General features: G+C 59.6%; 439 protein-coding genes, 7 tRNA genes, 1 other RNA gene, 2 pseudogenes and 1 riboswitch (2 of these 450 running past the window's edge). Of the genes and pseudogenes, 252 read left to right on the forward strand and 197 right to left on the reverse strand.

The window, feature by feature from the left end:
* From HYPMC_RS02090 to HYPMC_RS02100, 3 genes are all read left to right on the forward strand, one after another.
* A protein-coding gene (locus tag HYPMC_RS02090; protein ID WP_013946110.1) for an L-lactate permease crosses the window boundary here: on the forward strand, positions 1 to 1,533 show its 3' portion. The gene continues 111 nt to the left of window position 1, outside the view; the window shows 1,533 of its 1,644 coding nt (coding positions 112-1,644); its start codon lies beyond the left edge, outside the window; its stop codon occupies positions 1,531 to 1,533.
* 73 nt (positions 1,534 to 1,606) lie between these two features.
* The gene (locus HYPMC_RS02095; protein WP_013946111.1) at positions 1,607 to 2,059 is read left to right on the forward strand and encodes a (2Fe-2S)-binding protein; all 453 of its coding nucleotides are present in this window, start codon (positions 1,607 to 1,609) and stop codon (positions 2,057 to 2,059) included.
* Positions 2,060 to 2,061: 2 nt separating this feature from the next.
* On the forward strand, positions 2,062 to 4,422 hold the full coding sequence (locus tag HYPMC_RS02100) for a molybdopterin cofactor-binding domain-containing protein (RefSeq protein WP_013946112.1): 2,361 nt from the start codon (positions 2,062 to 2,064) through the stop codon (positions 4,420 to 4,422).
* 164 nt (positions 4,423 to 4,586) lie between these two features.
* Here the strand turns inward: HYPMC_RS02100 and HYPMC_RS02105 are convergent, their stop codons facing one another.
* The 7 genes from HYPMC_RS02105 to HYPMC_RS02135 form a co-directional block, all read right to left on the reverse strand.
* Positions 4,587 to 5,219, reverse strand: coding sequence for a CoA transferase subunit B (locus HYPMC_RS02105; RefSeq protein WP_024275302.1), 633 nt, complete (start codon positions 5,217 to 5,219; stop codon positions 4,587 to 4,589).
* A gap of 1 nt (position 5,220) precedes the next feature.
* Positions 5,221 to 5,937, reverse strand: a complete 717-nt coding sequence (locus HYPMC_RS02110; protein WP_013946114.1) for a CoA transferase subunit A — start codon at positions 5,935 to 5,937, stop codon at positions 5,221 to 5,223.
* A gap of 60 nt (positions 5,938 to 5,997) precedes the next feature.
* Positions 5,998 to 7,074 carry an NAD(P)-dependent alcohol dehydrogenase gene (locus tag HYPMC_RS02115; protein WP_013946116.1) on the reverse strand — a complete coding sequence of 359 codons (1,077 nt, stop codon included), beginning with the start codon at positions 7,072 to 7,074 and terminating at the stop codon, positions 5,998 to 6,000.
* A 67-nt stretch (positions 7,075 to 7,141) separates the two neighbouring features.
* Positions 7,142 to 7,651 (reverse strand): acetone carboxylase subunit gamma, encoded by a 510-nt coding sequence (locus HYPMC_RS02120; protein ID WP_013946117.1) that lies wholly within the window; start codon positions 7,649 to 7,651, stop codon positions 7,142 to 7,144.
* A 76-nt stretch (positions 7,652 to 7,727) separates the two neighbouring features.
* Positions 7,728 to 10,055 (reverse strand): hydantoinase B/oxoprolinase family protein, encoded by a 2,328-nt coding sequence (locus HYPMC_RS02125; RefSeq protein ID WP_013946118.1) that lies wholly within the window; start codon positions 10,053 to 10,055, stop codon positions 7,728 to 7,730.
* A gap of 72 nt (positions 10,056 to 10,127) precedes the next feature.
* Positions 10,128 to 12,281: a hydantoinase/oxoprolinase family protein gene (locus HYPMC_RS02130; protein ID WP_013946119.1), complete on the reverse strand. Its 2,154-nt coding sequence runs from the start codon at positions 12,279 to 12,281 to the stop codon at positions 10,128 to 10,130.
* Between the two features lie 199 nt (positions 12,282 to 12,480).
* Entirely contained in the window at positions 12,481 to 14,418 is a 1,938-nt protein-coding gene (locus tag HYPMC_RS02135; protein WP_013946120.1) for a sigma-54-dependent Fis family transcriptional regulator, read from the reverse strand.
* A 554-nt stretch (positions 14,419 to 14,972) separates the two neighbouring features.
* Between HYPMC_RS02135 and HYPMC_RS02140 the strand changes: the two genes are divergently transcribed.
* From HYPMC_RS02140 to HYPMC_RS02150, 3 genes are all read left to right on the forward strand, one after another.
* On the forward strand, positions 14,973 to 16,349 hold the full coding sequence (locus HYPMC_RS02140) for a sensor histidine kinase (protein WP_013946121.1): 1,377 nt from the start codon (positions 14,973 to 14,975) through the stop codon (positions 16,347 to 16,349).
* Positions 16,346 to 16,999, forward strand: coding sequence for a response regulator transcription factor (locus tag HYPMC_RS02145; RefSeq protein ID WP_013946122.1), 654 nt, complete (start codon positions 16,346 to 16,348; stop codon positions 16,997 to 16,999). Before HYPMC_RS02140 ends, HYPMC_RS02145 begins: the two co-directional genes overlap by 4 nt.
* A 153-nt stretch (positions 17,000 to 17,152) precedes the next feature.
* On the forward strand, positions 17,153 to 18,205 hold the full coding sequence (locus HYPMC_RS02150; protein ID WP_013946123.1) for a phenylacetaldoxime dehydratase family protein: 1,053 nt from the start codon (positions 17,153 to 17,155) through the stop codon (positions 18,203 to 18,205).
* 144 nt (positions 18,206 to 18,349) lie between these two features.
* Here HYPMC_RS02150 and HYPMC_RS02155 read toward each other — a convergent pair whose 3' ends face one another.
* The 5 genes from HYPMC_RS02155 to HYPMC_RS02175 form a co-directional block, all read right to left on the reverse strand.
* Positions 18,350 to 18,844, reverse strand: coding sequence for a DUF3617 domain-containing protein (locus HYPMC_RS02155; protein ID WP_371199572.1), 495 nt, complete (start codon positions 18,842 to 18,844; stop codon positions 18,350 to 18,352).
* Between the two features lie 175 nt (positions 18,845 to 19,019).
* Positions 19,020 to 19,664, reverse strand: a complete 645-nt coding sequence (locus HYPMC_RS02160) for a hypothetical protein (protein ID WP_013946125.1) — start codon at positions 19,662 to 19,664, stop codon at positions 19,020 to 19,022.
* 91 nt (positions 19,665 to 19,755) lie between these two features.
* Positions 19,756 to 20,445, reverse strand: a complete 690-nt coding sequence (locus HYPMC_RS02165; RefSeq protein ID WP_013946126.1) for a response regulator transcription factor — start codon at positions 20,443 to 20,445, stop codon at positions 19,756 to 19,758.
* Positions 20,442 to 21,959, reverse strand: coding sequence for an ATP-binding protein (locus HYPMC_RS02170; RefSeq protein WP_013946127.1), 1,518 nt, complete (start codon positions 21,957 to 21,959; stop codon positions 20,442 to 20,444). Before HYPMC_RS02170 ends, HYPMC_RS02165 begins: the two co-directional genes overlap by 4 nt.
* Positions 21,925 to 22,425 (reverse strand): hypothetical protein, encoded by a 501-nt coding sequence (locus HYPMC_RS02175; protein ID WP_013946128.1) that lies wholly within the window; start codon positions 22,423 to 22,425, stop codon positions 21,925 to 21,927. Before HYPMC_RS02175 ends, HYPMC_RS02170 begins: the two co-directional genes overlap by 35 nt.
* 403 nt (positions 22,426 to 22,828) lie before the next feature.
* On the opposite strand from HYPMC_RS02175, the gene HYPMC_RS02180 reads away from it, so the two are divergent.
* From HYPMC_RS02180 to HYPMC_RS02240, 13 genes are all read left to right on the forward strand, one after another.
* The gene (locus tag HYPMC_RS02180; RefSeq protein WP_348623885.1) at positions 22,829 to 24,688 is read left to right on the forward strand and encodes a methanol/ethanol family PQQ-dependent dehydrogenase; all 1,860 of its coding nucleotides are present in this window, start codon (positions 22,829 to 22,831) and stop codon (positions 24,686 to 24,688) included.
* Between the two features lie 227 nt (positions 24,689 to 24,915).
* Positions 24,916 to 25,824, forward strand: coding sequence for a methanol oxidation system protein MoxJ (moxJ, locus tag HYPMC_RS02185; RefSeq protein ID WP_013946130.1), 909 nt, complete (start codon positions 24,916 to 24,918; stop codon positions 25,822 to 25,824).
* A 53-nt stretch (positions 25,825 to 25,877) separates the two neighbouring features.
* Positions 25,878 to 26,459, forward strand: a complete 582-nt coding sequence (gene moxG / locus HYPMC_RS02190; protein WP_013946131.1) for a cytochrome c(L), periplasmic — start codon at positions 25,878 to 25,880, stop codon at positions 26,457 to 26,459.
* A 101-nt stretch (positions 26,460 to 26,560) separates the two neighbouring features.
* Positions 26,561 to 26,860 (forward strand): methanol dehydrogenase [cytochrome c] subunit, encoded by a 300-nt coding sequence (locus HYPMC_RS02195; RefSeq protein WP_013946132.1) that lies wholly within the window; start codon positions 26,561 to 26,563, stop codon positions 26,858 to 26,860.
* Positions 26,861 to 27,030: 170 nt separating this feature from the next.
* Positions 27,031 to 28,089, forward strand: a complete 1,059-nt coding sequence (locus HYPMC_RS02200) for an AAA family ATPase (RefSeq protein WP_371199573.1) — start codon at positions 27,031 to 27,033, stop codon at positions 28,087 to 28,089.
* The gene (locus HYPMC_RS02205; RefSeq protein WP_013946134.1) at positions 28,086 to 28,943 is read left to right on the forward strand and encodes a DUF58 domain-containing protein; all 858 of its coding nucleotides are present in this window, start codon (positions 28,086 to 28,088) and stop codon (positions 28,941 to 28,943) included. The genes HYPMC_RS02200 and HYPMC_RS02205 overlap by 4 nt, the downstream gene beginning before the upstream one ends.
* Complete coding sequence (locus HYPMC_RS02210) at positions 28,943 to 29,917, forward strand: hypothetical protein (RefSeq protein WP_013946135.1); 975 nt, start codon at positions 28,943 to 28,945, stop codon at positions 29,915 to 29,917. The genes HYPMC_RS02205 and HYPMC_RS02210 overlap by 1 nt, the downstream gene beginning before the upstream one ends.
* Complete coding sequence (locus HYPMC_RS02215) at positions 29,914 to 30,918, forward strand: VWA domain-containing protein (protein WP_013946136.1); 1,005 nt, start codon at positions 29,914 to 29,916, stop codon at positions 30,916 to 30,918. The genes HYPMC_RS02210 and HYPMC_RS02215 overlap by 4 nt, the downstream gene beginning before the upstream one ends.
* A complete protein-coding gene (locus tag HYPMC_RS02220; RefSeq protein WP_013946137.1) occupies positions 30,908 to 31,489 on the forward strand; it encodes a hypothetical protein in 582 nt (193 codons plus the stop codon). Before HYPMC_RS02215 ends, HYPMC_RS02220 begins: the two co-directional genes overlap by 11 nt.
* On the forward strand, positions 31,486 to 32,511 hold the full coding sequence (locus HYPMC_RS02225; RefSeq protein ID WP_013946138.1) for a vWA domain-containing protein: 1,026 nt from the start codon (positions 31,486 to 31,488) through the stop codon (positions 32,509 to 32,511). Before HYPMC_RS02220 ends, HYPMC_RS02225 begins: the two co-directional genes overlap by 4 nt.
* Positions 32,501 to 33,037, forward strand: coding sequence for an SRPBCC family protein (locus HYPMC_RS02230; protein ID WP_013946139.1), 537 nt, complete (start codon positions 32,501 to 32,503; stop codon positions 33,035 to 33,037). Before HYPMC_RS02225 ends, HYPMC_RS02230 begins: the two co-directional genes overlap by 11 nt.
* Positions 33,034 to 33,999 carry a YncE family protein gene (locus tag HYPMC_RS02235; protein WP_013946140.1) on the forward strand — a complete coding sequence of 322 codons (966 nt, stop codon included), beginning with the start codon at positions 33,034 to 33,036 and terminating at the stop codon, positions 33,997 to 33,999. Before HYPMC_RS02230 ends, HYPMC_RS02235 begins: the two co-directional genes overlap by 4 nt.
* Positions 33,977 to 34,318 (forward strand): hypothetical protein, encoded by a 342-nt coding sequence (locus tag HYPMC_RS02240; RefSeq protein ID WP_013946141.1) that lies wholly within the window; start codon positions 33,977 to 33,979, stop codon positions 34,316 to 34,318. Before HYPMC_RS02235 ends, HYPMC_RS02240 begins: the two co-directional genes overlap by 23 nt.
* Positions 34,319 to 34,342: 24 nt before the next feature.
* Here the strand turns inward: HYPMC_RS02240 and HYPMC_RS02245 are convergent, their stop codons facing one another.
* The 4 genes from HYPMC_RS02245 to HYPMC_RS02260 form a co-directional block, all read right to left on the reverse strand.
* Positions 34,343 to 34,726, reverse strand: a complete 384-nt coding sequence (locus HYPMC_RS02245; protein WP_013946142.1) for a hypothetical protein — start codon at positions 34,724 to 34,726, stop codon at positions 34,343 to 34,345.
* A gap of 215 nt (positions 34,727 to 34,941) precedes the next feature.
* The gene (locus HYPMC_RS02250) at positions 34,942 to 35,349 is read right to left on the reverse strand and encodes a calcium-binding protein (RefSeq protein WP_013946143.1); all 408 of its coding nucleotides are present in this window, start codon (positions 35,347 to 35,349) and stop codon (positions 34,942 to 34,944) included.
* A gap of 213 nt (positions 35,350 to 35,562) precedes the next feature.
* Positions 35,563 to 36,180, reverse strand: coding sequence for a response regulator transcription factor (locus tag HYPMC_RS02255; protein WP_013946144.1), 618 nt, complete (start codon positions 36,178 to 36,180; stop codon positions 35,563 to 35,565).
* Positions 36,181 to 36,474: 294 nt separating this feature from the next.
* Positions 36,475 to 36,783, reverse strand: coding sequence for a hypothetical protein (locus HYPMC_RS02260; RefSeq protein WP_013946145.1), 309 nt, complete (start codon positions 36,781 to 36,783; stop codon positions 36,475 to 36,477).
* 1,766 nt (positions 36,784 to 38,549) lie between these two features.
* Between HYPMC_RS02260 and HYPMC_RS02270 the strand changes: the two genes are divergently transcribed.
* The 8 genes from HYPMC_RS02270 to HYPMC_RS02305 all read left to right on the forward strand — a co-directional run bounded on the left by HYPMC_RS02270 (position 38,550) and on the right by HYPMC_RS02305 (position 45,792).
* Entirely contained in the window at positions 38,550 to 39,227 is a 678-nt protein-coding gene (locus HYPMC_RS02270) for a response regulator transcription factor (protein ID WP_013946148.1), read from the forward strand.
* Between the two features lie 41 nt (positions 39,228 to 39,268).
* Entirely contained in the window at positions 39,269 to 40,615 is a 1,347-nt protein-coding gene (locus tag HYPMC_RS02275) for a HAMP domain-containing sensor histidine kinase (RefSeq protein ID WP_172636508.1), read from the forward strand.
* Positions 40,616 to 40,806: 191 nt separating this feature from the next.
* A complete protein-coding gene (locus HYPMC_RS02280; RefSeq protein ID WP_157135385.1) occupies positions 40,807 to 41,379 on the forward strand; it encodes a thermostable hemolysin in 573 nt (190 codons plus the stop codon).
* On the forward strand, positions 41,372 to 42,862 hold the full coding sequence (locus HYPMC_RS02285; RefSeq protein ID WP_013946151.1) for an AMP-binding protein: 1,491 nt from the start codon (positions 41,372 to 41,374) through the stop codon (positions 42,860 to 42,862). The genes HYPMC_RS02280 and HYPMC_RS02285 overlap by 8 nt, the downstream gene beginning before the upstream one ends.
* On the forward strand, positions 42,859 to 43,527 hold the full coding sequence (locus HYPMC_RS02290) for a TenA family transcriptional regulator (RefSeq protein ID WP_013946152.1): 669 nt from the start codon (positions 42,859 to 42,861) through the stop codon (positions 43,525 to 43,527). Before HYPMC_RS02285 ends, HYPMC_RS02290 begins: the two co-directional genes overlap by 4 nt.
* Positions 43,484 to 44,368, forward strand: a complete 885-nt coding sequence (locus HYPMC_RS02295; RefSeq protein ID WP_244420962.1) for an SDR family oxidoreductase — start codon at positions 43,484 to 43,486, stop codon at positions 44,366 to 44,368. Before HYPMC_RS02290 ends, HYPMC_RS02295 begins: the two co-directional genes overlap by 44 nt.
* Positions 44,369 to 44,419: 51 nt before the next feature.
* Entirely contained in the window at positions 44,420 to 45,109 is a 690-nt protein-coding gene (locus HYPMC_RS02300; RefSeq protein WP_013946154.1) for a tetratricopeptide repeat protein, read from the forward strand.
* A 38-nt stretch (positions 45,110 to 45,147) separates the two neighbouring features.
* A complete protein-coding gene (locus HYPMC_RS02305; RefSeq protein ID WP_013946155.1) occupies positions 45,148 to 45,792 on the forward strand; it encodes a class I SAM-dependent methyltransferase in 645 nt (214 codons plus the stop codon).
* Between the two features lie 1,467 nt (positions 45,793 to 47,259).
* Here the strand turns inward: HYPMC_RS02305 and HYPMC_RS02310 are convergent.
* The 3 genes from HYPMC_RS02310 to HYPMC_RS02325 form a co-directional block, all read right to left on the reverse strand.
* Complete coding sequence (locus HYPMC_RS02310) at positions 47,260 to 48,657, reverse strand: hypothetical protein (protein WP_013946157.1); 1,398 nt, start codon at positions 48,655 to 48,657, stop codon at positions 47,260 to 47,262.
* Between the two features lie 778 nt (positions 48,658 to 49,435).
* Positions 49,436 to 50,089, reverse strand: a complete 654-nt coding sequence (locus tag HYPMC_RS02320; protein ID WP_013946159.1) for a hypothetical protein — start codon at positions 50,087 to 50,089, stop codon at positions 49,436 to 49,438.
* A 59-nt stretch (positions 50,090 to 50,148) separates the two neighbouring features.
* Positions 50,149 to 50,700, reverse strand: a complete 552-nt coding sequence (locus tag HYPMC_RS02325; RefSeq protein WP_013946161.1) for a recombinase family protein — start codon at positions 50,698 to 50,700, stop codon at positions 50,149 to 50,151.
* 773 nt (positions 50,701 to 51,473) lie between these two features.
* Here HYPMC_RS02325 and HYPMC_RS02335 point away from each other — a divergent pair.
* Together HYPMC_RS02335 and HYPMC_RS02340 are read left to right on the forward strand one after the other, a co-directional pair.
* Positions 51,474 to 54,536 carry a class I SAM-dependent DNA methyltransferase gene (locus HYPMC_RS02335; protein WP_013946163.1) on the forward strand — a complete coding sequence of 1,021 codons (3,063 nt, stop codon included), beginning with the start codon at positions 51,474 to 51,476 and terminating at the stop codon, positions 54,534 to 54,536.
* Positions 54,520 to 55,161, forward strand: a complete 642-nt coding sequence (locus tag HYPMC_RS02340; protein WP_013946164.1) for a hypothetical protein — start codon at positions 54,520 to 54,522, stop codon at positions 55,159 to 55,161. Before HYPMC_RS02335 ends, HYPMC_RS02340 begins: the two co-directional genes overlap by 17 nt.
* Before the next feature lie 198 nt (positions 55,162 to 55,359).
* Here the strand turns inward: HYPMC_RS02340 and HYPMC_RS02345 are convergent, their stop codons facing one another.
* Entirely contained in the window at positions 55,360 to 57,024 is a 1,665-nt protein-coding gene (locus HYPMC_RS02345; protein WP_157135386.1) for a phage integrase N-terminal SAM-like domain-containing protein, read from the reverse strand.
* Positions 57,025 to 57,122: 98 nt separating this feature from the next.
* Positions 57,123 to 57,208 (reverse strand) — tRNA-Leu (locus tag HYPMC_RS02350).
* 198 nt (positions 57,209 to 57,406) lie between these two features.
* Here HYPMC_RS02350 and HYPMC_RS02355 point away from each other — a divergent pair.
* Positions 57,407 to 58,381 (forward strand): complex I NDUFA9 subunit family protein, encoded by a 975-nt coding sequence (locus HYPMC_RS02355; protein ID WP_013946166.1) that lies wholly within the window; start codon positions 57,407 to 57,409, stop codon positions 58,379 to 58,381.
* Positions 58,382 to 58,523: 142 nt separating this feature from the next.
* Here HYPMC_RS02355 and HYPMC_RS02360 read toward each other — a convergent pair whose 3' ends face one another.
* Both HYPMC_RS02360 and HYPMC_RS02365 read right to left on the reverse strand, forming a co-directional pair.
* The gene (locus HYPMC_RS02360) at positions 58,524 to 58,811 is read right to left on the reverse strand and encodes a DUF1150 domain-containing protein (protein ID WP_013946167.1); all 288 of its coding nucleotides are present in this window, start codon (positions 58,809 to 58,811) and stop codon (positions 58,524 to 58,526) included.
* Positions 58,812 to 58,951: 140 nt separating this feature from the next.
* Positions 58,952 to 59,395: an Hsp20 family protein gene (locus HYPMC_RS02365; protein WP_013946168.1), complete on the reverse strand. Its 444-nt coding sequence runs from the start codon at positions 59,393 to 59,395 to the stop codon at positions 58,952 to 58,954.
* A gap of 266 nt (positions 59,396 to 59,661) precedes the next feature.
* On the opposite strand from HYPMC_RS02365, the gene HYPMC_RS02375 reads away from it, so the two are divergent.
* Positions 59,662 to 60,351: a hypothetical protein gene (locus HYPMC_RS02375; protein WP_013946170.1), complete on the forward strand. Its 690-nt coding sequence runs from the start codon at positions 59,662 to 59,664 to the stop codon at positions 60,349 to 60,351.
* Positions 60,352 to 60,503: 152 nt separating this feature from the next.
* A complete protein-coding gene (pqqA, locus tag HYPMC_RS02380; RefSeq protein ID WP_015598624.1) occupies positions 60,504 to 60,593 on the forward strand; it encodes a pyrroloquinoline quinone precursor peptide PqqA in 90 nt (29 codons plus the stop codon).
* A 77-nt stretch (positions 60,594 to 60,670) separates the two neighbouring features.
* On the opposite strand, the gene HYPMC_RS02385 is transcribed toward pqqA, so the two are convergent.
* From HYPMC_RS02385 to HYPMC_RS02405, 5 genes are all read right to left on the reverse strand, one after another.
* Positions 60,671 to 62,491: an ABC-F family ATP-binding cassette domain-containing protein gene (locus HYPMC_RS02385; RefSeq protein WP_013946171.1), complete on the reverse strand. Its 1,821-nt coding sequence runs from the start codon at positions 62,489 to 62,491 to the stop codon at positions 60,671 to 60,673.
* Between the two features lie 61 nt (positions 62,492 to 62,552).
* A complete protein-coding gene (locus HYPMC_RS02390) occupies positions 62,553 to 62,768 on the reverse strand; it encodes a YbdD/YjiX family protein (protein ID WP_013946172.1) in 216 nt (71 codons plus the stop codon).
* A 5-nt stretch (positions 62,769 to 62,773) separates the two neighbouring features.
* Positions 62,774 to 64,825 (reverse strand): carbon starvation CstA family protein, encoded by a 2,052-nt coding sequence (locus HYPMC_RS02395; protein WP_013946173.1) that lies wholly within the window; start codon positions 64,823 to 64,825, stop codon positions 62,774 to 62,776.
* Between the two features lie 264 nt (positions 64,826 to 65,089).
* A tRNA-Ala gene (locus HYPMC_RS02400) sits at positions 65,090 to 65,165 on the reverse strand.
* 90 nt (positions 65,166 to 65,255) lie between these two features.
* Positions 65,256 to 65,630, reverse strand: a complete 375-nt coding sequence (locus HYPMC_RS02405) for a TIGR02300 family protein (protein ID WP_013946176.1) — start codon at positions 65,628 to 65,630, stop codon at positions 65,256 to 65,258.
* 237 nt (positions 65,631 to 65,867) lie between these two features.
* On the opposite strand from HYPMC_RS02405, the gene aroA reads away from it, so the two are divergent.
* Positions 65,868 to 67,208, forward strand: coding sequence for a 3-phosphoshikimate 1-carboxyvinyltransferase (gene aroA / locus HYPMC_RS02410; RefSeq protein WP_013946177.1), 1,341 nt, complete (start codon positions 65,868 to 65,870; stop codon positions 67,206 to 67,208).
* Positions 67,205 to 67,840: a (d)CMP kinase gene (gene cmk / locus HYPMC_RS02415; protein WP_013946178.1), complete on the forward strand. Its 636-nt coding sequence runs from the start codon at positions 67,205 to 67,207 to the stop codon at positions 67,838 to 67,840. Before aroA ends, cmk begins: the two co-directional genes overlap by 4 nt.
* Before the next feature lie 35 nt (positions 67,841 to 67,875).
* Here the strand turns inward: cmk and HYPMC_RS02420 are convergent, their stop codons facing one another.
* Positions 67,876 to 68,148 (reverse strand): PepSY domain-containing protein, encoded by a 273-nt coding sequence (locus HYPMC_RS02420; protein ID WP_013946179.1) that lies wholly within the window; start codon positions 68,146 to 68,148, stop codon positions 67,876 to 67,878.
* 221 nt (positions 68,149 to 68,369) lie between these two features.
* On the opposite strand from HYPMC_RS02420, the gene aceE reads away from it, so the two are divergent.
* The 16 genes from aceE to HYPMC_RS02500 all read left to right on the forward strand — a co-directional run bounded on the left by aceE (position 68,370) and on the right by HYPMC_RS02500 (position 86,949).
* Complete coding sequence (aceE, locus tag HYPMC_RS02425) at positions 68,370 to 71,045, forward strand: pyruvate dehydrogenase (acetyl-transferring), homodimeric type (RefSeq protein WP_013946180.1); 2,676 nt, start codon at positions 68,370 to 68,372, stop codon at positions 71,043 to 71,045.
* 20 nt (positions 71,046 to 71,065) lie between these two features.
* A complete protein-coding gene (locus HYPMC_RS02430) occupies positions 71,066 to 72,337 on the forward strand; it encodes a 2-oxo acid dehydrogenase subunit E2 (RefSeq protein WP_013946181.1) in 1,272 nt (423 codons plus the stop codon).
* Between the two features lie 9 nt (positions 72,338 to 72,346).
* Positions 72,347 to 74,098 carry a dihydrolipoyl dehydrogenase gene (gene lpdA, locus HYPMC_RS02435; RefSeq protein WP_013946182.1) on the forward strand — a complete coding sequence of 584 codons (1,752 nt, stop codon included), beginning with the start codon at positions 72,347 to 72,349 and terminating at the stop codon, positions 74,096 to 74,098.
* Positions 74,099 to 74,382: 284 nt separating this feature from the next.
* Positions 74,383 to 76,104, forward strand: a complete 1,722-nt coding sequence (gene rpsA / locus HYPMC_RS02440) for a 30S ribosomal protein S1 (RefSeq protein WP_013946183.1) — start codon at positions 74,383 to 74,385, stop codon at positions 76,102 to 76,104.
* 201 nt (positions 76,105 to 76,305) lie between these two features.
* On the forward strand, positions 76,306 to 77,271 hold the full coding sequence (gene sppA / locus HYPMC_RS02445) for a signal peptide peptidase SppA (protein WP_013946185.1): 966 nt from the start codon (positions 76,306 to 76,308) through the stop codon (positions 77,269 to 77,271).
* A gap of 32 nt (positions 77,272 to 77,303) precedes the next feature.
* The gene (gene ihfB, locus HYPMC_RS02450) at positions 77,304 to 77,594 is read left to right on the forward strand and encodes an integration host factor subunit beta (protein WP_013946186.1); all 291 of its coding nucleotides are present in this window, start codon (positions 77,304 to 77,306) and stop codon (positions 77,592 to 77,594) included.
* A gap of 44 nt (positions 77,595 to 77,638) precedes the next feature.
* A complete protein-coding gene (locus HYPMC_RS02455) occupies positions 77,639 to 77,989 on the forward strand; it encodes a lipopolysaccharide assembly protein LapA domain-containing protein (RefSeq protein WP_013946187.1) in 351 nt (116 codons plus the stop codon).
* Between the two features lie 177 nt (positions 77,990 to 78,166).
* Positions 78,167 to 78,817: a phosphoribosylanthranilate isomerase gene (locus HYPMC_RS02460; RefSeq protein ID WP_013946188.1), complete on the forward strand. Its 651-nt coding sequence runs from the start codon at positions 78,167 to 78,169 to the stop codon at positions 78,815 to 78,817.
* A 59-nt stretch (positions 78,818 to 78,876) separates the two neighbouring features.
* A complete protein-coding gene (gene trpB / locus HYPMC_RS02465) occupies positions 78,877 to 80,118 on the forward strand; it encodes a tryptophan synthase subunit beta (protein WP_013946189.1) in 1,242 nt (413 codons plus the stop codon).
* A gap of 2 nt (positions 80,119 to 80,120) precedes the next feature.
* On the forward strand, positions 80,121 to 80,951 hold the full coding sequence (gene trpA, locus HYPMC_RS02470; protein ID WP_013946190.1) for a tryptophan synthase subunit alpha: 831 nt from the start codon (positions 80,121 to 80,123) through the stop codon (positions 80,949 to 80,951).
* A gap of 179 nt (positions 80,952 to 81,130) precedes the next feature.
* Positions 81,131 to 82,210, forward strand: coding sequence for an acetyl-CoA carboxylase, carboxyltransferase subunit beta (accD, locus tag HYPMC_RS02475; RefSeq protein WP_013946191.1), 1,080 nt, complete (start codon positions 81,131 to 81,133; stop codon positions 82,208 to 82,210).
* 34 nt (positions 82,211 to 82,244) lie between these two features.
* Positions 82,245 to 83,594 (forward strand): folylpolyglutamate synthase/dihydrofolate synthase family protein, encoded by a 1,350-nt coding sequence (locus tag HYPMC_RS02480; protein ID WP_024275323.1) that lies wholly within the window; start codon positions 82,245 to 82,247, stop codon positions 83,592 to 83,594.
* A gap of 242 nt (positions 83,595 to 83,836) precedes the next feature.
* Positions 83,837 to 85,357 carry an aldehyde dehydrogenase gene (gene adh, locus HYPMC_RS02485; protein ID WP_013946193.1) on the forward strand — a complete coding sequence of 507 codons (1,521 nt, stop codon included), beginning with the start codon at positions 83,837 to 83,839 and terminating at the stop codon, positions 85,355 to 85,357.
* Between the two features lie 111 nt (positions 85,358 to 85,468).
* Positions 85,469 to 85,843 carry a DUF779 domain-containing protein gene (locus tag HYPMC_RS02490; protein WP_013946194.1) on the forward strand — a complete coding sequence of 125 codons (375 nt, stop codon included), beginning with the start codon at positions 85,469 to 85,471 and terminating at the stop codon, positions 85,841 to 85,843.
* A 26-nt stretch (positions 85,844 to 85,869) separates the two neighbouring features.
* A complete protein-coding gene (locus tag HYPMC_RS02495) occupies positions 85,870 to 86,298 on the forward strand; it encodes a DUF779 domain-containing protein (protein ID WP_013946195.1) in 429 nt (142 codons plus the stop codon).
* Positions 86,299 to 86,349: 51 nt separating this feature from the next.
* Positions 86,350 to 86,949: a cysteine hydrolase family protein gene (locus HYPMC_RS02500; protein ID WP_013946196.1), complete on the forward strand. Its 600-nt coding sequence runs from the start codon at positions 86,350 to 86,352 to the stop codon at positions 86,947 to 86,949.
* Between the two features lie 70 nt (positions 86,950 to 87,019).
* Here the strand turns inward: HYPMC_RS02500 and trxA are convergent, their stop codons facing one another.
* The 7 genes from trxA to ahcY all read right to left on the reverse strand — a co-directional run bounded on the left by trxA (position 87,020) and on the right by ahcY (position 100,616).
* Positions 87,020 to 87,352, reverse strand: a complete 333-nt coding sequence (trxA, locus tag HYPMC_RS02505; protein WP_013946197.1) for a thioredoxin — start codon at positions 87,350 to 87,352, stop codon at positions 87,020 to 87,022.
* A gap of 97 nt (positions 87,353 to 87,449) precedes the next feature.
* Positions 87,450 to 91,037, reverse strand: a complete 3,588-nt coding sequence (addA, locus tag HYPMC_RS02510; protein ID WP_013946198.1) for a double-strand break repair helicase AddA — start codon at positions 91,035 to 91,037, stop codon at positions 87,450 to 87,452.
* Positions 91,034 to 94,147, reverse strand: coding sequence for a double-strand break repair protein AddB (gene addB, locus HYPMC_RS02515; protein ID WP_013946199.1), 3,114 nt, complete (start codon positions 94,145 to 94,147; stop codon positions 91,034 to 91,036). Before addB ends, addA begins: the two co-directional genes overlap by 4 nt.
* Positions 94,147 to 94,887, reverse strand: coding sequence for a nucleotidyltransferase family protein (locus HYPMC_RS02520; RefSeq protein WP_013946200.1), 741 nt, complete (start codon positions 94,885 to 94,887; stop codon positions 94,147 to 94,149). The genes addB and HYPMC_RS02520 overlap by 1 nt, the downstream gene beginning before the upstream one ends.
* A 25-nt stretch (positions 94,888 to 94,912) precedes the next feature.
* On the reverse strand, positions 94,913 to 96,460 hold the full coding sequence (locus tag HYPMC_RS02525) for a bifunctional tRNA (adenosine(37)-N6)-threonylcarbamoyltransferase complex ATPase subunit type 1 TsaE/phosphotransferase (RefSeq protein ID WP_013946201.1): 1,548 nt from the start codon (positions 96,458 to 96,460) through the stop codon (positions 94,913 to 94,915).
* A gap of 12 nt (positions 96,461 to 96,472) precedes the next feature.
* Positions 96,473 to 98,977 carry a PAS domain-containing sensor histidine kinase gene (locus tag HYPMC_RS02530; protein ID WP_244420963.1) on the reverse strand — a complete coding sequence of 835 codons (2,505 nt, stop codon included), beginning with the start codon at positions 98,975 to 98,977 and terminating at the stop codon, positions 96,473 to 96,475.
* Positions 98,978 to 99,206: 229 nt separating this feature from the next.
* Positions 99,207 to 100,616 (reverse strand): adenosylhomocysteinase, encoded by a 1,410-nt coding sequence (gene ahcY / locus HYPMC_RS02535; RefSeq protein WP_013946203.1) that lies wholly within the window; start codon positions 100,614 to 100,616, stop codon positions 99,207 to 99,209.
* A 374-nt stretch (positions 100,617 to 100,990) separates the two neighbouring features.
* Between ahcY and HYPMC_RS02540 the strand changes: the two genes are divergently transcribed.
* The gene (locus HYPMC_RS02540; protein ID WP_013946205.1) at positions 100,991 to 102,430 is read left to right on the forward strand and encodes a pilus assembly protein; all 1,440 of its coding nucleotides are present in this window, start codon (positions 100,991 to 100,993) and stop codon (positions 102,428 to 102,430) included.
* A gap of 101 nt (positions 102,431 to 102,531) precedes the next feature.
* On the opposite strand, the gene HYPMC_RS02545 is transcribed toward HYPMC_RS02540, so the two are convergent.
* The 5 genes from HYPMC_RS02545 to HYPMC_RS02565 form a co-directional block, all read right to left on the reverse strand.
* A complete protein-coding gene (locus tag HYPMC_RS02545) occupies positions 102,532 to 102,837 on the reverse strand; it encodes an HPr family phosphocarrier protein (protein ID WP_013946206.1) in 306 nt (101 codons plus the stop codon).
* Positions 102,838 to 102,846: 9 nt separating this feature from the next.
* Positions 102,847 to 103,248: a PTS sugar transporter subunit IIA gene (locus HYPMC_RS02550; RefSeq protein ID WP_013946207.1), complete on the reverse strand. Its 402-nt coding sequence runs from the start codon at positions 103,246 to 103,248 to the stop codon at positions 102,847 to 102,849.
* Between the two features lie 116 nt (positions 103,249 to 103,364).
* Positions 103,365 to 103,835 carry an HPr kinase/phosphorylase gene (locus tag HYPMC_RS02555; protein ID WP_013946208.1) on the reverse strand — a complete coding sequence of 157 codons (471 nt, stop codon included), beginning with the start codon at positions 103,833 to 103,835 and terminating at the stop codon, positions 103,365 to 103,367.
* Positions 103,819 to 105,669: a stimulus-sensing domain-containing protein gene (locus HYPMC_RS02560; protein ID WP_013946209.1), complete on the reverse strand. Its 1,851-nt coding sequence runs from the start codon at positions 105,667 to 105,669 to the stop codon at positions 103,819 to 103,821. The genes HYPMC_RS02555 and HYPMC_RS02560 overlap by 17 nt, the downstream gene beginning before the upstream one ends.
* Before the next feature lie 27 nt (positions 105,670 to 105,696).
* A complete protein-coding gene (locus HYPMC_RS02565) occupies positions 105,697 to 106,401 on the reverse strand; it encodes a response regulator transcription factor (RefSeq protein ID WP_024275335.1) in 705 nt (234 codons plus the stop codon).
* A 498-nt stretch (positions 106,402 to 106,899) separates the two neighbouring features.
* Here HYPMC_RS02565 and HYPMC_RS02570 point away from each other — a divergent pair, with 498 nt between their 5' ends.
* The gene (locus HYPMC_RS02570; RefSeq protein ID WP_013946212.1) at positions 106,900 to 108,489 is read left to right on the forward strand and encodes a phosphoenolpyruvate carboxykinase; all 1,590 of its coding nucleotides are present in this window, start codon (positions 106,900 to 106,902) and stop codon (positions 108,487 to 108,489) included.
* Between the two features lie 104 nt (positions 108,490 to 108,593).
* Complete coding sequence (locus HYPMC_RS02575; protein WP_013946213.1) at positions 108,594 to 109,265, forward strand: dienelactone hydrolase family protein; 672 nt, start codon at positions 108,594 to 108,596, stop codon at positions 109,263 to 109,265.
* A 67-nt stretch (positions 109,266 to 109,332) separates the two neighbouring features.
* Here the strand turns inward: HYPMC_RS02575 and pyrE are convergent, their stop codons facing one another.
* Entirely contained in the window at positions 109,333 to 109,911 is a 579-nt protein-coding gene (pyrE, locus tag HYPMC_RS02580; RefSeq protein WP_013946214.1) for an orotate phosphoribosyltransferase, read from the reverse strand.
* A gap of 58 nt (positions 109,912 to 109,969) precedes the next feature.
* Between pyrE and HYPMC_RS02585 the strand changes: the two genes are divergently transcribed.
* The 4 genes from HYPMC_RS02585 to HYPMC_RS02600 all read left to right on the forward strand — a co-directional run bounded on the left by HYPMC_RS02585 (position 109,970) and on the right by HYPMC_RS02600 (position 114,489).
* Positions 109,970 to 111,742: a glycosyltransferase family 39 protein gene (locus tag HYPMC_RS02585; RefSeq protein ID WP_013946215.1), complete on the forward strand. Its 1,773-nt coding sequence runs from the start codon at positions 109,970 to 109,972 to the stop codon at positions 111,740 to 111,742.
* 88 nt (positions 111,743 to 111,830) lie between these two features.
* Positions 111,831 to 112,532: a TlpA disulfide reductase family protein gene (locus tag HYPMC_RS02590; protein WP_013946216.1), complete on the forward strand. Its 702-nt coding sequence runs from the start codon at positions 111,831 to 111,833 to the stop codon at positions 112,530 to 112,532.
* Positions 112,532 to 113,434 (forward strand): formate/nitrite transporter family protein, encoded by a 903-nt coding sequence (locus HYPMC_RS02595; RefSeq protein ID WP_013946218.1) that lies wholly within the window; start codon positions 112,532 to 112,534, stop codon positions 113,432 to 113,434. The genes HYPMC_RS02590 and HYPMC_RS02595 overlap by 1 nt, the downstream gene beginning before the upstream one ends.
* Before the next feature lie 71 nt (positions 113,435 to 113,505).
* On the forward strand, positions 113,506 to 114,489 hold the full coding sequence (locus tag HYPMC_RS02600) for an HAD family hydrolase (protein ID WP_013946219.1): 984 nt from the start codon (positions 113,506 to 113,508) through the stop codon (positions 114,487 to 114,489).
* Between the two features lie 127 nt (positions 114,490 to 114,616).
* On the opposite strand, the gene HYPMC_RS24845 is transcribed toward HYPMC_RS02600, so the two are convergent.
* The 4 genes from HYPMC_RS24845 to HYPMC_RS02620 form a co-directional block, all read right to left on the reverse strand.
* The gene (locus tag HYPMC_RS24845; protein WP_013946220.1) at positions 114,617 to 114,745 is read right to left on the reverse strand and encodes a hypothetical protein; all 129 of its coding nucleotides are present in this window, start codon (positions 114,743 to 114,745) and stop codon (positions 114,617 to 114,619) included.
* A 190-nt stretch (positions 114,746 to 114,935) separates the two neighbouring features.
* Positions 114,936 to 115,340 carry a hypothetical protein gene (locus HYPMC_RS24050; protein WP_155831157.1) on the reverse strand — a complete coding sequence of 135 codons (405 nt, stop codon included), beginning with the start codon at positions 115,338 to 115,340 and terminating at the stop codon, positions 114,936 to 114,938.
* Positions 115,341 to 115,524: 184 nt separating this feature from the next.
* Positions 115,525 to 115,764 (reverse strand): hypothetical protein, encoded by a 240-nt coding sequence (locus HYPMC_RS02615; RefSeq protein ID WP_041299629.1) that lies wholly within the window; start codon positions 115,762 to 115,764, stop codon positions 115,525 to 115,527.
* Positions 115,765 to 115,789: 25 nt separating this feature from the next.
* Positions 115,790 to 116,161, reverse strand: coding sequence for a hypothetical protein (locus HYPMC_RS02620; RefSeq protein ID WP_155831159.1), 372 nt, complete (start codon positions 116,159 to 116,161; stop codon positions 115,790 to 115,792).
* Positions 116,162 to 116,821: 660 nt separating this feature from the next.
* Between HYPMC_RS02620 and HYPMC_RS02625 the strand changes: the two genes are divergently transcribed.
* Complete coding sequence (locus tag HYPMC_RS02625; RefSeq protein WP_013946224.1) at positions 116,822 to 117,364, forward strand: SgcJ/EcaC family oxidoreductase; 543 nt, start codon at positions 116,822 to 116,824, stop codon at positions 117,362 to 117,364.
* An 83-nt stretch (positions 117,365 to 117,447) separates the two neighbouring features.
* Positions 117,448 to 117,831 (forward strand): hypothetical protein, encoded by a 384-nt coding sequence (locus tag HYPMC_RS02630; RefSeq protein ID WP_013946225.1) that lies wholly within the window; start codon positions 117,448 to 117,450, stop codon positions 117,829 to 117,831.
* Positions 117,832 to 117,833: 2 nt separating this feature from the next.
* Here the strand turns inward: HYPMC_RS02630 and HYPMC_RS02635 are convergent, their stop codons facing one another.
* From HYPMC_RS02635 to HYPMC_RS02650, 4 genes are all read right to left on the reverse strand, one after another.
* Positions 117,834 to 118,922, reverse strand: a complete 1,089-nt coding sequence (locus HYPMC_RS02635; RefSeq protein ID WP_013946226.1) for a 5-(carboxyamino)imidazole ribonucleotide synthase — start codon at positions 118,920 to 118,922, stop codon at positions 117,834 to 117,836.
* A gap of 10 nt (positions 118,923 to 118,932) precedes the next feature.
* A complete protein-coding gene (purE, locus tag HYPMC_RS02640) occupies positions 118,933 to 119,418 on the reverse strand; it encodes a 5-(carboxyamino)imidazole ribonucleotide mutase (protein WP_371199589.1) in 486 nt (161 codons plus the stop codon).
* 160 nt (positions 119,419 to 119,578) lie between these two features.
* Positions 119,579 to 119,968 (reverse strand): thioredoxin fold domain-containing protein, encoded by a 390-nt coding sequence (locus tag HYPMC_RS02645; protein WP_013946228.1) that lies wholly within the window; start codon positions 119,966 to 119,968, stop codon positions 119,579 to 119,581.
* Positions 119,969 to 120,075: 107 nt separating this feature from the next.
* A complete protein-coding gene (locus HYPMC_RS02650) occupies positions 120,076 to 120,690 on the reverse strand; it encodes a DUF1007 family protein (RefSeq protein ID WP_155831161.1) in 615 nt (204 codons plus the stop codon).
* A gap of 282 nt (positions 120,691 to 120,972) precedes the next feature.
* Here HYPMC_RS02650 and HYPMC_RS02655 point away from each other — a divergent pair, with 282 nt between their 5' ends.
* Complete coding sequence (locus HYPMC_RS02655; RefSeq protein ID WP_035575992.1) at positions 120,973 to 121,908, forward strand: zinc ABC transporter substrate-binding protein; 936 nt, start codon at positions 120,973 to 120,975, stop codon at positions 121,906 to 121,908.
* Between the two features lie 118 nt (positions 121,909 to 122,026).
* Here HYPMC_RS02655 and phoB read toward each other — a convergent pair whose 3' ends face one another.
* From phoB to HYPMC_RS02695, 8 genes are all read right to left on the reverse strand, one after another.
* Entirely contained in the window at positions 122,027 to 122,731 is a 705-nt protein-coding gene (gene phoB / locus HYPMC_RS02660; protein ID WP_013946231.1) for a phosphate regulon transcriptional regulator PhoB, read from the reverse strand.
* A 35-nt stretch (positions 122,732 to 122,766) separates the two neighbouring features.
* Positions 122,767 to 123,480, reverse strand: coding sequence for a phosphate signaling complex protein PhoU (phoU, locus tag HYPMC_RS02665; protein ID WP_013946232.1), 714 nt, complete (start codon positions 123,478 to 123,480; stop codon positions 122,767 to 122,769).
* A gap of 40 nt (positions 123,481 to 123,520) precedes the next feature.
* The gene (gene pstB / locus HYPMC_RS02670) at positions 123,521 to 124,306 is read right to left on the reverse strand and encodes a phosphate ABC transporter ATP-binding protein PstB (RefSeq protein WP_013946233.1); all 786 of its coding nucleotides are present in this window, start codon (positions 124,304 to 124,306) and stop codon (positions 123,521 to 123,523) included.
* Positions 124,303 to 125,154, reverse strand: a complete 852-nt coding sequence (gene pstA, locus HYPMC_RS02675) for a phosphate ABC transporter permease PstA (protein WP_013946234.1) — start codon at positions 125,152 to 125,154, stop codon at positions 124,303 to 124,305. The genes pstB and pstA overlap by 4 nt, the downstream gene beginning before the upstream one ends.
* 2 nt (positions 125,155 to 125,156) lie before the next feature.
* Positions 125,157 to 126,140: a phosphate ABC transporter permease subunit PstC gene (gene pstC, locus HYPMC_RS02680; protein ID WP_024275342.1), complete on the reverse strand. Its 984-nt coding sequence runs from the start codon at positions 126,138 to 126,140 to the stop codon at positions 125,157 to 125,159.
* Positions 126,141 to 126,237: 97 nt separating this feature from the next.
* Positions 126,238 to 127,266: a phosphate ABC transporter substrate-binding protein PstS gene (gene pstS, locus HYPMC_RS02685; RefSeq protein WP_029670825.1), complete on the reverse strand. Its 1,029-nt coding sequence runs from the start codon at positions 127,264 to 127,266 to the stop codon at positions 126,238 to 126,240.
* 403 nt (positions 127,267 to 127,669) lie between these two features.
* Positions 127,670 to 128,746 (reverse strand): ATP-binding protein, encoded by a 1,077-nt coding sequence (locus tag HYPMC_RS02690; RefSeq protein WP_244420965.1) that lies wholly within the window; start codon positions 128,744 to 128,746, stop codon positions 127,670 to 127,672.
* 234 nt (positions 128,747 to 128,980) lie between these two features.
* The gene (locus HYPMC_RS02695) at positions 128,981 to 129,475 is read right to left on the reverse strand and encodes an Rrf2 family transcriptional regulator (protein WP_013946239.1); all 495 of its coding nucleotides are present in this window, start codon (positions 129,473 to 129,475) and stop codon (positions 128,981 to 128,983) included.
* Positions 129,476 to 129,689: 214 nt separating this feature from the next.
* Here HYPMC_RS02695 and HYPMC_RS02700 point away from each other — a divergent pair, with 214 nt between their 5' ends.
* From HYPMC_RS02700 to HYPMC_RS02720, 5 genes are read left to right on the forward strand one after another with little or no spacing between them, the layout of a single operon-like run.
* Positions 129,690 to 130,988 carry an imelysin family protein gene (locus HYPMC_RS02700; protein ID WP_013946240.1) on the forward strand — a complete coding sequence of 433 codons (1,299 nt, stop codon included), beginning with the start codon at positions 129,690 to 129,692 and terminating at the stop codon, positions 130,986 to 130,988.
* 48 nt (positions 130,989 to 131,036) lie between these two features.
* Complete coding sequence (locus tag HYPMC_RS02705) at positions 131,037 to 132,488, forward strand: multicopper oxidase family protein (RefSeq protein ID WP_013946241.1); 1,452 nt, start codon at positions 131,037 to 131,039, stop codon at positions 132,486 to 132,488.
* Positions 132,485 to 133,654 (forward strand): di-heme oxidoredictase family protein, encoded by a 1,170-nt coding sequence (locus HYPMC_RS02710; protein WP_013946242.1) that lies wholly within the window; start codon positions 132,485 to 132,487, stop codon positions 133,652 to 133,654. The genes HYPMC_RS02705 and HYPMC_RS02710 overlap by 4 nt, the downstream gene beginning before the upstream one ends.
* Positions 133,651 to 134,724 carry an imelysin family protein gene (locus HYPMC_RS02715; protein ID WP_013946243.1) on the forward strand — a complete coding sequence of 358 codons (1,074 nt, stop codon included), beginning with the start codon at positions 133,651 to 133,653 and terminating at the stop codon, positions 134,722 to 134,724. Before HYPMC_RS02710 ends, HYPMC_RS02715 begins: the two co-directional genes overlap by 4 nt.
* Complete coding sequence (locus HYPMC_RS02720) at positions 134,705 to 135,820, forward strand: DUF1513 domain-containing protein (protein WP_013946244.1); 1,116 nt, start codon at positions 134,705 to 134,707, stop codon at positions 135,818 to 135,820. Before HYPMC_RS02715 ends, HYPMC_RS02720 begins: the two co-directional genes overlap by 20 nt.
* Here the strand turns inward: HYPMC_RS02720 and HYPMC_RS02725 are convergent.
* A complete protein-coding gene (locus tag HYPMC_RS02725) occupies positions 135,799 to 136,410 on the reverse strand; it encodes an NTP transferase domain-containing protein (protein WP_013946245.1) in 612 nt (203 codons plus the stop codon). The genes HYPMC_RS02720 and HYPMC_RS02725 overlap by 22 nt on opposite strands.
* Positions 136,407 to 137,438, reverse strand: a complete 1,032-nt coding sequence (locus HYPMC_RS02730; protein WP_013946246.1) for an XdhC family protein — start codon at positions 137,436 to 137,438, stop codon at positions 136,407 to 136,409. The genes HYPMC_RS02725 and HYPMC_RS02730 overlap by 4 nt, the downstream gene beginning before the upstream one ends.
* A gap of 71 nt (positions 137,439 to 137,509) precedes the next feature.
* On the opposite strand from HYPMC_RS02730, the gene rimO reads away from it, so the two are divergent.
* Positions 137,510 to 138,904: a 30S ribosomal protein S12 methylthiotransferase RimO gene (rimO, locus tag HYPMC_RS02735; RefSeq protein WP_013946247.1), complete on the forward strand. Its 1,395-nt coding sequence runs from the start codon at positions 137,510 to 137,512 to the stop codon at positions 138,902 to 138,904.
* A 52-nt stretch (positions 138,905 to 138,956) separates the two neighbouring features.
* On the opposite strand, the gene HYPMC_RS02740 is transcribed toward rimO, so the two are convergent.
* Complete coding sequence (locus HYPMC_RS02740) at positions 138,957 to 139,874, reverse strand: cation diffusion facilitator family transporter (RefSeq protein WP_013946248.1); 918 nt, start codon at positions 139,872 to 139,874, stop codon at positions 138,957 to 138,959.
* Between the two features lie 238 nt (positions 139,875 to 140,112).
* Here HYPMC_RS02740 and HYPMC_RS02745 point away from each other — a divergent pair, with 238 nt between their 5' ends.
* Complete coding sequence (locus HYPMC_RS02745; protein WP_013946249.1) at positions 140,113 to 141,087, forward strand: metal-dependent hydrolase; 975 nt, start codon at positions 140,113 to 140,115, stop codon at positions 141,085 to 141,087.
* Here the strand turns inward: HYPMC_RS02745 and HYPMC_RS02750 are convergent.
* From HYPMC_RS02750 to HYPMC_RS02765, 4 genes are all read right to left on the reverse strand, one after another.
* On the reverse strand, positions 141,053 to 141,664 hold the full coding sequence (locus HYPMC_RS02750) for a TetR/AcrR family transcriptional regulator (protein ID WP_013946250.1): 612 nt from the start codon (positions 141,662 to 141,664) through the stop codon (positions 141,053 to 141,055). The two genes, HYPMC_RS02745 and HYPMC_RS02750, sit on opposite strands and share 35 nt — an antisense overlap.
* Before the next feature lie 287 nt (positions 141,665 to 141,951).
* Positions 141,952 to 142,617, reverse strand: a complete 666-nt coding sequence (locus HYPMC_RS02755; RefSeq protein ID WP_013946251.1) for a TadE/TadG family type IV pilus assembly protein — start codon at positions 142,615 to 142,617, stop codon at positions 141,952 to 141,954.
* A gap of 1 nt (position 142,618) precedes the next feature.
* A complete protein-coding gene (locus HYPMC_RS02760; protein ID WP_013946252.1) occupies positions 142,619 to 143,248 on the reverse strand; it encodes a TadE/TadG family type IV pilus assembly protein in 630 nt (209 codons plus the stop codon).
* Positions 143,249 to 143,377: 129 nt separating this feature from the next.
* Positions 143,378 to 143,833, reverse strand: a complete 456-nt coding sequence (locus tag HYPMC_RS02765) for a pilus assembly protein N-terminal domain-containing protein (protein WP_024275350.1) — start codon at positions 143,831 to 143,833, stop codon at positions 143,378 to 143,380.
* Between the two features lie 617 nt (positions 143,834 to 144,450).
* Between HYPMC_RS02765 and HYPMC_RS02770 the strand changes: the two genes are divergently transcribed.
* The 10 genes from HYPMC_RS02770 (at position 144,451) to HYPMC_RS02815 (ending at position 153,828) form a co-directional block, all read left to right on the forward strand.
* Positions 144,451 to 144,627 carry a Flp family type IVb pilin gene (locus HYPMC_RS02770; protein ID WP_024275351.1) on the forward strand — a complete coding sequence of 59 codons (177 nt, stop codon included), beginning with the start codon at positions 144,451 to 144,453 and terminating at the stop codon, positions 144,625 to 144,627.
* A 170-nt stretch (positions 144,628 to 144,797) separates the two neighbouring features.
* Positions 144,798 to 144,989: a Flp family type IVb pilin gene (locus tag HYPMC_RS02775; protein ID WP_013946255.1), complete on the forward strand. Its 192-nt coding sequence runs from the start codon at positions 144,798 to 144,800 to the stop codon at positions 144,987 to 144,989.
* Between the two features lie 98 nt (positions 144,990 to 145,087).
* Positions 145,088 to 145,588: a prepilin peptidase gene (locus HYPMC_RS02780; RefSeq protein WP_041299636.1), complete on the forward strand. Its 501-nt coding sequence runs from the start codon at positions 145,088 to 145,090 to the stop codon at positions 145,586 to 145,588.
* Positions 145,589 to 145,764: 176 nt separating this feature from the next.
* Positions 145,765 to 146,565, forward strand: a complete 801-nt coding sequence (cpaB, locus tag HYPMC_RS02785) for a Flp pilus assembly protein CpaB (protein ID WP_013946257.1) — start codon at positions 145,765 to 145,767, stop codon at positions 146,563 to 146,565.
* A 38-nt stretch (positions 146,566 to 146,603) separates the two neighbouring features.
* The gene (locus HYPMC_RS02790) at positions 146,604 to 148,226 is read left to right on the forward strand and encodes a type II and III secretion system protein family protein (protein WP_013946258.1); all 1,623 of its coding nucleotides are present in this window, start codon (positions 146,604 to 146,606) and stop codon (positions 148,224 to 148,226) included.
* Positions 148,227 to 148,243: 17 nt separating this feature from the next.
* Positions 148,244 to 148,987: a CpaD family pilus assembly protein gene (locus HYPMC_RS02795; protein WP_013946259.1), complete on the forward strand. Its 744-nt coding sequence runs from the start codon at positions 148,244 to 148,246 to the stop codon at positions 148,985 to 148,987.
* Between the two features lie 15 nt (positions 148,988 to 149,002).
* Positions 149,003 to 150,301 carry a pilus assembly protein CpaE gene (locus tag HYPMC_RS02800; RefSeq protein WP_013946260.1) on the forward strand — a complete coding sequence of 433 codons (1,299 nt, stop codon included), beginning with the start codon at positions 149,003 to 149,005 and terminating at the stop codon, positions 150,299 to 150,301.
* Positions 150,302 to 150,314: 13 nt separating this feature from the next.
* Positions 150,315 to 151,817, forward strand: a complete 1,503-nt coding sequence (locus tag HYPMC_RS02805) for a CpaF family protein (protein ID WP_013946261.1) — start codon at positions 150,315 to 150,317, stop codon at positions 151,815 to 151,817.
* Positions 151,810 to 152,802, forward strand: coding sequence for a type II secretion system F family protein (locus HYPMC_RS02810; protein WP_013946262.1), 993 nt, complete (start codon positions 151,810 to 151,812; stop codon positions 152,800 to 152,802). Before HYPMC_RS02805 ends, HYPMC_RS02810 begins: the two co-directional genes overlap by 8 nt.
* 33 nt (positions 152,803 to 152,835) lie before the next feature.
* A complete protein-coding gene (locus tag HYPMC_RS02815) occupies positions 152,836 to 153,828 on the forward strand; it encodes a type II secretion system F family protein (RefSeq protein WP_013946263.1) in 993 nt (330 codons plus the stop codon).
* A gap of 141 nt (positions 153,829 to 153,969) precedes the next feature.
* Here the strand turns inward: HYPMC_RS02815 and HYPMC_RS02820 are convergent, their stop codons facing one another.
* The gene (locus HYPMC_RS02820) at positions 153,970 to 154,932 is read right to left on the reverse strand and encodes a tetratricopeptide repeat protein (RefSeq protein WP_013946264.1); all 963 of its coding nucleotides are present in this window, start codon (positions 154,930 to 154,932) and stop codon (positions 153,970 to 153,972) included.
* Between the two features lie 223 nt (positions 154,933 to 155,155).
* Here HYPMC_RS02820 and HYPMC_RS02825 point away from each other — a divergent pair, with 223 nt between their 5' ends.
* Both HYPMC_RS02825 and HYPMC_RS02830 read left to right on the forward strand, forming a co-directional pair.
* Positions 155,156 to 156,574 carry a M17 family metallopeptidase gene (locus tag HYPMC_RS02825; RefSeq protein ID WP_013946265.1) on the forward strand — a complete coding sequence of 473 codons (1,419 nt, stop codon included), beginning with the start codon at positions 155,156 to 155,158 and terminating at the stop codon, positions 156,572 to 156,574.
* Positions 156,571 to 157,473, forward strand: coding sequence for a C40 family peptidase (locus HYPMC_RS02830; protein WP_013946266.1), 903 nt, complete (start codon positions 156,571 to 156,573; stop codon positions 157,471 to 157,473). The genes HYPMC_RS02825 and HYPMC_RS02830 overlap by 4 nt, the downstream gene beginning before the upstream one ends.
* Here HYPMC_RS02830 and HYPMC_RS02835 read toward each other — a convergent pair.
* The 8 genes from HYPMC_RS02835 to HYPMC_RS02875 all read right to left on the reverse strand — a co-directional run bounded on the left by HYPMC_RS02835 (position 157,470) and on the right by HYPMC_RS02875 (position 167,459).
* Positions 157,470 to 157,919: a hypothetical protein gene (locus HYPMC_RS02835; RefSeq protein ID WP_013946267.1), complete on the reverse strand. Its 450-nt coding sequence runs from the start codon at positions 157,917 to 157,919 to the stop codon at positions 157,470 to 157,472. The genes HYPMC_RS02830 and HYPMC_RS02835 overlap by 4 nt on opposite strands.
* Before the next feature lie 78 nt (positions 157,920 to 157,997).
* Positions 157,998 to 158,633 (reverse strand): glutathione S-transferase family protein, encoded by a 636-nt coding sequence (locus HYPMC_RS02840; protein WP_013946268.1) that lies wholly within the window; start codon positions 158,631 to 158,633, stop codon positions 157,998 to 158,000.
* A 30-nt stretch (positions 158,634 to 158,663) separates the two neighbouring features.
* Entirely contained in the window at positions 158,664 to 160,295 is a 1,632-nt protein-coding gene (locus tag HYPMC_RS02845; RefSeq protein ID WP_013946269.1) for an ABC transporter ATP-binding protein, read from the reverse strand.
* Positions 160,295 to 161,500, reverse strand: coding sequence for an ABC transporter permease (locus HYPMC_RS02850; protein ID WP_024275362.1), 1,206 nt, complete (start codon positions 161,498 to 161,500; stop codon positions 160,295 to 160,297). The genes HYPMC_RS02845 and HYPMC_RS02850 overlap by 1 nt, the downstream gene beginning before the upstream one ends.
* Positions 161,501 to 161,502: 2 nt before the next feature.
* Complete coding sequence (locus tag HYPMC_RS02855; RefSeq protein WP_013946271.1) at positions 161,503 to 162,624, reverse strand: microcin C ABC transporter permease YejB; 1,122 nt, start codon at positions 162,622 to 162,624, stop codon at positions 161,503 to 161,505.
* Positions 162,624 to 164,558, reverse strand: coding sequence for an extracellular solute-binding protein (locus HYPMC_RS02860; RefSeq protein WP_013946272.1), 1,935 nt, complete (start codon positions 164,556 to 164,558; stop codon positions 162,624 to 162,626). The genes HYPMC_RS02855 and HYPMC_RS02860 overlap by 1 nt, the downstream gene beginning before the upstream one ends.
* Positions 164,555 to 166,735, reverse strand: coding sequence for an extracellular solute-binding protein (locus HYPMC_RS02865; RefSeq protein WP_013946273.1), 2,181 nt, complete (start codon positions 166,733 to 166,735; stop codon positions 164,555 to 164,557). Before HYPMC_RS02865 ends, HYPMC_RS02860 begins: the two co-directional genes overlap by 4 nt.
* Before the next feature lie 154 nt (positions 166,736 to 166,889).
* Positions 166,890 to 167,459: a cytochrome c family protein gene (locus HYPMC_RS02875; protein WP_013946274.1), complete on the reverse strand. Its 570-nt coding sequence runs from the start codon at positions 167,457 to 167,459 to the stop codon at positions 166,890 to 166,892.
* A 166-nt stretch (positions 167,460 to 167,625) separates the two neighbouring features.
* Between HYPMC_RS02875 and HYPMC_RS02880 the strand changes: the two genes are divergently transcribed.
* From HYPMC_RS02880 to truA, 12 genes are all read left to right on the forward strand, one after another.
* On the forward strand, positions 167,626 to 168,360 hold the full coding sequence (locus tag HYPMC_RS02880) for a 3-deoxy-manno-octulosonate cytidylyltransferase (RefSeq protein ID WP_013946275.1): 735 nt from the start codon (positions 167,626 to 167,628) through the stop codon (positions 168,358 to 168,360).
* A 28-nt stretch (positions 168,361 to 168,388) separates the two neighbouring features.
* Positions 168,389 to 169,300 (forward strand): prephenate dehydratase, encoded by a 912-nt coding sequence (locus tag HYPMC_RS02885; protein ID WP_013946276.1) that lies wholly within the window; start codon positions 168,389 to 168,391, stop codon positions 169,298 to 169,300.
* Positions 169,301 to 169,418: 118 nt separating this feature from the next.
* Positions 169,419 to 169,514: signal recognition particle sRNA small type (gene ffs / locus HYPMC_RS23540), an RNA gene on the forward strand.
* A 118-nt stretch (positions 169,515 to 169,632) separates the two neighbouring features.
* Positions 169,633 to 171,471: a DNA polymerase III subunit gamma/tau gene (locus HYPMC_RS02890; protein ID WP_013946277.1), complete on the forward strand. Its 1,839-nt coding sequence runs from the start codon at positions 169,633 to 169,635 to the stop codon at positions 171,469 to 171,471.
* A 39-nt stretch (positions 171,472 to 171,510) separates the two neighbouring features.
* Entirely contained in the window at positions 171,511 to 171,831 is a 321-nt protein-coding gene (locus HYPMC_RS02895) for a YbaB/EbfC family nucleoid-associated protein (RefSeq protein ID WP_013946278.1), read from the forward strand.
* A gap of 174 nt (positions 171,832 to 172,005) precedes the next feature.
* Positions 172,006 to 172,611 (forward strand): recombination mediator RecR, encoded by a 606-nt coding sequence (recR, locus tag HYPMC_RS02900; protein ID WP_041300640.1) that lies wholly within the window; start codon positions 172,006 to 172,008, stop codon positions 172,609 to 172,611.
* Between the two features lie 44 nt (positions 172,612 to 172,655).
* Positions 172,656 to 174,020, forward strand: coding sequence for an MATE family efflux transporter (locus tag HYPMC_RS02905; RefSeq protein WP_013946280.1), 1,365 nt, complete (start codon positions 172,656 to 172,658; stop codon positions 174,018 to 174,020).
* A gap of 91 nt (positions 174,021 to 174,111) precedes the next feature.
* Positions 174,112 to 175,098: an NAD-dependent epimerase/dehydratase family protein gene (locus HYPMC_RS02910; protein ID WP_013946281.1), complete on the forward strand. Its 987-nt coding sequence runs from the start codon at positions 174,112 to 174,114 to the stop codon at positions 175,096 to 175,098.
* A 32-nt stretch (positions 175,099 to 175,130) separates the two neighbouring features.
* Entirely contained in the window at positions 175,131 to 175,637 is a 507-nt protein-coding gene (def, locus tag HYPMC_RS02915) for a peptide deformylase (protein WP_041300646.1), read from the forward strand.
* An 89-nt stretch (positions 175,638 to 175,726) separates the two neighbouring features.
* Positions 175,727 to 176,662 (forward strand): methionyl-tRNA formyltransferase, encoded by a 936-nt coding sequence (fmt, locus tag HYPMC_RS02920; protein ID WP_041300648.1) that lies wholly within the window; start codon positions 175,727 to 175,729, stop codon positions 176,660 to 176,662.
* Between the two features lie 75 nt (positions 176,663 to 176,737).
* A complete protein-coding gene (locus tag HYPMC_RS02925; protein ID WP_013946284.1) occupies positions 176,738 to 177,052 on the forward strand; it encodes a hypothetical protein in 315 nt (104 codons plus the stop codon).
* A gap of 70 nt (positions 177,053 to 177,122) precedes the next feature.
* The gene (truA, locus tag HYPMC_RS02930) at positions 177,123 to 177,923 is read left to right on the forward strand and encodes a tRNA pseudouridine(38-40) synthase TruA (protein WP_013946285.1); all 801 of its coding nucleotides are present in this window, start codon (positions 177,123 to 177,125) and stop codon (positions 177,921 to 177,923) included.
* Here the strand turns inward: truA and folE are convergent.
* The 5 genes from folE to mgtE all read right to left on the reverse strand — a co-directional run bounded on the left by folE (position 177,871) and on the right by mgtE (position 184,802).
* Positions 177,871 to 178,464 carry a GTP cyclohydrolase I FolE gene (gene folE / locus HYPMC_RS02935; RefSeq protein WP_024275372.1) on the reverse strand — a complete coding sequence of 198 codons (594 nt, stop codon included), beginning with the start codon at positions 178,462 to 178,464 and terminating at the stop codon, positions 177,871 to 177,873. The two genes, truA and folE, sit on opposite strands and share 53 nt — an antisense overlap.
* A gap of 179 nt (positions 178,465 to 178,643) precedes the next feature.
* Positions 178,644 to 181,844 (reverse strand): efflux RND transporter permease subunit, encoded by a 3,201-nt coding sequence (locus tag HYPMC_RS02940; RefSeq protein WP_013946287.1) that lies wholly within the window; start codon positions 181,842 to 181,844, stop codon positions 178,644 to 178,646.
* Between the two features lie 60 nt (positions 181,845 to 181,904).
* Positions 181,905 to 183,095, reverse strand: a complete 1,191-nt coding sequence (locus tag HYPMC_RS02945) for an efflux RND transporter periplasmic adaptor subunit (RefSeq protein ID WP_155831165.1) — start codon at positions 183,093 to 183,095, stop codon at positions 181,905 to 181,907.
* Positions 183,096 to 183,183: 88 nt separating this feature from the next.
* Entirely contained in the window at positions 183,184 to 183,399 is a 216-nt protein-coding gene (locus tag HYPMC_RS24055) for a hypothetical protein (RefSeq protein WP_013946290.1), read from the reverse strand.
* A gap of 32 nt (positions 183,400 to 183,431) precedes the next feature.
* Positions 183,432 to 184,802, reverse strand: a complete 1,371-nt coding sequence (gene mgtE / locus HYPMC_RS02950) for a magnesium transporter (RefSeq protein WP_013946291.1) — start codon at positions 184,800 to 184,802, stop codon at positions 183,432 to 183,434.
* A gap of 340 nt (positions 184,803 to 185,142) precedes the next feature.
* Between mgtE and HYPMC_RS02955 the strand changes: the two genes are divergently transcribed.
* Positions 185,143 to 185,373, forward strand: coding sequence for a hypothetical protein (locus HYPMC_RS02955; protein ID WP_024275374.1), 231 nt, complete (start codon positions 185,143 to 185,145; stop codon positions 185,371 to 185,373).
* Here HYPMC_RS02955 and HYPMC_RS02960 read toward each other — a convergent pair.
* Entirely contained in the window at positions 185,346 to 186,041 is a 696-nt protein-coding gene (locus HYPMC_RS02960; protein WP_013946293.1) for a TetR family transcriptional regulator, read from the reverse strand. The two genes, HYPMC_RS02955 and HYPMC_RS02960, sit on opposite strands and share 28 nt — an antisense overlap.
* Before the next feature lie 94 nt (positions 186,042 to 186,135).
* Here HYPMC_RS02960 and HYPMC_RS02965 point away from each other — a divergent pair, with 94 nt between their 5' ends.
* Entirely contained in the window at positions 186,136 to 186,801 is a 666-nt protein-coding gene (locus HYPMC_RS02965; RefSeq protein WP_013946294.1) for an O-methyltransferase, read from the forward strand.
* A gap of 65 nt (positions 186,802 to 186,866) precedes the next feature.
* Here HYPMC_RS02965 and HYPMC_RS02970 read toward each other — a convergent pair whose 3' ends face one another.
* Both HYPMC_RS02970 and HYPMC_RS02975 read right to left on the reverse strand, forming a co-directional pair.
* Entirely contained in the window at positions 186,867 to 188,258 is a 1,392-nt protein-coding gene (locus HYPMC_RS02970) for an NAD-dependent succinate-semialdehyde dehydrogenase (RefSeq protein WP_013946295.1), read from the reverse strand.
* Between the two features lie 430 nt (positions 188,259 to 188,688).
* Positions 188,689 to 189,429: an SDR family oxidoreductase gene (locus tag HYPMC_RS02975; RefSeq protein ID WP_013946297.1), complete on the reverse strand. Its 741-nt coding sequence runs from the start codon at positions 189,427 to 189,429 to the stop codon at positions 188,689 to 188,691.
* A gap of 127 nt (positions 189,430 to 189,556) precedes the next feature.
* Between HYPMC_RS02975 and HYPMC_RS02980 the strand changes: the two genes are divergently transcribed.
* Positions 189,557 to 190,468 carry a LysR family transcriptional regulator gene (locus HYPMC_RS02980; RefSeq protein WP_013946298.1) on the forward strand — a complete coding sequence of 304 codons (912 nt, stop codon included), beginning with the start codon at positions 189,557 to 189,559 and terminating at the stop codon, positions 190,466 to 190,468.
* Here HYPMC_RS02980 and HYPMC_RS24615 read toward each other — a convergent pair.
* The 3 genes from HYPMC_RS24615 to HYPMC_RS02995 all read right to left on the reverse strand — a co-directional run bounded on the left by HYPMC_RS24615 (position 190,465) and on the right by HYPMC_RS02995 (position 192,908).
* The gene (locus tag HYPMC_RS24615) at positions 190,465 to 191,730 is read right to left on the reverse strand and encodes an energy transducer TonB (protein WP_024275375.1); all 1,266 of its coding nucleotides are present in this window, start codon (positions 191,728 to 191,730) and stop codon (positions 190,465 to 190,467) included. The two genes, HYPMC_RS02980 and HYPMC_RS24615, sit on opposite strands and share 4 nt — an antisense overlap.
* Positions 191,731 to 191,908: 178 nt before the next feature.
* Positions 191,909 to 192,625, reverse strand: coding sequence for a phosphoribosyltransferase (locus HYPMC_RS02990; RefSeq protein WP_013946300.1), 717 nt, complete (start codon positions 192,623 to 192,625; stop codon positions 191,909 to 191,911).
* 208 nt (positions 192,626 to 192,833) lie between these two features.
* Positions 192,834 to 192,908: transfer RNA gene (locus HYPMC_RS02995), tRNA-Thr, on the reverse strand.
* A 206-nt stretch (positions 192,909 to 193,114) separates the two neighbouring features.
* Between HYPMC_RS02995 and HYPMC_RS03000 the strand changes: the two genes are divergently transcribed.
* The 5 genes from HYPMC_RS03000 (at position 193,115) to HYPMC_RS03020 (ending at position 197,124) form a co-directional block, all read left to right on the forward strand.
* Entirely contained in the window at positions 193,115 to 193,306 is a 192-nt protein-coding gene (locus HYPMC_RS03000) for a hypothetical protein (protein WP_013946301.1), read from the forward strand.
* Between the two features lie 115 nt (positions 193,307 to 193,421).
* Positions 193,422 to 194,714 (forward strand): UDP-N-acetylglucosamine 1-carboxyvinyltransferase, encoded by a 1,293-nt coding sequence (gene murA, locus HYPMC_RS03005; protein ID WP_013946302.1) that lies wholly within the window; start codon positions 193,422 to 193,424, stop codon positions 194,712 to 194,714.
* Between the two features lie 96 nt (positions 194,715 to 194,810).
* Positions 194,811 to 195,284, forward strand: coding sequence for a DUF2948 family protein (locus HYPMC_RS03010; RefSeq protein ID WP_013946303.1), 474 nt, complete (start codon positions 194,811 to 194,813; stop codon positions 195,282 to 195,284).
* A 36-nt stretch (positions 195,285 to 195,320) separates the two neighbouring features.
* The gene (gene hisD, locus HYPMC_RS03015; RefSeq protein ID WP_013946304.1) at positions 195,321 to 196,619 is read left to right on the forward strand and encodes a histidinol dehydrogenase; all 1,299 of its coding nucleotides are present in this window, start codon (positions 195,321 to 195,323) and stop codon (positions 196,617 to 196,619) included.
* 7 nt (positions 196,620 to 196,626) lie between these two features.
* Entirely contained in the window at positions 196,627 to 197,124 is a 498-nt protein-coding gene (locus tag HYPMC_RS03020; RefSeq protein WP_013946305.1) for a UPF0262 family protein, read from the forward strand.
* A gap of 10 nt (positions 197,125 to 197,134) precedes the next feature.
* Here HYPMC_RS03020 and HYPMC_RS03025 read toward each other — a convergent pair whose 3' ends face one another.
* Positions 197,135 to 198,415 carry an adenylate/guanylate cyclase domain-containing protein gene (locus tag HYPMC_RS03025; protein WP_013946306.1) on the reverse strand — a complete coding sequence of 427 codons (1,281 nt, stop codon included), beginning with the start codon at positions 198,413 to 198,415 and terminating at the stop codon, positions 197,135 to 197,137.
* A 30-nt stretch (positions 198,416 to 198,445) separates the two neighbouring features.
* On the reverse strand, positions 198,446 to 199,153 hold the full coding sequence (locus HYPMC_RS03030; protein ID WP_024275376.1) for a Crp/Fnr family transcriptional regulator: 708 nt from the start codon (positions 199,151 to 199,153) through the stop codon (positions 198,446 to 198,448).
* Between the two features lie 168 nt (positions 199,154 to 199,321).
* On the opposite strand from HYPMC_RS03030, the gene HYPMC_RS03035 reads away from it, so the two are divergent.
* The 4 genes from HYPMC_RS03035 to HYPMC_RS03050 all read left to right on the forward strand — a co-directional run bounded on the left by HYPMC_RS03035 (position 199,322) and on the right by HYPMC_RS03050 (position 202,154).
* The gene (locus HYPMC_RS03035; RefSeq protein ID WP_244420967.1) at positions 199,322 to 200,056 is read left to right on the forward strand and encodes a Maf family nucleotide pyrophosphatase; all 735 of its coding nucleotides are present in this window, start codon (positions 199,322 to 199,324) and stop codon (positions 200,054 to 200,056) included.
* A gap of 8 nt (positions 200,057 to 200,064) precedes the next feature.
* On the forward strand, positions 200,065 to 200,289 hold the full coding sequence (locus HYPMC_RS03040) for a DNA gyrase inhibitor YacG (RefSeq protein ID WP_013946310.1): 225 nt from the start codon (positions 200,065 to 200,067) through the stop codon (positions 200,287 to 200,289).
* Between the two features lie 89 nt (positions 200,290 to 200,378).
* Positions 200,379 to 200,454, forward strand: a tRNA-Phe gene (locus HYPMC_RS03045).
* 296 nt (positions 200,455 to 200,750) lie between these two features.
* Positions 200,751 to 202,154 (forward strand): molybdopterin-dependent oxidoreductase, encoded by a 1,404-nt coding sequence (locus tag HYPMC_RS03050; RefSeq protein ID WP_013946311.1) that lies wholly within the window; start codon positions 200,751 to 200,753, stop codon positions 202,152 to 202,154.
* A 21-nt stretch (positions 202,155 to 202,175) separates the two neighbouring features.
* Here the strand turns inward: HYPMC_RS03050 and HYPMC_RS03055 are convergent, their stop codons facing one another.
* Positions 202,176 to 203,108 (reverse strand): hypothetical protein, encoded by a 933-nt coding sequence (locus HYPMC_RS03055; protein ID WP_013946312.1) that lies wholly within the window; start codon positions 203,106 to 203,108, stop codon positions 202,176 to 202,178.
* Positions 203,109 to 203,464: 356 nt separating this feature from the next.
* A complete protein-coding gene (locus tag HYPMC_RS03060) occupies positions 203,465 to 203,746 on the reverse strand; it encodes a hypothetical protein (protein ID WP_013946313.1) in 282 nt (93 codons plus the stop codon).
* A gap of 458 nt (positions 203,747 to 204,204) precedes the next feature.
* On the opposite strand from HYPMC_RS03060, the gene HYPMC_RS03065 reads away from it, so the two are divergent.
* The 4 genes from HYPMC_RS03065 (at position 204,205) to HYPMC_RS03080 (ending at position 207,635) form a co-directional block, all read left to right on the forward strand.
* Positions 204,205 to 205,464, forward strand: a complete 1,260-nt coding sequence (locus tag HYPMC_RS03065; RefSeq protein WP_013946314.1) for a cupin domain-containing protein — start codon at positions 204,205 to 204,207, stop codon at positions 205,462 to 205,464.
* A gap of 97 nt (positions 205,465 to 205,561) precedes the next feature.
* Positions 205,562 to 206,053 (forward strand): hypothetical protein, encoded by a 492-nt coding sequence (locus HYPMC_RS03070; protein WP_157135388.1) that lies wholly within the window; start codon positions 205,562 to 205,564, stop codon positions 206,051 to 206,053.
* Positions 206,054 to 206,397: 344 nt separating this feature from the next.
* The gene (locus tag HYPMC_RS03075) at positions 206,398 to 206,802 is read left to right on the forward strand and encodes a tetratricopeptide repeat protein (RefSeq protein WP_157135389.1); all 405 of its coding nucleotides are present in this window, start codon (positions 206,398 to 206,400) and stop codon (positions 206,800 to 206,802) included.
* Positions 206,803 to 206,939: 137 nt separating this feature from the next.
* Positions 206,940 to 207,635 carry a Crp/Fnr family transcriptional regulator gene (locus tag HYPMC_RS03080; protein ID WP_013946317.1) on the forward strand — a complete coding sequence of 232 codons (696 nt, stop codon included), beginning with the start codon at positions 206,940 to 206,942 and terminating at the stop codon, positions 207,633 to 207,635.
* Between the two features lie 4 nt (positions 207,636 to 207,639).
* Here HYPMC_RS03080 and HYPMC_RS03085 read toward each other — a convergent pair whose 3' ends face one another.
* Positions 207,640 to 208,170 carry a hypothetical protein gene (locus HYPMC_RS03085; protein WP_013946318.1) on the reverse strand — a complete coding sequence of 177 codons (531 nt, stop codon included), beginning with the start codon at positions 208,168 to 208,170 and terminating at the stop codon, positions 207,640 to 207,642.
* Positions 208,171 to 208,274: 104 nt separating this feature from the next.
* On the reverse strand, positions 208,275 to 208,481 hold the full coding sequence (locus tag HYPMC_RS03090; RefSeq protein ID WP_013946319.1) for a hypothetical protein: 207 nt from the start codon (positions 208,479 to 208,481) through the stop codon (positions 208,275 to 208,277).
* Positions 208,482 to 208,700: 219 nt separating this feature from the next.
* Between HYPMC_RS03090 and HYPMC_RS03095 the strand changes: the two genes are divergently transcribed.
* The 7 genes from HYPMC_RS03095 to cbiB all read left to right on the forward strand — a co-directional run bounded on the left by HYPMC_RS03095 (position 208,701) and on the right by cbiB (position 217,073).
* Complete coding sequence (locus HYPMC_RS03095; RefSeq protein ID WP_013946320.1) at positions 208,701 to 209,522, forward strand: rhodanese-related sulfurtransferase; 822 nt, start codon at positions 208,701 to 208,703, stop codon at positions 209,520 to 209,522.
* Positions 209,523 to 209,669: 147 nt separating this feature from the next.
* Positions 209,670 to 210,632: an ABC transporter ATP-binding protein gene (locus tag HYPMC_RS03100; protein WP_013946321.1), complete on the forward strand. Its 963-nt coding sequence runs from the start codon at positions 209,670 to 209,672 to the stop codon at positions 210,630 to 210,632.
* Positions 210,625 to 211,371: an ABC transporter permease subunit gene (locus HYPMC_RS03105; protein ID WP_013946322.1), complete on the forward strand. Its 747-nt coding sequence runs from the start codon at positions 210,625 to 210,627 to the stop codon at positions 211,369 to 211,371. The genes HYPMC_RS03100 and HYPMC_RS03105 overlap by 8 nt, the downstream gene beginning before the upstream one ends.
* Positions 211,372 to 211,380: 9 nt before the next feature.
* On the forward strand, positions 211,381 to 213,411 hold the full coding sequence (locus HYPMC_RS03110; RefSeq protein WP_013946323.1) for a GldG family protein: 2,031 nt from the start codon (positions 211,381 to 211,383) through the stop codon (positions 213,409 to 213,411).
* Positions 213,412 to 213,423: 12 nt separating this feature from the next.
* Positions 213,424 to 214,440, forward strand: a complete 1,017-nt coding sequence (locus tag HYPMC_RS03115) for a DUF4340 domain-containing protein (protein WP_013946324.1) — start codon at positions 213,424 to 213,426, stop codon at positions 214,438 to 214,440.
* 117 nt (positions 214,441 to 214,557) lie between these two features.
* Positions 214,558 to 216,057, forward strand: a complete 1,500-nt coding sequence (cobA, locus tag HYPMC_RS23070; protein ID WP_013946325.1) for a uroporphyrinogen-III C-methyltransferase — start codon at positions 214,558 to 214,560, stop codon at positions 216,055 to 216,057.
* A 41-nt stretch (positions 216,058 to 216,098) separates the two neighbouring features.
* Entirely contained in the window at positions 216,099 to 217,073 is a 975-nt protein-coding gene (gene cbiB / locus HYPMC_RS03125) for an adenosylcobinamide-phosphate synthase CbiB (RefSeq protein WP_013946326.1), read from the forward strand.
* On the opposite strand, the gene HYPMC_RS03130 is transcribed toward cbiB, so the two are convergent.
* From HYPMC_RS03130 to cobU, 3 genes are read right to left on the reverse strand one after another with little or no spacing between them, the layout of a single operon-like run.
* Positions 217,057 to 218,529, reverse strand: coding sequence for a cobyric acid synthase (locus tag HYPMC_RS03130; RefSeq protein WP_013946327.1), 1,473 nt, complete (start codon positions 218,527 to 218,529; stop codon positions 217,057 to 217,059). The two genes, cbiB and HYPMC_RS03130, sit on opposite strands and share 17 nt — an antisense overlap.
* The gene (cobO, locus tag HYPMC_RS03135; protein ID WP_013946328.1) at positions 218,529 to 219,149 is read right to left on the reverse strand and encodes a cob(I)yrinic acid a,c-diamide adenosyltransferase; all 621 of its coding nucleotides are present in this window, start codon (positions 219,147 to 219,149) and stop codon (positions 218,529 to 218,531) included. The genes HYPMC_RS03130 and cobO overlap by 1 nt, the downstream gene beginning before the upstream one ends.
* A gap of 3 nt (positions 219,150 to 219,152) precedes the next feature.
* Complete coding sequence (cobU, locus tag HYPMC_RS03140; protein WP_013946329.1) at positions 219,153 to 219,677, reverse strand: bifunctional adenosylcobinamide kinase/adenosylcobinamide-phosphate guanylyltransferase; 525 nt, start codon at positions 219,675 to 219,677, stop codon at positions 219,153 to 219,155.
* Between the two features lie 60 nt (positions 219,678 to 219,737).
* Positions 219,738 to 219,923, forward strand: a riboswitch (cobalamin riboswitch).
* A gap of 97 nt (positions 219,924 to 220,020) precedes the next feature.
* Between cobU and cobW the strand changes: the two genes are divergently transcribed.
* From cobW to cobJ, 6 genes are read left to right on the forward strand one after another with little or no spacing between them, the layout of a single operon-like run.
* Positions 220,021 to 221,058, forward strand: a complete 1,038-nt coding sequence (gene cobW, locus HYPMC_RS03145) for a cobalamin biosynthesis protein CobW (protein WP_013946330.1) — start codon at positions 220,021 to 220,023, stop codon at positions 221,056 to 221,058.
* The gene (cobN, locus tag HYPMC_RS03150) at positions 221,058 to 224,324 is read left to right on the forward strand and encodes a cobaltochelatase subunit CobN (protein WP_013946331.1); all 3,267 of its coding nucleotides are present in this window, start codon (positions 221,058 to 221,060) and stop codon (positions 224,322 to 224,324) included. Before cobW ends, cobN begins: the two co-directional genes overlap by 1 nt.
* Positions 224,321 to 225,589 carry a precorrin-3B synthase gene (gene cobG, locus HYPMC_RS03155; protein ID WP_013946332.1) on the forward strand — a complete coding sequence of 423 codons (1,269 nt, stop codon included), beginning with the start codon at positions 224,321 to 224,323 and terminating at the stop codon, positions 225,587 to 225,589. Before cobN ends, cobG begins: the two co-directional genes overlap by 4 nt.
* The gene (locus HYPMC_RS03160; RefSeq protein WP_013946333.1) at positions 225,586 to 226,215 is read left to right on the forward strand and encodes a precorrin-8X methylmutase; all 630 of its coding nucleotides are present in this window, start codon (positions 225,586 to 225,588) and stop codon (positions 226,213 to 226,215) included. Before cobG ends, HYPMC_RS03160 begins: the two co-directional genes overlap by 4 nt.
* Positions 226,212 to 226,955: a precorrin-2 C(20)-methyltransferase gene (locus HYPMC_RS03165; protein ID WP_013946334.1), complete on the forward strand. Its 744-nt coding sequence runs from the start codon at positions 226,212 to 226,214 to the stop codon at positions 226,953 to 226,955. The genes HYPMC_RS03160 and HYPMC_RS03165 overlap by 4 nt, the downstream gene beginning before the upstream one ends.
* The gene (cobJ, locus tag HYPMC_RS03170; protein WP_013946335.1) at positions 226,952 to 227,710 is read left to right on the forward strand and encodes a precorrin-3B C(17)-methyltransferase; all 759 of its coding nucleotides are present in this window, start codon (positions 226,952 to 226,954) and stop codon (positions 227,708 to 227,710) included. Before HYPMC_RS03165 ends, cobJ begins: the two co-directional genes overlap by 4 nt.
* On the opposite strand, the gene HYPMC_RS03175 is transcribed toward cobJ, so the two are convergent.
* Entirely contained in the window at positions 227,680 to 228,468 is a 789-nt protein-coding gene (locus HYPMC_RS03175; RefSeq protein WP_013946336.1) for a cobalt-precorrin-6A reductase, read from the reverse strand. The genes cobJ and HYPMC_RS03175 overlap by 31 nt on opposite strands.
* 14 nt (positions 228,469 to 228,482) lie before the next feature.
* Here HYPMC_RS03175 and HYPMC_RS03180 point away from each other — a divergent pair, with 14 nt between their 5' ends.
* From HYPMC_RS03180 to HYPMC_RS03210, 7 genes are all read left to right on the forward strand, one after another.
* Positions 228,483 to 229,706: a bifunctional cobalt-precorrin-7 (C(5))-methyltransferase/cobalt-precorrin-6B (C(15))-methyltransferase gene (locus tag HYPMC_RS03180; RefSeq protein ID WP_013946337.1), complete on the forward strand. Its 1,224-nt coding sequence runs from the start codon at positions 228,483 to 228,485 to the stop codon at positions 229,704 to 229,706.
* Entirely contained in the window at positions 229,703 to 230,089 is a 387-nt protein-coding gene (locus tag HYPMC_RS03185) for a cobalamin biosynthesis protein (protein ID WP_013946338.1), read from the forward strand. Before HYPMC_RS03180 ends, HYPMC_RS03185 begins: the two co-directional genes overlap by 4 nt.
* Entirely contained in the window at positions 230,086 to 230,847 is a 762-nt protein-coding gene (gene cobM, locus HYPMC_RS03190) for a precorrin-4 C(11)-methyltransferase (protein ID WP_013946339.1), read from the forward strand. Before HYPMC_RS03185 ends, cobM begins: the two co-directional genes overlap by 4 nt.
* On the forward strand, positions 230,844 to 232,166 hold the full coding sequence (locus HYPMC_RS03195) for a cobyrinate a,c-diamide synthase (RefSeq protein ID WP_013946340.1): 1,323 nt from the start codon (positions 230,844 to 230,846) through the stop codon (positions 232,164 to 232,166). The genes cobM and HYPMC_RS03195 overlap by 4 nt, the downstream gene beginning before the upstream one ends.
* Before the next feature lie 233 nt (positions 232,167 to 232,399).
* On the forward strand, positions 232,400 to 232,558 hold the full coding sequence (locus HYPMC_RS03200) for a NepR family anti-sigma factor (protein WP_244420968.1): 159 nt from the start codon (positions 232,400 to 232,402) through the stop codon (positions 232,556 to 232,558).
* Positions 232,555 to 233,109: a sigma-70 family RNA polymerase sigma factor gene (locus tag HYPMC_RS03205; RefSeq protein WP_013946342.1), complete on the forward strand. Its 555-nt coding sequence runs from the start codon at positions 232,555 to 232,557 to the stop codon at positions 233,107 to 233,109. The genes HYPMC_RS03200 and HYPMC_RS03205 overlap by 4 nt, the downstream gene beginning before the upstream one ends.
* A 90-nt stretch (positions 233,110 to 233,199) precedes the next feature.
* Positions 233,200 to 234,003, forward strand: a complete 804-nt coding sequence (locus HYPMC_RS03210; RefSeq protein WP_013946343.1) for a response regulator — start codon at positions 233,200 to 233,202, stop codon at positions 234,001 to 234,003.
* A gap of 91 nt (positions 234,004 to 234,094) precedes the next feature.
* Here HYPMC_RS03210 and HYPMC_RS23075 read toward each other — a convergent pair whose 3' ends face one another.
* The 3 genes and pseudogenes from HYPMC_RS23075 to HYPMC_RS23545 all read right to left on the reverse strand — a co-directional run bounded on the left by HYPMC_RS23075 (position 234,095) and on the right by HYPMC_RS23545 (position 235,106).
* Positions 234,095 to 234,553 (reverse strand): PRC-barrel domain-containing protein, encoded by a 459-nt coding sequence (locus HYPMC_RS23075; protein ID WP_013946344.1) that lies wholly within the window; start codon positions 234,551 to 234,553, stop codon positions 234,095 to 234,097.
* A gap of 146 nt (positions 234,554 to 234,699) precedes the next feature.
* Positions 234,700 to 234,896: pseudogene (locus HYPMC_RS03220) on the reverse strand (CsbD family protein).
* A gap of 36 nt (positions 234,897 to 234,932) precedes the next feature.
* Positions 234,933 to 235,106, reverse strand: a complete 174-nt coding sequence (locus HYPMC_RS23545; protein ID WP_013946346.1) for a DUF1328 domain-containing protein — start codon at positions 235,104 to 235,106, stop codon at positions 234,933 to 234,935.
* Positions 235,107 to 235,706: 600 nt separating this feature from the next.
* On the opposite strand from HYPMC_RS23545, the gene HYPMC_RS03230 reads away from it, so the two are divergent.
* Positions 235,707 to 237,086, forward strand: a complete 1,380-nt coding sequence (locus HYPMC_RS03230) for a CHASE3 domain-containing protein (RefSeq protein WP_244420969.1) — start codon at positions 235,707 to 235,709, stop codon at positions 237,084 to 237,086.
* A 45-nt stretch (positions 237,087 to 237,131) separates the two neighbouring features.
* On the opposite strand, the gene HYPMC_RS03235 is transcribed toward HYPMC_RS03230, so the two are convergent.
* Positions 237,132 to 237,566, reverse strand: coding sequence for a response regulator (locus HYPMC_RS03235; protein WP_013946349.1), 435 nt, complete (start codon positions 237,564 to 237,566; stop codon positions 237,132 to 237,134).
* Between the two features lie 170 nt (positions 237,567 to 237,736).
* A complete protein-coding gene (locus tag HYPMC_RS03240) occupies positions 237,737 to 239,716 on the reverse strand; it encodes a sensor histidine kinase (RefSeq protein ID WP_155831169.1) in 1,980 nt (659 codons plus the stop codon).
* Positions 239,717 to 239,925: 209 nt separating this feature from the next.
* Between HYPMC_RS03240 and HYPMC_RS03245 the strand changes: the two genes are divergently transcribed.
* From HYPMC_RS03245 to HYPMC_RS03305, 13 genes are all read left to right on the forward strand, one after another.
* Positions 239,926 to 240,297 (forward strand): hypothetical protein, encoded by a 372-nt coding sequence (locus tag HYPMC_RS03245; protein WP_013946352.1) that lies wholly within the window; start codon positions 239,926 to 239,928, stop codon positions 240,295 to 240,297.
* 140 nt (positions 240,298 to 240,437) lie between these two features.
* Positions 240,438 to 241,019 carry a DUF2796 domain-containing protein gene (locus HYPMC_RS03250; RefSeq protein ID WP_013946353.1) on the forward strand — a complete coding sequence of 194 codons (582 nt, stop codon included), beginning with the start codon at positions 240,438 to 240,440 and terminating at the stop codon, positions 241,017 to 241,019.
* Positions 241,020 to 241,022: 3 nt separating this feature from the next.
* On the forward strand, positions 241,023 to 241,781 hold the full coding sequence (locus HYPMC_RS03255; protein ID WP_013946354.1) for an ABC transporter ATP-binding protein: 759 nt from the start codon (positions 241,023 to 241,025) through the stop codon (positions 241,779 to 241,781).
* Complete coding sequence (locus tag HYPMC_RS03260; RefSeq protein ID WP_013946355.1) at positions 241,778 to 243,037, forward strand: ABC transporter permease; 1,260 nt, start codon at positions 241,778 to 241,780, stop codon at positions 243,035 to 243,037. The genes HYPMC_RS03255 and HYPMC_RS03260 overlap by 4 nt, the downstream gene beginning before the upstream one ends.
* Positions 243,038 to 243,062: 25 nt before the next feature.
* Positions 243,063 to 243,638: a DUF3299 domain-containing protein gene (locus tag HYPMC_RS03265; RefSeq protein ID WP_013946356.1), complete on the forward strand. Its 576-nt coding sequence runs from the start codon at positions 243,063 to 243,065 to the stop codon at positions 243,636 to 243,638.
* A gap of 201 nt (positions 243,639 to 243,839) precedes the next feature.
* Positions 243,840 to 244,874 (forward strand): sulfate ABC transporter substrate-binding protein, encoded by a 1,035-nt coding sequence (locus HYPMC_RS03270; protein ID WP_013946357.1) that lies wholly within the window; start codon positions 243,840 to 243,842, stop codon positions 244,872 to 244,874.
* Between the two features lie 252 nt (positions 244,875 to 245,126).
* Positions 245,127 to 245,867 (forward strand): alpha/beta hydrolase, encoded by a 741-nt coding sequence (locus HYPMC_RS03275; protein WP_013946358.1) that lies wholly within the window; start codon positions 245,127 to 245,129, stop codon positions 245,865 to 245,867.
* Between the two features lie 118 nt (positions 245,868 to 245,985).
* On the forward strand, positions 245,986 to 247,329 hold the full coding sequence (locus tag HYPMC_RS03280; protein ID WP_013946359.1) for a porin: 1,344 nt from the start codon (positions 245,986 to 245,988) through the stop codon (positions 247,327 to 247,329).
* 245 nt (positions 247,330 to 247,574) lie between these two features.
* Complete coding sequence (locus tag HYPMC_RS03285) at positions 247,575 to 248,210, forward strand: helix-turn-helix domain-containing protein (protein WP_024275392.1); 636 nt, start codon at positions 247,575 to 247,577, stop codon at positions 248,208 to 248,210.
* Positions 248,211 to 248,432: 222 nt separating this feature from the next.
* Positions 248,433 to 249,269, forward strand: coding sequence for a sulfate ABC transporter permease subunit CysT (gene cysT / locus HYPMC_RS03290; protein WP_013946362.1), 837 nt, complete (start codon positions 248,433 to 248,435; stop codon positions 249,267 to 249,269).
* The gene (cysW, locus tag HYPMC_RS03295; protein ID WP_013946363.1) at positions 249,269 to 250,162 is read left to right on the forward strand and encodes a sulfate ABC transporter permease subunit CysW; all 894 of its coding nucleotides are present in this window, start codon (positions 249,269 to 249,271) and stop codon (positions 250,160 to 250,162) included. Before cysT ends, cysW begins: the two co-directional genes overlap by 1 nt.
* Complete coding sequence (locus HYPMC_RS03300) at positions 250,162 to 251,256, forward strand: sulfate/molybdate ABC transporter ATP-binding protein (RefSeq protein WP_013946364.1); 1,095 nt, start codon at positions 250,162 to 250,164, stop codon at positions 251,254 to 251,256. The genes cysW and HYPMC_RS03300 overlap by 1 nt, the downstream gene beginning before the upstream one ends.
* Positions 251,253 to 252,191, forward strand: a complete 939-nt coding sequence (locus HYPMC_RS03305; RefSeq protein ID WP_013946365.1) for a CysB family HTH-type transcriptional regulator — start codon at positions 251,253 to 251,255, stop codon at positions 252,189 to 252,191. Before HYPMC_RS03300 ends, HYPMC_RS03305 begins: the two co-directional genes overlap by 4 nt.
* Positions 252,192 to 252,212: 21 nt before the next feature.
* Here the strand turns inward: HYPMC_RS03305 and otnI are convergent, their stop codons facing one another.
* The 4 genes from otnI to HYPMC_RS03325 form a co-directional block, all read right to left on the reverse strand.
* A complete protein-coding gene (gene otnI / locus HYPMC_RS03310; protein WP_013946366.1) occupies positions 252,213 to 253,001 on the reverse strand; it encodes a 2-oxo-tetronate isomerase in 789 nt (262 codons plus the stop codon).
* Between the two features lie 17 nt (positions 253,002 to 253,018).
* A complete protein-coding gene (gene lipA, locus HYPMC_RS03315; RefSeq protein ID WP_029670840.1) occupies positions 253,019 to 253,987 on the reverse strand; it encodes a lipoyl synthase in 969 nt (322 codons plus the stop codon).
* A gap of 156 nt (positions 253,988 to 254,143) precedes the next feature.
* The gene (locus HYPMC_RS03320; protein WP_013946368.1) at positions 254,144 to 255,307 is read right to left on the reverse strand and encodes a L,D-transpeptidase; all 1,164 of its coding nucleotides are present in this window, start codon (positions 255,305 to 255,307) and stop codon (positions 254,144 to 254,146) included.
* 456 nt (positions 255,308 to 255,763) lie between these two features.
* A complete protein-coding gene (locus HYPMC_RS03325; RefSeq protein ID WP_013946370.1) occupies positions 255,764 to 256,021 on the reverse strand; it encodes a hypothetical protein in 258 nt (85 codons plus the stop codon).
* 159 nt (positions 256,022 to 256,180) lie between these two features.
* Between HYPMC_RS03325 and HYPMC_RS03330 the strand changes: the two genes are divergently transcribed.
* From HYPMC_RS03330 to HYPMC_RS03340, 3 genes are read left to right on the forward strand one after another with little or no spacing between them, the layout of a single operon-like run.
* Positions 256,181 to 256,606, forward strand: coding sequence for a cupin domain-containing protein (locus tag HYPMC_RS03330; RefSeq protein ID WP_024275394.1), 426 nt, complete (start codon positions 256,181 to 256,183; stop codon positions 256,604 to 256,606).
* Between the two features lie 50 nt (positions 256,607 to 256,656).
* Positions 256,657 to 258,402 carry a gamma-glutamyltransferase gene (ggt, locus tag HYPMC_RS03335; protein ID WP_013946372.1) on the forward strand — a complete coding sequence of 582 codons (1,746 nt, stop codon included), beginning with the start codon at positions 256,657 to 256,659 and terminating at the stop codon, positions 258,400 to 258,402.
* 25 nt (positions 258,403 to 258,427) lie between these two features.
* Positions 258,428 to 259,426, forward strand: a complete 999-nt coding sequence (locus HYPMC_RS03340; RefSeq protein WP_013946373.1) for an FAD-dependent oxidoreductase — start codon at positions 258,428 to 258,430, stop codon at positions 259,424 to 259,426.
* On the opposite strand, the gene HYPMC_RS03345 is transcribed toward HYPMC_RS03340, so the two are convergent.
* A complete protein-coding gene (locus HYPMC_RS03345; RefSeq protein ID WP_013946374.1) occupies positions 259,385 to 262,828 on the reverse strand; it encodes an acyl-[ACP]--phospholipid O-acyltransferase in 3,444 nt (1,147 codons plus the stop codon). The genes HYPMC_RS03340 and HYPMC_RS03345 overlap by 42 nt on opposite strands.
* A gap of 167 nt (positions 262,829 to 262,995) precedes the next feature.
* On the opposite strand from HYPMC_RS03345, the gene thiS reads away from it, so the two are divergent.
* The 7 genes from thiS (at position 262,996) to HYPMC_RS03380 (ending at position 268,616) form a co-directional block, all read left to right on the forward strand.
* Complete coding sequence (gene thiS, locus HYPMC_RS03350) at positions 262,996 to 263,214, forward strand: sulfur carrier protein ThiS (RefSeq protein WP_013946375.1); 219 nt, start codon at positions 262,996 to 262,998, stop codon at positions 263,212 to 263,214.
* Positions 263,215 to 263,247: 33 nt separating this feature from the next.
* Positions 263,248 to 264,063 carry a thiazole synthase gene (locus HYPMC_RS03355; protein ID WP_013946376.1) on the forward strand — a complete coding sequence of 272 codons (816 nt, stop codon included), beginning with the start codon at positions 263,248 to 263,250 and terminating at the stop codon, positions 264,061 to 264,063.
* 28 nt (positions 264,064 to 264,091) lie between these two features.
* Positions 264,092 to 264,694, forward strand: coding sequence for a thiamine phosphate synthase (locus HYPMC_RS03360; RefSeq protein ID WP_013946377.1), 603 nt, complete (start codon positions 264,092 to 264,094; stop codon positions 264,692 to 264,694).
* Between the two features lie 121 nt (positions 264,695 to 264,815).
* Positions 264,816 to 265,868 carry a CHAD domain-containing protein gene (locus HYPMC_RS03365; protein WP_013946378.1) on the forward strand — a complete coding sequence of 351 codons (1,053 nt, stop codon included), beginning with the start codon at positions 264,816 to 264,818 and terminating at the stop codon, positions 265,866 to 265,868.
* Between the two features lie 40 nt (positions 265,869 to 265,908).
* Positions 265,909 to 266,970, forward strand: a complete 1,062-nt coding sequence (gene hemH / locus HYPMC_RS03370; RefSeq protein WP_013946379.1) for a ferrochelatase — start codon at positions 265,909 to 265,911, stop codon at positions 266,968 to 266,970.
* Between the two features lie 176 nt (positions 266,971 to 267,146).
* Positions 267,147 to 268,127, forward strand: coding sequence for an SPFH domain-containing protein (locus HYPMC_RS03375; protein ID WP_013946380.1), 981 nt, complete (start codon positions 267,147 to 267,149; stop codon positions 268,125 to 268,127).
* 36 nt (positions 268,128 to 268,163) lie between these two features.
* Complete coding sequence (locus HYPMC_RS03380; RefSeq protein ID WP_024275399.1) at positions 268,164 to 268,616, forward strand: NfeD family protein; 453 nt, start codon at positions 268,164 to 268,166, stop codon at positions 268,614 to 268,616.
* A gap of 13 nt (positions 268,617 to 268,629) precedes the next feature.
* Here the strand turns inward: HYPMC_RS03380 and HYPMC_RS03385 are convergent, their stop codons facing one another.
* The gene (locus HYPMC_RS03385) at positions 268,630 to 269,661 is read right to left on the reverse strand and encodes an SIS domain-containing protein (RefSeq protein ID WP_013946382.1); all 1,032 of its coding nucleotides are present in this window, start codon (positions 269,659 to 269,661) and stop codon (positions 268,630 to 268,632) included.
* Between the two features lie 301 nt (positions 269,662 to 269,962).
* Positions 269,963 to 270,859 (reverse strand): UTP--glucose-1-phosphate uridylyltransferase GalU, encoded by an 897-nt coding sequence (gene galU, locus HYPMC_RS03390; RefSeq protein WP_013946383.1) that lies wholly within the window; start codon positions 270,857 to 270,859, stop codon positions 269,963 to 269,965.
* A 202-nt stretch (positions 270,860 to 271,061) separates the two neighbouring features.
* On the opposite strand from galU, the gene galE reads away from it, so the two are divergent.
* From galE to HYPMC_RS03405, 3 genes are all read left to right on the forward strand, one after another.
* Positions 271,062 to 272,063, forward strand: a complete 1,002-nt coding sequence (gene galE / locus HYPMC_RS03395) for a UDP-glucose 4-epimerase GalE (protein ID WP_013946384.1) — start codon at positions 271,062 to 271,064, stop codon at positions 272,061 to 272,063.
* Between the two features lie 83 nt (positions 272,064 to 272,146).
* Complete coding sequence (locus HYPMC_RS03400) at positions 272,147 to 273,406, forward strand: lytic murein transglycosylase (protein ID WP_013946385.1); 1,260 nt, start codon at positions 272,147 to 272,149, stop codon at positions 273,404 to 273,406.
* A 107-nt stretch (positions 273,407 to 273,513) separates the two neighbouring features.
* The gene (locus HYPMC_RS03405; RefSeq protein ID WP_013946386.1) at positions 273,514 to 274,863 is read left to right on the forward strand and encodes a DUF459 domain-containing protein; all 1,350 of its coding nucleotides are present in this window, start codon (positions 273,514 to 273,516) and stop codon (positions 274,861 to 274,863) included.
* 47 nt (positions 274,864 to 274,910) lie between these two features.
* On the opposite strand, the gene HYPMC_RS03410 is transcribed toward HYPMC_RS03405, so the two are convergent.
* The 3 genes from HYPMC_RS03410 to HYPMC_RS03420 all read right to left on the reverse strand — a co-directional run bounded on the left by HYPMC_RS03410 (position 274,911) and on the right by HYPMC_RS03420 (position 282,134).
* Positions 274,911 to 276,350, reverse strand: a complete 1,440-nt coding sequence (locus HYPMC_RS03410; RefSeq protein ID WP_013946387.1) for a glutamate synthase subunit beta — start codon at positions 276,348 to 276,350, stop codon at positions 274,911 to 274,913.
* 51 nt (positions 276,351 to 276,401) lie between these two features.
* Positions 276,402 to 281,129, reverse strand: coding sequence for a glutamate synthase large subunit (gltB, locus tag HYPMC_RS03415; RefSeq protein WP_013946388.1), 4,728 nt, complete (start codon positions 281,127 to 281,129; stop codon positions 276,402 to 276,404).
* Positions 281,130 to 281,675: 546 nt separating this feature from the next.
* A complete protein-coding gene (locus HYPMC_RS03420) occupies positions 281,676 to 282,134 on the reverse strand; it encodes an Hsp20 family protein (protein ID WP_013946390.1) in 459 nt (152 codons plus the stop codon).
* A 211-nt stretch (positions 282,135 to 282,345) separates the two neighbouring features.
* Between HYPMC_RS03420 and HYPMC_RS03425 the strand changes: the two genes are divergently transcribed.
* Positions 282,346 to 283,317 (forward strand): alpha/beta fold hydrolase, encoded by a 972-nt coding sequence (locus HYPMC_RS03425; protein WP_013946392.1) that lies wholly within the window; start codon positions 282,346 to 282,348, stop codon positions 283,315 to 283,317.
* A 2-nt stretch (positions 283,318 to 283,319) separates the two neighbouring features.
* Here the strand turns inward: HYPMC_RS03425 and hisN are convergent, their stop codons facing one another.
* The gene (gene hisN / locus HYPMC_RS03430) at positions 283,320 to 284,132 is read right to left on the reverse strand and encodes a histidinol-phosphatase (RefSeq protein WP_013946393.1); all 813 of its coding nucleotides are present in this window, start codon (positions 284,130 to 284,132) and stop codon (positions 283,320 to 283,322) included.
* 554 nt (positions 284,133 to 284,686) lie between these two features.
* Entirely contained in the window at positions 284,687 to 285,586 is a 900-nt protein-coding gene (locus HYPMC_RS03435; RefSeq protein ID WP_013946395.1) for an N-formylglutamate amidohydrolase, read from the reverse strand.
* Positions 285,587 to 285,869: 283 nt separating this feature from the next.
* Here HYPMC_RS03435 and cpdR point away from each other — a divergent pair, with 283 nt between their 5' ends.
* From cpdR to HYPMC_RS03450, 3 genes are all read left to right on the forward strand, one after another.
* Positions 285,870 to 286,256, forward strand: a complete 387-nt coding sequence (gene cpdR / locus HYPMC_RS03440; RefSeq protein ID WP_013946396.1) for a cell cycle two-component system response regulator CpdR — start codon at positions 285,870 to 285,872, stop codon at positions 286,254 to 286,256.
* 86 nt (positions 286,257 to 286,342) lie between these two features.
* Positions 286,343 to 286,417: transfer RNA gene (locus HYPMC_RS03445), tRNA-Val, on the forward strand.
* A 281-nt stretch (positions 286,418 to 286,698) separates the two neighbouring features.
* On the forward strand, positions 286,699 to 287,589 hold the full coding sequence (locus tag HYPMC_RS03450; protein WP_013946397.1) for a class I SAM-dependent methyltransferase: 891 nt from the start codon (positions 286,699 to 286,701) through the stop codon (positions 287,587 to 287,589).
* Positions 287,590 to 287,736: 147 nt separating this feature from the next.
* Here HYPMC_RS03450 and HYPMC_RS03455 read toward each other — a convergent pair whose 3' ends face one another.
* Entirely contained in the window at positions 287,737 to 288,231 is a 495-nt protein-coding gene (locus tag HYPMC_RS03455; protein WP_013946398.1) for a cupin domain-containing protein, read from the reverse strand.
* Between the two features lie 412 nt (positions 288,232 to 288,643).
* On the opposite strand from HYPMC_RS03455, the gene ykgO reads away from it, so the two are divergent.
* Positions 288,644 to 288,769, forward strand: coding sequence for a type B 50S ribosomal protein L36 (gene ykgO, locus HYPMC_RS23550; protein ID WP_013216601.1), 126 nt, complete (start codon positions 288,644 to 288,646; stop codon positions 288,767 to 288,769).
* An 86-nt stretch (positions 288,770 to 288,855) separates the two neighbouring features.
* Positions 288,856 to 289,578, forward strand: a complete 723-nt coding sequence (locus HYPMC_RS03465) for a tetratricopeptide repeat protein (protein ID WP_013946400.1) — start codon at positions 288,856 to 288,858, stop codon at positions 289,576 to 289,578.
* Between the two features lie 17 nt (positions 289,579 to 289,595).
* Here the strand turns inward: HYPMC_RS03465 and HYPMC_RS03470 are convergent, their stop codons facing one another.
* From HYPMC_RS03470 to HYPMC_RS03485, 4 genes are all read right to left on the reverse strand, one after another.
* A complete protein-coding gene (locus tag HYPMC_RS03470; protein ID WP_155831171.1) occupies positions 289,596 to 289,766 on the reverse strand; it encodes a hypothetical protein in 171 nt (56 codons plus the stop codon).
* Positions 289,767 to 289,955: 189 nt separating this feature from the next.
* Positions 289,956 to 291,401: a pyruvate kinase gene (gene pyk / locus HYPMC_RS03475; RefSeq protein ID WP_013946403.1), complete on the reverse strand. Its 1,446-nt coding sequence runs from the start codon at positions 291,399 to 291,401 to the stop codon at positions 289,956 to 289,958.
* Positions 291,398 to 291,817, reverse strand: a complete 420-nt coding sequence (locus HYPMC_RS03480) for a DUF1036 domain-containing protein (RefSeq protein WP_085941688.1) — start codon at positions 291,815 to 291,817, stop codon at positions 291,398 to 291,400. Before HYPMC_RS03480 ends, pyk begins: the two co-directional genes overlap by 4 nt.
* Before the next feature lie 101 nt (positions 291,818 to 291,918).
* The gene (locus tag HYPMC_RS03485; protein ID WP_013946405.1) at positions 291,919 to 293,214 is read right to left on the reverse strand and encodes a glycerate kinase; all 1,296 of its coding nucleotides are present in this window, start codon (positions 293,212 to 293,214) and stop codon (positions 291,919 to 291,921) included.
* A gap of 176 nt (positions 293,215 to 293,390) precedes the next feature.
* Here HYPMC_RS03485 and HYPMC_RS03490 point away from each other — a divergent pair, with 176 nt between their 5' ends.
* From HYPMC_RS03490 to HYPMC_RS03500, 3 genes are all read left to right on the forward strand, one after another.
* A complete protein-coding gene (locus HYPMC_RS03490) occupies positions 293,391 to 293,699 on the forward strand; it encodes a DUF1244 domain-containing protein (protein WP_013946406.1) in 309 nt (102 codons plus the stop codon).
* A 268-nt stretch (positions 293,700 to 293,967) separates the two neighbouring features.
* Positions 293,968 to 294,264, forward strand: coding sequence for a DUF2312 domain-containing protein (locus tag HYPMC_RS03495; RefSeq protein WP_013946407.1), 297 nt, complete (start codon positions 293,968 to 293,970; stop codon positions 294,262 to 294,264).
* Between the two features lie 312 nt (positions 294,265 to 294,576).
* Positions 294,577 to 295,506: a hydrogen peroxide-inducible genes activator gene (locus HYPMC_RS03500; RefSeq protein WP_024275407.1), complete on the forward strand. Its 930-nt coding sequence runs from the start codon at positions 294,577 to 294,579 to the stop codon at positions 295,504 to 295,506.
* A gap of 22 nt (positions 295,507 to 295,528) precedes the next feature.
* Here HYPMC_RS03500 and HYPMC_RS03505 read toward each other — a convergent pair whose 3' ends face one another.
* The 3 genes from HYPMC_RS03505 to HYPMC_RS03515 form a co-directional block, all read right to left on the reverse strand.
* Positions 295,529 to 297,079: a DUF882 domain-containing protein gene (locus HYPMC_RS03505; RefSeq protein WP_013946409.1), complete on the reverse strand. Its 1,551-nt coding sequence runs from the start codon at positions 297,077 to 297,079 to the stop codon at positions 295,529 to 295,531.
* Between the two features lie 222 nt (positions 297,080 to 297,301).
* Entirely contained in the window at positions 297,302 to 299,485 is a 2,184-nt protein-coding gene (locus tag HYPMC_RS03510; protein ID WP_024275408.1) for a murein L,D-transpeptidase, read from the reverse strand.
* 464 nt (positions 299,486 to 299,949) lie between these two features.
* On the reverse strand, positions 299,950 to 301,458 hold the full coding sequence (locus tag HYPMC_RS03515; protein ID WP_024275409.1) for a sigma-54 dependent transcriptional regulator: 1,509 nt from the start codon (positions 301,456 to 301,458) through the stop codon (positions 299,950 to 299,952).
* A gap of 300 nt (positions 301,459 to 301,758) precedes the next feature.
* On the opposite strand from HYPMC_RS03515, the gene HYPMC_RS03520 reads away from it, so the two are divergent.
* The 8 genes from HYPMC_RS03520 (at position 301,759) to HYPMC_RS03555 (ending at position 311,574) form a co-directional block, all read left to right on the forward strand.
* Complete coding sequence (locus HYPMC_RS03520) at positions 301,759 to 303,606, forward strand: M3 family oligoendopeptidase (RefSeq protein WP_013946412.1); 1,848 nt, start codon at positions 301,759 to 301,761, stop codon at positions 303,604 to 303,606.
* A gap of 194 nt (positions 303,607 to 303,800) precedes the next feature.
* On the forward strand, positions 303,801 to 305,714 hold the full coding sequence (locus HYPMC_RS03525) for a potassium transporter Kup (RefSeq protein ID WP_013946413.1): 1,914 nt from the start codon (positions 303,801 to 303,803) through the stop codon (positions 305,712 to 305,714).
* Positions 305,715 to 305,889: 175 nt separating this feature from the next.
* On the forward strand, positions 305,890 to 306,033 hold the full coding sequence (locus tag HYPMC_RS03530; protein WP_013946414.1) for an aa3-type cytochrome c oxidase subunit IV: 144 nt from the start codon (positions 305,890 to 305,892) through the stop codon (positions 306,031 to 306,033).
* A 112-nt stretch (positions 306,034 to 306,145) separates the two neighbouring features.
* On the forward strand, positions 306,146 to 307,285 hold the full coding sequence (locus HYPMC_RS03535) for a Re/Si-specific NAD(P)(+) transhydrogenase subunit alpha (protein WP_024275411.1): 1,140 nt from the start codon (positions 306,146 to 306,148) through the stop codon (positions 307,283 to 307,285).
* An 11-nt stretch (positions 307,286 to 307,296) separates the two neighbouring features.
* On the forward strand, positions 307,297 to 307,698 hold the full coding sequence (locus HYPMC_RS03540; protein ID WP_244420970.1) for a proton-translocating transhydrogenase family protein: 402 nt from the start codon (positions 307,297 to 307,299) through the stop codon (positions 307,696 to 307,698).
* Positions 307,699 to 307,763: 65 nt separating this feature from the next.
* Positions 307,764 to 309,188, forward strand: a complete 1,425-nt coding sequence (locus tag HYPMC_RS03545) for an NAD(P)(+) transhydrogenase (Re/Si-specific) subunit beta (protein ID WP_013946415.1) — start codon at positions 307,764 to 307,766, stop codon at positions 309,186 to 309,188.
* A gap of 157 nt (positions 309,189 to 309,345) precedes the next feature.
* Entirely contained in the window at positions 309,346 to 310,734 is a 1,389-nt protein-coding gene (locus HYPMC_RS03550) for a YiiX/YebB-like N1pC/P60 family cysteine hydrolase (protein WP_013946416.1), read from the forward strand.
* Positions 310,735 to 310,746: 12 nt separating this feature from the next.
* Positions 310,747 to 311,574, forward strand: coding sequence for an alpha/beta hydrolase (locus HYPMC_RS03555; protein WP_013946417.1), 828 nt, complete (start codon positions 310,747 to 310,749; stop codon positions 311,572 to 311,574).
* Between the two features lie 75 nt (positions 311,575 to 311,649).
* Here HYPMC_RS03555 and rpsU read toward each other — a convergent pair whose 3' ends face one another.
* Complete coding sequence (gene rpsU, locus HYPMC_RS24060) at positions 311,650 to 312,003, reverse strand: 30S ribosomal protein S21 (RefSeq protein WP_013946418.1); 354 nt, start codon at positions 312,001 to 312,003, stop codon at positions 311,650 to 311,652.
* A gap of 300 nt (positions 312,004 to 312,303) precedes the next feature.
* Between rpsU and HYPMC_RS24065 the strand changes: the two genes are divergently transcribed.
* Positions 312,304 to 312,864, forward strand: coding sequence for a nuclear transport factor 2 family protein (locus HYPMC_RS24065; protein WP_013946419.1), 561 nt, complete (start codon positions 312,304 to 312,306; stop codon positions 312,862 to 312,864).
* Positions 312,865 to 312,872: 8 nt separating this feature from the next.
* Here the strand turns inward: HYPMC_RS24065 and HYPMC_RS03570 are convergent, their stop codons facing one another.
* The gene (locus HYPMC_RS03570) at positions 312,873 to 314,195 is read right to left on the reverse strand and encodes a glycoside hydrolase family 3 N-terminal domain-containing protein (RefSeq protein ID WP_013946420.1); all 1,323 of its coding nucleotides are present in this window, start codon (positions 314,193 to 314,195) and stop codon (positions 312,873 to 312,875) included.
* Positions 314,196 to 314,289: 94 nt separating this feature from the next.
* Complete coding sequence (locus HYPMC_RS03575; protein ID WP_013946421.1) at positions 314,290 to 315,150, reverse strand: transporter substrate-binding domain-containing protein; 861 nt, start codon at positions 315,148 to 315,150, stop codon at positions 314,290 to 314,292.
* 384 nt (positions 315,151 to 315,534) lie between these two features.
* On the opposite strand from HYPMC_RS03575, the gene HYPMC_RS03580 reads away from it, so the two are divergent.
* Positions 315,535 to 316,821 carry a glycosyltransferase gene (locus HYPMC_RS03580; RefSeq protein ID WP_244420971.1) on the forward strand — a complete coding sequence of 429 codons (1,287 nt, stop codon included), beginning with the start codon at positions 315,535 to 315,537 and terminating at the stop codon, positions 316,819 to 316,821.
* A gap of 12 nt (positions 316,822 to 316,833) precedes the next feature.
* On the opposite strand, the gene HYPMC_RS03585 is transcribed toward HYPMC_RS03580, so the two are convergent.
* Positions 316,834 to 317,196 carry a DUF3175 domain-containing protein gene (locus HYPMC_RS03585; protein ID WP_013946423.1) on the reverse strand — a complete coding sequence of 121 codons (363 nt, stop codon included), beginning with the start codon at positions 317,194 to 317,196 and terminating at the stop codon, positions 316,834 to 316,836.
* Between the two features lie 151 nt (positions 317,197 to 317,347).
* On the opposite strand from HYPMC_RS03585, the gene HYPMC_RS03590 reads away from it, so the two are divergent.
* On the forward strand, positions 317,348 to 318,604 hold the full coding sequence (locus tag HYPMC_RS03590) for a cyclopropane-fatty-acyl-phospholipid synthase family protein (RefSeq protein WP_013946424.1): 1,257 nt from the start codon (positions 317,348 to 317,350) through the stop codon (positions 318,602 to 318,604).
* Positions 318,605 to 318,619: 15 nt separating this feature from the next.
* Here the strand turns inward: HYPMC_RS03590 and HYPMC_RS03595 are convergent, their stop codons facing one another.
* Positions 318,620 to 319,363 (reverse strand): lysophospholipid acyltransferase family protein, encoded by a 744-nt coding sequence (locus tag HYPMC_RS03595; RefSeq protein ID WP_013946425.1) that lies wholly within the window; start codon positions 319,361 to 319,363, stop codon positions 318,620 to 318,622.
* A gap of 160 nt (positions 319,364 to 319,523) precedes the next feature.
* Positions 319,524 to 319,667, reverse strand: coding sequence for a hypothetical protein (locus HYPMC_RS24070; protein WP_013946426.1), 144 nt, complete (start codon positions 319,665 to 319,667; stop codon positions 319,524 to 319,526).
* A gap of 289 nt (positions 319,668 to 319,956) precedes the next feature.
* Here HYPMC_RS24070 and HYPMC_RS24620 point away from each other — a divergent pair, with 289 nt between their 5' ends.
* On the forward strand, positions 319,957 to 320,244 hold the full coding sequence (locus tag HYPMC_RS24620; protein WP_244420972.1) for a hypothetical protein: 288 nt from the start codon (positions 319,957 to 319,959) through the stop codon (positions 320,242 to 320,244).
* Positions 320,245 to 320,280: 36 nt separating this feature from the next.
* Here the strand turns inward: HYPMC_RS24620 and HYPMC_RS03605 are convergent, their stop codons facing one another.
* Positions 320,281 to 320,508 carry a hypothetical protein gene (locus tag HYPMC_RS03605; RefSeq protein ID WP_013946428.1) on the reverse strand — a complete coding sequence of 76 codons (228 nt, stop codon included), beginning with the start codon at positions 320,506 to 320,508 and terminating at the stop codon, positions 320,281 to 320,283.
* A gap of 394 nt (positions 320,509 to 320,902) precedes the next feature.
* Here HYPMC_RS03605 and HYPMC_RS03610 point away from each other — a divergent pair, with 394 nt between their 5' ends.
* Positions 320,903 to 321,154: a hypothetical protein gene (locus HYPMC_RS03610; protein WP_013946429.1), complete on the forward strand. Its 252-nt coding sequence runs from the start codon at positions 320,903 to 320,905 to the stop codon at positions 321,152 to 321,154.
* Between the two features lie 23 nt (positions 321,155 to 321,177).
* On the opposite strand, the gene HYPMC_RS03615 is transcribed toward HYPMC_RS03610, so the two are convergent.
* The 9 genes from HYPMC_RS03615 to HYPMC_RS03655 form a co-directional block, all read right to left on the reverse strand.
* Entirely contained in the window at positions 321,178 to 322,461 is a 1,284-nt protein-coding gene (locus HYPMC_RS03615; protein WP_013946430.1) for a diguanylate cyclase, read from the reverse strand.
* Positions 322,462 to 322,644: 183 nt separating this feature from the next.
* A complete protein-coding gene (locus HYPMC_RS03620; protein ID WP_013946431.1) occupies positions 322,645 to 323,523 on the reverse strand; it encodes a dimethylarginine dimethylaminohydrolase family protein in 879 nt (292 codons plus the stop codon).
* Positions 323,520 to 324,113, reverse strand: a complete 594-nt coding sequence (locus HYPMC_RS03625) for a DUF1989 domain-containing protein (protein ID WP_013946432.1) — start codon at positions 324,111 to 324,113, stop codon at positions 323,520 to 323,522. The genes HYPMC_RS03620 and HYPMC_RS03625 overlap by 4 nt, the downstream gene beginning before the upstream one ends.
* A complete protein-coding gene (locus tag HYPMC_RS03630) occupies positions 324,110 to 324,898 on the reverse strand; it encodes a creatininase (protein ID WP_013946433.1) in 789 nt (262 codons plus the stop codon). The genes HYPMC_RS03625 and HYPMC_RS03630 overlap by 4 nt, the downstream gene beginning before the upstream one ends.
* 14 nt (positions 324,899 to 324,912) lie before the next feature.
* Positions 324,913 to 325,626 carry an SDR family NAD(P)-dependent oxidoreductase gene (locus HYPMC_RS03635; protein ID WP_013946434.1) on the reverse strand — a complete coding sequence of 238 codons (714 nt, stop codon included), beginning with the start codon at positions 325,624 to 325,626 and terminating at the stop codon, positions 324,913 to 324,915.
* Positions 325,623 to 326,396, reverse strand: a complete 774-nt coding sequence (locus tag HYPMC_RS03640; protein ID WP_013946435.1) for an SDR family NAD(P)-dependent oxidoreductase — start codon at positions 326,394 to 326,396, stop codon at positions 325,623 to 325,625. The genes HYPMC_RS03635 and HYPMC_RS03640 overlap by 4 nt, the downstream gene beginning before the upstream one ends.
* Before the next feature lie 25 nt (positions 326,397 to 326,421).
* Positions 326,422 to 327,201: an ABC transporter ATP-binding protein gene (locus HYPMC_RS03645; RefSeq protein WP_013946436.1), complete on the reverse strand. Its 780-nt coding sequence runs from the start codon at positions 327,199 to 327,201 to the stop codon at positions 326,422 to 326,424.
* Positions 327,202 to 327,211: 10 nt separating this feature from the next.
* Positions 327,212 to 328,087, reverse strand: coding sequence for an ABC transporter permease (locus tag HYPMC_RS03650; RefSeq protein WP_013946437.1), 876 nt, complete (start codon positions 328,085 to 328,087; stop codon positions 327,212 to 327,214).
* Positions 328,088 to 328,119: 32 nt separating this feature from the next.
* Positions 328,120 to 329,148, reverse strand: a complete 1,029-nt coding sequence (locus tag HYPMC_RS03655; protein ID WP_013946438.1) for an ABC transporter substrate-binding protein — start codon at positions 329,146 to 329,148, stop codon at positions 328,120 to 328,122.
* A 139-nt stretch (positions 329,149 to 329,287) separates the two neighbouring features.
* Between HYPMC_RS03655 and HYPMC_RS03660 the strand changes: the two genes are divergently transcribed.
* Together HYPMC_RS03660 and HYPMC_RS24075 are read left to right on the forward strand one after the other, a co-directional pair.
* Entirely contained in the window at positions 329,288 to 330,220 is a 933-nt protein-coding gene (locus tag HYPMC_RS03660; RefSeq protein ID WP_013946439.1) for a LysR family transcriptional regulator, read from the forward strand.
* 145 nt (positions 330,221 to 330,365) lie between these two features.
* Entirely contained in the window at positions 330,366 to 330,542 is a 177-nt protein-coding gene (locus HYPMC_RS24075; protein ID WP_013946440.1) for a hypothetical protein, read from the forward strand.
* Between the two features lie 137 nt (positions 330,543 to 330,679).
* On the opposite strand, the gene HYPMC_RS03665 is transcribed toward HYPMC_RS24075, so the two are convergent.
* Positions 330,680 to 332,500 carry a methanol/ethanol family PQQ-dependent dehydrogenase gene (locus tag HYPMC_RS03665; RefSeq protein WP_013946441.1) on the reverse strand — a complete coding sequence of 607 codons (1,821 nt, stop codon included), beginning with the start codon at positions 332,498 to 332,500 and terminating at the stop codon, positions 330,680 to 330,682.
* 486 nt (positions 332,501 to 332,986) lie between these two features.
* A tRNA-Gly gene (locus HYPMC_RS03670) sits at positions 332,987 to 333,060 on the reverse strand.
* A 142-nt stretch (positions 333,061 to 333,202) separates the two neighbouring features.
* Between HYPMC_RS03670 and HYPMC_RS03675 the strand changes: the two genes are divergently transcribed.
* On the forward strand, positions 333,203 to 333,748 hold the full coding sequence (locus tag HYPMC_RS03675) for an FUSC family protein (RefSeq protein ID WP_013946444.1): 546 nt from the start codon (positions 333,203 to 333,205) through the stop codon (positions 333,746 to 333,748).
* A gap of 90 nt (positions 333,749 to 333,838) precedes the next feature.
* Positions 333,839 to 334,138, forward strand: a complete 300-nt coding sequence (locus HYPMC_RS03680) for a hypothetical protein (protein WP_013946445.1) — start codon at positions 333,839 to 333,841, stop codon at positions 334,136 to 334,138.
* A gap of 98 nt (positions 334,139 to 334,236) precedes the next feature.
* Here the strand turns inward: HYPMC_RS03680 and mscL are convergent, their stop codons facing one another.
* Positions 334,237 to 334,626, reverse strand: a complete 390-nt coding sequence (gene mscL, locus HYPMC_RS03685; RefSeq protein WP_013946446.1) for a large-conductance mechanosensitive channel protein MscL — start codon at positions 334,624 to 334,626, stop codon at positions 334,237 to 334,239.
* 239 nt (positions 334,627 to 334,865) lie between these two features.
* Here mscL and HYPMC_RS03690 point away from each other — a divergent pair, with 239 nt between their 5' ends.
* The 3 genes from HYPMC_RS03690 to pip (HYPMC_RS03700) all read left to right on the forward strand — a co-directional run bounded on the left by HYPMC_RS03690 (position 334,866) and on the right by pip (HYPMC_RS03700) (position 338,000).
* Complete coding sequence (locus tag HYPMC_RS03690) at positions 334,866 to 335,126, forward strand: DUF4212 domain-containing protein (protein ID WP_013946447.1); 261 nt, start codon at positions 334,866 to 334,868, stop codon at positions 335,124 to 335,126.
* Positions 335,127 to 335,135: 9 nt separating this feature from the next.
* On the forward strand, positions 335,136 to 336,971 hold the full coding sequence (locus tag HYPMC_RS03695; protein ID WP_013946448.1) for a cation acetate symporter: 1,836 nt from the start codon (positions 335,136 to 335,138) through the stop codon (positions 336,969 to 336,971).
* Positions 336,972 to 337,040: 69 nt separating this feature from the next.
* Positions 337,041 to 338,000, forward strand: a complete 960-nt coding sequence (pip, locus tag HYPMC_RS03700) for a prolyl aminopeptidase (protein ID WP_013946449.1) — start codon at positions 337,041 to 337,043, stop codon at positions 337,998 to 338,000.
* 9 nt (positions 338,001 to 338,009) lie between these two features.
* Here pip (HYPMC_RS03700) and HYPMC_RS03705 read toward each other — a convergent pair whose 3' ends face one another.
* Positions 338,010 to 338,564, reverse strand: coding sequence for a hypothetical protein (locus HYPMC_RS03705; protein WP_013946450.1), 555 nt, complete (start codon positions 338,562 to 338,564; stop codon positions 338,010 to 338,012).
* 352 nt (positions 338,565 to 338,916) lie between these two features.
* Here HYPMC_RS03705 and HYPMC_RS03710 point away from each other — a divergent pair, with 352 nt between their 5' ends.
* The 3 genes from HYPMC_RS03710 to HYPMC_RS03720 all read left to right on the forward strand — a co-directional run bounded on the left by HYPMC_RS03710 (position 338,917) and on the right by HYPMC_RS03720 (position 343,451).
* Positions 338,917 to 341,640: an SEL1-like repeat protein gene (locus HYPMC_RS03710; RefSeq protein WP_013946451.1), complete on the forward strand. Its 2,724-nt coding sequence runs from the start codon at positions 338,917 to 338,919 to the stop codon at positions 341,638 to 341,640.
* 93 nt (positions 341,641 to 341,733) lie between these two features.
* Complete coding sequence (locus HYPMC_RS03715; RefSeq protein WP_013946452.1) at positions 341,734 to 342,660, forward strand: sulfite exporter TauE/SafE family protein; 927 nt, start codon at positions 341,734 to 341,736, stop codon at positions 342,658 to 342,660.
* Entirely contained in the window at positions 342,660 to 343,451 is a 792-nt protein-coding gene (locus HYPMC_RS03720) for a TIGR02186 family protein (RefSeq protein ID WP_013946453.1), read from the forward strand. Before HYPMC_RS03715 ends, HYPMC_RS03720 begins: the two co-directional genes overlap by 1 nt.
* A gap of 11 nt (positions 343,452 to 343,462) precedes the next feature.
* Here the strand turns inward: HYPMC_RS03720 and pdeM are convergent, their stop codons facing one another.
* From pdeM to HYPMC_RS03740, 4 genes are all read right to left on the reverse strand, one after another.
* A complete protein-coding gene (gene pdeM, locus HYPMC_RS03725) occupies positions 343,463 to 344,185 on the reverse strand; it encodes a ligase-associated DNA damage response endonuclease PdeM (RefSeq protein ID WP_013946454.1) in 723 nt (240 codons plus the stop codon).
* Positions 344,182 to 346,734, reverse strand: coding sequence for a ligase-associated DNA damage response DEXH box helicase (locus HYPMC_RS03730; RefSeq protein ID WP_041300658.1), 2,553 nt, complete (start codon positions 346,732 to 346,734; stop codon positions 344,182 to 344,184). Before HYPMC_RS03730 ends, pdeM begins: the two co-directional genes overlap by 4 nt.
* Positions 346,735 to 346,877: 143 nt before the next feature.
* Positions 346,878 to 347,975: a quinone-dependent dihydroorotate dehydrogenase gene (locus tag HYPMC_RS03735; RefSeq protein WP_013946456.1), complete on the reverse strand. Its 1,098-nt coding sequence runs from the start codon at positions 347,973 to 347,975 to the stop codon at positions 346,878 to 346,880.
* On the reverse strand, positions 347,960 to 348,313 hold the full coding sequence (locus tag HYPMC_RS03740) for a DUF952 domain-containing protein (RefSeq protein WP_013946457.1): 354 nt from the start codon (positions 348,311 to 348,313) through the stop codon (positions 347,960 to 347,962). The genes HYPMC_RS03735 and HYPMC_RS03740 overlap by 16 nt, the downstream gene beginning before the upstream one ends.
* 196 nt (positions 348,314 to 348,509) lie before the next feature.
* Between HYPMC_RS03740 and HYPMC_RS03745 the strand changes: the two genes are divergently transcribed.
* Positions 348,510 to 350,291 carry a DUF262 domain-containing protein gene (locus HYPMC_RS03745; protein WP_013946458.1) on the forward strand — a complete coding sequence of 594 codons (1,782 nt, stop codon included), beginning with the start codon at positions 348,510 to 348,512 and terminating at the stop codon, positions 350,289 to 350,291.
* A 23-nt stretch (positions 350,292 to 350,314) separates the two neighbouring features.
* On the opposite strand, the gene HYPMC_RS03750 is transcribed toward HYPMC_RS03745, so the two are convergent.
* The gene (locus HYPMC_RS03750) at positions 350,315 to 351,967 is read right to left on the reverse strand and encodes a lysine--tRNA ligase (protein ID WP_013946459.1); all 1,653 of its coding nucleotides are present in this window, start codon (positions 351,965 to 351,967) and stop codon (positions 350,315 to 350,317) included.
* Positions 351,968 to 352,062: 95 nt separating this feature from the next.
* Entirely contained in the window at positions 352,063 to 352,773 is a 711-nt protein-coding gene (locus HYPMC_RS03755; protein WP_013946460.1) for an alpha/beta family hydrolase, read from the reverse strand.
* Positions 352,774 to 352,948: 175 nt separating this feature from the next.
* Between HYPMC_RS03755 and mepA the strand changes: the two genes are divergently transcribed.
* Positions 352,949 to 354,457: a penicillin-insensitive murein endopeptidase gene (gene mepA / locus HYPMC_RS24625; RefSeq protein ID WP_013946461.1), complete on the forward strand. Its 1,509-nt coding sequence runs from the start codon at positions 352,949 to 352,951 to the stop codon at positions 354,455 to 354,457.
* 222 nt (positions 354,458 to 354,679) lie between these two features.
* Here mepA and msrA read toward each other — a convergent pair whose 3' ends face one another.
* The gene (msrA, locus tag HYPMC_RS03765; RefSeq protein WP_013946462.1) at positions 354,680 to 355,354 is read right to left on the reverse strand and encodes a peptide-methionine (S)-S-oxide reductase MsrA; all 675 of its coding nucleotides are present in this window, start codon (positions 355,352 to 355,354) and stop codon (positions 354,680 to 354,682) included.
* A 118-nt stretch (positions 355,355 to 355,472) separates the two neighbouring features.
* Complete coding sequence (locus HYPMC_RS03770; RefSeq protein WP_013946463.1) at positions 355,473 to 355,964, reverse strand: hypothetical protein; 492 nt, start codon at positions 355,962 to 355,964, stop codon at positions 355,473 to 355,475.
* 135 nt (positions 355,965 to 356,099) lie between these two features.
* On the opposite strand from HYPMC_RS03770, the gene HYPMC_RS03775 reads away from it, so the two are divergent.
* The 21 genes from HYPMC_RS03775 to HYPMC_RS03875 all read left to right on the forward strand — a co-directional run bounded on the left by HYPMC_RS03775 (position 356,100) and on the right by HYPMC_RS03875 (position 368,675).
* Positions 356,100 to 356,189: transfer RNA gene (locus tag HYPMC_RS03775), tRNA-Ser, on the forward strand.
* Positions 356,190 to 356,360: 171 nt separating this feature from the next.
* Positions 356,361 to 357,590 (forward strand): integrase arm-type DNA-binding domain-containing protein, encoded by a 1,230-nt coding sequence (locus tag HYPMC_RS03780; RefSeq protein WP_013946465.1) that lies wholly within the window; start codon positions 356,361 to 356,363, stop codon positions 357,588 to 357,590.
* A complete protein-coding gene (locus HYPMC_RS03785; protein WP_013946466.1) occupies positions 357,587 to 358,246 on the forward strand; it encodes a hypothetical protein in 660 nt (219 codons plus the stop codon). Before HYPMC_RS03780 ends, HYPMC_RS03785 begins: the two co-directional genes overlap by 4 nt.
* A gap of 91 nt (positions 358,247 to 358,337) precedes the next feature.
* Positions 358,338 to 358,556 (forward strand): helix-turn-helix domain-containing protein, encoded by a 219-nt coding sequence (locus tag HYPMC_RS03790; RefSeq protein ID WP_013946467.1) that lies wholly within the window; start codon positions 358,338 to 358,340, stop codon positions 358,554 to 358,556.
* A gap of 2 nt (positions 358,557 to 358,558) precedes the next feature.
* Positions 358,559 to 358,891 carry a hypothetical protein gene (locus HYPMC_RS03795; protein WP_013946468.1) on the forward strand — a complete coding sequence of 111 codons (333 nt, stop codon included), beginning with the start codon at positions 358,559 to 358,561 and terminating at the stop codon, positions 358,889 to 358,891.
* Positions 358,892 to 359,098: 207 nt separating this feature from the next.
* Positions 359,099 to 359,368 carry a hypothetical protein gene (locus HYPMC_RS03800; protein ID WP_013946470.1) on the forward strand — a complete coding sequence of 90 codons (270 nt, stop codon included), beginning with the start codon at positions 359,099 to 359,101 and terminating at the stop codon, positions 359,366 to 359,368.
* Positions 359,361 to 359,492 (forward strand): hypothetical protein, encoded by a 132-nt coding sequence (locus HYPMC_RS24850; protein WP_013946471.1) that lies wholly within the window; start codon positions 359,361 to 359,363, stop codon positions 359,490 to 359,492. Before HYPMC_RS03800 ends, HYPMC_RS24850 begins: the two co-directional genes overlap by 8 nt.
* A complete protein-coding gene (locus HYPMC_RS03805) occupies positions 359,479 to 360,420 on the forward strand; it encodes a hypothetical protein (protein WP_013946472.1) in 942 nt (313 codons plus the stop codon). The genes HYPMC_RS24850 and HYPMC_RS03805 overlap by 14 nt, the downstream gene beginning before the upstream one ends.
* Positions 360,420 to 361,427 (forward strand): hypothetical protein, encoded by a 1,008-nt coding sequence (locus HYPMC_RS03810; RefSeq protein WP_013946473.1) that lies wholly within the window; start codon positions 360,420 to 360,422, stop codon positions 361,425 to 361,427. The genes HYPMC_RS03805 and HYPMC_RS03810 overlap by 1 nt, the downstream gene beginning before the upstream one ends.
* Before the next feature lie 27 nt (positions 361,428 to 361,454).
* Complete coding sequence (locus HYPMC_RS24080; RefSeq protein WP_157135390.1) at positions 361,455 to 361,601, forward strand: hypothetical protein; 147 nt, start codon at positions 361,455 to 361,457, stop codon at positions 361,599 to 361,601.
* Positions 361,602 to 361,603: 2 nt separating this feature from the next.
* A complete protein-coding gene (locus HYPMC_RS03815; RefSeq protein ID WP_041299686.1) occupies positions 361,604 to 361,840 on the forward strand; it encodes a hypothetical protein in 237 nt (78 codons plus the stop codon).
* A 29-nt stretch (positions 361,841 to 361,869) separates the two neighbouring features.
* The gene (locus HYPMC_RS03820; RefSeq protein WP_041299688.1) at positions 361,870 to 362,091 is read left to right on the forward strand and encodes a hypothetical protein; all 222 of its coding nucleotides are present in this window, start codon (positions 361,870 to 361,872) and stop codon (positions 362,089 to 362,091) included.
* 13 nt (positions 362,092 to 362,104) lie between these two features.
* Positions 362,105 to 362,989 carry an AAA family ATPase gene (locus HYPMC_RS24085; protein WP_013946476.1) on the forward strand — a complete coding sequence of 295 codons (885 nt, stop codon included), beginning with the start codon at positions 362,105 to 362,107 and terminating at the stop codon, positions 362,987 to 362,989.
* A gap of 243 nt (positions 362,990 to 363,232) precedes the next feature.
* Positions 363,233 to 363,499, forward strand: a complete 267-nt coding sequence (locus HYPMC_RS03835) for a hypothetical protein (RefSeq protein WP_013946477.1) — start codon at positions 363,233 to 363,235, stop codon at positions 363,497 to 363,499.
* A gap of 65 nt (positions 363,500 to 363,564) precedes the next feature.
* The gene (locus HYPMC_RS03840; RefSeq protein ID WP_013946478.1) at positions 363,565 to 363,768 is read left to right on the forward strand and encodes a hypothetical protein; all 204 of its coding nucleotides are present in this window, start codon (positions 363,565 to 363,567) and stop codon (positions 363,766 to 363,768) included.
* Between the two features lies 1 nt (position 363,769).
* Positions 363,770 to 364,519: an HK97 family phage prohead protease gene (locus tag HYPMC_RS23085; protein ID WP_013946479.1), complete on the forward strand. Its 750-nt coding sequence runs from the start codon at positions 363,770 to 363,772 to the stop codon at positions 364,517 to 364,519.
* A gap of 110 nt (positions 364,520 to 364,629) precedes the next feature.
* The gene (locus HYPMC_RS03850; protein WP_013946480.1) at positions 364,630 to 365,178 is read left to right on the forward strand and encodes a hypothetical protein; all 549 of its coding nucleotides are present in this window, start codon (positions 364,630 to 364,632) and stop codon (positions 365,176 to 365,178) included.
* A 1,894-nt stretch (positions 365,179 to 367,072) separates the two neighbouring features.
* Positions 367,073 to 367,327 (forward strand): hypothetical protein, encoded by a 255-nt coding sequence (locus HYPMC_RS03860; protein ID WP_013946482.1) that lies wholly within the window; start codon positions 367,073 to 367,075, stop codon positions 367,325 to 367,327.
* 89 nt (positions 367,328 to 367,416) lie between these two features.
* Positions 367,417 to 367,629: a hypothetical protein gene (locus tag HYPMC_RS03865; RefSeq protein ID WP_157135391.1), complete on the forward strand. Its 213-nt coding sequence runs from the start codon at positions 367,417 to 367,419 to the stop codon at positions 367,627 to 367,629.
* Positions 367,630 to 367,651: 22 nt separating this feature from the next.
* Complete coding sequence (locus HYPMC_RS03870) at positions 367,652 to 368,323, forward strand: hypothetical protein (RefSeq protein WP_013946484.1); 672 nt, start codon at positions 367,652 to 367,654, stop codon at positions 368,321 to 368,323.
* Positions 368,316 to 368,675, forward strand: a complete 360-nt coding sequence (locus tag HYPMC_RS03875) for a hypothetical protein (RefSeq protein WP_013946485.1) — start codon at positions 368,316 to 368,318, stop codon at positions 368,673 to 368,675. Before HYPMC_RS03870 ends, HYPMC_RS03875 begins: the two co-directional genes overlap by 8 nt.
* Positions 368,676 to 368,746: 71 nt before the next feature.
* On the opposite strand, the gene HYPMC_RS03880 is transcribed toward HYPMC_RS03875, so the two are convergent.
* Positions 368,747 to 369,721 (reverse strand): hypothetical protein, encoded by a 975-nt coding sequence (locus tag HYPMC_RS03880; protein WP_013946486.1) that lies wholly within the window; start codon positions 369,719 to 369,721, stop codon positions 368,747 to 368,749.
* Between the two features lie 462 nt (positions 369,722 to 370,183).
* On the opposite strand from HYPMC_RS03880, the gene HYPMC_RS24970 reads away from it, so the two are divergent.
* Both HYPMC_RS24970 and HYPMC_RS24440 read left to right on the forward strand, forming a co-directional pair.
* The gene (locus HYPMC_RS24970) at positions 370,184 to 370,369 is read left to right on the forward strand and encodes a ribbon-helix-helix protein, CopG family (RefSeq protein WP_013946487.1); all 186 of its coding nucleotides are present in this window, start codon (positions 370,184 to 370,186) and stop codon (positions 370,367 to 370,369) included.
* Positions 370,366 to 370,542 (forward strand): hypothetical protein, encoded by a 177-nt coding sequence (locus HYPMC_RS24440; protein ID WP_013946488.1) that lies wholly within the window; start codon positions 370,366 to 370,368, stop codon positions 370,540 to 370,542. The genes HYPMC_RS24970 and HYPMC_RS24440 overlap by 4 nt, the downstream gene beginning before the upstream one ends.
* 35 nt (positions 370,543 to 370,577) lie before the next feature.
* Here the strand turns inward: HYPMC_RS24440 and HYPMC_RS03890 are convergent, their stop codons facing one another.
* Entirely contained in the window at positions 370,578 to 370,847 is a 270-nt protein-coding gene (locus HYPMC_RS03890) for a hypothetical protein (RefSeq protein WP_013946489.1), read from the reverse strand.
* A gap of 877 nt (positions 370,848 to 371,724) precedes the next feature.
* On the opposite strand from HYPMC_RS03890, the gene HYPMC_RS03900 reads away from it, so the two are divergent.
* Positions 371,725 to 372,186: a hypothetical protein gene (locus HYPMC_RS03900; protein ID WP_013946490.1), complete on the forward strand. Its 462-nt coding sequence runs from the start codon at positions 371,725 to 371,727 to the stop codon at positions 372,184 to 372,186.
* Positions 372,187 to 372,355: 169 nt separating this feature from the next.
* Here the strand turns inward: HYPMC_RS03900 and HYPMC_RS03905 are convergent, their stop codons facing one another.
* The 3 genes and pseudogenes from HYPMC_RS03905 to HYPMC_RS03910 form a co-directional block, all read right to left on the reverse strand.
* On the reverse strand, positions 372,356 to 373,396 hold the full coding sequence (locus tag HYPMC_RS03905; protein ID WP_013946491.1) for a cytochrome-c peroxidase: 1,041 nt from the start codon (positions 373,394 to 373,396) through the stop codon (positions 372,356 to 372,358).
* 174 nt (positions 373,397 to 373,570) lie between these two features.
* Positions 373,571 to 373,678: pseudogene (locus HYPMC_RS24630) on the reverse strand (cytochrome B); the annotation flags it as partial.
* Positions 373,679 to 373,721: 43 nt separating this feature from the next.
* A complete protein-coding gene (locus HYPMC_RS03910; RefSeq protein WP_013946492.1) occupies positions 373,722 to 374,093 on the reverse strand; it encodes a carboxymuconolactone decarboxylase family protein in 372 nt (123 codons plus the stop codon).
* Between the two features lie 183 nt (positions 374,094 to 374,276).
* Here HYPMC_RS03910 and HYPMC_RS03915 point away from each other — a divergent pair, with 183 nt between their 5' ends.
* On the forward strand, positions 374,277 to 374,570 hold the full coding sequence (locus tag HYPMC_RS03915; RefSeq protein ID WP_013946493.1) for an MliC family protein: 294 nt from the start codon (positions 374,277 to 374,279) through the stop codon (positions 374,568 to 374,570).
* 36 nt (positions 374,571 to 374,606) lie between these two features.
* Here the strand turns inward: HYPMC_RS03915 and HYPMC_RS03920 are convergent, their stop codons facing one another.
* Positions 374,607 to 375,101 (reverse strand): hypothetical protein, encoded by a 495-nt coding sequence (locus HYPMC_RS03920; protein WP_013946494.1) that lies wholly within the window; start codon positions 375,099 to 375,101, stop codon positions 374,607 to 374,609.
* A 119-nt stretch (positions 375,102 to 375,220) separates the two neighbouring features.
* Positions 375,221 to 376,903, reverse strand: a complete 1,683-nt coding sequence (locus tag HYPMC_RS03925; protein WP_013946495.1) for an FAD-dependent oxidoreductase — start codon at positions 376,901 to 376,903, stop codon at positions 375,221 to 375,223.
* 170 nt (positions 376,904 to 377,073) lie between these two features.
* Between HYPMC_RS03925 and HYPMC_RS03930 the strand changes: the two genes are divergently transcribed.
* From HYPMC_RS03930 to HYPMC_RS03945, 4 genes are all read left to right on the forward strand, one after another.
* Positions 377,074 to 377,664, forward strand: coding sequence for an NADPH-dependent FMN reductase (locus tag HYPMC_RS03930; RefSeq protein ID WP_013946496.1), 591 nt, complete (start codon positions 377,074 to 377,076; stop codon positions 377,662 to 377,664).
* Between the two features lie 103 nt (positions 377,665 to 377,767).
* Entirely contained in the window at positions 377,768 to 379,255 is a 1,488-nt protein-coding gene (locus HYPMC_RS03935; RefSeq protein ID WP_013946497.1) for a CHASE3 domain-containing protein, read from the forward strand.
* The gene (locus HYPMC_RS03940; RefSeq protein WP_013946498.1) at positions 379,245 to 379,694 is read left to right on the forward strand and encodes a response regulator; all 450 of its coding nucleotides are present in this window, start codon (positions 379,245 to 379,247) and stop codon (positions 379,692 to 379,694) included. The genes HYPMC_RS03935 and HYPMC_RS03940 overlap by 11 nt, the downstream gene beginning before the upstream one ends.
* 2 nt (positions 379,695 to 379,696) lie before the next feature.
* Positions 379,697 to 380,722 carry a response regulator gene (locus HYPMC_RS03945; RefSeq protein ID WP_013946499.1) on the forward strand — a complete coding sequence of 342 codons (1,026 nt, stop codon included), beginning with the start codon at positions 379,697 to 379,699 and terminating at the stop codon, positions 380,720 to 380,722.
* 43 nt (positions 380,723 to 380,765) lie between these two features.
* Here the strand turns inward: HYPMC_RS03945 and HYPMC_RS03950 are convergent, their stop codons facing one another.
* The 6 genes from HYPMC_RS03950 to HYPMC_RS24095 form a co-directional block, all read right to left on the reverse strand.
* A complete protein-coding gene (locus HYPMC_RS03950; RefSeq protein WP_013946500.1) occupies positions 380,766 to 381,104 on the reverse strand; it encodes a hypothetical protein in 339 nt (112 codons plus the stop codon).
* 52 nt (positions 381,105 to 381,156) lie between these two features.
* Positions 381,157 to 381,315 (reverse strand): hypothetical protein, encoded by a 159-nt coding sequence (locus tag HYPMC_RS24090; RefSeq protein ID WP_013946501.1) that lies wholly within the window; start codon positions 381,313 to 381,315, stop codon positions 381,157 to 381,159.
* A 116-nt stretch (positions 381,316 to 381,431) separates the two neighbouring features.
* Positions 381,432 to 381,650 (reverse strand): hypothetical protein, encoded by a 219-nt coding sequence (locus HYPMC_RS03955; RefSeq protein ID WP_041299706.1) that lies wholly within the window; start codon positions 381,648 to 381,650, stop codon positions 381,432 to 381,434.
* Positions 381,651 to 381,833: 183 nt separating this feature from the next.
* Positions 381,834 to 382,667: a ribonuclease HII gene (locus tag HYPMC_RS03960; RefSeq protein WP_041300687.1), complete on the reverse strand. Its 834-nt coding sequence runs from the start codon at positions 382,665 to 382,667 to the stop codon at positions 381,834 to 381,836.
* A gap of 270 nt (positions 382,668 to 382,937) precedes the next feature.
* A complete protein-coding gene (locus tag HYPMC_RS24445; RefSeq protein WP_013946504.1) occupies positions 382,938 to 383,075 on the reverse strand; it encodes a hypothetical protein in 138 nt (45 codons plus the stop codon).
* Between the two features lie 42 nt (positions 383,076 to 383,117).
* Positions 383,118 to 383,288: a hypothetical protein gene (locus HYPMC_RS24095; RefSeq protein ID WP_157135392.1), complete on the reverse strand. Its 171-nt coding sequence runs from the start codon at positions 383,286 to 383,288 to the stop codon at positions 383,118 to 383,120.
* A gap of 97 nt (positions 383,289 to 383,385) precedes the next feature.
* Here HYPMC_RS24095 and HYPMC_RS03965 point away from each other — a divergent pair, with 97 nt between their 5' ends.
* The gene (locus HYPMC_RS03965) at positions 383,386 to 384,453 is read left to right on the forward strand and encodes an ROK family protein (RefSeq protein ID WP_041300688.1); all 1,068 of its coding nucleotides are present in this window, start codon (positions 383,386 to 383,388) and stop codon (positions 384,451 to 384,453) included.
* 202 nt (positions 384,454 to 384,655) lie between these two features.
* Here HYPMC_RS03965 and HYPMC_RS03970 read toward each other — a convergent pair whose 3' ends face one another.
* Complete coding sequence (locus HYPMC_RS03970; protein WP_013946506.1) at positions 384,656 to 387,532, reverse strand: autotransporter domain-containing protein; 2,877 nt, start codon at positions 387,530 to 387,532, stop codon at positions 384,656 to 384,658.
* Positions 387,533 to 387,619: 87 nt separating this feature from the next.
* On the opposite strand from HYPMC_RS03970, the gene HYPMC_RS03975 reads away from it, so the two are divergent.
* From HYPMC_RS03975 to HYPMC_RS03985, 3 genes are all read left to right on the forward strand, one after another.
* On the forward strand, positions 387,620 to 388,120 hold the full coding sequence (locus HYPMC_RS03975) for a hypothetical protein (RefSeq protein ID WP_013946507.1): 501 nt from the start codon (positions 387,620 to 387,622) through the stop codon (positions 388,118 to 388,120).
* A gap of 89 nt (positions 388,121 to 388,209) precedes the next feature.
* Complete coding sequence (locus HYPMC_RS03980) at positions 388,210 to 388,674, forward strand: hypothetical protein (RefSeq protein WP_013946508.1); 465 nt, start codon at positions 388,210 to 388,212, stop codon at positions 388,672 to 388,674.
* Positions 388,675 to 388,873: 199 nt separating this feature from the next.
* Positions 388,874 to 389,563 (forward strand): Spy/CpxP family protein refolding chaperone, encoded by a 690-nt coding sequence (locus HYPMC_RS03985; RefSeq protein WP_013946509.1) that lies wholly within the window; start codon positions 388,874 to 388,876, stop codon positions 389,561 to 389,563.
* Positions 389,564 to 389,695: 132 nt separating this feature from the next.
* Here HYPMC_RS03985 and HYPMC_RS03990 read toward each other — a convergent pair whose 3' ends face one another.
* Positions 389,696 to 391,564 (reverse strand): DEAD/DEAH box helicase, encoded by a 1,869-nt coding sequence (locus HYPMC_RS03990; protein WP_013946510.1) that lies wholly within the window; start codon positions 391,562 to 391,564, stop codon positions 389,696 to 389,698.
* Positions 391,565 to 391,867: 303 nt separating this feature from the next.
* On the opposite strand from HYPMC_RS03990, the gene HYPMC_RS03995 reads away from it, so the two are divergent.
* A complete protein-coding gene (locus HYPMC_RS03995) occupies positions 391,868 to 392,341 on the forward strand; it encodes a cupredoxin domain-containing protein (protein WP_013946512.1) in 474 nt (157 codons plus the stop codon).
* Here the strand turns inward: HYPMC_RS03995 and pip (HYPMC_RS04000) are convergent.
* A complete protein-coding gene (gene pip / locus HYPMC_RS04000) occupies positions 392,338 to 393,300 on the reverse strand; it encodes a prolyl aminopeptidase (RefSeq protein ID WP_013946513.1) in 963 nt (320 codons plus the stop codon). The two genes, HYPMC_RS03995 and pip (HYPMC_RS04000), sit on opposite strands and share 4 nt — an antisense overlap.
* 50 nt (positions 393,301 to 393,350) lie before the next feature.
* Between pip (HYPMC_RS04000) and HYPMC_RS24100 the strand changes: the two genes are divergently transcribed.
* From HYPMC_RS24100 to HYPMC_RS04015, 4 genes are all read left to right on the forward strand, one after another.
* Positions 393,351 to 393,515, forward strand: coding sequence for a hypothetical protein (locus HYPMC_RS24100; RefSeq protein ID WP_157135393.1), 165 nt, complete (start codon positions 393,351 to 393,353; stop codon positions 393,513 to 393,515).
* A 94-nt stretch (positions 393,516 to 393,609) separates the two neighbouring features.
* Positions 393,610 to 394,038 carry a hypothetical protein gene (locus HYPMC_RS04005; RefSeq protein ID WP_024275452.1) on the forward strand — a complete coding sequence of 143 codons (429 nt, stop codon included), beginning with the start codon at positions 393,610 to 393,612 and terminating at the stop codon, positions 394,036 to 394,038.
* 201 nt (positions 394,039 to 394,239) lie between these two features.
* Entirely contained in the window at positions 394,240 to 394,776 is a 537-nt protein-coding gene (locus HYPMC_RS04010; protein ID WP_013946516.1) for a Spy/CpxP family protein refolding chaperone, read from the forward strand.
* 15 nt (positions 394,777 to 394,791) lie between these two features.
* Complete coding sequence (locus tag HYPMC_RS04015) at positions 394,792 to 395,178, forward strand: DUF302 domain-containing protein (protein WP_013946517.1); 387 nt, start codon at positions 394,792 to 394,794, stop codon at positions 395,176 to 395,178.
* A 26-nt stretch (positions 395,179 to 395,204) separates the two neighbouring features.
* Here HYPMC_RS04015 and HYPMC_RS04020 read toward each other — a convergent pair whose 3' ends face one another.
* The 3 genes from HYPMC_RS04020 to HYPMC_RS04030 form a co-directional block, all read right to left on the reverse strand.
* Positions 395,205 to 395,411: a hypothetical protein gene (locus HYPMC_RS04020; RefSeq protein ID WP_013946518.1), complete on the reverse strand. Its 207-nt coding sequence runs from the start codon at positions 395,409 to 395,411 to the stop codon at positions 395,205 to 395,207.
* A gap of 36 nt (positions 395,412 to 395,447) precedes the next feature.
* The gene (gene scpA, locus HYPMC_RS04025) at positions 395,448 to 397,622 is read right to left on the reverse strand and encodes a methylmalonyl-CoA mutase (protein ID WP_013946519.1); all 2,175 of its coding nucleotides are present in this window, start codon (positions 397,620 to 397,622) and stop codon (positions 395,448 to 395,450) included.
* A 73-nt stretch (positions 397,623 to 397,695) separates the two neighbouring features.
* Positions 397,696 to 398,196, reverse strand: a complete 501-nt coding sequence (locus tag HYPMC_RS04030) for a hypothetical protein (protein ID WP_155831182.1) — start codon at positions 398,194 to 398,196, stop codon at positions 397,696 to 397,698.
* A 177-nt stretch (positions 398,197 to 398,373) separates the two neighbouring features.
* Between HYPMC_RS04030 and HYPMC_RS04035 the strand changes: the two genes are divergently transcribed.
* From HYPMC_RS04035 to HYPMC_RS04055, 5 genes are all read left to right on the forward strand, one after another.
* Complete coding sequence (locus HYPMC_RS04035; RefSeq protein ID WP_013946521.1) at positions 398,374 to 399,273, forward strand: DUF817 domain-containing protein; 900 nt, start codon at positions 398,374 to 398,376, stop codon at positions 399,271 to 399,273.
* A gap of 89 nt (positions 399,274 to 399,362) precedes the next feature.
* On the forward strand, positions 399,363 to 399,638 hold the full coding sequence (locus HYPMC_RS04040; protein ID WP_013946522.1) for a hypothetical protein: 276 nt from the start codon (positions 399,363 to 399,365) through the stop codon (positions 399,636 to 399,638).
* A 156-nt stretch (positions 399,639 to 399,794) separates the two neighbouring features.
* Entirely contained in the window at positions 399,795 to 399,998 is a 204-nt protein-coding gene (locus HYPMC_RS04045) for a hypothetical protein (protein WP_013946523.1), read from the forward strand.
* A gap of 207 nt (positions 399,999 to 400,205) precedes the next feature.
* Positions 400,206 to 400,898 carry a hypothetical protein gene (locus HYPMC_RS04050; protein ID WP_155831183.1) on the forward strand — a complete coding sequence of 231 codons (693 nt, stop codon included), beginning with the start codon at positions 400,206 to 400,208 and terminating at the stop codon, positions 400,896 to 400,898.
* Positions 400,899 to 400,900: 2 nt separating this feature from the next.
* Positions 400,901 to 401,089: a hypothetical protein gene (locus HYPMC_RS04055; protein ID WP_013946525.1), complete on the forward strand. Its 189-nt coding sequence runs from the start codon at positions 400,901 to 400,903 to the stop codon at positions 401,087 to 401,089.
* Between the two features lie 26 nt (positions 401,090 to 401,115).
* On the opposite strand, the gene HYPMC_RS04060 is transcribed toward HYPMC_RS04055, so the two are convergent.
* Together HYPMC_RS04060 and HYPMC_RS04065 are read right to left on the reverse strand one after the other, a co-directional pair.
* Positions 401,116 to 402,456: a chloride channel protein gene (locus HYPMC_RS04060; protein ID WP_013946526.1), complete on the reverse strand. Its 1,341-nt coding sequence runs from the start codon at positions 402,454 to 402,456 to the stop codon at positions 401,116 to 401,118.
* Between the two features lie 27 nt (positions 402,457 to 402,483).
* Positions 402,484 to 404,358, reverse strand: a complete 1,875-nt coding sequence (locus tag HYPMC_RS04065; protein WP_013946527.1) for a methylmalonyl-CoA mutase subunit beta — start codon at positions 404,356 to 404,358, stop codon at positions 402,484 to 402,486.
* Between the two features lie 219 nt (positions 404,359 to 404,577).
* Between HYPMC_RS04065 and HYPMC_RS04070 the strand changes: the two genes are divergently transcribed.
* Together HYPMC_RS04070 and HYPMC_RS04075 are read left to right on the forward strand one after the other, a co-directional pair.
* Positions 404,578 to 406,017, forward strand: coding sequence for a helicase HerA-like domain-containing protein (locus HYPMC_RS04070; RefSeq protein WP_013946528.1), 1,440 nt, complete (start codon positions 404,578 to 404,580; stop codon positions 406,015 to 406,017).
* 126 nt (positions 406,018 to 406,143) lie between these two features.
* Complete coding sequence (locus HYPMC_RS04075) at positions 406,144 to 406,440, forward strand: DUF4236 domain-containing protein (protein ID WP_013946529.1); 297 nt, start codon at positions 406,144 to 406,146, stop codon at positions 406,438 to 406,440.
* A 74-nt stretch (positions 406,441 to 406,514) separates the two neighbouring features.
* Here the strand turns inward: HYPMC_RS04075 and HYPMC_RS04080 are convergent, their stop codons facing one another.
* Positions 406,515 to 407,771 (reverse strand): patatin-like phospholipase family protein, encoded by a 1,257-nt coding sequence (locus tag HYPMC_RS04080; RefSeq protein WP_244420973.1) that lies wholly within the window; start codon positions 407,769 to 407,771, stop codon positions 406,515 to 406,517.
* A gap of 237 nt (positions 407,772 to 408,008) precedes the next feature.
* Positions 408,009 to 408,599: a superoxide dismutase gene (locus HYPMC_RS04085; protein ID WP_013946531.1), complete on the reverse strand. Its 591-nt coding sequence runs from the start codon at positions 408,597 to 408,599 to the stop codon at positions 408,009 to 408,011.
* Between the two features lie 699 nt (positions 408,600 to 409,298).
* Here HYPMC_RS04085 and HYPMC_RS04090 point away from each other — a divergent pair.
* From HYPMC_RS04090 to groL, 3 genes are all read left to right on the forward strand, one after another.
* Positions 409,299 to 409,628 carry an H-NS family nucleoid-associated regulatory protein gene (locus HYPMC_RS04090; protein WP_024275455.1) on the forward strand — a complete coding sequence of 110 codons (330 nt, stop codon included), beginning with the start codon at positions 409,299 to 409,301 and terminating at the stop codon, positions 409,626 to 409,628.
* Between the two features lie 452 nt (positions 409,629 to 410,080).
* Positions 410,081 to 410,395: a co-chaperone GroES gene (groES, locus tag HYPMC_RS04095; RefSeq protein ID WP_013946533.1), complete on the forward strand. Its 315-nt coding sequence runs from the start codon at positions 410,081 to 410,083 to the stop codon at positions 410,393 to 410,395.
* Positions 410,396 to 410,434: 39 nt separating this feature from the next.
* Positions 410,435 to 412,081, forward strand: coding sequence for a chaperonin GroEL (gene groL / locus HYPMC_RS04100; protein WP_013946534.1), 1,647 nt, complete (start codon positions 410,435 to 410,437; stop codon positions 412,079 to 412,081).
* A gap of 131 nt (positions 412,082 to 412,212) precedes the next feature.
* On the opposite strand, the gene HYPMC_RS04105 is transcribed toward groL, so the two are convergent.
* Entirely contained in the window at positions 412,213 to 414,384 is a 2,172-nt protein-coding gene (locus HYPMC_RS04105) for a glycosyltransferase (RefSeq protein WP_024275456.1), read from the reverse strand.
* A gap of 26 nt (positions 414,385 to 414,410) precedes the next feature.
* Positions 414,411 to 414,704, reverse strand: a complete 294-nt coding sequence (locus tag HYPMC_RS24105) for a hypothetical protein (RefSeq protein ID WP_024275457.1) — start codon at positions 414,702 to 414,704, stop codon at positions 414,411 to 414,413.
* Positions 414,705 to 414,853: 149 nt separating this feature from the next.
* On the opposite strand from HYPMC_RS24105, the gene HYPMC_RS24110 reads away from it, so the two are divergent.
* The 3 genes from HYPMC_RS24110 (at position 414,854) to HYPMC_RS04125 (ending at position 416,364) form a co-directional block, all read left to right on the forward strand.
* Positions 414,854 to 414,997 (forward strand): hypothetical protein, encoded by a 144-nt coding sequence (locus tag HYPMC_RS24110; RefSeq protein ID WP_155831185.1) that lies wholly within the window; start codon positions 414,854 to 414,856, stop codon positions 414,995 to 414,997.
* Positions 414,998 to 415,246: 249 nt separating this feature from the next.
* Positions 415,247 to 415,993 carry a hypothetical protein gene (locus HYPMC_RS23090; RefSeq protein WP_050976855.1) on the forward strand — a complete coding sequence of 249 codons (747 nt, stop codon included), beginning with the start codon at positions 415,247 to 415,249 and terminating at the stop codon, positions 415,991 to 415,993.
* A gap of 188 nt (positions 415,994 to 416,181) precedes the next feature.
* A complete protein-coding gene (locus HYPMC_RS04125; RefSeq protein ID WP_013946539.1) occupies positions 416,182 to 416,364 on the forward strand; it encodes a hypothetical protein in 183 nt (60 codons plus the stop codon).
* A gap of 14 nt (positions 416,365 to 416,378) precedes the next feature.
* Here the strand turns inward: HYPMC_RS04125 and HYPMC_RS04130 are convergent, their stop codons facing one another.
* From HYPMC_RS04130 to HYPMC_RS04160, 7 genes are all read right to left on the reverse strand, one after another.
* Positions 416,379 to 417,050: a class I SAM-dependent methyltransferase gene (locus HYPMC_RS04130; RefSeq protein WP_013946540.1), complete on the reverse strand. Its 672-nt coding sequence runs from the start codon at positions 417,048 to 417,050 to the stop codon at positions 416,379 to 416,381.
* A gap of 7 nt (positions 417,051 to 417,057) precedes the next feature.
* Positions 417,058 to 418,302, reverse strand: a complete 1,245-nt coding sequence (locus HYPMC_RS04135) for a DUF3419 family protein (protein WP_013946541.1) — start codon at positions 418,300 to 418,302, stop codon at positions 417,058 to 417,060.
* A gap of 48 nt (positions 418,303 to 418,350) precedes the next feature.
* Entirely contained in the window at positions 418,351 to 419,202 is an 852-nt protein-coding gene (locus tag HYPMC_RS04140; RefSeq protein ID WP_013946542.1) for a UDP-2,3-diacylglucosamine diphosphatase, read from the reverse strand.
* Positions 419,203 to 419,429: 227 nt separating this feature from the next.
* Entirely contained in the window at positions 419,430 to 419,663 is a 234-nt protein-coding gene (locus HYPMC_RS04145; RefSeq protein WP_013946543.1) for a hypothetical protein, read from the reverse strand.
* 94 nt (positions 419,664 to 419,757) lie between these two features.
* Positions 419,758 to 421,014 carry a CCA tRNA nucleotidyltransferase gene (locus HYPMC_RS04150; protein WP_013946544.1) on the reverse strand — a complete coding sequence of 419 codons (1,257 nt, stop codon included), beginning with the start codon at positions 421,012 to 421,014 and terminating at the stop codon, positions 419,758 to 419,760.
* A gap of 18 nt (positions 421,015 to 421,032) precedes the next feature.
* Positions 421,033 to 421,335: a DUF6111 family protein gene (locus tag HYPMC_RS04155; protein ID WP_013946545.1), complete on the reverse strand. Its 303-nt coding sequence runs from the start codon at positions 421,333 to 421,335 to the stop codon at positions 421,033 to 421,035.
* On the reverse strand, positions 421,332 to 421,988 hold the full coding sequence (locus HYPMC_RS04160; RefSeq protein WP_013946546.1) for a CoA pyrophosphatase: 657 nt from the start codon (positions 421,986 to 421,988) through the stop codon (positions 421,332 to 421,334). Before HYPMC_RS04160 ends, HYPMC_RS04155 begins: the two co-directional genes overlap by 4 nt.
* Positions 421,989 to 422,107: 119 nt before the next feature.
* On the opposite strand from HYPMC_RS04160, the gene HYPMC_RS04165 reads away from it, so the two are divergent.
* Positions 422,108 to 423,352, forward strand: coding sequence for a hypothetical protein (locus HYPMC_RS04165; protein ID WP_155831186.1), 1,245 nt, complete (start codon positions 422,108 to 422,110; stop codon positions 423,350 to 423,352).
* A 35-nt stretch (positions 423,353 to 423,387) separates the two neighbouring features.
* On the opposite strand, the gene HYPMC_RS04170 is transcribed toward HYPMC_RS04165, so the two are convergent.
* The 3 genes from HYPMC_RS04170 to hemF all read right to left on the reverse strand — a co-directional run bounded on the left by HYPMC_RS04170 (position 423,388) and on the right by hemF (position 426,938).
* Positions 423,388 to 424,452, reverse strand: a complete 1,065-nt coding sequence (locus HYPMC_RS04170) for an alkene reductase (RefSeq protein WP_013946548.1) — start codon at positions 424,450 to 424,452, stop codon at positions 423,388 to 423,390.
* A gap of 169 nt (positions 424,453 to 424,621) precedes the next feature.
* Positions 424,622 to 425,791 carry a DUF2235 domain-containing protein gene (locus HYPMC_RS04175; RefSeq protein WP_013946549.1) on the reverse strand — a complete coding sequence of 390 codons (1,170 nt, stop codon included), beginning with the start codon at positions 425,789 to 425,791 and terminating at the stop codon, positions 424,622 to 424,624.
* A 238-nt stretch (positions 425,792 to 426,029) separates the two neighbouring features.
* Positions 426,030 to 426,938 carry an oxygen-dependent coproporphyrinogen oxidase gene (hemF, locus tag HYPMC_RS04180; RefSeq protein WP_013946550.1) on the reverse strand — a complete coding sequence of 303 codons (909 nt, stop codon included), beginning with the start codon at positions 426,936 to 426,938 and terminating at the stop codon, positions 426,030 to 426,032.
* Between the two features lie 143 nt (positions 426,939 to 427,081).
* Here hemF and HYPMC_RS04185 point away from each other — a divergent pair, with 143 nt between their 5' ends.
* Positions 427,082 to 428,959, forward strand: a complete 1,878-nt coding sequence (locus HYPMC_RS04185; RefSeq protein WP_035575733.1) for an ABC transporter ATP-binding protein — start codon at positions 427,082 to 427,084, stop codon at positions 428,957 to 428,959.
* An 8-nt stretch (positions 428,960 to 428,967) separates the two neighbouring features.
* On the opposite strand, the gene HYPMC_RS04190 is transcribed toward HYPMC_RS04185, so the two are convergent.
* Complete coding sequence (locus tag HYPMC_RS04190; protein ID WP_013946552.1) at positions 428,968 to 429,609, reverse strand: isoprenylcysteine carboxylmethyltransferase family protein; 642 nt, start codon at positions 429,607 to 429,609, stop codon at positions 428,968 to 428,970.
* Positions 429,610 to 429,686: 77 nt separating this feature from the next.
* Positions 429,687 to 430,157, reverse strand: a complete 471-nt coding sequence (locus HYPMC_RS04195; protein ID WP_013946553.1) for a tRNA (cytidine(34)-2'-O)-methyltransferase — start codon at positions 430,155 to 430,157, stop codon at positions 429,687 to 429,689.
* Positions 430,158 to 430,338: 181 nt separating this feature from the next.
* Between HYPMC_RS04195 and petA the strand changes: the two genes are divergently transcribed.
* The 4 genes from petA to HYPMC_RS04215 all read left to right on the forward strand — a co-directional run bounded on the left by petA (position 430,339) and on the right by HYPMC_RS04215 (position 434,135).
* A complete protein-coding gene (petA, locus tag HYPMC_RS04200) occupies positions 430,339 to 430,962 on the forward strand; it encodes a ubiquinol-cytochrome c reductase iron-sulfur subunit (protein ID WP_013946554.1) in 624 nt (207 codons plus the stop codon).
* A 14-nt stretch (positions 430,963 to 430,976) separates the two neighbouring features.
* Complete coding sequence (locus tag HYPMC_RS04205; protein ID WP_013946555.1) at positions 430,977 to 432,293, forward strand: cytochrome b N-terminal domain-containing protein; 1,317 nt, start codon at positions 430,977 to 430,979, stop codon at positions 432,291 to 432,293.
* Positions 432,294 to 432,303: 10 nt separating this feature from the next.
* The gene (locus HYPMC_RS04210; RefSeq protein ID WP_013946556.1) at positions 432,304 to 433,164 is read left to right on the forward strand and encodes a cytochrome c1; all 861 of its coding nucleotides are present in this window, start codon (positions 432,304 to 432,306) and stop codon (positions 433,162 to 433,164) included.
* Positions 433,165 to 433,262: 98 nt separating this feature from the next.
* Positions 433,263 to 434,135, forward strand: a complete 873-nt coding sequence (locus HYPMC_RS04215) for an S-methyl-5'-thioadenosine phosphorylase (protein ID WP_013946557.1) — start codon at positions 433,263 to 433,265, stop codon at positions 434,133 to 434,135.
* A 53-nt stretch (positions 434,136 to 434,188) separates the two neighbouring features.
* Here the strand turns inward: HYPMC_RS04215 and HYPMC_RS04220 are convergent, their stop codons facing one another.
* Positions 434,189 to 434,629, reverse strand: coding sequence for a hypothetical protein (locus tag HYPMC_RS04220; RefSeq protein ID WP_013946558.1), 441 nt, complete (start codon positions 434,627 to 434,629; stop codon positions 434,189 to 434,191).
* A gap of 126 nt (positions 434,630 to 434,755) precedes the next feature.
* On the opposite strand from HYPMC_RS04220, the gene HYPMC_RS04225 reads away from it, so the two are divergent.
* From HYPMC_RS04225 to HYPMC_RS04250, 6 genes are all read left to right on the forward strand, one after another.
* Positions 434,756 to 435,295: an adenine phosphoribosyltransferase gene (locus tag HYPMC_RS04225; RefSeq protein ID WP_013946559.1), complete on the forward strand. Its 540-nt coding sequence runs from the start codon at positions 434,756 to 434,758 to the stop codon at positions 435,293 to 435,295.
* Positions 435,296 to 435,528: 233 nt separating this feature from the next.
* Positions 435,529 to 436,239: an alpha/beta fold hydrolase gene (locus HYPMC_RS04230; RefSeq protein WP_157135394.1), complete on the forward strand. Its 711-nt coding sequence runs from the start codon at positions 435,529 to 435,531 to the stop codon at positions 436,237 to 436,239.
* Complete coding sequence (gene mtnA / locus HYPMC_RS04235) at positions 436,229 to 437,329, forward strand: S-methyl-5-thioribose-1-phosphate isomerase (RefSeq protein ID WP_013946562.1); 1,101 nt, start codon at positions 436,229 to 436,231, stop codon at positions 437,327 to 437,329. Before HYPMC_RS04230 ends, mtnA begins: the two co-directional genes overlap by 11 nt.
* Before the next feature lie 28 nt (positions 437,330 to 437,357).
* The gene (locus tag HYPMC_RS04240) at positions 437,358 to 438,005 is read left to right on the forward strand and encodes a class II aldolase/adducin family protein (protein WP_244420974.1); all 648 of its coding nucleotides are present in this window, start codon (positions 437,358 to 437,360) and stop codon (positions 438,003 to 438,005) included.
* A 132-nt stretch (positions 438,006 to 438,137) separates the two neighbouring features.
* The gene (locus tag HYPMC_RS04245; protein ID WP_013946564.1) at positions 438,138 to 439,646 is read left to right on the forward strand and encodes a catalase; all 1,509 of its coding nucleotides are present in this window, start codon (positions 438,138 to 438,140) and stop codon (positions 439,644 to 439,646) included.
* Positions 439,647 to 439,792: 146 nt separating this feature from the next.
* Complete coding sequence (locus tag HYPMC_RS04250) at positions 439,793 to 440,095, forward strand: hypothetical protein (RefSeq protein WP_013946565.1); 303 nt, start codon at positions 439,793 to 439,795, stop codon at positions 440,093 to 440,095.
* A gap of 23 nt (positions 440,096 to 440,118) precedes the next feature.
* Here HYPMC_RS04250 and HYPMC_RS04255 read toward each other — a convergent pair whose 3' ends face one another.
* From HYPMC_RS04255 to HYPMC_RS04275, 5 genes are all read right to left on the reverse strand, one after another.
* On the reverse strand, positions 440,119 to 440,358 hold the full coding sequence (locus HYPMC_RS04255) for a DUF3297 family protein (RefSeq protein ID WP_013946566.1): 240 nt from the start codon (positions 440,356 to 440,358) through the stop codon (positions 440,119 to 440,121).
* An 11-nt stretch (positions 440,359 to 440,369) separates the two neighbouring features.
* A complete protein-coding gene (gene ychF / locus HYPMC_RS04260; RefSeq protein ID WP_013946567.1) occupies positions 440,370 to 441,467 on the reverse strand; it encodes a redox-regulated ATPase YchF in 1,098 nt (365 codons plus the stop codon).
* Between the two features lie 93 nt (positions 441,468 to 441,560).
* Positions 441,561 to 442,286 (reverse strand): hypothetical protein, encoded by a 726-nt coding sequence (locus tag HYPMC_RS04265; RefSeq protein WP_013946568.1) that lies wholly within the window; start codon positions 442,284 to 442,286, stop codon positions 441,561 to 441,563.
* 38 nt (positions 442,287 to 442,324) lie between these two features.
* On the reverse strand, positions 442,325 to 443,065 hold the full coding sequence (pth, locus tag HYPMC_RS04270; protein WP_024275472.1) for an aminoacyl-tRNA hydrolase: 741 nt from the start codon (positions 443,063 to 443,065) through the stop codon (positions 442,325 to 442,327).
* Positions 443,066 to 443,178: 113 nt separating this feature from the next.
* On the reverse strand, positions 443,179 to 443,892 hold the full coding sequence (locus HYPMC_RS04275) for a 50S ribosomal protein L25/general stress protein Ctc (protein ID WP_013946570.1): 714 nt from the start codon (positions 443,890 to 443,892) through the stop codon (positions 443,179 to 443,181).
* A 285-nt stretch (positions 443,893 to 444,177) separates the two neighbouring features.
* Here HYPMC_RS04275 and HYPMC_RS04280 point away from each other — a divergent pair, with 285 nt between their 5' ends.
* Positions 444,178 to 444,588, forward strand: coding sequence for a Fur family transcriptional regulator (locus HYPMC_RS04280; RefSeq protein WP_041300693.1), 411 nt, complete (start codon positions 444,178 to 444,180; stop codon positions 444,586 to 444,588).
* A gap of 12 nt (positions 444,589 to 444,600) precedes the next feature.
* Here the strand turns inward: HYPMC_RS04280 and HYPMC_RS04285 are convergent, their stop codons facing one another.
* The 6 genes from HYPMC_RS04285 to lgt all read right to left on the reverse strand — a co-directional run.
* Positions 444,601 to 445,470 (reverse strand): hypothetical protein, encoded by an 870-nt coding sequence (locus tag HYPMC_RS04285; protein ID WP_197535966.1) that lies wholly within the window; start codon positions 445,468 to 445,470, stop codon positions 444,601 to 444,603.
* 189 nt (positions 445,471 to 445,659) lie between these two features.
* Positions 445,660 to 446,595, reverse strand: coding sequence for a ribose-phosphate pyrophosphokinase (locus HYPMC_RS04290; protein WP_024275475.1), 936 nt, complete (start codon positions 446,593 to 446,595; stop codon positions 445,660 to 445,662).
* Between the two features lie 178 nt (positions 446,596 to 446,773).
* Entirely contained in the window at positions 446,774 to 447,772 is a 999-nt protein-coding gene (locus HYPMC_RS04295) for a hypothetical protein (protein WP_244420975.1), read from the reverse strand.
* A 275-nt stretch (positions 447,773 to 448,047) separates the two neighbouring features.
* A complete protein-coding gene (gene pgeF / locus HYPMC_RS04300; RefSeq protein ID WP_013946575.1) occupies positions 448,048 to 448,833 on the reverse strand; it encodes a peptidoglycan editing factor PgeF in 786 nt (261 codons plus the stop codon).
* Between the two features lie 28 nt (positions 448,834 to 448,861).
* Positions 448,862 to 449,998 (reverse strand): class I SAM-dependent methyltransferase, encoded by a 1,137-nt coding sequence (locus tag HYPMC_RS04305; protein WP_013946576.1) that lies wholly within the window; start codon positions 449,996 to 449,998, stop codon positions 448,862 to 448,864.
* On the reverse strand, positions 449,995 to 450,223 hold the 3' portion of the coding sequence (lgt, locus tag HYPMC_RS04310; protein WP_013946577.1) for a prolipoprotein diacylglyceryl transferase. 614 nt of this gene lie beyond the right edge of the window; 229 of the gene's 843 nt are visible here — the last part of the coding sequence; its start codon lies beyond the right edge, outside the window; its stop codon occupies positions 449,995 to 449,997. Before lgt ends, HYPMC_RS04305 begins: the two co-directional genes overlap by 4 nt.

Consider the following 450,223-nt stretch of genomic DNA (forward strand, 5'->3'; position numbering starts at 1 on the left):
CATATCGCGGCGATCCTCGGCCTGACGGCTGCCCTGCTCGTCGCGATATTTGCTTACGGCATGCCGACGCAGATGGCCGGAACGGCAGCACTTTATGGCGCTGCGTTCGGTTTTCTGCCGATCGGCTGGATCATTCTCAATGTAATCTTTCTCTACCGGCTTGCGAGCGAGAAAGGCGAGTTCGATGTCCTGCAGAAATCCATCGGCGCCATCAGCAGCGACAAGCGATTGCAGCTTCTCTTCGTTGCCTTTTCATTCGGCGCCTTTTTTGAAGGCGCGGCGGGCTTCGGAACACCGGTCGCCGTGACGTCTGCGATGCTGATCGGTCTAGGCTTTCCGCCGCTGCCCGCTTCCGGGCTGTCGCTGATCGCCAACACGGCACCGGTTGCATTCGGTGCGCTCGGAACGCCTCTCGTGGCGTTGTCCGCCGTCACCGGCCTCGACCTTTATAGTTTAAGTGCCACAGTCGGGAGGCTGCTCGCGCCATTCGCGATCATTGTGCCGTTCTGGGTGGTCTGGGCTTTCGTCGGCTTCCGCAAAATGATCGAAGTTTGGCCGCCTATACTAGTGGCGGGTGTTTGCTTCGCAGTTCCGCAGTATCTTGTCTCGAATTTTCACGGACCTTGGCTAGTCAACATTGTTGCCTCGCTCGCATCCATGGCGGGTCTGACCTTGTTTCTGAAAGTTTGGCGCCCCAAGGTGGTCATGACCGAGGTGTCGGACTCTGGCCCTTCGGAACCGTCGCTGGCGGCACACTCGACGCGGCATTCCTCAGACGCATTATGGCGGGCTTGGACGCCTTGGATCATCCTCGCGGTCTTCGTGTTCCTCTGGGGAACGCCGCAGGTCCGGGCCGGTCTTGATGGGATTTGGATCGAGAAAATTCCGGTCGCGGGGCTGCACGATCTCGTGCAGAAGATGCCGCCCGTTGTTCCCGCGCCGAAGGTCGAAGCCGCTGTTTTCAACGTCAATCTTCTGTCGGCGACCGGGACGGGTATCCTGCTGTCCGCAATCGTTTCCGGCCTTTTTTTGGGCTACGGCGTTCTTGATCTCATGCGAATGTACGCGAAGACCATTTACGTGGTTCGCTATTCGCTGATGACGATCTCGTGCATGATGGCCATCGGATTTGTCACGCGGTATTCCGGCAGCGACGCCACTCTCGGTCTGGCACTCGCGCAAACAGGATGGGCGTATCCGTTCTTTGGCACGCTGATCGGTTGGCTTGGCGTCGCGCTCACGGGATCGGACACGTCATCGAATGTGCTGTTCGGTGGCCTGCAGAAAATTACGGCCCAGCAGCTGGGCATCAATCCAATCCTGATGGCGTCCGCCAATAGCGCTGGCGGCGTCATGGGCAAGATGATCGATGCGCAGTCGATCGTCGTCGCTTCGACCGCAACCAAATGGTACGGCCATGAAGGGTCGATCCTGCGCTTTGTGTTTTTCCATTCGCTTGCGCTGGCGATGCTCGTCGGCCTGCTTGTTATGGCCGAGACTTATCTTTGGCCTTTCAAGCTTCTTGCGCCGTAGGAATGCCAGCCGGCGCCACAGAGCAAAGTTCGCGTCATGAATTTCGAACCGACGACATAAAGGAGAGCTTGATATGTCATCCGTTACAGTAAATGGCGAGCTCCATGAATTCAGCGGCGATCCCAACATGCCGTTGCTCTGGTACGTGCGCGATATCCTGAATCTCACCGGAACGAAATTCGGGTGCGGCGCGGGTGTCTGCGGTGCGTGTACGGTTCACATCGATGGTGTTGCTGCCCGTTCGTGCCAGACAACCCTTGGCGACGCCGCGGGCAAGTCGATCACGACGATTGAGGGGCTGAGCCCCGACGGCAATCACGAAGTGCAAAAGGCTTGGAGGAAGGTCAACGTTCCGCAATGCGGTTTCTGCCAAGCGGGCCAGATCATGCAGGCAGTTTCGCTGCTCGCCAAGAATCGCGCGCCATCCGACGCCGAAATCGTCGAAGCGATGTCGGGAAACATCTGCCGGTGCGGCTGCTATCAGCGTATTCATGAAGCCGTTCGTCTCGCCGCGGGAGGCGTTTGATCATGCTGCATTATCTCAAAACCGAGGCGGATACTGCTACCGAGAAGAAATCTGATGCCGAGATTTCAAACGTCAGTCGCCGCGGAGTGCTCGGCGGAATTCTTGGCGCTTCGACTTTCGTCATGGCCGTGCGCTTTGCCCCGGCAGAGGCGCGCGAGGCCTTGAAGCCCTATCCGACTGGCGGGCTCAACATGCCGAGCGGCGTCGTTTCGGATCCGCATGTCTTCATCGCCATCGCCGCGACCGGCGACGTGACGATCGTCACACACAGAAGCGAGATGGGAACCGGCATCCGGACGAGCTTGCCGATGGTTGTCGCCGATGAAATGTGCGCAGACTGGTCTCTCGTGCATCTCGTGCAGGCACCCGGCGACGAGCCGAGATACGGCAACCAGGATACGGATGGATCGCGCAGCATGCGCCACTTCATCCAGCCGATGCGCCAATGCGGTGCCGCAATGCGTCAGATGCTGGAAGCCGCAGCAGCTGCAAAATGGGGTTCTGACGCCTCTCTTTGTCGGGCGCGCAATCATGAAGTCGCTCTGCTCGACAAGGAAGGCAAGGAGACAGGCAAGGTCCTGGGGTTCGGCGAACTCGCTGAAGCAGCTCTGGCGCTCTCGGTGCCCGCGCCGGAGACGATCCTCTACAAGTCGCCCAACGAATTCACTCTGATGGGTAAGGGCGAAGTCCAAATCGTTGATCTTCACGATATCACGACGGGCAAAGCCGGTTACGGCGCCGATACGCGTCTGCCCGGCATGAAGTTCGCGGTCGTCGCAAGGCCAGCTGTCGTCGGCGGCAAGGTGAAATCCTATGACGCGTCCGCAGCGCTGAAGATCCCGGGCGTCCATTCCGTGCAAGAGATTGACGGCGTCTTCACCGTTCCAAGAAAGTTTGGTCAGCTCGGCGGCATCGCCGTCGTTGCGGACACGACCTACGCAGCGATCCAAGGTCGTGATGCGTTGACGATCGAATGGGAGGACGGCCCGAACACCACATACAATACGGACACGTTTACCGCCGAGATGTCGGCAACGGCTGCAAAGCCGGGCAAAGTTCTGCGCAATCAGGGCGATCCCGATGCCGCCTTCGCAAACGCCAAGGATGTCATAACCGCGGAATACCATGGCCAGCACATGGTGCAGGCGCCGATGGAACCGCTAGTCGCGATTGCGCGCATCGTCGATGGCAAAGCCGAGATCTGGGCATCGGTTCAGAGCCCTTACGGTGCACGCAAGGATATCGCCGCTGCACTGAAAATGCCGGTCGAGAATGTGACCGTCCATGTCTCGTTGCTTGGCGGAGGCTTTGGCCGCAAGTCGAAGTGGGACTTCATGCTGGAAGCCGCTCTCGTCTCGCAGAAGCTCGGCGGAACACCGGTGCTGCTGCAGTGGACGCGCGAGGACGACATCCAACACTCATTTTATCATACGACGTCTGTTGAGCGCATTGAGGCTGCGGTCGATGAGAAGGGCAAAGTCACGGGTTGGCGTCACCGCACCGTCGCGCCCTCGATCGTTTCGACATTCAAGGCGGACGATGGGTACCAGTTTCCCATCGAATACGGCATGGGCTTTGTCGACGTGCCGTTCGACATCCCGAACGTCCGCTGCGAGAACGGTCAGGCGATGGCACATGCGCGTATCGGCTGGTTTCGCTCGGTTTCCAATATCCAGCGTGCGTTTGCGGTGCAGTCGGCCGCATGTGAGATTGCACACAAGCTTGGCCGCGACCCGAAGGATTTCCTACTCGAGCTGATTGGCCCCGACAGGATTATAGATCCGAAGACCTCCGGTTTTCCGGCTGACTTCTGGAACTATGGCGAACCGTACGAGGAATTTCCGATCAATACCGCGCGCTTGAAGAACGTCATTCGTGTCGCTGCCGAAAATGCCGGCTGGGGAAAATCACTGCCCTCACGGGAAGGGTTCGGGATTGCTGCGCATCGCGCCTTTGCAAGCTACGTTGCAAGTGTCGTGCACGTGAAGATCGACGACGATGGTACCATACGCGTTCCGCATGTTACCTCGGCCATCGATTGCGGCTTCCATGTCAATCCCGAGCGCATTCGCTCTCAAATGGAGGGGGCGGCCGTCATGGGCATGTCGAATGCGCTCTACAGCGGCATTACGTTCAAAGAGGGCGCTGTCGAGCAGTCGAACTATTTCGATTATAACGTGACCAGGATGAGTAATTATCCGGAGAAAGTCTCCGTCCATATTATCGAAACGCCAGAGAGCACGCATGCGGGCGGCGTCGGGGAACCGGGCGTGCCGCCATTGGCCCCGGCGCTCGCCAATGCCATCTTTGCCGCAACCGGCAAACGGCTCAGAAAATTGCCGATGGGCGAAAAACTATCGTGAGGGCGGCAAGGTCGTCACGATAGTTTCATCCGGCGGGCGCTGCGTGTGCGGGCAGCGCTGTCCGCATCCGCAATGTCGTCGCCTGGTAAGAAGGAGAAAGAAGTCCTGCTGTAGCTAGATGTCAAACTCCAAGGCAGCAGGACCGGCATTACAAAAATCGCGACTTATAGAAGTATCCGACCGTCGGTTTTATTGAGCACGTCGTCAATAGTCACACCAGAAGCCAATTCAACCAGCCTGAGCGCCCGAGTAGCCTGGTCGACGTCGAGCACGCACAAGTCTGTTATTACCCGATTGACAACCTGTGCTCCCGTCAAAGGCAGCGTGCAGCGTTGAACAATTTTGGGCTCGTCGCGAGCGGTGTGCTCCATCAGCACAACAACCCTCTTCACGCCCGCGACGAGATCCATGGCGCCTCCCATGCCTTTCACCATTTTTCCTGGGACCAACCAGTTCGCGAGATCGCCGCCTTCCGACACCTGGAAGGCGCCAAGAATCGAGAGATCGATGTGACCGCCGCGGATCATCGCAAAGCTATCGGCCGACGAGAAATAGCTGGTCGAAGGCAGTTCTGTAATCGTCTGCTTTCCTGCGTTGATAAGATCAGCATCCTCCTCGCCCTCGTAGGGAAACGGCCCCATACCAAGCATGCCGTTCTCGCTCTGAAGCGTCACGGTCATTCCGGGAGGAATATAGTTGGCAACCAGGGTCGGAATTCCGATGCCGAGATTCACATAAAAGCCGTCTTCGATTTCTCGGGCGGCACGCGCTGCCATCTCTTCGCGTGTCCAGGCCATATCAGGCGGTCTCCTTCTCGGATTTGATCCGTGTCGTGCGTTGCTCAATCCGTTTTTCCGGATTGGGGACGTGAACAATGCGCTGCACGTAAATGCCGGGCGTGTGAACGTGATCGGGATCGATTGCGCCAGATGGCAGGAGGTGTTCCACCTCCGCGACCGTTACTCGGGCAGCGGTCGCCATCATGGGATTGAAGTTACGTGCTGTCTTCCGATAGATGAGGTTTCCTTCAGCATCACCGGCGAATGCATGAACAAGTGCGAGATCGGCGAAGAGGCTGGTCTCCATGACGTAGTCTTCGTCATTGAAACTGCGCACTTCCTTGCCATCGGCCACCAATGTTCCGACTCCCGTTTTCGTATAGAATGCGGGGATTCCTGCGCCGCCGGCTCGGATTCTCTCGGCCAATGTGCCCTGAGGATTGAATTCAAGTTCGAGTTCTCCAGCAAGATATTGCTGAGCAAAGAGACGGTTCTCCCCTACATAGGATGAAATCATCTTTTTGATCTGTCGCGTCTCCAGAAGTATGCCCAACCCGCAGCCGTCAACGCCAGCATTGTTGGAGATGACAGTGATGCCGGAAACTCCCGAACTACGGATTGCCTCGATCAAATTTGCCGGAATGCCGCAAAGCCCGAATCCGCCGGACATGATGGTCATACCATTTCTAAGTAAACCGGCGAGCGCGCTGGCGGCGCCTGAATATGTCTTTCTCATCGATGATTTCCCATCGGATCAAGACCAACGCCGCGAAGCTGCGTTGGTCATATGAGTTGATCAGGGAGTAATTGCAACTTTCAGGACCCCATCGCGCTGGTTAGCAAAGAGGTCGTAAGCTTCTTCGATTTGATCCAGCTTAAAGTGATGCGTGACGAGGCCGGAGAGATCCGCACGTCCTGAAGCCACCACTTCCAGCATGCGGCGCATTCGTTCTTTGCCACCAGGACAGAGCGATGTGCGGATAGATTTGTTACCGAGTCCGGCATCGAAGGCGACAAGAGGAATTTTGAGGTCCGATGAATAGACACCGAGGCTTGAGAGAATGCCGCCCGGACGCAACACCCGTAAAGCCGCTTCAAAGGTTGGCTGCGTTCCAAGCGCCTCTATCGCAACGTCGACGCCACGCCCATCGGTCAACCTCATGATTGCGTCGACTGGGTTTTCCTTCTTGAAATCGACCACAACGTCTGCGCCCATTCGCTTCGCCATCTCCATGCGTGCGGGGACGGTATCGACGGCAATGATGCGTGTTGCGCCCATCAGCTTGGCCCCTGCCGTCGCGCAAAGCCCGATCGGTCCCTGAGCAAAGACGGCGACCGTATCGCCGATCTTGATTTCTCCCGTCTCTGCTCCAGCGAAACCTGTCGACATGATGTCAGGGCACATCAACACTTGCACATCTGTCACTCCGTCATCTATGGGCGCGAGGTTCGCCATAGCATCTGGGACGCGGACAAACTCGGCCTGACAGCCGTCGATCGTATTTCCGAACTTCCAACCGCCGATCGCTTTCCATCCATGCTTGGTGCCCGCGCCGTCTTGAGCTCCGCAGCCACATAGGCAGGCGTTACTCCAGCCCGACGGTGTGATCGCGCCGGCGATGACCCGTTGACCTTCTTTAAAGCCGGTCACGCCGGATCCCAGCTTTTCGATGATCCCGACCGGCTCATGACCGATGGTCAATCCTTTTGCCACCGGGTACTCGCCCTTAAGGATGTGGACGTCTGTACCGCAGATGGTTGTCGTCGTTACGCGCACCAAAGCGTCTTGTGGACCGATGTCCGGGATCGGTTTGTCCTCAAGTACGATGCGGCCTTTCTCTGCGAAGATCGCTGCCTTCATTTTTGCTGCCATTATTGATTTCCCCTTATTGTTTTATTGGTTTTGCGTGGAGGGACGTTTTTTGAGGCTCGGTGCAGAATCAAGCGGCATCGGCGCGTTCTGGGATGGGAAGGCCAAGCCAGTCGCGGTAGAACGTATCGATATCGGGTTCGAAGTCGCGGATGATCGGATACCAGGGCGTAGGTGCCTCGACGTCATGGAGCGAGCCGCATTGAGGGCAGAAATACTCGCGGATGACTTGCCAAGTAGGTGTCGGAGCCATCAAGCGAGGATAGATCTCCTCCATCTTTTCGGGTGTGTCGCGCACGTTAATGAGAGCGTTGAGCTTCCAGTTTTCTCGCCAATCGCAGAAGTCGTGACCGCACTCACAGCGCACCGTCCATTGCTTGGTCCGCTTCTGCTGGACGATATGGAGCTTTGGGCCGAGCGGGAGGACGATCTTTTCCGACCAGGGTACTCTCTCTTGCAGGATTTCGATGTAGGTTTGGAAGCGCTCAGGATCCTTCGGGGTCGAGAGCATCTGGTGGAGGGTGTCGTGATCAATCTTTCCATCGATGAGATCGGCGATCTTACTGCGTGTATATTTCATGTTGTTTCTTCCCAAACGAATTTTCTACGAATGGCGCGACTGCGGACGATTGCATCCGAAGCTGCTCACGTGGCGATCATTCCTCGACAAACTGGACGGTCTTGACGTCGGGCAGCTCGGAAAGATCCATCGAGTAGCGCGAGCCATAGGAAGGAATTCCGAGTTCTTCCTCGCTAATCGTCCAACTCTCGGGCAGATCCCAGAACGCGCGAAATTCCTTTTCGAAGCGCGGTCCGAGCTTGAACGATGCAGCGAACATCTGCTGCACCTGGGTGGCCGCGGTCTTGGCTAGGATGTTTTCTCGTTCCTTCATCCTCCATTCCTGGGCGGGAATAGCTGTAGCGATACGCGATTTGAGGATGGTTTTGCGTTCCGCCTCTGTGGCTTCTCTGTCGACAGTGAGGCCATCTCCGCCCTGTTTCAACACGACGCCATAAACTTGCTTGGCAAAGCGCTCGAGAACGTAGCCGCCGTTCACGTCGTCGGCCACGGACTGGGGATCGCGATCTAGCGGGTCACCAAAACCGGGCCCACCCCGCATGTAATTGAGATAGAGGTCATAGTCGGAGAACATCTCCTCCGTGGTGATGGCTTGCTTGTCGCGCTTGATCACAGCGCCATGCAAAAGATCATCCCATGTTGGATTTTGCGGATCGGTATCGCCGCCCAGCGGGATATCCTGTCCGTTTTCTATGAGGGATTTGAGACCTGTCTGGTGCGCGGCGAACCTGTAACCCGACGCCGCGGGATAGCCGCCCATCAGTCCCCAGTCCGAAGAGACATGGCCATTGCCCATGAAGAACATGGTCCAATCCTTGGCATTCCAGACCATGCGGAGGCTCTCGAAACCGCAGCCGCCGCGATACTTGCCAGATCCACCCGAGGAAGCCTTGATCTGGCGACCGAGATAGATAAGTGGCTCGGCAAGTTCCCAGATTTCCATGTCGCCCATGTCGCCTTCCGGGTTCCAAATGGCCGCTGCATGTGAAAGTCCGTCGCCGACAGCTGTTGCCCCAGTGCCGTTTGCTGCGCATTCAAATGAGTTTACGGCGTGGATCTCGTCGTATTGATTGAAACCTCCGCCTTGCAGCCAGTTCGAGGTGTTGGCGTTTCCCGCATTCACCTCTTCCAGGTAGCCTCGGCCAAAATAGGAACGTGATAGTCCCCGCCATAACGCCGTCCAGGCCGAGACGAGGAAGTGCCACGAATACGAGAAAGCCACGCGGCGATCGTCAGGGTTCATCCAGGTGCCTTTAGGCAAACGAAACTCGGTGCCATAGGCCGCCCCATCATTAATCATCTCAGAGGGGATGAGCGTCTGAGTCATCATCACCCATATGCCGGACGTGAAGCTCACCTGATGGGCATTGTATGTGTGCCAACCCCAGCGACTTGCGCCTTCGAAATCGAGACGCCAAGTGCCGTCGCCGCGAATGGTGATCTCGGAGGGCGCATGCATAATGGTGTCGACTTTGGCGAAGTCCGAAGGAACACGCACGTCTTCGTGATTATATGGCACGTCGACGAAACCGACTTGGCGGTACTTGCCGGGAATGGTCATGGCCTTGATGCGATTCTGCAGACCGAGCCGCCCGTGCTCCACTGCCTCGTAGGCAAATTTCCAATATGCTTCGATGCCCTCGTCTGCGATCACCTCCTCAACCAGCTTACGGATCATATGGCAGCCGGCGATGCGCGTACGCTCGTCAAGCATCCAGTAACGCGTCGTCCGCACCATGCGCTGGCTTTCATGCAGCCAATCTCGAAAGAGCGTGTCGTTCTCGCCGATCTTACGGCACGTTATCGAATAGCCGTCGCCGAAGCGCTGTACTTGGCCCGTCGCCATTGAGCCCGGTCCAACCGCGCCAGTGTCGATCACATGGGTGACACCGCCGACCCAACCGATCAGTTCTCGCTCCCAGAAGATCGGCACGATGGTATGGATGTCGCAAGGGTGCACGTTTCCGATGAGCGAGTCGTTGTTACAGAAGATATCCTTGTCGTTGACGCCGGGATTGCTCTCCCAATCGTTCTCGATCATGTATTTGATCGCCGCGCCCATCGTGCCGACATGAATGATGATGCCGGTGGAGGTCAGAATGGAATCTCCAGCGGCATTATAGAGAGTGAAGCAAAGCTCACCTTCCTGCTCGACGATCGGAGACGCTGCGATTTTCTTTGCAGTCTCGCGAGCATCGACGACACCAGCACGCAGGCGTGAAAAAAGCTTGTTGTAGAGAATGGGCTCTCTATCGCGTAGCTCCATCGTCTTCAGACCCGCATAATGCTTGCTTGAATGGGTCGCAGACATTATGCGGTCGCGGTGCTGTTTCAGTGTCTCGCCGCCGCGAACAATGCCCCGTGCGGCTCCTTCCAGAGTCGTTTTTTTCAGGTTGATGTTCATCGCTGTTTCCTTTGAATTTTTGAATATTTAAGTCCCGACGGGCGGAGGATCCCGTCGAGACCAAGCGGCCAATCAGACTTCTTTCAGGTGGAACAGACGATGGCCGTCGAGCCATGTTTCAAAACCGTCTGGGACAACAAACGTCGTTGCGTCCGATTCAATGATAGCGGGGCCTCTCACGCGGTTGCCCGGGCGAAGTGCCTCCATCCTGTAGAGCTGCGCATTGACCCAACGCTTTTTGCGATAGAACTTTCGCGTGCCGAGTTTTGCTACTTCGGGCGGCGTCTCGGTCTGAAGATCTTCCTTGGGGATCTTAGGCTTCTTGATCGGCACCGTGCCGCGCATTAGGGCGCCGGTAACCGAATAGCCGAGTTCAGGTGAGCGCGCGCTTTCGGCATAAACTCTGCCGTAGGTGATGTTGTAGGCATCGACCATCCTGTCCCAGTCATCGGTCGTGGCGGCCGATTTGATCGGACTTTCGATTTCAAGGTCGTTGAGCTGACCTCGATATTGCATGCGATAACCGGGCTGGAGAACGACTTTATCTGCCTCGTAGCCGTTCAGTTTGAACTCCTCCAGGACGTTGCGTGTAAGTTCCTCCCAAGCCGACTGCAGAACGTTAGCAGCCGCAGCTTTTTTCTCATCGGAAGCGTCCGGGGCGATGTTGATGTCGAGCGATTTGTCGTAGCGATATTCGAAGTCAGCCGCGGCGCAGCCAAAGGCTGAAAATCCGGCCGCCCAAGCCGGTACGATGACATCCTCGAAGCCCAGTCCTTCCGTGTATCCGTAAGTGTGGACCGGACCTGCACCGCCATAGGAAAAGCAGACGAAGCTCGTTGGCGAATAACCCTTGCCGGAGATCATTGAGCGCAGATAATCGCGCAGATCAGAATCCAACAGTTCAATCACGCCCGCAGCGGCATCCTCCACCGAAAGACCAAGTGGATCGGCGATCTGCTTTTTGATGGCCTCCACCGAGCGCTGACGGTCGAGTTTTATCGCGCCGCCGAGGAAGTTGTCTGGGTTGAGATAGCCGAGCACCATATGACAGTCAGAAACGGTGACGGTGTCTATGCCGCTATCGGCCCAACAAACGCCAACGCGATAACCTGCGGAGTCCGGTCCGAGCTTGATCGCTTTCGTGTAGGGGTCGAGGCGAACGAATGAGCCTGCGCCGGCACCGATCGAATCCATGGCAACGAGCGGCAGTGAAAGGACGAGCCGTGCCATGTCCGGATCATTTTTTATCGTCAATTCGCCTTGCGTAATGAGCGCGACGTCGAATGAGGTGCCTCCGATGTCGGAACAGGCGATGTTGTGATAGCCGAGAACTTCGCCCAGGTATTTGGCGCCGATGACACCGCCGATGGGTCCCGAAACGATTGTCCGCGCGAGTTCCTTGGCCTTCCACGATATTGTCCCGCCATGGGTGGCCATGACGCGGAAATCAAATTTTGTGCCCCGCTCTTTAAAGGCATCTGAGATTTTCTTGAGTGTCTGGCGGGAGGGTTCGGCCGCATAGCCTTCGAGGATCGTCGTGTTGGTTCGGTGTGTCTCCTTGCGTACGGGATAGTAATCCGCCGATGCAAAGACCGGGATCTTCTTGCCGCTCCTCTCAATCTCCTCAAGGACGATGTCGCGTACGCGTCGCTCATTCGATGAATTTTTGTAGGAGTGCATCAGGCTGATGACGATGCCTTCGACATCAAGATCAATCAAATCACGAGCCGCATGACGTGCAGTCTCCTCGCGCAGAGGAATGACCACATTTCCTGACATGTCGACGCGTTCGACCACGCCGCGTGTGAGACGGCGTGGCACGAGCGGTGGATCATAGCGATGTGTGTTGAGGTGGATGCGGTCTTCGTAAGCATAACCGAGATAGCACTGGATGGCTCGGCCCATACGGTGGAAGTCTTCCAAGCCGCGATTAACGATCAGCCCACATTTTAGGCCCTTACGCTGTACGACGCGGTTGAGCATCGCCGTGCCGGAATAGACACCGGTCTGAAGCTGCTTCAGCGCTGAATCGAGCGGCATTCCCCACGCGCCTAATCCATCCTCGCTCGAAGCGATAAGGCCGAGTGATTCATTTTGAGGTGTACTCTGCGCTTTTCCGACGACGAACTCGCCATCCGAATCAACGAAGAAGGTGTCGGTCATCGTGCCGCCGGCGTCGATTCCGAGCACTTGAACATTTCTGGTTTCTCTGGCTTGGCCGTCCACGTTTATCCTCCTGCTGCACGGTCAGCGTCTTTCGCGCCGAACACTTCAGATCTCGCAGGAGATGTGCCAACATGGACCGTTGAGAGCGCCATTCAAGCGCTTCAATCGCTTACCGCTTTTGCTCAGTGGATTTTTGCGTTTGCTAACGCTTGCGACTCGGACAGTCGATCAACAAGGACCGTCCGAACGGCATACAGCCTTACGCTTTTGACGGACGATTTGCGCCGTATTGCTGAAGGCGGACATAGAGTGTCGAACGTGCGATGCCGAGGCGGCGTGCGGCTTCCGTAAGATTGCCGTTGCAGGCCTCCACCTGGGCGATAATTGCGGAGCGTTCCTGCGCCTTGAGATCGCCGGAGTGACGTTCGACCGGAGCGATGGCGGGAGCGATCTTGGCGCTATCACCCCCCAGCGGCTGCGTTGACACGAGGAGCTCCGGCGGAATATTTCCGACGTCAATAACGTCGCCATCGCTCAATGCGACCATGCTCTCTATCACATTGCGCAATTCGCGAACGTTTCCTGGCCAAAGGTACTTGGCCAGAATTTCAAGTGCGTCGTTTGAGATGGAAATTGGTCCGCATTTCTGGCGTTTAGCCGTCACCGCAACGAAATGCATGGCGAGTTGCGCTACATCTTCTTGGCGTTCGCGCAATGGTGGGACGCGGATGCGTGTTGCTGCTATGCGGTAGTACAGGTCGCGCCGAAATCGACCTGCTTCCACCTCGCTGACCAGATCGCGGTTTGTCATGGATACGAGCCGGAAATTGACTCGTCGGCCTTCGTGGTCGCCGACACGATAGACGACGCCATCCTCGAGAACGCGCAAAAGATAGGATTGCAGGTCGAGCGGCATCTCGCCAATTTCGTCGAGACAGAGCACGCCGCCGTCTGCCATCTCGATCTTGCCCGGCCGGCCGCGATCGTCCGCGCCGGTGAATGCGCCTTTGGCGTAGCCGAACAGTTCGCTGGCGATGAGATCGCGGGCCATCCCGCCACAGTTGACGGGTACGAGCGGCCCATCCATGGCGAAACTCGCGCTTTTGATTGCGCGCGCGAAGAGCTCCTTGCCGACACCGGTCTCGCCCTCGATAAGAATAGGGAGCGGACTCGCGGCAAGCTTTCGTGCTCGCGCGCACACAGTCCGCATGACTTCGCTGCTGCCAACAATCTCGTCGAAGGCCACCGTAGTCTCGACGGCCGCTCGAACAGACGATGACGCCTTATGCGCTCGCGGCTGGGGTATGACGACCAGACAACCGATCGCTTCGCCCTCCGAATGTACGATCTCGATACGTGCATTGGGAAAACGCCGACGGCAATTCTCCTCCCAAGCCGCAGGAGTGGCACCGCCAATTATCTTGCCAAACTCTTGAGCCGCGGCTTTATCGTCGAGCTTTTGTATGGCTTTCTCGGTTGCGTGCACGACAGCCCCGCGGCGGTCGACCAACAGGATATCGTCCGACAGCCAAATCGATCGTTTGGCGACAAAGCGTCTAAGCAACGCTTCATGTTCCAACTTGGCGGCACGTCCAAGTGAAGCCTCGATCTCCTGGCCTATACTCACGGCGAGCGCAAGACTTTGCGGATTGTAGGACGCCGCGGGACCGGAAATGTCCACGATCCCCAGCAACTCCCCATCGACGGGATGACAGATTGGTTTGGCGGCGCATGTCCAACGTTGAACATCCGCGCAGAAATGCTCGGCTCCGCAAATCTGTATCGGACGTCGTTCCGCAAGCGCTGTGCCAATGGCGTTGGTACCGATAACACCTTCGGCCCATCGCCCGCCGATTTGCAGATGATTGCGCCGGCCTTCGTCAACGACGCGAGGATCGCCTGCTGTTTCGACGATGAAGCCGCTTGCGTCCGTCAGGACCATCATCGACCTTGCATCGCTGAGAAATTCCGACGATCGTTCCAGTGCCGGGCGCGCAACTCTCAGCAGCTCGGCAATCTTTGATCTGCGCAAAAAGATCTCAGGTTCCCCCGCGAGCGGTGCTTCCTTCCAACCCGCTCCCACGCCGAAATTTCGAGATCGTTCCCAGGATGTCGCCACGGCCAGCGGAAACGCATGCGGAGTCCGCCCATTCTTCAGGAATGCTTCCCACGCCAAGCGAATGTCGCGCTGATGCATGACCTCACGCCTCCCAAGCCATGACAATCGCCCCTTAGCGAGCTAGTCACGAACCACCGAGGACGCGGAAGCGTCGCGCACGCGGCGCAGCAACTTACCGACGCCGTCGCGTTTCGGTGCATTTCCTCCCGCGGATTTCTCCGATCCGCATCGCTAAAACTTAAAGCGCTTGCATACGAGTTGACAAGCGTAGGGTGCGGTGTCCGAACGCGGCAACCTCCCGGCGGAAACCTAAGCTTCAAGAGGGGCTTAGGAATTTGACCAAACAGGAGGAGCTGAGGATGTGCTCGGCAGAATAATGACCTAGGCGGCAAATGACGCTTGGAATGGCTAACAAGAAATTGGCCGCATCAGGACTATCCGTGTGCCATTAGACAAGCACCGCAAACAAGATCGCCCTCTTTCCTATATCTCGCCCACAAGTTCCAAGGGCGCCGGCCTTCCGGTCCTTACTGCTTTCTCTTGCGTCAAACCGGGCAATATGCCCGCCGAGCGGCTGCTCCCTTCATTTTTACATGCAGATGGTGCACGTTGCCAAAAAACGGGAAGAGACTATGCGTCTTCTTACGCTCCTCATCATCCGGCTCATGGCGGCTGTGTTGCTTTGTCTTTCGGTCGCGATTGCGTGCCTCGTGTGGGACGCGCATCGTTCGATCGAAGGGGACGTGACCGCAACGGCAACGCGTGTCAATCAGCGTCTGCAGGCCCTCTATTGGCAGCATATGGTCTGGCACAACGGCATTTCGCGAGGATCTCTCGTTCCTCTTCCGGATTGGGATACAGTCGAGACCCAGAGCATTATCTCGCCGGGCGTATGCGTAACGTTTGCTTTGCCCGGTGGCGACCCCCGCAAACTATGTAGTCAGGTTGAAGCCTTGGGGCCGCCCGCTCCAGCGTGGTTCGCACGCCTCTACCTTGCGACCCTGGGCGTGTATCCGCCCGTTGTACGACCGCTTTCAATCCACAATGAAAGTGCGGGGCCTATCGTGACCGCCGCCGATCAGGAAGCTGCGCTTCGCCGTGCCTGGAAAGAAATTTCAACGGTCGTCGACATCGCCATCATGCTGGCCGGCGGCATCGCAATCCTCGCAGCAGCTATGATCGGTCATGCCCTGCTTCCCGCGCGGTCGATCATCGGTGCGTTGCAAGAGATCGAAGAAGGGCATCTCGGGCAACGTCTCGGAAAATTCAAAAGCACTGAATTCAATCATATTGCGAATGCCGTCAACCGTCTTGCTGCAACACTGAAGCAAACAAACCAAGAGCGCATGGCGCTCACAGCGCGGTTGTTCCAAGTTCAAGAAGAGGAACGGAGGTCGCTCGCGCGCGATCTCCATGACGAATTTGGCCAAGCGCTGGCTGCCACGAGGGCACTCGCAACTGTCATCGAGGCCAGTGCGCCTGATCGGCCAAATATCGCACGTGACGCAAGGGCCATTGCAGCCACGCAAGAACGGCTGATGGGAACGCTTCGCACGACACTCATCCGATTGCGTTCGCAAAGCATCGAGGAGCTTGGGTTGGAAGCAAGTCTTCGCCAGCTGATCACCGACTTCAACGCGCAATCGAAGACGGGCACGATTTTTCGCCTGCAGATGACGGGGCGGTTGGCCGGCCTTCAGAAACGTGTCGCGGTAGATCTCTATCGCATCGTTCAGGAATGCCTGACAAATGCCAGCAAACACGGCCGACCAACGGAAGTAAGGGTTCGTCTCGATCATCACGGCTTTGGCGAGCCGCATGTCACGTTGAGCGTCGAGGATGACGGCGGCGGCGACAGCCGGCATCTATCCACGACCGCCGGTCACGGGATTCTTGGCATTCGTGAGAGATTGGCAGGGCTCGGCGGTTCGCTGCAGATCGCGGATGCGCCAAAAGGCATCCTGATATCGGCTCGCGTGCCATTGGACAGTGAAGGCGCGGCTACATGAAACCGATTTCGATACTGCTCGTCGATGACCATCCGATCGTGAGGGAAGGATATCGTCGCCTTCTCGAATTGCGACCTCGGTTTATCGTGTGTGCGGAGGCCGAAGATGCCAACCAGGCCTATATTGCCTACAAAGCTCATAGGCCTTCCGTCGTCATCATGGATCTGTCGCTGGTAGGGGTCAGCGGTGTGGAGGCATTGCGCCGGATCCGAGAGTTGGACAAGGATGCCAAAATCCTAATTTTCAGCATGCACGCAGGAAGTGCTTTTGCGCTCAAAGCGTTTGAGGCGGGTGCTCGCGGCTATATCACCAAAAGCAGCGCGCCTGCTGAACTCATCAAAGCAGTCGAAGTCATTGCGGAAGGCGGCCGCGCCATGAGCGAAGACATTTCGCGCGCGATTGCTGCCGATCGCCTGAGCGGTGACAGGGCAATCGATGCCCTTTCTCCGCGCGAAACAGAGGTGCTGCGCCTCGTTGCTACGGGCCTCAGCAGTGAGTCGATTTCATCGCTGCTTAATCTTAGTTTGAAGACGGTGCGCAACATTCACTACGCCGTGAAATCCAAGATTGGCGCGGAAAACGATGCGCATCTCGTGTGGCTGGCGCTCGCCGCGGGACTTATTCCTGCAGACAGCGTGATCACGCACTAAGCGGGTATATTGCCCGGAAGCCCGAGGGCACCGTGCTCTAGTTCGCCCGAAAACTTCGAGCTACCTCCTTTCCCGTCGATCGCAAAAGCCCTCATAGGAGGTGCAACGATTGATGCTGCTCTGCAGCCAAGAGAAAGTCGGGAGGAAGCTGCTATGACTTTGGATTCGTCGATACCCAGCCATCTGCGCTGTCCGCGAACCCGCACGCGCCAAGTGAGCGATAAATGGGTTCCGCCGGTGCCGGCGTTTTCCTCGCGCCCGGATCCGTCGATAGAAAATATCGTGATGTCGTATTTCGGCGTGCAGGTCGAGGGGGAGGAGAAGAAAGATCAGGCACTCGCAGCGCTACAGAACATCGTCGCCTCGTTTAAAGAGCAGAACGGACCGGCACGATACGACTTGGTCCGATTCATCGACGCCCAAGGGTATTTCAATGCCATCGCCGTCGGCTACTGGCTCGATACGGATACCTTTCATAAATGGAATGAAAGTCCCGCTATCGCCAATTGGTGGGCGTCAGATAAGCGCCTCACTGAAGGCGTTGGCTACTTCCGTGAAATCCTGCGTCCACGCATGGAGCAATTTGAAACCATCTTCACGCATAAGCACGGTCCGTTCGAGGGCGTTAGCGTACTTTTCGGCGAGATGAGCGAACCTATCATCGAGCACGGCTATTGGGGCTCGATGCGCGATAGGCTGCCGTTGTCACAGACCAGCACGATGGACCCGGAGGGCGAACTCTCGCTTAGCTCCGGATCTCCGGCGTTGGGTGGACGAGTGATTATCAATGGGCATGATAATCTTACGCTCATTCGTTCCGGCGAAGACTGGAGCACGACCGAGGGCGAAGAACGTCGTACATGGTATGAGGAAATAGAACCGGTCCTGCACGAAGGCATGAACTATCTGCGTGACGACGGACTCGAGGTCGGCTGCTATTGCAACCGCTATCTCCATCACATGGATGAGAATGGGAACAAAACCGAGAGAGGATTTGGATACAGCCTCTGGCGATCGGTTTCGGTACTCGAAACATGGGGCGCAACGCACCAAACGCACCTTCAGATCTTCGTCACGTTCAACCGGCTGGCGAAGAAATTCAAAAATTTGACGCTCTATCACGAAGTGTCGGTATTCGATGGTGCGAACCAATACTACGAGTATATCAACTGCCATCCGCAGACCGGTCTTATGCGCGCGATCTGACGGCAGAATTTCGTGGAATGAAAATGGAGATACACCTCAGCGGACAAATTCGCCACGTCTGTGGCAGTTAGTTGTTTGCTGAGGTTTCTTGCAAAGATCTGTTCGAAGTAGACGGCGACATTGCGGCAAGCCAAATAATTGAGTCTATCTCACGTTCCCAGTGGACATATTCGACGGACAATCCGGTCCGAGATATTTCCCGTCGATCGTCACGCCCATGTGAGCAACGCCGTCTTGCGGCGGATCGAACGTGATCTTGGACATGGCGCGGTACCACGTTGAAAAATTGCCAGTCAGTACTGTGCTGGTCGTTTCTTTGCCCGCGCCAGTCGTACAAACCACGTCAACGTATCGCTCATCGCCAAGAGCCCTAACGTCGGACGTCGTGCAATTCTTTTTATCTATCCCGGTCACAATCGGATCATTTCTTGTGATGCACGCGTCGAACGTTTTCATACCGACCGTCGCCGCAACCGTCGTCAGCTGCCAGTGCCCGGCCTTTCGAACGGGTAGTTGAGTGGCTACCGCCGCGGAGCTTGCAGCCATCAGGCATGAGAAAAAAACAGAAATTCGAAGACGAGAAAAACACATTTCTGTCGCTTCCGATTTGCGTAGGCGGGTCTCCGGCTGTCGCTGCATGAGAACCGATTTCAGCTGAGCGTCATACCGATTGCGCGAACGGCACGTCCACGGTCGGTCTATGATCTGACCCTAGACAGGCGCCGAACCACGTCGCGCATCGCGATCTTGCCGTCGGCCACCTATTACTGGCGACCGCATCAGCGGCCACTCGGTGACCGAGGTGTGTCATGCTTCAGTTGGCGGTTACTGCCGGCGGCTCGATCGTCAGATTGGGCATGACTGTGAACGTTCCGTCGAATAGCCGCTTGGTTGGATCGGTCACCGGCGTAACGATATTGCGTGCCGGTAAGCCTGTGGTCTTATCGATGTAAACGCTTTGCTGGTTCGGCACCGACATGGCCGAGACGCGTGGTCCCTTGTCCTTGGCGTCGGCTGCAAGCGGCATTGCAAGAGTGCCTTGGTAGACTGCGTAGGTTTTGCCTTCGAAATCCTTGTCGCCCGCGCACTTATAGTCGGTGCCGATTTTCGGCGGTTGCGCGACCGTTTCCTTGATCTGATTGGCGACGGTATCCGCGAACGATTGAGGCAACTCCGCCCAGACGCCTTGCTGGTTGGACCAGGCGCGCTTGCCGATCACGATCATCTCCATCGGCATCGGCTGGTTCGAGACTTCGACGATTTGGTGCATCCGATCGGGAAGAACGTAGTCGGCTTTCATCTTCAACGAACCGTCAGCATTCGTAATCGTGGTTTCAAGACGAAATGCTTTCGCGTCTCGTAGCTTTGCGAACGCCGCATCGACTTGGTCCTTGCACGACTGATCGGCGAAAGCCGGACCGGCGATGAAGGCCAATAATCCGATAACAAAAAATCTCATGAGAATCCTACCCGAGCCGTTTCCGAAGTTTTTGTATTTTTGCAGTTGAACGGATGGCCCAGGAACACATGCCAAGTCACTGCAATTCCGGCTACCAAACCTTCCCGAGGCGCATTGGCGGCACAGAACGATCGTTTATTCTCTGTCCCGACATTTCAGGCAGGTGATCGATGGCAATGCGCATCAGCTCGGGGAGCGATTTTACGCCAAGCTTCGTTTTGATTTGGGAGCATGTGTTTGCAATTGTTTTATAGCTGACGTGCAATTCGTCGGCGATAGCTGCATATTGCTTGCCTTGGGCAATCAGCTCCAACGTTTGCAATTCGCGCAACGTCATGCCGTTGAGGGGGTTGGTCCGACCTTTTGTTTCCATAACGGCAATCGCGGACGCAATGGCATGACTCAGAAACGCCTTGCCCTGACGCACAGCCTGCAGCGCCTTCACGATATCTACGGACGATGTATCTTTTAGGATGTAGCCATTAGCACCGAGTCGCAACGATTGACTGGCGATCATGGGGTCTTCGTGCATCGTCAACACGAGGATCGGCGTGTGCTTGTCGTGGATGCGAAGGCGCCGGATAAACGATAGCCCTCCGAGCACACCTTTCTTGATTGCAAGGTCGATGATGATGAGATCGGGTTTATCGTGGCGATAGGCGCGAAATCCCTCAATGAGATTTGACGCGAGCATGATATCGTCGATGCCGGCATCTTCAAGCACACGGCGGCAGCCTTGCAGCACGATGGGATGGTCGTCGATCACGAGAATTTTGGTCATGCGGTCGCCTGAGAAAATGCGTTGATGGAACCACCGTGAAGATCTCGGGGCCACAACGGGATTTTGATTGAAATCGTGGTGCCGTGGGGTTCGTGACCGGCGATGACGAGACTGCCCCCCGATGCCAGAACGCGCTCTCTCATCGCAGATAATCCAAAGCCTGCTTGCACGTCGGGCTTCAGGCCGACGCCATCGTCGCTGATGCGTAGGGCGATTGCGTCTTGATCGCTGCCAGCGCCTTGACTGGCCTCTTCGCGAAGCTGGACGACAATGTGCGTCGCCTGACCGTGCCGAATGGCATTCGTCAGGGCCTCTTGTGTTGAGCGATAGACGGTGAGGTCGATGCGCTCACCGTAGGGCCTGATGAGCGGGGTGACCGAAAGGCCGATGCGAACGTTGGGATGGCGCCGTTCGAAATCATAGACGAGGTCTTGAATGAGCGCAGAGAGAGGTACTTTGCCGACGGAAACAGGATGAAGGCGCTTCAAAAGCGCGCGATTCATCGCCTTGAGGCGCGAGGAAATCGACAGGATTTCATCCGTTCTTTTGCGGATGGCTTCAGCACTGTCTTCGCGGAGCGCATCGGTGAGACGGCTGATTGATTCCGCGTTCGCGGTAATTCCAAAAAGGCAGGGACCAGCCTCATCATGGAGTTCGCGCGCAATCTCGCGCCGCTCATCTTCTTGCACGGATTGAATCTGCCGATAGAGCTCGCCGTTTTCTTCTCGCGCCTGATCGAGCGATGCAGCAAGCGAATTGAACTTCACTGCAATGTCGGCAACTTCGCTCACTTTTGGAATTTTGAGGCGCTGCGACCGCTCACCCGCTTCAAGCGCCACCAGTCCCTTGGCAAGGTCCGTCAGCGGATTGAGGATACGGCCGAGAACAATATAGAAAGCCAAGACGATGAAGACGATGGCGACGACCGCGACCGTCGCAAAGGCTGAGAGCTGCTCCCACTTCTCCGCGATCTCGTCGTCCGGGTCTCCCTTCAGAATGAGCGAGCGGCCGTTCGGCTCAATGCTGATGACGCGGGTATGATCGTTACCGCCCTTCGGCATCATCAGTGCCTCGAACCAGTCGGGCGTGCGATCGTTGGCGTCATCGATATCGGACACAGTTTCGGGTGATCGCAGGACGCGCATCGGCTTGCCCGGATCTTCGACGTAAACGCGGGCATGACGCAGGTGCTGAATTTCGTGGGCAACGAGATTATCGAGTTCGGAGAGATGATTTTCGGCGTTGATCCGCCGAACAAGCTCGCGCAGATAGCCTTCCGCAGTATCCATCGACGCTTCGATTTCGACGTTCACGGATTGGCGGCCGTTGAGGACGGCTGTTGCTCCCATCAGTACGGTGGCAAGAAAAAGCATCGCGGAAATCGCGAGCAGAACCTGCTGCCGAATGGAGCGGCCAAACCATGCCCCCTTTCGCACGCGGGCACCTAAACCGGAAAAACGCGATGTCATTTGCATTACGTCAACTGCGCGAACCATAACGTTTTGAAAGCGCATCGAGCGCCTCCTCGCCGGTGAATCCGGCTTTGCGCAAATTGTAATACTGCTGTCCTGCCGCTCCGAAACTCTCGATCCGATTGGCGGCGATTGCGTTGTTCAACATAGTAATCAGGCTGATGGCGGTTTCATCGCCGCCCGCACCTTTCAGCATATCTTCGAGCTGGACGGCGCGGTTGGCGACCATGCGTGGCGAGTCGTTAAACTTTTCGGACGCCTCGATCAGAGCACGGCGAACTTCTCCCGATTTTGGGGCGGCAACTTTCCCGTCGCTCTTCGCCTCATGCTCAATCAACCAGATCTCCGGCTTCACGTCGTCCTGTTCCGTCAACCAGCTCTTCGTGCCGACCTTCGTCAGCCCAGAACGCTGTTCTGCTTGGCGCTGTGTCGGTTGTTCCTCACTGCATCCGTTTAAGCCGGCGGCAATCACGAGGGCCAGTGCAAAGATGGAAAGGCGATGGGTCATCACGATTATTTGCGCTTTTACAGGTGGTTTTCATTCTCTCATCGCCAGCTATGACAGACGCGCGCAGAGACTACCAGGACAACGTCTGCAGTCTTCTTTGCCAAAACTTCCCGGCCCAATTTGCCGATCAATCTGAAGACCTCGCAAGGCTACATCGTTACGGTCCGCCCCGTGCTGATCGCGCAACCATCGGACGACCAGCGATCCGAACGCGCAGCACGCATCTAAGAGTGGCCTCGGGTGAGACTTTTGCCCGTATTCCGCTCGTGCCTCAGAGGGTCGAGACGGCGAAAGGACCCCTTCGTTTCACAAGGGAAGCCGCCTCGGCTGAATAAGAAAAAGCTGGGTTTAGGAAACGCGAGGTTAAATGGGCATGAAAAAAGTCGTTGGCACCTCAATGCTGATGTCGGCGTCCTGCATGGCGATAGCCGCCGCTATGCAGCTCGGCGTCGCAACCAGCGCTTACGCGAATGACAAGCTAGTTGAACTGTCGAAGAGCAAAGACAACTGGGTGATGCCGGGTCGGAATTACGACTCGAATAACTACAGCGAAGACGATCAAATCAACGTCGGCAACGTCAAGCAGTTGAAGCATGCTTGGTCGTTCTCGACCGGTGAGTTGCACGGCCACGAAGGCGCTCCGCTCGTCGTCGATGGTGTGATGTACGTTCATACGTCATTCCCCAACAAGACCTTTGCTCTTGATCTCAACGATCCGGGCCACATCCTTTGGCAGCACAGCCCGAAGCAGAACCCAGCCGCTCGTTCCGTGGCGTGCTGCGATCTCGTGAACCGCGGTCTGGCTTATTGGCCGGGCGACGGGAAGGTTCCGGCGTTGATCATCAAGACCCAGCTCGACGGTCACCTCGTCGCGCTTAACGCCAAGACGGGCGAAGAATACTGGAAAGTCGAAAACGCCGATATCAAAGTCGGCCAGACCGAAACCCAGGCTCCGTACGTCGTGAAGGATCTGGCAATCGTCGGTTCTTCGGGCGCCGAACTTGGCGTTCGCGGCTACACAACCGCCTATAACGTCAAAACCGGCGAACAAGTCTGGCGCAAGTACGCGACCGGACCGGACGCCGATATCGGTATCGGCGACGACTTCAACAAGGCGAACCCGCACTACGGTCAAAAGGGCCTCGGCCTTGCCACTTGGGAAGGGGACGCCTGGAAAATCGGCGGCGGCACCAACTGGGGTTGGTATGCCTACGATCCATCGCTCAACCTGATTTACTACGGCTCGGGCAACCCCGCTCCGTGGAACGAAACGATGCGTCCGGGCGACAACAAGTGGACCATGACGATCATGGCCCGCGATGCCGACACCGGCGAGCTGAAGTTCGGCTACCAGAAGACGCCTCACGACGAGTGGGACTTCGCTGGCGTCAACGTCATGATGCTTTCTGAGCAGAAAGACAAAGACGGCAAGGAGCGTAAGCTTCTGACGCATCCCGACCGTAACGGCATCGTCTACACGCTTGATCGTTCGAACGGCGACCTCATCTCGGCGAACAAGCTCGACGACACGGTCAACGTCTTCAAGACGGTCGACCTGAAGACCGGCCTTCCGGTTCGCGATCCTGAATACGGTACCTACATGAACCACAAGGGCACGGACATCTGCCCTTCGGCCATGGGTTACCACAACCAGGGTCACGACTCTTATGATCCCAAGAAGCAGCTGTTCTTCATGGGTATCAACCACATCTGCATGGACTGGGAGCCCTTCATGCTTCCCTACCGCGCAGGTCAGTTCTTCGTTGGTGCAACGTTGTGGATGTACCCGGGTCCGAAGGGTGACCGCCAGAACTTCCTGGGCCTCGGTCAGATCAAGGCCTACAACGCCATCACCGGCAAGTACAAGTGGGAGCACATGGAGCGCTTCTCGGTTTGGGGCGGCACGCTCGCAACCGCCGGCAACCTAGTGTTCTACGGTACGCTTGATGGCTTCATCAAAGCACGTAACTCGGACACGGGTGAGCTGCTCTGGAAGCACAAGCTGCCGTCGGGCGTGATCGGCTACCCGATGACGTACGAGCACAATGGCATCCAATACGTTGCGATCATGTCGGGCGTTGGTGGTTGGCCGGGTGTCGGTCTGGTGTTCGACCTTCAGGATCCGACTGCTGGTCTCGGTGCGGTTGGCGCTTTCAAGCAACTCCAGAACTACACGCAGATGGGCGGCAGCGTCGAAGTGTTCTCGCTTGACGGCAAGAACCCCTACGACGACGTCAACGTCGGCGAATACGAGAAGGGCTGATAATCAGCCTCGGGCTATGGCATCGGCGATCTTCACCGACGCCATAGCCCACTGGATATCTCTCGTGTCCGAAAAGGACCCGAGCCGCGCGGCGATAGTCGATTATTCGCTTCACAACGACGGCTATCTGCCTCGCGAGCAATGCATTCGAATTTCCGGCAACAGCGCTTGATCCCGCGCGAGGCGCGAGCAACCGCCAGACCGATTTGAAAGGCCTTGTTCAAATCATGGCTCCCGAATTAGAAACCGCTCATTCGCGGACATTTGTTTCGCGTCTTTGGCAAGTCGCGGCTGCCATCAGTGTTTCGCTATTCGCGCTCGCAGCTTTCAATCCGTCGATGTCGGATGATGCAAATCCTGCTGCGGCGGAGGACAAAAATGTCCTGCGTGTCTGCGCGGCCGCGAAAGAACTGCCGTATTCGGCGGACGACGAGTCCGGCTTCGAAAACAAGATCGCCAAAATTCTTGCTGATAGCTTGGGGCGAAAAGCTGAATTCGTCTGGTTCCAAAAAGACGCCATCTACGCGGTGCGCGATCAGCTCGATAAAAATCTTTGCGATGTCATTATCGGAACGGATACCAACGATCCCCGCGTTCTGACGTCGAAGCCCTATTATCGAGCGGCCTATGTTTTCATTCAGCGCAAGGACTCGCCGCTGAAGATCGATAGCTTTGATAGTCCCGATATCGTCAAGGCAAATCCGATTGGCTTCGTGCAAGGCACGCCCGCCGAAACGATGATTACCAAGCTCGATCTCTATAACGACAATATCAACTACGTGTCATCGCTGACCAACTTCAAGGATAAGCGCAATTCCTACACGCGCGTTCCGCCAGATCGGATGGTCGGCGAAGTGGCTTCGGGAAAATCCGAGCTCGCTATTGGTTTCGCGCCGGAAGTCGCGCGTTACGTCAAGGCGAATGACGCGCTCAAGTTGACTGTCATTCCCGATAATAATGTTCGCGACGATGGCCAGCGCGTTCCGTTTCATTTCGACCAGTCATTCGCCGTCCGCAAGGACGAAAAGGATCTGATGGCCGCGATAAACACCGCCCTTCCGGGCATACAGAAGAAAATCGACGTGGTTCTGAAAGACGAAGGAATTCCCTTCGAAGCGCCTCAACCGCCGACCTGAAGACAGATGTCCCGCAGATCGGCAATCGAAGAAGAGTGGAAGAGAAATTGCAGATGAGATTTGGAATTCTGGCAGCCGGCGCTGTCGTATGGTCGTTGATCGCGGGTGCGCAGATGGCCAATGCCCAACAGGTTTTTCAGAATACCATTACCGGTGAAACCCTGGACGTCGATGGCACGGCACCGAAGGAAGGCCGTAATACCCCTGCGGTCAAGAAGTTCCTGGAAACCGGTGTGGATGCCTATGTCGAAGTTACGGGCTGCCTACCCAAAGGCGAGGAGGTTTTTCTCGAGTCCTGCTCGGGCTGCCACGGGCATATCGGCGAAGGCAAGGTCGGTCCGGGTCTGAACGATTCCTACTGGACCTATCCGAAGAACGAGACCGACAAGGGTCTGTTTGAAACCATCTTCGGCGGTGCCAACGGCATGATGGGTCCGCACGGCCAAGACATCGAGCTCGACGACATGTTGAAGCTCATCGCTTGGATCCGCCACATTCAGAAGGACGACGTCAAAGACGCTCAGTGGCTGACGGACGAGCAGAAGAAGAACTTCAAAGCCTTCAATATCGACGAATGGGAAAAAACGGGACGCACTGCCGCTGCGAAGCAGCAATGCAAGATTTCCGGCAACTAGCTCATGTCCTGGTTAGGGCTGCCTCACAGGGCTTGGCTGGTACGGAACAACAAGGACGGATCAGACCGTCCGAAGACGAGTAGAAAAATGGAGGAATGCCTATGAAGAACCTTTCACTCACGCTCGTTGCCGGAATTGCATTTGCCGGCCTCGCTGGCGCGATGGCACCCGCGGCCATGGCCTACGATGGCACGCACTGCCGCGCTCCGGGCAACTGCTGGGAGCCGAAGCCCGGCTTCCCTGAAAAGATCAAGGGCACGAAGTTCGATCCGAAGCACGACCCGAAGCAGCTCGCGAAGCAGAGCGAATCCATGGCTGCCATGGAAGAGCGGAATGCGAAGCGCGCTGAGAACTTCAAGAAGACCGGCAAGTGGGTCTACGACGTCTCGAAAATCCAATAGTCGAGACGGACACATAATCCTCGGATCTTGCGACGCTTGCAGGACGAAAAAATTTCCTCTCCGAGGTATCTGGGGTGCTGCCCAAAACAGCACCCCCCTTTTCGTCCGAACTGAAATCTGACGTCCAGCCGTTCGGCCGGCTGAGCACGCCACGCTTGGGAACAAGAATAATGAATCGCCCAACGCTTGATCGGCAGCCTGCTGCCGATATGTCCGAACCAATTAACCTCGAAAGCTGGCGCCGCGATGCTCGCGACTTCGAGCAGGAAATCGCGAAAGCTGTCGTCGGCCAGGAGCGGGCAATCCGTCTTTTGACAATTGCCGTATTCGCGCGCGGGCATGTTCTTCTGGAAGGCGACGTCGGCGTCGGTAAGACGACGCTCTTGCGCGCGATGGCTCGAGCGCTCGGCGGTGCTTACGAACGCATCGAAGGCACGATCGATCTAATGCCTTCGGACATGATCTATCACACGTTTCTCAACGAAGAGGGTAAGCCACGCGTCGATCCGGGCCCCGTTCTTCGCCATGGCAGCGATCTCTCGGTTTTCTTTTTCAACGAAATCAACCGCGCGCGCCCTCAGGTGCATTCGCTGCTGCTGCGATTGATGGCCGAGCGCAGTATCACGGCCTTCAACAAGGAACACTATTTTCCCAATCTGCTCGTCTTTGCTGATCGCAATCGCATCGAGCGTGAGGAAACCTTTGAGCTGCCTGCCGCTGCCCGCGATCGCTTTCTGATGGAAGTTGGCATTGCTACCCCGACAGGCAATACAGCGCGCCGAGACTTGCTCTTTGAGACGAAGTTCCATGATGTCGATGCGCTGATTTCATCACTCAGGGAAGGTGTGATCGACTACCGGCGTCTGAATGCGCTTTCCAAGGTCATTCAGAACAGCATCATCGTAAGCCCGGCGCTGGAGACGTACGTTCTCGATCTCTGGACCGCCGTGCGCGAACCCGCGAAGGCCGGCATTGATATTCCAAACGTCGACATCACGCGTCTCGTGGCGGGCGGAGCCAGCCCGCGCGGCATGAGTTATCTGATCCGAGCGGCGCGCGTGCAGGCGTGGCTCGCCGGCAGAGACATGGTCGTGCCGGAGGATATTCGTGAGATTTTCTCCGAGTGCATGGCGCACCGCATCTTCCTTGCGCCGGTCTACGAACTTAGACGCGATGACATCATTCGGGCGCTCATCAGCGACGTGTTCGCCAAGGTGCCGGCGCCATGAACGACGCCGCGCGCGATCTCGCTTATGCCATACCCTGGCGTACGAGCGGCGTCCGCGTCGGCGCGCACAAGAGCTATCTGTCGGGAAGCAGCGGCCTGTTCCGCGATATCGTTCCGCTGACGGCGTTTCCTGATCCGAGGCGCATCGCCGTTCGCGCCTCGTTGAGCGACCCTTTCGAACGTCTTCTTGTCCGTCGCGCCGAACAACCGAGCGCGATTGATGTCGTCGTTCTCGTCGATGTTTCAGCTTCGATGGCCTTCGAAGGCCACTGCAACAAGATGGCGCTTGCGGCAGATATTGCCGAAGCGCTTGCGATTTGCACCGAACGTACCGGCGATACCTTTGCATTGCTGCCGTTTGACAGCGTGTTGCGCCAGGACCTCTTGCTCTGGAAGACACTGTCACGCGCGGCGCACCTGGACGCCATTGACCGGCTTCGCCACGCAAAAGCCGAGCACAAAGGAACTAAAGGTATCGCCGAAGCCGGTGCGGTAATTGCCGGATCGCGCAAGCTCGTCTTCATTGTTTCCGATTTTTTGTGGCCCGAAGAGGGAACACGGGCTGCAGCCGAGGTGCTCGCCTTCCACGACGTCGTGCCAATCGAGTTGCGCGACAGTCTTGAGATTGAAGACTTGCCGCGTTGGGGTCTGCTCAATCTGCGTGACCTTGAAACCGGACGGCATCGTCTTGTCGCCATGCGTCCATCATTGAAAGCGAAATGGCTGACATTGCGAAACGAGCGGCGCGATCGCATCACGCGCGTCATCGATGCGAACGCTCGCGAGATGTTCACCATTCGCGATTCAATCGATTGGATGCGCCTTACCGCCTATCTTCTCTACGGGTCCGCCTGATGCGCATCTTTTGGATGATCGTCTTCGTTCTGATCGGCATTCGCCCGGCGCTAGCTGCCATAGACGCCGTCAACATCTATGAGCCGCGGACGTTCGGTTATTTTATCGGAGATATGCTCGAACGCGACGTTCAAGTCGTCACCAGCGGCAACACCGAACTCTTTACGGCGGCACTTCCACGGCCCGGCCCCCTGACATACTGGCTCGACTTGGTTTCCATCGACCACACAGAGCGCGAAGCTGATGGGCGGCGGATCTATGATATCAAGCTGAAGTATCAGATTTTCTATTCCGCGATCGAGGCAACTGAACTCGACATTCCGGCCTTCCCTCTGAAGTTCAAAAATCCGACGAGTGTTGCGCCGGATGAAACTGCGCCGAATGACCCGGAAGAAGCTGCAAGGAAATATTCCGCGTCGGTTCCTGCTCTGCGCCTGACCCTCTCGCCGCTTCGCAATCTCGTTTTGAACGATCTCATGCCCGAAAAGACGAAAGAACTTTCGGACGTGCTGCGTCCCAACGTGCGGGCACACGAGATTCCAGTCGCCTCCAAAGAAAAAATGCTCGCGCTTTCCAGCCTCGCGCTTCTCGGCTGTGGGCTACTGCTGCTTTGGCATTATGCCATCTGGCCGTTCAAGAAACGCGCCGGCCGTCCGTTTACGCAAGCCGACCGCCAGATCCGGGACCTCCTGCCCTATGGAGTGGGCGACGCTTCCTATCGCGAGGCACTTCTCATTCTGCATCGCGCTTTCGACGAAGCGGCCGGTCATCGGTTATTTGCCGAAGACGCTTCAGCATTCACGCGAGAACATCCGCGCTTTGAAGGGTTGGCACCGCGGCTCAAAGCTTTTTTTGAAAGTTCGCGCCTTTATTTCTTCTCCGACGATCGACGCACCGCCGAGGATCGCTTCCCATTTGAAAGCGTGAAGAGGCTGGCCGGCGATCTAGCACGCGAAGAAAGAGCCGCGGCATGATTTTTACGAACCCTCTCGGCTTATATTTGCTGCCGCTGATGCTTATCCCGCTCTTTCTCGGGACACAGAAGCAGGAGGGTTATCCTTCGCTTGCGGACCTTCCGACCGACCGGCTTTCGCAAGTGCTGACTTGGGCACTGCGATTTGCGGGAGTGCTCGCCATTGGCGGGATCGTTCTCGGACTATCGGGAATTGCGCTGCGTGAACGCAAGATCGAGCGCTTTGGACAGGGCGCGCACATCGTGCTGTTGATCGACCGTTCCGCCAGCATGAACGATACCTTCGCAGGTCGTCAGCCCAGCGGAGCAGAAGAATCGAAATCGGCGGCGGCCAAGCGGCTGCTCAAGGATTTCGTCGTGGAACGCAAACATGACCGGTTCGGTATCGCCGAATTTTCAACTGCGCCGCTACATGTCGTGCCGATTACCGATCACAAAGGCGTCGTGCTCAATGCAATCAATGCGATCGACCGGCCGGGTCTCGCGTTCACGGATGTCGGCCGCGGCCTCGGCATGGCGCTCAGCATGATCGACGAAGATGTTCTGCCTGGTTCGCGCGCTATCGTTCTGGTCTCGGATGGCGTCGCGGTCGTGGGGCGGCGCGTGCAGGAAGCGTTGCGGACGGATTTCGCCCGGCGTCCTGTCCATCTCTATTTCCTCTATCTGCGCACCGAAGGTTCGAACAGCATGTTCGCCACTCCTCCGTCCGATGCAGAGGATACGCCGCAGGCGCTCCCCGAACGCCACCTCAACAAGTTCTTTCAGAGTTTGCGCATTCCCTACCGTGCTTATGAGGCGGAGAACGCCGATGCGGTCAAAGCCGCCATAAAAGATATCGGCAAGCTTGAGCAGACGCCAATCGTCTACACCGAGCGTATCCCGCAATACGACCTGTCGCGATGGGCATACGCGTTTGCGGCACTGGCTTTAGCTCTTCTTCTTGCCGCGAAGCTCTGCGCCCGCTCGCTCCACGCCATGCCCGGAGGCGCGCATGCTCGTTGACCGCTTTATCACTCTTTTATCGGATCAGCGCAGAAAAATCCTTTGGCTGCTCACGCTCCTGTGCGCGGTTTGGTTTGGATACGCCGCCGATGAATTCTTCCGAGCCGAACGCGCTAACAGCACGATCCGCCAACTCCTGGCGCGGGGTGATGCTGCGATCAACATTCGAACCGCGACGCCGCAGGAGATTCTGGCGCGCATAAATGAATCTCTGCGACGCGACCAAATCGATGATGCGCAAGCAACCTTGAGTTCGTCGGTCGAGAGAGTTCCCCCCGCCATTCACGCAGCTGCGCTTTACAATATGGCCAATTTAAGAACGCTGCTCGCAGCCGAGGCTGTTCGTAAGGGCGATCTCGACGGAGCGGCTGCGCTCGTCAATTTGGCGAAATCCGAATATCGCCTCGCGCTCAAACTTGATCCTGCAAACTGGGATGCGCGCTACAATATCGACGTTGCCATGCGGATCGTGCGTGACCTGCCGCAAGCGGATAATCCCGATAAAGAATCGCCCGACGCACCAAAGAAATTATGGACGGATCTGCCCGGCATTCCGAAGGGGTTGCCATGACTTTCTTCGGGATTGAATTCGATCGCCGAACAGCTTTGCTCGCCGGCGCGCTGGCACTGACCATTGCCGCGATGATCGGCTTCCATCTCGTGCGCAACCAGCGCATCGCCGACGTTTTGGCAATCATAGATATCACCGGTAGCATGAACACGCGCGACATGGGAGACCCGCGCGGATCGCAGGATCGGCTCGAATCCGCCAAGACTGCGCTCGTCAATCTGATGCAGGATCTTCCCTGCGACTCACGTCTCGGTCTCGGCGTCTTTACGGAGCGCATTTCGTATCTCCTCTTCGATCCGGCCGAGATCTGCGCCAACTACGATGCACTCGAAGGAGCAATCTCAGATCTCGATTGGCGCATGGCGTGGGCAGGCGACAGCTATATCGCCCTGGGTCTCTATTCGGGCATCGACATCGCTCAGAGTTTGAAATCTGATCTTCTATTTCTGACTGACGGACATGAAGCGCCGCCTCTGCCCTTCACGGGCGTTCCGGAATTCGATGGCAAGCCGGGTGCTGTAAAAGGCTTGATTGTCGGCGTCGGAGGAACGGAAAAAACACCGATCCCGAAATTCGATGACGAGGGACGGCAAGCCGGCGTTTACAGCGAAACTGACGTTCCGCAGGACAATCGAATCGGCGCGCCGCCGCCAGATGCCGAGACGCGCGAAGGATACAATCCGCGCAACGCTCCTTTTGGCGCCATGCCCGCGACCGGCGACGAACAATTGTCGTCGGTAAGAACCGCACATCTGGAAGACCTCGCGCGACGTACCGGCCTGCAATACGCCGAGCTTCAGCACGTCAATTCGCTGGCGCCGCGTCTTCTCTCGGCGACGGAACCTCGGCTCGTGCCGGTGGATACGAATATGTCTTACGTTCCCGCGCTCGCGGCGCTGCTGCTGCTGCTCGCACTCTACGCATTTTCATTGTTCGAGACGGTGCGTTTTCCCAGTCCCCGCCACCTCTTGAAGTTCGGTTTTACGTCCCATCCCAAAGGAGCTTTGGTTTATGGCAATTAAGTTACGTCCACTTCTCGTTATCGCTGCTGTTCTTTCGTTCTCGAGTGCTGCGTGGGCGCATGGTCCGACGCCACAAAAAGTGGATGAGAAAATTACGATTTCCGCCCCACCTGCTGACGTCTGGAAAATCGTGAAAGACTTTGCGTCCATCGGGACGTGGCACCCATGGGTCACGAATATCAAGGTCGAAGGGAGCGGCGACGACACGACCCGAACGTTGACGCTCAAGTCTGGCGGAACGCTCATCGACAGCCTTGATGCCATCGACGACAAGGCGATGGAGATCGACTACCGCCTGCAAAACGAAGACCTCAAGGCGCTCGCGGTCAGTTCGTATTCCGATGCGATTACCGTGCAGCCTGCTGCCGGGGGCGGTAGCGAGGTCGAGTGGATATCGCGTCTCTATCGCTTCGATACCGGCAACGAACCGGCGGACGATCAGAATGACGAAGCGGCCGTAAAGGGATCAACCGCATACATCAAAGCCGGGCTCGCAGGCCTGAAGGCGAAAGTTGAAGGTAAATGAGGGCACGTCTTCCCGTCGCTGCCCTTTTGAGCACCATCGTCATTGCGCTGAAAGGCGCAGTGGCGATGGCCTCACCGCAAAGCGTTTACGTTCTCAGTCAAGACGACGGCATTCTTTCTGTCATCGATACGACCTCTGATGAAATCGCGGCGAAGGTCGCCATTACCGGCAAGCCGGCAGCCTTCACGATCGATGCGAGATCACACAAAGCCTTCGCAACGCTTCCCGACAGCGGCGAGATTGCCGTCATCGATCTCGGCCGGCGCGCACTCTTGGCTACCCTGAAGGTCGGCGGCCAGCCATTCGGCATTGCGTCCGACAATGCGGGTCGCCTTTTTGTAGGCGACTGGAGCGCCAATCGCATTTCCATCGTCGATGAGACGACCGGCGCGGCTGAAGCGACGTTTGCCGTTGGGCGCTCGCCGGCTCATCTCGTTGCGACGGGAGACGGCAGACGGCTTTTCGTTGCCGACCGTGAATCGAACAATGTCGCAGTCATCGACACAAAGAATCTCAAAATTCTGGCGAAAATTCCCGTCGGCCGCGCGCCGTTCGCATTGGCAATAAGTCCGGATAAAAAACGACTGGCGGTCGCCAACGTCCAAGCCGCGACGCTGTCGATCATCGATACGAACACTCTGAAGATCGTCTCGACGCCTGCGACACGTTCGATGCCCTATGGCGTGACCATCACCGACGACAATTCAGAAATCCTCGTTTCCAACCAACACGGCGGAACCGTCTCGATCTTCAATGCGCAAACGTATGCACCGCGCGCCGAGATCAAGGTCGGGCGCTATCCGGAAGGCGTGGCCGTGCTGCACAATGGGAGAAAAGCCTATGTGGCGAACTGGTTTTCAAACACCATTTCAGTTCTCGATCTTGCCAGCAATGTCGAGATCAAGAAGATCAAATGTCCTAGCGGACCGCGGATGGTTCTTGCCGGCGCTGTGGAACATTAGCGCCATCGCGCTTACCATCGTGGTTGCAGCTGGAGCAGCACCCAGCACCGGCCATGCTGAATTGCTCTGTGGCGCGATGGTCAAAAGCGGCGTTGCATCGGGCAAGACCGAAGCCGAAGCCAAATCCGCCGCGACGACATGGTGGACATCCCGCGCCGGTGCGCTCGGCGAGGGGTATCAAGAGTGGGACCACGCGAAGAACAAATCCGTCTCGTGCCACGTGGGACCTTTCAACACGTTCAAATGCCGTGCGTCTGCAGAGCCACGCCGACCCGACAACAGCAAGCCGGCCGCCTCCCCGAGCAGTAAGCATCTTTAGCTGTACGGCTTCGTCCAAGAGGGATCAGAGCTCGCTGAAGGTCCTGGTCGATTGCATCGAGCCGAAGTAGGTGCCGGTCCAACGTTCGACCTTCTCTGGTAAGAAAATAAAGCTCTGCATCTTATAGACGAGGCCGTTGCTCATCACGGTTTCGTCTTTCACTGGAATGGCGTTAGCGGGAAGAAAGTAGGCGCAGGTCTGTTTGCCAACGACCTTGTTCACCTCATTGGCTGCGATCTCTTCCGAGTCGCCCGCAGCTTCCCGCTGAAGAAAAGCGACCTGCTCGTGCTTTTGACCGCAGAAATAGCCTGAGACCCGGACCGGGTCATCGGCGCGAGCGGGGCCTGTGGCGCAAAGGGTGATGGTTGAAAGAAGGAGAGCAATCCGCGAAATGCTTACGAGGGGCATGGGCTTCTCCAAAAGGCTAAGCGTTCACAACCTGGGTGAACCCAAACCTCGAGCGCGCCTCCGAGACCCTTCTTCTCAATTTCCTGAAAGCGTGAGGGAAGAATCGGTAGATCTCAACTGCAGCGGAGTCACATGCGTCTCGAAATCTCAGTGCACACACAGGAAAAGAGGCTGCCTGGCCGCGACTTGCATGCGATCCAGACAGCCGAGGAAATTTACTCAACAAGAAGCAGGAATGATTTCCCGGCATCCGAGGCTAGTTCTTTGTCGTCGAGCGTGCCGTCACTATCGGGATCAGCCGCCTTGAAGCGCTCTACGACGATCGCGTCGTATTCGTTCTGATCGAGCGTGCCGTCGTTGTCGGGGTCAGCAGCTTTCAGACCGGCTTCGTCAACGCGGCCGGACAGCTCTTTGCCATCAAGGGTTCCGTCCTTGTCGGGGTCGAGCTTGGTAAAGAGTTTTGCCGCGGCAGTTTTGGCTTCTGGCACATCGACCGTGCCGTCGTTGTCGGGATCAAGCGCGGTCAGAGATGCTGAAGCGGCGATGGCCGGGTGTGCATAGTGAACGGATGCCAATGCGGCGCCGGCCACCAGTGCTGCGACACCCAATAATCCAAATTTCATTTCGAAAAACTCCTCCATGGGCGATACGAAACGGCCCCCGTTTCGAAAGTCGTTCCTTAAGCTCAGAGGATTACTTCCCTCCGAGATGCGATACTGACAGCACGCTAACAGAGGACAATTTCCCGAATTAAGGTGATAAATAGGAAGAAATTTCAGGAATTATTTCCCAAATCGCCGTCCGGCTCGGCGAATATCGCAAACGCTCGGCAGCTTTCAGATCAGCTTCATTTCAAGGGCAATACGGACCATTTCGGTCGATGTGCGGGCGCCGAGCTTTTTCCTCAGGATCGCGCAATCCGATGCGACGGTCTTATAGGACACGGAAATATCGTTGGCGATTTCGGCCATGCTCCGGCCGCGGGCCAGCATTCGCAGGACGAGCTGCTCGCGCTCGCTGAGAAGCGTTTCTGTTTGATGGTTTTGTGCCCGGAGCAGCGCCATCTCCTGCACGAGATCATCCGAGATCCACGTATCGCCGCGCGCGACCGCCAGCACGGCCTCGCGCAGATCGGTCGAGCCACCGGTCTTGCTGACGTAGCCTCTTGCGCCGGCCTGGATCGCCTGAATCGCAAGGATCGGCGTATCGCTCATCGAGAAGACGACGATGCGGGCTTCGTGGTCGTGGCCGACGAATTCACGTGTCAGCTCAAGGCCCGAGCCGTCCGGAAGATTGATGTCGATGATCGTCACATCAGGATCTTCGCGTGGCATTGCGAGCCGCGCTTCTGCTGCCGTTCGCGCTTCGACGATCGCCATCCCATCGATTTGAGAAAAGAGCGCTCGGCAGCCGGATATGACGATCGGATGATCCTCGACGATGAGAAGCTTCACGGTTGGTCGCGCTCACCTCAAGCACCCGAGCCCAAGCCGTTCTAGCGAGCGAGAACCGATTATCAATGCCGATTTTGAAGGGATTTTTTCCCACGATATGTCGAATTTTATCCCATGCCGCCTGATCGGCAATGATTGCCGACGTCATATGATGAGAGGTTTCTGTTGCCGGCGAAATCACCCGGATATGTGCAAACGGCGGAGCAGGAAAATGACTCCCAGAAATCCTGGGAAATCGTACGCCGGGCGTTCCGATGAATTCGGTCGCCCGGCGCGAAATAAAAGTACAGGCTGTTAGTACTGCTTCGGGCACCAAGATTCCGAAGACGATTTGCACCCTTCAGGGAATGCCTTCACCATCTTCTGGGCGGTCACCCATTCGTCCGTATCGACGCTGTTGTTCGAGTCTGCGTCCATTGCCGTGAAGGTAGGGGCTGGATCAATCTTGAGCTTCGTCCAGTTTGCTTCCCACTCCGTGCGGCTGATGGAGCCGTTGCCATCGGTGTCGATCATCTTGAACTTCTCGCCCCATTCGTCCGCCGACGCATAAACGGTGGAGGCGAGGACAAATGTGGCCGCTACGGCCGCCAGTCTCTTGAGCATGGTGTTTACTCCCAATCTTATTGCTTTTTCTGCTTGTCGCACGGTGGCGTAGCCGAGTGCCACGGCGCGTACCAAGCAACACGCGGCGAGAGCGCACAGGCAATGGCATGCGTGGCAATTCTGGATGGGAGAGTTGGTAAGTGCGGACGGGACGCGTGTTCAGCGAGGACGCGTAAAGCGATTATTGGTGCTGAAACCTGTGGCCGCTGACGTTCCATCCACAATCAAAGGATGCGAATTTGGCGAACGCAGATCACCCGAACGGGTTCTTTTGCTCGGTTCAATAACGACGCCGACGTCATCTAGCGCTGCTTCGGAATATACCTTCGAAGTCTGCTTCTGGCCCTTTTAGCCGACAAAGCCATGACGTCTGCATTTAGGTAAGCAGCAGACGTCCGCGGATAACTGGCAAACGACCAAGTCGGACGTTCTGCCGATATCCGCTATCTCGGCAAAGCCGCTCTCTTGCCCGAAGTCACGCCCAAAACGGTTCGTGTGAAATTTGTACGAAACCTGGATCCCACCTCATAAATCTGCATTGCAGAGCAGGCGGGCATCGAGCAGCAATTCGCCGAATGGCATCGGACGGCGCATGCGCACGTCTGCTTCTCACTAAAGAACAGACCGATGTCCCGCTTTCAGATTCAGAACGAGCGATGCGGATCGTGAAGCGAAGTCTCTTCGTGTCTAGAAAGAGATTTCGCTGCCCCATAACGCGAGAAGTTCGCTATCGCTCATAAGTCCCGCTGGTCGCAATGCCACCGCCAGTTACGAACAAGGAGACAAGCGCTGTACTTGAGCCGAAAGGATCGGCAATTCCGATTCACCAAGGGGCGTCGTCGGACACTTTCCTATGACGGGTTTGATATCGAGCCCTGATTACACGCGTGTCACGTGATGCGAGAACCGGGCTGCTATGTCCGCTTCACTGCATCAGTACCGGCGCATGTCGGAAAAGATCGGGATGAGAGCGGCGTCGCCGACGGATGCGACAGCACATTGTGAGCTGCGAACATTACGACTTGCTTACGTCGCGCAATCAAAATTGGTGACGACATGCGCCACCATCTTCGTACGACAAGAGCCACAAGTGACTGGACTTGGCGCTGTGGTCGCTCCGCTACAGCGCGCGAAGCAGATTGTGTTAAGCACTTACTAGCTTCACTCGTCATCGTTTGCCGTCAAACCTTCATGTCTTGTTCGCGCACAATATGAACTTCGTGAAAAATCGTCGGCACTTCATCCGAGCGAGTTTTTATTCGCTTCTGTTGTCCACTCCGGTTCACGGTACTGAAATTGGTGACAGCGTCAGTGCCGTTAGCAGATACGGCAATGGAACGATCACTGCTCCGATCAGACAGGATAAACTGGGATGGCAAGTGCAGCTGCCCGGAGGACAATGGGTATTTTGCCGGCGCAGTTGTTCGGAAACGCTCCGTGTCGAAACGATAGATTTCTTTGAATCGAACCAAGCCGGCAACGGACAGCTCACAAACGAGTGCGGAATTTTTGGATGCCTGGATCTGAAATATCGCCAATGAGACAAAGTTGGAGAGGCTCCGCCTAAGATCATTTTTTTACAATTGTGACTTGTGTCAGACGCGTGCTGGAAAGCGCCCAAGAATAACAATTCTGTATTTTAAGGGCCGCATTTGCATCCCGTCCACGGGTTCATCAGGCACTGACGTCATCGCACTTCTGTTGGGCCGGAAAGGGGGCCGACCGCGGTCGCGGACGTGAATGCATTCGGGGATTCGGGGAAATGCATGCGCTTGTTGATCGTAGAAGATAATGTGCGAATTGCTGAATACATAGGGACAGCACTTCGCGCTCAAGGATTTGCCGTCGATGCCGTAGGAACGGGCGCGGATGGTGATGCCGCGATCGCGACGACATCCTACGACGCAGTTATTCTCGATCTTGGATTACCTGATATCGACGGCCTTACTTGGCTTGGCGCCGTTAGAAAGCAAGTCAATCAAGTTCCCATTCTCGTTCTAACTGCCCGAGACGCTTTACGCGATTTGGTGCAGGGGCTCGATTCTGGCGCAGACGACTATATGCGCAAGCCGTTCGAGGTCGATGAACTCGTTGCGCGCGTGCGCGCATTGCTGAGGCGGCCGAACCATACCATCGGGACGCATCTCGCTCACGGCAATCTCTCGCTCAATACGAGCACGCGAGAAGTGCTCGTCGATGGCGTCGGGGTCGAAGTTGGAAAACGCGAATGCAGTGCACTTGAGCTTTTGCTCCGACGCGCGGGGCGGGTCGTTCCCAAGACGGCAATCGAGGAAGCGCTCTACAGCTTCGACGAGGAGCTTTCATCTAACGCAATCGAAGTTCTCATCCATCGTTTACGCAAACGCATGAGCGATGCCAACGCCAATGTCCATATCCACACATTGCGCGGAGTTGGGTATATTTTATCAAATTCCACGAACTAGGCATGCAGAGTCCGAAAGCAGCACCGTCGATCTGGCTGCGATTGATCGTTGGCCTTGTTACAGTTTCGCTACTTGCCGCAACGGCCACGAGCTGGCTGATTTACGAGAGATTTGTCTCGACAAATTCTGAGTTTAGGGATCGCACGCTTCAGAACGACGCACGTGCTATAAAAAATCTTCTTCAGCGTGCGGCCGAAGGGAGGCCGCTTCAGCTTTCGGATTTCCTGACAGACGACTTCCGAAACGGGAACGGCAAGTTTGCCATCGTTAGCGAAAACGGAGTTCTTCTGGCTGCCTCAACTGGTGTCAACGCGCCGCTGGCTCCGATCGACGGCCAAAATACCCGCGATTTCTTCGTTTCGGCGGCCGATAGGCGAAAAGGACGACTGTATGGTTTTACCCTCAAAGGGATGTTTGGATCAAAGCCAGTTTGGATTCAAATCGCATTACCACAAGGTGAGGCGGCCTTTGACTCCTTGCTACAAAACTTTGTCGTCGATATCGGATGGATCTGGCTGCCCTTCGTCATCTTCGTCCTGCTAACAAATCTTCTTGTTGCCCGGATCGGTTTGCGGCCGTTACGGATCGCCGCTTTGCAGGCCGAATCCATTGGCCCGAGTGCTGTTTCGACTAGGTTGTCAAATGAAGGACTTCCACGTGAGGTGGACGCGCTGGTGAGTTCTGTAAACAGGGCTCTCGACCGGCTCGAAATCGCATTCCATTCTCAGCAGCATTTCATCGCTGATGCTGCGCATGAACTGAGAACGCCCATTGCGGTGATCAAAGCCCACGTCGGCATTCTCCCCAATTCGCCTGAAATTGAGTCTCTCAAGGAGGAGATCAGGGCTGCCGAACGCCTCGTCAATCAGCTGCTCGATTCGGCTCGGCTGGATGTCGTCGTGTTGGACGCAACTGATGTGACGGATCTCAACTCGATTGTCGAAGAAGTCGTTCTGCAACTTGGGCCGATGGCCATCAAATGCGGCAAGTCCCTGGAGGTTTTACCTTGTCCGAAGAAGGTCGAGGTGAATGGTTGCCACGATATGCTGACGTCCGCCGTGCGCAATCTGGTCGAGAACGCAATTCGCTTCACCGCCCCTGGCACGTCTGTCGTGATGGTCGTTTCTTACCCTCCCGCGCTTGAGGTAATAGATCACGGGCCTGGTGTTAAGGTGGAAGAGCGCGAGCGCATATTTAAGCGCTTCTGGCAAGGTACGCGGGACCGAGGCGGCGGCGCCGGATTGGGCCTCGATATCGTTGCACGCACTGTTGCTGCTCTTGGCGGATCCGTGTCCGTAGGCGATGCCCCAGAAGGAGGCGCGGTGTTTACATTGCGCTTTCCACCGCCAAAAGACGGGACGCGGACGACAGACGTTCGCTCTTCGTAATTTGCAAAATTACGAGCCCATCTTACTTCACTGCTATTGCCACATATCGCCTTCATCGAGAGGCTGCCCCCTCGCCTTCGAACTAAACATCGGACCCAACTTTTCATTGTGATTTCTTGAAGGCTGTAAGCACGCCGTAAGCGCTTACCTCGATGGTCATGACCGGTCGCAACAACGAGGGGAGCGATTCGGTGCAGATCATTGTCGTGACGCAGAGCCATGCTCGTCGGTCCGAGGTTGAGCACTTCATTGCTGATGTTTATCGTAGTCATTACGGGGCGTCCGTTCCAGAATTTCCACCTACACTCCTTGCTTTGCTCGGGCGCGATGGTAATTGGCTGTGCGCTTCGGGACTGCGCTTTGCCGAGTGCGATTTTTTTTCCGAGTGCTATCTTGATGAACCGATCGAGATACTTCTCGCACGAGCTTCTGGGGCAGCTGTAGATCGCGAAAGCATCTTCGAGGTTTCTGGCCTCGCCAGCCGTGCACCGGCGCGGGCCGCACAATTTCTTCACTACATCGTTTCGTATGGTGACACCGCTGGCTTCGACTGGGCCTTCTTCACCGCCACCAAGCGCCTACGCAGTCTCCTCAGCGCTCTCGGCCTACCGCACATCGTCTTGGGAGATGCTTACAAGCAGCGCGCCCAAAATCCCCAAGTGTGGGGATCCTATTACGACGGCGCGCCGCTCGTTTGTGCTGTCAGCCGCTCTGCGGCGCAAATCTATCTCAACAAGCAGACGAGCACGGTGGTCCATGCTTGATATCATCTCCGCACTGCGCCGCAACGCTATCGACCAAGATGCCTCTCCGGCTTTTTCCGATGACTCTGGCTCGCTAACGCACGCTGATCTTTCAGCCCGTGTCGCTGAATGCGCGGCCAATCTGGAGTCGTTGCCCCAACACCTGGGACTTTTGGGAGAAAACTCAAACGACGCGGTCGTCGCGCAACTCGCAGGTTGGGTCGCAGGCAAAATAATCGTCCCAATTCCTGCATTCTTCAGCTCTGAACAGCAGAAGCACATTCTTGCCGACTGCAGAATTTCGCACGTCATCGCGACTCCGACCGCGGTCGATGCGGCGCGCCAGCTCGGTGTCGAGGTTGTGCCGGTGACGAACGGGCGCCGGGGCTCTCCGCCCGAGCTTCGCCATGGTGGCGGACAAATCATCTACACATCAGGAAGCACTGGGCGCCCAAAGGGCGTGCGGCTTGCCTTGTCCCAGATCGAGCGCTCGGCAGCCATGTTGGCGCAGGCGACATGCGCCACGCAAGACGACTTGTATCTTTCTGTGCTGCCGCTTCCCCTGCTGCTCGAGACGATATGCGCGATCTGCGTGCCGTTGTTCGCCAAGGCACGCACGCGCTTCGATCGGGCCATGACCGCCTCGGTGGCACGAGGCCAGCCGCAAGGACTGAGCGCAACCTTTGCCAAGCATGATCCGACAACTTCCGTCCTCGTACCCGAGCTTCTCGCCACATGGGTGGCGGAGCTCGATGCAAGCGGCAAAAGGGCACCGACTAGTCTGCGTTTTGTTGCTATCGGCGGTGCCCCTGTTGCGACAGCCATGGCCGATAAGGCCTGGAGCAAAGGCATCCCCGCGCATGAAGGCTACGGTCTTTCCGAATGCTGTTCCGTCGTCGCAGTCAACCGCCCCGGCATGCGCAGACCCGGAACGGTGGGACAGCCGCTGCCAGGTTTGAACATCGGCATCGAAGACGGCGAGATCGTCGTCGACGGGCCGACGATCATGCAGGGTTATCAGAATGGCTGCGATGCGGCCCATCCTTGGCGGACCGGTGATCTGGGTATGCTCGACGCCGATGGCTATCTCCGGATCCTCGGCCGCAAGGATAACCTTATCGTCAATTCGTTCGGCCGCAATGTGAGCCCCGAATGGATCGAGGCACTGATAACGACGGACGAGCGAATTGCCGCGTGCGCCGTGCTGGGTCACGGCGAGCCATATTTGAGCGCACTCATAGTTCCGAGTTCTCGAGGTGCAGATTGGTTCGCCACTGCCAGCAAAGAAGAAGTGCTGTTGGCGCTCTCCAATATCTGCCGCGACGCCCCTGTGTACGCGATACCGCGCGATTTGGTCCTGCTCGCTCGCAACGATGCAGTTCGGCGCAACCTTCTCACGCCCAACGGCCGATTCCGTCGCGCGTTACTGCCTGACGCCTACGCCGAGATCAAAGCCGCCGCCGAGCGGCATCCTGTTACGCAAGAAGAGGAGATGAGCGCATGAGCTTTTACGACGCGTTGCAAGCCGAGACAGCAACTGACCGTCAGGCCTTCCTGTCCATACCGCTCATTCAGACGGCCATGCAGAAAGGAGCGTCCCGCGAACTTTACGTCGACTTTCTCACGCAGGCCTATCACCACGTGAAGCACACCTTTCCACTGTTGGCGTTCGCTTCTGCACGCACGCACGATGAGACCTACCAGGATGCACTCGTCGAATACATGGAGGAAGAGCGCGGGCATGAGAAGTGGATACTCGATGATATTCGCGCATTCGGTAGCGATATCGAAGCGGTGAGATGTGGCGTGCCGGGACAGGCATGCCAGATCATGGTCGGCTATACCTACTATGCGATCGAGTGGATCAGCCCCTATGCAATGCTCGGCAGCGTGCATGTGCTGGAGGGAATGTCGACGATGCTGGCCGACAAAGCCGCTGACGCCATTCAGCGCTCACTTGCTCCTCCGGACAAGTCAGGCTTCTCCTACCTTCGCTCGCACGGTGCGCTTGATATTCAGCACGTCGCCTTTTTCAAAAGCCTTGTCGACGGGATTTCAGCTGAGGCGCGTCCCGTCATCATCTCGACATCGAAGATTATTTATAGGCTCTACGGCGACATCTTCCGTGAGCTATCTCTGCGCCATCCGGGCCTCCGCGATGCAGCTTAAGGGTAAGCTAGCCGTCATAACTGGCGCGGGTTCGGGCATCGGCCGCCAGCTTGCTGTCGAAGCGGCTCGGCGAGGTCTGACGGTGGCATTAATCGGCCGCCGCGCCGACGCATTGCATGGAACGCTCGAGATGATGGACCAGCAACGCAATCACGTGGCGCTTCCCGGCGACATCACGGATCCGGAAATTCGCATCGCCTTGAAAAACTACATCGCGCACTGGTGGGGGCGGCTCGACGTTCTTGTCAACAACGCTGGTGTGCTAGCCGTCGGGCCGCTCGCGAGTACCAGCGACGCCGAACTGGAGCGTCTGATGAAGACAAATGTAATCGCGCCAGCAGCTCTAATTCGTGAGCTGCTGCCGTTGCTTCATCGTGGAGCTCCCTCGCGAGTTGTCAACATCGGGTCCATGTTCGGTGACATTGCCTACCCACTGTTTGGAGCCTACTCGGCGTCTAAATTCGGCCTTCGCGGGCTTTCGATTGCACTGCGGCGCGAGTTCAAGGAGTTCGGCGTCGGCATTACTTATGCGGCGCCGCGCGCAACAAAAACGGATGCATCTAGCAACTTCGCACGTCTCATCGATCCGCTGCGGATGCGCGTCGATGATCCTGCGAAGGTCGCGCGCGATATCTGGGCGGCCGTCGCACGTGATGCGGACAGCGTCTATGCGAAAGGCCCCGAGCGTCTGTTCGTACTCGTGCAGAGACTGTTCCCGCAGCTCGTTGATCGCTCGCTCGAGGCACAGATGGCGGACACGCGCGTGCGTGCATTCTTAATGAGCCAGAACGCATCCCCTACGACGCTTGAAGTCGGATTGCGGAGCAGTGGCAGCACATGAAAATCGCAAGTCAGCCGCAGACTCAAAAACAAGCAACCAATGAGGAAACTCATGAAACTGGCTAACAATCGCCTCACAATCGCTGCCGCTGCCATCACCGCAGTGATCGCCAGCGGATTCGTATCGCATGCCAAGGCCGCTCCAGCTGCAAAAAGTCACTTCGACGAGGACGTTCTAAGCGTTGCCAATGACTGGGCACGCGTCAAATATTTGAGCAAATCGAATGACGAGCGCCAGCGGAATATGGATGCGGTTGGAGCTAAGGCCGATGAGCTCGCGCAGCGGTATCCCGATCAGCCAGAGGCCTTGATTTGGGACGGCATCGTTACCAGCGAACGCGCTTCGCTCACGTGGGGGATCGGCGCTCTCAACCTCGCCTCGAAGGCGCGCGACGTGCTTCTTAAAGCTGAAAGCTTGAATCCCAAGGCCGCCGACGCCGGTGCACCCACCAGCCTCGGCGTCCTCTATTATCGCGTGCCCGGTTTTCCCTTCGGTTGGGGCGACAAAGACAAGGCCCGCGCTTATCTGGAGGAAGCGGTCAAGAACGCCCCAAACGGGAGAGACGCCCACTATTTCTATGCTGACTTCCTGTACGAGCAGGGAGAATACAAGGCAGCTGAGTATGAGCTGAAACAAGGGCTGTCATCTCCGGCGCATCCGGAGCGGCCCATCTGGAACACGTATTTCCCGAAGGTAATGCAAGGCCTCCTCGCCAAAGTGCAGGAAAAAGAACGCTCGTGATGGGCGGACTTTGCATGCATTGAAGAAAAAGGACCGCCATGCACATGGTCTCGATCTGGGCCGGCCTCGGCAAGCAACTGCGCACGCCTAGCGGGCGCTACGGCCGGTTTGCTGGTCGGCTAATGGCACTCATTAATGGCGCACCATACAGGTGCGCCATTGCTGCGCTCGACGTTCAGCCCCACGATACGGTGTTGGAACTTGGTTTTGGCCCGGGCCGAGGCATCGTCAGCCTGGCACGACAAGCCATGCGGGGAAAAGTGCTCGGAATCGATCATTCGCCCGAGATGCTCGACATCGCCAAGCGCGCCAACCGTCAAGAAATTTCCCACGGCCGAGTGCATCTACGTCTCGGTCATTTTGACGATCTTCCTTATGCTGATGACAGCATCAGTAAGGTGATCGCGATCAACGTCGCCTATTTCTTCGGCATTGAGGGCAAGGAGATTGCCGAGATCTATCGGGTGTTGCAGCCCAAAGGACGCGTCGTGATCTACGTCACTGACCGCGCAACTATGCGCAAGTGGAAGTTCTCGGGCTCTGACACCCACAGGCTCTATGACGCCGCCGACCTAAACCGCACCCTTCGCCAGGGCGGCTTCGACGACCAGGACATCTTCATCGAAATGATCAGGCTGCCCTTTGGCATGCGGGGCTTGGTAGCGGCGGCGGTCAAGAACTGAAGGACGGATTGCGCACGACGGGATCGTCAAAGACAACAACGCGGAGAATGCAAAGGCGAAAATATGATACGAATTGCGCTTCTTTTTTTATTGGTCTCGCCGCTTGCTCTCACGGCTTGCTCGACCATGCAGAACCATGACATGCCGCCCCCCGACATTCGCGATAGTCAGGTCACGCCACCATAAGAGGATCCGCCGACGTGCTGACGACGTGCTGATCCAGCTTATGACTGAATGAAGGGCCGCGTTCGCCACTTTTGTTCCCCCCTATGTTTCGGTAGCCCGAGCAGAACATAAACGACCGATTTCTCGGACCGGCTCGCACCGCTTTCCGCTAAATGGCCATTAGCAGAATAAGTCATGCGGTGGACTGTCTGAATAGGAATAGACCTGCACAAACGAACCTCAATCTCTCCGAGAGCAATCGAGGCGATAACCGCTTTCTCGTACTACCGCTCGATCCCCAGAACTTGAGGGCTTTCATGACTGCTTTCGATCGCTTTCGACAATTCAGAAAATCTATAGAGGCTTGCTCTTCCTCCCATTGCAGACATTTACGGTGAGCTGTCTGAGTGCCTTCCCACGACTCCGCCGATGACCGCTTGTGTGATGAAGCAACGTTTCAATTCTTCGTATGTGACGAGATTTGACGCTTGGCGGTCTGATGCGCGCAACGTCGTTCGTGCTGGTTTGGATTTTGATTGCAGGCCGGGAGGGTCCGTCTCCGCTCTATCGTCGATGGACGGTATAACGAGCCAGCGAAGTTCCAGGTTTGCCGCTGCCTACTAAGCAAAACCGAAAAGACGCTAGTCCGTGCCAGAACACAATTTTCAACTAGCGGAAACGTTTCTTCTCGATGCGGAAGAACCTATTGCTGTTAAAAATGGTACCCATTTGCGGGGGTATACACAAAACAAACTAAGTTATTGATTCCATTTGTAAATTTAGCTTGTGGTGCCCAGAAGAGGACTACGGATTTGCGCCCGTATCGCATTGAAACATCAAGGAAAAATCGGACTACTCTGACCGCTTGTGTAGCAGTTATGTGGGGCAGTTTCAAGCCTTGACAGAACCGTCGTCAGCGCCGGGTGAAGATCGCGCAGTGATCGCCTGCCGTCGCGTACCGGGGATGCCTCAAAGAGGGCACCGAGGGGCCGATGCGCGGTGCTTTGGTGATGAGAGCGGCGATCCTAGTCCGTGAGCCGTTGCCCCTGTAGCCGCCTTAGCGGGGATTTGCGCGATGGGATCGCCGCTGGCTGGCGATGCAACACGATCCGCCGATGAATGAGCGTCTCAGAGTGCGATGATCTCCTTTGCACATGCCCATTGCCGTTATCGGTCCTATGAGTGGAGGGAAGGAGGGGGAGAACGACGACAATGAGACCTCTCGAAGCTGCCCAGGTGACGACCATCCCCTCCCTCCCGTGTGTTGAGGTGCACTTTGTCCGTTGCTCTCTCAGCGATACTCTACGGCTTCTCGCACACCGGAAAGTCGTAGCCAGTGTGCTCCCGAGCGATGGATGACATGACCTCTGATGAAATCTGCGCAGCCGGTGCCGCAACGATTAGGCCATCGTGAAGGCAGAGCGCTGGGATATTGCGAGCAGCCAGTCTAGACAGCACCTCCATCATTATCTCGCTCTCCTGAAACATAAGCTTATAACCGAGGCGACGGTCCCATGCCGACTTCAAGGCGGGATGGACGGAAAGGATCGCCTGCTTGACCAGCGCGACGGTAGAGCCGAACGGCAGGTGAGCTTGCAAGGCGTTTCCGGTTCGGCCGTCGTCGCCGTCATTTGCATCGTTGCCGACGCCAACTCTTAACTCGGTCGGCCAAGACTTGCGGGCACCGCCGTCGAAAAGAAAACAGTTCATCGCGAACTTGATGCCGCTTCGGTAGTCCTCGAAACCGGGTATGGAATAGAGGTCGCCTGCCGGGGGCTTTTCTCCCAAATGGGCGTATGCAAGCCGGGTAAACATAGAGCTGAAGTCGAGAACGACGGTTGCCTCCCCGTCAATCCTGATATTCTTCCGCCTGTCAGACTTGAGGTTCTGCCAGAAGCCTCCGAACAGTCTGCCCCCTTGATCGAAACGCTGCGCCTGATTTGAGAAGATCAAGAAGCGACGGCGCATAGTCCTCTCGAAGGGGTCTACATTCGGTTCCAATCCGTCGTCTAAGAAGTCAATCGCCGCAGCCGCTAGATATGCATTCAACTGCCTCAGGTTGGTTCGGTGCCGTTGGGTATCTTTAGTTTCCGCGTAATCAATCCGATCCTTTCGGACGCTTCCGTCTTTCCCCCGCAAGCTGCGATTGCTGCGGCTGAGGATGACGATCTCTTCGTCCTGTCGGCGATCAAAGTCGGCTAGGCTCACATGAGCCTCGGCAACCTTGCTCGCAAACCAGCTCGAAACAGCAATTGAGGAAACCTCGCCACGCACAACGCTTGGGCTCTGAACGTCCAGGAAATCAAGCGACCAAAGAAGGTCGAGTGTCGAACTGAAGAGCTTGCCCATGACCGGGCAATCATACCGAGTTCGCCCGCAATTGCCGTGCCCTAGCGACACTGCAATACGGCCTCCAAGCGGCGGCGACAGAACCGCATAGGCAAGATTGCAGATGATTGCCTCGAGCCGCTGGAGGTGCTGCTCGTGATCCTTTCTTCGCCTTGCCCGTTTGCGCTTGCCAGTGTGCTCCTCGTGATGCTGCACGAAGTCTACGGTGGTATCCACCAATGCACGTAGCGGACCTGGTCTCGCCGCTAGCCATTGATCAAACCATCTGTAGCGCTGGGGTTGCTTCCTAGTTTTAGCGAGTGTTTCAAGTTCCGATCCGCGAGGACCGGGAACTTGTTCAAAAACATCCATGAGGTGCTCAGCTCAGGTTTGATAGCGCGTCGTGGAGACTTCGGCGTTCCGAAATCGCCTTCTCGCTGTCCGCTCGTTCAAGGCGAGCTATGTGCAGTCCGCCGATGCCGAGCGTTTCTGCGAGCCACCTCCCGAGCACTATCGCAGCCCGCGGTGACAACTCCCGATAACAGCGCTTCACCTTCCCCGTCGAATGTATGTACCGCTCTCCGTAGTTCAGATCCGTCAATCCTCTGACGCGCCGCGCCATCTGCACCCAGAACGCTCGGTCAGAAACAAAGCTTCGCGGGTCAAGCTCTCGCATCAAAACCATCGCAATGGTCATTTCGACGACTGCTCTGGCCGGAACATCGCCACCCAGCTTCAGGACCTCATAGGCAGCGATCTTCTCGAAGCGCGAGCAAGGAACACCTCGCTCAAACTTGGAAACGAGTTCCTTTGCATGTTCGACGAGGGCCCTCCAACGGTCATCCAGAGTGACCCATGCGGGACTGTGTGCGTTCTTTGCTATACGGGCTCTCACAGTGGCAATGTATGGTCCAGTATGGGCCTTGCTGACAGCGCGTTGGTGAACGTGTCCATGGCGTCGCTGATTGGCTTGGTGCCGACGGCAGTATCCGGCAAAACGCGATGATGTGGGCAAGCCGCAGTTGAGAACTCCGCAAAGTCGGGTCATCGAACCTCAAGATTTGTAGCCGTGGGGAGAAAGGCAGAGACGCTTTGAGATTTGAGCGTCTCTGAAGCGGTGCAGGCAGAGCAGTGCTGAACAAGCGCTTGGCTATTCCGACGCAAAATCGCTTTTGTATGCCGGGATAGGTAAGCGGTGCTCAGTCCTTCTCCGACGATCTTCTTCTTGGCAATGCTGCTCCACGGCTGCGTAAATCGCGTCGTCCATTTCGCGCGTTAGGACGCCATCCTCGAAAAGGAGTTCGCCGCTGTACCAAACGGGCGCAGATCGAGTTGTGATCATTTTTCCGTCCGCCGTCTTCTCTACCGTTCCCTCCGGTAGCCCTTGGACTGACAGCTTCAAAACGCTGCTTTCCCATCCAACGTAAAGGCTGCCCTTGTGCAGGTCGAAATACTCCCAGCTCGGCGTGAATGAGTACTCGACCTTCATTTTTCTGGTGACGGATTTGCCAACTAGAGAGATCGTGAGATCAAGTTCCAACTCACCTTTGAAGGCGGGGTGATCATTCGTGTGGAGCATTCGCTCCTTTTTCTTTCCGGTGTAATGCTCGTTCGCGAAGTCCACATTGACGGACTTCACAAGGATCGCGTTCACGTCGAGCCCACACTTCTCAGCCAATGCGATTAGCTCATCCTTCTTGAGGGAATTGATTTTAGACAGGCTGCCGACAATGCTTTTAATGTCGGGAAGAGCACGGATCTCTTTGCGCAGTCGTTCACGAGCTTCTGCGGAGAGCTTGGTCATTGACGGTCCTCATGTCCAGTTTTGTCCTGGACACATAATTGGACAGTCTTGGACAGATTTCAAGCCTGTCCATGTCTCAAGATGCGATAAACACTCGCTCGGCCGATTTTCAGCTGCTTGGCAATTTTTGTGGCCCCGGCGCCTTCTTCGGCAAGTCGCCTAACCTCTGCGGTGTCGATGGACGCCTTCCGGCCCTCATACACCCCCTTAGCTTTAGCTTTGGCGATGCCTTCCATCTGCCTTTCACGTCGGAGATTGGTCTCAAATTCCGCGAATACGCCAAGCATGTCCAAAAAGCATTTTCCCGCCGCCGTGCCCGTATCAATAGGCTGGTCCGTGGCGCGGAGGGCGGCTCCTTTGGCTTTGATTATCTTGACAATTTCCTGGAGGTCTGCCACGGAGCGAGCCAATCGGTCCACCTTCGTGACCATCAGAACATCGCCGGACCGCAGGAACTGCAGCAGGGTTTCCAGCTCGGCTCTGCCTTCGCGGGTGGTGCCGCTCATCTTCTCCTCGCGGACAATACCGCACCCCGCACTGACCAGCTTCTCGACCTGGGTTTCCAGGTCCTGGTCTGTCGTGCTCACTCGCGCGTAGCCATAAATCGCCATGGTTGAAGCCCATCAAAACGTCTCGTTAGGGTCTAGACCATAACCGATGCTGTCTCATTTGTCCATGAGTTGACCCTAATGATACGCTCTGGGTGTCTCATCGCGATGTCTCGCTCGGGTATACCCTCATGATACCGGCCCCATGGGGGGGTTAGCAGACGACGACTTCTTTAAACGCCTTCTCAGACGCCCGAGCCAAAACATCGGAACTTTACGGAAAGGGGCGATGAGTGGTACGCAATCCAGGTTCGGGTATTCTACCCAATCGGGGTCTACATGAGGACGACACACGGGGCAAAGGCAGCGGGCCTGGCTGGTCTTTCAGAACATCAGCTTCGAGAGTGGACAGTGCGCCGCGCACTGATCCCACCAGATGTGAAGCCAAGCGGCCGGGGTGACGCCTCAAAGTTTTGCTGGCAGACCATACTCGTCCTGCGCATCGCCGCTACGCTCCGGGGCGAGCTCCGTCTTGAGCTATCCCACTATGTCGAAATGTTTGCGGCACTTCGGCAAGCGCTGGCTGGTACATCCTTTCTTGAACTCTGGGGAAAGGTGCTCGTCATCCAAGGGCCGTTAAGATGGAATTTGCTCGATGCCGATGACCGAGCCAGCCAATTGGACGGCATTAGGCTCGCTTTGGACCCTCACCTTAAAGTTCTAGCTACAGGTTTTGAACTTGCGTCGCCGGGTGGGCGAGGGCAGCTCGAAATGTTTCCTGCGCAGGTGGTGCACTCGCCGATTGGGCCCAGTGTTTCGCGCGGCAGGAGGAGAGCTTGACGCAACACTTCAATAAAGTGCTCCGCTCAACTGGCTACCTGAACTCGCGGGGAAAGCCAGTAAAGGGATTGGTGCGGCCGCAAGACAGATTTGCATATCAGCTGCGTCCAATTTTCCAGAACGATCGGCTTGGACTAAACGCAGACGCGGTGTTCACATCCCATCGATCGCCCACCGCGATCTTCAAGGACGCCGGAAAGTGCGAGCCAACCTCTGAGGAGGTGGTGGCTTGGCATGAAGCTGCATGGAATGTCGGCGTAGCGCCGTTGCTTTGGCTTATCACTCCGACGGAAGTGCGTCTCTACAATTGCTACGAGCCCCATCGAGGGGAGGGGCCGGTTGAAAGTGAGCCTCTGGCGAAGTTCGATCATAGGTCAGAGAGCGAACTGATGCGGCTCGATGAGATATGCGGGCGGCTTGCGACCGAAACGGGAGCGTTTTGGAAGAGCGATATAGGGCAGAGGATAGATAGGCGTTTCCGCGTTGATCGCGTGCTCCTCGACGAACTCGTGGCCCTAGAGGATTGTCTCACCCGGCTTCCATCTCGCTTACGATCGCCCTTCAATGGCGCGGACGAAGCAAGGATCTCGCGCGACTTCGCTCAAAGGTTAATCGGTCGATGCATCTTCACGTGGTATCTCTTCGATCGAGGCTATTTGGGTCCCACTAGTCGGGGCGCTATTCGCGGTAACCTGGAAGATCAGTTTTCGTCCCGTGAAAGGGCGTTTGAACTATTTGCCTGGCTTCGAGAGACATTCAATGGTGACCTCTTTCCCATGGATCAGCCAACGGCGGAGAGGTCGCGTCTCAGCGACGCGCACCTGGAATTGATCCGAGACTTTATTCGAGGGACGAGCTTAGTCCCGGGTGCAGGAGGTCAGAGACGGCTGTTTCGTTTTAAGTTCTCTGCGATCCCCGTGGACCTAGTTAGCTCAATCTACCAGCAGTTTTCACGATCAAGCTCTTCGGCGGCGCCATCACAAGGATTGCACTACACGCCGGTCGAACTCGTTCATTTGGTCTTAGACCCCGTTTTTGAGGGGCTGCCTCCGAGTGCGAAAGTGATTGATCCCACATGCGGCTCAGGAGCGTTTCTGGTAGAGGCGTTCCGCCGACTAGTTTGGAAGAGCTCGGGAAAGCAACCACCGTCTCGGTCCCAAATTCGGAAGGTCCTCTATGGCCAGCTATACGGGATAGACATAAATCCAGCAGCTATCGGCGTGGCCGCGTTTAGCTTGTATCTGGCGGCGCTTGAGCTCGACGAAGAGCCAATCAAGAAACTGAGCGATCTGCGCTTTGAGCGGTTGATAGATCGCACTCTATTTGTTGGCGATGCCCTCTCTCGGCCCCTCCCTGACCCTGTCGAAGACGTAGAGTTCGACGCAGTCGTCGGAAACCCACCATGGACGTTTGCGAAGGGCTACGTAACGAAGGACGATGTATCGGGTAGTCTCCCTCGGAGAAGTCCTGACCAACGCTTCCTAGCGGTGTCGATGCGCCTAGCTGGGGCGAATGGAAAAATCGGCATGGTCCTCAAGGCAACGCCTTTTTTCTCTCGCGATGCGGCTTGGGCTAAATCGAGGGCGGCATTGCTCGCCAAGCTGGCTCCGGTTGCCTTAGTGAACCTATCGATGTTGAGGAAGGAGGGTCTTTTTCCTGATGCGGTATCTCCTGCGATCTTACTATTCTCTAGATGCGTATTGATGCCCACGAAAGACCAGATGTTGATTGGCTCCGTAGCGTGGACGCCGGACTTCCATCGGACAGGTGTCTTTGCGCTGGGACCTGCTGAACTGAAAGGGGCGTCCACAGCCCGCATCTTAAAGCATCCACCGTTGTTGAAAGCGGCTGCTTTCGGGACGCCACGAGACGCTTGGCTTATCGAGCGATTGGAGAATGAATGTCCTACACTTGAGGACCTGTTGAAGGCCGTTGGGGTAGATGCGGAGCAGGGACGAGGACAGGGCTTCCAGGTGCAGGGAGGCGACATTAACGTCCCACCCGAGGAGTATTATCAGCTCAAAATAGTCGGAGCGGACGCATTCCAGGCATTTCGTGCCGATGCCCGCCTATTTGAAAAATTTGAATACGATAACCTGCATCGTCCTCGATCTCTTTCCAAGTTCGTTGGGCCGCTTCTACTGTGTGCCAAGGCGGCATCTACAAATGCGGCGGAGCGCGGCAGATACACGGCGGCCGTCGTCGAAAAGAGCGTTCTATACTCGAAGATCTTGTACGGAATTTCTTTTGCCGGTCTCGATAGACGATACATGTATGCGTTGAGCGCCGTCCTCAACTCAAGCGCCACAGCTTTTCAACTTGCATTCGGAGGGGCAGCATGGGGGCTTGAGCGGCCTACGGTCGAGCCCCACGAGCTGCTAAACCTCAGAGTGCCGGACCTTTGTAAGGCATCGTCGTCCAAGCTCAATGCTGTTTTGACTGCTGAGAAGGCCGCTGCCGCCGGTGTGAAAGGTGCGCTCCACAAGATGGATGAAGCAGTCTGTGAACTTTTTGATCTCGACGAAGATGAGCGGTCGCTTCTTCGGGAGAGCGTCTCACGTGCGAAGCATCTGATATTTGAAGGCCATCGCGAGCGGTATGAGCTGGTTTGGCCGCCTAGTGTCGCCGATATTGTTGAATATGCCCGCCTCGTTACGTCTGGGGTAGATCGGTATTTGAGAGCCCGCGGTCGACGCCACATGGTCAGCTATGTCAATACGAGTGAGCTCGACCGTGCACGTGTTTTCGGTTGCGGAGCGAGGCTAATAGCGGTCGGGTTTTCGATGAAACCGGGCGCTCCGACTGATGCGCCGGACTTCCATGTCCAGGACGAACCGTTGTTGTCGCGCATCGAGCATTTGGTTGAGGAGCAACTTCCTGGTGATGCACCCCCCTACCTCAGCGAGCGACGGCAATTGCGCGTCTACGATGGCGAAAATCTTTTCATTTTGAAGCCTGCCGAGAAAAGGTACTGGAGCAGAACCGCGGCATTGAACGACACTGACGCGATTATGGCCGACCATTGGCTTTCGAGATCTGCCGATGCGTTCGCCTCTTGATGCTCCTCTAGGGGTCCCGTCGCTTGGCCTAGCGGAGGAGGTCGTTGCAACAGCCAAGCACCTAATCTGCAGGGGCTTTCTTCTTGCTCGCGACGACGTCATCATCTGTGCAGGTGAAGTGCAGATGACGGTCTGCGTTCGCAAGGCGATGAAGCGAGTTAAGAGAGAAGAAGCAATTCCCGGCTGGGAGATCTATGGAGAGATAGAGCTCGATGATGAAACTGAAGGACCGGGATTGGCCGGACGGATCGATTTGTTCCTAAAAACGCTTGAGCAGTTTGGCGACGAGAACAACTATCTCGCAGTCGAATGCAAACGTGTCGGCGCTGGGCAGACTACCCTAAATCGCAAATACGTAGACGAAGGAGTTAAGCGCTTCGCCACGGGGCAGTATGCGAACGGTCATTCAGACGCATTTATGCTCGGCTACACCATCAGGCTTCCAGTAGAGGAAGCCGTGAAGGTCATTGATGGTCGCCTCGCGGAGGTGTTCGGAGAAGAGGCGAAATTGGCTCCGGGTGAAACCCATCCAGATGCTCTTCTAACGTTCGATAGCAAGCTGAAGCAAGAGGGCAACCATCTCATCTTGATCCACCACATCTTTGTAGACGCGGAAAGCCCGTAGCATTCTGGGCGATCGTGATCTTGGGCGACGTAGAGTGAACTCCCGCTTATCCGCGATTGCGGGTGGAACACGAGGTGGTATCAACCGATCCCAATCGGCTCTGAAGTCATTGATCTTGCAATTGCTCGTTTAGCGTTCCAGCCTTTCCGGTGGGGACCGCCATTGGCCCATCGCGTGGCGCGTCTAGAGATACTGCCTTCATTCCACCTCGTAGCGAGGGACTTTGCTCAGGGCAGTGACCATCGCTGCATAAAGTTCGTCTTTGCCGTATTCGCCTGCGACGCTGACTGCTGCGTGATCGGCAAAGGCGTTGCGAACCTCCAGGTCAATGCCGCACTTGCGAGCAACGGCTTTGAAGCGGTGTCGCCAGCCGTGGTTGGGCGCTGGGCCACTTGGATCAGGCAACACCTCCCGCGCGAATGCGGCGAGCTTGTTCTTGACGCTTTGCAGAGGTCCCAGGATGCCGCGAGGGTCTTTCGTTCGACTTGCTTTTGCTTCAGGCCGATAGAGGTCTGGTCTGGGCGTCAAGAAAAGGTGTCCGTCCCTCGCTTCTTCCACAAACTCAATAAAGCCTTGGTCAATTAGGTGCGGATGAAGCGGCACATGCCACGCGCTCTTGGTCTTGACCGTTCCCGCCTCCGCGGAGATGGCAATGGCCCAATGTCCGTCGAATTTCAAAACGTCTGATTTTCTGATCTGCGCAACCTCGCCGACGCGAGTTCCGGTGTAGGCCATAAGCCAGGGAACCCAACGCTTGGCTGCAATGAGCTTTTGATGCTCTCGGCGGCTAGCCTTCTTGGGATAGTCCAAGGCGTGTTTAAGGATTGCTCTCGCTTCCGCATCGTTGAGTGATTTGCGCTTGCGGTTTCCTCCTTCGGCTGTTTTGCGGACTTTTCGTTTCACGCGGATTGCAGGATTGGCAGTTAGTTTGTCCTGATCAACGGCCCAGTTGAACACGGAGTTGATCGCGGCGAGATCGACGCCGTTTATAGTCTTAGCTGAGACCCCTTCCTCCTCAGAACGCATGTCGATGAAGGCACGGAAGTCGTCTCGCTGTAAGCTCGCCGCTGCGGGTTCGGCTCCGTACCGCTTCACGAGGAAGACTTTGAGTTTGCCGAAGACTGCTGTGTAGGACGCCAAAGTGCTCGGCGTGACGGTCTTCTGGTCGGGATGCTGCCGCCAACTTTCTAATAGCTTGGTCGGTGTCAGAGCTTTCGACGACCGATTAGCCCTTGGGGCTTTGCCTCCATCGGGTTTCCACTCTGGGAAGCGCTCAGCCACAGGGTCAGGACGGAAATCACCTTCTGCATTTCGTTTGAGCTTCGCAGCAGCGTCGTTGAAAGCGGCGGCCACGTCCCGCAGCAGTGCAGTACGGCTCTCACGATCCGCCACGATCCCCAATTTGGAAAGAAGCTGATCGGCGCTTGGGCCAAACCATCGCTCCATTTGCTGTGGTGATGAGGATGCCCGGTCATTGGCCTCGCGAACGAGCTTCCAAATTTCAGGTTCGCCAGGTTCGTCCTCGAAGCTCTGGGCCAGGTCGCGATAGAGGATGCCCGCGATTGCTACGCGCTCTTTCTGGTCAAGGCGTCGAGGGCCTTCCCGGTAAGCCGCGATGGTGCGCTCGAAATGCTCCGACGCCCTGCTAAGACGCAGCTTCACGAGAGCCGGGTCCGACGTGCGCAGGGAAAACTCAACATGTGTTCCGATCTGCGCGGACACTTCGATGCATTCATCTCCGGCGAGCGCTTTCGGTAGCGAGAACACAATCGTCTCGCCGTGAGCGACGCGCTGAACGTCAGCGGGTACGCGCTTTCTGAACTGCTTATTGGACGAGCCGGAACGCTTCGCGGGTCGGGTCATAAAAAGCACCATGGTGGGGCACCCCTGTGTGGCAGTCGGGTGTCCGATTATTCAATGATGCTCGATGCTTACGCCGCCTCAAGGGCTTAGCAAAGCCCTGGTGCCCAGAAGAGGACTCGAACCTCCACGCCTTGTGAGCGCTAGTACCTGAAACTAGTGCGTCTACCAATTCCGCCATCTGGGCTTGCGGGTGTCAGGTAAATTGGTCCGCAGCGGAAGTCAATTGCGTGACGTATGCATCTTGCAGGCTTTTGGGGCCACATCGCCTGAGCCAGGCCAGATTGCGGGTAAAGTCGTCCTTCGTGTGCTTCACACGGTCGCTCAGGCTCGCTAGATGTGAGGCTGGCCGGGAGGCCGGCCGACGGCTGCAGCGAGGTTTCGAATGGCAGGAAACGGTAAACTAGCGACGGTTTTCGGCGGGTCCGGATTCGTCGGGCGTCATATCGTGTGGTCGCTCGCGCGAAAGGGATACCGGGTGCGTGCTGCGGTCCGCAGACCGGATCTCGCGGGCTATCTGCAACCCATGGGCGTCGTCGGGCAGATCTTTCCGGTCCAGGCCAATCTGAGATTTGCCGATTCGGTGGCGCGGGCAGTTGAGGGGGCTGACGTCGTCATCAACGCTGTCGGGATTTTGGCGCCGACAGGGGCACAGTCCTTCGACGCGATCCACGTCGAAGGCGCCGCCAGGATCGCGAAAGCCGCGAAGGCCGCGGGCGCCGAACGCCTTGTTCACATCTCGGCTATCGGCGCGGATAAGACCTCGCCGGCCAAGTACGCCCAGACGAAGGCGCTGGGCGAGGAGGCGATGTTCGCAGGCTTCCCCGGCGCCTTGGTGCTGAGGCCGTCGATCGTTTTCGGTCAGGAGGACGAGTTCTTCAATCGCTTCGCCGCTATGGCGCGGGTTAGTCCGTTTCTGCCTCTGATTGGCGGCGGCGTTACGAAGTTCCAGCCGGTGTTCGTCGGCGACGTCGGTCATGCTGCTGCAGCGGCGGCAACCGGCGCGGGTACGCCCGGCACGACCTACGAACTTGGCGGGCCGCAGGTTTCGACCTTCAAGGAGCTTTTGAAGCTGACGCTCGACTATTCGGATCGCAAGCGGCTTTTGCTGCCCCTTCCGTTCTGGATGGCCAAGCTCATGGCTGCGCTGACCTGGCCGCTGCCGAATACGCTTCGGCCGATGACGGTCGATCAGGTCCGGTTGCTGCAGTCAGATAATGTGGTGTCTGAGGGTGCCAAAAAGGACGGTCGGACAATCATGGCGCTCGACGTTCCGCGGCCAGCCGCCGTCGATGGCGTGGTTCCGGCGTATCTTGAGCGTTTCAAGGCACGGGGCCAGTACGCCCATTACCATCCGTGAGCTTTGCTTAAGCTGCGCTGCTTGTAAGCGCGAAAGCCTTCGGCACGCCGGCCGCCCATGCCTTTGGGCGGCCCCCTGCCGGTTCATAGCACCCCCCCTGTGGGCCGGCGGACGATTTATACGTCGCCCGTTCAGCCGCGGGTCAGTGTAGCGGTGCGATCGACAACTCGTCTTCCTGAGCATGCCCGATTGCGGCCTGCAGCGTATCGGTCAACGCGATGGGCGTGCCGTCAGCCGCATGCAGCGAGAACAGAGGGATGCCCTTTGGCAAGCCTTCGATCTGCGGAAACATTTCCAGAGCTTCGTCCGAGGTCAATGTCTTGATGTAAGCGACCTCGCCGCCGCCAAGCCGTGCAAGCTCCAGTTCGCTCATGACCGGCGCGACGGCATCGTGGATGTCGGCAGATTTCGCGGTGGACTTAGTATTCATGACGCTCTTCCTCCTTGTGTCGAGGCCGGGCTCTCATCGCAAACCGGGAACCGCGGCCCACACAGGGGCCTCTCGATCTGCTCGTCTGCTCCGATCCTCCGACGATTCGGTCGCTTGCGCTGTGACGCGAAAGACTCAGCTCAGGTGCGGCTTTTGGTTGACTGGGCCGCTCCGATCTCAATCCGGCGTACGAGGCGCTCAGGCTCAAGCCGCTGCAAGTCGACGGCCAGGAGGCCATTCGCAAGCTCTGCGCTTTTGACCTCGATGCCATCTGCAAGGACGAACGTTCGCGAAAACTGCCGGGATGCGATGCCCCGGTAGAGATAATCGCGAGCCTTATCGTCCTGCTGCTTGCCACGAACCGTCAATTGTTTGTCTTCGAGCGTTATCTCGAGGTCGTCACGCGTGAACCCAGCCACAGCCAGGGTGATCCGCAAAAGCTCACCGGAATCGCCGTCCTTGGCGACCCTTTCTATATTGTACGGTGGGTAACCATCCCCGCCTTTGGTCGCGCGGTCAACCAACCGCTCGATCTCTTCAAAACCCAGAAGCAGGGGGTTCGAAAGTGCCGTTACACGCGTCATATGAAGGTCCTTAAGCAAGCGACCAACGTCCTATTCCCAGATGCCTTGCGGCCATCTGCCTCGCCGTCACAACTGCCCGGCGATTTAGTCAAGATATGGGAACCGGTGACCGGTCTTCAAGCGGCAGGGGACGTCGCGCGGACCGGGCGTGTCGCTGGCACCTCGGGAAGCCGGAAATCAGGGATTATTCGGAATTCCGCCTTAGTGCTGCCTGCCTTGGCCGCGAAGACGCAGGGCTTTTTAGCTCAGGTTCGCATGGGGAATTCATGACGCCGGCTTCCGCGCTCTTTGTCTCGGTCTTTGCCTTTTTCTCTCTTTCAGCCGGTTCGGCCGCCATCGCTGAGGATGCGGCCAAGCCGGCCGCCGCCGGAGACTCCGGGACCGTTCTCGGCGACCCGGACGGTCCGCTGACGCCGGAGGAGAAAGCCGAGAAGGAAGCGCGGAAGGCGTGCAAGGTCGACCTCTGCCGTGCTTTTCACTCAAAAGATGCATCGGGTCCTGACATCGCCTGCCACGTCATCAAGAGTTGGCGGAAGGAGCAGTTGGCGAAGCTTGTCAGCAAGGTGAAGATTACTTGGCCGTACGAGGGTGCGCATTGCTCGATGGATCTCAACCTGAAGAGAGCCGACCTCGTTAAGGCGATGGCTGAGCCGAAAGCGGAAATCCAGTTCGCCAAGCATACCGTGACGTGTTCGATCGCGAGCGAGAAGAAGGGTTCGACGGACTTTTCATTCGAGCTGACGCCGAAGGTGACGTTCGAGAACGGCAAAGCTGTCAAAGCCAAGGCCGAGTGGGGCAAGATTGGAGCGCCAACTCTGATCAAAAGCGCGCTTTGGACTGCGACCGCCGCTGACAATACCGTGAACATTCTATCGGGTTCTATTGTCGAAGAAGTGAACACGTTCATCGGCAAGCGATGCGATGAGGTGAAAGATCAATGGGCTGCCAAGCAATAGGCAGCTCGCATATCAATTCGCAAAAGCGAAGTGTTATAATGTTATTAGACGCGCTTATGAGCGATTATTGCAAATACGATTGGCCCCCGTGGGTTCGACGATATAGGTAGCTTCCGTTGTGAAGCGTGGACTAACCACTCTTGGAGGAACCCATGAAGACGTGGTCGAAGCCCGAAGTTCGTGAGCAGGAAGTTGGTCTCGAAGTGACCAGCTACCTCCCGGCTGAGATCGACGTCATCTAACTCAGGTGATGTCGGCTTAGGTCGAACTTTGAGCGGCGGTCGAGGGTACTCGGCCGTCGCTTTTATATGTGCGAACGTCAGCCGGAATTTTCGATGGCTTCGCGCTTTTCTTCCAGTTCCAGCCAAAGCGTTTCAGCGGTTTCGAGCTGCTGCTGAGCCTGTTGCAGGCGTTCGCTTGTCTTATCGAATGCGGCGCGATCGCGGGTGAAAAGCTCGGCGTCGGCGAGTTTGGCGCCGAGGGTTTTAATTTCCGTCTCAAGCTTTGCAATCTCGCCGGGAAGTGTCGATAGCGCGTGCTTGTCCTTGAAGGACAGCTTCTGTCTTGCGGGCGAGGCGGCGGAAGATGCAGCGTTGCCTTCCGACGGTTTTGCTGATGACGCGGCTTTTTTTTGATCTTTCTCTAAAGCATCGCCTTTGCGCTGGGCGAGCATATCGGAATATCCGCCGGCATATTCGGTCCAATTCCCGTTTCCGGTCGGGGCCAATACGCTCGTTACAATTCGGTCGAGAAAATCGCGATCGTGGCTGACGAGGAGAATCGTGCCGCCATAATCCGACAGCAATTCCTGCAGCAGATCGAGCGTTTCAAGATCGAGATCGTTCGTCGGCTCATCGAGCACGAGGACATTCGAGGGCTTTGCGAGCGCGCGAGCCAACATCAGACGGGCGCGCTCTCCGCCTGAGAGCACACGGACGGGTGACAGCCGCTGCTCGGGAAGGAACAGAAAGTCCTTCATGTAGCTCGCGACGTGACGTGCCTTGCCGTTGATGACGACCTGGTCGCCGCGGCCGCCGGTCAAGGCATCCGCGACGGTCCAATTCGGATTGAGTTCGTCGCGGCGCTGGTCGAGCGCGACAACTTCGAGATTGGCGCCGTGGCGGATCGTGCCGCTGTCCGGTGCGATCTGGCCGGTCAAAAGCTTGATGAGCGTCGTTTTGCCTGCACCGTTCGGACCAACGATACCGAGCCGATCGCCGCGCATGATCCGCAGGTCGAGATTCTTGATGATATCGACGCCTTCGTAGCTCTTCGAAATGCCGGTCGCCTCGGCGACAAGCTTGCCGGAGATGCTGCCTTCCGCAGCGTCGAGGCGGACGCTGCCGACGACATGGCGCTGTTCTCGGACCTCCTGGCGCATGGCGCGAAGCTCACGCACGCGGCGGACGTTGCGCTTGCGCCGTCCGGTGACACCACCGTGCATCCACTGGTCTTCGCGAACGATCTTGCGGTCGAGCTTGTGGCGCTCGATCTCCTCTTCTTCGAGAACCTTATCGCGCCAGTCTTCGAAGGCTGCGAAACCCTGTTCAAGCCGCCGGGTCTTGCCGCGGTCGAGCCAGACCGTGGCGCGCGACAGGTTTTCGAGAAAGCGCCGGTCGTGGCTAATGAGAAGCAGCGCCGAGCGCATGCCGAGGAGTGTTGTTTCAAGCCATTCGATGGCAGTCAGATCGAGGTGGTTCGTCGGCTCATCGAGCAGCAGAACGTCGGGCTTGGCGGCAATGACACGCGCCAGAGCCGCACGGCGGGATTCGCCGCCCGAAAGATGCTGCGGCTCGCTGTCTCCTGAAAGGCCAAGTTCGGCCAAAAGATACTCTGCCTGATAAGGATCGTCGGTTGGTCCGAGGCCGGCGACGACATAATCTCGGACGGTCGAGAAGCCATTGAAGTCGGCTTCTTGCGGCAGATAACGAACACTGGCGCTGGGATGGGCAAAGCGCTCGCCGCTATCGGGTTCGACCAGTCCTGCAGCGATTTTCAGCAACGTCGATTTGCCGGAGCCGTTGCGGCCGACGAGGCAGATGCGGTCACCGGGCGCAACCGTCAGTTCCGCGCCTTCGAGCAGCGGCGTGCCGCCGAACGTCAGGTTGATGTCTTTGAGGGTAATCAGGGGAGGTGCCATGCGCCCCTCGTAGCGGGGGATGCGTGCGGGATCAATCGCAACCTCGCGCTCCGTGCGTCCGTCAGCAGCAGCGGTTGATTTTGCCGCTGCCCTCGCCGTAGCGGCTCGCCTGTCGTTCGCGGAAAAAGGCCTCGTAGCTCAAGACCGGCTCGTCGGGATGCGCGTGGCGGCGATGGGCGACGTAAGCGTCATAATCGGGAATGCCGACCATGAGGCGGGCAGTGCGGATGATGCGCTGGGCGAGCCTGAAAATCGGAGCCGTGACGGTTTCGCGCATGGGGCTTACTCCGCTGGAACGGCGGCAGCTTCGCGCGCCGTTACGTGAGGGTTGTCGAGCGCCCGGACGATGGCCCGTATGCTGAAGCCTGCCATCGCGATGACCACTGCGCCCAGCAGGGCCGTCAACGTGGCGTTGACGTAGTCATTGAAGACAATGCGGTGCATGTCGGCAATGGATTTGGCGGGCGCCAGGATTTGGTCCGCAGTGAGCGCGCTTGCGAATTTATCCGCATGGGCGAGAAAGCCGATGGCTGGATTATCGCTGAAGATTTTCTGCCAGCCTGCGGTCAATGTGCAGACGCCGAGCCATGTCGCGGGCGCGAGCGTGACCCAGGCATAGCGTTCGCGTTTCAGCTTGAAGAGAACGACCGCCCCTAAAAGCAGCGCGATGCAGGCGAGCATCTGGTTCGAAATGCCAAACAGCGGCCACAGCGTGTTGATGCCGCCCAACGGATCGACGACCCCTTGATAAAGGAAATAACCCCAGCCGAAAACCGCGATGCCGGTCGCGACGATGTTGGCGCTCCAGGATTTGGTCGCTCTGAACGAGGGGATGGCGGTGCCGATGAGATCCTGGATCATGAAGCGTGCGACGCGTGTTCCCGCGTCGATCGTTGTCAGGATGAAAAGCGCCTCGAACAGGATGGCGAAGTGATACCAGAACGCCATCAGCGCTTTGCCGCCAATGGCGTTTGAAAGGATTTCGGCCATGCCGACAGCAAGCGTCGGGGCGCCGCCCGTGCGCGACAGAATCGTCGTCTCGCCGACGTCAGTCGCCGCTTGTTTCAACACATCCGGTGTAATCGCGAAACCCCATCCGGAAATTGCCGATGCGGCGGTTTCGGGCGTTGTGCCGATCCGCGCGGGCGGGCTGTTCAATGCGAAGTAGATGCCAGGTTCGAGCGTCGTCGCCGCGACCATGGCCATGATCGCCACGAAGCTTTCCATCAGCATCGCACCGTAGCCGATGACACGGGCGTTCACTTCATTGTCGAGCATCTTCGGCGTCGTGCCCGATGAAATCAGCGCATGAAAGCCGGATATCGCACCGCAGGCGATCGTGATGAAGAGGAACGGAAAGAGGCTCCCGGAGAAGACCGGGCCCGAGCCGTCGACGAATTTCGTCACGGCGGGCATTTTGAGGTCGGGCAGGACGACGAAGATGCCGAGCGCGAGGCCGACGATGGTGCCGATTTTCAGAAACGTCGAAAGGTAGTCGCGCGGCGCCAGCAAGGCCCAGACCGGAAGAACGGATGCAACGAAGCCATAGGCGATCAGCATCATCGAAAGCGTTTCGCCGGAATAATCGAACAAGGGAGCAAGTGTTGCGTCGGCGGCGACGTGGCGGCCGAAGATGAGTGACAGCATCAGCAACACGAAGCCGATCAGCGACATTTCTCCGATCCGGCCGGGTCGCATGAAGCGCCCGTAGATCCCCATCAGGACCGCGATCGGGATAGTCATAGCGACAGTAAATGTCGCCCAGGGACTGTGTGTCAGGGCTTTGACGACAACGAGGGCCAGCACGGCAAGCAAAATCACCATAATAATCAGGACGCCGATCATGGCGATGGTGCCGGCGATGTCGCCTAGCTCGCTGCGGATCATTTCGCCGAGCGAGCGGCCGTCGCGGCGCACGGATGCCCAGAACATGATGAAATCCTGCACCGCACCCGCGAACACGGCGCCTGCGATCAGCCACAGCGTGCCGGGCAGATAGCCCATCTGTGCCGCTAGAACCGGCCCGACGAGGGGACCGGCGCCCGCGATTGCCGCGAAGTGGTGGCCGAACAGCACCGTTTTGTCGGTCGGGCAGTAGTCCAGGCCGTCATTGAAGCGCTGGGCGGGCGTGAGACGATCTGCGTCGAGCCGTAAAACCCTGTCGGCGATGAACCGCGCATAGAAGCGGTCGGCCAGTAGATAGGAGCAGATGGCGGCCATGACGAGCCAGATGGCATTGATCGTCTCGCCGCGCGAAAGTGCAACGATGCCGAGCGCGACAGCGCCGAGCACCGCGACGCCGGTCCACATGAGTTTTGCTGGGATGTTCGTCATCGTCTCCGTCCCTTGACGCCCGCGATTATGCTTCGCAAGTCGCCGTTTGGCCGGAGACTACATAAAATGTGTGGTGAAGAGCCAGCAGGGCCCGTTACGTGGATGGCCGTCTGCGCGGCCATGACGGGATTATTGATTGCAGTGGCTCCGTCGCTGCGCGACTTTGCTGTGACCGCCTTCGGCCTATGGGCTCGTCGAGCCGGAACCCATGGGGCGCCAAATTGCGCGCAAGGTTGGCGTGGCGGCCGTGCACGCGTGAAAAATTGGTGGAGCTAACCGGGATCGAACCGGTGACCTCTTGCATGCCATGCAAGCGCTCTCCCAGCTGAGCTATAGCCCCGAACCACTTCAACCGGCGGGGCTGGTTCCCGCCGAAGACCCGCCTGATAAGTCGTCTTTGCAAAAACTGCAAGGACGTTCGACAGGAATATTAGGGCTCTTCGTCGCCCTCGCCTGCCGGGCCGCCGATGATGTTAGACACATCGCCGCCCTCTTCTTCCTCTTCCTCGAGGAAGGTCTCGTCATCGTCAGCGCCGCCGGCGTCATCCGTCTCGACGTCCGCCAAAGCCTCTTCGCCCTCGACTGCCGGCAAATCACCGTCGTCGTCGCTGACGGGTTTCTTGGCCTTCTTGGCGGCAAGATCACGCTGTTCGGCCTGCAGAGCCGCCAGCGCTGCCGGGGACGATGCGATCACGTATTTCGTGCCGCAAAACGGGCAAATGATCGGGTCGTGTCCCAGATCATAAAAGCGCTCGTCGCAATTCTGACAGGTGCGCTTCGTCCCGCGCTCTTGCTTGGTCGCCATTCGTCGTGCCTCAGTTCTCGGAAATTCAAGGGAGCCCGTCTGCCATAGGCGTCGCCCCCTGTCAAAACGAAAAGGTGGTGCGGAGTGGGGATGCGTCAAGGGTCTTCCCCAATCGAGCGCTTGACCGGACGGCCCCGGTGCCGTTGACAGAGCGTCGCGGCGCGGTGTCTATCCGGAGCGAAATTTTCCGGAAAATTGCCCGCCGGCCCTGGATTCTAACGCTTTGGAACGTCTCAGTTGAACGCGCAATCTCCAGCAACACCGCTCTCAGCGCTCAAGGCCGGCCCACTCGTAGGGCGGGTCAGGGTTCCGGGCGACAAATCGATCTCGCACCGGGCGCTCATTTTTGGGGCATTGGCGACAGGTACAACGCGGATCAAGGGACTTTTGGAGGCCGAGGACGTCATCAACACGGCTCGGGCTGTCGCGGCGCTAGGGGCTTCGGCTGAGAAGCAGGGCGATCTTTGGGTCGTGAAGGGGCGAGGCGTGGGTGGCCTGCGGACGCCGGACGGGCCGCTTGATTTCGGCAATTCGGGTACCGGGACGCGGCTGATGATGGGGGTCGTCGCAGGGCACCCGATCACCGTAACGATGACGGGCGATGCCTCGCTTTCGCGGCGGCCGATGCGGCGGGTCTTAGGGCCGCTGGTCGAGATGGGCTTGGAGATTATGGAGCCCGGCAAGGAGACGCTGCCGCTGACGCTTCGCGGCACGAGCGAGCTTATGCCGATCGTGTATCGGCTGCCGGTGCCGTCGGCGCAGGTGAAAAGCGCGGTTTTGATCGCGGGTCTGCACGCAGCCGGGAAAACGACCGTCATCGAGCGCGAGCCGACGCGCGATCATACCGAGCGCATGCTCCGGCATTTCGGCGCGACCGTTACGAACGAAACGAAGGGCGAAGAGACGCATATCACCGTCGATGGTGACGCTGAGCTGGCCGGCAAAGACATCATCGTTCCCGGCGATCCGTCATCGGCCGCGTTTCTCGTGGCGGCAGCGCTGATCGTGCCGGGGTCCGATATCATCGTCGAAGGCGTGCTCGTCAATCCGACGCGGACGGGTCTTTATCTGACGCTGCAGGAGATGGGCGGCGACCTCACGTTCGAGAATGCGCGCGAAGAAGGGGGCGAGCCGGTCGCTGATATTCGCGTCAGATATTCGCGGCTGAAGGGTGTGCATGTCCCGGCCGAACGGGCGCCGTCGATGATCGACGAATACCCGGTTCTGGCGGCGATCTCGGCGTTTGCCGAAGGACAGACGCGGATGGACGGCTTGGCGGAACTGAAGGTCAAGGAAAGCGATCGCCTGCAGGCGACGGCTGCCGCCCTCATCGCGAACGGTGCGCGCGCGGACGTCGAGGGCGATACGCTGATAGTTGAAGGTGGAAGCGGGCTCAACGGCGGCGGCACCGTCGCGACGCATCTGGATCATCGCATCGCGATGGCGTTTTTGACGGCCAGCCTCGCCAGCGAGACGCCCATTGTTGTCGATGACGCGACGATGATTGCGACAAGCTTTCCGGAATTCCGGCCGATCATGGAAACGCTAGGTGCGCGTTACGCCGAGGTGGCGGGATGACCCTGATCATCGCCATCGACGGACCAGCCGCATCGGGCAAAGGTACGCTTGCGAGGCGTGTTGCGGCGCATTTCAGTCTTCCGTGGCTTGATACGGGATTGCTTTATCGGGCAGTGGCGCGCGACGTGCTAGCAAATGGCGCAGCGCTCGATGACGTTGCTGCAGCGGAGGCTGCGGCGCGTGCGATCTTAGCGGAAACGCTCGACGATCCGGCGTTACGTGGGCCGAAGGCCGGCGACGCGGCGTCCATCGTGGCGAAAATTCCGGAAGTTCGCGCCGCGCTTCTCGATTATCAGCGCGCCTTCGCTGGGCAGGACGGGGGCGCCGTGCTGGACGGCCGGGATATTGGCACGGTCGTTTGTCCTGGAGCGCATGTAAAGGTTTTCGTCACGGCGTCCGACGAGGCGCGGGCGCAGCGGCGCTTTTTGGAGCACCAGGGGCGCGGCGAAAACATTTCGTATGATGATCTGCTAACGGATATTCGGCAACGCGATGCGCGCGATCGTGGGCGCTCCACGGCGCCTATGCTCGCCGCGCGAGACGCGATGCACCTCGATACGACCGTGCTTGATGCCAATCAGGCTTTCGACGCCATGATGACGTTGATCAGGACCAGGCTCGGCAGTCTCTAAGCGTCCGAGGCGCACATTTCGCGATCCGGAAATCCTCAGTCGTGGTCAATCTCTTCCTTTAAGAGCGCCCCGGAATGAGGATCAACGTGGAACTCCGTGATCTTACCGTTTTTGACGCCCTTGCCTTCCCAATAGCCATCGTCAGCGTGAAGGCCGGTGATATTTGAATATCCCGCGGCTTCCAGCTTCTTCGTCACGTGTTCCTCGGGCATCCAGTCGGCGCCGGGGACGTCGTTATCGGCAAAGGCGGCTGCGCTTCCGGCCACTCCGAGAACCATTGCGAGTGCTATTGTTTTTATAGCGTTCATTTTCGCGGCTCCTATGCAGATTTATCGAAGATCAAAGCACAACGCAGTTCCTTAAGGTGAGGTTGCGACGCGCCGTGCAATGCCGGACATTTTCGCGGAGCGAGGTCGCAAACGAGGTTCTGCATAACCAATTCACTTTAGTGGCATAAACGGCGGTCAGGCGTTTGTGTTAAACAGTCGGGCAAGGTCGCCAACGAAAGCGTTTTCGAGCGAAGGACGGTATGGGCAAAGAGGAACAAAAGTCTTCGAAGGCCGAGGACGCCGAAATCCAGGATTGGCGCGAGTCGATCTCGTCCGTCATCGCCTACGAAGGCACCGAGCGGGCCGACGATATTCTGGGTGAGGTGGTTGAGCGGGCGCGTGCAAGCGGTGCAGCGATCCCGTTTGCATCGAGCACGGCGTACATCAACACTATCCCCGTTCGCGATGAGGCACCGCTTCCGGGCGATCGCGATCTTGAGCATCGGATTGCCGCGGCAATCCGATGGAACGCCGCCGCGATGGTGCTTCGCTCCAACAAGGAGTCGAGCGAGCTTGGCGGGCACATCGCCAGTTATCAGTCGGCGGCGACGCTTTATGAAACCGGCTTCAATCATTTCTGGCACGCGCCGTCAGAGGAACATGGCGGCGATCTCGTGTTGATCCAAGGCCACTCTTCCCCCGGCATTTATGCGCGAGCGTTTCTGGAAGGGCGTCTTACCGAAGATCAGCTTTTGAATTTCCGGCAGGAAGTCGGCGGGCACGGGCTGTCATCTTACCCGCATCCATGGCTGATGCCGGATTTCTGGCAATTCCCGACGGTCTCCATGGGCCTCGGGCCGCTTATGGCAATCTATCAGGCACGCTTTCTCAAATATCTGCACGCACGCGGGCTTGCGGACACCGAGGGCCGGAAGGTTTGGGTATTTTGCGGCGACGGCGAGATGGACGAGCCGGAAAGTCTCGGCGCGATTTCGCTGGCGGGCCGAGAGAAGCTCGACAACCTAATTTTCGTCATCAATTGCAACCTGCAGCGCCTGGACGGGCCGGTGCGCGGCAACGGCAAGATCATCCAGGAACTCGAACGGAATTTCCGCGGTGCCGGATGGAACGTCATCAAGGTTATTTGGGGTTCGCAGTGGGACGAGCTTCTGGCGAAGGACACGACGGGCAAGCTTCGCCAATTGATGGAAGAGTGCGTCGATGGCGAATACCAAGTCTTCAAGTCGCGCGACGGGGCTTTCATTCGTAAGCACTTCTTCGGACGCTATCCGGAGACGGCGGCGCTCGTCGAAGATTGGTCGGACGACAAGATCTGGCGGCTGACGCGCGGCGGTCACGATCCCTCGAAAGTCTATGCGGCTTATGCCGAAGCGGTTGCGCACAAGAACCAGCCGACGTGCATCCTGGCGAAAACCGTCAAAGGCTACGGCATGGGCGCGGCGGGCGAGGGCACGATGCTCGCGCACTCGTCCAAGAAGATGGACATCGATACGCTGCGTCAGTTCCGCGATCGCTTCAAGATACCGGTGAGCGACGCGGAGATGGAAAAGCTACCGTTCGTCCGCCTGCCGAAAGGGTCGCCGGAAGACGACTATCTGCACGCGATGCGCGACAAGCTCGGTGGTTATCTTCCGCAACGGCGGCGGAAGTCGATCTCGCTCGAAGCACCGCCGTTGTCGCTGTTCGAATCGCAACTCAAAGGCTCGGACGGACGCGAGATTTCGACGACAATGGCGTTCGTCCGCATTCTGACGGCGCTGATGCGCGACAAGGCGCTGGGTCGCCGCATCGTGCCGATCGTGCCGGATGAAAGCCGCACGTTCGGCATGGAAGGTATGTTCCGGCAGTTCGGCATTTTCAGTCAGGTCGGGCAGCTCTACGTGCCGCAAGATGCCGATCAACTGATGTTCTATAAGGAAGACAAGCACGGTCAGATGCTGCAGGAAGGCATCAACGAGGCTGGTGCGATGGCGTCGTGGATCGCGGCCGCAACGAGCTACGCGACGTCGAACGTGCCGATGGTGCCGTTCTATATCTTCTATTCGATGTTCGGATTCCAGCGCGTCGGCGATCTTGCCTGGGCGGCCGGTGACGAGCGTTCGCGCGGCTTTCTGATCGGCGGCACGTCGGGGCGGACGACACTCAACGGCGAAGGTTTGCAGCATGAAGATGGGCATAGCCATCTCATGTCGGCGACGGTGCCGAACTGCGTGTCCTACGATCCGACATTCAACTACGAGGTCGCCGTCATCATTCAAAGCGGTCTCAAGCGCATGCTGCAGGATCAGGAGGACGTGTTCTTCTATCTGACGCTGCTGAACGAGAACTACGAGCATCCGCCGATGCCGGAGGGTGCTGAGGCCGGCATCATCAAGGGGATGTATCTTTTTCGCGAGGCGGCGAAGAATGCCAAAGGCCACAAGGTGCAGTTGATGGGCTCGGGCGCTATTCTGCGCGAGGTCATCGCGGCCGCCGATTTGTTGCGCGACGATTGGGGTGTGGAAGCCGATATCTGGAGCGTGACGAGCTTCACCGAGCTTGCGCGCGAAGCGCACGACGTTGAGCGCTGGAACCTGCTGCACCCGACAGAGACGCCGCGCGTGCCCTATGTCACGCAGATGGTTTCGGGCCGCGGCGAAGGGCCGGTGATTGCATCGACCGACTACATCAAGATGTTTGCGGAGCAAATCCGTCCGTCCGTGCCGAACAAATATTCGGTGCTTGGAACGGACGGCTTTGGCCGCTCGGACTATCGCCGCACGCTGCGGTATTTCTTCGAGGTCGATCGTCATTTCGTGACGATTGCGGCGCTGAAGGCGCTGGCTGATGAAAATAAGATTCCGTCGATCAAGGTGGCGGAAGCCATCTCGAAATACGGGATTGATCCCGAAAAGCCCAATCCCGCGCATAGCTGATAACGTACAGGTTCGCTCTCATGCCGCTCGTCGATGTCAAAGTTCCGAATATCGGTGACTTCGAAAATGTGCCGATCATCGAGATTCAGGTAAAGCCCGGTGATGAGGTCAACGCCGACGATCCGCTGATTACGCTTGAAAGCGATAAGGCGTCGATGGATGTGCCGTCGCCTGTGAAAGGCAAGGTCGCAGAAATTCTCGTAACGATCGGCGATAAGGTCAGCGAGGGGAGTGCCATTTTACGGCTCGACACGGCGGGCGAGAGCAAGAGAGAACCGGACGCAAACGGCAAAAGCCGCGAAGCGGACGCCGCTCCGAAATCCAAGGCAGCGGAAAATTCTTCCCCCGCTGAGCCCCCCGAAGAAAGCGAACTGCCGCCGCCTGCCGATTTCGATGCCGTCTTTGCGAGTCCGTCTGTCCGACGTATCGCGCGCGAACTTGATGTCGATCTGACGAAAGTGAAAGGCACGGGCAACAAGGGGCGGATCACCAAGGAGGATGTAAAGGCTTTCATTGCGCGGAGCGGAACGCCAGCGGGATCGGGCGCGGCAATGTCCGGCATTCCGGAAATCCCGCCGCAGGATTTTGCGAAGTATGGGCCTGTCGAGACGAAGCCGATGTCGCGTTTGAAGCGGCTGACCGGTCCCAATCTGCATCGCGCGTGGCTCAACGTCCCGCACGTCACCAACTCGGACGATGCCGATATCACCGATCTCGAAGCCTATCGCAAAGAACTCGACGCGACGGCAAAGACGAAGGGCTATCGAGTGACGCTTGTCGCGTTTCTGCTGAAGGCTTCCGTCTCGGCATTGAAGGAGTATCCCGAGGTCAACGCGTCGCTCGCGCCGGGCAAGGATGCGCTGATCCTGAAGCGCTATTACAACATCGGCGTCGCGGTCGACACGCCGGATGGACTAGTCGTGCCCGTGATCAAGGATGTCGACCGCAAGGGCATCCTGGAACTCAGTCAAGAGTTGACGGCGGTATCGGCGCGGATGCGCGACGGCAAGATTACGCCAGCGGATATTCAGGGCGCGACGTTCTCGATTTCGAGCCTCGGCGGCATCGGCGGCACGAACTTCACGCCGATCGTCAATGCACCGGAAGTCGCTATTCTCGGCGCAGTGCGCGCGCAGATGAAGCCGGTTTGGGATGGCTCGACATTTCAGCCTCGGCTGATGCTCCCGCTGTGCCTGTCCTACGATCACCGCGTGGTCGACGGCGCGCTTGCAGCGCGCTTCCTGCGCAAGATCTGCGATGCGCTGGCAGATGTGCGGCAGCTGGTGCTATAGGCCGCCGACATGAGCAAAAAAGAAATCCGCGTTCCCGATCTCGGTGACTTCAAGGACGTGCCCATCATCGAGGTGCACGTGAAGGTGGGTGCGAGCGTTGCGCCGGAAGATCCGCTGATTACGCTCGAGAGCGATAAGGCGTCGTTCGACGTTCCGGCGCCGGAAGCCGGGAAGATCGTCGATCTGCTTGTCAAGGTTGGCGACAAAGTGAGCGAAGGCAGCGTGATCCTGACGCTCGAGTCGGGCGCGGCGACGGCTCCATCGCAGCCGGAAGCTCCGAAGAAGACAGAGGTCGCACCTGTCGCGTCTGCTGCGAAAGATTATTCCGGCGATGCGGATCATAACTGCGAGGTGCTCGTGCTCGGCGCTGGGCCGGGTGGCTATTCTGCGGCGTTCCGCGCGGCTGACCTCGGAGCGAAGACCATCCTTGTCGATCGCTGGCCGACGCTCGGGGGTGTCTGCCTGAATGTCGGCTGCATTCCGTCGAAGGCGCTGTTGCACACGGCTTTCGTTGTCGACGAAGCTGCGGCGCTCGCGAAACACGGCATCTCGTTCGGGGCGCCGAAAGTCGATTTGCAAAAGCTCGCAGCCTTCAAGGATGGTGTCGTCGGCAAGTTGACGGGCGGCCTCGCTTCGATGGCGAAGGCGCGTAAGGTGACGACGTTGCGCGGCACGGGCACATTCGCGGGCGCGCACCATCTGAAGGTGCGGTTCGACGATGGGCATGAAGAGGCCGTGCGCTTTGAGAAGGCGATCATCGCTGCAGGATCGGAGGCGGTCGCGTTGCCGTTCATGCCATCGGATCCGCGTATCGTCGATTCAACAGGCGCGTTGGAACTTCGACAGGTTCCGGACAAGATGCTCGTCATCGGTGGCGGCATCATCGGGCTCGAAATGGCGACGGTCTATTCGACGCTCGGCGCGCGGCTCGACGTGGTCGAGTTGCTCGACGGCTTGATGCCGGGGGCGGATCGCGATCTCGTCAGCACCTGGCAGAAGGTCAATGCGCGTCGCTTCGACAAGGTGATGCTGAAGACGAAAGTCGTCGCGGCGGAAGCGAAGCGCGACGGTATCTACGTGACGTTTGAGGGCGAGAATGCGCCGCCTGAACCGCGGCGATACGGTCTCGTGCTCGTGGCCGTCGGACGCAAGCCGAACGGGAAAATGATAGCGGCGGATAACGCGGGCGTAGCAGTTTCCGAGCGTGGCTTCATTCCGGTCGACAAGGACATGCGCACGAATGTCCCGCATATCTTTGCCATCGGCGATATCGCAGACGAGCCGATGTTGGCGCATAAGGCCGTTCATCAGGGGCATGTTGCGGCTGAGAATGCCGCCGGTAAAAAAAGTTTCTTCGATGTGCGGCAGGTCCCGTCGGTCGCCTATACCGACCCGGAGATTACCTGGGCCGGTCTGACTGAGACCGAGGCCAAGGCGCGGGGAATTGCTTACAAAAAAGCGGTGTTTCCGTGGGCGGCTTCAGGCCGGGCCATCGCCAATGGCCGCGATGAAGGCTTCACCAAGCTGCTTTTTGACGAGAAAACAGAGCGGATTATGGGCGGCGCCATCGTCGGAACAGAGGCCGGAAACCTGATTTCCGAGATTTGCCTGGCAATCGAGATGGGGGCCGACGCGGTCGATATCGGCAAGACAATCCATCCGCATCCGACGCTGTCGGAATCGGTCGGCATGGCCGCCGAGGTGGCGGAAGGCGTCTGCACGGACCTGATGCCAGCGAAGTCGCCGCGGCCGAAAAGTTAAGGCCCTGCAACCCTTGCGTTTGCGGGGCCGGTTCGTTATATCCACCCTCATTCGACGTCGCCGTCGGATGGTCATGAGGAAGATCAGCCGGTTGGGCGCCCTATAGGGGCCCCGAATTCTGACCGGTAGGGCTGCGGCCCATCACGGTGACATCATTCCAGAGATATCAGCGCCAATAAACCGGGCATCGCGTTCGCGCGGCTCGGATCAATGGCGTTTTCAACCATTCAACGCAACACGCCCGGCCACAGCGCCGAGCTTACGCCATCAATCTAGGAGACCTAATGTCCGCCGAACTCGCTACCAAAGAACTTAACCCCTCGCGCGAGGATTTTGCCGCCCTCCTCGCTGAAAGCCTTGCCAAGGACGACCTGTTCGAAGGTTCCGTCGTTAAGGGCAAGATCGTCGGCATCGAAAAAGACATGGCGATCATCGACGTCGGCCTGAAGATGGAAGGCCGCGTTGCGCTTAAGGAATTCGGCGTCGGTGGAAAGCCCGGCGACCTCAAAGTCGGCGACACCGTTGAAGTCTACCTGGAGCGCGTCGAGAATGCGCTCGGTGAAGCGGTGCTGTCGCGCGACAAGGCTCGCCGCGAAGAAAGCTGGACGCGCCTTGAACGCCTCTATGAAAAGGGCGAAAAGGTCACGGGCGTCATCTTCAATAAGGTCAAGGGCGGTTTCACCGTCGATCTCGACGGCGCCGTCGCGTTCCTTCCGGGCAGCCAAGTCGATATTCGTCCGGTTCGCGATATCGGACCTCTGATGCATCAGCAGCAGCCCTTCCAGATCCTGAAGATGGATCGCCGTCGCGGCAACATCGTCGTTTCGCGTCGTTCGGTTCTCGAAGAGAGCCGTGCAGAGCAGCGCACCGAGATCGTCGCGCGTCTGGCCGAAGGCCAGATCATCGACGGCCTCGTCAAGAACATCACCGACTACGGCGCCTTCATCGACTTGGGGGGCATCGACGGCCTGCTGCACGTCACCGATATGGCATGGCGCCGCGTCAATCATCCGTCCGAGATCCTCAACGTCGGCGATACGGTGAAGGTGCAGATCATCCGCATCAATCCGGAAACGCAGCGTATTTCGCTCGGCATGAAGCAGCTGCAGTCGGATCCGTGGTCTTCGATCGAGAGCAAGTATCCGATCGGCGCCAAGGTGAAGGGCACCGTCACGAACATCGCTGATTACGGCGCGTTCGTTGAGCTGGAGCCGGGCGTTGAAGGCCTGATCCACGTCTCGGAAATGAGCTGGACGAAGAAGAACACGCACCCGGGCAAGATCGTTTCGACGAGCCAGCAGGTCGAAGTGCAGGTTCTCGAAGTCGATCCGCAGAAGCGCCGTATCTCGCTTGGCTTGAAGCAGACGCAGGAAAATCCGTGGGATTCGTTCCTGACGCAGCACCCGAAGGGTTCTGTCGTCGAAGGCCCGATCCGCAACATCACGGAATTCGGTCTGTTCATCGGCCTCGACAACGGCATCGACGGCATGGTCCACCTGTCCGACCTCGACTGGCAGAAGCCGGGCGACGAAGTCATCAAGGACTACAAGAAGGGCGACAACGTCAAAGCCGTCGTTCTCGACGTCGATGGCTCGAAGGAGCGCATCTCTCTCGGTATCAAGCAGCTCGCCGGCGATCCGGCCGACGCGATGGCGAAGTACAAGAAGGGCGATGCCGTGACCGGTACGGTCACGTCGGTCAGCGATGCCGGCATTGAGGTTCGCATTGCGGACAGCGAGCTGACGTCGTTCATCAAGCGCGGCGATCTTTCGCGTGACCGCTCTGAGCAGCGTCCTGAGCGCTTCAACGTCGGCGACAAGGTCGATGCGGCGGTTCTATCCGTCGACAAGGCTGCACGCCGCATCGCGGTTTCGATCAAGGCTCTCGAGTTGGCTGAAGAGAAGCAGGCGGTTGCTCAGTACGGCTCGTCCGACTCGGGCGCTTCGCTGGGCGACATCTTCAAGGCCGCGATCAAGAAGCGCGAAGGCGCCGAAGAGAACGAATAAGGCCAAGGCCGGCAACGGTCTTGAAAGGAATATTAATAGGCGCGCGGCAAACCCTTGCCGCGCGCTTAACTTTTGTACGAGACGCCGCAGCGTGCCCCGTTGCCCGCGAGGCAAACCTTGCCTACGTTCGCGCGCAGAATGCATCCCGTGCTGGTGGCCCCCCGGTTCTCCCAGCTCGAATGCCGAGGGAGAGGCTACCCTATGCTTGAAACGGAAACTGTTCTCGACCGCCGCCGGCTTCGCCGTTCGGTCTCGATTTGGCGCGGTCTGGGACTTGCCGCGATCGCCGTAGCGCTTGGCGCTTTGGCGCTGGGGGGCAACAAACTCGCTACGTTGGCGGGCGAGAAACAGATTGCGCGGGTGACCATTACCGGCACGATCACCGAAGATCGCGATCAGCTTCAAATGCTGAAGGACATCGCCGACAACGACAGCGTTTCCGGCGTGCTGATCTTCATCAACAGCCCCGGCGGCACGACAACGGGTGGTGAGGCGCTTTACGAGGCGATCAGGGCGCTCGCCAAGAAGAAGCCGGTTGTGGCCGAATTCGGCACCATGGCGGCCTCGGCCGCCTATATCGCCGGCATTGCCACCGACCATATCGTGGCGCGTGGCAACTCGATCACCGGCTCTGTCGGCGTCATCGTGCAGTGGCCGGAATTCGTACAGCTGCTCGATAAGATCGGGGTTAAAGTCAATGAAGTGAAAAGCGGTCCGCTGAAGGCGTCGCCGTCGCCGTTCGAGCCATTGGATGATGGTAGCAAGAAGGTCATCCAGGACATGATCGCGGATGGCTTCAAGTGGTTCGTGGGCTTGGTCGAGACCCGCCGCGGCGTGAAGGCGGCCGATATTCCGGGCCTACTCGATGGTCGAATCTTCTCCGGCCGGGAGGCCCTGCAGGCCAAGCTCGTCGACCAGATCGGCGGCGAGGATGAGGCCGTGAAGTGGCTGAAGGACGTGAAAAACGTTCCCCAGAACGCCAAGGTTACCGACTGGAAGCCTGAAAAATCAGGGAGTTACGGGATTCTGGGCATGTCCGCGGGCATCGCCGGGTGGCTGTTCGGGCCATCGGCGGCCGATGCAACAAATTTTTTGCTTCGTGATCGGACGATTTCAACACTCGGGCTTGACGGTCTTCTCTCAGTTTGGCACCCTTCTGAAAAATAACGATAAATGGCCGTCGAGCTGGGGAGCGAAACGTGATCAAATCGGAGCTGGTGCAGAGGATCGCAACTGCCAATCCTCACCTTTATCATCGTGACGTCGAGCGCATCGTGAATGTCATTTTCGATGAGATCGTTGACGCTTTGTCGCGAGGAGATCGCGTCGAGCTTCGTGGTTTCGGCGCATTCACCGTGAAACATCGGGCGTCTCGGCAGGGAAGAAATCCGCGGACTGGGTCAACAGTCGCAGTTGCCGAGAAGTTCGTCCCGTTCTTTAAGACCGGCAAAGAGCTTCGGGATCGGCTCAATAAGCTCAACGGTCACTGAGCGAAAAGTTCAGTCGCCGATCGAAAGCCGAAATGAGGTCCGTCATGTTCAGGCGCATTCTGTCGCTTCTTATCGGCTTTCCGCTCGGCATCATTCTGGTGGCGATTGCGGTTTCCAATCGTCAACCGGTCGATCTGATCCTTGATCCGTTCCGGCCGGAAACACCTGCGCTTTCGATTGAACTGCCTTTCTATATTTATCTGCTGGCGGCGCTTGTCTTGGGTGTCGTTCTCGGCGGTATCGCCACGTGGATGGGGCAGAGCCGATGGCGTCAGACCGCCCGCTCTCAAGGCCGCCGTGCGGCGCGATGGCAGGCTGAAGCCGACCGTCTCACGCGCGAGCGTGAAACCGAGGCGCCTGCTGCAAGCGGTCAGTTGGCTATCTCCGGCCGCTGATTTTTCGCGCTGCTTTCGAGCGTCCTCGACGTTTTATCACGCAACGGCTGCGACTTACGGATTGCACCAGAGTGCATATCCGATCGGACCGGTCGAAGGTGCGGACTTTCATTGCATTGAAGCGCTGGCAAAAGCAGCGTCTCATGAGTAACCCGACGGCCTAACTCGCGAAACTTTATGAGCATTAGCGCAAAAATTTGCGGGATCTCGACTTCTGAAGCATTGGACGCGGCCATTGCCGGCGGCGCCGATTACGTCGGATTTGTTTTTTTCGAAAAAAGCCCGCGTCATCTCGAAATCAGCCGGGCCAAGGAGCTTGCGGCGTTGGCGCGCGGACGCGTGAAAAGCGTCGTGCTGACGGTCAACGCCACCGACGAAGCACTGCGCGAGATCGTCGATGAAGTTTCGCCCGACGCGCTGCAGCTTCATGGCAGCGAAACACCGGAACGGGTTGCTGAAATCAAAAAGCTGTTCGGACGTCCGGTGATCAAGGCTATCTCCGTCGCGACGGCTGAGGATGCACGGAAGGCAGGCGCTTATGTGGGCATCGCTGACCTTATCCTTTTCGATGCGAAGGCCGTTCCCGGTGCGGACTTGCCGGGCGGCAACGGGCGTACGTTCGATTGGGCGGCGCTTGATGGCATGTCGGACAATCTGCCGTTCATGTTGTCGGGTGGTCTGAGCCCTGACAACGTCGCGGCGGCGATCGCCCGGACACACCCCGTTGCGGTCGATGTTTCGTCGGGCGTCGAGATAGCGCCCGGCGTCAAAGACCCCGAGCGAATCCGCCGCTTTCTTCAGGCAGCGAAGACCGCTAAGCACACCTAGACATTCTCTCTCCCAATGCGGGAGCAAGGCGACACAGCGAGGCCTTTACGGCGACCGACATGGCAACCACATCGACGAAGGCGGCGGAAGCCGCGCTCAACAGTTTCGCAACAGGACCGGACGAGAGGGGCTTTTTCGGCATCTTCGGCGGCCGCTTCGTCGCCGAAACGCTGATGCCGCTGATCCTTGATCTCGAACGCGCCTACGAGGCGGCGAAGGTGGATGCGGAATTTCAGCGCGAGCTGAACAATCTCAGCTTGACGTATGCGGGGCGCCCGAGCCCGCTCTATTACGCGGAGCGCATGACAGCGGAGCTTGGCGGCGCCAAGATCTATTTCAAGCGTGAAGAGCTCAATCACACCGGCTCGCACAAGATCAACAATTGCCTTGGCCAGATCCTGCTGGCGCGGCGCATGGGCAAGACGCGCATCATCGCGGAAACCGGTGCAGGTCAGCACGGCGTTGCGACGGCGACGGTCTGTGCGAAGTACGGCATGCCGTGCGAGATCTACATGGGTGCAACCGACGTCGAGCGGCAGGCGCCGAACGTTGCGCGCATGGCTCTCCTCGGCGCCAAGATCAATCCCGTCACCTCTGGTGCAGGCACGCTGAAAGATGCGATGAACGAAGCGCTGCGCGACTGGGTAACGAACGTTCGCGACACATATTATCTCATCGGTACGGCGGCAGGTCCGCATCCCTATCCGGCGATGGTGCGCGATTTCCAAGCGATCATCGGCCGGGAAGTGCGCGAGCAGATGATGGAGGCGGAAGGCCGTCTTCCGGATACGCTGGTCGCGTGCATCGGTGGTGGCTCGAATGCCATCGGACTGTTTCATCCGTTCCTCGATGATAAGGACGTCGCGATCTATGGCGTCGAAGCGGGCGGTCACGGGGTCGATGTCGAGAACGGCCATGCGGCGTCGATGACGGGTGGCTCGCCGGGCGTTCTGCACGGCAATCGCACGTATCTCTTGCAGGATAGCGACGGACAGATCCTCGAAGGGCATTCGATTTCGGCGGGCCTCGATTATCCAGGCGTCGGGCCGGAACATTCGTGGCTGAAGGATATCGGCCGCGTGACCTACGTTCCGGCGACCGACACGGAGGCGCTTGATGCGCTGACGTTCTGCACGCGGCTTGAGGGCATCATTCCGGCTCTCGAGTCGAGCCACGCGCTGGCGCATGTGAAGAAGCTCGCGCCGACGTTGCCGAAGGACCACCTTCTCGTCGTCAATATTTCTGGCCGCGGCGACAAGGATCTGGCCACAGTCGCGAAGCATCTAGGCATGAAGATCTGACGATGACCAAGCACGAGACACGCATCGACGCGCGCTTTGCGGCGCTGAAGAAACAGAAGCGCAAGGCGTTGATCACGTTTGTGACGGCGGGCGATCCCGACCTCGAAACGAGCGCGGCGATTTTGGACGATCTGGTCAAAGCAGGGGCCGACATCATCGAGCTCGGCATGCCGTTTTCCGATCCGATGGCGGACGGTCCGGCGATCCAGGCGTCCTCGCAGCGGGCTCTCAAGGCCGGCCAAAACATGATCAAGACGCTCGAAATGGTGCGGGCATTTCGCACCAAGGATGATGCGACGCCAATCGTACTGATGGGCTACTACAACCCGATCTACGTCTACGGCAACGAGCGCTTCATCAAGGATGCGAAGGCGGCGGGCGTCGATGGTCTGATCGTCGTCGATGTGCCACCCGAGGCCGACGACGAGCTGTGTCTGCCGGCGCTTAAGGCCGGGCTGAACTTCATCCGGCTCGCAACGCCAACAACGGACGCGAAACGTCTTCCAGCGGTACTGCAGAACACGTCAGGTTTTGTTTACTACGTGTCGATCACCGGCATCACCGGGGCCGCCGCGCCCGTAGTGAACGATGTTCACAATGAGGTGAAGCGGATCAAAAGCGCGACACCGCTGCCGGTTGTGGTGGGCTTTGGCGTCCGGACCGGCGAGCAGGCGCGGGCAATTGCCCGGGGAGCAGACGGCGTCGTGGTCGGCTCGGCTATTGTGTCGGCCATCGAAAAGTCTTTAGGATCAAAGGGTGAGCCAAGCGGGACGACCTGCGAGAGCGTTTCTCGACTGGTCCGTGAATTAAGCTCGGCACTAAGCGCCGACTAGCGCTTTTCCTTGATTAGCTCTATTGGATACGGCCTTCTGCACCCCATGTCCGGTCCATGTCCGAGCGCCGGTTCGCCATGGAGCGCCAAAGATGGGCGGACTGAGAGAGGGGTGCCATTGTGCCCGCACGCTGATGCGGTAAGCACACCTTATAGCGGCTTTTGAGGAGCCAACGGGACGTGAATTGGATCAATAACGTCGTTCGCCCGAAAATCAGCGGGCTTTTGTCGACGGCGAAGCGTGAGGTACCGGACAATCTCTGGGTGAAGTGCCCGGAGTCGGGCCAGATGGTTTTTTACAAAGACCTCGAGGCGAACCAGTTCGTTGTACCCGGCTCGAACTATCATATGCGCATGGGTTCGCAGCAGCGGCTGCAACATCTGTTCGATGCTGGCGAGTATCGGACGGTCGCCGTTCCGACCGTGCAGCAGGACCCGCTGAAGTTTCGCGACGGCCGCAAATACACGGATCGTCTGAAAGACGCCAAGGCCGAGACCAAGCTCGAAGACGCTGTTCTCGTCGGTGAAGGCCAGCTCGAAGGCATGCCGATCGTCGCCGCGGCTCAGGATTTCCGCTTCATGGCGGGCTCGCTCGGCATGGCTGCGGGCGAAGCGATTATCGCGGGCATGCTGCGCGCCTTGGAACTCAAGACGCCGTTCATTCTGTTTGCGGCCTCGGGCGGCGCGCGCATGCAGGAAGGCATCCTGTCGCTCATGCAGATGCCGCGCACGACGATTGCGGTGCAGAAGCTGCGCGATGCGCACCTTCCCTATATCGTTGTTCTCACCGATCCGACGACCGGCGGCGTTACGGCATCATACGCCATGCTGGGCGACGTCCATATTGCAGAACCCGGAGCGCTCATTTGCTTTGCCGGTCCGCGCGTCATTCAGCAGACGATCCGCGAGCAGTTGCCGGACGGCTTCCAGCGCGCGGAATACCTGCTGTCGCATGGCATGATCGACATGGTCGTGCATCGTCATCAGATGCGCGAGACTTTGGCGCGCGTCTGCCGGCTGCTCATGGGCGGGGCCACGGTTAAGGCTTCGAAGAGCACAGGCAAGGTCAACGGCAAGCCATACGTCAACGGTTCATCTGTCGACAGCAACGTCATCGAGACGGCGGCTCGTGAGTCCGGCGTGGTCGAGCCTGAGGCCGTGCCGAACAGCCAGCGGTTCGAACCGGCCAAGGCGGACAAGCCGAAGCGTGACGAGACTGCAGCTTCGGCGGCACAGAAAGATGCGCCGCGGAGCGCCTAACGAACCCTTCAAAAAAAATGCGGGGCGCACGGATATGACCTCGTCGACGAAACGGCGGACCAGCGACGCGATTCTGGCCGACATGATGCTCCTGCATCCGAAGCTGATCGACCTGTCGCTCGGCCGGGTGGAGCGTCTACTTGCGAAGCTCGGTCATCCGGAAAAGAAGCTGCCGCCCGTCGTCCATGTCGCCGGGACCAATGGCAAGGGTTCGGTGACGGCATATCTTCGCGCGTTCGCCGAGGCGGCGGGGAAGCGCGTCCACATCTACACGTCACCGCATCTCGTGCACTTTCACGAACGCATCGCGCTCGCCGGCGAAGGCGGGAAGGCGCAAGCGATCGACGAGGATGCGCTCGTCGATGTGTTGACGCGCGTGCATGCGGTGAATGACGGCGACGACATCACCCAATTCGAGATTACAACGGCGGCAGCCTTCCTGGCGTTTTCGGAGCGCCCCGCCGATGTGCTGCTGCTTGAGGTCGGCCTTGGCGGCAGGCTCGATGCAACGAACGTGATCGCCAGGCCCGCGCTGACGGTCATCACGCCGATTTCAATGGATCATGCCGAGAAGCTCGGCCCGACCCTCGGCAAGATCGCGTTCGAGAAAGCCGGCATTTTGAAATCCGGTGTTCCCGGCATCATTTCGCAACAGACGGATGATGTGCTGACTGTGCTTGAAGGTCGAGCCCGGACGATCGGTGCGCCGCTGACCGTTTGGGGCCGGGACTACGACGCTTACGAACAGGCCGGGCGCTTGGTCGTGCAGCGAGAAGATAGGCTACTCGATCTGCCGCTTCCGGCGCTGATCGGCCGGCATCAGATCGTCAATGCTGGAACGGCTGTAGCGGCGGCGCTCGTTCTTGGCGAGACGGTTCCGGAGCTTGCTGTCGACGAACGCGCCATCGAGGAGGGGCTGCGGACGGTCGAATGGCCGGCGCGCATGCAGCAGCTCACATCAGGTCCGCTGCCGGCCATCCTCGGTGAGGAAGCCGAGCTGTGGCTCGACGGCGGTCATAACCCGGCCGCGGGCGATATGCTCGCCGATACGCTTGCAACGCTCGATGAGAAATCTCCCAAGCCCGTCTATCTGATCGTCGGGATGATGGGTGGCAAGGACTCACTCGGTTTTCTGGCGCCGTTCCGCGGGCTCGTTCGTGCGATCTACACCGTACCGATCCCCGGTGCGCATGAGGCGCCGCACAGCGAAGAGGATCTTGCGGAGGTCGCCAGAAACGCCGGTATGCAGTCGCTTGATCGCAAAAACGTGATCGACGCGCTGCAGACGATTGCGGGGCTGCCTGAAGGTCCGAAGCGAGTTTTAATCTGCGGTTCGCTTTATTTGGCGGGCCATGTGCTTTCCCTTCAGCAAGGCCTCGAATAAGCTGCAACGGCGGTGTTTGCCGGCTTGCGCCAAGTCAAGGCGGGGCATCCGACGTCCGGCGTTTTTTCGGTTCAGCGGTCCGCGAAATGCGCTAGGTTAGAGCGACTATATCGGTCTGCAGCTCCTACTGCAGGCCTGTTGCGGCACCCCAAGAACGGAGCCATAGAAACCAAGCTTCCAGCACGACCAACACCAAAGCAAATAAGATCGCCGAACAGGCGTCATTCCGGAGGAGATGAAGCATGCAGCACGTAGCTATGGATAAGCTCAAAGGCCGGCAAATCATCAAGCCGCGCTATGACAATTTCATTGGTGGAAAGTGGGTTGCGCCGGTGCGCGGCCAATACTTTTCCAACGTGACGCCGATTACCGGCCAGCAGGTTTGCGAGATCGCGCGTTCAACGGCGGAAGATATTGAACTGGCGCTCGACGCTGCGCACAAGGCGCGCGAATCCTGGGGCAATGCCTCGCCTGCCGAGCGCGCCCGCGTACTGGCGAAAATCGCCAATCGGATGGAAGAAAATCTCGACGTCCTGGCGCTTGTCGAGACCATCGACAACGGCAAGCCGATCCGCGAGACGACGCACGCCGACCTGCCGCTCGCGATCGATCACTTCCGCTATTTTGCGGGCTGTATCCGCGCGCAGGAAGGTTCGATTGCCGAGATCGACCACGATACCGTCGCCTATCATTTCCATGAGCCGCTCGGCGTCGTCGGGCAGATCATTCCATGGAACTTCCCGCTTCTGATGGCAGTCTGGAAGCTGGCACCTGCGCTTGCCGCCGGTAACTGCGTCGTGCTGAAGCCCGCCGAGCAGACGCCGATGTCGATCATGGTTCTGATGGACATCATCGGCGATATCCTGCCGGAAGGCGTCGTCAACGTCGTCAACGGTTTCGGTGTCGAAGCGGGTAAGCCGCTGGCGCAGAACAAGCGCATCGCCAAGATTGCCTTCACGGGCGAGACGACGACGGGTCGCCTCATCATGCAGTACGCGTCGGAAAACATCATTCCGTGCACGCTGGAGCTGGGTGGCAAGTCGCCGAACATCTTCTTCGCCGACGTGATGGATGCGGACGACGAGTACTTCGACAAGTGCCTCGAAGGCTTCACGATGTTCGCGCTGAATCAGGGCGAAGTTTGCACCTGTCCGAGCCGTGCGCTGATCCAGCGCTCGATCTATGAGAAGTTCATGGAGCGGGCTCTTGAGCGTGTCGTGAAGGTGAAGCAAGGTCATCCGATGGACGCTTCGACGATGATCGGTGCGCAAGCGTCCAACGATCAGCTCGAAAAGATCCTGAGCTACATCGAGATCGGCAAGGGCGAAGGCGCTCGCGTCCTGACGGGCGGCCGTCGTGCCAACCTCGGCGGTGAACTCGCGGGCGGCTACTATGTCGAGCCGACCGTGCTCGAAGGCCACAACAAGATGCGCGTCTTCCAGGAGGAAATCTTCGGACCGGTCGTTTCCGTTACGACCTTCGAAGACGATGCGGAAGCGCTGGCGATCGCCAACGACACGCTCTATGGCCTCGGCTCGGGCGTGTGGACCCGCAACGGTACGCGCGCGTATCGCATGGGCCGCGGTATCCAGGCTGGCCGCGTCTGGACGAACTGCTATCACGCCTATCCGGCGCACGCTGCGTTCGGTGGCTACAAGCAGTCGGGCATCGGCCGCGAGACGCACAAGATGATGCTCGATCATTATCAGCAGACGAAGAACATGCTCGTCAGCTATAGCCCGAAGGCGCTCGGCTTCTTCTGAGCCTTCGCGCTTTAAGAGTTCCGCGGGGCGCGTTCCGGCAACGGATGCGCCCCGTTTGCGTTTGCCTCTTATCGATATGTTTCGCCCCGACCAAAGAGACGGGATGCTCGGATGACGTCGGTCAAGATTTCAGCAACGCCAGAAGCTCGGGCTGCGCTTGCGCAGGCCCGTGACGATCACGGGCCGCTCATGCTTCATACAAGCGGTGGTCGTGTGGGAGGGCGGCAGTATCCGATTTGTCTACCGGCTCAGGCGTTGCGGATCGGGGCGCGCGATCATCTTCTTGGCGAAGTCGACGGTGTGCCGGTCTACGAAATGGAGGATCGCGACGGAGGTGTCGCCTGTCGTGCGCGTGCCTATGTTCTGGATATCGCGCCTGGACCAGCTATCGGCTTTTCGCTGCCTGCGGGGGCTGGGCAGCGTTTTACATTGATGCCCGTTGCGGGAGAGACTTGCTCTCAGGAGAGCGTTGATAAGAAGAATTAGAATTGCGAGCCCTCGCGGAGGAAAAAATGACAACCGAAACGGCGGAAAAATTTGAATCTCAAGTGTCGCGGGTTTCCTGCACGCAGGCGGCGCTCGATCTCATCAACAAACTCATCGGCATTCACGGCCCCTTGTTGTTTCATCAGTCCGGCGGATGTTGCGATGGCAGTGCGCCGATGTGCTATCCGCGCGGCGAATTCAAAGTCGGCGCGCAAGACGTCTACATGGGCGAGATCGGCGGCCAGCCGTTTTATATGGGCCGCTCCCAGTTCGAATATTGGCAGCACACGCATCTGATCATCGACGTTGTGCCGGGGCGTGGATCGGGCTTTTCTGTCGAGAGTCCGGAAGGCGTTCGCTTCCTGACGCGGTCACGCATTTATACGGATGCCGAGAACGACGAGCTGGATGCGCTCGGTCCTCCGCCGACTGGTGCAGAGCATCCGCCGATGTAAGCTTTTTTCCATTCGATGCGATAAACGCGACTTAGAGCAGGATTCCTGAAGATGCCGGTTTCACGCACGCTGCGCGATATCACGGGTATGGGCTACACGCCCGCGAGTGTCGCGCATTCGGCGCTCATCTTGATCGACTGTCAGAACACGTACCGGGAAGGCGTGATGCAGCTCGAAGGTGTCGAGCCGGCGCTTATCGAATGCCAGTCCCTTTTGAGCCGCTATCGCAACGCGGGGCGGCCTGTCATTCACATCCAGCACGATGCCGGTCCTGGCACGCCCTACGATGTGCGCGACAGCATCGGCGCGATCGCCGACATCGTTGCCCCGCGTGATGGCGAGCCGGTCGTCGTGAAGAACTATCCAAGCTCTTTCGAGAAGACCAATCTCGATGATCTGCTCAAAGGCTATGGTGTCGAGGAGGTCGCGCTTGTCGGCTTCATGACGCACGTCTGCGTGAATTCGACCGCGCGCGCTGCGTTCAATCACGGCTATCGCGCGACGGTGATCGGACACGCAACGGCGACGCGGTCGCTTCCCAATCCGTCCGGCGGTGCGGTTTCGGCCAAGGATCTGCACGAGGCAAGCCTGGCGGCTCTCAACGATATTTTCGCTGTTGTCGTGCCGACGATCGATAAAATTGCCGACTGAAGCGCTCTGTTTCGCGCAAACAAAAAGCCCCGCGCGAAGCGGGGCTTTCGTTATCCGAGTGCGGCAGGGCTTAAACCGAAGCTGCGACGCTGGAGTTGATCCAGTCTTCGAGCTTCTTCTTCTGCACGATGGCGCCGGTGTGCTGAGCCGCAACCTTGCCGCCCTTGAAGATCAGCAGCGTCGGCATAGCACGAATGCCGTAATGGCCGGTCACCTGCGGGTTCTCATCGACGTCGACTTTGACGACCTTGACCTTGCCGGCCATTTCCTTGGCGACCTGGTCGAGGGCGGGTGCCATTGCCTTACAGGGGCCGCACCACTGGGCATGGAAGTCAACAACGACAGGTTCGCTGGACTTCAGGACTTCAGCTTCGAAGCTTGCATCGGTCACTGCGTTAGACATTGATTCTTCTCCATTTCCGGGCCGGTTTCTGTCGTCCGGGCCCGTTTGCCGCGGTCGCGGGCAATGCAAAAAACCGACACCACAAGTAGGGATTAGCTCAAACAGCGTCAAGGCTGCCCAGGTCCAGGTCCCAAAGGCGGCCCGTATAGGCATCGAGGACGTCTGCCGGAATTTCCATGAGTCGTGGGCCGTCCGTCCAGAGGAGTGCCGCCCGGACGGTCTTGCCGGGATAGATTTCATGGAGGGCGAGGCGGTAGGCCGCGAGCTGGTAAAGATAAGCGTCTGCAACCAGATGGACCTCGGCGGGCGGCGGCCGGTTGGTCTTGTAATCGATGATCAAGACTTCCTGCTCGGTGATCGCGATGCGGTCGATCTGGCCCGACAAATCGAGCGCCGGGCCTGTGCCTGCCGGACGTGGAATGACGGCCGCGAGAGGCGCTTCAGCGACGCTCTGCGGCCCGAAGATCGCAGCGAAGGCTGGATCGTTCAGAACGGCAAGCGTTTCGCGGACTACGCTCGCGCGGACCTTGGCTGGAAGAGCCGCGCCGCGCCATTCAACGAAGGTCTCTGCGATTTCTGCGCGACGATCTTCATTAACGGATGGCAGATGCTGCAAAAGCGCATGAGTGAGGGTGCCCCGCAGGAACCGGTTGGGGCCGCCGACTGAGAGCGGCGATGGGCTGTCGTACGTCGCGGCGGCATCGCGCTTTGCCGGTGCAGCAGGTTCGCCTTCGGCGTCAGGCGCGTAAGGCTCCAGGCGCGATGGCGCGAGCGGCACGGAGAGTTTGGGCTCGGCCGCTGCGCGCTGGGTGGCGAAATCGGGGCGAGCAAGAATTTCACTCTCAACACCTTTTTCATGTTTTGGTTTTTCAGGCGCTGCGATCTGTGGCGTTTCCTTGCGCCAGATCTTCTGGCCGTCGTCACGCACGATTTCGGTCATGTCCGGCGTGAGCGCTTCGGAGACGACCTCATACCAGCATCCCGGCGCCTTGCCGCGCTTGCCTTCGAAGCCTGCGATATAGAGCCGGTCTCGTGCGCGCGTCATTGCAACGTAGAGCAGCCGATTTCTCTCTTGTGTATCGAGCGCCTCTTTCTTAGCGCGGGCATTGCTGACGGCGGGCACTTTCGACGTGCCTTTAACGGCCCAGACGATGGGTTCGGCAACCCCATCCGGTCTGGCAATGTCGCCGAGTTTCACGAGCCGCGATGTGGCGTCTTCGCCTGACGCGGTCGTGCAGGTATCCGGCAGGAACACAATCGGGGCTTCAAGTCCCTTGGCGCCATGCACCGTCATGACGCGGACCTCGTCGCGGCCGTGGTCCATGTCGCGTTTCACTTCGGGGTTCGCGGCGCGCAGCTTCGATAGAAATTGTGTCAGCGACGGCGGATTGCTTTCATCGTACGACAGCGCGAGATCGAGAAATTCGTCGATGATGTCGGCGGCTTCGGGGCCGAGGCGGTTCAGCATGCGCGCGCGCATGCCGTCGCGTTCGAGAACGGCCGAGTAGAATTCGAATGGCGGCGTGAAGTCGGCTTTGGCGCGCCAACGCTTTAGCGTTTCGGCCGCGAAGACGTATTGGTTTTTGACGGCTGCCTTGTCGATCAGGGCTTTCCAGAGCGTCTTCTGCTTGCGGTCGTAGGCGATGTCGAGCAGGTCGTGATCGTCGAAATCGAAAAGCGGACTCTTGAGAACGGTTGCAAGCGCCAGATCGTCCTCGGGCAGCGTCAGGAAATCGCCGAGCACCATGAGATCCTGCACGGCGATCTGTTCGATCAGCTTGATCCGGTCGGAACCGGCGACAGCAATGCCACGGCGCTTCAAAGCAGCGACCATCGGCACGGCGAAGGGATGGCGTTTGCGCACGAGGATAAGAATGTCGCCGGGTGTGATGGGCCGGTTCTCAGAGAGCAGCCGTTCGCCGCTTTTGAGCCAAGCTTGGATCGTGTCAGAAATGCGATCGGCAAGGCGGTTGGCGGGCGATTGCTCCTTGCCGTCGGAAAGCGGCTGCCATGGATCGGCGCCGGTGGTGTCGTCCGATTTTTCCGTGTCCCAGATTTCGACAACGCCCGCGTGTCCGACACGGTTTGCGACGTGCGTGATGACGCCCTCATTCGCCATCAAGCCCGGTGTTCGTTTGGCGTCGCTGAAGACCTGATCGACGGCGTCGAGCACCGGTTTGACGGTGCGGAACGAAAGGGTAAGCGGCACACGTTTCCACGTGCGTTGGGCCTGCATCGCGAGATCGGCGAAGCGTTGCCCCATCTCGGCGAATTTCTCGGGAGCAGCGCCTTGGAACGAATAGATGGATTGTTTCTCGTCGCCGACAGCAAAGAGTGTGCGCGTCGCGCTGCCGGCACCTGCATCGGAGAAGAACTCGCGCGCCAGTCCGGAAACGATTTCCCATTGCTCCGGGCTCGTATCCTGGGCTTCATCGACGAGGATATGATCGAGGCCACCGTCGAGCTTGAAGAGCACCCATTGCGCTTGGCCGTTGTCGCCGGTCAGCAGGTCGCGCGTTTTCAGTATGAGGTCGTCGAAATCGAGGGCGCCGGCGGCGCTTCGGGCGGCGGCATAGCGACGGAGCACGTCGCCCGCGATGCAATAGAGCGCGAGGGATGCTTCGACGAGCGTCAGCGCACGCAGTTCTTGCGTGAGGCCGAAAAAGTTCTTCTGAGCTTGTTGGCAGCGATCGTGCAGCCCCGGCTTTTCATCGCTCAATGCCTTGGTCATGAGGCTTTTGCGAAGAGCTTCACCTTTTTCGATCAGGAAGTAGTCGGAGAGAATATCGGCGCGGCGGCGATGGTTGTTTTCACCAAGCGCGGCAGTGAGCTTCTCCCCATTGCCGGTGTCCGTCTTTTTTCCCTTCAGCAGATGTTCGGTGAGTTCGCGAAGGTCGTCTGGCGAAAGCACGTCTGCGCATTCGCGATGGAGATCGGCGACAGCAACGGCCGCGCGGATGCCAAGGTGTTGACGAAGCAGCGTGTCCATCAAGGACAGCTCTTCGACGACGTCGCCAGGGCTGATATGCGCGGTAGCTTCGAGCCACTTGCGCTCTTCGACCGCCTTCGAGATGAGCTGGTCGAATTGCGAATCTGCGGCGTAGCGAATGATAACGTCGAGCGCCTTGCCAAGCGGAGAATTCGGATTGCTGGTCGCGAGCGTCAGCGTCGCTTCGATGGCGTCGGCCTTGAGATCTCCAGCGGCGACGTCGTCGAGGATTTTGAAATCCGGCGGAACGCCCGCTTCGAGGGGAAAGCGCTGTAGCAGCCGTTCGGCGAAGGCGTGGATGGTCTGGACCTTCAGGCCACCTGGCGTTTCGATGGCGTGGGCAAACAGCGTGCGGGCGTGCGCCATCAGGCTGTCAGGAACGGTTTCGCCTGTCACGTCAGTCAGGTCTTCGCGCAGCGCTTTGTTTTCGGCGGTCACCCAGCCGGCGAGACGGTCGAAGACGCGCTTCGACATTTCGGCGGCGGCAGCCTTCGTGAAGGTGAGGCACAGAATGCGTTCGGGACGCGTTCCGGCGAGCAGCAGGCGCAGCACGCGCAATGTCAAAACGTGGGTCTTGCCGGTTCCTGCGTTGGCGTTCACCCAGGCGGAATTCAGCGGATGCGATGCCGCGCTCTGGTTGGCGTCGGTCTCGCGCTGAATGTCTTCGACGGAGATTTTTTTGACTTCGAGGTTCATGACGAGGCCTCGTCTTCGACGTGAGCGGACCATTCGGCAACGCGCGCGAGATGGGCGTAGGCGTCGTAATCGTAGCGATAACCGGGGCGGCGGATGGCGCGATATGGCGTTTGCGGATTATCGAAGGTCGTGATCAGTTGCTCGAGGCCCGTGCGTGCTTCGGCGGCAAGGGCAGCAACGTCGTCGGTTTTGACGATGCGTTCCTCTCCAGGCGGCTCGCTGCCGGAAGCGCGAATATAGCGCAAAGCCTGAACCGAACGCCGTGACAGGTTGGGAAAGCCCGTTTCGCTCGCTGCGATGGCGGCTTCGAGCGGAAGCTGCGGCGAGCGTCCGGATTTGACTGCGGTATCGTTTGGCGCAGCCCCCGTCTTGTAGTCCGTTATGACGATAGCTGTTCCCAGATCGTCTATGCGGTCGGCGCGGGCTGAGAGCGTGAAGGGTTCGGCCAATCCCGTAAGCACCAGGCGGCCGGAGGTTTCAGCGATGACGCTATCGACGCCGGTGCGGCGAGCCGCTTCGGTCATCGCAAACCATTCAAGAAAGCGTTCGAGACGCGGCAACCAGAATGCTGCGATCCGCGGATGGCCCGTAAAACTTTCGAGCACGCTGGTCGCGATGCGCTTGAGTTCGCTCTGCGGATCGGCGGGGAGGGCAGCAGGGAATGTCCTGGTGAAATCCGCAACGACCTTATGAATGATGCCGCCGCGAAGACTTGCGTCCGGCTCGGCGCCAAGCTCCGGTAATGGCTCAACCGCAAGGATGCGGCGGGCAAAGATCGCATAAGGGTTGCTCGTCCAGCGTTCCACTTCCGTCACGCTCATTCTACGTGGACGCATTTCGAATGGAGGCCTGGGTTCCGGAGCCTGAATAGTGCGGCGGTTTTGCGGATCAATGTGATCGCGCGCGCGCGCCCATCCGAGCCAGGGCTTTTTGGCTTCGAGAACTGGAAGCAGATTCATGCCCTTCAGTAGCGCCGTCACGCGCATCAGCCAGCGCGATGGGACAGTCGGCACGCCATCGACTTTTTCGGCGCGCGTGAGATAGACGGTTTCGGCGCCAAGCAGCGAGATGAAATCGTGCGCGGCACGGCCGATTTCTTCTTCCGGTGACGGCAGACCGAGTTCGGTGCGCATCGGCCGGTTGAGCCACGCGCCGGGTTCGGCTGCTTCGGGCCACGTGCCTTCGTTGAGCGAACCGACGATCAGGACGTCGGGTTGCTGTAAGCGGGCTTCGAACGGGCCCCAGATCGAGATACGCGGATGCACGGCCGTTCGTTCGCGGACGTTCGCGCGCGATAGAAGCGTCGCGTAGAGATCGGCGTAATCGGCGGCGCGGATTTCGACCTTGGGTGTGTCGGGATTCAGCAGATCGGCGAAGAAACGCGAAGCCATCTCGCCGGCCTCGCCTTGCCAGAGCTGGTTTTGCTCGGACACGCCGCGCTCGTCTTCTGGCCATGCTGCAAGTGCTTCTGCTGCCGCTGCGTGCGCGCGTGCGAGGTCTGCAAGCGTGTGTTGATCGTCGGAGGCATAGAGTTCGCTGAGGGAGCCGAATGCGTCGGCCATTTTGAGGACAAGTGCTCGCGCGCCTTCGGTGTCTTCCGGCCAAAGCCGTTCGGCGGCGCGGTGCTTGCGCTGGTCTTCATCCAGGTCGGCATGGTCGAGCGCGGCGATGATGCCTTCGACGCCGCGGCCGAGATACGGCCTGCGAAAGGCGCTGATTTCAAGCGCGCGGGCAAAGCGGCGGATGTCGAACGCCTTGAAGCCGATGCGACAGAGCGGGTGGTGGAGAAGGGCCATCGTTTCGGCCGGCGCGAACCTGCTGACGACTGCATTGATGACGAGAGCGAGGAAAGCGCCGGGAACGGTTTTGGCGAAGGGACGTCCGGCGCTATCGTCGACGCGAATACCCCAGGCTTCGAGGCGGATAGCGACGCGGCGCGCCAGCAGGCGATCCGGGGAGACGAGGGCGGCTTTGCGGCCGGGCGTTTCGATCGCTTCTCGCAGAATCAGCGCGATCGTTTCGGCTTCGTCTTGCGCCGACGGCGCTTCGACTAGCGAAACGCCGGCGAGGCCCTTGGCGAGGTCGGCGCGGTTGGCGTGCGTTGCGAAATCATGCCAGAGGTTGGTTGTCGCCGAAGGGCGCATCGCTTCGCTGAAAAATGCGGAGCGTGTGCGGCGGGCGGCGTCGATTTCCAATCCCGGCAATTCGTGCACATCGGCGCGTGAGACGCTGAGATTGTCGAGCAGTTTTTTCAAGCCGAACTGCGGATGCTCGGGATGTTCCGGCGTAATCCTATTCCAACTGGTTTCGTCCAGCGACGTGTCGAGAGCGGGCAGGACAACGGCGCCGGACGCGTGCGTCGCGACGGCACGCATGAGGGAAACCGTCGCGGGAATAGACCCGGTAACGCCGGCGACGATCACGACCTCGTCAGGCTTCAGACGAGCAATGCGTTCCGTTTCGGCAAGGATCAGCGCGTTGCGGCGCGCTTCGGGCGAGGCGAGGGCGTTGGCCGCGAGATACGCGGGCCAGAACTCGGTGACGATCTTGAGAAATTCGACGGTTTTCTTCCAGTGCTCGGCATAGTTTTCCGGCACAAGGCTTTGGATACCAGCTAGCGAGACGTTCTCACGCTCGATGTCGTCCATCAGCTTGGCGAGTTCGGTGGCGAGCTGGGCGGCTTGTGCGGGCGTCGAGCCAAGAGCCGTCTTGTCGGTCGATGCTTCGGCCATCGTCTGCCGCCAATGGCCGACGAGCTGCATCAAGACCAGCATACGATTGAGCGGATTGATCGCGGGCGTCTGCTCCAGTGCGTCGATGCCGGACCGGCCGAGTTCAAGCAGATTGGAAATCAGTGAGACGTCGTCGTCGCCCTCGGAAATCGGCTGGATGCGCGGCATGATCAGCGCGCGTGTGCCGGCCACGGACAGGAAAGCTTCGCGAGCGGCGCGTGCGGCACGTCGGGTCGGCAGCAGCAGCGTGATTTTCGGAAGAGAGAGAATGTCAGGCGCGTTGCCGCCCGGCCGCGGCAGATCTCCCTTCAAAATCGCACGAGCGAGCGCTTCCAGAAACGGCACGCCGAGCGGCAGAGTGAAGACGTTCGGCGCCATCAGTCGGAACTCGTCGTCAGCGGTTCCATAAGGGCGGTTTCAGCTTGGGCCAAAGCCTCGGGCGTGCCGACATGCATCCAGATGCCTTCGAGGCGCAGGCCAAAGAGGCGTTCTCGTTCTATGGCTCGGTTCCAAAGCTTGTTCAGCGAGAACGGGCCTTCGGGAGCACCATCAAATAACCGCGGGTGCGCAATCGAGACCCCTGCAAAAACGAACGGCGCCATCTTCGGGCCGGACTGACGCGTGAGCCGGCCGATCGGGTCCATCTGAAAATCGCCACGGCCGTCATAGCCGATGCTTACTGCGAGTGGGGCGACGAGCATCAAGCTGTCCATCGTCCCCTCGTCCCAGGCGTCCAGCAGCCGATCGAGGTTCGAGCCTAATCCCTCGATCCAGACGGAATCGGAATTATGGATGACGAAGGGATCATTTCCGAGCTTCGGCAGCGCGTGAAGCGCGCCGCCGCCGGTATCGAGCAAATGCTTGCGCTCGTCGGCGATCATGATCTGCGGCTTGGCGCGGTGGGCGAGGTGCCGTTCGATCTTGTCGGCAAGGTAATGGACATTGACGACGGCTTTTTTGATCCCTGCGGTGGCGAGGCGGTCAAGCACGTGGTCGATCAAGGGTTTGCCGCCGAGCGGCACGAGCGGTTTTGGGATCGTGGCGGTCAGGGGGCGCATGCGCTCGCCTTTGCCGGCAGCCAGGACGAATGCGCTAGTTGGGCGCTTGGCGGACGTCATATCGAATGCGTCTCCGGAATTCGGGTTAAATATTCAAGGCTTCTGCGCGCAGGCTGCGAGGCAGGTTGTCGTCATACCATGCCCTCAGCGGCGCGAGCACCTCATGCTGCAGATCTCGTTCGAGATACCCCCAGATGCGTGGCACATGGGCCAAATATTGCCGTTTTCCGTCCCGCGCTGCGAGACGGGCAAAGATACCAAGAATTTTTGTATTTCGTTGGGCGCCGAGAGCAGCATAGCTGAATGCAAATTCGGCGGGGTCGAACGCGGGATCGCGGGCGCTAATGGCGTCGACGTAACGCGCGAACATCCGCTTTTCCAGGTCTTCCGGAACGTCGAGGCGCGCGTCCTGGAGCAGCGAGACGAGATCGTAGGCCGCCGGCCCGAGCATGGCGTCCTGGAAATCGATGATGCCGACGTCGCGGGGCGGCGTGCGATTGTCGAGTGCGATCAGGTTCGGAGAATGAAAATCGCGCAGCAGCCACGTTTTGGGTTGCTTGAGAACGCGATCGAAAACGGTTTGCCAGAGTCCTGTGAAGGTGTCGCGCGCGGCCTGGGGCGCGGGACCTCCACGGAGCGCGGGCCAATACCAATCGAGAAGCAGTTCAGTTTCGATTTCGAGAACGCCGCGATCGGCAACAGGCAACTCGAACATGGTCCCGTCGGAGAGCGAGATCCTTTCAGGCGGCGCGGTCGCTTGAACGGCGATGAGCGCATCGACGCCACGCTGCCAGAGAGCACCCTGATCGCGGCCTTTTTTGACTTCGGCGCCAAATACGGCGTCGCCGAAATCTTCGATCAGCAGCAGACCAGCGGATAAGTCTTCCGCGAGAATGTGCGGCACCGAAAGACCGGCGGCTTCAAGCGTTCGGTCGATGGCGACGAAGGCTTTGACGTTTTCTGCAAGGTGCGCGATGGCGCTGTAGGATTTGCCATCGCGGATCGGGGGACCGTCAGGCTTTTGCGGGGCATCCATCAGGATGGCGCGCGAGCCGTTAGCCTTCACGAGGCGAGCGTAGCGGCGGGGCGAGGCATCGCCTTGGAGATAGCTGAATGCCGTTGTGGCATCGCCCCAGCCGCTGCGATCGAGGAATTTGCGGATTGCAGTAAAGCGTTCGAGCCGGGCGGTGAGATCGACGGCGGCTTCGAGGCGCACGTCGCGGCGGTCGAAAGCCGTCGTCTCATCGAAGCGGATCGTCAGCCGGTCTGCGGCGATGCGGCCGTCACCGCGCGAGGGCCATTCGACGATGGCAATGCCGCGGGCGAGTGCCGCGTCGAGGCCAAGCTCGTCGATTTCGCTCGGATCAGACAGGCGATAGAGGTCGAAATGCGCGATCTCGAAGCGCGGCGTCTCGTAGGACTGCACGAGCGTAAATGTCGGGCTCGGGATTTCGAGTTCGGCGTCACCTGCTACAGCGCGGATGAAGGCGCGCGCGAATGTCGATTTTCCGGCCCCCAAATCGCCTTCAAGGGCCAGCGTGTCGCCGGGTTGGACGAGAAATGCGATTTCCTGCGCTAAGCGCGAAACGTCGCCTTCGGTGAGATCGGGAAATGAAAAGACCGTATGTGTCATGGCGCCCGCTTTTTACGCTGCGCGCGTGCCGCCCGCCAGTCTCTCCGTGCTGCCGCCGGAGCCGCCTGCGGCGCCGTCCGTCGTCTGAGCGATCGGTTCTTCCGGGATGCGAACCATGACGCGCGTACCACGGCCTTCTTCCGATGTGATTTCGATGGTGCCGCCGTGAAGTTCTACGAGGCTTTTGGCGATTGAAAGGCCGAGACCGGCGCCCCGGTGCTCGGAACCGCGGCTGCGGCTTTCGAAGCGCTGGAAGACCCGGCCGATCTGGTCCTTCGGGATGCCGATGCCGTCATCCTCGACGCGGAAATTGATCATGCCGTTTTCACGCCAGCAGGCGAGGCGGACCGTGCCGTTGACTTTCGAGAAGCCGACGGCGTTTGACAGAAGATTGTAGAGGACCTGACGCATGCGGGCTTCGTCCACCATGATTTCGGTGACGTCGTCGGCGACCGCAATGTCAATGGTGAGGCGAGAGCGGACGGCGCGTTCGCGAATGCCGAGGATCGCTGCGTCGATGATGGCGCGGACGCCGGCCGGCGCGAGCTTCAGTTCCAAGCCGCCCGCTTCGATCGTGGTCAGGTCGAGAATGTCGTCGATGATCGCGAGCAGCGTTTTTGACGACGACATGATGTCGGCGAGGTATTCGCGCTGCTTGGCGTTGAGGGCGCCGAAGATCGGGCTCGCGAGCATATCTGAGAAGCCGATGATCGTGTTGAGCGGAGTTCTTAGCTCATACGAGATGTGACCGATGAAATTCGTTTTGAGGCGGTCGGCGGCGATGAGCGCTTCGTTGCGTTCGACGAGAGCACGTTCGGCGCGCTTGGCATCGGTGACGTCGGCGAATGTCAGAAGCGTGGCGCCATCCGGCAGAGGCATGAGCGCGTAGTCAATGACGAAGTGATCGGTGCGATCCATCTGGCCTGAGAACGTCTCGCGCTCGTCCTGGAAGGCGGTGACGGCGCGCCCGATACGCAGCCACGTGCCGGCATCGGGAAAGAGCGATTGGACGGCGGCGATGATCTCGCCGATGTGCGGCAATTCATTCAGTTTGCGCGGCGGGATCTGCCAGATGTCGCAGAACGCGCGATTGAAGAGCTTCAGGCGTCCGTCGGTGCCGAACACAGCGACGCCTTCTTTCAACGCATCAAGCGTTTCGCGCTGGACGTCGATGAAGGCGTTATATCGGCTTTCGAGTGCGATGCGGTCGGTTTCGTCGGAGAAAAGGTAGGTCACTCCGCCGTCTGCGCGCTGTTCGGCGATGACCTTCACAATGCGGCCGTCGGTCAGGTGCCAGACATCTTCGAGCGGCGTGCCGGTGCGCGAGGTAGCAAGCACCTGCACTTTCCAATCGCGGTGGCTGACGACGGGCGGCAGAGCGCCGATTTCGCGCAGGCGATCGAGAATGTCGCTATCGGTCGGGCGGGTGGCCAGCCAGTCCGGGTCGAGCGACCAAAGATTTGCGAAAGCCGTATTGTGGAAGACGAGCTTCTGATCGCGGTCGAAGATTGCGACCGCCGTCTCGACGCGGTCGAGAGTGCGATCGTAGGCGGCAACCTGGCGGTCGAGTTCACCTTGCGCGGTTTCGATGTCGGTTACGTCGACGGCGGCGCCAGCGGTCATGCCATCGACCGGCAGGATGACGATATCGTGCGGCTTGCGCTGGCCGCCCGCGATCAAGTGCACGCGGGACTTATAGCTGTCGCCGGATGCAACAGTCTTTGCGATCTGGCGGCGTTGGCGCGTTTCGAGCAACTCGATCTGACGTTCGAGAACTTCAAGCTCGCTATCGGCTTCGACGGCCTTGACGTAGGCAGAGTTGACCCACACCAGACGGCCTGCCGTATCGCGAAGCCAAACCGGCATCGGCAGCGTTTCGAGCAGAGCGCGGCTTGAGCGGATGTCGCGCGCCAGCGCGTCGTGCTGTTCGTCGATGCGGGCGATCTGGGCTTTGTAGGTCGATACGTCTTTGAAGCGGAGCACTGCGCGGCCGCCGGCGGCGCGGCCTTCGGCTTCGAGCGTGCCGCCTGCGATCGTCTTTAAGATGATGTTGAACGACCGGCCGTTGGTGAACAGCTTGTCGAGCGCGGCCTTGAGCGTGTCGGCGGATGGTGCTTCCAGCCATTGGCCAAAACGCAGGATCTCGGCGTGCTGATCAGGAAGGCCGGGGATGCCGGTGAGCGTGTGCGAGACGATGCGGACGGCCTGTCCCTGCTCCCAGAAGATCAAGACCTGGGGCTCGGCGCGAATGATGGCGTCGGCAGCAGCAAGGTTGCGGCGGAGGTGCTGGCTTTCGGTTTTGGCCTTTCGTGCCTCTTTCCGCGCCACGCTCGCCATGTGCCAGACGATGAGGGCGGCGATGAACACCGCGCCGGCGACAAGGCCGCCAACAGCGAGTTGGCGAAAATCAAACGACGCTACAGTGGCGCTGCGAGCGCCCACGAGTACGGTCAACAGGGTGGCAACCAAACCCATCGCCGCCGCCAGCAGCAGCGCGAGCTGGAGCTTGGTTCTCAATCGTCGGCCGGATGGTGGAGTCGTCGGCATCATATTCCATTGCGCATAAAAGCTGGCGATCCGTCAGGTGCAGACGCGCCTATGCAATCCGAGTCTCGCGACGCGAATCACTTTCAGTATGGGGCTCTAGGGGAACGGCCGCCACCGCGGGAGCGTGCACAAATTGAAACGGCGCCAGAGTGTTTCCCTGGCGCCGCGTTTCTCGTCTTTTTGTCGGTCTGAAACGATCTCAGTACCGATAATGGTCGGGCTTGAACGGGCCTTCCGGCTTGACCCCGATGTAAGCTGCCTGATCCGGGCGAAGCTTCGTCAGGTTGGCGCCAATCTTGGCGAGATGCAGCATCGCGACCTTCTCGTCGAGGTGCTTCGGCAACGTATAGACTTCCTTCTTATACTTGCCTTCGTTCGTGAATAGCTCGATCTGCGCCAGCGTCTGGTTCGTGAACGACGCCGACATGACGAACGAGGGGTGACCCATGGCGTTGCCAAGGTTCACAAGGCGGCCTTCCGACAACAGGATGATGCGACGGCCGGTCGGGAACTCGATCTCGTCGACCTGTGGCTTGATGTTGGTCCACTTGAGGTTCTTGAGACCGGCGACCTGAATTTCGTTATCGAAGTGGCCGATGTTGCAGACGATCGCCCGGTCCTTCATGGCACGCATGTGCTCGACCGTGATGATGTCCTTGTTGCCGGTGGCGGTGACGAAGATGTCCGCGCGCGGGGCGGCGTCTTCCATCGTCACGACTTCGTAGCCTTCCATCGAGGCCTGAAGCGCGCAGATCGGATCGACTTCTGAGACCATCACGCGACAACCGGCGTTGCGCAGCGAAGCCGCCGAACCTTTGCCGACGTCGCCGAAGCCAGCAACCATCGCGACCTTGCCGGCCATCATGACGTCCGTGCCACGGCGGATACCGTCGACGAGGCTTTCACGGCAGCCGTAGAGGTTGTCGAACTTCGACTTGGTGACCGAGTCGTTGACGTTGATCGCGGGCCACAGCAATTTGCCTGCCTTCTGCATGTCGTAGAGACGATGCACGCCGGTGGTCGTTTCTTCCGACACGCCCTTGATGCTTTTTGCGATCTCGGCGAAGTAACCCTTGGGCTTTTCCTTCAACTGCTTCTTGAGCAGTGCGAAGAAGACTTCCTCTTCCTCGGAGCCGGGCTTGTCGAGAAACGCGGTGTCGCCGTTCTCGGCGCGCAGACCGAGGTGGACGTACATCGTGGCGTCGCCACCATCATCGAGGATCATGTTCGGATGGCCGCCGCCGTGCCAATCGAACAGTTTTGCGGTGTAGTCCCAGTAATCCTTCAACGTCTCGCCCTTGATGGCAAAGACGGGGATGCCGGCTGCTGCGATGGCTGCGGCGGCGTGGTCCTGGGTCGAATAGATGTTGCAGGACACCCAGCGGATGTCGGCGCCGAGGGCGGCAAGGGTCTCGATCAGCACGGCTGTCTGGATCGTCATATGCAACGATCCGGCAATGCGCGCGCCCTTCAGCGGCTTTGCAGCGCCATATTCCTCACGGGTCGCCATGAGGCCCGGCATCTCGGTCTCGGCGATGGCGATTTCCTTGCGCCCCCACTCGGCGAGGCCGAGATCCTTGACGATGTAATCGGAAAATTTCGTGCTCATGCGGCTCAGTTCCTCATAGATGCACCGTGACCTGCACCGCGTCGGCGCAGACAGCGCGCGTTCCATGCTCCCGTACCGGGTTGCATGCCGTCTTGGACTTTCCCGGGTTGCTATAGCGAACTCACCCTCGCCGCGCAATAACATATAAACAAGTCTTTATGTCTTTTCCGCGCCGCGCGCCCCGGGGGTGACGGACCCACCAAGATTTTCTGGTAAATGAAGTCTTGTATTTCTAAATACAATTGGTTTTTTATTTAAACTTCTTAAGTAATTTCGTGTTAATCTCATAAATAATTAAAAATTAGCGCATTAATTTCCTATAAATCTATCCGCCCGCAATGTGACGCCCAAGTATATTTCCGTGGAGGCGGATAATGAAGTGCGCGTTGGTATGGCGTAGTGCACTGAACTCGGGGCGCAGCGTCTGGGCGGTCTTGGCAAGCAGGAAGCGGTGGGCCGCACTCGGTTCCGATGAGCGCGGAAGCGTCGCGATCATCTTCGGACTTACGATTTTCGTTCTTTTTGCAATGATCGGCTTGGCTGTCGATTACGCGCGTTTCGTCAACGCACGTTCGCAGACGATTGCCGCGACGGACGCAGCCGTGCTCGCCGGAGCGCGGGCTTTGCAATCAAATGGGGGCGATCAGGCGGCTGCTGTTCAGGTCGCGGAGACGTATTATCAGCAGGGTGTCAAAAGCCGCATCAAGGTGGTTCCACTGTCCGACAATATCAATTTCTTCGTGTCCGACAACGGCACGGCGATGTCGACGACGGGCAATGCGCGGATCTCGACACCATTCATGCACTTGGCATTTGGGTTGGGTGGAACCGAGTCGTCGACTTTGCCCCTACTTCGCGCGGACGGATCGGACTATTCGAAAGCTGTGTTGGCTGTGGGCGGCAATGGCGAGCAGAGTCTCGAAGTCAGCTTGATGCTGGACATCACGGGCTCTATGGCCGGTCAAAAGCTGACGGATATGAAGGCAGCCGCAAGCGATCTTGTGAACATTGTCGTTTGGCAGGATCAGAGCCAATACACGTCGAAGATCGCGATCGTGCCGTTCGCTTACGACGTTCGTCCGCCGAGTTCGATATTGAAGAATATCAGAGGAGTTGGCAGCAGCACCAACACCACCCAGAAAATTAGCGGGACGACCTACAATTTGTCGGACTGCGTCGTCGAGCGTGCAGGAAGCGAGGCCTATACCGACACAGCTCCCGGAGCAGGCAAATACCTCATGGGACATTACGTTAAAAAGACTAACAACAAGGTCAATTGCGACGTGCCTGCGGCAGCCGAATTGTTGCCGTTGACCAGCGATAAGTCGGCGTTGTTGACAAAGATCAGCAACCTTTCGACAGCGGGCAGCACGGCAGGCCATCTTGGCACGGCGTGGGCGTGGTATTTGCTTTCTCCGAACTGGGGAAGCCTATGGTCGTCTACAAGCCGGCCAGCCGCGTATGGAACCGAAAAGCTCAAAAAAATCGCTGTGCTCATGACAGATGGTGAGTACAACACTCAATACACGTCGCAAGGCATTCCCGACGGTTCGTCATCTCTTACGAAGTGCCCTAACGCAGCGAACGGCGTTTGTTCGAGTGCTCAGGCAGTGTCACTTTGCAAAGGTATGAAGGCGAAGGGTATCGAAGTTTACACGGTCGGTTTTCAATTGGACAATCAAACGGCGGTCGACACGCTTTCAACGTGCGCCACCGACGCCAATCACTTCTACAACTCATCGACGGGCGATGCGCTCAAGGCTGCGTTCCGCGATATCGCGCTGAAAATTTCGACCCTTTACCTCTCGCAATAACGGGCGAGACATCGGGCACTGCAAAAAAAGGGAACGCCCAGGCGTTCCCTTTTTTGTTTGTGCTTGGTTAGTCCGCTTCGCGAAACCAGCCGCCATGTGGATCAAGCGTCGCCGATGCATTCTTCGTCGAAACCGGCTTCGACGAGGTGGACCAAGGCCTGAAGCGCTTCCGGTCCTTGCGGGCCTTCGGCGACGATGTGCAACTCAGATCCGGGTCCAGCGGCAAGCATCATCAGGCCCATGATGGACGTGCCTCCGACTGAATTGCCGTGATGGGTAACCGTGACAGCGGCGTCGAAGCTTTCCGCCAGCTTCACGAATTTTGCCGACGCGCGGGCGTGCAAGCCTTTGACGTTGCGGATGATGACTATGGCTTCCGGTTTCAGGCTATTGGCCAGTTCGGGCATCGCTCGCTCTTAACCGCCAGAGAGTTCTTGGCTCGCAACTTTGATGTATTTCTTGCCGGCGTCGCGGGCCATAATGACAGCTTGGTCAAGAGGTGTCTCGGCGCGAATGCTCGCAAGCTTCACAAGGATCGGCAGGCTTATGCCGGCGATCACTTCGGCCTTCGTCTCATCCATCACCGAGATGGCAAGATTAGAAGGCGTTCCGCCAAACATATCCGTCAGGATGATGACGCCTTTGCCGTTATCGACGCTCTGCACGGCATTCAGAATTTCGAGACGACGCGCTTCCATGTCGTCGTCCGGTCCGATCGCGATCGTTTCGAGCGCTTCTTGTTTTCCGACGACGTGCTCAAGCGCATTGCGAAATTCTTGCGCAAGCCCGCCATGCGTGACGATGACAAGTCCGATCATGTGCGACGGGCCATTTCAGTACCATTCAGCGGAGCCGATTGTAGCTTCGCCGTTTGGCGCGGAAAGTGGCAAGTGTTTGCCGTCGGTGCAAGAGGTTTCTGGATCGACATCGAACCTTACGGCGCAAAACGTGACCGGGGCGCCATCGTGATTGCTGTCACAAGCTTAAGGGCGCTCGAACTCTCAAATGGATATAGGTGGAGGAGCGGAATTTCGAGCCCTAAAATGCGGATTTCGGGCCAAGGATCAGGATATCTCTCGATGCTGCCGTCGCTGACGAGGTCTGCGACGAGGACGAGATTTGCTTGCGCGATGGCGTCAACCTCCAGGATGCCGAGGCCGCGCACTTCAAGTTTACCGCGTAGGGGCGCGGGCGCACTGGCGACGATGTCAGGGCCTTGCTGCTTTAGTAGGACCTGGTCGTCGGCGACGAGCTTTACGGTGTCGCGAATGAGGCCGGAGATGCCGAGCCCGAGGCAGCGGAACGCGAGGTCGGACTTTCCGGCCCTGGATGCTCCGCGAATGAGCGCGGCGCGGCTGCCGAGGGCGATCGCTGTGCCGTGAACGCGCTCAACTTCGCCAGACAAGCCCGACTCCAACAATGGGAGATAGCGGGAGGCGAACGGTAAAGCGCGCGCCCTTACGCAACTGAGGGTCGTCCTTGCTGCGGTTCTCGGCGAAGATTTCGCCGTTATGGCTGGCGATGATCTCGCGCGAAATCGAAAGCCCAAGTCCGGAATTTTTTCCGCGCTTGGCGTCGGTCAGGGGCCGGTCGCTGTAGAAGCGATCGAAGATTTGTCCGAGCTTGTTGGAGGGAATGCCGGGTCCCTCGTCTTCGACGGTGATTTCGACATTGGCGCTGTTGGGCCGGGCACGCACCGTCACCATCGTGCCTTCCGGCGAGAAGGATAGGGCGTTGTCGATCAGGTTCGTGAAAACCTGGCCGAGGCGGCTGTCGTTGCCGCGGACCGTATAGGACGCCGGGCCGCCGGGTTCGATGAACAGCCGCAATTTTCGGCTGTCGTCGGCGAGCATGTCGGTGAAAAGCGCGTTGATGTTTTCGAGCACGACCCGAATGTCGATCGGCTGCATTTCCTGGCGAGCCAACTCGGCATCGAGACGCGAGGTGCTGGAAATGTCGTTGATGAGGCGGTTCAGGCGTTTCAGCTCGGCCTGGATCTCTTGGACCAGCTCGGTGCGATCAGTATCGGACTTCGCGTAAGCCAAGGCTTCGGCCGTCGAGCGGGCGGCAGCCAGCGGGTTTTTCAGTTCATGCGCGACGTCGGCCGCGAACTTCTCGCTGGCTTCGATGCGCCGGTAGAGCGCGTTCGTCATGGAGACGAAGGCGCGACCGGTCTGCCCGACTTCGTCGCGGCGGCCCGTCATGTCAGGCAACTGCTCGCGGGCGGAGATGTTCTGCGTCACGCGGTTGGCGGCATCGGAAAGCCTGCGCATGGGGCCAGCGACCGTTCGTTCGAGTACGAGCGAGCTTCCGACGGAAACCACGAGCGCCATCGCGGCGATCTGCAAGATCAGCCAGCGCTCGTCCCAGAGGATGTCGTCAATATCGCCGGGGTTCGTCGAAATTAGCAAAACGCCGAGGATTTTGTTTCCGCGCTTGATCGGCTCGGCCATCGAGACGATTTGCTGTCCGTGGCGATTGAGCAGCAGAATGGGCGTTTCGATACCATTGATCGCAGCATTGCGGACTTCCGGATAGAGGAAGCCGTTGGCGGTGCCGAGTTCGCGGTAGACCTTCAATTCCTTGTTGATCACCCAATAATGCAGACGCGTCCAGAAATTCTTCAGGCGCGGTGTCGGGTCGTTGGCGTCAGGTGGCGGGTCCGGCTTGTCGTTGCTGTTGGAGAACAGCGCGTCGCCGTTGAGGATCAGTGTGCCCTTGGCCGAATAGATACGTGCTTTGAGATCGGCGGGGCCGACAAGCTTTCTCAGAATGATCGCCGCCTGATGCGGGTCGATCGGCAGTTCAAGGGCTGCGAACGCATCATCGCGCTGGGCGCGCAACGGCGCCTTGTCCGGAATGCGGTTGGGATCAAAAATCGCGCGCTCGTTGACGGCGCGGTAGGCGATGGCTTCGGCGGTGATGCGCGAAACAGTTTTGACGACGTCAACCTTGGCGTCGAGCAGCCAGCCGTGATGGAGACTCAAGTAGAGCATCGCGAACAAAAGCCCGGCGAGGCCGAGCAGGTTCGCAAGAAGAATGCGGCGTCGCAGGTTTTTCCCGATGACGCGCGCAATCCAACCTTTCGCCAGCCAGCTACCCGTAGCCGTCGCAGCACGCGCCGCGAAGGCGCGTGCATCAAACTTAGGCCGCGATTTAGCCGTTTCAGGCGCAGCGATCTCGCCCGCGGGGCTTTCAAGCGCTGCCGCTGTCGAGATGTCGTTGCTGTCTAGTGCCATCCCGTCCCCGGTGGCTTATCGGGTCGCTTACTCCTTGAAGCGATAGCCGACGCCATAAAGTGTTTCGATCACGTCAAAGTCGTCATCGACCTGCTTGAACTTCTTGCGAAGCCGCTTGATGTGACTGTCGATCGTCCGGTCGTCCACATACACCTGATCGTCGTAGGCAGCATCCATCAATGCGTCGCGCGTCTTGACGACGCCGGGGCGCGTTGCCAGCGCCTGCAGGATCAGAAATTCCGTGACCGTCAGTGTGACGGCCTTGCTATCCCAGTGGCAAGTATGACGCTCGGGATCGAGTTTCAGTTTGCCGCGCTCCAGCACGCGCTTGGCTTCATCTTCGGTGGTCGTGCCGTCCTTGGGCGAAACACGACGGAGCACGGCCTTCACGCGTTCGACGATGAGGCGCTGCGAAAATGGCTTCGCGATGTAATCGTCGGCGCCCATCTTGAGGCCAAACAGCTCGTCGATTTCCTCGTCCTTGGAGGTCAGGAAAATGACGGGCATCGCGGATTGCTGGCGCACCCGGCGCAGCAATTCCATGCCGTCCATGCGCGGCATCTTGATGTCGAAAATGCCAAGGTCGGCGGGCTCTTCCGTCAGGGCTTCGAGTGCTGAAACACCGTCACCGTAAGTGCGAACCTTGTATCCCTCGGCCTCCAACGCCATCCGCAACGAGGTCAGGATGTTCCGCTCGTCGTCGACGAGTGCGATGGTGCTCTTTTCCTTCATCTTTTCCTCTTCTGCCCCCTCGGTCGCGACGGGAATGCTCGCCATGCCCCTTAGGCGCATATGGCGGCATGGTGTAGCAATTGTGGCGCTCCGATCAAATGGGCTCCGGAGGCTGAATAGTACCTGAATAGGCGACGGGGCCGCTGTCGGCAAGCAATGTGGCGAAATTCGCAGCTTACAAATGCAGAAAAGCGCTTGTTTACGGCCTTTATTCGCCGCATGGTCCGCGTAATGACGACTCTTAGGAATTCTGAGCGGTAACACAGTGTTACCGGTTTTTTCGCGTTCTTATCCCTTTTATCGTCCCAAGTAGGACCTAAGAACGGCTTGAGTTTGCAGCTATCCTCCGCCAACAGCGGGACGATCCCGCCGGAGCGACTTTATTGTGCGGCACAAATGGGCGAGTGGTGCGTTTTTCGCCCATCGATGGTTCGCCGCGCTGGCGTGATTATATGTGCGCTGCGCCGAGAGGCGCTTACCCCAAAGGGCTAAAATCTTATGACCGAGCTGTTTCCCACACTGCCCTCTCAGAAGGTTCGTCGCAATCTCCGCGAGGCCGAGTTGATGGAATTCATCATTCGGCGCGGCGAGGGCCGGCTTGCCGCGAGCGGCGCCGTCGGCGTCGAGACTGGGCAGCACACGGGCCGCTCGGCAGAAGATAAATATATCGTTCGCGACGATCAGACCGATGACGCGATCTGGTGGGACAACGCGAAGGAAATGTCGGAAGAGCAATTCGACCGCCTGCTTGCCGATTTCGTCGGCTTTGCGCGTCACAAGGAACTCTTCGTCCAGGATCTTTATGCCGGCGCCGACGCCGAGCACCGGCTCAACACGCGCGTCGTGACCGAGCACGCCTGGCAATCGCTGTTTATTCGCCATCTGCTTCGGCGGCCTGAAGCGAGCGAGCTTGAGAACTTCCTGCCTGAGTTCACGGTCGTCGATCTGCCGAGCTTTCGCGCCGCGCCGCTCTATCACGGTACGCGGAGCGAAACGGTCATCGCCTGTAACTTCACGAAGCGCATTGTTTTGATTGGCGGCACAAGCTACGCGGGCGAGATCAAGAAGAGCGTGTTCTCGTATCTGAATTATTTGCTGCCGCAGAAGAACGTCATGCCGATGCACTGCTCGGCGAATGTGGGCAAGGACGGCAATTCAGCGGTGTTCTTCGGTTTGTCGGGAACGGGTAAGACGACATTGTCGGCCGATCCGTCGCGGGAGCTTCTCGGTGACGACGAGCATGGTTGGTCGGAAAAGGGCATCTTCAATTTCGAGGGCGGATGCTACGCGAAGACGATCCGGTTGTCGCAGGCCGCCGAGCCGCAGATCTGGGCGGCGTCCAACCGCTTCGCCACGGTTCTTGAAAACGTCGTGATTGATCCGGAGACGCGCATTCCGGATTTTGACGACAATCGCTTGGCTGAGAATTCTCGCTCGGCCTATCCCTTGGATGCCATCGCCAACGCAAGCCCGACAGGGACGGCCGGACATCCAAAGAACATCGTGATGCTGACGGCCGATGCGTTCGGCGTGCTGCCGCCGATTGCGAAGCTGACGCCGAGTCAGGCGATGTATCATTTCCTTTCAGGCTTCACGGCGAAGGTTGCGGGCACGGAGAAGGGCATGGGCTCGGAGCCGAAGCCGACCTTCTCAACGTGCTTTGGTGCGCCATTCATGCCGCGCCATCCGAGTGTCTACGGCAACCTGCTGCGTCAGCTCATTGCTGAACATGGCGTCGATTGCTGGCTCGTCAACACGGGCTGGACCGGCGGCAAGTACGGAGAGGGTTCACGCATGCCGATCAAGGTGACGCGCGGCCTGCTCAATGCGGCGCTTTCCGGCACGTTGAAAGAACAGCCGATGCGGGTCGATCCGGTGTTCGGTTTCGCTGTCCCGGTGGCGATGGACGGGATCGATCAGAAGCTCCTCAATCCGCGCCAGACGTGGGCCGATCCGAAAGCCTACGATGCCATGGCGTCTAAGCTCGCACAGATGTTCCACGATAACTTCGCGAAGTTTGCGGCTTACGTCGACGCCGAGGTCATGAAGGCAAGCCCCGTCGTGCAGCCGGGTATCGCGGCGGAATAACGCGCGTTACGCTCGAGGCGGGGCACGTGCGTCGCCTCGGGCGTTGATCATCCGCGTTGCGATGCCTAAGAAAGGCGCGCCGGCAGAAACTGGAGCGTCAGAGCATGGGCACCCGTATTCCTTTCACACGTCCCGACGGCAAGACGGCCGAGGGTTACCTTTCGCTCGCAGGCACCGCGAATGCGCCGGGCGTTGTCGTCATCCAGGAATGGTGGGGACTGCAGGAACAGATCAAGGGTCTGTGCGATCGCTTTGCGCTTCTCGGTTACGATGCGTTAGCGCCGGACCTTTATGCCGGAACCGTTATTCCCTATCACGATAGCGAAGGCGCTTTGCGCGAGATGCAGTCGCTGAACTTCCTCGACGCATGCGATCAGGTTGTGCGCGGCGCAGCGCAGTTTCTGTTGAAGTCGAGCCCACAGGTTGCGGTGGCGGGGTTCTGCATGGGCGGTGCCGTTACGGTGCTGGCGGCGTGCCGCGTTCCGGAGTTTGCCGCGGCGGTTTCGTTCTATGGCCTGCCGCCGGATGCGGTCGCGAAGCCAGCGGATGTGAAAATTCCGCTGCAGGGGCATTTTGCAAACAGCGATGATTTCGTGACGCCTGAGAACGTCAATGCGTTCGAGGCGGGGTTGAAGGCGGCTGGCAAGGCGTTCGAGTTCTACCGCTATGATGCAAGCCACGCGTTCATGAACGAGCAGCGCTCCGTTCATGATCGTCACTGTGCCGAGCTTGCGTGGGAGCGCACGAGCGCATTTCTGAAGCAGAAGCTCGGGTAGGCTGGAGCTTCTGTGGCTTTAATGGCTGAGAGTTCCCTCATCCTCGGGTCGGCCCCGAGGATGACGATTACTTCTTGAAATCAGCCAGCGTTAGCAGCGGTTCGAAATTCAGGCCGGCGGTGGCGAAGGTTTCGGCTGCGCCGTCCAAGCGGTCGACGATGGTGATGACGCGCACGATGTCGGCGCCGGCCGCTTTCAAGGCGTCAGCCGCTTTCAAGGCCGAGCCGCCGGTCGTCGTGACGTCTTCGACGACGACGATTTTCTTGCCGGCCATGCTTTCGCCCTTCGCCAGTCCCTCGACCAGAGCTTGCGTGCCGTGTTCCTTGACCTGCTTGCGCACGAAGAATGCGGGCAGCTTTCGCCCTTCGGTAAAAGCAACGGCCGCCACGCTCGATGCAATCGGCACAGCACCCATTTCCAGGCCGCCAATGAGGTCGACGTCAGTACCTTCGAGCTGATCGAGGATCAGCGATGCGACCAGATAGGCCCCTTCGCTATCGAGCATCGTCGGTTTCATATTAAAGTAAAAAGTCGATGTTTTACCTGACGCGAGCTTGAATTCCGGCCCCTCCTGGAAGGACCGCGACTTAATGAGCTCGATAAGTCGCGCCCGGCGGGTGGCGCGGTCGGCCGATTTTCCTGGCATTCGGACAGAAGCCTTGCGTTTTGTCGTTCGGATGCGCAAACACCCGAGTTCCGAAGGCATGTCAAGTTTCGAGGGGGCAGAGGCAGTGGATCGCCAGCGCACGATGTGGACCTGGTGGGCGACTTTGACGGAGCGACCGTGGTTGCCGTCACTGGCGCTTCTGGCGCTGTGTGCCGTCGTCTATTTGCCGGGTCTCGTGCGCCTGCCGCCCGTCGATCGCACGGAAATCATTTGGTCGGAGACGACCCGGGCAATGGTCGACCGCGGCGACTGGACGAGCCCGCGGTTTGGCGACGTCGTGCACCAATATCGCCCGATCGGCACGTTCTGGGCACAAGGTGCGGCGCGATGGCTGGCGGGACCAGCGCATGATCGCGACATTACCGTCTATCGCATTCCGTCGTTTCTGGCGGTGACGTTGGCAGTCCTCGCGCTGTTTTGGCTGGCGCGCGGATTGGTTGGAGCGGAGACCGCGCTGATTGCGTCGGCGCTGTTTGCGGTTGCGCCGTTGACGGTGCTCGTCTCGCAACTTGCCATTGCCGAGGGGCTGTCGCTGTTACCTGCGACGGTGGCGATGCTGGCGCTCGCGCGCATTTATACCAATGAGGAAGAGCCGATCGGAACGGCGCTGCTGTTCTGGGTCGCGGTCGGTATCGGTATTCTCATTAATGCGCTTCTGGTTCCGATCCTTGTTCTGGCGACGCTGATCGCGCTTTACGTTTTTGATCGCGAACTATCTTGGCTGAAGCGGTTACGCCCGGTCCTTGGCGTGCCGATAGCGCTGGTGCTCGGCGCGCCCTGGTTGTTGGTGCGTGCGCATCAGGACGGCGTGGCGTTTTCGGGTCTGAGCTGGAGGGAGTTTCTTGCCGCGCTCGGCGGTGCGCAGGACATGAAGCTTCGCGCTTTTCCCGGCACGTTTGTTCTGGCGCTGTTGCTTGGTTTCATCCCTGGAACGATGCTGCTCGGTACCGCCGTCAAACGGTTCTGGGCCGAACGCGAGCAACAGCGATTGCCGCGTTTCCTGCTCGCCTGGGTCATCGGATACCTGATTTATCTCGAAGCGCTGTCATCGAAGCCCGGCACCTACATGGTGCAGACGATGTTTCCGGCACTGGCGCTCGCTGTGGCGATGGTCGTGACGAGTGAGCGGGGCGACGGCAAGCAGCCCGAATGGAGCGGCTTCTGGATCTGGCCGACCGCGCTCGCGGCGCTGCCGTTGGCGATTTTCGCAGCTATCTATGCCTTCGTCGGCGAGCTGCCGGGCCTTGTCGCCATGGTCCTTATCGCCATCATCGCGTCGCTCTTCATCTGGACCGGCCAGCTTGGCCGTGAGGGGCATTTGCGGCGCTGGGCCGCGGTGGGCGTTTCCGCGCTCGGACTGTTCGGAGTGACGCTGCTGGGCGTCGTGCTGCCCAGCATCGACAGGATCTGGCCGGCGCAGATGATCGCGACGGCCATTGCCGCCTGTCCGAAGCAGGATGCGGTCATGATCGGGTATCGCGAACCGTCGGGCCGGTTTCTTCTCGACATTCCGCCCGACCGGCAAACGCCGGATGCATTGGCTGAGCGTTTTGCAGCCAATACACCGACGTTGTCGATTGTCGAAGACCGGTGGGCGAAACGGACGAACTGGGCGCTTCAGTCAAAATCGCAAGAACGCCTGGCGCAGCCCACGGGATGTGTTTCGGCTTACAACGTGATGCGCGGCTGCCCGCTCTATTTTCGCATTTATTCGCCTAACCCCGCGGAACCCTGCACCATGCCGGCGGCGTTTTCCTGTTCCGAGAAGACGGCGCCTATCGGCTTCGAGAAATCAGGCGACTGCGACTGAAGTACCGAATATCCGGGCCGGAAGCCCCTGCGCAGAGGGCGGCTGCGGTGTTATATAACCGACAGATCAACCGAGGATTGTTTCAAAAATGTTCAACCCGGAACGCCCACCCGAGATTGTCGCCCAGCGTTGGCTGAACTCGGATTCAAAGCGCACGTTGAAAGCCGAGAAGGGCAAAGTCATCGTCGTTGCCGTTTGGCAGCTCGTCTGTCCGGGCTCGCAGAAATTCGGCCTGCCGCAGGCGATGCGCCTGCGCGGAGCGTTCGAAGAGAACGAAGTGGCGGTCTTTGGACTTCACATGCCGTTCGAGCGGCTCGACGAGCAGACGCCGGAGAAGGTCGAAGCCTATCTGAACGAGAACGGCATCACCATTCCGGTTGCGCTCGACAAGCCGAACGGCGACGGTTTGCCGGAGACGATGAAGGCCTATGAACTGCAAGGCACGCCTGCGCTGCTGCTGTTCGATCGGCAGGGGCGCCTGCGCCGGCACTATCTCGGTGCGGTCGATGATTTTCGCCTTGGCGCCGAAGTGATGGCGCTGTTGATCGAGGATAAGGACAGCCCGCGCGAGATGTCGATTGCACTCGAGCGCAAGCTTGCGGCGGCGCTCGTCGATCCGGAAGCGCATCACCATCATGAGCATGGCGACGAATGTGGCTGCGGACACGATCATAGCCACGACCATGGACATGACCATGATCACCATCATCACGGGCATGATCACGACCACGATCATGGCGTTGCGCACGGGCTTCCTGGCCATGTGCATGGCCCGGATTGCAAGCACTGATGGCAGCTAAACCTCCGAAAGACGAGGTGGAGACCGCGCAGGAGGAAAAACCCTCCAAATCGAACGATCCGTCGCCGGGCTCCGGACTTAGCCGCAAGGAGAAGCAGCAGGTCCGCGAAGGCGTGCGCCATCGCCCGGCGGTCGTCTATGAGATCATCCGCGTGCAGGGCGAGATCGAGCTTCGGCGGCCGGTTTCGGCGCTGTGGTGGTCGGGCGTGGCCGCGGGCATTTCGATCGGCTTTTCGTTTCTGACGGAAGCGGCGATTGCCGCGCATCTGCCCGCAGGTGGATCGAGCGAGGTTATTGCCAAGCTCGGATATGCCGTCGGCTTCCTGATTGTCATTCTCGGGCATCAACAGCTTTTTACCGAAAACGTGCTGACGGCCGTTCTGCCGATCATGGCGCGCAAGCAGCTGCACTGGGTTTTGCGGATGGTGCGCCTGTGGGGCATCGTGCTCGCGGCGAACATCGTCGGCTGTTTGATCTTCGCGATGGCGATGGCCTTCCTGCCGATCGTGCCGGCCGCCGTCGCGACGGCGATGAGCGAGATCGTCGGCAGGGTCATGGCCAATACACCTGGCGAGATGTTCGCCAAGGGCATCGGCGCGGGGTGGATCATCGCGGCGCTCGTCTGGATCTTGTCATCGACGGAGCACGTCGAGTTTCTGATCATCACTCTGCTGACGTATCTAATCGCGCTGTTCGGCTTTACGCACATTGTCGCCGGAAGCGCGGAAGCGATCTACGGCGTGCTGACGGGCACCACGACGCTTGAGAATGCGGTGTTCCGTTTCTTCATGCCGACGCTGGCAGGCAATGTTTTTGGCGGTACCGTTCTGTTTTCGGTGCTGAGCTACGCGCAGGTTCGCGAGGAAATCTACGCCGATCCGGACGGGAAATAGCCGTCCGACTTTCTTGTGCCACCCGAATCACGTTTCTCTCCGCTCTACAAGTCGAGAGCGGAGAGAGGCTCATGGTCGAGCGGGTTGGTGGAAGGCAGGGGAACGGCGTAGCCGGGCGGCTTGCGGAACGCGAGACGAATGCGTCCGGGAAAAGCCCTCCACGCGCGCGAGCCAAGGCCGCCGCGACCGGTCGGCTCCGCGAAGCAGAGTCGGCCACGGCAAACAAGAAAGTCATCGCGCTGGTCTATGACTTCGACGGCACGCTGTCGCCGAAGCCGATGCAGGAATATGCGTTCCTACCGAAGCTCGGCATCGAGCCGAAAGAGTTCTGGTCCGAGTGCACGCGCATCGCCAAGGCGGAGCGCGCCGACGCCCTGATCACTTACATGCACCTGATGTACAAGAAGGCGAAGGAGAAGAACGTCCGCATCGATCGCGCCGATCTCGTCGCCCAGGGCAAGACGGTCGAACTGTATCCCGGCGTCGAGGCATGGTTCGACGCGATGCACGCCTATGTGAAGAAGCGCGCGGGCGACGCGGAAATCTCGGTGAAGCATTATCTCGTGTCGTCAGGGCTGACGGAGATCATCGAGGGCACGAAGATTTATCGGCACTTCGCCAACGTGTTCGCGAGCGAATATTGGTTCGACGCTTACGACCTGCCGTTTCCGAAGCGCGTGATTTCCGATACCGGCAAGACGCAGTTTCTGTTTCGCATCAACAAGGGCATCGAGGATCTCGGCCGCAGCATCAACATGCACATGCCCGAGGAGGAGCGGCCCATTCCGTTTTCGAACTTCATCTATTTCGGCGACGGCGACACGGACGTGCCGTCGATGGCGCTTCTGAAAAAGAACGGCGGCCACGCGATTGCGGTGCACGGGGCGGACGAGAGCGAGACGAAGTGCATCGAGCTTTTCAAGGCCGGGCGCTGCGATTTCTACGCCAGCGCCGATTACCGCAAAGGCTCCGACTTATGGAAGCGGACGTGCCTGCTTCTTGATCGCATCATCGCGGATGTGAAAGTGCAGGAAGAGGCGCGGGGGTTGGGTTAGGAAACCTCTCTTCGTCATCCCGGCGAAGGCCGGGATCCAGCCAAATATTGAAAAAATTAGAAATCGATTGGCTTGCCTGGACCCCGACCTGCGTCGGGGTGACGGTGTTGAGTTTTGACTACTTCAATTAACGCCCCTCGATCTTGATGCCCGGCAGATCGACTTTCACTTTCGTCTGGTTCGCGTCCCAGAGGAGATAGCCGAGGACGACGACAGCGACGGCAAGTATTCCGATCATGACTGATTTGGTGTCCACAGGCTGCGTCTCCTGAAGCTTTCTGATTTCAACCGTTGACGCATCAATCGCCTTGGCGGCGGTGTGGTGTCAAGTGCGCGGCGTGACGATCGTTTTTCTCGACGGCTTCTGTTGCGCGCAAACAAAAACGGCCCCGTGCAAGGGCGGGGCCGTCGAAACTTTCGTGTGTGCTTCGCACGTTCAGATTACATCAGTAGCAGACCCACACGAAGCGGCCATAGTACGGCGACCAGCGCCAGCAGGTGCCAACACCGTAGGCCCACCAGCGGCCACCCCAATAACGGCCGCGACCACCGTACCAGCGACCACCGCGCCAGTAACGGCCACCACGCCAGGCACGGCCACCGCGCCAGTATCGTCCGCCGCGCCAGGCACGCCCGCCGTTCCAGTGGCGCCCGCCGCCGCGGAAATGCCGTCCGCCGCGGAACCCGCCACCACGAAATCCGCCACCGCCTCGTCTCACTTGGTCGATGCCGTTGTGCTCAGCCGCTTGCGTGCGGAGAGCCGAGTTTGCGAAATTTGGTTGAGCTTCGGCAATGAGCGGCATCGACAACGCCGTCATCATCGCCATCACATATACAATTATGCGTCTCATTGTGGCTCCTTGGTTTTATTTGGGGCGCAATCGAAGTGACCAAGGCTGATAAGACCGGTGATCGCTCAACGGCGTTTATCCGCCGTAGTTCTTTAAATTTAATAGCACGATTACCTCGGGCTGAATGCGCGAGTGTGTAAATCGAGCGGCCGATTTCGACGTGAATTTCGTTAAGAAAATATCGTCATTGCAGCGCGATATGATGTTGTGATGCATCAAATTCCGAATAAGCGGCGAAGGAAGCCACGACTGGCGCGGGCTGCCGCTTCTTTCCGGCGCCGCTCAACAAAGTCACGGCGATGATCTCGCAGTTCGAGAAAGACCTTGATCTCGATATGTGGTGAATGGCCGGTACAGGTCGCTCATCATAGTGGCGCGAAAAAAAAAAACGGCCCTGCGTGAGCAGGGCCGTCGAAACGTTCATGCGTGCTTCGCACGTTCAGGTGACGTCAGTAGCAGACCCACACGAAGCGGTCATAGTACGGCGACCAGCGCCAGCACGAACCGACGCCATAGGCCCACCAGCGTCCACGCCACCAGCGACGGTGACCATGCCAGTGGCCGCGACGCCAATGACGTCCCGCCCAGTGACGACCGCCACGCCAATGGTGACCACGCCAATGACCACGATGGCCCCAGTGGCGTCCGCCGCGGAAGTGATGGCCGCGAAAACCGCGATGGCCGCGGAAGTGATGACCGCCGCCATGATGTCTGCCGAAGTGGTGACCGCCGCCGTGATGGCCTCCGTGTCTCGCTTCGGCGATGACCGGCACTGCCATGGCCGTCATCAACGCCATCACGAATATGATTATGCGTTTCATTGTGGCTCCTTGGGTATTTTTCAGGGGTGCGACTGAAGCGTCGTATACCGACATGATCGGTATCCGCTCAACGGCGTTCATCCGCTGCAGTTCCACAAAACGGATGCACGATTAACTGGGGATGAACCGCAGTGGGAAAATGCACGTGATGCGACGGATTCCGGCTGCGGGTCCGTTATGCAAAATCCCGGAATTTTATGTGCATCGCGAAGCTGTGTGCTGCATCAGATACCAAAGAGCCGACGGAAGGAACCGCGATTTGCGCCGCCGCTAAAGGTGCATTCAGAGCCTCTCGTCGGGAGTGAAATTTCGTCATGGCTCGTCGGTCTGCGCTTGGATGGGAGCGCCCGTCAAAGGCATGCAACGGCTGTGCAGCTGCGTCTTATGGTGCGCATGTCGACCGAGTTCGACCGAAGCTGGAGAAAATCGCAATCATGGCCGTCCGAAAGTGCAATTGAAACGATAGGGCTCGCGCCGTCGAAACATACTTGCGAACTGACGTCATCGGCATCTGCGTTTAAAAATAAACTCAAATGCAGGAAATTGATTTAGCGCAGTGTAGTAAGGGTTTGTGCAGCGTACCTAAGGCATGAATAGCCGATTACGGTCAGGAAATCGCGACGGGGATAGCCTTCGAGGGAAGGATAGGGACGTATCGCCATGATCTCTTCGCTGCCCATAGATACCATCACAAGGTCCATTGTTTTTCGCTTTGCCATGACGGCTTTCGTCGCGGCCGCGCTTCTTATTCCGCGCGCGGTTCACGCCGACGAATTGGATTGCACCACGCCGACGCCGCAGGTGATTTCGCAATTGTTCGATAGCTGGAATTCGGCTGTCGCGTCCGGATCAGCGGACAAGCTTGCAAATTTCTATGCGGATGATGCGACGTTGATCCCCGCGAAAGCGTCGGCCCCGCTGGTCGGAAAAGACGCCATTCGGAATTTTTACGCCGGACTGCTCGCCCGGCATCCGCAGCCGGTCGTTGTCAAGATGACTGTGACGCCGGGATGCAATTCGGCTGTCGCGAGTGGCTTCATTCTCTATCGCGTGACCGGTGCTCGTAAGGGCACGCGCGATTTGTTGGGTGGGCCGTTTGCCGCCGAGTTCGCGCTGCAGAACGGGAACTGGCGGATCGTGAAGCATACGCTCGGCGGCGACGAGAGAAAGCTCGATCAGCCGCTTGAAAGCTCAATGCTTTAACGGCCGCATCGCCCCGCTTGCTGTGCGTGTAACGCACTCGTTGCTCCATGCGAATGCCTTTCAAGGCTTTGCATGGAGCGGACATGAACGTCACGACGCGCTTTCTTTCACAATCCGCTGCGCTCCTTTATGCCGCGTGGGGCGCGTTTCACATTTATGTCTCGTGGCAGATCATGATGCTGGCGCTCGATGAGCATGGCATCGCGCAAGGGCGGTTGTTGCAGCTCGCGGCCTATATGCTGTCAATCTCACTGTTTGCAATCGTCGTTGCGTTGTGGCGCGTGGCGAAGAACGATCGATTAGGATTTTGGCTCAATCTTGCGGTCGTCGGCTGGGCAGATGTGGTCTGGGTGCTGGTCGTGGTGCTACCCGGTTACGTCCCGCTCGGTCGCGGATTGGCGCCGCCGGCGGTGTTCGTGCTTGCCGCTATTCTATCGACGATTGCGTATCGGCGCCGCGAAGGCTGAGTCTACTTCTTCGGGAGCAGACGATTGACGTGGCCCATCTTGCGGCCGGGGCGCGCTTCCTTCTTGCCGTAGTGATGAAAGAACGCGCCGGGTTCGGCTGCGATCTTTTCCCAGGCAAGAATATCGTCGCCGATGAGGTTGATCATTTCGGCGGCGGGCGCTTTCAGGCTCGTTGAGCCGAGCGGCCAGCCGGCGACGGCGCGGATGTGCTGCTCGAATTGCGAAGTCAGTGCGCCATCCATCGTCCAGTGGCCGGAATTGTGCACGCGCGGCGCCATCTCATTGACGTAGAGGTGGTCGCGGCCGTTTTGAGCGACGAGGAAAAACTCGATCGCGAACACGCCGACGTAATCGAGCCTTTCAGCGATCTTCTGCGCGATGGTGACGGCCTCAGAGGCGACGTCGGGCGCAAGCGCTGCAGGCGCGAGCGACCGGTGCAGAATGTGATTTCGGTGCTCGTTCTCGGTGACGTCGAAGGCCTTGAAGCTGCCATCGATGGCGCGGGCAGCGACGACCGAAACCTCGGCCCGGAAATTGACGAAGCTCTCCAGAATCGACGGCTGATCGCGCATGGCGGCCCACGCACTTTTGGCGTCCGCGCGCGTCAAGATTTTCGCTTGGCCTTTGCCATCATAGCCGAAGCGGCGTGTCTTCAGAACGGACGGAATGGTGAAGCCGTTGTCGAGCGTTTTTGCGAGATCGGCGAAGCTGTCGATGGCCGCGAACTCTGCCGTCATCGCGCCAAGCTCACGCGCGAGCGATTTCTCGTTCATGCGGTCCTGGGCGCAGGCGAGGGCCTTGGCGCCGGGCCGAACGGGAATGCGCGTCGACAGGAATTCGACCGTGTGTACGGGAATGTTCTCGAATTCGTAGGTCGCAACGTCGATCGCGCTTGCAAATTTGGCGAGCTGCGTTTCGTCTTCGTACGCCGCGACCGTGTGTGCGGCGGCGACGTCGAACGCTGGGCTATCGGCTTCGGGCGCGTAGATGTGCGACTTGAGGCCGAGGCGAGCGGCTGCGAGGGCAAGCATGCGGCCCAATTGTCCGCCGCCGAGAATGCCGATGGTCGAGCCGGGAGGGAATGCAGTCATTGCGTGGTCTTCAACCCTGAACGGGTGTCTCGGCGACATCGGCCGAATGCTGTTTGCGCCAGTCTTCGAGGCGCTCTGCCAGGGCGGGATCAGAAAGTGCCAGGATTTCCGCGGCGAACAGTCCCGCGTTCTTGGCGCCCGCTTCGCCGATGGCGAGCGTGCCGACAGGAACGCCCGCCGGCATCTGCACGATCGAATACAGACTGTCCTGACCTTTAAGCGCTTTCGATTCCACTGGCACGCCCAATACCGGCAGCACCGTCATGGCGGCGGCCATGCCGGGCAAATGCGCGGCGCCGCCGGCCCCGGCGATGATGACCTTCAAGCCAGCAGCTTTGGCACCCTTGGCGTAGCTATAGAGACGGTCCGGCGTACGGTGGGCGGAGACGATCTTGGTCTCGAAAGAAACGCCCAGAGCCGTCAAAATATCGGCGGCATGCTTCATCGTCGGCCAGTCTGACTGGCTTCCCATGATAATGCCGACGTGTGGCCTGATCCGGCTCATGATGGCGTCCAAAGCCCCCGAAAACGGAAACCGCGTCGGTACAGGAGCGAGCCCGAGTTTACAAGGGTTTTGGGCACCGATACGTGGGGAATTCGAAATGAAAAGGCCAATTGCATGGGCTTTTGGCTGCTTGGGCGACGTTTGGGCGCTTTTAGGGGGCTGAAGCCAGCAGATAGCTGATCGAGTGAAAGAAGTTCTCCGGGCCGATGTAGCCGGAAATCCGGCCGACTTCGGTATGTGATTTGACGACCACAAATGTCGGCACGATGTCGACGCCGGATTTGAAACTCAGATGGACGGCGGCGATATCGTTAATATCGACGAAGCGCACCGGCAGATCCTTGGCCTGAGACGATGCCTGGTAGGCCGGCAGCACGTCGCGGCGGAAAAGCTGGCAGTAGATGCAGCCCTCGGCTTCGACGACGACGAGTTCGAATGCGCCGTTCGGAATGGCAGCTTCGGTATCGATGTCGGCGCGCGAAATCGTAACGGGTGCGAGCATCAGCACGACGAAAAGCAACGTGCGAAGGGCCGTACGCATTTGATGTCACCTCGCGGTCCGCAAGAAGACATCCTTTCTAAGTCATTAATGCCTCTGCGGCTGAGGAATCTCGCCGGTTCGTTAACCGCTGTGCCAAAGCTGGACGGTCAGGATTTCTTGCAGGTGATCGCCACGGTTTTGTAGGAGCCGAAACCGACGACGCCGGCGCCGAACTGTTGCGCCATCGCGGCGCCGAGCTTCTGGGCCTGCGCGTCGGTCTTTTCCGCATCGGGATCGAGCAGCGTCGCCGCGCAGCCAGCGGGCGCTGATGCAAGTTTGACGGCGTCCGTTTTCTCTGGCTCGAAGTCGATGAAGTAGGAGGGATCGAAGACGGCGAATGTCAGGCCCTCGGCATCGGCAAGGACGGGCTTCGCCAGCGACAGGTGGAAGTAAAGGCGGAGGACACCGTTGGTGTATTCGAGGTGCGCTTGGGTCGGCGGCGAGAACGCCAATTGTTCTTCGCCGAGCTTGGCCACCGTGAAGTAGTTGAACTCTTTGAGGCCATCCATGTTGACCTTCAGCAGCGGCTCAAGCTCGTGCTGGTCGTATTTGCCGTCGTTGTTAGTGTCGAGACCTTCGAGCGCCATCGCCGCATAGGAATCGTCGAAGCTCCAGACATGGTCGACGCCCGTAACGGTGCCGTTGTCGTAGTCGACCGTCATCTCATATGTGATCCACATATGAGGATGCGCAGAGGCCGGTATAGAGAAAGCGAGGAGCATTATCGCGGCGGCCGCGAGGCTGAGACATTTATTGAACGACTTATGCAAGATCGGCCCCAATTCCTTTGCTCCGCATTACGCGCGATTCTCGGAGTGCGTTTCATACGAAACGCACATTGAACGTGGCGAGATTGCGACGCGCTGCGCTATTTGGCGGGTATAGGCCAATTCGCCGGTGCGGTTGCATGCCGACGGCGATGGTTATATTATATCCTTTTACTCGGCAGGATGGTGGGAATGAAGCGTTCAGCGGCACGATGTTTCGGTTTTTTGGCGGCCGCGATGACAAGCGCTACGGCCGCTGTCAGCGCTGCCGACGCGCCGAAGGTCGTCGTGACGATCAAGCCCGTACATTCGCTTGTGACGCGTCTGATGGACGGCATCGGGACGCCGCAGCTTATCGTCGAAGGATCGGCATCGCCGCATACGTTCACGCTCAAGCCGTCGACAGCGCGGGCTATCAACGAAGCGGATATTTTCGTTCGTGTGTCGGATACGCTGGAGCCGTTTACGCGCAAGATCGTGACGACATTGCCGTCGAACGTCAAAGTGGTGACGCTTGCGGGCGCAGATGGCGTGACGCTGCTGGATCAACGCGAAGGCGGCACGTTCGAGAAGCATGAGCACGAGCATGAGGCGGACGCGCACGATCATGAGGAAGCAGGCGCTGCCGATCACGATGATCATGATGAGGACGGAGAGGATGGGCATCTCTGGCTCGATCCGTCGAACGCCAAGGCCATTGCGGCCGACATCGCGAAAGCGCTCATTGCGCGCTATCCTGAGTACGCGAGCAAAGTGAAAAGCAACGAGGCGGCGCTCGATGCCGATCTCGATACGCTCGACCATGACCTTTCGAGTGAAATGAAAGGGGCGCAAGGCAAGCCCTTCATCGTCTTCCACGACGCGACGCAGTATTTCGAACATCACTTCGGGCTTCACGCCGTGGGATCGATTACGGTCAGCCCGGACGTGCCGCCGAGCGCAAAAAGACTGACGGAGGTTCGCAGCAAGATTTCGTCGCTCGGTGCAGTCTGTGTTTTTACCGAACCGGAGTTCCAGCCAAACCTTGTTGCTGCGGTTACCGAAGGGACGCATGCCCGTTCGGGGACGATCGACGTCGAAGGGCAATTGCTGACGCCGGGGCCGAAGCTCTACTTCGATCTGATGCATGGCGTCGCGCGCAATCTGTCTAGCTGCCTAACCGCGCCAAGCTGAGAGTCAGTCTTTAGCTGTATTCTCTCGTCATCCTCGGCATGAGATCGGGGATCTATTATGCCGCGGTGATGTTGATTGCTGGATCCTCGGGACAAGCCCGAGGACACATGGCTCGCTATTAAGCCTGCGTTTCGGCTTCGCGGCCGTCGAAGACATAGCCGGCGCCACGGACCGTGCGGATCGGATCGGCTTCGTTGCCGCGGATCAGCGATTTTCTGAGACGGCCGATGTGAACGTCGACGGTGCGCTCGTCGACCTCCGAGGACTGGCCCCATACGCGGTCGAGAAGCTGGCTGCGCGAGAGAACGCGGCGCGGGCTTTCCATGAAGACTTCGAGCATGCGGTATTCGGTCGGGCCGAGGCGGACCTCGCGGACGCCACGCGTCACTTTGTGGGCACCGCGGTCCATCGTGATCTCGCCGGAGACGAGAATATCGCTCATGCGCTCCGGCGCCGCGCGCCGGAGCAGGGCTTTCACACGTGCCATCAATTCCTGCACGGAGAACGGCTTCGTGACGTAGTCGTCGGCGCCGGTCGTCAGGCCCCGCACGCGGTCAGATTCCTCACCGCGGGCGGTCAGCAGGATGATGGGCAGGCTCTGCGTGTCGCCGCGGTTGCGCAGACGGCGGCAAAGCTCGATCCCGGAGATCTTCGGGATCATCCAATCCAATATCGCCAGATCGAAGGTTTGTTCGGCGAGCAATAGTTCGGCTTCCTCGCCATCGGCGGCTTGCACGACGTCGTAACCTTCCGACTGAAGATTGTACTTCAGAAGCTCGGCTAGCGGCGCTTCGTCTTCAACAACGATAATCTTAGCTGGCATGATATTGGATCGGGGTTGCTCTCAGGGTCGTACGGTCATTGGCGCGGCGTAATCAGTGTCGAAGAGGTCTTGTCGCCCTTCGGCCGATCGTCGGCGATCGGTACGCCGTGCACGAGGTAGTAGACGTTCTCGGCGATGTTTGTCGTGTGGTCGCCAATGCGCTCGATATTCTTGGCGCCAAAGAGGAAGTGCGTGCAGATACCGATGTTGCGCGGATCTTCCATCATGTACGTCAGGAGTTCGCGGAACAGCGAGTTATACATAGCGTCGACCTGCTGGTCGTTGCGCCAGACTTCCATCGCCTTCTCGGCATCGAGCGTCGTCAGCGCATCAAGAACGTCCTTGAGCTGCTGCTGCACCATCTCGGTCATGTGGCGCATGCCGGTCATCAGCGGCTTGGGATAGGCTTCCCCTGCAATGGTGAGAGCGCGCTTGGCGATGTTCTTGGCAAGGTCGCCGATACGCTCAAGGTCGCCCGCAATCTTGATGACTGTCATGATGTGGCGCAGGTCGTTGGCGACCGGCTGGCGGCGGGCAATCATCAGAATGACCTGGTCCTGCAGCTCGCGTTCGAGCTGGTCGACCATGACATCGTCGGAAACGGCTTTCTCGGCGAGCTTAGGGTCGCGGCGTTCGAGCGAGTCCATCGCCTGAACGAGAAGCTTTTCGGCATAGCCGCCCATCTGCGCGATGCGGCGGTCGAGGAGCTTCAACTCTTCCTCGTATGACTTCACGGTATGTTCGTTCATCGTCGTAATCCTGAAATCCGGTTTGGCCTCAACGTCATCTCTAGCCGAAGCGGCCGGTGATGTAGTCTTGCGTGCGACTATCCGTTGGGTTTGTGAAAAGCTTTTTGGTGTCGCCGAATTCGACGAGATCGCCGAGGTACATGAAAGCAGTATTCTGCGAGACGCGGACTGCCTGCTGCATGTTGTGGGTCACGATGGCGATCGTGAATTCGTTCTTCAACTCGTCGATCAGCTCTTCGACCTTAGCGGTCGAAATCGGATCGAGAGCGGAGCAGGGCTCGTCGAACAGGATGACTTCCGGGCGGATCGCAACTGTGCGGGCGATGCACAGACGTTGCTGCTGACCGCCGGATAACGACAGGCCGCTGGCGTGCAGCTTGTCTTTTACTTCCTTCCAGAGCGCTGCCTTTTCGAGGGCGCTTTCGACGCGGGCGTCGACTTCGGATTTCGGCAGGCGCTCATAAAGGCGAAGACCGAACGCGATATTTTCATAGATCGTCATCGGGAACGGCGTCGGCTTCTGGAACACCATGCCGATGCGCGAGCGCAGCAGGTTCAGGTCCTTCATGTCGAGGATGTTTTCACCGTCGAACATGATCTTACCTTCGGCGTGCTGGCCGGGATAAAGATCGTACATGCGGTTCAAAACACGCAGGAGCGTAGACTTGCCGCAACCCGAAGGTCCGATGAAGGCTGTCACCTGCCGCTCGTAAAGCGGCAACGAGATGCCTTTGAGTGCCAGAGTCGATCCGTAGTAGAACTTCAGGTCCTGGACCGAAATTTTCTCGGTCAGGCCGGTGTCGACGTCTTTTGACATTACGTTCATTTGGATGTCCTCGAAGTACCCAGGTAACGAGCGGCGATACTAAGCGTGAGCACCGCTGCGGTGATTAACAGTGCGCCGGTCCAGGCGAGGCGCTGCCAGTCCTCGTAAGGGCTCAAGGCATACTGGAAAATAACGACCGGCAAGCTTGCCATCGGAGCATTAAGATCGGTGCTCCAGAACTGGTTGTTAAGAGCGGTGAACAGAAGCGGAGCGGTTTCGCCGCTGACGCGAGCGATAGCAAGCAGCACGCCCGTGATCATGCCGGCGCGGGCCGCCTTGTAAGCCACCTTACGGATGACGAGCGACTGGGGCATGCCGAGCGCTGAAGAGGCTTCGCGAAGCTGGTTCGGAACCAGCAGCAGCATGTTTTCAGTCGTGCGAACGACCGTCGGGATGACAAGTACCGCCAGGGCCGCGGCACCAGCGATGGCCGAGAAGTGGCCCATCGTGCGGACGAGGATCTCGTAGACGAAGAGGCCCGTCACGATCGAAGGGGCGCTGAGCAGAATGTCGTTGATGAAGCGGATCACCGACGAGACTTTGCTGTAACGGCCATACTCCGCCAGATACGTGCCGGCGAGGATGCCGATTGGCGTGCCGACCGCGACGCCGATGAAGGACATCACGAAGCTGCCGGCGATGGCGTTCAGAAGGCCGCCGTCGCTGCCGGGCGGTGGCGTCATTTCCGTAAAGACCTTGAAGTTCAAGCCCGCGAAGCCTTTGAACAGCAGCGTCGCGAGGATGACGGCCAGGATCGTTAGGCCGAGCGCGGATGCCGCCCAGCACAGGCCGACGGTGATCGTGCTTCGCACGCGCCGACGGCGGTATTTTGCCATATCCAAGGCCATGTTTATGCTCCCGCCTTTTTCTCGATACGCATCAGCATGAGGCGCGCGAGAGCCAGGACGACAAAGGTTATGAAGAAGAGGATGAGGCCGAGAGCGATGAGCGACGATGTGTATATGTCGCCGACCGCTTCGGTGAATTCGTTGGCGATCGTGGCAGAGATTGTGGTGCCCGGCGCCAGAATCGATTCCGAAATTCGGTGCGCGTTGCCGATGACGAAGGTGACCGCCATCGTCTCGCCGAGCGCGCGGCCGAGGCCGAGCATGACGCCGCCGATGATGCCGACGCGGGTATAGGGAATGACGACGTTTTTCACGACTTCGCGGGTGGTCCATCCCAAGCCGTAGGCGGCTTCTTTCAGCACCGCCGGGACGGTCTCAAAAACGTCGCGGCAGACCGCAGTAATGAAGGGAAGCACCATCATCGCCAGGATGAGGGCAGAGGTCAGAATGCCGATGCCATATGGCGGACCGGCGAACAGGCCGTTGAGGATCGGGATCGGTTTGAAGAAGGCGATCAGTTCGGGCTGGACATAGCGCTGCAGAGTAGGAGCGAAATAGAACAAGCCCCAAATGCCGTAGATGATGCTCGGAATGCCCGCGAGCAATTCGATCGCGATGCCGATCGGACGGCGGAGGGACATCGGGCAAAGCTCGGTCAGAAATACTGCGATGCCGATGGCTATGGGAACAGCGACCAGCATGGCGATCGCCGACGTCACGATGGTGCCGTAGATCGGGGCCAGTGCGCCGAATTTCTCGGTGACAGGGTTCCAGACTTCGGTGGTGAGAAAGCTGAGGCCGAAGGTCTGGAATGCGAGCGAGCCTCCGAGGACGAGCGATACGAAAATCGCGCTCAGGAGGATCAGTACGAAATAAGCGGAAGATTTGGTTAGCACGCGGAACATCGTGTCCGTCGTTTTTAGACCTTCAAGTACTTTGCGTCTGGCTGCCGCCGCAGCCATCGCTTGCGTGTTGGCGTCTGTCATGAAGGTCAAGTTTCCGCTCCGCACCAGGATAAGGACATCATTTTTTTGCGCAGCCGAGAGGCACCCGAAAGCGGGCGTCTCTCGGCCTAGCGAACGCTTAGTTCGAAAGAACCGGTTTGTTGTCGTCGCCGACAATGTCAGCCCAGCTCTTCTTGATCATCGCAACGACGTTGTCCGGAAGCGGAACGTAGTCAAGGTCTTCCGCAGACTTGTCGCCGTTGGCGTAAGCCCATTCGAAGAACTTGAGGGCTTCCTTGGCGGCAGCAGCATCCTTCGACTTCTTGTGCATCAGGATGAAGGTCGGGTTCGTGATCGGCCACGATTCTGCACCCGGCTGGTCCGTCAGGATAACGCCCATGCCCGGAGCCGAAGCCCAGTCAGCGTTAGACGCCGCGGCCTGGAAGGCGGTGATGACCGGAGCAACGGTCTTGCCGTCCTTGTTGATCATCTTCGTGTACGTCAGCTTGTTCTGCTTGGCGTAGGCGTATTCGACGTAGCCGATAGCGCCCTTCGTCTGCATCACGTTGTTGGCGACGCCTTCGTTGCCCTTCGCGCCGATGCCGACCGGAAACTGGACCGACGTGTTCGAGCCAACGTTTTCCTTGAACTCAGGGCTGACCTTCGAGAGGTAGTTCGTCCAAACGAACGTCGTGCCCGATCCGTCCGAGCGGAAGACAACAGCGATGGCATCCGACGGAAGCTTCACGTCCGGGTTCAGCTTCTTGATGGCCGGGTCGTCCCAGGTCTTGATTTCGCCGAGGTAGATCTTGGCGATGGTCGGGCCATCGAGAACGATTTCGCCCGGCTTGATGCCATCGAGGTTAGCAACCGGAACGATGCCGCCCATGACGGTCGGGAACTGGACGAGGCCGTTCTTCTCGAGTTCTTCACCCTTGAGCGGCTTGTCCGAAGCGCCGAACGTGACGGTGTTGGCTTCGATCTGCTTGATGCCGCCGCCGGAGCCAATCGACTGATAGTTCAAGCCGACGCCGGTCTCTTTCTTGTAGGCGTCAGCCCACTTTGCGTAGATCGGATACGGGAACGTGGCACCCGCGCCGGAAATGTTGTCGGCTTTGACGGGGGCGGTCGCAGCGGCTGTCGCCGCAAACGCCGCAATAAGCGCCATAAAAGACTGTTTCACTCGTGGTCTCCTTGTTGAACGGGGGCTTGAGGCCTCGCCACTCCATCTGCCGGGCGAGCCGGCAAGCACTCTCTAGTCCAGTTAGTTCACGCCTTTGTGAAACGTTAACGGATTGTTTTCTAAGCCGTGGAAATCGTCCGTAGTCGTCTCTTTCAGATGCGGTGATCGGGTTTCTTCCGACGGATCCTGCAAAGATGCTCCCTGAGAGAACAATTTTAGGAAGCGTCTGCGGCCCTCCCCCAAGGCGCGCGCCGCGCAAGATTAGGTTGTTCGGACTAGGCCAACTGGCTTTCAGCGGCAGTCATAACACTGTCATCCAACGCGGGACTCGTTCTAGCGAGTTCAAGCTATGGAATTGTGACAGTCTAGTTATATGATTTTATTATATTTATTTGTAGGCGGGCAGAGAGACGTTGAAAGTGGTGCCCTGGCCGACCACCGATTGGACGGAAAGCTCGGCTTCGTGCCGGTTCAGCACGTGCTTGACGATCGCGAGGCCGAGACCTGTGCCGCCGATGCGGCGGCTATGTTCGGCGCTAACGCGGTAGAAGCGCTCGGTGAGGCGGGGCAAATGCTCAGGCGCGATGCCTGGACCGTTATCCGTGATCGAGACGTGAGCGCGTGCGGGAAATTTTTCGTCTCGCGCACTGTTTTTCTTCAGTAGGGAAACTTTTACGGAGCCGCCTTCTTTGCCGTATTTGACGGCATTTTCAACGAGGTTGTGAAAGACCTGGAACAACTCATCGCGATCGCCCATCGCAATCAGCGGGCCGGCTGATGGTTCGACCTCGATTGTGATGTGCCGTTCTTCTGCAAAAGGCATCAAAGAGCGGGTGACGTCTTCGATGAGATCGTTGACGTCAACGCGGCCTTCCGGCTTCAGGTTGGCCTTTTCCTCGACGCGGCTGAGCAGCAGCAGATCGTCGATCAGGCGCGTCATGCGTTCGGCCTGATCGGCCATGATGGCGAGGAAGCGTTCTCGGGCTTTTTCGTCATTTCGCGCCGGGCCTTGCAGGGTTTCGATGAAGCCGCGCACGGATGCCAGCGGTGTTCTAAGTTCGTGGCTGGCGTTGGCGATAAAGTCCGTGCGCATCTCAAGCAGGCGATGCTGCTCGGATTCATCATGGATTGTAATTAGCGCGGCAATCGGCGGGCGTTCTACCGCGGCGCCGAGGGGGGCAACAGTGGCGATGAGACGCTGACCGGCACCGCCGCGCGGAACGAGATGTGCGGTGCCTTTCTCGCCGTTCTGAAGTGCGTTGGAAACGGCTGAGATCAACTCGGGATCGCGGTTGACGTGCTCGAGCGGGACGCCTTGGCGAAGGCGGTCGAACAGGCCGCGGGCGGCAGCGTTATAATTAAGGATGACGGAGGCTTCATCGAGCACGATCGCGGGATCGGGCATCGCGGCGGCGAGATCGATCCAAGTCAAATTCTTATCTGAGCTTGAGCCAATGCCTGTCATGTCACTCGCTTTTTGATCGAGCGTAACGCGTGGCCATGCAAATAACGCGGCAATGGCAGCAAACAATCCACAGCCGAAGAAAATTAAATCGCGAAGTGGCCCGGTCGCCCAGATCGACAATAGAGCGAACAAAAGAAGGGCGACAGCGCAAAGGGCTGCAAAACTTAGGCGAGCGTTCTCACGGGTCATGCCCGTTGGAGTAATCTTGAAGGGCGCCATAAGCTAGTCAGCAATTCAGGTGCGCCGCGTGCCGCGTGCTGCCGGCTTCTTGCTACGCAATTTGTGGTCCGAATCGCTCGATCCGTTCGGTTCGGTTTCGGTGAATCCGATCGGCGACTTGACCGCGAGCTCCGCAAGCGTGTGCTGATCGAGGACAGAGATGAATGCTGTCAGCGCGTCGTCGAACATGGCGTTGATGTTGCCGGGGTCGGCTTCGCTGGGCTGGTCGGAATTCCCGCCCTCGACTTGAACGCGCGTCACTTCGATGGCGCGGACCACGTCGCCGACACGGATTTGGGTAGCCGGGCGGGCAAGGCGGACGCCGCCGTTGGGACCTCTTACGGCGGTCAGAAATCCGGCGTGCGACAAAATGTGGACGATCTTGAAGACATTCTGCTTCGTGACGCCCAGACGGTCTGAGACGTCAGCAACTTTCACAAGCTGGTCTTTTGCCTGCGCACAATCGATCAGAATGCGGATCGCGTGGCCGGTTTGCTTCGTCAAGCGCATATTCGAATTACCTGGACCGCGCGATCGCGACGGAAGAATTCCTACCCCTGCTTGTTTCAAATTCTTGTCAGGGTGGCAAGTGGCCGAACTGACCTGAGTTCACTTGACACTTAATTGCGCCGGCTTTCTATACCATCGAGGTCAATAATGGGGCTGGGCGAATCCGTTCGAGTGTTGCGGATCGCAGAGGACAGCAAGCTGCGGGAGATCTGTGATGTCGAAGAAAGCAAATTTGTGGACCTGCGCAACTCGATTTGCGGCCGTATCGGCCGTTGCTCTGGCCGTCAGCTGTGGACCGGCGCTCGCGGCTCCGCCTGCCACCAAAGACATCATGAAAAACTACGGCGACATGGCCGAGGCAATGTATGGCGATGCGCTGGCGAAAGCCAAGGATCTCGACAAGTCGATTGACGCGTTTTTAGCGTCCCCGAACGCCGAGACGCTGGCGGCCGCGCGCACGGCCTGGAAAGCTTCGCGCGTTCCCTACATGCAGACTGAGGGCTTCCGCTTCGGCAATAAGATCGTCGACGATTGGGAGGGCGAGGTGAACTCGTGGCCGCTCGATGAAGGCCTCATCGATTATGTCGACGAAGCGAGCTACGGCGATACGAAGGAAGAAAATCCGCTCTACACGGCCAATGTCATCGCCAACAAGAAAATCCGCCTCGGGCCGAAAATGCTCGACGCCAGCAAGATCGACAAGACGGTCATCGCGAAGCTCAACAGCGCGCTCGATGTCGAAGCGAACGTCGGTACCGGATATCACGCGATCGAGTTCCTGCTCTGGGGACAGGATCTGCACGGCACAGGACCGGGTGCAGGCGAGCGTCCGGCAAGCGATTACGACCTCAAGAACTGCACGCATGGTAATTGCGACCGCCGCCGCGATTACCTGAAAGCCGCTTCGGGTCTGTTGGTCGATGATCTTGCCGAGATGGTCGATGACTGGAAGACGGACGGCAAAGCTCGCAAGGCGCTTGCGGAGCAGAACGACAATGCACAGCTCTCGACGATCCTCACGGGTCTTGGTTCGCTGTCGTACGGAGAGCTTGCAGGCGAGCGCATGAAGCTTGGCGTTCTGCTGCATGATCCGGAGGAAGAGCACGATTGCTTCTCCGACAACACGCATAACAGCCATTACTACGATCAGGTCGGCATGATGGAGATCTGGAGCGGCAAGTACGACGGCGTGACGCCGGTCAGTGGGCCGAGCATCGCCGAGCTTGCTCGCGATAAGGCGCCGGATGCCGCAAAGCGTGTCGATGATGCGATGGCGGTGACGCTGGAGAAGATCAAGGCGATCAAGACCAAGGCCGACTCCGGCGAAATGGCTTACGACCAGATGCTGGCGGCCGGGAACGAGACCGGAAACAAGATGATCCTGGATGCCGTCGATGCGCTCGTTGCGCAGGCGCGCGCTATCGAGGCGGTCGTTGCGGCGCTTGGCCTCAAAGTGAAGATCGAAGGGTCGGATAGTCTCGACGATCCCGATAAGGTCGCCAAGGCGAAGTAAGGTGATTTCGGTCAAAGCGCAGCGGCTGCGAGCTGAAAGGGTGCACGCATGGTAACGCGTCGCGACCTCATGCTCGGAGCCGCAGCCTTCACCGCTAGCGCGGGGGTGGGGTTTGTCGCCCCCGGGCGTAAGGTTCAGGCAAAAGAAGTCATCGCCAAGCCGATCGCGCACGGCGTTAAGTCGCTTGCGCTCGATCTCGCAGAGCGGCCGACGGCATTACCATGTTTCGGCGGCAAGACGCTGCCGCTCTGGACGTTTGAAGCCGGCCCGACGTTTCCGATCGTGCGGGTTAAGCTCGGCGAGCGGCTCGATACGGTTTTCCGAAACCATCTGCCGCGCAACGGCGAGGTCGCCTCGATCCATTGGCACGGGCTTCGAATTCCGAACGCGGAAGATGGCGTTCCGTATCTGACACAGCAGCCGATACCGCCGGGCGGCGAGGGACGGTATGCATTCGTGCCGCCCGACACGGGCTCGTTCTTCTTTCACACGCACTGCAATTCGGTGGAGCACTTCGGGCGCGGATTGGTTGGCGCACTGATCGTCGAAGGTGACGAGATAGAGCCGGCGGATGCGGAATACGTGCTGCTTGCCAAAGACTGGCGCATCGGACCCGACGGCAAATTTCTTCCGTTCTCGACGGACGAGGGTGCAGCCAAAGGCGGGACGCCCGGAACGATCCGGTCCGTCAATGGTGCGACGTCGCCGGTGATCACGGTCCCATCGTCGGCGAATGTTCGTATCCGGTTTTACAACCTCGATCCGATGCGCATTTCCGAGATCGGATTTGAGGACGCGGAAGCTGCGATCATCGCCATCGATGGCAACGGTCTGCCGCCGATGACGTTCGAATCGTGGCGTCTCGGCACGGCGATGCGCGTCGATATTCTGTTGCGTACGGCAGCGCCCGGCGGGTCGATCAAACTCTATGATTACTTCGCGAAAGAACCGTTCGTGCTTGCCGAGTTCAAATCGGAAGGCCCGCCGAAACGCTCGGACGCGTTCGAGCCGACGCCGCTCAAGGTGATGCCGTTTCCGAAACTCGACGAAGCGAACGCGCAAATCGTTCCATTCGAGTTTTCAGCGACGCCGACAGGACAGTCCATCGCGGATATCGGCGCCGGTCCCGGCATCGAGCTTGGGCCGCTCTGTCTGACGAAGCGGACGTTCTGGGCGATCAACAAGCGCGCGTGGCCAGGGCAGGATCATCGCGATCTCGGGCCGCCGCTTGCGGTGCTGAAATCTGGGCAAAGCTATATATTCGAACTCGATAATACGACGCCGCGGTCGCATCCGATCCATATCCATGGCCACACATTTGAAGTGTTGAATTCAAGTAAACGGAAGCTTCCGCGCTTCCGTTGCGATACGGTGCTGCTGATCCCGAACGAGCGCATCCAGGTCGGATTGGTTGCGGGCCTTCCGGGAAAATGGATGTTCCATTGCCATATCCTCGAACATCAAGAGACGGGCATGATGGGGTACATCGAGGTCGTATGACGCGGCGGTTGCAGGCCCTGTCGGTGCTGGCATTGTTCGCCGGAATGTTGCTGCCTGATGCCGGTTGCGCCGATCCGCTCGATGCTGCCGTCGGCAAAGCGCTGTTCGACCGGCAGTGGATTCCGGCGCCGTCTTCGACGAACGGAACGGATGGTCTTGGGCCGCTGTTTGTGTCGCGGTCATGCACGGGCTGTCATGCCCGCGCGGACGGTGCGCATGTGGTCGTGCGCGATGATGGCAAACCGGACATCGCTGGCGCAGTCGTTCGCTTCGGCACCGCCGACGGCGCCACAGATTCTTATTATGGTCTTGAACTGCAAACCAACGCGATCCCCGGATTGAAATCCGAGGGCAGCGCACGATTTCTACCGCACCTTAGTTACAACCTGAATGGGCCGCCGCTGGGGGAGGGCGTGCATGCGGGCGTTCGTCTTGCTCCGCAGTTGTTCGGCAAGGCCGCGTTCGACGACGTGTCGGACGAAGAGATCGTAAAGCGCGCCGCCGCCAACGCGAAGAGCGGTGGGCCCGTCAAAGGCCGCGCCAACGTCACGCCGCACGGCGTCGGCCGTTATGGCTGGAAAGCGGCGCACGTTTCGATCGACGAGCAGATCGCGCATGCGTTCGCGTTCGATATCGGGCTGTCGAGCCCGCTGTTTCCGTTGCCGTATGGCGACTGCACGACGGCTGAGACGGCCTGTCTGTCCGCGCCGAACGGCGAAAGTCCGGCGTTCGAGGGGCGCGAGCTTTCGTCGCCGATGATCGGTGTCGTCGCAAGTTATCTGAAATCGCTTCGCGCCCGGCCCGTGACTGAGGCTTTGGCGCTATTTACTTCGACGGGATGTGCGGCATGCCATGTCCCGGCGCTCACGGCGCGGGACGGGCGGCAAATTCCGGCCTTCACCGATCTTTTGCTTCACGATATGGGTCCAGGGCTCGATGACCATGTCGGAGAGCCGGGCGTGAAATCGTTCGAATGGCGGACGGCGCCGTTAATCAATGGCCGTTTGCGGCCCGAAGACCGGCGCTATCTTCACGACGGTTCGGCTGCAACGGTTGAAGACGCGATCAAGCGGCACGGTGGAGAAGCGGAACACAGCCGTAATCTTTTTGAGGCCTTGATGGTCGACGACAAGAAGCGACTGGTCGATTATGTGAATGGGCTATGATGGTACGAAAAGTCATGATCGCGGTGCTGGCGTTTTTGGCATTTGCGACGGAGGCGGTCAGCGCCGATCTGCCTCCTGAACCGCTGAGCCATGCGGGCATGGTGAAGGCTGCAATCGAACAATACATCATCCCGCACATCGATGGGCTGAAGGCTGCGACGGCGCCGTTGCCGGAAGCCGTCGAAGATGTTTGCAAGACGGGCTCGCCGGAAGCCGAAAAAGCGCTCCAAGAGCGCTTCGACAAGGCCGTTATCGCCTATGCGGGTGTCGATTTTCTGCGCTTCGGGCCGATGCTCGAAAAGGGGCGGCGCGAGCAGATTTCATTCTGGCCGGATCCGCGCGGGTTCGTTGCCCGGCAGATGCGGCTGTTGCTTTTGAACAAGGATGAAACGATTGCGCAGCCGGGCGCCATTCGCAAACAGAGCGCGGCTGTGCAGGGGCTTCCGGCGCTCGAAGCGCTGATGCACGATAAGAATGTGCCGCTGGGGCCGGGTGATGCCGCGCGTTACCGGTGCCTTGTGGCGCATGCGATTGCTGTCAATGTCGCAAGCCTCGCGACGGAAGTGGCCGAGGGCTGGGAGAAGCCAAACGGCTGGGCCGATAAGATGCTGCATCCAGGCCCCGCGAACGACACGTATAAAAGCGATAGCGAGGCGGCCGTCGAAGTCGTCAAGGCGTTGATCGTCGGCTTAGGGTTGACGGCCGATCTGCAGGTGAAGCCGCAGATCGATGCCAAGGTTCGGCTAACGCCGCCCTACGACAAATCGGGATTGCAGAAGGCTTATTACGCGACGAGCGTCGCGTCGCTGCATCAACTTTACGATGTTCTCAATCTTGAAAGCTGGTTGCCGCCCGATCGTCTCTGGATGAAGGATTGGGTAGTGGGGACATGGCGCACGCTCGAATCTAGCGACGGCGTCGGCGGGCATATGCCCCACGCGAAGCGAGAGGATGCGCCGACGCTTCGGGAAGTGTTCGATCGCACGAATGGATTGCGCAATATGGTCGCGAACAGGTTGTCGGTCGCGGCCAAACTGACGGTAGGTTTCAATGAACTCGATGGCGATTGATCGCAGGCAGATGCTGGTCGGCACGCTGGCGTTCGTCGGCGCGACGGCACTTCGACCGGAATTCGCGGCAGCGGGAACAAGCGCGGCTTACGTTACGGCAGCGCGCCTTGCTGACGGTTCGTTCGGCATTCTGCTGCTCAGCGCTGATGGGGCGATCTTGCGCGAAGTGCCGCTATCGGCCCGTGGACACGACATTGCTGTCGACCAGACGTCGGGGCGAGTCGTGGTGTTTGCTCGGCGACCTGGCGCGTTCGCGGTTTCTTTCGAACTCAACAACGCAACGCCACCGCATGTGTTCACGCCGGGCGAAGGACGCCACTACTTCGGGCATGGCTCGTTCTCGCAGGACGGGCGATTGCTTTACGCGTCCGAGAACGACATTGCGACGGGCATGGGCGTGATCGGCATTTATGATGTGGCCCGCAGCTTCAAGAAGATCGGCGAGCACTCGACGTTCGGCATGGGGCCGCACGAGATCATGCTGCTGGCTGACGGTAAGACGATCGCGTGCGGAAACGGCGGTCTCGATACGACACCCGAGGCGGGACGCGAAAATCTCAACGTCGATTCGATGCAGCCGTCGCTGGCGTTCGTCGATGCGGAAAGCGGCAAGCTTTTATCGAAACATGAGATGACGGGCGACGTGCAGTCGCTGTCGATCCGGCATGTGACGCAGGATGCGAACGGCGTTGTCTGGTTCGGCGGCCAATGGGAAGGCAGCCCGAGCGAGACGCCGCCGCAGATCGTTGGCAGCGCCGGGCTCGATCGGCCATTCAAGCTGCTCGAACCGCAAGGCAAAGGCGGAGATGATCTCAAGGGCTATATCGGCGCAATGGCAGTGAGCAACGACGGACGCTTCATTGCGGCGAGTGCGCCGAAGGCCGGACACGTGCTTTACGTCGATACCGCGACCGCAACCATCATTGGGCGTAGCGATCTGAAGGACGTTTGCGGTCTTGCGTCGGAAGGCGCGCGGGATTTCGCGGTATCGTCGGGCTTCGGCGTCATTCGCTACGAGACGGCGCAGGCGAGCACGATTTCAGAGCGCGCGCTACAGGACATCGCGTTCGACAATCACTTGCGGCGCATCGCCTGATCGCGGGCTTTGAAAGCCTCAAGGTCGGCTCGGGTGTCGATGTCGGCAAAGGCCCCTTCGTCGTCGCACGGCACAGGTCGCCAAAGTGCTTGATGCGAGGTGAGGATCGCCCTGCCGCCGCTATCGCCCGTGACGGTCATGAGTTCTGGAAAGAGCGATTTGGGCCAGAGGATCGGGTGCCCCCGGCGGCCGTCGCTCGCGACGGGAAAGACGATGGCTGCCGGGTTGGATCGGAACGCCGAAACAAGCGCATTCACCAGCTCCGTCGAAATGGCGGGCATGTCGGCCAGCGCAACGAGCAGGCCGTCAACGTCTTGCGAGATGCTTTTCAGGCCGGCGCGTAGCGACGTCGAGAGGCCATCGCGAGCGTCAGGATTTTCGGCAACGCGCCAGCGCCCTGGTCCGGCTGCCTTTGCCACGGCGCCATTCGCTTCTGATGTCACCAGCACGATGTCGGCAACATCGGATGCTGCCAGCGCCTGGCAAACGTGGCGGACAACGGGAATGCCGTCGATTTCAACCAACAGCTTATGGCCATCTTCGAAGCGGGATGAGCGTCCGGCGGCTAGGATGACAGCCGAGACGGTCACGCGTCAGGTGCTTTGCGGAACGCTGAGATGATCTGTGCCAGGATCGAGGTTGCGATTTCGCCCGGCGTTTCGGCTTCGATGTTGAGGCCGACGGGAGCGTGGATGCGCGCGATGTCGGCATCGGTGAAGCCAGCGGCCTTCAGGCGGTCGACGCGTTTGGCGTGCGTTCTGCGCGAGCCGAGCGCGCCGATGTAGCGGCACGGCGATTTCAAGGCGATGGACAGGGCTTCGTCGTCGATGTGGTCGACGTGAGTGAGCGTGACGACGGCGGAAAACGGATCGGCGGTGAGCTTTCTAAAACGATCCTCCGGCCAGCCCGCGATGAGCTGCGATGGGTCGAACCGTGTTGCGTTCGCGAATGCCGTGCGCGGGTCGATCACCTTCACGTCGTAGCCGGAGGCGGTCGCCATCGTCGCCAAGTGTTGGCCGATGTGGGTCGCGCCGACGATGACGATGCGCGGCGGCGGTGTCAGGGCATGGAGAAACGTTTCACCGCTTTTGTCGACGCCGCTATGGGCTCGGCGGATGGCTTCGGCGATGGCGGGATCAGTTGTGCTTGTGCCGTCATAGATTTGCCTCGCGCCGTCGGCGAGGCGCGTCATCACGACGACGGGCTCGCGGGCGGCGGCGGCACTGTCGAGTTTTTTCAGAAAGTCGAGATCGGTTTTCGGATCGAGCTTGCTGACGTGGACGCGGATCTTACCTCCACATGCCAGGCCTGCGCGCCAGGCTGTCTCGTCGGCGATCCCGAAGCTCAGCGTGTCGGGTTTGCCGCTCTCGATAACGTCCATTCCGGCGGCGATGACGTCGGCTTCGACGCACCCGCCCGACACCGAGCCCTGGAACTCATCTTCGCCGGCGATAACCATTTGTCCGCCGGCGCGGACGGGGGCCGATCCCCAGGTGTCGATGACAGTCGCAATGGCGACGGGGCGTCCGGCTTCGAGCCAAGCCCTTGCAGCGGCCCGAGGATTGGTCTTCGGGGCGTCGGATTTTTGAGGCGTTTCAGCGGTCTTGAGATCGGTCACGGGGGTATCTTCAACTGGTTGCCACAGTGTCGCGATTGCGCTTCGGAAGTCCCGAGGCTAGAAGCCCGAAGATGGCGAGACCCTCTCTAAAGATCAAGGCGAAGGCAAGTGCGAAGGTGCGGCGGCTGGCGCATGGCGCGACGGCTGAGCAAGCGCGCACGCCCAAGGTCGGCTTCGTGTCGCTCGGTTGTCCGAAGGCGCTGGTCGATAGCGAGCGCATTATTACCAAGCTGCGTTCGGAAGGCTATGCGATCGCGCGCGAGTATTCCGGCGCCGACGTTGTCGTCGTCAATACCTGCGGTTTTCTGGATTCCGCCAAGCAGGAGAGCCTCGACGCTATCGGCGAAGCGATGAACGGCAATGGCCGGGTGATCGTGACAGGGTGCTTCGGCGTCGAAGAAGGGCGCATTCGCGAGGCGCATCCGGGCGTGCTGGCGGTAACGGGGCCGCATCAATACGAGCAGGTCGTCGAAGCCGTTCACGACGCGGTGCCTCCGCTGCACGATCCTTATGTCGATCTCGTGCCGCCGGAAGGTTTGCGGCTGACGCCGCGCCACTACGCGTATCTGAAGATTTCGGAAGGCTGCAACAACCGCTGCACGTTCTGCATCATTCCATCGTTGCGCGGCGATCTTGCGAGCCGCCCCGCGAACCACGTGATGACGGAAGCGGAGCGGCTGGTGAATGCGGGCGTGAAAGAGCTGCTCGTCATCAGCCAGGACACCAGCGCGTACGGCCTCGATCTTAAATATCAAGAGAGTGCGTGGAAGGGCGGTCAGCTCAAGGCGCGCTTCCTCGACCTGTCGCGTGCGCTGGGCGATCTCGGTGCGTGGGTTCGGATGCACTACGTCTATCCTTATCCGCACGTCGATGACGTCATTCCGCTGATGGCCGAGGGCAAGATTTTGCCTTACCTCGACATTCCGTTTCAGCATGCGTCTCCGGCTGTCTTGAAGAAGATGCGGCGTCCGGCCTCGCAGGAGAAGACGGCAGAGAGAATTCGGCGCTGGCGCGACGTTTGTCCGGATCTTGCGATCCGCTCGACGTTCATCGTCGGCTTTCCCGGTGAGACCGAAGACGATTTCGCGTTTCTGCTCGATTGGCTGAAGGAAGCGAAGATCAACCGCGCCGGATGTTTCAAGTATGAAGCGGTTGAAGGCGCTCAGGCGAACGAGATTGAAGGCGCGGTTCCGGAAGAAGTGAAGGAAGAGCGCTGGCATCGCTTCATGGAAGCGCAGAAAGAGGTCAGCGGCGAATTGCTTCGCGGCAAAGTCGGCACGACGATCGACGTCATCATCGACGAGGTTGACGAGGACGGCGCTATTGGCCGCTCGAAGTGGGATGCGCCGGAGATCGACGGCAACGTGTTTCTCAACGGTGATGGCGATGTAAAGCCCGGCGATATCGTCAAGGCGAACATCATTGAGGCCGACGAATACGACCTCTGGGGCGACCGGGTGGTTTAACGGCTGGATTCCCGATCTTCGCTGATGCTCGATCGAGAATGACGAAAAAGATCTAAAGCGGTACCGCGCCGGAATCTTCCGGTTTTGCTTTGTATTCCGGCTCGACGTGGATCACCACTTCCGAGCCTTCGATGCTTTTCTCGATGGAATTTTCAAGCCGGTCGCAGATCGCATGCGCGTCATCGACGGTCATCGAGCCCGGCACAACGAGATGGAACTCGATGAACAAGGCTCGTCCTGCCTGGCGGGTGCGAATGTCGTGGGCCTGAAGCGCTCCGATGCCGTTCGCTTCGATGGCGCCGCGAATACGCGCCTCGATTTCAGGGCTCGCGGCTTCGTCCATGAGGCGGGACATCGATTCAGTCGCGATGCGATAGCCCATCATCAGAATGTTGACCGCGACCACGGCCGCAATCAGCGGATCGAGAATGTACCAGCCCGTCATCAGCGCCAGGATGAGCGCAATGACTACACCGACCGATGTGATGACGTCGGTGAAGAGATGATGGCCGTCGGCAACAAGCGCGGGAGAGCGCCATTGCGTGCCCCATTTGATCATCGCCCAAGCCCAAAGCGTGTTGATGACCGTTGCGATGCTGTTGATCGAAAGACCCAAAACGGAATGGTTGAGCGTCACGCCTTCAACGAGACCGTTGTAAGCCTTGATCATGATCAGCACGGCTGCGACGGCAATCATCGCGCCTTCGAACATCGCGGCAAGAAATTCAGCCTTGGAATGGCCGAACGGATGGTCCGAGTCAGGCGGCTTCGCGCTCATCCAGATGGCGACGTAGGCGGCTACCGCCGTTATGACGTTGACAATGCTTTCGAGTGCGTCTGAGTACAACGCGACGGAGCCGGAGACGACGTAAGCGGCGTACTTCAGACATATGACCGCCAGAGCCACGACTATGTTTGCGGCTGCAACTTTCGTGATTTTTTTGCTGGTCGGGGTGCTGTTCGTAAACATGTGAGCATTGGTTTCGCTGATGTCGTGACCTAGTCGCACATTCCATCGGTGGGCGCTACCGCAGAGCCGGGCTCGTCGCCCGAGCGGCATAAGAATGAAGGCTGCGGCGGCTTATCCACATGCGGGCCGGCCGGGCATCTCGTCGGGAAGACGAGAATCTGATGCTCCAATAGTCGCAGTATCGACTGCCGAATCTCTCAGCCCGGTATTTCGGCTGCGAGCGGGCTGGAGCACCCCAATGGCGAATTTCACGACACACATTGCGATCGGCACCGTCGTTTCCGGCGCGCTGGCCACGCTGACGCTCGCAGCCGACGTCGTGGCGCCGCAAAACCTCGTGGCGGTGACATTGGCCGGTGCGCTCGGATCGGTGTTGCCGGATATCGACCTCAAGGACTCGCGGCCAAGCCGCGCGATGTTCGCCGGGCTCGCTATTTTTGCATCCTTCGCGGTCCTGTTTAACGCCGCGACACATTATTCGATTGCGGAGCTTTGGCTACTTTGGCTCGGGACGTTGCTGCTTGTGCGGTACGGGCTGCATACGATCTTCCATCGCATGGCCGTTCATCGCGGTATATGGCACTCGATCCTGGCTGCTGTTTTCTGTGCGGTGGCGACGGCGATCGTGTTTCGCCATCTTCTGGGAAAGCCGGAGGGCGTGTCGTGGCTGGCTGCGGCGTTCATGTTCGTGGGCTACATTACGCATCTGACGCTCGATGAGATCTACTCGGTCGACGTCATGGATACCCGCATCAAGTCTTCGTTCGGGACGGCGCTGAAGCTGTTCGATCGCCGGCATCTCTATGCGTCGGCGGGGATGGCGGCAGCGACGGCGCTCGCGATCATGCTATCGCCGCAGACGAGCACGTTCGTTCATGGGCTCAGTTCGCACGACATGTGGTCGGGCCTTGAGCAGCGGTTGCTGCCGACAGGCAAATGGTTCGGCGTTATCGAGGGGCCGCATTTCGCGTCTCGCAAGCCGGAGGCGGGCGAAGGGATGACGACGGGATCAATCGCCGCCCAGCCGGCCACCTCTCAGCCAGCGAGTGGCACGGGCGCGGCGGCAGATCATTCGGGGGCACTGCAGGCTCAGGGCGGCGCAGGGGAGGCAGCTACGCCTCTTCCCGCGTCGCAGACGCCTGCAGGGGTTTCAGCTCCGGCCGTGGTCCCGGCCGCCGTTACTGGTGCGCCGAGCGGCAGCGCAAGCCCTTGAGGAACGTCGAGGTGAGATCCTTGGCGTAAGTCTGGGCCGTTGCCGGAGTGATGTAGACGCCCTTCTCGGTGGCGGCGAAGGCCGTGATGCCATTCAGGCCGGCCAAGAAAGAGCGCGCCGTCGTATCGAGATCTTCGGTCGACAGGTTTGGTGCGACCTGGGCAAGCGCGCCTTTGACGACTTCAACAAGGCTGTTTGTATAGTCATGGAAGGGCGCCGGGACTGTTTTTCCTGCCGGGAGATTGTGGGCCAGGAATAGGTTCCACATCCGCCGATTGACCAGCGCGAAGTCGACGTAGGCGTAAGACAAGTCTTCGATGTTTTTTTCACCGTCTTGTCCGAGGGGCACACGTTTCAGGTGCTCGACCGTGCGGCCCATCAGTTGAACCTGGAGAGTCAGCAAAACATCGTCGAGGTTCTCGAAGATGTTATAGAGCGTGCCTGGCGAATAACCAATCATTCGCGCAATTTCGCGAGCCGAAAGACCTGTAATTCCATTGCGTTCTACAATGGTCTGAGACGCGTCAAGAATAAGCTGTCTCAATTCTTCCGGCGAGTGAACGGATCTCCGTCCCATAGGTTTCCTACGATCCCCAAACAGTGTTTACATTTTCGTAAGCTCGACTTTAACTCACGTTTATAACAGCACAAGGAAATATAGAACTCGGAGTTTGAAATCCTAGAGGTGAATTTCTTTCGGGGAAATTATGTTTATTTCCCAATGGAATAGAATGTTTTGGCGATCCGCAAAGACATGCTGTGTCAGGGTTTTATAAAATCAGCATGCTGATTATATTGCAAATACGAGCATGGGCCAGCGCTGAACAAAATTTTGTTATTTGCCGCAAAACGGGCTGGAAGACGTTACTGGCAAGCAGCTTTCGAGGGATTATCCCACGTATTGTTGTTGTTCAGGCCCGGCAGAAACATGACAGAGGGCACATCGCGGGGCGTCATGACCATCGTATCTGACCATGTGGACTGCCGAATGACACTCGGAAGCAGGTTCGAGAGGATGGGCGTGTATGTGTATGTGGCCTCGATGAAGACGGCGCGTCCATTGCCGACCAGCACGCCTTGATCGACGATCTTAGAATCTCCGCATCCCGACGTCACGCCGGTGGGATACTGGTAAGACCATTCGATTTTCGTTTGCGTTGGGTCATCGAGTTTGGCCCAAACTTGGTAGACACGAAGCGACAGCGGCGTGATGCTGTAGGGTTCCATCGCGTGCGCGACGGACTGCATGATGCCTGCAAGAGTATTCTTGGCATCCGTTGTCGTTACGCTCGCGTCGGCTTCGTCTTCCGGCCAAAGCTGCTTTTCGCGCGTGACGAGGTCGCCCACCATCGCCGTCGCACGCTGAAAGCGCTTATGGATCATCAGGGCGCGTGACAGCTCGATCGTGCCGAACGTCATCATCAGGAGCAGTGGGACGAGCAAAGCGAATTCGATCGCGGCGACGCCCGCGTCGTCGGTGCGAAAGACGCGAAATTTTGCCGACAGCGAGGATGTCCAAAGCTTGTGCATGTCAGCTGCCCGTTCCCGGAAACGGCTCAGTCCGGAATGCCGTAGACGACTGGATCATCATCGTTCCGTCCTGCATGTTGCCCAAATGGAGGAACGGAATTTTTGATGCGTATTCCCATTGGTAGCAGGTCGTCACGACCACGACGTTGCTGGCGCCACCGGTATAGGTGGCGATGAGATCGCCCGGATTACGATTGTTCACGCTCGCCGTGTTGTTTGCATCGACGCAGCGATGTATTCCGTTGGAGTTGAAACCAGTGTCGTCCGTCGGATTGGTGGTTCCAATGGCACTCCAGTCGGTCCAGCTTTGGGCCCAGACCTGCAGCTTGTCGCATTTGATCCAACCGCCGGCGCTATCGCAGATTGTCTGCTTGAATTGGGCGACGGTCATCTTGTCGGTGACGGCTTCGCCAGTGCGGATCAGCCGGCTCGTCTGATCCATGCCGCGTTCGAGGGTATTGGAAACAAAGAAGTAAAGTGCGCAGCCGATCAGGGCGAAGACGAACATCAGGAACGGCGTAAGGAGGATGGCGAATTCGACTGCGGTTGCGCCCCGGTCGTCGAGACTAAAGCGGCGTAGGCTCGCAAATCTCAAAGACAGCCGTCGTCTGGCCGTTGCCAGGCCTGCCATGGGTTGGAGCTCCGCGTCGCGATCATGTTTTGCGAAGAGCTAAACTGCGGAAGATTAAGACGGCATTTATCGAAAGGTGTTCTTTCTTTATCGGTTAAGAAGGCGTTGCCGAGGTGCCGCTTCCGTTCGCTATTGCGCGTTGTTGGCGCTGTTGCCTTGGTCCGACGTGCCGGACGAGAATTTGATCTTCGACGAGTTTGCGGACTCCACTTCTTTGAAGAAGTCCTTTTCATCGCCAATCGTCAGTGTCGGTTCGCAGTTCGGCGTGCACGCATATGTAAAGCGCTCGCTTCCTTTATGGAGATTGACGATACGGTTGTCGTCGCGCTCGACCATCACGCGCTGGTCCTGGATAATATTATGGTCGGTGTCGAGCGCAATGATGTTGGTGATGCCGAAGGTCTTACCCGTCACGACTAGCAGGTTGCCGTCCTGCAAAGCGACGTCCGCGATCGACGGATTGCCGACGATGATTTCGGAAGCGGGGCGCGGCAGTCGAAGCAACTGCGATTGATCATAGCGGACGATCAGATCGGCGGCCGTCGCCGGCATCGCAAACAGAAGAGAGATGCCGATGCCCAGCACAATGCTCCTCACTTGGGAGGAGACGGCGGTTGTTCTGGGGTTTGTCAGCATACGACGGAATCCGGGTTCATGACGAATTGCGCCATTACCCCAGAAATTGGTGAAGGATGTGCAAACGCCCGTCTCAGAGCGGCCTAAGCCTGGATGAGACACGGTCGGCCCCACAAAAGCGAAGCTCTGCAAGTCGATAAATTTGTTCGTATCGACTCTCGAGACCCGGCAGTGCTTGTTGGAGTTAGGGCGCTGGCTTGCCAGATGCACCGACGCAGCGGCCTCGACGCGGCGCGGAACTGGCAGAATTCCTTCTTCTTGTTCTTTTAGTATATTATGCGATAAATCATGTATTAACTCATAAATACTTGTGCCATTGGCGTTTTATGGCGCCAATTTTCGAATTAGTAACGGGTTATTCGGGTGGATTTCGTGATTTTATTTCTTGTGTTCTGTCGAGTTTAACTTGGATAATCGTGTATTAATGGAGATTTATGGCGAAATTCGCCTATTTTACTCGGTTTTAATTTTTCAGGACTATGTTTCCGAAAGTTCCCAGTTTGGGCGGAGACCCAATGGGGACATGGATCGGACAACTACTTGAAGATTGGTTTGGGAGAGTACGAATGAACATGTTTTCGCGTTTCGTGAAGGACGAGTCGGGCGCAACGGCTATCGAATATGGCCTTATCGCAGCCATCGTCGCTGTCGGCATCATTGCCGCTCTGAGCCAGGTTCGTGGCGCTCTGCAGACGACGTTCACGGGCGTCGCCGATCAGCTCAACAGCGCCAACACCAACTAATTGCTGCGCTAAAGCGAAGCGTTTCGATATGCGCTCGGGGGATCGCTCCGAGCGCATATTTTATGGGCATTGGTGAAGACGGTTGAAACAATCTGCTCCGGGCTTCCAGCACCTGATCTTAAGAAATCAGCGCGATGCTTTCGGAAAGACTCGGCTGGAGGCAACTGAAAATGGGATCGGTTATGCTTCGAAACAAAGCCCTCAGGTTCATCGCTGATGAGAGCGGAGCGACTGCTATCGAATATGCGTTGATCGCCAGCATTATCAGTATCTGCATGGCGGCTGCTCTGACGCAGATTTCCGGCTCTCTTCAAAGCACGTTCAACAACATTGGCACGCAGCTCAACGCAAACGGCCAATAAAACTTCCGCAGCATCGGCATATTAGGTCGACTTTTACCCTGTTCGGGCAGGCTTCTCGCCATTGGCGGTCTATAACCGGGTCTTGGCGTATGAGTTCGATGGCATCTTTTGTTCTGATGGTTTTTCCGGTGGCGATGGCGTTTGCAGCGGCGAACGACCTTCTCACGATGAAAATCCCTAATCGCATTCCGATGGCGCTGGTTTCCGGATTTGTCGTCATTGCGCTTCTGACCCGCATGCCGCTTGACGTGTTCGGCATGAATTTGGCGGTCGGATTTGCTGTCCTTGCAGTGACGTTCAGCCTTTTTGCGTTCAATCTGCTCGGTGGCGGAGATGCGAAGCTGATCGCGGCCGGTGCTCTTTGGATCGGTGCCGCGCACATCATTAGCTATTTGCTGTTGACGACGATCTTCGGCGGTGCGCTGTGCCTTGCCATCCTGGCGTACCGCCGATGGGAGCCAGCGGCAGCCCTCGTGCTTCCCGGCTGGGCGCATCGGCTGCACACTGACAAAGGTCCGGTCCCTTATGGTATCGCCATCGCGGCCGGTGCGCTTGCCGTGTTCCCGAGCACTGACCTTTTCCTGTCGCTGATGTCGTAAGGCATCGGCGTCAGAGCGGTTCACGGCGCAACGCCGTTTACGCTTCGATAACTGTCTCTACAACGAATTACCTCTACGCCCCAGTTCGAGACGGCGGTTAACTTCAAATTGACGATTGTCGGGCCATCGTCAGTGAGAGGGAATCACGTTCGAACGCGAAGGGACTTGCGGGGCGTATGAAGCGGGCTCAGCTTATCGGTTTTTCAGTGGCACTCGTTGCCGCGGGGCTAGCTTATTATGTCGCGGGCGCTTTTCTGCAGCCGCCTGCTCCCATTACCGTCGAGAAGCATGTCGACAGCACAAAGGTGCTCGTTGCCGGCAGGAATATTCCCGTTGGCGAGATCGTCAACGAAGGCAGCTTCCGCTGGATGACGTGGCCGAAAAGTGCTGTGTCGCCCGACTATCTGAACCAAAAAACGGTCGGAGCTGACATCTTGAAGCGACTTGCCGGATCGGTCGCGCGAGCGCCGATCCTCGCGGGTGAGCCGATTACGAAGCAAAAGCTGATCAAGCCCGGCGACGGCGGCGTCCTCGCTGCCATTCTTCCGCAAGGCATGCGCGCCATATCGACGAAGATCCGCGCGGAAACGGCGGCGGGCAGCTTGATCCTGCCGAACGATCACGTCGACGTCATCCTGATCCGGCGCGTGCGAGGTCGCAACAACGATGACCAGAGCGTCGCCGATACGCTGTTTCGCAACGTTCGGGTGCTTGCGATCGGACAGCAGATCCAGACCAAAGAAGGCAAGATGGTCGCCGAAAGCTCAGCGAGCACGGCAACGCTCGAGCTGACGCCACGTCAGTCCGAAATGATGGCGCTCGCAAATACGATGGGGGACATCACCCTCTCGCTGCGCAGCGTCGCCGATCTGAATTCGGATCCGACGGGATCGGGTGCGGGCCTCAGCCGGCCGAAAGAGAATTCCGTGCGTATCGTACGTTACGGCGCGAAGTCGCGTGTGTATGGCGTGAACTGAGTCATCAAAAGTCAGTGGTCGTCATAAGGTAAGACCTCATGCGCATTACTCTAGAATTTTCGTGGCGCGCCGCGGTGCGCGCCGTCGCGCTGCTTGTCGGCGTCGGGATATTGTGCGCGAATTTATCGCCCGCATCTGCGCAGGCGCAACGGGGCGGCGACCAGTCTTACGACGACGATGTTTCGGGGGCGGATCACCAGTCGTTTATCCGTATCCAGGATACCGGGGGTCCAATCCGCAAGAGCATAAAGATCGGGATGGGCAAGTCGGTTCTCTTGGAGTTCCCGCGGCCGGTTCGCGACGTGATGGTTTCCAACCCGGCTGTCGTCGATGCCGTGGTGCTGAGCTCGAACCGCGTTTTCCTGCTGGCGAAAGACATGGGCGAAGCCAACGCCTTTTTCTTCGACACGTCCGGCAATCAATTCGCGACGATGGAGCTTTACGTTGCGCGCGAGACTGCGGGACTTGAATCGCTTCTGAACCGCATCATTACGGGCGCGCGGATCAAAGTCGAAATGCTGAACCAGACCGTGATCCTGACCGGCTCCGTCAAGAGCCCGATCGACTCGACGCGTGCGGGCGATATCGCCGGACAGTTCATCTCGCAGCAGTTACACACCTTTTCGGCGAGTACCAAGGAGGGTGTTTCGCTGGCTGAAGGGCAGACGAACCAGATCAAGGAATCCGTCATCAACATGCTGACGGTCGAAGCCGAAGAGCAGGTGATGCTCAAGGTCACGGTTGCTGAAGTTCAGCGCACCCTGCTCAAGCAGATGGGTGTCAACGTCGGCGCGATGGTGCAGTCCGGTAGCTTCGCGACGCAACTTTTGACGCAAAACTCGTTCCCAATCACAGTCGCGCAGGGGCTCGGCGCGCTGCCTTCTGTCGGCATCGGAACGTCGGCGAGTTCCGGCTGTACGGTCGGCGCGCTTTGCACGATCAATACGGGCGCCGGAGGATCGTTTCAGAACAGCGGCGTCACCTCGCAATTCGGCAGTGGCAACAACGCAGTCCAGACAGCGATCCGCGCGCTCGAACGCGATGGTCTGATCCGCACGCTAGCCGAGCCCAACCTGACAGCGATTTCGGGCGAACCGGCTGAGTTTCTGGCGGGCGGTGAGGTTCCTTACGTCACGGGCATCGACACGCAGTCGGGCGTTAGCTCGGTGGCTTTCAAGAAGTTCGGTGTGCAGTTGAGCTTCACGCCGGTCGTTCTTTCCGAAGGTCGCATCAGTCTCAAGATCGATACCAGCGTCAGCGATATCTCGCAGTTCATCGCCAACAACCCAGTGTTCGATACGCGCCAGGCCAAGACGGTCGTCGAGTTGCCGTCGGGCGGCTCCTTGGCGCTTGCCGGTCTCATCAGCACCAAGACGCAGCAGAACATCGACGGGCTGCCGGGTGCAAAAGACATCCCGATTCTCGGTACGCTATTTCGCAGCCGCGACTTCCAGAACCAGGAATCGGAACTGGTCGTGATCGTGACGCCCTATGTCGTGCAGCCGGTCTCGCGTCAGCAGCTTGCGACGCCTGCGGATGGTTTGGCGCCGGCGACCGATCTCAAGGCAGACTTTCTGGGTCATCTGAACCGGATCTACGGCAAGAGCGAAGCTATGCCGTCCGGCGGTCTCAAAGGTGACTACGGCTTTATCGTCGAATAATTGGGGCAAGACGCGTCATGCAGATGAAAAGCACGAGTGCCGGCGGCCCGAAGAGATTGCGGACCGACATGGGCAGGATTGTCACGATCGCCCTATTGTCCATGGTTGCGGGCGGTTGTCAGCATGATGGTGTCACGGGACCGCAAGTTGCGGGCTGGACGCTCGTCGATCCCGAGCAGCGTCACCCGATCCTGGTTTCGCAACAGCCCGCGACCCTCAGCCTGCATATCTCGCGGAACGCCGATGGATTGACGCCAGCGCAGCGGGCGCGGGTGCTCGAATTCTCCAGCCGCAGCCGGGCGTCCGATGCTGGTAACAGCCGCATCGTTATCTCGGCACCAAGTGGCGCGTCGAACGAAAGCGCTTCGATGCAGGCCGCGGATGAAGCGCGCAAACTTCTTATCGATACAGGCTATTCGGAGACGAACATCGCGGTCGAGGCGTACCCGGCTTACGGCCGCGATGCGCCGGTGCGGCTTTCGTATATGCGCTATGTCGCGGAGGCGCCGAATTGCGGGCAGGACTGGTCTGAGAACCTGGCACGGACTTACCAGAACACGCCTTATCCGAACATGGGCTGCGCGGCGCAGCGCAACTTGGCGGTGATGGTCGCCAATCCAGCCGATCTGCTCGGACCGCGTACGATGACGAGCCGCGATTCCAACCGCCGCGACGACATGTACGAAAAATACGTCAAGGGTAAAGCCGTCGGCGCAGCGGCCGAGGCTCAGACCGTCCAGAGTGTCACCAGCGGCCAGTGATCGATCGGAGACGTCATGTCCAAGCTTGCTCATGTTACCGACGACGAGCCCTACTTCGATAGCGATGAGGCGTTGGCCGCCCATCCTAGCGATCGCGCCCGGCCGATCCCGCGCATTTCAATTCAAGCGTTTTGCGACGATCTGAACGTCGCTGATGCGGTTCAGCATGCGGCGGAAGATCGGCGCCTGGCGAAGGCGCATGTTAGCGTCCACATGGGCGGGATCGCGGCGGCGATTGCGCACTATGCCGATAGTCCGACGCCCAATCTCATCATTGCTGATAGTTCTCACAGCGGCAGTCAGCTGCTGTCGGAGCTCGATCATCTCGCAGAAAGCTGCGATCCGGGAACGAAGGTGATCGTTATCGGTCGCCATAACGACGTGATGCTCTATCGCGAGCTGTTGAAGCGCGGCGTCGCTGAATATCTGGTCGCGCCGACGGATCCCATCGAGTTGATGGAGAGCATCTCCAATCTCTACAACAACCCAGAGACGGACCCGGTCGGGCACGTCTTTGCGTTCATCGGCGCCAAGGGCGGCGTCGGGTCGTCGACTATCTGCCATAACGTAGCGTGGACGATGTCGGAGGCGCTGGAAACGGACGTCACGATTGCCGACATGGACCTCGCGTTCGGCACGACGGGTCTCGATTTTAACCAGGATCCCGTTCAAGGCATCGTCGAAGCGCTGTCGGCGCCGGAGCGTCTGGATGATCAGCTGCTAGACCGGTTGCTGACGAAGTGCTCCGAACGGCTGTCGATTTTTGCGGCCCCCGTTGTCCTCGACCGCGACTTCGATTTTTCGGCTGACGCTTGCGAGACCGTTATCGATGTCGCGCGGCAGAACGTGCCCTTCGTCGCGATCGACCTGCCGCACGGCTGGTCTCCGTGGACGAAGCGGCTGTTGCTGCAGGCCGACGAGATCGTCATTACCGCTGCGCCCGATCTCGCCAATCTGAGAAACGCGAAGAATATTGTCGATCTCATGAAGACCTCGCGGCGGAACGACCAGCATCCGCACCTGATCCTCAATATGGCAAACCAGCCGAAGCGGCAGGAAATCAGCGTCAAGGAATTCGAGCAGGCGCTCGATTTGAAGGTTCTCGCCGTCGTCGACTATGACAGCGAGACGTTCAGTCAGGCCGCCAACAACGGCCAGATGGTGGAAGAGCTTAACGCCAAGGCAAAAGCCGTCGAAAAGTTTCACGATGTGGCGATGAAGCTAACGAGACGTAAAGACACGAAGGCCGAAAAACAGAGTTCGGCACTTTCGGCCCTGGCGCCGATCTTGGAGAAGCTAAAGCTCAAGCGTTGAGGATTTCAGGTTCATGTTCGGAAGGCGCTCAAACGAGCCACAGGCAGATCGACGCGTAACGCCGCGTCCTCCCGAACCGCAGGCCGCACCTGCTGCAACCGAGGCTAGACCGGCTGCGGCAGCTCCGGCGCGCAGTGCGGCGCCGCCACCGAGCGCGCCGCCTAAAAAGCCGGAACCCGCGCCGGAACCGCAGCGGCGGCATTCCGAAGAGTACTATGACGTCAAGACGACAGTCTTTAACGCGCTGATCGACACCATCGATCTCACGCAGCTATCGAAGCTCGACAGCGTGACGGCGCGCGAAGAAATTCGCGATATCGTCAGCGAGATCATTCAGATCAAGAACGTCGTGATGTCGATTTCGGAGCAGGAAGAGCTGCTCGAAGACATCTGCAACGATGTTCTCGGCTATGGTCCGCTTGAGCCCCTTCTGGCGCGAGATGATATCGCCGATATCATGGTGAATGGAGCGGCGACGACCTTCATCGAAGTCGGCGGCAAGGTGCAAAAGACCGGCGTCCGCTTCGCCGACAATCAGCAGTTGATGAATATCTGTCAGCGCATCGTCAGCCAGGTCGGCCGGCGTGTCGATGAATCCAGCCCGATCTGCGACGCGCGTCTGCCGGATGGGTCACGCGTCAACGTCATAGCGCCGCCGCTTGCAATCGACGGGCCGGCGCTCACGATCCGAAAATTCAAAAAGGATCGGCTGAAGCTCGAACAGCTCGTTAAGTTCGGTTCGATTACGCCGGAAGGCAAAACTATTCTGGAGATCATTGGACGCGTTCGCTGCAACGTCGTCATCTCAGGCGGTACGGGCTCGGGCAAGACGACGCTGCTCAACTGTCTGACCGGCTCGATCGACCACGACGAGCGCATTATCACGTGCGAAGACTCGGCCGAACTTCAGCTGCAGCAGCCTCATGTCGTGCGGCTTGAAACGCGCCCTCCGAACCTCGAAGGCGAGGGCGAGATCAAGATGCGCGATCTCATCAAGAACTGCCTGCGTATGCGGCCTGAGCGGATTATCGTCGGCGAAGTCCGCGGACCTGAAGCGTTTGACTTGCTTCAGGCCATGAATACCGGCCACGACGGCTCGATGGGCACCCTTCACGCCAACAGTCCGCGCGAAGCCTTGAGCCGTCTTGAATCGATGATCATGCAGGGTGGCTACGCGCTGCCGATCAAGACGATCCGCGAAATGATCTGCGGTTCGGTCGATGTCATCATTCAGGCCTCGCGATTGCGGGACGGCTCGCGCAAGATCACGCACATCACTGAAGTTCTCGGCATGGAAGAAGAAACGATCACGCTGCAGAACATTCTCGTCTACGAAATCACGGGCGAAGACGCACACGGCAAGCTGACCGGGCGACACCGTTCGACGGGCATCGTTCGTCCGCGGTTCTGGGAGCGCGCAGAATACTACAACGAGACTGAAAAGCTCGCAGCGGCGCTCGTGCGGTCGGAAGTCATGGACGATCTCGGCAATCCGCTTGGAGATCAAAATGGCTGATCTTGGGCTGCCGACGTTTCTCGCGCCGCTGCTCGCCGCGCTGGCTTTCGCCGGTATCGTGTTCGCGGTGGCGTACCCGTATTTTGCGGACGATCGCAAGGGAAAGCGTGTCGAGGTCGTTGCGGGAGGACGGTCGTCGCGCAAAGGTAGCTCGGCCATTGCCGATATCCAGAGCAGCAGAAAAAAGTCCGTTGCTGAAACGCTGAAGGAAATCGAAGTCCGCGAGAAGGCCAAGAAGAAGATCACGATGAGCCTGCGCTTGATGCGGGCCGGTACGAAGCGAAAGCCCCGCGATTTCTATGTTGCGAGTGCGTTGCTCGGCGTGCTTTTGGCGTCTATCGCGCTTCTCATTCTCGAATTGCCGTTTTCGGCGGCGATCGTGGCGGCATTCGTCGGCGGTTTTGGTCTGCCGCGGTGGATTCTGAACAAGATGACCGCGCGTCGGCAGGCCAAATTTCTGGGTCAGCTTGCAAACGCTATCGACGTCATCGTGCGTGGCATCAAATCCGGCCTGCCGCTCAACGAATGTCTTCAGGTCATCGCACGTGAGAGTCCGGAACCGCTCGGCAGCGAGTTTCTCGAAGTCGTCGATCAACAAAAGATGGGCGTCGGGTTGGCGGACGGGCTTGAGCGCATGTGCGACCGGCTTCCACTTCCCGAAGTGCGCTTTCTGACGATCGTCATTGCGATCCAGCAGCAGGCGGGCGGCAACTTGTCAGAAGCACTCTCCAATCTGGCGAGCGTGTTGCGCGAAAGGCAGTCGCTGGCGATGAAAGTCAAGGCGCTGTCGGCGGAAGCCAAGGCATCGGCCATCGTGCTTGCATCTTTGCCGCCCGGTGTCATGACGATGGTCTATCTGTCGTCGCCCGACTACATCATGCCGCTGTTCACAACGACGATGGGGCATTTCATGGTCGCGTTCGGCGCGGTGTGGATGCTTACCGGCGTTTTGATCATGAGGAAGATGATCAACTTCAAATTCTAATCTTTTCACGTGAGCAGGCACGGTCGTGCGCGGATGACGACATTCATCGATACAATCATGAACCCGCAGTTCATCGCGACGGCGCTGGCGGCGATCTGCGTCTTCGCGACGGTTTTGACGGTGGCGTTGCCGATGCTGCAGCGGGACCAGATGAACCGGCGCATGCGTGAAATGGCGATTGAGCGCAGCAAAATGCGCTCGGCGCGGCTTGCGGAAATGACGTCGAAAGACCGCCAGCAGGGCGGTACGAGCCGGCTTCGCTCCACGCCGAAAGGCTTTATGCAGCGGGTTGTCGACAAGTTCAATTTGCGGGAACGGTTCGACAACGAAGAGCTGCGCGAAAATCTCAAGCGAGCGGGTCTGCGCGGTCAGGCCAACATTGTCGCGTTCCTGTTCTTCCGCGTTGCTGCTCCGATTGCGATTTTCTTTTTCGCTCTCTTCTATCTTTTCGTGCTGTACGACAGCGGCTATCCGCCGACGGTTAATCTATTGATCGCGTTTGCGGCGGGTTTTCTCGGCTTCTATGTGCCGAACATGTTTATCAGCAACCGTGTGCAGAAGCGCCAGATGGCCATCAAGCAGGCGTGGCCGGATGCGCTCGACATGCTGTTGATTTGCGTGCAGTCGGGCATGTCGGTCGAAGCCGGGTTTGCAAAAGTCGGCAAGGAGATCGTCAGCCAATCGGTCGAGCTGGCGGAAGAAATGTCGCTGACGACGGCGGAACTCTCGTATCTTCAGGACCGGCGGCAGGCTTACGACAATCTTGCGAAGCGGACGGGGTTGCCCGGCGTGAAAGCGGTGACAACAGCGCTCGCTCAGGCGGAGCGTTACGGCACGCCCGTCGGGACGGCGCTGCGTACGATGGCCAAGGAAAACCGCGAAATCCGGCAGTCGGAAGCCGAGCGTAAGGCCGCTGCACTGCCGCCGAAGCTGACCGTGCCGATGATCGTGTTCTTCCTGCCGGTACTTTTCGTCGTCATTCTGGGACCGGCCGTCATCAGCTATATGGCGCTGAAGCAGCATTAGGGCGCGCTTTTCGCCGCTCCACGTTTGCGAGGAGCAGCGAGAAGAGACGTCCGGTCTGCGATTGGTCTTTGTCTATTTGATAAGAAGTGCGCGCTTGGCGTGGCGGCGCGTCATGATGTCGAGCGGTAGCCGGCAGCGGGGTCAGCGTACCAGTGGCGGGCTTTGGTCGGTCGTCGTCTGCCAGACGCTCTGGCTGACGGGAAGCGATGACGTCGTCGTGGCGGCGGCGCGCTGCACTTCGATCCGCGGCTGGGAGGGGCTCACGTAGGTGTTGCTGGCGAAGCTTTTGGCGTCGGGCATGGCCGTCGTCGGTTGGAGCTGGACCATCTGTTTCAGATAGCTGGCATTGGCGCTGGCGGTATCGGTCGAGAGCACGCCGGATGCGATGGCCTTCGATTCATCGTAGCGGCCTTGCAGGCCGAGCACGAGGGCGAGGTTTTCACGAACCTTCGGCGTTGCGCCGGGGGCGACCAATGCCTGACGCAGGATGCCCTCGGCCTTTTTCGGATCGCCGGTCATGGCGTAGGCCATGGCGAGATTGTTCATGACGGTGGGGTTGTCCGGCGAAAGGGTCAGCGCGCGCTCATAGAACGGCACGGCGTCGGCATATTTGCCCTGCTTCGCCATCACGGTGCCGCGCGCCGAGACGACCCGCCAATCCGGTTTCGCCGGATCGTCGGCGACCGTCAGCATCTGGTTGGCGACGCCGACCTGGTCCATTTCGAGCGCCAGGCGGCCGTATTCGCCGGCAAGCTCCTGATCGCTGCCGTGAATGAGCGCTGCTTGCTGCAGAACAGACAAGGCTTTCGACTTTTCGCCGAGCGCCTTCAGGTCTTTCGCATAATTGAGTGCGGGCTTCAGTTCGGCCGGGTTTTTGGCGTATTGCTGGCCCCAGTAGATCGTTGCCTTCTGCAACTCGGTCTGCGGCGTGTCCGGCGTGGTATCTCCGGTCGTCGTATCGCTGGGTTTCATGGCGATGCTTGGTAGCAGATCAGTGGAGGCGGAGCAGGCACCCAGGAGCAGCGATGCCGTAAGCGACGCGAAGGTTCCGAGGCGCGGAAGGCGCGGCAAAGTTTGCGAGCGGGGGCGCTCAAAACGCGTCATGACGGTCTCCTGGGGTGATTCGCTCATCAGCGACGAATCAAGGTGAGGCCGTCAGTTTCTGGGGCATCGGTCAACAAACGCTTAAGACTTGCCAGTGACCTGTGATAGCTGGAGAAAACGCGAATGAACTGCAGCCCGGGGGCGCCTGTCGAGGCCGCCAGTTTGCGGCCGGGTCGCGACCTTGGTCAGCTTGGTGCAACGGTAAAAGAGAGAACGAAGACGAATGGTTGAGACGACAGCCTGGGCCGCAGCGGAGACCTTTGCACTTGGCGCGCCGGATGCGAGCGACATACCGGTGCACTTCATCGGGTCGAACAGTCTTCAGCCGTCGCCGCTCGATGCCGCGCAGCAGGCGTGGCTCGCAGCTCAGAATTTTTCCGGGAGCGCCAAGCGCTCCGTTCTTCTGCCCAACGCCGAGGGGAAAGTTTCAGCCGTCGCGTTCGGCACGGGCAACGGCCAGCAGGGCGAGCCGAGCGGTCCGTCGGAATTGCTCGCGGGGCTGCTCGGTGCGGGGTTGCCTGCCGGGACCTATCGGATCGCATCGGAGCTGTCGCAGCCCGACCTTGCAGCTCTGGCGTGGGCGCTCGGCAGCTATTCGTTTTCGCGCTACCGCAGCAAAGGTTCGAACGGGGCGCGCGCGAAGCTGCGTCTGGCGGCGGAGGGCGCTGAGCGCATCATCAACACGGCTGAAGCCGTCTGGCTCGGCCGTGATCTGATCAACACGCCGGCGTCCGACATGGCGCCCGCCGATCTCGAGGCCGTCGCGCGGGTTCTGGCCGACCGTCATGGGGCCGACATCTCCGTCGTCGTCGGCGACGACCTGTTGGCGAAGAACTTCCCGCTCATTCATGCGGTCGGACGTGCGAGCCCGCGGCCGCCGCGTCTCATCGACATGAGCTGGGGGCCGGTCGGGGCGCCGAAAATTACGCTTGTCGGCAAGGGGATCAGCTTCGATACCGGCGGTCTCGACATCAAGCCCGCGAGCGCCATGCTGCTGATGAAAAAAGACATGGGCGGCGCGGCTACGGCGCTGACGCTCGCGCATATGATCATGGGGCAGCGGCTCAACTGCAGGCTGCGCGTCATCATCCCGACAGCGGAAAATTCCGTAGGCGGCGATGCGTTCCGTCCGGGCGACATTCTGGCGAGCCGTCTGGGGCTTAGCGTCGAAATCGGCAATACGGACGCGGAGGGGCGCCTGGTGCTCGCCGATGCCCTGGCGCTTGCCGATGCCGACGAGCCCGACTGCATCTTCGTTTTCGCAACGCTGACCGGCGCAGCGCGGTCGGCTCTGGGGCCGGACCTGCCGGCGTTCTTCACGAACGATAATGATCTGGCGCAGACTCTGCCGCCGCTTGCAGCGTCAATCGGCGATCCGCTATGGGCTATGCCTCTTTGGGAGGGTTACCTACGCAATCTCGACAGCGACATTGCCGACATCAACAATGTCTGGGAATCGCCATTTGCCGGTGCCATTACTGCGGCGCTGTTTCTGAAACGGTTCGTCAGCAAAGCGCGCCGTTTCGCGCATTTCGATCTCTATGGCTGGCGTCCCGCCGCACGTCCTCTCGGGCCGAAGGGCGGTGAGCCACAAACGGCGAGGGCCGTGATGGAACACTTGCGGCGAGAGTTGACGTCGTGACGGCTGACGTTTCTCAGCGACCGGCGAGCTCGCTCGATCCGAGACGGAACGCATTCCGCTCGGATCTCGCGGCGCAGTCGCTCGAAGGTGTCGTGCGCGCGGAACGCTATGTCACCGGAGAGCCGGGTTTCGTCATCCGCGCGACGGTGCCGTTGCGCAAATTTCCCGATCCCGCCCGTGGCTTCGAGACGGAAGCGCTGTTCGGCGAGAGCCTGACGATCTACGAAGACGGCGGTGGATGGAGCTGGGTGCAGCTCGCGCGGGACGGCTATGTCGGCTATGTGCCGAGCGATGCCATCCGCCGCGGCACCTTTCACACGACGCATCACATTCAGGCGCTGGGGACGTTTCTCTACGCCCAACCCGACATCAAGACGCCGCCGATCATGCATCTGCCGCTCAATGCCGCGATTGCCGTGCGCGGCGGCGACGAGGGCTTTCTGGAGCTTGAAAGCGGCGGCTTCGTCTATGCACGCCACGCTGCACCGAACGATCGTTTCGCGCGCGACTTCGTGGAAATCGCCGAGCGCTTTATCGGCACGCCGTATCTCTGGGGCGGCCGCACGCGGATCGGCATCGATTGTTCGGGCCTCGTGCAGACGTCGCTTGCCGCCGCCGGTTTTCCCGCACCGCGCGACAGTGACATGCAGCAGGCCGAGCTTGGCGAAAACGTGCTGGTGGCCGACGATCTCGAAGGCTTGATGCGCGGTGACCTGATATTCTGGAAGGGGCACGTCGGCATCATGATCGACGGCATCATGATGGTGCACGCCAACGCCTGGCATATGCAGACGTCGGTCGAGACGCTGCCCGAGGCGGTGCTACGCATTGCCAAGACGGGCAGTCAGATTACCGCGATCAAACGCATTCCAGGCTATGCCGCGATGGATGGGTTCTAGCGCCGGTAGGCGAGATAGCGATGCGTTCGCCAGACCTCTTCCGGCGGCGCTTTGGCAATCCGGCGTTCGCCGCGCCAATCCCATCCGGGGCCGAGCGCCACACGCATCTCGATCGCGATCAGCTCGTCGGTCATGGCATCGAACTTGGAGATTTTCTCGACGTGGCCCGCTTCGATGGAGCGGACGAGGTGCGGGAAAAGCTCGAAATGCTCGACCGGCAGGTCTTCGAATGCTTCTTCGGCGAGCTTGAGGCTAAAGGTCTGCTTGGATGCTATCAGCAGTTCAAACGGACAAGCTTCCGGCACGATCGGCAGAACGACGACACGCCAATAAGCTGTCGTCGCGATTACATCGACGGCGGCGTAGTCGCGCATGCGAGCGACGGACGTTTCAATTTCCACGAGCGTTTTTTCGAGGCGGTCGCGGAATACATCATCGGGGAGCATCTGGCAGTCTCGCGTCAGCGATTCGGAGGATCACCAGAATAACCGATCTTCCGGGTACGGAAAGGCGACCGATGCCGTTCAGCAGGACCGCTCGCGAACGAGCGCATCGTCCTTGGCGGCGGCGGTTTTGAATGCCGGGCGGCTCGTCATGCGTTCGATATAGCTGGAAAATTCCGGCCGATCGGGAAGCATCTTGAAGAGCGTCAGAAACCGGACCGCCGATCCGATCACAACATCGGCTGCGGAGAAGCGATCTCCGAGAATGTAGGGGCCGTTGCGCACGGCGCTGACAAGCGCGTTTACGGTATCGTCGTAGCTACCATAGCAGAGCGAGGACGACGGCAAGCCCGGCGGCAGCTTGCGTGCTTTGTCCATGACGGCTGGCTCGATGGCGCCGTGGTTGAAGACGATCCAGCGCAGGTAGGTGCCGCGCGTCGGATCCTTCACGTCAGGTGCGAGCTTTGCCTCGGGAAACAGATCTGCAAGAAAAATTGCGATTGCGCCGACCTCGGTGATCGGCGTGCCATCCGCGGTCACGGTAGGCAGTTTGCCCATCGGATTGATGGCGAGGAACGCGGGCGATTTGTGCTCGCCGGCCTTCATGTCGAGAATTTTCAGTTCGTGCGGCGGCGCGCCCAATTCTTCGAACAGCCAGCGGATGGTGAATGAGCGGGTGTTTGGCGCGTGATAGTGGACGAGCTTCGGCGTTGCCATCGGCGACCTCCCAGTCAGCTCGCCAGCCTGTCAGCTCGCAAGCGCCCCCTTGTATGCCACCTTGATGTCGAAGGCTGCCGCGAGCAGCGCCTTGGTATATTCGTCTTGCGGCTTTTCGAAGATATCGCGCGCGGGGCCTTCTTCGACGACTTTGCCGTTCTTCATGACAATGACGTAGTTGCAAAGCGCGCGCACGACTTTGAGGTCGTGGCTGATGAAGAGATAGGCGAGACCGTGGTTCGCTTGCAGCTTGCGCAGAAGATCGACGATCTGGGCCTGAACGCTCATGTCGAGAGCGCTTGTCGGCTCGTCGAGCATGACGAACTTCGGCTGCAAGACCATGGCGCGGGCAATCGCGATGCGCTGGCGCTGGCCGCCGGAGAACTCATGCGGATAGCGATCCTGCGACGCTGGATCGAGTCCGACTTCCTTCAGTTCCGCGCCGACGCGTTCGCGCCGCTGCTCTTCGTCGAGTTCGGGATTCTGGATCAGAAGCCCTTCCTCGATGATCTGGCCGACCGTCAACCGTGGCGAGAGCGAGCCGTAAGGGTCCTGGAAGACGATCTGCATTTCCTTGCGCAGCGGGCGCATCTGCTTGTTCGTCAGCGCGTCGATGCGTTTGCCGACGTAGGCGATGGGACCTTGCGATGAAATGAGCCGCAGGATAGCAAGGCCGAGGGTGGTTTTGCCGGAGCCGGATTCACCGACGACGCCGAGCGTCTCGCCGGCGCGAAGTTTCATCGACAGACCGTCGACCGCTTTTACGTAATCGACGGTTCGCTGCAACAGGCCCTTCTTGATCGGGAACCAGACTTTCAGATCGTCCGTCTCGACGACGACGGGACGCGTCGGGTCGGCGGCGGGCGGCATGCCTTTCGGCTCGGCATCGAGAAGATGGCGCGTGTAGGCGTGCTTGGGTGCGGTGAAGATCTGTTCGGCGTCGCCGGTCTCGACGATGTCGCCGTTGCGCATGACGTAGACGCGTTCGGCCATGCGGCGCACGATGCCGAGATCGTGGGTGATGAGCAGCATGGCCATGCCCATCTCTTTCTGAAGCGACTTCAGAAGCTCCAGAATTTGCGCCTGAATGGTGACGTCGAGTGCGGTAGTCGGCTCGTCGGCGATCAATAGGTCAGGTTTGTTAGCGAGCGCAATAGCGATCATCACGCGCTGGCGCTGGCCACCAGAGAGCTCATGCGGATAGGCGCCGAGGCGCTTCTCCGGATCGCGGATGCCAACCTTCGTCAGAAGCTCGATGACGCGCTCGCGCGTTTTGGCTTCGGGCAGCATTTGGTGCAGCTTGATGATTTCGCCGACCTGCTTCTCGATGGTGTGAAGCGGGTTGAGCGATGTCATCGGCTCTTGGAAAATGATCGAGATGCGGCGGCCGCGGATTTCGCGAAGGTCATTGCCAGACATTTTCAGGATGTCGGTGCCGCCGAACAAAATCTCGCCGGTCGGATGCGAGGCGGAGTTCGGCAACAGGCGCAAGATCGACATTGCGGAGACGGTCTTGCCGGAGCCGGACTCGCCGACGAGCGCGACGGTTTCGCCCTTGTTGATGTGGAACGAGACGCCGTTGACGACCTGCACGAGGTCTTTTCCTTCGCCAAAAGCGACGGAGAGATTGCGCACGTCAACGAGAGGAACGGGATTTGCCATCAGCTTTTGGCCCTGAACGATTTGCGCGGATCGAGGGCGTCACGCACGGCTTCGCCGATGAAGATCGCGAGCGAGAGGATGATCGACACGGCAATGAAGCCCGAGATACCGAGCCATGGCGCTTCGAGGTGCTTCTTGCCCTGCAGGAGCAGTTCGCCGAGCGAGGGCGAACCCGGCGGCATGCCGAGGCCGAGGAAGTCGAGCGCGGTCAACGCTGCGATGCCGCCCGACAGCTTGAAGGGCAGGAACGTCAGCGTCGCGACCATGGCGTTCGGCAGCAGATGCTTGAACATGATCTGCCAGTCGGACAGACCGAGCGCGCGTGCGGCGCGAACGTATTCGAGGTTGCGGCCGCGGAGGAATTCCGCCCGGACGAGTCCGACGAGGGATGTCCAGGAGAAGATCATCAGAATGCCGAGCAGCGTCCAGAAACCGGGCACGAATAGCGACGACAGGATCAGCAACACGAACAGCTCGGGGATCGAGTTCCAGATCTCGAGCAGGCGCTGGAAAATGAGATCGACGCGGCCGCCGAAATAGCCTTGCACCGCACCGGCCACGATGCCGACGGCGGACGAGACGATCGTCAGGATCAGGCCGAAGAGAACGGATATTCGGAAACCGTAGATGATGCGGGCGACGACGTCGCGGCCCTGATCGTCGAGGCCGAGCCAGTTGGTGTTGCCCCACTCGTTATAGCGGGCGAGCTGGTCGGCCGGCGCCGGGCACAGCTTCAGCGACGAGGACCACGGCGGCGGCGCTGGATAACCGAGGCAGACGCCGTTGTCGCCGATGCGGCCGGGATAGTCCTTGTTGATGGTCGAATACGAATAGCGGATCGGCGGCCACAGCATCCAGCCGTTGGCGTTGATCTCGTTCTGGATATCGGGCGTGCGATAATCGGTGATGGCGAGGAAGCCGCCAAATTTGTCTTCCGGATAGTCGACGAGCACGGGGAACAGGATTTCGCCTTTGTAGCTGACGATCAGCGGGCGGTCGTTGGCGACGAACTCAGCGAACAGCGAGACGACGAACAGGATCGAGAAGACGACAAATGAGCGATAGCCAACTTTGTGCGCCTTGAAGCGTTCCCAGCGGCGTCGGTTGACGGGCGACAGCCGGAAGAGGCGTCGCCACCGGGACTTCTTGGCCTTCGCGGCGGGTACTGCGACTGTCTCGGGAGCGTTGTCGGCGCGCTGGTCCATCGTCATACCTCGCGCGATTCAAAGTCGATGCGCGGATCGACGAGCGTGTAGACGAAGTCCGACAGGATGCCGACCAGCAGGCCGACGAGCGAGAAGATGTAGAGCGAGGCGAACACGACCGGATAGTCGCGCTTTTCGATGCTTTCGAACGACAAGAGGCCAAGGCCGTCCAGCGAGAAGATCGTTTCGATCAGCAGTGCGCCGGAGAAGAAGGCGCTGATGAAGGCCGACGGGAAGCCCGAGATGACGAGCAGCATGGCGTTGCGGAAGACGTGGCCGTAGAGCACCTGGTTTTCGGTGAGGCCTTTGGCGCGCGCGGCGACGACGTATTGCTTGCGGATTTCATCCAGGAACGAGTTTTTCGTCAGGAACGTCATAGCGGTGAACGAGCCGACCGCCATCGCGATCATCGGCAGCACGAGGTGCCAGAGATAGTCGGTTATCTTTCCGAAGACCGAGAGCTGATCCCAGTTGTCGGAGAAGAGACCGCGTGAGGGGAACCACTGGAAGAACGACGAGCCCGCGAACAGGATCAGCAACAGAACAGCGAACAGGAAGCCCGGGATCGCGTAGCCGACGACGAGAACGGCGCTCGACCAGGTATCGAAGGGTTCTCCGTCTTTCACGGCCTTGCGGATGCCGAGTGGAATGGAAATCAGGTACGTCAGCAGCGTCATCCAGATGCCGAGCGAAACGGAGACAGGCAGCTTCTCCTTGATGAGTTCAAGCACCGAGACGTCGCGGAAGTAGCTCTTGCCGAAATTAAAGGTCAGGAAGTTCTTCATCATCAGGTAAAAGCGCTCGGGCGCCGGCTTGTCGAAGCCGAACTGCTTTTCGAGGCTCTTGATGAACGCGGGGTCGAGGCCTTGCGCGCCGCGATATTTCGAGGTGATGGAGTCGCCACCGCCGACGCCAAGCTGGCTGTTCATGCCACCGCCGCCGAGCGTATCGCCGCCGCCACCGCCCATGCGGCTGACGATGGACGAGGATTGGCCCATCAGCTGCGCAATCATGCGTTCAACCGGTCCGCCAGGCGCGAACTGGATGATGATGAACGAAAACAGCATGATCCCGAACAACGTCGGGATCACCAGGAGCAAGCGCTTTAAAAGATAAACGGCCATCACTGCTTCACTGGTTGTTGCGTGGAGTTCGGCGTCGTTTGCGACGCTTTTTGCGGCTCAGGCTTGCCCGAATTGAGGTCGGCGGCCTTCTTGGCATCGAACCACCAGGTATCCAGAACGCCGCTATCATACTTCGGCTGGACGGCTGGATGCGAGAACTTGTTCCAATAGGCGACCGAATAGAACGGCTTGTACCAGTGCGGCACCCAATAATGGCCGGCGCGTAGAACGCGGTCGAGGGCGTGCGTGGCCGTGGTCAGCTCAGCGCGGGATTTGGCGGCGATGACCTTATCGGTCAGGGCATCGACGACGGGATCGCAGATGCCTGCGAGATTGAACGAGCCTTGTGCCTTGGCCGCCTCACAGGAGAGGAAGGCGCGCATATCGACGCCCGGCGTCAGGCCGAGCGAGAAGCGCTGCGTCGTGACGTCGAAATCGAACGACTTCAGGCGCTGCTGATATTGCGCCGGATCGACGAGACGCCAGTTGGCGTCGACGCCGATGCGCTTGAGATTCTCGACATAGGGAAGCGTGATGCGCTCGAACTGCGCTTCGAAATCGAGGAACTCGATGCTTAACTGCTCGCCCTTGGCGTTGCGCAGCTTGCCTTCGGCGTCGGGCTTCCAACCGGCGCTGATGAGCAGATCGCGCGCTTTCTTGAGGTTGGCGCGGTTGTTGCCGCTGCCGTCGGTGACGGGCGGCGTATAGGGCTCGCCGAAGACTTCCGGAGGCAGCTTGTCCTTATAAGGATCGAGCAGGGCGAGTTCTTGCGGCGAGGGCAGGCCCTCGGCCTTCATGTCGGAATTTTCGAAGTAGCTCGTCGTGCGGCTGTACAGGCCGTAAAACAGCTTCTTGTTCGACCATTCGAAATCGAAGACGAGATCGAGCGCGGCGCGTACGCGCGGATCTTTGAATTTATCGCGACGGGTATTGATGAAGTAGCCCTGCGCGCCGGACGGGCGGCGGTCGGGCAAAAGCGCTTTGATGAGACGACCGTCGCGAACGGCTGGAATGTCGTACTGCGTCGCCCAGGCGAGGCTTGAGAATTCCTCGCGGAAGTCGAAGTTGCCGGATTTGAGCGTTTCGAGTTCGATGGTGCGGTCGCGATAATAGTCAAGGCGAACTTCGTCGAAGTTGAAGCGGCCCTTGTTTACCGGCAAATCTTTCGCCCAGTAGTCGTTGCGGCGTTCGTATGTGATCGAGCTGCCGGAGTTGAACGTCTTGATGCGATAAGGGCCTGAGCCGAGCGGCGGCTTCAACGACGTTTCATCATAGGGATTCGCCGTGTAGTAGGCTTTCGACAGCACCGGGAGCTGAGCGATCAGGATCGGCAGATCACGCACAAGTTTGCCCTGGAAGGTGTAGCGCACCGTCTCAGGATCGAGCGCCTCGGCTTTCACGACGTCGTGCAAGGGCTGCGAATATTGCGGGCGCGTCGCCATGCTTTTCAGAAGGCTAAGCGTATAGACGAGATCGTCGGCGGTGATCTGGGTGCCGTCTGAAAACTTTGCCTCGAGACGAAGTTTGAACGTCACCGACATGCGGTCGGGTGCGACGTCGGCCGATTGGGCAACGAGGCCATAGACGGCGTCAGGTTCATCCTGCGCGCGGACCATCAAGCTGTCGAACAGCAGGTCGAGGTCCTGGGCGGCGTCGCCTTTGACGATGAACTGGTTGAAGCTGTCGAACGTATTTACGTCGCCCGTTCCCATTGTCACGATGCGGCCGCCCTTTGGCGCATCGGGATTGACGTAGTCGAAGTGCTTGAAGTCGGGCGGGTATTTCAGTTCGCCGAAGATCGAGAGACCATGGCGGGGCTCAGCCTGCGCCAGGCCGCCGTCGGGCATGGAAAACAGCAATGCCAGCGCGGCCAGAAAAGAGAGCTTCGCTCCGGCCGCCGCACGTGATCGGGTGGGTCGTTCCAACAGGGTCACTTTCCCTTCGCTGCCTGGACGGCTTTCGCCTTGTCCGCGTCGTACCACCAGACCTGAGTCAGAGCGGCGCCTTGTGACGGCAGTTTGTCCGGACGGCCGAAAACATCCCAGTAGGCAAGCCGGTCGTAGGGGTAATACCAGTGCGGGACGACGTAGTAGTTCCACAAGAGAACCCGGTCGAGCGCATGGGTTGCGGCAACGAGGTCGGCGCGATCTTTCGAGAATACGATCTTGTCGATCAGGTGGTCGATCGCGGGGTTCTTGATGCCAATGGTGTTGCGGCTGCCGGGCTTGTCGGCGGCGGCAGAGCCCCAGAAATCGCGCTGCTCGTTGCCTGGTGAATTCGACTGGGCGAAGCTGTCGACGATGATATCGAAGTCGCGGTTGTCCTCGCGCTGTTTGTACTGTGCGTCGTCGACGTTTCGCACCGTCGCCTTGATGCCCATGGCTTCGAGGTTTTGCACGTAGGGTAGAATGATGCGCTCGAACGTGTCGCCGTTGATCAGGAATTCGACCGTCATCTGGTCGCCCCTGTCATTGCGCAGGACGCGCGCGGTCGAGCCCGATGATAGCCCAATCGTCTGCATCGCCTTGCACCAGAAGCCGCAATGCGGATCGTTGACGGTTTCGCTGCGGATCTTCCAGCCGGCGTCCTCGAACAGTTTCAGCGCTTCCTGCTGGTGCTTGCGGAAGTCGCCTTCCTGGGCGTTGACCGGGTTTTCGTAGGTCGCCGTAAAGACTTCCGGCGGCACTTCGGATTTGATCTCGTTCAGGATCTCAAGCTCGCGGCCTTGCGGCAGGCCCGTCGCCTGGAGGTCTGAATTTTCGAAGTAGCTGCCGACGCGCTTATAGAGATTGTAGAACAGCTTCTTGTTCGTCTCTTCGAAATTGAAGAGCAGGTTGAAAGCGTGGCGGACGCGCGGGTCCTGGAACTGCGGGCGGCGAATGTTGAATACGAACGCCTGCATCGGCGCCACGCGCTTCACCGGAATGGCTTCTTTCTTCACCAGGCCTTTTTTCAAAGCGTCGAAATTGTACTGCGTCGCCCAGGCGTCGGCGCGGTTCTCGGACCAGACGTCGATGTTGCCGATCTTGAAATCTTCAAATGCGGGCGTGCGGTCGCGATAGTAGGTGAATTCGAGCGTGTCGAAGTTCATCTGGCCTTTCAACACAGGCAGATCCTTCGCCCAGTAGTCGGGCACGCGCTCGTAGGTGATCTTGCGGCCGGTATCGACCGACTTGATTTTGTAGGCGCCGTTGCCGAGGGGGGCTTCGACCGTCGTGGCCGCGAGGTTGCGCTGGGAGCCATCGGCGTTCTTGCCGGTCCAGTAGGCCTTGGAGACGACATTCAGCTCACCGACGATCATCGGCAGCTCGCGGTTGCCGGTCTTGTCGAAGGTGAATTTCACCTCGTGGTCGCCGGTCTTCTCGGCCTTGACGACGTTCTTGTAGTAGAAGGCGTAGAACGGATTGACGTTCTTGAACTGCTCGAACGAGAAGATGACGTCTTCCGGCGTGATCGGCGAGCCGTCGTGGAATTTCGCTTCGGGGCGCAGCTTGAACGTGACGGACGAATAATCGGCCGGGTAGGAGGCGCACTCGGCGATCAGGCCGTATTGGGTCGAGGGTTCATCAGGGCTCGGCGTAAACAGACTGTCGAAAATCAGACCCAAGCCCGCGGCCTTGACGCCCTTGTCGGAAAATGGGTTCAGCGTGTCGAAGGTGCCATCCGCCCACTGACGGACCGTGCCGCCCTTCGGCGCGTTCGGATTGACCCAATCGAAATTCTTGAAGTCGGGTCCGTATTTCGGTTCGCCGACGAGGGACAGCGCGTGATGGCATTGGACGTCAGCGGCCGTGGCCGTTGAGGCAGCACCGGCAGGAGCGGCGTCGGAGGGGTTCGGCGGCGATACCGGCGTGGTTGCGGCTTCAGCGGGTTTCGGCGCTTCAGCGGGTGCAGCGGCTTCCGAAGGCTTGACGGGTTCATCGGCTTTTGGCGCATCGACCGGCTTCGGTGCGTCGTCGGTCTTGGGAGCTTCGGCGGGCTTTGGAGCGTCTGCGGATTGCGCGGCTGCGGCGGGCGGCGTCGCGGCGTCTTGCGCTTTTGCAGGGTTCGGGAGCGAAAAACTCATGAACGCCAGCGCGGCAAGGATAAACGGCGTCAGGCGCATCTGCATATTCGACTTCGTCCCTTTCAAATTGTCACATTCCGGGGCCAGCTTAACACAGCCCCGGGCAGCGGGGACAAGTCGTGGGCCGGATACAAAAACGACCCCGCCAAAGAGCCGGCAAGGTCGCAAACTTTTGTACCCATAGCGAGTTAAAACGCCGTCATTTTGGCAGTGGAACGGGCGTATCTGCAAGGGTGGCGAGATAGGCGATGACGTCGGCTTCATCCTGCGGTGTCGGCAAGCCGTTGAACGTCATTTTTGTGCCGGGGATGAACGTCTTGGGGCTGTGAAGAAAATGCGCCAAGTCGTCGAATGACCAGTCGCCGCCTTTTTTCTCCATCGCTGCCGAATATTTAAATCCGGGATATGAGCCTTTTTTGCGATTTACCACGTCCCACAGGTTCGGGCCGACGGTCGGCGTCTGGCCTTTTTCGGATACGTGACAAGCTTGGCATCTTTTGAAAATCGTCTTGCCTTTTTCGGCGTTCGCCTTGGGCAGAAGCGCAATCACCTCTTTGCCGCTGTCTTCGGCCGGGGCAGCAGGCGCTGCTGCACCACCTGCAGGCGGGGTCGCCGTTTCAGCGGGCGCGGCGGCAGGAAGGGTGAAGCCCGGTTTCTCGGGCGTATGACCAACGGTCATCTCGATGATCGTGCGGGTTCCGAAAATCAAAAGCAGTGCAGACAGCACGGCCCCGGCAAGTTTCGTGAATTCGAAACTGTCCATCGTCATGTCTCAGCTCCTTGGACGGTCACTCCCCATGACGCGCAATTCAAGGTGACGAGATCGATTTGCGGTATATAAGCTCGGCCGCCCTGCAAGCACGTCGTCGTTTTTTGTAAGAACGTCGATAGCGGTATTGGGGCGATTTGTCACCGAACAAAAGAATTCGATCGCAGTGTCTCAACAAACGCTCATCCTCATTCCCGCCCGCATGCACGCCACCCGTCTTCCCGGAAAGCCGCTTGCGGATATTCATGGTGCGCCCATGATCGTGCACGTCTGGCGGCGGGCGATGGAGGCCGGTCTGGGGCGGGTCGTCGTCGCGACCGACAGTTCCGAAATTCTGGCGGCCGTGAAGTCGGCGGGCGGCGAAGCGGTGATGACGCGGGACGATCATGCTTCGGGTTCGGACCGGATTCACGAAGCCGTCACGACGCTCGATCCGGAGAAAAAAGCCCAGATCATCGTCAATCTGCAGGGTGATCTGCCGACGCTCGACCCCGTGCTTGTCACCGATTGCGTTGCGCCGCTTGCGAATGAGGCGACCGACATCGCGACGCTCGCGGCGGTGATTTCGGAAGACGAAGAGCGCACCAATCCGAACGTGGTCAAAGTGGTCGGCACGCCGATCGGCGAGAACCGGCTGCGGGCGCTTTACTTCACCCGAGCGACGGCGCCCCACGGCGACGGGCCGCTCTATCACCACATCGGCATCTATGCTTACCGCCGTGCCAGCCTCGAACGGTTTGTATCGCTCCCGCAAGCGACGCTGGAAAAACGGGAAAAGCTCGAGCAATTACGGGCACTTGAGGCTCAAATGCGGATCGACGTCAGCGTCGTTGACACGGTTCCACTCGGTGTCGATACTCCCGCCGACCTTGAGCGCGCCCGACGCCTCATCGCGCCCTGACGTTTCTTTCCCGGACAACCGATCCACCATGACCAAAACCACAGGTTCCGAAGCCGGAGCCCTCAAAATCTCGTATCAAGGCGAGCCGGGTGCGAATTCGCATCTTGCGGCGCGCGAAGTCTATCCGGATGCCGAAAGCGTCGCCTACCCGACATTCGAGGATGCGCTCGCGGCGGTGAAGAACGGCGAAGCTGATTACGCGATGATCCCGATCGAGAATTCGGTCGCGGGGCGGGTCGCGGACATTCACCATCTGCTGCCCGACGCCGGGCTCTACATCATCGGCGAGCACTTCCTGCGCGTGCGCCATCAGCTCATGGCGAAGCCGGGCGCGAGCCTTTCGACGATCAAGCGGGTCATGAGCCATACGCAGGCGCTGGGGCAATGTCGGACGACGCTTCGCAAGCTCGGTTTGAAGCCGGTGCCGGAAGCCGATACGGCAGGTTCGGCGCGGCTCGTCTCCGAGAGCGACGATCTTTCGACGGGCGCCATCGCATCGCGTCTTGCGGCGGAAATCTACGGTCTCGAAATCATCAGGAGCGATATCGAAGACCAGTCCCACAATACGACGCGCTTCATAATCCTGGCGAAGGAGCCGGATGACGCCGAGCCCGGCAACGGCCCGGTGATGACGACTTTCCTGTTCCGGGTGCGAAACGTGCCGGCGGCGCTCTACAAGGCGCTCGGCGGGTTCGCGACCAACGGCGTCAACATGACGAAGCTGGAGAGCTATCAGGAGGAGGGGACGTTCAACGCCTCCCGCTTCTTCGCCGATATCGAAGGTCATCCGGTCGACCGGCCTGTGCAACTTGCGCTTGAGGAATTGTCGTTCTTCTCGACGCAGACGCAGATCCTCGGCACCTATCCGGCGAGCCCCTACCGCAAGGAGGCGGCGGAGCTTGCGGCCAACGGCCTCGTCCCGATCAAGCGCGCCGAATAGCGCCGCTGCGCCGGAAGCGAAATTCGGCCGGTAAATCCGCGGCTTGCCTTGTTGTGGAGGCTGTTAGTTTCCGGTGCAGGGAGGGTTGTACTTTTTCGCCGCCCGGCCCATTATAGGAACGGGCTGGCGGCGGACGAGTTCGTCGCCAACCGGGTCAGGTCCGGAAGGAAGCAGCCCTAACGATCAGAAATCGGGTCGTTCGCCAGCCTCTTTACTCGCTCACGAGCGCAATTCGGATCGCAAGGGCGATCCGGCGCTCTCCGCGGGGGGCGCGGCTTACCGCGGGTCGCCTTGCTCCCTCGCCCTCTGGGCGAAAGGTTGTTTCAGGGATCATGGCGAAAAAGAAATCGGAAACGTCTGACGGCGTCGAAGGTTCGGGAAGCACCGAGCCCGCGAAGCCGTATGTCGTGCTGGCGCGGAAGTATCGCCCGGCGACGTTCGATGACCTGATCGGCCAGTCGGCGATGGTGACGACGCTGCGCAACGCGTTCGCGTCCGGGCGCATCGCGCAGGGCTACATGCTGACGGGCGTGCGCGGTGTCGGCAAGACGACGACGGCGCGCATTCTCGCGCGGGCGCTCAACTACGAAGCGCCGGGCTACGACAAGCCGACCATCGACATGCCGGGTCTCGGCGTTCACTGCAAGGACATCATGGAGGGCCGTCATCCGGACGTGCTCGAAATGGACGCTGCCTCGAATACCGGTGTCGATAATATCCGCGAGATCATAGAAAGCGCGCAGTACACGCCACTCGTCGCGCGCACGAAAGTATTCCTGATCGACGAGGTTCACATGCTGTCGAAGGGCGCGTTCAACGCGCTCTTGAAGACGCTTGAAGAACCGCCATCGCATGTCCGTTTCATTTTCGCGACGACCGAAATTCGCAAAGTTCCCGTCACCGTGCTGTCGCGCTGTCAGCGCTTCGACTTGCGCCGTGTCGAGCAACCGGTGCTGGCTGAACATTTTCAGAAGATCGTCGGCCTGGAAAGTGCCGAAGCTGACGCTGATGCTTTGCAGCTTATCGCACGCGCGGCCGAAGGTTCGGTGCGCGACGGCCTTTCCATTCTCGATCAGGCGATCGCGATGGGCGAGGGGCACGTTACGGCGGCGAAGGTTCGCGACATGCTCGGCCTTGCCGATCGCGCGCGGATTTTCGATCTCGCTGAAGCGCTCTTCAAAGGCGATGTCGCGACGGCCATTCGAGGATTGGAATCGCTGCATCGTGATGGCGCGGAAGCGGCCGAGGTCGTGTCCGATCTGGCTGAAGCCGTACACGCCATAGCGCGCGTTAAAGCTGTCGGCGAAGAGCCTGCGGGCGAAGCTCTGACGGCGGAAGAAAAGGCGCGCATCGCCGGTCTCGCATCGCGTTTGTCGATGCCGTACCTGTCGCGAGCGTGGCAGATGCTGGTCAAAGGTTTCGATGAGGTTTCGCGCGCGCCCAATCCGCGTGTCGCGGCCGAGATGATTTTGATTCGGCTTGCTTACACGTCGGATCTGCCGACGCCCGACGAGTTGATCAAAGCGCTCGGCGGCGGGTCTGTTCCGGCGCGGCGTCCGGCATTGCCGGCCGGGGATGCTCCTGCCGGTCAGCGCGGTCCGCTCAATGCGCGTGTTGATGTTCCGGTCGCTGAAAACGATCAGGATGATCTCGGCGACCTCGGTGATCTGGGCGACGGCTTCGAATTCGACGACGGCGAGCCGATTGGCGATGCCGAGGGTGACGAAGTGGCTGCTCCGGCTGTCGCGGCCGGATCGATGAAGTCCGATCCGAGATCGTTTGCAGACGTCGTGGCGCTCGCAGGCGAAAAGCGCGATGCGAAGCTCAAGTGGCACCTCGAAGACCATGTCAGCCTCGTCAAGTTCGATGCGGTGGCGGGTTCGATCGATCTTTTTCTGATGCCCGAGGCGCCGCCGGAACTCGCCAACGACCTTCGGGAAAAACTCAACCTTTGGACAACGCGGCGCTGGGTCGTCGTGCTTTCGAAGGATGCCGGCGCGCCTCCTATTGGCGTCGTGCGCAGAGAGCGCGAAGCTCAGGAACTCGAATCGCTCAAAGCGCATCCGGCAGTGCGCGCGGTTCTCGAAGCTTTTCCCGATGCGAAGATCGCCGAAGTGCGGCGAATTGCAGGGCATGAGACAGATACGGACAGCGAGAGCGAAGCCGTTTAAACTTCAAGGACGAATTCGGCTCTCTGCCGCGAGGACAATATGAAAGACATTATGGGTATGATGAAGCAGGTGGGCCAGATGCAGGCGCGCCTTAAGGAAATGCAGGACGAGCTGCAAAGGGCCGAGATCGAAGGCCAGGCGGGCGGCGGTCTGGTGCATGTGACGGTCGACGGCCGCGGGGAGCTGAAAAAAGTTCGGATCGATCCGAGCTTGATGAAGCCTGATGAGGTCGAAATTCTCGAAGATCTCATCGTGGCGGCCGCGACCGATGCGAAAGCAAAGGTCGATAATGTGATGCAGGCGAAGATGGCCGAGATCACGGGCGGTCTGCCGATTCCGCCGGGCATGAAGCTTTTCTGATTTTTTTACGTCGTCCTCGAACGGCAAGCTTGCGAGCCGTTCGGGCATCCATCGCAAAACTGCCGAAGGCTCGATATTTTTTGCGTCTTCGACGACTTTTGTGCTGGATCCCGACCATCATTCGCTTCGCTCATTCGGTCGAGGATGACGAAGTAAGTTATCATGAACTGGGACATGTCTCGTAAAACCGCAGGTCCTGAAATCGAGCGGCTGGTGCAGCTCCTGGCACGCATGCCGGGGCTCGGGCCGCGTTCGGCGCGCAAGGCTGTGCTGGCGCTGCTCAAGCGGCGCAACGATCTCATGTTGCCGTTGGCGGACGCGCTTCAGCAGGCCATCGCGAAAATCACGGAATGCTCCATTTGCGGCAATCTCGATACGGTGTCGCCATGCAGCGTCTGTGCCGATCCGCGGCGTGATACGAGTCTGATCGTCGTCGTGGAAGAGGTCGGCGATCTTTGGGCGCTTGAACGGGCGAGCATCGTTTCCGCGCGCTATCATGTGCTCGGCGGACACTTATCGCCCCTCGACGGCGTCGGGCCGGAGCGGCTCAATATCGCGAACCTCGTTGCGCGGGCGCAATCGCCGGATGTGAAGGAAATTCTGCTGGCCCTGAATGCCACCGTCGAAGGCCAATCGACGGCACATTACATCTCGGATCAGCTTCAGAGTACCGACGTTACTGTTTCGCGGCTGGCGCAAGGTGTTCCCATCGGCGGTGAACTCGATTATCTCGACGACGGCACGCTGGCCGCCGCCTTCAAGGCCCGGCGGAAATTATAAGAACTCCGGGAGCGCGGATATCTCACCGCGGAAACGTCAGGCATATGGCGGAAGTCGAAATCGTCAGGCGCGGCGGTGGCGGGCCGAAGTTCGTCACGGGCTCGTTGTTGCGGCACATTTTGGCGATGACCGCTGCCGGTGCGCTCGGCTTGATGGCGGTGTTCGTCGGCGATCTTGCGAATATCTATTTTCTGTCGCGCATCGGTGACGACGCGATCGTCGCCGCCGTCGGCTACGCCAGTTCCATCCTCTTCTTCTCGACGTCTATCGGCATCGGGCTTTCCATCGCCGCTACGTCGCTGATCGCGCCGGCCCTTGGTGCGCAGCGGCGCGTCAGGGCACGGCGGTTGACGGCTAACGCGCACGTGATGGCGTTCGTTTTCTCAGCGATTGCGAGCTTGGCGCTGTGGTTCGCGATCGAGCCGCTGCTGCGGCTGCTCGGCGCCAGCGGGCGGACGCTCGATCTTGCAAGCTTCTATCTCGAAATTCTGCTGCCGACGCTGCCGTTTCTGTCGCTCGGCATGACATCGTCAGCGGTGCTGCGCTCTGTCGGCGATGCGCGTCGCGCGATGAACGTCACCCTGTCGGGCGCGATCGTCAATACGATCCTCGATCTGATTTTCATTGTGCATTTCGGGCTCGGCATCGAAGGTGCCGTGTTGTCGAGTTTGCTGGCGCGGCTGGTGATGATGGCCGTCGGGCTGTACGGTGTCGTACGCGTGCACGATCTGATGGGACGGCCGAAGATCGCGACGCTGAAGCAGGACGTCGGACCCTATTCGCGGATCGCAGCACCTGCCGTGCTGACGAATATCGCGCCGGCCGTCGGCAACGCCTACATTACGCACGCCATTGCGCCCTATGGCGATGCTGCTGTTGCGGCGTGGGCGATCATTGGACGGATCATTCCGGTGGCGTTCGGCGCGATCTTTGCGCTTTCCGGCGTGGTCGGACCGATCATTGGGCAGAATTTCGGTGCGGGCTTGCGGACGCGAATGCGCGACGCCTACACGCTCTCGCTGCTGACGATGGCGGCCTTCACGGCAGTTGCGTGGCTCGGTCTTGCGGTCGCGGCCGATCCTCTGGCGGGGCTATTTCATGCAACGGGCGAGGTGCGTGATCTGATCGTTTTCTTCTGCCGCTGGCTGTCGCCGCTGTTCGTTTTCATGGGCGCGATCTTCGTGACGAATGCCGTCTTCAATACGCTGGGTCGGCCGCACGTCTCGACGATTCTCAACTGGGGCCGCGCCACGGTTGGCACTATTCCTTTCGTCATTTGGGGCGGGAAGTTTTACGGTGCCGAAGGCGTGCTCGCGGGTAATTTGGTTGGTGGCGTCGCCTTTGGCCTAATTTCCATATTTGTAGGCTACCGTTTGGTTGCGCGCGTTGGGGAAACGCTGAGACTTTAGCGCGCGCGGCGTTGCACTTTCGGACGAGACGGTCCTAGATCGTCTTGGAAGAGTCGATTGCAGCGCCACGTTGAGCTAACGGAGAGCGGGTGTGGCTATTGCCCAACGCATTCTCGTGACTGGAGCGTCGGGTTTCATCGGACAGCATGTCGTCCGCGTACTGGCGGAGCGTGGCTATAACGTCCGGGCGGCGTCGCGGCACCCCATCGTATTTGACAGTCCTCGCGTCGAGGGCGTTGCCGTCGGCGACATGTCGCGATCGTTCGCCGCGGAATTCCTCGTGCGCGGCGTCGATGCCGTCGTGCACGCGGCCGGGCTTTCGGCGGCGCGGACCGATCTGCCGTCTGCGGCCTATACGGCTATCAATGTTGATGCAACGCGGCAGCTGGCCAGAGCCGCCCGTTCGGCGCGGGTGAAGCGCTTCGTCTTGATGTCGTCGATCCGAGCGCAGGTGGGCGTGACCTATCCTGGGCTCGTGACGGAGGCGACGCCGGCCGCGCCGACGGACGCCTACGGCCGGTCGAAGCAGGCGGCGGAAGCCGTCACGGCACAGATGCTCGATGGTTCGGCGACGCGTTGGACCGTGCTCCGGCCGGTGCTGGTTTATGGACCGGGCGTCAAAGGCAATATGGCGGCGCTGCTGAAAATCGCCGCTTTGCCGGTGCCGCTGCCGTTCGGGGCGCTTAAAGCGCGGAGGTCGCTGGTCAGCATCGGCAACCTCATCAGCGCGCTGCAATATATTCTGCAAACCCAAACTGCTGAAAATGCTGCATTTATCGTGGCAGACCCGGAGGCTTTGACGATGGCCGAGATCATCCGTGCGCTGCGGCGAGGGCTCGGGCGGCCGGAAATGCTGCTTCCCGTGCCGGACACATCGCTCGCCCGCCTGCTGCGGCTTGCCGGGAAGGGCGATTTCGCCGACCGGCTAACGGGTGATCTGGTCGTTGACGCGGCCCGGTTGCGCCGGATTGGCTGGGCCCCGCCGGAGACAACCGCCGCGGCGCTCGCGGCCTCTGTGGCGACGCGGCAACCTGCCGGGGATCAGGTCTCGGAACGGTATAGAGACGCACGCCATTGACCGCGGCTGCGGCCTTTCATATGTCAGGCGCCATGGCCGTACTTCCCATTCTCACCATTCCCGATCCCGTCCTGCGCAAGATCTCAGATCCGGTCGAGCGCGTAGACGATGCCGTCGTCAAGCTGATGGACGACATGCTGGAGACGATGTACGCGGCGCCGGGTGTCGGCCTTGCCGCGCCGCAGGTCGGCGTGCTGAGGCGCGTCGTCGTGCTCGATACCTCGGACGAGGGCGAGCCGCCCAATCCGCTCGCCATGGCCAATCCGGAACTCGTCGCGCTGGGTTCGACGACGCGGTTGCATGAGGAAGGCTGTCTGTCCATTCCCGACGTGCGCGTCGAAATCGAGCGACCGGCGGAAGTAACCGTGCGCTACATCGACCGGAACGGCAAAGAGCAGGAGCTTAAGGCTGACGGTTTGCTCGCGACTGCCATCCAGCATGAGATCGACCATCTCGACGGCCAGCTCATCATCGATTTCCTGTCGCGGCTGAAGCGCGATATGGTCATCCGCAAGTTCAAGAAGCAGTCGCGAAGCTAAGGTTTTGGTTGGCGCGTGCGACTGACCTCCGGTCAGCCGGCCGCACGCGCGAAATTTGGGTCGTCGATCGCGCCTACAAAAGAGTCCATATGCCATTGAAGATCGTATTCATGGGGACGCCGGATTTTTCCGTGCCTGTGCTCGATGCGGTCGTGGCGGCGGGGCATGAGGTTGTCGCGGTTTATAGCCAGCCGCCGCGTCCGGCGGGACGGGGCATGGCGGAAGCGAAATCGCCGGTGCATCGGCGTGCGGAAGCTCTCGGTATTCCAGTTCGCACGCCGGTGAATTTCAAAAGCAACGACGATCGCCAGGCATTTGCGGCGTTGCAGGCCGATGCGGCGGTGGTCGTTGCCTACGGCCTGCTGCTACCGAAAGCGATCCTGGACGCGACGCGGCTCGGTTGTTTTAACGTGCACGCCTCGAAGCTGCCGCGCTGGCGAGGGGCGGCGCCGATCCAGCGTGCGATCATGGCGGGCGATGCGGTCACGGCCGTCAACATCATGCGCATGGAGCAGGGACTCGACACCGGGCCGGTGTGCGTCGGCCGTGATGTTCCCATTTCGCCGGACATGACGGCAGGCGAGCTGCACGACATCCTGTCGAAGCTTGGCGCGGAACTGATGGTCGAGGCGCTGGGCAAACTCGAAGCGGGGACGCTCGCATGTGTGCGGCAGCCGGACGAAGGCGCGACTTATGCCGCCAAGATCGACAAGAGCGAGGCGCGGATTGATTTCTCGCGGTCTGCAAAAGAGGTCGCGGATCACATTCGCGGTCTGTCGCCGTTTCCCGGCGCGTGGTTTGAGATTTCGCTCGGCGGGAAGCCTGAGCGGATCAAGGTTTTGCTGGCGGCCGTTGTCGATGGTTCGGGTGCGCCCGGTACGCTGATCGACGACCGGTTGACCATTGCCTGCGGCAGCGGCGCGATCCGGATCGTGAAGCTGCAACGGGCCGGCAAGCAACCGATGGCGGCTTCGGATTTTCTGCGTGGTACGCCGGTTGCGGCCGGGACACCATTTTCCCGTTAATGATATCCGACGTCCGGGCTGCAAAGACCGGCGCTTGAGGCTACAACCCAGTGGTTGGTAGCGGCGAGTGCGAGAATGTTTCGGCAGGTCTGCGTTGGTCTTGTTTTGACGGCTGCTCTTCCCGTTGCAGCCATGGCTGCGGACTTCGGAGCGCCGACCGGTCCGACTGGCAGACATCTCGTGCCGGGCGCTGACGTGACGATCGAAAGCGGCGTCAGGGTCATTCGTCCGGTGCCGTTCGATCCCGCGTGGGTGGTTGGCGAGGAGACCGAGATTCCCGGCGGGGTCGTGTATCGCGGCGCTGCCTTCTACCGGGTTCCGGGTGTGCGAGCGCCGAAGGCTGTCCATAGAGTGAAGCCTCAAACACCCGACAAGCAGAACGAAGAATAACTGCCAAACGTTGAGCCTGCGCTCCGGAACGGCTAGGGATGGCGCGATCATCCCTGAGCACTGAGTTTGAATGCCCCGCTATCGCATCACCATTGAATACGACGGAACGCCATTTGTCGGCTGGCAACGGCAGGCGCAGGGCCTTTCGATCCAAGGCCTGCTTGAAGACGCGATCCGCAAGTTCTCGCAAGAGACGGTCGGCGTGCGCGGCGCCGGGCGCACGGATGCGGGCGTGCATGCGCTGGGTCAGGTCGCGCATTTCGACTTGAGCAAAGAGTGGTCGCCGGGCCGCGTTCGCGACGCGATGAACTTTCATTTGCGTCCGCATCCGATCGGTATCGTTGCGTGTGCGGCTGTCGATGCCGAGTTCGACGCCCGTTTCAGCGCGATCAAGCGGCACTACAAGTATCGTCTGCTGACGCGCCGCGCGCCGCCGATCCTTGATCGTAACCGCGTGTGGTGGACGATGCAGGAGCTCGATGCGGGCGCGATGCATGAAGCTGCGCAAGTGCTCGTCGGCAAGCACGATTTCACGACCTTCCGCGCCGCGCAGTGCCAGGCGGCGTCGCCCGTCAAGACGCTCGACAGGTTCGAGATTTCCCGAGACGGCGACGAGATCGTCTGCACCGTGTCAGCGCGTTCGTTCCTGCACCATCAGGTGCGGTCGATGGTCGGGAGCTTAAAGCTCGTCGGCGAAGGCAAGTGGGCTCGGGCGGACCTCGCAAAGGCGCTGGCTGCGGCGAACCGGGAGGCGTGTGGGCCCGTCGCGCCGGCGTCGGGCCTTTACCTCGTCGCGGTCAATTATCCGCCCGCAAACGTCACGACGTCTTCGTATCCTCCGTCACCAGCGCCAGAAATTCCTGACGCGTGATCGCGTTGTCGCGGAAGACGCCGAGCATGCGGCTTGTCACCATGTCGGTTCCCGGCTTGAGTACGCCGCGCGTCGTCATGCAATGATGCTCGGCCTTGATTATGACTGCCACACCCTGAGGATGCAGCGCCTCTTCGATCGCATTGGCGATTTGGGCCGTCATTTTCTCTTGGATCTGAAGCCGCTTGGCATAGGCATTCACCACCCGCGCGAGTTTCGAAATGCCGACAACGCGGCCATTGGGAATATATCCGACCCAGGCGCGGCCGATGATCGGCGCCATGTGGTGCTCGCAGTGGCTTTCGAAGCGGATGCCGCGCAGCACGATCATCTCATCGTAGCCTTCGATTTCCTCGAAGGTCTTGTTGAGGATCGCTTCGGGATCTTCGCCGTACCCGCGGAACCATTCCTCAAAGGCCTTGGTGACGCGGGCAGGCGTCTCCTTCAGGCCGTCGCGGTCGGGGTCTTCGCCCGTCCAGCGGAGGATGGTCTTGATGGCGGATTCGACGTCGGCGCGCGTCGGCTTCTTATCTGAATTCATGAGAACACTGAGTTGTTGTGAGAAGACGGTCATGCCAACGGGGGCAAACGAAGCGCCCTTATAGACCCATTGGATTTGAGACGGCAAATACCTGTTGCCGCCTCTCTAGATGGGGACCGATGGCCGGTTTGTCGACCCCGCAAGGCCGGACAAGTTAATTTGGCGCTCGCCGTGCCTTTTTAAGCCGATGGTGTGCCCGCCGCCGGGGTATGCGGCGTTTGGTGCGGATCGGCATGCGGATCTCTCCGCGGCGACAGTTTCCGGACGACGACGTAGAAGATCGGCGTGAAGATCAGGCCGAAGAGCGTCACGCCGAGCATACCCGCGAACACGGCCGTGCCCAGCGATTGCCGCATCTCGGCGCCTGCTCCTTCGGCGAAGACCAGCGGCACGACGCCCAGGATGAAGGCCAGCGACGTCATCAGGATCGGCCGCAGACGGGTGCGGGCAGCTTCGACGGCGGCGTCGACGCGGGACAGGCCGTTGTCCTCGCCCTGTTTGGCGAACTCCACGATCAAAATGGCGTTCTTGGCCGCGAGGCCGACGAGCACGATCAAGCCGATCTCGACCAGGATATTGCGATCGAGGCCACGGATGTTCACGCCGATCATTGCCGCCAGGATACACATCGGCACGATCAGGATGACGGCAATCGGCAGCGCCCAGCTTTCGTAGAGCGCCGCGAGCAGCAGGAACACGAAGACGACGGACAGGCCGAAGGCGTAGATTGCGGTATTGCCCGCAAGCTTTTCCTGCAGCGCGATCTCGGTCCATTCGAAACCGAAGCCTTGCGGCAGGACTTTCTCTGCGATCGCTTCCATCGTCGCAATGGCCGTGCCGCTCGAATAGCCGCGCGCAAGCTGAACCTGCACTTCGGCAGACGGATAGAGATTGTAGCGCGGCACGCGATAGGCGCCGGTCGTGTCCTGGAAGGTTGCGACCGAACCTATCGGCACCATGTCGCCGTCGTTGTTGCGCGTCTTCAGGTTGGAGACGTCGCGCAGCGACAGGCGATATGGGTTGTCGCCTTGCGCTGTGACGCGATAGGTGCGGCCGAGGATATTGAAGTCATTGATGAAGGCCGAGCCCATATAAACCGAGAGCGTTTCGAACACGCGGCTGATCGGAACGCCAAGCTGTTCGGCTTTGGTGCGGTCGATGTCGGCATAGACCTCAGGCGTGCGCACGTTGAAGAGCGTGAAGGCCTGCGTGAAGCCCGGCGTCTGGCCGGTGGCGCCGGCCATTGCCCAGGCCGCGCCTTCGAGCGCGGGCAGGCCGCGTCCCGCTTTATCCTGAACATAGCCTTTGAGGCCGCCGCCGGTTCCGATGCCGGGCACAGAGGGCGGTTCCAGCACGAAAATGAAAGCGTCCTTGAGGGTCGCCATTTGCTGGCGCAGGTCGGCAAGGATCATATCCTTGGTCAGGCCGCTGGCGATGCGCTGTTCGAACGGTTCCAGGCCGACGAAGACGACGCCGGTGTTGGGCGCGTTCGTGAATGTCGCGCCGTCGAAGCCGACGAATTCGACGGCGTTGGCGACGCCCGGCCGATGCATGATGATTTCGGAGGCGCGGCGCACGACTTCATCGGTACGCTTCAAGGTGGAGCCCGGCGGAAGCTGGAAGACCGTGATGAAGTAGGCGCGATCGAGCTGCGGGATGAGACCCGTCGGCGTCGCCGTTAATCGCTCATAGGTGACGTAGAGCAGGCCGGCGTAGACAAGGAGCAGAACGGCGGCGACGCGGATCAGGTTGCGCGTCAGCCAGGCGTAGCCATGCGACAGCGTGCTGAAGGCCCAGTTGAAGCCGGCGAAGAACCAGCGCAGGGGCGCACCGAGGATTGTCGCGATGGGATTGCGCTTTTCATGCTCTCCGGCGTGCGGTTTCAAGAGCAACGCAGCCATGGCGGGCGAAAGCGAGAGCGAGACCATCAGCGAAATTGCGGTCGAAGCGGCGATGGTGATAGCGAACTGCTTGAAGAAGGAGCCTTGCAGGCCGGTGATGAAGGCGGTCGGCAAGAAGACGCCGATCAGCACCAGCGAGATTGCAAGCAGCGCGCCGCCGACTTCATCCATCGTCTTATGAGCGGCCTCCTTCGGCGTCATGCCTTGGGCAATGTAGCGCTCGACGTTCTCGACAACGACGATAGCGTCGTCAACGACGATGCCGATGGCCAACACCAAGCCGAACAGCGACAGCGTGTTAAACGTGATGCCGACGAGGCTCATGATGAAGAAGGTGCCGACCAGCGATACGGGGATCGCCAGGATTGGGATGATCGCCGCGCGCCATGTCTGCAAAAACAGGATGACGACGAGGACGACGAGCACCAGTGCTTCGATGAGCGTATGGATGACGGCGTCGATCGAGAACTGAATGAACTCCGTCGGGTTATAGACGACCGCATAGCCGACGCCCGGCGGGAAGCTCTTCTTCAGGTGCTCCATCTCGGCCTTGACGTTGGCGGCCGTCGCCAGCGCGTTCGAACCCGGCTTTTGGAAGATGACGAGCGCGGTCGCGACCTTGTTATTGAGATAGGCGTTGACGGTATAGTCCTGCGAGCCCAGCTCGACGCGGGCGATATCGCGGATGCGAACGACCGAGCCGTCCGGTTCGGCGTGCACGACGATATTTTCGAACTGATCCGGCGATGACAGACGTCCGAGCGTCTTGACGTTGATCGTGAAGGCGCCGTCGGATGACGCGGGCGGCTGATTGATCGAGCCTGCCGCAACCTGCAAATTGGCGGCTTGGAGCGCCGAGACGACCTCACCTGCGGTCAGACCGCGAGCTGCGACTTTGTCGGGGTCGAGCCAGATACGCATCGAGTAGTCGCGGGCGCCGAAGACCTGGACGTCGCCGACGCCGTCGATGCGGGTCAGCACGTCTTTGACGTAGAGCGTCGCGTAGTTCGAGATGTACTGCTGATCGCGCGTGCCGTCAGGTGAGATCATGTGCACGACCATCATCAGGTCGGGCGAGGCCTTGCGTACAGAGATGCCGAGCCGGCGCACGTCTTCCGGCAGGCGGGGCTCAGCAACCGCGACGCGGTTCTGGACCAGAACCTGCGCCTGATCGACATTGGTGCCCGGCTTGAAGACGACGTTGATCGTCAACTGGCCGTCGCCGGTCGATTGCGAGTTGACGTAGAGCATGTCGTCGACGCCGTTGACTTCCTGCTCGATCGGCGTGGCGACGGTTTCGGCGATGACTTGGGCGGACGCGCCGGGATACGTAGCGTGCACGGCAACCGTCGGTGGCGCGATGTCGGGATATTCTGCGATGGGCAGAAACCGCATCGAGATCAACCCGAGGATCGTAATGATGATCGAGACGACTGCAGCGAAGATCGGCCGGTCGATAAAAAAGTGAGACAGACGCATCGGGCCCTATCGGCGTTGGAAGCTTCAGACGGAATGCTCGTTCAGGCGCGGCGGCGCAGATCAGTTCTGCGCCGTCTTCTCGGGCGGTTTGATCGCTCCCTCGGTCGGCGCAACTTTCGTTCCCGGCCGAATGGCGGGGTTTGCGACGCCTTCGATCACGATACGGTCGTCCGGCTTCAGTCCAGAGGTGATGACACGCAAGCCTTCGTACATCTGGCCGAGCGTCACCGGCGTGGCGGTGACAACGTTGTCGGCATTGACGGTATAAAGAATTTTGCTCGCCTGATCGGAGATGATGGCATCGTCGGGAACGAGAAGCGCATCCGCGTCGCCGCCGTAAACGGCGATGCGGGCGAAAAGTCCGGGCGTCAGCAGATCGTCTTTGTTAGACAGAACGGCGCGGCCGCGGATGGTGCCTGAGCGTTGATTGAAGGCGTTGTCGATGAAGTCCATCGTGCCCTCGTGCGCCCAGTCCTTTTCGTCGGCGAGTTTCACGCGGACGGGAACGGGCGCGAGGCGGGATGCGGGAAGCACGCCCGACTTCCGCTTGCGGGCATCGCGCATGTAGTCGGCTTCGGAGGTATCGAAGACGAAGTGAATGGGGTCGGTCGTGACGATGGTCGCCATCAAGGTCGAATTGACCTGACCGCCGATCACGAGGTTGCCGACGTCGATTTTCTTGTCCGAGACGCGGCCGGAGATCGGAGCGCGCACTTCCGCCCATTCCAGATTGAGCTCGGCCGATTTGAGATTGGCCTTTGCCGACATCACCTGGGCTTCGGCGACGCCGAGGCTCGATTTGCGCTGCTCGTAGACCTGTTCACTCAAGACTTTCGTTTCGACGAGCGGGCCGGCGCGTTCGAGATCGGCCTTGGCAAATTCGACCTGGGCCTGCGTGCGCGCGACATCCGCTTTCGCGGCTTCGACGGCGATCTGGAACGGCCGTTTATCGAGCGTGAAGAGGAGATCGCCCTGTTTTACGATCGTGCCTTCCTTGAAATTGACCTGATCGACGTAGCCGCTGACGCGTGGGCGCAGCTCGACGCGGGCGACGGCTTCGAAGCGGCCGGGAAATTCGTCCCACGTCTTGATGTGCTTCGCGATCGGGGGCGCCACGGTGACCGGAAACGCCGGTGGCGCGCTCTGCGCGCTTGCAGATTGGACGTTGCTCGCGATGAAGGCCATCGCGGCCAGCACGGACAAGGCCGAGCATCGAGGCTTAAGCCTCACAAGGGCGGTGGTCGTCGTCATTTTTTCAGAATCCACAGGCGAGAATTTTCCACGGCGCGCCGACGCCAGTGGACAATAGTACATCACATGCATTCCGACGATCCGAAATTCAATGATGTTGACCATCATTGCGGCCCATCTCATTGCGGGCAAAGGGCATTTCGTCCCGAGACAGTGGCCATAAAGCCTCGATCGAATAAGAGGCTTTCAAAACTAGGATTTCAGTAAGCCGCTCAATCCCAGCAGAAATGCCGCGATCGTTTGCAGGCTGTATGAAAATACGACACGAAAATAACGAAGGCGCATGCAGGTTTTTTGTCTGCATACGCCTTTCCGTTCCAAAGTATGATTTTCGCTCTAAAGCAGTGTGCCCCGCAGCACGAGCATGGCGACGCTAAAATAGATCATCAGGCCGGTGACATCGACGAGCGTTGCGACAAACGGGGCTGACGCGCTCGCGGGGTCGAAGCCAATGCGTTTCAGCAAGAACGGCAGCATTGCGCCGGTCAGCGAGCCGAAGGTGACAATGCCGATGAGGCCGAGCCCGACGGTCAAGGCGACGAGCTGCCAGTGCGGGCCGTAGTCGAAGATACCGATCGTCTGCCACAGCGAAATGCGCGCGATGCCGATGATGCCGAGGATGGTGCCAAGCGTAATGCCCGTCGGAATCTCGCGGATGGCGACGCGCCACCAGTCGCGCAGCCGGATTTGTCCGAGCGCAAGCGCACGAATGAGAAGCGATGTCGACTGCGAGCCGGAGTTGCCGCCCGAGCTCATGATCAGCGGAATAAAAAGCGTTAAGACCACCGCCTTTTCAAGCTCATCGGAATAATGCTGCATCGCGCTCGCTGTCAGCATTTCGCCGAGAAACAAGGCGCAAAGCCAACCGGCGCGCTTCTTGATCATCTCCAGGAAGCCGATTTCCAGATACGGCTCGGCGATGCCTTCGACACCGCCGAACTTCTGCACGTCTTCGGTACTCTCATCGAGGATGGCGTCGATCACGTCATCGACGGTGACAATGCCGAGCACGCGGTGCCTGGCGTTGAGAACCGGGACGGCGAGAAGGTCGTGGATCGAGATCAGCCGTGCGACTTCTTCGCGATCGGTGTCGGGATCAACCCAGATCGGATCGCGATCGGGTGCGACCTCTAGAATGGGTTGATCGGGCTCGCCGGTAATCAGCTGACGCAGCGTGACAGTGCGCACGAGGATGCGCGACACAGGATCAATAACATAGATCGCATAGACGGTTTCGCGTGTGTGCTCGACCTCGCGGATCAGCCGCAAGGTGTCGGCGACCGTGAACGTCGAGGGGACGCTGACGAACTCGGTCGTCATGATGCTGCCGGCGGTGCCCTCATGGTAGGCGAGCAGCAGCTTCAGGGATTGGGCGGTCTCGAAATCGAGAAGCGACAGCAGCTTCGTGCGGTCGGGACCGTCGAGCTGACGCAGGAGGTCGGCCGCGCGGTCGGCGGACATGCCGGTCAGGACCTGGCCTGCAAACTCCTCTGGGAGTTCGAGGATCAGGTCGCTGGCGCGGGACAGCTCGGGGCGGTCGAAGATTTCAACGACGCGATCGAGTGGAAGCTGCGCCAGAATTGACGCAGCTGTTTCGAGGTCTTCCTCGTTGAGCTGAGCGACAATGTCGGCGTCGTGCTCTTCGAGCAACTCGACCAGAACGATCGGGTCGACATCGTCACCCGATGCTTTGCGGATGTTTTCCATGGCTCACCTTCCGATCCGCCGTCGCACGGATCGTGGGAGCCGACCCAACGGTCAGTCCACGAGCCTCGACGGCCGGGGCAATCGACTACTGTCGCTAGACAAGGGTTGGGTTCCTTCGGATTCGCGGCACCTTAAACAGGGGCAACCGCGCGGTTCACATGAGCCGTTCGGGAGTAATAGTCAAGATCAACACGTTCGATCTTTTGGATTTTTCCCTCGGCTGGACGGCCAGGGTGATGGCTCACGCTAGAATTATGGAGATGGTGTCTGCGGCGGCCTTGCGCGCGCCGACATTTCGTCGGCAAACTCGGATGGTTTTGGGATTTGCGGCGTGTGGCACATGGGTGGCACCAGAACAAGCACTCCCGATCTGCTGGAACCGGGAACACACGTGTTCTCCGGTACCGTTCGGGTGTGGGGCAATGATTACGCCGAGCTCCATACCGACAGCGGCGTCACCATTCAGCTTGTCACCCAGGGGCTTCATACCTTGCGAGACGGCGCGCGGATCACGGTCGTGACGCGGCGGTATCGGCCGCTCTATCAGATCGAAGAGGTGTTGGACACCTGACGAGCACGTTTTGGTCCAGCTATCCTTAGCTGGCAGCCAGGATTTGCCAGCCCGTCCAAGTAAGCGCAAAACATATCGGCTAGAGCACCGGCAAAGGCCTTAATTTCCGCCGGGGTGCGCGGCGTTTCCGAGAACTGCTTTCCGACGGTGCTAAGCGTCGTCTTGATAAGTTTGGCTGCCAACGATTGCTGCGACTTCGAGGCATTGGGCAATGCTTCACGCATGAAATTGTCCATCGCTCGTGCGCTTGATGCTCTCGCTTCCTTTGCTTCCGGAGCATTGCGGTAGAGAGGGGCGGCGTCGTCCAACGCGACACGGACTGCGGCTTCGTCGCATTCCGATCGGATAAAGGTATGTACGAGCGTTCGGAGTCGTTGAAGCGCTGGTTTGCGTGAGTCGCCGAGAATGCTGCTCAACAACTCTGTCGTCTGCCGCCACTCGTCGCACTGGAGACGAAAGAGGATCGCCGCCTTGTTCGGAAAATACTGATAGAGCGAGCCGACGCTGACTCCGGCTCTTTCGGCGACTCTCGCAGTCGTGAAACGCTGCGCACCTTCTTTCGCTAAAACCTGAATAGCAGCGTCCAGAATGGCCGTTACAAGCTCGGTGGAGCGGGCCTGCCGAGGTTCTTTTCGCGAGGAAATTTGGGTTCTTTTTTTTCGGGACATGGGCGGCGTAGGGAATGCGAATAGTGAATGCGATTGATTAATCGTATTCTTGATCGGGCGGAAGACTGATCAAAAGTCGTAGGAGAGATTTACGATGAATACGCTGACTACACCCCCTGTTGGGCCGCTTCTGGATAGGCTTTTTGAAGTAGCTAGCGCCATCTCGCCGACGGACAGTCCCGATTTTGCGGACCTTTCGTCCGAAGAACATGCGCGACTGATGAGCAGCAAGGTTGATTACCGGGATTTCTATCGGCGATTAAAGGACTTCCCGCTTGCGGTCTCGCGGGAGACGGGAACGTTGCTCTACATGCTTGCGCGCGGATGCCGGGCGCGATCAATCGTCGAATTCGGAATGTCATTCGGCGTTTCGACACTGCACCTCGCCGCGGCGCTTCGCGACAATGGCGGAGGCCGTCTAATCACGAGTGAGTTCGAGCCATCGAAAGTGGTAAAGGCACGCGAAAATCTGACGGCGGGCGGTGTGGTTGATCTGGTCGAAATTAGGCAAGGCGATGCGCTTCAGACGCTGAACGCCGATCTTCCTGAGGTCATCGACCTCGTGCTGCTGGATGGTGCGAAAGCACTTTACCCGGAAATTTTAAGCTTGCTGGAAAGCCGCCTCAGGCCGGGAGCCTTCGTGATCGCCGACAACGCCGATTACAGTCCCGACTATTTGACTCGCGTGCGTTCGCCATCGAATGGTTATCTTTCGACGCCGTTCGGTGACGATGTGGAAGTGTCGATGAGGCTCGGCTGATAAGAATTCGCACCGTGCGAGTTCTCCCGCACGGTGCGAATGGTCTTGTTTTGCTGTTCGGCCGCTTAGAACGCTGCGTCGATGTCGACGATATCGATCAGCTTGTGGTTCACAAACTCCTTGATGCCGAGGCCGAGCAACTCGCGGCCGTATCCTGAGCGCCGGACGCCGCCGAACGGCAGGTCGGCCTTGACCATGGTCGGATGGTTGACGAACACCATGCCGGTTGAGATGCGCTTGGCGACTTCGGCGCCATGAGCGGGGTTCGACGTGAAGACCGAACCGCCGAGGCCGAACGGCGAGTCGTTGGCGATGCGGACGGCATCGTCTTCGTCCTTAGCCTTGAAGATCATCGAAACAGGACCGAAGAACTCCCAGTAGCGGGCCGGGTTGTCTTCTGCGATATCGGTGAGGATCGTCGGCTGCAGGAATGCGCCCTGGTTGGGAACGCTCGGGCCGACTTCGATCGCCTTGGCGCCGTGCGCGACGGCCTGGCGGATCTTGTCCTTGAGGTCGTCGACGGCTTTCTGCGACGAGAGAGGTGCAAGCGTCGTGTTGGGATCCATCGGATCACCGGCGCGCAGCTCGGAAACGCCCTTGACGTAACGTTCCATGAAGCCGTCGTACGCCGGCTCTTCGATAATCATGCGCTTGGAGGATACGCAGACCTGGCCGGCATTCCAGTGGCGGCCGAACACGGCCCACTTCGCGGTCTTGTCGAGGTCGGCGTCTTTCAGGACGACGAAGGCGTCGGCGCCGCCGAGTTCCATCGTCGACTTCTTGAGCGCCTTGCCGGCTTCAGCCGCAACGATCGAACCGGCGTATTCGGAGCCGGTGAGGGCGACGCCGTGAACGCGCGGATCGTTGAGGACCACGCCGACGTGGGGATGATCCAAGAAGAGATTGATGAAGGCGCCGTCCGGCAGACCAGCTTCCAGCATGAGGCTTTCGAAGGCAATGGCGGATTGCGGAACGTTGGCGGCGTGCTTCAGCAGGATGACGTTACCTGCCGAGAGCTGGGGCGCGATGATGCGGGCGATCTGGTAGTAAGGGAAATTCCACGGTTCGATCGCGAGGATGATGCCGAGCGGATCGCAAACCAGAACGGCCTCGCCTTCTTCCGGATCTGCAACCGGAAGCTTTTCCGGAGCCAGCAGTTTCTCGGCGTTCTTGGCGTAATATTCAAAGATGCGGGCGGAAAGCTCAACTTCGGCTTTCGCTTCGGAAAGCAGCTTGCCCATTTCGATCGTCAGGATCGGCGCGTACTTATCGACATCGCGGCGCAGGAGGTCCGCAGCCTTCTGCATGATGCGCGCGCGTTCGCGAAACGACGTCTCGCGCCAGCTGAGAAATGTATCATGCGCTTTATCGATGGCCTGTTTGATTTCGGATTCGCTGGCCGTCGGAAAGGTCTTCAGGACTTCTCCCGTATAGGGGTTGGTCGTCACGAACTTCATCGTTTGTCCTTCCTAGGATTATCGTCTTGTTTTCCCGATCAGCGCGGGCCGAAGCTCTCAGGACTGATTTTTGGAAAGTGCGGGATGAACTAAGGGTTGCCCGGCGGTCGGGGAAAATATTGAGGTTCAATGTTTGGAGAATACGACTATGGTTCAAGACGACCTTGATGCAGAGCAATTCCCGGCTCGGTCCTAACGGCACGAGCATTGTCATCGCGTTTCGCGAAAAGTGACGATTGCCGCGAAAATCGACGATATTTTTGGACGCTCCAGGAAATTAAGAGAAGCGCACCGATGCCGATGCTTCGGCGCGCCCTCTATTATGAGATGATCTGCTATGCATTCTGTGCGCCGGGCAGCAATCCTTCAAAAGGCGCGAAATTTCCGATTGACTATCTTGCTTCAACTCAAGGTAGTCCGTCGTGGATTGTCAGATCATGCCGCCGTTTGCGCGCAGGACTTGACCGTTGATCCAGGCGCCTTCCGGGCCTGCGAGGAACGAGACGACATTGGCGATGTCTTCGGGAGTTCCGAGGCGTTCCATCGGGTTCATCTTCGCCATTTTATCGATCAACTCATCCGATTTGCCGTGAAGGAAAAGTTCGGTTGCGACGGGGCCGGGCGCAATCGCGTTCACGGTAATCGACCGGCCGCGCATTTCCTTCGCCATGATGCCCGTCATCGCTTCGACGGCAGCTTTGGTGGCGGCGTAGATGCCATAGTTCTCGAGTTTGAGGCCGACGACGCTGGTCGAGAAATTGATGATGCGGCCGCCGTTGCGCAGGTGTTTGCCTGCCTCACGCATGGCATTGAACGAGCCCTTCAAGTTGATGGCCACTTGGCGATCGAAAGCGGCGTCGTCGGCGTCGGAAATCGATGAGAGCGCCATAACGCCCGCATTGTTGACGAGCACGTCAATACCGCCGAAGGCCGTTTCGGCCGATTGAAACATGCGACGCACGTCCTCGGGCTTTGATACGTCGGCCTGGGCTGTCACGGCCTTGCCGCCCACCTTTTCGATCTTTCGCACGACGTCATCGGCCTGGGCGGCGCTGCCGGCATAGTTGACGACGACCGTGAAGCCGTCCCTGGCGAGACGCTCCGCGACGGTGGCCCCGATGCCGCGGGAAGCGCCTGTGACGATGGCGACCCTATTCTGGTTGGCGGTCATTTTTCCTTCTCCATTCGAAGAGCGCGCCGAAGCGCGTTTGCTGTTGGAGTGGATATGGACCTTTCAATTGGGCGGATAATCCGGCATTGTTCGGCATTACTATTCGGAATTTGCGAACAATTGGACGATGGACCGATTTGATGCCATGCGGGTTTTTTCGCGCGTCGTTGAGCGGCGGAGCTTTACGCTTGCGGCCGAAGACATGGGGCTGCCGCGCTCGACGGTGACGGATGCCGTCAAGCAACTCGAAGCGCGCCTTGGAGTGCAATTGCTGCAGCGGACCACCCGACACGTAAGTCCGACGCTCGATGGCGAGGCTTACTACCAGCGCTGCCTCTCCATTTTGGCTGATATCGAAGACGCCGAGGGCGCGTTTGCGGGCGCCAAGCCTAAAGGCCTGTTGCGGGTCGATGTGCACGGTACGCTCGGCCGCCATTTCCTGCTGCCGAGCCTGCCAGCGTTTCTCGAAACCTATCCCGACATCGAAATCTACATCAGCGAAGGCGATCGTTATGTCGATCTGGTCCGCGAAGGAATCGACTGCGTATTGCGCGCCGGATCACTTCAGGACAGCGATATGGTCGCGCGCCGTGTTGCAACGCTCGATGAAATGACGCTCGCCTCGCCCGGTTATATCGCAGCGCACGGATTGCCTCGGCATCCTGACGATTTGCCTGGAACACATGGGATGGTCGCGTTCCATTCGACCGCTACGGGCGGGCATCTGCCGCTGGAATTCATCGTCGATGGCAAGGTGCGCAATATCATGCTGCCATCGACTGTCTCGGTGAATGGCGCGGAGACCTATCACGCAGCGGCAAAGCTCGGTCTCGGACTCATTCAAATTCCGCGCTATCGCGGCGACATTGCGGTGCAGGCGGGCGAGCTTGTCGAAGTGCTGCCGGATTATCCGCCGACGTCGACGCCGGTTTCGCTGCTTTACCCGCGCAATCGCCAGCTGTCGCCGCGGGTCCGAGTTTTCATCGACTGGGTAGCCAAAGAATTTGCAGTGCGTAACGCCGAGGTACGGCGTGCCTAGCGCACGATGAATTTAAAAGGCTGCGTGAACGTCATAGGCTTCAGGCTCACTTCCGGCGGAATGGGCGGAAACGGCGTGGCGCGGTCGAGCGCGGCGAGTGCGGCCTCATCGAGAACGCGATATTTCGAGGATGAAGTCACTTCCTTCGAAAGAAGAGCGCCGTCGGTGCCGATCGTGTATTTCAAAACGACCACGCCCGTCTGCCGCGAACGTGGATTGACTTTCGAGTGCTGCACTCGGTCGTTGATTTGGCCCAGATAAATTCCGACGATACGTGCCTCGCCGCCGGTCTTCACCGTTGCCGAACTTTCTTCGGTGACGATCGCGACCTGCTCGGGTTGTGCCTCGACTTCCTTCGTATCGGGCTGCTGCTCTGCCATCGGGGTGGGGGGCGATGGCTTATCGATCTGCGTGACCTTCGATTCCTTGAGTTGGTCGAGGGGCGGCAAGTCTCCGGGCTTGCCGGAGCTTGGCGCTTTGAGAGGGTTCGGCAGCGGTGTTTCGGTAGGCTGCGCTGCGATCTGTTCAACCGCGTCTTTCTGCGGCGCTGCAATGGCGTCGAGCTGTTCGCTCGGCTTTGTTGTGGGGTGCTCCGGCGCAGGCCGTTGCTCTTCGACAGTTGCGGCAGCGTCGGGTTTCCGGCTTTCAACTTTGCTGGCGACGTCGCGGAGCAGCTGCGCCGTCGCAACGAGGGGGCGTTGGGCAGCCGGAGCTTGCTCGCGAACCGGCGCGACGTCTGGTGTAATTTGTCGTCCGGCGTCATCCGGAAGGTCGATCAGCGGGTTCGACGAGGTCACGGTCGGCGGTTGCGTCGACGGCTTTCGCGGTTCGATTGCCGGAATGTCCTCGGTGTTTTGTGCTTGCTGAACGTCCCGGGCGTCATGAAGTGGTGTCGGCGGCGCGACGGGCGATGATTGTGGAGCTGGTTTCTGCTGCGGAAGCATGGCGACGTCCTGCGCGCTTTTTTCCGGCGCACCGCCGCTCACGTCGCGTAACAGCATCGGCGTAACGGAGCTTGACGCTTCCGGCGGCGGCTTGCGCTCGTCCATCGGCACGACGTCCGGCGTCGCAAGGCTTTCGACGCTGTCGCCGCGATTGGCCACGGTATCGAGGACCATGCCCTGCGGCATCAGCTCAATGTCCTGTCCCGTGCCGAAATCGAGGATTTCCAACTCCTCGTTGTGAAGCCTGGGCCATATCGCGTAGCCGATCAAGCCGTGCACGGACAGCGAAAGCAGAATGGCAATCGTTCGCAGCAACATGGCAAGATCCAAGTTCTTCCCTGCTGGGTGCGAGGCGCAACTTGGCTGACGCAAAGATGCAGGCGGACAAAATTAGATTTTCCCGCCGGCCCGATCAACTTTTACTGCTTGTTGCGGTTATGGCGACGCCGAAATGCGGCCTGCGCGCTTAAGTGGGCATGGCCAAGTTGCGGTGCGCTTAGGTCGGCATTGTCAACATGTCCGGCACCCAGCCCTCCGGCGTCTTGCGGAAGAGGGGACATTTAATCGGCGCGTGAACTAGCGCACGGTATGCCGGGTCGATGTCGCCCAGTGTGCGCTCCCAGACTCTCGTTTCCTTAATGGCTGTCACCACGCCGACGATATTCGCGCCGATTTTTTTCATCAGCTCGAGTTCGGCAGAAACCGTGCCGCCTGTCGAAATGACGTCCTCGACAAGCAACACGCGCTTGCCTTCGAGCCGTTCGAGAAGCCGCGGATCGATGAAAACTGTTTTAGGCTTCAGCGGGCTCGTGATCGAGATCACCGGAACGGAGAGTTCGTCCTCGAACCAGAATTTTCGCGAGTACGACAGCGGCACGTAGTAGGGATGGCCGAGCTTCTTTGCGACGGATGCTGCCAGAACCATGCCGAGCGTCGGCATACCGATGACGACTTCAGCGCCGAGCGGGCGGACGAGATCGGCCATCGCCGTGCTCAAGCGGTCTTCGAGCTCAAAAGAATTCTCGGTAATGCACAGGTAGGCAATCGCGGTGTCAAAGTCCGGCGGGAGAGCGAGAAAGGGCAGGTCCGCCCAGTCGCCGTCGGGCAGCTTGATCGGAAAGCTGTTCGAATACGGCGGGTCTGGCAGGACCTTCAGATCCGCGGCGGGAATGATGCGATCCTTGTAACTGCCGCGGTCGGTGTAGTTCAGCATGGGCAACGATCCCCCTATTCGAGATTGGCTCCAAAGCTTAACAAGCTATTTCGCAAGTGCGAAATAAAGTCGAGCACCAGGTGGCATGATTTGTTGAGGGCCTGCGATGCGACGCGCAGATTCGGACTGGGTGCTTCGGCTGCGGTTTCAGATCAGCGAAAGAGAAGCGTGGCCCGTGATGATCGGCGCTCGCATGATGGGAGCGGTCTGGTGCTGCCGGAGGGGATTGAACTCTCGACCTCTCCCTTACCAAGGGAGTGCTCTACCACTGAGCTACGGCAGCTGATTTGGCGTATCGCCTTTGAGGGCCAACGAACGGAAAATTCAGGCGCGCCAACCGGCGTGCCGGAAATGCTCCTGGCTCGGGCGGGCGGACACTGCCACAAGGCTTGACGGCGAGCAAGCCGGAAAGCCAAGCTATCGACAAGGGGGAGGACGGAGCATGAAGATGCAAGTCTTGCGACACATTCCGAGACGCGCGAAGACTGAATGAGCGGAGATTTGCCGCAAAAACCGCCCGCAAATCCGGGTGCAAAGCCGTCGGCTGCCCAGATGTCCCGGAAGCAGCGCCTCGCCGAGGAGTTGCGCGCCAACCTGAAACGCCGCAAGGCTGCGGCGCGGCGCCACAAAGAGACGGATGGGGACGACGGGGAAACATCGTCCGGCAATCATGAGGACTAAGGCTGCTTCACCCGGAAAAGCGGCTTGCCGAGGGTAATGCTCAACGGATAATCACGCGATCTCGGGCCCACTGGCCGATTCGTGCGGATTTTCCACATGGAGACGATTGGAATTCATGGATCGGATCAGAATTGTCGGCGGCCACGCGCTTCGGGGAAGCATCCCGATTTCCGGCGCCAAGAATGCGGCCTTGCCGCTGCTGATCGCCAGCCTTTTGACGGAAGACCGCCTGACGCTGAAGAACGTCCCCAATCTCGCGGACGTCAATCTTCTGGTGCGGATCCTACGTAATCACGGCGTCGACCTTGCCGTCGATGGCAAGCGTTCGAGCCCGTCGGGCCATCTCGGTGACACCATCCATCTGACGGCGCGCGACATCGTCGATACAACCGCGCCCTATGAAATGGTGTCGCGGATGCGGGCGAGCTTCTGGGTGCTTGGTCCGTTGATCGCCCGAATGGGTGAGGCGCGGGTGTCGCTGCCCGGCGGTTGCGCCATCGGTACACGGCCGGTCGACCTGCATCTCACGGGGCTCAAGGCGCTGGGTGCCGAGATCGACATCGACAGCGGCTACGTCGTCGCCAAGGCACCTAAGGGACTTCGCGGCGCGCATATCGTATTTCCGAAGGTATCGGTCGGCGCCACGCATAATGTGCTGTTGGCTGCCGCTCTCGCCAAGGGCGAGACCGTGATCGAGAATGCAGCGCGCGAGCCCGAGATCGGCGACGTGGCGACGTGCCTCACGAAAATGGGCGCGCATGTCGAAGGTATCGGCACGTCAGTGCTGCGCATTCAGGGCCGCGATCGGCTCGAAGGCGCAGTGCATACGGTGCTGCCCGACCGTATCGAAACCGGAACGTTCGCGATGGCGGTCGCGGCGACGGGCGGCGATGTGCTGCTCGAAGGCGCGCACATTCACGATCTCAAGACTGCGCTCGATGTGCTGGGCGAGACGGGCACGTCGGTCGAGGCGACGGAAACCGGCGTGCGCATTGCGCGCAATGGCGGCGGCATCCGGCCGGTGTCGGTCGAGACGCAGCCGTTTCCAGGATTTCCGACCGACCTGCAGGCACAACTGATGGCGCTTTTGACGTGCGCATCGGGAACGAGCGTCATTCGTGAAACGATCTTCGAGAACCGCTTCATGCACGTGCAGGAATTGGCGCGGCTTGGCGCAGACATCCAGCTCCATGGCGACACGGCGACGATCAAAGGCGTGAAAGCGCTGAAAGGCGCGCCTGTGATGGCGACGGATCTTCGCGCCTCTGTGTCGCTCGTTATTGCGGGGCTTGCGGGTGAGGGTGAGACGGTCATCAACCGTGTTTACCATCTGGATCGCGGCTTCGAGCAACTGGAGCGCAAGCTCAGTGCCTGTGGCGCCGAAATCGAGCGTCTCAGCAGCGGTTGAGGTTCTGCACCAGGAGACGTTGCAGCTTTCGGCGCGTCTTTGTATCACTCGGCTTTTCCCAGCCGCCCGCCTGCTTTGCGGAGACAATCGCGCCAGATGCCGGACCTTAAGCTCATCGCCTTCGATACCTTAGACCTCGGTATCATTTCCGCGCATTTGCAGGATGCAGTGCTGCGCGTCGGCGAGATGACATATTTGCCGAAGGAAAAGCGGTTTGCTGCGATCGTCAATCGTTTCGACTGGGCGAATGCGCTGGGCCATTCGCAGACCGCGCAGGGGCGCAGCGACGAGAATTTCGAGCGTCGCCGGGCTGGTATCCGGTTCGAGCGGGTGAATGCTGCGCAAGTCCAGGGCATTGACTTCAAGGACAAAAGAACAGCGCTCGCGCTGCTGGCCGTTACGTTCGAGCCGAAGGGCGGCGAAGGTTCTCCCGAAGGCGATGTCACGTTGACATTTTCGGGTGGCGCGGCCATTCGGCTGAGCGTCGAATGTATCGAGGTCGAACTGAAAGATCTCGGGGCGGCGTGGGGGACAAAACGCTCTCCTGAGCATCCCGAGGATGCAAGCTGATCTGCTTTTCGATCGCTTCCCAAGGACAGATTGCCGATGCCTGTGCGTCTCAACAACAACGATAACGGTTTCGAAGCACAGTTCGCTGAGCTTCTTGGCCTCAAGCGCGAAGTGTCGGTCGATGTCGATAACACAGTGCGCGAGATCATCGCGGATGTCCGCGAGCGTGGTGACGCGGCGCTCGTCGATCTGACGCAGAAGTTCGATCGTCTCGATCTCAGGAAGGCCGGCATTGCGGTGACGGCCGATGAAATCGAGGCGGCGTATGCGGCGTGTTCGAAAGAGACGCTCGATGCGCTGACGTTCGCATGCAATCGCATTGCCGAGCATCACAAGCGCCAATTGCCCACGGACGATCGCTATACGGACGCCGCGGGTGTCGAGCTTGGGCATCGCTGGACGGCGGTGGAATCCGTTGGGCTTTATGTGCCGGGCGGACTTGCGTCGTATCCGAGCTCAGTTCTGATGAATGCCGTGCCGGCAAAAGTTGCGGGCGTGCCGCGCATCGTCATGGTGGTGCCGTCGCCGAGCGGCGATCTCAATCCGCTCGTGCTAGCGGCGGCAAAAATTTCCGGCGTCTCGGAAATCTATCGCATCGGCGGCGCGCAGGCCGTGGCCGCGCTCGCTTACGGCACGGAGACGATCAAGCCGGTCGTAAAAATTGTCGGGCCTGGCAATGCCTATGTCGCAGCGGCGAAGCGGCAGGTGTTCGGCGTCGTTGGCATCGATTCCATCGCGGGACCGTCGGAAGTTCTGGTGATCGCCGACAAGAACAACAATCCGGAATGGATCGCCGCTGATCTTCTGGCGCAGGCCGAGCACGATACGGCGGCGCAGTCGATTTTGATGACGGACGATGCGGAGTTCGCAAACGCCGTCGAAAAGGCCGTGAAGCGCCAGCTCGAAACGCTGCCGCGCGGAAATATCGCGGGCGAAAGCTGGAACACGTACGGCGCGACGATCATTCTAGGATCGCTTGGCGAGGCTGTGCCGTTGGCCGATCGGATCGCTGCCGAACATCTGGAGATTGCAACCGCAGACGCCGAAGATCTCGCGAAACGAATTCGTAACGCGGGTGCTGTTTTCATCGGGAGTGTGACGCCGGAAGTGATCGGCGATTATGTTTCGGGATCGAACCATGTGTTGCCTACGGCGCGGAGCGCGCGGTTCTCATCCGGGCTTGGCGTTCTCGACTTCATGAAGCGGACGTCGATCCTGAAGCTCGATGCGGCGGCGCTGTCAAAACTTGGCCCTGCTGCGATGACGCTTGCTCGCTCGGAAGGGCTCGAAGGGCATCGGCGTTCCGTGGAAATCCGGCTCGAAAAAGCAGGTTAAAAACGAGATGGACCAAACCGTCGCTTCACCGGAAAAGAGCCGGGACCGGCTGATTGAGATCACGCTCGATGCAAAATCGCTCGGGCGGGCTAACTCGAATATCGAGCATGAACGCGAAGTCGCGATCTTCGATATCCTCGACGGGAACAGCTTTCGCGTCGAGGACATGAATGCTGGTCCCTACAAGCTGCATCTGTCGCTGACGGAGGAGCGCCTCGTTCTGGCAATTTCTCCAGCTGAAGGCGGTGATCCGGTTGAACTGGGTATGGCGCTGGCTCCGCTCAAGCGGATCGTGAAAGATTATTTCATGATCTGCGAGTCGTACTACGAAGCAGTGCGAACAGCGCCGCCGGCGCGTATTCAGGCCATCGACGTCAGCCGTCGCGCGCTGCACGACGAAGGCAGTGTGTTGCTCAAGGAAAAGCTGTTGCCGCGGATCGTCGTTGATGAAGATACGGCGCGGCGGCTATTCACACTCGTTTGCTCGCTGCACTGGAAGGGATGAGCGGGCACGATCATTTGCGGGCGAGCAGATACCAGGAGGTCTGCTGGCCGACGCCTTTGATCTCGATATCGGCGCGCGGTTCTAAAACGAACGTGCTTTGCAGCGCGCCCGCGCATGTCGGGCAGATGGCGATAAAGCCTGGTGTGCTCGATTGTTCCAGACGGCTCGCGAGATTGACCGGATCGCCCCACACGTCATAGCTGAATTTATTCTTGCCGATGATGCCTGCCATCATCGGGCCTGATGCCATGCCGACGCGAACGCTGATTGGAATATTTTCCTCAATGCTAATGCGTTTCACTGCCGTGACGATGTCAAGTGCGGTGGCCGCAAGCGCTTCGACATGGTCTTTGCGAGGGACGGGTACGCCAGAGGCGACCATGTAGGCATCGCCGATGGTCTTGATTTTTTCGACGCCGTGGTGATCCGCGATTTCGTCGAAGGCGATGACCAGGTGATTGAGAAGCGCGACCGTTTTTTCCGGGCCGAGGCCGCGCGCCATGCCGACGAAGCCGGTGATGTCGGCGAAAAGCACCGAGGCTTCGGAAAAGCCGTCAGCGATCGTTTCGCCTGGTGCTTCCTTGAGGCGCTCGACCACGCTGTCGGGCAAGACGTTGCGGAGGACCGTCTCGGTTTCGGCCTTGGCACGCTCGAACAGGCTGAAGGCATAATAAACGCAAGCGGCGATCAGTCCGAACGTCGTCACGGCGGCCTGGACGTAGAGCGAGTTGATGGTCTTCTCGTCTGCTCGAAACTTGGCGGCTTCCATGGGAAACGAGAACCAGACGAACAGGTGTAGGATCAGCGCCAGCCAAACGATGGCGATGATGATCCGGAAGCGCCGGGCTTCAAAAATGACGAACGGCGCGGCGGCGGCGATCACGTATTGCAGCGGTGCACCGCCCATCCGTCCGAAAAATGCGGTGAACCCGATGAGAGCGGAAAACTCGGCGACGACGAGCAGCAGTCCGCCAGCGATCTCGTTGTAGCGATGCATGAGCGGCACGAGAGCGACGATCAGCGCGACGCCTAAGTTGATATAGACGGCGGGCAGCATCTCTTTCACGCCAGAGGCCCAGAGCTGGGCTGCATAGATGCAGGTCGTGACGACAACGAGCGCCGAGAATACATTGACGATCTTGAGGCGACGCTGGATGTCCGGCGGATAGCCTTTGATGCCGATGTTGGATATCCGGCGAATAAAACTGCGGATGCCATCGAAAGCGGTTTTCATCCACCCAACTGCCAGCGTAGGCAGGGCACGCCGCTTTTGCCGATCAACGATCGTCATGTGCTTGGTCCGGCGATTGCGGCAAGACGACTAATCTCTGTCGTCGAGGCGGCCGATGCCGCTCAGTGCCGCGATGTTGCAAATGACCTGTTGGCCTCGACGCTCGATGGCGCCTTCCTGTTCGAGCATGCCCAACGCGGCGTTGACCTTCGGACGGCTGGCGCCGACGAGCAGGGCGAGCTCGCTTTGTGAAATGGGGAGGGCAAGCGAAACTTTCTCGGCTTTTCCGGCCGGGTCCTTCTGGCGAACAGATGCAAGGAAAAAGCGCGCAAGCCGGGCTTCGATCGGATGCAGGGCGATTGCTTCCAGTTGCTCATCGGCATCGCGCAGACGGCCGGCAAGAAAACGCACCGCGGCTTCGCCGACGGAGGGCTGTGTTCCGAGCAGCCGGACGAACGCGGCTTTCGACAGCATCAACGTTTCGACCTTGTTGACGGCGGTCGCGTCGGCGGAGCGGGGAAGGCCGTCGAAGACCGCCAACTCGCCGAAGATCGAAGGGGCCTCGACATGCGCAAAAGATAGTTCGCGGCCATCGGACGTCAGGACCGAAAGCCGGACGCGGCCCTTGGTGACGATATGAAGCTCTAAACCGGCCTGACCGCGCGAAAAGATGATCTGGCCGGGCTCATAGGCGGAATCACGAAGCTCTGCCGCGACAGCCTTTCGGCTCGATTCGTCGAGCGTGCCGAAAAGCGGCGTCCTGGCAAGTACGTCGGCGGGGTCTGGTTTCAGAGCCATTGCGGCCATCAAATCTGGGAAAGATCAGGCTATTCATGCCCTGTTTTGTTGCCGCCTGCAACGCATGGGGCTGGGACTTGCAAAGGCTGGGACGACGGCCGCATTGTTCGCCTCGTGTGTGTCGCCTTTATTCTATCGCCTGTGGTCACGGTTATGATAACGACGCTCATGAGCAGTTTATTGCCCGTCTTTGCCCGGACCGGCGTGCCCGGACGAGAAACGCTGCGGCGCACGCTGTCGCGCGAGCGATCGGAGACGAACGCCGCTATCGAGCGGCCGCAGCTTGTGCTCGCCAGCGCCAGTCCCCGCCGGGTTACGCTTCTGGCTCAGGTCGGGGTGAACCCGGATGCACTGCGTCCCGCCTCTATCGACGAGACGCCGAAGCGCGGAGAAATGCCGCGTGCCCTGGTGTCCCGGCTGGCCCGCGCCAAGGCGGAAGTGGCACGCGCGCAAATCGCCAACGATCCGGAGCTTGCAGGCGCCTACATTTTAGCCGCCGATACAGTCGTTGCGATGGGTCGCAAGATTCTGATGAAGCCGGCGCACATCGAAGAGGCGATGGCGTCGCTACAACTTCTTTCGGGCCGGACACACAAGGTCCAGACCTGCATTTGCCTGATTACGCCGGACGATCGCGTACGGACGAAGATCGTCGATACGCGGGTGCGCTTCCGCTATCTCAATAAGGCGGAGCTTGAATCCTACATCGCCTCGCGTGAATGGCGCGGCAAAGCCGGCGGATACGCCATTCAGGGCTTGGCCGGTTGCTTCGTGCAGCGGCTGATTGGCTCTTATACGAACGTGGTTGGCCTGCCCTTGACGGAAGTCGTGGGGCTTCTCAATTCCGAGAAGTTCCCGATCCAGTACAACTGGCTGAAATACGCCGAAGTCGACCGCGATTGAGTTTCGTTATGTCCGCTGCCAAGTCCGGAGCGAAGCCGCTCAAGTGCCCGATCTGCGGCAAGGAGGCTGCCGAGGCCTATCGGCCGTTCTGCTCTAAGCGCTGTGCCGATATCGACCTCGCGCGGTGGTTTACGGGCGGTTATGCCATTGCCGGACGGGACGAAGACGAGGGCGACAACGCGACGCCGCCCGAGAACGGTAAGCGTTCGGGGGACGAAGACGAGGGGGTATAAAAAAGCCTTGCGAGAGGCGCTTGCATACCGCCAATCGCCCCCCTATAAGGACCGCCTACTTCGTTCGGGGCTCTGCGCCGCGGAGGCAGGCCCAGGTAGCTCAGTTGGTAGAGCATGCGACTGAAAATCGCAGTGTCGGCAGTTCAATTCTGCCCCTGGGCACCATTGCCCAACGCATTCTTTGAATTCCTCGCTAAAATTCGTTCAGCAGAACACGGCCTCAAGCCGGAAAATCTGGCGTCCTTGTACGTACGGGGCGGAATGCTCGCGACGGCCGCATAAAAGCATGGTCGTGCCTATCGTTGATCACTCATTGTAACGGCGGAGCAGAGGCTGTTAGGCTTCGCCTTCCCCGTGAAGTGCAGTGCGCCCCTCCACTACACTTTCGCGATCGGCCGCGTGTCGGCGTTCACAAATGAAATCCAGTACGTCCGGGTATTCGACCGGAGACGGAGAGATTTATGAACCACGACGTCATTTCTCGTCGCGAGCACGACGGTGATAGCTCGGCGATCGACCGCCGTCGTTTTTTTCTTGGCGCTACGGGGGTCACAGCGGCAGGGATGCTGGCTGCGAACAATGTGAGCGCGGCTGCTCAGGCAGTATCCGCGCCGGAGAAGCCGAGACTAAGTTTTCGGCATGGCGGCAGTGGGCCATCCCGTTATCATCCCTCGTTCGTGAAGGACGTCGGTCTGCTCACCGACCTCAACGCCACGAACCAAGGAGGGGCGTGGTGGAACTTCGATACGTACATTACGCCAGTCGAAGAATTCTACATTCGCAACGAATATCCGACCCCGCGTGCGGAGATCGATCAGCGCGTCGATCCGCGATTCTGGCGTCTCAAAATCCATGGCGACGCGATCGAGCGGCCGCTTGAACTCACATACGATGACATCCTCAGGATGCCGTCGCGGTCGATCGTCAGCGTCATGCAGTGTGCTGGGAATGGCCGGTCGCTGTTTTGGGAACAGCAGGACATGCTGTCGTCGCCAACCAAGGTATCAGGAAACGGCTGGGGGCTTGGCGGCGTAGGACAGGCAGAATGGCAGTACGTACCGATGAGCGAGATTCTCGGCCGCGTCGGCCTGAAGGCCAATGCCAAGAGCGTGCTTTTCTGGTCGGGAGTCGATGGCAAGGCGCCGAACATTCAATCCGATACCGGCAGACCGCTTCCAATCAGTGAACTGATCGAGCGCGGCGAGGACATCGGCCTGGCCTTCAAGATGAACGGCATGCCGTTGCCACCGGATCACGGCGCACCAGTCCGGGCTCTCGTGCCGGGCTGGTGTGGCGGCGCATCGACGAAATGGCTAACCGAAATCAAAATTGCGTCGCACGATTTCTGGGTGCGGTTGAACACAATTGGCCACTCCATGGTTGGGCCAGACTATCCGCCGCCGAAACCGTCCAGCGAAGACGAGTTTAGATTTGTCACGCCGAAGAACGTCATCGGTGTTCCGGTGACATGGCATACATCGCGGTCCATGCTTGCAATACCGTTGGTGCTCGCCAAGCAACCGCAGATGCCATCCAACTATCCCCTCGATCGCGGCAAACTTCCGGTCATGCCGTCGGGTCCGCAAACATTACGAGGATATGCTTGGGCGCCGCACTGGGGCGTGAAACGCGTCGATGTGCGCGTCAACGGCGGCCAATGGGAGCCAGCGCGCATCATCGATCATCAGCCTAACCGCTATACTTGGGTGAGGTTCGAAGTCCCGTTGTCGCCTCTACCGGGGACATATCTCATCGAAACGTGCGTGGTCGATGGGCGGGGCGATCGCCAACCTGCGCGGGTGCCCTATAATGCGGGCGGCTATGATTTTTCCGCCATTCCCAAATTCTTCGTTCGATTTTCCTGAGATTTTCGGATGCAGAGAGGTTCACTGCGATTGGCGTGCAGCTATTTCCGTGAGCGAAGCTCTGCTCAGACCAGGACGTGAGACTTCCGGGTTTGCTGCTCTTCTGTTGTTGTCCTGCACAGCGCGCATATACGCCCACAGATAGGGCTCGTAATTCCTTGCGAAGGATGCTCCGACCCGAGGATTGAGTTCGAAAATCATCGGCGTCTCATCTTTGAGCTTAAAGTTAAAGCATGCGCATCCGGTGTAAGAGAGGTCTGCGAAAATGCTGGCAAGCTCCGATGGTATGTACCCGCCTAAGTCTTCAACGCAGAACGGATGGTTTTGCGCCGACTTTGTGTAAGTATCACTGTTGAACAGATATTTGTATGTTTTCACGTAAACCAGACGGCCGGCGACGCAGATCGCGTGCGTAGCATATTCCTCGGCACCTGGAACGTACTCTTGAAAATAGAAGTCGGGATCGTGGATCCTATCCGTCTCTGACCTCTTCGTGATGATGCGGGTATGGATTCCATATTCATCGACGCGCCGCTTTTGAATGAAGGGCAATTCCAATTCGCTCGGTGAGCCTACGCGTGGAATGCAGTTCGCATATCCACACTCCATCATCAGCGCGTTGAAGACGATCTTATCGTCTATTGCTTTTGCGATGTGCTCTTCTGGAAAGATGCATTTGTGCCGAACCTGCGGGCAATCTCGCAGTATGGCGTAGTCTTCCATTGAGAATGGCAATATGAAATCGAATTCCGATTCCAGCACAGTATCTCGATTGAATTCTTTTTCCAGGAATGTGATTTTCGGCCGTGTTCCGATCGGCTCGGGCGCCGCGACAGTGCGGGGACGTTTCCAAAAGTGTTTTTTCTTTTTTTGGGGCGGTGCTGTCAGGCAAGCATGCTTAGTCGTGAGAATTTCTCGCCAATCGCGTCGGCCGCCCAGCAATATTGTCGGCATCGCTCACTCCGAAAAATATAACGATCCGTATACGCTGGCATATGTCTTATGGGCTAGTCTATCTGTGCAGAGATAAATGTTTGTGTTGGGATCTTTGTCTCGTTCAATAGGGAAAACACGCACAGCCGTTGCGGGATTTTCTCTCTGATCTGGGCAGATTATGCATCTGCAGTGCGATTGACTCATGAACTGATGACGCTGTGCTCGGTAATGGCGCTCTCGGCCATCGCACATGCTGCCCGCAATACAGGCTAACTGACAGGCGTTTTTCAACGTTGCATTAAACAAAAAAGAAAAACCCGCCGGGAGGAGCGGCGGGTTTTTTAGGACAAGCGAGGGTCTGCTATCGTTAGTGGTTAGTGAGGGATCTGCTCGTACTGAAGGCGGACGAGCGAGTCATCGTGACCGCGCGAGGCCGAGGCATCAACATCCGGCTGAGCCGAGTTGCCGTACTGCTGCAGCTGCTGCTGGACGATCGATGCGTCTGAACCGTTTTCTGCACCCGAGTAGCTCGGGACGCCGCGATCGCTGATCTGCTGGTTCACGATTTCCGGAAGCGATTCGGCGTTTGCGGGGACACCGTAAAGAGCGAACGCACCGGCAACGACTGCGAGGGAAAGAATCTTGTGCATTGACATAGCCATTACTCCCAAAGAGCTTTGATTTATTTTCCGCTGCTTTCGGGTCTCATTGGCTCGTGAGCAGCTGACCGATAATTTGGTCCGCTCACGTTTCTTTCGCTATCGCACAAAGGTTCGTAAAACGGCGACGTTGGGATGAGTGCAGGAGACAATCGTTTCTGAACGCTATACGTAGGTATATTGCGCCAACCGCGGCGCGTGCGGATTATCCATGCGATGCGGCCTGAATGGGCGCTGATGCCTTCAATTTCAGATTTCCAATTTTAGAATTCGGCAGCCGACTATCATCGATCCGGTTTCTTGGTCTGATCGCCGTTCGTGCTAATCCGCAACCGCCCCGGCGAATATGAAAGAATGTTGCCTTTTGCCCCACTACCTTCGTCGCACTTCGGATCGGCGGCGTGGTCAATGGTCTCCGCTGATGGTTGCCTTGCATCTCGATTGGAGCGTGTCTCATGAACGAAATCTCCCGCAGAAATATTCTCGCGATCGCGGCGGCGACCGGCACGTTGGCATCTTCAGCGGCAGCGCGTGCAGCGACGTTTGGAAATCCCGATCAGCCGGCTGAAGGCGCAATCAACGCCAATCCTGGTGGGCTGTCGGATCCGGGTCCTAAGAACCCGATCATCAATAGTCAGTTTCCGTCTTTCGAAAGTCCGCCGCCAACGGATGTCGGCGGCATGCCGCTCTTCTGGGGATCGTTCAACAATGCGCAGAAGCGCATCCAGAATGGTGGATGGGCTCGGCAGTTAACGCAGGCCGACTTCGCTATTTCCGAGGCGGTGTCGGGTGTGAATATGCGGCTTGGGCCGGGCGGTGTTCGCGAGATGCACTGGCACTTGGCAGCCGAGTGGGCGATCATGACGAACGGCCGCTGCCGCGTGACCGTTCTTGACCCGGAGGGTCATGCCTACGTTGATGACGTTGGACCGGGCGATCTTTGGTATTTTCCGGCGGGCTTCCCGCACTCGCTTCAGGGCCTTGGTCCTGACGGGGCAGAGTTCGTGCTGGTTTTCGACGAAGGCCGGCAATCGGAATACAGCACGTTGCTGGTCACCGATTGGCTTGCGCATACGCCACCCGATGTCTTGGCTGCAAATTTTGGCGTGCCGAAAGACGTCTTCAAGAATATTCCGCTGCAGGATCTCTGGATATTCCAGGGCAAGGAGCCGGGGCCGCTCGCTGCCGATCAAGCGGCTGTCGCGTCGGGCGGGACGCCGCCCAATCCGTTTACCTTTAAGCTCGGATCGTCGAAGCCGGTCAAAGCCAATCCTTCGGGTGAACTGCGCATGGCCGACAGTTCGATCTTCAAAGCCTCAAAGACGATCGCTGCGGCGATGGAGGTTTTGAAGCCGGGCGCCGTGCGTGAAATGCACTGGCATCCGAACGCAGACGAGTGGCAGTACTGGATGGAAGGCGAGGGCCGCATGACTGTGTTCGATGCCGGACCGCATGCTGTCACGGCTGACTTCAGGCCGGGGGACGTCGGCTACGTCAAGAAGAGCCAAGGGCATGTGATTCAGAACGTCGGCAAGACCGACCTCAAGTTCATGGCTGTCTTCAAAGTCCCCGACTATCAGGAGATCAGCCTATCCGATTGGCTGACCCATACGCCGCCGTCTCTTGTGGCGCAGCACCTCAACATCGATGTCGCAGACATCGCGAAATTCCCAAGCGACGCGCCGGGAATCGTACCGGGCAAGGTGCCCGGGTAGTTCCCGGCATCGGCGCCGAACCATCATAATAAATCATTGGACTATGGCCGGCCCGGCGTACAAGACCGCGGCGGCCATGGTTTCTTCCGGTTTAAACATGTCTCGAATCTTTGCAGCGCTCATCGCGGGCGCCATCGCGATTACGCTAAATTCGCTGCTGCTGCGCGCTGCCGATCTCATTTCGCTGGCGACGGCGCATGGTGGATTGTTCCGGCTGCTCCAGATAACGACCGGCATTCACTTGCCCGCGACGACTGCATTCCGATGGGAATTTCACGCGGCCGTCGGCGTGGCGATGGCTATCGTTTATGCGTTCGTTCTGGAGCCCTACCTTCCAGGTTCTTCCGTTATGAAGGGGCTTCTCTATGCCCTTGCCGTATGGGTGCTCAACGCCGCGGTGGTGTTGCCGCTCACGGGTGAAGGGTTCGCTGGGTCGCGGCATCTGACGGTTGCGGGCATGGCTTGGTTTGCCGCGGCGCATACCGCATTTTTCGTCTGCCTTGCGCTGTTCTATGCGCGCTTTTTCGGCAAAGCGCGTGCCCGCGGCGCGAGCGGGCGGCAGGGGAGACTTATGGTCGATGGCGGCTAAAGTCGGCGTTTTTAACGTGACACAAATCAAACGTGCATAAATTCGTTCTGTTATGGAATTTTTATCCGCGCCGCGTGATGCTGGGTCTTGAGACTGTGCTGGCGCGCGACATATTTCGAGAGGCCGCATAGTTCAGCGCCAAATGTTTCGGACGCTGTCCTGCAAGGAACAGTCGGTCCAGTGAGTAGCAAGGCCGTGTACCCGTGAGACGTGTCGTCTATCCAATATTGGCAATTGTAGCGGTCATTCCGGCCGCCGGGCGAGCTGACGCTATTGCGGATTGTAACGACAGTGCCAATCTGGCCCGGCAAATTCGCGGTTGCACGAAAGTGATCGGGCGCACGATGCTCGGCGATCCGCTGTCCACGGCTTATATGAACCGCGGCATTGCCTACGCCCAGCAGCATCAGCTGAAGAAGGCTATTGCGGATTTTACGTCATCGATCGACGCCAACGGGGCCAACAATTTCGCGTATTACAATCGCGGGAATGTTTATCTCGATCTGGGCAAGCCTGATCGGGCGATTCCCGATTATTCGCGCGCGATTGAGTTGGCGCCAGACATGTCTCCCGCATTTCTGAATCGAGGGCTCGCCAACGAGATGATCGGCGACCGGACAGCCAGCATATCCGACTTCCGTGCGGCCTTGGCGCTGGAGCCGACGCTTTATGCAGCGGCGGAAGGCTTAAAACGTCTGGGCGCCGATGCAAATGGCCCTTCGCAGGCGGGCGCCCAGCCAGGCGAATAGCTAACGCATTGCTATCGCGCAACTTTTTCGCTGTTACAAACAATTACAAACCGTTACGCCAGCCGCATATGTGGCGAACGAACGGTCGCTAGAACCCCTGACATACCGCAGACAGTCGGCATTGCAGGAGGTTGGACATGCTGGGCGCTTCTCAGGTCATCGGAGCTAATTCCCACGGGGCACACATTGCGGCCTCGGCTGCCAGTTCTTCAAGCGACAGTTCTGCAGATCGTTTTGAGCGTGGGACGATCCGGCGTATCGAAGCCAAAGAGCATGTTTTCTGCGATGGCGATCCGCGGACCCACGTTTTCCGCATCGAAGAAGGCGTGATTGCGCTCTCCAAGCTGCTCGGTGATGGCCGGCGGCAGATCATCGAATTTGCATATCCCGGCGATTACATCGGCCTCGGGACGCTGCGCGAGCATATTTTCGATGCTCAGGCGACGTGCCCGGCGAAAGTGCGGTGCCTGTCGGCGACCGCCCTGGAACAGGAAGCTGCCCGCGATGCTGGGTTGGCACTGAGGCTCTACAAGGCTGTCTCGGCCGAGCTCGCGGCTGCTCGCAGCCTGCTCGTGTCGGTCGGGCAGCAGAGCGCGATGGAGCGGTTGGCGGGCTTCCTTCTGAGCCTTTCCGCCCGGGCCCCTGATGGCGAAGAGAACGTCGTCAAGCTGCCGATGCGCCGTTCCGACATTGCGGATCTCTTGGGTCTCACGATCGAGACGGTCAGCCGGACGATCACGAAGCTGCGCACGATGCACGTCATCGACGTCGTCCGCGGTACGGAAGTTCACATCCTGGACAGCGACCGTTTAGCCGAACTTGCCGGTCAGTGAGGCGTCAGGTTTCCCGAGACTCCGTCGGCGGCGCGCTCAAGGCGGCGGAGTCGTCCAGCTTGGCCAGTGTTTCTGCGGCCTTGCTGCGGGGCGATTTGAGGCTGTGAATGAGGGACCCCAGCAGCGGTAGCAAGACTGAGCTGATCAATACCTCGCTGGCAGGATAGATATAGGCACTAGGCCCTATGGCCGGGCTTCCGACATTTTTCTCAAGGGCCGAGACACTGGATCTCCGCATTTCCTGGGCGACGGCATATTCGCGTCCAGGGCGTTGAAGCATCGCGATGATCGCGACGAGGCTTGCCAGAAGGCAGCCGATGACGCCAACCAATGCCGCGGCGCCGATGCGGCCGAGGCTCTCTTCCAGCAGCCAATAGAGCGCTAAGCCCATAATCGCGAGCCCCAGGACGGCAAGAATGCCGGCGAGGCCATAGAGAACGCCCTTCCTCAACGCATATCGGATGTAGCTGTCCGCAACGACGGCGTCAGCCGTCGCCAGTTTATCGAGGTCGCGGGCAAGACTTGGCAGATCCACGAGATGTCCGTGCAGATATGAGGGCTATGTTGTGCCCCTGGATATATCAGAACGTTTTATAATAAGCGAACGGACGCGAAGCGTCAGTTCAACGAGAACGCTGCTCAGTTCTTCACTTTCCGGTTTGTCTTCCGGTTCATGTACCAATCGGACAGCGTTTCCCAGAATGCGGCGACGGCGACGATGATCGTAATCAGAAATAGTGCAACAACCATCTGGATGACGTCAAAATTGACGGCGTCTTCGGCGACGAACCAGCCTGCGATGGCAGCCGCCAGGAACATCACAGGACGAAGAAGAAGGTTCACCATCTCAAAGGTCTCCAAGACCAATATTTTCCAGCGCTTCTTATAACATGGCTCGAGGACCTAGTGCTTGATTCCGGTCAAGATATTTGCCCGATATTGTTAAGGTTCCGGTGACAGGGAAGGGCTCTTGCACCGGGGCGACGCGGGTCTTAAGGACATGGGCGACCGCATATCGGACAGCCGGGGCGGGCCTTCTCAAACTCAATTGTCGGGACTCATCGCGTGGCCGTCAAAGTCGCTGCCTTCTATAAATTTGTATCGATCGACGATCCGTCGGCGCTTCAAACGTCGCTGCGCGAAGTGTGTGCGGCGCAGGAGATCAAGGGCACCATTCTCGTTGCTAGTGAAGGGATCAACGGCACCGTCTCAGGTGCCAGCGACGCGATCGATACGCTGTTTGCGGCAGTCAGAGCGGACGCGCGCTTTTCCGATCTCGTCGTCAAATTTTCAGAGACGGCGGAGCATCCGTTCCAGCGCCTTAAAGTAAAGATCAAACGCGAGATCGTCACCTTCGGTGTGCCGGGGACAGAGCCGGCCGCCTTAACCGGCGAACTCGTCGAACCGGAAGATTGGAATGCTTTGATTTCCGATCCCGACGTGATCGTCATCGACACGCGTAACGACTACGAATTCGATGTCGGAACGTTCAAAGGCGCGCGCAATCCACAAACGCGATCCTTCACCGAATTTCCCGACTACGTGCGCCGCACGTTGTCAGATAACCGCTCGCAGAAGATTGCGATGTTCTGCACGGGCGGCATCCGATGCGAAAAGGCGAGTTCGTACATGCTTCAGGAAGGCTTCACGAACGTCTACCAACTGCATGGCGGTATCTTACGGTATCTCGAACAGATTGCGCCCGATGAGAGTCTGTGGCGCGGCGAGTGCTTTGTCTTCGATGAGCGCGTTGCGCTGGAACACGGCGTGCGCCCCGGGCAACATACGCTCTGTGTCAAATGTGGATCTCCGATCAAGCGTGCAAGCGAAGGAAATAGCGATCTTTGCGAACGCTGTCGCGATGCGCTCGGTGGCGAAGGCGCGTGAAGTACCTACGTAGAGACGGCGGGAACATCAGGTAATAGGCCGTTTTTGCTGTCTAAAATTTAAGGATATCAAACTTGACCCCTTGGGCTCTTGGCGTCATTCAGCGTTTTCGACTAACGCGCCTTTACCTCACCCAAGGGGATTTCAATGACGGACCTGATCGAAGCCGTCGGACTTGAGAAACAGTTTGGCGAGATCAAAGCCGTTGATGGCATATCGCTCAAAGTTGCAAAGGGCGAAGTTCTAGGATTTCTCGGACCGAACGGCGCCGGTAAGTCCACGACGATGAAGATGATCACCGGCTTTCTCGAACCGGATGCCGGACGGGCCGCAATCTGCGGCGTCGATGTTTTCGAAAATCCGAAAAAAGCCAAAGCCCTGTTCGGTTACGTACCGGAAGGGGCGCCGTCTTACGCGGAAATGACGCCGCGCAGTTTTCTCACATTTATCGCGGAAATTCGCGGTTATCGCGGTGTGGAGCTTACGACACGTATCAATCGCGCGGTCGAGCGTGCGGGTCTCGGTACCGTTTTCGATCAGGTGATCGACACGCTGTCGAAAGGCTACAAGCGCCGCGTCGGCCTCGCGCAGGCCATTCTGCACGATCCGCCCGTGCTGATCATGGATGAGCCGACGGACGGTCTCGATCCGAATCAAAAGCATCACGTTCGCAAGTTGATCAGCGATATGTCTTCGGACAAGGCGATCATCATCTCGACTCATATTCTCGAAGAGGTCGAGGCCGTCTGTTCGCGGGCGATCGTCATCAATCGGGGGCACATCGTCGCCGACGGTACGGCCGACGATCTGATGCAGCGGATGCATTATCACGGCGCGGTATCGCTCAAGGTCATTGCCGAGCGCGGGGACGCCGCGATCGAAGTGCTGTCGAGCGCGAGCAGCGTAGCGAAGGTCGAGACGCTCGGTAAGCCGAACGGCCATTTTCTGCTTCGCGCGATCCCGAAGCAGAAGGAGATGGCCGCGGCCGAGGTGGCGGCGCTGCTTCGCGCGCAGAACATTCCGGTCGATGAGCTTTATGTTGAGCGCGGTCGCCTCGACGATGTCTTCCGACAGATCACCATGCCTGAAGACGGAGGCTCAAATGGTTGAGACTTTCGATAACGCTTGGATTATTGCCAAGCGTGAACTTCGCGGATATTTCGCGACGCCGCTGGCGCTCGTGTTTCTGACGGTCTTCGTAGCCCTGACCGGTGCGCTGACGTTCTATGTCGGCAATTTCTTCGAGCGCGGGCAAGCCGATCTGTTCCCGTTCTTCGCCTATCATCCGTGGCTTTATCTGCTGCTCGTGCCTGCGGTGGCGATGCGGCTTTGGGCGGAAGAGCGCAAGACAGGCACCATCGAACTCTTGATGACGTTGCCGATTACGCCGCTTGAAGCGATCCTCGGCAAGTTTCTTGCGGCATGGGCGTTTATCGGCCTCGCGCTGGTGTTGACGTTTCCGATCTGGATTACGGTCAACATTCTTGGTGATCCGGACAATGGTGTCATTCTAACGAGCTACATCGGCAGCTTTCTGATGGCAGGTGCGTTCCTGGCGATCGGCTCGTTCGTTTCGACGCTGACGAAGAACCAAGTCATTGCCTTTATCGTCGCGTCTCTCATCTGCTTCCTGTTTACGATGAGCGGCTTGGAGATGGTGCAGAGTGGGTTGAGGGCTTGGACGCCGGCGTTCTTCGCGTCTGCCGTTTCGTCGATGAGTTTCCTTTCGCATTTCGAGCAGATCACGCGTGGTGTTCTCGATTTGCCGACACTCATCTTCTTCTTCTCGATGATCGTTTTCTGGCTGTTCGCGACGGTGATCGCGATCGACCAGAAGAAAGCGCAGTGAGGTTTGGCCATGTCGAACGGGTTTGGACCCGTCGCCGGCGCATTCAAAGCGACGGTGGCTTATTTCTCGTCATTCAAGAGATCGACGCTTGCCTGGGGCGGATTGGCGCTTGGCGCTGTTATTCTACTGTCGGTCAACCTTTCCTCGACGATCGGTCTCAAGGCGTGGAGCGCCGACCTTACGCAAGATCGACTATTCACGATTTCGGACGGCACGCGTCAGATCCTGAAGTCGATCGACGAGCCGATCACGGCGCGGCTCTATTTTTCGAAGAACCTTGCCGACGCCTCGCCTGATATCGTGCGCTATTTCGATCGTGTACGTGAGTTGTTCGAGCGCTATCGCGATATCTCGGGCGGCAAGCTGCAGCTTACTATCCTCGATCCCGAGCCGTTCTCGGATGCGGAAGACAAAGCCGTCGAAGGGGGCCTTAGGGGGCTCCGTCTCAACGCGGATGGCGACGTTGGATATTTCGGCCTCGTCGCGACAAACGCGACGGATAATCAGCAGGTCATTCCGTTCTTCGATCCGAGCCGCGAGTCGTATCTCGAATATGATGTCACGAAGCTTATTTACTCGCTTGCCAATCCGAAGAAGCGCACCGTCGGCTTGATGACGTCGCTGCCTCTCGACGGCGGCAAGTCGCCGATGCGGCAGCAACAGACGCAGCCGTGGCTGATGATGGGGCAGATCCGCGAGTTCTTCGACGTCAAACCCATCGACCAGGATGTGAAGGAAATTCCGGCAGGTCTGGACGTATTGATGGTGGCGCAGCCGACGAAGCTGACGCCGGATGCCACTTACGCCATCGATCAGTACGCGCTGAAGGGCGGCAAGGTCTTGATCTTCACCGATCCGGTTTCGGATACGGCGGAGATGCAACTTCTGCAGAACCAGGGCAATGGCGAGAAGGAGTTGACGAAACTTCTCGCGGGTTGGGGCGTGACATACGACGGTTCGAAGGTCGCGACGGATATCAAGCACGCGCGGCGCGTACAGTTCCAGAATCCGCAGACAGGGCAACCGGCGGTCACAGACTTCGTCGCTTGGCTTGGGCTCGATAAATCGAGCATCAATCCGAAAGACGTGCTGTCGGCGGGCATCGATCAGATCAACGTCGCGTCGGCGGGCTTCTTGAGCAAGAAAGACGGCGCGACGGTCGATTTTTCGCCCATTCTGGAGACGAGCGACAGCGCCGAGGCCGTCAACGTGAAGGATGTCGGCTATGGCGCCGATCCGCTTGCGCTGCTGCGCAATTACGTTTCCGGCGGTCACAAACTCGTGCTTGCCGCACGCCTTTCGGGTGACGTGACGTCGGCATTCCCGGACGGTCCCCCGAAAGCCTCGGATGCAGCGGCCAAGAAGGACGAGAAAGACAAGTCTGCTGCTAAAGCCGATACGTCAACGGCGGATGCAGCGAAAAAGGATGCAGCACCCGCCGCCGCGTCGGACACCGCCAAAAACGACCAAGTCAAATCGGGCAAGATCAACATCATCGTCGTTGCCGATACGGACATTCTGGCGGATCAGTTCTGGGTGAATACCAGCCTCGGCCAGGACGTCGCCATTCCAACGGCGCACAACGCTGCGTTCGTTGTCGGGGCGCTTGAAAATCTTTCCGGCAGCAATGCGCTCATCGCGCTGCGCGGGCGCGGCGTCAAAGACCGGCCGTTCACGCTGGTCGACGATCTGCGCCGCGGCGCAGAGCAGAAATTCCGCGCGAAGGAAGAAGCGCTGGAAGACAAGCTGAAGACCACACAAGCGGAGCTGCAGAAAATTCAAGCCTCGGGGAATGGCGGCAGCGCGATCCTTTCCGATAAGGAACAGGAGACCGTCGAGAAGTTCCGCGGCGAGATGGTCGATACGCGGCGTGAACTCCGCAACGTCAAACTCGCGCTTCGCCAGGACATTGATAACCTCAGCGGCTGGCTGAAGTTCGCGAACATCGCTCTTGTGCCGTTGATGCTCGGCATGGCGGCAGTCGGCGTGTCGTGGCGACGGACACGCCAGCGCCGCAAGACACCGAAGAACGAACGCTGAGGAGGACGCGCGATGAAGCCCAAGACCTTCGTAGCTCTGCTCGGTGCAGCTATCCTTTCGCTGGCGGTTGCGGTGACGGCATTCGTGTCGTCGCGGCCTTGGTCGCCGACCGCCATCATCCACGGCGAAGCGGCACTGCCGGCGCTCACTCCAGCGGAAAATAAAATCGCGGTGATCGAAGTCGAGCAAGGCGGCAATACGATCAAGCTTGCGCTGAAGGACGGAAAGTGGGTGGTCGCGAGCCAGCGAGATTATCCGGCGAATGTCGAAGCCGTCCGCAAGCTGCTGCTCAATGCGTCGGAGGCATCGCTCGTCGAACGTAAGACGGCGAAGAAGGATATGCTGCCTATTCTCGGTCTCGGCGATCCGAAAACAAGCTCGTCGCGGCTGATTCGGTTTCTCGATGCGAGCGGACACGCCATTGGCGAGATCGTGGCCGGCAACAGTAAGGCGGATGCGTTCGGAACCAACAAGAACGGCACATATGTTCGCAAGCCGGGGACCGATCAGAGTTGGCTCGCAGACCGGCCGATCGATGCCTCAGCCAAGCTCAGCGATTGGGTGAAGACGCGCGTCGTCGATATTCCGACGAATTCGATCAAGACGGCGTCGATCGAAGTTGCAGGGCAACCGGCCTATCAGATCGATTCGGAGAAGGACGGTTCGCATAAGCTGGCGCAGATGCCGGCCGGCAAGAAGCTCAAGTATGTGAACTCGGTCGATGAGATCATCGAGTCCGCAAGTTATGTCGACTTCCAAGGTGTACGTAAGGCGGACAAATCCGAGACGCTGCCGGACGCTGGGAAGGTGTCGTACGAGACCGACAAGGGCTTAAAAATTCAACTCGACGTCAAGTCGGACGGCAAGCAGGCCTGGGTCGTCGTCACGCCTTCAGGCACCGGCGACGCTAAGAAGCAGGCCGATGATATCGCGGCGCTAACGGCCGGTTGGGAATTTAAGATTCCGGTGGCGAAGGTGTCGGGCCTGCTTAAGAAGCAAGACGATCTGCTGGAAAATACAGGGTCATAACGCCGTAACGCCGCAGGTTTCGGGCCGGAAAGCCGAGCGCTTGCGCGGCGGGCGTCGAATGGTGCTATAGGTCGGGATTGCCGCAACGGCATTTCCGACCGAACGCATTTATTCGCCATGACCGACCGCAAGACCAGCGACCACAATCAGCAGCAGGATGGCCGAGCCTCGCTCGAGCAACTCGTCCGCTGGCGCCGCGATGTCCGCCGTTTCCGGCCGGACCCGGTTCCTGACGAGCTGATCGACCGCCTTCTGCGCCTTGCGGATCTGGCGCCGTCGGTCGGTAACAGCCAACCGTGGCGCATCGTCAACGTGCGTTCGGCCGAAACGCGCACAACCATCATCAAGAATTTCCAAATGGCACGGGACCGGTCGGCTGAAGCCTACGCCGGGGATCAGGCGGATCTTTATAACCGGCTCAAGCTCTCCGGCTTCGATGCTGCGCCGGTGCATCTCGCGGTGTTTTGCGACAGGAGCGCTTTGCAAGGCCACGGTCTCGGCCGGCAGACAATGCCCGAGACGCTCGATCATTCGTGTGCGTGCATGGTGACGGTGCTGTGGCTTGCGGCACGCGAGGCGGGGCTTGGGCTGGGCTGGGTGTCGATCATCGATCCGGCGGAGGTTTCAAAGGCGCTCGATGCACCCGCCGACTGGAAGCTCGTCGGCTATCTTCTGCTCGGCTGGCCGGAGGAAGAGCATCTCGATCCGGAGCTGCAACGTTATGGTTGGCAGCCGCGCACGCCGTTCGAGACCCGCTATTTTGAAGCCGGATCGATAGCGGAGCGGGCCGGCGTGCAGGCTGACGAGCCAAAGGCATCCGGCGTGCCGATGGGAACCGTTACATTGGTTGGTGCCGGTCCGGGCGATCCGGAGCTTTTGACGTTGAAGGCGCTGAAGGCGCTGCAATCGGCCGATGCCGTGCTGTTCGACGACCTTGTGGCCAAGCCGATCCTCGAATTCGTGCGGCCCGGCGCGCGGATGATCGACGTCGGCAAGCGCGGCTATCGCACATCCTGCAAGCAGCCGGACATCAACGCGACGATGGTTTCGCTGGCTCGCGAGGGCCTCAAGGTGGTCCGCCTCAAATCGGGCGATCCGCTGATTTTCGGGCGCGCGGGCGAGGAGATCGAGGCCTGCCGCAGCGCGGGCATTCCGATCAGCATCGTGCCGGGGGTGACGTCGGCGCAGGGTGCGGCCGCCAGCCTCAAAGTTTCGCTGACGAACCGCGATCACGCGCGGCGGCTGCAGTTCATCACGGCGCATGATCGTCGCGGACATCTGCCGGAAGATATCGATTGGAGCGCGGTTGCCGACAGCGCGGCGACGACGGTCATCTACATGCCCAAGCGAACGCTTGCGGAACTGACCGACGTAGCGCTGGTGCACGGCCTCGATCCCAATACGCCGACGATTGCGGTTGCGAATGCGACGCGACCGGACGAGCAGGTTTTTATAGCGACCCTCGCGACGATCGCGGCTGAGCTTCATGCGGCGCATCCGGACGGTCCGGTGCTTGTGATGGTCGGTGAAGCGCTGCGCTACGCGACTGTTCGCGATGTCTCGGAGCAGGCCGATGCTATCGTTGCGGCGCTCGATGTCATGCCGGGGCAGTCATGATGACGTGCCGTGCTCTGTACGTCCTGCCCGCATAGCCGCCCGTGACAGCCGCACAAACGCTCTTCGTCCTTGTCGGCGCTCTCGCGCTTGAGGCCACGTTCGGATATCCGGACTGGCTTTATCAGCGTATTGGGCATCCCGTATCGTGGCTAGGGCGATTCATTTCCTTTCTCGATAAAAAGCTCAATCGGGAAACCGACAGCTCGCAAGTCAGGCGCAACAAGGGCGTGCTGGCGCTCGGCATTCTTATCGTCATTACCGGTGTCATCGCCTGGGCGTTGGAGCAGTTTTTCGATCACGTTGCCTTCGGGGCGTTTTTCATTGCGCTCTTGGCGTCGATGCTGATTGCGAGCCGGAGCCTTTACACGCACGTCGAAGATGTGGCGCGGGCGCTTGATCAATATGGTCTGGACGAGGCGCGGCAGGCGGTCGGTCGTATCGTCGGGCGCAATCCGAAAACGCTCGATGCGCACGGCGTGGCGCGTGCAGCTATTGAAAGCCTTGCTGAAAATGCCTCGGATGGCATCGTGGCGCCGGTGTTCTGGTTTGCGATCTTGGGGCTGCCAGGCCTTGTCGTTTATAAGGCCATCAACACGGCTGACAGCATGATCGGGCATCGGACGCCGCGGCATGAGGCGTTCGGTTGGGCGTCAGCGCGTCTAGATGATTTCGTCAATCTGCCTGCTTCGCGATTGACAGCCCTGCTGCTGGCGCTGGCGAGCATCTTCACGCCGGGTGCGTCGGTGGCGGGAACGCTCGAAGCTGTGGCGCGCGATGCATCGAAGCATCGTTCGCCGAACGCGGGCTGGCCGGAGAGCGCGCTCGCGGGCGCACTCGGGCTGAAGCTCAACGGTCCGAAGGTCTACGGCGAGACGCGCGTTGAAGATGCCTACATGGGCGACGGCAAGCGCGATGCGACAGCAGAAGATATTCGCGCTGCGCTGCGGCTGACGACGACGGCATGGGGCGTCATGGTCGGCAGCCTGCTGCTCATCGCAATCATCTTGCCAGGCTGAGGAGTTCTTCGATTGCGATGTGTTGGGCGAGGTGCTCGGCAAAGCGATCGAGGATGGCGTCGATTTCGGTATCGTAGCTGAGCGCAGATGCTTCCATGCCCAAAGAGGCCAGAAAGGTCTGGCGTGCAGCGTCCGACGTAAATAGGCCGTGAATGTAGCATCCCGAGACGCGGCCGTCTGGCGAGGTGGCGCCGTCGCGGTGGCCGTCGGGGAAGGTTACCATGGGGCGCGCGGTGTCTGGCCCAGTCGTCTTGCCGACGTGCATTTCATAGCCTTCAAACGGCGCTATGGAACCCGTAAGCGTGCCGGAAACGCGCTCTAGCGTTTTCTCGGTGCCGAACTCGGTTTCGATATCGAGAAGGCCGAGGCCATCGACGGCGCGCGGCGGGCCTTCGATGCCATTCGGATCGGCGATGCGTTTCCCAAGCATCTGATAGCCACCACACAGCCCGAGCACACGGCCGCCGCGGCGAACATGCGCTTTGATGTCGATGTCCCAGCCTGCGGCGCGCAAGGCTGTTAGGTCATCAATGGTTGTCTTCGAGCCCGGCAGTAGAACGAGATCGGCGTGTGCCGGAATCGGCTGACCGGGTTCGATCAGTTCGACGATGACGCCAGGTTCGTTGCGTAGCGGATCGAGGTCGTCGAAATTCGAGATGCGCGGCAGCAACGGCACAGCGATGCTCAGTTTCGTTTCACCACCGGACCTCGATGTTTTCATGAGGTCGCGCAATCCGAGCGCGTCTTCAGCGGGAAGCTTGCGAGCGTCGGGGAAGAACGGCACGAGGCCGAGCGGCGTCCATCCGGACAGATTTGCAATTGCCGTCATGCCATCGGCGAATAGCGTCGGGTCGCCGCGCATCTTGTTGATGATGAAGCCGCGGATCATGGCCGCGTCGTCGAGATCGAGGACGTGGCGTGTACCGACGACGCTGGCGATGACACCGCCGCGGTCGATGTCGCCGATCAGTACGACCGGAACGTCGGCGGCGCGTGCGAAGCCGAGATTGGCGATGTCGTTCGCACGCAGGTTGATCTCGGATGCGCTGCCTGCGCCTTCGACGAGAACGAGATCGGCGTTCGCTTTGAGGCGCGCGAAGCTGTCGAGAACGGCAGGCAGAAGCTCTTTCTTTTTCGATTGAAAATCGCGCGCTTTCGCCGAGCCGCGCATTTTGCCTTGCACGACGATCTGCGCGCCGGTTTCGGTCTCGGGCTTCAGCAGCACCGGATTCATGTGCACGGATGGCGCAACGCGCGCGGCTCGCGCTTGCAATGCCTGGGCGCGGCCGATTTCGCCGCCGTCGGCCGTGACCGCGGCATTGTTCGACATGTTCTGGGGCTTGAACGGAACGACGCGAACCCCGCGGTTGGAGAACAAACGGCAAAGCCCGGCGACGATCAGCGATTTGCCAACGTCGGAGCCGGTACCTGAGAACATCAACGCGCGCGCAGGCATCAGAATTCGATGCCTTCCTGAGCTTTGATGCCGGCGGCGAAATGGTGCTTCACGGCACCCATTTCCGTCACGCCATCCGCGAGCGCGATCAATTCCGGTTTGGCGTTGCGGCCGGTGACGACGACATGAAGATCGGGCCGCCGCGTGCGGAGCGTTTCGAGCACGTCATCGAGCAGCAGATAGTCATAACGCAGCGCGATGTTGAGTTCGTCGAGAATGAGCAGACGAATGGATGGATCGGCCATCAATTCTTTGGCCTTCGCCCAGGCGCGTGTGGCGGCGGCAATGTCGCGGGCCTTGTCTTGTGTTTCCCAGGTGAAGCCTTCGCCCATCGTGTGCCAGGAGATCTGATCGCCGAAGCGTTCAAGCGCGTCGCGTTCGCCGGTCTTCCACGCGCCTTTGATGAACTGGACGACGCCGACGCGCCAGCCGTGTCCAAGCGCGCGCAGCACGAGGCCGAATGCGGCCGTCGATTTGCCTTTGCCGGGGCCGGTGTGGACGAGCAGCACGCCTTTTTCGATCTGTTTCGAGGCGACCTCGGCATCTTGCACGGCTTTGCGCTTTGCCATCTTGGCTTTGTGACGCTCGGCATCATCGACCGTGGTGGGATTGTTGCTCACGGCTCAGCCTTTCAACGTCAGCGGCAGTCCGGCGGCGACAAAAATGACCTTGTCGGCGGCTGCTGCGATCTTCTGATTGAGCCGGCCGGCTTCGTCGCGGAAGGCGCGGGCGAGCGCGTTGTCCGGCACGATGCCGAGGCCGACCTCATTCGAGACCATCACACAGGGCGCGACGCGTTTTGCGACGGCGGCCAGCAACGCGTCGCTTGCCTCCGGAACGGGGCGGTTGGCGTGCATCAGATTGGAGGTCCAGAGCGTAAGGCAATCGACCAGCGAGGGAAGCTCTGCAACACGGTTGGCCAGCACGTCGGCAATTTCGAGGGGCGATTCGTGATCGACCCAGCCCGCGCCACGGCGGCTCTTGTGGTGCTTGATGCGGCTGTACATTTCGTCGTCGAACGCTTCCGCCGTGGCGACATAAGCCCAAGGCCCGGGAATGCCTGTCAAAAGGCCTTCCGCATAGGCGCTTTTACCGGAACGGGCGCCCCCGAGGATGAGGGTCAGCTGCGGGAGGTGCAAAGTCGTCATTATAAACTTTCGGTCGTGCCGCAGAGGCCGCTATTGCGATTGACGTAAGATGTGGGCTCACTTATCGATTGGGACGACGGTCCCTCGCAAGAGGGTTCAAAAGGGAATGCGGTATTTACTCCGCAGCTGCCCCCGCAACTGTGCGCGGTGAGCATAGGCGAGAACGCCACTGGGCAACAGCCCGGGAAGGTCGCCCAATGCCAAGACCCGCGAGCCAGGAGACCTGCCGTCAACGAGATTTCCAACTTATCGCCGGTGGGGCGAGAAAGGTTAAGATGCACTTCAGAACATGCCGCGCGTCTGGCCGGTCTTCCGAAAATTCAATGTCTGTGGAGGCGGGGCAATGAGCACGCGCAAGGTTCCCGTCACGATCGTCACCGGCTTTTTGGGAGCGGGCAAAACGACACTCGTTCGCCATGCCGTTGAGAACGCGCAAGGCCGCCGCTTGGCGCTGATCGTCAACGAATTCGGCGATGTCGGCGTGGACGGGACGATCCTCCGGTCATGCGGCATTGAGAACTGCCCGCAAGAAAACATCATCGAGCTGACAAACGGCTGCCTGTGTTGCACCGTCGCTGACGATTTCATTCCGACGCTTGAAGCGCTTTTGGCGCGCGAGCCCGCGCCGGAGCACATCATTATCGAGACGTCGGGCCTCGCGCTGCCGAAGCCGCTGGTTAAAGCTTTCGAGTGGCCGGATATCCGCAATCGTGTGACGGTTGATGGCGTGGTGACGGTCGTTGATGCCCCGGCCGTGCGCGCCGGTCGCTTCGCCGACGATCCGGTGAAGGTCGCGGCGCAGCGCGAAGCAGATCCGTCCGTCGATCATGAAAATCCGCTGGAAGAGGTTTACGAGGATCAGCTGCTCTGCGCCGACCTCGTCGTGCTCAACAAGTGCGATCATCTTTCGCCGGAAGACGCGGCTTTGATCGCGCAAGACATTCGCAGCATGGTGCCGCGGGCAATCAAGATCGTGGCAACGCAAAATGGGGTCGTTCCGACAGATGTGCTGCTCGGCATTTCGGCAGCTGCGGAAGATGATCTCGCCGCTCGACCTTCGCATCACGATGCCGAACCGGAACACGATCACGACGATTTCGAGACGTTCATCGTCGAAGTGCCGGAGCTATCGTCGCCCGACGATCTTGCGCAGCGCGCAAAAGCGATCGCCAACGATCATGACGTGCTGCGTGTAAAGGGCTTCGCGGCCATTGGCGGGAAGCCAATGCGGCTCCTTTTGCAAGGGGTCGGCGAGCGGATCGACACGCGTTACGAACGTGCATGGCAATCGGGCGAGGCGCGGGTGGGCCGGCTGGTCGTCATCGGTCAGAAGGGGCTTGATCGCGACGGCATCACTCGGACCCTGACGGGCGCTGCCTGATGCATATCGTCGTTCGCGAGAGCCGGGATCTGGACGAGGCTGCCGCGCCTCAAGATCTCGGACTCGCGCCCGCCGATATCGTTTTTCTGTCGTTTTCCGATTCCGACCTTGCGATGGCGGCGGCTGCATTTCGCGGCGCTGAGAGCACGCAGCCGAGTGTGCGGATTTCGAACCTCAATGCTTTGCGCCACCCGATGTCGGTTGATCTATTTTCCGACGCGACGCTGAAAGGCTCGAAGGCCGTGCTCGTGCGCCTGCTGGGCGGCCTCGACTATTGGCGGTATGGCGGCGAGCAACTCGGGCGGCGCTGCCGCGAACTGGGAATTGCACTTGCTATCGTGCCGGGCGACGGGCGGCCGGACATTCGACTCTCGGCGTTGTCGACGCTTGGTTCGGATGAGCTGGCGCGGCTTGAGGCTCTGCTCGACGTGGGCGGCATCGAGAATACGCGCATGGCTTTGCTGGCGATGCTCGGCAAACGTGACGCGCGTGGAAAAATTGCACAGCCGCGAGAGATTCCGAATTTCGGCGTCTATCGGGAAAGCGCGCAATCCGTTGCTGCGCTCGGGGCGGCTGCCGTTGTTTTCTATCGCTCACATTTGCTTGCGGGCGATGTTGCGCCAGTCGATGCTTTGGTAGATGCACTTGAAGATCGCGGCTTGGCGGTGGCGGCGCTCTACGTTCCGAGCCTGAAGGCAGCGGATACCGCGGCTTGGCTTCAGGATGAGCTGCAACGTCTCCGGCCGAGCGTCATCGTCAATGCGACAGCGTTTGCCTCACGCGACGGCGCGGATGCCTCGCCGCTCGACGTTGCGGATTGTTCGGTCCTGCAGGTCGCGCTCGCCAATTCGAAATTTACGCTTTGGGAGAAGTCGCAGCGCGGCGTCAGTGCCGCGGACCTTGCGATGCACGTCGTTTTGCCGGAACTCGACGGACGGTTGTTTGCGGGCGTCGTATCGTTCAAGGAAGCGGACACGCTGGGAACCGAACTCGGCGTGTCGTTGCTGCGCCATGTGCCTTATAAGCCAAGCGTTTCGCATGTTGCCGAGCTTGCCGCGCGTTGGGCGAGGCTTCGTTCAGCCCCGCGCCATGATCTTCGCATCGGTCTGTTGCTCTCGACGTATCCGGGGCGGCCGGATCAGATCGCGCACGCGGTTGGACTTGATGGCCTTGAGAGCGCGTGCAGGATCGCATCGCATCTCGAAGACGCGGGTTATGACGTCGCCTGTCGCCCGTCGGACAGTCGCGATCTCGTGGCGCAACTCGATCCAGCGAAGGCAATCGGGTGGCCGCTTGATGCTTACCGTTCGGCGTTCGATGCTCTGCCAGAAGCCTTTAAAGAAAGCGTCGTCAGCGCCTGGGGACCGCCAGAAGATGATGACGCACTCGTTGGTAATACGTTCCGCTTTCGTGTTGCGCCGTGCGGAAATCTTTTGATTGGACTGCAGCCGGAACGCGGGCAGGCGCTTGACCGGAAGGCGCAGTATCACGATCCGGCGACGCCGCCGCGGCACAGCTATGTCGCGTTCTATCTCTGGCTGAGACACGTCGCAAAGATCGACGCGCTTATTCATCTCGGCGCGCACGGCACGCTCGAATGGCTGCCAGGCAAAGCCGTTGCGGGCAGCGAAATGTGTGCGCCGCGCGCGCTGGTTGGCCCTACGCCGATGATCTATCCGTTCATCGTCAATGATCCCGGCGAAGCGGCGCAGGCGAAGCGGCGGCTATCTGCCGTGACGCTCGGACATAAGCCGCCGCCGATGACGGATGCCGGTTTGTCGGGGCCGTTGAGTGAAGTTGAACGGCTGGTCGATGAATTCGCGTCGGCGGAAGGTCTTGATCCGAGGCGGCGCAAGGTTCTGTCGGATCAGATCGTCGACGCCGCCATTCGTGCCGGAATTGCGGCCCAGTGCGGCCTCGATGCGGGCATGGCGGCGAGCGAAGCATTGACCCGCATCGACGCCTTTTTGTGCGATGTGAAAGAGCTGTCGATCCGCGACGGGCTGCATATCCTCGATGAGGTGGAGCTTGAAGCGATCACTCGGACGCTTGCTGGAAAATTCATCGCGCCGGGTCCTGCTGGAGCGCCGAGCCGAGGGCGATCTGATGTACTGCCGACAGGACGCAATCTTTTCAGTGTCGATCCGCGCAGCGTGCCAACCGCAACGGCGTGGGCGAACGGCAAGCGTGCAGCGAAAGCAATCCTCGATCGCTATCTCTCCGATCATGGCGAATGGCCCCGCGCGATCGTGCTCGATCTTTGGGGCAGCGCAACGCTCAGAACCGGTGGCGAGGAACTCGCGACCGCGCTGGCGCTGCTTGGCGTTCGCCCCGTCTGGGATCAGCGCTCCTATCGCGTGACGGGCGTCGAGACCGAGGCATTGGCGGAACTTGGACGTCCGCGTGTTGACGTGACGCTGCGGATTTCAGGACTTTTTCGCGATATGTTTGGAGCGCAGCTTGCGTTGTTTGATAGCGCCGTCGCGCTCGTTGCCAGTCTTGAAGAAGATGCCGGCGATAATCCGCTGCGCCCGGCCTCGTCGTCCGAAGCAAAGCTCGATCGCATTTTCGGACCGGCCGGCGGCAGCTTCGGTGCTGGCGTAATGCAGCACATCGACCGCGGCGACTGGAGCGAGCGTGGCGATCTTGGGCGGTCGTATCTCGCCAGCACACAGGCGGCGTATCGTGGCGATGGTTCGGAAGCGACGAGCGCGAGCTTTGAAAAACGCGTGAAATCGGCAGACGCCTTCGTGCATGTGCTGGATCACAGCGAGATCGACCTGCTGACTGGCGGTGACTTTGCGGCACACGAAGGTGGGTTCGCGGCTGCCGCTGCTTCTCTCGGAAACGATCGCGTTGCGCTTTATCATGGCGATACGGCAACGCCAGATGCGCCGCGGGTTCGCACGCTGCAGGAAGAATGTGCCCGTGTGATTCACGGGCGCGCTGCAAACATCCGGTGGATCGAGGGCCAGATGCGTCATGGCTTCCGCGGTGGCGCGGAGATGGCGCAGAGCGTTGACGCGGCATTCGCCTTCGCGGCGACGGCGCGGGCCGTCGACAACGGCGGCTTCGAGCGGCTCTACGAAGCATATCTCGGTGACCCAGTGGTCGCAGCGTTTCTTGCGCGCGAGAACCCCGACGCAATCGCGGCAATGCGGCGCCGGTTCGAGGAGGCGATTGCGCGCGGGCTTTGGCAGCCGCGACGCAACGATCTCGGCGAAATCGCAAACAAAGACGATTCATCGCGCGAGGCAGCGGAATGACGTCGGCGGATCATTTGAGGAAAGGCTGGTGTCCAGGCGCGCATCGTCCGATGCGTTCGGGCGATGGGCTTCTGGTGCGTGTGCGTCCACGCGCCGGCGCACTTTCGCTCAGTTCGTTGCGAGCCATCGGTACGATCGCCGCTCAGTTCGGGTCCGGCGACATTGATTTGACTAATCGCGGCAATCTGCAGATCAGAGGCGTTGGTGACGGCGCGTTCGCAGTGCTTCTCGGTGCCCTGGATACGGCAGGTTTGCTCGACCCGTCTGCGGACGCGGAAGCCGTGCGCAACGTCGTCGTCGATCCGTTGAGCGGGCTTGATCCGCGGCGTGCGGATATTTGCGATCTCGCGGCAGCGCTGGAGACGATCCTGCTGCGAGATGCGCGCTTATGGTCTCTGCCCGCAAAATTCGGTTTCAGTTTTTCGGGCGTGGCGACGCCGCGCATCGGCGGACGCAGCGCGGATATCATGATGTCCGCCCGCGATGATTTTTTCTCCATCGTGCTCGATGGTGCGATTGGAATGGGCTGCGAAGTTGCGCGCGGAGAGGTCGTCGATGCCATGCATCGTCTGGCGCTGGCGTTTATCGAGCTGAAGGCAAACGACGCGAGTTTTCGGCGTATGCGCGACGCGGTTGCTCAGTTCGGCGTCGCAAGGGTATTTGCAATGGCAGGTTTGCCGCTTCCGACGGCCGCGGATGAAGCGGTAGCAGACAGTGTGCCTGTGGGATTGCTGCAGCGGAATGACAGCGTGTTCGGAGCTGGCGTCGGTTTTCCCTTCGGGCGGATTACGGCTGATCAGCTTGCCGCGCTTTGCGATCACGCCGCAGTGGCGGGCGCTGAAGACGTTCGCACAAGCCCAGAACGCGTGTTCGTCTTTCCACTGCAGGATGCGATGCATGCGCACGAATTGCTTCGGGGCGCCAATGCCGCAGGACTGATCGTGCAAGAAGACGATATACGGCTCGCGATGGATGTCTGTCCGGGCGCGCCTGGGTGCAAAAATGCGCGCACGGATACGCGGCGGGATGCGCAGCGCTTTGCCGACACGTTTGCGGGTTCGTTGCACGGCTGCTCGCTGCATATTTCCGGATGCGAGAAGGGGTGCGCGCGGCGGACGGAAGCACGTCTGACGCTCGTCGGCCGCGACGGCCGGTACGATATCATCAGAGACGGTTCAGCGGATTCGATGCGCGTACACGATACGATCAATGCTGACGACATGAGCACGACGATTTCGCGCTTGATCCTGGAGCCCGCAGTATGACGGTACAAGACTACATTCGCGACGGAGCGGCGATATACGCGCGCTCGTTTGCGATCATCCGGGCAGAGGCGGATCTCGCCGGGTTGTCACCGGTCGAGGAGCGCGTCGCGGTGCGGATCATCCACGCCTGCGGCATGGTCGAGGTGGCCCGCGATATTGTGATGTCACCAACGTTTGCGCGCGATGCCGAGGCGGCGCTCAAAGCGGGGGCGCCGATCCTCTGCGATTCGATGATGGTCGCGGATGGTATTACGCGGGCGCGCCTTCCGGCGAAGAACGAGGTCGTTTGTACACTGCGCGATCCGCGCGTGCCTGAGATCGCGGCACAGATCGGCAATACGCGCACGGCCGCTGCCATGGAGCTTTGGCGGCCGAAGCTTGCGGGCTCCATCGTTGTTGTCGGAAACGCCCCGACGGCGCTGTTCCGGCTGTTCGAAATGCTCGATGCGGGCGCGCCAAAACCTGCTGCTGTCATCGGAATGCCGGTTGGCTTCGTCGGTGCGGCTGAATCGAAAGAGGCGTTGGCGGCTGACGGGCGCGTTCCATTTGCAATCGTCAAAGGCCGCAAAGGCGGAAGCGCTATGGCTGCGGCAGCCGTCAATGCGCTCGCAAGTGAGGCCGAATGAGCGAGGTTAAATCCGGCACGTTGTTCGGCGTCGGGCTTGGGCCTGGCGATCCGGAGCTGATGACGCTCAAGGCGGTGCGCGTCCTGAGTTCAGCGCCGGTCGTTGCGCATTTCCGCAAGGCGGGACGCACGGGACACGCGCGAGCCATTGCGAATGCTCATATCCGCGCCGACGTCGTCGAGGCGGCGTTCGAATATCCCGTGACGACTGAGATTGATTTCCGAGAGGATGGATACGTTTCGGCGATCCGCGATTTCTACGAAGAGAGCGCGGCGGCGATTGTCGCTCATCTCGAAGGCGGTAGAGATGTGGCGTTGCTATGCGAGGGCGATCCATTTTTCTACGGATCGTTTCTGCACATGTATGATCGCATCAAGGCTGCACATCAGGTGATGGTCATCCCTGGGATCACGGGAATGTCGGGATGCTGGACGGCGGCGCAGGCGCCGATCACCTACGGTGACGACGTCATGACAGTGTTGCCGGGTACGCTCGATGAAGAGGCGCTGACGAAACACCTTGGCGTTGCCGACGCGGCCGTGATCATGAAGGTTGGCCACAACATCGAGAAGATCAAACGGGCGCTGAGCGCGGCGGGTCGTTTCGACGATGCAATTTATGTAGAGCGCGGAACGATGCCGGGCGAGCGCATCGCGAAGCTGTCTGACCTCGGAGAGTGCGCGGTTCCCTATTTCTCAATTGTCCTGCTTCCGGGCGGACGAGGACGGCGCATCGCATGAATGGACAGTTGACTATCGTGGGGCTTGGGCCCGGTCCGAAAGGTTGGGTGACGCCTGCGGCGACCGATGTCGTCGGCGGGGCGGATGTCATTCTGGGGTACGCGCCCTATGTTAATCGTTTGACGCCGCGGGCCGGCCAGATTTTGGAGGCTTCCGACAATCGCGAGGAGTTGGCGCGGGCGGAACGTGCGCTCGAACTTGCCGCGAGCGGACGTCGCGTTGCGATCGTGTCGGGAGGAGATCCGGGCGTCTTTGCCATGGCGGCGGCGGTTTATGAGGCCGTCGAAAAAAATCCGGCGGCTGCAGACGGCGTCGATATTCGTGTCGAGCCTGGTGTTACCGCGATGCTGGCGGCGGCGGCGCGGATCGGGGCGCCGCTGGGGCACGATTTCTGCGCCATTTCGTTGTCCGATAATTTGAAATCTTGGGCGACGATCGAGAAGCGTCTGCGTCTTGCGGCCGAAGCTGATTTCGTTATTGCGCTCTACAACCCGGCATCGAAGGCGAGGCCGCAGCAGATCAGGTCGGCGTTCGAGATTTTGAGAGACGTGTTGCCTGCTGAAACGCTCGTCGTGTTCGCGCGCGCGGTTGGACGCCCAGATGAAGAGATCGATATCGCGACGTTAGCAACCGCGACCGACATGGCGTGCGATATGCGCACGCTCGTGATGATTGGATCGCGTGCGACGCGGACCGTGCAGGCGAGCGATGGGCGCGCGTGGGTTTATACGCCGAGGTCGGAGCGCGACCGATGATGGGTTGCGATCCAGGTCAGCGCCTCGTCTGCGGAGGACACCTTCGTGCGATCTGGGATCGCCGGCCGGCGAACCATGTGGACCGCAATGCCGAGCTGGCGCGCAGCTTCAATCTTGGCATAAGCGGCACTGCCGCCTGCATTCTTCGCCAGCACGTAGCGGATGTCATAGTCCGCGAACAGCCGGGCATCCTCGCCCGTTCGGAACGGTCCACGCGCGGCGATGAGTTCGGAGTTGATCAGCTCACAGGGCAGCTCGAGCGGATCGACGACGCGGATCAGATAACGATGCAGCGGCGCGCGACAGAGCGCGTCGATGGCCTGGCGTCCCAAACCCGAAAAGACGTCTTGAGGCTCAGTGGGAAGAGCGGCAATCGCGGCATCGATGCTGTCGTGCTCAATCCAGTTGTCACCTTCGACCGGCGTCCAGGCCGGGCGTTCGATGGCGAGCAGCGGAATGTTGGTGGCCGCCGCGGCCGCCACGGCGTTGGCGCTTATCTGCGCCGCGAAAGGGTGCGTGGCGTCGATCAGCAGGTCAATCTTTTCCTGGCGCAGGTAAGCGGCAAGTCCGTCGCTCCCGCCGAAACCGCCAACGCGCGTCGGAAGCGTGCTTGCTGCGGGATTGGCGGTTCGTCCGGCGAGCGAAAGCGTCGCTTCGATGTTGTCGGCCGTCGCAAGACGGTCAGCGAGCGTTGCCGCTTCGGTTGTTCCGCCGAGGAGCAGGATGCGCGGCGGTGTCGTAGTGATCGCTTTTGTCATGTGAGCGCAATGCCATGAGCGGACGCTGGTTGTCCATCATCGGAATCGGCGAAGACGGGCGTGCGGGGTCGAGCGCGGCGGCGCTTCGCCTCGTCGATGGAGCTGATCTCATCATCGGCGGGCGTCGACATCTTGATTTGATTGGCGACACGCGCGGCGAAAAAGCGGAATGGGAAAAACCGCTCGAAGCTACTGCCACGACGATCCTGGCGCGGCGCGGTTCGCCGGTCGTGGTGCTCGTTTCCGGCGATCCGTTCTGGTTTGGTGCTGGCGCGACGCTCGCGCGGTCCATTCCGCTTGATGAGATGCTGGTGGTGCCGTCGCCGTCGAGTTTTTCAATTGCGGCAGCGCGGCTCGGCTGGCCGCTGCAAGAGGTGACAACGCTTGGTCTCAATATGCCTGGGTACACGCCTCTCGTCCGTCGCCATGTGCATCATGGGCGCCGCATTCTCGCGCTGGCGCTGAATGGTACTACGGCAGGCGAAGTCGCGGCATTGCTGACGACGGCTGGGTTTGGACGCAGCGAGATGATCGTGATGGAGGCGCTTGGCGGCAGCCGCGAGCGCATCCGACGGACGACCGCCGATACTTTCGATTTCACGAGCGTCGATCCTTTGAACATCATCGGCATCAACGTGGTCGCGGGGTCGGATGCACGGGCGATCCCCTACGCGAGCGGGTTGCCTGACAGCTATTTCGAGAATGACGGGCAGTTGACGAAACGCGAAGTCCGCTCGGTTACGCTGTCGTCGCTCAGGCCCGGTGCGGGCGAATTGCTGTGGGACGTCGGCGCAGGAAGCGGCTCGATCGGAATCGAATGGATGCTCGCACATCCGTCGAACCGGACGATCGGCATCGAGCGTGATGAAGCGCGCGCGGCACGCGCAATGCGCAACGCGGTCGCGCTGGGCGTACCGCATCTTGAGATCGAGATCGGAGCGGCACCGGATGCGCTTCGAGAATTGGCGGCGCCGGATGCTGTTTTTATCGGCTGCGGGACGGCTGGAGGCGCGGTTATCGAAGCGTGCTGGGCGGCACTGAAGCCGGGCGGCCGGATCGTCGCAAATGCCGTCACGATTGAATCCGAGCTTGGCCTGCTCGCTGCATATCATGGCCATGGCGGAACGTTGACGCGCTTGAGCGTTGAACGCGCCGAGCCGGTCGGATCGCGCACGACGTGGCGTCCGGCATTGCCGATCATGCAGTGGGTAGCGCAGAAACCTGCAGGTGCCTCATGATCGCGATCGGCATCGGTGCCAACAGCCGTGCGGAGCAGCGAGACTTTGCAGCGGCTTTGAATGACGCGCGGCAGAGCGCGGGCGGCGCTGACGTAGTTGCAACGTCTGAGGGTGCGGCTTTTGCCTCTTATGTGCGGGAGGCGGCGCGACAGGCATCGCTTTCATATCATGCCATTACATTGGAGAGCATGCGCGCACGAAACGGGGACTGTCTGACGCGTTCCGAGCGATCGCTTTCGCTGTTCGGCGTTGCCTCGATTGCGGAAGCGGCGGCCCTCGCCGGTGCAGGGCCTGGGTCGCGGCTGATCGCGCCGCGGCGGACAGTCGGCAATGTCACGATTGCGGCGGCGCAATCGGCGGACGAACGGGAGCAGGGGACATGACCGTGCATTTCATCGGTGCGGGTCCGGGAGCTGCCGATCTCATCACCGTTCGCGGGCGCGATCTCATCGCAAAATGTCCTGTCTGCCTTTACGCCGGATCGCTTGTGCCACAAGCGCTGCTAACGCATTGCCCGGCCGGCGCCGAGATCGTGGATACGGCTCCGATGACGCTCGACGAAATCATGGCGCGTATCGAGTTGGCGACGCGCGAAGGCAAGGACGTCGCGCGACTGCATTCGGGCGACCTCTCGATCTGGAGCGCACTTGGCGAGCAGTTGCGGCGGCTCGACCAACTCGGGATCTCCTATACGATTACCCCCGGCGTGCCGTCGTTTGCGGCGGCTGCGTCGGTGCTTGGCCGGGAGCTGACGTTACCTGAAGTGGCGCAATCCGTTGTGCTGACGCGCACGTCGGGGCGGGCGTCGTCAATGCCGGAAACGGAGCAGCTCGAGGCTTTCGCGGCGACGCGTGCAACGCTTGCGGTGCATCTTTCGATACACGCGATTGCTGATGTCGTGCGCCGCCTATTGCCATTTTACGGGCCCGACTGTCCGGCGGCCGTCGTCTATCGCGCGACGTGGCCGGACGAGCAGGTTATTCGCGGTACGCTCGGAACCATCGCGGAGAAGACTGCGGAAGCAGGTCCGGAGCGCACGGCGTTGATCCTGGTCGGCGAGGCGTTGGGGCGGGACGATTTTCGCGAGAGCGCACTTTACAGCGTCGATTATCGGCGCCGGTTCCGGGGCGGGGTGTCATGAGCGAAACTCGGACGCTGCCGCCCGGCATTGTGATCGCGGCGTCGCGTTCGGGCTCCGGCAAGACGACGATGACGCTCGGCCTGCTGCGGGCTTTGCAGCGGCGCGGGCTGCAGGTGCAGCCGTTCAAGTGCGGGCCGGATTACATCGACCCGGCGTTTCATGCCGTCGCGGCGGGGCGGTCATCGTACAATGTCGATAGCTGGGCGATGCGGCCGGATCATGCCGCGTACATCCTATCGGATGCATCTCAAGGCGCTGATATCGTCGTTTGCGAGGCGTTGATGGGGCTGTTCGATGGGGTGTCGCGGCCGGGTCTTTGGGGCAACGGCGCCAGTGCCGATATCGCCGCCGCCACGGGATGGCCTGTCGTGCTCGTCCTCGATATCTCGGGCCAATCGCAAACTGCTGCTGCGGTGGCGCGAGGATTTCAGGGCTATCGCGACGGCGTAACAATCGCGGCAGTGATTTTGAATAGGGCAGGCAGTCCGCGCCACATTCGCTTTGCAACAGATGCGCTCGAACGCGTTGGATTGCCGGTCGCAGGTGCGCTGCCGCGTGATACTGGCGTGGTGCTGCCGGAGCGGCATCTGGGACTTGTCCAAGCCGAGGAAACGGCGGAACTGGACAGCCGCCTCGATGCGTTAGCGGATTTCATCGAAGCACATGTCGATCTCGATAAGATCATGGGCTGCGCGTTTCGCGGACGTATGGAAGCGGGTGAGCCAAGGCCGGTGCCGCCGCCTGGACAACGGATTGCACTCGCGCGCGATGCGGCCTTCTCATTTGTTTATCCGCACGTGCTGGCGGGCTGGCGGTCCGCAGGTGCCGAGATCCTGCCGTTTTCACCGCTCGCGGACGAAGCGCCCGACGCGAGTGCCGACGTGGTCTGGCTCCCCGGCGGGTATCCGGAGCTACACGCGGGGGCGATCGCGAGTGCCTGGCGGTTCAAGGCAGCGATTTTCGAATTTGCTCAGTCACGTCCCGTTCATGGAGAGTGTGGTGGGTACATGGTGCTCGGCGCGGGATTGATCGATGCTGACGGCGAGCGACATGAGATGCTTGGCCTTTTGGGGCTTGAGACATCTTTCGCAGTGCGAAAAATGAACCTCGGGTATCGGCGAGCCGAACTCGTCGCGCCGTGTCCTTTGGGGGCTCCGGGCGATATCTTGATGGGGCACGAGTTTCATTATTCGCGCGTTCTTGCGTCTCCGGATGCGCCGCTTTTCAAACTGGAGAATTCCGACGGAGAAGCGCTGCAAAATGGGGGGAGCCGCCGCGGCTTTGCAACGGGATCCTTTTTTCACTTTATCGATAGATAGGCTACCGTTTCCCGGTCGTGTCGGGCTATATTTTCCGGTGAAGCTGCGCACCTTGGAATTCGCGCAATTCAATAGGTTACCGCCGGGCCGGAACTTTTCGGATCGTCATGCATTTAGGTCTGGAAGGTTCGTCGGGAACCCGGAGTACGAGCGAAAGTTACCACGGAATCCGTCAATAAGGTCTTTGTACGATGGGCACTGGCAGTGACCCCAAGCGGGGGGATTCAGTCACAATGCAAGCACCCTTACCGGTAGAGCTGCAGGGCCAGATTGGCCAGCGGTTGCGGGAGGCTTATATCGAACTCATCAATGAGCCGGTTCCTGATCGGTTTGTCGCGCTGTTGCAGAAATTGAAGCAGCGGGAGGATCAAGGGCAAGGAGGCCAGTCGTGACCAAGACCGACGACGACCTGCAGGCTCTGTTGATCAGTGCAGTGCCGAATCTTCGCGCGTTCGCGAATTCCCTGTGCGGGGATCCGACGCGCGCGGATGATCTCGTGCAGGACACGCTCGTTAAAGCATGGTCGAATTTGGAAGGTTTCGAGCGCGGATCGAACCTCAAAGCCTGGCTTTTCACCATTCTGCGCAATACCTACTTCTCGGAGCTTCGCAAGCGCCGCCGTGAGGTGGAGGATGCCGATGGGGCGCTGGCGGAACGTATGTCGGTGATGCCGGAGCAGCAGGTCCATATGGACCTCGTCGATTTCAAGAAGGCTTTCGGCAGCTTGAGCGATGATCAGAAGGAAGTGCTGCTGCTGGTCGGAGCCGAGGGCTTTTCGTATGAGGAAGCCGCAGAGATCACCAATGCGGCGGTCGGAACGGTCAAGAGCCGGGTCAATCGCGCCCGTGTCGCGCTGAACAAGGCTCTTGGTTTCGAAGATGGTGAGAATTTCAATCCGAATGGAGAATTCGTCGGCATCACTCGGGCTGTCAGTCGAGGGTGAGTGGGACGGACGAAACGATCGAATGAAGATGATCGCGTGCGGCACCGCACCGGTTGTCGTCTTGTCAATTACGAGCTTACGAGGTGAACAATGTCGATTGCCGAATCTATTGCTCCCCACCTTCCCTATCTCCGCCGATATGCCCGTTCGCTGACCGGCAGCCAGGCTTCAGGCGATAACTATGTCGCGGCCGTTCTCGAAGCACTGATTGCCGATTCCGACGCATTCGATAAGTCGATTGCACCGCGTGTGGCACTCTATCGGGCTTTCACGAAGGTCTGGAATTCTCTCGCCGTCAATCAAACGGCGGAAGAAGTCTCGCACGACAAGCCGCTGCCGGAGCGCCGCCTTGAGTCGATCACGCCGCTGCCGCGGCAGGCATTCCTGCTGGTCTCGGTCGAAGGCTTTTCAACCGCCGAAGCTGCGCAGGTTCTCGACGTCACGCCTGCGCATGTGACGGAGCTGCTGCAAATGGCCGGCGCCGAAATTGCAGAGCAGCTTTCGGCCGACGTTCTCATCATCGAGGACGAGCCGCTGATTGCCATGGATCTCGAAGCGCTGGTGGTCGATATTGGCCATCGCGTTCAGGGTGTCGCCCGTACGCATCAGGAGGCGGTCGAGGAGGTTGCGAGGAAAGCGCCCTCGCTCGTGCTCGCTGATATCCACCTTGCCGATGGCAGCTCAGGCCTCGAAGCGGTCAACGAAATTCTCGAGACCATCAGCGTGCCGGTGATCTTCATCACGGCGTTCCCGGAACGCCTGCTGACCGGCACTAAGCCTGAGCCCGTGTTCCTGATTACGAAGCCGTTCGAGCCTGCCGTCGTCAAGGCGATGATCAGCCAGTCGCTGTTCTTCGGCTTGAAATCGAAAAAGGCCGGACAGCGCGCGGCCTGATATCGGGACTTCAGCTTTAGATCTTTCGGGCGCGGACAAAGAATTGTTCTGCGCTCGATTTTGTGTTCGCGCCTGCGAAGCGAGGCTTGGATTACTTCGACGAGTTGTTCGTCTCCGAGCCCGAAACGGAATTTTGGTCGCGATCTTCAATTTTTTCCATCGCCGACTTTTCAGTCCACGTATAGCTCGGGGCATTCGTCAGCGTTTCCTTGGTCGCGTCGACAGTGGCGATGCGGCGGCCGTTCTTCTCGGTGAATGACAGCTCGTTGTAAGGAATGCCGACGTTCTTTTCGCCGACACCGAGGAAGCCGCCGACGCCGATAACGGCCGTGCTGATCTTTCCGGTATTGTCGAGCACGAGATAGTTGATGTCGCCAAGCTTGTCGCCTGCATTATTCTCTACCGGAAGTCCAATGACGCTCGCGGTGCTTTGTTCGCCTCCGCCTTGCGTCGCCACGAATGACAGAGCCGATGCCGATGTCGTCGCCGCAACCGGAGCGATTGCCAGTCCAGCGACGAGCATGGTGCGATAGATATTTGTTTTTTTCATTTCGCTCTCCCTGAGGTTCCTATCTGGTCAATCTTTCGCTCGTCGTTTTTGTTCCGATTTTCGCGGGCAACTGGCCTTTCTACGGGAGAACAAAAAAAGCGGCCGAAGACGCTCGGCCGCAGAAAATCAGCGCAGAGATATTATTGCTAGACAATCGACAGCCAGTCGTCGACTTCCTTGCGGATCTGAGCTTTGTCGTAGCCGTAACGCTCCTGCAGTTTGCCTTCGAGCTTCTCATGCCGACCGGCGACGATTTGAAGATCGTCATCTGTCAGCTTGCCCATTGCTCCTTGGCTTTGCCGGTGAACTGTTTCCAACTTTCTTGGATGCAGTTCCAGTCCATGGGCGAATCCTTTCAATCGGCCGGACGGCTTTTTGATCAAACCCGGCGGACGAAGTTTGCAATGAGGGACACGACAAACAGAACGATCGCCACCCAGAAGATCATGCGTGCGCCTTCCATTGCCGTACCGGCCACGCCGCCGAATCCGAAAGCGGCCGCGACAAGCGCGACGATCAGGAATACGATCGCGTAGTGCAGAAGATTTCCCATCCAGATCTCCGATCGGTTTAATCTGATATCCCGAATGGCGATCTAACGTGCATGCCAAGCTCGCAGTTCCGCTGACTTTGCGGGCAGTCCACGGTACGATGGTCGTAAATGTAGGGTTCGCGATGGGTTGGAATGATCCAAAGATGTAGAGTTCGCGCCGCTCGGGGGAAAGCGGTCGCGAACTCTCATCGGACGCGCCGCGCCCCTGGGCCACGGGGGGAGTGGGAGGGAGTGTGGGACGCGGTCACATGGAGCAAACGCGCCGTCCTGCAGGCAGTTCCCCAAAAAGCCACCGACACGGATTACAAGTCTGAGAGGTCTGCTATGGCGCGGAATTGGTGTAGCATGTGCGAAGCCGATTCAGCCGCGTTTACCGAAGCTGTAGTGTGCCGGTGGGCGGGCGCGCGCAAATCATGATAACGTAAAAAGATTAGATCTCGCGGGGGAAAGGTATGGATGTCGTAGCATTCCAGGAGAAGTCCTGGATATGCTGCACTCGTTATGGTTGGTTTCAACATATTTCGGAACGTCTCGTTGTTTCCTACGTGGAACGCGACTCGAACGCTGCTCATTTGGATAGTGATTGCCGTGTTGTCAGGGATGACGGCGATCGTCGCATGGCAGTGGATGGTCAAGTCCGCCGATGAGGTTACACATACGCAGCTCGTCCAGCAGGAACTGACCAAGTGGCTCAGCGCTACGCAGGATCTCGAAAACGGGCAGCTTGGCTATCTGCTGACGAAGGACGAAAGTTATCTGAAGCCCTATCAATCGGCGAAGGGCGCCGTCTCGCTCATCCATAATAACCTCGTCCGTCTGGTCGCCGGTAACGTTGGGCAGATCGCGGTGATTGAGTCGATACACCAGACGATCAAAGAGCGGCTTGAGGTTCTCGACAAGAACATGGTCGCCACGGGTAAGGGCGATGATGTGTCACCTCGTCCGTTTGGCGCCGATGAGTTCGGCGGCAAAATCATGGAGCGGTTGCGAAGCCAGATCGCAGCCGCAAAGCAGCAAGAGCAGATGCTCTATCGCAGGGAACTCAAACAATTTCGTCGACAAAGTTCATGGCTTCTCGGCGCGATGCTGGCCACGCTTCTGGCATGCGCGGCGCTGGCTCTTGTCGCTATGATTCGCGAGCGTCAGCGGGTGGCCGCTCTTGAGCTTACTGCGCTGACCTTGACGTCGGCGAACAGGTCTCTCGAACAGCGCGTAAGGTCGCGTACGGAAGAACTAGCCATCGAGCGCGACCGGGCAGAAGCGGAGCGGGAGCGTGCTGAAGCACTGCTGCGTGACGTTACGCATAGGATCGGCAACACGCTGGCGCTGGTCGTCGGCTTCATCAATTTGCATATTCGGCATACGACGGACCCGAAATCCCTGAAGACGCTGATGGGGGCGCGCGACCGCATCCATGCTATCGCCAGCGCGCAGCGGCGTATCAACGTCGTCAACGATCTGGAACTTGTGCGGATCGATACGCTGATCCAGGCCGTACTCGATGACGTTGTTGAAGCTGCGGGAGAGGACCGTATTGTTCTGATGGTCGACGTGCCGCCGTTGCTTGCGTCGGCGCAGGTTGCGACGTCGCTGTGCGTGCTGACGCAGGAGTTCGTGGTGAATTCCTTCAAGCATGCTTTCGGTGAGAGCGGGTCCGGGTGCGTCAACGTTCTCTTGAAACGGAAGGGCGAGAGCGGCGCTGAACTCGTCGTTGAGGATGATGGCATTGGTCTCGGCGGCGGCGCCGAAGTCTCATCTACCACAGATCATGACGGAGCGGTGCAACACTCCGAGGGGCTCGGAACCAAAATCGCTGCGTTGCTGACGCGACAGTTTTCCGGAACGATTTCTTACGAAACCATGTGCCCTGGAACGGATAAGCCCGGGACGCGTGTGATCGTTACCCTGACGGATCTTATTCTGTCTGACCCTGAGCAGCTGACATCGCCGCGGCACGAAGACCGTTCGCCGTCGGCTTAAGCGGCGGCGTCGTCAAGGCAAGCGCAAGCGCAAGCGTCCTGCAAGTCAGCAGGCAACTTTCCAGCGGGCGGCATAGGCGGGGGACAGGTGCAGAGAACGGGGCTTCGGGCGCGCTGATTGGCCGGTCTTGATGCAATCCGCCACAAATGAAATTGCCAATTTCACGGCCTGCTCGGAGAGCGGCTTCACGAGAACGCCACAAGCCGCAGAGAAGTCTTCCGGAACGCGGCCGGGATTGGACGTCGTGAAGATGACTGTCGTGTGCCGTCCTTCGCTTAGGTGACGTGCCACCGTCGTCCCGGTAGCTCCGTCGCTGAGATGCAGATCGACGAGCGCGAGATCGCACAACGTCGTTTCAGCAAGCTTCAGCGCGCCGCGCGACGATCCCGCGACGCCAACGACCGCATGGCCGAGATTCTTGACAATGGTTTCGAGTTCATCGGCCAGTATCGGTTCATCTTCGGTGATCAGTACGTTCATCGTTTTCCCCGCAGTACAGACGATGCCGGACTACGATTCCACCGAAATGGGGCGGGGCAGCGTCTGTGACTCCGGAAACGTGGCGAACCGAAGAAGGTTCCACATGTGTGACGCGCGCAACGTACGACTGTGTCTTTTTGCTTAACTTCGGTCCGTGGCCGACGCCGTTTTCAGACGGAGGGTTCAGCTTCGCGACCGCCGCGCACTCCTACGTTTGCCAGCGGGCCTGTCAGAGTCCACTTGAAGCCGTCGATGCCGGAGGCGGCATGGACCGACAGTTTTAGACCTTGGGTCGAGAATCTTTCCACGACGGATCGGCCGTAACCTCTTGGTCCGTCTATGAGAAATGGCGGACCTCCGGTCTCGTGCCAGATGATCTCGATGGTTTCGGCGTCAGAAAAGGTCCATGACAGTCGGACTTCCCCCTTTGCTGATGAAAGCGCGCCATGCTCGACCGCGTTGAGTGCAAGTTCTGTCAGGACCATGCCAAATGACTGTGCAGCTTCCGGAGTCAATGACACCGGGGGCCCGGAGACACTGATGCGATCCGCGTCGGTTCGTGCGACCGCGCCGATTTCGGCTGAAGCCAGAGTTGCGAGATCGACACATTGCCAGTCGGAGGCGACAATCAGATCTTGCGATGCAGCAAGACCGGCGACCCGCAATGTGAAATCTTTCAAATGCGATTTAACATCGACGGCATCGCGCGCCGTCAGACGGGCCATGGCCAGGATCAGCGCCAGAAGGTTTTTCGAGCGGTGGGAAACTTCGCGAAGCAGCGCGTCTGTGCGCGTCAGGCTGACCTTCAGGTCCGTAACGTCGTATGCAACTCCGGACAGCACAGAGATCTTTTCGCGGGCAATTTTCGTTGCGGCGCCGCGGACGGCGATCCAGCGGCCTTCACCGTCCGGACGTCGTACGCGGACTTCGACGGCGAGCGGCGTCATGTTCGCAAGAGCGGCCGAGATTGCGCTGAGCAGGGGGCGGCGGTCACTCGGTTCGACAAGTCGCAGCAGGCGATGGGCGAGCTGATCGCCATTTACCGCGTGGCCGAATATCCGGGCGATTTCGGCGTCCCAATGGATCGCGCCTGACCGGAGGTCCCATTCCCAAACGCCGACGTTGCCGGCTTTCAGTGCCGCGCGCATGCGATCATCGGCCGGTGGGATGGACATCAGGCCAGATCTCGTTTTTGACGGGCGATCAATTGACGATGACATGCGGGGAGCTTGGGCCAAATCCGAGTTCGATTCTTCTATTACGCTCCGTGTTAACAGTGTCGCTCCGGTAAACGAAGCAATGGCGAGCAATGAAGAAATCGCCACGAAGGTCATCCAGTTGCGCCGGGTGTGAAGTTCTATGGATCGGGATGGAACGCCGGCCGCAATTTTCCAGCCGAATTGCGACGTATCGGCGAACGCTTCGACGAGGGAGGGGTTGTCTGCCGCCCCGGAATAGGACGCCTTGAGAGGCTTGCCATTGGCCTCGGCGTAAACTTGGCCATCGCCGCCCACGATAGAAATCGACCACGGACCGTCCGAAACGAAATTCTTCAATGTTGCGGCGAGATAGGCCGACGGAATGCGCGCTTGGAGCAGGACAGGAGGTGCGGCCTTATCGGTCGATGCGATCCAGATGTTCACTCCGCCTTTCGCTGCGATGCCGTAGGGTGTGATCTGGGGCGCAAGGGTCGCTAGGGCAGCAGCAGCTGCGCTGCGCGCGGGCGCGTCGAGCGCGGCGATGGCGGCATCGGCGCCGCTGGTTGGAGACAGCAGATCGAGGTTGGCCGCGCGATTGAAGACGAGAATGCCGTTACGGCCAAGTTCCGATTTCAGATGGTCATAAACGCTTTCCGAAGCTTCTGCCGGAGGGCTGGCGAGTTCCTTAAGGTTGGAAACGAGGCTTGCCATGCGTTCATCGAAATAGGACGCCGCCAGCAACGCCCGGCTTTGAGCGGACTGATGCAGAATGCTCAATTCGCGTGCATGTAGCTGGGTCAGCAGGTAGGCGGCGAACGTCAGCGACGGCAGGAGGATACCGAGGCAAAGCGCGTAAGCGAGCAGGCGGGACGGCTCTCTTGGAAAGAGGAAGTGCGGCAGCATTCGAGCGAGATGAGGTTTGAAGAACCTCTGCAATAGATTATTGTTCACAATCCGCTTCTTATCGTCGTCATGGTTCGCCAGACCCTGCCGTCAAATGAAAATGCCCAATTGTCTCAATGGTTCCCTCTTGCGCTTTGGACTTATTCTGAGCGTTATCCATCTTGGCACGGGGTTGCCGGGATGTCGCCGTCTGCGAACGCCACGATTGTGACACAAGATCGGTCGAACTCTGCGCCGGGCAAGATGTTTGGGGATCGATGATCAGCGCGCGACTCCGCCTGAGACTGCTTTGGCTGACGCTTTTCGCGTTCGGCGTGCAGATGGCTGTTGCCGACTTTCATCATCACATTTCGCGCGGCACGGGCATTGAATCCCGAGCGATGACGGCGGGCATGTGCCGTCCGTCAAATGACCGCCCTTGCGCGCCTCGCCAGAATGATCACGACGGTTGCATTCTGTGTTGGGCGACGGCAATAGCGGCGACGTCGCTCACGCCGGTTTCATTCGACATGCCGCTGCCGGCCGTCGCGCATGGTGTTCGGCTCCAAGCCGACGAACCGCAGACGGTCAGCCTCGCACGGCTAACGGAAGTGCGGGCGCGGGGCCCGCCGCCCATCGCACGCGGCTGATAGCCGACACTGCGCGGCGAACTGCTTTCCTTTTTTGATTCAATGCCGGTCAGGGCGCGAGGGCACCACAGCCTCGGTTCATGCCGGCTAGCGCGGCGCATGCGTGGCATGCCGCAACGTATCACCCGTTGGAGATTTTCATGATGACCGCTTCGACAGCCAGATCGACAATCGCGTCCTTGGCCATTCTCGTGTCGCTGCCCGTTCTCGCGGACCAGGCCGAGCATCGCCAACTCGGACCGCATGTGCACGGTCAGGGTACGCTCGATATCGCCATCGAAGGCAACAAGATCGAGATGGAGCTTGTTGCCCCCGGCATGGACATTGTCGGGTTCGAGCACGTCGCAACGACGGATGAGCAGAAGGCGAAGGTCGAGAAAGCCAAGGCGCAGCTCGCAGATGTACTGAATGTCTTCAAGCTGCCGTCCGCTGCAAAGTGCAAGACCGACACGGCGAATGTCGAAAGCCGCAAGGAAACACATCATCCGGGCGAAAAGGATGATGACGACGACAAGCCGGGCGAGCCGCAGCATTCAGAGTTTCACGCGACTTACACCATCACGTGCGAGGCGCCGGAAAGAGTCACGGGCTTGGAAACAGCATACTTCACCGACTTTGCAGGTGGTCAGCTGCTGAATGTCAACGTCACGACGCCGAAAGGGCAGACGCAGGCGCAGATGACGCGCGAAAAGCCGACGCTCGATCTCACGGGCGTGATGTAAGCGATGAACGAGCTGATGGTGGCTTCACCGGCGGCCGCGAGAGAGGGCAAGAGCCCTCTCGATGCGGTTTCATTCGCTGATGTCAGGTATTCGTGGCCGGGACCGTCTCCGTTCACGCTGACAATCAATCGCTTCAAACTTCGCCGCGGCGAGAAGCTTTTGCTGCTCGGGCCGTCGGGCAGCGGGAAGAGCACGTTTCTCAGTCTGCTTGCCGGCATCGTCGTACCGGATAGTGGCAGGATCGAAGTGAGCGGCGAGGACATGGCGGCACTCGGCGGCGCCGCGCGCGACCGGTTTCGCGTCGACCACTTCGGAATCATTTTTCAGATGTTCAATCTGCTTCCTTATGGATCGCTGATCGACAACGTGCTTTTGCCGCTCCGCTTTTCGAAGTTGCGCCGTGAGAATGCGTTGCGTGAGGGGCCTTTGGAAGATGTCGCGAAACGCCTTTTGCTGGCGCTGGGCCTCGATGAAACCGTGATCGCGACGAGCAAGGCCGCTAGCTTGAGCGTCGGTCAGCAGCAGCGTGTGGCCGCGGCACGCGCATTGATCGGCGCACCGCAAATCATCGTGGCCGACGAGCCGACGTCGGCGCTCGACCGAAACACGGAAGGCGCATTTCTGAAACTACTCTTTGCGCAAAGCAGGGAGGTGGATGCCAGCGTAATCATGGTCAGCCACGATGAAGGACTATCTGCGCATTTCGACCGGGTCGTCCCCCTGCAGGATATCGCTCAATCGCAGCGCGGTGGCCGGTCATGATGATTGCGCGACTTGCCTTTCAATCGCTGCTCAATCGCTGGGTGACGGCGCTGTTGACGGTCCTCGCCATCGCGATGAGCGTCATGCTTCTGCTCGGTGTCGAGAAGGTACGGACGGGTGCGCGCGAGAGCTTCGCCGATACCATTTCCGGCACGGATCTCATCGTCGGCGCGCGAAGCGGCAGCTTGAACCTGCTGCTTTACTCGGTATTTCGCATCGGCAACGCCACCAACAACGTGACGTGGAAGAGCTATCAGGATATCGCCAAGATGCCTGAGGTCTCCTGGATCGTGCCGCTGTCGCTGGGGGACAGCCATCATGGCTTCCGCGTGCTCGGTACCAATCAGGATTATTTCACACATTACAAATTCCGCCACGGGCAGACGATGCAGTTTGCGGCAGGAGGGCCGTTCAAGGATTTGTTCGATGCCGTGATTGGTTCGGATGTGGCTGGGCAACTCGGTTACAAGGTCGGTGACAAGATCATCGTGGCGCACGGTGTCGGCTCGATCTCGTTCATCGAGCACGAGGACAAGCCGTTTCGCGTCTCGGGCATTCTGGCGAAGACCGGAACGCCGATTGATCGCACGGTGCATGTCAGCCTCGAAGCGATCGAGGCTATTCACATCGACTGGCAGAACGGTGCGCCGGTGCCGGGGCAGAGCATATCGGCGGATCAAGTGCGCAAGATGGATTTGACGCCGCGGGCCATTACGGCGGCGCTGGTGGGTCTGAAATCCAAGCTCGCGACATTCAAAGTGCAACGGCGGATCAACAATTATGAGGAAGAGCCGTTGTCCGCGATCATGCCAGGCGTTGCCCTGCAAGAGCTTTGGGGACTGATCGGAACGGCGGAGACGGCACTGTCCGTGGTCTCGGCGATGGTGGTCGCAACGGCACTACTCGGTATGGTGACGATGATCTTGACGACGCTCAACGAGCGACGACGCGAAATGGCTATTTTGCGATCTGTCGGTGCGACGCCGGCGACGGTGCTCGGGCTCCTCGCGGTCGAAGGAGGGCTGCTGACACTTGCCGGCGTGGCCATTGGCACGGTGGGACTCTATGTCGGGCTTTATGTGGCGCAGCCTTACATCGATCACACGTATGGTCTGAGCCTTCCTATTGATCCCCCACGCCCTGACGAGTGGTTGAAGCTCGGCGCGATCGTCGTGGCCGGTTTCCTGGCCGGACTGCTACCCGCGTTGCGTGCCTACAGGCTGTCGCTCGCCGACGGCATGATGGTTAGAATTTGAGATGAAGCCTCGATTGGAGGAGAACATGACGTCGGTATTCGTGTCGGTGTCGAGGGCGTTTCTGCCGCTCGCGCTTCTCGCTGGAATGGCGTCGGGTGCAGCGGCCGAATCTCCGCGGCAACTGAAATGGGCGGATCTCATTCCGAAGACCATGCCAGCCGCCAATACGGTGATGAAGTCCAAGACGTTCTTCGGCGGTTCGGTGCCATTGTCGGATGCCGGTCCGCCTCCACCGCCGTTGCCCGAGGGGCGCTTCATGTCGGTGAAGCGGCATCAACCGGGCGACGACCGGCCTCCGGCTATTGTCCAAGCGCTTAACGGTCAGACCGTTTCGATCGGAGGGTATGTCGTGCCGCTCGACTTCGATGCGACGACGGTGAAGGAGTTTCTGTTGGTGCCGTTTGTCGGCGCGTGCATTCACGTGCCGCCGCCGCCGGCGAACCAGATCATCTACGTGAAAGCCGACAAGGGATTCGAAGTCGGCGGGCAATTCGATCCGGTGACCGTGACCGGGAAAATCAGCACGAGTCTTGCTTCGACGGGGCTGGCGGATGCCGGCTATACGATGGACGCGAACAGTGTGGAGCCACGAAAGCAATAGAGCGATGCGAGGCTACCCGGAGGATGAAAATCTTCGCGGGTGGCCTTAACTAGACGACTATTTTACGCTGTGGCCAATTCGAGGTGTGGGTGTTCTACGACACCCCGTCTCTCATAAGCTCAGCAGTTCTTCTTCGTTCGCGGAGGGCATATCGCCCAATAGGTTCGCTTTCAAGTTAACGCACACTTGAGAGGTTCCCTTATGTCATTCCATACTTTGACCCGCCGAACCGCCATCGGCGCGGCGCTCGGCCTGGGCCTCGCCGGATTTTCCGGCCTCGCTGTCGCCAAAGACATCACGCTGCTCAACGTCTCATACGATCCGACGCGCGAGCTTTATCAGGCCTACAACAAGGAATTCGCATCGTGGTGGAAAGCCAAGACCGGCGACACAGTCACGATCAAGCAATCGCATGGCGGCTCCGGGAAGCAGGCGCGGGCGGTCATTGATGGTCTTGATGCCGACGTTGTAACGCTGGCTCTGGCCGCAGACATCGACGCCCTGCATAAGAACGGCGATCTGGTCAAAGCCGACTGGATCAAGCAATTCCCGAACAATTCGGCGCCTTACACGTCAACAATCGTGTTCCTTGTCCGTAAGGGCAATCCGAAGGGCATCAAGGACTGGCCGGATCTTGCCAAGGACGGCGTCGAGGTCGTTACACCGAACCCGAAGACGTCGGGCGGCGCGCGCTGGAATTATCTCGCGGCGTGGGGCTATGCGCTAAAGCAGCCGGGGGGCAATGAGCAGACGGCGAAGGATTTCGTTGGCAAAATCTACAAGAACACCAAGGTTCTCGATTCCGGTGCACGCGGATCGACGACGACATTCGTCGAGCGCGGCATCGGCGATGTGCTGATTGCTTGGGAAAACGAAGCGTATCTTTCGCTCAAAGAACTTGGTCCAGACAAGTTCGAAATTGTGACGCCTTCGGTGTCCATCCTCGCTGAGCCGAATGTCGCGGTTGTCGATAAGGTCGTCGACAAGCACGGTACGCGAGAGGTCGCGCACGCCTATCTCGAGCATCTCTACAGCGAACCGGCGCAGGAGATCGCAGCGAAGAGCTTCTATCGTCCCCGTGACGAGAAAGTCGCCGCTAAATACGCAAGCCAGTTCGCACCTGTGAAGACTTTCACCGTCGACGATGTTTTCGGCGGTTGGGCGAAGGCGCAGGCCAAGCACTTTGCTGACGGCGGCATCTTCGATCAGATCTATACGCCCGGAAATAAAAGCTGAAGCCTTCAATTTAAAGCCGTGCGCCGCGCCAATTCTGATGTTCTCATTGCAACTTTTGCCAATGGGCGTGGGATTGGGCGGCGCGCGAAGGATCATCAGAAGAGAGAACCGAACCGATGCGAATGCATAAGCGCGAGAGTTGTTGCCTGGGGGGCTTCCAGAAATGTCGAATGTCTTCGGCGCCAGCCTTCCCGACGAACGAACCCATAAACTCAAGAGCCGCTTACGGCTCTGCATTCGAGGATGACTTTCATGTCCACGACCCTCATCGTGCCTAGCCTCCATTCTAGCGGTCCGACGCATTGGCAGACTTGGCTTCAGCATCGCGTCGCTGGCAGCGTCCGCATCACGCAACGCAATTGGAACGATCCGCATCTGCCGGAATGGTCGGCTCGGATCAGACGTGAGATCGTCCGGGCTCAGGGATCGATCTTCATCGCTGCCCACTCGTTCGGCGTCCTTGCCGCTGTACAAGCTGCCAGCGATCACGCGGAACGAATCAGCGGTGTGCTGCTCGTTGCACCGGCCGACCCCGAACACTTTGGCGTCGCCGATTTTCTTCCGGCGAAACGGCTGGCCTTTCCAACGATCGTCGTTGCGAGCAGCAACGATCCGTGGATGTCGGCAGAGGCGGCTGAGCGTTGGTCGCGTTTTTGGGGAGCCGATTACCTCAATCTCGGTGCCGCGGGCCATATCAATGCTGAAGCCGGGTTCGGCCCATGGCCAGAGGCTTTGACACTGCTCGAACGGTTGCGAAAGGCAGCGGAATTTCGTCAGTCTTCGGAGCGGCTTGCGGCTCTCAGCCTGCTGCAGTCGCGCTTCCAGACAAAGCATTTGCTAGCGAGACGGCCTTACGGATTTCGGAGGCGCGAAGGGAGTTCGGCCGATGTTCGGGACCTCGGCGGAGCTGCTGCCGTGCTGCGCGCGGCGGGGTGGGCCGTGCATGGCCCCGACTCTGATATCATAGGTGGCAAGATAGCCACTCCGCTATGACAGAAAAGTGTAATGGACGCGTTGAGCAATTGACACGGCCCGGCGTCCACAAAGAAAGTTATTGAAAACAAAGCGGTAGGCAGAGGCAAATTCTGCCAATCTTATGGGGTCTGACGGCATGAAGCGAGTGTGGGGAAAAAGGCGGGCGTGGCAATATGGGGCTGCCGTTCTTTTGATTGGCGGCTGGGCGATGCCCGCCGCTGCTGCAGATCTCGGGGGAGATTGCTGCGCGGATCTTGAAGAGCGTGTTGCCGAGCTGGAGGCTACGACGGCACGTAAAGGCAATCGCAAAGTCAGCCTGACGGTTTCCGGCTGGGTCAACGAGAATGTCATCTGGTGGGACGACGGCCACGAAAGCAACGCCTACGTCGGAACCAACCCGGTTGAGCAGTCGCGCTTCAGATTCGTCGGCGAAGCGCGGGTCACTCCGGATCTTTCGGCCGGCTATTTGCTCGAGATCGGCGTTTGGGGTGGCAATAGCTCGAGGTTCGATCAAAACAGTCCGGACGGTTCGACAGGTTCCAACAGTCTTCTTGTTCGCAAAAGCAGCTGGTACCTGAAGAGCAAAACCTTCGGCAAAGTGTCCGTCGGACAGGAAAGTACGGCGACCTACCACTTGCTCGACGATGCCGACACGACGATGACGCGAAACTTCTACGATGCGGAAGGTGCGCCGGATTACATGCAGAACTTCTTCCTGCGTGACCGCGCGGGCAATAAAGTCGGTCCCGGCGCGGGCTTGCGATGGAGCGATGCGCTGCGCGGGTTCAACAACTCGACGCCCGGTGACAGCGGTCGCCGCAACGTCGTGCGCTATGAAACGCCGACGTTTGGAGGCTTCACCTTTGCAACCTCGTGGGGCGAGGACGATGTCTGGGACATGCTTGTCTCTTATGTCGGGCAAGCGGGCGACTTTAGATATACAGCCCGCGCCGGTTACGGAAACTCGACTGACGGTGCTTCGACGCCGTGCCAAGGATCGGCCACCGCTCCTTATAACGGCATGAATTGCGAGTGGTGGGGCGTTGCGGGTCTTATTCAGCACGTGCCGACAGGACTGTATGTTTACAGCGGGTACGGCGACCAAAATAATGATACCCGCGCCGATCTCGTTGCTCCGGGCATCAAGAACCTCGTAGATGACAACGATCTCACCTGGTTCGTACAGGGCGGCATCGAGAATAAATGGAATTCGTTCGGCAAGACGAACTTCTTCGGCGAATATCGGCGTGATGAAGCTGGTTCGAATGTAACGGCCACGGGCACAGTTCAGACGCAGAATGCCAACATCAACTTCTGGGCGCTTGGTGCTGCGCAAAACTTCGAAGCGGCCGAGATGACGATGTATCTCGTCTACCAGCATGTTGATGGCGACGTCACCGTTGGGAATGTCGCAAATACGGCACCGACCGACCTGTCGGCCATCCAGCAGGTCATCGCCGGCGCTAAGATCAACTTCTGATTTCGGGCGTATGCCCGAGGTCAACGTACAAAAATCTGACCCTCCCGTCAGAGTCTCGCGAGAAGGAGGACTATTGCATGTCCTCCTTCTCGCAATTTTATAAGAAGCACTGTCATTTTCCGGGCGGCCGTTATTGAAGGCGCCGCATAAGCTCAGCAATTCTTCTTCGTTCTGACGGTATCGTAGCTCGGCTATCTGTATTCGCAGAGGATCACTCAACTGCGAGTAGGCCGATGGCGATTGCGATGGCAAGAAAAGAAGACAGTCCGCAGCTTCACTCGATCGCGGGTGCATCGACTAAGCTGTCGATGATCGTCGGCGAAAATCTCCGTCATCTTCGCCGCCGGCAAGGGTTGTCTCTGGAGCAGCTTGCCTCCGTTTCTGGCGTCAGCCGGGCGATGCTCGGGCAGATTGAGACAGGCAAAAGCGCGCCGACCATCAACCTATTGGGCCGCATTGCTGAAGCTTTGAACGTCTCGGTTTCCGGGCTGATTTCGAGCCCTGGCGTCAAAGGCACAATCGTCATTCCGCATGATCGCGCAACCATTGTGGCGTCGAGCGAAGGCGGATTTATCCGCCGCGCGCTTTTTCCATGGGGCGAACCGCAGAGCGTGGAGATCTATGAGGTGACGATCGCACCGCATTTCATCGAGACGTTCCGGACGTCGCCGGCGGGCAGCAAAAAAACACTGGTGATGATCGCCGGTCATTTGGAAATTACGGTCGGCGAAGAGACGCCAATGCGTCTTTCGAGCGGTGATGCCGCCCTTTTCAACGGCGATGCTGCGCATACCTTTTTCAATCCCGGCGAAAAAGACGCAAAGGCATTGCTTGTCTCGAGCTCGTTTGAAGCAACGAGTTCTCGTAAACGCCAAGTCTGACGTCATCTCTCCCATTCATTCGGCAATCGAAAATGCTTAGCAACTCTTCTTCGTTAGAGGGGCGCGGCCTCTCACATAGTGTGCACTCTGTTCGCATTAGCAGAGGCGCGGAAATGATCCTCAATACGCAGATCTTGGGCACCGTGGTTGCCTGGGCGACGGTTCTGGCCGTCTCCGGCTTCATCGTTGCCGTCGCGCTTCTGGCCTAGGATTTAGCGGGTCATGGCAAGCGCTTCACGCAAACGCGTTCTTCCGGGATTCGGATTGTCGCTCGGGTTTACGCTCGCGTACCTGTCGCTGATCGTCCTTATTCCGCTGTCGGCCGTTTTCTTCAAAACCGCGACGATGTCGTGGGGTGAGTTCTGGTCAGCGGTCGCTGCACCGCGAGTTGTCGCGTCTTACAAATTGACGTTCGGCGCGTCGCTTCTTGCGGCTCTCATCAACGCGGTGTTCGGTTTGCTGCTGGCGTGGGGATTGACGCGCTACACATTTCCCGGTCGCAAGATCGTCGACGCGCTGATCGACCTGCCGTTCGCTTTGCCGACGGCGGTCGCAGGCATCGCGCTGACCGCCATTTATGCGAAGAACGGCTGGATTGGCAGTCTCTTGGAGCCGCTTGGCATCAAGGTCGCGTTCACGCCGCTTGGTGTGCTTGTTGCCCTGACGTTCATCGGCCTGCCGTTCGTCGTCAGAACGGTGCAGCCAGTCCTCGAAGACCTTGAGACGGAATTCGAAGAGGCTGCGGCAAGCCTTGGTGCTAACCGCTGGCAGGCATTCCAACGCGTGGTTTTTCCGGCGTTGTTGCCTGCACTTCTGACGGGCTTCGCGCTGGCATTTGCGCGGGCCGTTGGAGAGTACGGCTCGGTGATTTTCATCGCCGGCAATATCCCGATGGTTTCGGAAATCACACCGCTGATCATCATCACGAAGCTTGAGCAGTTCGATTATCGCGGCGCTACGGCCGTTGCATCGGTGATGCTCGTCTTCTCGTTCATTCTGCTGTTGATCGTGAACGGCTTGCAGGCGTGGACGTCGCGCCGAACTGGGAGGGCGATCTGATGGCCGGTCTTGCTGGTACGTTCGATGCGCGTCTCGACGGGGCGCGAAAGTTCGAAGCCAATCCCGCGACGCGCGATGCTTTTTGGGTGAAAGCCGTCGTGCTCGGACTTGGCCTGACGTTCTTTGCAGTGTTCCTGCTATTGCCATTGATTGCCGTGTTCGCCGAAGCCTTCCGCAAAGGCGTGGACACGTATTTTGCGTCTCTCGTCGAGCCTGACGCGCTGGCATCTATCAGATTGACGCTGTTGGCTGCTGCGATATCGGTGCCGTTAAATCTCGTCTTCGGCGTGGCGGCGGCATGGGCGATCGCGAAATTTCAGTTTCGCGGAAAAAATCTGCTCGTCACCCTGATCGATTTGCCATTTTCGGTATCGCCGGTCATCGCAGGCTTGATTTACGTGCTGATCTTCGGGCTGCAGGGCTGGTTCGGGCCTTGGCTCCGGGATCATGATATCAAGATCATATTCGCGGTGCCGGGCATCGTTCTGGCTACGATCTTCGTGACGTTTCCATTCATTGCGCGCGAGCTTATTCCGTTGATGCAGGCGCAGGGGCGGGACGAAGAGGAAGCAGCGGTTTCGCTTGGCGCCTCAGGTTTTCAGACGTTCCGGCGTGTCACGCTGCCGAACATCAAGTGGGCGCTGATCTATGGCGTGATCCTTTGCAATGCGCGCGCCATGGGTGAGTTCGGCGCCGTGTCGGTCGTGTCCGGGCATATTCGCGGCGAGACCAACACGATGCCGCTGCATGTGGAAATTCTCTACAACGAATATCAATTCGCGGCCGCGTTCGCGGTGGCGTCGCTGCTCGCTCTGTTGGCACTCGTGACGCTGGTGTTGAAGACTTACGTCGAATGGCGTGCAGGCCAGTCGGCTACCGAGGAGCATGGCTGATGAGCATCGAAGTTTTAGCCGTCAACAAGACGTTTGGTACGTTCAAGGCGCTTGACGACATTTCGCTGAAATTCCCGGACGGCGAACTCGTCGCCTTGCTTGGCCCGTCGGGATGCGGAAAGACGACACTTCTGCGCGTGATTGCCGGGCTTGAACACGCCGACAGCGGACGAATATTGCTCGACGGTGTCGACGCGACGGACAAGGACGTGCGGCAGCGGCGCGTCGGGTTCGTGTTTCAGCACTACGCACTGTTCCGGCACATGACTGTGTTCGAGAATATCGCGTTCGGGCTGCGGGTTCGGCCGCGTCGCGAACGGCCGAGTGAGAAAGAGATACGCGCGAAAGTTACGCGTCTACTCGAGCTTGTACAACTTGGTTGGGTTGCAAACCGCTTTCCGTCGCAGCTTTCGGGCGGCCAGCGCCAGCGTATCGCCCTAGCGCGTGCGCTCGCGGTCGAACCGCGCGTTCTTCTTCTCGACGAACCGTTCGGCGCGCTCGATGCAAAAGTACGCAAAGAGCTTCGTCGCTGGCTTCGCACGCTTCACGATGAGCTGCATATCTCGTCGATCTTCGTGACGCACGATCAAGACGAAGCGCTCGAAGTGTCGGACCGCATCGTGCTGATCAACAAGGGGCGAGTCGAGCAGATTGGTGCACCGGGCGAAATCTATCAGTATCCAGAGACGGCGTTCGCCTATGGCTTCATCGGATCCGTCAACGAATTTCGAGGGCGTGTCGAACAAGGCTACGTGCGCATCGGTGACGAGAGGCTTCGCATCGAAGACAAGCATTTCTCCGACGGCCAGCAGGTCGTTGCGTTCAGCCGGCCGCAGGACACTGAGATTGTTTCTTATGACCAGTCTGAGGACGGCGTATCGGCACGCATTAACCGAATTCTGGGCAATGGTGCGCTTGCGCGTGTGGAACTTATTGCTAACGGCGAGGCGCGACAGGGCCGGAAGGAATTCTTTGAAGTGGAAATTCCGGGCCTCGAATTGCAATCACTCGGCCTTTCGGCCGGGCAACGTGTTAAGCTCAAGGCACGCAAATTGAGTGTCTTCTCAGATCAGAACGGTAGCAACGCGTCGTGAATTTCCAGCAACTCCGCATTATTCGAGAAACGCTGCGGCGTAATTTCAATCTGACAGAAGTTGCGAATGCGCTCTACACGTCGCAGTCCGGCGTCTCGAAGCACATCAAGGATCTCGAGGATGAGCTCGGCGTTGAGCTGTTCGTGCGCCGTGGCAAGCGGCTTCTGGGATTGACGGAACCGGGCAAGGAGCTGGCGCAGATCGTCGATCGCATATTGCTCGATACGGCAAACATCAAGCGGCTGGCGGATCAATTCGCAAAGTCGGATCGGGGTGAGATCACCATTGCGACGACACACACGCAGGCGCGGTATGCGTTGCCGGGCCCGATTGCAGCATTCCGAAAGGAGTTTCCCAACGTCCATATGATACTACAGCAAGGCACGCCGAAGGAAATCGCGGCTATGCTGAGCGATGGCACCGCGGACATCGGAATCGCAACCGAGGCGCTGGAAGACACGCCCGAGCATGTGTCGTTTCCATTCTATTCGTGGCACCATGCTGTGATTGTTCCAAAGGGGCATCCGCTCGCCGACGGCGCTCCGTTGACGCTCGATAAGATCGCCGATTGGCCGATCATCACGTATCATGAGGGTTTTACGGGACGTCCGGCAATTGATGCGGCGTTTGCGTCAGCCAATCTTGCTCCTGATATCGTCATGGCCGCGCTCGATGCGGACGTGATCAAGACTTATGTCGAGGTCGGGCTCGGCATCGGCATTGTCGCCTCAATGGCTTACGATGAACAACGAGACACAGGTCTGACTCTGCTCGACACAACGCATCTCTTTCCGCAGTCAACGTCTCGGATTGCGCTACGGCGCGGACGTTTTTTGCGGGGATTCGCCTATCGCTTCATCGAGCTTTGCGCGCCGGCGCTGACCGAGAAGATCGTCAAGGCAGGGACGGCGGCGCCGACTGATGCGTCGGCATAAGAACGCTGATCTCGGTCCTGCTTAGCCGACGTGCGGTTTCAACGCGCGAAGCCACGCCAAGCTCTCGAAGGTCGTCGTGCGGGGGCGGTATTCGCAGCCAATCCAGCCGGTATAGCCGACGCTGTCGAGATGCTTGAAGATGAACGGATAGTTGATCTCGCCGGTGCCGGGTTCATGGCGGCCTGGCGTATCGGCGATCTGCACGTGGGCAATCATCTTCAGGTATTTGTCGATGGTCGGGGTAAGATCGCCTTCCATGATCTGCATGTGGTAGACGTCGTACTGCAGGCGGAGGTTTTCTGCTTCCACGCTTTCGACGATGTCGGCGGCCTTCGCCGTGGTGTCAAGAAAGTAGCCCGGAACGTCGCGGGTGTTGATGGCTTCGATCAGGAGCGTGATGCCGTTGTCGGCCAACACATGCGCGGCATGGCGCAGGTTCTCGACATAGGTCTTACGCATGGCGCGTATTTCGCCGCCGACGGGGACGACCCCCGCGAGGCAATGAAGCTGTTTGCAGCCGAGGGTCGTCGCGTATTTCGCCGCGCGGGCAACGCTGTCGTGGAATTCGCCGACAAGGTTCGGATAGATCGCGAGGCCGCGTTCTCCGGCTGACCAGTTGCCGGCGGGAAGATTGAAAAGGGCGAGTTGCAACCCGTTGGCTTTGAGGCGGGCGCGGATATCCTCGGCTTCGAAGTCATAGGGAAACATGAATTCCACGGCATCGAAACCCGCTGCTGCGGCGGCCTCGAAGCGATCGAGAAACGGCAGCTCGTTGAACAGCAGCGACAGGTTGGCCGCAAACTTCGGCATTGGTTTCTCTATTCGGGCTAAGGCGAGACGCGGGCGCGGTGGGCCGCTTTGAGGCGGCGGAAATCATCGCCTGCGTGGAATGACGACCGTGTAAGCGGCGAGGCGGCGACGAGCAGAAAACCTTTGGCGCGTCCGACTTGTTCGAGACCGGCAAACTCATCCGGCGGGACGTAGCGCTTGACCTCGGCGTGCTTGCGCGTCGGTTGCAGGTATTGTCCGACCGTCAGGAAATCGACGTCGGCGGAACGCAGATCGTCCATGACCTGTAGAACGTCTTCGCGTGTTTCGCCAAGGCCTACCATGATGCCCGATTTGGTGAAGACACTCTGGTCGAGTTCCTTCGCCCGCTGCAGCAGCCGCAGCGAATGGAAATAGCGCGCGCCGGGGCGAATTTTCAAATAGAGGCCCGGTACGGTTTCGAGGTTGTGATTGAAGACGTCCGGGCGGGCTTCGATGACGACTTCAAGTGCGCCGTCCTTGCGCAGAAAATCCGGCGTCAGAACTTCGATGGTCGTCTCGGGAGATGCCGTGCGGATGGCACGGATCGTTGCGGCGAAATGGGCCGCGCCGCCGTCGCTCAGGTCGTCGCGATCGACTGACGTGACGACGATGTGCTCAAGGGCGAGTTTGGCGACGGCATCAGCGACGCGCGTCGGTTCGTCAGGATCGAGCGCGGAGGGCAATCCCGTTGCGACGTTGCAGAACGCGCAGGCGCGCGTGCAGACGCCACCCATGATCATCATCGTGGCATGGCGTTTCTGCCAGCAGTCGCCGATGTTGGGGCAGGCGGCTTCTTCACAGACGGTGTGCAGGCGATGGCCGCGGACAATCGAGCGGGTTTCGTCGTAGCCCGCCGAGCCGGGGGCGCGCACGCGTAGCCAGTTCGGCTTGGGCAGCGCCGGGGTATCGGTGTGCGAAGCTTTCTCGGGATGGCGCGGACGTGGCGGCATGCCGACGGTATCGAGCAGAGTGGTCAAGGTCGCCATCTGTCCAACTGAAGGTTGGCCGAGCATAGCCGCCGTGGCGGTCAGATTGCAACAAGACCTAGGGCTAGGCTGACCGGCGACAGACGCGGGGAAGGATAATAAAAAGGGCGGCTCGTGGGAGCCGCCCTCGCATTTCCAAGGCCGGATCGTGGCGGCTTATTGCACGCGAACCGATGCCTGCTGGACATGAGCAATTTCGCTGCTCGAAACCGATGCCTTAGTGGCACGAGGCGTCGCGTCGGATGCCCGTGTCGCAGCTGTCGGCTTGACAGGGTCGGGAACTGCAACCGTCGGGTCCGTGGACGGATCGGAAGCCGAGGGGACTTTCGCGACAGCAGCGGCCGTCGGCTTCTTTTTGGCGGCCGAGGCGTTCGTTGCTTTCTTCTTCGGCGCGTCGGTCGGGGCTTGCTCTTCAATTACGGCGCGCGCTTCGTGAACCTTCTTTGCGGGCCTTTCCGCTTCGGCCTTCTTCTCGGGCACGAAATCGTCATCGTCCTTCGTGGCGTCGCGCGCGTTCTGCTGATCGTTCTGCGGCTCCGGTTCAGAGGCGGAAGCGGTCGCAACCGGCTTCTTCGGCTCGTCCCAGAAGAACAGGCTTTCGATGCCGCCGCCCGTCGATTGCTTGGCGGCCGTCTGCTCGGGCTGTTGGCTTTGGGCGGGCGCCGCTGCTGCGGCTCGCGGGTTCGAGTCCTTGTCGGTATAGCGCGGCAGGTTGCTGCCATCCGAGATGGTCTGCGTCTTGAACTGCTGCCACGTGACCGTCACGCGCGTTCCGACCGGCACGCGCGGATAAAGGTCCAGCACGTCCTGGTTCGTCATGCGGATGCAGCCGTGCGAAACGGCCTGGCCGATGGTCCACGGCGCGTCGGTGCCGTGAATGCGATAGGCGCTGGAGCCCAGATACATAGCGCGAATGCCGAGCGGGTTCATGGGATGGCCGCCCGGTACCCAACGCGGCAGGCGCGGGTTGTTGCGGACCATGTCGGGGGTCGGCGTCCACGGTGGGTTGACGCGCTTTGAAGAGACTTTGGTAACGCCTTGCCAGCGGGCTTCACCGGTCGGGATGGCGACCGGGTAGGTCAGCGCAACGCCCGGCTTCATGATCCAGTAGAGGCGGCGATCGGAGAACGAGACAATGATCTGGCCCGGCTTATATTGCGGGTCGAACGAGACGACGCTGCGGCCACCGCCATATTCGGGGCTGCCACCCCAGAGAAAATCGACGAGATCCTCGGCTTTGGCCGAAGACGCGGAAACCAGTCCGCCAGCCATGATGAGGGCGGCGAGAGCTAATCCGCTGAGGCGACGTGGCAGATTCATCGGGGGGATGCTCCGGTTTGGCAACAATAGTTAACAATGCACAGAACGGGTGATCATCCTGTGCGCCGAATTATGAAGAGCGGGTATAGTTCAGGACCGTTTTTATCGGCAGAGCAGGGAAGTCACAGTGGGGCGCCGATTGTGCTCGGATCGCTGACTTTCCAAGAGTTTTCGAAATTTTCGCACTGCGTGTTGCGGTTCGATGACGGGGGCAGACGATGTTCGTTCTTTGTCTGAACCAGTGCCGGCTTCGACAGGGCTGTGGTGGGAACAAAATAGGAATATCGGCCGCGTTGTGCCGCGTCCGTTTTCGAGACGATCGTTCAGCATGGATTGCGGGTGTGCGGAAACACTGCAGCTGCGGCCGTGACTCGTAGGGGCTCAGACATCATCGCGCGAAACAGGCCGACGGAATTTGGCCGCGCGATGATGTTGGTCAGCCCTGCTATCGAGAGCTTAGTTGCAGGCGTTCTGCCAGGAGGTGCACTGGGTGCCGAATGTGCCAGGCACACATTTGGTGTGAACCGGGCCTTTGCCGGTGCGGCCCTTGCCCTCGATGATGTTCGCGAGACCGTGGGTCGACATGATAACGGCGAGGTCGTGGGTCAGGCCATCGCCGACCGCTGCAACTCTGACGCAACTGCCGGCCTGAGCCGTTACGGAAAGCGCACACGTTACTGCAGCCACTGCAAACCCGAGTTTCAATGAGCGCATTTGCCCCTCCAGATCGAAATGGTCTCCCCGGCCGGAAACTAGCGGGTGCACATTCGAAAGACAGCCACTGTCAAAGCGCCATAAACAAGGGAATTGCGCCGCGTGCCGGATTTGCCACTGCGGGGCACTGTCGAGACCAGGAAACTCGAGGTTCTATTCATGAGCGAAAAGCAGGAAGCTTCGGCGACGGGCCGTTTCGATATCGCCGAGGTCGCTGCGTCGTTTCCCGGGACGGCTGCGACTCTGCTCGTCGACCGTTACCTCACGAACAGGGAGGCTGCGAGCGCGCGGGTTTTCCGCGTCTACAAGCCGACGCCGCCGCATTATCACGCCACGTGCGACGAGTATCTTTACGTGTTTTCCGGTCGCGGCACGTTCTGGATGAAAGATCCGGCGACGATTGCGGAATTCCGTCCCGGTCAGCTATTATTCTTTGAAAAGGGGACGGTCCATGCGCTCCCCGATATCCTTGAAGGACCAGTGGTATTTCTTTCGGTCGATACGCCGCGGCGCGATCCCAAGGATATCATCTTCGTCAACCCTGAAGACGGAACGCCCGAGAGTTTCATCCAGCAAAGCTATTGATCTCCGCACGCGCTTTGGGCCGGGTGCGGCACACCCTCCCCGGAGATGGAATGACGTTTCGAATTTTACTCGCCGCTTCGTGTCTGCTTGTCGCTACCGTAGCGTCGGCGCAGGAATTTCGGCCGCCGCCTGAGGCAGCATCGGGAACAACCGAGAAAGCACTCGTTACCGCCAAACGGCATATGATCGCTGCGGCAGAGCCGCTGGCGGCGGAGACCGGCCGCGAGATTCTGCGTCGCGGCGGGTCCGCGGTCGATGCTGCAATCGCGGCTGAGATGGTGCTTGGGCTGGTCGAGCCGCAGTCGTCGGGGCTCGGCGGCGGGGCTTTCATCACGTACTGGGATGCGAAGACGCGTTCGGTCACGATGTACGACGGACGCGAAACGGCGCCTGCCGCCGCGAAGCCGGACCGCTTCCTGACCAAAGACGGCAAGCCGATGGCCTTCGAAGATGCCGTTTTGTCGGGCCTGAGCGTCGGCGTGCCGGGCGTGTTGCGCGCTCTTTATGTGGCGCATGAAAAGCACGGCAAGCTGCCGTGGAAGGATTTGTTTGATCCGGCGATCAAGCTTGCGGAGAACGGCTTTCACGTTTCGCCGCGGCTTGCTGTTCTGCTTGCGAAAGATGACCCGCAAAACTTTGCGCCGGAAGCGCGCGCTTACTTTTACGAAGGCGGAACGCGCTCGCGTGCGGAAGGCGAATTGCTGAAGAACCCGGCATATGCCGCAACGCTTCGCCTGATCGCGGATAAGGGGCCGGAGGCTTTTTATTCCGGCGATATTGCCAATGCGATCGTTGCGGCTGTGCAAGGCGCGACAAGCATCAAAGGCGATATGACCGCCGCCGATCTCGCTTCGTACACCGCGCCGGAGCGGCCGCCGGTTTGTGTCGATTATCGCGGGCGTAAGGTCTGCGGGATGGGGCCCCCGTCGTCGGGCGGGTTGACGGTCGGCGCGGTGCTGAAGCTCATCGAACCGTTCCCGCAAGTGCAAGGTCCGGCTGCGGCGATGACCGCGCCAGCGCTGCACATCATCTCGGAAGCTGAAAAGCTCGCTTATGCCGATCGCAACCGCTACATCGGCGATCCCGAGCGCATTCCTGTTCCCTCGGGTTTGCTCGACGATGGCTACCTCGCCGAGCGGCGGAAGCTGATCGATCCGAAGAGAGCGATGGAGAAAGCCGAGCCGGGTCTGCCGCCGGGACTCGCGAAGAAGACATTCGGCGTCGATGCGACGTATGAGGTGCCCGGCACGACGCAGATGTCGATCATCGACGATGACGGCAATGCGTTCTCGATGACGGCGACCATCGAGAGCGCGTTCGGTTCGCATCTGTGGGCGAAGGGATTCCTGCTCAACAACGAGCTGACGGATTTTTCGTTCAAGCCTGTCGACGATCATGGCGTGGCGGTCGCTAACGCCGTTGAAGGCGGAAAGCGTCCGCGTAGCTCGATGGCGCCGACGATCGTGTTAAGCGCGGACGGGAATCCGGAGATTGTGACCGGCTCGCCTGGTGGGTCGCAGATCATTCTCTATGTCGTGAAGACGCTCGTTGCGATGATCGATTGGGATATGAACGCGCAACAGGCGGCGTCTCTGACCAACTTCGGCAGCCAGGGCGGACCGGTATTGATCGAATATTCGCAGCCGATCCTTTGGCCCGCTTATGAACTTACGCTATACGGTCAGGCCGTCTCTGGCGCGACGATGACGTCGGGCGTCAATACGGTTGCGCGAGATGGCGCTTTGCTCGAAGGCGGTGCAGATCCGCGCCGCGAAGGTGTAGCGCTCGGCGATTGAGAGACAGCAGCAGGCAGCTTTAGACGTGAGCAATTCGACCATCACCGTCGTCGGTGCAGGCATTTTCGGCCTTTGGCAAGCTTATACGCTGGCCAAAGCCGGCTATCGCATTCGCCTCATTGAGGAAAGTGACGCGCCGTTTGCTCAGGCATCGAGCCGGTGGGCGGGCGCAATGATCGCGCCGGAATGCGAGGCGGAAGGCGCGCCGCCGATCGTTCGCGATCTCGGTCGCGAGGCGTTGAAGATCTGGCGCGATATGTATCCGGCGACGATCGACAACGGCACGCTCGTCGTCGCGCATGCGCGCGACGCAGGAGATCTGGCGCGCTTCCAAAACATGACCGAGGGACATGACCTCGTAGGTGCGGCGCGCATCGGCGAACTCGAATCTGCGCTCGCGGGGCGGTTCGAGCGGGGGCTTTATTTTGAAGCGGAATCGCATCTCGATGCGCGGAAGGCGCTCGGCTGGCTTCTCAGTCAAGTTCAAGCTCTGGGCGGTGAGGTTCATTTAGGTGCGCCGTGGGACGGTGACGCAGACGGCGTTGTCGTTGATTGCCGGGGCATCGGCGCGCAGCGTGATCTCAAGGCGTTGCGCGGCGTGCGTGGTGAGCGCGTGCTGATCGCAACTCCAGACGTGTCGCTCGCGCGGCCCGTGCGGCTGCTGCATCCGCGGCAGCCGATCTACATCGTGCCACAAGGCGACGGACGATTTGTGGTCGGCGCGAGCGTGGTCGAGCGCGAGGACGATGGACCGATGACGCTCAAATCGGCGCTCGATCTTCTAGGCTCCGCCTATGCACTGCATCCGGCGTTTGGCGAAGCCTCGGTATTGGAAATGGGCGCAGGCATTCGGCCGTCGTTTCCCGACAACGTTCCGCGCATCGTCGTCGAAGACGGCGGCAAAGTTATCCGCGTCAACGGCGCGTACCGGCACGGGTTCCTACTGGCGCCGGCGCTCGCGCGCGAGGTGCTGGCTTACCTCTCAGACGGCCGGCGTGAGGGGCTTCTGTTCAGCGCCCCCTGACGTCGTCTGTTTTGCGGCAACGATCTCCTTGGCAAGCGCAAGGCTGGCGACATAATCGGGCTTGCCGGTGCCTAACAGTGGGATCTTGCTGACAACGAGAATTTCCGCCGGGACCATCAGCTCCGTCGTACCTTTCTGGCGAGCGAATTTCTGGAAATCTTCGCGCTTACATTTGGCGTCGGTTGTCAGCAGCACAAGGCGTTCGCCTTTGCGCTGATCGGGAAGCGCGACGACAACGGTCGTCTGTTGCGGCCAGAGTTCCGCGGCGAGCGCCTCGACGGCAGACAGCGAAATCATCTCGCCGCCGACCTTGGCGAAGCGCTTGGCGCGGCCCTTGATGAAGATGAAGCCCTGTGCGTCGATCTCGACGATGTCGCCGGTGTCATGCCAGCCTTCGGCCGGCGGTTCGAGGATACCGGGATTTTCCGCGCGATAATAGCCGAGCATGACGTTCGGGCCGCGGACGTAGAGGCGGCCGCCTTGCTCGATGCCGGGCACGGCTTCGAGCTTGTAGTCCATCAGTGGTGACATGCGCCCAACGCTGTGCGCCTTGTTCGCAAGTGGGGTGTTGAGCGCGAGGACAGGCGCAGTCTCGGTGACGCCGTAGCCTTCGAGAATGCGTACGCCGAAGCGGTCCATGTAAAGCTGGCGCGTGCGGTCCTTGATGGCTTCGGCACCGGCGACGACCAAGCGTACGCGGGCGAAGTCGTAAGGGTGGGCGACGCGGGCGTAGCCTGTCAGGAACGTATCGGTGCCGAACATGATCGTCGCGTTCGACTGATAGACGAGTTCCGGAATGATCCGATAGTGCAGAGGCGTTGGATAAAGAAAGATCGGCACGCCAGCGACGAGCGGCATCAGCACGCCTGCCGTCAGCCCGAACGAATGGAAGACGGGAAGAGCGTTGAAGACCTTATCGGTGCCATTGCATGCGACCCGCGTCAGTGTCTGTGCGCAGTTCGCGAGCAGATTGCGATGCGAAAGCACGACGCCCTTCGGCGTGCCTTCGGAGCCCGACGTGAACAGAATGGCGGCCGGAGCGTTGTAATCGACCGCCACCTGCGGGCGGGTGCCCTGCATCAGGCCCTTGACCTTGTCGGCGAAGGTGATCGTCGGGCGAATGTCTTCGAGATAAACGACGCGCACGACGCCTTCGAGAGCTTTGATCAGCGGTTCGAGATGTCCCTTTTCGACGAACACGCGCGACGTCAGAACGATGTCGACCTTCGCAGCCTTGCACGCCGAGACGACGTTTGCCGGGCCCGCAGAGAAGTTCAGCATCGCAGGGACGCGGCCGATCGTCTGCAGCGCGAAGAACGTGACGACGACGCCAGCCGAGTTCGGTAACAGGACGCCGACGGATGATCCGACGGGCGGCAGCATTGGCGCGATCTTGGCGCCCAGCACCTGTGCGCCGACAATCAGCTTTTTGTACGTGAGCTTGGTGCCGAGTGGATCTTCGATGGCGGCCTTGCCGGTGTCGCGGGTCTGATGGGCCAACACGAGTGCTTCGAATAGCGTCTGGTCGATCGGCGTCGTCAGCACGGCGGTGTCGGTCATGATGTCTTGCAGGGCCGCTCCCGCTGCCTGACGTCGGGCTTTGCCACGAAGGACCGGATCGATCTTGAGCCAGACGGGTGGCAGGATCGTCACCGTCGTTTTCGGGAACCAAGCTTTGCGTGTTTGCGCTTTGCTGAGGTAGCCGAAGTGCGAGCGTTCGAGACCATCGATGCGCACAGGGATAATCGGCGCGTCGGCCTTGTCGGCAATCATGGCGGTGCCGTCGTAGACCTTCATCAGGCCGCCGGTGACGGTCAGGCGACCTTCCGGAAAGATGACGATGGACGTTCCTTCTTTGACCGCGGTGATGAGGCCGCGCATGCCGAGCGGGCGTGTCGGGTCAATGGTGTAGAAACGCGTGAGCTTCAGGAACGGCTTTGCCCACCATGTTTGCGCAATCATCGTGTCAACGGCATAGGCCGTGTGCGACGGCACCAAGGCGTGCATGAGACCCGCATCGAGCAGGCTGACGTGGTTTGGCGCGATGATCGCGCGCTCGCCGGCCTTGGGAAGGTTTTCGCGGCCATGCACCTCGAGTCCAAAGAACGTCTTGAACAGGAACAGGCTGACGTCTTTCACCCCCTCGGCGCCCCACGCGCGGAGGACGAGCGCAACCACGACGATGTTGGCGAGGCCGAGGCCCGCATAAAGCGTGGCGACGGAAATTTTTTCGAACTGCAGAGCGGCGATCAGTAGGCCGACGACGGTCATAAACGCAGCCGAGAGGACGTTGCAGCCCGCGATGACGCGCGAGCGGTGATCGACCGGCGACCAAGCCTGCACCGCGGCAAACGCGGGCACGATGTAGAAGCCGCCCGCGATCGCGATGCCTGCGAGATCGATAAGCATGTGGAGTCCGCCGAGCGTCGTGAGCACGTCCCACGGCGTCATTGGCGTCGCGGCGGGCTGTGTTCTTGAAGCGAGCCAGGCGAGATCAAGCAGGAAAATGCCCATGAGCAGAGCGCCGATCGGAACGAGGGCGAGGTTCGGGCGGTTGGAGCTGGCGCGGGCGGCGACGACCGATCCGAAAGCGACGCCGACTGCGAATGTGAAAAGCGCCAACGTGTAAACGGAGGGGGCGCCGTTCAGCACCTGTGGAACGAGATTCTGCAACAGCGCGAGGACGCCTGCGCCGACGAGCCAGAACCATGAGGTGATCAGTGCGCCTTGCCAGATTCGTTTGTCGCTGCGCAGATCTTTCAGCAACGTGATTGTCGAGGTTGCGATGTTTCTGTCGATCTTGAGATCGGGCACGGATGACGGCGCGGGCGGGATCTGGCGTGCGGACAGCCAGCCCAGAACCGAAATGCAGATGATGGCGCAGGAGACCGCGATCAACTCGGCGTGGCTGCCGGAGGCGAAGTTGCCTCCGACGGTGCCGATCAAAATGGCGATAAACGTTGCGCCTTCGATCAAGGCGTTGCCAGATGGCAATTCCTTCACTTCGAGGTGTGATGGCAGCAGGCCGTATTTCACCGGGCCGAAAAAGGCGCTCAGGGTGCCGAACAGGATCAGCGCAACGAACAGCAATGGCACGGACGGGATCAGGAAGCCCGCGGCGGCAGCGACCGCAATTGGAATTTCGATCAACCGGACGCGCGCGGCGACTTTAGCCTTATCGAACTTGTCGGCCAGCTGGCCCGCGAGTGCAGAAAAGAGGAAGAACGGCAGCACGAGCGCGGCGCCTGCCAGTGTGCCCAACGCCGCGCCATTCTCCATCGCCAGCTTGTAGACGACGAGCATGGCCAACGCGTTCTTGAGCAGATTGTCGTTGAGCGCCGCCAGCAGCTGGCTCCAGAACAGCGGAGCGAAACGGCGCGACGACAACAGGCGGGCGAACATGTGCGGCGGTCCTTGTCCTGCGAAGCGGAGAGATGGAAGGGAGCAATGCGGCGGATTGGCGGGACCTTTTTGATCGATTTTGACGATATGAGGTAAAAAATCGGCATGCTCTCTGGTAAACGATGTTGAAATTCCCATGTCCGGCGATCAGGTCAGAAGATAGGGCGATGGTACAACACGAGGCCAGGATCGAACTGGTCGTCAACGGCCGAAAAACCGAAAGCGTGGCCCGTACGCTCGCAGCTCTGATCGAAGAGCAAGGGCTTGCCGGTGCCAAAGTCGCGACCGCGCTTAATGGCCAGTTCGTGCCCGAGGCGCGGCGTGCTACGACGGCGCTCGACGGCGGCGATCGGGTTGAGATCGTTTCCGCGCGCCAAGGTGGTTAGATCTGGGCGGCTAGATGAGGCCTTTGGGTCGATATGAACATTCGTGACGACAAGCTGCACACGGCGCAGAGCCTTTTGATCTACGGCGAGACGGTTGCATCGCGGCTTTTGCTTGGGACAGCAGGCTATCCGTCTCCAGCGATCCTGAAAGGTGCGGTTACGGCTTCGGCCGCGAGCGTCGTGACGGTGTCGCTGCGTCGCGAGGCGGCCGGCGGTAAGCTCGGTGAGCGGTTTCTCGAAATCATTCGCGACCTCGGCGTGCGCGTGCTGCCGAATACGGCCGGGTGCCGGACGGCGGGCGAGGCGATCACGACTGCGCAAATGGCGCGCGAGCTGTTCGACACGAATTGGATCAAGCTCGAAGTGATCGCGAACGACGACACGTTGCAGCCCGACGTCTTCGGATTGGTCGAGGCGGCGGGTGTGCTGACGCGCGACGGCTTCAAAGTGCTTCCGTATACGACGGAAGATCTTTCAGTTGCCGAGCGGCTGCAGCGCGCAGGATGCGAAGTCATCATGCCGTGGGGCGCGCCGATCGGCAGCGGACGCGGTTTGGCCAATGCTCCAGCGCTAAAGAGTTTGCGGGCTTATTTCCCTGACGTCACGCTCGTCGTCGATGCGGGTATCGGCGCGCCGTCGCACGCGGCATTAGCGATGGAGCTAGGCTACGACGCGGTGCTGCTCAATACGGCAGTCGCCAAGGCTGCCGATCCGGTGCGCATGGCGGCCGCTTTCGCAGCTGCGATTCAGGCGGGACGATTGGGATACGAAGCTGGTCTCATTCCGGCGCGTGATATGGCCGTGCCCTCAACGCCCGTCGCAGGCACGCCGTTTTTCGATCTCGATTGAGTAGCGGCGGTATCAGAGTTTTCTGCAGATGATCCTCGATCGCTTTTATCCCATCGTGCCGGATGTCGGCTGGCTTGAGCGCATCGTGCCGCTCGGTGTGACGTTCGTGCAGCTTCGGATCAAGGACGCGTCAGCAGCGGATATTGCGGCGCAAGCCAAACGTGCCAATGCGTTTTGCAAGGAGCGTAGCTGTACGCTTGTGCTCAACGACTATTGGGAAGCAGCGCTGGACGCGGGCGTCGGTTTTATCCATTTAGGACAGGACGATCTGCGCGACGCTGACCTCGAAGCCATCAAGCTTGCGGGGATCAAGCTCGGGATCTCGACGCACGATATTGTCGAACTCGATAACGCGCTGGCGGCCGAACCTGATTATGTGGCGCTCGGGCCGATCTATGAAACGAAGCTGAAGGCGATGGCTTGGGCTCCGCAAGGGCTTGATAAAATTAAGGAATGGCGGCGGAGGATCGGTGCATTGCCGCTCGTTGCAATCGGAGGTTTGACTCCGGAGCGCGCCGCCGGAGTATTAGAAGCCGGCGCCGACAGCCTTGCTGTGATTACGGATTTCTTTACAGCGCCGGATCCAGAGGCGCGGATCAAACTCTGGTTGCGACAGTTGCAAACTCGATAGACGGGCGAATTTCGTGTTAACCAGGACCTTGTCAGCGCACTCGTTTATGACAGTTTTGTGTGGTTCGAATTTACGCTAACGATTTCCCCGTCCTCGCCCGAGTTCAGAGCCGTTTCTGCGTATGCCGTATCGCTTCAAAACCCATGAGCCTGTTGAAAAAGGCTTTCGCCGGATTGCGCGCGAGCAGTTGGACGCCGCCTTGGCTGAACTCGCTGGGGTGGCTGTCGGACCTAAAAACGTCCACGAGTGCCGTAAGTCGCTGAAGCGGTTGCGCTCGCTCGTGCGGTTATCTGCCGATGCCATCGGCGACGATAAGGCTCGGCAGCGGAATAAGGCGCTGGGTGAGATTGCCAGACTGCTGTCAGCGCGCCGCGACCGCACCGTCATGCTGGAAACAATCAGCAAACTTTCGAACGATGTTGCGAATGCTGCGGCGTCGCTTGCGCCGCTGAAGTTGGCGCTGACGGCCGAGACGCCAGACGAGCCGGAAACGCTTGATCCCGATATTGCGCGCAGGGCGCAGCATCTGTTGGAGCGCGAAGCCGCAAAGTTCGCGAAGATGCCTTTCGGCAAGCGTGGCTTTGCTGCGCTCTCCCGGGGGCTTACGGAAAGCTATCGCAAAGGACGCAAGGCATCGAAGTATGCCTACGAAGAACCGACCGACGAGAATTTTCACGATCTGCGCAAGGCGGTGCAATGGCATTGGCGGCAGATGTCGCTTTTGTCGAAGGCGTGGCCCGATGAATTTGCCGTCAGGGCGCACGCGGCACGCGAACTTTCGCAGTTGCTCGGCGACGACCATGATCTGGCAGTACTGATTGCAGCGGCGGGCAAGTCTCCAGCGATGACCGATGAGCAGAAAGATGCTGCAGTAACTCTCTGTCGGCAGCAGCAGCAACTCTTGCGCGCCACAGCGGAATATCGCGCCAAACGACTCTTTGCCGAGAAGTCTGACGCTTTCGTTGGCCGCGTAGCATCCTATTGGCGCTGCAGCCGTTCGATCGATCCGCAGCTTGAAGTCCAGCCTGCGTCGGGCCAAGTAGGTGCTCAGGACGAAGCCGCGCCGGTTGCGGCGAAAGTCCGGGATCCGGCACCGGAACTACGGCCCGCTCCGGCAAAGCCGAGAATGGCCGCGAAAGACGAGACGCGTGCTCCGTCGCAGCGCCGGGCCTGATCCGGTCGGATCACAATAAATGCCGGCGTTGGGAGAGCGAATGAACGAGGTTCCGAAACAAGGTGATTTCGACAGTGAACGGACGGCGCTGCCGGGAGAGCATGCGCCTGTCGCGCTCGGGCGGATCGGCGTTCTGCTGCTCAACCTCGGCACGCCAGACGGTACGAGCTATTGGCCGATGCGGCGCTATCTCAAGGAGTTCCTCTCCGACGACCGAGTGATTGAGGAACCCAAATGGAAATGGTGGCCGATCCTCAACCTCATCATCCTCACGACCCGCCCGTCCCGCAAAGGTCGCGACTACGCGACGATCTGGAATAACGAAAAGAACGAAGGTCCGCTGAAGACGATCACGCGGAATCAGGCCGAACGGCTGGCGCAGCGGCTCGGCAACGATCCGCGTGTCATCGTCGATTGGGCGATGCGCTATGCCAATCCGACGACGGAAAGCCGGATCAGGGCGCTGAAGGAGCAAGGCTGCGACCGCATTCTGCTGGTCCCGCTTTATCCGCAGTATTCCGCGGCGACGACGGCAACAGCGAACGATCAGGCCTTCCGGGCGCTGATGAAGATGCGTTGGCAGCCGGCGATCCGGACGTCGCCCAGCTATCACGATCATCCGGCTTATATCGGGGCTCTGGCGACGTCGATGCGTGCGGAGCTTTCGAAGCTCGATTTTGAGCCCGAGAAAATCATCGCAACATTTCACGGTATGCCGGAGAAGTATTTCGCGGCGGGCGATCCTTATCATTGCCAATGCCAGAAAACGTCGCGGCTTTTGCGTGAGAAATTGGGAATTCCGGAAAGCCGGTGGCTGACGACATTCCAATCGCGTTTCGGTACCGATCCCTGGCTGCAGCCCTATACTGACAAGACTGTCGAAGCATTGGCGAAATCGGGTGTGAAAAAGATCGCGCTCGTTGCGCCGGGCTTTTCTGCCGATTGTCTCGAAACGCTTGAGGAACTTGATCGCGAGAACCGGCATATCTTCGAGTCGAACGGCGGAGAAAAATTCGCCTATTTGCCGGCTCTCAATGATAGTCCCGAAGGGGTGGACGTTATTGAAGTGGTCGTTCGGCGCGAACTGGCGGGATGGCTTTAGACACTGGAAAGTGGCCAATATTTCTTATTGGCCACTAATTCTTGTTCAATTTCCTGCTTTTTACTGCCATATATCGATATATTACCCAATATTTACCGAATGTTTGTTTCCGAGACTTAAACCTGACGCGCGAATTTCCCATTTTCATTTCGATTCGCTCGTGAGGGGAGGACGGCATGTCCGATTTCGGCGGTTTCGGTTTTTTTGGCTTTATTCTTTTGGCGGCTGCGATCTGGGGGCTTTGGTCGACTGTCAAAATCGTTCCGCAGGGCTCGAACTTCACGGTCGAGAACCTTGGCCGCTACACGCGGACGCTGGTTCCGGGAATGCATATTCTGATCCCCATCCTCGAAAAGGTGACGCACAGGCTGAACATGAAAGAACAGGTGATGGATATTCCTAGTCAGGATGTCATCACCCGCGACAATGCGATGGTGACGGTTGACGGCGTCGCCTTCTACCAGATCCTGAATGCGGCTAAGGCGGCCTATGAGGTCGATAATCTCGAACATTCCATCGTCAACTTGACGATGACGAACATCCGTACAGTGATGGGTTCGATGGATCTCGACGAACTGTTGTCGAACCGCGATCAGATCAATCACCGGCTGCTGCAAGTCGTGGACGCCGCCACCGAAACGTGGGGCGTGAAGGTGACGCGCATCGAGATCAAGGACATCGCGCCGCCGCGAGATCTCGTCGACAGCATGGCCCGGCAGATGAAGGCCGAGCGCGAGAAGCGCGCGCAGATCCTTGAATCCGAAGGTCTTCGCCAGGCGGCCATTCTGAAAGCCGAAGGCGAAAAGCAAGCCGTCGTTCTGGAAGCGGAGGGCCGACGCGAGGCTGCCTATCGTGATGCAGAAGCGCGCGAACGGTCGGCGGAAGCCGAAGCCAAGGCCACGAAAATGGTCTCCGACGCCATTGCGGGCGGAAACGTCCAGGCGATCAACTACTTCGTTGCAAACAATTATATGAAGGCGCTCGAAGCCTTGGCGAAGTCCCCGAACCAGAAGATCATTATGATGCCGCTGGAGGCATCGTCCGTCATCGGATCGCTCGGCGGTATTGCGCAGATTGCGGGCGAAGCGTTCGGCGGCGATGCTCCGAAGTCGTCGCCGTCGCGTACGCCGCGCTCCGGCTCGGTACCGACGACATAAGGCCAAGGCTTACTCGCAGAGGGAGCGATGGCGTCAATGGAAAGTCTTTCGTCACTGATCGGACAATTCGGGGCTTGGCTCTGGTTCGCGCTGGCCGTCGTTCTGTTCATTATGGAGTCGATCGTTCCCGGCGTGCACTTCGTATGGTTCGGATTGTCGGCCTCAATCGTTGGCGTTATCGGCCTGACGACGCCGCTCGCCTGGGAGTGGCAGCTTATTGCGTTCGCGCTGATCGCCATGGCGGCAGTGTTCTGGGTTCGGCACAAGAGCCGTGAAGAGTCGGCGCATCCTGACGTTGCCGATCTCAACATTCGCGGCGCGCAGTATATCGGCCGTATCGTGACGATTGAGGATGCGATCGTCAACGGACGCGGGAAGGTCCGGGTCGGCGACACCGTCTGGGTGGCGAAAGGCGAGGACGGCCCTAAGGGCGCGAATGTCAAAGTCACGGGCGCTGACGGCACGGTGCTCGTCGTTTCACGGGTTTGATGCGCCGCGGTTCCTAGGCGACGCCGACGCGCAGCAGATCGTGGACATGCACGATGCCCACCGGCTTTTGCTTGTCGACGACGAAGAGCGCCGTGATCCGCGAGGAATTGATGAGTTCCAGAGCGGCCGATGCCAGCAACGTCGGTGCAATGGTTTTGGGCTTGGCGGTCATGACGTCATTGACGCTGGCCAGAAGCAAGTCCGGCCCCATATGGCGACGCAAATCGCCATCGGTGATGACGCCGATGAGCTTGCCGTCGGCATCGGTGACACCGACGCAGCCGAAGCTTTTCGCCGTTATCGCAACAAGCGCCTCCGACATCGAAGCGCCACTCTCGATCAGCGGCATCCGCTCATTCTGGTGCATGACGTCGGAAACGTATTTGAGGTTAGCGCCGAGAGAGCCACCGGGATGGAAAATCTTGAAATCGTGGGCGGTGAAGCCGCGCGCGTCGAGAAGCGCGATGGCAAGGCTGTCGCCGAGGGCGAGCTGAATGGTCGTCGATGTCGTCGGCGCAAGGCCGTGGGGGCAGGCTTCCTTCACACGCGGCAGCTGCAGAACGACGTCCGCCTGTTTGCCAAGAGCAGAGTTTGCCTGCGATGTGATGGCGATGAGCGGTACCGCGAAGCGCCGCGAATACGTGATGATCGGTTTCAGTTCGACCGTTTCGCCCGACCAGGAAAACGCGACGATGATGTCGGACTTCGTGATCATGCCGAGATCGCCGTGGGAGGCTTCGCTCGGATGGACGAAGAACGCGGGCGTACCGGTCGATGCGAACGTCGCGGCAATCTTCTGGGCGACGTGGCCGCTCTTGCCGATACCCGTTACGATGACGCGGCCGTCGACGGCCTTCAGCCGGCTGACGGCTTCATCGAAAGCGGCGGAGAGGGGGCCAGCGATATCGTGCGCGACCTGGGCGAGCCCTTCGGCCGCGAGATTGAGTGTACGAAGGGCGGACGAAATCGGTGTCGTCTCGCCGGAGACAACGTCTGCTTCCTGTCGCTCAATTTCAGGTAGCTGGAATGGAATGACCCGTTGCATGCGCTTTATGTCCCCCGTTCGCCTGCCGCGTCTGCCTGAACATAAAGGACCCGGCGGCTTGGCGTTAACACTTTTCGCGTTCTAGCGCGGTCCATGCAAGTCCAGCGGCGCCGCAGCCGTGCATTAACCAAGTGTTTTCAGGGGAGGACGCGCCGCCGCGGGGGCTCAGCGAAGCCTTGCACTGTTGATGGCGGCCCATTGCGCCACCTTCTTCGTCTGTGGCGGCGCAATGGTAGCGAAGGTCGGCGTTCTCTGATTCGCGTCGGGAATTGCCCGGGAGGACACCCGGCAGACCGATCGCTCAGACGTTTGTGCCGATGAGACGCTTGAGCTCGCGTCGGAAGTCCTTTTCGAGGTCGTCGCGTTCGAGAGCGATGGCGACATTGGCGGTGAGGAAGCCAAGCTTGGAGCCGCAGTCGTAGATATCGCCGTCGAAACGCACGGCATGGAACGGCTGTCCGGCGCCGTTCATCATAGCGATCATGGAGTCCGTCAGCTGAATTTCGCCACCGGCGCCGCGCTCTTGCTTGGCGAGGAGATCGAATACTTCAGGCTGCAGGACGTAGCGGCCGGTAATGTGCAAATTGGACGGCGCCGTACCGGGCTTGGGCTTCTCGACCATTTCCGTGATTGCGGAGACTTTGGCCTTCACATCCTTGACGCCGACGATACCGTACTGGTGCGTCTGATCTTCGGGGACTGGCGCGACCGCGATCAGATTGCCGCCGGTTTGCGAATAGGCGTCGATCATGTCGGCGAGGCAGGACGTGCGTCCGTGGTGAAGCATGTCGGGCAGAAGCAACGCAAACGGTTCATTGCCAACAAGCTCGCGGGCGCACCAAACGGCATGGCCCAGCCCAAGCGGCGCCTGCTGACGCGTGAAGCTCGTTTGACCGGCTTGCGGCAGGTCGCGTTCGAGGGCCTCAAGCTCCTTTTTCTTGCCGCGCGTTGCGAGCGTCGCTTCAAGCTCGAACTGTTTATCGAAATGGTCTTCGATGACGCCCTTGTTCCGTCCAGTGACGAATATGAAATGCTCGATGCCGGCGGCGCGCGCCTCATCGACGACGTGCTGGAGCACAGGACGGTCGACGACCGTCAGCATTTCCTTCGGCACGGCCTTGGTTGCAGGCAGAAACCGGGTACCGAGACCGGCAACAGGAAATACGGCTTTGCGAATTGGTTTCTTGATGGCGTTCATCAGATGCTCCAAGTGCGCCGGCTCGCGCTCCAGGTTCAATTGTTTACGATTTTGGATTTAAGCGTGCCCGAAAGACGAAGTTGTCGCGCAGAAATGTGAATGAGTTATTTGCACAAAGCAGCGGTCTCCATTAGGTCTGAGCCGGTCTTCGAGCGGAATCGACAGTTGTTGTGGGTATAGACATCAGGAGTTCATTGCAACTATGAGCGTGCTCGTCACGGGGGGCGCCGGCTACATCGGCAGCCACATGGTTCTGGAGCTTCTGGACGTGGGCGAAGATGTCGTCGTCATCGATAATCTGTCCACGGGATTTCGTTGGGCTGTCGATCGCCGGGCGGCGTTGGTCGTTGGAGATATTGCAGATAACGATCTCGTCAGGGAAACGATCCGTTCGCATAACGTAAATGCTATTATTCATTTCGCGGGATCTGTCGTTGTTCCGGATTCGGTTGCTGATCCGCTCGGCTATTACCTCAACAATACGGTGAAATCACGGGGACTGATTGCGGCTGCCGTCGAATCCGGCGTGAAGCATTTCATTTTTTCCTCCACCGCCGCCGTATACGGCAATCCGGAGGATAATCCCGTCTCGGAGACGGCGCCGCCTGCCCCGCTGTCGCCTTATGGCTCCTCGAAGCTGATGACCGAAATCATGCTGTCGGATTCGTCGCGCGCCTATGATTTCCGGTTCGTCGCCTTGCGGTATTTCAATGTCGCTGGGGCCGATCCGAAGGGCCGGTCGGGGCAATCGACGCCGCGCGCAACGCATCTGATTAAAGTCGCGTGCGAGACGGCGTTGGGGAAACGTCCGCATATGGAAATTTTCGGCATCGATTATCCGACGCCCGACGGCACGTGCGTCCGCGATTACATCCATGTGAGTGATTTGGCGAATGCGCATTCGGTAGCGCTTGAGCATTTGCGCCGGGGCGGGGCGTCGGACATCTTCAATTGCGGGTACTCGAAGGGTTATTCCGTCATCGAAGTTATCGCTGCAGTGAAGCGCGTATCGGGCGTCGATTTCAAAGTTCTGCTGTCGCCGCGTCGCGCGGGCGATCCGGCGGCTATCGTTGCGGCTTCGGCCAAAATTCGCGATCAACTCGGTTGGCAGCCGGAGCACGATAATCTCGAACAAATCGTGGCGCAGGCGTTGAATTGGGAACGCCGCGTCGATGCGCTGAAGGCGGGCGCACTGGCGAGCTGAGCCGCAAAAATGCCCTTAACATCGGGCACGCGCATAAGAGCGGCGCGTGTCGGGCCGCCACGTTCAAAGAAGGCAGCGCTGCAATGCTCTTGAAGAACACGTATTTTAGGGCAAGCGCCGCGGCTGTGCTGACATCGGTGCTGCTGGCGCTGACATCGATCGCCGCCAATGCCAAACCAACTCAGGATTTTTCAAGTTTCATCGCGAGCCTATGGCCGCAGGCGAAGGCGGCAGGGGTTAGCCGCAAAACGTTCGATACGGCGTTTGCGGGCGTGAAGCCGGATTACAGCATCCCAGATCTCGACATTCCAGGGCGGCCAAAGATCGACAACGCCGGACAGGCCGAGTTCACCAAGACGGCGGCCGATTATTTGTCGAAGCCCTATCTTGAGAAGCTCGGTGTTGAGGGAAAAAAGTTTCTCGCCGAGCATCGGACGGCGCTTGAGCGGATCGAAAAGCTGACGGGCGTTGACCGCTATACGCTCGTTGCGATCTGGGGACGTGAAACGGCCTATGGCAGTTATCATCCGTCGAAGGATGCTATCCAGATGCTGGCGACGCTCGCCTATGTCGGCAAGCGCAAGGAACGCTTTCACGATGAGCTGATCGCGGCGCTCGTCATGCTGCAGAAGGGGATTCCGCGCTCAGACATGAAGTCGTCGTGGGCGGGCGCCGTCGGGCTGACGCAGGCGATGCCGACCGAATATCTCAAATTTGCAATCGACGGTGATGGCGACGGCAAGATCGATATCTGGCGCTCCGTTGCGGATGCGCTGGCGTTCACGGCGATGCAGCTCAAAGGAAAGGGCTGGGTCCCTGGCGCGCGCTGGGGGTACGAGGTCATCGCGCCTCAGCATGCCGATTGCTCGCTGGAAGGCCCGCCCGATACGCGCCCAATTGCCGATTGGGTGAAGATGGGCTTCAAGAAAGCCAGCGGGCGGCCGTTCACGAAGGCGGAACTGGCGTCGGACGCCTATCTGATGATGCCGGCGGGCGCCTACGGTCCGGCATTCCTGGCGGCGCAGAACTTCCGCGTCATTCGGCTCTACAACACGTCCGATCTCTATGCGCTGTTTGTTGGCAACCTCGGCGACCGCATCCGTGGCGGCGGCGATTTCGTCACGCCGTGGGCGTCGTTCGCGCAGCCGAGGACCCATACCGTGGCCGGCATTCAGGCGCGGCTACAGCAACTCGGCTATCCGATGGACAAGATCGACGGGAAGATCGGGTCCAACACGCGTAAGCAGATCGGCCTTTACGAGAAGGCCAACGGTCTCTCCATCGATTGCTGGCCGTCGGAACGGGTGCTGGCGCATGTGGAGTCCCAGGCCGCCAAGCGCTGACGGGAAGGAGCGCGGCGGGCGTTGGAGCGGAGATCGCGACGCTGTATGCTGATCGCTGGATTCGTCGGCGCCGGTCGCCTTGAAACTCACGAAGGGCACTTCACGGCATGAAGCCTTTGCTTCGGCATTTCCGCTTTCTTGGCGCGGCCCTTGCCGTTGTGCTCGCGGCTTTGCTCGCGCCATTGGCTTGGACGACCGATACTTGGGCTGCCGACGATGATCAGGTCGGAACGTTTCTCACGCCGTTTCCGGACAACGACGTCTATCAGGTGAGCGTTTTCGGTGACGATTTTGCGCCTGGGCTATTGAGCGGCCTGCAAGTGGCGTTCAATTCCGATGTGCGTTTAAACATCCAGAAGCAGGTGACGCCGCTCGCCGCTATCGCGTCGCGCAACTTCGACGCTAAAGTCGCGGCGTTGGAAAAGGCGGTGGCGAGCCAACCGTTCAACATCGCCATCGTCATGACCGGACAGGACGATCGCATTTCGATCCGTACTGACGACGGCAAGCGCCTCCCAATCGGCAGCGAAGCTTGGCTCATTGAATATACCCGTCGGATCGACCGGCTCATGCGGGTCTTCAAGACGCGCAGCGCGGCGGTCTATTGGGTCGGTCTGCCTAATCTCGCGCGCTCCGACGCCAACGACCTTGCGCAGCGCATCAACGATGTGATCCGCGAGCGGGCCTATCTCAACGGCTTTAAGTACATCGACGCATATCAAGGGTTCACCGACGATAACGGCGGCTATTCTGCATATGGCCCCGATCTTGAGGGCGCAATCCGATTGCTTCGTCTCCGGGACGGCGTGAACTTCACCGTCGCGGGCAATCGCAAGCTGGCGCATTTCGTCGAGAAGGAGCTGCGGCCGGATCTCATCCAGGCGAAGCAGAACCGGAACATTCCGCTGCTCGGGTCGGATGCCGAGCAGGCGAAGATCAATCCAGGGAATGCCGTGAAAACACCGGCGCCGTCGTCGCCTGTAGCTGCCAACAATGACGCGAGTGCGAAGACGCCTATTGTTCGCGCGCATGGCGTGACCGGCACTCCGGCGTCCGCGACTGCAGACGCCTCGGGCGATCAGAAGGAGGACGACGGCAAAATCATTTTGAAGATCGTCAGCGGTAATGGCCGGGCCGAGACGCAGACAATCCCGATTGTTCGTCCGGCGATCCCGGCGTCGGTCGTGGCCTTGATGGCGCGGCGCGAGGCGTCTGGCCAGCGTGGAGATTTGCTGGTCGATCAAATCGCGGGGGGGCTGACGCTGATGAGTTCGATCTCGCCGTCAGGCAATCGAGATCGTGGGCGGTTGTCGCCGACGCAAGCGCCCTACTTCCGCCTGCTCGTGAAGGGCGAACGGCTGCAGCCGAAGCCGGGACGCGCCGACGATCTGACGTGGCCGCCGAAACCCGATACGACAAGCGAGGCGAAACCCGCGATGCAGCAGCCGCGCGGGTAACGCTTGTTTTCATTGGTGCAGAAGGCTGACGCGTTGTTTATCTCGCGTCAGCGCGGCAGGACGGTCGAGCCCATCAGGAACTTGTCGATGGCGTGCGCAGCCTGGCGGCCTTCGCGGATCGCCCAGACGACGAGCGATTGTCCGCGACGGATGTCACCGGCGCAGAACAGTTTCGGCGAAGTGCTGAGCTTGTAGTCGCGGTCCGTCGCGTCGAGCCCCTTGAAGCGGCCGCGTGGCACAACGGGAAGTCCGAATTCCTTGACGATGTCGGATTCGACGGGACCCGAGAAGCCCATCGCGAACAGCACAAGATCGGCGTCGAGCGCACCCTCGGTGCCCTTGATCGGCTGCAAGTTGGCATTGACGCGCGTATAGTTCAGCTTCTTCACCTTGCCGTCTTCGCCGGTGAAGCCCGTGGTCGAGATCGAATATTCGGTCTTGGCGCCTTCGGCTTGCGACGTCGAGATGCGCAGCTTCAGCGGCCAGTGCGGCCAGGAGAGTGCCTTGTTTTCCTTCTCCGGCGGCATCGGCATGATTTCGAGCTGCGTCACGCTCAGCGCGCCTTGGCGGAACGAGGTGCCGATGCAGTCGGAACCCGTATCGCCGCCGCCGATGACGATGACGTGCTTGCCCGCCGCCGAAATCTCTTTCGTTTTCGGCTTCTGCGGTTCACCGGCGTTGCGGCGGTTCTGCTGCGGCAGAAAATCCATCGCGTAGTGTAGGCCGTCGAGATTGCGGCCCGGCGACTTGGCGAAGAAGTCAAACGGCTGCTCGGAGCCGATGGCGATCAGCACGGCGTCGTGCTTCGATTCCAGATACTTCGCCGAAAGATCCTGGCCAACATGGATGCCGCAATGAAAGGTTACGCCTTCGGCTTCCATCTGCTTGACGCGGCGGGCGATGACACCCTTTTCCATTTTGAAGTCGGGGATGCCGTAAACGAGCAAGCCACCGGGACGAGCGTTCTTCTCGTAGACATGGACCTCATGGCCGGCGCGCGCGAGCTGTTGCGCGGCGGCGAGGCCCGCGGGGCCGGAGCCGATGACCGCAACCTTCTTGCCCGTCTTCTGCTCGGGCGGTAGCGGCTGCACCCAGCCTTCTTCCCACGCGCGATCCGCGATCGAGCATTCGATGGTTTTGATCGTGACCGGAGTGTCGTCAATGTTCAACGTGCATGACGCTTCGCACGGCGCCGGGCAGATGCGGCCCGTCACTTCCGGGAAGTTGTTCGTCGAGTGCAGGTTGTCGGCGGCTTCCTTCCAGTCGCCGCGATAGGCGAGGTCGTTCCAGTCGGGGATCTGATTGTTGACCGGGCAGCCGTTGTGGCAATAGGGAATGCCGCAATCCATGCACCGCGCAGCCTGCTTTTTTATTTCAGGCTCCGACAGCGGAACGACGAATTCCTTATAGTGCTTCAGGCGCTCTTCGACCGGGCGATACTTACGGTCGGCGCGCTCGATTTCCAGAAAACCAGTCGGCTTGCCCATTCTCGTGTTTCTTCTTTCGTCTTGTCTATCCGCGATGTGCCGGTGTGATCGTTATTGCTTGGCTGCTTCGAGCTCAGCCTCGCGATTGGTTTCGCGGGCTTTGGCGAGCTCGGTCAGCGCGCGGCGGTATTCCACCGGCATCACCTTCTTGAACTTCGGCAGGTAGGCCTGGAAGTTCTTCAGGATGTCCTGAGCGCGGCGCGAATTCGTGTAATGCGCGTGCCGTGAAATGAGCGTGTGCAGACGCTCGGCGTCCTGCTCGCGCATGTCGACCATGACGTTGTGGACCGCAATCGCGACATCGCCGCCCTGCTGGGCGAGTTTCTGCAGCGAACCCGGATCGGCCGTGATGGCTTCGAGCTGCACCATGTCCTTGTTGAGACGACTTTCGAAATTGCCGTCCTCATCGAGGACATAGGCGATGCCGCCCGACATGCCGGCCGCGAAGTTGCGGCCGGTTTGGCCGAGCACGACGACAACGCCGCCGGTCATGTATTCGCAGCCGTGGTCGCCCGTGCCTTCAACGACGGCGTAGGCTCCCGAGTTACGGACGGCGAAGCGCTCACCGGCCACGCCGCGGAAATAGCATTCGCCGGTGATGGCGCCGTAGAGCACCGTGTTGCCGACGATGATGCTTTCTTCCGGAACGATGCTCGACTTGGGATCGGGGCGTACGATCAGCTTGCCGCCCGACAATCCCTTGCCGACGTAGTCGTTGCCTTCGCCGATGAGATCGAGCGTGACGCCGTGCGCGACCCACGCGCCGAATGCCTGGCCCGCGGTCCCCTTGAAAGAGATCCAGATGGTATCTTCCGGCAGTCCGGTATGGCCGTAGCGCTTCGCAACCTCGCCCGAGAGCATCGCGCCCGCGGAACGGTTGACGTTCTTGATGTCGACTTCCGCCTTTACCGGCTTCTTGCCTTCGAGAGCAGGCTTCGCCAGATCGATCAGCTTGACGTCGAGAACCTTTTCGAGGCCGTGGTCCTGGCGCTCGCTGTTGTAAATCGCGACGCCTGCCGAGGCGTGCGGCTTATGGAACAGCTTCGTGAAGTCGAGGCCGCGCGCCTTCCAGTGTTCGATGGCGCGATCCTTATCGAGTTGATCGCTTTGACCAATCATCTCGTTGAAGGTGCGGAAGCCGAGTTGAGCCATGATCTCGCGGACTTCTTCAGCGACGAAGAAGAAGTAGTTGATGACGTGCTCAGGCTTGCCGGAGAACTTTGCGCGCAGAACCGGATCTTGTGTGGCGACACCGACCGGGCAGGTGTTCAGGTGGCACTTGCGCATCATGATGCAGCCCGCCGCAATGAGCGGGGCGGTCGCGAAGCCGAACTCGTCGGCGCCAAGCAGCGCACCGATGACGACGTCGCGGCCGGTGCGGACGCCACCATCAACTTGCACGGCGATACGGCCGCGCAACAGGTTGGCGACGAGCGTCTGATGCGTTTCGGCGAGACCGATTTCCCACGGGCTGCCCGCGTGCTTGATCGACGTCAGGGGCGATGCGCCGGTGCCGCCTTCGAAGCCCGAAATCGTTACGTGATCGGCGCGTGCCTTGGCGACGCCCGCAGCGACGGTGCCGACGCCAACCTCGGAGACGAGCTTCACCGAGACGTCAGCCTTCGGGTTGACGTTCTTCAGATCGTAGATGAGCTGCGCCAAGTCTTCGATCGAATAGATGTCATGGTGCGGCGGTGGCGAGACGAGCGTGACGCCCGGCGTCGAGTGACGGACCTTCGCGATCGTCGCGTCGATCTTGTGGCCGGGCAGCTGACCGCCTTCGCCGGGCTTCGCACCCTGGGCCATCTTGATCTGCATCATGTCGGAGTTGACGAGGTATTCCGTCGTCACGCCAAAGCGGCCGGAGGCAACCTGCTTGATTGCCGAGCGCATGGAATCGCCATTCGGCATCGGCTTGAAGCGGTCGGATTCTTCGCCGCCTTCGCCGGTATTTGAACGTCCGCCGATGCGGTTCATCGCGATGGCAAGCGTGGTGTGGGCTTCGCGGCTGATCGAGCCGTAGCTCATCGCGCCGGTCGAGAAGCGCTTGACGATGGCGGCAGCCGGTTCGACGTCCTCCAGCGGGATGGGCTTGCGGCCGAAGCTTTCGGCCGAGCGCAGGCGGAACATGCCGCGAAGCGTCATCAGCTGTTCGGACTGGTCGTTGATCGCCTTCGAGAAGTCGCGGAACTTCTGCGGAATGCGGCCGCTCATCGCTTCCTTATTATCGGTTGCGCGGACAGCATGCTGCAGGTCGGCGACCGTTCCCGGACGCCACATGTGGGCTTCGCCGCGGACGCGGTAAGCGTATTCGCCACCGACATCGAGCGCGTTGGCGAGGACCGGGATATCGCCGAACGCCGCCTTGTGGCGCTCAACCGTTTCGCGCGCGATCTCGCGCAGGCCGACGCCTTCGACCTGAGTGTGCGTGCCGGTGAAATAGCGTTCGACGAAGCTCGACCGCAGGCCGACGGCATCAAAGATCTGAGCGCCGCAATAGGACTGGTAGGTCGAGATGCCCATCTTCGCCATCACCTTCATGATGGCTTTGCCGATGGCCTTGATGAAGCGCTTCTTGACCATTTCCGGCGTCGTCCCCTCGGGGAGTTCCGGGATCATGGTGTAGAGCGTTTCGAATGCGAGATACGGATTGATGGCTTCGGCGCCATAGCCCGCAAGCGTGCAGAACTGGTTGATCTCGTGAGCTTCGCCGGTCTCAACGACGAGGCCGACGGAGGTGCGCAAGCCCTGCTTGATCAGGTGGTGGTGCACGGCCGACGTCGCGAGCAGCGAGGGAATGGCAATGCGGTCCGGTCCGGCGCGGCGGTCGGACAGGATGATGATGTTGAATTCCTTGGCGCGGACGTACTCTTCCGCTTCGGCGCAGATGCCGTCGAGCGCCGGGCCCATGCCGCCTTCGCCCTTATCGGCGGGGTAGGTGATGTCGATGGTGATCGACTCGAAGTCGTTGTCCTTCACCGCGCCGATGCCGCGGACGCGCTCCAGGTCTTCGTTGGTCAGGATCGGCTGATCGACTTCGAGGCGCTTCTGCTTCGAGGTGCCTTGCAGATCCAGGATGTTCGGGCGCGGGCCGATGAAGGAGACGAGGCTCATCACCAGCTCTTCGCGGATCGAGTCGATCGGCGGGTTCGTGACCTGCGCGAAGTTCTGCTTGAAATAGGTGTGAAGCAGCTTCGACTTCGACGACAGCGCCGAGATCGGCGTGTCGGTGCCCATCGAGCCGGTGGCTTCTTCGCCCTTTTCCGCCATCGGCGTCAGCAGGAACTTGATGCTTTCCTGGGTGTAGCCGAACGACTGCTGCAGATCGAGCAGGGCGACGTTCGACTTCGCGGCGGTGGCGCTCTTCGACGGCAGTGGCAGGTCGGAGACCTTGATCTGCGTGCGCTTCAGCCACGTCTCATACGGGTGGCTGGCGGCGATCTCGGCCTTCAGCTCTTCGTCGGAGATGATGCAACCCTTTTCGAGGTCGATGAGCAGCATCTTGCCGGGCTGCAGGCGCCACTTCTTGACGATGTTTTCTTCTTCGACCGGCAGCACGCCGGACTCGGACGACATGATGACGGTGTCGTCCTTAGTCACGAGGTAGCGGGCCGGACGCAGACCGTTGCGGTCGAGCGTCGCGCCGATCTGGCGGCCGTCGGTGAAGGCCATGGCGGCGGGGCCGTCCCACGGCTCCATCAAGCAGGCATGATATTCGTAGAAGGCGCGGCGGTTGGTATCCATCGTCGGATTGCCGGCCCACGCTTCGGGTATCAGCATCATCGCCGCGTGCGAAAGGCTGTAGCCGCCCATGACGAGGAATTCGAGCGCGTTGTCGAAACAGGCGGTATCGGACTGGCCTTCATACGAGATCGGCCAGAGCTTCGAGATCTTGTCGCCAAAGAGGGGCGACGACACCGATGCCTGGCGTGCGGCCATCCAGTTGACGTTGCCGCGCAGGGTGTTGATCTCGCCGTTGTGCGCAACCATGCGATAGGGGTGCGCGAGCTTCCACGACGGGAACGTGTTCGTCGAGAAGCGTTGGTGCACGAGGGCGAGCGCCGACACGAGGCGCGGGTCGGACAGGTCCGAGTAATAGGCCTTCACCTGGAAGGACAGGAACATGCCCTTATAGACGAGCGTGCGCGTCGACAGCGACACGGTGTAGTGGCCGATGTCGCGGCCCTTATACGCGTCGTGGATCGCATTAGAGACGACCTTGCGGACCATATAAAGGTGACGCTCAAACTCTTCCTGATCGGTCATGCTCGCCGGGCGGCGGATGAAGACGTGGCGATGCACCGGCTCGACATCGCGCACCATGTCCGACAAGCAACCGTTTTCAACCGGGACCGTGCGCCAGCCGATCAGCTCAAGGCCTTCTTCCTTGAGGCAGCGCGCCCAGACGCGCTCGCAATGCGCGCGAAGACGTTCGTCGTGCGGCATAAAGATGTGGCCGACAGCGTATTCGCCCGGTGCCGGAAGATCGAAGCCGAGCGCCTTCGTTTCGGCGGCCAGGAAGTCATGCGGGATCTGAATCATGATGCCGGCGCCGTCGCCGGAAAGCGGGTCGGCACCGACCGCACCGCGATGCTCGAGGTTTTCGAGGATCTTCAAGGCGCCTTCGACGATGCTATGTGATTTGCGACCCTTGAGGTTCGCAATGAAGCCGACGCCGCATGCGTCGCGCTCAAGAGCCGGATCAAAAAGGCCTGCTGCCGCCGGACGGCTTCCCGTGCCGATTTCGTCTTCCAGCGGAGACAGATATCCTTCGCTCATTTCTCGCCTCGTATGGCCCGTTGGCCTAAATTCAGAACTTCGTTATTCGGAAACGTGCCCGGGTGCGGGCCGCTTTGTTTGTTCGACTTTTGCGCAATCTCGTCGGTCGAAGAATATTACGCCAAGCGCCGCCGTTTTCGGTCAGGGCGCGATAACACGTGGTGGTTAATGGAATGGAGCCCGCTGCCGATCGCACGGCCCTGCAAACCGCATATCCTGTATTCGAGCACTTCTATTTCTCCCACGCCGCCACTCGGAAGCCGTAAAGCGACGCTACGGCCGATGCAAACGTCCGAGCTGTTCTCAGACGCCCACCCACCGGCGCACAAAGGACAGCAATGTTGACCTATCTAGCAAATTCTACAGATTTGACACTGCGGCACAAGCGGTAACACGCAGCCGTGGCAATGATCTTTTTCGGCAAGCTCCGAGCGAGTACCGGGCAACAAAATTTCCTATGGTCAGTGCAGGCCCGAAGGCAGGCAAAAAAAACGGCAACCCTGCCGAAGCAAGGCTGCCGTTCCAGGCTACACGAGAGACGTGAGGTTACGCAGCCGCTTTGGCTTCGAGCTGGTGGACGGGTTCACCCGTGCCGATCGCGATTGTCCGGGGCTTCTTGCTCTCCGGAACGTTGCGGACGAGATCTACGTGCAGGAGGCCGTTCTCGAATTTGGCGCCCGTCACATCGACGTGGTCGGCAAGCTGGAAGCGGCGCTCGAACGCGCGGGCGGCAATGCCGCGGTGAAGGTAGGTTTTGCCTTCGGCGTCAGCGGCCTTCTCGCCGGCGATCGAAAGGGTCTGCTCTTTGACCTCGATCTTCAGCTCGTCCTGGGAGAAGCCAGCAACAGCGAGCGTGATCCGGTAGGCGTTCTCGCCGGTGCGTTCGATGTTATAAGGCGGGTAGGTGGATTCGCTATCGAAGCTTACGGAGCGATCGAGCGCCTGGAACAGGCGGTCGAAACCGATAGCAGAACGGTAAAAGGGGGCAAATTCAGCGTGTCGCATGACATATCCTCCATGAGAAGCGACATGTAAAAACGGGCCAGTTGGCTCGGTTTTTCCAGTGCGGTCCCGCTTTGCGGCAACCACACTAAAAAGGTAGGAAGCCGAATATTCGCTTCAAGAGGCTGCCTGCCAAGATCATGTGTTAATCGCGTTGGTTCGCGTTTCTTCCTCAATATTTTCGCCTTGCGCGCATGAGCATGAAGAGCGGCAGATGAAACTGGTTTCGCTTTCGATCAATCCCGTTCCGAGCGGCGCCGAGGTATTGGCTTTCGACGGCTACGACCGCCGCAAGCTGCGCGCGGCGCTTTGGGAGGCCACGCGCGGGCCGGTGCGGGGCACCGTTATCATCGTGCAGGGGCGAGGCGAGTTCATCGAGAAGTATTTCGAGGTCGTTGCCGATCTCAGGCGGCGCGGCTTCGCCGTGGCAATCTTCGATTTGCGCGGGCAGGGTGGGTCCGAGCGTGTCTTGTCGAACCGGCATAAGGGGCACGTCGTCGCCTTCACCGAATACGACCGCGATCTAGCGATATTTATCGACGAGATCGTGCGGCCGAACCTGCCGGAGCCGTTCGTCGGGCTTGGTCATTCGCTCGGAGGCAACATTCTGCTGCGCGGGGCGCAGGACGAAGCGAGCCCGTTCTCGCGCATGATTCTGCTGTCGCCAATGATCGACATCCACGAGCGCATGCTCGGGGCGAGCCGACCGCTAGCGAAGGCTTATGCTTCGACGGCGTCGATGCTGGGGCTGGCGACCGCCTACGTTCGCGGTGGCACCGACCAGCCGAATGACCTCATGGCGTTCGAGAATAACAGGCTGACGAGCGATTACGTGCGCTGGTCGCGGGTGAAATCGATCATTGAGGCTGCGCCTGACTTGGCGCTCGGGTCGCCGACGGTCGGCTGGCTCCGGGCGGCGCTGAGAAGCTGCGCCATGCTTTCGCGACCCGATTATCCGAAATACGTGTGCGTGCCGATGATGCTCTTTGCTGCGGGCGCCGATCATGTCGTTTCGATGCAGGCGATCGAAGATTTTGCCGTCGATCTTAAATCCGGCGGCCACGTTCTGATGCCGGGTTCGCGGCATGAGATTCTGCAAGAGACAGACGCCATCCGGCAGCGGTTCTGGGCCGCTTTCGACGCCTACATGGGCGTCGAAACGTTGCCGTCGGAAGGTCGCCTATAAAACTAAATCTTGTTGAGCAGGGCCAGCACGTCTTCGTGCAGACGCGGATCGCCGGTCGCGATGATGTCACCACCGGACGAGGGGTCGCCGCCGGTCCATGTGGTGATCACCCCGCCGGCGCGCTCGATGATCGGGATGATGGCGACGATGTCGTAAGGCTTCAGGCCCGATTCGATGATGACGTCGACGAAGCCGGACGCGAGCAGGCAATAGCCGTAGCAGTCGCCGCCGTAACGGGTAAGGCGGGCTTTCGATTTGAGGGACGTGAGTGCTGCCGACTGCTCAGGGGTCTCAAACAGGTCGGGGTGCGTCGAGGTCAGAATCGCATCTTCGATCTTGGTGCATTCGCGCGTCTTGATACGGGCCGGACGGCCGCCGCGCAGACTGTGGTAGGCCGCCTTGTCGCCCGACCAGAAGCGCTCGCCGGTAAATGGCTGATCGACTAAGCCAAAGATCGGTTGGTCGTCCTTCATCACCCCGATCAGCGTACCCCAAAGCGGGGAGCCCATGATGAAGGCGCGGGTGCCGTCGATCGGGTCGATGACCCACTTATAGGAGCTGGTGCCGGGACGCGTGCCGAACTCCTCGCCGACGATGCCATGGTCGGGGAAGCGGGTTGAGAGCGCCTGGACGATCGCTTTCTCGGCGCCCCGGTCGGCCTTCGTCACGGGATCGAAAGCTCCGCCAGCCGCCTTGTTTTCCACAGGCATTGGTTTACGAAAATGCTTGAGGATAACGGAGCCGGAAATATCGGCCAGCTCCTGCGCGACGCGGACAAGGGCCTGAAATTCGGTCGCCGGCACACGTTCCGCCACGCGGTCACCCTGAGATTTCAATTGTTTGACAGACGCTCCTGATAGCGCCAGTTGCTATGCCGTTATAGAGCAAGGTTGAACTAGATACATATTAGTAACGTAAGTTGTGGCGAGCTGGATACAGCCACCTTTTAATGTGCTAGTGCAATACGCGTTTAGATTGCGATGCGCCACGAACCGGCTCATCGTGATGGCTGCGAGTGCGATGACACGCTTCACCGCTTTCGCTGCCCAATTTGGGCGTTTCCTCCCTAGACTTGGGCCGTTCGGGTTCGGACGGCCTTTCTTTATTGAGAATTTTCCTGCCCGCAGTGGTTGCGCCAAGCTTAGGCGCTTGAAATGCCTGAATTTTAGCCTTGCACTTTTTGATGGCCAGATTTGCGGAAAACGCATTTGCTGGTGATGCGCTGCACCTTTAATTTTTGCAGTGCGATATGTGAGCTCCGCTCGCGCTTCGCAGCCCTCCTTGGGCGTTTCCTCCCTAGACTTGGGCCGTTCGTGGAATTCGGACGGCCCTTTTTCTATGGTGAATCCGATGCCTCGGAGCGCGCCCTTTATTCGGCGGCGGCGCGGTAGTCGAGAATGCCCGGCACCTCGCGGAACAGCGTCGATACGATATCGATCAGAACTTCAGACAGGCGCTGATAGCCTGAGTTCTCCTGGAACGTCAGTTCATTGATATAGAGCCCGCGGTTGATTTCGAGCTGGATGGCGTGGGTGCCTCGTCCGGGACGGCCGTGGTGCTCGGTGATGTAGCCGCCGGCATACGGACGGTTCAACTGCACTTTGAAACCACGCCGCTGGAATTCGTCGCGGATAAGAAGCGTGAGGCGCGGATCGGCGGATGCGCCGAAGCGATCGCCGATGACGATGTCGGGGCGCTGGGCGCCGCCGGGCGCCATCGCCGTCGACGGCATCGAATGACAATCAATTAGGACGGCATAGCCGAAGTTTTCCCGTGTCTGCGTGACTAGACGGGAAAGCTCTGCGTGGAAGGGAAAATAAAGCTGCTCGATGCGCGCCAACACGTTTTCGAGGCGCAGCCGCGAGGGGTAGATCTCCTCGCCGTCGGCAACGATGCGGGCGACAGTACCGAGCCCGCCGGCGACGCGGATCGACTGCGTGTTGGCGTGGGCGGGCAGCGGTTCGAGCACCAGTTCCGGGTCGAGTTCATAGGGCTCGCGGTTGAGATCGAGATAGGCGCGGGGAAAACGCGCGCTGATGAGCGGCGCGCCAAGGCTCGCTACGGGGCGGAACAGCTTGTCGACAAAGCAATCTTCAGAACGGCGTAGCGTTTTCGGGTCAAGCCTGGAAATGGCTAGAAATTCCGGCGGATAGAGGCGGCCGGAATGCGGTGACGAGAATACGAACGGCACGCCCTGTGTCCGCGGCGACAGGACATCGTAGGACGGGAAAAATGCGCTGGGCACGTCGTGGGATCTATCGTCGGGCATGGTGCGGCGTTGTCTCGTTCAGATCCCGGCTTGAGAATGTTTGTTCAGAGCGGCCTACATTGCCAACGGTGCGGCGCGAAGTCCATGCAAGACTTTTAATGTGATGCGGATTGCACATAGCTTACGCGCGACAATGCCGTTTCCAGGTAAATAAGCATTCCGCCACGAAGTCGAGCGATCCTTTCCACAGTTTCATGCTCCGTTTACCTAAGTTGGGCCAAGTTTGCGTACGACGAGATATGGGGTATTTCTCGTCCGGGGTTTTCGCACATTCAGAGTAGCCATGACCGCTAAGCCATCCAGCCTGCCGATCCGTCGCATCTTGCTTGCCGAGGATGACGACTCCATGCGCGGCTTTCTCGTTAAGGCGCTGGAGAAAGCGAACTACGATGTCGTCGCTTTCGAAAACGGCGAAGACGCCTACGACCGGCTGAAATCCGAGCCCTTCACGCTGCTGCTGACGGATATCGTCATGCCCAAGATGGACGGCATCGAACTGGCGCGGCGCGCCAGCGAAATCGATCCCGATCTCAAGATCATGTTCATCACCGGCTTTGCGGCGGTCGTGCTCAATAGTGAAAACCAGCCGCCAAAAGACGCACGTGTTCTTTCCAAGCCCTTCCATCTCAAGGACTTGGTGAAGGAAGTCGACCGCTTGCTGGCAGCTTGAAATGGCCTTTCGACGATAATCGTCAAATTGCGGCGTTCCGGGGCTTGACCTGGGTATCGCTAACCCTCTAGAAGCTCGTTTCTTCCGGGCACTTAGCTCAGCGGTAGAGCACTACCTTGACATGGTAGGGGTCAGAGGTTCGATCCCTCTAGTGCCCACCATCGAAGCCTCTGGTTTCTTTGGTTTTCCGGAACGCCTGCGGTCTTTCCCATCATTGCCCGTCTATTGATCTGACTTGAGCGTCGAGGACGAGAATCCGCGCTTTTAGACCGAAAGAAGCGGGCCTTCGTGAGCTTTAGGCGGGCATCGGGGATTGTCGGTATACGTCCTTTAGCCGAATGGGCTTTTACCATTTTGCCGCACTAGCATCGGCATTATGGCGCACGCGGATAATATTTTTCAGTGTCCTGTAACTGGCCGTCCCCTTCGGCGGCGAGGCGATATGTATGTCACGGACGATGAAGTCGGGAGCTATCGCGTCTTCGATGACATCGCAGTGCTTCTTCCGCAGGTGAATGAGCCGACAACCCCATCGAATATCATTGATTGGTATGATTCATTCGGGTGGGCGCAGAATGCCAATGGCAAATTCAAAGAAACAGACGCTCTCAACGAAGCCAAACAGGTACAAATCGAGCATACCAGTCACTGCATTTCCCGGCTGAGCAAATATTTCGAAAAGGGTGGCGACTATATTGTCGACGTTGGGAGCGGCCCGATCGCGCATCCAGAACTTCTCAGTTATGGGCAAAATTTCAAGAAGCGTATTTGCATTGATCTCTCAATCACCGGTCTGCGGCAAGCCAAACAAAAGCTCAGCGATAGGGGCATTTACGTCCAAGGGGACGCAACGAGGCTTCCTCTCGTTAGCGGCTCGATCGATGCGATCACATGCAATCACCTCATCTATCAATTGCCCGTCCATCTGCAGAGGCCGGCTATCTTGGAACTGTGGCGCGTTTTGAAACCTGGCGGGGTCGCGGTGATCGTCTATAGATGGCTCCACTCCGGATTTGCATTCCGGCTTGAGAAGCTCGCTTCAAAATTTGGTATAGGCGAAGAAGTGGCCGGGGCATCCGATCACGTTCCGGAACGTGATCCTGATGAGCCGCAACTGCGAAGATGGTTTGAAGAACAGCACTGGCCCTTCACCTACTCATACGACTGTTATCGTTTGATCGATAACGAGTTCATGCGCCGATATGTCAGCAATGATTGGCGTGGCCGGTTGTTTCTTAACACATTGCTATCGATGCAGCGTTGTCTACCTTCACAGTGCGGAAGATATGGCCTGTTTCCTGCTATCGTTATCCACAAGCCGTCGTTGAATTAAGCTGAGGCCTTCGTCCGACTGGCGGCCCTCGGCAACTGATACAACATACCCTCGAAATCCAACGTCAGGTCGGCCGAGCCCGGAAAGGATTTCGGTTTCGCCGCGAGTGGGCGCCTGTCACCCGCCGAGAGTGGCGATTGCCGATCCCTATTTGCGCGGATCGTCGGCAGGATTGATGTATTTGATGTTCCACGGACCGGTCGCGGTGAGGAGAACGACGGTTTCTTCCTGGTTCCACAGATAGTGTGCGTGGCCAGCGGGCAATGTGAAGCTAGCGCCGACGCCGAGCTTGCTGCCCTTCTCGCGATCCAGCTTTTCTCCCATGCCGTTCCAAACGGTGCCCTGTAGAACGGTGATCACTTCAGCGAAGGGATGAGTGTGAGCTGGAATCTCATAGTTCGCCGGGAATTTTAGATAGGCCATAAAGACGCCGGGCTTGCTGGGGTCGCCTATGACGAGCGCACTTTTTGCGCCTTTGGGGAGCAGCGGCTCATCTTTCCATGCAATGGTGCCCAGCTCGAAATTTTCCATTTTGTCTGTCGTCAACCGCTGGATTTGGTCGTCCTGGGCGAACGCATATGTCGACAGCGCTGCAGCAACCCCCAGGCTTGCCAATCCTGCAACCAAAATTCTGATGCGCATTTTCTCTCACCTCGTCTCTATGCGAGCAGTTGGAGCACCGCATAAATAGGCGCGGAGATGGGATGGCAACGGCGATTTGCCTACTCAGCGCCGGGAAAATTGCCCGTATCGACGAACTCGGGCGACGTCTTGGGCGCTTCCTGCACTAAGCCCGTCCCGTCAGCGTTTCTATCCGCAGTGAGCAAATCTCCTAGGGCGTCATGGGGCAAAGTTGCCCAAATGTTCAGAAACAGCAGGATTTGGGGGAGGGAGCGCCGAAAAACCACGGCGAAATTCGCATAAAAGCGCACAAAGGCACTTGGCCTCGGCCAAAAAATCGCTAAAACGCAGGCTTCATCCCGCAGCTTCGCCCCGTCTCGATGGGGTTGGAGGTTCAGCCTCCAGCTGTCCACCAGCTTTAACCGGTGTCGTTATGAAAGTTAGAAACTCTTTGAAGTCCCTGCGCTCGCGGCACCGCGATAATCGCGTCGTACGCCGTAAAGGCCGGGTCTACGTCATTAACAAGACTCACCGTCGCTTCAAGGCCCGTCAGGGCTGAGGCGCTGCCGGCGTCGTATGCGACGTTACGGCGAATTCACCAGAGTCTTTTTGACCAAATGCCATGCCCCGGATTAATTTCGGGGCATGATTTTTCCTGCGCGCCTTCTTATAGGTCTTCTGATCCTCGCGGGCGGGGCGGCAAACGCTGCCGCCGATGATGAGCTGTTGAAGACCCAGCCGTTCCCTGCCGAGCCGGCGCCCGCGCCGCAACCGCCTCCTGCCGTCAAGAAAGCGCCGCCGGTGGCGCCGTCTCCCGGCGCTCAAGCGCATCAGAAAGGGCCGCCGGGGCTGATGGGCCTGCCGTGGCCGCAGACACCGGAACAGGTCTCCAAGACCCTCGACAATCTCTACGCCTATCTCGCGACCGAAGGCGACCATCGTCAGGCGGGCGAGATCAGCGGTGTCATCGAGCGGCTCTGGCGTATGCAGGGCGGCGATACCGTCAATCTGCTGATCGATCGCGGTGAGCTGTTCTCGGCGCAGAATCAAAACGAGAAGGCTCTGCCTTTCCTCGATGCGGCCGTCGAACTCGAGCCACAGTATGCGGAGGCCTGGAGCCATCGCGCCTATATCGAATACCGGATGAACAACTACGCAGCGGCGCTGGGTGATCTGAGACGGGCGCTCGCCCTTGAGCCGAATAATTTCCGGGCGCTTGACGGCATGGCCAAGATCCTCGTGCAGATGGGCGAGAAAAAAGCTGCGCTCGAAGTCTACGATCAGCTCCTCAAAGTTCATCCGAACATCGAGGGCGGCGAAAAGGCGCGCGACGAACTGAAGAAAGAAGTCGAAGGTCAGGGTATCTGAAGCCTTCGTTTTCGCGCCTAGGTCAGGAGCCAGCGGAAGGCGAGTTTCAGTTCACTTACGGCGTGGGATTCGTACCAGCGGCCGTGCGCCACGATGATGCGTTCTGGGTTCCAGCCGATCATCGTTTCGATGGCTTTGCGAAACTCCGTTTTTTCCTTCGAAAACGTTGCGCGGAGATCGCGCGGCATGGCGCCGTTCGGAGCGAGGCAACCGCCGAGGCGGGCCAGCAAGTGCGAAGCCGATCAGCGGACCGTCTACGAGCCACACGTTTTCCGCGACCGGCTTCAGGGTGTTGAGCGGCAGGTAGGTTTGTTTTGCATCGTCGCCGTGCATCTTCAAAACGTGGGTGAAGACCGGCGAGATGCAATAAAGGCGGCTTACACCTCTTCCGCGATCGGTGCGCCGGAATCGTCGATGAAGGCGATGCGGATCATGTTCGTCGCACCGGGGCTACCGAGCGGAACACCGGCGGTGATTAAAATGCCCTCTCGTGCCTTGACCAAGCCTTCCTCGAACGCGATGCGGCATGCCTTGCGCACCATGTGCGAGAGGTTTTCGGGGTCGCCCGTCAGGATGGTATGGACGCCCCAGACCAGGGCCAGCCGACGTGCCGTCGATTCAACCGGCGTCAGACCGATGACCGGAATTCCGGGGCGTTCGCGCGTGACGCGTAGCACCGTCGAGCCGGTCGCCGTGTAGCAGACGATGGCGCCAAGCTTCACCGTGTCGGCGATGGCGGATGCGGCTGCGGCGATAGCGTCAGCACCGGTCGGCAGCGGCTCGGTCTGTGTCGCGTAGAGCATCGGCTCGTAGACCGGATCGTGCTCAACCTCGCGGGCGATCTTGTCCATCATCTGGATGGCTTCGACCGGATATTGGCCAACGGCGCTTTCGGCCGACAGCATGATCGCGTCGGCGCCGTCGAACACTGCAGTCGCGACGTCGGAGACTTCGGCGCGCGTCGGCATCGGCGAGGAGATCATGCTTTCGAGCATCTGCGTCGCGACGATGACGGGCTTGCCAGCGGCGCGCGACAGTCTCGTGATCTTCTTCTGGATGCCGGGCACCTTCTCGACCGGCATTTCGACGCCAAGATCGCCGCGCGCGACCATGATTGCGTCGGACGCCGCGATCACCTCTTCGAGTGCTGCGACAGCGGACGGCTTTTCGATCTTGGAGAGAATGGCGGCGCGATTGCCGATTAGGCGGCGCACCTCGTGCACGTCTTCGGCGCGCTGGACGAACGACAAGGCAACCCAATCGACGCCGAGTTTCAGCGCGTGTGCCAGGTCGGCCTTGTCTTTTTCCGTAAGCGGACTGATTGGCAGCAGCGTGTCGGGCATCGAAATGCCCTTGCGGCTTGCGAGCATACCACCGGTCGTGATCTCGGCCTTGATTTGCACGGGCGACGCTTCGATGACGCGCATGCGCAGCTTGCCGTCGTCAAGGACGAGGTTGTGGCCCGGCTGGATGGCTTCGAAAATCTGCTCGTGCGGCAGGTAAACGCGTTCTTCCGAACCGAGCGTTTCGTCGCGATCGAACTTGAAGATCGCGCCGGTCGGCACGTTGATGCGGCCGGCGTCAAAATTGCCGATGCGGAACTTCGGACCTTGCAAGTCGGCAAGGATGCCGATGGGATGGCGATGGCGCGCGGCGCAGGCGCGCACGGTGTTATAGAGCGCCTTCGAACCGTCGTGGGTCGAGTGGCTCATGTTAATACGGAAGACATCGACGCCCGCCATGAACAGGCGCTCGACCATCTCGGGGGAGGCAGACGCGGGTCCAAGCGTCGCTACAATCTTGACCCGCCGATTACGTCTCATTTGTCTGCATTTCCTTGGCCCGGATCGGTGAGGCGGATGGTCCACTCCTTCGCCTCGCCAGTATCTACTTCGAAAAATCCGGTGCGCTTATATCCGCGTTTCACGCAATCCTGAACCCCCCGGATGGCAAAGGACTTTTCTGTCGTGCACATGTCGTTTTTGCCGCCCCATTCGCCGCCGCGATCGTAATCGACGGCGTGGACGTAAACGTAGCGGCTCGGCAAGGCTCCCTTCAGAAGCGTCTCGCAGGTTTGCGATGCGATATTCCACCAGCCTTCCGTCGCCCAGCCTGTGGTGTCCTGATAACCAATCGCGACGCCCACCCGGCTTGATGTCGCGTTGCAAAGCTTCAGGTCGGCATGTGCCGCCGACGTGTAAACACATAAGGCCAACGAAAAGATGACGTGCCGGACAATGGCGCGCGAAGAATTGCGGGATGGCAAGTCAGAAGCTCCAATTCCTATAGCGGAGAGTTCTGGTTGTGTCCCCAGCCGTTCGCCAACGCCGTGTGTCTTGCTTACGGATCGACAAGGATGACCCGGAAATCGTTGACGTTGGTTTGGGTCGGGCCACACAGAATAAGATCGCCTATGGGGCGAAAGAAACCCGTCGAGTCGTTGTTCTCCAGGAACTTGGCGGCATTGAGATTTTGTGACGCAGCCCGTGCGAGCGTATCGGGGAAAACCATGGCGCCTGCCGGATCGCTGTGGTGTCCGCCACCGCCGTCGATGCCGTCGGTGTCGCCAGCGAGGCCGGCGATGCCCGGCGTGCCATTCAATGCGATGGCGAGGCCGAGGGCGTATTCCTGGTTGGGGCCGCCGGAGCCGTTGCCGCGTACAGTGACGGTCAATTCGCCACCGGACATAATCGCGACCTTTTCGCCCTTAGCTTTCGCTTCGAGCGCCATCTCGGCGTGCTTGCGGGCGACGTCGTGCGCTTCGCCTTCAAGATCGTCGCCAAGCATGATGGTGCGATAGCCGAGATCGCGTGCGATGGCGCCAGCAGCTTCGATCGAAGCGCGCGGTGCGGCGACGATTTCGTAAGTCGAATTGGCGAGCTTTGGATCGCCGGCTTTCAGCGTTTCGTTTTTCGGATCGTCGAGCGCTTTCGCGATCTCGGGCGACGGCGTGATCTTCCATTTGGCGAGCACGGCGCGTGCGTCCGCTAGCGTCGAGCGGTCGGCGACGGTCGGGCCGGAGCCGATCTCGTCGGGATTGTCGCCCGGCACGTCGGAGATAGCGAGCGTTAGCAAGCGCGCCGGATAGACGGCGGCTGCGAGCTTGCCACCTTTGACTTCGGAGAGGTGCTTGCGCACGCAATTCATTTCCGAGATCGGTGCTCCGGATTTCAGCAGCTGTTTGGTCAGGGCCTGCTTGGCTTCGAAGCTGACATCCGGCACCGGAGCTGCCCAGATCGCCGAAGCGCCACCCGACAGCAGGCAAAGAACGAGATCGTTCGGCCCGGCGCTCTTCGCCAGCGCAATGGCGCGTTCGGCACCAACGATGGAATTTGCGTCGGGAACGGGGTGGCCCGCTTCCAGGATTTCGATGATCTTGGTCGGCAAGCCGAAGCCGTGGCGCGTCGAGATAAGGCCCGAGATTTTGCCGGCTTCGCCGGTTGCGATGTAATGCTCTTCGGCTGCGACGGCCATCGCGGCAGAGCCCTTGCCGGCACCGATGATGATGATCCGGCCGCCTTCGGGGACCTTGGGCAGGTGCGCAGGCAGGCAAACCGCGGGGTGGGCCGTCCGATAAGCGGTTTCGAACAGCGTGCTCAAAGTCTCGCGGACGCCGCCGTTCGTGCCGTCTTTCATAGTGTCTCCCTAGGCCGATGCCTGCTTGTTATCTCATTATTGGGGGTCTGGTTTGCGCAAACGCTCCGTCCCCGTCAAGGCATCAGAGGCCGCAGCTTAGGCGGGGCTTTCGGGTGGCCGGAATGGTGCTTATGTCGTAAGCCCGTCGCAGGATCCTGCCGGTCAAGGAGTTGGCCATGAAGACTTTCGATCCGCAAACGACAATTGAACTCGAAGCCGCGGTATTCCGGCGTCTGGTCGAGCATTTGCGGTCGCGAACGGACGTTCAGAACATCGATATGATGAATTTGGCCGGGTTCTGCCGGAATTGCTTGGCGACGTGGATGTCGGACGCGGCGGAGGGCAAGGGGCTCGAATTGTCCAAGGATGACGCCCGCGAAATCGTCTACGGCATGCCGTTCCAGGAGTGGAAAGCCAAGCATCAGACCGAAGCGTCGCCCGATAAACAGGCGGCCTTCGAACAGAACCGGCCGAGAGATCATTAATCGTGGTCCCCGGCGACTCGCGTTCCGCGAGCCGGCCGCCGGGGACGGCTTTGGAGCAAGCAGTCGGCCGGCTTTTTGTTGCGCCTTGCGACTCTCCTTTGGAGAGCCGGCCGCAAGGCGCGGCACCGCAGCGACTCACAAACGCTCCGCGACATATACAACGTCAAGATGGCGGACCAAATTTATCCCTTTGGATAGCGGGGATCGCCGCCTTGCTGTGGCCGACGCTCGCCGTTAGCGTCGGCGGAACAAGACAGCAGGAGTTCCCATGAGCACGCTTCAAGCCTCGGCGCAAAATCAGCTGCGCCAGTTCGTCGAACAGATCGAACGCCTCGAAGAGGAAAAGAAGCAGCTCGCGGCCGATATCCGTGACAAATACACGGAAGCCAAGGCCGTCGGCTTCGACGTCAAGGCGCTGCGCCAGATCGTTCGGCTGCGCAAGAAGAGCAACCAGGAGCGCCAAGAAGAAGAGAGCATCCTGGAAGTCTACATGCATGCGCTGGGAATGTTGGATCAGGCACCCAATACGGAAGCGCTTGCCGACGCGATGATGGCCGCTGAGTAAGTGAGTCTTTAGTTGCGCCCTGCGACTCGCGTTCCGCGAGCCGGCGGCGGCTTCGATTGGCCGGTCGCCAGCGTGGGCTTTCATTGCCGGCCGCAAGGCGCGGTAACGCCGATCTGCAACCCGTAATAAAACAGCACCGCCCAGTCCCCATTCGGCGCTGAGGAAAAGGCGGTGCTGGCGACAGCAGTCTTTCGACTGCCACCTCTGTGCGCGCGGAAATGTGATTGGTTCTGCGCGTCTTCAGGTTCACCCTAATGCCCGGTCGTGATAAGGACAAATCGCTATTTCTTGCGCTGGGCATTAGACCTTCTGATGGTTCACGTCACACTCAAGCAGCTCCGGTATTTTGACGCGCTCGCGCGCGAACAGCATTTCGGCCGCGCCGCCGATGCCTGCGCGGTCACGCAGCCTGCATTGTCGATGCAGATTCAGGATCTTGAAGCCTCATTGGGCATTGCGCTCGTCGAGCGAACGCGCAGCGGCATCAAGCTGACGCCGAAGGGCGAGGAAATCGCGCTACGCGCGCAGCGGCTTCTCAACGACGTCCGCAATCTCGTCGATTATGCGCAGCACGCGGGCGGCCTTCTATCCGGGACGCTTCGGCTGGGTGTCATTCCGTCGGTTGCGCCGTATCTGCTGCCGCCGCTTCTGCCGCTGCTGAAGGAGCATCATCCCGATCTCGAACTGCACGTTCGCGAGACGCAGACGCAGGTTCTGACGGATGAGCTGGTCGAGGGGAAACTCGACGTGCTGCTCTTGGCTTTGCCGATCAAAAATCCGGATATCGAAACGTTACCCGTTTTCGAAGACCGGTTTTTGTTGGCGATGCCGAAAAGCCGAAAGCTCTCCGGCCGCGTGCGGGCAACGAAGGAGATGGTCGAGCACGACCGCCTTCTGCTGCTCGAAGAGGGGCATTGCCTGCGCGACCAGGCGCTCACCTATTGCAGCTTGCAGCAGGTCGATGATGTCAACACGTTCGGAGCGTCGAGCCTGTCGACTATCGTCGAGATGGTGTCGGCAGGTTTCGGAATCACGCTGCTGCCGGAGATCTGCATCGGCATCGAAAGCCGTGGCCGCGACATCAAGATGATCCGCTTCGTTGATCCTGAGCCGTCGCGGTCCATCGGGCTTGCGTGGCGTCGCTCAAGTCCGCGGCGTGCGGATTTTCTGGCGTTGGGCAAGTTCGTCAACGAGGCTGGGCAGGTGTCGCTTAAGCGCGGCGTTGCGGCGCTCGAGGCTTAGCGCCAGTCAACTTAGCGAATTGTCAGCGGGCGCTGGTCTGGACAGGGCGGTTCGAGATGCCCGTGGCGATGCGGCTGTCTTCCAGTTCCTTCAGGGCTTCGGCGTGCACGGCCTTGCCTTTGAATTGATCGCACCACATTGCTTCCGCCAATTGGCGTCCCGGCCGGAACCGCATTGGCTCAAGCGTATCGACATCATCCAGGACTTCGAGCGTAGCGGCGACGTCGGGAGCCTGCATCGGCGCGAGCGGCTTGTCGCGGGCCGTCGGTTCGTTGGTCAGAAACGGAGCAAGCGGGAAGGGGCGATAGTCCATCTCGTCGGGATGGTCTTCGTCGTAGGCCGGTGCCTGCGCCCATTCGGTCATGCTGGCCGGGCGCATATCGCTGACGGTTCCGGCCGCCGGATCGAGGCTTGCGACTTGAGCGATCGGCGCTTCCGAAGGTTTGCGATTTTCAGCCAAGGCTGCGGCGGCGAGCGCTTTCTGCGGGCGAACGGCGGGTCTTGGACCTTGGATGAGTTCCGGCAGCGGCATGGAGGCGGCGGACGCAACCAGATCATTGAGCTTGCTGCGATCGGCTTGCGACGGAACCGTGAAATGCGACGAGCGGTCGATCAGCCTCGGGACAGCGATTGCCTGTGATTGCCCATCGCTGGGTTCGAGCGATGCGACCGTCGATGCCGGCGCGAACGGGCGTATCGGTGGCGTGAGCAACGGGTCGGGCTCAGTCGTTATGTTGACGTTGCGACGCGTAGAGCCATCGGCGATTTTCGGGCGTGCGCCGAAACCCAATGAGGCGACCACGTTGAGATGCTTCTTCGGCGGGCTGACTTCGAGCGACGCCACCATGGTGCGCGAGGTTCCGGGCTCACGGCGGTCATGGAAGAATTCAGCGACCTGAGTTGCCAGATCGTGGAAGCGGCTCCGCGCGATTTTAACGTCGGCCGGGGTGATCGGACGGCCGTCGGCGGGCACGAATTTCGAGCGGCCGTTCGGAAAGAGCAGGGCAAGCTCCTGACGCGGCATGCGCGGCCACATGCGAACGTTGGCGGTGTCGATGTGAATGAAGGGGATGCCGGACGTCGGATAGTATCCGACGCCGCCGCGCTCACGGATCAGCGCGGAGTAGCGCATCTTCTTCAGCGGAATGTCGGGGAAGGTAATGTCGATCGCCTTGCCGGTGATGTGCTGGCTGAACCGCGCCTGACCGCCGCGCGTTTCGCGAAGCATTTCATTGGTGCTTGCCGTGCGGTAGCCGCAGATGATGTTGATCGGCTCCTTCGAGCCGAGTTCTTCGTGCATTTCCCAGGCGAGGTCGATAGTGGCGGGCGCGATCGTTATGATCTTGTTTTTGCGCCAGTCGCGCATGATGTAATTTATCTTGGTCATCGCCTCGGGAATGTATTTTCCATTCCGCTTGTAGACGATGGTCAGGCGTTCGTGTGTGTGGATGTGATAGAGGGAAATCACGCGCTCATTAGGCTGCCCGGCCGCCGTCATCTTGTCGGCGTTGAGACACACAGACAAAATCAGCGCGAGTGCGCCGAATACCAGCCCTGAGCGGCGAGCGGCCACGAATTCCCCCGTCCCTACTAAAAACATTCCGAGCCCGACTGGGGCCAAAATGCTCGGCCGTTAACGATTAACCCCGAACCGTTAAGAGGCAGTAACTATCCCCGGCCGATATCTAAAACTTCGGAAAGGGCGATAAAAAGGCCAGTGGGCTCGGCAAATGAAAAAGCCGGCCCGCTTACGCGGCCGGCTTCTCATGTCTGCTTCGTCAGTCGTTGGCTGTGCTCAGAAGCCGCCAAAGACCTGCTTGAAGAAACTGCCGAGGCCACCGTTGTGCTTCTTGCGGCGCCCGCGGCTGTCGTATTCGTCGTCATCGCCGAAGAGCGATGCGAAACCATCGTTGCGCCATCCCTCATTCGGGATGTCTTCGGGCGACACTTTCTTTTCGTCAGCTTTGACGATCTGGTTCCACTTGCCGGCGAGCGCGAGCGTAATGCGTTTCTCGTGGCCGTAGATGTCGTTGAAGGTCTGAACTTCGCCGTTATCATCGACCCACGCCGTGAAATACGTCACGTGCACGGGAATGGGATGATCGAGGGCGATCTCGTTCTCCTCTGGGCCGTTCTTGACGAGATCGTCGACCTTCTCTTTGTCCCAGCCTTTATCCTTGTCGAGGATCAGCTCGGCCAGCGATACAGGGTTGCGCACGCGCATGCAGCCGTGGCTGAAAGCGCGGACGGGTTCGTTGAACAGACCTTTGCTCGGCGTGTCGTGCAGATAGACCGCGTGCTTGTTCGGGAACAGGAACTTCACGACGCCGAGCGCGTTGCCGCCGCCGGGCGGCTGATAGACATGGAAATTGCGAATGTCGGTGCGAGACCAATCGACATTTCGCGGATCGACCTTGCGGCCGTTGTATTCCATGACCAGACCCTGGCGACGCAATGAATCGTAGCCCGATCTGAGGCCTGGCAGCAGTTCCTTGATCTTGATCGAGTCCGGAACGTTCCAGCGCGGCTTGATAACGACGGTCTTCATCGTCTCGGAGAAGATCGGCGACTGGGCGTCGGGCCGGCCAGAGACGATGCGCTCCTCATGGATGACCTGGCCATTTGACACCACGCGGAATTTGAATTCCGGGATGTTGACCATGACGTAGTAGTTGCCGAGATCGGCGGGCATCCACCGCCACTCTTCCATATTGGCGACTAGGCGGTCCGTCGTGACGCCGTTGCCGGCGTTCAACGAATTGCGCAGCACGTTCGTAATCCAGAAGCTCGCCGGGCGAATGCCCTTCTGCTCCTTGTAGGCCTTCACGGCGTCGGCCAGCGCATTGTCGTAATAGTTTTCGTCGGCGGGCGAGCCGTCAGCTTTGACCGGCGGAGCCGTGACTTTCAGGCGCTTGCGCAGGACGGCGATTGCGGGATCGCTCTGGCCGGGTTTGATATTCGGCCCGCTGGGAATTTTGAGCGCTTCCTCGGCCTTTTTCGACGCCCGCAGTGCGAGGAGCTTCTCGCGCAAACGGCGGAACTGCTCCTGCTGCGGGTTGAGCGAGGTCAGATAGGCAGCTTTGTCGGGTGCTGCCGCGAGATCGTCGATGACTGTCTTGCGATCAAGCAGAACCGGCTTGCGGTCGATGTACGTGCCGAGCTGTGCGGACGGATCGCTGATGCGATCGCCGTGAGCATCGCGCGCATACTCCATCGCCTCAAGCGACAGACGGGCTTCTGCGGCCATCAGGTCGTCGGGATTGAAGCCGCCGTCGGCGTTCGCCTTCAGATCGGGGATCTTGAAATCGGCCGAGCGCAGGCCCCAATCGTCGGCACCTTGGAGCGCCGAAATGAGGTTCTTGGCTTCGGGCGTGAAGCCGTGCTTGTCGACCCACAGCGTTGCGCCCATGCGATCGTGATAGAACTTTGCGAGTGCGTCGCGATCCTCAGCGTCGGTTCCGGACAACGCCTTCTTGGCGTTGTTCCGTATGTAGTCTTCGATAGGCAGATAGAGCAGCCGATCGTCGGCGGCGATTTTGGGCTGCTCGGCGGCTGCGGCGTCGGCAGCAGGTGCAGGCGTTTCAGCAGCCGGCGCGGTTACCGCCGTGTCGGTCGGTTTGTCGGTAGCGGCAGGTGCTTCCGGCGCCTTAGCTTCGGACGACGGAGCTTCGGCTGAAGGCTTGCTTTCGGGCGCTGCCGCGCTGTCGGTTGCGGGCGCTGCCGGTGCCTGTTCTACAGTGGAAGCATCCGGTGCCGGTTTGGCAGCGTCCGCTGCGGGTTGATGTTCCGGCGCCGTTTCCTGTGAACCGGCTGCGGGAGCGGCGGCAGGTTGTGTCGCGCTATCCGTGCTGTTGGACTGACCACTTGTCGGTTGTTGATCACTTGTCAGCTGATCACTGGCGGGATCGAGTGCCAACGCGGCTGATCCTGCGCTGGCCGTCAGCAACAGGCCGACAGCCAGGACTTTTGCGACGCGCATTCCGAAAACCACCTTTCAACTCCCCCGGCGATAGATAGGCGCCAGCGTTTCGTCTGACCAACCAGATCGCGGGACATAGCTGTGTTGCACAGCGCTGTGGCGAAACTGTTGCTGTTTCGTGCCCTTAAATGCACAGAAAACGGGCCAATACGGCGCGTCCGAAGCGCCCACCCGATTCGCTTACTTCCAACACCATAGAAAGCGGAAAGTTTCAATTTGATTGCGGCACGTCGGATTTCGCGACAGCTATAGCGAAAATGCAAAAGCCCCGGATGCAGCCGGGGCTTTTGCTGTCGAGGGCGAAGGGGCTCGCTCTCTCATCCTGGCCGGCGATCTTGAAGACCGGTCGGATGTAAACGGAATGTCGTGTGCGGTCTGGTCGCATGGTGGCGGGAACGGAGGGCGCGTGCATGCGCGCTCCACTCTCGCCTTTGGCGTGCAGCCTCTAAGGTTCGGTGACGTGTCTAGTTGGTGCGGGGCTCGAGGCCGTATTCCTGCATTTTGCGGTAAAGCGTCGAGCGTCCGATGTTGAGCCGTTTGGCGACTTCCGTCATGTGGCCGCGATAACGGCCGAGAGCCAAGCGGATCATGTCGGCTTCGATGGCTTCGAGCGAGCGGATTTCGCCGTCCTCAGCCATAGCCTGGATACCGAGCGCACTTCCCGCCGATGAGGTCTTCATCTCGACGGTATGCGGGACGGTGTTCTCGGCGCCGAGAAGGGCCGGGCCGGTGTAGGCCTGCGGCTTCTGGACGACCGAAGGTGCGGCCGGAATTTCGGCCTCGAAGCCGTCGACGTGGGCGGCGATCTGAGGGAATTCCGAAACCGTGAGTTCAGGACCGTCGGCCAGGACGACCGCGCGGAAGACCGCATTCTCGAGCTGGCGAACGTTGCCCGGCCAGGAGTAGGCCTGCAGCAAACGCATGGCACGGTCAGAGATCGTGGTCACGCGCTTGCCTTCCTCGGCGGCGAAGCGGGCAATGAAGTGGCGCGCAAGCTCGGGGATGTCTTCGACGCGTTCACGCAGAGGCGGAACGAAGATCGGGAAGACGTTGAGACGGTAGTAGAGATCCTCGCGGAACTTGCCGTCCTTGACCTGCTGGATCATGTCACGGTTCGTCGCTGAGATGAGGCGGAAGTTGACCTTCACCGGACGCTTGGAGCCGACCGGATCGATCTCGCCTTCCTGCAGGGCGCGCAGCAACTTCACCTGAGCTTCCAAGGGCAACTCGCCGACTTCGTCGAGGAAGAGCGTGCCGCCATCGGCTTCTTGGAATTTGCCGGTGCGCTTGTCGATGGCGCCGGTAAACGATCCCTTCTCGTGACCGAACAGAATGCTTTCGATCAGGTTTTCGGGAATCGCTCCGCAGTTCACCGTGATGAAGGGCTGGCCGGCGCGATCGCTCTCGCCTTGAATGGCGCGTGCGATGAGTTCCTTGCCGACGCCGCTTTCCCCTTCGATCAGAACCGGGATGTTCGATGCGGCGGCGCGCTTGCCGAGCGTGATGACACGCGTCATCGCTTCGCCGCGCAGAACGAGATCGCCGAACGTCAGCTTGCCTTCGGCGGTTTTCTTGATGCGCGTGATTTCGTCCGTCAGTGCTTCAATTTTGAGGGCGCTCTTGATGGATACCTCGAGCCGTTCTGGCGAGGCGGGCTTGACGACGAAATCGACTGCGCCGCGGCGCATGGCGTTGATCGCGGTTTCGATCGAGCCGTTCGCTGTCTGCACGATGATTGGCGGCATGCCAGCAACGTGGCCGACACGGTCAAGAACGGCCATGCCGTCCATTCCCGGCATGATCAAGTCCAACAGGACGAGACCGATCTGGGGGCGTTCCTGGCCTTCGAGAACTTGAACGGCCTGTTCGCCGGAGCCACATGACTTGGTCTCGAAGCCAAATCGCTTGATCGTCTCTTCGAGAATTCGACGCTGGGCAGGATCGTCATCGACGATCAGAATACGCTTTGACATTTTCACGCAACTTTTACTCTAACGCAGACACGAGGGTCGTTTTTGAGCAATGGAAGCAGACTGCCCCAGCTTCACACACTTGGTGACCCGGAACTTACGCAACGAGCACATCATTGCCGGACAACGGTAAACGTAAGGTTTCGCGGTGACGCAAATTTCGCCGCCGTTCGCTAAGAGGCTGAACTCTCGCGAAAGTTTTTTTCAGCCGGTGCCGACCCTACATCTGTCTGGATCGTCAAATTTCATCTTTTCCGAGGCTGTGCTAAGCCACGGCTCGCATTCTTAACTATAGAGGTTCTCATGCGCAGGTGGCCGTTGTCCGATATCACTCTCGCTCCACAATCCGCGACCAAGCTGGCGGACGATAGGGACGCCCTGGGCAACATGCCGCAATGGGATCTGAGCGATCTCTATTCCGGTCCCGGCGATCCGGCCATTCAGCGCGATCTCAAAGAAGCGGCCGCTGAGGCGACGCGCATCAAGGCGACGTATCAAGGGCGCTTAGCGGAACTCGCCAAGGACGGCGACAAGCTGATCCATCCGGTCAAGGATTACGAGAAGCTGTCCGATCTCGCGGGCAAGCTCGGATCGTTTTCCGGGCTCTACTATGTTCTCAATCAGACGGACCCGGCGCGTGCGAAATTCAATGCCGACGTCTCGGAAGCGCTGACGAAGCTCTACACCGATCTCATCTTTTTCGAACTCGAACTCAATCAGATCGACGACGCCGTGCTTGAGTCGGCGCTGAAGCACGAAAGCCTCAAGCGCTATAAGCCGTGGTTCGATGATCTGCGGAAGGAAAAGCCGCATCAGCTCGACGAACGGATCGAGACGCTTTTCACCGAAAAATCGCAGACGAGCCGCGGCGCGTGGAACCGGCTGTTCGACGAGACAATGTCGGCGCTGCGATTTGAGGTCGAAGGCGAGAAGGAAGCGCTTTCGCTTGAGCCGACGCTCAACCTGCTGTCGCACGCTGACGAGAAGAAGCGCGAGGCAGGATCAAAAGCGCTCAGCAAAGTTTTTCAAGCGAATCTGCCGCTGTTTTCGCGGATCACGAATACGCTTGCGAAAGACAAAGAGATCTCCGACCGCTGGCACAATTTCAAAGACGTTTCAGACAGCCGCAACCTTGCGAACCGTGTCGAAGGCCCGGTTGTCGACGCGCTGGTGTCGAGTGTCCGCGCGGCCTATCCGCTGCTGTCGCATCGCTATTACGCAATGAAAGCCAAATGGCTCGGCAAGAAGACGCTGGCATCTTGGGATCGCAACGCGCCGCTTCCCGACAAGCCGGAACGCACGATCACGTGGTCGGAAGCCGAGCAGATCGTTCTTCGGGCTTACAACGGTTTTGCGCCCGAGATGGCGACGATCGCCAAGCAGTTCTTCGATAAGAACTGGATCGATGCGCCGGTGAAGCCCGGCAAGGCGCCAGGCGCGTTCTCGGCGTCGACGGTGCCGTCGGTGCACCCTTACGTCATGATGAATTATCTCGGTAAGCCGCGCGATGTCATGACGCTCGCGCATGAGCTTGGCCATGGCGTCCATCAGTGGCTCGCGCGCGATCAGGGTCCGCTGCTGGCGCCGACGCCGCTGACGCTCGCCGAGACGGCGTCCGTGTTCGGCGAGATGCTGACGTTCCGCGCGCTCATCGCTGAGACCAAGGATGCGCGCGAAAAGAAAGCCATGCTCGCGGCCAAGGTCGAGGACATGATCAATACCGTTGTGCGCCAGATCGCATTCTATACTTTTGAGCGAAAGGTTCACGAAGCGCGCCGCGAGGGCGAACTGACGGCCGAGCAGATCAACGGCTTCTGGATGGACGTTCAGGCGGAAAGCCTGGGGCCGGCGATCGATCTAAAACCCGGCTACGAGGTCTTTTGGACCTATATCCCGCACTTCATTCATTCGCCTTTCTACGTCTACGCCTACGCGTTCGGCGACTGTCTGGTAAACTCGCTTTACGGCCTTTACGCCGAAGCTCACCCCGGGTTCGTGGCGAAATACTTCGATCTTTTGAAAGCAGGCGGGTCGAAACACCATTCGGAGCTGCTGGCGCCGTTTGGGCTCGATGCGCGCGATCCTCAGTTCTGGAATAAGGGACTTAAGGTCATCGAGGGGATGATCGACGAACTGGAAACCATGTCTTGAGCCTGCTCTAGAAAGCGTTCATAAAACCGACTGTTCGGCGGTGCAGCGAATCCTGCGAAGGTGTGCTGCCGAACGGTCCGCTGGAAAGGCAACTTGGGGGTGGCGAATTTAACGCTTTCCATCGGCTCGACGTGAGGGTAGAAGCCCGCCACTTTGCTGCGATGCAGCCCAATTCGACAGGTCGAGGTGCCTGAATGGCACAAGCGCCCGCCTCTTCTCAGGCTGCCGATTATGGCGTCGGAGAGGGGCATGACAGTAAGAACTTCTGGGCATTGGCACTGGGCTCGGTAGGTGTCGTCTTTGGCGACATCGGTACGAGTCCGCTTTATGCTTTCAAGGAGGCTATCACAGCTGCTTCGCACCGCGGGTTGACTGCCGCGGAGGCGGCGGTTGGCGTGCTGTCGCTCATCTTCTGGAGCATGACGCTCGTCGTCACCGTGAAGTACGTGCTCCTTTTGCTCCGCGCCGATAACAAGGGCGAGGGCGGTATGTTCGCGCTGATGGCGCTGGGCCAGACCGTCGCCCGCCGCAGCGCGCCGCTGCTCGGTGCGCTTGGTATTGCCGGCGCTTCGTTCTTTTACGGCGATGCGGTTATCACGCCGGCGATTTCGGTGTTATCGGCGGTCGAAGGCCTGCAACTCATCGCGCCGCAATTCGAACGCGCCGTCATTCCGGTCGCCGTCATTGTTCTCGCCGGCCTTTTCTGGATGCAGTCACGTGGCACGGACCGGGTCGCGCGATTTTTCGGTCCGGTCATGTGCGTCTGGTTTGCCATCCTGGCGCTGGGCGGCCTCGTCCACATCGCCGACAATCTGCACGTCCTTCGTGCCCTCAATCCGATTGAGGGCATTTCGTTTGTCTACCACCACGGCTTTCTGGGCCTGACGGTGATGGGCCTCGTCTTTCTGGCGTGTACCGGCGCCGAGGCGCTCTACGCCGACCTTGGCCATTTCGGCCGGAAGCCTATCTCTGTCGCCTGGGTGTACTTCGTCATGCCGGCGCTGGTGCTCAATTATTTCGGCCAGGGCGCGTTGGTCATGAACGACGCCAATGCGGTCGAAAATCCGTTCTATCGGCTTTATCCCGATTTCATGCTGATCCCGATGCTGATCCTGTCGACGTTCGCGACGGTGATCGCGAGCCAGGCAGTGATTACGGGGGCCTTTTCGCTGACGCGTCAGGCTATCCAGCTCGGCCTCGTGCCGCGCTTCGAGATCCGGCATACCTCGGAGAGCATGGCCGGACAGATCTATATGCCGAGGGTCAACTGGATCCTTTTCGTAGCCGTTCTTGTCGCGATTTTTGCCTTCAGGACGTCGTCCAATCTGGCGGCGGCCTACGGTGTGTCGGTGACGGCAGCGATGGTCATCGACTCGCTGATGGCGTTCTTCGTCATTTGGAAATGCTGGAAGTGGCCGCTGTGGCGCGTTGCGCTCATCATCATTCCGCTGTTGCTGATTGAGCAGGCGTTCTTCTCAGCCAATATCCTGAAGCTGCTGGAAGGCGGCTGGGTGCCGCTCGCAATCGCCTGCATGCTGGCGATCATCATGTTCACCTGGGTGCGCGGCACGCGTGTTTTGGCGAAAGTCACGAAGCGCAACGAGGCCGACCTCGATTGGCTGGTGCGCAAGCTCGAAGCGAAGCCGCCGCATCGCGTTTCGGGAACAGCCGTGTTTCTGACCGGCGATCCCTATGCTGCGCCCACGTCGATGATGCATAATCTGAAGCACAATCGCGTCATGCATGAGCGCAACATTCTGCTCTCGATCCGTACGGAAGAGACGCCGCGCGTGGCCCGTCATGAGCGGCTGACGATCGAGCGCGTGTCCGATCATTTCATCCGGATCATCGCGCGTTACGGCTTCATGGAAACGCCGAGCGTGCCGAAGATTCTCGAACATGCGCGCCGGAAGGACTGCAACATCGACATCGGTTCGACGTCGTTCTTTCTGTCGCGGCGTTCGCTGCGCATGACAGCGAAGTCTGAGATGCCGCGTTGGCAGGAACGCCTGTTCATTATGCTGGCAGGAAGCGCGGAAGACGCGACGACTTATTTCCAGATTCCGACCGACCGAGTCGTTGAGGTCGGCACGCAGGTTGCGGTGTAGCGAGGCGCGCTCGTCTCTACAACCTAGGCTCGATGCCGTATGGCGGATACGCAGTCTTGGCCGGGTTCCCGGCGCAAACTAGGCGAAAGGCCAGACTGCGACACCTTGAAGCTCGCCACATCTTGCGATACCAACCTCATGCAGATTTTAAAACACGCCACTGGGGAGTGAAACTTTGGATATCGATACCTCGAAGGGTAGCCCGGCAATGGACTACGCAGCGCATCTTGAGACCTACCGCGATTTCGTGCGCTTTCTGAAGATTGGCGTCATCACAGTGGCCGTCATTCTCGTCCTCATGAAGATCTTTCTGGTCTGATCCCCGGCTCACCTACGCCGATTAGGTGACGTCAATTTGGGGCAGGCCGGTGATGGACTGCCCCTTTGCTTTTTCCGGTTCTGCCCCTGCCGCCCATCGATTGGACCGAGACATGGTTACGATAGCTGTCACCAGTGAGCCGGCCGACGAGCCGCGCGTTGCCGTTTCGCCGGACACGGTCAAGAAATTCACCGGCCTCGGCGCGCTCGTTCGCATCGAGCAGGGCGCAGGACTCAGATCGCGCTTCTCCGACGACGCCTACCGTGCAGCCGGTGCGGAGATCGTCAGCAAAGCGGATGCGCTTTCCGGCGCCGATATTTTGCTCAAGGTTCGCCGTCCATCTATCGATGACGTCAAAGCACTGAAGCCCGGCGCGATCGTTGCCGGCATGGTCGATCCTTACGGCGAGCGCGACGGTCTCGACGCGTTGGCGGGGACCGGCGCAATCGTCTTCTCGATGGAATTCATGCCGCGCACGACACGCGCGCAGTCAATGGACGTGCTGTCGAGCCAAGCGAACCTCGCGGGCTACAAGGCCGTCGTCGATGGCGCTTCGATGTTCGGTCAGGCGCTCCCGATGATGATGACGCCCGCCGGTACGGTTCCGGCGGCAAAGGCGTTCATTATGGGTGTCGGCGTTGCGGGTTTGCAGGCCATTGCGACGGCGCGGCGGCTCGGTGCGCAGGTGACGGCAACAGACGTTCGCCCGGCGACGAAAGAGCAGGTGCAGTCGCTCGGTGCGAAGTTCATCGCGGTCGAAGACGATGAGTTCAAACAAGCGCAGACGGCTGCCGGTTATGCCAAGCCGATGAGCGCGGAATATCAGGCGAAGCAGGCCGAACTCGTCGCCAACCACATCAAATCGCAAGACCTCGTCATCACGACGGCGCTCATTCCGGGCCGTCCGGCACCGAAGCTTATTTCGCGCGCCATGATCGAGAGCATGAAGCCCGGCTCGATCATCGTCGACCTCGCGGCCGAGCGCGGTGGCAATACCGAGATGACGGAGCCCGGCAAAACGATCGAGACGCCGAATGGCGTGAAAATTTTCGGGCCGCTTAATCTTGCAGGCACCATCGCCGTCAACGCTTCAAGTCTCTACGCCCGCAATCTCTTGGCTTTCCTCGAAACGATGATCGACAAGAAGGAAAAGACGCTGGCGGTGAATTGGGACGACGAACTGATCAAGGGAACGCTGATCGCCAAGGACGGGCAGATTGTGCATCCCAATCTTGCGACGAAGACGGCATGAGGAGCCTTGCCATGCGCTTGATCCAAACTCTGATCGCGGCTCTTGCGGTCACGGCATTAACGGCATCGTCGGCGTTCGCTGCCGAGGGGCATGGCGTCAGCCCGTCTGTATACGAGCTGATGGTGTTCGTGATTGCGGTTTTCGTCGGCTACTACGTCGTCTGGTCGGTGACGCCGGCTTTGCACACGCCGCTCATGAGCGTCACGAACGCGATCTCGTCCGTTATCGTGGTCGGCGCGCTGCTCGCCGTCGGTGTTTCGCTGACGGATTCGGACAGCGGCATCGCTCGCGTGTTCGGTTTCCTCGCATTGACGATGGCGTCGATCAACATCTTCGGCGGCTTCCTCGTCACCAACCGGATGCTCGCCATGTACAAGAAAAAAGAAACGCCTCCACCGAAGAAAGAGGGCTGACGCTCGCGTCGCTCGTCGCATGAGAACCGCCGCAGGAATCCGATAACAGGCCCGGGAACGCACCTATGTCCGCAAACGTCGCCGCTCTGCTTTATCTCGCCGCCGGCGTTCTCTTCATCCTGGCGCTTAGAGGCCTGTCGAGCCCCGCGACATCGCGCAAGGGCAACCTCTACGGTATGATCGGTATGACGATCGCGATCCTTACGACGCTTGGGCTCGCCGAGCCGACGGCGACGTCCTGGATCCTGATTGTGCTTGGCATCGGCATCGGCGGTTTTATCGGCGCCAAGACGGCACACGAAATTCCGATGACGATGATGCCGGAACTCGTCGCGGCGTTTCACTCACTCGTCGGTCTCGCCGCGGTGTTCGTTGCGGCCAGTGCGCTTTACGCGCCATCGGCGTTCGGCATTCTCGTCGATCCGGCGGCGCCCGATCTCGGGATCAAGGCCGGCAGCCTGCTTGAGATGTCGCTCGGCGTTGCGATCGGCGCGATTACGTTCACCGGTTCGGTCATTGCGTTTGCGAAGCTTTCGGGGCGAATGTCGGGCAAGCCCATCATGTTGCCGTCGCGGCATCTGATCAATGCGGGCCTTGGGATTCTGCTGATCCTGATGATCTACGCGTTCATCGTGTCGGGTGGGTCGGCGTGGCTGTTCTGGCTGATCGTGGCGCTCTCGCTGCTGATCGGCGTCCTGATCATCATCCCGATTGGCGGCGCCGACATGCCGGTCGTCGTCTCGATGCTGAACTCGTATTCGGGATGGGCGGCTGCGGGCATCGGCTTCACCCTCGGCAACGTCGCGTTGATCATCACCGGCGCGCTCGTCGGCTCGTCGGGCGCCATCCTGTCGTACATCATGTGCAAGGCGATGAACCGGCAGTTCCTGTCCGTCATCGCGGGCGGTTTCGGCGGCGAGACTGCGGCGGCCGGAGCTGCAGGCGGCGGCGAGCAGAAGCCGGTCAAGCTCGGCTCGGCGGAAGATGCCGCCTACGTTCTCAAAAATGCGTCGAAGGTCATCATCGTGCCGGGCTACGGCATGGCGGTCGCCCAGGCGCAGCATGCGTTGCGCGAGATGGCGGACGCGCTGAAGAAGGCCGGTGTCGAAGTCAAATACGCCATCCACCCGGTTGCAGGACGTATGCCGGGGCACATGAACGTGCTGCTCGCCGAGGCCAACGTGCCCTACGACGAAGTTTTCGAACTTGAAGACATCAACAGTGAGTTCGCCCAAACCGACGCCGTTTACGTCATCGGCGCCAACGACGTCGTCAATCCGGCGGCTGAAGAAGACAAGACGTCGCCGATCTACGGCATGCCGGTGCTTCAGGTCTGGAAGGCGGGAACGGTGTTTTTTAACAAGCGTTCGTTGGCGTCGGGCTATGCCGGTATCGACAACCCGGTCTTCTATCGCGACAACACGGTGATGTTGTTGGGCGATGCCAAGAAAATGACGGAAGAGATCGTTAAATCCCTGGCTGCGGACTAGGCGAGGGCTGGCCCAAGGGTCGGAGCGAGCCGTCTGGCCGTAGATTGCCGGCCATAGGGGCGGATCGGCAACAGGCGGTTGCCGATTGCGGTGGCTCGGGTCAGAACCGGGCCGGTCTGCTATAACTTGCAGCCAAGGGTGAGTTTGAGGGTTTTCCGTGTTGGCTCCTGTCGCGTCGGCGTCTTTCGAAAACGATATCGAGCACATCGAGATTATCGCGGCGACGCCGGTAACGAATTCGGCGCTGCTCGCCCGCAACCTGCAATTCATCTACGAGCGGGCATCGAAGGCGCGGTTTGCCGATTACGACGTGGTGGGCATCGCGCGGCAGGCGCCGCAGCTGATGTACCGACTGTTCGATCTTCGCGTCGGCCTTCGCGATCATCTGGCGCATTACGAAATGCTCGGCCTCATGACGCCGGAGGCGACGCAGGGTTTTCGCGACGTCTTTCGTGTGCTCCGTTACGTTTCCGACATGCTCGGGGAGGTCACGACCGGGCATCCGCGCACGCATGAGAACGGGTATCTGCTCCGTGGCTTTACGGGCACCGACAACAACACGCTCGTGAACTATGCTTTCTATAGGAGCGGAACCGCGCACCATTTCCGTTCGGGCGACGTCGTGCTGGTGCGAGGCACGGCGCACAACAGCGCGGCCATCGCCCGGATCGGTGACGTCGATAGCCAGTTCAGCCATATCGGCGTCGTCTACATTGATCCCCAGGGCGACCACTGGATGGTCGAGAGCCTGATCGAAGACGGTGCGACCATCACCCCGCTAGCGAAGGCGCTCGACCATAACATCGTGCGCGCTGTGCTCTATCGCCATCGTGATGCCGATCTCGGGGCGCGCGCAGCTAAATATATTTTCGATTATGTGGCGGCGTCGCACGCGAAAGGCGGCAAGCGCATCCTTTACGATTTCTCGATGCGCACTGACGATACGCGGAACCTGTTTTGTTCGAAGCTGGTCCGGCTCGCTTATGAGCAGGGCAGCTTCGGGACTTTCAGGCTGCCGACCTATCCGACGCACATCGCCCGCAAGAACAAGGATTTTCTGGACCGCGTCGGCGTCGCGACAGACCTGACGTTTGCGCCTGCCGACATCGACATGGAGTCGGGTTTCGATCTCGTCGCCGAATGGCAGGACTATCGCGATACGGCCGGCATTCGCCTGCAAGACTTCACGATGGACAAGCTTTTCGAGTGGATGGACAAATACAACTATCGCTTCGAAGAGACGACGGCGATCAAGCTGGTTTCGCTGCTGGGCCGCTTTTCATCGCACTTCTCGGAAGGGGCGAAGGAAGTATTGTCGTCGGTCTTTCCGCGCGTGCCGATCAACATGCCGCGCAAGACCGTTGCGGTAGTGGCGATGTTGCACAAAACGGCCGAGCCGATCTATCGGGAACTCATGAAGCTCAATCAGGATTGCGTCGCTGAGACGGGCGTTCCGCTTCATGGACTCGACGCGATGGCAGCGCTCGAAAGCATTCGTGAACGAGAAGGTGACAGGATCGGGTATCTGGTTCGTCATCGTGACTGACCCAAGGCGGGCGTGCTTTTGGTTCTCAAATACATTCTGATCACTCTCGTTCTCCTCTATGTCGTCGTGGCGGGGGCGATGTATGTGGCGCAGCGGCGGTTCCTGTATTTCCCCGATCCCGTGCGCACGGCGCCCGCGGCTGCGGGGCTCGTGGGCGTGTCTGAACTCGTCATTCCGACACCTGACGGCGAGAAGCTGATTGCCTGGTACCGCAAGGCGCGGCCAGGTCAGCCGACGCTGCTTTATCTTCACGGCAATGGCGGTTCGCTGGCATTCCGCGCTGAGACGATGCGGAAATATATCGAGCATGGACGCGGCATGCTCATGCTGGCGTACCGAGGCTTCAGCGGTTCTACGGGGTCGCCGACGGAAACGGCCAACGTGGCGGATGCGAAACTCGCTTACGAGACGCTGATCCGCGACGGCGTGAAACCCCACGATATCATTCTGTATGGCGAATCGCTTGGGTCGGGCGTCGCGATCCAGGTAGCGAAGGACGAGAAGGTCGAGGGGCTCATCCTTGATGCGCCCTACACGTCCATTCTTGAATTGGCGTCGGCGGAGTTTCCGTGGCTACCGGTCCGCTTGCTGCTCAAGGACCGGTATGAGTCGATCAAATACATCCATGACGTCCATGTGCCGATTTTCATCATGCATGGGGATGCCGATGAGGTCGTGCCGGTCGAGATGGGGCGCCGGCTGTTCGCTGCCGCCAATGAGCCGAAGGAGATCAAGATCATTCCCGGCGGAGGGCACGTCATCCATGACGGACCGACGTTCGCGTTCGTGAATGGCTGGATCGACAGGCTGCGCGCGGGGAAGTTGCTGGCGCGCGACTAAACAGACCTTTCAGCAAAACAAAAAGGCCCGCGGACATCGCGAGCCTTGATTGTGTCGTCGCTTTGCAGCGATGGCTTAGAAGCTGCTGCCGGTGCTGCCGCTGCTGGCTCCGCCAGCGCCGCCGCCGTTCTGGCCGCCGCGGAAACCGCCGCCTGCACCGCCCTGGCCGCCACGACCCGGGCCACCCTTGCCACCAGCGCCGCGCGCTGTTGCGGGCTTGCTCGGAAGGAGACCTTCGCGCTGCAGCTTCTTGCGGGCGAGCTTGCGAGCGCGGCGCACCGCCTCGGCTTTCTCGCGGGCTCTCTTTTCAGAAGGCTTTTCAAAATGACCGCGGAGCTTCATCTCGCGGAAAACGCCCTCGCGCTGCAATTTTTTCTTAAGCGCCTTGAGAGCCTGATCAACATTGTTGTCGCGAACGAGAACCTGCAAGCAGTTGTATCCTCTGAAGAAATTCTGTCTCTTGAATGCGCAAAAACACCGACTCCGGAGGTTTGGCCGCCGGTGTCCGCGCGTGTTCTGGGCCGTCTTGTATCAAAGACGATGGAGATTGGCAATCGGCAGGACGGGAATTCCGTCAGGGGCGCCGCTAGGGCGAACAATACGCCAAATGGGACCTTTCGGCCGCGGAATTTCGCCTTTTCGGTTAAGGCGGCAACCGAAATTTCACGCACAGCGGGAATCATAACATCAAGAGAGGCTTGGACAGCTTCGCCTGCGAAAGGATCGCCTATGACAGGATCCTGGAATGCCCGGCCATTGCTCCGAGCGATCGGTCTTCTGATGATCGCCAGCGCCGGAGGAGCCTACAGCCCGGCCAAGGCGGATGGCCAAACAGACGGACCGGGGTGCGCCAAGCTTTCCGAGGTCCAGATGGTTCAATTGCTCAATGGCTGGCGCGCAGCGTTCGTGAGCGGGAGCGCGGAACAGCTTTCGACCCTTTATGCTGATGATGCAACTCTGGTCGCGACCAAGGACGGCAAGGTCTACAAGGGTCGCGACGCGATCCGAACCTACTATCAGGATTTCTTTTCCCGGCATCCCCGGCTGTCGATCCGCCCGGCATCGCTCGTTGCCGGATGCGGTTCGGCGACCGTCAGCGGTCCCGTGATCTATCGCATCACCGGCGAGCGCAAAGGGACGCGGATGTTGCTTGGCGGGCGGTACAAGACCGAATTCGAACGTGTCGGCGAGAAGTGGGAAATTGTTCGCCATTCGCTCGCGGCCGATCCGAGGACCATCGGCGAGCCGTTCGAGAAGACGCTGACCAAGCCTCCTGCATCCGATCTTTGAGGCGCGTCTTACTGCTGCGCCTGAACGGGAGCGGACGGTGGCAGGTCGCGATCGTCGACGAAGACGTAGCGCTTCAGCCGCTCGCGCGTCTCGTTTTCGCGCGCGATTGAGATTTCGCCCTTCTGGTCGGCTTCGATCAACGCGGACATCAGGATGTCGTAGCTCTTGTCGACGCTGCACAGCAGGATCAGATCGACCCCTGCATCGAGCGCTTTGACGGCCGCGCCGCCCAAGCCGTCGCGCGATTTCGTGACTGCGCCCATGCTGAAGTCGTCGGTGATGAGCAGGCCGTCGTTTTCGAAGCGCGGACGCACGACCTTGTTGATGACGATATCGGAGAAGGACGCCGGCGTCGTGCTGTCAATGGTGTCGAGCCGGACGTGGCCAAGCATGGTCGCAACGCCGGGCTCCGTCATTACGCGGCGGAACGGCACCCAATCGGTCAGTTCAAGCTGGCTTGCGCCGGTGCTGATGTCTGCCGACGTTACGTGTGTGTCGCGCGTAACGCGACCCAAGCCGGGGAAATGCTTCAGCGTGCAGATGATGTTGAATTTCGTCAGGGTATCGCAGTACCAGCCCGCGACTTTGGCGACGAGGTAGGGATCGTCGTCAATGGCGCGCCAATAGATACGGGTTTCGCCGTCGTTGCGATTGGGCTTGCCGAGCCGCAGATCGACGACAGGGCCAAAGTTCATCGTGATGCCGAGGCGTTCCAGTTCGCGCGCTTGCGTTTCGGCATATTGGCGGACGGCTTTTTCGCGATCGCTGTCGGTCTTGAGCTTGGCGATGAGCATGCCGAGCGTCGGCTGCCACTTGAGCGGGGGCGAGAGCCGCGACACGTATCCGCCTTCCTGGTCGGCGGCAACGATGAGGCGGGGCAGGCCTTGCTGCCGGCGGATCATCTGCAGGTCGTCGATGTCTTTGGCGACGTCCTGAATTTTACGGCCCTGGACGTTGTGATCGGTGACGAAGATGCCGGCGATGGCCTTTTTCTCGACGAGCGGCTTGACCTGAGAAAAGCTATCGAAGCCGACGACGATGCGTCCGCCGAGACGTTCGAGCCGCTGCGGATCGGATGCAAGGATTTCGTCGCGCGTCAGAAGTTTTTGCGGCCGTTGCGGCAAGGCCGGCTGCGCGGGCTCGGCTTTTACTGCGAGCTTGGCACGTCTGGTTTTATTGCGGGCATGATAACGCGGCGAGTGGCGCTTATGATATTTGCGCGAGCCGGATTTGTGATAGCCGGAGCGCGCATCGGACGAGCTGCCGCCCGACACGATCAGTGCGGCTGACAGAATGGCGAGCAGCAAGGCGCGGATCACAGTTTGAATCATAGCTCGTCAAATTAGCTTGCGGATCGTGCCGTTGCGTGCCGATGCCGCATTAAGCTTGTTTTTTTATGGCCGTGCAGTGCACACCAGCCTCGTCTCAGTAAATTCTGACCGGAAAGTAGCGCTGGACGAGTTCTTCGAAACGTCCCGAAGCGCGAACGCGTTCCAGTGCTTTGTTCAGCAGGAGCCTAATCTGCGGATCGTTCTTGGGGACGGCGATGGCCATGCCGTCTCCAAAGAACTTGGGTTCCAGGAATGCACCGCCGCGCATTTCGCAGCACTGGCGCGATAGCGTACCGTTAAGCCAGAAAGCCAGCGAGATGCCGTCGTCGAACAGGAAGTCGGCCTTACCGGCGGCCAGCGCCTCTCGCGCCAAGTCGGGATTTTCGTAAATGACGAGCGGGCTGTCGTGGAAGAACGCACGGAGGAACGCCTCGTGCGGGGTGCCGCGGGCGACAGCAATGCGTTTGCCTTCGAGCTTGCCGGGCGTCATCCCCACGCGCGGCTCGTCCTTGCGGGCGGCGAAGCGACCCGGCGTGTGGAAGTAGCGATCGGTGAAATCGACTTGCTTCAGCGCCGCTGCCGTCACCTTGTGTCCGGCGATGACGGCGTCGGCCTCGCCCTTCAAAAGGTCGGGGATCAGCTCGTCCCAAGGGCGAACCTTGATATCGCAGGAAGTGTTGAGTTCGAGGCAGATGGCGCGGGCGAGATCGACGTTGAAGCCGACGAGCACGCCGTCTTCGTCGTAGAAATCGAACGGCGGATAGTCGTTGTCAGTCAGAAAGCGGATGACGACACGACGGGGCGGGGCGGCATCCTTCGATGCGCCGACGTTGGCAACGGCAGGGTCTGATCCTGATGCGTCCTGGGCTGCGACCGGCATCGCAAAGCTGAGCGCCGCGAAAAAAGCCACGGCCGTCGCCAGAAGTGCATGTCGGTTCAGTCGTTGCGCTTTCATTTCAAAAGAACTCCGAGTTCTCGTGTCCGCGATCGACGCCCATTCTTGGCTTTTAATTTTACGCATCTTGAGCATATAGTTTGTCACTGGCTGGGCGGCGTGACCGTCGGAGGGGCCAGTCAGGTGCATGCCATGCTGGGGACTCGGCCTAAAACGCCGACCACGCGGACATTCCGCGTGCCGCCACGTGTAACGCGCGGTCGTCCGCCGCCGTCTGGACGCGTGTTCGCTCAGCCCCCCTTTCAACGCGATATTGGGCAACTGGACCGTGCGGTCAACGATTTGCGACGGAGGGCACCGGACTTTTCCGCCGCTTCTCCGCTGCTTTTGTGGCAGCGGGTGCTTTTGTTCCTCACGCTAGCGGGTTTGACGGCCGGGCTTTTCTTGCTTGACGACTTCGGTCTCGTGCTCTGGTCGCTGACCATTGCGGTGCCGTTTCTGATGATTTCAGTCTTGCGGCTGGCGGCGCTCTGGCGTGTCGTGAGCGGCCATCAGGAAGCGGTCGACCCGCGATGGCTTGACCGGCGGTACGATAACCGGCTGCCGACATTTTCGGTCCTGGTTCCGCTCTATCGCGAAGTTGCCGTCGTGCCGGCGCTCGTCCGCGCGATGGGTCGGCTCGACTATCCGAGCGACAGGCTCGAAATTCTTTTCATCACCGAAGTAGATGATGCAGTGACGCGGCGTGCGCTTTTGCAAGCCGGGCTCGGCGCCAACATGCGTGTGGTGACGGTTCCGCGCGGCCAACCCAAGACAAAGCCCAGAGCGCTCAATTATGCGCTGCAGGAAGCGCGCGGCACGCTGGTGGCGGTGTTCGATGCCGAGGATCGCCCCGACCCCGACCAACTTCGTCTGGCGGCGATAGCGTTCGTTCGCGGCGGTCCGAGACTCGCATGCGTGCAGGCACGGCTTGTGGTGTTCAATCCGGACGACTCTTTTCTCAGCCGCCAATTTACGCTCGAATACGCGGCGCTTTTCGGAGGGGTGTTACCGGCGCTCGATTATTTGCGATTGCCTATTCCGCTTGGTGGGACGTCGAACCATTTTCGCCGCGACGTGCTTTTGAAATGTGGCGGCTGGGATCCGTTCAATGTCACCGAGGATGCCGACCTCGGAATCCGGTTGTCACGTCTTGGCTACGAGGTTTCGATCATCGATTCCGAAACCATGGAGGAGGCGCCGGTTACGTGGCGCGTCTGGCGCGGTCAGCGCACGCGCTGGATCAAGGGATGGATGCAAACCTATCTCGTGCACATGCGCCGCCCGTTACGGCTTTGGCGCGATCTTGGCGCCCGAAGGTTCTTAGGTTTTCAGGTGACCATCTCGGCCATGCTGATCTCGATGCTCGCGCATCCATGGTTCTATGTGCTCGTTGGGACGGAGGCCGTGCTCAGAGGTCGGGTCCTGCCGGAGAACGAATTTCTCTTCTGGCTCTTCGGAGCCAATCTGATCGTGGGATATGGTTCAGCGGCGCTGCTGATTTTAGTGACGTCTTTTTCAGCGGGCATATCGGGACGCGTGTTCTCCGTCGTCTTGCTGCCGATCTATTGGCTCGCGATTTCACTCGCGGCCTATGGCGCGATCCTCGATCTCGTCAGGAGACCTTTCTTTTGGGAGAAGACGACCCACGGCGTGCGCCGACAGGCTCGCATGGCGAGACAAAGGGCATGATTGGCGACGCCGCTATGCAGATCGTCCGAACGCCTTCCGTAATTCGACCTTGGCGCGATCGAGTGTCTGGCGTCGGCGGGCGGTGAGATTCTTTCCGGCGCGATTGATGTAAAACGTCAGCATCGACATGGCCGATTGGTAGGGCGTGCCCTTCCGGCGCTTGCTTCTTTCTGCCGATCGCTTCAGCGATTTGGCGATCTCGGATGGGTCGCGCCCCTCGAAGAGATGCGCCTTGAGATCGAGGGCATCGCTCGTCTTCGTCACTTGCGCAGACCAGCGATGCGTCGAGCGCGGGGATTTGCGAGCATTTTTCGTCGTCTTCGCTGAATGCGTTTTACGCTTCGTAACCGAAGCAATTTGATTTTTTGGCGCCATGTCTTCCTCGCTGCTTGAGTATTTTGACGCATGACAGAACGATGATGAAAAACCGACGCAAATCTGTTAAGTTCCTGGTGTCGACGGGAATTTGGCCGGAACCAAATTCCTTTCGTTGTGTTGAGTATTGGACATATTCGACGGCCTGCCCATGAAACGCCTGCTCCAATCGTTTCTGAAACAGTGCATCAAGACCGGAAGCCTCACGGTCGTCATGCCCAACGGTGATAGGCTCTCATCGGGGGACGGGACCGGGGTCCCTCTCGTCGTCACCCTCAAAGACAACAAAGCGGCGCGTGAACTTTTCTTCCATCCGCAGATGGCGCTGGGAGAACTTTTTACCGACGGCAGGCTGACCGCATCTGGGGGCACCGTTTACGATCTCCTGGAACTGCTAGGACACAATCTTCACAGCCTAACGCCGCCGCAGTTCGGTTGGCTGCAGCACACGCTGCGCAATCTGCTGGAGCCATTCCACCGCGCGAATTCCGAGGGCAAGTCGCGCGATAATGTCCACCATCATTACGATATCGACGATCGCATCTATGAGCTCTTTCTCGATTCCGATCGTCAGTATTCGTGCGCCTATTTCGAAACGCCGGACCAGGATCTGGAGACCGCTCAGCTCGCGAAGAAGCGGCACATCGTGTCGAAGCTTCTCGTCAAGCAGGGCACGAAGGTTCTCGATATCGGCAGCGGCTGGGGTGGCATGGCGCTCTATCTGGCGGGTATTGCCGGCGCCGAGGTAACTGGCGTTACGCTTTCGCCGGAACAGCTCAAAGTTTCGAAGCGCCGCGCCAGCGAGAGGGGCCTTGCGAAACGCATTGATTTTCGCCTGCAGGACTACAGGGCGCTGACCGAGACGTTCGACCGGATCGTCTCAGTCGGGATGTTCGAGCATGTCGGTCTCAAGGATTATGAGACGTACTTCAAGACGGTTCGGCGATGCCTGAAGGACGACGGCATCATGCTCTTGCATTCGATCGGTCGGCTCGACGGGCGCAGCGCAATGAACCCGTGGTTCGAGAAGTATATTTTCCCCGGCAGTTACGTTCCGTCTCTGGCGGAGGTGTTCCCGGCCATCGAGAAGGCCGGTCTGATTGTTACCGATGTTGAGGTCTTGCGCCTGCATTATGCCGATACGCTGCTGGCGTGGCGGAAGCGGTTCATGGCACGGCGCGCTGAAGCCGCCGCACTGCTCGGCGAGCGCTTCTGTCGAATGTGGGAATTTTATCTGGCCGCGGGTGAGGCTGGTTTTCGATACGGCGGCTTGATGGTCTTCCAGATCCAGCTTGCCAAAAAAATCGACAGCGTGCCGCGGACACGCGACTACATCGCAACGGAAGAGGATCGTCTGCGTAAGCGTGAGAAGCAGGCCAACGCAGATCACACGGTCGCGGCAGAATAGCCGCGTCTTCCGCTCTTAAAGAAACAGGCGCGGCGTTCCGCTCTGCTTGTTGCCGGTGAGGGGGTGGCGGTCGGTTGCCTTTGCCAATTCGTAGGCGCGCGCTGTGACTGCGTTCAGCGAAGCCTCGACCGCAAGGCGGGCTTTCTCCAACGCTTCGTCGTCAGCATCGGGCGAGACGAAAATGGGCTCGCCTGCAACCCAAGCCAACCGTGACAAAGGCAAGTTCACCGTCATCCTGCTCCAGGTGTTGAGCACTAGGAAGCGAGATGTCGCTGCTGCAACCGGGATAATTGGACGGCCAGAGAGCCGTGCGAGCGTCACGATGCCCTCGCCCGCGACCCGTGGGCGTCTTGGTGGGATGTCGGCCGTCATGGCGACGATGGAGCCGCTTTCCAGCGCCTTCACTGCCGCGCGAAGTGCGTAGGCGCCCCCGCGATCTCGCTTGCGGTCTCCGGCGCCAGCGCCACGGATCGCAGAGATTCCGAAGCGGGCCAGAACCTGAGCGACGAGCTCGGCGTCGCCGTGGCGGGCAACCATAGCTTCGACCCGATATTCGCGGGTGTTCAGATCCGGCAGCATCATGAATTGCCCATGCCACATGGCCATGATGAATGGCACCTGGGCGCGAAGGCGATCGAGGAAATCGGCCGGCTCATAAACGGTGGATGATGTTCGTCTGACGGTCCGAATAAGACCGGCGACGAAGCGGCTGGACGCACTGATGGCGAAGCGATTTGTTTTGGAAGGCTGACGAACCATTATCTTGTCGCGCGCGTCGTCGTTCCGAAATGTAAAACAGTGGGGGCGGGATAGTCCGCTTGAACGAAAGTTAGCTCAAGTGTGGCAAGAGGCAATTGCATCGCAATACTTAGCAACGGGTGATTAGTAGGAGACGTTTACGCCGCGGACGGTGGGTCTTCTAGATCAGCATTTCAATTCCATAAGTGATGATGAGCGCAGAGGTCATTGCAACCACGATGCAGATCAGGGAAATAAGGACGTAATAGCCGTCCGATGCGTGATCGTCCTCGCAGAGAGGAATTTTTCCGGCCTGCTTTTGCATACAGAAATCCAACGGATAAACTGTTTTCCAAATTTGAAGCGGGCGGCATAGGGCTCTTTGCGAGCCCATACAAGCTGCGGCAGCAGAAATTCTGGGCTGCGTTTTCGCGTGGAGCCTGCGGCGCTTCGTCCGAGGACGGTTTTCCGGCTCCGCGTGGGGCAGACAAGCAATCCGTGGCAGCGACCGCTTTCAGGCCCCGATAGGGCAGCGCTGACGTGACGGACGCCGTTTGAGGCAAAGGCCGAATGGCACCGATATCATAGGCAACTGTGGCGCGATTGAAGCGCGGATGACAGCGGCGTTCATGATGAATTCATCGGCACAGGCAGAAAAAGGAGGTCATGCTGCAGCGCAGCTAAAATGCTCGTGCAAGGACTTTACGAGGGTGGCAATGGACAAATATCGCGTCGTCGTCTGGTGTGAATCCTGTCGCGGAGACGACGAAGGCTGTTTCGGGGGATCGTCGGAGGTTATCGGCGCCCAATTCGAAACCTGGGAAGAGGCAGAAAAGGCCGGCGCTCATTATTGTTTTGACCTGCCGTACCGCTACCGCGTCGAGCAGGCCGATAGGCACTAAAATTTCGGTTGAAACGGCGGTTTAGAGCGGGTGGCGTCACGCAAGGCGCATAAGTTCCCGCTCCTGGCCGAGAGCCTCTTTGAGCGTCTTCTGGGCCATCTGCATTTTTCGCAGCATGTCCTCATAATCGACGGACGAATCGAGAGCTTCCGCGAGCAGGTAGTCCGCCTGCTCGACCTTGGCCTCAAGGTGGGCGATCCGCGACCGGGCATCGAATAGCTCTACCGGCTGATTATTACTGACTGCGATGCTTTCAACGGTCATGAGCATTATCCTAATTTATATTCTGGACAAAACGCGTTAGCCGAGGCCTTGGTTCCCCCAGCCTTCGTGAGCTGTTCGTCGCTGATGGACGCGGAAAACCGAGCGTTTAAAACCGATCGGCCATTTCCGCTGGCGCTCGGTTGCTGGGCGCGCATCGGTGCGCAAAGGCATTGCACAAGGCAACTGCCAATCGCGCGGACGGTGAACGGTATTTTAATCATCCGGTAACCGATTTTAACCCCTGCCGCCCGTCTGGGGTCTTTTCGCCGCGCTTTCGAGAGCGCACATTCATAATGCGGCCATTGCGCGATCGGTCACGGGGATCCGGTTGGATTCGGACGGCCTGCAGACTGTTGAGGGACTGACGGAGGCGAGACGAAGCGAGGAAAGAGCCATGGCCCTCTATTCTGGCGGCGACCGTAACGACGACTCTCAATTCGGTATTGGCATGCGCGATGGTGATGGCGTGCTCGATGCCTTGATCATTCTTCTGCTGGTCGGATTTTCGTTTGCGCTTTGGTTCGTGTGCGGAGCGCTGCGTCCGATGCTGGACGATACCAATCCGAGCTTGATGGCCCATCCGGCACCGATGTCGGGGCCTTACATCGCGGGCTCAGTGCAGCCTCAAGACTTGTCGGGAAGATAGTGCGGATTTTTTCTGACTAGGTCTTAGATGCGGCGGGTTAAGCGCGCCTTGCGTTGGGAGTGATGGTGTGCAGCTTCCGCCACAGCGCCGTAGACGTTCGCCCGCTCGGCTTCTGAGCCTTCCAGATCGATCGGAACAATGCTGTCCTTCTGCTGCCGGATGTCCTCGCGGCTTGAAAAGAGAATGACGCGATTGCGTCCGGACCGTTTGGCGACATAGAGAGCGGCGTCAGCCTGAATGATTAAGTCGTTCAACATCGTTTGGTCGCCGACCTTGGATATTCCGACGCTGACCGAGCTGCCAAACAGCTGAGCGTCGGAAAAAAAGCGCTTCTCGGCGAATTTCTTGCGGATGCGCTCGGCCACGAGCAGGGCCGCCTTCAGTGTCGCGTCGGGAAGTAGAATGGCGAATTCCTCACCACCGAGGCGCGCAGCGAGATCGCCCTCGCGGACGGTGTCCCTCAGAATTTCAGCAAACGTCTGCAGCACGGTATCGCCGATCTGATGGCCATAAACATCGTTGACTTGCTTGAAGTGATCGACGTCAAAAACGACGACCACGATGCCCGTCGGCGCACGAAATGCGGCGGCGCGATCGAAGAACGCGCGCCGATTGTAGAGGCCGGTCAGGGAATCCGTTTCGGCCTCGCGCTTGTGGCGCCGTGTCAGACGAATTTGATTGAGACCGAGGGAGAGCGCGCCGATCGCGGCCGTATCGGCGAGGCAAACGATGAGGTTCAGATTTTCGGCCCAGTCGTCGGGCGGGCGGTTCATGATCCATTCGCCCTGCTGTGCCAGAGCAAAGGCACAGAGGCCGAATGACAGGCCGCCTACAACATAAAGGGTTGCGAGTGTCGTGAGCAGGAGCGGAGATTCGTGGCGGCAACGCCAATATTCGATCCCCGTTTGGCATAAGATCAGCATCGCCGCGAGATTGAACACGATGTAGCAAAGGCCGTCATAACCACTAACCATCATGGTTGTGGTGAGAACGCTGGCGATGAGCGCGCTGGCAACCATCAGTTTGGCGGGAAGCAATCCGGTGCGGAATTGGTAGGCAGCTCCGAGAAAGAATACCAACCCGATTTGAAGCGCCGAAAAAGCTACGATGCCGACCGAAGGCGAATAGTGCGCGACAAAATTGCTGTAGGCCAGAATGCTGACGACTAGGCTCGTCGAGCCGAGCGTCCACGTCATCAGGGTGCGGTCAGACTGCGAGACCAGCCAGCTCACAAAGAACGTCAGCGCCACCCCTGCGCTGCAGAAGCTCAGAGCGATCAGCAATGAATTATAATCAAGCAGAATCATACCCGGACAATACCGACAAATCCTTTGCCGAGAATGACCGATGGGCCTCAGGGCCGCCTCATATGCAACAATTCAGTATTGTTTGGCCAGTCCAATTAGGCCGGTCACGGAAGACTAAATGAACAGGCAGCCGCTATCCTCGCTGCCTGATGATCATTTGTGAGGCGTTGGGCACAAATCGCCTCAGAGCGGATCGCGCCGCAGGGCCTGACAGAGGCAGTGTGGGCCGCCGCCGCCCAGCGTGAACATCCGGAGGTCAGGATCGAAGACCTTGATGCCGTGGGCGCGCATGCGGGCGTTCAGATCCTTGTTCGCTGCGGTCGACAACACGCGGTCGTTGCCGAGAGCGACGATGTTCGTGCCGAGCTGTGTCGCATCATGATAGGAGACGGGTAGAATTTCGTAGCCCTTCGATTTCAGAAGATCGAGGAACCACGGCTGGTGCGCGTCGGGAGCGACGGCAACGAGCTTTTTGTTGATGAATCCGACCGACACGTCGAGGTGCACGAAATGCGGTGGGAAGGGCACGGCGTAAGCCTCCCAGCCTTTTTCCCGGAACCACGCGCACATCTGCTCGGCGCCTTCCTGCTCGGAGCGTTCGCCGCCGTAGCCGCAGAGGACAAATCCCGGTTCGACGACCATGAAGTCGCCGCCTTCGAAATGGCCGGCGGTGATCATGTTCCAGATCGGGATTCCGGCTTCTTCGTAGAACTTCAGGACCAACGCATAGTCACCGCGGCGGTAGCGGGTTTGCAGCATGGTGATGACGGCGCCGAAGGGCGTCATCACGCTCGAGTCACGAGCGAAGACGCCGTATTTCAGCTCAGGCCGCGCATCGAGCCAATGACAGGTGACGCCCGCCTGCTCGAAGACATCGACCATTTCGCGATGCTGTGACATGGCCGCTTGGGCATCGAAGCGGAGTCCGAGCGCGAGCGTCTGCCGGGAAACGGCGCCGACGGGCCGCCATTCGAAAAAGTCAGGTTTGCCGAGAAGAACATGCCGGAGCACGCCGGTTTCTGAATCGAGTCCCCACGGAATGGAGACGGTCGTCGTGCTCATGCCAGAACCTCGTAGTGCGCGTCCGTCGGCGCGCCTTTGTTGATGCAGATGATGTCCTGCGGGCAGGCGGACATCGCGACGATGCAATTCATCTCGGCTTTCAGCACGACGTAGTCGCCGGGTTTCGAGACAGGCTCTTCCCAGCCGATGGTGCCATCGGTCTTCACCGGAATGTTCATCCAGAGATTGAGGGGGGAGGGCACTTCAGGCGGTGTCAGACCGAGGCCCGCCATACCGGAGCGTAGATTGTCGGCGCAGTTGTCGTGGTAATCGGCGACGCCCAGGCCTTGATAGCGATAGATATCGCATGCGGCGATGAAGGTGTCGTGGATGCCGGGCGAGGTGTCTTCGACGAGCGTCAGGATTGGGCGTCGCTTGTTGGTGACGAGCTTGTCGCCGGGCATTGGGCGAATGCGGTCGATGGCGGCGCGCATGTGCTCCATCGAGAGGAACTCGCTCAGATCGTCGGCGTTGAAGGCCCACGTATCGACGACCTGATGGCCATGCGTGTTGATGATCTTGATCGATTGCCCGGCTTTGAGCGCGACAGCGCGGCCCTGGCGCGCCGGGACGACGTGGATATCGCTCATGGCTTCACCTTTGCATTTGGAAATTCTTTGCGGATCGCGGCGGCGACGCCTTCGGCATAGTCGTTCGCCAGCAGCTTGCCCTTTTCCGCCGAGCAGCCGTGTGCGGGCGACAGCACGCCGGAGCAAGGCACCAGTCCTGTGCGCGTCGGGTATATGTCATAGGGCGGAAAGCTCGCGGGCTTGTCGTCGGGGAGCGCCGACAAATCGACGAGATGCGGATGATGATGGAGCATCAGAGACGTTTCCATCACGGCGGCGTGCTCGAGATCGTAGCCGGGGAAGCCGTCAGGAAAAATCTTATCGAGCGTCTCGCGCTTGGTGAAATCCCAATATTCGAGGCGCATGACCTCGAAATCATGAATGCCCATATAGGCGAGCTCACGACGGGCGAGATCGACGCCTTCGATCGTGAACATCATGTTTTCGTAGTGGCCGTTGATGAGAACGAGCTGGCGCGCGCCGTGGCGTGCAAACTCTTTGATGACGTCACGCAGTACGTGAGCAAGTGTATCGGCGTCGAGACTGGTCGTGCCGCAGAAGTGATTGCCGCCGCCCATCTTCGGCTGCGACTTGTAGCCGAACGAGAGGACCGGCGCGACGACAGCCTCGATCTGTTTTGCGACATCGGCTGCAACGGCGGTCGCGAGCAGGGCATCGGTGCCCATTGGCAGATGTGGGCCATGCTGCTCGGTGGCGCCGGTTGGGAGCAAGATGATTGCACCGTCTTCGATGCGTTTCTGGTACGTCGTCCAGCTCATCTCATTCATAAAGATGCGGTCGGTCATGCTTGTTCTTTCCTTCAAACCATCGAGGCGCCGCCGTTGACGCCTAGAACTTGGCCGGTGACGAACGTTGCGCCGGGGCCGGCGAGAAACAGGACGGCTTCCGCGACTTCTTCCGGTTTGCCGATGCGGCCGAGCGGATTGGACGTTTCAAGGCGTTTCCATTCGTCGGGCAGGTTTTCGAAATCGAGAAGCGGCGTGTCGGTTGGGCCTGGCGCCACGGCATTGACGAGAATGTCGGGGCCGAATTCCTTCGCCCAGCAGCGCACCATAGCGCTGACGCCGGCTTTAGTGGCGCAATAAGCAGCGTGATGTTCGCGTCCGAGCTGAGCCAGCTCGGAACTGAAGAGAATGATCCTGCCGCCCTTGCCGCGGCTTTTCATCATACGTACTGTTTCGCGCGTCACGAGGAACGTGCCGACGAGATTAACGTCGAACACCTTACGGACATCGGCAACGGGCGTTTCGAGTAAGGGGCCGTAGCGAAAGATGGCAGCCGAATTGGCCATGACGTCTATGCCGCCAAGCGCGCTATCGGCGGCGGCGATCGCTTCTGCAACTTGGATCTCGTCGGTGACGTCAAGCTGAAACGACAGGCCCTTCTCGATCGGTTCGAAATCGAGGCGAGCGACGCGCGCGCCTTTCTTCTCGAAGAGATCGGCCGTCGCAAGCCCGATGCCACTTGCGGCGCCGCAAACGACGACTTTCAGATCTTTTAATTCTCTGCTCATCCAAGAAATTCTCCGCGGTCGACGCCAATGGCCTGTCCGGTGATGTTCGTGGCAAGGTCGCTGGCGAGAAAAAGGTAGAGGCCGGCGACGTCCTGCGGCTCCATCAGGCCGGGGAGGCACTGGGCGGCGACGACATCGTCGAAGATGTCGGCTTCGCTGCGCTTGGACCGCGTGGCCATGACTTTCGCCGAACGAACCGATGCGACGGTGCGGACCCAGCCAGGGCAGACGGCGTTGACGGTGATGCCTCGCGGTCCAAGCTCCCGTGCGAAAGTGCGCGTCAAGCCGACGACAGCGTGCTTCGATGCGATGTAGGCGGCGAATTCGCCGACGGCGCTTTTGGACCAGACGGACGCAGTGTTGATGATACGCGCACCGGTCTTCAGAAGCGGTAGCGCGGTGCGCGTGACGTTCCAGGTGCCGCGGACGTTGATGTCCATGATGCGGGCGAACGTGGCATCAACCTCGTCGCTTGGGTCCGTCAGGGGCGTGATCAATTCAAGGCCGGCGTTGTTGACGAGAACGTCTAGCTTGGAAATTTCCGAGAACGCCTTGGCGACATCGGACTTGTCGGTGATATCGGCGACGAAGGCACGAACAGGGCGGCCGTACGCCTTCGAGATTTTGTCCGCGGCCTCATGCACGGTGTCGTCGTCGGCGAGGATTGCTAAGTCGGCGCCGGCTTCGGCGAAGCCCTCAGCGATACCAAAACCGATGCCGCGGCTCGCGCCCGTCACGAGGACGCTTTTATTTTTGAGATTGATACACATCTGCTTTCCTGCGGCGCTTTGCGCCCTAATTGTCGTGGCCCGCTGCAGCGCGGACGAATTTCAAAACTTCCGTTCGCAGCTTGAAGAAGCGCTCGCTATCGCGAAGCTCCAGCGTGCGATCAGGGCCGAGAGCTGCCGCAATATCGACTTCCTCAAGCATGCGTGCGGGGCGCTTGGAGAAGACGATGATGCGGTCGGCGAGAAAAACTGCTTCGTCGACGTCGTGCGTGACGAAAATGATTGTCTTGGCGTCCTGCTGTTGGATGCGGCGCAGCTCGATCTGAAGATCTTCTCGGCGCTGCGCATCCAATGCGCCAAAGGGTTCGTCCATTAACAGAACGTCGGAGCCTGCAGCGAGCGTTCGGGCGATGGCGATGCGTTGGCGCATGCCGCCTGAGACCTTGTTCGGATAGGCGTCGGCGAAGTCGCTGAGGCCGACGAGCTGCAAGTAATGTGCAAGGCGCGTCGCCTTGCGTTCCGGCGTCATATCGAGACGGTACTTCATGCCGTAGGCGACATTCTCGGCGACGGTCAGCCAAGGAAACGATGAGTAGGACTGAAAGACCATGCCGCGGTCGCGGTCCGGCTCGCGGATTGGTTGGCCGTCGAGGCGGATTTCACCGGTGCTTGGCGTTTCCAGGCCGCCGACCATGCGCATCAGCGTCGTCTTGCCGGAACCAGAGGGGCCGAGGAAGACGATGAATTCGTTGCGCCTGACGGTGAGGTCGAACGTTGGCGCGACGACTTCTAGATCGCCGAAATATTTCGCGATGCCGTCGAATACGAGATAGGGAGCTGGTGCCACGGCGCGCCTCTCAGAGATAACGGAAATAGCGCTTGTGGACGAGGCGCAGGATCTGATCGGTCAGCAGGCCAATCAAGCCGATGGTGACGACGCCTGCCATGACCTCGGAGGTGTTCATGTAGCGTCGTGCCGCCCAGATGACGAAGCCGAGGCCGTTATCGGCGGCGACGATTTCCGCGATGATGAGATAGGTCCAACACCAGCCGAGCGTGATGCGCAAGTTGTCGAATAGGCTCGGTAGCATGGCGCGGAAGGCGACGTCTTTCAGCATCTGGAAGGGACGTGCACCGACGGTGTAGGCGATCTCGACGTATTCCTGAGGCACGCGGCGCATGTCGTCGGCGACGAGCAGGACGAGTTGAAAGAAGGTGCCGAGCCAGAGAAGAAAGATCTTCGTCGTTTCGCCGACGCCGAACCAGATGATGCTCAGCGGGACGAGAGCGGGAACCGGCAGATAGCGGATGAAGTCGACGATCGGCTCCAGGGCGGCGCCGACGCCGCGGAAGCTTGACATCGCGATGCCGATCGGGATCGCCATTACGACGGAAAGAGCGAAGGCCACCCACACGCGCAAGGTCGAGACACCTGCATTCCAAAGCAGATGCTTCTGCGTGATCATGGTCCACAGAGTTTCGACGGTGACGCTGGGGGGTGGCAGGAAGAGCGAGTTGATCCAGCCGAGCCGGGTCGAAATTTCCCATGCCGCGATGACGAACAGGCTGGCGCAAATCGACGTCAGGATTTGCGCCCGCCTCGACAGTGTGCCCCGGAACGCGAAGAACTGGTTCCGGGTGCGGTACGCCGCGCGCGGCGCCTTGGCGTTCGGCGCCGCTGCCGGTTTCCGTTCGACCACTGCTGCCGTCGATACTGTTGCTTTGCTCGTCACGAGATGGCCTGGCTCGCCTGGTTCGCGGCTGATTATTTCAGGTCGGCTTCAGTGATGCCGGAGACGATCGAATTGTCGATTTGGTCTGCGGCCTTGAGGTCGTGATCGGCCGCGCCGTTTTCCAGGTTCAGCTTCATGACTTCGCCAAAGACTTTGTACAGCGAACCGGGGGCGCCGGGTTTGCCGAAATATCCGGCCGTCTGTGCATAGCCGGTATATTCGAGGCTGCCGTCAATAGAAGCGGCGAACTCTTCCGGCGTCAGGTTGAAGTGCGGTGCTGCCAGCTTGATGAAGTCCGCTTTGTTGCTCTTGAAGTAGTCGATCGCTTTGAAGATGCCGATCATGAACTTCTTGTACTTCTCGGGGTTCGCCTTCAAGTCGTCCTGGCGGACGATGATGACGTCGACGATGATGCCGGGATATTGCGCCGACGAGATCAGCAGGTGCGGATTGCGCTGCTTGATCTTGTCGAGGGCCTGCGAAAGGTTCGGCTGATAGGAAACAACGGCGGAGATCGATGGATCGGCGAAGACGGCGACGGTATCGGCGGTCGCGATCTGCTTTACGTCGAGGTCAGCAAGCGTCAAGCCTTTTGCCTTGAGCGCCATCTGAAGGAGCAGCCGGCCTGGGATGTTCGGCTCGGATGCGACGGTCTTGCCCTTGAGCTGTTCAACGGAGGTGATGTCACCCGGCGCGATGACGCCGTCACCGCCAAGTGACTCGTCGATGGTGCCGATGATGACGCCAGGCGTCTTGGCATCGCGCGGCTTGCCCTGATATTCGCCGACGGTGCGCATATCCATCTCGATGTCCTTGCGGTCCATCGCGGCCATGACGTTGGCACGTTCGTCCTCGAACTTGATGTCAACGTCGATGCCAAGCTTTTTGAAGTAGCCAAGATCCTGCGCGACGAAGACCGGCGCGTATCCGCTCCAGGTCGGGCAGAGAATGCGAATTTTCTCGTCGGCATGCGCAGCGGTTGCGGCGACCGATACGCCAGCCCAAAGCGCCACTGCCAGACCGACGCCGGTGAACCGGCGGAAACCTATTGCCATATGCATGGTCATAACCCCTCGCTGACGACACCACTTCGGCAATAGAGAGTTGGCTAAAATAACATCTATGAAAATATTGATTATTTGAACGATACATTGAAAACTGCCGATGTGATATGATGCTGCTTTGTGCGAAGGAGTTTCGGTGCGTCGGCTCGATAACATCGATATCCGCCTTTTAAGGGTGTTTATGACGCTGGTTGAAGCCGGTAGCTTCGCCGATGCTCAGATTGCGCTCAATCTCTCCCAACCGACCCTCAGCACCCACCTTGCGGCGCTTGAGCGCAGGCTCGGTGCGCAATTGTGCGTGCGCGGACGACGAGGGTTCCGGCTGACGCCTTTCGGCGAAGCAACCTATATCGCGACCCAAAAGCTCTTTGCGGAGATTAGCTCCTTCGAGGAACGGGTCGGTCAGTACAACGGTCAACTCGTCGGGAGGCTTCGCATCGGAATCGTCGATGGCATCGTCACGAATTCGGCGCTCGGGCTGCAGCACGTCGTCGGCCGCTTCATGGAAAACGCCGAGAACGTGTTCATCGATCTTGAACTCGGAACACCGAATCACCTTGAGCAAGCCATCGCGGATGGTCGCCGCGACGTTGTCATTGGACCGTTCTCGCAGAAAGCGCCGGGTGTGACGTACGTTGCTTTGCACCGCGAGCCGCATGGACTCTATTGCGGCAAGGGGCATCCGCTGTTCGATGCGCCGACATCCGCGATCACGCGGGAAGCGATCGAGAAGGCGCAGTTCTCGGTGCGCGGTTATCGGCAGTTCGACGATCTCTACCGCGCCGATCATCCGCGTGCGTCAGGCAACGTCGTTCAGATGGAAGCGCAGGTGATGCTGATCCTGTCCGGCTATTTCATCGGCTTCCTGCCGCGGCACATCGGTGAGAGCTGGTCAAAGCAGGGATCGATGCGCGAGCTCCGGCCGCAAACCTATCAGTTCGTGTCGAGCCACTTCGCGGCCTATCGGAAAAGCGACGGTGACCGGCAGCTCGTGCGCAGCTTCGTGCGCTTCCTCAGTCAGCATGCGAACCAAACGCGCAAGGGGGGTGCGGTTGGTAAAGCGGCCTGACGCTCATCAGAGCTTCGGCAGATCGTTTCGGAAAATCTGATTTAGCGCGGATCTTGATCCAGGGGGATTGCTGCATCCGTTGATGCGGATCAATTGCGCCGCGCTCTGCGCTCCTACTCTGTCTCAAATTCTTTGGGAGGCAGCCATGACAACGGTCGAATTCTATTATCTGGCGATCTGCATTGGAGCGATGTGCCTTTTCGCGTTTGCGCTGAGCTACAACGCAACAAGCTGGAAAAGCTGGAAGCAATCGCAGACAGCAAAGTCGTCTGCCGCTGACGCAGGTGAGCATGTGAAGCCCCAGGAAAAACTGGCGGCTTAGAGCCAACACATTCCGCCTGTCCGTGCCGGCAGTAAAAAAGGGAGAGGACCCGCGGTCCTCTCCCTTAAATTTTGTCTGATCGGTTTTCCCAGCGGATGTGGGATGGCCCAGGCTGCGCCGGGCCATCTCGCAGATCGTTAGGGCAGTGCGAACACGGTGAGCGAGCCACCGAGGTTCGAGTAGGAAGCAAGGCCCGAATAACCGCCGACAGCGCCGAGGCCGTCGTTCGGGTTCGTCAAGCCAGCTGCCAGACCGATGCCGGCCCAGCCGCCGATGCCCGAGAGAACGCCGACATACTGCTTGCCACCCTGCATGTAGGTGAAGACGTTGCCGATAACGCCCGACGGGGTCTTGAACTTGTAGAGTTCCTTGCCGGTCTTCTGGTCGACGGCTTTGAAGTAGCCTTCGAGCGTGCCGTAGAAGGCGACGCCGCCAGCGGTCGTCAGAGCGCCAGACCACACCGAGAACTGCTCAGGCTTCGACCAGACGATCTTGCCCTTGCCTGCGTCCCAAGCGAGGAACGTACCCATGCGCTCCGGCTTATCCGGGCCAGGGAACATCGAGAGCGTCGCGCCGACGAACGGCTGACCTGCGGCGTACGAAACCTTGAACGGCTCGTAATCCATGCAGACGTGGTTGGCGGGAACGTAGAACAGGCCCGTCAGCTCCGAGTAGGAAGCCGGCTGTTCGTCCTTCGAGCCGAGAGCGGCAGGGCAGATGCCCTTCGTGTCGAAGTCTGTGCCGTGAGCGAAGGTCGAGTACTTCTTCACGCGGACCGGACGACCGTAGTCGGGGCTCGACTTGTCGAGGTTGATGCTGGTCGCCCAGTTGACGACCGGATCATACTTTTCGGCGACGAGAGGTTCGCCCGTGGCACGGTCGAGCGTGTAAGCAAAACCGTTACGGTCGAAGTGGACTTCGACTTTACGCTTTTTGCCTTTGACATCGATGTCGGCGAGGATCGGCTCGTTGATGCCGTCATAATCCCACTCGTCGAACGGCGTCATCTGGTAGGCCCACTTGGCCATGCCGGTGTCGGGATCGCGCGCAAAGTGCGTCATCGACCACTTGAGATCGATCGGCTTGCCGTCCTTGCCAGCGCGCTGAACCGGGTTCCACGTGCCGGGGTTACCGGTTCCGTAGTACACGAGGTTCAAGTCCGGATCGTAAGCCATATAGCCCCAGGTCGTGCCGCCGCCGATCTTCCACTGATCGCCGCTCCACGTCTTGAGCGAAGAATCTTTGCCGACCGGCTTGCCGAGCGACATCGTCTTCTCGGGGTCGATAAGCATTTCAGCGTCCGGACCCGTCGAGTAGGCGCGCCAGACTTTCTTGCCGGTGTTTTCGTCGTATGCGGTCAGCGAGCCGCGGACGCCGTATTCGCCGCCCGAAATGCCGACGAGGACCTTGTCCTTGACGATGAGCGGAGCGGACGTGCCGGTTTCACCCATCTTCGGATCGCCGTTGGCGACCTTCCAGAGTTCCTTGCCGGTCTTGGCATCAAGAGCGACCAGCGTCGTGTCGGCCTGATACATGAAGATCTTGCCGTCGGCGTACTGGAGGCCACGGGTAACCGTGTCACAGCACATGACTGAGATAACGGACGGATCCTGCTTCGGAACGTACTTCCAAACGATCTTCTGTTCGTCGGCGAGGTTCAGGGCATAGACGACGTTCGGGAACGGCGTCACCATGTACATCTCGTTGCCGACGACGAGTGGGCTGCCTTCATGGCCGCGCAGAACGCCGGTCGAGAACGTCCAAGCCACCTGGAGCTGGCCGACGTTTTCTGTCGTGATCTGGTTAAGTTTCGAATAACGATGACCGGCGTAATCGCCGTTTTGAGTGGCCCAATTGTTCGGGTCGCTCGTCGCTTTAATGACGCTTTCATTCGCCCAAGCGGACGAACCCAGCGAAGCGGACAATGCCAGCCCCGCCGCTAGAATCTTTCCACGCATTGTAGTCCTCCAATTCACGACTTGACACGTCTTCGGCGGGTGCCGAAAGCCGTGCGCAACCGCCGGCGGAAGCCGGCATTCAATTTCCCTCTTTTATATTGTTTTTGTCATATATTCGGGCAGCGATGATGCGAAAATCATCACTGGTACCGTTCGGGATTTGAACGTCTTCTCAGGATGTTGCGGCGACGGGGCGAAGCCCGGAACAGCAACCGGGCGCAATCAAGTTCATATTCCGCAACGCGTCAACTGCGATTGCCGATTAGTGGATGCGACAATTGGAAATCCTACCCGTGACATTCAGCACGATTTCCCGATTTCTCTATTGTTGAGCGAAATCATGATGGTGACGCGACATATCAGCCTTGCATTTCGCGAAGAGAGAAATTCGGCGCGCAAATTTCGATCAATAACAATTCTAGATGAATTGCGATCTCAACTCCGGATCAATGCCGACTTTATGTGATTAAAAATTCAGCGGCGTGATGGAGCGGGCGAAGGGAATCGAACCCTCGTATGCAGCTTGGGAAGCTGCCGTTCTACCATTGAACTACGCCCGCGAAGGCCGTGATTTTCCGGGTTTTGACACTTTCACGATGTTCCCGCAAGCCGTACGATCGCTGGTAGCCGCGTTGTCCCTAGGGTACTGCGCTGAGGGGCGACAACGCGCCGAAAGGCGTCGATCACGACGATAGAGATCCGATGACAAGAGAAGCATGGGCGCGGCACGTTGCATTCGTGCTGCGCTGCTCGGGTGCGGCGACACTCTCTTATATGCTTGCGAACGCCATCGGGCTGCCGCACCCAGTGTGGGCGGCGATGTCCGGCGTCATTGTCGGGCAGGAAAAGCTGGACGAGACGCGAAGCGCGACCATAGGGCGGTTGTTCGGCACGGTCGTCGGCGTCGTCGTTGCGGTTACAATCGGATCTCTTCTCGAACCGCTTCATGCCGATGTCGTCGTGCAGATGGCGGTCGCAGTGGCCGTCGCGGCGATCATCGCGCGGCGTTACCCGATGCTCCGGGTCTGCATGTGGACGTGTCCGATCGTCTTTCTCAGCACCGACGCGGCGACACCGTTGGCTGTCGTCGGTTTTCAACGGGGTGCGGAAGTTCTGCTTGGCGGGATCGTTGGCGCGCTGCTGCACGGGCTATCGGAAACGGTCATCTCCGCCATAGTGACGGCGGCGCCCGAAAAGCCGGAGGAGGCGAAGCCTAAAGCCGCTTCTCTGCCGATTCACGATGACTGAGTGCTCCGAGGAAGTATTTACAAAAATTGATCGGGGCCGCGTCGGCGAAGATGCTAGATATGGTGCGTCGAACTTCGGGGAGAGGGATGAATGCCGGGGGCCTTTAAATCGCTTTGGGCCGTTGTCGCGCTTGTCATGGGCGCTTGCGGTGGCTTGCTTGTCTCTCCCGCGGCTGCCGATGATACGAGTACGGCCAAGCGTGCGCCTTCAACGCTCGATCAGCAGATCAACCAAGCGGTCGGATCGGGCGGATCATCGTCGTCGGATATGGACGCGCGGATCAGGGATCTCGAAGCGACCCGCACGGAGATCGATCAGCAGAAAAAGCCGACCATCAGCCTCGGCGTCAGCGGCTGGGTCAATCAGCAAATGTTATACAACGTGAAGTAACGCGCTCGCCGATCAGGCAGGGGCGCAACAGTCTGAGAGCGCGCAACCATTCCGCTGGAATAGTCGCGCGCTGGCTGAAACATTATTGTGGGACGGCTTCAGGCTTTCTTCGCCAGAAGGTCGCGAATTTCCTTGAGATACTCTTCCGTCGGTGTCGGCGGGGGCGGGCCCGCAGCGGCCTTAGGCTTCTTCATCGTGTTGACGGCTTTGACGAGCAGGAAGATCGCGAAGGCGGTGATGAGGAACTTGATGACGGCGTTGAGAAACACGCCGTACCTGATCAGCACCGGGTCGGTCGGCGTGGGGATCGCAACCGAGAGACTGGAAAAGTCGATCCCTGCCATCATGTAGCCAATCGGCGGCATGACGACATTGTCGACGAGGGAAGACACGATTGGAGCGAAGGCGGCGCCCATGATTACGCCGACGGCGAGGTCGATGACGTTGCCTCGCATGGCGAATTCTTTGAATTCGTCAATTATGCTCATGCTGATTGTCCTTCCCTGCTGATATTGCCGTTCCCGTCCTGGGAACGTCGCGCCTTCGTCCTGGAAGGCTGGCACGCGATTCCCGCGGCGAAATGTTAGGGGATGATCTAGCGCAGGACAACGGAACGGCGGCCAAAATCCCCGGAGTAGCATTGGACAAAGGCCCTGGCCGACGGGCATAATGAGGGCGACAGGCGGTGGGGCGCCGAGCGCGAAAGCGGCGACTTTGGGGGATCCGGATGATTGAACGGAAAGAACGCAAGCCCTACTGGCGCCATACCAAGTGGCAGGTCATTGCGAGCATCATACCGTTTCTGGCACTGGTCATCGTTTTGCCGCTCTATGCCGAGCAATTGAACTCCAGCCGGTTCTTAGGGTTTCCGCTCGGGTACTTTCTTGCGGCTCACGGATTTTTCGTGATCGCCCTGATAACGGTCGCGAGCTACGTCAACCGCCAGAATGCCATCGATCACTGGCACGGCGCGCACGAAGATATGTGAGGCGGGAGCATGGCGTTCGGTGCGCGCGCGAGATTGATCAATCCGCGCCTCGGCACGTATTTCAGCATTTTCGCCGCCCTCTATACGGCGCTGTTCCTTCTTGTCCTGATCTTCGAGCAGCTGAAGTTCGATGAGAGCTTCCTGCGCATCGCGTTCCTCGCCGGGCCGATCATCATCTACGCCGTGATCGGCCTGTGTGTCGGCACGAACGACATCCTGTGTTATTTCGCGGCTGGTCGGCGCGTTCCCGCGGCCTATACCGGGCTTTTGCTCGGTGCTTCGGCGCTGGGCGGCACCTTCATCGTGGCGGGCACGGGCGCATTCTTTTTCTCGGGGTTCGATGCCGTCATCCTGCTGATGGGTACCCTCACCGGTTTCGTCATCATGGCGATCGGGCTTGCGCCGTTCTACCGGAAGTTCGGCGCCTTCACCGTCCCGAGCTATCTCGGCCGCCGTTTTGAGAGCCGGGGACTGAGGGTCATCACGGCAGGCATCGCGGCTGTGCCGATGCTGCTCGTGCTGTCGGCAGAATTGCGCATTGGCGGTAACGTCGCGCAGCGCCTTGTCGGCGGCAGCGCCAACAATCTGGTGTTTCTCCTGGCGCTGACGATTGCGATATCGACGGCGGCAGGCGGCAAGCGTTCCTTCACCTGGACGGGCGTTGCGCAATCGATCGCGCTGTTTCTCGCCGTGCTTGGCGTCGCCACGACGATCAGCGTTATGGTGACGAGCCTGCCCATTCCGCAACTCGCGAACGGTCCGATGGTGCGCGGGATGGTGCGGAACGAAGTCAACGAAGGATTGCAGCTCATCAAGGTCTGGCCGATGGCGTTCCAGCTGCCGCCTGAGGGCTTTTCCGCGTTGACAAAGCCTTACACGCAGCCGTTCGGCTCGATCGGACCGTTGGCTTTCATCATTGGTGTTTTCGCGATTGCGACGGGTGTCAGCACCGCGCCGTGGCTATTGCCGCGTGTTGCGGCGACGCCTGGCGTGTATGAAGCGCGGAAATCGCTCGGCTGGGCGACGGTCTTTTCCGGACTGGCGCTCCTCACGATTTCTTCGGCGGCAATCTTCCTTCGAGATTTCACGCTCGAAGCCGTGATGAGCGAGCGGCTCGGCCCGTTGCCGCAATGGCTGCATAACGCGGCGGCGCATCATATCGTGACGTTCGATCAGGCAGCTACACGGCTGGGATTTGCCGGCTTGAAGTTCGATCGCGACGGCGTGCTGTTTGCTTTGCCGCTGCTGGTCGATCTGCCGTCGGCGTTCTCTTATCTCCTGCTGGCCGGCGCTGTTGCCGCTGCATTGGTCACGGCGTCCGCGACGACGGTGTCGCTGGCGGCCGTTCTTGGCGAGGACGTTGTTCAAGGCATGTCGTGGGAGCCGCCGACGACGCAAAGCCGGGTGTGGATCGTGCGCGGCTTTATCGTGGTCGTAGCGTTCTGTGGCGCGATGCTGTGCGTCACGGCGCCGAGCGATCCGTTGCGGCTCGTACTGTGGGCACTGTCGCTGACGGGTGCGAGCCTCTTCCCCGTCATGGTCCTGTCGATCTGGTGGAAGAGACTGACGGTCGGCGGTGCGATCGTCGGGGTCATCTCGGGCTTTATCGCCGGAGCGTTCGCTATCATGATGGGCGAGATGGGGACGCTTTCGACGCCAGGCGCCATCGCGGGCATTCTCGGGCTGCCGGTGTCGTTCGCGCTGGCCATCGGTACGAGCTTGATGCGGCCGGAAGTCAGCCGTCACACTGTCGAGATGGTACGCGACATCAGGGTTCCGGGCGGCGAGATCATCTACGACCGCGAGATGCAGCGGCTCCAGCTGCGTAAACATTCGCGCACGTAATGGCTCGAATGCTGACTTGCGGGTCGTTCAGGATTGCTCAGGCGGTCTGGGGCCTCTAAAGAGCAATCCATGACCATTCGCGATCGCCTCGATCTCTATCCGCCACTGACGCCGTACCGCGAGACCCGGCTGCCGGTCGGCGGCGGGCATACGCTTTACGTCGAGGAATGCGGAAACCCGAATGGACGGCCGGTCGTCATTCTGCACGGCGGTCCAGGCGGCGGATGCAATCCGACCATGCGGCGGTTTCACGATCCCGACCGTTATCGCATCGTGCTGTTCGATCAACGCGGGTGCGGGCGTTCGACGCCGAACGCGTCGCTCGATCACAATACGACGCACGATCTCGTCGCCGACATCGAGCGCATTCGCGGCGAACTCGGCATCGACCGCTGGCAGTTATTCGGCGGCTCGTGGGGGTCGACGCTGGCGATCGCTTACGCAGAAGCGTATCCCGAGCGCGTGACCGCGATGGTTCTGCGCGGCATTTTTCTGCTGACGCAGGCGGAGTTGCGCTGGTTCTATCAGGACGGATGCAGCTGGATTTTCCCAGAAGCCTTTGCCGAATTCCAGCGGCCGATTCCGCCCGACGAACGCGACGACATGATCGGCGCCTATCACCGCCGGTTGACGTCCGACGATCTCAGCGTTCGCCTTGCCGCAGCGCGTGCCTGGAGCATCTGGGAAGGGACGACGCTCTCGCTCATTCCGGAAGCCGATCGCGTGGCACGGTTTGGCGCCGACAGCTATGCGCTGGCCTTCGCCCGAATTGAAAGCCATTACTTCGTCAACGCTGGTTTCTTTCGCAGGGACGGCGAGTTGCTTCTTGAAGCCCATCGCCTGAGGGACATTCCCGGCGTTATTGCGCACGGCCGTTACGATGTCGTGACGCCCGTGCGGAACGCGGTGATGCTCGCCAAGGCTTGGGGCAACGCCGATCTACGCATTGTGCCTGACGCTGGGCATGCCATGACGGAGCCGGGACTCGTGCATGAGCTTATCCGCGCTACGCGCAAATTCGCGGACTGATATCTTTATCTAGAGCGAGCCTTTTGGACCCGGCGAGGCCGACGGTGGCGCGGGCGGCGGTGACGGCGCGGCGTGGTCGTCCGGCGGCAGAGGCTTATCCAAATCCCTGACGTGATCGCGGATCTTCTTGTAAACGCGCGAGATGTAGTCGAGAGCCTGATCGACTTCCTCATCAGTCGGGAGCTGGGCCTTGCCGTCCGGCGGTGGCGCGTCGGCGAGCGGACCGGGTGGCGCTGGAACACCGGGCGGCCGTGTCTCGATCATCTCTTCAAGTTCTTTGACGCGCGCCTTCAGGTCGTGGTTCTCCGATTCAAGTCGCGAAAGCTTGTCGGCGGGTGTGTTGGCGGTCTGATCGTCGACGGATTTGCAGGCCCATTCGTTGCCGCTCTTGGCGCACATGGCGACGGCGCCCGTCTGCTTGTCGAGACGCAGGAAGCCGCCCTCGACGGGGGACATCGTGAACCGTTCGGCGGTGTCACTCGATGGCTCTGCAACTGAAGCCGCTGCCAGCATTGGCAGAATGAAAAGACCGAGCATGGTTGCCCGCGTCGCCCTCAAGGTCATTGCAAGTCCTCCGCTGACCGTTACCTGCGAAATGGTCATATGCGGGAACTATGGCAAGACCGCTGGCCATAGCCATTTCCGCGAATCAACCCGTTCGAGGTGGCAGTGCCGGCGGCCGCCAGATCAAAAGTTTCCTCTAATAATATATTGAAAAGTCGCAATTTTTATCGTCCTGGCACGCTCCTTAACTCGACGTTTACTCCCGGCGACCAAAAGTTGCCTTCGAAGCTGATTTGTGTCGCGTCCGCCAACGATCGCATTTGACCTGCGCGGTACGGACCCCCCGATGTCCCGAGCGCGCAGCGGCTGCGCTCTCCCGGACCGTTCGCAATCGCGCTGTCTCGAGGGGAAGATGTCGAAATCGGAAATGGGTGCTGAGCGTCGGGAGGGAAGGGACCCGCACGAGTCCGGTGACGACAGCCGCGACGAACTCAAATCGATCCTCGATACGATTGCCGCCCAGCTTCAGGACGCCGATCGTCGGCACACGGCTGCGCTCAGCGAAATGCAGGATCGGATTTCGGGGATGGGGCGCGAGGCCGATCTCCTGCGTATGCGCATTCCCGATCAATTCGCGCCGGCCTTCGAGCAGATCGAAGCAGGCATTGGCGAGCTGGCTTATCGGCTGGTCGATGTCGATCGAAGCGGCGCGCGTGGTGCGGCGCGGACGCGCCAGCATCGGGCGGCAGCACGTCCGGGCCATGCCGATCTGAACAACCCTTGGGACCGGGACGACGCGGAAGCGCTCGCCAGTGTCTATGAAGCGTCCGCCTATCCGCCGTCTGCAGCCTCTGCACGCGATGCCGACGAGGCCACGGGCGGCACTTCGAACATCGACGAGGCATGGCTTGAAAGCCGGTTCGCCGAGATTGCGCGCGGCATCGAATATTCGCTTGCGCATGTGAAGCCAGAGAGCAAGTTCTCGGACTTCGATCAGCGTTTCGATCAGTTCGAGCGCCAGTTCGCGAAAGTGTTCGCAGGCGTTGCCACCCATGACGACCTCGCTACTGTGCAGCAGATCGAGGCGCACATGGAAGAGATCGTCAATCGTCTCGAAAAGACGAACGATCAGCTCGATCGGCTCAACACTATCGAAGCGCAGCTTGCGAACGTGTCGCAAACACTCGCGGAGATGCAGGCGGCGAACGCCAAATTGGCAGACATCGGTGCGGTCGCTCGGGCGGTAGCGGAAGAAACGGCGCAGCGATTTGCGAGCCAGCCTCCGGATGAGCGAAATGTGGCAGCGGACGAGCTTCGTCCGCTGATCGAACAGCTCATGATGGAAAACCGTCAGGGCGGCGAACAAACCGCAATGCTTCTCGATACCATGCAGCAAGCTATGGTTCGTCTGCTCGACCGGGTGGAAGCGATCGACTTTCCGCCGCAGCAACCGCCGCCGCGGATCTTCGAGGCCGACCATGCGGCCAACTACGGCGCGCGAACGGAAATGTTCGGCAGCGATGCACTGCGCGATGACGACTTTGCTGCTGAGCCGTCTGCTTTCGACGAAGACGATAGCCATGGCGCCTTTCTCGGTGCCGTCTCGCCGCCACCGCTTTCGGCGGTCAGCGAGACGGGAATGTCGCCGGAAGAAATGGCGCTGCGCAGCGAGAAGATGCGGCAGGAATTCATTGCTGATGCGCGCCGGGCCAAGATGCGTCTCAGCGCCGAGGGCGACGACATTGACGATTCCGTCGCGCCATCGCTGTCGGCAACGCGGATGGCGTATGCAAGCGGCTCGGCGCCAGCCGGCAGCCGGCCGATCCGGCCTTCGAGCGCGCTTGCCAAGAACACGTCGGGACCCTCTGCGCCGTCGCCGCGGCTAATGATCATCGCGGGCTTCGTGCTCGTGGCGCTTGCCGGGCTTTGGTATGCCTTCGGATTTGAAAGCAAGCCGCAGTCGGCTGCCGTGCAGGAGGCCGCTCCTGCAACCACCACGCAAAGCAAGACGGTCCAACCGGGCGACGCCACGGATGCAGCAAAGGCTTCGGGTGCGCCGTCGGCTTCCGAGCCGTCGTCGGGGTCGCAAGCCCCTTCGGCGCCTGCCGGTGAACCGAACGCTCAAGGCGGGGTCAATGGTCCGCGCAGCGATCTCGGGCCTCATGACGGCGGCGCGCCTGCGACGACGGCCTCGATCGACCCGGATTCTACACCGCGGACGACGCTGCCGATGACAGGCGTTGCGGTCGATCTCGATCATCCGGTAACGGAAGCCGAGCTGATCCAGGCGCGGCGTCATCAGGCGATGGCGAACATTTCGGGCGAGCTTGGAAGCGCTGCGGCGCGGCCAGGCGAATCTGCCGTGGTCCCGGCGTCGATGATTCCAACAGAAGCGGAAACGGAAGGCATCGCGCCGCCGGCGCAAAACACAAGCGCACCGGCCGGGGGGCAGAAGTCATCGCGGCTCGATATGCCGCCGGCGATGATCGGTCCGCTGTCGTTTCGGCTCGCGGCGGCCAACGGCGATTCATCGGCACAGTTCGAAGTCGGCGCGCGGTTCGCGGAAGGCGAGGGCGTGTCGCAGAATTTCGCTGAGGCCGCGAAATGGTATCAGCGTTCGGCCGAACAGGGTTTCGCCTTGGCGCAGTATCGTCTCGGCACGCTTTATGAGCGTGGTCTCGGTTTGAAGGCCGACCGGAAGCAAGCAAGCACCTGGTATCTGCGCGCAGCCGAGCAGGGCAACATCAAGGCCATGCACAATCTTGCTGTGCTCTCGGCCAACCAATCGGATCGCGCCCCCGATTACACGACGGCGGCGCAATGGTTCGAGGAAGCTGCCAAGCGCGGCCTGCCCGACAGCCAATTCAATCTGGCTGTTCTTTATGAGAACGGTCTTGGCGTGACGCGCGATCTAAGGACGGCGTTCATGTGGCTTTCGCTTGCCGCGCAAGGTGGTGACGCAGATGCAGTCCGCCGCCGCGATATTCTTCGCGGCAAGCTGACGGCGCAGGACATTACCGTTGCGAGAAAGATGATTGACGCCTGGCGGATGACGCCTACGGATCGCGCGATCAATGATGCCCACGTTGCCGGCGACCTATGGAAACAAAATCCCCGAAACGGCCTCAACGGCTAGAGCTTGCCGTGACGCGCCGCGTGGTGTCTCCTGGCGGGAAATCCTGCTAGACGCTAGTTCCATCGCCTGCACCACGCCGTTTCGGATCCGAGGATGACCCTTTACCTGCCGATTGCCGAGATGTCGGTTTCCGTCATCGTGTTTTTGGCTCTCGGGATGAGTGTCGGTTTTCTCTCGGGTCTTTTCGGTGTCGGCGGCGGTTTTCTGCTCATGCCGCTGCTGACGTTTCTCGGCATTCCGTCGGCGGTCGCCGTGGCGACCAGCGCCTCGCATGTCGTGGCGTCTTCGGTATCGGGCGCGATCACACATTATCGCCGCGGCAACGTCGATATCCGGATGGGGCTCGTCATGCTGGCGGGCGGTCTGACGGGAACCTATCTCGGCGTCAGTGCGGTGAAGATCTTGCGGCGTCTGGGATACTTCGATTTCACTGTCGCGCTCATGTACGTCATTTTTCTCGGCGTGGTCGGTACGGTGATTTTCGTCGAGGGCATCAACTCGTCGCGCCGGGTGCGCTCGACTGGCGGGACGACGGCCAGAAAATCCGGTCAGCATGGCTGGATGGAAGGCCTGCCGTTCAAGATGCGGTTTCCACGCTCGAAGCTTTACATAAGCGCCGTGCCGCCGGTGATCATCGGCATGTTCATCGGTTGCCTGTCGGCGATCATGGGCATCGGCGGCGGTTTCATCATCATACCAGCGATGATCTATCTCTTGCGGATGCCGACGGGGCTCGTTATCGGCACGTCGCTGTTTCAGATCGTGTTCGTTGCGGCTCTGGCGACCGTGCTGCACGCTGTCGAGAACAAGACGGTCGATGTGGTGCTCGCTTTGATCTTGATCGTCGGCGGGGTGATTGGTGCGCAATTCGGAACGATGGTTGGGGAGAAATTGCGCGGCGAACATCTGCGCGCGTTGTTGGGCGCGGTGATTTTGCTCGTTGCGGCGCGGATGGCGTACGAGCTTGTCGTACCGCCTGCCGATCTGTTCTCGCTCGCGGCAGTGGCGGGGGCATCCTGATGCGGTGGTTTTTGGCAGCGATGGCCGTGATGATCGGCTTCGCAGGCGCTGCGGCGGCGGAGGCGCCGAAAGAAGGCGTCGAAGCCGACGCCTCGACGCGGCAGGTTGCCATCACATCGAGCTTCACGGGCACGGAAATTCTGGTCTTCGGTGCAGTCACCAACGGCGTGCAATCTAGTCCAGAAGCCGGCACCTATGACGTGATCGTGGTGGTCGAAGGCATTCCGGCGCCGGTCGTCGTGCGTCTCAAGTCGCGGGTCGGCGGCATCTGGGTCAATACGCAGTCGATGCGCTTTGCGTCGGTGCCGAGCTACTATGCTATCGCTTCGACGCGGCCGATCGACGAGATCGCGGATAAGGCGGTGCTCGATGCGCAAGGGATCGGCTTCGATCATGTGCGGATGGTTCGGGCCGCGCGGAGCCGGACGGATGCGACCGATCCGGCGGAGTTGCAGGCGTTCAAGGAAGCGCTGATCCGTTTGAAGGAGCGAGAGCGGGTCTACGTCAAATCGGATTTCGGCGTGTCGTTCATAGGCAGAAGTCTTTTCCGTGCGACGATTGCGTTGCCGCCCAATGTGCCGGTCGGGCCGCTGACGGCGCACGTGTATCTGTTCAAAGGCGGCCACATGCTCGGCGAATACAGCAATCGCGTCATGCTGCAACGTGAAGGCGTCGAGCGTTACATTCACGAGACTGCAATGACGCAGCCGTTTCTGTACGGCATAGTGACGGTGCTGCTTGCGGTGTCATCAGGGCTTGCTGCGGCGTTCGCATTCCGCAAGCCGGCCTGATCTCTTCGATCTCAATCGTCGCGCAGCAGGCGGGGGGCGACGGGATAGAGGCCTTCGTGGCCGAGCATCCAGACGTCAAGACCATCATCGCCGAACAGCGGTTCGAAGGCCATGTCGAGAATATTGAGACCGCCCGTATAGGCACCGAACGCCGGCATCACGAGACGCAGGCGATTGCCGACGAAGCATGGCCGCCGCAGCGATGTGCCGTGAAACACGAGGCGGGCGGCGGGATGAAAATGTCCGGCGATCTCGTGCGTCGCCGCGCCGGGACGTGGCTCATGACGGAGCGCGATACCGCCGACGATGATTTCCTCGACGACATAGCCCGCCAGCGTGCGGTCGATCTTGGGATCGTGATTGCCAGTGATCCAGATCCAATCGCGATCTTCCTGCAGCATGTGCAGGCTTTCGATGTCGGCTTGATCCATGCGCGCCGCGCCATCGGAATCATGCAGGCTGTCGCCAAGCGAAATGACTGTTTCGGGTTGGTAGCGATCAATCAGTGCTGCCAGCTTGCTCAGCGTCTCTCGCGTGTCATAGGGCGGCAGCATCTGGCCGCGCGCCGCGAACGCCGAGCCTTTTTCGAGATGAAGGTCGGAGACGATCAGCGCACGCTCGGCAGGCCAGTAGAGCGCACCGAACTTATGGGCGAGGAAGGTCTTGCCGCAGATGTTGACCGGCTGATCGGCGAAATCATCGAGCCCGATGCGCTCCGGTTTCAGCATGTTCATTGCTCTGCATCCCCCGTCGCTTCGCGTATCAATTCGTCGGCCGCCGCACGCAGAACCGTATCGCGATCCTGACCGTAGACCAGCTCGACGCCGATCTCCAACAGCACCGGCACGGCGAGCGGAGACACATGGTCGAGAATTTGGTGCCTGATTCGGTTTTTAATGCGAGCGAGAAACGCGCCGAGCCGCTTGATGTCGAGCAGGCCCGTGGCGGCGTCGGCCCAGGCGGCTTCTAGCAGCAGGTGGTCCGGGTCGTGGCGGCGCAGCACGTCATAGATCAGGTCGGTCGAGATCGTCACCTGGCGACCAGATTTGACCTTGCCGGGGTGGCGGCGCTCGATCAGACCGGCGATGACAGCCGCAAGGCGAAATGTCCGCTTCATCAAGGCGCTTTCGGCGAGCCACGCATCGAGGTCGTCGCCAAGCATGTCTTCGTCGAAGAGTTCTGCAAGCGAAAGGCGACCGCCGGCAATGAGGTCAGACATATCGCCATGGGTCCAGACGGCGAGCGCATAATCGTTCGCCACGAAGCCGACAGGCTGGGCGCCGGTACGGTCGAGGCGGCGGGTCAGCAGCATGCCGAGCGTCTGGTGCGCGAGACGGCCTTCGAACGGATAGGCGACGAGGAAGTGGCGGTTACCCCGGGGGAAGGTTTCGACCAGCACTTCATCGGGCGCAGGCATGACTGAGAATTCGGTCTGCAACTCAAGCCAGTTGGCGACAGGATTTGGAAGCGCCGACCAGACGCTCGGGTCGGCGAGCATATCGCGAACGCGGCGCGCGAGATGCGTAGACAGCGGGAATTTGCCGCCGTCGTAACTCGGCACCATCGGGTCTTCGGCGTTGGCGCGCGTGACGAAGACTTCGGTATCGCGAATGCCTTCGAAGCGCAGCACTTGGCCGGCGAAGACGAATGTATCGCCCGGCGTCAGTTGCTCGGCGAAATATTCTTCGACTTCGCCCAGCACCCGGCCGCCCATGTTCGGCAATCGCTTGGCGCCGCGATGGGCGATGAGGCGGACTTTGAGATGTGGCGCATCGACGATGGTGCCGATGTTCAGACGGTATTGTTGCGCGATGCCCGGATTGGCGATGCGGAGCTTGCCGTCGTCGGTCGGGCGGAGTTTGGCGAAACGTTCGTAGGAGCGAAGGGCGTAGCCGCCGGTCGAGACGAAATCGACGGTGCGGTCGAATTGATTTCGTGTGAGACCCGCGTAGGGGAGGGCAGAGCGGACTTCATCGAACAGCGTGTCCGGATCGAAGGGGGCTTCGCAGGCCATGCCGAGCACGTGCTGGGCAAGAACGTCGAGTGCGCCGCTGCGGGACAGCTGCGCGTCCTGATCGCCGGCTTCGGCGGCTTGCTGGGCGGCGCGGCATTCCAAAACTTCGAAGCGATTGCCGGGAACGAGGATCGCTTGCGACGGCTCATCGAGGCGGTGATTGGCGCGGCCGATGCGTTGCAGCAAGCGGCTTGCACCTTTGGGCGCACCGAGATGGATGACAAGATCGACGTCGCCCCAGTCGATGCCGAGGTCGAGCGTGGAGGTGGCGACGACGGCGTGCAGGCGGCCTTCGGCCATCGCCGCTTCGACCTTCTTGCGCTGGGCAGCTTCGAGCGAACCGTGATGCAGGCCGATCGGCAAGTTGTCGTCATTGATGCGCCAGAGTTCCTGGAAGGCATATTCGGCCTGCATGCGCGTGTTGACGAAGATGAGCGTCAGCTTGTGCGCACGGATTGAGTCGTAGACCTCGTGCATGGCGTAGCGGGCGGTATGGCCGGTCCAGGGAATATCGTTTTCCGCTTCAAGGATTTCGATGACGGGCTTGGCGCCGCCTTTGACGGTGACGAGACCAGCGAGGTTCGTCATCGTTTCGGGATCGGTCTGTGCGACGAGGTAGCCGCGCAATTCGCTCGGGCGCGCGACGGTGGCCGACAGGCCGATGGTCATGACATTCGGCGCGAGCTTTCGAAGGCGGGCGATGTCGAGCGCCAGGAGATCGCCGCGTTTCGAGGCGGCGAGCGCGTGAAGCTCGTCAAGGATGATCGTATCGAGATCAGCGAAGAGATAGGACGCGTCCGGGTGGCTTAGCAGCAGCGCAACCTGTTCCGGTGTCGTCAGCAGGATGTGCGGCGGCTTCACGCGCTGACGCTGGCGGCGCGCGAGGGACGTATCGCCAGTGCGCGTTTCGGTGCGGACCTTCAGGCCCATCTCTTCGATCGGCGTGTTGAGATTGCGCTCCACGTCGGCGGCAAGCGCTTTCAGCGGGGAGATGTAAAGCGTGTACAGCCCGCCGCCGGTTTTCTTCCGGCCCCCGTTATGAATCGAGATCAGGCTTGGCAGGAAACCTGCGAGCGTCTTACCTGCGCCGGTCGGGGCGATGAGCAATGTCGAGCGGCGCTCGCGGGCGGCTTCAAGGAGCGCCAGCTGATGCGGCCTCGGCGTCCAGCCGCGATCCGCAAACCAGTCCGCGATTTCTGGCGGGAGGTGCGCCGTATCGGGAGCAGCTTCGGCGCGACGTGATTTCTTCTTCGGAAGAGGTGCGACCAACGCAGCGCTGCGCGGCTTCGGCTTGGCGCGCGAGGTTGGCGGGCGCGCTTTGCGCGGGGGCTTGTCGGTGGTTTTACGCGGCACGTATCAGACTTCGTTGAGATAAGCGTTCGACTGGTACCGTCCCCGCGGGCATTCTATCTCTAAAGCGGCTGTTTCGCCCAGTAGTCGGCGTGGCGGCCTCGGATGGCGGCGAGACTCGATTGGCCGCTGCTCTTCAGGGCGTCGGTGAGGACGGACTTGATCTCACTGATGAGGCTTGGCCCTTCGTACACAAGACCCGTATAGAGCTGCAACAATGTGGCGCCGGCTTCGATTTTTTCCAAGGCCTGCTTGCCGGAACCAATGCCGCCGATGCCGATGAGCGGAATTTTTCCGCCGGTTTCCTGGTAGATGCGGGCGAGCATGGCGGTCGAACGGGCAAACAGCGGTTGTCCGGAGAGGCCGCCCGTCTCGTGCGCCAACGGCGATTTGACGCCGTTGCGGGTGAGGGTCGTATTGGAGACTGCGATGCCATCGACGCGGTGCGCGACGAGGCGTTCGACGATCGGCGCGATGTCGGCCTCGGCAATGTCGGGCGCGATCTTGACGATGATCGGACGGCGCAACGCACCATCTTTGACCAGCCGCGTGCGCGTCGCCATGATCCGCGTCAGAAGTCCGTCGAGCGCTTCGGGTGCTTGAAGGTCACGCAGGCCCGGCGTGTTCGGCGAGGAGATGTTGACGGTGAAATAACTGGCAAGCGATGTGAACCGCATCAATCCCAAAACGTAATCTTCGCCGCGGTCGTCGCTGTCTTTGTTCGCGCCGATGTTGACGCCGACGACGCCGCCGCGATTTTTTCGCGCTTCGAGCCGGTCCAGTGCCGGGGCGTGGCCGCCATTGTTGAAGCCGAGCCGGTTGATCAAGGCTTTGTCTTCCAGGAGGCGGAATACACGCGGGCGTGAATTTCCGCTCTGCGGCTTCGGTGTTACCGTACCAACTTCGGCGAAGCCGCAGCCCATTCCAAGGACTGCGTCGGGTACGCGTGCGTCTTTATCATAGCCGGCGGCGATGCCGATGGGGTTGGGGAATTCAAGACCAAAGACGGATTGCGCCAACACGCGATCGTCGGGTTTGAGTGGGCGCGGGTAAATTCCGCATTCCAGTGCCTTGAGGGAAGCCTCGTGGGCTTCTTCTGGGCCGAGTGCGAAAAGCGCGGAGCGCGCGAAGCGGTAGAAATTTTTCAGCACACGAACCATTCCTCTTCAATTCGCGGTATGCCATTCTCATCGTTTTGAAGGTGACGCTGCCACATCGCTTCGGAAACCGATAAGTTGCCGTAGAGGTGCGGGAAGAGATCTCCGCCGCGCGATTGTTCCCATTTGAGTTCGGGGCCTAATGTCGAGGCCTCAAACGCGATGAGAACAAGATCGCCTTTGTCTTTGAAATGTTTTTCTAATGTGCCGGGAAGCTGATGTTGCGCCGAAAGATGTATGAAGCCATCGCGACGATCATCGGCCGATCCGCTATATACTCCGTCTATGGTCGCTTTGGACCATTCACGAACGGTGACAATTTTGAATACGATTTTGCTCATTGCAGAGTTTGAATTTTGATAGCGCGCACTCACTGATATCATTACGCCGCAGCGACACGGGGCAGTGTGGCGCCGATGCAAGCCCGTTGCTATCACGGCTGCATACGCGTGCAACCCGTTTCATGTGTCGCGGGTTTTCAATTTTGGGTCGTGGGGATGCGGTTCCCGCGGATGGCAGATAGAGGTCTTCGTTTTCGTGTATCCAACGGCGTCGCTAACAATTTCGGAACTGTTCTTCGGACCCTATCTGTTGAACATTCCGCTGTTCCAACGGCCGTACTCGTGGGGACGAGAACAGGCCGAGCAGCTTCTCGACGATCTGATGGAGGCTGCTGGCGTCTGCTCGGGCGGCGAGGCGGATCAGACGTACTTTCTCGGTGCCGTCGTGCTTATGGACGCTCCGGGAGCGGAGACTTCGAAGCTCAACCCGAAGATGACGCCTCGCGAGTTCGGGGTGATCGACGGACAGCAGCGGCTCGTTACGCTGATGACGCTGCTTGCCGTTTTGCGCGATCTTGAAACCGATACGCGCAGGCCGGTCGGCAAGCGCGTGCACAATATGCTCATTGCGCAACTTGGCACGCGCTTCTTTCGTACCGAACGGTTCCGAATGCATCTTTCGACGCGCGAGCGCGCCGTGTTCGAAGATCATATTCTGCTGCCGGGAAGTTCGGTGCAGCCGACCTATCTCGCCGCGCCGTCCTTGCCGGAAGCGACGCTGCTCGAAGTGCGCGACCGCTTCAAGGCCGTTTTGTCCGAGATGACCAATACGGCACGGCGGACACTTGCCGATTTCATCGCGGACAGTTGTTATATCGTCGTGATCGTCGGCAACGACATCGACCGGTCGCATCAGATGTTCGTGGTGTTGAACGAGCGCGGGAAGAAGCTGCAGCGCAACGACATCCTGAAGTCCGACATTCTGGCGCGCATGTCGACGAGCGATGCGAAGTGGGCCGTCGGGATGTGGGACGATATGAGCCTGGCCCTCGGCGAAGGATTCGAGCCGTTCTTCGGTCATTTGCGCACGATTTACGGCCATGGCCGTCTGCAAATCGTCTCGGGCGTGCGGCAAGTCATTCGCGACAGCGGCGGATCGGAAGCGTTCTTCAAGGATGTGTTCCTGCCGCTTGCGAAAGCGTATGTGCTGGTCAGGAGTAACGGCGAAGACGTGCTGCCGCACAGCATGCAGCGGACACTCATCTATCTCAATCGGCTGCCGGAAGCCGACTGGGCGCCTGCGGCTATCGTCGCGCTCAAGGACTGGAAGTACGATCCGCACCGGGCCGCGTTTCTTTTGGACGAGATCGAACGATTGGCGATGCTGACGCGGCTGCTTTGCGCCGGGTCGGGCAAGCGTGTGCGGCGCTTTGCGGAGCTTATCAAAGTCATGCGGTCCGGTGTGCCGATCGACGCGTCGCATCCGGTTCTGCAGATGTCGCGCGATGAAGTTCGCGGCGTCGCCTTCCATCTCAAGGATTTTCACAAACGCAATCCGAAGGTGTGCAAGCTGCTTTTGATGCGGCTTGGCGATGAGCTGGCAGGCGAGATGGATGTGGTCGATCCTGATCTCTACACCATCGAGCACGTGCTGCCGCAGCGCCCGGCGGCGTCTAGTCCGTGGCGCCAGAAGTTCGCGAGTTCGGAAGAGCGCGCGCAACTCGTGGAAAGCCTCGGCAACCTTGTGCTGATCACGCAACAGGAGAACGACCGGGCGCGCAACGCATCGTGGGAGGACAAGAAGCAGATTTACGCCAAGGCTTCGAGCCGGGTGCCGCTTCTTGCGATCACGCGCGACGTTCTCGGTGAAACGGAGTGGTGCAAGGAGCAGATCGAGGCGCGCGAGCTTCGACTGATTGAATTGATCGACAAGCTCTGGCGGATCGATCTTCTTGGGCAACGGCCGGGCGTTCGACCGCCGCCGCTCAAGCCTGTCGATGTCGAAGAGCCGACGGAGCCGCTACGGCATCTCGCGTGAGGGAGATGCCAGGAGCCGCGTGCTTACGCAGCGGCAAGCTCGCCGCCGAGCGCTTTCGCAATTAACGCGCGGGTTTCGGGAATGCCGTACAGCGCGACAAAGGTGCCGAGACGCGGGCCGCGTTCCTGGCCCAGCAAGATCTCATAGATCGCCTGGAACCAATCGAGTTTTACACCGGGGCCGCCGCTGGGGCTGGTCTTGGTCGTGTCCTGATAGCGCGGAAGGGAGCGGCCGACGTCGAGCAGCGCATTCTGGATGGTGTCGCCGTCGGCGTCTGACGGCAAAGCTGCGAGTGCCGCGTCGAGGCTCTTCAGGGCTTCGATCTCAACATCGTCGGGCGCGCGGAACTTCTTCGTCGGCTTGACGAAGTCTTCGTAGTAGCGGATCGCGTAGCCGGCGAGCTTGTCGAGGATCGGTGCGTTCTCGGGCTCGGCGCCCGGCGCGTAGCGGCGCAGGAAGCCCCACAGCACGTCCTTGGTGTGGGCGTGCGATACCGACACCAGATTGAGCAGCAAGCCGAACGTCACCGGAATTTCCGGCTTCGGCGGGCTGCCGGCGTGAATGTGCCAGACCGGATTGTCGATCTGCTGCTTTGAATCCTGCTTCGGGAACGACGACAGGAACTGCAGGTATTCGTCGACTGCGCGCGGGATGACGTCGAAGTAGAGACGCTTGGCGCTGCGTGGCTTCTGATACATGAACAGCGCGAGGCTTTCCGGCGAGGCGTATGTCAGCCATTCGTCGATCGTCAGGCCGTTGCCGCGCGACTTCGAAATCTTCTCGCCCTTGTCGTCGAGGAACAGCTCGTAGACGTAATGCTGAGGAGGCACGCCGCCCAGGATCTCGCAGATTTTATCGTAGATCGGCGCATTGGTCTGATGGTCCTTGCCGAACATTTCGAAGTCGACGCCGAGCGCGACCCACCGCATGCCGAAGTCGGGCTTCCATTGCAGCTTTACGCGGCCGCCGGTGACGGGCAGCGTGACATCCCGGCCGTCTTCGTCGGCGAAGGTGATGGTGCCGTCCTTGGCGTTCACTTCCTTCATAGGCACATAAAGGATGCGACCGCTCGTCGGCGAGATCGGCAGGAAGGGGCTGTACGTTGCCTGCCGTTCCGGGCCAAGCGTCGGCAGCATGACCTTCATGATGGCGTCGTAGCGTTCGACGGCGCGCAGCAGCATGTCGTCGAAGCGTCCGGCCTTGTAGTATTCGGTTGCGCTCGCGAATTCGTATTCGAAGCCGAAGGTATCGAGGAAGCGGCGAAGCATGGCGTTGTTGTGATCGCCGAAGCTTGCGTAGTCGCCGCCGAAGGGATTGGGGACCGTCGTCAGCGGCATCTGCAGATACGGTTCGAGCGCTTTCCGGTCCGGAACGTTTTCCGGAATCTTGCGCATGCCGTCCATATCGTCGGAGAAGCAGAGAAGGCGGGTCTTGCGCTTGCCTTCGGTCAGCGTCTCGAAGGCATGGCGCACCATCGTCGTGCGCGCAACCTCGCCAAACGTGCCGATGTGCGGCAGACCCGAAGGTCCGTAGCCTGTCTCGAACAGGACCGTCTTGGTGTCGCCGCCGGGAATCCTCTCCAGGCGCTTGAGCAGCCGGCGCGCTTCTTCGAAGGGCCAAGCCTTGGAGTCGGCGCTGGCGGTGGACTGCTCGGGCGTGAAGACGAGTGCGGTCATTTGGCTATGGCTGTTCGAATGGTCACGAGATGGCAAAGGTACAAAGGGTGACTTTGCGGCGAAGGCGCGCACCGTAGGTGCACGGGCGGGCAGCGTCAACGCGCCTTCGAAATCTCCGTGACAAATGCCGCAACGGCGTCGGCGGCGGCTGCGAGATTGCCTTTGCGCGTGAAGCCCGACGCGCCACGCGGCCCGAAATCGTGGTCGCCGTCGTCCATCCAGACGAGTGCAATTTTGTTCGAAAGCGGATATTTTTCCACTTCGGCGCGGCTGCCGAATGGGTCGCGTTCGCCCTGAACGATCAGGGCCGGGCAACGAAGATTTTTGAGGTGCTCGGTCCGTAGCTGATCGGGTTTGCCGGGCGGATGGAACGGATAGCCGAGACAGACGAGGCCAGTGATCGCCTTTTTCGCAAAGAGCTCGTCGGCGACGAGGCTCGCGACCCGGCCGCCGAGCGATTTGCCGCCGATCACGAGTGTGGCGCGTGGATACGCGGCGTGGATGGCATCGATGCACGCGCGGTATTCATCGACGAGGACTTCTGCGCGCGGCGGCGGGCGCTTCGGGCCCCCATCGCGACGTCCGGCCATGTAGCCAAACTCGAAGAGCGTGAGCGCCAGGCCGCGTTCGTCCAAGAGAGCAGCCATTGTGTCGAGGAACGGCGAACTTATCCCCGCGCCTGCGCCATGCGCTAAGATCAGTCGCGTGTCGGCTGCAGCGCTTCCGCGGTCGATGCGGAATGCCGGCAGAGCCGACGACGCAGGCTTTTTTACTGTTGCGCCGGGTGATTTTTGAACGCGGGTCATGGTGGTCACGATGCGAAAAGGACGAGCTGATACAGTGCCGGCAGTTGGCGTACCAGCGAAATTACAGGGCGAGGATGTGACAGGCGTGCCGTTGCGCCTTAAAATTGCAGGCTGGGTCTGATTTTCGCCCGAGATTGAGCTAAAGTAAGTGTCATGAGGTAAACGGGGACGAAGCATGAGAGCCGCAAAGGTCTTGGCGCTCGCGGTCGTCTGCGCATTGGCGGCGATCGGTAGTTCGCTGGTTCAGGCATCCGACACGCCGAGTTTGTTTGGTTTCATCCAGCCGTCGCAGGCGGAATCCGCGCAGAATGCTGCGTCCGGACAGAGCGATGACGCAAGCGATGTTCCGTCAGCGCCCGATCCTGGGCATGCAGACGGAGCGCAAGGTTCGACGCTTCCTGCTTTCGTGGCGCGGCCGCACGCGTTGACGCAGTCTGATTCCGAGCCAAGCGAACCGCCGGGTGACGATGCCGAGGCGCCGTCGTCGGATACCGCGGCTCCTGCTGCCGCCAGCACGACGACCGGCTCCGTTTCCGACAAGCCCGAGGCTGCAAGCGCCGCAACGACACCCGCGAAATCGTCGAAGAAGCCGCCGGTTTCGATCAACGTCAAAATCAAAGTTGAGCCGATTCCAGGACTGACGGCACCGAAGAAGCCGACTTGGCCGACATTTGTCGGTGCGAAACAACTGTTCGGGGAAGCCAAGAAGCCTGCGCCGATGGAGGCGCGTTCGATCGGCAGTTATTCGCGTGGATGTCTGGCGGGCGGTGTGCCGTTGCCGATCGACGGTCCGGCGTGGCAGGAAATGCGGCTCTCGCGCAATCGCAACTGGGGCAACCCGGTCTTGATCGCGCTGATCGAACGGTTCGCCAAGGATGCCCAGAAGCTCGACGGTTGGCCGGGCCTGCTGGTCGGCGATATCGCGCAGCCGCGCGGCGGTCCGATGGTGACGGGACATGCCAGCCATCAGATCGGTCTTGATGCCGACTTCTGGCTGACGCCGATGCCCAAGAAACGGCTTACGCGGAAAGAGCGCGAGACGCTGGATGCCACGTCGATGCTGGATGACACCGGATTGAAAGTCGATCCGAAGGTGTTCACGTCGAAGCAGGTGGCGCTCATCAAGCGCGCAGCGTCATATCCGGAGGTTGAGCGGATTTTCGTACATCCGGCGATCAAGAAGGCGCTGTGCGAGCGGGCGGGAACAGATCGTGCGTGGCTCGGCAAAGTGCGGCCGTGGTACGGCCATTACTATCACTTCCATATGCGCATCAAATGTCCGCCGGGCTCTGCAGGATGTACGCCGCAAGTGCCACCCACCGGCGACGATGGATGCGGCAAGGAAGTGACGCAGTGGCTGGCGAAGGTTATTCCGGCAAAGGGGCCGCCAGCGCCGCGTCCGCCTGGGCCGCCAAGGGCGCCGAGCCCGCCGATCATGCTTTCGGATTTGCCGAAGGAGTGTCAGGCGGTACTGGCTTCCGGGCCTGATCCGATCAAAATTCCGACCGCTGCCCTGATGACGAGGGTGCAGGTGAAGAAAGCGCTGGCAAAGGCTGCTGCCGTGAATATGGCTCTCTACAAGGCGTCGACTGCCGGAGGTGCCAAGGGGTCACCCGCGGAACTCGCGAAGAGCCCGGCGCTGCGTCCGCATATGCATAAATCTGCGACAGCCGATCCGAAGTAGGCCGGACGTCATCCCCGTTTGTGCCGGGAGGCCATTTCGATCATCGCGCTCCTGCGGGCGAGACAACATGATGGTGGGCGGTGGCGAAGTTTGTGAGCGTACTCGCAACAACGTCATGCCGACGGAGGTCGGCACCCAGGCAAGCATCAGCTCGCGTCGTCTTTCGACTTGTCTGGACCCCGGCCTGCGCCGGGATGACGTTGGAATAGCGACTAGGCGGACTTAGCCCTTTACTTCCGCCGATGCTGCGTCAGAAGCGGGCATCGGGCAGGAGACGCCCGTACCCTTCAGGCCGCAGTAGCCGTGGGGGATCTTCGCCAGGTACTGCTGGTGATAATCCTCAGCCAGATAGACCGGCGGCGCAGGCTGGATCTCCGTCGTGATCGCACCGTAGCCCTTGCCGGCGATCGCAGCCTCATAGGCCTTCTTCGAAGCCTCAGCCGCTGCAAACTGCTCGGGCGTGGTGGTGTAGATCGCCGACCGGTACTGAGTGCCGACGTCGTTGCCCTGACGGAAGCCCTGGGTCGGATCGTGCGCTTCCCAGAACGTCTTCAGCAGCGTCTCGTAGGAAATGACCTTCGGGTCATAGACGACGACAACAACTTCGGCGTGGCCGGTCGCGCCGGTGCAAACCTCCTCGTAGGTCGCATTCGGCGTGTAGCCGCCCGCGTATCCGACGGCGGTGATCCAGATGCCGTCACCCAACTGCCAGAACAGGCGTTCGGCGCCCCAGAAACAGCCGAGCCCGAAAATCGCGACTTCCAGGCCGGCCGGGTAGGGGCCATGCAGCGGGCGCGAAAAGAGATAGTGCTCGGCATTGGCGGAGAGGATCGCGGTCGGACGGCCCTTCGGGGCGGTCTCGGCGGTCGGCATGACGACGCGCTTACGTGCGAACATGGATTAGCTCCTTTTTATCGTTGGGGTGGATGCCCCAGTATACGACGGCCGTTCCCCGTTCGTTTCAGAAGGCCTGCAAATTCGCTTCCGGGTGCAAATGGCGCGCTGGTTGCGGGCTTCAATAGTCGTTGGCGAAAATTCGAATCCGGCGGCGCGGGCGACCGAGAAAGCCGCAGGCGATGGCCAGCAGCAGGAAGATCATCGTCGCCGGAAGCGACAGGACCGAGGTCAGCACCGGATCCCAGCCAACCGGCCCGGTTATGCGGGTGACCGTACGCTCCAGGGCTGACACGAACGCCGGAGCAAGGTTGTGAAGGTGCTGCAACAGCGAGATTGCGCCTTCGCCGTCGCTTCGAGGCCGCGAAACGTCGGCGGCGAAGGAGATGAGGGTGAAGAGGGCGAACAGCGCGGCGAGAAAGCGCAGCATGAGGCGCGGGCGGGATTCGGGGTTCACGAAGCCTGCGACCAAGGCAATCAGCAGCGCGGCGGCGGCGACGCGCAGCAGCCACGCCGTCGGCTGTTCGCCCGAGGTGTACCAAAGCCAACCGTAAACGGCCGCCGAAGCGGCTGCCAAAGCTGAAAAGACCTTGAGAAGCGTGGAGCTGGTCATAGGTGGCAGTTGCTCATGAGCCAGCGCCAGTTTTGCGGCCCCTGCGGCCCAGCGTCAAGCTGGGGAAAATCATTTCAGGGTGCCGTTGCGCTCGGGATGCGGATGCGTATAGTGCGCCCCTTCCACGAACCGGACGGAGAGATGGCCGAGTGGTTGAAGGCGCACGCCTGGAACGCGTGTAGGCTCGCAAGGGTCTCGTGGGTTCGAATCCCACTCTCTCCGCCAATTTGACGTCCCGCTGCATCCCATTAGTCTCCTTCGCTTATTGATTTTTCCAGCAAACACGGGCATTATACGTCCCGTTCCGTCCCACTGTGTCCTACTGCATCCAAGAAAATTGTAGGTATCCGCGTTGGTGTTGGGGTCGGAAGTACCAACAGCCGAGAGGCGGATAGCATGCCATTGACCGATGCCGCGATCCGGGCGGCCAAACCCGGACCCTCACCTTTCAAGATTAGTGACGGCGGCGGGCTGCACCTGCTCGTCCAAACCGGCGGCACGAAGCTTTGGCGGCTCGCCTACCGCTTCGCTGGAAAACAGAAGACGTTGGCGATGGGTGTCTACCCGACGATTGCTCTCGCAAAGGCGCGAGAGGGCCGGGAGAAGGCGAAGCGGTTGTTGGCCGATGGCATCGACCCCGCTGCTCAGAAGCGGCGGGACAAGATCGCCGCAAAGGTTTCCGCCGACGCGACGTTCAGATCGATCGCTCTCGAATACATTGCCGATCGCCGCCACGCTTTGACGCCACTATACGCGGACCAAATCCTGAGACGGTTGGAAGCCGACATCTTCCCGGCGCTGGGAAATAGGCCGATCGCGGACATTGATGCTCCCGAACTCCTCGAGACGCTGCGCAAGGTTGAGAAGCGCGGAGCACTAGAACAGGCAAAGCGCTTGCGTCAGACGTGCGGTCAAATCTTTCGCTACGCCGTCGTCACGAGCCGCGCCAAGCATGATCCATCGGCTGCGCTCAAGGGCGCCTTGAAGCCGAAAGGGCGGCAACGGCATCACAAGCCGATGCCCCGGCATGATTTGCCCGGATTTCTGCGCACGATCGATGACTATTACGGCGAGCCGCGAACGGGTCTTGCGCTCCGCTTGATCGTGCTGACGATGGTGCGAACGACCGAGCTACGTGCGGGGCGCTGGGAAGAATTTGAAAATCTCGACGGCGACGAGCCGCTATGGCGCATTCCCGCCGAGCGGATGAAGGCCCGCTTCGAACATCTCGTGCCATTGTCGCGCCAAGCGGTGGCCGCACTCAACGAGTTGCGTGCGATGCCCGGCGCCAAGGCGGAAGGCTTTCTGTTTCCGTCTCCGTCAAAACAAGGCTGCATGTCGAATAACTGCATGCTCTACGCACTTTATCGCCTCGGCTATCACGGCCGCGCAACGATTCATGGTTTTAGAGGCGTTGCCTCGACACTGCTGAACGAAGCTGGGTTCGATGACGATTGGATCGAAAAACAGCTTGCGCACGATGAACGGGACGAGACGCGCGCTGCTTACAATGCTGCGGAATATTTGGCAGGTCGCCGCTCGATGCTGCAGTGGTGGGCCGATTGGCTTGAGCAGATCAAAGTGACCGGCCGAATTGTGGTGCTCGCTCGCGAGGTGGCGGCATGACCGAGTGGGACGCTGCTGAACAGTTGCGAAGATTAAGAAGCCTCACCGGACCAATCTTCGCTGATGTCGCAGACATCGAGCGGCTTTATGTCAAGATCAACGCCACCGTAAAAGGTCACGTTGAATCTCTGCAATTCGACGAGCTTATGGCCGATCAGCCGGCCATCTTTTATGCCGAGAGGATGAATCTGAGTGAAATTATTCTCCAAGCCTCGCAGGGCATCGCGCGCTCACCGTGGGCGCTCGATGATGAGTGCAAAGCTTTATTCGGTCTCACTGTCACTGAGTTTGCCTCTCGCCTGCGGCAACTCTCCGAAATATCGACACAAGCAACCGAAGATTTTAGGCGGCAGAATATCAGAAAGTGCAAACCGAGGGATGCTGGCATTGATCGGTTGATAATGGACCTTGCCCGCATCTATTTCGAGGGCTGCAAGGCTACTCCGATACTTCGCCGAAAGAACGGACAGGCAATAGTTTCTGAGAGCTTCTGTGATCTTTTGCGCGCAACCTACGATGTGCTTCCTAACGCGTTGCATTTTAGATCATATGACAAAGAAGCCTTCATTCAGCGGGCCAAACGGATGGCTTCCAAGATTGAGCAACGCGTTGAGGCATACCGTCCCATTTTTTACCGTGATAGTGCCGTAAGATAGTATCAACAAAACGAACCATACTTATCGACTTCGCTTTTTTCTTTGCCGTCCCGCATCGTCCCCTTCGTACCCATTACTGATGGAGGGACGAATGCGAAAAGACGATATCGAAGCACCTGAATTTTACCGCCCTCTCGAAGGCGCGCGCATTTTCGGGCTCAACCGCACCCAAGTATACGACGCGATGAAGAACGGCTTACTGCCCTACCGCGAGTTCGGGCGTGGGCGGCTGATCGCGCGCACTGATTTTCTGGCTTTGATCCGCGATCGGCCTGTCATCAGGCGCGGCCAACAGACGGAGGCCGCGTGATCATGGTCGCGACTTGCATCGATCTCGACGACATTGGCCGAGGCCGCTTCGATGCCTTCCTCGGCCGCGACAAGATCGTCAGCGGATCCAAACAACCCGCGCTCGATGCCTGCCGCGTCCTGAAGGCGCTGGGTATAACCGGGACCCTGGAAGTGTTTCACGCCGGTTCCAGCGTCGTCGCCATGCGACTGGATATCGAGCGCGCCGCCGGGCTGACGGTCATCGAAAGCGTGAAGTACGGACCGAAGTTCGCGCCTTGGCATCCCTATGACCCGGCGACCCACGAAAAGGCGATTGGCGCATCAGCGTCAGAGCAAGGAGCGGCTTTCCCATGATCGCCGCTACCAACCTACCCGAAAGTCACGACGCCCGTCTGCGCTTCGACGTCAGATGCACAAAAGGAAACAACCACCGGCTGGCACCGATGGCTGTCAAAATTCGCTCAATCCAATCCAACTTAGACGGCGCGATGAATTTAGTCTGTGTCGCGCTTAACTGCAAGGTTTTTGCAGGTGCCGTCTCGATCCTTGAAAGGGACCGACATGGCACATCTCAAATCCGTACCTGACGAAGCGCGGTTAGCATCCGACATCCTTCAGCATCCCGTGTCGCTGCTGCTCGGCAATTCAACGATCGCCACGCTCGATCGCGTCGCCGACCGAGCGCTGCCGCTCCTATCGGTCGACGAAGCCCGCACGCTACGCCTCTGTTCCGCGGCCGTGATGTTCGCCGAACAGGTCTCGCGAGAAGTCGAGGATCCCCGCTTTGCTCATGAGTTTGCGTGTCTTTTGGAGGCCGCTGCTCATGGATGACCTCGCTCTGCAGGAGCCTCTTTCCGCCGATTACAGCGACTTCGGCGAGGAGTTCGAGCGCCTCATGCTGAAAGAGCTTGCGGATGTCACACAAGGCCGGGAGGCAAAAGATGTTGGACACTAAACAAGCCTCCGACGTGCGGCATTCGCTCGATGAAATCGATGAGGCGAATGTACGGACCGGCTTTCGTCTGGCCCGATCTTTGGCCCTACAGAACGCAGCGTTGGACAATCGGCTTCCGCCGGCATGCGTCCGCGTGATGGCGGCACTCTCGTATTTCATGAACGATAAGACCATGCGAGCGTGGCCGGGATACGATCTGCTCGCTGAAGTCACGGGCTACACCTACGACGTGATCGATCGTTCGATCAGGAAATTGAAGGCCACCGGTTACCTTCGGACGAAGCGACACGCGCCAATCACCGGCGGCCGTGCTCTTGTCCATTATGGCTATGGCAGAATTGATCCTGAATTTCTCGACCACTTGATCGCGGATGCCGTCGCCAAGATCAACGAGCGAAAAGCTGACCCCGACCAAAATGTCAGAGTGAACCCCACCCCGATCAAAAAGTCAGGGTCAGAAAAGCTGACTCCGACTTTTTCGTCCCTTTCTGACTCTGACTTTTTGAGCCGACAGGAACCTATAAAAAATAGGAACCCAATAAGTGAAGTAAGTCTTGCGAACTTTGGTTCGCACACCCCGGAAACAACGCTCCTTGTCATTGATGCTGGAAAGCCAGCGAAGCGCAAAGCTCGGGCTACTGGCAAGCGCCCTTGGGATTGGGTGCACGAGAGCGAGAGAGAGCGCCTAGGCGAAATTTGCAAAGCTTACGCCGCAGAACGTGGCTGGCCGTCAGGACATCTCCGAGAACGCCTCGTTGCTTTCGATAACCATCAGCGCATCCACAAATCCGTTAGTGCCGATTGGGAAGCATCGCTCCTGCAATGGCTCGGGGACCCGCGGTTTCAGCCACGGTCGAGCCGTAGCGCTGGGCGCAAAGGCTTCGCTGAAATAGCTGCCGAACAATTTGGTCTTGACGGAGATCTCTGATGGCTTTCGGAAAAACCACGCTGCCTGCCATCAAACCTCAATCAGTAACGCTGATGCCCGAGAACGGTTCGGCTATCGTTCCTACTGATCGGCCGCAAGCCGCTGTCACCCGCGCCGCAGTGGAGCTTTTAACCGCGTCCCCGACGACGGGAATGACGGAGGCAGACAAGCGCGTACTACTCGGTCTTTACATCAAAGCTGTCGCAGGTTTCGCTTTGGCCGTGGCCTTGTGGACATTGGACTGGCTTGTCTTTCACAATCCTAGGAATACTCGCAGCTTCGCGAGTTTGCCGACTGTACAGGACGTCCGTGAAGCCTGCGCGCTAACCGATCGACTGTGGCGGCGCTGGGTTGTTTGGTACTGGCTCGGTGGCAAGTGGGCAGAGACGCCCACTGATGAATTTCTAAAAAAGAACAACGGCGATCTGCTAGAGCGGTATTCCGCAGCTCGACAATTCGGCGATCCTAGTGAGCCTGGCTGCATCGTCCCTCGTGATCTGCAGATCATTTACCTTCGCGAAGAGATCGAGCGCCAACTTCCCGATATCGAAGCGGCGGACGATCGAACGCGCCAAGGCTATAGTGACGCGTTACTTTTGACGCGACCCGACGACGTTCTGGATCGAATGCCAGAAGAGGCATTCCCCCCAGGTGTGCTTGAGAAAATCCACAAAATCCGAGCTGACAGAGCCGAGCGCGCTCGCAGGGCAGCCGAGCACGAAGCGTACCTCAATTCCCTTCCTGAAGACGTGCGCGCCGTTCGCTCGACCGTAGCCTACTCGAAAGATCGATCGGGTTGGACAGAAGATCAGATCATGACTGAAACGCATAATCGTCTTTCACTCGTGGTCGCGGCGAAGGCCGAAGTAGAGGCAAGGGGTGATACGTTTTTCCGATACGATTTCGAGGACGGCGAAACGTACTTCGCGCCCCGAACATACGGGAGAGCCGAGAGAGACGCCGAGGACCGAGCGCGTGCTCTCCGGCGAACGTCTATGAGCAGATAACGCCATCCCATTTCGATGAGGACAACAATGAACCCAATCGAACAAACAACGAGAGCGGCGTTGGCCGCCTTTGCTGAGCACTTCGGCCGACAGCCCGACGAGAGCGAAGCGCTGCTCTTGGCCGCTGCGATCTCGGATTTCTACGGCATCTCTAACCCGACGAGGAGGCATTGACCGTGGCACTGGACGAACGAAGCGAAAAGATCATTGCGGCGGTAAAGGATGAGATCCGCACTCTGCTCTTTGAAAAGGCTGAGCGTATCGAGCGCATCAATGATCTGATCATGCGTGGCGTCGGCCTCTTCACCACCAAGCACGGGCGGTTTCCCACGCGAGCCGAAATCGATCAGATCGGCGAGACCGTCTTGGAACTCGTGAACGAGCACAACAAACATGGAAAGGCGGTGCACTGATGGGAGCTTTTATTCTACCGGATGGCCAGATGACAGAATTTGCCGACGAGGACTTCGAGATTGCCGCCGTCGAAATGGGTGCACCGCCTCATTTGCTCAAGACGATCGCGCGCGAAATCAGGCTCGAATTGAACAAGCACGGCGGCATCAATTGCGACGAGAAAACGGGAGACCAGATCTTTCTGGCTGTTGCGCGTCGCTACGGCCTCTGTGATGACTCTGATCTCCCGCCCGAAGATCGAACGAATTAAGGACCCGCATCACATGGCAAAACCGCCCCGCTTGAAAAGCTTGCCGCCACGGTTGGCAACTCTGCCGTCACGCTTATCCGCAGCGCCCAAGCCTGCCGCGACGCGACAGGAACGCGAACGGAACCGCCTCAACGAGCGCGAGGGCGCCGTCGCGTGTCGCGCCTGGTATCACAGCTCCCGTTGGCAACGGCTGCGTTTGGAAATTTTTAAGCGCGATCTGTACGTCTGCCAAGCCACAGGTATCATTCTAGGCGGAACTCATCCCGCTCCCAATTCTCCGGTATGCGACCATAAAATCCCGCACAACGGCGACCCCGAGTTATTCTGGTCGCCGAGCAATCTTTGGACGGTCAGTAAGCATTTCCACGACAGCAAAAAGCAGGCGCTCGAGAAGGGCGACCAGACGGCTGCGATCCATCCGAAATGGTTATCCCCGTCCATCATACCGCTCACCATTGTGTGCGGCCCGCCGGCATCAGGGAAGTCAACCTACGTTCGCCAACACGCCGGCAGCAAAGACTTGGTCATCGACCTCGATGTCATCGCCTCGCAGATCTCAGGTGAGCCTCAGCACGCCTGGGACCGCACCCGATGGCTCAATGCGGCGCTGTACTTCCGCAATGACATGATCGGCGGCCTATCCCGTCCATCCGACTACGAGGTCGCCTGGCTGATCGTCGCTGAGCCTAACGCCAACCATCGGCAATTCTGGGCCACGGCCCTACAGCCTCAACGCATCGTCGTCTTAGAGACCGACGCAGCCACATGCCTTGCCAATGCTGGCAGGGATGAGGGCCGCGATCTGGAGCGGACACAGGCCGTCGTCAGTGCGTGGTGGCAAGACTATGAGCGACGGACTGGTGATGAGCGCATTGCGTGGCCGTGGCCGACGCCGTGACCAGGGGGGGGGAGTTGCAAATGCACAGAGCGGCGTTTCTTTCGCACCCGCGTCCCAAATATTCGCAGATTTTTTTCCCGCCTCTGAAAAATAAATCAAACGGCGACGTGAAATCAAACGGCCAAGCCACGAAATTTAAAAGAGATTTTCTCCTTTTGAAAAATCCAAAGACGAGCCGAAATCAAAATTCAGTACGCAGCGCACGCATCTGCGTACCAGGCGCGTACCTTCGGGGGAAAACCGATGGCAACTGACCTCGTCAAAACCGCGATCTCACTGCCCGAAGACACCCGCCGATCGCAGAGCCGCGAACGCGTGACCCGCCATCGACGTCGTCGCCATGCCGGGGAATTCTGCATCACCCTTCAGCTTCCGGCCGCAGAGACCGAGGATGTTTTGATTGAACTCGGCTTCCTTTCCGCAGCGCTTGCCGACGACCGGACGGCCGTTCGTGATGCTCTCGAACGGTTCGTGCGCGGCGCGATCCTCGGCGGAGCATCATCGCTGTAACGCGTTTCAAACTCGTCCTTCGCGTTCGCGTACAATGATTTGCAGAATTGTTGTCGGGGGAATGGATGCACGGCCAAATCCTGTCGGATGCCGAGATCGTCGAGATTCATAATCTCATGGTCGAACAGTGGAAAGCCGCGGGCCATGCGCCTGATGCGCTCCGAGATCCGCAACGGCGCGGTGAATTCACGATCAACCTCGCTCGGGCGATAGAGAACGCCATATTGCAACGCGTGGCACCCGAGATGGCGCACCAGGAGATCAACTAAAATGGACCGCGCTTATTCCAGACTTACGATCAAACGCGTCTCAGAAGATGACCGGATCATCGAAGGTATCGCCACAACGCCTTCCGTCGATCGCCAAGGCGATGTCGTAGAGCCATTAGGCGGCAAATTTAAGGTGCCGCTGCCGATGCTGTTGGATCACGATTCACGCCAGGCAGTCGGGCAAGTCATTGAAGCACGAGCCACGTCGGCGGGCATCGAATTTCGCGCGCGCATTGCGAAGATAGCAGAGCCCGGCGCAGCAAAAGATCTCGTTGATTCGACGTGGCAACTTATCAAGGCGCAGCTTCGCGGCGCCGTATCGATCGGCTTCCGATCATTGCCGGACGGGGTTGAAATTATGCCGAATGGCGGCGTCCGTTGGAAGTCTTGGGAGTGGTTGGAGTTGAGCTTGGTTTCAATTCCGGCAAACGCCGATGCCAGGATATTCTCAGCAAAATCTATGTCCGATGCCACCCGCGAAATTGCAAAATACGATCGGCTTGGTTTGCGTGGGACTGTCGATGTGATGCGTTCAGCCGGCAAAAAGGGGCGCATCATCAAGCTGACAGAGGCTCAAACAAGCGTGAAAGCGCAGCCGAGAACTTTGCGCCTTACAGAGCGCGAAAAGCTAGAAATCGCGATGGTGAAAGAGCAATTGGCATCGCAACGGCGGCGAGCAGCGGCTGGCGTTACAAGCTGCGTAGTGCGTTTGACTGCAGAAGAGCTTCGCCGCGCGCGACGGGGACGGTGACATGCGGTTCGCCCGTCGCTGGGAGCATCGCGACGTGGCATACCTGCCGGGCGGGTTTGAGCGAATGGCCCGCCCGGTGGGGTTAGACGAATGCGAGGGAGCGCTCATCGATGAGCTTCGACGGTAAGGCTTTCGGGGAAGAGGTTGTCGCAGCTGTAAGGGCGCTCGTTGACCGCGACCTCGGACAAATTCTTGATCGGCTGCAACGGGTCGAGGGGCGTTTAGATCGGATTGATCAGCGGATTGACGCCGTGGCCTTGCGCGGCGTTCCGGCTGTAGACGAAAGCGCGATCGTTGCTCGGGTAATCGATGCCGTGAGGCCTTACGTCGATGTCCGAGTTCAAGAAGCCTTTGCCGAGATCCCGATGCTTAGCGCGGAAGCCGTTCGGCCATTGGTCGAACAGGAAGTTTGCGAGGCAGTTGAGCGCCTGAAGCGCGAAAAGACTGCGAACCGCCTCGTTGCTTCGATGGTGATCAATCGCTCAGGAATGCTCATCGCCCAGACCGACGACGGCGAGTATCGCAATCTGGGCGCCGTAGCTGAGCCACAATCGGAGGCTCATTGGTTCGACGAGGCGATCACACTTGGTGTGAAGGCTCTGCCGGCGCCGGCCATGCGAGGGGGATCTGATGCCGCCAGCCGTCCGTCGCACGCTTGAAAATCAGGTCTTGAGATTTCTTTGCGCCGCGAGTGCAGCGGTGATTTTACTGGCAAGCTGGCCGCGTTGAGGGCTCCACCTACTTTCGCCGGCACGTCAGCCGATTCTCTGACATGCTGCGTGGAAGTCTTCTGTTGCGCGGCAGATCTTACCTCGTCGAGGAGCGATTAATCTCGCTGCCCTACCCTCGCGCGGCGCTAACCACAGATATCCATATCTAGATGGGGCACATCAGCGTAGGATGGTTCGCGTTGGAAAGCTTTGGTCTCTCAATAACCGAAGTTGGATAGCTAGCACACGAAGGCTAGACTATGTCCCGGTGAATGCATTTCCATTCTGATTACTACTATTTCGCTGTGATTAAGGGGAATTCGAACCGAACAACAAGAGCGTTTCCTGGATTTGTCATGCAGGCTCGGTCGCTGGATCGTGTTGGATTGGAAAATAGATGATTCATTGGAAGCCGATTGCAGAATACGTAGAGCCCAATTGGGTAAAGCTCGGTACGGTCTTACCGCCGTCTCTCTTTTGGCGCCCAAACAAGGGGGCGACGCTCGGTTATATTAGGGATGGAGAACTCTTCGATCTGAAATGGATCTATGTCTCTGATGCGAACAAAGTAACTGACTTTTCGATCGTGAATGAGCCTAGCGATAACATTACGACCCTGAACGTTGCTCGATTGGGCGGACCACAAAAAGGCTGACACTCGGCTCCAAACTGCATTGTGTGTTTTCCCAAACCCCTTCAGCCGATTTTTCTTCTCAGCCGCCATTTCACGGGTCTCTCCGATAGAAGCGGATGGGCGATAGAAAGTTCAGAGTATGCAGCATCGCGGCATCGATTTCTCAGTAAAACCCATAGGACCTACGGAATGGCATTGGCGATGGATCGTCTATCGACGCCAGCCTCAAGGCTCAATGGCTTTGGGCGAGGTTATGGGGACCAGCGAAGACGCCATAGCCGTCTGTAAGAGCGAGATCGATAAGGGTCTCGATGGGGAAGGCCGTCAAGACAAAGCGAAATCCAGAAGCGTAACGCCGCTATAATGAGCGTTTTGAAGTCGCTCCACAGACGACCCTTCGCACTCCTGGGTTTTGTCAGAATGGGAGCCATTCGGACGACAGAAGCACCACCGTTCCGGCAATCCCGGCCACTACGATGGAAACCGATAGGCTTTTTAACGAGTAGATGGAGCGCTGCCCCGTGGCATCGCGGGCAGATTCTGTTGTGTCGTTCGATTTAGGATCCGTTCGAGCCATCACGGCAATCGCAGTATGGAGCGACTGGGCTTTGTCCTTTGCCGGACGTTAGCAGGTCTGACGACAGCTGGGGCCGCTCCTTCAGATTTAAGTTCGCGGCGGAGCCTTTCGAACTTTTCATCGTACCTCGTCTTTTTCGATAACCTGATCGCGCGAGCGCGATCGGTGAACTCACCGATGTTCATGTTAGCCTTTTTGTCTAGAGTAATGGCGCGCCAAACTCATTTGGCCTGCGCACTCAGATGCGGACATTGGCCGCCAACATAACTATAACAGATTTCAAATGATCTTGTTCCTTTAATTTTAAAGAACGAGCGACCGAGAGCGCACTGAACGCCAATCTTCATCGTTATGTTTTGAACATTTCACTGGAACAACCTTCACAACCAAGATGTTGACTAAGTATCGCCTGTGCAATGGCTCAGGCTTCCAGGTCCATGCATATCCATCGCGCTTCGCAATATCCATAACCGCGTGTTGGTCGTTACACCCAAAACATCGAACGTGTGATCGAGCGCGTTGTCTGCGAAATTCTTGTGCTCGGGCTCTAAGCGTTCCATCGATCGCCGTCACGAGGACGTTGACACCGCCTTGCGAGGCTATTTTAGTGTCGCCGAAAGCGGAACTGAGCCATGCGCGCACGGCGAATTGTGCAGACCGGTGCATTTGACCCGGAAGACGTGGAGCGTCTTCAGACGGCGTTAGAGGCTGCGTGGCTGCAGGTGGAAGAGTCCGTGTCCCAGAGAGAACGTGAAGCCGCACGCGAGCACCTTGCAACGGTTGTCGTCTCCGCCGGAAACGTATCCGATCTTGACGCCGAAGAGCTTGCGACCGTCGCCGTTCGAACATTCTTATCCATTCGCGCAAGCACGCAGTCACCGCCCTGACTTTTGGGAAACGCCTCACATCCGCCACACACATGTTATCATGTGTAAATTGCATGACGCGCTGGGCATGATAGAAAAAGCCATCTGCAATGCATGTTGAGAATCAACGGATGGTCAAGAACCTGCCCCCGTCGCGGCAAGAGCGTGTGCAAATATCAATCTGGATCAGCCCGGAACTTCGCGCAGCCATGAAGGTCACGACGGCGGAAAATCAAACGAGCCTGCAAGATGCCATCGAGGGATTTTGCGAAACCTACGCCGCAGCGGCACTGAAGCGGATGCGTCGAAAGTCTCTGGATTGATCCTCCACCCGAGAGAGACGACATGGAAAAGCATTCACGTCGAAATGCAATAGCACTGATGGCCGGCGCTGTTCCTGCTCTTGCCTCAACCGTTCCAGTGATCGCAACCGTAAGCGGTGCGAATGCGGGATCCGTTGCCATTGATGGGCCGGACGAGTATTCGCCTAAGATAGCCGCGGCGTTTGCAAAGTGGCAGGCGCTCGTCCAGGACTATAGAGAGGCGGAAGCCGCCATCCACACGGCCTATGATAGATACGCCGCCATCAAACCGGAAATTCCGGCCGAGCTTCTGACTGGCCGCGCCGCGAAATTCTGCTCGCATGGCGGAATCAACCTTATCGGGATTGAGCGAGAAGCGGTACGCTATCCGTCAGACCCGGGACTGGCGCATGCCGTCGAGGTCGCGCGTCAGTGCCGCAGGGCTACTGATGCGGCAGCTGAGAAGGTGGGGCTAAAGGCATTCGATGATGCTGCAGCTGAAGCTTCGGAGGCAGAGAGTGACGAGTTTCTCGTCTTCCTTTCTGTGCCGCCCGTAACAAGGGCCGACGTTGGGCTGCAAGCCAAGCACCTGAAGGAATGGCTTCTCCAATGCTCCAACGAACGGCCGGTGGAGGCGTGGCTTGAAGCTCTGACGGGCACGACTTGGCCAAACGAAACGGATGACGCATCGGATGTGGAGGTCGCTCATGTCTGATCAACAATGGCCCGAGTTCCACCGCTGGTACGAACTCACGATGGAAGAACAGCGCATCTATGCCGAAGAAGACGAGTGTGACCGCGATCGACTGCTTGACGCGGTAGACGAAGAACGAGGACCGCTCGAGCGAGCAATGCGGAGCCGCACACCTCAGAACCTGCAGCAACTTGGCATGCTTGCAGTGATCGAACTCCGATATGCCGACAAGCGCGATGATGCCGATATTCCCTATACCGGCTTTCTCGCGTTCGGCATCTCGGAGCGAGCCGCGCATTTGACCGAAGGGGTGTTGAAACTGGCAATAACGCAAAATCTTTTGCCGGGCGTTGTTATTCACGGAGGCTTTTGACCGTCGTCTGCCTTTGAGGACAACAAAAAAGCCCGGCCATTGCTGACCGGGCTTCTATCGTTGCGAGAATGTTACGCCGACATCCGTGCGCGCTGGCTGTAGTCGTAGGCCGTGCTCACTGGCAATTCCGGGAATTGAGCTTTGATCTCTCCCCCGGATGGTGCCCGGCCGTGCTTTTCTCGGAATGCTTCCGAAAAGTTCACAACCGTTTTATCGGCTTTCCGACCCCTGCGGCGCCCGCCTTTCGGAGGGACTGGTGTATTTCCCGGAATTTCTGATTTCCCGGAAACCGACGCATCGTTGGCCGGAACCGGGACGGAGCGTTCCGGGATTTCCGGGCGGCTGGCCTCAGCCTTCCGAGAAGTCCGGAAGGCAAAGCCGAACGCTACGATCGAACCGACTTCGAAGAACAGGGTCGTTGCGAACGGCATCAGCAAGACGAGCGCCGCAACGATCTGATCTTTCGTCCCAGGTACGTGCAAGAGCATGGCGATCTCTGCCATGGCTACCGCTTTCGCGTTGACGGGCTTCTGAGGGCCAAGGGCGGCGATCTCGCGTTCGAGCTGTTCGATCACGATCTCAACGTCTTTGGCGTTCCGCTGCCAGTCTCGGCAGTTGCGGCCGCAGCCACGCTTGCCGGTCTCTTTCTGAACCTGATCGTCCGCGTAGGCTTTGCGGGCCTTGGCTGCCTCCAGGTCTTCGTTTTTCTCGACGATCTTTTTGTTGGTGTCTTCGACCGAGAGCGTTGTGGTGCCCTGGGCCTCCGCTTGGCGCCCGACCGATGAATAGACGACGAGAGCGGTACCGGAGAGGAACAGTACAAGAAAGCCGATCGCCGCGAAGACATGACGGGCGCGAGCTGCGTCCACCATGAGATGGCCGGCGGTGATCGTGCCGAACACTGTCAAAATCGTGAGCCACTGTCCTGACTGCCACTGCGTCGGAGAGGTCAGGTCTTTGTCCAGGAGGATCGTGAGGCCTCCGATTGCAAACGCCACGCCTGCTACGAGAGCGAGGGCGCGGCCGTCTTTGAGGAAGTTGTTCATCGGCCGATCTCCTCGGCCAACATGCTGACGGTGATCCACAGTCCAGCCGCGACGAATGCCGCAAGCGGGACAAGAATGCCAATTAGTGCTATGTCATTCATAGTTTTGATCCTGGTGATATCAGGGTTGGGACAAGGCCTCGTTCGGTGTTTGCTGCACCGTCCGGGGCCGCTTTGTTTCTGATGGGTCTCATCAGGTGGCGCGTGACGCCACGAGGCCGGGCAAAGCTTCGCCACTGGCCTTTCGACCTTTTCATCGCTTCGCCGGTCGTCTCTGAGTATCCCCGTTCCGCTTCGCGGCGCCCGTTTTGGCGTCTCTTGCTTGGCGTCTCAGTTCGGGTAGAGGCCTGCACAATGCGTCTTAATACCATTAATATAATAACATAATTAGCGCATGTCAAGAAGGCTTGACTGAATTATTTTATTAGAATAATTATTGTGCATGGAAAACGTGAGCCAGGAAATGTCAGAAGTACCGCGTAGGGGACGACCGCCATCAGGCCGAAAGACCGTCTATCAGGTTGCGTTAGACGATGATCCGCACGGAGAGACCATTGCCAAGATCGCGGAGGCAGAGGGCAAATCCACAAGCGCCGTTATCCGCGAGCTTGTTATCGAGGGACTTGGACGCAGAAGGCGCAACCGATGAATGACAATTCTGAACTGCACCGGGCTATTGAGAAGTTCAAGCGTGGCGGTGGCCAATACGAAGACGCGCTCAAAGTTTTGAGCGGGGCCTACATTGCGAAAACGCGGGACGCTGAGGTCGTTGCCAACGTCCAGCATAAGCTCGCGGCGAAGGCTCTCAAAAAGGGCAACTGATGGGCGACCTCTTGAGAGCCTGCGATGACCTCGCGTTAGTCCGCATAGACGGTGACGACCTGATGCGCTGGGCAGCCACCGCTAGGCGCTTGGAAGCCGTCAGCCCTGTCGTTTCGGCAACGGTCAACAGTCTCCACGGAAACCGTTGTCACGGAAGCTTGGCGCGATGTGCCGATGCAGCTAGATTTGCCGCTGAGATCGCCGACGAGCCAGAGCGAACAATCGCTATCGCTCTCGCCGAGGATTTCGAACGGCACGCGATGCAAGGGCACTGACGGGGCAATGTTTTTCAGGAGCGCAGCCAAGGCCCGAGATCCTGCCCCGGACTACCGGCCCGTGCCCCTGGCCCCGGTACCCGGCCCGACACCCTGCCCCGCCTCGCCGGCCTCACCCCCTGGCACCCCTGGCCCAGGTACCCGGCCCGAGGCCCTGGCCCGGCACCCTGCCGCGGGAAGCCATGCCACATCGCGCGGAAAGCCGTCTAGGAGGCCCGCCACGATCTTTCGGCTATGCCGCGAACCGGCAAACCCGGCTCGCCTGCAGGCCGCGAAATTCCTTCGGATCTTGCGTGAAACAATTCCGGAGGCGACAGGCTGCTGGCTGATTGTGAGCGACCTCGCGAAGTCATACCGAGAGATAGCTGCGCAAGAAGGATGGCCCGTGTTGCGCTGGGCTGAGATCGGCTGCGAGCTTGCGAAGCTCACTCCGCGAAAAACGATCAAGCTGAACCGCAAAAAGCATGTGGCATACCGCCTGCGCTAGACGGTTTGTTGGTTTCATCGTTGGTCTCGCGCTTTCCGTCCATACCTTATGGCATTGATGTAGCTATTATTTCATGCTGCAATATGAGCGACACTCTCCCGCCATTGTTGTCAGAAGTGCCGTTTTGACGACGATTAGCTTCCTCTGGTGTTCCTCCATATTCCCCACCCGCTTTCGTAACGCGGCGGAGCTTCGAGCCGTGAACGGTCACTTGGTTCTATAAGGCTGACATATATTACCCGGATACAATTGACGAAGGTATTTCGTCCGGGTATTAATGGCGCGGGCGTCTGGGCAAGCGCGACACGTTCGATTTCCTAAACAGCCCCTGCGGGTCAACGATTGCTGTCTTCTGGTTTGTTGCCGGAGGTGGCCATCGCGGTCGCGCGGTCAGCGATACATCCCATTCAAGGAACCGCCATGAGCAGAACCGACTCGACATCGTATCTCGAACCGACACAGGCCGCGGGGCGCCAGTTCGTGCAGCGCGATCTTTCCGGCCCCGTCGTCATGCTCAATCTGCTGAGGTTCAGGGATGTCGCCGATTATTCAGGCCACCCTGAACTGGCGCCTGCTGTGCCGATCAGCGGTGCACGAGCATTCGATCGCTACGTTGAGCATACGCTGCCCTTCTTGCGCGAAAGCGGGGGCGATATCTTGTTTCTCGCCAAGGGCGGCGCCTTCCTGATCGGCCCCGCCGACGAACGGTGGGATCTGGCAATGCTGGTCCGGCAGGCCAGTGTTGCTTCGTTTCTCTCCTTCGCCGCCCATGCAGGGTATCTCGCGGGGCTTGGCCATCGCTCGGCAGCGGTGGAGGATTCCCGCCTACTCCCGCTATCGGAAATGCCATGTCGCACGCCTGCTGAGGGAATGCAGGCATGAATACAATAATGGCCAACGGCATTGAACTCGCCTGGGACAGTTTTGGCGATGCCGACGCCGAAGCATTCCTGCTGAGCGTGCCGAAGGAATTTCGAGGAGTCGATAGGCGAAACGCTGTTGGGGACGGGCGACCGCCGCGCGTCACACGCCCGTCCCTTCACATCGAATCTTATGGCTGCGGCCTAGGCGTTTCTACCGTACTGGGCGGGAGTATCGGGTAGGTGACTTGGGGTTGCTCGCCCGTCAGCGACTCCAGGAACGAGGTGATGTTGCTAATTTCCGCGTCCGTGAGGTGTTGGCCGAGTTGGCTTGTGCCCATGACAGCAACTGCCTGACGAAGATCCCATGATTTCCCCGTATGGAAATATGGCATTGTCAGCGCAACATTACGGAGCGGCGGGACGCGAAAGACATATTCATCGCTGACCGTGTGCGTGACTTGGAAGCGCCCCTTATCATCAGGCGGCAGGAAATCAGCACCTGGTTTTTCGACTACGCCAAAGGGCGCATACATTTGCCCGCCGACATTTATGCCCGCATGACAGGACGAGCATCCCTTGCTCATGAAGAGCTGCAAACCTTCTTTTTGCTCTGGAGTAAGCGCTGCTTCATCGCCTCGCAAATACTTGTCGAAGGGAGCATTGGGGGTGATCAGCGTCGCTTCAAAGGCCGCAATCGCGGTTGCGACGTTGGACATCGTAATGCGATCGGCGTCAGTAGCGAAGGCCGCTTCAAAAAGCTTGCTGTAGCCAGGAATTCCTTTCAACATTTGAATAGCGTGTTCGGGGGTGATGCCCATCTCGATTGGATTCTGGATCGGCCCACCAGCTTGGGCTTTCAAGTCAGCGGCGCGGCCATCCCAAAATTGCGCGACGTTAAATACTGCATTCAAAACTGTGGGTGCATTTCGGCCGCCGTGTTGCCATTTGTGCCCAATCGAGTTTGGAAGCATGTCGACGCCTCCAAGCCCAATTTGATGGCAGGTGTTGCAGCTGATGTTATGACTTTGCGAAAGGCGCGGATCGAAATAGAGAGCTTTGCCGAGGTCCACCATCGCTGGCGTAGAGACAATGCCTTTAATCACTGGCGGGGTGAGAGGAATAGGAGCGAAGGTGGCTTGGGCCTGCTTCATGAGAGGGTCATCGGCAGCATCCACCGACATCGCGACCGCAGAAGTCGCGACCACTGTCAGAATTGTAAATAGTCGCATGCGCTTCTCCTTCTCGCCAACCCCCGCGAACAAAAAACTAACGCATCAACCATTGATGGACTTGATTTCGCGCAATTGGAATTATCGGTCAGGATGACCGCGCGAGGTGATTCAGAAATCACCCTTCGCAGCAGCTATCCCCGAGGACAACTGCTGCCCACGAAGCATTGACGGTCACACTCGTTTTCTTCCCGTTATCATGGCTTTGATCAAATTTTCCCCGTGCTCGACGCTGGCAAAGATGACGCCGACTACATGCAAAGCGACAAGTCCGAGCGCTAAAGTAAGCGAGGCCCTCTTGCACCTCCTCCATCGGCTTGATCGATCACGCCATCGTTGGGGTCGCCGCTGCTTTGGCGGCTTCGAATTGACGGACGGCGTCGACAGCGTGGGCGGCATACATCACTGAGGGGCCAGCGCCCATATAGATCGCCATGCCGAGGGTTTCGAAGATTTCAGCATCGGTCGCTCCTTGAGCGACGGCCGCTTTGGCATGGAAGGCGATACAATCTTCACACCGGACGGCGACGCCGATCGCGAGAGCGATTAGCTCCTTGGTTTTGGTATCGAGGGCGTCAGCCTTGGCCGCGGCCTGAGCGATGGCGCCGAAGCCTTTCATCACGTCAGGTGCGCCAGCGCGAAGTTCTTTCAAGGTGGCGCTGACGTTTTTCGTGATCTCCATATAGTCGGTTTTCATGTCCGTCCGTTCCTCATTGGCTAACGCACAAAATCGCCGTGTGTGAGGGAGCCGCTATGATGTGCGTCAAGGTCCGTCATCAGCAGGGTTCGCCTCGACGAATTCAAACCGGCGGTGCTATTAGAAATCGACTAACCATCGACGCCTGAAGATTAGGCTCTCACGGGTTGAGGAGACGGGAATATGCGGCTTCGTTTGTTTGTGGCGTTCGTGGCAATCGTTGCGGCCACTCCGGCTGCGATGGCGATGGAGCCCGTCCATTATGTTTGCGCCGACAAAACGGAGCTAACGGCGACGTTTCACATGTCGCCAAGCGCCGCCCATCTTGTGTTCGCCGGTTCGGGCGAGACGATGAACCTGCCGCAAGCACCGTCTGCCGACGGTGGCCGCTATGTGAAGGGCGATACCGAGTTCTGGATCAAAGGCAGGGACGCGACGCTGACGCGCGGCGACAGTAAGACGACCTGCAAGAGCTGACGGTCCGCTCTGCCTGGCCGCGAACCGCGTAGAAGCTTATTGTGGCGACGGTGAGGTCTTGAGTTTTGAAATTCGGATCAGTGTCGAACCGCCGACGCCCGACGTCGTCCGGCACTCGAAACGATCGCCGTTGATGTCGTAGATCGCGTTGTTGTCATCGGAGGCCATGGCGCGCTGCGCGCAAAGGACCGAGCCGCTGCGGATGGCTGATCTGCTGCTCGCCATGACGATAGCGCCCGCGGATGAGACGTGATCGTAGAAGTCGGACGACGGCCATGTCGCGTTCGCTTTCGCCGTCAGCTCGGGTGCTTTGTCGACATCGCTGACGCAGGTCACAGTCAATTCGTCAACGCCATCCGCTTTCAGTGCGACCACGACCGATTGATCCTGGGTATTGCGTTCGGCGACGGCGATTTCGGGGTTTTGGGCGTGGACGTTCGCGGCCAGAGCGTCACACTCATCGGCGCGTGTCGGGGCCGCCCAGGCGATAGCCAAAGCCGCGGTCAAAATCGTCGTTCGCCAAACACTCATTCGTGTCCTCTCAATTCCGCGATGCAGAGACCCTACACATCGTGGCGGAAGTAGTCTGCTAAGCCAAACAGGCGACCAACTTATGGCAGCTGGCTGAACGTCAGAAAACAGCAAACTTCTTAGGCAGTCGCGGCGGCCTGAACAGGCGCGGACGCCGACGACAGGAACGTGTGAAGCGCGGCGACGACCTGTGCGCCTTCACCGACTCCGGCTGCGACGCGCTTGATCGAGCCGGCGCGCACGTCGCCGATGGCAAAGATACCGGGGATGCTAGTCTCCAGAGACGCGCAGTCTTCGCCCGCGCCGACGCCCGTCAAGACGAAGCCTTTGCGGTCGAGCTTGACGCCGGTCTCGGCCAGCCAGCCGGTTTCGGGATCGGCACCGATGAACAGAAAGAGGTGGCGGACGCTACGGCAAACTTCGTCGCCGGACGGAGAGCGCCACGCGATCGTTTCGAGGATGCCATCGTTACCTTCGAGGCGCGTGATTTCCGAATTCGTATGGATATCGACGTTGGGTAGGCCTTTGATCCGGTCAACGAGATATTGCGACATCGAGAGCGAGATATCGCCGCCGCGCGCGAGCAACCAGACTTTTTTGGCGCGGCCTGCGAGGTAGACGATGGCCTGTCCGGCGGAATTTCCGGCGCCGACGAGGACGACCTCCTGCTGCGAGCACAGCTTGCCTTCGATCGGAGACGCCCAGTAGTGGACGCTGCTGCCTTCGAAATCGTGCAGGTTCTCGACGCCGAGGCGGCGATAGCGGACGCCGGTCGCGACAACGACGGTGCGCGTGCGGACGTATTGGCCGTCCGCGAGACGCAGCGTGAAACTGGTGGTGCTGCCGCTGCCATGTGTTTCGAGGCCGACGACCTCCGAGGGAATGGCGAATTCGGCGCCAAACTTCTGCGCCTGATTGAAGGCGCGCGCCATCAAGGCCATGCCGGTTATTCCGGTGGGAAAGCCCAGATAGTTTTCGATGCGCGAGGACGCGCCGGCCTGCCCGCCGAACGAGCGGCAATCGAGAATAAGCACCGACAGTCCTTCGGAGGCGGCATAAACGGCTGCGGCCATGCCCGCCGGTCCCGCACCGACGATCGTTACGTCGTAGAGGCGGTTTTCATCGAGCGGGCCAACGAGGCCAAGGCAGCGGGCGAGCTTCAATTCGGTCGGGTTTTGCAGAAGGTCGCCGCTCGGGCAAAGCACGATTGGAAGTGAGGATGGATCGACGTGGAAGCGCTCGATAAGGCAGCGTGCTTCCGGATCGTTTTCAGGGTCGAGGTCAACATGAGGATGGCCGTTGCGCGACAGGAAGTTCTGCAGGCGGATAACGTCGCTGTTGCCTGCGCGGCCGACGATGACAGGGCCTGCTCCCGTTTCCAGGAGGCCGACGCGACGCAAGATCAGTGCACGCATGATCCGTTCGCCAAGCTCGGCTTCGGCGATGAGAAGGGCGCGCAGTCTCGATGGTGCGATGACGAGCGCTTCGACCGCCGTCGTCGCGACGGCATCAACGAGCGAGGGACGGCCGGACAACTGCGCAAGTTCTCCCATGAACGAGCCCGGTCCGTGCGTGACGATGGGCGTGTCATGCCCCTTCATGTCGCGCTGGGTGACATCGACGCTGCCGCTCAGCACGATGATCACACCGGCGCCGACCTTGCCGACCTGCGCAAGCGCATCGCCTGCGGCAAAGGATTCGATCTCTCCGAAACGGCGTACGCGCTCGATCTCGTATGTTTCGAGATGCGGGAACATCTGCTCGTGCCGATTTGCGGTGAGGGAACGCACGTTGGAGGTCATGGCAACTCGCATTTACGTCGTTATAGGTATTCAATATTCACGACTGCGGTGTTGCGCAACGAAATAGGGCGGATAAAGCCCGGATAAAAGCGCGGCAGGTCATGGAACTGAAACGCCGCCGGCGTCGTTGTCAGTCCCGTTGCGATGTATCTTGGGACAGGGAGATCAGGGTGTCCGATAAAATTCTCGTTTTTTACGGTTCATATCGCAGCGATCGGATGGGCATTCGGCTTGCCAATTTTCTCGTGTCGCGCTTGAAGCAGCGCGGCGCCGATGTCGAATTGATCGATGCGAAAGCCGTGAACCTGCCGATGCTTGACCGGATGTACAAGGAGCACAAGCCCGGCACTGCGCCTGCGGCGCTGGAAGAGCTGGCGCAGAAGATCAAAGCCGCGGACGCATTTTTATTCGTGGTCGGCGAATACAATTGGGGCATGCAGCCGGGCCTCAAAAACCTCACCGATCATTTTCTTGAAGAATGGTTCTGGAGACCGGCGGCGATCGCGAGCTATTCGGCCGGACGCCTGTCGGGCGTTCGTTCGGCGACGGCTTGGCACGGGACGCTTTCGGAAATGGGAATGATCGTCGTTTCCAGTACGCTATCGGTCGGTCCGATCGGGCAGACGCTCGGCCCCGACGGCGAGGCGATGGGTGAAGGTGGCAAAGCCTTGGAAAAGATGTTTCCGCGTTTTGCCGACGATCTTTCCTGGTGGACGGAAGCAGCCAAGGCCCAGCGGGCGAAACGGGCGCCACCTTACTGATATTGTGAAGCTTCGCTTGGTGCGTCTGGCGTTGTTTTTCAGATGGCGCTTTCGTCGGAACTGCCTTATCGGAGGAAAATAGACTGGGGTTGGCCGAGCATTGATGGGCGCGAATTCTTCGAAACTTTTGCGCGTTACATACGTATTCGCAGCGGCCGGCGTGTTGACGCTTGTCGTGCTCGTCGCTGTTTCCTTCTGGCTTTTAGAGAAGACCAGCGCCTCGACGCAGAATGTGATTGTCGCCCGTGAGCAGCTGACAGCGCTGTCGCAGCTGTTGTCGTCAATTCAGGACGCCGAAACCGGTCAGCGTGGGTATCTGTTGACGGGTGAGAGCCGTTATCTGGAGCCCTACAACATCGCGATCAAGAACGTCCCGCAGCGGATGGCGGATGTCCGCGACCAATTCAAAGACCAGCCGCAAGCCAAGGGCAGACTAGATGAGATTGCGGCGGCGACTGCCGCGAAACTTCAGGAGCTTGCATCCACTGTCGAATTGCGGATGGCGGGCAAGTCCAACGAAGCGCTAGCGGTGGTCAACACCGATCGCGGCAAGAACCTCATGGATGACATCCGCAAGCTCGTGGCGGAACAGACCGAGGTGGTCGAAACGGAATTAACCAAGAGCATTCAAAGCCAGCAAGACAACGCCGTTCTTGCTCGATGGTTTACGTTGGGAGCTGGCGTCGTCATCCTGCTGGCGGCTCTTGGTGCCGCCGCGACGATCTTGCGATACACGCGCGCTCTGTTGGCAACTCGCGGCAAGATGGAGCAGCTCAATATGGGGCTTGAGGAGCGCGTTAAGGAAAGGACAGCGGACCTTCAGCGTGCGAACGATGAAATTCAGCGCTTCGCCTATATCGTCAGTCACGACCTGCGAGCGCCGCTCGTGAATGTCATGGGGTATACCTCAGAGCTCGAAGCGGGGCTGGCGACGCTTGCGAGCCTTTGCGAGGACCCCAAGCTCGTTGAACTGGAATCAGGGCCAGCCGCCCGGACCGCGATCCGTGAGGACTTGCCGGAATCGATCGGGTTCATCCGGACATCGACACATAAGATGGACGGGCTGATCAAGGCGATCCTGAAACTGTCGCGGGAAGGGCAGAGAATTCTCCGGCCCGAGACGGTCGACCTGGAAGAATTTTTTGATTCCGCCATCGCAGCTGTGCAGCACCGGGTTACGGAAGCGGACGGCGAGATCGAGGTTTTGCGGCCGATGCCGACGATCGAAACCGACCGTCTGGCTCTTGAACAGGTTTTCGGCAACCTTATTGATAATGCACTGAAATACACTATGCCGGGACGCGCGCCCAAGATCATGATTGAGCAGGTTCCGAGCCGCTGGGGTGCAATCGTCATTGAGGTTCGAGATAACGGTCGCGGCATCGCCGCCGACGATGCTGAACGCGTGTTCGACCTCTTTCGGCGCGCCGGAGCACAGGATAAACAAGGCGAAGGCATCGGCTTGGCGCACGTCAAGACTTTGATCCGCCGCCTCGGGGGTGAGATCACGATGACGTCTGAACTCAAACGAGGCACGACGTTCCGCGTCATGCTGCCTCGTAAACTGCCGGAGAAGCCGAATGCCCAATAGTGAAGGTAAGGCGGTCCAGATCGTCATGATCGAGGACGACGCGGGACACGCGCGCCTCATCGAAAAGAATATTCGGCGCGCAGGCGTCAACAACGACATTATTCCATTTGCGAACGGGACGGATGCGCTGACCTTTCTGTTCGGGCCGAACGGCAGCGGCGAGACGAGTGCGCGCAAGCATCTGCTTGTCCTGCTGGATCTCAACCTTCCGGACATGACGGGTGTCAGTATTCTCGAAAAGATCAAGGCCAACGAGCATACCAAGCGGACACCCGTCGTCGTGTTGACGACAACGGACGATGAACGCGAAATTCAACGTTGCTACGATCTCGGCGCCAACGTCTACATTACGAAGCCCGTCGACTACGAGAACTTCGCGAATGCGATCCGGCAATTGGGGCTTTTCTTCTCTGTTATCCAGGTACCGGAAACCAACTGATCATGCCGCCGAAGGTGCTCTACATCGATGACGATCCGGGCATCGGGCGCTTGGTTCAAAAGACGTTGCAAGCGAATGGTTTCGACGTCGAGCTCGCTTATTCGGGCGATGATGGACTAAATCTCGTTCGTGCCAAGCCGTACGATATCGTAGCGCTCGATCATCACATGCCCGGCATGGTCGGGCTGCAGGTGCTGAAGGAAATTCGTGCGCTCCCTAATCCGCCGCCAGTGGTCTACGTGACCGGATCGGAAGACAGCCGCGTTGCCGTCGCAGCGCTCAAGGCGGGAGCGATCGACTACGTCTGGAAGGATGTGCAAGGACATTTCCGAGAGCTGTTGATGCAGGCCGTCCAGACATCGTTGGAGCAGGAGCGGCTGCGGCGAGACATGGAAGCGGCCGAAACGGAAATCCGCTTGGCGCGCGACAGGGCTGAACTGCTGCTGAAAGAGGTCAATCATCGCGTTGCCAATTCGCTGGCTATCGTCGCCGGTCTTTTGGCGCTGCAGCGGCATTCGCTCAGTGATCCCGGTGCACAGGATCTGCTCGATCAAATGAGCGCGCGGATCATAGCGATCGCGGGGGTGCACCGCAGACTTTACACCTCGCAGGATGTGACGTCGGTGGATCTTAAGGAATATCTCACCAGCCTAATCGAAGATTTGAAGCGGGCTATGGGCGATGCCGGTCACAACCATCCCGTCCATCTCAATTGCGTGCCATTGTCCATCCCCACCGATAAGGCGGTTTCGGTCGGCATCGTCGTCACCGAGCTCGTTACGAACGCCTATAAGTATGCCTATCCTGATCGGGCCGACGGGGAAATTCGTGTCGATGTCACTCTGAGAGAGGGCCAAGTCGTTCTCACAGTCGAGGACGATGGTGTCGGTCTCGACAAAACGCAGATGGCGGGCGGCACGCGTCTGGGCACACGCGTCATGACGTCGATGACGTCGAGCATTGGCGGCAAGCTGGCCTTCAGCGGTGGAGACAGCGGCACGCGGGCCATGCTGACATTTCCGGTTTGAAGCTCGAGCGGCGTCCAGGTTTTGCAGAAAGCAGTTCGCGTCGCTAACGGCGAACGTATTGCACCGGCAGTTTCGGCGCGTGCGGCAGATCCGGGAACGAGGCGACAAATCCGAATTCACGAATGTCGAACGGATGACACGGCGCCGACAGAAAAATCACCGGCACGCCGAGAGCCTGCACAGCTGTACAAAACGCCGTCGTCTGTTTGTCGATATCGAATTCGACGAGTACGGCGTCGATGTGTTTGCGCTCGATCATTTCTAGCGCGGGAGAAAATCTGCTGAAGACGTGAGCTGTGTCGCCGGACTTGGCGACGATGTCTCTCAGTTCGAGACCGCATGAGCGAGTCCGGTCGACGACAACAAACGATTTGGAAGCCATTACGGTTCTCCTATCGCTTCATCAAACGTCAGTCTCGAACGTCAATCCTGAATTATCGGCGCGAAGATTTCGGATTGGTACGGCGAACCTCGGCGGGCTCAGCTCGATCCTGTTCGGAAATCTGCAAACCGAGATACAGCAGGTAGCAAAACACGATCGGAGGCGCGGCGACCGACAGCAGCAACAAAAAATCATAAACGATGGCGAGCATGCCGCCTCCTTTCTCCGCGAATTAAGCGCCAACCGGAGAAATAAGTTCCCGTTTACGAATGTCAGCGCTGCAGGGCAGCTATGCGCCGGGATGGCCGGACATCGCTCCCTGCCGGATCAATTCTGAGCGCCGAAGCCTAGCCGTTCCAACGCGCTCTCGCCGAGCCTGCGGTCGTCGCCGCCGCTTTGCACCAGTCGATCGAGGTGCCGAACGGTACGCGTCAGATTGCGCCGCATCGTCTGCTGGAAGAAGATTTTGCTCACCTCTTCGTCGCCGAGGTCGAGTATGAGCCGGGCTTCGGACCTGGCTTCCATGAGATCGCTTTCCGGCATCATTACGCTCACTCCGCGTTTTGATTACGCTACCGCCAGGCCCCAGTTTATAGCGGATTTCATCCGCAATGGGTCCCCCGCCGTTCAAAAATTATCTCGGGGCGAGTATCACAACTGTCATAATTTGAGAGGAAGCTGAACAGCCGAATGGCGTGGTTGCGCTGCGGGTTTTCTGCTGGCCGACGATCAGGGTCCGTCTGTGTCGGCCATCGAGGCGCTGTCATCGCCGTCGAGTGATCTTGTGTTATAAAGCGGAGGTAGACCGAGCACGGAGCGGACCGGCGCAAACGAGCGACGATGAATGGGCGAGGCGCCGAGCTTTTTTAACGCCGTGAGGTGTTCGCGGACCGGATAGCCTTTGTGGGTCTTGAGGCCGTAGCCGGGATATTCACCGTCGAGGTCGTGCATTTTGGCGTCGCGCGAGGTCTTGGCGATGATCGAGGCTGCCGCGATCGTCAAGCTTTTGCAGTCGCCGCGCACGATCGCCTGCTGCGGGATCGCCAAGTCTTTGATCCGCCGCGCATCGAGCAAAATATGATCGGGTGGCTTGGCCAAGCCTTCGACGGCGCGGCGCATTGCCAGGATACCGGCCCAGTAGATGTTCAGGCTGTCGATTTCATGCACTTCGGCCCAGCCGACGGCCCACGTCACTGCAACGTTCTTTATTTCGATGGCAAGACGCTCGCGCGAGACGGCGTCAAGCTTTTTGGAGTCATCGACGCCGGGAATGCGGGTGTCGGGTTCGAAGATGACGGCTGCCGCACACACCGGTCCGGCCAGCGGGCTCATACCGGCTTCGTCCACGCCCGCCACCAGAAGCACGCCTGACGACCACAAATCGGTTTCGAAGCGCAGCAAATTGCGCAGCCGCTGGCCTTCCGAGCGATTATCAAAGCGGCGCTTTTCGATGGCTGAGAGAATGGCTCTGGCGCCAGCGCGCGGATCACGCCGCAGCGCGGCTTCGAGCGCCTTATCGAGGGGCCGGCCTTCGCGCACATGGCGAAGGGTAAGTTCTGACAAATTGAGTTTCACTGGGCACGCGTAGAGGTCTTGTTCGGCAAGACCGTGGCACGGGCGCTCCGCGTGCGTCAACTTTCCACTCGGTTCAGTTTCAACGCGGCCGGATTACAGGCGGGACGTCAGGTTCCTCAGGCGGCTGATCCGGCGGCGGGGGCGAACTGGGCTCGGGAAGCGGCTCGGGTTCACTTGGCTCGATATTGGGATCAAAGTCGGGATCGGTCGCGGGATCATGCGGATTGCCGGGACGTCCCATCCCATGGTGGGCCACGTTCACTTGGCTTTTGCCTTCTTGAAATATTGAACTTCGCGTTCGCGCTGCTTGGCGCCGTCCTTGGTCTTATAGGTGCCGAGGTTCTTGCCTTTCTTGGAAACCAGGCGATATCCGGCCTTCACTTTTCTGATCGTCATTTTTTTCCTCCGCTCGGATAGGAACGGTTTTCAAAAACATATTTACGCGCGCCGCTTACGTTCTGGGGCGCGGGTTTCGTCCGTGAGTTTCTGGCGCGCCTTGGTGTGGTCTTCGTTGGCGACGGCGGACCGCTCGCGCTTCGTCGGCGTTTCTGTTTGACGCGGTTGCTGCGTCGCGTCGTCATCAGCACGGGTTCCCGGCGTTTTGTCCATCGTTTAGTTCCTGTCAGTGCTTGTTGTAATGCAAGTCGCTCCGACATTCGTTGGTTCAAAAGGGAACCAATCTCCCTCATCCGGCGTCGTTGTGCCGATGGACAAACCGATATCTTCTCGATCCGATCTTCCGACCCATGGCGCAGCCGTTTTGCCGAGCGTAACGGTCGACAGCTACAACATTGAAGTTCGTGACGGCGATGGCTTCATCGGCGACAAAGCGAGCAAAAGCGCGTTCTGGGAAATCGTCGAAAAATGGCGCAAGCCTCTGAAAGACGCGGGCGAGGATCCCTTCGGAAACAAGAGCACGGACAAGCTCAAGAAGGATGACCTTGTCGCGGAACTCGAGGAAGGCGATCCGGAGGCGGCTGGTCTCGTTCAGAGCGCCGTCGAAGAGTTTTCTCAGCAGTTTGCGAAAGTCATTCGCCGCTTTCTGCAAACCCAGGAGTGGCGGGACACGGAAGCCCTCGTCGTCGGCGGCGGCTTTAGCGGCAGCCGGATCGGCGAGCTTGTGGCCGGTCGGACCGGGCTGCTGCTGAAAGCCGAGAATATCGCTGTCGACATCGAGATGATCCACAACGATCCGGACGATGCCGGCCTCATCGGGGCAGCGCATCTGCTGCCGGCGTGGATGCTCAAAGGGCACGACACGATGTTGGCGGTCGATATTGGCGGCACTAACATTCGCGCCGGGACCGTGCAACTCAACCTCAAGAAATCTTCTGATCTCATGAAGGGCAAAGTGGCAGGCTCGGAGATCTGGTGTCACGCGGATGCGGAAACCAATCGGACCGAGGCGGTTGCCCATCTCGTCAAAATGCTCGAAGGGCAAATTCGCTGGAACGAGAAAGAGAAGTTTGCGCTGGCGCCGGTGATCGGGATCGGCTGCCCCGGAATTATCCGCGAGGATGGCTCGATCGACCGCGGCGGCCAGAACCTTCCGGGGAATTGGGAGGCTCGCGGCTTCCATCTTCCGAGCGCCATCAAGGCAGCGATCCCCGAGATCGGCGGATCGGAGACGATGGTGGTCATGCACAACGATGCGGTGGTGCAGGGCCTCAGCGAGCTGCCGCGCATGCAGGACCGGCAGCGCTGGGCGGTTTTGACAATCGGCACCGGGCTCGGCAATGCGCGCTTTACAAATCGCGACGTGAAGAAGGATTGATAACGGCGGCAAAAATTTTTGGCGTTGGCCGCCGCGTCAGTTTCCGCGGTTACAGGCTTTTTAGGATTTCTCTGGCAGATACGATCTGCCGTCCGCGCTTGTCTTCACAAACAACAGGCCTGGTGGCCGGGCACCTCTTTAAGCGATCATAACTTTAGAGGTGCCCGTCATATTTTTCGTGCTCGACGTTCCACAAGTGGCGTCAGAATTTCCAGGATAGGTTGCCTTTGACGCCGTGGTCCTGGATGTCATCGCCGATCTCGCCGCTGTAGGAGAGGCCGACGGTGAGATCTGGCGAGAAATTGACGTCGAGGCCGGCGCCCAGCATCAACGTATCGCGCGCAATCGGCACACCGTCGATCGAGAACGGTGAGCCGCCGGAGAAGGCGAGCGTCTGGCTTGTGTCGACGTCGTCGAGCGCATGCCGCCAACCGACCATGCCGTGTGTCGTCAAGATCGTGCCGCTCTGCATGATGACGTTGGTTGCTGCGCGGAGGCCGAGTGTCGTCGTCGGCAGGTCCTGGTTGTCGCCGAAGCCCTTGAGGGCCGCGTCGCTGCCAGCTTCACGGAAATCGTCGGTGTTGAGGTTGACGTAGGCGATGCCGGCGAACGGCTCGAAATCTACGCCTCCCAAACCGATGTGATAGCCAAGTTCGCCGAAGACTTGCGCCGTGCCGGCGGTTTGATTGCTCCGCGCTTCGTCGGTCGTTCCGCCAAGATCGAAGCGGCGCTTGGTGTCGAGATCGGCCCAGGTGTAGCCCGCACCCCAACGCATGCCGAGCGCACCCCAGCGGCCGCCGCCATAGAGGGCGAGGTGGGCATCATCGCGCTCTTGCGAAGAGTTGCGGCCGTCGTCATCGAGAGAGGCGTGGCTGTAGCCAGCGGCGATGCCGATGCTGCCGAAGCTTCCGGCTTTGGTATCGACGCCGACGAAGACACCGCCAATGGTGCGGTCGACACCTGCGGCGTTGCTATCGCCGCTATACGTGCCTTGCGAGCCGAATGCTTGTCCCCAGAGGCCGCCGCGGGGTTTGTCTTCCAGATCGTTTCTGACACGGTCCATCACGGCGTCGCGTAGGAAGCGGCTGTCTTCGAGCATGATGCCGTTTGCGGAGGCGTAGATTTCGCCGGACAGGCTGTTGAAGGCCCTGCGGGCTGCCTCTTCGCTGGTGGCGTTCGCGACGGAATTCAAAACGGCGCTAGTCGCGCCGAGGCTGTCGATCGCAGCGGCAACCTTATGTTGGTTCGAGGTGATGGCAACCGATTGGAACGTCACGTTGCTGCGCGTAACGTCGAGATAAATGTTGTTGGCGTCGGAGGCGAGCGCGAAGTCGATGAAGGGCATCGAGTCCGTCGCGCTCGTGTAGCCGCCCGTAATGCCGTTCTGTGCTGTCAGGATCGTGTATTGCGTTCCGAGCTTGTACTGGCCCGAAGCGGGCTTCACGATGACGGAGCCAGCGAGCGTCGCGGCGCCATCGACGGTGATGAGATCGGATTTACCGGTGCTGTCGAGTTCGACTTCGTAAGTCGAACCGGCTTGCTGCTGATAATCGCCCGTGAAGGTCAACGTGCCGATCGAATGGCCAGGCGCGATGGTGCCGAAGATCGACGCCGACCCGATGGTGCCGTTGCCGGCAAGGATCGTTCCGGCCTTCGTGGTCAAGTCGGCGTCGAGCGTGCCATCGACGCTGAGCTTGCCCGATTCAAGTGTCGCGCCGTTGCTGTAGCTTTGCGTGCCAGTCAGCGTCCAGTCGCCTTTGACGTCAAGGATTTCGAAGTTGACGCCGCCCGCAAAGGTGCCGGTGCCATCGAGATCGACCGTGTCGGTTCCGGCGCCGCCATCGACAAGGCCGATGAACTTGCCGCCCGTATTGACGATCAGCGTATCGTCGCCGCCGCCGAGATCGACCGCCTCGCCGTTCGCGCCCTCGATCAGGCCGGCGTTCTGAATGGTATCGTTTTGCGTGCCGATGATGCGGATGCCGAAGCCGTCTTCGCCGCGGATGGTGCCGAGGTTGGTGATCTGGGTCGCGTACGGGGCATCCCCCGCGTTGCTGTCATCGATCAGAATAGCGTTGTCCTTGCCGCTGATGACGGCATTGGCCGAGCCGTTGATGATGGTGCCACCGCCCGCCGCGATGCCTTCGCTGGTGTTCGGCGAGCCGTCTTTTTCACCTTTTGCGCCCGTGCCCTGGATTGTGCCGTAGTTGGTGATGTTGGCTTTAAAGTCGATATCGACGCCGTCGCCATCGCCGTTCTCTGAGACGTTGTCGATGGTGCCGGTGATGGTGCCGTAGTTCAGGACCGTGCCGTTGCCGTCGGAGCCGACGCCGGAGCCGTTGCGGCCAGTGATGCTGGCGCCGGCTTCGTTGTAGACGTTCACGTCAACGTCGCTGGTGATGCCGTGGCGCGCACCTGAGATGACGCCGCCCGCGTAGTTATTGACCGTGCCGGCGTGGTCTTGAAAATCGATACCGTCCTTGGAGTCATCCGGCGCGGCAGCGTTCGAGATGATCTTGCCCCAGTTGTTGACTGTGCCGTTTCCGCCGGCCCGGATGGCGTCGGCATCCTGGGTGCTAATTACACCGGTCGCATAATTGCTGATCGTGGCGCCATTGGTCGAAATCGAGTCGAGATCAATCGCCTGCCCGGTTTGCGAGGTGATGGTTCCCGCGTTGTTGATCGTTACTTTTCCGTCTGTGACGTCTGTATCGATACGGATGCCGTCATCGAAGGTGTCGACGGTGGCGCCCGTTTCGTTGTTGAAGGTGAACGTCCGAATTGTGCTGCTGCCGCTCGTGTCGATGCCTCGGTTGCCGGATTTGATGGTTCCGAAGTTGTCGATCACGATCCCCGGCGCGGCTGAATCATCCTTCAGCTTGATCGCAGTTGCGGAAACGTCGAGGGTTCCTCCACCCTGAATGGTGAGTATGTCCTGGTTTTTGAGTGTCTGAGCGGTTGTGTTCGTATCGCCGCTGTTGACGACGATATCGGCAGCATGGACAGAAGGCGCAGGAAGATAGGAAACGAGAACAGCAACAAGCGCGATGTGTGCCGCGCTACTCAACAGACGAGACATTTCGAGTGACCCCCAACGAACTTTACCGAGGGGCGTTTAGGAGCCGGGGATTACAGTTCGACGACAGAATCGGAGACGCCGGAACAGATGATGCGTTTGGGCAACCAGAGTGCTGACGAATATTGTGCGGGCGGCGTGCGCTGGTCCCGGCTGCCGGTCGCGCTTTTGGCGTTGATCGCTGCATGCGTCGGCGGTTGTTCGGGGCAGGGAGCCAACATGGCGACGCTGCAGTCTCCCACCAGCACGCCGCCGACGGATGTGGCAGTACGGTCGGCTCCGGTCGTTCCTGGACGGCGTGCCCGCGTTTTCATTTTTGCGGGCCTTGGCGACAAGTGCGAGCAGTTGGCCGCACCCGAGATCGCGATTACGCAGCCGCCGGCCAAGGGCGATCTGGCTTTCGTTCCCGGCCAACAGACGACGATTGAATATTCGGCAAAAGGGACCTGCATCGGAAAGACTGCGATAGGTACAGGCATTTACTACACGGCGCGGGATGGCACGGACGGCACGGACAGTTTCGCCGTTACGGCAAAGCTTGCCAGCGGGGAGACGGTCAGCCGGTCGTTCCGGGTGACGATCGCGCCATAAGCCGGGGCGCTTGAGAATGTCTTAAGCGTTTCTTTAACTTCGGTACGGCACAGTCTTTTCCAATTCGTTCAGTTCTGGAGCCTGCCGTTATGCGTAGCTCGTCGCGGTCGATCGGATTCGCCGCTCTCCTTTCCGTGCTCGTTGTCCTGCCGGTGTCGGTGGCTTTCGCGGAAAGCGCCGATGTCGATAATTCAACGGCGGACGGCGATCAGTTCGATCCTGCAGGGCCGGATTCTTACGTGCCGAAGCCCGGCAATCTCAACAGCGTGCCTGAAGACGGCGCGAGCTTCCGCTCGCAGCCCGGAACCGACAGCCCGCTCGTCAAGCAGATCCTGGCCGCGCGCCCGAACGAAGATCTGGTGATCTGCATTGCGGGTTGCTACGCGGGACGCAATCGCGTGGTCTATGCGCAGCCCTCATCAAGCGCTTTGCGCGGCAGCCTGTCATCGACCATGACGCCGGCGGACCCGCAGAAGTCGGGCAGCGTTGCGGGGGCGCGCCGCGCGGCGGCTATTGATCCCACGTCGCTGGCGATCATCAACGGGACGAACTGAACGCTTCGGCGCAAGGCGCCATTGGCATCTACGGGTGGGCTTTGTTCATGCCCGCGTTCTGCCTGAATTCGTTCATCTTTATTCATTCTCGCGATGTCGGCAGCAAACGGCGACGGATCGCGAAGATAGTTGCGTTTTTATCTCCGATGGCCGGGCAACGATCCCCCTAAATGCCTTCCCCGGCCCTAAGGAGATGTCCATGAAGACTTTATCGCGTGGCACCTGGATTGCGATTGCCGCTGTCGCAGCAGTCCCTGCAACCGTTGCTATCGCCAAGACGGCCGACCATGCCGGATGGCGCATGATGTCGCCTGAGACCCGGTCACGTCTTGAGGACGGCCGCCTGGCGATGGTGAAGACGGCGCTGCAACTCACGCCGGATCAGGAAAAGCTCTGGGCGCCGGTTGAAACGCAGGTTCGCGACGCGTTCAAGGCGCGCGAAGCCCGTATCGAGAAATGGCAGAAGAAGCGCGAAGAGTGGAAAGCCGAGCACGCCAAGGGCGGCAAGGATGAAGCCGAACACAAGCGTCCCGATCTCGCCACCCGCTTCGAAATGATGAGCAAGCGGATGGGTGAACGCGCTGACCGCATGAAGGCGTTCTCGACGGCCTTCTCGCCGTTCTATGCATCGCTGTCGGATGAGCAGAAAGAAGTCCTTCGTCCGTTGGTCCGTGAACTGAGCCCCGGCTTCGGTCATGGCCCGCGCGGTCACCGCTTCGCCGAAGGCTGGGGTCCGGGCGGTCGCGATCATGGCTGGTTCGGTCATGGCCCGCACATGGGTCCCGGTATGATGGGCCCCGGCTCGCATGATGGTCCGCAGATGCAGGACAACGACGATAATGACGGCGGACCGGAGCAGGCTCCTGCCGAGCCCGACAAGAAGGGCTAAGGCGTCGTAACCTTTTCTCTGCTTTTACTCCCTTCGTTTCGACTTTGGCCGGGCCATAAAAAAAAGCCCGGCCATTTTTATGGCCGGGCTCGATACTGTTTCGATCAGTGAGCTATCGCACCGTGCGAACGCTCAGCGGGCCGGACGGGCGCGGTTGCGATCGTCGTCGCGGCGCTTCATGAACTTCGGTGCGCCGCCGTCATTGCCCCACGACCGGCCGCTCTCGCCGTTGCGTTGCGGTTTTTTCGTTCCGTGACCGGCCTCGCGATTGCCACCATTCGCTTCGTTGCGGTGGCGGCCTTCGACATGGCGCGGTCCGTGGCGATGATCGTGACCGTTCTCGCCACGGTGATCGGCGCGGAGTTCGCCGCGGTGATCTTTCGGGCGATGATGGTCGCTCGGCTTGTGTTCGCGACGCTCTGCGTTAGCAGAATGGCCGTTGCTGCCATGCGAACGTGCGTTCAGCTGATCGCGGTCACGCGGACGGCTATCGTCCCGATGGCGCTGCGGGCGTTCTTGACGTTCCGGACGAGCCGAGCGCTCTTGGCGATCCGAGCGATCCTGACGATCGGCGCGTGCGGGCCGCTCCGGACGTTCGTGGTGAGCAGGACGCTCTGAACGTTCCGGACGCGCTGGGCGTTCGCGATCGGTGACGCCGAACACTGCGGGGCGTTCGGGGCGGCCTTCACGGCCTTCGCTCTGGTAGGCGGGCCGGTCACGCCCGCGGTCGCGATTGCCGCGATGGGCTTGGCGTTCCCCGCGCGGTGCGCCGTCGCGATGACGATGCTCGCCGCCACGATTGCCTTCACGGCGCGAGCCTTCACCGTCGTTCGTCTGATGATTGCGCGGCAGCGGCGGCAGGACTTCGCCACCGACATCGTCGACGACGTCGAGCGGCTGCTTCATCATCCGCTCGATGGCGCGGACTTCCTGGCGTTCCGACGGATCGCACAGCGAAATGGCGACGCCGTTGGTGCCTTTGCGGGCGGTACGGCCGACGCGATGAACGTACGTCTCGGGATCGAGCGGCATGTCGAAGTTAATGACATGCGTGATGTTCGAAACGTCGATGCCGCGCGCGGCAATGTCGGTCGCAACGAGCACACGAATGTGGCCCATCGTGAAGTCATTGAGGGCGCGTTGACGAGCATTCTGCGCCTTGTTGCCGTGGAAGGCTGCCGAGCTGATGCCAGCCATGCCGAGGCGGCTTGCAACACGATCCGCACCGCGCTTCGTGCGCGTGAAGACGATGACGCGCGAAGCGGCCTCGTCGTTCAGGATGGTGTGCAAGCGGCTCTGCTTCTCGGGCGTCTTAACGATCATGATCTTCTGATCGATGCGATCGACGACGATCTTCTTTGAAGAGAGATCGATGCGATAGGGATCGTGAAGAATATCGTAGGCGAACTTCTTGATCTCATCGGGCATCGTCGCGGAGAAGAGCGCGGTACGGCGCTTCTGCGGGATGAGCGAAACGATCTTCTTGATGTCGCGGACGAAGCCCATATCGAACATGCGGTCGGCTTCGTCGATGACGAGCGTCTGCACGCCGGAGAGATCACAGCTTCGCATATTGACGTGGTCGAGCAGGCGGCCCGGCGTCGCCACAAGGATGTGAACGCCCCGTTTCAGCGCGTTGATCTGCGGTCCTTTGCTGACGCCACCGAGGACGACGGCGCGGCGCAGGTTCATGTTGCGCGAGAGCTTGGCGACTTCCTGGTCGATCTGGACCGCAAGTTCACGCGTTGGCGCAAGGATCAGCGCCGAGACCTGCTTCCATTGCGGGTCGGACGGGTTTGCTGCGAACTTGTTCAGAAGCGGCAGAAGGAATGTTGCGGTCTTGCCCGATCCCGTCTCGGCCATGCCGAGCAGGTCGCGGCCTTCGAGCTGCGGCGGAAGCGCCTGCACCTGAATCGGTGTGGGCGTCGTGTATCCGCACTGCGTCAGAGCACGCGCAAGAGGTTCAGCAAAGCCGAATGCCTCAAAAGTTTCAGTGGTCAAAGTGAAAAAGTCCCAAGGGCTTCGAGCCCCGCGCACACATCTGGTGCCGGAGGTTCGTCCCATGGCCCACACCGGCGCTTTCGGGGTGCGGCCTTGTCTATAAGGATTGATCTCAATGCAGGGTCGAGCGCGGTGATTGAACCGCTTTCAAGTGGCACGAGGACCCGAGCGCCATCGGAGAGCAATGCGTGAGCTAGTGACGATGTTCGGCTGTGAAGTCAAGCGCGATCGTTAATTAACGCTCGACTGTGTCGCCACGACGCGGAAAAATCCAGGCGGATTGAAACGGTAAGGAGGTTCACCATGATCACACCGCGACAAGTCGCTCTGACGCTTGCAGCGGCAGCGATTGGGTTTGCCGGAGCGGCGGCTCTGGCGGCCACCGGCACTAAGCGCGCATTTACGATTGCGGCGATCGAGCCGAAGGGCGGCACGCTGGTCTCGAAAGAACCGTTCCCGACGACGCCGTTGCCGGAGGGTGGCGGGTACGAACTGAAGCAGCCGAATTCAGACGGGCGCTGGGAAGTTTCGGCGTACCTCTGGAGCACGCCGCAAATCCACGTCAAAGCCGGAGACGAGGTGACGCTGTCGTTCGTCGGCCTCAACGGGGCGAGCCATCCGACGACGATCGAGGGCTACGACAAGTCGTTCACCCTGAAACGCGGCGAAGTGCAGAACGTCAGCTTCGTCGCGGACAAACCCGGCGTCTATCGCATCATCTGCTCGAAGCATCAGCCGACGATGGTGAGCGAACTCATCGTTGACGAGAACAGCTAAGGCGCGGCCTGCGCGGCATCGCCGAGTTCGGTGATGGCGCGGCGCATGGCTTCCATCACGCCGGGCTCGGTCATGGAATGCCCGGCGTGGTCGATGATTTCCAGGCGGGCGGCGGGCCAGACGGACGCTAGCGCGTGAGCTTTTTTTGGCGGACAGAGAAGGTCGTAACGACCTTGAACGATGACGCCCGGAATGTCGCGCAGGCGATGGGCGTTGGCCAGCAACTCGCCGGGCTGCAGAAAAAAGCTGTTCGCGATGTAGTGTGCTTCGACGATCGGCGTCGGCGGCAGGCGGGCGCCATCGGCGACCGTTTCGGGAATGACGGCGTGTTTTGGCTGGAGTTCCGAGAGGGCGCGCTCGTAGGCGTTCCAGGCGTGCGCGGCGCGCGTTCTTTCAGCGCCGTCGGGGCCGGTTAGGCGTTTGACGTAAGCGGTCAGCGGGTTGGCCCGCTCCTCCGGCGGAAGACGGTTACAATAGGCTTCGAATAGTTCGGGGCGGAAAATCTGCGGCCCATCGACGAAGGCCCAGCGAACTTCTTCGTCGGTGCCGAGAAACAGCGCCCGCAGTACGAGAGCCGTTACGCGTTCCGGGTGCCGTTCGGCATAGGCGAGCGCCAGCGTCGATCCCCAAGAACCGCCGACGAGCATCCAGCGGTCGATGGCAAAATGGGCGCGGACAGCTTCGAGATCGGCAACGATATGGGCTGTCGTGTTGGCCTTGCAGGAGAGGTAGGGGTGGCTGCGGCCTGCGCCGCGCTGGTCGATCAGGAAGACATGATCGCGGGCAGGATCGAACAGCGTGCGATGCAGCACTTGGGAACCGCTGCCAGGGCCGCCATGCAGGAATACGATCGGCCGCCCGCCTTTCCGGCCAACTTCCTCGACGTAAATCCAATGGCCATCGCCGACGTCCAGCATGCGGGCATCGAAGGGGCGAAAGGATTCCGGGAGGGTCTTCATGCCTCCTGCTGAGCATGCTTTTTCTTAAACGACAAGTTCCGCCGGTAGGAATGCTGCAACCAATTGGTGAGGAGGGGCTGGACGGCCTTCACATGTCTGTCATCACTCTAGCGGCGGTTGACTTCAGATTTGATGAATTTGCGGCGGCGGAAGCGGCGTTCGTGTCGGCGGATCGCGGTCTGGTGAACGCCCAGTTTGGTGTTTACGGCAATTGACGATTTTCCAAACGATGCCTACCTGCACCCGGCTGCAACATTCGACACGGTGCGCTATATTTCGCGGGGCGGCCGGTTTCAACGGAGTATTGGAATGATCCAGAGCCACCTTTTAAAAGCGCGCCGCGCTTCGGTATTTGCCGTGACGCTCGCTGGTGCGTTAGGGCTCGGTATGGTTGGCGCCGAAGCGCGCGCCGAATCTGCGATGCTGGTTGGGACGTGGGCCGGAAACGGCAACATCAATTTCTCGTCGGGCACGAAAGAGAAAGCGCGGTGCCGTGCGCATTTTGCAAAGACCGGCGCGCGCAGCTACCGGATGTCGGCAACCTGCGCGACGTCGTCTGCCAGAGTCGATCAGACGGCGGAGCTGACGAAGTACGGTGCCAACAGATACGTCGGTAGCTTCTTTAATCAGCAATACAATACCGGCGGCTCGATCAAGATCACGGTCTCGGGGCGCACGGGCGATGTTAGTCTTGCGGGCGAAGCGGGCACCGCTTTCTTTCGGCTCAGGAAGTACTAGGCTTTTTCTTCGATACATTGTTCGCCATGGCTAACGCTTTCGGTCGGCCATGGCTTTTTTTGTGTTGAAGGCCGGCGTCGGCGCCGTCGCGACATTCGAGAGATAATAAAAATCTGTAACACTTGACGCCCATCAACGCGCGCAGGGCCAAGAAAACGGATTCCGTTCCTGGTCGAGAACAAGCCAGGAAGGAGAGCGGTCATGAAGCAGAATTTGCGTGTTCTTGCTGGAGCGCTTATCGGCACAATAGGTCTTGGAGTTGGCGGTGCTCTTGCCCAAGACAGTCAGCCGCAAATGCCTATGATGGGCCAAGGCATGATGGGTGGTCAAGGTATGATGGCTGGCCAAGGCATGGGCCCCGGTATGATGGGTCAGTCTGGCATGGGCATGATGGGCCATGGCATGATGAATGACATGGGCCCAATGATGGAAGGCCGCCTTGCGTACATGAAGGCCGAGCTTGGCATCACTGCTGAGCAAACGGCAGCATGGGACGACTACGCAAAAGCCGTGAAGGCGCGTGCGGCCGGCATGCAGGAAACGCGCACGGAAATGATGAAGGTCATGCATTCGGGCAGTGCGCTTGATCGTTTGGACGCCCGCACCAAGGCGATGGAAAATATGGTGCAGAACTTAAAGGCCGTTCGGCCGTCGGTTGAGGCGCTCTACAATGCTTTGAGCGACGATCAGAAGAAGAAGGCCGACGCACTGCTCGCGATGGGCTGTTGCATGATCTAAGTTCGGATTGCACGAATGGATTATTACATTGCGAAGACGTTGCAGCTTCCTTTCGCCGATGTGGTTGCGAAAGTGATATCGGCGCTCAAGGACGAAGGGTTCGGCATCCTGACGGACATCGACGTCAGCGCGACATTGAAGTCGAAAATCGGTGCGGAGTGGCGGCCCTATCGGATCTTAGGGGCCTGCAATCCGCAGCTCGCGTATCGCGCGTTGCAGGCGGAGGATAAGATCGGCGTCATGCTTCCATGCAACGTCATCGTTCAGGAGCGTGCGGCTGGCGACGTCGAAGTCGCAGCGGTCAATCCCGCTGCTGCTATGGGCCGTGTCGGCAATCCAGTCTTACCTGAGATTGCCGAAACTGTCCGGGACAAACTTAGCGCTGTACTTGAGCGGCTATAAGCCGGCCATACTCGGTATCAGTGTCCTCATTCGCCTTCGCGCTGTTCTTCCGCGAACTCTTTTTCAAGTTCGCGTTCGAGCGTGACAAGGTCTTCGGGCAGAGGCATGCCCGTTGCCTTCAGCTGATTGAGTTTTTCGCGCAGCGAGAGATAGATCTCGTGCCTGTCTTCGGGCTCGTTCTGCATCTCAGTGAGAAGCAGCGAAATCTCCAGCTTGATCTGGTCGAACGCCATGATCGGTACCTTTCAAGAAATGGGATGACGGGGGATTTATTCCGCCGCTTGCTTGTCCACGTAGCCCAACTGCGCGTTGAGTTTTTCAACGAGGTCTGCGGCGGCTTCGGGGATGTTGGTGCCGGGACCGAAGACGGCCTTGGCGCCTGCCGCATAGAGCGCGTCATAGTCCGACGGGGGAATGACGCCGCCGACGACGATCATGATGTCGCCGCGGCCTTCCTTGTCGAGCGCTGATTTCAGTTCCGGCACGAGCGTGAGATGGCCCGCCGTCATGGTCGAGACGCCGACAACGTGCACGTCGTTCTCGACGGCCTGGCGTGCTGCTTCATCGGCAGTCGCGAACAGCGGTCCGATATCGACATCGAAGCCGAGGTCGGCGAACGCGGAAGCGATAACTTTCTGGCCGCGGTCGTGGCCGTCCTGGCCGAGCTTGGCGATCAGGATGCGCGGGCGGCGGCCGTCATTCTTGTCGAACTGCTCGACGAGCTTTTTGACGCGCTCAAGGCTCGGGTTCATCGCCGCTTCCTTTTTGTAGACACCGCTGATGGCGCGAATTTCCGCCTTGTGGCGCGAGAACACTTTCTCCAGCGCATAGGAGATTTCACCGACCGTCGCCTTCTTGCGCGCAGCCTTCACGGCGAGATCGAGCAGGTTGGCGTTGCCTTTGGCGCCTTCGGTGAGATCGTTGAGCGCAGCTTGTACTTCGGCCTCGTTGCGCTCGGCGCGCAGGCGTTCGAGCTTCGCAAGCTGGGCTTCGCGGACGGCGTGATTGTCAACTTTGAGGAAGTTGATCTCCTTGTCGCCCTTGATCTGATACTTGTTGACACCGGTGATGGTCTGGCGACCGCTGTCGATGCGGGCCTGCGTACGGGCGGCGGCTTCTTCGATGCGCAGCTTCGGAATGCCCGCTGCGATAGCCTTCGCCATGCCGCCTTGTTCTTCGACTTCCTGGATGTGAGACATCGCTTTTTTCGCGAGTTCGTACGTCAGGCGTTCGACGTAATGGCTGCCGCCCCACGGGTCGATGGTGCGGCAGGTGCCGCTTTCCTGCTGCAGTAGAAGCTGCGTGTTGCGAGCGATGCGGGCGGAGAAGTCGGTCGGCAGCGCGATGGCTTCATCGAGGCCGTTCGTGTGCAGCGACTGTGTATGACCTTGCGTGGCGGCCATCGCTTCGAGACAAGTGCGCGTCGCGTTGTTGAAGATATCTTGCGCCGTCAGCGACCAGCCCGACGTCTGCGAGTGCGTGCGCAACGACAGCGAGCGGCTGTCCTTGGGCTTGAATTCATCCTTGATGAGCTTCGCCCAGAGCAGACGCGCGGCGCGCATCTTGGCGATCTCCATGAAGTAGTTCATGCCGATCGCCCAAAAGAACGACAGGCGCGGGGCAAAGGCGTCGATATCCAGACCTGCGGCGACACCGGCGCGGGCGTATTCGATGCCGTCAGCGATCGTATAGCCGAGTTCGAGGTCGGCGGTCGCGCCCGCTTCCTGCATGTGATAGCCGGAAATCGAGATCGAGTTGAATTTCGGCATGTTCGCGGACGTGTAGGCGAAGATGTCCGAGACGATGCGCATCGAAGGTGCGGGCGGATAGATGTAGGTGTTGCGCACCATGAACTCTTTCAGAATGTCGTTCTGAATGGTTCCGGCGAGTTTCTGTGGCGGTACGCCCTGTTCTTCGCCGGCGACGATGAAAAGCGCCAGCACAGGCAGCACGGCGCCGTTCATCGTCATCGAGACGGTCATGTCCTGGAGCGGAATGCCGTCGAACAGCACGCGCATGTCGTAGATCGAATCGATGGCGACGCCCGCCATGCCGACGTCACCCTTCACGCGCGGGTGGTCGGAGTCATAGCCGCGATGCGTGGCGAGGTCGAAGGCGATCGAGAGGCCCTTCTGGCCGGCGGCGATGTTGCGGCGATAGAAGGCGTTGGAATCTTCCGCCGTCGAAAAGCCGGCGTATTGGCGGATCGTCCACGGCTGCAGCGCGTACATCGCCGGATAGGGACCGCGCACGAACGGCGCGATGCCCGGCAGCCCGTCGATAAAATCGAGCCCGGCCGTATCGGCATCGGTGAAGACCGGCTTCACAGGAATGCCTTCCGGAGTTTCCCACACGGGGGCGCTCGGCGCCTCGGCCGCCGAAGCGGATTTGACCGGCGTCTCCGGATCGAGGGGAATCTGAGCAAAATTCGGAATCGAAGTCATGCGGGTCGGTGATCCGGTCAAAAGTGGTTATCGTCCGCCGCAAGGTACGGCAAAACTCGGGGCGGGGGAAGGTTTAGCGGGGTTTGCGGTCCAGGAGGTAGTCCCTTCGGCGCAGAAGCAGATCGTAAACGACGCCGAAAAAAACTCCGCTTAATGCGGCGCGGATCAGATCGGCGCTCTGGGCGCCCGGCGGGGCGGGCGCTAAGGGCGTCAGGATGAGGTAAATCGCCTCCGCCAGCAGGCACCAGAGGATGGCCGCCAGCGCTACGAATTTCAGCAGGCGAAGAGTTCCGGTACTGGAGGCTGCGCCGAGAAATTTCGCCGCGGGTGGGAAAACGAATATCCCCACGGGTAGGAACCAGATGAAGGCTGCCAGCAGGGTCGTCGGCATGTCGTTGCCGAAGTCCTTGACGGCCGCTCCGGCATTCCCTGTGCCGGAGACGCGGGGATCGGCCAGGATGACGAGCGCGGATGCTGCGACGAACGCCGAGATGAGGCCGCTCAAGAGGCCCATCAGCATCAGGCGTGGCAGCGAATGGCTCGGTGCGGGGGATGGACTGGTCGGGGCAGTCAAGGCGAACTCCTTTGCGTCGCGATCACTTGGCATACCGGCCGTGCCTAGGGAAGAGACGGGATGACAGTGTCGAAATTCGACGTTTCCACGTCGATGCTGCAAGCGGTCAGCCTAGGGCTCATAAAGCCATAAACCTCGGCATGATGCGTAAAGGGGGCGCCAGTTTCAGGGTGCAATATGCAACGCAAAGTTTCCGGGGATGCTTCGCAGCGAAGCGCAGCCCGACAGTGGCCGCCGCTTGCGCGCTTCATCGATTGGGAAGCGCGGATTGGTGAGGCGGCGGAAGCACACGGGCGGCTTTCTCACTTTGCCTACGAGTTCGTCCGCTTCGGTGTGAAGCAGGCGTGGGCCTGTCTGTTCGGAGCTTTGCTTCTTGCGCTGCTGATCGCGACGCATTTTTTCTATCCGAAAGGGGCGGTGCTGGCGCGATACGATTTTCTCGTTATCGCTGCAGTTCTGATCCAATTGGCGATGCTGCTTTTCAAACTTGAGACGTTCGAAGAAGCGAAAGTCATCGTCGTGTTTCATGCCGTCGGCACGGTGATGGAAATCTTCAAGACGTCGGTCGGATCGTGGATCTATCCCGAGGCGAGCCTGCTTCGCATCGCGGGCGTGCCGCTCTTCACCGGCTTCATGTATGCGGCGGTCGGTTCCTATATCGCACGCTGCTGGCGGCTTTTCGATTTCCGATTCACGCGGCACCCGCCGGTCTGGGTGCTGGGCGTTCTAAGCGTCGCCATTTATGCGAACTTTTTTGCTCACCATTACGTCCGGGATTTTCGGGTCATTCTCTTTGCGGCCGCCGTCGTGCTCATCGGGCCGTGCACGGTCTATTACAGGATCTGGAAGACGCACCGCCACATGCCGCTGCTGCTCGGGCTATTCCTGGTGGCGCTTTTCATCTGGTTTGCCGAGAACATCGGGACGTTTACGGCTGCGTGGGCTTATCCCAACCAGCGGCACGGCTGGCAACTTGTGAGCGCCGGAAAGCTCGGTTCGTGGTTCCTCTTAATGTTGATTTCGTATACCCTTGTTGCGTCGCTCCATCGTCCGAGCGAAATAAAAATCGAGGAATGAGCAGTATATTGTTTACCTCGAACTGTGGTCCCGACGGATATCGGTCGCGTTTCGTCGTAATATCTGCCGTCATTTCCTGGAAACGTCCTATGCGCAACTCAATCATCTTCATGGCTTCGGCGATCTCGGCCGGATTGTCGGCATCAAGCGCCATTGCCGAGAGCGGGCTCGAGCCGCCGATGGATCTTCTGGCCGCGCAGCTTCGTACGCAGGGATTTGCGTGCGATCATCCAGACAGCGCGCGACTAGAGAAGGACGCATCGAAGCCTAACGCCAAAGTCTGGATCGTTGCGTGCAAGGGCGTTCACTACCGGATGACGGTGGTGCCGGATCTCGCTGCGAAAATCGAAAAGCTCGACAACTAGTCCAGCTGCTCTTACCGGCCGAAGCGCGTCGTTCGCTTTCGCGGCGGCGGCGCTGTCGGTTTGTCACTCCGGTAACAGCGAGAGTTTGGCGTCGTGTTCATTCTCCCACGCATCGGCCTGCCATGGCCGGAGCAATTTTGAGATGGGAGGAGTGTCATGTCTGCTGTCGCTGTTGGAGCTGCCGGAGCTGCTATCGTCACTGCCGCGACTGTGCTGGCCGCGGCTTTTCCAGACACTCAGGCTCTGCTGTCGCCGTTGACCGAAGGCGGCAACGAATATGCGGTGCCTGCGGCGTCGGTGCTCGCGTCGCTGCCGATCCTCGGCGTCATGGCCGTGCTTGCTGTGTCGGGCCGCGAATAGGTTTGCGCAGCGCTACTATTGGGCTCTGACCGAGCATCGCGCGTGCCATTCTCCTGCCTTTGTTAGCGTTTCATTAGTCGTTGGGGCACGGGGGGTTAGAGTACGAAGCTACCTTGCCCGTGTGTGTGTGTTTTGAAGGGTGCCGCGGCACCGGTGCGGGCCGGCGTCGACGAGCAGTCCCATCGAGTATCGCGTGGGGTGTGCGTCGTGAGATTTAAGGCAGTTTCAGTGGTTCTGGGCGCGATCGTTGCGTCGACATTGTCCACTCCAACGAGATTAGGATCCGGCGGCGCGGCCGATGCTGCCGATGCGATCCCGCCGGCGCAGCAGCGTCCGCAGGCGATCAAGGTTCCGGAGTTCGTTCCGGTCGTCAATTTCAGCGAGTTCGTTATGGCGATGCAGGCGTTTGCCGCGCAGAATCCTCCGGCGGCGCGGATTGCGGCGGAGGAGTTAAGCGCTAAATTTGCATTGAACGGCGATGCGAAGCCGGCGGACGCGCAACAGATCGAAGTGCGTAAGCCCGACCAGCAAATGGCTGCCGCTACGCCTGAGAAACCGGCGTCCGTTATCGTCACGCGACCGGTCGTTACCGCGAGTATTTCAGAAGCGCCAGCAGAACCGGCGGTTCCGGCTGTTCCCGATCCGAACGGGCGCCCGACGACGGTTGCGGACCCCGTGAAGATTATCACCGGCTATCCCGGTAAGACGGCGGAGACGACGTCGAAGCGGCATAAGGCCGAACGCAAAGTCGCATCCGCAGGCCGCGAACGCTTGGCGAAAAAGTTTCAGCCAGCGATGGGGCTCGGCATGATGATCGACTCCGCGGAAGAAGCCCCGCCGATGTCGGCTCTGGCTCAAAAAAAAAGCAAAGTGAACGCCGGCTCCCGCGGCATCGAATAGTCGTGGAGCGCGAAGCGCAGCCGACCAAGACAGCTGCCGTCGAGCAGCCGCAGCAGGCGGGTGCCGATGAAAAAGCCGGTGCTAACAACAAGGATTTTCAGGTCGGCATTCCGGGGCAGTCGATGGAACCGCTGATTTCGAAATGCGCAAAGACCGAAAGGTCGTGCATCGGCATCTTTTGCGGATGCTGAAAGGAGGGGCAAGTGCCCCTCCGGTTCTATTTCTTCAGTTCCGACGGCAGCGGATTGAAGCCGTGCGATAGCGCGTGATAGAGCGGCTCACGCTGGATAAGGCGCGAAATGCCTGCGGCGAGCAGCGACGTCGCCATCAGCGGAATGACCATGTTCCGGTCGCTCGTCATTTCCATCACAATCACGACGGCGGTGAGCGGCGATTGCACGACGGCGGCAAAGTAGCCGACGGTCATCATCAGCATCAGGGCGCGCGGTTCGACGAACGAGAAGATCGGCGTGACCATCGAGCCCAATCCGGCGCCGACGGCAAGCGACGGCGAAAAGAGACCGCCGGGAATGCCGCTCGCCGACGACAGGAGCGTCGTGATGAGCTTGCACGGCCCATACCAGAACGGAATGTGATTGCCGTCCACCAGTCCGGCATGCGTTTCCATATAGCCGTTGCCGGACGCATATCCGCCCGTTGCGATGCTGAGCACCGCGACGATGAGGCCGCAGACGGCGGCGAAGACGGCCGGACGGCGGCGGAGTATCGCGATGAAAGATGGCGGCTTGCGCACGAGTACGACGAGCGAGCGCGAAAAGAAGCCGCCCATGATGCCGCCCAGCAGTGCGCAGATCGGGATAGCGGACCAGTCGGCGGCATGCGCCATATTGGCCGAGACCACACCGAAATAAGCGTAATTTCCGAGGATGAACCAGCTCACGCCGCCAGCGATCGCGACAGAGGCGATGACGAGTTCGTTGATGCGGCCGGCATAAGATTTGGCAACCTCCTCGATGGCGAAGAGAATACCGGCGATGGGCGCGTTGAACGCCGCGGCGATGCCAGCCGCCGAGCCTGCGAGGACCAAGCCGTTGTGTCGTCCGATGCCGGCATAACCGGCAACCGCATACATGACCGAAGCACCGACCTGAACAGTCGGGCCTTCGCGTCCGACGGATGCGCCGAAGATCAGTGCAATCGTCGTCATGATGATCTTTGCGACCATCGTCGGCCAGCCGAGAATGCGTTTCCGGAAGGCGACGATCTTGCTCCGCCGCGCGGCGATGACCTGCGGAATGCCGCTTCCCGAAGATGCCGGGAACCAGCGTGCGGTGATGTAGGCGAGCACGGCGAAGCCGATGGGCGACAGGATCAGCGGCAGCCACGGCGAGGTGTGCAGCATCCGGTAGTAGATGTCCTGCGCCGCGTCGGCGAGCTTGGCAAAGCCAACCGCGGCAAGGCCGATGCAGACGGCGCCGAGAAGGAAGACGCAGCGGCGAAGCCAAAGGCGGCGCGAGAGGCTGACATACCTATAGCGGCGCAAATGCAATTTCCGACGGATTGCCGCTTTGCGAGCGGCTTGTACTTTTGAATCCACGTCTCGTCGTTTCCTTGGCTTTTTCGCTCAGGCCAATTTGTCTTGCAGGCCTTTCAGCGTGGCGACCGCATCGGCCCCGGCAAACAGGAACTGATCGACGCCGGCGGCCTTGAGCGCTGCCTCGTTGTCGCCCGGTCGACCGGCCATGAGCACGAGTTTGGCGCCTGCGGCTTTCAGAGCTTTTGCCGTCGGTTCTGAAAGGGCGGCATTGACCGCGTCGGACGAACAGATGCACGCGGCGGTCGCTCCGGATTTACGGAAGGCTTCGGCTGCAGACTCGGGCGTCTTGTAGCCGTCGCTGACGAGCGTCGCGATGCCGCCCGCCGCGAGGTAGTTTTTCGTCCACGTCGTGCGGATGTTGTGATCGACGATCTCGCCCATGCTGGCGAGGAAGAGGTTGAAGCCGCCGTGTGCGTCCGCCGCGTCGCGCAGCGCTTCGAACGCTTCGCCGAGGCGATGCGGTTTCAGCGGCGCGATCTCGACGGCGGCATTCGCCGTTGGCGCCGAAGCTGCCGGCCACGGATCGGCATGAACGCCATCGTCGCCGAGCAGCGGAAACGCATTCACACCCGTCAATTCCTGACGGATCGTTGCGACCGACTTGGCGCGCGTTTCCGCCGTCTTCGCGATCATTTCTTGCACGAAGCCCGATTGCAGGCAGGCGAGAAGGCCGCCGCGGGCTTCGATATCCTGGAAAATTTCCCAAGCTTTCTTCGTCATGTCGTCGGTCAGGTTCTCGACGTACCAGGAACCGCCTGCCGGGTCATTGACGCGGCCGAGGTGGCTTTCTTCCTGGCAGACGATCTGGATGTTGCGCGCAACGCGGCGCGCGAATGCATCGGGCTTGCCAAGTGCGAACGTGAAGGGCAGCACGACGATGGCGTCGGCACCACCGAGAGCAGCGCCTGCGCATGCGATCGTCGTGCGTAGGATGTTCGTCCACGGATCGCGCTTCGCCATGATGCGATAGGACGTCGGGCAATTGAGTGTGACGGCAGATGCCGCATCGCCTGCGCCGCAAGCGTCTGCAACGCGCCAGATGAGGTGACGCGCCGCGCGCAATTTTGCGATTGTGGAGAATTCATCGATGTCGGCTGCAAGCGCGACGTTGATTTTCGGGAGTGCTTCGGCAGGAGCGATGCCACCCATGTCCGCTGCACGCAAATAAGCAACGAGCGCCGACAGCATGAACGCAAGCTCTTGCGCTTCGCTGGCGCCTGCGACGTGAGCCGGGACGCCATCGGCCGTCATGACCTGAACGCGCGGTGACGCCATCGTCGTCTTCATCAAGGCGACGGCGCGTGCGAGCGCCGTCTCGACCGGTTCCGACAAGCGGCCGGTCATCGCCAGCGTGCCGAGCGGATCGGCGCCGAACGAGCCCTGGCGTTCGGCAGGCTTAATGCCTTTTGCGTCCCATTCCGCCATCAGCGCGAGGGCAGCGTCGAAGACGTTTTCTCCGGCAACAAGGACGATGGGGCAAACGTCAAGCAGGACGCCCGCGAGCGCCTCGGCGAATGCGTCCTTGGTGGCGGGCAGGCCGTCGCCGCAGACCTGAAGTGCGACGGATGTCACGCCGCCTTCGAGATCTTCCAGAATTGCCTTGTTCGCCGCTTTAGGGTCGGACTCGATGTGGAAGGTGCGAATGTCCCAGCCGAGGCCATCACGTGCGGGCCTCATGCCGCGGGTGAGCGGGGGCTTGCCTGGCAGCTCGTTTACCGTGCTTTGAAGCGCGTCGCGGCGGGTATAGAGCGGCTCGATCTTCAGACCGTCGGCCGTGCGGCTGACAAGCCGTTTCTCGAAATCGGCGCCTTTCAGCGCCTTTTCGACGAGGGCGCGCCATTCATCGATATTGGCGGCCGGAAAATCCTGGGCGAAATGCAAATCTTGCGTCCGGGTCGTCATACAACTTGGTTCCCAAATCATTAGGGGCGTTATCGATAGGGTATCTTTCCGGTATACCCCCTAAAGCAGTTCGTGCGAGCCTGAAATTGCTATGTGGCTTGGCCGAATTGCCGCGCTGGGGCGAGGCTAGGTTGACGTTTGCGTCGGCTGGACGGGCGTGGCATCACGGCAGGAATGGCCGCCGCGCGAGTCGGCCGTTTCGATACGCGAGGAGGCACTATGACCGGCAAGCATGGGCCCGAGGACAGTGGCGAAGCGGTCGCCGATCCTCGCGACTATGTCCAAGATGGCTTGATCCTCATTGGTGTCAGCAAGTCAGGCCACGAACCGGCGGCGGAATGTATCGAGCTTGCGCTGGCCAACCGGCATGGTCTTATCACAGGCGCGACTGGTACCGGCAAGACCGTTACGCTTCAGGTGCTGGCCGAAGGCTTCTCAGCGGCCGGCGTTCCGGTTTTTGCTTCCGACATCAAGGGCGATCTTTCGGGTATCGCTGCAAAGGGTACGCCTGCGCCGAAGCTCGTCGAGCGGGCGAAAGAAATCGGGCTGACGAACTACGGCAACACGTCGTTCCCGACGGCGTTCTGGGACATCTTCGGTAAAGACGGCCATCCCGTTCGCGCGACCGTGCAGGAAATGGGACCGTTGTTGCTCTCGCGATTGATGGAGCTGACCGAGCCGCAGGAAGGCGTGCTCAATATCGCGTTCCGCTGGGCGGAGGACGAACGGGCGGCCGGTGACGCGAAAATGACGATCCTCGATCTGCAGGATCTGCGCGCGGTCATCGACGAGATGGGCAAGAAAGCCTCGACGTTGCGCAGTAAATACGGACACATCGCGCCCGCAACGGTCGGCGTTATCCAGCGCCGTCTCCTGGTTCTCGAAGAGCAAGGCGCCGACCGGTTTTTCGGTGAGCCTGCGCTCGACATCATGGATTTTCTGAAGGTCGATGCGGACGGTCGCGGCGTCGTCAACGTGCTTGCGGCTGAAAAGCTGATGAACACGCCGCGCCTTTACGCGACGTTCCTGCTTTGGCTGTTGACCGAGCTTTTCGAGAAGCTGCCGGAGGTGGGCGATCTCGAAAAGCCCAAGCTCGTGTTCCTGTTCGACGAAGCGCATTTACTGTTCAACGACGCGCCGAAAGCGGTGCTCGAACAGGTCGAACGCGTGTCGCGGCTGATCCGTTCGAAAGGCGTCGGCGTCTATTATGTGACGCAGAGCCCGAGCGACGTTCCCGATCGCGTCTCGGCGCAGCTCGGCAACCGAATTCAGCACGCGTTGCGCGCTTTCACGCCGAGGGAGCAGAAAGCGATCCGCGCTGCTGCCGAGACGTTCCGGTCCAATCCGAGCATCGATACCGAACGCGCCATTCAGGAGCTTCGTGTCGGTGAAGCGCTGGTCTCGTTACTGCGCGGCAAGGGCGAACCGTCGATGGTCGAGCGGACGTTGATCCGGCCGCCGATGTCGCGCGTCGGGCCGCTCACGGCAGACGAGAGGAAGAAGCTCATCGAAGCTGATAGCGACAACGTCAAGAAATACGCCAAGGGCCTCGATCGCGAATCAGCACACGAGCGCTTGCAGGATCGCAGCACGATGCTGGGACAGCTCAAGCACAGCGCCAAGAAAGTCTTTCCCGGTCTTTTTGGCGGTAAAGGCTGACAGCGGAGCGAATCCGTTGAAAGTCACAATTGGAGCCATTAGGTTTTTTCGGAGATTCGCAAAACGCGAGTACCGTGGCGCGTAAATTGGATGACTTAACCGGCAGGCGCCGACGAGGAGACTGAGATGGGATATTTCCGGTTTCGCAAGACATTTACAATTCTTCCCGGCGTTCGCATCAATCTTAGTAAGACCGGTGTCAGCAGCAGTGTCGGCGGCAACGGCGCGACGCTGAATGTCGGGAAGCAGGGGCCGGTGGTGACGTTCGGCATTCCGGGTACGGGTCTTAGCTATCGCGCTCCAGTGAGCCTTGCGATCCTGCTGTTGGTTGTGGCGGCCGTTGCCATCGTCGGTATTACCTATCTGGTCGCGCCGGACGCTGTGAAAACGCTGCTGCATTGGTGGCAACCGCGCTGGTTCTGAACTGCAGCCAAGTTCAGTGGATGAGAAGCGCTAGCGAAAGCTGGCGCTTTTGTTTTAGCGGATGGTGGTTTGTCTTAGCCGTTGCCCGCAGCCGCAACCGGTTCGGGCAGACTTGGGCGGGGCTGCTGACCATCGACTCCGATCGGCGCCACACCCGGCGGATGCTTCAGCCATATGCCGCTGCGGCCGACCTGGACGCCCTTGGCATAGAGAGCTGCCTGATACTTAGGATCGTAGATTTCTTTGGTCTTGTAATCGAACGATGGCGGCACAGCCAGGAAGTTGAAATCGGCGCCACCATCAAGCGCAACGCGGTAGATGTGATAGACCTCGCCCATGTTCTGGCTCTTGATGAGCGTCGAAATCGAGCGGCCGGCGATCTGTAGCGTCGTCGGCTTTACGACTTCCTGGTCCGGGGTGGCTTTGCCGTTCTTTATAATGAAGTAGCGGCGGATCGGCGGCTGATCGTAAAGAACGTCGAAAGCTTTGATGGGCGCATCGACCGGGCTGATGAAGACTTCGCGGGTGGTGCCCCCGTCAACGTGTAACTCGTCATACATTCTGCCGTCGGCGACGACTTCAATCTTGACCGGCGGGAAGGCGGCCGGAATAGCGGCGGACGCTAGGATGACCTTGCGAAACAGCTCGATCGCTTGGGGCGATCTTTTGAGGGCGATTTCGCCCATGTTCCAAACAACGGGGCGCTGGGCATCGAGGTTCGTCGTCAGGACCAAGAGAACGCGACCGCGCTTGTATTGCGCAGCGATCCGGTCGAGAAATTTTTCATCGACATAGTGCGCGATGAGGTTCTGCAGGGGAGCGGTGCTCGAAAGAGCAGGGCCGCCGAAAAGACCTGACAGAATTTCTGGCGTCGCGACTTGATCCTGTTTGTATTGCGTCCAGATGGCGTGAAGCTTTTCGTCTTCGGACGGCCCGAGAAAGGCGAACGGCGCAATGATCGCCCCGGCGCTGACGCCCGTTACGACCTGGAATTCCGGACGGTCGCCGCGCTTCGTCCAGCCGGCGAGGACGCCCGCGCCGAATGCACCGTCGGAACCGCCGCCTGAAAGTGCGAGCGTATCGACGACTTTGCGGCCGGCTACGGTTCTCGTGTTCTTACCTAGCTTGGGCATATGCGCAGTGCGCCGCCGGATTTCGGCGATAGGATCTTTTGGAACTTCATCGCCCCAGAAGCGAACGCCGGGCATGCCCGGGATTTCCGCAGTTTCGGCGAGGGAGGCGCTGGAAATCCCGTTGCGCGTCATAATTGTCGCGCACCCGGTGAGAACGAGCGCGAAGATCAACGTGACAGCAACGTGCAATCTCGGCACGAACACTCGGATCCCCCGCCCCCGCACAATATCCGCGTACTGTATGAGCTTTAGGGCACGGACAAGGCGACGGCAACGGCGCGAAGCGAGCTGTGGAGGCAAGTCTCTGATTTGGCGGACCTTTGAGTGGCTTCCGCGCATCAGTTCGAACGCCGGGTTTGATCGAGTGCCACACATGCATTGGCGCCAGCATTGAAAGCAATGCCGGCGCCAATCGAACATTTCGAGGTTTTACACTTAGCCGACGAGAGCCTCGACGTGCTCCCAGTTGACGAGGTTGTCGAACCAGGCCTCGAGGTACTTCGGACGAGCGTTGCGGTAGTCGATGTAGTAGCTGTGCTCCCAAACATCGACGCCGAGGATCGGCTTGGAGCCGTACATCAGCGGGTTTTCACCGTTCGGCGTTTTGACGACTTCAAGTTTGCCGTCCTTTACCGCAAGCCAAGCCCAGCCCGAGCCGAACTGGCCCTTGCCGGCTTCGATGAAGTCGTTGCGCACCTTGTCGAAGCCGCCGTAACCGTCGACGAGCTTCTGGACGCTGCCCGGCAGCTTGTTGCCGCCGCCGCCCTTCTTCATCCACTGCCAGAAATGCAGATGGTTATAGTGCTGGCCAACGTTGTTGATGAGGCCAGCAACTTTATCCGCGTAAGCGTTCTTGACGATATCTTCGAGCGACTGGCCCTCGTACTTCGAGCCAGCAAGCAGCTTGTTGCCGTTTTCGACATACGCCAAGTGATGCTTGTCGTGGTGGAACTCGAGCGTCTCGGCCGACATGAACGGCGTGAGAGCGTCATAGGCATAAGGAAGATCGGGTAATTTCAGCGTCATAGACGGCCACTCATAATGTTGCGGGGTGGATTGAAAGCCGCGGGAACGTAGCTTTTGAAACCAGCTTACACAAGTCGAAGGCTGAACCCGCGGTTGGCGATGCAGTTCCACTGCGCCGACACCAATCGGCGATTTTCGTCGTTCGCATATCGATCTTCCGGATGGTGGGAGAGATTTAATGGCGGACGCTGGACTTCAAATTCACCGCGCTGCGATCCAGATAAAGTCAACAATTTAATAATTTGAATGCCGTGAGAGCCTTCAAGATCGCGGCAAAGAATGCCAGCCGCAATTTCTTTTTTTTGCCATCAATGCAAAAATTTGTATTTTAGTATCTACACGGATTGTTTGCGGGTATTATTGGAAGAACACGATTTCCGATTGCGATCCGGTAAGGACACGGCTGTTAAGAAGGCTGAATTCGTTGGAAAGATCTCGTGCTATTTCTCAGCCTGAGCGTTTGTTTGTAGGCGCGTTTTAGGTGGTGATATCGCTCCGCTTAAACTAATGAATTGGCGGCATTGAAAAATATGTGATCCGCCATTTCTCGTTTGCGGAATATTCACGAGTATTTATGAGGTTGCGTTGACACGGTGACACATCTCGGAGATTCCTGCTGCGCAGGGGTCGGGATGTGATTACACCGGCGGGCAGGAAATCTAGTAGAGGTTGTCGTTGGTGATGCGAAAAGTAAAATCTATGGCGACGATCAATGTCGACAAACTTTCCCTCAAGGAGCTTGTCGACCTTGAAACGAAAGTTCAGAAGGCGATCGCCGCCGCTCGGGACCGGGAACGCACCGAACTAAAAAAGAAAGTCGCGGATCTTGCAGAAACACACGGATTTTCCGTGGCCGAATTATTTGGTGCAAGCCGCGGACGCGGCGCAGTAAAAGGCAAGTCGATCGGCGTTGCGAAATACGCCAATCCTGAAAATAAAGCCGATACCTGGACGGGGCGCGGTCGTAAGCCGAACTGGCTGGTCGAACGGCTTAGGAAAGGTGCCAAGCTTGCCGATTTCGCGATTTGATGCCGCGAAATTGTACGACGGGGCAACTGAGGAAAATGCGCAATTCGCATCGCAGAATAACTGTTTGCGATAAATGAATTGCGCGAGCCCGCTCTTCAGAAAAATGGATTTCAAGTTGTCGCGCGATATAAACATCGCGCGCGATTTGTAATTGCGAGCTGCGACCGCTTTGTTGTTGCAACTTTTGGCCCGGCCATCGGATGGCGGCACGGGCCGCCATGGCCCCGCGCCATTGCAGCGTTCAATAACCCGAACGCCATACTAATGGATCACGTTTTAGCACTCAAGTATTGACAGTGCTAACAGTACGGACCATATATCCGTCGCGTTCGGGCTCGTCAGCGATCCTGCTCGCAGTGCACCGGCGGACAGCAATGCCCGTTGCCTGCGGCCTGGCATCCTAGGCTGCGAACAAAAGACAAATCGTCTAGCCAAATCATGAGGTTACCCCCATGGCGTTCCGTCCTCTCCACGATCGTGTCGTCGTGAAACGCATTGAGGAAGAAGCAAAGACTGCAGGCGGGATCATCATCCCCGACACCGCCAAGGAAAAGCCCCAGCAGGGCGAAGTTGTGGCCGTTGGCCCCGGCGCTCGCGATGAAGCGGGCAAGGTCGTTCCCCTCGACGTCAAGGTCGGCGATCGTGTTCTGTTCGGCAAGTGGTCGGGCAGCGAAGTCAAGATCGACGGCGAAGATCTCCTGATCATGAAAGAGAGCGACATTCTCGGCGTTCTCTCGGCCCCGGCAAAGTCCAAGGCCGCCGCTTAATTTTATCCCCCTATTTGCCAAGCTTAGGAGTTGCTCAACATGGCAGCTAAAGACGTCAAGTTTGCCCAAGACGCCCGCGAGCGCATGCTGCGTGGTGTCGACATTCTTGCCAACGCCGTGAAAGTCACGCTCGGCCCGAAGGGTCGCAACGTCGTTATCGAGAAGTCGTTCGGCGCACCGCGCATCACCAAGGACGGTGTGACGGTCGCGAAGGAAATCGAGCTCGAAGACAAGTTCGAGAATATGGGCGCGCAGATGCTCAAAGAGGTCGCCTCGAAGACGGCCGACCTCGCCGGTGACGGCACGACGACGGCAACGGTTCTTGCCCAGGCTATCGTTCGCGAAGGCGCGAAGTCGGTTGCTGCCGGCTCGAACCCGATGGACCTGAAGCGCGGTATCGACCTCGCCGTTCAGGCCATCGTCGAAGACCTCAAGACCAACTCGAAGAAGGTCGCGAAGGATCAGATCGCTCAGGTCGGCACGATCTCGGCGAACGGCGACGAAATCGTCGGCAAGAAGATTGCCGAAGCGATGGACAAGGTCGGTTCGGAAGGCGTCATCACGGTCGAAGAATCCAAGACGCTCGATTTCGAACTCGATGTCGTCGAAGGCATGCAGTTCGATCGTGGTTACCTGTCGCCGTACTTCATTACCAACGCCGACAAGATGATCGCGGAGCTTGAGAACCCCTACATTCTCATCCACGAGAAGAAGCTTTCGGGTCTCCAGGCGATGCTTCCGGTTCTCGAAGCCGTCGTCCAGTCGGGCAAGCCGCTCCTCATCATCGCTGAAGACGTCGAAGGCGAAGCTCTCGCGACGCTCGTCGTCAACAAGCTGCGTGGCGGCCTCAAGGTTGCTGCCGTCAAGGCTCCGGGCTTCGGCGATCGCCGCAAGGCCATGCTGGAAGACATTGCAGTCCTGACGGGCGGTACGGTGATCTCGGAAGATCTCGGCATCAAGCTCGAGACGGTTACGCTGCAGATGCTCGGCCGCTCCAAGAAGGTGACGATCGACAAGGAAAACACGACGATCGTCGATGGTTCGGGCAAGAAGGCCGACATCGAAGCGCGCGTGAAGCAGATCAAGGCGCAGATCGAGGAAACGTCCTCGGACTACGACCGTGAGAAGCTCCAGGAGCGTCTTGCCAAGCTCGCTGGCGGCGTTGCCGTCATCAAGGTTGGCGGCGCGACGGAAGTCGAAGTTAAAGAGCGCAAGGACCGCGTCGACGACGCTCTGCACGCAACGCGCGCAGCCGTCGAAGAGGGCATCGTCCCGGGCGGCGGCGTTGCGCTTCTCCGCGCTGCGAAGGCTCTCGACTCGCTGAAGCCTGAGAACGACGACCAGAAGGTCGGCATCAACATCGTCCGCAAGGCGCTGCAGGCTCCGGCTCGCCAGATCTCGACCAACGCCGGTGAAGACGGTTCGGTGATCGTCGGCAAGATCCTCGAGAACTCGAAGTACGCTTACGGGTACAACGCTCAGTCACACGAGTACGGCGATCTGTACTCGCAGGGCGTCATCGACCCGACGAAGGTCGTGCGTTGCGCGCTGCAGGATGCCGCTTCGGTTTCGGGCCTGCTGATCACGACGGAAGCCATGATCGCCGACGTGCCGAAGAAGGACGCTGGACACTCGCACGGCGCTCCCGGCGGCGGCATGGGCGGCATGGGCGGAATGGACTTCTAAGGAAGTTTTCGCTGGCGCCTTCCGACTCCGCTTCGCGGAGCCGGCCGGAAGGCGCTATCGTTCCACGAAAATCAAAAGCCCCGCAGTGATGCGGGGCTTTTTTGTGCGTCGAGAGCTTGAAAGGGGTTCGTTCAATTCGTTGAGAAGTGGCTCGCGAACCAATTTCCAAGCGAAGCAGACGAAAATTTTTCGAGGCCGTCATATGTTCCGATTACATGGCGTGCGTTCAAAATTTCCTCGGCTAGTTGCTCCGGAGGAATTTCACGATCGACGGCAATCGTGTGATCCGCCAGTGCTGGGTCGATGAGGTTTGTCGATGCAATTGGCTTCTTGCCAACACCGACGAGCTGGGCGAGGACACCCGAGCTTTCGCCATATTGGATCATGCGCAACTGAACAGCCACATCGACCGCCTTCATCCAACGATGCAATTCGGCGTCGTTCGGAGAGTCAACGATCTCGACGATGTTGCGATCTTCCGGGCTGATGCAGTTGCACGCATATTCGTTAGCGCGCCAGCCCACGATCGCAAGCCGCGCAGGCCGAGATCTATTTATTTCTCGAACGGCAGCAATGACGCGGTCCGTGCCTTTAATGTTATCTGGAATGCCAAACGTGCCGATGATCAGTTCATCTCGTCTGCGCGAGAACGGCGGGATGGCGTTAGCCTCGATGCGATCGATTGTATGATGGGCGATATCCACGCGTACATCGAATTCGCAAGCAATATCGTATTCAATCGCCTTTTTGGCGCGCTCGGAATTCACAACGATGTGTCTGATGCCAGCCCCGAGTATGAGCGGGCGAATTCCTCTCATGCCTACATCAGGGAACTCGTTATGGGTTCCGCAACTCTTCAGCTGCGCCAATGGATAGAACATCGAGAACAGCGTACGCATCGTCTCCAGTGATCGGCCGCAGTACCAGAACCAAATATTTTCCAATCGACCGTCGTGCAGGTAGACGGTTTTGGCGGCGCGATTACCTTTATGGTTCATGAGTGCCTGAAGTACCGGCAAATTGTGATGTGAATTACCGAGTACATAAACAGCACGGTCGTAGCGCTCGGCCTCATCGAGATCGTCGAACGCGCAGATCGGCCATAACGAAACCTGACGGCCCGCTATCTTCTGTGTCTCGCGTTCACGCAGAGACAAATCTTGCGGAGACGCCACATCCGTGAACAGGTCAAATAGGTCGGCGTCGCCAAAGACCTTCGCTGAATTCGTTGCAATTCCGCTTCGATCGGGTGGGGTGCAGCTGAATACAGCAACACGTCGGCTTTTCGATCTCTTGAGTTGTCGATCTGTGACGCGGATACGGAGCAACGTCTCGATCATGGTGCTCGCAGCGCGCGTCCAATTCACTTTAGAAAGTAATTCCTGTCCTGCGGCGATCGAACGGCTTCTCTCGTTTTCGTCATGGAGAAGAAGGTCGAGGGCCTTGGCTATGGACCGGGGATCGCGTGGATCGAACTGGTGCTCGGGCGGAACGAGTTCCGCCGTAGAGCTTACGTTCGATGCTGCGCAAGGAACACCCGCGGCCAAGCTCTCGAGGATTGGCAATCCGAGGCCTTCATATAACGAAGGAAATACGGTCATGCGGGCAGATTTTACAAGTCTGACGAGATCGTGCTCATCGACAAACCCCGTCATCGAGACGTCGGTCGGCGGCAAGAGAAGATCTTCGATCAATTTATCAAGTCGGGAGCGTGAGGGTTCGTGAATATTTCCGATGATAATGAGCTTTGCTCGAGACTCTGGTCTTATTTTCTTGAATGCAGCGAAGCCCGCAATCGCGCCATCGAGGTTTTTGCGGTATTCGTCGCCGCCGACATAAACAACGTTCTCAGTCGGCGGATAGCAATGCGCAGCCGACCATTTTGCAATATCCACGCCGCCGTAAATCACGGTTAGGGCGGTGGGTGCACAGCCTGCATACTTTGCGAAATCGGTTGCAGTCGTCACGCTGTTGCAGAAGGTGTGAGATGAGATTTGTGACGCGATTGTTTCGCCAAGGCGAAATAAATCGTGCAGGTCGGGCCTCGTGCTGAAATAGATATCAGGAAAAATATCTGGGATCAGGTCGTGGCCGATCCCGACAACCGAGCGGCTAATTCTTAGCGCTTGATGTGGCAATAAGAATCCAAGGCGTCCCTCGTGGTTGGCCCAGTTGTCCGGAAAATAGCTCGGCAGGCAGAAAAAATCGAAATAATCTTCGTCTATCGCCGAGAGTTCGTCGACGAAAATTGTCGATCTATCAAGGGCTGTCGCGCCGCGATCTTCGAGGAGCGAAATCTTCAATCGGCCGTCGACGCGCAGAGCGTCAATTAATCCAAATATGTATCGGCCGATACCGCGTCGACTTTGATGTTGAGCAAATCGAACGTCGAAGAGGAGGCGCATGGGGCAATCCTGGTGACGACGGGATGAAATTTTCTTGTCAATGCCATTAAGCGGACGAATTCGCGCTCCAGCTGCGCATTACGCGCTAAATTTTCAGCATGCTGTTGGGCATTTTCAAATGAGTGCGAAAACATGGCTACGCGCTTGTCGACTGTCCGCTCGATCTTTTTTGTGAGCGGCTTCAACAACCAACGTCGAAATTTTTTGGTAACCGGCATTTGAAAAACCCCCAAATAATATGCATTAGGCAGAATATCCGCACAAAGACTAAAATCCCGACGCGCCGAAGGCAAGCGGTTTAGAAAAAAACTGATGCAGTCTGGTGCGCGAGCCACTTGGCGCCGAACTCACGGCGCGTGGAGGGCGCATGAACGGGGATTTGGATACGGCGGCGCGAACGATCTGGGCGGTCTCTAAGAGAATTCCGAGCCTGCTCATGTCGGGAACGCCAGCGGCGGACGTCAAAACATCGAGCGGTCTATTCTTTGATGCGCTCATTACAAGCAAGTGACACCGAAGATATCTTCAGGAGAGCGGGCGCGGATCGAGGACGCTGAGTTGGGCTGCGGTAAGGTGCGCTCCCTCCAGCCCGATACAATTTATAGCTGTGCACAATCTGTCGCAGGCGTTCGCGTCGGCTCGAATTGCTGTACTTTATTACTGCGCATTACTGGAAAATTTGAAGATGAGCGTCCGCATGTTCAGTCATGCGCAGGCGAAGCGGAAACTTATTCTCAAAATACTAAGAAAAGGGAAGAAGATGTCGGCCGATATCCTGTCCAAGCTCAAGACCTTACACGATGACGTTCGTGCGCGCATTGAGGCGACGCCGGACTTCAAGGCCATGAAAGCCGTCGAGCGCGCGATCAGCGAGCTCGATGAAATTCTTGCTGTGCCAGTTGCCGCCAATAGCGACGCTGTGGAGGCCGAACCGGCCGAGGCAGCCGTAGAGGAGGCAGCATGCGAAGAAGCCGCTCCGGAGGCTGCTGCTGCTGCCGAAGAAGCAATGCCGGAGGAGGCTGCTGCTGAAGAAGCGGCGGCTGAACCGACGGTCGAAGACGTGGTTGAGGCCGCTGTCGTCGAAACCGCAGAAGCTTCGATGGAGGAGCCAGCCGCTGAGGCTGCGCCGGAGGCTCCTGCGGAGGCGCCTGAAGCACCAGTTGAGGCGGCGGCAGAGGAACCCGCAGCCGAAGCTACGGAAACGGCGGAGGTTGCGATCGAAGCGTCTGCCGAAGCTGAAGTGCCTGTCGCGGAGGCCGCCGAAGAAGCGGCTCCCGAGGCAGAGGCTGCTGCTCCTGAGGCTCCGGTGGGGGAAGCCGCTCCGGCAGCAGCAGAGGCGGCCGAGGCCGCACCAGCCGAAGAGGCTGCTCCGGAGGCAGACGCCGGCGAAGCTCCGGAAGAAGCGGCACCGGAGGCGCAAGACGATAAACCTGTTGCGGCCGCCGTCATGCCCAACGGCGCGGCGCATCCGGCCGAAGCACCGGCTGCCGCCCCGCCGGCGGAATAAATCGCAATCATGCGATTGTGATAATTACGAAAGCCCTGGTGCTCGCGCTGGGGCTTTTGCGTGCGGTGCGAAGTGTGGAACGCTCGCGCGTGGTTCCCCGATTGAGGCTTTGGGAGCGACTGTCACGCCCCTGGATCAAATCCTGGATCAACTGGGGCCAAACAAAAAAGCGCAGGGAGGCTTTTGTCATGAATGCCGTCGAAATCCATGATCATGCCCGTAAGCTTTACGACGTGCAGGGCGCCAAGGCGCTCGCAGAAGCGACGCAGATGGTTCGTCGCTATGAAAAGACCGGAGACGAGCGCACGGCAGAAGACTGGCGGCGCATCGAGCTGGCGCTCCGGCAGCTTCTCGGGCCTCGCGTCAGCTAGTTGCCGACGCGGCGTTACGAAAGCTTCGCACCGATGCAGACGTGGGCTGCATAATCGAAGCGGCCTTGGTGGAAAGCGGCGCTGCGGCCGCTGTGCCGGGCGACATCGCGCACGACGTCTTCGAGCTCCTGACGTGGCGTGACGCTGAATTTCGTCAGCCACGCGCGCATGCCGCGTCGCGCCAAGGAGGGCATGGTCGCCATCGTGCCGAAATCGACGATGTGCAGTTCGCCCGTTGGCGAGAGCTGTGAGACGGCGCGGGCGATGACGTCCTGCCAGGGCGGGATCATCGACAGTGCGTATGAAATGAAGATGCGGTCGATGTTGGCGATACCGAAAAGTTCGGACGCCGAGAACGTCGTGGCGTCTGCCTGGGCAATCGTGACGATGTCGCGAAACGGGCTGCGATCGATCGAGGCACGCGCCGTCTTCAACATTTCTTCGGAAACGTCGAGACCGTAGAACTTCGCAAGCGGATAGCGGCGCGCGGCGCGCAGTAGATTGCGGGCCGTACCGCAGCCGACTTCGAGCACCGTGCCGCCGACCGGAGGCGCAAGCTCGGCGATCATCTGATCGCGGCCGATCAGATAGTAGCGTCGTGTGAAATCATAAATGTAGCGTTGATGGCGATACATGCCATCCATGGCGCTCGCAGCGCTTTCGGTCATTGCGGCGGCGTCGCTCATAAGACGATCAGGCGTTCTTGATGTAGAGGTGGAAACCGCCGTAGATCGCCGAGCGATCCTTGGCGTGGATCTCAGCGGACTTGGCAGCGTCATAGGTCCACTGGCCGAGCGTCGCGTCGGCGACGCGGCCCGGCAGGATGCTTTCCTCGCCCGCGGTGCGGAAGATGACGCGGGCGCCGGGGCGCGCAGTGCGGGTGATTTGATCCCACAACGCATTCAAGGCTGCGTCGTCCATCCAGTCCTGGGCATCGAGCAGGATATAGCGATCGAGGCTTTCGGCCGGCTCGCCGGAGAGGAAGCGGATCATGTTGTCGTGAACAACCTCGACTCGGTTGGCGCGCGCCTTGATCGCCATGAAGTTCGCTTTTTCGAGATACGGTGGGCAGGGGCCTTCGCCCTGCGTTGCGTAGCTGCGGCCGAATGCCTGCCAAGCGAAATAGTTGTCTTTCAGATCGAAGCCCGTCGCCAGGCGTTCGGCGCGTTCCTTCAAAACGTCGGCCATCGTGCGAGCGCCGCTGCCGGAAAGCGCGTCATACTGCACCGGCGGAATGCCGAGGCCGAACAGCGACGCCCGGTTTGACGTGATCCAGCGCAAGACAGGATGGCTGAAGGCCGGTCCGATGTCGCGCGCAAAGATCTCGCGCTGCTCTTCGATCGAACGGGCTTCAAGCAGACGCTTCGGTTTGGCGCCGAACACGCGCGCAGCGAGATGGCCTGTCGCGATGAAGCGGCCGAGCAGCCCGAAATGATAGAAATTGCGCGCGAAGCGCGTGATGCGGCGGCGGCCCGTCAGCTCGCGGCCTTCCCAATAGGCGCGGGTATCGGCGTCGAGATGCGGCGCGATGAGATCGTTATAGAGGGCGACGTTGCGGCGGTCGTTGGCGGCGCCGAAGAAGCGATAGAACGTAGCGTGGTTCGGCAGATGCTGAGCTGCGGCGACCTTCAGCTTGAGCAGCGCGATGTGCGTGGCGTTGAGATCGACGGCATAGATGCGCGCCGGATTGGCCGACAGGTAGCTCATGACATTGCAGCCGCCGGAGGCAATCGTCATGATGCGCGTTTGCGGGGTGATTTCGAGCGCGTCCATGTCGGCGCGCGGATCTTCCCATATCTGCGGGTAGACCATCGAACGGAAGGCGAAGGTGAAGGTGCGCTCAAGGATACCGGCGAGGCTCAGCGCACGGTTCTGGTGCACAGCTTCGCTCAGAAGATCGATGCTCGTCGGTTCGAGGGCTTTAGCGGTCGCGTTCACGTGGGATACTCCGTTCGCCGGCTCGCTTTTCGTCCGGCATAATTGCCGTTAAGCGGCTTCAATCAACCAGCGGCCGGAAGGTGCCTGTGAGGCGCGCGCGGCCAAGTGCTCTTTCCAACGAATGATTTCAAATTGGCCGTCGAAGCGTTCGCCGATGGCGGTGCAGCTTTCGACCCAGTCGCCGCAGTTCATGTAGTGAATGCCGTCGATCTGGCGCGAGTTGGCGTGATGGATGTGGCCGCAGATAAGACCTTGCGCCTCACGGCGCTTGGCCTCGCCGGCCAGCGCGTCCTCGAATTCGCCGATGTAGTTCACGGCGCTTTTCACTTTGTGCTTCAGAAAAGCCGAAAGCGACCAATGACCGAGGCCGAACATGCGGCGAGCAAAGTTCAGCGGCACGTTGAGCGCGAGAGCTGCGTCATAAGACCGGTCGCCGAGAAATGCGAGCCAGCGGGCGTAGCGCACGACGACGTCGAATTCGTCACCGTGCAGAATGAGATAGCGCTTGCCGTCGGCGGCTTCATGGATGGCATCGCGGCGGATTTCGACGCCGCCGAAATTCATGCCGGTATAGTCGCGCAGGCCGTCATCGTGGTTGCCCGGAATGTAGACGACGCGGGTGCCTTTACGCGCCTTGCGCAGAAGCTTCTGCAAAACGTCATTGTGGCTCTGCGGCCAATAAGGACCGCGGCGGACTTTCCAGAAATCGACGATATCGCCGACGAGGTAGAGGTTCTGGCATTCGACGTATTTCAGAAAGTCGAGAAGAGCAGTCGATTGGCAATTGCGCATTCCGAGGTGAATGTCGGAAATAAAAACGGTTCGGTAGTTCAATTCCGGATTTGGTGCGCTCAAGGTCGGCCCCCAGTCAGTGCGCTTCCCATAAATGCGTCTATGCATTTCATGTAAAACGTAGGACGGGATTCATGTAACAGGCGTATGACGAACGCCTGCGGCCGGTAGTGTTGAGTGTAAGAAATCGCAGCTATTTATGGGTTTACCAACAGCGCGAGGCGGCGCGCGCGAGATATGCCGGCGGTTTCGATCGCCGCAAAAGTGTCATATGGCGAATATGCCACACACTGATGATTGCGCTGCCATCCACGCGACGGCAGCGCAATTTCGTATCAGTATTCGATGCGCTGAAAGATATGCTCCCAGGCGTAGAGCAGAATGGTGTCGACAGCGCCAACTAGAAGAAACGCCAGCGCAATCGGTGATGTCGAATTTTCGGGAAGGCCCATATCGACGCCCCTTGTCGATACGGCCAATGCTGCAGTCAGACTGAGAAGAGCGAGAACGGCGAAGACGATTTGAACGAACTTGAGCGAACGTTCACGCTCACGGCCGATGCTGTCCATCAGGGTGTCTCCTCAACGCGATACAAATGGGTGAACCCCGGAGAGAGACTTTAGTCGGAGCATAAGCAAAGGTGAAGTGAAATTTAATGATTTGTTAAGTAACAGCTTCGCGCGCCAGCTCTTTAAGCATTCTGCTTTGACGTTCAGCATCGGCGGGAAAATTCTCCGAGATCCACCAGCGCTCGAAGGCACTAAGGATGCCGCCGACTTTCGGACCTGGTTGAATGCCGAGTGCAAGGACGTCGTTCCCGGTGAAGGGCATGACCGGAATTTTCCAGCGATCGGCGAGTAATGCGCGGGCGCGCCAGCGCGGATCGGTGCTGGGGGCACCAGATTGTGCCCAGGCAAGGCGGACGGCGCGCGCGAAGGCATCGGCGCCGAGCCTGTAAAGTGCAGCTTGTGCAATCGCTTCGGACGTTTCCGGGGCGATGCCGGGATCGCCTGCGGATGCGCTTTTGAGACGCTCGGCTTCGGCATTCGAGAGCCGAAGCTCGCGGCCGAGAAAGGCTGCATCTTCCGGATTGTTGACGGCAAGCGCGGCAAGGCGCGCGAGCGCATCGGGTGGCTCGCCCAGTGCGGCTTCGATCGCAACGAAGCGCGCAAAGCGGTCAGGTTCGAGGCGCGTCCTGACGACAAGCTGAAGGATGCCGCTTTTTTCCATGGCGTTGACGACATCGACGGCGTTCAGCGCTGCGAGCAGTTTCAGCATTTCGGCGCGGACGCGCTCAGCGGAGAGCAGCGATAGTCCGTCTTTCAAGGCATTTGCTGCCGCCAGCCCTGCGGGATCGAGCTGGCCCTTTCCGTATTCGGCGCTGAAACGGAAGAAGCGCAGAATGCGCAGGTAATCCTCGCGGATGCGTGCCTCGGCATCGCCGATGAAGCGAACGCGACGTTGGCGTAGATCATCGAGGCCGCCGACGAAATCGTAGACGATGCCGTCGGCCGAGCAATAAAGCGCGTTGATCGTGAAGTCGCGGCGGGCGGCGTCTTCTTCCCAGGAGGTGGTGAAGGTGACGACGGCATGACGGCCGTCCGTCTCGACATCGTGGCGCAACGTCGTCACTTCAAAGGATCGCTTGTCAGCGACAACGGTAACGGTGCCGTGGTCTATGCCAGTCGGATATGCGCCAAGACCGGCATTGGCAGCGAGGCGCATGACGTCGGCGGGCAGAGCTGTCGTTGCGATGTCGATATCCTTGACGGGGCGGTTGATCATTGCGTTGCGCACAGCGCCGCCGACAACGCGGGCTTCCGCCCCGCCGGCAGAAAGCGCGGCGAAGACCTTTGCAAGCGCCGGGGCTCGTAGCCATTCGGCACTCATGCGGGTCGATTTGATGGCTGTATCAGTCATGCCGTTTCAGTCCTGCAATCACGGCTTTGCCGTCGGGGGCAGCGTTTTCGTCTCGTGAATGCTGCGCGCCGGTTCGAGCTTCCCGTCGACGACGGAGGCGGGCACATAGACGTCGTCGGGGCTGTTATAGGTGCGGGACGAAAACACGACGAGCGTCGCGAGCATCACGGCAGCGCCGGCAAAGAAGAGACGGATCAAGGGGGCACGGCTCAAGACCGTCATCAGGCCAGGCCATTCATCTTCGGAGAATGCAATCCAGGCGATGTAGAGGAACGTCGGCAGCAGGAAGAAAAAAATATTCTCGGTAACGATGCGGATCATGTGCTGAACAGTCTCCGATAGAGCGTGCGGATTATTCCCGCTGTCGCGCCCCATATATAGCGTTCACCGTAAGGCATCGCATAGAACCTGCGTTCTGCACCGCGCCAGACGCGACTGTGGATCTCGTGATTGGCTTCGTTCATCAAAAAGGCAAACGGAACCTCGAAAACGTCGGCGACCTCGTCCGGATTGGCCGTAAGCGTGAAGCCCGGACGTACGAGCGCGACCGAGGGCGTGATGATGTAGCCGGTGCCGGTGCGATAAGGCGAGAGATAACCGACCGGCTCGATGAAAGCCGCATCCAGGTTAATCTCTTCGCGCGTCTCCCGCAGCGCAGCAGCGAGAGGCGTTGCGTCTTGCTGCTCGACTTTCCCGCCGGGGAAGGCGATTTGTCCGGCGTGCGAGGGCAAATGGTCCGTTCGTGCCGTCAGCAGCACGGTCAGAGGCTCACGGGCGACGATGGGTACCAGGACGGCTGCGTGGCGCAGGCCAGCGGAAAATGGACCGAGGCCGGGGTTCAGATCGTCATCGCCAGGTGACTGCGGTTCATTCAGTTCAGGCGGGCTCGCAAGCAGCCGCGCACGTGCCAGGCGCTCGAAATCGGCAGCCTCGATATCCGGCGTTGCCATATTGGAGGCAGAAAGCGGGTTCATTTCGCAACCTGGCAGAAATTGAAGCGTGACCGTCCTGGGGTGGCCGGGGGCGGCTGAATCACGCTATTTTTGATTCGTCATTTAACTTGCGTCGTGTTTAGGGGCAGATGGGACTGCGCGTGGCTTACTTACGTATGACATCGCCGTTTCGGAAGCAGGGCATTTCGGCGCCCGCCCTGGCGCTCACGCTGGTTTGCCTCATGGTGCCGATCGCGCCGCCGCGCGCGACCGCGATGTCGACCATCGATTTTCTGACGTCGCTGTCCGATAGCGAGATAGAAGCTTTTCAAGTCTGGAAGACGGCGCGACAGAATTTCGAAGAGAAGCTCGATGCCTACTGGGATGCGGTCGAGCAGAAGCGAACTCTTCGCAAGCGTAAACGCGCAAAGGATATTCCGTTTTCGGCAAACGACTACGTGATGAGCTTTCCGCCAAAGTATGGAGGGCCGTCGCTGTCAGGTTCGCTCGCGTCGAAATATGGCCGATTCCTGGATGCGCAGCGGGAGGCCAACCCGTCGCCAAGCCGGGAGCTGGCAACCATTCCCGACTACCTCGCGGCCGCGAAGCGCGTCTACAACTTCGTGCCCGAACGCGTGACGGAAAAAGAGTTCAAGCTGCGCTATGCGTCAGAGGCTGCGGCCCTCGGTCTGTCGAAGGAGCAGGTGGTGCGTGTCTACGCGCTCGAAACGGGTGGCGTCGGCACCTACGATACGCAGGCCGGAATTCATCCGATCAAGAAGACAGGCCGCGCCATTTCCAGCGCCATTGGCTATGGCCAGCTTCTCGATGCCAATTCGATCAATGAACTGGCGCGCAGCGGGCCGACATTCATTCGGCTGCTGACTGCGAGATATCATGATCCGCGCAATTCGCCGGCCCGAAAAGCGCTGCTGCGGCACAAGCTGGTTGTGCTGAAGAAGATGTACGCGAACGTCAAGCATCAGCCGTTCGAATGGCATGTGCAGCAGGCCTATGCCAAGACGCAGGCGGGTATGGGTATTCACACTCTGAATATCGACGGTGACATTGGGCCGATGCTGCAGGCGATGAAGCTCAAGACACTGCAGGATTTGGCCGCCAAGAATGGACGGCGTTCGCTGTCGGGCGCCGAACTCGAGCTGATGAATCTCGCGGGGCCCGTCACGGGGCTCGAGATGATGGATGGAGCGGGATCACGCGCGCCCACGTCGAACTTCTTTTCGCGGCGGGCTTATTACGTGAACAAGATGGTGATGGGTTTGACCGGCTCGCAGCTTCAGGCTGAACTCGACCGGCGCATGACGCACGCGCTGACGACGCCGGGTTCATTGGAATTCGCGAATGCCTTCGACGCAGTCGAGGCGCGGCGGGAGGCCGAGCGCTGAGCGCACGGCCTCCGTTCAGTCACGCATAAGCGTCGTTACGCGTTTTGCGATTCAAGTGCGGGATAGTCGGTGTAACCCTTTTCCGTACCGCCATAGAACGAGTCCGGATCAGGCGGATTCAACGGCGCATCGAGCTTGAAGCGCAGCGGCAGATCGGGATTGGCGATGAACACCTTGCCGAAAGCGACGGCGTCGACCGTTCCGGCCTCGATGGCGGCCTGCGCCGTTTCCTTGGTGAATTTCTCATTGGCAATTAAGACGCCGCCGAAACGCTTCTTCAACTCGGGGCTGATAGAGTCCGGTCCCTGATATTCGCGCGTGCAGATGAACGCGATCTTGCGCTTGCCGACTTCTGTCGCGACGTAGCCGAATGTTTCGAGCGGGTTGCTGTCGCCCATGTCTTGCGAGTCGCCGCGGGGCGCGAGGTGGAGACCGACGCGGTCGGCGCCCCAGACTTCGATGCAGACATCGACGACTTCAAGCATCAGGCGGGCGCGGTTTTCGATCGAGCCGCCGTAGGCGTCGGTGCGCTTGTTGGTCTTATCCTGCAGGAACTGATCGAGCAGGTAGCCGTTGGCGCCATGGACTTCGACGCCATCGAAGCCCGCGCGTTTGGCGTTCTCAGCGCCGCGGCGATAGTCGGCGATGACGCCTGGGATTTCGCTCAATTCGAGGGCACGGGGCGTCACGTATTCTTTCTTCGGCCGCACGAGGCTGACGTGGCCTTTCGGTGCGATGGCGCTGGGCGCAACGGGAAGCTTGCCGTCGAGATATATTGGGTCGGAGATGCGTCCAACGTGCCAGAGTTGCAGCAGGATGGTTCCGCCTGCCGCGTGGACTGCGTCGGTGATTTTCTTCCAGCCCGCGACCTGCTCTTCCGACCAGATGCCGGGCGTGTCGGGGTAGCCGACGCCCATCGGGGTCACGGAGGTGGCTTCGGTTAGCATCAAGCCTGCCGAGGCGCGCTGGACGTAATATTCAAGCATCATGTCATTCGGCACACGACCAGCGCTGGCGCGGCAGCGCGTAAGCGGAGCGAGGACGACGCGATTCTTCAGCGAGAATGCGCCTGCTTTGAGCGGATCGAACAGAGTTGTCATAGGGGATTTCCCGAAGTTTGCCGGCAAGGAACAGTCGAGAGGGTGCATCTAGTTCGATAGAACTGAACCGGTGAACATGTGGCACGATCTATCTGGCGGACAACTGCGGCTTTCGACCGCCCCAGGCGGTGGAAGAGCCAATGTTCTTGTTTTGGCTTCCTGCCGGCCGTCACGCGGCCCTGTCGCTTGCTGCGCCGGGGATTGTTTCGACACCAGATTCATCAGGCCCGGTAGCGGCTCGCTGTGCAAGGGCGGCCGGTTCATAGGTGATATCCCGGACGGTGCCGTTGCAGGCTTCTTTCACGGTTCGTCCGAGACGCAAAAGCACGCTCTCGTGGATTTTTTCGTTGAGCGAAATCAGGTCGCGTCCGATTTTGCCGGTGCGCCGTTTGCTGGTTAATGGCTGATCTTCGAGGCTCTGCTGAATCGCACGGTTTGCGGGCATCAATCGGCTGAAGGCGTATGGCCAGCCGGTTGCTGACGCATGCTGCAAGCCGAGGTGATCAGGTTTGCTGTCTCGGCGCAGCTTATCGATGTCGATGGCGAGGCTCGTCTTGGCCTGAATGCGTTCGGCCATCCAGAGCAGTGCGATGTCCGAGAGAGCCGTTTCCGGCCAACCACCTCCGACGTCGGCGTGCGTACCGGCAAACCACATCTGCTCGACGTGCTGGCGCGATGGCAATCGGCCATCTTCGGGATAGGTCATAAGCGTCGGGCGGAACGGGCTTCGCGCTTCGTCGATCGACAGCGCATGCAGCGCGACGTCGATGGTGTCGTGCAGCCGCATGTCGTGATAATCGAATTTGCGGCTCAGCCAGTCCCAAGATCGATACGGATTGCCGACATTGCCGACGGTGTCCCAGAGGCCGAGACAGCGAATGCGAACCGGGTAATGGCAGGCGGCGCCGATTTCTGCGATGGCGTCGAAATTACGTTTGCGCTCGGGCTGGCGATATATGCGCCAAGCGTCGTCGATTGAAAAATCGCTGCCCTTCTCCGCGAGGCCGAACAGAGTGATGAAACTTGCGAGGCTGCGGGCTTCGTAAGCGCCACGCGAAAATCCGAAGAGATAGATCTCATCGCCCGGCTCGTAAGCGTTGCAGAGAAACTGATAGGCCGCCTTGATGCGGTCGCCAATCTCGAAGCCGAGCGCGCCCTTGAGAAAGGCCAAGCCGTGATCTTGCGACGAGGCAATTCCAACGACATAGCGGACGAGTTGGCGGACGCCTCGATTGTCTTCGTAAAGGACCGCACGGCTGAGCTTGGCGACGTTCGTCAGCGGTGACGCGTCGTCATCATCGTTCCAGGTGCCGTCGAGCGCGCAGACGAGCCGTTTCATCCTGCCGTGCTCCCGAAGGCCTCCGCTGCCGAGACGAGGCATTCGCCCCGCTTTGCTCTCGGCGCGCATAAGGCCCGAGGGTTAGATCGCTCGGAGGTTATACGGACGCGTGCGGAAGGGTAAACCCATCGCAGCAGGAAACGCGGCGACGGACGTGTTCAGGAATGGCGAAACGGCCACAATATCCGCAATCTGCCATCCTCGGGCCAAGCCCGAGGATGACGTCATGTTTGTAAAATCAGGGCCACTTCACCACGGGCGGCATCGAAGACAGGATCGACTCCGTGTTGCCGCCGGTTTTCAGACCGAACGTCGTGCCGCGGTCGTAGAGCAGATTGTATTCGACGTAGCGGCCACGGCGGATCAATTGCTCTTCGCGCTGCGCATCCGAGTACGGCATTGTGTAATTGCCACGCACCAGCATCGGATAGACGCTGTGGAATGCGCGTCCGACATCCTGGGTGAAAGCGAAGGCTGCATCCCAGCCGCCTTCGGCATCGGAAGGCGTCAGATAATCGTAGAAAATGCCGCCGACGCCGCGCGGTTCGTTCCGGTGCGGCAGGAAGAAATATTCATCGCACCAGTTCTTGAGCTTCGTGTAATCGACGATCGGGTGGTTGGCGCAGGCGCCGTACATGGCGGCATGAAAAGCGAGCGTATCTGCATCCGACTGCGTGCGACGCTTGTCGAGCACCGGTGTCAGGTCCGCTCCGCCGCCGAACCACCACTTGTTCGTCACGATCATGCGCGTGTTCATATGAACCGCAGGCACGTTAGGGTTGATTGGGTGGCCGATGAGCGAAATGCCCGACGCCCAGAACTCCGGGTTTTCTTCGGCGCCGGGAATTTGTTTGCGGAACTCCGGGGCAAATTCGCCGTAAACCGTGGATGTGTGCACGCCGACTTTCTCGAAAACGCGGCCATGCATGAGGCTCATCACGCCGCCGCCGGCATCAGGTTCACCGGCTTTGGCGCGATTCCAGGGCGTGCGGACGAAGGTGCCCGGCGCGTCTTTTCCGTGTGGAGCGTCTTCGGGAAGGCTTGTTTCCAGCTTCTCGAACGCTGTGCAGATGTCGTCGCGCAGTTTTTCAAACCACGCACGCGCGGTGGCTTTTTTCTGCTCTAGTGGCATTTCAGGGGCGTTCATGGATTTATCTGAGCTATGTCTTGTTTTTGACCGAAAAGACCCTTAGCTCCAACCGACATCAACGATCAACATCCGGTCGCCGTCGCCAGTCGGATCTAGCCCGACTTTGCGAGCAGGCGCCGCTTTCGTCATTGCGATAGATCATGTTGCGCCGACTTATGAGCTGGGGTGAGACCCGCATCAAGCCGTTCGACGAGCGCGCGATCGTGCGCCCGCCCGATACACTGTGGGCTTTCTATTGGTTTTTTATCAAGCCTCTTTGGCCGTTTTTCGTGCTGCTCCTGATCGCTGGCTGCCTGGGCTCGACCATCGAAGTGGCGTTGATGGGCTTTATCGGTGCGATCGTCGACAAAATGCGGACGCATGGCGATCCGGCGACGTTCGTTTCGAGCTACGGGTGGATGCTGGCGGGCATGGCGTTCGTGGCGCTGGTGCTGCGGCCAGTCATCTCGACGGCGCACGACTTCATCAAGAACCAGATGCTTTCTGCGGGCTGCACAACGCGCATTCGGTGGCAGACGCATCGCTACGTGCTGCGGCAGAGCCTCGGTTTCTTCCAGAACGATTTCGCGGGCCGCGTCGCCAACAAGATCATGCAGACGGGCACATCGCTGCGTGAAAGCGTCGTCCAGCTGATCGACGCGCTGTGGTATGCAAGCGTGCAGTTCATCGGTTCGGCGCTGCTGTTTGCGGCATCCGACTGGCGGCTGACCATTCCGCTGATCGCTTGGCTCGTCGCTTACGTCGTGGCGCTGCGCTATTTCGTGCCGCGCATCAAGGCGCGCTCGACGGAAGCATCGGAAGCTCGTTCGATGCTCGTCGGCCGCATTGTCGACAGCTATACGAACATCATGACCGTGAAGCTCTTCGCGCATGCCGAGCGCGAGGATATCTACGCGCGCGAGGCGCTGACCGAGCAGATGACGAAGTGGCAGGCGTCTCTGCGTCTCATCACCGGCATGGAAATCACGCTCTATTCGCTCAACGGCCTGCTGCTCGTTGCGACGACAGGAACGGCGATCTGGCTGTGGACTCTGCATCACGTCTCAGTCGGCGACATTGCGGTCGTCGGCGGTCTTGTCATTCGTATCGTGACGATGTCGGGCTGGGTGATGTGGACGATTGCGGACGTGTTCGAGAACATCGGCGTCGTGCATGAAGGCATGGAGACGATCTCGCGGCCGAATCTGCTCGTCGATGCGCCGGATGCGAAGCCGGTCGTCGTGCCGCGCGGAGAAATCCGCTTCGATCACATTCATTTCCACTACGGAGCAGGACGTGCGTCTGCAGAAGATGCGCCGCCGCGCGTGATCGAGGATCTTTCGCTAAAGGTGCGGCCGGGTGAGAAGGTTGGTCTGGTCGGGCGCTCCGGCGCTGGCAAGTCGACGCTCGTCAATCTGCTGCTGCGGTTCTACGACCTCGAAGGCGGCCGTATTCTGATCGACGGGCAGGACATCTCGCGTGTCACGCAGGACAGCCTGCGCGCGGAAATCGGGATGGTGACGCAAGACACGTCGCTATTACACCGGTCGGTGCGCGATAACATCCTCTACGGCCGTCTCGATGCCACGGACGAGGACGTGATCGCCGCGGCAAAGCAGGCCGAGGCGCATGACTTCATCATGGCCCTTGAGGACCTTAAGGGCCGCAAGGGTTACGATGCGCATGTCGGCGAACGCGGCGTGAAGCTTTCGGGCGGCCAGCGGCAACGCATTGCGATAGCGCGCGTGTTGCTGAAGAACGCGCCGATCCTGGTGCTCGACGAGGCGACGAGTGCGCTTGATTCAGAGGTCGAGTCTGCGATCCAATCGAGCTTCGAGAAGCTGATGGACGGCAAGACCGTGATTGCGATCGCACACCGGCTTTCGACTATTGCGGCGATGGACCGGCTGGTCGTGATGGAAGACGGCCGGATTGTGGAAGAAGGTTCGCATGCGGACCTTCTGAAGCGCGGCGGTCTTTACGCCCAGCTGTGGCTGCGCCAGTCCGGCGGCTTCCTTGCACGCGAGGCGGCTGAGTAATCCCGCCGCTAACGCTTGCTACGTTGGCTGCTGGCGAAAGCGGGAACTTTCTGCGCCAAAAAAGCCTGAAGCTCGCTCGCCGCGTGGCGGATATTGAAGAAGCGCGGCACGTCTTTCTTGTAGTCGAGATAGGCGCGGCCGTAGCGGGCTTCGAGCCACGGCTCTTCCGTTCGCGCCATCATGGCATAAACAATGACGAGTGCTGCTGCGAGAAGCGTGGCGTCCCACGACCAAGCCGCTAATCCGAGTGTCGTGAAGGCGAGAATGGCCGTCGCGTATTGCGGATTTCGCGTCCAGCGATAGACACCGGTCGTCTCAAGGCCGCTCGCCTGACAGTAGGTTGCCTTTCGGCCGAGCGACCACAGCGTATAAATATAAGCGACACCTGCGATGAACGCGACGGCAGCGAGCGCGACGCGGAACGGCGCTAGCGGTCCGGACAGCGTTATCAGGAAACGCTCAGCCGCGAGGATCAGGACCGAGACGTTTAACGTCCGAAAAAGTGTCCAGAAGGCAAAGCTTTTTGCTGACCCGACCGGGGGCGCGGGCCAAATCCGCCAAGCGGCGTTGATCCGGCCGGCCAGCATTCCCGCAATCAACAGAAGCGCCGAGGCGACGCCAGCAATGATCAGAATGAAGTCGATCGGCATGCGATTCTGCGACGTGTCGGTGCGATCCGACAGATTTGCAGCATTCGCGTGTCACGCGTGCGACAGGGCGGGACGCGTCAGGCGGCGGGAAAGCCGTGCGTTTGCCGCAGCGCTTCGCCGAGCACGATGGCAGCGGCGACGGCAACGTTCAACGATCTGAGACCGGGTCGCATCGGTATGGTGATGCGTGCATCGGCTTGGTTGTGGACGGCATCGGGAACGCCGGCGCTTTCGCGGCCAAGCAGCAGTGTATCGTTCGGCGCGAAAGCGAAGTCGCAATGCGTCGATGTCGCCTTCGTTGTGAGAAGGACGAGACGCCCCGGCGGTTCGGCGGAAGCGCGTCGTGCGGCCATGAAGGCATCGAAGCTTACGTGGCGTGTGAGATCGACGAAAGGCAAGTAATCGAGCGCGGCGCGCTTCAAGGAACGATCACTCATGTCGAAGCCGGTCGGGCCGATGACGTGGACGGGCACGCCAAAGCAGGCCCCGAGGCGAAGGATCGTTCCGGTGTTCTGAGCAATGTCGGGTTGATAGAGGGCGAGGCGCATCCGGGGTGTCTGGGGATCTCAGAGATTCATGTCTACTGCGACATGTGCGCCAAATTGCCCCTCACTTTTTGTCGCGCTTTCCGATTGATAGCGGCATCAAACGCTGTCAAAACATCCAACTAGGGAAGAAATGAACGAACTAGAGACCAAAAAATAGGCAATCGGCGGCAGGCACTGTCCTATGCAACCGGTGAAGCCTCTGGCTCTGGTTCCCCAATGCGGGAGGCGTGCGTTGAGCACAGATGCCTTAGAGCCGCACCGCCGGGATTTCCTGGTGGTTGCTGGAAACGCGTTCGCCGCTGTCGGCGCCGCGTCGCTTCTTTGGCCTTTCATTCAGCAGATGAACCCCGACGCCAGCACGATGGCGCTGTCGTCGGTGGAGGTCGATCTTGCTCCGGTGAAAGAAGGGCAGGCGATCACTGCGATGTGGCGCGGCAAGCCGATCTTCATCCGTAATCGGACGAAGGCCGAGATCGAATCGGCGCTGGCTGTACCCGTGAAGGATCTGCCCGATCCGCTGGCGCGGAACGAGGATCTGCCGACGGACGATCCGGCAACCGATGCTAACCGCACCAAGGCCGGGCACGAGAACTGGATCATCATCATCGGCATTTGCACGCATCTGGGCTGCATTCCCAAGGGGCAAGCTCTCGGCGATGATCGCGGTGAGTACGGCGGCTGGTTCTGCCCGTGCCACGGCTCGCAATACGATACCTCCGGACGCATTCGTAAGGGACCGGCACCCCGCAATATGGAAGTGCCGCCTTATGCGTTCACGACCGCAACAAAAATCAAAATCGGTTAGGGGGGAGAGAGCATATGGGAGCCCGAACCTCGAATTACGTGGCCGAAACGCGGTGGGGCAAGTGGCTCGACGAGCGCTTGCCGATCGGCCGTGTGGTGAAGAACCAGTTCATCGACTATCCAACGCCGCGGAACCTCAATTACCTGTGGACCTTCGGCGGCATCCTGACGCTGATCCTCGTCGGACAGATCGCGACGGGCGTGGTGCTGGCGATGCACTATCAGCCGAGCGCGACAGGCGCGTTCAATTCGATCGAGCAGATCCGCCGCGACGTGAACTACGGCTGGATGCTGCGTAATTTCCACGCCGTCGGCGCGTCGATGTTCTTCTTCGCCGTCTACATCCATATCTTTCGCGGCTTCTATTACGGCTCGTATAAGGCCCCGCGCGAAGTGCTGTGGATCCTTGGCGTGTTGATCATGCTGCTGATGATGGCGACGGCGTTCATGGGCTACACGCTGCCGTGGGGGCAGATGAGCTTCTGGGGCGTGACGGTCATCACCAACCTCTTTTCCGCGCTCGATACGATCGTCAACGGGCTCGGAACGGCGGTCGTCGAATGGCTGTGGGGCGGTTATGCCGTCTCGGGCGTGACACTCAATCGCTTCTTCTCGCTGCATTACCTCTTGCCGTTTGTGCTGACGGGCGTGGTCGGGCTGCACATCTGGGCGCTCCATATCGTCGGGCAGAACAATCCGACAGGGCTCGATCTCAAGGAGCCAACCGACTGCGTGCCGATGCATCCTTATGCGACGTCGAAGGATGCGGTCGGGATTTTCGCTTTCCTTCTGCTTTACGCGTGGTTCGTGTTTTTCGTGCCGGACTATCTGGGGCACGCCGACAATTACATCGAAGCGAACCCGCTGGTGACGCCGCCGCATATCGTGCCGGAATGGTATTTCCTGCCGTTCTACGCGATCCTGCGCGCCTTCACGAGCTCGTTCCTCGGCATTCCGCTCGGGCAGTATGCCAAGCTTTGCGGCGTCGTCGCGATGTTCTCCGCCGTGATCATCATCGCGTTCGCGCCGTGGCTCGATACATCGCGCATTCGGTCGGCGAAGTACCGGCCGATCTTCAAGTGGTTCTTCTGGTTCTTCGTCTTCACCTGCGTATCGCTCGGCTATCTCGGATCGAAACCGGCGGAAGGTGTGTATGTGGTCGCCGCGCAGATCTTCACGGTCTGCTACTTCCTGTTCTTCCTCGTTGCGATGCCGATCGTCGGCCTTATTGAAACGCCGCGAAGGCTGCCGCGCTCGATCACGGAATCGGTGCTCAGCAAGGGCGGAGCGGGGCTGCCGTCGGGTGCCGCTGCCGCACCTGAGACGCGGTGAGGAGCGACAGATGAAACAGCGCATCTCACTTTCATTGATCTTCGCGCTTTCGTTCGTGCTCCCGGTTACGAGCGCCTCTGCGGAGGAAGCGGGACATCCGGAGATCCATCGGCAGACGTGGTCGTTCTCGGGCTTCACCGGGCAATTCGATAAGGCGCAATTGCAGCGCGGCTTCCAGGTCTACAAGGACGTCTGTTCGAACTGTCACGGCCTTAAGTATCTGTCGTTCCGCAATCTCGTGCAGCCGGGAGGACCGGAATTTCCGGAAGCAGCCGTGAAGGAACTGGCGAAGACGTGGCCGAACCAAATCACGGACGGTCCGAACGACGAAGGCAAGATGTTCGAGCGTCCGGCGTTGCTGTCTGATCCAATCCGGGGGCCGTATCATAACGATCAGGAAGCGCGGGCAGCGCAAAACGGCGCGTTGCCGCCTGATCTATCGCTTATCGCTCGGGCACGCGGCGTTGAGCGCAATCCAAGTTGGTGGATCCATCCGTTCCTGATGCTCGGCGATATTGCCAAGGCCTATCAGGAGGGCGGCGCGGATTACATCTATGCGCTCATGCACGGCTATTCCGATCCGCCGGCAGATTTCAAACTGACGGACGGAAAATTCTACAACAAGATTTTCCCCGGCCATCAAATCAGCATGCCGCCGCCGCTTTCCGACGGTCTCGTCAGTTACCAGGACGGCACACCCGACACCGTCGATAACTATGCGAAAGACGTTGTCGCATTTCTGTCATGGGCCGCCGACCCCACGCTCGATACGCGCAAGCAGATCGGATGGCAGGTCATTTTGTATCTTATCGTCACCACTGGCTTGCTCTACCTGGGCAAGAGGCGGATCTGGGCCAGCATTAAGCACTGACCCGAGCGCTTGTGACGATTTGCAAACTGGAAGGCTGCGCTTGCGTAGCCTTTTTTCTTTTGTACTGGCGGGTACATTGAAAATGAAAAAGGTGGGTGATGACGGCATCGGTTCTGGGCATTGTTGGAGGCAGTGGGTTCTATCAACTGCCAGGCCTTGCCAACCCTGAATGGAAGGCAATCGAGAGTCCGTGGGGTACACCTTCGGACGAAATTCTGTTTGCTGATATCGACGGATTGCCGATCCGGTTTCTGCCGCGGCATGGGCGCGGGCATAAGCTGTCGCCGACGGGCATCAACTATCGGGCGAATATCGATGCGCTTAAACGTGCTGGCGTGACCGATCTCATCTCGGTTTCCGCGTGCGGATCGTTGAAGAAGAAATACAAGCCCGGCGATTTCGTGCTTCCCGATCAGTTCATCGACCGGACGTTCGCGCGCGAGAAGTCGTTCTTCGGCAACGGTTGCGTTGCGCATGTTGCGATGGGCGATCCGATCAGTCCGCTGCTAACGAAGGCGCTCGAAAAGTCGGCGAAGGCCGAGAAGATCGAGGTGCACAAGGGCGGCACCTACCTCGCGATGGAAGGGCCGCAGTTTTCCACGCGCGCAGAAAGCAATCTTTACCGGTCTTGGGATTGCGACGTCATCGGCATGACGAACATGCCGGAGGCCAAGCTCGCGCGCGAAGCGGAGATTTGCTACGCGAGCGTCGCGATGGTGACGGATTACGATTGCTGGCACGACGATCATGAAGACGTCGATGTCGCGTCGATCATTGCTGTCATGCACGCGAATACAGAAAAAGCGCAGCGGCTCGTCGCGCATCTCGCGCGGGATTTTCCGCGCGAGCATCCGGCTTGTCCGATCGGCTCGGACAGGGCACTCGAAGTTGCGCTGATCACGCCCCCGGAAGCGCGCGATCCTGAACTCTTGAAGAAGCTCGATGCGGTTGCGGGGCGGGTGCTGGGATAGCTCCTGATTATCATCCTCGGGATTGTTCCGAGGGTGGCCCGGAGAGGCGTGCGTTAGTTCGGGAAGCTGATCAGGATCTTCATCTTGATGAGCCAGGGGAAGATCATTTCGAGTAGGGTGCCGAGCGTCCATAGTACGGTGCCGAGCAGAATGAGCGCGGGGATGCTGGCGATGACGGCTTTCAGAAAGAACAGCATCAGCTCGACGAAGGGCACGTCGATTTTACGGACCGACACCGGCGCGAGCGTTGCGGCCGCCGCAGCGGCATTGGGGGTGAAATCGGATGCTGCGTAGATCTGCGGCTGCGGCCGTGAACGATCGTCTGGGCCCATCGAGAGTGTCGGCGCGGCCGCGCGTTCCTGCGCTGCGCGTTCGCGTGCTTCCCGGGCGCGGGCTTCCTTTTCGCGTCTCAGCGTGCGCGGCAAGTCTTCCGTATCGTCGAGAAGCGGGTCGAGGTCGGGTCCTGCGATTGCGGAGGTGCCTGGAGATGCCATTACTCTTCCCTCAAGCAGGGCTGCCGCCAGTGCCGAATGTTTCAGCACGGCAGCGTTGCTCAAAATCTACCTAGAACCCAGCGATATTGCTATTTTGCGCCGTCAATTTGACCGGAGTGGAGCACTGTGAAGAACCTGGACGCCCTCGAAGAGCTTATTCGTACGATCCCTGACTATCCGAAGCCCGGCATCATGTTTCGGGATATCACGACGCTTCTTTCCGACCCGAAAGGGCTTAAAAAAGCGATCAAAGGCATGGCGAAGCCATTCGAGGACCAGAAAATCGACGCGGTTGCCGGTATCGAGGCGCGCGGGTTCATTCTGGGTGGCGCGATTGCCGACCGCCTCGAATGTGGCTTCATTCCGATCCGGAAAAAAGGCAAGCTGCCTTGGAAGACGATCGGGCAGGAGTACACGCTTGAATACGGCGTGGACGTCATCGAAATTCATGAGGACGCTTTCGCGAGTGGATCGCGCGTGCTGATCGTCGACGACCTGATCGCGACGGGCGGCACAGCGGAAGCGGCGGTCAAGCTCGTTCAGCGTTCCGGCGGCAAGGTGGTTGGGGCAACCTTCATCGTCGATCTGCCGGACCTTGGCGGCATGAAGCGGCTCGACGATCTGGGCATCACCAGTCACGCGCTTGTCGCGTTCGAAGGCCACTAGGGAGTAAACGTGGACCTTCCAAGCGAACATCTGTCAGATGCGTTCGAGCGGATTGCCGCTTGGCGGGCTGATCCTTGGACGATTCACACTTGTCCGGTCTGCCAAACGCCGGGGCTGCAAATTATCGACAGGTCGGTGCGGCCCTATTCGGAATGGTATGCGCTCACGTGTGCCGCTTGCGGGCTTGATGCTTCGCTGCACATTCCGTTGCCCGGTCCGGGTCAAATGTGAGCATGGCGAACGGTCCGATCGAGATTGTCCTGTTGCCCGGTCTCGACGGGACAGGCGATCTGTTCGACCGTTTGGCAGTGCGGCTTGCTCCGGATCTGACTGTTACAATCGTACGCTATCCGCAGGATCCGTCGCTCGGGTACGCGGGCTATGCGGAAATCGTGCGCAACGTGATCGGCAAAAGACCGGTATTTCTTCTGGGAGAGTCGTTTTCGGGGCCGGTTGCCGTTCGTGTCGCGACGCAGCTCGGGCGGCAGGTGCAGGGTGTCGTGTTGGCGGCAACGTTCGTGAAGAACCCGTGGCCCGGTTGTTTCATTCGTCGCGCGGCGCTCGTCGATCCGCGAACGACGCCGTCGCGACTTCGCGATGCTGTCCTGATGGGACCTTTCGGCGATCCCGAACTCGTCAAAAAAGTAGAAGGGATCGTCGCTACGCTGTCACGGTCGGTGCGGGCATCGCGGCTCAAGGCCATTGCGGAGGTCGATGTGCGGCGGGATTTCGCCCAACTCGCCTGTCCGATCCTGGTGCTGCATGGGCGCGGCGATTGGCTCGTCCGCAAGTCGCCCATTCAGCGTGCGGTTTGCGAACGCGGGCGTGCACGCATGGTCGTCATTCCCGGTGCCCATATGCTATTGCAAACGCGTTCCGCCGAGGCGGCGGCCGAGATCGTTAATTTCACTAAGTCAATCGCGGAGGCTCATCATGAAGCTTGACGGAGTGCCCTCGCGCACGATCTGGCTCGAACCGGACGGCTGGTCCATCGGCATCATCGATCAGACGCTTCTGCCGCATAAAATCGTGCGGCCGGTGCTCAAGACGGTCGAGGATGCGGCGCGCGCCATTAAAACGATGCAGGTGCGCGGCGCGCCGCTGATTGGCGTCACGGCGGCTTATGGCGTGGCGCTGGCGATGCGTGTCGATGCATCGGATGCGAGCCTTGACAATGCGGTTGCGTTCCTCGGTGCGCAGCGGCCGACGGCGGTCAATCTGCGCTGGGCGCTGGAAGATCTGCGCACGACGCTGCTGCCGCTGGCGCCGAGCATTCGCGCTGTCGCCGCCTACGCGCGCGCGGCAGAACTGGCGGAGGACGATGTCGAGACGTGCCGGAACATCGGCGTCAACGGCCTCAAGTTGATTAAGGAGATCGCGATCCGCAAGGGCGGTGGTCCTGTCAACGTGCTGACGCATTGCAATGCGGGCTGGCTCGCGTGCGTCGATTGGGGGACGGCCACGTCGCCGATCTATCACGCACACGACGCGGGTATTCCGGTGCATGTCTGGGTCGACGAGACGCGGCCGCGCAACCAGGGCGCGGCGCTGACGGCGTTCGAGCTTTTACAGCATGGCGTTCCGCATAGCCTCATCGCGGACAATGCTGGTGGGCATTTCATGCAGGCTGGCGACGTCGATCTCGTCATCGTCGGCACGGACCGAGTGACGGCGAACGGCGACGTTGCGAACAAAATTGGCACGTATCTGAAGGCGCTTGCGGCGCACGATATGCGGGTTCCGTTTTATGTGGCGCTGCCGTTTTCGACGATCGACTGGCGCACCGAAAAAGGCAGCGACATTCCCATCGAGGAACGCAGCGAGGACGAAGTTCTGTATGTTCAGGGCAAGCTTCCCAATGGAGAACTCGGGTCGGTTCTGATTTCGGCAGAAGGGACGCATGCCCGTAATCCGGCCTTTGATGTGACACCTGCGAGACTCGTGACGGGCTTCATCACGGAGCGGGGCATTTGCGCGGCGTCCCGGGAAGGGCTGCTGTCGCTCTATCCTGAAAAGACCAGCGCAGCGGCATGATCCCGTGAAACAGCCAAGCGAAAAATCGTTGAGAAAAGAGGTCATTGCAACGGCTCTGGAGATGAGCCGTTCGGGACTTTCTCCAGGGCGTTCAGGTAACGTCTCGTGTCGGTTCGGCGGCGGCATGCTGATCACGCCGACGGGCAAGCGGTATGAAGATACCGACCCTGACGACATCGTATTCGTCGCCGCAGACGGCAGCGTTCCAGATGGTCAACTGAAGCCGTCGAGCGAGTGGCAATTTCACCTTGCTGCGTATCACGCGCGCCCGGATCGAAATGCACTTGTGCACACGCACTCGCTGCATGCGACCGTGCTGGCGTGCGCGCACAAATCCATTCCGGCATTTCATTACATGGTGGCGGTCGCGGGCGGAAAGGACATTCCGTGCGTGCCTTACGCGACGTTCGGAACGGATGAACTCGCGCGGCATGTTGCGGCCGGGCTTCGTGAACGAGATGCGTGTTTAATGGCCAACCACGGTCAGATTGCTTGCGGAGCTTCGCTCGCGCACGCACTTGAAATGGCCCGAGAGGTGGAAGTTCTGGCCGAGCAGTACTACAAAGTACTCTTACTGGCTGATGTGCATCTGCTCGATGATGCTGAAATGCTCGAGATTGCCGAGCGCTTTAAAGCCTACGGCAGGAATGCGGAGCTAAACCAGAAGCGCCGATAGAAAGGGCCAATCGCTCCTATAGAATTTTTTGCGCGATAAGATTGTCTTATAAGCATTTCCTGAAGATTCGATTGGTGGATTAAGTTTTTCTGATCTTAGGTCTCTTTGGTTTCCTCCAGGAAGGATGATCACATGACCGATACCACGAAGCTCACCACAACAGCGGGTGCCCCGGTCCCCGACAACCAGAATTCGCTGTCAGCCGGGCCGCGCGGTCCGCTGCTGATGCAGGATTATCAGCTCATCGAGAAGCTCGCGCATCAGAACCGCGAGCGCATTCCGGAACGTACCGTCCACGCCAAGGGCTGGGGCGCTTACGGAACGCTGACGATTACGGGCGACATTTCGAAGTACACGAAGGCGAAGGCGCTGCAGCCGGGCGCGAAGACCGAGATGATTGCGCGCTTCTCGACCGTTGCGGGCGAGCTTGGCGCGGCGGATGCCGAGCGCGATGTTCGCGGCTTCGCACTCAAATTCTATACCAGTGAAGGCAACTGGGATCTCGTCGGCAACAACACGCCGGTGTTTTTCGTCCGCGATCCGATGAAGTTTCCCGACTTCATCCACACGCAGAAACGGCACCCGAAAACCAACATGCGCTCGCCGACGGCGATGTGGGATTTCTGGTCGCTGTCGCCGGAAAGCCTGCATCAGGTTACGATCCTGATGTCGGACCGCGGCTTGCCGGTCGGCGTTCGCAACATGAACGGCTACGGCTCGCACACGTATTCATTCATCAATGCCAACAACGAGCGTTTCTGGGTGAAATTCCACTTCAAGACGCTGCAAGGCCATAAGCACTGGACGAACGGTGAAGCGAGCGAGATCGTCGGCCGCACACGTGAATCGACGCAGGAAGATCTGTTCACGGCTATCGAGCGCGGCGAGTTCCCGAAGTGGAAGATGCAGGTTCAGGTGATGCCGGAAGCCGATGCCGACAAGCATTGGTATAACCCGTTTGACTTGACGAAGGTTTGGCCGCATGCGGACTATCCGCCGATCGATATTGGCGTGTTCGAGCTCAACCGCAATCCTCAGAACTATTTCGCCGAGATCGAGCAAGCGGCATTCTCGCCGTCGAACATCGTGCCGGGCATTGGCTTTTCGCCCGACAAGATGCTGCAGGCGCGCATCTTTTCGTATGCAGATGCGCATCGCTATCGCCTTGGCACGCACTACGAGCATCTGCCCGTGAACGCCGCGCGCTGCCCCGTTCATAACTATCACAAGGACGGCCCGATGCGGTTCTTCGCACCGGAGACGGGGAACGTGGACGCCTATTATGAGCCGAACTCGTTTCATGGTGCCGAGCAGGACAAGTCCGTCGCGGAGCCGCCGCTGAAGATTTCGGGCGATGCCGATCGTTTCAATCATCGCGATGGCAACGACGATTACAGACAGGTGACGGCGCTGTTCAATCTCTTCAACAAAGAGCAGAAAGCGCGGCTGTTCTCGAACGTCGCCGAAGCGATGTGGGGTATCCCCGATTTCATCGCCGAGCGGCAGCTTGCGCATTTCAAGAAAGTGCATCCGGATTATGAAGCCGGGGTGCGCGCGGCGCTCGATCACATGACGCGACAGAAAGCTTCCGAGACGGCGCAGCAGCAGAAGATGCCGCAAGGCGCAGAAGCTGCCGAGTGATCGCTCGGTTCGTTTCGACGATTAATGAAAAGGCCCTGCTCGTGCGGGGCCTTTTTTGTTTCGGCGGTTTGCTGCTGGTAGGACGCAACTTCCCGAGTGCCAGCGCGTTGCTCGAACGGCACTCAATGTATCGAGGAGGAGCCGTCATGCCGAGAGGCGATAAATCGAGCTATACGACCAAACAGAAACGCAAGGCCGAACACATCGAGGAAGGCTACGAGAAGCGCGGCGTCGGCAAGTCGGAAGCCGAGCGGCGCGCCTGGGCGACCGTCAACAAAGAGAGCGGCGGCGGCAACAAGAGCGGCTCGGGTCGCGGTAAGAAAGACACGCACGTCGCGTCGAAGCGCGGAGGCCGTATCGGCGGCAAGGCATCGGCGTCGCGACCAGCGGCAGCGCGCAGTGCGTCAGCGCGGAAAGCCGCAGCGACGAGAAAGCGGCGCGGAAGCTGATCGCGCCGCATTTGGCGTCATCATCACGCCGTGCGGAAATACGGCTCGACTTTGCCTTTGAGCTTCAGGGTCATCGGGCGGCCTTTGCGGTCGCGCGCGTTCCCTGCCGCAACGCGGATCCAGCCTTCGCTGATGCAGTATTCTTCAACGTTGGTTTTGTCGGTACCATTGAAGCGGATGCCGATGTCACGCTTCAGAAGCTCTTCGTTGAAGAACGGGCTTGCGGGATCGTTGCAAAGGCGGTCGGGCAGTTCGTCGGACATGTTTGTTCGTCCTAGTTGGCGAAACGGAAGTGCATGACATCGCCGTCTTGGACGACGTAGTCCTTGCCTTCGAGACGCATTTTTCCGGCTTCTTTAGCACCGGTTTCGCCGTTGCCGGTTACATAATCGTCGAAGGCAATGGTTTCGGCGCGGATGAAGCCTTTTTCGAAGTCGGTATGGATGACGCCAGCGGCTTGCGGAGCCTTGGTGCCGCGCGTGATTGTCCAGGCGCGGGCTTCCTTCGGGCCGACGGTGAAGTAGGTCACGAGGTGGAGCAGGTCGTATCCGGCGCGGATCAGGCGATTGAGGCCCGGTTCGTCGAGGCCCATCTCGCTAAGGAAGGCATCGCGATCTTCCGGCGCGAGGCCTGCGAATTCGCTTTCGATCTTGGCGGAGATGACGACGACAGCCGCATTCTCGGCTTTCGCGCGCTCTTCAACTTGTTTGGAATAGGCGTTGCCATTGGCGGCGGACGCTTCCTCGACGTTACAGACATAGACGACGGGCTTCGACGTCAGCAGTTGCAGCGCACGGAAGGCGGGCATCTCTTCGGCGGTCATCTGCGCGAGACGGGCGGGCTTGCCTTCACGCAGAAGCACCAGCGGCTTTTCCATGACGGCGTACTGCGCCTTGGCTTCCTTGTCGCCGGACTTCGCCTTCTTCTCGATTTGCGAGATCCGCTTTTCGAGGCTTTCGAGATCGGCCAGCATCAATTCCGTTTCGACGACGTCAGCGTCGGCGAGCGGGTCGATGCGGTTCTCGACGTGGGTGATGTCTTCGTCAACGAAGCAGCGCAGCACGTAGGCCACGGCATCGACTTCGCGAATGTGCGACAGGAACTTGTTGCCGAGGCCTTCGCCCTTCGAAGCGCCGCGGACGAGGCCGGCGATATCGACGAACGTCAGGCGCGTCGGAATGATTTCCTTGCTACCTGCAATGCCAGCGAGCGTGTCGAGGCGCTTATCGGGAACAGCAACTTCGCCGACGTTCGGTTCGATGGTGCAGAAGGGATAGTTGGCCGCCTCGGCCTGCGCCGTTTGCGTGAGCGCATTGAAGAGGGTTGACTTGCCGACGTTCGGCAAGCCGACGATGCCGCATTTGAAGCCCATGGTGGGGAAATATCCGTTTAGGTTGTGGTCCGTGGGTTAAGCGACCCAGGCCCTAATGTGAAGCCTTATCGGTCCAATGTGCGGCCGTATGGCTCACCGCTGGTACTTGGTAAAGGCGAATGTCGAGTAGCGCGCGGGTGCGGGAAGATTGCTCGTGCCGGACATGGCGTCTGCAAGCGCCTCCGAAATGTGCGTACCCTGATCGACGCTGCGGACCGCGATGACGATGAACGGGCGCTGCCAGCTCGTATCTATATCTTCGCAATCGGCGCACGGATCGATGTAGCGGCCGAGATTAAGCGTCCACATCGGGATGCGATCGCCGACTGCGCCGCGCACCCATTGTGCGGTGCGAACGGCGCGGAGACCGCCGCGCTGCTCCTCACGGGCGACGTCGCCTTCCTGGCTCGCAAGGCCGACAGCGATCAGACCGAGCGCGGTGCCCAGGCCCTGACGCAATTGCGGCGCGAGAACCTCGTCCTGGATCTCTTGCGGCGACAGGATGGTGTCGTCCTTTTCGAGTTCCGTCGTCGACCCGCGGACCCAGCCGTAATTCTTCGTCAGCACAACGACATCGAACACGGCGCGGCGCCCCTGGCGGTCGGTGCCTTCGATCGGGAAGACCAGCGTGCGATCATTCCAGCGGTGGGCGAAAATGCGCCGGACGCCGGTCTTGTCTTTATCGCGCGCGAAATAAGCGTCATTCAGCACGCTGCCGAAAACGCCGACGGTGAAAAGGAAAATGAGCGCGCCGATAACCAGATCGAAAAGAGATCGCGATCCGGAGTCCGCGCGGCTCTCTTCCTGATACTCAGACATCGGCTCAACCCCACAACTCGCCAAACTTCGCGAGGATGCTAGGCGTCCTCGCCGCCGGATTTTCGCGCGCTCAGCCATTTTTTCAAGTTGTCGGCGAGGGCGGATTGGCGTTTGGACGCGCGTTCACCGGCTGGGTGTGGCCGCGATGCCTTCGGCGGGCGCGGCGACTCTTGTGGCGCGCGCGAAGCCTTGGGCGCAGGCGTTTCGTGATCCTCCTGCGTCGTGCGAGCGACGTCACTCAGGAAGCGGTCGTCTTCGCCTTTGGCGAGATAGGGGGCGGCGTCGGAGATGGCATCAAGCAGCGCATTGAGCCATTCGCGCTCTGATTTCGCGAAGTCGTTCAAAACATAATAGACGACGGCATCTTTTGAGCCGGGATGACCGATGCCGAGGCGCACGCGCTTGTACTCGTTTTCAATGTGCGCGGTGATCGAGCGCAAACCGTTGTGACCGGCGTTGCCGCCACCCGTTTTCAGTTTCACCTTGCCGGGTACAAGGTCCAACTCGTCGTGAAAGACGTAAATGTCCGACAGCGGAATTTTTAGAAAACGCTGGGCTTCACCGACAGAGCGGCCGCTCTCGTTCATGTAGGTTTCGGGCTTCAGCAGCGTCACGCGCTCGCCGCCGATCGAGCCTTCGGAGATGAGCCCCTGAAATTTCTTGCGCCAGGGCGCGAAGCTGTGGCGTTCCGCGATGCGGTCGAGCGCCATGAAGCCGATGTTGTGGCGATTGGCGCGGTATTTCTCGCCCGGATTGCCGAGGCCAACGAAGAGCTTCATTTCGACTGTGCCTTCCGACTCGCCTTCGGCGAGCAGCCCGGAAGGCACGGGATTGTTGCTGGGCCCGGCGGTCCACTTCCCAAAGGAAAGATGCCGGGCCCAGCAAAAGTCTCTTACTTCTTCGCGGCGGGCTTGGCGGCCGGAGCGGCCTTACCTGCAGCAGCCGGGGCTGCCTTGCCAGCGGCGGCCGGAGCAGCCTTGGCACCCGCGGCGGGAGCGGCAGCGGCATCCGCGGTTGCGCTTGCGGCTTCGTCGTCACCCTTCAGGGCGCCGGCGATCGTCGCAATCGTGAAGTCGCGGTTCTTGATGACGGGCGAAACGCCTTCCGGCATCTCGACGGCCGAGATGTGGATCGAACGGCCGATCTCCATACCTTCGAGATTGATCTCGAACGCGCGCGGGATTTTGTCGTAAGGGCAGAACACTTCGACGTCGTGGCGGACGATATTGAGAACGCCACCGCGCTTCAGACCCGGCGACAACGTTTCGTTAGTGAAGTGCACGGGGATCGAAACGCGGATCACGCCATCCTTGCCGACGCGCTGGAAGTCAACGTGAAGGGGCGTGTCGCGGACAGGGTCGACCTGGACGTCGCGGGCGAGCACGATGTGCTTCGTGCCTTCGACGTCGATCTCGATAGCCGTCGAGGTGAAGTGGCCACGCAGGACCTGCTTCCACAGCTCGTTGTATTCGAGATTGATCGTTTCCGGGGTTTCGTGGTTGCCGTAAATGACGGCGGGCACATTTCCATTGCGGCGTGCTTGGCGTGCGGCCCCCTTGCCGGCACGCGGGCGCGCCGTAGCCTTGAGCGTAATGAGCTCAGCCATGGCATCGTCTCCGAGTGTTAAAGGCTCTCCTGCCTATCAGAAGAGCCAAAAAGCCGCTTGCCGGCCTCCAAGGGTGCCGGGCGGCGTCTCAGGAAAATCTTCTTGAGATGGCGGGTATATACCTGGGGTTGCCGCCGCGCGCAACGGTCGGAAATGGCCCCAAATAGGCGCACAATACTTGGGTCGGACTGGAAAGTTGCTGAGAAAATCAGCATATTAAGGGGTGATTTACTGGAAACCCTGCGTTGTGACCTGCAATTGTGGGTGGTGGAGATGCCCGAAGTGATGACGAAGAAGACGACCAAGCGCCGGAGCGCGGCCGATCAGGACAAAATCATTGTCGAAGCGCTGAGGGGCGTCGGGCGGCCCGTGAGCGCCTACGAGCTTATCGAACAGGTGCGCGCAAAGGGTGTCAGCGCACCGCCAACGGTCTATCGGGCTCTACAACGTTTAATCGACGATGGCTTGGCGCATCGGCTTGAAAGCCTCAATGCTTTCGTCGCTTGCGATCATCCTCATCACGCCGGAAAAGCTGTCTTCGCGATCTGCGATTCCTGCGGCACGGTGAAGGAATTCGATAGTCCGACCGCTGTGAAGAGCCTGCAGACGTGGGCAAGCAAGAACGACTTCAACATCCGCTCAATGACGATGGAAATTCGCGGACGCTGCGGAGATTGCACCGTAGGACACGATTGATAAAGCCAAGGTTCAAAAGTCGATATCGAGGCTGAGTTTCAGCGTGGTTGCGGGCGTCGCACTATTCAAACCGAACAGCGCACCGAACCCGACCGTCGTCTCAACTTTTCGTTCGTCTTCAGCGTCATCTTTCTTTGAGAGCGTGTCGTCGTCATCTGCGTCGCCGAACGTCCAGTAGGCGATAGGACCGAGACGATACTGATTGAACGTTCCGAAGATTTGCTGCTGCTCGTCCATATTGCCGCCGCTGATGCGTTCGACGCCGCCATAGGATTCAACGGCAAGAGCGAGCTGCTTGGATGTGCGATACATGATCCGGGCGGCGTAACCGAAATCGAGCTTGCCCTGATTTTCGAAGCCACCGCCGAAGTATTGAATGGCGGTCGGATTGATGTTTGCGCTCCAGCGTCCGGATTGCCATTCGATGATCGGACCAATCGTCAGCGTCGAAGCTTCGTCTTCGTGTGCGGATTGATCCCATTCGACGAGAAAGCCGGCGCCGATGCCGTCGCCTTTGCGCTTGATGACGGTCCAGATAGTTTCGGCGCCGTAGCTGTCGAATTCGAGCGGTCCCATCCGATCGGCGTCGTTGAAGGTCTTGGGATCGTCCAGGCGCTGCTGCTCGAACTCGATGCCGAGGCGAAGTTTGACGAAGGTCGTGAGGCCCATCTCAACTTCCAGGCCTTCGCGTTGGCGTGTCACCGTATTGTCGTCGGCAATGATGCCGCCTGCGCCATTGGAAACGACGCCGCGTCTCGGATTGCCAGATGAGAAGTCATTCTGGCTTTCGATCTCGATCGCGCCAGGTTCGGTGTCGAGGTCTTTGATTTCGAACTGGTCGAGTGACGGACCCGCCATCGCCGCCTGTGAAAACGTGAGCATCCAGATGCCCATGAGCAAGGCAACAACGCAGCCTGCCGCTCGCGTGTGAACCGGGATTCGCCCCACGCCTCCCCCTCGAGAATTTGCTTCCCGTTATTGTTCTCAAATTTCTTATGACATGGGGAATTTTTCCCGAACAGTGCGAATCGGCACCGCTGGGGATCGGAAATCCGGCTTCTGGAAAGTGTATCAGTAGAAGAGGCTTGAGACGCTTTCTTCGCGGCTCGTGCGGAGGATCGCTTCGCCGATGAGTGGCGCGATCGACATGACGCGGATATTGCGCGCGGCCTTTACGGCTTCGGTCGGAAGGATCGAGTCCGTGATGACGAGCGATTTCAGACGCGAGTTCTGGATGCGACTGACGGCGCCGCCAGACAGCACAGCGTGCGAAATGTAAGCAGAGACTTCCGTCGCGCCGTTTTTCAGCAGGGCCTCAGCGGCGTTGACGAGCGTACCGCCGGAATCGACGATATCGTCGATCAGGATGCAGCGTTTGCCGTCAACGTCACCGATGACGTTCATCACTTCGCTTTCGCCTGGACGTTCGCGCCGCTTATCGCAAATGGCGATTGGCGCGGTGATGCGTTTGGCGAGCGCTCGGGCGCGGACGACGCCGCCGACGTCGGGCGACACGACGACGATATCGTCCGTGTTGCCATAGTGCTCTTCGATGTCGCGCGTCATGACCGGCGCAGCGAAGAGGTTATCGGTCGGGATGTCGAAGAAGCCCTGGATCTGGCCGGCATGGAGATCGAGCGTCAGAACGCGGTCGGCGCCGGCGCGCTCGATCAGGTTGGCGACGAGCTTGGCCGAAATGGGCGTACGCGGACCGGGTTTGCGGTCCTGCCGGGCGTAACCGAAGTATGGGATGACGGCTGTGATGCGGCGCGCCGACGAGCGCTTCAACGCATCGAGCAGGATCAGCAGCTCCATCATGTTGTCGTTGGCGGGGAACGACGTCGACTGAATGACGAACACGTCCTGACCACGGACGTTTTCCTGGATTTCGACGAAGATCTCCATATCGGCGAAGCGCTTCACCTGGCCTTTGGCCATCGGCAGCTTCAGATAGGTGCAGATCGCCTCGGCGAGGGGGCGATTGCTGTTTCCCGCGATGATTTTCACGCCCAGCTTCCCTCGGCCGTCACTGTTCCGGGCGTCACCCTTGGAATCGAAAGGCATTTGCGCTCCAGAAACCTCTTCATTTGCGGGCTTGTAGCAATTGGGCCCGGACGATTCAACCGTCCGAGCCCAAGCTGTTGTCACAGTGTTGCCGATCGAGGTTAACCTGACCGGCTACTGATTATTCGACGCTCTTTGGCGGTAAGAGCTTGATAATGCCTTGCGCAGCAGCGGCGGCTGCGGCATCGGCGGTCTGTCCCCAGGAGCCGTCAAGCGAGCCGGTCGGGATCTCATTCTTCTGCGACACAGTGCCGAGCTTCTTGCCGCTCGGGTCGATCACGTTCCAGTCGATCTGGATCGGCTGCTTACCGTCTTTGCTGGTGCCCATGGCGACCTTGCCGACAACTTTGTAGGCCTGCGAGTCGGGCGTAGTTGCCAGCTTCAGGCCGCTCTTCGACAATTCGCGCTGAATTGCGGTGGTGAGCGTGGTGCTGCCGTCGCCGGGCGCTCCCGTCACCAGCGGCACGACGGCCGTGATGGGACCGGAGTGAGTGATGCTGCCGGTCGTCGGCGAAGCCGGGCTCGATGCAGCCGAGGCATACGTCGTCGGCCGCGGCGGGCTTGACGGAGCGTTGGTCGATTGCGTGTTGATGTTCGAGGCCATCGGAACACCGCCGCCGCTCGCGATCCAGCTAGCGATCTGTTTCGAGGTCTTGCCGGAGATCCGTTCTACGACGGCAGGCGTCACTGCCGACCAGGGGTCTTTCCCGGCGCTTGCGATGACTTCCTCACCCGTCACGCGATGGACGCGCTTGCCGCTCTGGTCGGTCACATCCCAGATGTAGGAGATCTTCGCTTTCGATTTTTCGCGAGCAGCCACGATGTAGCCGCGGACGACATATTCGCCCGTCGCATTGTTCGAGGTGCCGACGCTCAGGCCCTCTCGGCCGATGGCAGAAGCAAGCTGCGACTGCAATTCGTGAGCGACGTTTTCGGGCGATCCGATAACCGGCGCGATCTGGAATTTGGCGTTCTGTGTAACGGGTCCCGATGGTGACGCGCCTGTCGGGAGAGCGATCGAGTTTTGTGCCGAGGGCGTTCCGCTGCCACCGCCTATGCCGCCCAAGAGGTTTGATGATGAGCCACAACCACCCAGGCCTGCCGTTACCAGCGAAGCCAAAAGTATCGACCCGATCGTCCAAAGACGTGTTCGGCGCTCGCGTACCCGAGCAGAGCAAAAGGTCGCCACTCGACGTCCCCCCTTATCCAACCGCGACTTCCCCGGCGGCCGGAACACATTACCTCCGCGGCCTGAACTCCTGTGATTACTACCGGAACTGACCCTTATCCCTGTAGATCAGCCCTGAACGACCCGTCCAGACGGGAGCTCGGCGAAACTGTTATCGACCGGTGTAAACGTTGGCGTCGGCTCGGACTTCCCTGTGGATTATGCCGTTACGCCACGACGATGGCGGAGATTTGACGGCCATAGTCCACTTCCCCGAGGAGAGTTTTACGCCTGTAGCTGAAGAAAAGCGATTCGTTCTTGCAGGTGCAGAGCGCCAGATCCTCGATGCTGCCGACGCCGGCTGCCTGCAATCGCATTGTCACAAAGGCCGGCAGATCGAAATGCGGACGCGCGTTCGGGTTCGCCCGCGTAAAATACGTGCTGAACGCTGGATCACGCTCAAGGAAGGTCGCCTCGAACTCGGGACCGACCTCGTAGGCCGACTGACTGATGCACGGGCCAACGGCCGCAGTGATCCGTTCGCGTTTGGCGCCGAGACGTTCCATTTCCGCGACGGCGCTCCGGACAACATCGTTAATAGCTCCACGCCAGCCAGCGTGAGCGGCAGCGACGACGCCGGCCTCTGCGTCGGCCATCAGGACTGGGGCGCAATCCGCTGTCAGAACGCCAATGACAAGGCCGGGCGTATTGGAGACGACGGCGTCGGCGTGGGGGAGGGCCGCGCGGTCTGGCGCTTTGGTCACGTGCAGCGCCATCGTGCCGTGCTCCTGGTAGAGCGTGACGACACCGCCGCCGAGTTTTTCGTCGCCGCCGAGAAAACGGCCGATCCGGGTGCGGTTCTCGGCGACGAGGTTCTGGTCATCGCTTGAGCCCCAGCCGCAATTGAGGCTGGCGTAGAGACCCGTCGAGACACCGCCCTCGCGGGTGAAGAAGCCGTGGCGGATGCCGTTCCGGCTGGAGAGATTTCGGGCTTCGATGGGTTTCAAGGTCATCGGGCGCGCTTTGCCTTTATGCGGGGCTTCATGCTGGTCCGGGCACGGCGCTCTGCTCGCGGGCCGCGCTGAAGCCCGGAAGCGACGGTAGACCGGGGGAGCGGGCTGCGAGGACCTTGAAGCGCCCTCCCATGCCGTTGGGGGCGAGCAAGCGAGCGACGCCGGTTTCGATTTCGGCCGCGCGGGCCGGATTGGCCGCCATCAAACGCGAGGCGCGCTCGACAATGCCGAGAGCACCGAGGAACTCCGCCTGCGTCACGGGGCCATCAAGCGCCAGACCGGCGCGATGCAGCGTCGAGGCGAGATCGTAGAAGTTGATGTGCACCGTCAGGTCGGCTTCGCCCGGCGACGTCAACGGAGATTCATACTTATGCGCCCGGACCGCTTGCAGCGTGTCGCCGGCGGCCGGTGTGGTGTGGCCGTAGTCGACCATAAGAAAGGCGATGGGGCCGCGTTCGGAGAGTGCTTGCAGGGCGTCGGCAAGCTGGTCGAGGCGCTGGCTCTCGATGACGGTTCCGGGCGGGGCGCCGGGCAGCAGGGCTTCGAAGGCATCGCGCGGGCATTCGCCGTCGATTGCGGTGAATTGCAGGTCGCCGCGGGCATCGAGGGTCACGGCGCGGATGTGCCAGCCCGATGCGGTCTTGACCCATTGGGCGACCGGCCAGGCATCGAGAAATTCGTTGGCGAAGATGATGGCCGGCGGGTTGATCTCATCGAGCTCGCGGCCCCAGCTCAGCACGTGGCGGAATTCCGACAGAGTTGCAGTTTGCAACTCGATCAGGGATTCGCTGGCTTCGACGAGATGCACGCGCGTGACGTTCGAGAAGCCGGGGACGATGCGGGCGGCGCGAAGAATATCGCGCATCATGGTGCCGCGTCCGGGGCCGTATTCGACGATGGTGATTGGGTTGGGAGCGCCGAGCACGCCCTGCCAGACGACGCCGGCCCAGACGCCCAGAAGCTCGCCAAAGACCTGCGATACGTCGGCGGCGGTGATGAAGTCGCCCGATGCGCCGAACACCTGCTGACGGCGATAGTAGCCGTAGTCCGCATCCCAAAGGCAGGCGGACATGTAGCTATCGACCGTCATGGGCCCGTCGCGGCGAATCCGTTCCTTGATCCGCCGGGCGAGCGGTGTATCGCGACGCAGGCCGTTATCGATCACACCGCAGCCTTTCCGGGCTCGCTCTTGTTATGACAGGCGGTCCAGATCAGATAGATCCCCAGAATAACCATCGGCACGCAGTACATCTGACCGGCCGTGAAGGGACCGATGTTCATGATGTTATAGGGCTCGGGCTCGCGGAAGATCTCCGAGAAGCTGCGGGCGATGGCGTACCAGATCATCCAGATGCCGGTCGTCAGTCCGGGGCGCTTCAGCGAGGAGAAG

It is taken from the genome of Hyphomicrobium sp. MC1, assembly GCF_000253295.1.
GTDB lineage: Bacteria > Pseudomonadota > Alphaproteobacteria > Rhizobiales > Hyphomicrobiaceae > Hyphomicrobium_B.

Coding starts and splice junctions, on each gene's coding strand:
- HYPMC_RS24090 (WP_013946501.1), bottom strand. CDS start 381,315: ATGCTCGCCATCGTTTATGATTTTTTGTTGCTGCTGTCGGTCGCCGCG.
- HYPMC_RS02320 (WP_013946159.1), bottom strand. CDS start 50,089: ATGACCAAGCTCTCCGCAGAAGCTCGTGAACGACTGCGCAAAGAGATC.
- HYPMC_RS03915 (WP_013946493.1), top strand. CDS start 374,277: ATGCGGCTTCGTTTGTTTGTGGCGTTCGTGGCAATCGTTGCGGCCACT.
- HYPMC_RS03450 (WP_013946397.1), top strand. CDS start 286,699: ATGTATGTCACGGACGATGAAGTCGGGAGCTATCGCGTCTTCGATGAC.
- HYPMC_RS02125 (WP_013946118.1), bottom strand. CDS start 10,055: ATGAACATCAACCTGAAAAAAACGACTCTGGAAGGAGCCGCACGGGGC.
- HYPMC_RS02705 (WP_013946241.1), top strand. CDS start 131,037: ATGGTAACGCGTCGCGACCTCATGCTCGGAGCCGCAGCCTTCACCGCT.
- trxA (WP_013946197.1), bottom strand. CDS start 87,352: ATGTCTAACGCAGTGACCGATGCAAGCTTCGAAGCTGAAGTCCTGAAG.
- cobU (WP_013946329.1), bottom strand. CDS start 219,677: ATGACGACTTTGCACCTCCCGCAGCTGACCCTCATCCTCGGGGGCGCC.
- pqqA (WP_015598624.1), top strand. CDS start 60,504: ATGAAGACGTGGTCGAAGCCCGAAGTTCGTGAGCAGGAAGTTGGTCTC.
- HYPMC_RS03365 (WP_013946378.1), top strand. CDS start 264,816: ATGCCGTATCGCTTCAAAACCCATGAGCCTGTTGAAAAAGGCTTTCGC.
- HYPMC_RS02600 (WP_013946219.1), top strand. CDS start 113,506: ATGGTCGAGCGGGTTGGTGGAAGGCAGGGGAACGGCGTAGCCGGGCGG.
- HYPMC_RS03715 (WP_013946452.1), top strand. CDS start 341,734: ATGACCCTTTACCTGCCGATTGCCGAGATGTCGGTTTCCGTCATCGTG.
- HYPMC_RS02970 (WP_013946295.1), bottom strand. CDS start 188,258: ATGAAGTTCGTGACGACCAACCCCTATACGGGAGAAGTCCTGAAGACC.
- HYPMC_RS02775 (WP_013946255.1), top strand. CDS start 144,798: ATGGGATCGGTTATGCTTCGAAACAAAGCCCTCAGGTTCATCGCTGAT.
- def (WP_041300646.1), top strand. CDS start 175,131: ATGGCCGTACTTCCCATTCTCACCATTCCCGATCCCGTCCTGCGCAAG.
- HYPMC_RS02495 (WP_013946195.1), top strand. CDS start 85,870: ATGACAACCGAAACGGCGGAAAAATTTGAATCTCAAGTGTCGCGGGTT.
- HYPMC_RS03330 (WP_024275394.1), top strand. CDS start 256,181: ATGAGCGAAAAGCAGGAAGCTTCGGCGACGGGCCGTTTCGATATCGCC.
- HYPMC_RS03520 (WP_013946412.1), top strand. CDS start 301,759: ATGCGCAGGTGGCCGTTGTCCGATATCACTCTCGCTCCACAATCCGCG.
- HYPMC_RS04090 (WP_024275455.1), top strand. CDS start 409,299: ATGGCGACGATCAATGTCGACAAACTTTCCCTCAAGGAGCTTGTCGAC.
- HYPMC_RS03860 (WP_013946482.1), top strand. CDS start 367,073: ATGCGCGCACGGCGAATTGTGCAGACCGGTGCATTTGACCCGGAAGAC.
- HYPMC_RS03965 (WP_041300688.1), top strand. CDS start 383,386: ATGGACAAACCGATATCTTCTCGATCCGATCTTCCGACCCATGGCGCA.
- HYPMC_RS03755 (WP_013946460.1), bottom strand. CDS start 352,773: ATGACCCGCGTTCAAAAATCACCCGGCGCAACAGTAAAAAAGCCTGCG.
- HYPMC_RS02825 (WP_013946265.1), top strand. CDS start 155,156: ATGGTTGAGACGACAGCCTGGGCCGCAGCGGAGACCTTTGCACTTGGC.
- HYPMC_RS02100 (WP_013946112.1), top strand. CDS start 2,062: ATGCTGCATTATCTCAAAACCGAGGCGGATACTGCTACCGAGAAGAAA.
- cpdR (WP_013946396.1), top strand. CDS start 285,870: ATGACCGCTAAGCCATCCAGCCTGCCGATCCGTCGCATCTTGCTTGCC.
- HYPMC_RS02960 (WP_013946293.1), bottom strand. CDS start 186,041: ATGTCCCGAAAAAAAAGAACCCAAATTTCCTCGCGAAAAGAACCTCGG.
- scpA (WP_013946519.1), bottom strand. CDS start 397,622: ATGACTTCGATTCCGAATTTTGCTCAGATTCCCCTCGATCCGGAGACG.
- HYPMC_RS02720 (WP_013946244.1), top strand. CDS start 134,705: ATGAACTCGATGGCGATTGATCGCAGGCAGATGCTGGTCGGCACGCTG.
- pstB (WP_013946233.1), bottom strand. CDS start 124,306: ATGAACGTAATGTCAAAAGACGTCGACACCGGCCTGACCGAGAAAATT.
- HYPMC_RS03020 (WP_013946305.1), top strand. CDS start 196,627: ATGGACCAAACCGTCGCTTCACCGGAAAAGAGCCGGGACCGGCTGATT.
- HYPMC_RS03865 (WP_157135391.1), top strand. CDS start 367,417: ATGCATGTTGAGAATCAACGGATGGTCAAGAACCTGCCCCCGTCGCGG.
- pip (WP_013946449.1), top strand. CDS start 337,041: ATGACCATTCGCGATCGCCTCGATCTCTATCCGCCACTGACGCCGTAC.
- HYPMC_RS04275 (WP_013946570.1), bottom strand. CDS start 443,892: ATGGCTGAGCTCATTACGCTCAAGGCTACGGCGCGCCCGCGTGCCGGC.
- HYPMC_RS02575 (WP_013946213.1), top strand. CDS start 108,594: ATGGGCACCCGTATTCCTTTCACACGTCCCGACGGCAAGACGGCCGAG.
- HYPMC_RS03485 (WP_013946405.1), bottom strand. CDS start 293,214: ATGAAAGACGGCACGAACGGCGGCGTCCGCGAGACTTTGAGCACGCTG.
- HYPMC_RS02905 (WP_013946280.1), top strand. CDS start 172,656: ATGGCGGAAGTCGAAATCGTCAGGCGCGGCGGTGGCGGGCCGAAGTTC.
- HYPMC_RS03435 (WP_013946395.1), bottom strand. CDS start 285,586: ATGCCCGACGATAGATCCCACGACGTGCCCAGCGCATTTTTCCCGTCC.
- pgeF (WP_013946575.1), bottom strand. CDS start 448,833: ATGACCTTGAAACCCATCGAAGCCCGAAATCTCTCCAGCCGGAACGGC.
- HYPMC_RS02790 (WP_013946258.1), top strand. CDS start 146,604: ATGCGCATTACTCTAGAATTTTCGTGGCGCGCCGCGGTGCGCGCCGTC.
- pstA (WP_013946234.1), bottom strand. CDS start 125,154: ATGGCCTTGGATATGGCAAAATACCGCCGTCGGCGCGTGCGAAGCACG.
- HYPMC_RS03090 (WP_013946319.1), bottom strand. CDS start 208,481: ATGGTGAACCTTCTTCTTCGTCCTGTGATGTTCCTGGCGGCTGCCATC.
- HYPMC_RS03605 (WP_013946428.1), bottom strand. CDS start 320,508: ATGACCGTTGAAAGCATCGCAGTCAGTAATAATCAGCCGGTAGAGCTA.
- HYPMC_RS02340 (WP_013946164.1), top strand. CDS start 54,520: ATGCGTTCGCCTCTTGATGCTCCTCTAGGGGTCCCGTCGCTTGGCCTA.
- HYPMC_RS02965 (WP_013946294.1), top strand. CDS start 186,136: ATGAATACGCTGACTACACCCCCTGTTGGGCCGCTTCTGGATAGGCTT.
- rimO (WP_013946247.1), top strand. CDS start 137,510: ATGGCGAGACCCTCTCTAAAGATCAAGGCGAAGGCAAGTGCGAAGGTG.
- HYPMC_RS03325 (WP_013946370.1), bottom strand. CDS start 256,021: ATGCGCTCATTGAAACTCGGGTTTGCAGTGGCTGCAGTAACGTGTGCG.
- HYPMC_RS03675 (WP_013946444.1), top strand. CDS start 333,203: ATGACAAGAGAAGCATGGGCGCGGCACGTTGCATTCGTGCTGCGCTGC.
- HYPMC_RS03180 (WP_013946337.1), top strand. CDS start 228,483: ATGAGCGGACGCTGGTTGTCCATCATCGGAATCGGCGAAGACGGGCGT.
- HYPMC_RS02385 (WP_013946171.1), bottom strand. CDS start 62,491: ATGGCACCTCCCCTGATTACCCTCAAAGACATCAACCTGACGTTCGGC.
- HYPMC_RS02770 (WP_024275351.1), top strand. CDS start 144,451: ATGAACATGTTTTCGCGTTTCGTGAAGGACGAGTCGGGCGCAACGGCT.
- HYPMC_RS03920 (WP_013946494.1), bottom strand. CDS start 375,101: ATGAGTGTTTGGCGAACGACGATTTTGACCGCGGCTTTGGCTATCGCC.
- HYPMC_RS03470 (WP_155831171.1), bottom strand. CDS start 289,766: ATGCCGCGCGATCTCCGCGCAACGTTTTCGAAGGAAAAAACGGAGTTT.
- HYPMC_RS03060 (WP_013946313.1), bottom strand. CDS start 203,746: ATGTCAATGCACAAGATTCTTTCCCTCGCAGTCGTTGCCGGTGCGTTC.
- HYPMC_RS03500 (WP_024275407.1), top strand. CDS start 294,577: ATGGTTCACGTCACACTCAAGCAGCTCCGGTATTTTGACGCGCTCGCG.
- HYPMC_RS02745 (WP_013946249.1), top strand. CDS start 140,113: ATGGCGAATTTCACGACACACATTGCGATCGGCACCGTCGTTTCCGGC.
- HYPMC_RS03840 (WP_013946478.1), top strand. CDS start 363,565: ATGCACGGCCAAATCCTGTCGGATGCCGAGATCGTCGAGATTCATAAT.
- HYPMC_RS03595 (WP_013946425.1), bottom strand. CDS start 319,363: ATGGTTCGTCAGCCTTCCAAAACAAATCGCTTCGCCATCAGTGCGTCC.
- moxG (WP_013946131.1), top strand. CDS start 25,878: ATGAGATTTGGAATTCTGGCAGCCGGCGCTGTCGTATGGTCGTTGATC.
- HYPMC_RS02500 (WP_013946196.1), top strand. CDS start 86,350: ATGCCGGTTTCACGCACGCTGCGCGATATCACGGGTATGGGCTACACG.
- HYPMC_RS02865 (WP_013946273.1), bottom strand. CDS start 166,735: ATGCAGATGCGCCTGACGCCGTTTATCCTTGCCGCGCTGGCGTTCATG.
- HYPMC_RS03210 (WP_013946343.1), top strand. CDS start 233,200: ATGTCGATTGCCGAATCTATTGCTCCCCACCTTCCCTATCTCCGCCGA.
- HYPMC_RS02925 (WP_013946284.1), top strand. CDS start 176,738: ATGTTTCGGCAGGTCTGCGTTGGTCTTGTTTTGACGGCTGCTCTTCCC.
- HYPMC_RS03490 (WP_013946406.1), top strand. CDS start 293,391: ATGAAGACTTTCGATCCGCAAACGACAATTGAACTCGAAGCCGCGGTA.
- addA (WP_013946198.1), bottom strand. CDS start 91,037: ATGAACCTCGAAGTCAAAAAAATCTCCGTCGAAGACATTCAGCGCGAG.
- HYPMC_RS03780 (WP_013946465.1), top strand. CDS start 356,361: ATGCCATTGACCGATGCCGCGATCCGGGCGGCCAAACCCGGACCCTCA.
- HYPMC_RS03970 (WP_013946506.1), bottom strand. CDS start 387,532: ATGTCTCGTCTGTTGAGTAGCGCGGCACACATCGCGCTTGTTGCTGTT.
- HYPMC_RS03105 (WP_013946322.1), top strand. CDS start 210,625: ATGGTTGAGACTTTCGATAACGCTTGGATTATTGCCAAGCGTGAACTT.
- HYPMC_RS02890 (WP_013946277.1), top strand. CDS start 169,633: ATGGCGAAAAAGAAATCGGAAACGTCTGACGGCGTCGAAGGTTCGGGA.
- HYPMC_RS24970 (WP_013946487.1), top strand. CDS start 370,184: ATGTCAGAAGTACCGCGTAGGGGACGACCGCCATCAGGCCGAAAGACC.
- HYPMC_RS02135 (WP_013946120.1), bottom strand. CDS start 14,418: ATGCATCAGCGCGACATTCGCTTGGCGTGGGAAGCATTCCTGAAGAAT.
- HYPMC_RS03585 (WP_013946423.1), bottom strand. CDS start 317,196: ATGGCGCCAAAAAATCAAATTGCTTCGGTTACGAAGCGTAAAACGCAT.
- HYPMC_RS02800 (WP_013946260.1), top strand. CDS start 149,003: ATGTCCAAGCTTGCTCATGTTACCGACGACGAGCCCTACTTCGATAGC.
- HYPMC_RS03770 (WP_013946463.1), bottom strand. CDS start 355,964: ATGACCAGCTCCACGCTTCTCAAGGTCTTTTCAGCTTTGGCAGCCGCT.
- HYPMC_RS04220 (WP_013946558.1), bottom strand. CDS start 434,629: ATGGCATCTCCAGGCACCTCCGCAATCGCAGGACCCGACCTCGACCCG.
- HYPMC_RS03405 (WP_013946386.1), top strand. CDS start 273,514: ATGAAGCCTTTGCTTCGGCATTTCCGCTTTCTTGGCGCGGCCCTTGCC.
- HYPMC_RS02150 (WP_013946123.1), top strand. CDS start 17,153: ATGACTTTGGATTCGTCGATACCCAGCCATCTGCGCTGTCCGCGAACC.
- HYPMC_RS02375 (WP_013946170.1), top strand. CDS start 59,662: ATGACGCCGGCTTCCGCGCTCTTTGTCTCGGTCTTTGCCTTTTTCTCT.
- cobJ (WP_013946335.1), top strand. CDS start 226,952: ATGAATGGACAGTTGACTATCGTGGGGCTTGGGCCCGGTCCGAAAGGT.
- pip (WP_013946513.1), bottom strand. CDS start 393,300: ATGAAGACCCTCCCGGAATCCTTTCGCCCCTTCGATGCCCGCATGCTG.
- HYPMC_RS02550 (WP_013946207.1), bottom strand. CDS start 103,248: ATGATCGGACTTGTCATCGTCACGCATGGCGGGCTTGCGCAAGAATTT.
- HYPMC_RS23085 (WP_013946479.1), top strand. CDS start 363,770: ATGGACCGCGCTTATTCCAGACTTACGATCAAACGCGTCTCAGAAGAT.
- HYPMC_RS02980 (WP_013946298.1), top strand. CDS start 189,557: ATGGACCGATTTGATGCCATGCGGGTTTTTTCGCGCGTCGTTGAGCGG.
- HYPMC_RS02635 (WP_013946226.1), bottom strand. CDS start 118,922: ATGACTGCATTCCCTCCCGGCTCGACCATCGGCATTCTCGGCGGCGGA.
- HYPMC_RS02490 (WP_013946194.1), top strand. CDS start 85,469: ATGACGTCGGTCAAGATTTCAGCAACGCCAGAAGCTCGGGCTGCGCTT.
- HYPMC_RS04145 (WP_013946543.1), bottom strand. CDS start 419,663: ATGGACAGCATCGGCCGTGAGCGTGAACGTTCGCTCAAGTTCGTTCAA.
- HYPMC_RS03625 (WP_013946432.1), bottom strand. CDS start 324,113: ATGAGCGATATCCACGTCGTCCCGGCGCGCCAGGGCCGCGCTGTCGCG.
- HYPMC_RS03285 (WP_024275392.1), top strand. CDS start 247,575: ATGGCAAGAAAAGAAGACAGTCCGCAGCTTCACTCGATCGCGGGTGCA.
- HYPMC_RS02170 (WP_013946127.1), bottom strand. CDS start 21,959: ATGCGCTTTCAAAACGTTATGGTTCGCGCAGTTGACGTAATGCAAATG.
- HYPMC_RS03050 (WP_013946311.1), top strand. CDS start 200,751: ATGAACCACGACGTCATTTCTCGTCGCGAGCACGACGGTGATAGCTCG.
- HYPMC_RS02225 (WP_013946138.1), top strand. CDS start 31,486: ATGACTTTCTTCGGGATTGAATTCGATCGCCGAACAGCTTTGCTCGCC.
- HYPMC_RS04245 (WP_013946564.1), top strand. CDS start 438,138: ATGACCGATACCACGAAGCTCACCACAACAGCGGGTGCCCCGGTCCCC.
- HYPMC_RS03665 (WP_013946441.1), bottom strand. CDS start 332,500: ATGCGTGGAAAGATTCTAGCGGCGGGGCTGGCATTGTCCGCTTCGCTG.
- HYPMC_RS02290 (WP_013946152.1), top strand. CDS start 42,859: ATGAGCTTTTACGACGCGTTGCAAGCCGAGACAGCAACTGACCGTCAG.
- HYPMC_RS03055 (WP_013946312.1), bottom strand. CDS start 203,108: ATGCCGACAATATTGCTGGGCGGCCGACGCGATTGGCGAGAAATTCTC.
- HYPMC_RS02180 (WP_348623885.1), top strand. CDS start 22,829: ATGTCGGCGTCCTGCATGGCGATAGCCGCCGCTATGCAGCTCGGCGTC.
- HYPMC_RS02245 (WP_013946142.1), bottom strand. CDS start 34,726: ATGCCCCTCGTAAGCATTTCGCGGATTGCTCTCCTTCTTTCAACCATC.
- cysW (WP_013946363.1), top strand. CDS start 249,269: ATGGCCGGTCTTGCTGGTACGTTCGATGCGCGTCTCGACGGGGCGCGA.
- HYPMC_RS02430 (WP_013946181.1), top strand. CDS start 71,066: ATGCCGCTCGTCGATGTCAAAGTTCCGAATATCGGTGACTTCGAAAAT.
- HYPMC_RS24445 (WP_013946504.1), bottom strand. CDS start 383,075: ATGACGATCAGAAAAGTGAAGGCCGGATATCGCCTGGTTTCCAAGAAA.
- hisD (WP_013946304.1), top strand. CDS start 195,321: ATGCCTGTGCGTCTCAACAACAACGATAACGGTTTCGAAGCACAGTTC.
- otnI (WP_013946366.1), bottom strand. CDS start 253,001: ATGCCGAAGTTTGCGGCCAACCTGTCGCTGCTGTTCAACGAGCTGCCG.
- HYPMC_RS03465 (WP_013946400.1), top strand. CDS start 288,856: ATGATTTTTCCTGCGCGCCTTCTTATAGGTCTTCTGATCCTCGCGGGC.
- cobN (WP_013946331.1), top strand. CDS start 221,058: ATGCATATCGTCGTTCGCGAGAGCCGGGATCTGGACGAGGCTGCCGCG.
- HYPMC_RS02975 (WP_013946297.1), bottom strand. CDS start 189,429: ATGACCGCCAACCAGAATAGGGTCGCCATCGTCACAGGCGCTTCCCGC.
- HYPMC_RS24070 (WP_013946426.1), bottom strand. CDS start 319,667: ATGCAAAAGCAGGCCGGAAAAATTCCTCTCTGCGAGGACGATCACGCA.
- HYPMC_RS03525 (WP_013946413.1), top strand. CDS start 303,801: ATGGCACAAGCGCCCGCCTCTTCTCAGGCTGCCGATTATGGCGTCGGA.
- HYPMC_RS02595 (WP_013946218.1), top strand. CDS start 112,532: ATGGCAGCTAAACCTCCGAAAGACGAGGTGGAGACCGCGCAGGAGGAA.
- HYPMC_RS04045 (WP_013946523.1), top strand. CDS start 399,795: ATGTCTGCTGTCGCTGTTGGAGCTGCCGGAGCTGCTATCGTCACTGCC.
- HYPMC_RS04255 (WP_013946566.1), bottom strand. CDS start 440,358: ATGTCCGACGAACTGCCCGACCGCCTTTGCAACGATCCCGCAAGCCCG.
- HYPMC_RS04195 (WP_013946553.1), bottom strand. CDS start 430,157: ATGCGCCTCGCCCTCTATCAACCCGACATTGCTCAGAACACCGGAACG.
- HYPMC_RS02175 (WP_013946128.1), bottom strand. CDS start 22,425: ATGACCCATCGCCTTTCCATCTTTGCACTGGCCCTCGTGATTGCCGCC.
- HYPMC_RS03545 (WP_013946415.1), top strand. CDS start 307,764: ATGTCCGCAAACGTCGCCGCTCTGCTTTATCTCGCCGCCGGCGTTCTC.
- HYPMC_RS02845 (WP_013946269.1), bottom strand. CDS start 160,295: ATGGCAAATCCCGTTCCTCTCGTTGACGTGCGCAATCTCTCCGTCGCT.
- HYPMC_RS03695 (WP_013946448.1), top strand. CDS start 335,136: ATGGCGTTCGGTGCGCGCGCGAGATTGATCAATCCGCGCCTCGGCACG.
- HYPMC_RS02585 (WP_013946215.1), top strand. CDS start 109,970: ATGTCAAGTTTCGAGGGGGCAGAGGCAGTGGATCGCCAGCGCACGATG.
- HYPMC_RS02305 (WP_013946155.1), top strand. CDS start 45,148: ATGCACATGGTCTCGATCTGGGCCGGCCTCGGCAAGCAACTGCGCACG.
- HYPMC_RS03955 (WP_041299706.1), bottom strand. CDS start 381,650: ATGATGCCGGAAAGCGATCTCATGGAAGCCAGGTCCGAAGCCCGGCTC.
- HYPMC_RS03235 (WP_013946349.1), bottom strand. CDS start 237,566: ATGAACGTACTGATCACCGAAGATGAACCGATACTGGCCGATGAACTC.
- HYPMC_RS02120 (WP_013946117.1), bottom strand. CDS start 7,651: ATGAAATATACACGCAGTAAGATCGCCGATCTCATCGATGGAAAGATT.
- HYPMC_RS02945 (WP_155831165.1), bottom strand. CDS start 183,095: ATGACGACGACCACCGCCCTTGTGAGGCTTAAGCCTCGATGCTCGGCC.
- HYPMC_RS03515 (WP_024275409.1), bottom strand. CDS start 301,458: ATGTCAAAGCGTATTCTGATCGTCGATGACGATCCTGCCCAGCGTCGA.
- HYPMC_RS02205 (WP_013946134.1), top strand. CDS start 28,086: ATGAACGACGCCGCGCGCGATCTCGCTTATGCCATACCCTGGCGTACG.
- HYPMC_RS03070 (WP_157135388.1), top strand. CDS start 205,562: ATGTCTCGAATCTTTGCAGCGCTCATCGCGGGCGCCATCGCGATTACG.
- HYPMC_RS02300 (WP_013946154.1), top strand. CDS start 44,420: ATGAAACTGGCTAACAATCGCCTCACAATCGCTGCCGCTGCCATCACC.
- HYPMC_RS03195 (WP_013946340.1), top strand. CDS start 230,844: ATGAGCGAAACTCGGACGCTGCCGCCCGGCATTGTGATCGCGGCGTCG.
- HYPMC_RS02805 (WP_013946261.1), top strand. CDS start 150,315: ATGTTCGGAAGGCGCTCAAACGAGCCACAGGCAGATCGACGCGTAACG.
- HYPMC_RS03950 (WP_013946500.1), bottom strand. CDS start 381,104: ATGGCTTCCAAATCGTTTGTTGTCGTCGACCGGACTCGCTCATGCGGT.
- HYPMC_RS03265 (WP_013946356.1), top strand. CDS start 243,063: ATGACGTCGGTATTCGTGTCGGTGTCGAGGGCGTTTCTGCCGCTCGCG.
- HYPMC_RS03280 (WP_013946359.1), top strand. CDS start 245,986: ATGAAGCGAGTGTGGGGAAAAAGGCGGGCGTGGCAATATGGGGCTGCC.
- HYPMC_RS02310 (WP_013946157.1), bottom strand. CDS start 48,657: ATGGATGTTTTTGAACAAGTTCCCGGTCCTCGCGGATCGGAACTTGAA.
- ggt (WP_013946372.1), top strand. CDS start 256,657: ATGACGTTTCGAATTTTACTCGCCGCTTCGTGTCTGCTTGTCGCTACC.
- HYPMC_RS24085 (WP_013946476.1), top strand. CDS start 362,105: ATGGCAAAACCGCCCCGCTTGAAAAGCTTGCCGCCACGGTTGGCAACT.
- HYPMC_RS03300 (WP_013946364.1), top strand. CDS start 250,162: ATGAGCATCGAAGTTTTAGCCGTCAACAAGACGTTTGGTACGTTCAAG.
- HYPMC_RS03980 (WP_013946508.1), top strand. CDS start 388,210: ATGCGTAGCTCGTCGCGGTCGATCGGATTCGCCGCTCTCCTTTCCGTG.
- HYPMC_RS04205 (WP_013946555.1), top strand. CDS start 430,977: ATGGGAGCCCGAACCTCGAATTACGTGGCCGAAACGCGGTGGGGCAAG.
- HYPMC_RS03245 (WP_013946352.1), top strand. CDS start 239,926: ATGATCAGCGCGCGACTCCGCCTGAGACTGCTTTGGCTGACGCTTTTC.
- groL (WP_013946534.1), top strand. CDS start 410,435: ATGGCAGCTAAAGACGTCAAGTTTGCCCAAGACGCCCGCGAGCGCATG.
- petA (WP_013946554.1), top strand. CDS start 430,339: ATGCAACCGGTGAAGCCTCTGGCTCTGGTTCCCCAATGCGGGAGGCGT.
- HYPMC_RS02840 (WP_013946268.1), bottom strand. CDS start 158,633: ATGGCAACGCCGAAGCTCGTCCACTATCACGCGCCAAACACCCGCTCA.
- HYPMC_RS02230 (WP_013946139.1), top strand. CDS start 32,501: ATGGCAATTAAGTTACGTCCACTTCTCGTTATCGCTGCTGTTCTTTCG.
- HYPMC_RS02875 (WP_013946274.1), bottom strand. CDS start 167,459: ATGACGATGGACAGTTTCGAATTCACGAAACTTGCCGGGGCCGTGCTG.
- HYPMC_RS03910 (WP_013946492.1), bottom strand. CDS start 374,093: ATGAAAACCGACTATATGGAGATCACGAAAAACGTCAGCGCCACCTTG.
- HYPMC_RS03575 (WP_013946421.1), bottom strand. CDS start 315,150: ATGAAAGCGCAACGACTGAACCGACATGCACTTCTGGCGACGGCCGTG.
- HYPMC_RS04010 (WP_013946516.1), top strand. CDS start 394,240: ATGAAGCAGAATTTGCGTGTTCTTGCTGGAGCGCTTATCGGCACAATA.
- HYPMC_RS03610 (WP_013946429.1), top strand. CDS start 320,903: ATGGCCCTCTATTCTGGCGGCGACCGTAACGACGACTCTCAATTCGGT.
- HYPMC_RS03175 (WP_013946336.1), bottom strand. CDS start 228,468: ATGACAAAAGCGATCACTACGACACCGCCGCGCATCCTGCTCCTCGGC.
- HYPMC_RS03935 (WP_013946497.1), top strand. CDS start 377,768: ATGGGCGCGAATTCTTCGAAACTTTTGCGCGTTACATACGTATTCGCA.
- cobA (WP_013946325.1), top strand. CDS start 214,558: ATGACCGACCGCAAGACCAGCGACCACAATCAGCAGCAGGATGGCCGA.
- HYPMC_RS02645 (WP_013946228.1), bottom strand. CDS start 119,968: ATGCGTACGGCCCTTCGCACGTTGCTTTTCGTCGTGCTGATGCTCGCA.
- HYPMC_RS23090 (WP_050976855.1), top strand. CDS start 415,247: ATGTCGGCCGATATCCTGTCCAAGCTCAAGACCTTACACGATGACGTT.
- HYPMC_RS04280 (WP_041300693.1), top strand. CDS start 444,178: ATGACGAAGAAGACGACCAAGCGCCGGAGCGCGGCCGATCAGGACAAA.
- rpsA (WP_013946183.1), top strand. CDS start 74,383: ATGTCCGCCGAACTCGCTACCAAAGAACTTAACCCCTCGCGCGAGGAT.
- HYPMC_RS03360 (WP_013946377.1), top strand. CDS start 264,092: ATGATCCTCGATCGCTTTTATCCCATCGTGCCGGATGTCGGCTGGCTT.
- HYPMC_RS04035 (WP_013946521.1), top strand. CDS start 398,374: ATGCAACGCAAAGTTTCCGGGGATGCTTCGCAGCGAAGCGCAGCCCGA.
- HYPMC_RS03030 (WP_024275376.1), bottom strand. CDS start 199,153: ATGGCTCTGAAACCAGACCCCGCCGACGTACTTGCCAGGACGCCGCTT.
- HYPMC_RS03680 (WP_013946445.1), top strand. CDS start 333,839: ATGCCGGGGGCCTTTAAATCGCTTTGGGCCGTTGTCGCGCTTGTCATG.
- HYPMC_RS04265 (WP_013946568.1), bottom strand. CDS start 442,286: ATGTCTGAGTATCAGGAAGAGAGCCGCGCGGACTCCGGATCGCGATCT.
- HYPMC_RS02955 (WP_024275374.1), top strand. CDS start 185,143: ATGGGTGGCACCAGAACAAGCACTCCCGATCTGCTGGAACCGGGAACA.
- HYPMC_RS02895 (WP_013946278.1), top strand. CDS start 171,511: ATGAAAGACATTATGGGTATGATGAAGCAGGTGGGCCAGATGCAGGCG.
- HYPMC_RS03635 (WP_013946434.1), bottom strand. CDS start 325,626: ATGAGCAGAGAATTAAAAGATCTGAAAGTCGTCGTTTGCGGCGCCGCA.
- HYPMC_RS02140 (WP_013946121.1), top strand. CDS start 14,973: ATGCGTCTTCTTACGCTCCTCATCATCCGGCTCATGGCGGCTGTGTTG.
- HYPMC_RS02855 (WP_013946271.1), bottom strand. CDS start 162,624: ATGGCCGTTTATCTTTTAAAGCGCTTGCTCCTGGTGATCCCGACGTTG.
- HYPMC_RS03130 (WP_013946327.1), bottom strand. CDS start 218,529: ATGCCTGCGCGCGCGTTGATGTTCTCAGGTACCGGCTCCGACGTTGGC.
- HYPMC_RS03900 (WP_013946490.1), top strand. CDS start 371,725: ATGAGCAGAACCGACTCGACATCGTATCTCGAACCGACACAGGCCGCG.
- HYPMC_RS03035 (WP_244420967.1), top strand. CDS start 199,322: ATGAGCAGTTTATTGCCCGTCTTTGCCCGGACCGGCGTGCCCGGACGA.
- HYPMC_RS03590 (WP_013946424.1), top strand. CDS start 317,348: ATGAAACGCCTGCTCCAATCGTTTCTGAAACAGTGCATCAAGACCGGA.
- HYPMC_RS24055 (WP_013946290.1), bottom strand. CDS start 183,399: ATGCAGACAAAAAACCTGCATGCGCCTTCGTTATTTTCGTGTCGTATT.
- HYPMC_RS03455 (WP_013946398.1), bottom strand. CDS start 288,231: ATGCGCATCAGAATTTTGGTTGCAGGATTGGCAAGCCTGGGGGTTGCT.
- hemH (WP_013946379.1), top strand. CDS start 265,909: ATGAACGAGGTTCCGAAACAAGGTGATTTCGACAGTGAACGGACGGCG.
- HYPMC_RS03640 (WP_013946435.1), bottom strand. CDS start 326,396: ATGTGTATCAATCTCAAAAATAAAAGCGTCCTCGTGACGGGCGCGAGC.
- aceE (WP_013946180.1), top strand. CDS start 68,370: ATGGGCAAAGAGGAACAAAAGTCTTCGAAGGCCGAGGACGCCGAAATC.
- ychF (WP_013946567.1), bottom strand. CDS start 441,467: ATGGGCTTCAAATGCGGCATCGTCGGCTTGCCGAACGTCGGCAAGTCA.
- cmk (WP_013946178.1), top strand. CDS start 67,205: ATGACCCTGATCATCGCCATCGACGGACCAGCCGCATCGGGCAAAGGT.
- HYPMC_RS04140 (WP_013946542.1), bottom strand. CDS start 419,202: ATGCATAGACGCATTTATGGGAAGCGCACTGACTGGGGGCCGACCTTG.
- HYPMC_RS02520 (WP_013946200.1), bottom strand. CDS start 94,887: ATGACGTCCGCCAAGCGCCCAACTAGCGCATTCGTCCTGGCTGCCGGC.
- sppA (WP_013946185.1), top strand. CDS start 76,306: ATGCTTGAAACGGAAACTGTTCTCGACCGCCGCCGGCTTCGCCGTTCG.
- HYPMC_RS04005 (WP_024275452.1), top strand. CDS start 393,610: ATGATCCAGAGCCACCTTTTAAAAGCGCGCCGCGCTTCGGTATTTGCC.
- HYPMC_RS02755 (WP_013946251.1), bottom strand. CDS start 142,617: ATGCACAAGCTTTGGACATCCTCGCTGTCGGCAAAATTTCGCGTCTTT.
- HYPMC_RS02620 (WP_155831159.1), bottom strand. CDS start 116,161: ATGAAACGCATAATCATATTCGTGATGGCGTTGATGACGGCCATGGCA.
- HYPMC_RS04065 (WP_013946527.1), bottom strand. CDS start 404,358: ATGACGACCCGGACGCAAGATTTGCATTTCGCCCAGGATTTTCCGGCC.
- HYPMC_RS24440 (WP_013946488.1), top strand. CDS start 370,366: ATGAATGACAATTCTGAACTGCACCGGGCTATTGAGAAGTTCAAGCGT.
- ykgO (WP_013216601.1), top strand. CDS start 288,644: ATGAAAGTTAGAAACTCTTTGAAGTCCCTGCGCTCGCGGCACCGCGAT.
- HYPMC_RS24850 (WP_013946471.1), top strand. CDS start 359,361: ATGGATGACCTCGCTCTGCAGGAGCCTCTTTCCGCCGATTACAGCGAC.
- cobW (WP_013946330.1), top strand. CDS start 220,021: ATGAGCACGCGCAAGGTTCCCGTCACGATCGTCACCGGCTTTTTGGGA.
- HYPMC_RS03080 (WP_013946317.1), top strand. CDS start 206,940: ATGCTGGGCGCTTCTCAGGTCATCGGAGCTAATTCCCACGGGGCACAC.
- fmt (WP_041300648.1), top strand. CDS start 175,727: ATGCCATTGAAGATCGTATTCATGGGGACGCCGGATTTTTCCGTGCCT.
- HYPMC_RS02095 (WP_013946111.1), top strand. CDS start 1,607: ATGTCATCCGTTACAGTAAATGGCGAGCTCCATGAATTCAGCGGCGAT.
- HYPMC_RS04040 (WP_013946522.1), top strand. CDS start 399,363: ATGCGCAACTCAATCATCTTCATGGCTTCGGCGATCTCGGCCGGATTG.
- hemF (WP_013946550.1), bottom strand. CDS start 426,938: ATGAACGCCCCTGAAATGCCACTAGAGCAGAAAAAAGCCACCGCGCGT.
- HYPMC_RS24075 (WP_013946440.1), top strand. CDS start 330,366: ATGACAACGGTCGAATTCTATTATCTGGCGATCTGCATTGGAGCGATG.
- HYPMC_RS02590 (WP_013946216.1), top strand. CDS start 111,831: ATGTTCAACCCGGAACGCCCACCCGAGATTGTCGCCCAGCGTTGGCTG.
- HYPMC_RS02700 (WP_013946240.1), top strand. CDS start 129,690: ATGTCGAAGAAAGCAAATTTGTGGACCTGCGCAACTCGATTTGCGGCC.
- HYPMC_RS24050 (WP_155831157.1), bottom strand. CDS start 115,340: ATGAGACGCATAATTGTATATGTGATGGCGATGATGACGGCGTTGTCG.
- HYPMC_RS03185 (WP_013946338.1), top strand. CDS start 229,703: ATGATCGCGATCGGCATCGGTGCCAACAGCCGTGCGGAGCAGCGAGAC.
- mtnA (WP_013946562.1), top strand. CDS start 436,229: ATGAAGCTTGACGGAGTGCCCTCGCGCACGATCTGGCTCGAACCGGAC.
- HYPMC_RS03275 (WP_013946358.1), top strand. CDS start 245,127: ATGTCCACGACCCTCATCGTGCCTAGCCTCCATTCTAGCGGTCCGACG.
- trpB (WP_013946189.1), top strand. CDS start 78,877: ATGGCAACCACATCGACGAAGGCGGCGGAAGCCGCGCTCAACAGTTTC.
- HYPMC_RS02115 (WP_013946116.1), bottom strand. CDS start 7,074: ATGGCAGCAAAAATGAAGGCAGCGATCTTCGCAGAGAAAGGCCGCATC.
- HYPMC_RS03850 (WP_013946480.1), top strand. CDS start 364,630: ATGAGCTTCGACGGTAAGGCTTTCGGGGAAGAGGTTGTCGCAGCTGTA.
- HYPMC_RS02750 (WP_013946250.1), bottom strand. CDS start 141,664: ATGGGACGGAGATCCGTTCACTCGCCGGAAGAATTGAGACAGCTTATT.
- HYPMC_RS02200 (WP_371199573.1), top strand. CDS start 27,031: ATGAATCGCCCAACGCTTGATCGGCAGCCTGCTGCCGATATGTCCGAA.
- HYPMC_RS02325 (WP_013946161.1), bottom strand. CDS start 50,700: ATGGCGATTTATGGCTACGCGCGAGTGAGCACGACAGACCAGGACCTG.
- HYPMC_RS03705 (WP_013946450.1), bottom strand. CDS start 338,564: ATGACCTTGAGGGCGACGCGGGCAACCATGCTCGGTCTTTTCATTCTG.
- HYPMC_RS03570 (WP_013946420.1), bottom strand. CDS start 314,195: ATGATTCAAACTGTGATCCGCGCCTTGCTGCTCGCCATTCTGTCAGCC.
- HYPMC_RS02455 (WP_013946187.1), top strand. CDS start 77,639: ATGTTCAGGCGCATTCTGTCGCTTCTTATCGGCTTTCCGCTCGGCATC.
- HYPMC_RS03230 (WP_244420969.1), top strand. CDS start 235,707: ATGACGGCGATCGTCGCATGGCAGTGGATGGTCAAGTCCGCCGATGAG.
- HYPMC_RS02145 (WP_013946122.1), top strand. CDS start 16,346: ATGAAACCGATTTCGATACTGCTCGTCGATGACCATCCGATCGTGAGG.
- HYPMC_RS02835 (WP_013946267.1), bottom strand. CDS start 157,919: ATGCTCCCCGATGATGTATTCCGCGACCGCCTCGAAAAAACGCTCGTG.
- HYPMC_RS03740 (WP_013946457.1), bottom strand. CDS start 348,313: ATGAGCAAAATCGTATTCAAAATTGTCACCGTTCGTGAATGGTCCAAA.
- HYPMC_RS02420 (WP_013946179.1), bottom strand. CDS start 68,148: ATGAACGCTATAAAAACAATAGCACTCGCAATGGTTCTCGGAGTGGCC.
- HYPMC_RS02160 (WP_013946125.1), bottom strand. CDS start 19,664: ATGAGATTTTTTGTTATCGGATTATTGGCCTTCATCGCCGGTCCGGCT.
- HYPMC_RS03040 (WP_013946310.1), top strand. CDS start 200,065: ATGTCCGCTGCCAAGTCCGGAGCGAAGCCGCTCAAGTGCCCGATCTGC.
- HYPMC_RS03410 (WP_013946387.1), bottom strand. CDS start 276,350: ATGGGCAAGCCGACTGGTTTTCTGGAAATCGAGCGCGCCGACCGTAAG.
- HYPMC_RS23075 (WP_013946344.1), bottom strand. CDS start 234,553: ATGAAAAAAACAAATATCTATCGCACCATGCTCGTCGCTGGACTGGCA.
- HYPMC_RS02820 (WP_013946264.1), bottom strand. CDS start 154,932: ATGACGCGTTTTGAGCGCCCCCGCTCGCAAACTTTGCCGCGCCTTCCG.
- HYPMC_RS03010 (WP_013946303.1), top strand. CDS start 194,811: ATGCCGGACCTTAAGCTCATCGCCTTCGATACCTTAGACCTCGGTATC.
- HYPMC_RS02220 (WP_013946137.1), top strand. CDS start 30,908: ATGCTCGTTGACCGCTTTATCACTCTTTTATCGGATCAGCGCAGAAAA.
- HYPMC_RS03750 (WP_013946459.1), bottom strand. CDS start 351,967: ATGACCGCACTCGTCTTCACGCCCGAGCAGTCCACCGCCAGCGCCGAC.
- HYPMC_RS03540 (WP_244420970.1), top strand. CDS start 307,297: ATGCGCTTGATCCAAACTCTGATCGCGGCTCTTGCGGTCACGGCATTA.
- HYPMC_RS02165 (WP_013946126.1), bottom strand. CDS start 20,445: ATGACCAAAATTCTCGTGATCGACGACCATCCCATCGTGCTGCAAGGC.
- pyrE (WP_013946214.1), bottom strand. CDS start 109,911: ATGCCAGGAAAATCGGCCGACCGCGCCACCCGCCGGGCGCGACTTATC.
- HYPMC_RS03380 (WP_024275399.1), top strand. CDS start 268,164: ATGGAAAGTCTTTCGTCACTGATCGGACAATTCGGGGCTTGGCTCTGG.
- HYPMC_RS03875 (WP_013946485.1), top strand. CDS start 368,316: ATGTCTGATCAACAATGGCCCGAGTTCCACCGCTGGTACGAACTCACG.
- HYPMC_RS03260 (WP_013946355.1), top strand. CDS start 241,778: ATGATGATTGCGCGACTTGCCTTTCAATCGCTGCTCAATCGCTGGGTG.
- HYPMC_RS04230 (WP_157135394.1), top strand. CDS start 435,529: ATGGCGAACGGTCCGATCGAGATTGTCCTGTTGCCCGGTCTCGACGGG.
- HYPMC_RS02155 (WP_371199572.1), bottom strand. CDS start 18,844: ATGCAGCGACAGCCGGAGACCCGCCTACGCAAATCGGAAGCGACAGAA.
- HYPMC_RS02270 (WP_013946148.1), top strand. CDS start 38,550: ATGCGCTTGTTGATCGTAGAAGATAATGTGCGAATTGCTGAATACATA.
- HYPMC_RS24080 (WP_157135390.1), top strand. CDS start 361,455: ATGAACCCAATCGAACAAACAACGAGAGCGGCGTTGGCCGCCTTTGCT.
- HYPMC_RS03510 (WP_024275408.1), bottom strand. CDS start 299,485: ATGCGCGTCGCAAAAGTCCTGGCTGTCGGCCTGTTGCTGACGGCCAGC.
- HYPMC_RS03975 (WP_013946507.1), top strand. CDS start 387,620: ATGATGCGTTTGGGCAACCAGAGTGCTGACGAATATTGTGCGGGCGGC.
- HYPMC_RS24100 (WP_157135393.1), top strand. CDS start 393,351: ATGCTGCAACCAATTGGTGAGGAGGGGCTGGACGGCCTTCACATGTCT.
- HYPMC_RS02760 (WP_013946252.1), bottom strand. CDS start 143,248: ATGGCAGGCCTGGCAACGGCCAGACGACGGCTGTCTTTGAGATTTGCG.
- HYPMC_RS02395 (WP_013946173.1), bottom strand. CDS start 64,825: ATGACGAACATCCCAGCAAAACTCATGTGGACCGGCGTCGCGGTGCTC.
- HYPMC_RS04215 (WP_013946557.1), top strand. CDS start 433,263: ATGACGGCATCGGTTCTGGGCATTGTTGGAGGCAGTGGGTTCTATCAA.
- HYPMC_RS02885 (WP_013946276.1), top strand. CDS start 168,389: ATGACCAAAACCACAGGTTCCGAAGCCGGAGCCCTCAAAATCTCGTAT.
- HYPMC_RS03805 (WP_013946472.1), top strand. CDS start 359,479: ATGTTGGACACTAAACAAGCCTCCGACGTGCGGCATTCGCTCGATGAA.
- HYPMC_RS03425 (WP_013946392.1), top strand. CDS start 282,346: ATGAAACTGGTTTCGCTTTCGATCAATCCCGTTCCGAGCGGCGCCGAG.
- cobG (WP_013946332.1), top strand. CDS start 224,321: ATGACGTCGGCGGATCATTTGAGGAAAGGCTGGTGTCCAGGCGCGCAT.
- HYPMC_RS03400 (WP_013946385.1), top strand. CDS start 272,147: ATGCTCTTGAAGAACACGTATTTTAGGGCAAGCGCCGCGGCTGTGCTG.
- HYPMC_RS02565 (WP_024275335.1), bottom strand. CDS start 106,401: ATGAAGGAAAAGAGCACCATCGCACTCGTCGACGACGAGCGGAACATC.
- HYPMC_RS02460 (WP_013946188.1), top strand. CDS start 78,167: ATGAGCATTAGCGCAAAAATTTGCGGGATCTCGACTTCTGAAGCATTG.
- HYPMC_RS03025 (WP_013946306.1), bottom strand. CDS start 198,415: ATGACGATCGTTGATCGGCAAAAGCGGCGTGCCCTGCCTACGCTGGCA.
- HYPMC_RS02215 (WP_013946136.1), top strand. CDS start 29,914: ATGATTTTTACGAACCCTCTCGGCTTATATTTGCTGCCGCTGATGCTT.
- HYPMC_RS03690 (WP_013946447.1), top strand. CDS start 334,866: ATGATTGAACGGAAAGAACGCAAGCCCTACTGGCGCCATACCAAGTGG.
- gltB (WP_013946388.1), bottom strand. CDS start 281,129: ATGAGCGAAGGATATCTGTCTCCGCTGGAAGACGAAATCGGCACGGGA.
- HYPMC_RS04210 (WP_013946556.1), top strand. CDS start 432,304: ATGAAACAGCGCATCTCACTTTCATTGATCTTCGCGCTTTCGTTCGTG.
- HYPMC_RS02110 (WP_013946114.1), bottom strand. CDS start 5,937: ATGAGAAAGACATATTCAGGCGCCGCCAGCGCGCTCGCCGGTTTACTT.
- HYPMC_RS03800 (WP_013946470.1), top strand. CDS start 359,099: ATGGCACATCTCAAATCCGTACCTGACGAAGCGCGGTTAGCATCCGAC.
- folE (WP_024275372.1), bottom strand. CDS start 178,464: ATGAATTCAGATAAGAAGCCGACGCGCGCCGACGTCGAATCCGCCATC.
- HYPMC_RS03535 (WP_024275411.1), top strand. CDS start 306,146: ATGGTTACGATAGCTGTCACCAGTGAGCCGGCCGACGAGCCGCGCGTT.
- HYPMC_RS03995 (WP_013946512.1), top strand. CDS start 391,868: ATGATCACACCGCGACAAGTCGCTCTGACGCTTGCAGCGGCAGCGATT.
- HYPMC_RS03810 (WP_013946473.1), top strand. CDS start 360,420: ATGGCTTTCGGAAAAACCACGCTGCCTGCCATCAAACCTCAATCAGTA.
- HYPMC_RS04160 (WP_013946546.1), bottom strand. CDS start 421,988: ATGAACCCGCTTTCTGCCTCCAATATGGCAACGCCGGATATCGAGGCT.
- moxJ (WP_013946130.1), top strand. CDS start 24,916: ATGGCTCCCGAATTAGAAACCGCTCATTCGCGGACATTTGTTTCGCGT.
- HYPMC_RS02390 (WP_013946172.1), bottom strand. CDS start 62,768: ATGCGCGAAACCGTCACGGCTCCGATTTTCAGGCTCGCCCAGCGCATC.
- HYPMC_RS03355 (WP_013946376.1), top strand. CDS start 263,248: ATGAACATTCGTGACGACAAGCTGCACACGGCGCAGAGCCTTTTGATC.
- HYPMC_RS02480 (WP_024275323.1), top strand. CDS start 82,245: ATGACCTCGTCGACGAAACGGCGGACCAGCGACGCGATTCTGGCCGAC.
- HYPMC_RS02650 (WP_155831161.1), bottom strand. CDS start 120,690: ATGCTCCTCGCTTTCTCTATACCGGCCTCTGCGCATCCTCATATGTGG.
- HYPMC_RS03820 (WP_041299688.1), top strand. CDS start 361,870: ATGACAGAATTTGCCGACGAGGACTTCGAGATTGCCGCCGTCGAAATG.
- HYPMC_RS02850 (WP_024275362.1), bottom strand. CDS start 161,500: ATGGACCAGCGCGCCGACAACGCTCCCGAGACAGTCGCAGTACCCGCC.
- HYPMC_RS24095 (WP_157135392.1), bottom strand. CDS start 383,288: ATGGACAAAACGCCGGGAACCCGTGCTGATGACGACGCGACGCAGCAA.
- lipA (WP_029670840.1), bottom strand. CDS start 253,987: ATGGCGACCTTGACCACTCTGCTCGATACCGTCGGCATGCCGCCACGT.
- HYPMC_RS04070 (WP_013946528.1), top strand. CDS start 404,578: ATGACCGGCAAGCATGGGCCCGAGGACAGTGGCGAAGCGGTCGCCGAT.
- mepA (WP_013946461.1), top strand. CDS start 352,949: ATGAGAGCCGCAAAGGTCTTGGCGCTCGCGGTCGTCTGCGCATTGGCG.
- HYPMC_RS02525 (WP_013946201.1), bottom strand. CDS start 96,460: ATGACACATACGGTCTTTTCATTTCCCGATCTCACCGAAGGCGACGTT.
- murA (WP_013946302.1), top strand. CDS start 193,422: ATGGATCGGATCAGAATTGTCGGCGGCCACGCGCTTCGGGGAAGCATC.
- HYPMC_RS02105 (WP_024275302.1), bottom strand. CDS start 5,219: ATGGCCTGGACACGCGAAGAGATGGCAGCGCGTGCCGCCCGAGAAATC.
- HYPMC_RS02405 (WP_013946176.1), bottom strand. CDS start 65,630: ATGGCGACCAAGCAAGAGCGCGGGACGAAGCGCACCTGTCAGAATTGC.
- HYPMC_RS02545 (WP_013946206.1), bottom strand. CDS start 102,837: ATGCCCGAACTGGCCAATAGCCTGAAACCGGAAGCCATAGTCATCATC.
- HYPMC_RS03065 (WP_013946314.1), top strand. CDS start 204,205: ATGAACGAAATCTCCCGCAGAAATATTCTCGCGATCGCGGCGGCGACC.
- HYPMC_RS03720 (WP_013946453.1), top strand. CDS start 342,660: ATGCGGTGGTTTTTGGCAGCGATGGCCGTGATGATCGGCTTCGCAGGC.
- HYPMC_RS03495 (WP_013946407.1), top strand. CDS start 293,968: ATGAGCACGCTTCAAGCCTCGGCGCAAAATCAGCTGCGCCAGTTCGTC.
- HYPMC_RS02710 (WP_013946242.1), top strand. CDS start 132,485: ATGACGCGGCGGTTGCAGGCCCTGTCGGTGCTGGCATTGTTCGCCGGA.
- mscL (WP_013946446.1), bottom strand. CDS start 334,626: ATGAGCATAATTGACGAATTCAAAGAATTCGCCATGCGAGGCAACGTC.
- HYPMC_RS03255 (WP_013946354.1), top strand. CDS start 241,023: ATGAACGAGCTGATGGTGGCTTCACCGGCGGCCGCGAGAGAGGGCAAG.
- HYPMC_RS04015 (WP_013946517.1), top strand. CDS start 394,792: ATGGATTATTACATTGCGAAGACGTTGCAGCTTCCTTTCGCCGATGTG.
- HYPMC_RS03270 (WP_013946357.1), top strand. CDS start 243,840: ATGTCATTCCATACTTTGACCCGCCGAACCGCCATCGGCGCGGCGCTC.
- HYPMC_RS24110 (WP_155831185.1), top strand. CDS start 414,854: ATGAACGGGGATTTGGATACGGCGGCGCGAACGATCTGGGCGGTCTCT.
- phoB (WP_013946231.1), bottom strand. CDS start 122,731: ATGCCAGCTAAGATTATCGTTGTTGAAGACGAAGCGCCGCTAGCCGAG.
- cobM (WP_013946339.1), top strand. CDS start 230,086: ATGACCGTGCATTTCATCGGTGCGGGTCCGGGAGCTGCCGATCTCATC.
- HYPMC_RS02715 (WP_013946243.1), top strand. CDS start 133,651: ATGATGGTACGAAAAGTCATGATCGCGGTGCTGGCGTTTTTGGCATTT.
- HYPMC_RS02540 (WP_013946205.1), top strand. CDS start 100,991: ATGAAGTGCGCGTTGGTATGGCGTAGTGCACTGAACTCGGGGCGCAGC.
- HYPMC_RS23545 (WP_013946346.1), bottom strand. CDS start 235,106: ATGGGAAATCTTCTGCACTACGCGATCGTATTCCTGATCGTCGCGCTT.
- pdeM (WP_013946454.1), bottom strand. CDS start 344,185: ATGAACATGCTGAAACCGGAGCGCATCGGGCTCGATGATTTCGCCGAT.
- HYPMC_RS02940 (WP_013946287.1), bottom strand. CDS start 181,844: ATGCGTCTGTCTCACTTTTTTATCGACCGGCCGATCTTCGCTGCAGTC.
- adh (WP_013946193.1), top strand. CDS start 83,837: ATGCAGCACGTAGCTATGGATAAGCTCAAAGGCCGGCAAATCATCAAG.
- HYPMC_RS02810 (WP_013946262.1), top strand. CDS start 151,810: ATGGCTGATCTTGGGCTGCCGACGTTTCTCGCGCCGCTGCTCGCCGCG.
- HYPMC_RS03320 (WP_013946368.1), bottom strand. CDS start 255,307: ATGAATCTGCCACGTCGCCTCAGCGGATTAGCTCTCGCCGCCCTCATC.
- phoU (WP_013946232.1), bottom strand. CDS start 123,480: ATGAACGAACATACCGTGAAGTCATACGAGGAAGAGTTGAAGCTCCTC.
- HYPMC_RS02780 (WP_041299636.1), top strand. CDS start 145,088: ATGGCATCTTTTGTTCTGATGGTTTTTCCGGTGGCGATGGCGTTTGCA.
- HYPMC_RS02195 (WP_013946132.1), top strand. CDS start 26,561: ATGAAGAACCTTTCACTCACGCTCGTTGCCGGAATTGCATTTGCCGGC.
- HYPMC_RS03200 (WP_244420968.1), top strand. CDS start 232,400: ATGCAAGCACCCTTACCGGTAGAGCTGCAGGGCCAGATTGGCCAGCGG.
- HYPMC_RS03940 (WP_013946498.1), top strand. CDS start 379,245: ATGCCCAATAGTGAAGGTAAGGCGGTCCAGATCGTCATGATCGAGGAC.
- pstS (WP_029670825.1), bottom strand. CDS start 127,266: ATGGCGCTTATTGCGGCGTTTGCGGCGACAGCCGCTGCGACCGCCCCC.
- HYPMC_RS02690 (WP_244420965.1), bottom strand. CDS start 128,746: ATGACAGGCATTGGCTCAAGCTCAGATAAGAATTTGACTTGGATCGAT.
- thiS (WP_013946375.1), top strand. CDS start 262,996: ATGGTACAACACGAGGCCAGGATCGAACTGGTCGTCAACGGCCGAAAA.
- HYPMC_RS02570 (WP_013946212.1), top strand. CDS start 106,900: ATGACCGAGCTGTTTCCCACACTGCCCTCTCAGAAGGTTCGTCGCAAT.
- HYPMC_RS03375 (WP_013946380.1), top strand. CDS start 267,147: ATGTCCGATTTCGGCGGTTTCGGTTTTTTTGGCTTTATTCTTTTGGCG.
- HYPMC_RS04185 (WP_035575733.1), top strand. CDS start 427,082: ATGTTGCGCCGACTTATGAGCTGGGGTGAGACCCGCATCAAGCCGTTC.
- HYPMC_RS02615 (WP_041299629.1), bottom strand. CDS start 115,764: ATGAACGTTTCGACGGCCCTGCTCACGCAGGGCCGTTTTTTTTTTTCG.
- HYPMC_RS02285 (WP_013946151.1), top strand. CDS start 41,372: ATGCTTGATATCATCTCCGCACTGCGCCGCAACGCTATCGACCAAGAT.
- HYPMC_RS03115 (WP_013946324.1), top strand. CDS start 213,424: ATGAAGCCCAAGACCTTCGTAGCTCTGCTCGGTGCAGCTATCCTTTCG.
- HYPMC_RS02560 (WP_013946209.1), bottom strand. CDS start 105,669: ATGGCACTAGACAGCAACGACATCTCGACAGCGGCAGCGCTTGAAAGC.
- pth (WP_024275472.1), bottom strand. CDS start 443,065: ATGAAGCTCTTCGTTGGCCTCGGCAATCCGGGCGAGAAATACCGCGCC.
- HYPMC_RS02355 (WP_013946166.1), top strand. CDS start 57,407: ATGGCAGGAAACGGTAAACTAGCGACGGTTTTCGGCGGGTCCGGATTC.
- HYPMC_RS04085 (WP_013946531.1), bottom strand. CDS start 408,599: ATGACGCTGAAATTACCCGATCTTCCTTATGCCTATGACGCTCTCACG.
- HYPMC_RS03785 (WP_013946466.1), top strand. CDS start 357,587: ATGACCGAGTGGGACGCTGCTGAACAGTTGCGAAGATTAAGAAGCCTC.
- HYPMC_RS03905 (WP_013946491.1), bottom strand. CDS start 373,396: ATGCGACTATTTACAATTCTGACAGTGGTCGCGACTTCTGCGGTCGCG.
- HYPMC_RS03420 (WP_013946390.1), bottom strand. CDS start 282,134: ATGCGACACGCTGAATTTGCCCCCTTTTACCGTTCTGCTATCGGTTTC.
- HYPMC_RS02740 (WP_013946248.1), bottom strand. CDS start 139,874: ATGTTTACGAACAGCACCCCGACCAGCAAAAAAATCACGAAAGTTGCA.
- groES (WP_013946533.1), top strand. CDS start 410,081: ATGGCGTTCCGTCCTCTCCACGATCGTGTCGTCGTGAAACGCATTGAG.
- HYPMC_RS03110 (WP_013946323.1), top strand. CDS start 211,381: ATGTCGAACGGGTTTGGACCCGTCGCCGGCGCATTCAAAGCGACGGTG.
- HYPMC_RS02260 (WP_013946145.1), bottom strand. CDS start 36,783: ATGCTCAAGAGACTGGCGGCCGTAGCGGCCACATTTGTCCTCGCCTCC.
- HYPMC_RS04170 (WP_013946548.1), bottom strand. CDS start 424,452: ATGACAACTCTGTTCGATCCGCTCAAAGCAGGCGCATTCTCGCTGAAG.
- HYPMC_RS03615 (WP_013946430.1), bottom strand. CDS start 322,461: ATGATTCTGCTTGATTATAATTCATTGCTGATCGCTCTGAGCTTCTGC.
- HYPMC_RS04125 (WP_013946539.1), top strand. CDS start 416,182: ATGAATGCCGTCGAAATCCATGATCATGCCCGTAAGCTTTACGACGTG.
- HYPMC_RS03735 (WP_013946456.1), bottom strand. CDS start 347,975: ATGGTTCGTGTGCTGAAAAATTTCTACCGCTTCGCGCGCTCCGCGCTT.
- pyk (WP_013946403.1), bottom strand. CDS start 291,401: ATGAGACGTAATCGGCGGGTCAAGATTGTAGCGACGCTTGGACCCGCG.
- HYPMC_RS02365 (WP_013946168.1), bottom strand. CDS start 59,395: ATGACGCGTGTAACGGCACTTTCGAACCCCCTGCTTCTGGGTTTTGAA.
- HYPMC_RS04130 (WP_013946540.1), bottom strand. CDS start 417,050: ATGAGCGACGCCGCCGCAATGACCGAAAGCGCTGCGAGCGCCATGGAT.
- HYPMC_RS03620 (WP_013946431.1), bottom strand. CDS start 323,523: ATGAGCACGACGACCGTCTCCATTCCGTGGGGACTCGATTCAGAAACC.
- ahcY (WP_013946203.1), bottom strand. CDS start 100,616: ATGAGCACGAAATTTTCCGATTACATCGTCAAGGATCTCGGCCTCGCC.
- HYPMC_RS02815 (WP_013946263.1), top strand. CDS start 152,836: ATGACGACATTCATCGATACAATCATGAACCCGCAGTTCATCGCGACG.
- cpaB (WP_013946257.1), top strand. CDS start 145,765: ATGAAGCGGGCTCAGCTTATCGGTTTTTCAGTGGCACTCGTTGCCGCG.
- HYPMC_RS02360 (WP_013946167.1), bottom strand. CDS start 58,811: ATGAATACTAAGTCCACCGCGAAATCTGCCGACATCCACGATGCCGTC.
- HYPMC_RS03100 (WP_013946321.1), top strand. CDS start 209,670: ATGACGGACCTGATCGAAGCCGTCGGACTTGAGAAACAGTTTGGCGAG.
- addB (WP_013946199.1), bottom strand. CDS start 94,147: ATGGCGCCGAACGTCTTCACTCTGCCGCTCGGCGTGCCGTTTCTGGAA.
- HYPMC_RS02630 (WP_013946225.1), top strand. CDS start 117,448: ATGAACGTCACGACGCGCTTTCTTTCACAATCCGCTGCGCTCCTTTAT.
- HYPMC_RS04150 (WP_013946544.1), bottom strand. CDS start 421,014: ATGACTGATACAGCCATCAAATCGACCCGCATGAGTGCCGAATGGCTA.
- HYPMC_RS02210 (WP_013946135.1), top strand. CDS start 28,943: ATGCGCATCTTTTGGATGATCGTCTTCGTTCTGATCGGCATTCGCCCG.
- HYPMC_RS03075 (WP_157135389.1), top strand. CDS start 206,398: ATGCTCGGCGATCCGCTGTCCACGGCTTATATGAACCGCGGCATTGCC.
- galU (WP_013946383.1), bottom strand. CDS start 270,859: ATGAACGCCATCAAGAAACCAATTCGCAAAGCCGTATTTCCTGTTGCC.
- truA (WP_013946285.1), top strand. CDS start 177,123: ATGCCCCGCTATCGCATCACCATTGAATACGACGGAACGCCATTTGTC.
- HYPMC_RS24105 (WP_024275457.1), bottom strand. CDS start 414,704: ATGCCGGTTACCAAAAAATTTCGACGTTGGTTGTTGAAGCCGCTCACA.
- HYPMC_RS04075 (WP_013946529.1), top strand. CDS start 406,144: ATGGGATATTTCCGGTTTCGCAAGACATTTACAATTCTTCCCGGCGTT.
- HYPMC_RS03345 (WP_013946374.1), bottom strand. CDS start 262,828: ATGTTCGCCCGCCTGTTGTCGTCGCGCCGTTTCGCTCCGCTGTTCTGG.
- HYPMC_RS03710 (WP_013946451.1), top strand. CDS start 338,917: ATGTCGAAATCGGAAATGGGTGCTGAGCGTCGGGAGGGAAGGGACCCG.
- HYPMC_RS04250 (WP_013946565.1), top strand. CDS start 439,793: ATGCCGAGAGGCGATAAATCGAGCTATACGACCAAACAGAAACGCAAG.
- HYPMC_RS03925 (WP_013946495.1), bottom strand. CDS start 376,903: ATGACCTCCAACGTGCGTTCCCTCACCGCAAATCGGCACGAGCAGATG.
- HYPMC_RS24065 (WP_013946419.1), top strand. CDS start 312,304: ATGACAGGATCCTGGAATGCCCGGCCATTGCTCCGAGCGATCGGTCTT.
- HYPMC_RS04175 (WP_013946549.1), bottom strand. CDS start 425,791: ATGAAACGGCTCGTCTGCGCGCTCGACGGCACCTGGAACGATGATGAC.
- HYPMC_RS03250 (WP_013946353.1), top strand. CDS start 240,438: ATGATGACCGCTTCGACAGCCAGATCGACAATCGCGTCCTTGGCCATT.
- HYPMC_RS03795 (WP_013946468.1), top strand. CDS start 358,559: ATGGTCGCGACTTGCATCGATCTCGACGACATTGGCCGAGGCCGCTTC.
- HYPMC_RS02655 (WP_035575992.1), top strand. CDS start 120,973: ATGACAAGCGCTACGGCCGCTGTCAGCGCTGCCGACGCGCCGAAGGTC.
- HYPMC_RS04190 (WP_013946552.1), bottom strand. CDS start 429,609: ATGCCGATCGACTTCATTCTGATCATTGCTGGCGTCGCCTCGGCGCTT.
- HYPMC_RS24620 (WP_244420972.1), top strand. CDS start 319,957: ATGACAGCGGCGTTCATGATGAATTCATCGGCACAGGCAGAAAAAGGA.
- HYPMC_RS03165 (WP_013946334.1), top strand. CDS start 226,212: ATGAGCGAGGTTAAATCCGGCACGTTGTTCGGCGTCGGGCTTGGGCCT.
- trpA (WP_013946190.1), top strand. CDS start 80,121: ATGACCAAGCACGAGACACGCATCGACGCGCGCTTTGCGGCGCTGAAG.
- HYPMC_RS02250 (WP_013946143.1), bottom strand. CDS start 35,349: ATGAAATTTGGATTATTGGGTGTCGCAGCACTGGTGGCCGGCGCCGCA.
- galE (WP_013946384.1), top strand. CDS start 271,062: ATGAGCGTGCTCGTCACGGGGGGCGCCGGCTACATCGGCAGCCACATG.
- HYPMC_RS02625 (WP_013946224.1), top strand. CDS start 116,822: ATGATCTCTTCGCTGCCCATAGATACCATCACAAGGTCCATTGTTTTT.
- HYPMC_RS02235 (WP_013946140.1), top strand. CDS start 33,034: ATGAGGGCACGTCTTCCCGTCGCTGCCCTTTTGAGCACCATCGTCATT.
- HYPMC_RS02990 (WP_013946300.1), bottom strand. CDS start 192,625: ATGCTGAACTACACCGACCGCGGCAGTTACAAGGATCGCATCATTCCC.
- HYPMC_RS03945 (WP_013946499.1), top strand. CDS start 379,697: ATGCCGCCGAAGGTGCTCTACATCGATGACGATCCGGGCATCGGGCGC.
- recR (WP_041300640.1), top strand. CDS start 172,006: ATGTCTCGTAAAACCGCAGGTCCTGAAATCGAGCGGCTGGTGCAGCTC.
- HYPMC_RS03790 (WP_013946467.1), top strand. CDS start 358,338: ATGCGAAAAGACGATATCGAAGCACCTGAATTTTACCGCCCTCTCGAA.
- pstC (WP_024275342.1), bottom strand. CDS start 126,140: ATGACAGACGCCAACACGCAAGCGATGGCTGCGGCGGCAGCCAGACGC.
- HYPMC_RS03870 (WP_013946484.1), top strand. CDS start 367,652: ATGGAAAAGCATTCACGTCGAAATGCAATAGCACTGATGGCCGGCGCT.
- HYPMC_RS03160 (WP_013946333.1), top strand. CDS start 225,586: ATGACGGTACAAGACTACATTCGCGACGGAGCGGCGATATACGCGCGC.
- HYPMC_RS04155 (WP_013946545.1), bottom strand. CDS start 421,335: ATGATCCGCATCGTTACCGAGAATATTTTTTTCTTCCTGCTGCCGACG.
- HYPMC_RS03630 (WP_013946433.1), bottom strand. CDS start 324,898: ATGACCGACCGCATCTTTATGAATGAGATGAGCTGGACGACGTACCAG.
- HYPMC_RS03655 (WP_013946438.1), bottom strand. CDS start 329,148: ATGCATATGGCAATAGGTTTCCGCCGGTTCACCGGCGTCGGTCTGGCA.
- HYPMC_RS03000 (WP_013946301.1), top strand. CDS start 193,115: ATGAGCGGAGATTTGCCGCAAAAACCGCCCGCAAATCCGGGTGCAAAG.
- HYPMC_RS02345 (WP_157135386.1), bottom strand. CDS start 57,024: ATGACCCGACCCGCGAAGCGTTCCGGCTCGTCCAATAAGCAGTTCAGA.
- HYPMC_RS03835 (WP_013946477.1), top strand. CDS start 363,233: ATGGCAACTGACCTCGTCAAAACCGCGATCTCACTGCCCGAAGACACC.
- HYPMC_RS04285 (WP_197535966.1), bottom strand. CDS start 445,470: ATGCTCACGTTTTCACAGGCGGCGATGGCGGGTCCGTCACTCGACCAG.
- HYPMC_RS24615 (WP_024275375.1), bottom strand. CDS start 191,730: ATGTTGCTGCGAACGATTGCCATTCTGCTTTCGCTGTCCGTGCACGGC.
- HYPMC_RS02795 (WP_013946259.1), top strand. CDS start 148,244: ATGCAGATGAAAAGCACGAGTGCCGGCGGCCCGAAGAGATTGCGGACC.
- cysT (WP_013946362.1), top strand. CDS start 248,433: ATGGCAAGCGCTTCACGCAAACGCGTTCTTCCGGGATTCGGATTGTCG.
- HYPMC_RS03385 (WP_013946382.1), bottom strand. CDS start 269,661: ATGCAACGGGTCATTCCATTCCAGCTACCTGAAATTGAGCGACAGGAA.
- HYPMC_RS02695 (WP_013946239.1), bottom strand. CDS start 129,475: ATGCGCTTGACGAAGCAAACCGGCCACGCGATCCGCATTCTGATCGAT.
- HYPMC_RS04020 (WP_013946518.1), bottom strand. CDS start 395,411: ATGGCGTTCGACCAGATCAAGCTGGAGATTTCGCTGCTTCTCACTGAG.
- lpdA (WP_013946182.1), top strand. CDS start 72,347: ATGAGCAAAAAAGAAATCCGCGTTCCCGATCTCGGTGACTTCAAGGAC.
- HYPMC_RS03985 (WP_013946509.1), top strand. CDS start 388,874: ATGAAGACTTTATCGCGTGGCACCTGGATTGCGATTGCCGCTGTCGCA.
- HYPMC_RS03880 (WP_013946486.1), bottom strand. CDS start 369,721: ATGAACAACTTCCTCAAAGACGGCCGCGCCCTCGCTCTCGTAGCAGGC.
- mgtE (WP_013946291.1), bottom strand. CDS start 184,802: ATGGAAAACATCCGCAAAGCATCGGGTGACGATGTCGACCCGATCGTT.
- msrA (WP_013946462.1), bottom strand. CDS start 355,354: ATGTTCGCACGTAAGCGCGTCGTCATGCCGACCGCCGAGACCGCCCCG.